We start from the raw sequence: 461,373 nt of genomic DNA, 5'->3' as shown, positions 1-461,373 counted from the left end.
CATAAGGATAAATGGTTTTAAAAAAAGTATTCTTTTGAATACTTTTTTTAAAACCATTTACTTTATTAATTTTTCTTCTTTTAATAAAGAAATAATTTCTGTTTTAACTTCTTCAAGTTTTTTATCTTCTTCTTTTTCATCCATTTTTGTAATAATAAAAGCAATTTTACTAAAATTTTTTGCTTGTAAACCTAGAAAATTAAGAACTGACTTAGCTTTAACTTTAGTTTCATTACCAGTAAGTTTTACTGGCTTCGTAATATCTGCATTATCAGGTAATTTAATGACTTCTACCTCAATATTTTTATACTTACTAATAGAAGCAGCAATTTTGGCTATTGGTCGTGCATGTAAACCAATCTTTTTTTCATCATCAATTTGCACAGCATAAATAATACAATTCATTTTTTTCCTCCAAGATTTCTTAAAAATTTGTATAATATAGTTTATTTATAACATATTTTTTATTTTTTTAAAAAAAATGCTGAATTATACTTGTAAGTGCAAGTAAATAAAATTGCAAAAAATTCTCATATAAAAATTTCATAATGCTAAATTTAGTTTAGAAAAAAGTAAGGAGTTTTTATATGAGTTATAAACATCTTGGCATAGATGAAAGGATTTATATTGAGAATCAATTGAAATTTAAATTTAAAATTAGTGAAATAGCTAAAAATCTTAATCGAAGTATTAGTACTATTATTCGAGAAATTAATAGAAATAAAGATAATAATCATTATTTTTCATTAATTGCACAAAATAAAGCTGAAAATCGAAAACAATCACATATTAGTTTTCATAAGTTTAAAAATAAGAATTTAGTAAAATATGTACAACAAAAATTACTATTAGGTTGATCACCTGAACAAATTTATGGCAGAATTAAAAATTTTCATAAAGAGTGAGTTATTAGTTTTAAAACAATTTATACTTGAATTTATTTTGGAATGCTTGATAAAGTTACTAGTAAAAATTTAAGAAGAAAAGGTAAAAAACGAAAATCTAAAGAAAATCGTGGCAAGTTTAATGGTAAATCAATTAAAGAACGAGATATAAATGTTAATGATCGTATAACACTTGGTCATTGAGAAGGAGATACTATAGTATCATCACGAGGTAAAAGCAAATCATGTTTAATAACTTTAGTTGAAAGAGTATCACGATTTACTTTAGCAATATTAGTTAAAAACAGAACTACTAAAGTTATTAATAAAAATGTCAGTTATTATTTATCAATTCTTCCTAAAAACATTGTTAAAACTATTACTTTTGATCGTGGCAAAGAATTTTCAAATTGACAACAACTTGAAAAAAATTTAGATGTAAAAATTTATTTTGCCAATCCATATTCACCTTGACAAAGAGGTACTAATGAAAATACTAATGGTTTAATTAGAGAAAAATTTCCTAAAAAATTTATTTTTTCAAAAACTAATAAAAATGAAGTTCATAAATTTATATTGTCTTTAAATCAAAGACCGAGAAAAATACTAAATTATCTTTCACCAATCGAATATTTGGATAGAAAAATAATTTAGTTGCACTTACCTTTACAATTTAGCAAATATATAATTTAAATTTTTCTTATTAAAATAATGTCCTAGTAAATATTCAATTTTTTACAAATAAATTTTAATTTTTTTTTAAAATAAATAAATAAATATGGTATTATTTATTAGTTAAAACATTAATAAGGAGAAAATAACTATGGCAAGAAAATGTGCTTTAAGTGGTATTGGTCCACTAGCTGGTAACAAACGTTCGCATGCGATGAACTCTTCTAGAAGAAAATGAAATCCAAACTTACAACCAGTAAAAATTGGTGGAAAAACTTTAATGATTAGTGCTCGTACTTTAAAAACTTTAAAGAAAAATAATGCTTTAGATAATAAAAAATAAAGTTATTTTATCTTTTGAATTATATAAATAAAGAATACTAATAAAAGAAAGAAATACTTTTCTTTTATTTTTTATATTAAATTAAAAATATTTAATAAAATGGTATTAAGTTAACTTAATACCATTTTTTAATTACTAAAAAATATTAATAATATAGTCTAGAACCTACATTTTTTATAAAAATGAAATAATTTTTCTAGTTTTTATCAATTATATTGTTATAATACGTGTATGATAAAGAAAACTCTCAGTTGGGTGGATTTATATGCTAAAAAAAAGAATTTTGTCATTATTTTGATTAATCACAATGATTAGTATTTTTATTGTAACTTTAGTTAGTCATAAACCCTATTTTATTATGGGCGGTTCAACTTCAGTAGCACCTTTAATGCATACATTAATGGAAGACTATCCTGATAATCATAAAGAAGCAGATTTTACTTATAACAGTTTAGGTTCAGATGCAGCAGTAATTCCCGTGAATAAAAATATGTTTGGTATTGGCTGACTTTCAAAAGAATATACAACTCCTGATAATAATTTAATTTCTTTTGTTTTATCAAAAGATGGCATGATTCTAGTTTATAATCTACCACAAAAATTCTTAGGTAATGATAAACCTCTAAATTTTACACAAGATAAAGTAAAAAAAATGTATTTATCGAAATCACCTATTTTCTGAAGAGATTTATTTCCACAAAATACTTCAGAACCAAATCAAGGTTGAATCAAACCAACTTGTGACCTCAAAATTTTACCTTATACTAGAGAAAATGGTTCAGGAACACGAGATGTTTTTAATGAAAAAGTTCTGGGTGATTCAAAAGCATATTATCCACAAGCAATAACCGTTAATTCAAGTACACAAATGTTTAATATGTCTAGTGGTGGTGTTGGCTATAGTTCATATTCAGATAAAAAACAATTAGATTCGAATAAACAATTCGCTACTATTCATATTGCTAATTGAGAAAAAATTGTTCCAAGTTTAGATACCATTAAAAATGGTACTTATCAGTTATCACGACCATTTACAGGTTTAATAAATAAAAATTTTAAACAAATTAATACTTTAGTTAAATTTCTAAAATTCTTGTTTATTCCTGACTATCCAGGTCATAACGAATACGTAGTTCCTGCTTTTTCAGAAGCTCAGTACGCACAATCAGCAGTACCATTAACTGACGAATTGAATAATGATTTAAATCAGTGATTAAGGAAATTTCCATAAAGGAGTATTAATAAATGAAATCCAAATCTTTTAAAAAGTTTTGACATAAAATAACTTTTAATCATTTTAATAAAAATCATGATCCAAAAAATGTTTTTATTAGTGAACAAAAAAAACATACTTATGATTGGATTGCTAAAATTTGTGTATTGTCTATATCTTCATTAGCACTAATCGCCGCTTCATTATTAATTGGTTTTATTATCGGTCAAACATTTAGTAATATGAGTTTTCTAAATTGATTTAAAATGTTAGGAAATAGTAAATGATTACCTAGTGCTAATAGTTTTGGTATTATTGCCTTTATCGTTGCCACTTTTTGAGTTGCGCTATTTTCAATGATACTTGCTGTTCCTTTAAGTTTACTAACATCATTATTTATATGTGAATTTTTACCACCAAAATTAAAAAAAACAACATTAACTTTATTAGAATTATTATCTGGTATTCCTTCAGTTGTTTTTGGTGCTTTTGGTTTAATGACCATTGGTCCTATTTTTGTAAAAATGGGAGCACCAACCAAAGAAAATATGATGACAGCAAGTTTTATTTTATCAATGATGGCATTACCAACAATTATTTCATTATCTGTTAATGCTATTACTAGAGTACCAAAATCTTATCTATATGCATCATTAGCACTAGGTATTAGCAGGACTGACACTAGTTTTAAAGTCATTTTTAAAGCGGCAAAAACCAAAATCATTGGTGCAATAATTTTTGGATTTGGAAGAGTCATTGGTGAAACAATGGCCGTTGTCATGATTGCTGGTAATAGTACTCTAACCCCCAATTTTGCACATGGTCCACTTGCATTTTTATTTAGTTCAATTTCTACTTTAGCGGGAGTAATTGGACTAGAAATTGGAGAAGCAGTTAGTTCTCAACAAATATCAGCATTATATGGAATTGGTTTATTTTTATTTATTATAGTTTCAATCATTAACTTTATTGTTTTAATAATTTATAAACGTAGTGATAAAAAAGCAAAAGGTCATAAAAAACCACGAAATTATAATTTAAAAAAAATAAATCTATCTGATAATCAACTAATGTTAACTATTAGTGAAAAAACTATTAAAAATCAAGGCTGAAAACACTTTAAAGACTATTTTCGATTATTCTTTATGGGGCTAGCTTGTTTTATTACTATGGGATTAATTATTTGAATTATTGGTGATATTATTATTAATGGTATCTTCAACATTAGTGGTAATGCTGGTAGTAGCGTTTTCAATTTTAATTTTGCAGCTTTAATTTGAACAACCGGTGATGAAGGTTACTTATCAATTATCACAATGACATGTTTATTGGTATTAACAACAATTACTATTGCTATGCCATTAGGTATTATTGGCGCAATTTATCTTCACGAATATGCCAAAAATGGTTGATTTGCTTCAATATTACGTTTTGTGCTAAATACCTTATCTTCTACGCCATCAATTATCTTTGGTATGTTTGGATTTACTTTTTTTATTACTTTCTTACAAATAAGTTTCTCAGCAATTGCTGCTAGTTTAACATTAACAATTGTTATTTTACCACTTATTATTAGAGCAGTAGAAGATACATTAAAATCAGTACCTATTGAATACCGTGAAGCATCATTAGCACTAGGTGCTAGTAAATTTGAAACAATAAGAAAAGTAGTTATTCCAGCTGCCATTGGTGGCATTATTACTAGTATGATTTTATCAATGGGTAGAATTATTGGTGAATCAGCACCAGTTTATCTAACATTAGGAAGCACTGTTGCTTTTCCCAATAAAGGTTTCTTAAGTTCAGGACAAACTTTAACAACCCATATTTTATTAGTTAATAAAGAATCAAATGACCCTAATAAATTAGGAATGATGTACCAAACAGCACTAATAACAGTTATACTAATATTTATTTTAAATTTTATAGCAAAACATTTTGAAAAAAGTTTAACAACAGGAATCGGGGTGAAAACAAAATGCTCAATTGAATTATTAAAAGAAAAAATGAAAGCAAGAAAGAATCAGCGAATAGCAATAAAAAAAGAAAAGTAAATGTGATTAAACCTTACTTTTTAAAAGTGAAAGATAAATTTAAGAAAAAACCAAATAACAAATCAAATAATTTATCAAATATAGAAAATATTCCAAAAAGTAATTATGTTTTTACTATTAAAAATTTAAATTTCTTCTATAATCATGGTAAAAAACAGGCTTTATTTAATATAAATTTAGAAATAAGTCGTAATCAAGTAACCGCTTTTATTGGACCAAGTGGTTGTGGCAAATCAACATTACTACGAACTTTAAATAGAATGAATGATTTAATTGATGGTGTTAAAATTAATGGACAAATATTATTCAATAATGAAGATATTTATGAAAATAAAAAAAATATTATTTCATTACGAACTAAAGTTGGAATGGTATTTCAAAAACCTAATCCCTTTCCAATGTCAATTTATGATAATGTTGCATATGGTCCAAAAAATCAAGGCATTAAAAACAAAAAGATTCTAAATCAAATTGTCGAAGATGCTTTAAAAAAAGCGGCTTTATGAGATGAAGTTGCTCAACACTTATTTTATTCAGCATTATTATTATCAGGCGGCCAACAACAACGTTTATGTATTGCTCGTGCTATTGCCCTAAAACCAGAAGTACTATTAATGGATGAACCAACTTCAGCTCTAGATCCGATTGCCGCATCTAAAATTGAAGACTTAATGAATGATTTAAAATCAGACTTTACAATTATTGTTGTTACTCATTCAATGCAACAAGCAGCACGAATTTCTGATAAAACTGCTTTTTTCTTAAATGGAGAAGTCATTGAATATAATAATACTAAAAAAATATTTTCACGACCAAAAGATAAAAGAACAGAAGATTATATTACCGGAAGATTTGGTTAAAAATATATATAATTAATTATAGAGAAAGGAGGAAAAAATGAAAATAATTAACCGTAGATTTGATTTAGATATCATAAATTTAAAACAAAACTTATTAACTTTATTAAAAGAAGTAAAAAAAGAACATAAAGACGCTTTAATAGCAATGGAAACACAAGATTTTGACATGTCAAAAAGAATTGTTGAAACCGATAAAGAAATTAGAACAGTCGCTGAAAGTTTAACAATTACTGCAATTTGAAGTATTGCTCAACAAAATCCTTTTGCTACTGACTTACGTACTATTATTGGCTATATGAATATTATTCGTGATTTAGAACGTATTTCAAATTATGCTAAAAATTTATCCAAATTTAATGTCAAATATAAACCAGAAATTAAATTAACATCTCAATTATCAGGATTAATGAAAAAAGTATTTAAAATGATGGATTTAATTGGTGAATCTATAAATGAAAATGATATTAACAAAGCTTATCAAGCAGCAGAATATGATATTGATATTGATAATCGTTTTCGTGAATCAATGAAAAACATTGTCAATATGTTAAAAGTAAACAAAAATAATGATCAACTCTCTCAATATACATCAACAATGCAACAGTTGAAATATATTGAAAGACTAGGTGATCACTTAGTTAACATTTGTGAAACAATAGTATATATTATTAAAGGTAAATTTTATGATTTATCTTCAACAAAAATATCTGAATAATTTATCAATCAGTGTTAAAATAATTACTTTTTTGCAAGTTTCATTTAAATATTTTTAAGTCATACTTTAATATGATAATACTTATTATTATTTTATTTTTAATTGTATTAAATTAAGGTATGATTTTTTAATTTAATATTAAAATTTCTAAAAAGGAATGTTTAACTTAATTCTTCTATTTTAATATTACTATTAATATTTTTTTGTTATCTATATTTTGCTTATTTTTATTATATAATAAAGAAATTCCTATTATTAAACCAATTAAATTTAATGTTAAAAATAATAATATGATGCCTAATGCATTATTACTATTACATAAACTTATACCTCAAATTAAAAACACTATTCAAATTACTAAACATATTCATATAATAAATGTAATTAAACCAATACTCATTACCTTGCACCTTTTTCTTTCTAAAAAATAATTAAACTAAATAAAATATAGTATTTTCTATTAGATTCTTATAATTTAATATTTTTTTCTTTATACAAGTATTTACTCTATATAAATATAAGAAAAATGCATAAAAATATGCATTTTTCTTATATTTATTAAATCAACCCCCATCTATACCCTTTTCTTATGATCAATTTATTTCATTTGGTTTCATTGGTTTTTCATTATTCTTTACACTAATAATTTTACCATTTTTAACGTTAATAACAGTATTTGCAACATATTGGAAGTTAGGATTATGAGTAACCATAATAATTGATGTTTTATATTCTCGATTAACATCCAATAAAATTTCTAACACCTTACGCCCCATTTCCTCATCAAGTGCTCCTGTTGGCTCATCACAAAATAAAATTGTCGGATTTTTTGCTAGTGCTCTACCAATCGATACTCTTTGTTGTTGTCCACCTGATAATTGACTTGGAAACTTATTCATATGTTCATCCATTTCAATAACTTGAAAAATATCATCAATACTCATATTTTTATTTTTATTTTTAGCAAGATTTTCACCAACTTCAGCATTTTCACGAGCAGTTAAGTTAGTTAATAAATTGTATTGTTGAAAAATAAAACCAACATTATCTCGTCTAAATTTAGTTAAATGACTATCTTTTAATAAAGATAAATTGTATCCGGCCACAAAAACATCACCAGTATTAGGTTTATCCAATCCCGAAATAATATTTAATAATGTTGTCTTACCACTTCCCGATGGTCCTAAGATAACAACAAAATCACCTAATTTAATTTTTAAATTAACTCCTTTTAATACTTCATATTCTAAGTCTCCAGTTAAGTAAGATTTTTTAACATCAAATAATTCAATAACATTAGTTTGAGTATCAGGAGTATTATTAGTCATTGATATAATTTTACCTGCTAAAATTTCTTTTGAATGAGTTTTTGTTAATTTTTTAATTGCTTTTTGATTATCTTTAAAAGCTTGTAATTTAGCTTTATTAGCTTCTATTTCTTCCTTTGATTCTGGTTTATCATGAGATTTATGAGTTACTGGTGGTATTGTACCTTCGGTTTTAGATACTGACTTCTTTGTAAAACTAGATTCTAACTTATTTTTAGTTACTTGTTCACTTGAATTTTTAGTGTTTTTTTTATCATTTTTCATGTTTTTATTCCTTTCTGCTTTTAATCAATTTCATTTAAAGTTTTAATTGGATTAATCTTCTTCATGGCATATCAATCAATAATAAAGGTTGTTGCATAAATGCCAAAGACAATTAAACCAACCACAAGCGGTAATCATCAAACAAAGAATAATGGTAAAACCCATGTTGTATTAGCAGCTAAATAGTTAAGAATAAACTTAACAATTATTCATCCTACAGGAAAACCAATAACAAACATAACAGCAATCACTGGTAAATACATACCAATAACAATATTAGTTATTTTTGCATCACTATAACCAAGTGTTTTCATTGTTGCTATTGTTTTACGATTTTCATAAATTACTAAATTACTTGTTAATAAAATAATAAAGAACGAAATGATTAATGAAAAGATAATAAATGCAACCAATACTGTATCAACTAAAGCAGTAATTTGATTTAACAACTGATGATGGATATCTTGTGGCGTAATATTAACAGCACTACCTGCACCATAACCTTGATAAGTACCAGAACCATCAGTACCACCATTTAAACCAAAAGCACTGTAATCTCCATACATTTGCGAAGTTGAAAATGAATTAGTTATATCTGGTAATGATTGCGAATTTGAAAATTTAAAATTAAAGATTGGATTTTCATTTTCAAATATTTGATTAAGTTTATAAATAACGGGATCATTTAATTGATTAAGAAAATTTTGATATTCATTAAATGATTTTAATTTACCAAAATCAACATCACAAGTTTTTTTTTTGTCTTCTCATTCTTTTTTAAATAATAAAAATAAAAATTCTTTTGTTTTATTAAATGATAAAACTTTATCAGCATTAGTTTTACTAATATAAGCATTAGGTTGACCATAACCATTATATATACCAACTACTTTATACGTTGGTGTTTTAGAACTTATCTTATCATTATAAGAATTAACAACCTTACCAGCAGTAACTTCTTTTAACATATTTGTAGCATTAATACCCATATTATCATAAGCCCCATCCTTTAACTTATCAACTTGTGTATAACCAGTTTGTTGTTTTAATAATGTTACATTATTAACATTTTTACTATCACCAACAATGTTATCAATATTAATTTTATCCAAATCAAAAGGTTTCAATTTATTATTATCTTTAAATTTCATAGTATTACCATTACTACTCATTTTAAATTCATCATTTATTTTTAAATTTAATTGTTTAGCAATTGTTTGATTAATAACAAGACTAATACTATCATCACTATTTTCTTGTTCTAAAAGTGGATTTAATGAAGAACCTCCAACATCATATAATTGCATCATTGAAGGTTTGCCTAACTGTTGTTGATTTTGTAAACCATAAACTTTCATTAAATATTTGTTCTGTTTAAATAATTTTTCAGGAGTACCAATAAAGTAAGTTCCTAATTCATCAGTTTCTTTATCAAAAGGCACAACATTAAAAGCAACATTAAAAGGAGCATTGGGATCACTATAAGCTTTGGCAATATTTTGACGAATAAAATATGGGCTTTTAGTATAAGCACCTTGCACTACAGTTTGTCCCATTCTATTATAAAATAAAGCACCAAATCAAATTCCAACTTTATTAATTCAACTATCACGCTCTTTGTCACTAATTTCAGATGCATTATTATTCAATAATTGTGTTTCATTAGTTAAATGTCACGGATATAATTTATCGCTAGTATCAAAACTTAAATTATCAATATCATTAATAAAAGTAGGACCCTTACTTGAGGCATTTTTGTAAGCAGGAATATTAGTATTTGCTCAATCTTTGAATTTTGTAATATCTAAATCATTAGGATTAGTACTAATCTTACCAGTCTTCGAAATCGTACCACTAATATTCATTGCCACTGTTGTTCGATAGTTTTGATAAAATTTTCTAATAATATTATAAGTATTCTCACTATAAAAACTGTTAATATTAGTATTTTTTAAAACTGTGTCATACATTGGTAATGCATTTGGTCAAGCCATTTGTACCAGAATTCCAACAATCACAGAAGCATCTTTAATATCACTAGAATCTAATCCATTTAAAAAGTTTTTAGTAAGCATTTTACCATTTAAATACGTTAAACCAGTATATCCTAAATCACTAATAGCAGCACCGGGATTAGATTCATCTGACATTGGAGCATATGCTTCAGCATTAATATTATTTTCTAATAATTCTTTAACAAAAGTATCATTTAATGGTCCAGAATTATCAAAACTTGGTGGATGTCAATATGTATCACCAGTAGTACTATCAACAGTAGAAGTATAAGTTCAATCATCTTTATTATTTGGATTATAAGTTTTATAAAAACTATATGGAGAATTATAAGTCGGAATGTCATATTCAACTAAGGAGTGATAATTCATACCAGTAAAAGAAAGTAATTTATTATCAGCCATAATTTTTGGACCAATAATAGATGTTGTCATTAAAGTTGTTCCTAAAAACATAGTTAATGCTGCTGCTGCCATTTTTCCAATTGATGATGTAAATAGTGATAAACGGAATCTTGTTAAAAATCCACGATTAATACTTTTTGTTTTAATAATTCGACTAAAGCGAGAATTAACAGTAGCTGATTCGTTTTTAATTAAATCTATTGGTTTTTTAATAACTGTTAAAGCACTAATAACTCATGCAATAATTGATAAAAAACCAAATATTAAAATTAAACAATATATAAATCCTAAACCATTAAAAATAAAATGACCAAAATCTAGATTAAAATAGTTGGCAAATGTTTGAACTATAATTACTTGTAAACCACTTGCTGGTAAAAACACTAAAATAGTACCAATAAGTGCTGCTACCATTGGATAAGCTAAAGATGTAATTAAAATTTTAATATTACTATAACCTAATGATTTTAAAATTCCAATTTGTGTTCGTGAATTATCAATATTTTTATAAGTAATTAATATTACTGTAATTCCTGTAATAATTAAAACAATTAACAATAAACCAATTAATAAAATTTTAAATCCAATAATAGTTGCATTCAAAGTAGCAGTACGATTATTAAACGTATACTTATTATTTCCTAACTTATATACTAAAGCAGCATCAGAATCAATAGTATTAATATATTTACTTCTTAAACTTTGTGAAATTAATTTAATATCATTAATTTTACCTATTGTTGATTTTCCAACAAAATAAATTTCGCGATCATTATCAGAAGAAATTGTGATTTTTTCATTAGCTTTATCATATGATCAAATATAATTATTTTTTTCTAACCTTTTACTTAAACCAAATTGCATTGGATCAACGTATAATAAACCTTCACGAGTTTTATTTGGAATTGGTGTAGTTTGATCAATAATTGGGGTTGTGAAATCAGCAGATACACCATATCCAACAATTTTTAATCAATTATAACTACTATAAGCAGCATCATTTAAATCATATCCTGAAACTTTTAAACTACTTCCTAATTGATCTGATTGCACACGAATTGTATCATTAATATGCAAATTATTTTTTTGAGCAAATTCTTTATTAATAACTACCTGTTTTCAACTTGGAGTTTTATCTGGATTATTACTATCTCCTATTTGATAACCATCACTAATGATTAATTTATCAATACGAGCATCTTGATTATAAGTTAATATTTTTAAAATTCTAGGATTACTATTATTATCTAATTGCATAGTTTTGCCTTCAACACGATCTCATATAAATTCATTACCAGCATCATTTGCAATATTGTTAATATCAAAATCATTCTTTTCATCAACAGCAGTTGTTGATGTTGATATTTTATGAGAAATAGTTTTTGGAGTAGTATTAGATAAATCAATAACAAAATCATGTAAATTAGATTTTGCAACTAATGTTGAATATTCATCAGAAATTCTTACTAAACTTGTTTGCATTAATGAAAAAATAGTTGATGATAATAATACTAAAACAATTAAACCAACTAATTGAATTTTATTACGAAATGCTTGTTTAAACGCATTTTTAAAAAGCAAAAATGATTGTTTTTTCATATTCCTTCTTCCTTTCTTTTAAATTTTAAAACAAAAAAAGTTATTGAATTAAAGCCATTTTTCAACCATTAATTAAAGTTTTTAAATCTTGAATAGTTTTAGTAATAAGTAGTGTTAATTGGGCACTTAAAAAATAAGTTAAATTCTTCTTAAAAATAGCAATTAAAAGTTTTTTATTATTATCAGTAATAGAAACTTGGTGGTCAAAATTAGTAAACATTTGTTTTTTAAATTGCCATGTTAAAATGATAATTTTAGTTTTAGTATATGCTTTTACTGGAAATTGTTTATTAATAATATTGGGTAATGAAAAATTACTAAATAATGTTACTCAAGTTTTTTTAATTAAATTAAAAATTGTAAATAAATTATCACTAAACATTTTTCATGAAAAGAAACCTAATCAATAGTAAAAGAACACTAAAATTAGTACTGAAATAAAGTTATTTATTGATGGTAATGATATTTTAATCATAGTAAAATTAAATTGTAAAATAATAGCAATTATAATAATTGACAAAATAGTAAAACGCATCACTTTCATAATTTTATTATTATTACGGCTTAAAAAACTAAAACAAATAAATAAATGTAAAATCGAAATCAATGATAGCATTGGTAAACTTTCTAAATCTAAAAAATTAATATTAATTACCATTTCTTGAACTGGTAATAAAAATAAACAAAATTGTGCTAAAAATCATAAACTAAATTGAAGAATAATGATTTTTGTTTTATTAAATATTTTTTTATTATTAATACTATTTTTATGAAAATTAATAGTAATTAAAAAAGTTAATTTCATATTTAAAAGTAAAAAAAGAATTGGTAAACCAAAAAAAATAAATAATTGTTCAAAATTATTAATACTATTAATTTTTAAAATATTACTACTACGTAACATTATATTCACCTTTAAATAAACTTTGCTATTATTATAATTATAAACTATTAAAATTAAATAATGCAATTATTTAATTTTAGATAGTGTTCAAATATTTAAAAAGAAAAGGAAAAAAGAAAATTTTATGAAACTGCTGTATCAAATTCTTTAGTAATAATTTTGATAATGAATATCAATATTTACAACCTATGGATTCAAACTATATGTACTACCCCACTACTAATTATCAAACTACTACATCTACTACTAAAATAATAGCTGTTGAACAACCAACTAAAAATACATCAACAGTTTTTTCAAATAGAAAAATTATTTCAAAACCATTGAAAAAAAAGATACAAGAGATTAATTTTAATAATATTACTATTTTTGAAGAAGAAAGTGAAAATCAAACTAAACATATATCTTTATAAATACAAAGAGTTAATAAATATTTATTAACTCTTTGTATTTAATTTATAACTATCTTTAATTTTTTTAAAAACCATTGTTTTATAATCTTTGCTACGATAATCATCAAAAACAAATATACCTATAAAATGATAACCAATGCCTTTTGATTTTTCTTTTATTTTTACAAAAGTAACAAATTCTACTTTATCTTTAATATATTTTTCACCCAATTGTTTTCTTTTTTCACTTGTGCTAGTACTATTAAATTGATAAATAACATTTCAATCTTCTGACAAAAAATTTGCATATCCTGTTTTAATTACTTCTTCTTTTTCGCTATTTGGACTAATCGTTAAAAATCAAACTTGTTGATAATCATTTATTTGCTGAATTATACTTGTAAGTGCAAGTAAATAAAATTGCAAAAAATTCTCATATAAAAATTTCATAATGCTAAATTTAGTTTAGAAAAAAGTAAGGAGTTTTTATATGAGTTATAAACATCTTGGCATAGATGAAAGGATTTATATTGAGAATCAATTGAAATTTAAATTTAAAATTAGTGAAATAGCTAAAAATCTTAATCGAAGTATTAGTACTATTATTCGAGAAATTAATAGAAATAAAGATAATAATCATTATTTTTCATTAATTGCACAAAATAAAGCTGAAAATCGAAAACAATCACATATTAGTTTTCATAAGTTTAAAAATAAGAATTTAGTAAAATATGTACAACAAAAATTACTATTAGGTTGATCACCTGAACAAATTTATGGCAGAATTAAAAATTTTCATAAAGAGTGAGTTATTAGTTTTAAAACAATTTATACTTGAATTTATTTTGGAATGCTTGATAAAGTTACTAGTAAAAATTTAAGAAGAAAAGGTAAAAAACGAAAATCTAAAGAAAATCGTGGCAAGTTTAATGGTAAATCAATTAAAGAACGAGATATAAATGTTAATGATCGTATAACACTTGGTCATTGAGAAGGAGATACTATAGTATCATCACGAGGTAAAAGCAAATCATGTTTAATAACTTTAGTTGAAAGAGTATCACGATTTACTTTAGCAATATTAGTTAAAAACAGAACTACTAAAGTTATTAATAAAAATGTCAGTTATTATTTATCAACTCTTCCTAAAAACATTGTTAAAACTATTACTTTTGATCGTGGCAAAGAATTTTCAAATTGACAACAACTTGAAAAAAATTTAGATGTAAAAATTTATTTTGCCAATCCATATTCACCTTGACAAAGAGGTACTAATGAAAATACTAATGGTTTAATTAGAGAAAAATTTCCTAAAAAATTTATTTTTTCAAAAACTAATAAAAATGAAGTTCATAAATTTATATTGTCTTTAAATCAAAGACCGAGAAAAATACTAAATTATCTTTCACCAATCGAATATTTGGATAGAAAAATAATTTAGTTGCACTTACCTTTACAATTTAGCATTTTATAACCACTTTTTAATATTGATACACCATCTTCATTAGTAAAAAGAGTACTTAAAACCTCAAAAATTGTTTTAAATAATATTCTATCTTTGATAGTTATTTCTTTCTTGAATAAAATTGTTTTTAGTACCTCATTTTTCACTATATGGTCACCTCTATATAAACTATAACATAATTTTAATGATTCTTATTTATACGAAATAATAATACTAATTACATTGTAAATAATTTTGGTTGTAAACAAAATCCTGGTGTTAATTCATTAGCAATATGAACGTCTTCTCAATTTTCAGTTGAAACTGAAAATTGTTGACCTGTAGGTACTAAAACTGATAGTGGTGCAACTACTTCCATCATTTCACTAACTACTAATGTTTTTGATACTATTTTTTTTTCAATAACTGGGTTAATATGAATACAAGATTTTATATCATAACTATCAGTAAATTCTACTAAATTTTGATTATACTGTGATAACATTTGTATTTTTTTATTTAAATTTGTCAACTTCTGACTACCTTTTTTATTTAAAGTTTCTAACTTTTCTTTTTCTAAAACTAATTGTTTTTTTTCTTTAAGTAGTTTTTGAACTTCTTCAGTTGTTTGATTACCAATCTTTGTTAATTTACCTTCTAGTAAAGAAATATTTTTTTCTTTCTCCTTTATTTGCATGCCATTTTCTTGTTGAATAGTTTCTAGTTTTATTTTTTCTTCCTTTAATTGATTAACTTCCGTAACCAATTTTTGATTTTTATCTTCTACTGTTATTAATGTTTGTTGTGTTTTTGATAATTCTTGATTTAATTTTTCTAAATCTTGGTTATTTTTATAATTTCTACTTTCTAATCTTTCTTTTTCTGAAACTAACGCGAACTCTTTTTTTATTAATCTTTCAATACTTTTATTTTTTTGATCACGAATATTTCTCAATTTTTTTTGCACTTTTTCTAAATTATTACCTATTTGATTTATTTTTACACTATTTTGTTGTTTAATTTTTTCTAACTTTGTTTTCTCTCTTTCTAAAGTAGCAACTTTAGAAACTAAAAATTTAGTTTCATCAATTAATAGTTGTACTTTTTGCTTTTCTGCTATTAATTGTTGTTCTAATATTGCTGTTTCTTCTGCAGATTTAACTTTTGTTTTATCCAATTCTTCTTGTGTTTGCTTTAATTGTGCTTCTAATTGATTAATTTTTGCTTGTAAAATTTGATCTTGACTTAAAATTTCTGTTTTTTCTTCTTTTGCATCATTTTCTTGTTTTATACTTTGTTCTTTAATGTCATTTTCTTCTAAAATAGCATTAATTTTAGTAATATCTTTTTCAAGTAAAGACGTTGAACTACTTGTTGTAGATGATTCTGAATGATCTGTTTCATTAGTATTAATAAATTTTAAATGTTCATGTTTTTTGTTGTCTTTTTTCTTATTTTTTCTTTTTTTAACATTTGTTTTCTTTGTTTCTATTTTATGAGAATTATTAAAACTTTCTACTTGCATTAACGTTTCCTTTTTTGAAACGTCATTATCGTTTAAAATTTCTTGCAATTTTTGTTTTAACTTTTTAATCATTTCAATATTACTATCAATATTTTTTTCAATTTCGCTTAAATATTGCATTGAATCATTTTCATCAAAAATTTGATTTACAATTTTCGTTAAAGGCAATGAAGAAGTAACTGGTTTTTGAAACATTTCAAAAATAATTTTTGACAAATCAAAAATATTTTGAATTTTTAATTTAATTCCCTTAATTTTTAATTCATTTTTTTTAGATTTATTATTTTTAAAATCACAAATTTTATTTTCATATTCATCGAATAAATTTACAACTTCCTTTTTAAAAATTTTATCAAGTTCTTCAATATTTAATTTATATGGAATTTCAGAATCACTATCTTTAACTAAAATATCCTTAAATTTATTTTCTCTTGACATTATCTCCTTAATTTTTTCATATTCATTACTTGTTAAACTAATTTTATTATCACAATCTTCATCAGTAACAAAATATTTTGATTGATTAGCAATAAAGTTATAAATATTTAATACACCTAATTGATGATTTTCACAAATTGTTTTAAAATGTTTTAATATTTCAAAATTATTATTTAATTGCTCTCTTAATTTATTTAACTTATTTAAGTCCTTGCACGAACTAATTTTTTTAATAAAAAAAATATTATCATTTTTCAGGATTTCTATTTTTGTTTTCATAAATTCAATATTAGTAATATCTTTTTTAATAAAATCACTAAAATCACTAAATAATAAAGGATGATTAAAAACATTAATTATTAAAATAATTGAAATCAAACTTTTCAAACTGTATAAATTGTCTTGATCAATATATTGCAAAGAACTATGCAAATTTTTTCTAAACAATTGACTATCAAATTTTTCATCTTCTTGGTGATAATATTTGGCAATATTACTAATAGAACTATCAATAGCATTATATTCTGCACAAGTTATATAGATAATATTAAGCACAGTAATAATGTCTTCTTTAGTTAATGTTGGTACTTGTGATTTTATTTTTTGTAAAATGTTAGTAATTAAATGTTTACCTACTCCCATTATTTTTACTCCTATCTTTTTTAATCAATTAAAAGCTCATATAGCCATTTAATGGCTATATGATCTTTAGTAGCTTTAATATTATATTGTAATAATCACTTTTAATTATAGATTAACTTTAGTTTTAATATTCAAAGTTGCTGAATTTTGTAACTGTGTCTTTATTGCATTGGCTACATGTTCAACATCGGTACCAATAACAATTTGCAAAGCTTCTTTATTCAAAATTTTAGTACCAAATGCTCCTGCGGCCTTAACTTTTGCCAAATTAACACGTGATGTATCTTTAACAATCAAACGTAACCTAGTAGCACAATTATCAATTTCAACAAAATTATCTGCACCAATTGCTTCAATTAATTTTGTTGCCATTAATGTATATTTATCACTTTTAAGATTTTTATTGCTTAACTCTGATTTTGTTGTTACTTTATTTTCTTCAACACCAAAATCTTCTTCTCTTACTGGCGTTTCAATATTCATTTTAGTAATTAATGTATAAAATACAATAAAATAAACTCCACCAGCAGCCACAATTAATAATACTCATAGTGGATTTGAAGTAATATGATAAGCACCTGTAGCATGATTAGCAAATCCTCATGATTGAGCAAAAGAAATGCAATAGTCAATAATTCCAGCACTAAAACCAAAACCAACTTGGATATGCAATGCTGTCGTTATTGCAATAAATATCCCTGTTAATAAGGCATGAATTACTAATAATAATGGAGCAATAAATACAAATGAAAATTCAATTGGTTCAGTGATTCCACTAATAAAAGAAACTAAAGCAACTCCTCCTAAAAATCCTGATACCATTTTTCTATTTTCTTTTTTAGCTGCCATAATCATAGCTAAGGCAGCAGCAGGAATACCACCCATCATAATAGGAAAGAAACCTGATTGAAAAAATCCAGATCCTTCAATACCTCTAGTAAAAGCATTAATGTCTCCATTTACTCATTCCGTTGTTCCAGATGCAGTACCTGTAATTGGAGATATTATCTGACCATTAATTGGTAATTGAAATCAAAAAAAGTATTTAAGATTTGATGTAATCCAAAAGGTAATAATAAACGATTTAATATTCCATAAACTGCTGTTCCTGGAATAGCAACTGCTGGATTATTTGGATTAGCAACTAATTGACCAAATTTAATTAATACTAATTGAATTCATGGTCAAACAATAGCAAATGCCAAAGCAGTGGGAATAGTTATTGCTAAAGCCACCATTGGTGCAAATCTTCTACCACCAAAGAATGATAATGCTTGAGGAAGTTTAATTTCTTTATATTTATTATATAAAACTGCAGATAAACACCCCGCTACAATTCCACCAAAAACACCAATGTTTAATACATAAATACCACCGATAATAGTTTTACCATCTGTTCCAAATTCTTCTACATAAAATAATGACGAAAATTTTTCACCTTTACTTGATGTAAAAGTTAAAACATTTTTATATAACATTTCTGGTAATGAATGTTCAATTGACGTCATTGCAGATATTGCCAAATAAAATACTGCTCCAACTAATGCAGCTTCACCACGATGATCTTTAGCTAAACCTAAAGCAAATAATAATGGTAAATTATCAAATACTATTTTTCCTGGTTGTTGAATAATATATGAAATTCAATAACCAACTTCATTAGTAACATGCATAACACCAGCATCAGTTGTAGTAGTAAATGTAAGCCCTAATGCTCCAAATCTGTTTAAAATAGCAGCGAATGGTAATACTGCAATTGGAAATTGTAATGCTTTACCTAAGTCTTGTAAAAATTTTAAAACATTATTTCAAGGACTTTTTTCTTTTGAGGTTTTTAATTCTTGCTCTAGTTTTTTTTGATAAATTGTTATACTATCGTTTTTTTCTTTATGTTTTTTTCAGAAAACTAAACCCATATTTTAACCCCTTCCTAAAACTTTTTCTTAATTTTTCAAAATTAAAACATTGAACTTATTGAAACTGATAATAGCACAATGGCACCAACTGTTGCACAAAACATTAAAAATATATAAAGAGCTTTATTTCAAAAATGAAAAACTTGATATGTAACTTTTTTTGGTTTAAATAAAAATTGCTCGTTAATCAGGCTCCTTTCTTTACGTAATTTTCTTTTAAATAAAAAAAACACAAGAAAAATAATACCAATACAAATCAAACCAATGATAAACATTATTCACATTGCCGATGTTGATAAACTTTTATTGTGCGACTCTAATGTTAAAAAATTTAGCATAATCATTTACACTTTCTAATCATTAGTTTTTTATCTTAATCAAGTATATAGGGACTACGTCCCTCGCCACTATGTGGCTCACCCAATTTATAGTTCCAGCAGGTTCGCTGGAACTATATTTTTGTTTATATTTTTAGTAAGATTGAATTTTCATTTTTTAAAAGTTCATTTTCAATTAAATTATTTATTTCTTTAATATCTAAATTTTTAATATTTTTATTATAATATATTGCATATTCTTTTAATTTATTAATTTCTCCAAAAACAAATTCTTTAACTTCATCACATTTTGAAAACAATAATGTTTGTTTACAAGCAACATCTGCTAATAAATTTAAATTATTATTCAAATCTTGATTTTCCTTATAATTATTTTCTATTTTCATAATTATATCTTCCTTTCAAAATAAAAAACCCATTTACTTTTAAAAAAGATAATGAGTTAAAAACTTATATTTATTATAATTTTTATTTATTGATTATACTATTTTTTTATTTATTTTTTTCTTTTTTCTTCAAAATATTATCTCATTTATCCAAACCAGCAGAATTAATATCATTATAATTCATATCAATACTACTTGCTTCTTTAAGATATTTCTTAGGCGACAATTCACTTTTAAGTTCATGCACATAATGTAAAGCACGTGAATTATACCTTTTTAACCAGTGTCTAGGAAAAAATAAAGTCATAGCCATTGCTTCACCACTATAACTTGGAGGCATAATACCTCTTTTAATCATTTTCTTTGTTCTACGACGTGAAAATACTACTTTATTATAATCCTCAATATTAGTATATAAATTAAGATTAAATATAACAATAAAACCCAAAAAACGCATACGTTTAACTTGAACAACATACTCAACTTTTTCTCTTGCTTGTACTGGTATTCTATTAGGGTGTTGTTCAATCAAATACATTGTACCATTAAACATGTGACCTATTAACTTACAAAATTGTCCTAAACTTTCTTGTTGATTTTTAAACTGTACTCCTAAATCATTAGAATTTATTTTTAATGCTAATTCATCTAAAATTATTAAATCTTGTTCCTCAAAAGCATAATTACTTGCTAACTGATTAAAAGTAAAAACATCGTTATAATTAACCAAATAAGAATAACCAGTATTTAACTTAATAGGGAAAGGACTAACTACTCGTTTCTTATGAGTTTGTGCTAAACAACAAGCAAGGGCAGATTTGCCAGTCCTTGGAGGTGCTGAAATAATATAACTACCAACTCGTTTTAAAATTTTAACATTACGAATAGTTATAAGAATTGGATAAATAATTATAATCAAACCTATAACTAATAATACATAACCATATCAAGGCATAATAAACTCCTAACCTATAATTAAACTAATTGCTCTAACAAATAATCATAAAGGTATAATATTTTCTATTCCACTAACAATATCAACATTTAAAGCAGTACTAATAGTATCTGAAAAAATATGTCGTAATAAACTATCTGTTGTAAAAAGAAACTGTCTTAATGGTTCAACTGGTAAAACTTTACCAACAACACCATAAAGTACTCATCTAAAAGCATTACGTAAATGTCCAAAAACAGCATATCAACTTGGTCTTTCATATTCGGGATTAAAAGGACTATTTGGTGGCACTGGCGTTATATTTTCACTTGAAAAAATATTGATTTGACCAAAATTCAACTGTGGTGAAAAAGTTGGTCTAGTTGATTCACCATGAACATCAAAAAATACTGTTAAATGTCTTAAATTTGGAACACGAATAGGCATAGTAACAAAATTATATAAATCTTGCTGATAAATATTATTATCAACTTTACCTTTAAAAACATATTTTGTATCACCAACATAATCTAAAAAACTAAAAGTAAAATTAGCAGTAAAAGTTTTAAAATATTCATATTCAAAATAAAACATAAAACCTTGAATATAAAAACTTAAAGGTTTATCAATTTCAAAATTTAATTGTGTTTGAAAATTTATAATACTTTTACCAGTATTAACAAAATTTAAATTATTAGTATTATTCTTTGCAACATAATTATGATTAAACATAATACGTGAAAATTCATCTAATGGTTTTCTATTAAAAGTATAAATACCAGTTCCCATATCTATCATTTGTGACGGAACACCAACTGTATCACTATAATAATAACACGTATATAAACCTTCATTATTACCTATAAATTCACCACTTACTAATTTTAAATCTGGTTGGTCAACATCAAAATAAGCAGAATTTCATGGAATTGTTGCTCAATCATCAAAACTATGGTATTTAACATGCTTAACCATTTCTTTTGTAATATCATAATTAACAACATTAGGGTCATTTGAAGCAATTAAACTAGTTGGTGCTTGAACAGAAGTATTTACAACAAAAAATAATTTAGCAAATTTAAATCACATAATTATTTACCAAACAAACATCTTAAAACTCATCATAAACCATAAAATATAATAAATCCAATAAAAAACTGAGTTCCATAAACTACTAAATTTCATAAAATAGTAGTAAAATCATCAACTGGATTACCTATAAACATAGTTCAATAATCAACTATACATTGATGTATTTTATTGTAAATATCTCAAACACTCATACTTAACACCTACCCAAACAATGACCTAAAAATAAATTTAATACTACGATAAATAAAATTAAAAAATACACCTAATACCAACCAAAAAGTCAAATTAAACAAAATATAAACTTCATCAGTAATATTAGTTTGATTTAAAAATATACCAATATCATTACTAGAAAATATAAAAATTAAATGCAATATACTATTCACAAAATCACTCCTAATTAAGTACCTACAAACTTCCCTTTTTTATTTTCAACACCCTTAGCCTTATTTCTTAAACGTTTTCTTTCATGTTGTTTAGCAATTTGCTTTCCAACAAATTTTGAACTGCCTTTAATATTTCTATAACTTTGCTTTACAGTCCCCGATGTAGAAATTGGCTGAATATCAATATTTAAAAAAACTGACATAGCAAACTTTATTAAAAGAATAAAAACAACAAAAGTTCCCAAATTAAAACCTAAATCTGCCATTGGCAAATTTCAAAATTTCATAAAAATTTGTCCAAATAGTTCTAAAACTTTTGAAATAAAAGCAACACCCATAATAAACTACTCCTATATTATTTTTAATAATTTTAAAATTAATAAAAAAGTGCTGAATTATAATTGTAAGTGCAAGTAAATAAAATTGCAAAAAATTCTCATATAAAAATTTCATAATGCTAAATTTAGTTTAGAAAAAAGTAAGGAGTTTTTATATGAGTTATAAACATCTTGGCATAGATGAAAGGATTTATATTGAGAATCAATTGAAATTTAAATTTAAAATTAGTGAAATAGCTAAAAATCTTAATCGAAGTATTAGTACTATTATTCGAGAAATTAATAGAAATAAAGATAATAATCATTATTTTTCATTAATTGCACAAAATAAAGCTGAAAATCGAAAACAATCACATATTAGTTTTCATAAGTTTAAAAATAAGAATTTAGTAAAATATGTACAACAAAAATTACTATTAGGTTGATCACCTGAACAAATTTATGGCAGAATTAAAAATTTTCATAAAGAGTGAGTTATTAGTTTTAAAACAATTTATACTTGAATTTATTTTGGAATGCTTGATAAAGTTACTAGTAAAAATTTAAGAAGAAAAGGTAAAAAACGAAAATCTAAAGAAAATCGTGGCAAGTTTAATGGTAAATCAATTAAAGAACGAGATATAAATGTTAATGATCGTATAACACTTGGTCATTGAGAAGGAGATACTATAGTATCATCACGAGGTAAAAGCAAATCATGTTTAATAACTTTAGTTGAAAGAGTATCACGATTTACTTTAGCAATATTAGTTAAAAACAGAACTACTAAAGTTATTAATAAAAATGTCAGTTATTATTTATCAATTCTTCCTAAAAACATTGTTAAAACTATTACTTTTGATCGTGGCAAAGAATTTTCAAATTGACAACAACTTGAAAAAAATTTAGATGTAAAAATTTATTTTGCCAATCCATATTCACCTTGACAAAGAGGTACTAATGAAAATACTAATGGTTTAATTAGAGAAAAATTTCCTAAAAAATTTATTTTTTCAAAAACTAATAAAAATGAAGTTCATAAATTTATATTGTCTTTAAATCAAAGACCGAGAAAAATACTAAATTATCTTTCACCAATCGAATATTTGGATAGAAAAATAATTTAGTTGCACTTACCTTTACAATTTAGCAAATTTTATTACCTTATTATTTTGAATTAAAATCAAATCCTATACATACAGATACTGGTAAAGTTTGAGAATTTAAAGATGTAAAGGTAATATTAAAATCTAAATATTTTGATTTTACAGATATTAATAATATTAATTTAAAAAATAATGATATTAGTCAAAATGAATTATTTAAACTAGATGATAATCAATTTAATTGATTATCTATTACCAATGAATTAGAAAGTAATAATATTCCGTCATTAATTCCTGCTGATTGAACATTAGGAAATGGAGAATATGGAAAATATTTTACAAGAGTAATTATTAATAAAATTAAAATTGAAAATGTTTTAAATTTATATGGTTCAAATAAATCTCAATTATTTTCTAAATTAGAATTTTATAAAGAAATTTCACAAATTGATAATAATATTGAATTTGAATTACAAATTGAAAATCCGATTAATAATTTAAATCGGATTGAAATTAGCGGAATATTTGGTTCTGGAAATTATGATTTAATTTTAATAACAGAGAAACAAGAAATTGATTTAAAAAATATTAATTTATTCGATAAATATAATGAAAATATCTCTTATATAAATTTAGAAATTTAATTATCAATCAAAATATCCATTTGGATATTTACCATCCCATTCTATATCAACTTTATGTTGTTTAACAGATGAAAAATATAGTGAAAATACATCTGATGAAGTTGTTTTATCAACTCAAATTTGATACTTACCAAAAACTATACTATGGTCTGGTTTTTCATATGAATATTTGAAATTATTTTCATGGGTAAGCACCCCCCCATGATTAATCCTATTGTTCCAGTTGTAGCACCAGTTAGTGCTAATGCTAATGTTATTTTACTTAAATTTGTTTTTATTCATGTTTTCATATTAAATTACTCCTTTGTTAAATTTTATAAAACTGTACGATTATTTGAATAATAATGATTTTGTTCATTATTTGGCGTTTTATTTATATGATTTACTAGATTTTGAATATTAGTATTTTTTTGTCTTTTTTTAAAAATTAAATTTCATATGTTAATTTCTTTATTTAATCTTTTTATTTTTTCATTAATTTCAAAAATTTTCTTTTTATTTTCTTTGTTTTTGTTAATAATCCCAAAACTAAAAAGTGTAATAAAAAAATTTTTAACTTTTGGTTGTTTTTTAATTTTTGTTATTTCATTATTCATATCATTAATTGTAGTTTTTGCTAGTTCAACTTTATTTTTAATTACTTCTTCATTACCATTATTAATTTGTGCAGATTTTAAAAAATTAAAAACTCAATTATATTCCAATTCTAATGTTTTCATTTTTTTCTCCTTTTTCCTTGATTTTACTTATAAATTATACTATTTTTGATTATTTTTACAAGTATGCTTTTAAATGCAAAATAAACGCCTAAATTAAAGGCATTTATCTTATGAGACCTATACTATTAATTATATTGAAATTGTTTATTATATGCTAAATTGTAAAGGTAAGTGCAACTAAATTATTTTTCTATCCAAATATTCGATTGGTGAAAGATAATTTAATATTTTTCTCGGTCTTTGATTTAAAGACAATATAAATTTATGAACTTCATTTTTATTAGTTTTTGAAAAAATAAATTTTTTAGGAAATTTTTCTCTAATTAAACCATTAGTATTTTCATTATTACCTCTTTGTCAAGGTGAATATGGATTGGCAAAATAAATTTTTACATATAAATTTTTTTCAAGTTGTTGTCAATTTGAAAATTCTTTGCCACGATCAAAAGTAATAGTTTTAACAATGTTTTTAGGAAGAATTGATAAATAATAACTGACATTTTTATTAATAACTTTAGTAGTTCTGTTTTTAACTAATATTGCTAAAGTAAATCGTGATACTCTTTCAACTAAAGTTATTAAACATGATTTGCTTTTACCTCGTGATGATACTATAGTATCTCCTTCTCAATGACCAAGTGTTATACGATCATTAACATTTATATCTCGTTCTTTAATTGATTTACCATTAAACTTGCCACGATTTTCTTTAGATTTTCGTTTTTTACCTTTTCTTCTTAAATTTTTACTAGTAACTTTATCAAGCATTCCAAAATAAATTCAAGTATAAATTGTTTTAAAACTAATAACTCACTCTTTATGAAAATTTTTAATTCTGCCATAAATTTGTTCAGGTGATCAACCTAATAGTAATTTTTGTTGTACATATTTTACTAAATTCTTATTTTTAAACTTATGAAAACTAATATGTGATTGTTTTCGATTTTCAGCTTTATTTTGTGCAATTAATGAAAAATAATGATTATTATCTTTATTTCTATTAATTTCTCGAATAATAGTACTACTACTTCGATTAAGATTTTTAGCTATTTCACTAATTTTAAATTTAAATTTCAATTGATTCTCAATATAAATCCTTTCATCTATGCCAAGATGTTTATAACTCATATAAAAACTCCTTACTTTTTTCTAAACTAAATTTAGCATTATGAAATTTTTATATGAGAATTTTTTGCAATTTTATTTACTTGCACTTACAAGTATAATTCAGCACTTATTAATAATTATTTAATACTAAATTAATTATATATTATGTTGGATTTTAATGTAGTAATAGGAGTTTTAAATAACATTATAAGTTTAATTTAAAAAGATATTATTAAAATATTATTATTTTAGAATAATAAGTTATTTGGTGTACGAGGAAAAGGAATAACATCTCTAATATTATTAATACCAGTAATAAACATTAAAAATCTTTCTAGACCTAAACCAAAACCAGCACTTGGTGCATATCCATATTTTCTTAAATCAAAATATCATTGTAGATCATTACCCTCAATTTTGAATTGGGTTTTATTTTTTAGTAATTGTTCATAATTATCTTCACGAACAGAACCACCAATTAATTCACCAATCCCTGGCACTAATAAATCCATAGCTGCCACTGTTTTTTGTTGTGGATAATTACTATCAATTGGATTAAGTTTCATGTAAAAAGCTTTGATGGTTTGTGGATAGTTAATAACAAAAGTTGGTTGTTTAGTTATTTCTTCACATAAATATCTTTCATGTTCTGATTGTAAATCAATTCCTCATTTAATTTCATTAAATTCAAATTTTTTTCCTTTTTTTTGCGCATTTAAAAGTAATTCAATGACTTCTGTATAAGTAATAACTTTAAAATCAGATTTAAAATCGGCAATTTTTTCTAATTTTTCAATTAGTGATTGTTCATTTTTAGTTTCTTGTTTTTGTTCTAAAAATTTTAATTCAGAATTACAATTATTTAGAACATCTCTAATAACAGTTTTTATTAGTTTTTGGGCTAGTATAATATTATATTGTAGATTACTAAAGGTAAATTCTGGTTCTACCATTCAAAATTCTGCTGCGTGACGTGTAGTATTAGATTTTTCAGCACGAAATGTTGGTCCAAATGTATAAACTTTTTGTAAAGATTGAGCGTAGGCTTCAGCATTTAACTGACCACTAACAGTTAATGAGGCTTTTTTCCCAAAAAAATCCTTTTCATATTTATCATTAGTTATAGTAGTAACAATAAAATTTTCACCAGCACCTTCAGCATCATTAGCTGTAATAAGAGGACTATGTAGGTAAATAAATTGATTATTATGAAAAAAATTATGAATAGATCATGATACTTGATCACGAATTCTAAATAATGACAAGAAAGTATTAGTACGAACACGTAAGTGTGCATGTTCACGAAGAAATTCATTTGTATGTTCTTTTTTTTGGATTGGATAATCATTAGCGCATATGTTGTAGACAGTAGCAGTAATTACTTTTAGTTCAAATGGTTGTTTCGCATTTGGTGTTAAAATTAAATTACCAGTAATAGTAACAGCACTACCAGTAGTAACATTAGTTAAATTGTTAGTATTTTCTAAATTTGGATCATATACTACTTGTAAGTTATTAATTGAAGAACCATCGTTTAAATCTAAAAACCCAACTTTTTTACTATTTCGATTAGAACGAACCCAACCGTTAACAGTTACTTGTGTTGGTATTTTTTTAGTTTTATCGTTACTATTAATAAATAAATTATTAATTGTGTAAATCATTATTGTTCCTCCTATTTATTTTTATATAATAAATAAATTATATATTAACTATTATCTTAGTAGGGAATTATTTATGATTTTTTTCATTAATATTTGGGATAAATTTTATTTTTAGTTAGTATAAAATTTCAAATTGAATTTTAAGTTAATGTTATAATATTACTTATAGTAAAGGGGGTTTATTATGGGCAAATTTTTAAAGTTAATTACTAATGGCTTTATGACAGGTGTTAGTGAACCATGATCTAATAATGAAGGAGTTGCAGTTTTACCTTTTGTATATAAATACAATCAATATTGATTTTATTAATGAAAGAAAAGAATCCTTTATTTGAAAATAAAAAGATATCATTTTTTAGTACTCTAACAGGTGGTTGTAAATTAGGTAAATCATCACTAGAAACTGTTAAGAATGAAATTTTAGAAGAGACAGAATTAATATTAGAAGCTTAAAACTTGATTGTATTTATAGACTTGGTAGTTACTATGCTAATAAAACTTCAATAAAAATATGACATTTTTATGCTGTTGATTTATCTAGTTGGAATTTAGATTTAAAGTTAAGTTATTTTGGTAAAGGTGATGGTAGTATTGGTGAAAATGGTATTAATGGTATTTTTATTAATGAGAGTGAACTAGATAAAGTTAATGATGCACTTACATTGGCAATTTATGGAAAATTACGATTGAATAATACAATAGTGAACATAAATAAATAAATTTAAAAGGAAGAAAATATGTTTAAAGATATAAAATTTAGATTTATAAAAAGAAAGAAAAATATAAAAGAATTTTTATTATCAATACCCAAAGATCTTAATAAAATTCCATTTTCTGCTAAAGTAGCTATTATTTGTTTAGGGATTTTTATGTTATGAAATACATTTTTTGATTTGAATCATTTTATTAATCCTAATTTATATCCTTCGGTTTGAACTATTGTAAATCGTCAAGTTTATCATCCTTGACAGCAAGTATTATTATTCTTAAATGGTATTGCTGCTTTTACTAATGTTATTTGTATAATTTTAATTTCATTTGGTAAAATTTCTAATTTTTTTTGAGGCTTTTTTTCTGTTACTATTTATGGTTGTATTGCTTTAGTTTGAGATTATGTTGGTGATATGCAGTTGAATTTATTTTTCTTTTTGCCTTTTCAATTTATTGGCTATAGTTTATGGAAATTTCATTTAGATTCACAACAAGAAATAATTTCTAAACGTTTAAATTTAAAAACAAGTATTGTTACTATTTACTTTGCAATTGTTTTATCAGTATTTTTTTATTTTGAAATTCCTGAATTTTCACGTGTAATTTTAGGGAAATATGATTTTGATGGTAATACTTTTCAACAAGTTTTACCACATATTCTAGATTCATTAACTAATTCTTTAAGTATTGTTGCGCAAATACTAATGTTATTACGTTTTCGTGAACAATGAATTTTTTGAATAATTGTTAATATTTTTCAAATAGCTATGTATTCGGGAGTTGCTCATAATCGTTTGGATGTAAATCTTTTATTAATGTGAATTGTTGCTCTTGGTAATTCTGGTTTTGGTTTTTATCAATGATTTTTTGTAAGAAGTAAAGAAAAAGTAGTAGTTAAAAAAGAAACATATGAGCAGTAATAACTTTTAAATAAGAAAAATAATAATTGAGAAAATAAGTTATTATTTTGTATAATAGTTTGTAAAGTATAAAATAATTATCAAAGAAGGTTATTATGAAAAAAAATGTATATATATTAAAAAATTTAGATGACACTAATACTCTTGCTAAAATAATTGCTAAAATTGCTAAACCAAATTTAATTTTATTATTAAATGGTCCGCTTGGTAGTGGTAAAACGCAAATTACTAAATTAATTGGTAATTTACTTGGAGTTAAAAATATTATTAATTCACCAACTTTTATTATTTGAAATAAGTATCAAACTAAATATGAATGAAATTTAATTCATATGGATGCTTATCGTTTAATTAATCCTCATTTAGAAGAATATTATGAAATAATGATGAATAATTTTATGATAATTGAATGATCGGAAAGATTAAAAATTAATTTTAATAATTATTCATATATTGCTATAGATTTTAAAATTATTGATATTAATAGTAGACAGATAGTTATTAATACTAATCTTCTTACAAAAGAGGAAGAAAAGTATTTATTTGATGCATTAAAAATATAGAATTTTATTTATAAAAAAAAGTAGGAAAAATCCTACTTTTTTTTATACTTGTATGTGAAAGTAATTAAGCATAATACTATTAATAGTACTTTGACTAATTAGACCAAGTTTTTGATATTGTTTTAATACTTCTAAAGTATAATTATTATCATCAACAGGATAATAATTATTTAAACCTCAAAGTAAACCAGCAAATAATACTAATGAACCAATAGCCATTGGACTAAAAGCATAATACACAGTTATTTTACGATTATGATATCCGATTAAAGAAGCAAATAATCATCCTGTGACAAAAGCAATCATTCAATATAATAATGTCACTACTTGTTGATCAGTTATAAATCAAAATATTAACATTAATAAAATAGTTGTAAAGAAACGACTCATAATTGGAGTTTTAAATAATTTATAATTTCAAATGAAAGGTAACATTGCTCCTAATGAAATTACAGGAAAAACTCAAAATCCTGACATGATATTAATATTATCAACAACACTTTGTAAAATACCGGTTAGAATCATTGCACCAATTCAAATGAAAATTGCTTTTCATCATCCATAAAATCCTTCAACAAATCTACCAACACGATAAAACATTCAAAGTGAAAATATTAAATTAATAGGAGCTGAAGGATTTATATCATTACCAGCAAATGGATAAATTAATCACCTTCAATATTGATAAGCACCAAATATTAAGTTATGATAATTGGCACCAAAAAGCAAATGTTGTTGTTTATAATCTAATGCTAATCAATCATCTTGACTAAGGTTTATAATTACTAGAAAAACAACAAGTGTAATAATAGGAATTATAAAAAGAAATCAGGTAACTGCCAAATTAGCATTAGTACATTTTTTTAATGTTTCGCTTAAGTAACGACGGTTTTGAAAATTAACTTTTTTTCAATTATCACTTAAAGTTCCAGTACTATTATCTTCATTAGTCTCTTCATTATTTTCGGTTTCAGTTTCAAGTTGGGGTAAGTCTACCTTAATAAATTTAGTAATACTAGGATAAAATTTAGATAATTCTTGAACAATTTTGTCACTAGTAGCAATAATAACATCAACCGCTGGTGACATTCGATTTTCGTTTTGGTTATCATCATTTAAAATAACCATTAAATAACGAATATCTTTAACACCTTCATCTGCTAATTGTTTATGTAAAATTTCATAAACTTCATCTTTATTTTTTAAATGGTGAGGATTAAAATTATTTTCTTTAATAATTTTAATGATATGATAAGTATTACTATCTTTATTAGTTAGATATACTTCACCTTTAACATGTAGTTTTAATTCTTTAGGAACATTAAATGGTCGATAATCTTGATGACTAATAAAATAATCAACTAATTGTAAACCTAAAATATCTAGAATATTATCATCCATTATTTAACACTTTCCTTTCGTAATAATTGTAATTTATTTTCAAAAAAATCAGGTAAATTACATTCAAAAGTCATAACTTTTTTAGTTGTGGGATGAGTAAAAGTAATGACTTTAGCATGTAAGTATTGTCCAATATTAGCATTTTCCAATTTACACTTGCTGTATAAAGGGTCATTTACAATTGGATGTTCAATTCACTCAAAATGAACACGAATTTGGTGTGTTCGACCAGTTTCTAATTGACATTGAACTAAAGTATAGTCTTTAAATCGCTCAATAACTGTAAAATGAGTAGTTGCTTTCTTACTATTTTGTTCATTGACCATCATTTTTAGACGATTATTATTGCTTCTAGCAATAGGCGCTTTAATGGTTCCTGATCTACCTTTAATTGTACCATGAACTAATGCAATATAAATTCGTTTAATTTCATGTTTTTGTAATTGTTCTGCTAAAATATGATGACTAATTTTATTTTTAGCTACTAATAATAACCCTGTCGTTTGTTTGTCAATACGATGAACAATACCTGGACGTAAATTATTTTCATCAATATTTTCAATTTTAGATTGGAATAATAATCCGTTAACTAAAGTATTATCTCAATTACCTGCTCCTGGGTGGACAACCAAATTATTAGGTTTGTTAATAACAAGAATTTCATTATCCTCATAAATTATTTCAAAATCAATTGCAGTTGCTTTTAAAGTGTTCTCTTTTTCATTTTTAATAATAATATTTATTTCATCATTATTTTTTAATAATAAGTTAGCTGATGAAATAGTTTTATTATTAACTATTACTTGCCCATTAGTGATTAAATTTTGGATAAAATTTCGTGAATAATGATGTTCTGTTAATACCATTGCTAAATATTTGTCGATGCGGATATTTTTGTTTTCATGATATGTTAGTTTTATCATCTTTTGATTTTCTATCATTGATGATTGTTGTGAATGTTCCGTTGTTGACTTCATTATTGTGTTCTCCAAACTTTTCTTGATAGGCATTAATTATGGTTCCAATAATTATTTGTAGAATAATAATTGTGATACCAATGGTAATAAATATATCCGCAGTATTAAAAATAGTATATGGTGGGAATAGTTGTCATAATAAAAAGTCAATAACACCACCATTATGTAAAAATCTATCGGTTAAATTACCGATTGTTCCTGCAATAACAAAACTGAGACCTAGTGCTCTGTTAATAGATTTAGTAAATAATAGTCAGGTGCTACTAGCAATTGCTACTAGAAAAGCAAAAGTTATTAGAAAGATTTTTTGATTTTGAAAAAAACTAAAAGCAGAACCATAATTAATAATAAATTTTAAATTAATAAATCCGGGTATGAATTTATATTCTTCACCAACTTTTATTCCATTTTGTACTGCTAATTTTATCATTTGATCAGTGACAATTAGAATAATAATTGCACAAAAACAAATTATTTTAGTTAATCATTTTCAATCACGTGTTTTTAAATGATTTTTAATTGCTAATCAAGAAAATTCCATAATTACTTCTTTCTAAACTAATATTAGTTATTTACATTATTAAGGATAACACTTCAAAACAACGATTACAAACATCTTCTTTTGTTTCATTAACAATTAATCAACAGCGAGGACATTTAGTACCCTCTTTTGTTTTAACATTAATAGTTCAGTCATTAACGTTGCTATTATTATAATTAATATTAACTTCACTAACAATTAATAATTGTGCTAATTCTTTTTCATCAATTGTTGATAAGATATTATGATTATCTTTAAAAATAATAGTCACTATTGTTTCTAAGGCTGTTTTAACAATTTTGTCTTTTTTAGCTTGTTCAATAACTTTATTAACTTCATTTTTAAAGTTAATAAAATATTCTCATTTTTCCATTAGTTTTGTTGGTTTGTTTAAATTTCATGGTTGTGGAAATTTTTTTAAATGAATAGAATCACTGCTTTTGTTTAAATCTTTTTTAGTTAAACTTTGGAATGCTTCTTCAGTAGTGTGTGGTAAAATAGGGGCTAATAAACCAATTAAAGTTTTTACTATTAAAAATATTGTCATTTGTACTTGTTTTCTTCTAATATCATTTTTGCTATTAACATATAAAATATCTTTAGTAAAATCACAATAAAAAGCAGACAAATCATTAGTAACAAAATTTAAAATTAAATGATAGATAGTATTAAATTGATAAGTTTGATAATTTTCATTAATTTTAGTCACTAATCCGTTTAATTTATTTAAAATATATTGATCAACTTCTGATAAACTATTAATAATTTCTTCTTCTGTTTTATTTTCAATAGTTTTGATATCTAAATCAAATAAATTACCTAGTAAGAAACGAAAAATATTTCTGATTTTACGATAGTTTTCACTAACTTGTTTTAAAATTTCAGTACCAATTCTTGTATCATCAGTAAAATCAACACTGGCTACTCATAATCGTAAAATATCAGCACCATTAGTATCACAAATTGATTTAACACTAATAACATTACCAATTGATTTTGACATTTTATTGCCTTTAGCGTCAGTTACAAAACCATGTGCCAGCAAGTTTTTATAGGGACTACTATTATTAGTAATAGTTCCTGTTGTTAAACTTGAATTAAATCAACCACGAAATTGATCATTACCCTCCAAATATAAATCTGCTGGTCAAGGTAAATTATTATTTTTAATAACTGCTAAGTGGGAAACGCCACTATCATATCAAACATCCATGATGTCTTGTTCTTTATAAAAAATACCATTTGGACTATCTTTATGTTGATATTTAGGTGGTAATAAATCTTTTGCTTCTTTTTCGAATCAAATATTTGAACCATGTTTAGCAAATAAATCAGCAACATGATTAATAAGGTTTATATCCATGATTGGTTCTTTTTTTTCGGTGTAAAAAATTGGAATTGGTAATCCTCAAGCACGTTGACGAGAAATGCATCAATCATAGCGATTATTTGTCATTAATAACATTCTTTTTTTTGCTCATTCAGGAACAAAATTTACTTTATTAATATTTTTAGTAAGTAATGGTTTGATTTTTTCAATAGCTATAAATCATTGTAAAGTGGCACGATAAATAACGGGTTTTTTAGTTCGTCAATCATGTGGATATTGATGTTTAAATCATTTCATACCAATTAATGTACCATTATTTTTTAAGCGCTCAACAATAATTTTATTAGTATCATCATAAAATTTATTGACTAATTGTTCATCATTGATTTCTGCTGTAAATTGACCTTGATCATTAATTGGACAAAGAATTTTGATATTATGTTTTAATCCTAAATCAAAATCTTCTTCACCAAACGCTGGAGCAGTGTGAACAATTCCAGTTCCATCATTTATAGTAACATGAGAACCATGAACGATTGGAGTTTTTCTTTGATATAATGGATGTAATGCTGTTAATCCAATTAAATCTTTACCAGAAATTGTTTTAACAATTATAAAATCGGTGATGTTGTTTGCTTTAGTAAAAGAATCCATCAATGGTTGTGCAATAATATATTGTTGTTCATTAGTTTTAATAATACTATATGTAAATTCTTCATTTACTGCTAACATTTGATTGCTAGGAATGGTTCATGGTGTTGTTGTTCAAATTATTAGTGAGGTAGGTAAGTTAAATATTTTTTTTTCATCATTTAGTAAAAAGGCAACATAAATAGCAGCACTAGTTTTTGTTAAATATTCAACTTCAACTTCAGCTAAGGCACTTTCGCTTGATGGTGATCAATATACAGGATATAAATTACGATATACTAGTTTTTTTTCTACCATTTTAGCAAAAACTTTAATTTGTTCAGATTCATATTTTTTATCATAAGTAACATAATGATCTTCAAAATCTGTTAATAATCCTAATGTTTTAAATTGATTAATTTGATTAGCAACTTGCAGTTCTGCATATTTTTGACATTGTTTTCTAAAATCTGATACTGCTATTGTTTTACGATTAATTCCCGAGTTAGTAACTGCTGTTTCAATAGGTAAACCATGCGTATCTCAACCTGCAATATAGGGTGCATAATAATTGCTACTATTATAATAGCGAACAATAATATCTTTTAAAATTTTATTTAATGCATGTCCTAAATGTAGATCACCATTAGCATATGGAGGTCCATCATGAAGAATAAAAGTTTTCGTAGATTTTTTATTTTTGTTAATTAGTTGTTGATATATTTTTTGGTCTTGTCAATATTTTTGTAGTTGTGGTTCTTTTATAGTTAAATTAGCACGCATTTCAAAGTTAGTTTGAGGAATTAATAATGTATCTTTATAGTTTTTATTCATGTATATTATTCTCCTTTAAAATAACAAGTTTTATTTGTACTAATTATTCTTTTTTATTCTTAAATCATTATACTAGTAATTACTTGAAATTTGTATAATATTTACTTTATTTTAATAATAAGATTTTATAAAACTTAAAAGTTAAAAATATTACTTTTAGTGAGTATTATTTTATAATAAAGTATAAACTTATTAAAGTTTATAAAAAATATTTTTAAAATTTTAAAAAAGAGGTTAATGAATAATGTTAAAAATTTTTATTTCATATCATCATTTAAGAGAACAAAAAGCAAAGGATGAATTATCAGAATTAATTTCGCAATGTTATGGAGAATATTTTGAAGTGAAAGACGTATCTGTAAAACTAGGTGATATTGATCCGCAATTGCCTCCTAAAAAGATATTTAAAACTATTAGAGAAGAGTATTTAAAAGATTCAGATACTACTGTAGTTATTTTAGGAAAACATACAAAATGTAGAAAACATATTGATTGAGAAATGGCATCTTCATTATCAATATATGGTAGTCTTCATCGAAGGGGAAAAAATGGTTTATTAATACTTTTAACTGATGATTTTATTAAAAAAGCAAAAAAAAATTGTGATTTTAATGATAATGATTACAAAACTTTAATTAATGAACAAAATTCTACTCCAAGAATTTATGAAAATGTAATAAATAACTATGCAATCGTTGAAAGTTTTTCAAATGTAGTTTCAAATCCTTTAAAGTTTAAAAAATTACTTGATAAATGTCAAGATAAAGTTAAAACTGAAAAATTGAAAAAAAACTTTGATCTTTTCAAAGAAATAAATTTGTTTGAAGAAAATATAGAAGATTGTCCAAAAAAATCTAAAAATAAACTAAATTGTTATTTTTCAAAAAAACATAAATCAAAAAAATTATTTTTTGAAAAAGTTAAAACTGAAGTTAATAATAATGAAAAACTTTTTAGTTATGAAAAACTTTTAAAAGATTTTCATTATTAGCTGAATTATACTTGTAAGTGCAAGTAAATAAAATTGCAAAAAATTCTCATATAAAAATTTCATAATGCTAAATTTAGTTTAGAAAAAAGTAAGGCGTTTTTATATGAGTTATAAACATCTTGGCATAGATGAAAGGATTTATATTGAGAATCAATTTAAATTTAAATTTAAAATTAGTGAAATAGCTAAATCTTAATCGAAGTATTAGTACTATTATTCGAGAAATTAATAGAAATAAAGATAATAATCATTATTTTTCATTAATTGCACAAAATAAAGCTGAAAATCGAAAACAATCACATATTAGTTTTCATAAGTTTAAAAATAAGAATTTAGTAAAATATGTACAACAAAAATTACTATTAGGTTGATCACCTGAACAAATTTATGGCAGAATTAAAAATTTTCATAAAGAGTGAGTTATTAGTTTTAAAACAATTTATACTTGAATTTATTTTGGAATGCTTGATAAAGTTACTAGTAAAAATTTAAGAAGAAAAGGTAAAAAACGAAAATCTAAAGAAAATCGTGGCAAGTTTAATGGTAAATCAATTAAAGAACGAGATATAAATGTTAATGATCGTATAACACTTGGTCATTGAGAAGGAGATACTATAGTATCATCACGAGGTAAAAGCAAATCATGTTTAATAACTTTAGTTGAAAGAGTATCACGATTTACTTTAGCAATATTAGTTAAAAACAGAACTACTAAAGTTATTAATAAAAATGTCAGTTATTATTTATCAATTCTTCCTAAAAACATTGTTAAAACTATTACTTTTGATCGTGGCAAAGAATTTTCAAATTGACAACAACTTGAAAAAAATTTAGATGTAAAAATTTATTTTGCCAATCCATATTCACCTTGACAAAGAGGTACTAATGAAAATACTAATGGTTTAATTAGAGAAAAATTTCCTAAAAAATTTATTTTTTCAAAAACTAATAAAAATTAAGTTCATAAATTTATATTGTCTTTAAATCCAAGACCGAGAAAAATACTAAATTATCTTTCACCAATCGAATATTTGGATAGAAAAATAATTTAGTTGCACTTACCTTTACAATTTAGCATTTTTATTGGAACAAGACTTGGACCTGATAGTGGCAGAGAAGGACGATTATATAAAATGAAAAAATTTTGTATATAAGTACAAACAAAAAAACAGATTCAAAGTATAAAAATAAAAAACACCCTTGAAAGTGTTTTTTATTTAAATTATGCAACTAATTTCTTTTCAGAAGCTGTACTTGATGATGCTAATGGTTCATTTTTATTCACTTTATTTGCGTCAAAAGGACTAACTTCTTCATCTAAATCAATACCGGAATCATCAAAACTTACATTTCTTAGTTTTTTTTCTAAAATTGCATTTTCTCTTATTAAAATACTAATTTTTTCTTTAAAAAAATCAATTTCTTGTTCCTTGGCTCTTAGCATATTATCTAAAGTTGTAAACTTACTAACATTTTTTTCATTACGTTCATTTTGAACTTTTTTATATTCGTTATTTTCAAAATCTAATTCTTTAATTCTCTCTTCATTTTTTTCTAAAATTTGTTCCAATTCTTTAATCTTAGTCTTATTTTTATCTATTTTTTGCTTTATTTTTTCAGATTTTTCGTTCATATCTTGCAATTTTTTTTCCTTACTTTGTAACTCTTTTTTTAATTGTTTAGTTTCATTTCTTAATACTTCATTTTCTGTTCGTAATTTTTTTTCTTTATCAATCATTCTTGCAAGTTCTTGAATATGATTTTTTATCTTATCTCTTTCTGTTGATAATTGCACAACTTTTTTAAAGTTAATTTCAAAATAATTAATTAATTTTTTAGTAATTTTTCTCTTGTAAAAACCAAATGTTAAAATGTTTAATCATTTTCTACTTTTTCTTGCATTTTCTAATGCTTTACGTTCAATTACTAAAGCATCAATGTCTTTTTCTAATTTTGATAAGTTATCAATACAACTTTTAAATTCATTATTGAATGAATTTCTAACAAAAATTGAATATTCTAATTTTTCAAGTTCCTCTAATTTACTTGTAAATTGCTTATATAATTCTCTATTAGCACTATTTATATTTTCAAAACTAAATAATGATAATAATAAAGAAATTATAAATACTATTTCTTTATGATCCTTCTTTTCGCCAATTTCTAAAGGAGTATCACCATTTTTATTTTTAATATCTATACTAGTATTAATACCACTTGCTTTAATGAGTAGTTTTACCATTTCAATATCTTGTTTTATAACTGCCAAATGTAAAGGGGTATTACCATCTATATCTTCAATATCTAATTTTGCACCAAGTGAAATCAGCTTTTTAACACTTCTTATTTGCCCTTTTCAAACAGCGATATGTAATAATGTTTCTTTATTTTGATTTTGCATATCTAAGGGAACACCTTTATTAATTAAATAATCAAAATCCCTATCATATCTAATAATATCATTATCAGTATTACTTTGTGAGTTTTTTTCATTTTTTAAAAATTCATTTTTAAGTGCCATTTTATATTTCTCCTAACAAAAAAACTCATTTACCTTAAAATTAAAGTAATGAGTTAAATTAAAACTTATATTAAATAAATATTTTTGTTAATACTAACATATTTTAAAACTTTTGCAATATATAATTTATTATTGTCATTATTTAGTGATAATTTCCTATTAGTTATCGAGCAAAAATTTCCCAAAAGTAAAGTTAAATATACTTGGTGATAAATATGGAAAGAAGCATGACTATGAAAGAAAAATATAAGTTTAATATTATAAATGACATTATTATTAATAAATTATCTAAACATCAAGCTAAGAATAAACTTAACCTAACTATTAGAAGAATTAACCAATTAATTCAAATTTTCAATAGAGAAGGTAAAGTTGGTTTTATTCATAAATCCCGAAATAAAATTTCTAATAAAACAACAAATTTTGAAATCAAAATTAAGATTATAAATTTATATAAAACCAAATATTATAATTTTAATTTTCAACATTTTCATGAGAAATTAAACAATGAAGAAAAAATTAAAATTTCATATAGTACACTTTATACTATATTAATTAAAGAAAAAATTACTTCACCAAAAAGACATAAAAATAAGAAAAATAACTTGCATCCTACAAGAAACCGAAGAACAAATTTTGGTGAATTAATTCAAATGATGCAAGTAATCATCATTGATTTGGTAAGGATAAACCAAAAGCTTTTTTACATGCTGCAATTGATGATGCTACAGGCAATATTGTCGGACTATGATTTGATCATCAAGAAACATTAGATGGTTATTATAATGTTTTTTATCAAATTTTAACTAAATATGGCATACCAAAAACATTTTATACTGATAATAGAACAGTTTTTGGATATAAAAAACAAATCGATGCTTGCAAAATAAACACGGAAAATGATACTTATACTCAATTCCAAAAGTATTGTAATGATTTAGGTGTTGAAATTATTAGAACTTCCATGCCACAAGCTAAGGGTAGAATCGAACGCTTATTTGGAACACTTCAAAGTCGCTTAATTAGTGAACTTAGACTTAATAAAATTAAAAATTTAGAAGAAGCTAATCAATTTCTTAAAATATATATAAGTATTTTTAATAAGCAATTTGCCTTACCTATTGATAATAATAAATCTGCTATGATTAAAGCTCCAAACCAAGAAGAAATAAATATTTATCTTTCAAGATTTTCTAAAAGAAAAACGGATAGTGGTTCAACTATAACATATTATGGTAAAAAGTATTTTCCTTATAAAAATAGCAAAGTTCAATACATACAACCTAGAACTGATGTAATTGTACTTAAATCGTTTATTAATGAGTTATATCTTAGTTATAATCATCAAATATATGAATTAAAAGAAATAGCACCAAAACCAATTATCAAAGAAGAGTTGATAAAAACTAAAAAGGTTTATATACCAAATAAAAACCATCCTTGAAGAGATGGATACTAATAATACCAAATTAAAATTAGATAAAATTATTTTTATAAAAGATTATTTTTGTGAATACTTAACTATATAAAATTTTAAATCGTTTGTCGAGCAGCAAATTTGATGCCTTAAAATTGATTTTAAAGATAGCTGAATTATACTTGTAAGTGCAAGTAAATAAAATTGCAAAAAATTATCATATAAAAATTTCATAATGCTAAATTTAGTTTAGAAAAAAGTAAGGAGTTTTTATATGAGTTATAAACATCTTGGCATAGATGAAAGGATTTATATTGAGAATCAATTGAAATTTAAATTTAAAATTAGTGAAATAGCTAAAAATCTTAATCGAAGTATTAGTACTATTATTCGAGAAATTAATAGAAATAAAGATAATAATCATTATTTTTCATTAATTGCACAAAATAAAGCTGAAAATCGAAAACAATCACATATTAGTTTGCATAAGTTTAAAAATAAGAATTTAGTAAAATATGTACAACAAAAATTACTATTAGGTTGATCACCTGAACAAATTTATGGCAGAATTAAAAATTTTCATAAAGAGTGAGTTATTAGTTTTAAAACAATTTATACTGGAATTTATTTTGGAATGCTTGATAAAGTTACTAGTAAAAATTTAAGAAGAAAAGTTAAAAAACGAAAATCTAAAGAAAATCGTGGCAAGTTTAATGGTAAATCAATTAAAGAACGAGATATAAATGTTAATGATCGTATAACACTTGGTCATTGAGAAGGAGATACTATAGTATCATCACGAGGTAAAAGCAAATCATGTTTAATAACTTTAGTTGAAAGAGTATCACGATTGACTTTAGCAATATTAGTTAAAAACAGAACTACTAAAGTTATTAATAAAAATGTCAGTTATTATTTATCAATTCTTCCTAAAAACATTGTTAAAACTATTACTTTTGATCGTGGCAAAATTTGGGAGCGTACCGAAGATGTCGATAAATAAAAATTTTTAAAAATAACTCCTTTCTTTTTTAAACTATTAAATTAAAAAATAAATGACAAAAGACGAGAATAAAATTCTTGTCTTTTTTTGTAATTGTAAAATTTTAAAATTTTTAATAACCGTCTTTAGCACTATTATCAACACGTGTTAGGGAAATAAAAAAGTGAACTACAACATAGTTGTTAAAAATAGTAGCTAGCATGTGGACTTGCATGGATAAATAAAAAGTGGAGTGATACCTAATAAAATATACTAACCAGAAATGGTAATTCTTGGGGTGGGAGCGAATTGGAAACTAGTATATATAGACCCGGAGTGGGGACCAACTATTATTCTTTATTTAACCAACCTTGCCACTACCAAGTGAGCAAGTGTTGGTTTTATTTTTTATTTTTTTTTGAAAAATTTTTGGGCGAGAAAATAAATTTCAAACTTGTAAAAAACATTGAGGCATTCGATTCAATATTTATTTAATTTGCGTTTAGCAAATTAATATTTTAATTGAACCGAATGCCTCAATGTTTTTTAAAATTTCACAATTTATTTTTGAGCCCAGAATTGCTGGAATGAATAAAACAAATAGTAGTATTATTAATAATCTAAGAATAAAAATATATGTTCTTTATGCTAGAAGCAACAGAACATATTAGGAAAGGATTATTATGCAAATAGAATTTAAAAAAGAACAAATTGTTAAAGATAAACCACAATCTATTCTTATTGATTATGTTGAATATAAATTATCTCTTCCAAAATGAATGATTAAAAATAATTCTTTTATTGTTGATAACAGTTGCACATATTGAGTTTTTAATTTAGAAAATATTAAAAAAGAATTAAGTGGTAATGAATTAATAAAGTTATTAGAACCATATATTAAAGACCAAAAAATAACTGTTAATAAACCAACTGCTCCAAAAGAATATTATCTTAATGATATAAAACTTGAACAATTAACATTTTATGAACAGCATAATAGTTGATTTATGGGTGAAATAACAGATAACAAAACTAAAATTACTAATCCTTGTTTTAAATATAACATTACGTGAGAAGAAAACAGAAAAGGTTTTAAAATAAATAATCCATATAAACATGATGATTTACCAATTAATTATATAGTTACTTCTTATAAGGAAATTTCAACTCATAATGAAAAAGTATTTTTGTTGAACATGTAAACAAAATAAATTAGATTATTTATTCTTTAATACTAATGATATAAAAACAAGAAAATATTTTTTAAGAGATAAAAATAGTAAAGCAATTTGTTATGACTGTATTTTAAATATTAGGTTAAGTAGGAGGTATAAATATGAATAAAGAAAAAATACTTGAATATCTTAAAGATGAATGAGAATGAAATAAAGAAATGAGAGACGATGAAAAAGTAACTAAACTTTGAAAAAGTTGTTTTAATGGAAGATTAAATCTTATATCTCAATTAAATCAAAAAATTAAAAATGGTGAATTTGATTAATAATGCAATATGACTTAATTATTGGGATTGACCCCGCTGGTATTGGTAATAATGGAATTGTTATATATTCAAATGAAACAAATAGGATTATTTATACAGAAACATTCAACACAACACATGTTTTTGAAAGTAAAAATCGTTATAAAAGAATATTATCAATAATCAAAGAACAATTTTTTGAAAACAAAATATTAGTTATTGTAGAAAATTTCTTTTTAAGTTCAAAACAATTATTAACTAATCCATTAGCAACTCCTAAAATTATTGGTTCATTAATGGTATTAGTACAAGATGTTTTCAACTGAGATTATCTAGAAAACCAACCAAAAAATAAAAATAAAATAACAAATTATAAAGGAAATATAAAATTAAAAAAACATGAACAAGATGCATATAAACACATTCAATACTATTTAAGGAATTATAAAAATGAAAGATAAAGCCAATTATGTCAAATTAACAGTAAAACTAAGTAACACTATTGAAGCAAAATATTACGAAAAAGGTAATAAAGAATTATATTATAGTGTTCGTGGTCAATGAAATGGTTTAAACTATGTTACTTTAATTTTTAATAATCCAAAATTTTATAACCGATGTATTTTATTAAACAAAAACGATGAAATTATTGTCACTGGTCAAATTTTTAATACTTTAAACATTCCTAAAAATCGTGTATTTTGTTCAATTAATGTTAAATGATTTAAAAAATGAAAAGAGTAAAAAATGATATGATGAGAAATTTTATTAATAGCACCAATATTAATAACAAGTATAACACTAATAATATTTTTAATATTTATTATTAAAGAATTAAAAAATGAATATAAAGTATTAAAAATATTAAGTGAAATTGCTAATCAAATTGAAAATAAGGAGAATAAATAATGAAATGTTTTCTTTGCATGCATGGAGAAATATATTCTCCAAAAACCTTGTATAAAATAAAAAAATTGAAAAAAATAATTTACCAAGATAGAGATATTGATAGTGAAGATTTTAAGAAAAGATATGAATATCTTTTAAAAAAATTAGGTGATGGTGATAATCAAATTATTTCAATAAATTTCTTAATAAAGCAAGAAAGAAATAATAGAAAGGAGAATAAATAATGAATAAAGAAGTATGTTGTGAAGATTGTTGTGTATGTGATAAAAAACATGATTTATTTACTTGCGAAAAAAACTGCTGAGAAAATGTATGTGAACATTGTTATCAAGGTGATAAAGAACATAGAAATAAAGTTGATGAAATTAATAAATCAAGACATAAAAATTGTATTAATAAAGAAAGATTTATGCAATATCTTAAAAACACATATCGCTTAAACGGATATTATGAAGAAGTTTATAAACCAATTAAAACCAGAATTAAAGACCGGTGATTTGATAATGACTAATTATTTACTTTCAATTGACCCAAGTATTAAAAATACTGGATTTACTTTATGAAAAAAAGTTTATTTACATGATAAATATGATTTTTGAAATTGAAAACCAATATTTGTTAAAAGTTATAATTTAAAAGAATATGATGGACAAAGAAAATTTTATTGAGATATAAAAGTTAATGATAATGAATTGGATTTAATTATTGAACGTGGTACTTTTAATTCAAAAAATGGTATTGGTTATGAAAATCAAGAACATTTACGTGGTTTTATTGCAGGACAATTTAATAAATTATTAACAAAAGATATGTTAATAAGTCCAAGTGAATGAAAGAAATGATATGAACGTTATGACCCACCTATTTTTTGATTAAGACCTTGAGATAAAGAACTAAGTATATATGTTGCTGAAGAAATTATTAAAGAAAATAATTGAAATATAAAAATATCAAATCATGATGAAGCAGATAGTTTATTAATTGGTTGATATTATTTAAATAAGGAGAATAAATAATGAATAAAGAAAAATTACTTAAATATATGAAAGATATAATTAAATGAACTAAAAAAATTAATTATACAAACTCTGATTTGGACAAAAATATTTTAAATTTATTAATTGAAAAAATAGAAAAAGGTGAATTTGATAATGACTAAATTAACAGATTTATTTGGTCAAGATAAAATAGAAATATTTTCACCAAATCCCAAAGATTTAACAGATAGTAATGATATAAAAACAATTATTTTATGAAAATATCCTAATGTTATTGCTGAATATTTAGTTGTTTCTCAACCACATGCAAATACTGCTATTTTAGTTGGTGATAACGTTCACTATACAGGTTGAGTTGAAGTGTTTATTAAACCAAAAAATGAAGGAGTAAATGAAAATGCCAAATGACACGAATGTACAATCAAATAACTATACTTTATTAAAAATAATAAGAATTGGAATAAGTCCATTATCAGCAATGATTGGTACAAGTGCTTATTATGGTCAAATTATTGGTAATCCAGTATTAGGAAGTATTAATGCTTTATTATTTAGTAAAAAGTTAGGAATTGATATATGAAACTTAAATCAAATGCCAAGTACTAAAAAGAAAATATTAAATTCAAGTAAAAAAAATATTATTAGGTTTAGGAACTATTGGTTTAATTAATTATGCAAAATTTACAAAAATCAATCCTAATCCTGAACCACCACCTTGATTAACAACTACTACCACAGAAACACCACCATGACCATTATGATTAACTAATGATAATAAACAACAAATGGATTGAGATACATATATTAGTTTAAGTACTTATGGTATATCAAATCTAATTGGTGGGTTAAGTGAACTAATACCTAATAGATTTGAAGTAATAAGAAAAATATGTAATATGGCAACTAGTGGATGTCTAATTTCAAGTGGTGTAGCTATGGGTATAAATAATGATTTTAATAATGCTTATGCAGTACCAACAATAGTTGCTGGTGCAAGTGAAATTATACATAATTTATTACCTATGGAAACTACAAATTATAATCAAGAAATGCAAGAAACATCATTTACAAATGAAACAAGAAGATTAATTAATAGTGATGCTATTAGTAATAATAGTGGAAGTAGTGATGTTTTATATGAAAGACCAACTACATATGATAGTTTATAAAGGAGATGATAACTAATGAATAAAGAAAAATTGATTGAATATTATAACAATGAAATTCAGACATATAAAGAAAGAATGGAACAATTAAATAAAGAAATATCTTTATTGGTAACTATTATAAGTAATTCAAAATCAATGATTGAAAGAATTAATAATGGTCAATTTGACGAATAATTAAAAATAAATAATTGAAAGGAAATAATTGAAAATGAAAGAATTTTTACATGAATTAATTATTATTGGAACAAGTGTAGGAACATTAATTTGTAGAGAATTAATTGTTTGATTTAAAAGATTTATTACAACTCCAAAACATATTAGAAGAAATAATAAAGTGATGAAACATCAAAAAAAATTAGCAAAACTTAATGAAAAAATTAATGGAAAAGAAAATAAATAATAAAGGTGTGATTTAAATGTTAGAAAATGAAACTAATGTTGAACAAAATACTGAACCTTTAATTGAAAATAATAATTTACAACAAGAGCAAGAAATTAAGATTGTTGAATTAGAAAATAAGTTAAATAAACTTAATCAAGAAATTAAAGAAAAAGAAATAATTAATATATTTAAAAAATATCAAGTTAAAAAAGAATTTTATGAATTTTTAAAATTTAAAACAAGTAATATAGAAAATTCAAAAATTGAAGAAACTATTAAAAAAATGATTAAAGAACAACCACTATTTAAAGAACCAATTAATACAGGTGGTAAACAAGAAACAATATTAACAAATCAAGAAACTTCAATAAAAAGTAGTTTATTAGATTATAAAAAGAAAAATAATTTATAAAAGAAAGGAAAATTTAAAATGCCAAATCCAGTGCCATTTAAACAAAATTTAGATAATACTACAAAATTAGTAGAAACACCTGAATTTATAGAATTTTATAAACAATCAAATAGTCCATGAGCAAGTTTTTTTCCAATTGAAATGGTTAATTCTACAAAAATTGAATTTATAGTTAAAAAACCAAAAGACCCAACATTCAAAATACTTCATTGAAATGATAAAAGTAAAGGATTAGAAGTTGGTTATGTTGATACTGATAAAATTATTAAAGAAATTACAAAAGAAGCTAGTACAGGAGAAATGATTGGTGAAGTTGATTTATTTGCAGATAATGGGCAAAATTTACTAGAAAGTATGCAATATGAAGTTGCTAATGATTTAGCAGATTATTTAGCAAATAATGATACAAATACAATTGCTAAATCTGCCAAAAAAGTAATCATTACTGATACAACACCAGTAGGATATTTAAAATCAATGTTATCAGCATGAAATACTTTATTTCAATTAAGAAATAGTAATAATTGTAAATTTTTTATAACAAATAGTCTTTATGATACTTTAGTTTATTTAGCAGATAATAAAGGTTTAATTACTGATAATCAACTAGCACAACAATTAAGATTAAATGGAACAAATTTATATATTAAAGGTGTATTATGTCAAATTGTTATGGATGATTATATGACATTTAAAAATACTGAAAATAAAAATCAAATTATGAATTTTGTTTTAGCAACACCAAAAGCAATGAAAAGATATATGTTACAACAAACTAGTATATATGTTGAAGATATTAAAGATGGTAAAGTTCCAAAAAGATATTTAGTTGGTGGACAAGTAACAGGAGAATCTATTCCTTATATGTCAAACTCAGAAACAGAATCAAGATGAATGTTATGTGGTATTGTTAATAAAAAATATTTAAGTGAAGAAATTACAACATTAACAACTAATATTACTGCTGATACTACTAAAAAGAATAAATTATTAGATACAACAATTAAAAATACAACTGAACTAAATAATTTAAATCCAAATTTAACAACTCCAATTATTAATTATTTTAGTGATGCCCAAGGTCAAGTGGATGTAAGTAATCAAAACCAAAAAGCAGGAGATTTATATGTAGTAATCACTACTAATGACACTGATAAAAATTATCAAGGTTCAACAAATCCTATAAAAATAACTCTTAAATAAGGATAATTATTATGCCAATTGGTACAACTAGTACAGCAATACTTTTAAACATAAATAAACCAAAACATACTAGAACAAGTCAACAACAAGAACATAAAAGTTGATGATGAGAAATTTTAGAAATGATTGGTGTACAAGTAATAGCAGTAGCACTTGCTCCTTTTACTGGTGGATTAAGTGAAAGTTTAGCACTTGGTTTAGGTGCAAGTGATTTACTTGCTAGTATTAGTGCTGTTGGTGTAGAGTTTTTAACTGATTTTACTATTAATCAAGTTTATGATTATTTAAAAGGAAATGTTACACCATTAAATACTTTTTTTAATATATTACCTGCATTTGCTGGACTTAATAGAATTAGTCGTGGTTATCGTACAACTAAATTTATTAGTTTAGCAGAAAAAACTAAAACATTAGAACAAATTGGCATTAAAAAAGCAAAAAATTTACAAGAAATCATTAGTCAAGTAAGTGGAAAAGAAATTTTAACAGATAAAATTATTGGAAATAAACGTTATTTATTTAATTATAACCATGCTCCAAATCGCGAAACAATAATACAAAATTTAGGTTTTGTTGCTGAAAGACAATATAAAAATAATTTTGCAAAATTAGAAGTACAAGAATTAAAAAATTATTTATTATTACAAAATGAATTAATAAAGTTAAGTCCACAGTTAACTCCTAAATTTAAAATTAAAGATATTGATAAAGCAAACAATTTTTTACAAAAATATAATACTGATTTAAAAGAAGTATTAAAAATGAACCAACATGACTGATTAAATTTAGTTCATACAATACATGCAGAAAATAGATATGGAAAATCTTTAATTTTAGATTTACAAAAAATTCGTGCTAATGCAATTAAATTTAATTTTAAAAATAGTTCAATTCATAAATTAGTATTAAAAGCAAATCAAACTTTTAAATATTTTGATATTAAATTTTATTTTAAAAAAGGTTTAAATAAATTTTGAAAAGATACTTCATATTTTGAAAAAATAAGAATAAATATTTATAAATTACAAGAGAAATTCGAAAAATTAGAAAAACAAGCATTTGAAAAAATTAATAAATTAAAAGAAAAAACAATTGATGTATTTACAAGTGCTGAAAAGAAAGCAATTAAACATGCACAATTAATTCCATTAAATTCACCAGTATTTATGGCTTGTAAAATTCAACCTTTATCATTAGATAAATGTGGAATTACTATTTATCATCGTAATCCTAAATATAAACCAATTGTAGTTATTGATAGTATTATCAAAGCAGAAACTTTTGTTATTCAAATACATCCATTTCATTGATATAGATGATATAGCGGTTGATATATTGGATATGGAGTTAGTCAAAATAAATGATTAAAAAGTATTGCTTTTGCTCTACCAGTTGTACAACAAATGATTAAAGATAGTTTTAAAATTTATAGGCAAATATTAAGGACAATTAGAACTTATCATAAAGTAGTTAATGTTATTAATAATCCTATTGATAATGTCAATAAATCATTTAAAAGGGTGGGTTTAAAATTATCAGTTAATACTGTATTTGGTACTGGATTGTTAAGACATTTAGAAAAATTTGCATATAATCAAGTTGTAAAAAAATGAAATAAAAAATTACAAAAAGAAATTATACATATATCACATAGAAAGACTAAATCAAAAACCAAACGTTATAAAAAAGCATTTTTTAAGGAATGATAAAATATGATTAATAAACTTTGAACTGGTGTCAGTTTAGAAAATTATAATAACTGATATCCATTAACTGGAACAATTACAGAAACACCACGACAATATATAAATACATGACCAAATGTTGATGATTGATTTAAAACATTTGCTATTCGTGCTCAAAATGATATTAATGCTTATCTTGATTTTATTTTATCTAAATTTCCTTTTGATAGTTTTAAAGATGAATTAATTAAAGAAACTTTAAGAGATATGGTTTATGTTATGGTTGAACATTGAGTATTTAATCGTACACCAATTGAATTTAATGTTGATGCTACTATTCAATTTAATAATGGTAATCAATTTATTGCAAGTAGTACTCCTACGATTAATATTTGAGATTTCGCACCTAGTAGAATGAAAATATGAGCAAGATTAACAGAATTAAAACAAATATTTTCAAATTATAATAATGATGAAATAGATGTTGAAAAAATTGACTTAAAAGCATTTTATACTAGAAACCAAGTTAATGAATTAATTCAAGAACAAAAAGAATTTACATTATCAAAGCAAATAAAATTATATGATGATACCATTAATGGTAATAAAAATGAAACATATAGGGGACCAGTTACAAATTTAATAAATAAAGGTTATGTTGCAACAGAATATGACTCAAAAACTGAAACTATGATTTTAGATTGACCTAATGAAATTGGAACATTACCACCTGATGTTTTACAAAACAATCCACAAATTGGTGATTATACACATGCACCAACTTGTGATTTTTCTGCTAAACAACAAAAACGAATTACTACAAATGAAAATGAAATTACCAAATTAAATAGTGAATTAATTAAAACAAACGAAAATATTAATGATGTTAAAAATAATTGATTTAATATTGAAACTAGTCCCTTATGAAAAAAAGTTGAAAATAATAATATAGAAATATTTAAATGATATTTTATTAAAATCAGTTATCAATATTCAACAGAAAATAACTTTATGAAATTTTATAAAGTAATTAAAATTTATTTAAATAATGTTTTTAACGAATTTGAATTGTTAAATGTTGATTCCATGACTTATGGAGAACAAATACAAAATAAAAATATTTTAAATATTGGAACTATTTACTATAACAATAAAAAGAAACAATTTAGTGGTGGTGGTAATTCTTATCCTGAACTTGGAAAAATTAATTTAATTGGTGATATAGAAGAAATATATCAATATCAAGGAATAGATACACCAACTGAATTTATAGCAGAAGAAAATACTGAACATGATTATTATACAAAACTAGAAACAAATCAATTATTAGATAAAAAACAAGATAAGTTAATTGCTGGTGAAAATATTAAAATTGATGAAAATAATAAAATTAGTGCTACTTGCGGGAAAACTGATTTAACTGATTATTATAAAAAAGAAGAAGTAGATAAAAAATTAGACAATAAAATGGATAAAGACCAATTCAAATATGCTTTTTCTATAAATACTATTGGTACTGAAATTCCTAATTTAGAAACTACTGATAAAACTGTTGCTGGTGCTATTAATGAAATTATCAAAAAACAACCACAACCAATTCCAATTCCTCCAAGTAGTTCAATTTGAAAAGAAGTAGGAATAAGAGAAAAAAATAAATGAGATAATTGACAAATTACTTATGATTTTATAGTTAATAAAAGATATAAAGTTTATTATTCTTGAAATATATATAATAATGTTTTTGCAATTAAAGAATTTATTATAACTAATACAAAAATAGCAGGTGTACCAATAGAAGTTTTTAACAATAATACTAATGTCTTAGTTTTATCAGTACAACACTCAAAATTTATTACTATTTATTCTTTAAAAGGTAGCGATAAAGGTAATACATGAAAAGTAGAAGAATTACAGGAATAAAATTATGATTTGAAAAATTATAAAAATTATTTTAAGTTTAATTGGAGTTTTATTATCTTCTGCTGTTGCTGGTTTAATTATATTTATTATAGTAAAAATTGTCTTAAAAATTAATCAAATATTTTAGAAAGGAGAAAAAAATGAAACCTTTTTGACCAAGAAAAGATAAAACAAATATTAATAATAATGAAGAAAAATCTAAATTAATTTTTTTAGAAAATAAAAGTACACACACTTCTATTTTAAGTTATTTTGGTTTTAATGATTTTAATCATGAGACTTATTTTACTGATTTTGTTGCTGAAAATAATGCTAATTTATATAATGCTCTATTGGATATTAATAATGAAACTATTAAACAATATTTAATTAAACAAGAATTTTATAGAAAGAATTGAAATTCTATTTTTAAATTAAGCAAATTAGGAATTAGTGGTTATTTAATTTATATTGCTAATGATGATTTATATTTTCAAGTAGTAGATATACAGCAAAGAATTTATGATATTACTGGTAAATTAATTCAATGTACTATTTTTTATGATAGTTATCAACAAAATGCACAAACAGTAAGATTATTTGAAGTTTATAAATTAAATAATGAACAAGTAACTATTAATCGTGCAATTTATAGTATTAGTGATAATAAAAAACAATTTCCTTTACCTTTTAAAGAATATAGTAATAATCCTAATTTAGAACAAGAACAAACATTAAATATTAATTATATTCCAATAGCAATTATGAGAAATAAAGCAAATGAGTTAGCAGATTGTAATAAAGTAATGGATAAAATTAAAGCATTAGATGTTATTTATGAACAAATTGTTTTAGATACTATTTTAAATTCACCAAAGTTTATTTTTGACCAAACTTATGGTAATGCTAAATCTACAATGGATGAAGCCGTAAGAACATTAGTTACTAACAACTATATTTGAAAAACTACTGGTGATAATAATGAAAAAAGTGAAAATATTAATATGACAAGTAGTAATTTTAAAGGTAAAAATTTAACTGATATATATGATTGAAATATTAATGAAATATTTAAACGTTGTGGTATTCATATACCAAGTCAAAAGAAATCAGCACAACAATCGGTTCCCGAAAGTACAGCGGTAAATATTTCAACTATTAATTATATTGAACAAAAATTATGACAATTTAATATTGATATTCTTAAATTTATTCAAATATTAGTACGTTTAGATAAAGATTTATTAAATAGTAAAACATTTAATATTAATGATGAACAAGAAATTAATAACTTAACAGTTAAATTAAAATTATTTAATCCAGAAAATAACCAATTAATAGGAGAAAACAATGGAAAACAACAACAAACCACAAACGAAGTTTCCACAGAAACAAACTAAACTTAATCAAGCAGAAATAGAAAATGATTATTTAATTGATAATATTCCTTATGATTTTACTAATATGATGAGTGCTACTAGTGACCCTGATATTAATAGAGCATACGATGAATTTAAAAAAAGAAAAATTTATATTTATGAAATTGAACGTTTATTTAAAAATAATGAAAATAATAGTTTAAGATTTTCAGCAAATACTATTAAAATAGGTTTTATTGATATTGATAAAGTATTAAAAACTACTGCTGTTGAAACATCTGATTTTACTATGCAATTAAATCAAAGAGCAAGTACTAATATTAATGACAATACAATTGAATATAGTATGACTGATATTAAAAATTTAATATTTCAAGAAATAAATTTATTAAATCAATTTAAGTTATATGCAGTTAGTATAAATGAACCATTAACTGAAAATAATATTGATAATTTATATATTATTAATAATTATTCAGAACCTTATCAAAATCCAAAAACTAGAAGTACTAAAAGTATTACTATTATTAAAATTAAAGACTTTAAAACAAGAGATGGTTATCCAATTATTATTAAATTACAAAAACCACTAGATAAAGACACCAAAGTTATTGGTTTAAAAATTAAAGCACCTAGAAGCATGATTTTTGGCAATATAAAGGTACTTGGTGAAGTCGACAATATGGAGGTATACCCAAAGTTATTTGTCAAAGATAAGATAGCATTTCCGCTATTATCAATGCCTATTGAAACTCAACCAAAAGTTAGAATATTACAACAATGATTTAGTGAACAAATATTACCTTGAAATTTAGCAAAACAATTTATAGGACAAGAAAAATCAGTTTTAGATTTAATTGCTATTGGTGGTGGTAGAGAAACAAGAAAAGAAATTATTAATAATGCAAGAGTAACTAATGATAAAATTGGTTATGATGTTTCTAAAAATTCAAAAGTATGACCATTATCTGATGAACTAGAATTAAAAGATAAAAAATTAGAGTCATGATTTTTAGTAAGTGACTATAATTTATTTATTTCTACAACAAATAAATTTCATGATGTTGAACTAGAAATAAAAGATAGACCACCAATTGATAGTTTACAAAAAGTATTATTAGATATGTTAACTTATACATATACTTATAATAGAAACTTTGATGGTGCATCATTAAGTAATGTTTTAAAAGAAATGAATGATTTAGATAAAATTCGTGCTAAGTTTGAAGGACAAAAACCAAATGAAGTTATTACTAATTTATTTAAACAATGAGAATTAGATTATCCTAACTATACAAATTTACCAAAAGTTAAAATATTAAAACAAATAGTTATAATGCTATCAAAAAATATTTATTCAACCATGTCTATTAATAACGGTTTAAATGATGACTATAAATTATTATTACCTTATTATTTTGAATTAAAATCAAATCCTATACATTCTACACCTGATAAGATTTGAGAATTTAAAGATATAAAAGTAGTATTAAAATCTGCATATTTTGATTTTACAGATATCAATAACATTAAACTAAAAAACAATGACATTAGTCAAAATGAATTATTGAAATTAGATGATAATCAATTTAACTGACTATCCATAACTAATGAATTAGAAAGCAATAATATACCATCATTAATTCCGGCAGATTGAACATTAGGTAATGGTGAATATGGAAAATATTTTACAAGATTAATTATTAATAAAAATAAAACCGAAAATGCTTTAAATTTATATGGTTCAAATAAATCACAATTATTTTCTAAATTAGAATTTTATAAAGAAGTTTTACAAATTGACAATAATAGTGAATTTGAATTACAAATTGAAAATCCAATTAATAACTTAAATCGAATTGAAGTTAGCGGACTATTTGGTGCTGGTAATTATGATTTAATTTTAGTAACAAATAAACAAGAAATAAATTTAAATAATATTAATTTATTTGATAAATATAATGAAAATATTTCTTATATAAATTTAGAAATTTAATTATCAAAATATCCATCTGGATAAATACCATCTCATTTTACTGCATCATCAGTTAATTTATTTGATGCTCAGTAAAGAGTAATTTTATGTTTATTACTTACTGGTCTTGCTCAAATAGTTGCCCCCCAGTGTGCTTCATGGTCGTAATCATAAAAATATGTTAATTGATTATTTGGGAGCGTACCGATGTTGTCAATAATATTCAAATTTGTCTTTAAATTATAAGTTTAGACGAGAATAATTTAGACTTCAATATGCAATTGTAAGTTAATCTTAACACTTCAAAAATATTAGTCAACAATAATACTTACTTTTATAACTCAAAAATTCTTATTAAAGTTTTCTTTAATAAGTTTTATTTTATTTTTATTTATTTGCTAAATTGTAAAGGTAAGTGCAACTAAATTATTTTTCTATCCAAATATTCGATTGGTGAAAGATAATTTAGTATTTTTCTCGGTCTTTGATTTAAAGACAATATAAATTTATGAACTTCATTTTTATTAGTTTTTGAAAAAATAAATTTTTTAGGAAATTTTTCTCTAATTAAACCATTAGTATTTTCATTAGTACCTCTTTGTCAAGGTGAATATGGATTGGCAAAATAAATTTTTACATCTAAATTTTTTTCAAGTTGTTGTCAATTTGAAAATTCTTTGCCACGATCAAAAGTAATAGTTTTAACAATGTTTTTAGGAAGAATTGATAAATAATAACTGACATTTTTATTAATAACTTTAGTAGTTCTGTTTTTAACTAATATTGCTAAAGTAAATCGTGATACTCTTTCAACTAAAGTTATTAAACATGATTTGCTTTTACCTCGTGATGATACTATAGTATCTCCTTCTCAATGACCAAGTGTTATACGATCATTAACATTTATATCTCGTTCTTTAATTGATTTACCATTAAACTTGCCACGATTTTCTTTAGATTTTCGTTTTTTACCTTTTCTTCTTAAATTTTTACTAGTAACTTTATCAAGCATTCCAAAATAAATTCAAGTATAAATTGTTTTAAAACTAATAACTCACTCTTTATGAAAATTTTTAATTCTGCCATAAATTTGTTCAGATGATCAACCTAATAGTAATTTTTGTTGTACATATTTTACTAAATTCTTATTTTTAAACTTATGAAAACTAATATGTGATTGTTTTCGATTTTCAGCTTTATTTTGTGCAATTAATGAAAAATCATGATTATTATCTTTATTTCTATTAATTTCTCGAATAATAGTACTAATACTTCGATTAAGATTTTTAGCTATTTCACTAATTTTAAATTTAAATTTCAATTGATTCTCAATATAAATCCTTTCATCTATGCCAAGATGTTTATAACTCATATAAAAACTCCTTACTTTTTTCTAAACTAAATTTAGCATTATGAAATTTTTATATGAGAATTTTTTGCAATTTTATTTACTTGCACTTACAAGTATAATTCAGCAAATTTAAGTTTTAATTTATAATAACTGGATAATTGTATTTATTTGATAACATTTAAAATTAACCATTTTTGTATACATATCAATGTTATAAGTTCTATCACCAATCATATGCTTTAAAATTTGTTTAATATTAGTTTCAGTAAAGCAACCAATATTTTCAACTAATGCTTGGTTTAATACACCATCTTTTGCATTAATAAAATAACCAACTTTTAATTTTTTATATTGTAAAGTTAATGATTGTAAAAAATCAATTAATTCATAATATTGACCTTTGGCAAATAAATTTATTGCATTTTGATAGTGTAATTTAGCAATTTGATTTTTTCTTCTTCCTGCCATTATACCAAGAAATAAAACATGAAAAGCATGAAATTTATCTAAAATAAATTTAGCATTTAAAATTGTAGCAGTTTTTCTAATTCATTTTGCACTATCTCCACAAACTATTAAATTTGCTTGGTCAAAGTTTTCAAAAAATAAATTACCATATTTTTCTATTAATTTTGCGGTTTTTTCAGCACCAATTTCTGTTTTTGAAACTCTTATTTTACATACAGCTCTTTTATTAATTAATTTTCCATTTTTCTTTTTACCAGTACACATTACTATTAATCTCATCGAACATTTTTTACAATTTTTAGTATTGTGTTTTTCATTAAACTTAAATTTTCGATGACCATCATCAATATTTACATATAAATTTTGATTTGGTTGTAATGGTATTTTGGGAATATTTGCTTTTGGTAATTCAAATTTTTGATATGTTCTACAAACTGTACTATTACTTATTAAATCTTCAATAAAAGTATCACAAACATCACGATACTTTTTACCATCAGCAAAATATTTTAAAATTTGTTTAATAACGTTAGGTGCAAGTTTACTATATTTTTTAACACCAAGATAATTATCTAATAATGATACGTACTCCATTTTTTGTGTTTTTGTGTTATAATGTGTACAAATACGTCGCTTATAAGTTAATAAACCTTTTTTTGCTTTTAATTTTCGTTGTCTAAATCTATATGATTTATATTCAGATTTATCACATATACTTCATAAATAATCATCTATTTTTGCAAATAATTCTTCTGTTTGTTTTAAACTTAATTCATCTTGATTAAAATCATGTTTGTCTCAATCAAAATGATTTGCGAATGGTAATATAAACATTTTTAATGTTCCTTTCTAATTTTTGTTTGTTAATAATTTAAGTTTAATTTTTTTTTAAAAATAAGGAGTAAATATGGCTTTTATTAGTAGTTATGGACAATTAAATAAAAAATATAATCTTAATTTTAGTGATAATAATTATGGTTTTAGTTGAGATATTTTTAAAGAATTTGTTGGTGATGAATGAGCAGAATATTTTACTACTAATTGTTTTTATCGTTTTGTTCCAACAGCACGTGGAACAAGAAAAACTTGAAACTGTTTAGCATTTGATTTATTTATATGTTGTAATTTTAGAGATAGTAGTGTTCAAGAAGTAAGAAGATATGAAAATACTCATAGTGAAACTACAATTGGTGCTTTAATGAATGTTTGTCAAGTTTGATTAGATACATATAATATTAATTTATTACCTAATAATCCACATGGCATTAAATGAAAAATTACTAAGGATGGGGGATGTATTATCTTTCCAAGTAATCAACAAATTGACTTTATTGGTTATGCTAATGGTAATAAGATTTTTGGAAAAGAAGCAGGTGGGTCAAGTTTTTTAGGTTCAAGAACAGATGAAATTATTATGGCAGAAGAAAAAGAAACATTAACTGAAAAACAATTAACATATCGATATGAACGTTTACAAAACTCTATGTTTAGAAGTAATCGTATTAAAGTATCAAATAAACCTATTAAAGAGTGAAGTTGAACATTTATTGATAAAAATATATATAGTTCTACCTTTGGACAAAAGATTACTCGTTATTTTTATAAAAGTTTTTTCATTACTTTTACATGTAATCCTTATGATAAATATCATCCATTTTATTTAAAATACTGTACACCATTTTTACCATTAAATGATGAAGTCATGAAAAATCTTAAAAAAGTTGGTAAAGTTTATTATGAAAATAAAGATATGTTTAGTGGTTTAGGTTTATTTGTTTTAAGATTTACTATTCAACCATTTTGAAATAAATTACCTGACATTCAACAAAGAACATTATTAGAAATGGAAAAAAGTAATCCAGATGAATATAATACTGTTTATTATGGTTTTGAATTTTTAGATAGCGATGCAACAATTTTCCCATTTCAAAAAACAGTAAAATATTGACAATCATATGATTTAAAACAATTTTATAATCAAGAAAAAGAAATGTATAAATTTGATTTTTATAGTGTTGGTATTGATTGAGCTACGGGACCAAAAGACCATACTGTATTTATGGTAGTTGGTTTTAAAGAATATAATAATACTGGTTATTATGATGCTTATATTATTTGTGAATTAGTAGTTACTCCAAATGATTTTATAAATGAAAATGAAAAAATTAATGCTTATGTTAATGAAATTTTAGGATTAATGGATAATTTTGAAAATTTTGAACAAGCAATTTATTTTTATGATGATAAAGCAAGAACAGCAATGGATTGATTAAATCAAAAATTAATTGATGAACACAATACTATTTTAATAACACAAACCGCTATTAAACATGCTTCAAATTTAAATCAAGAAGCCGGATTAACTAATAGAGTAGTTTGAATGAGAAATATTATGAGTTATGGAAACTTTTATGCAAATAAAGATGATTTACCAAAAACAACTCAATGTTTAGAAGAATTACGTTATGACCAAACCAAAACTAACATTCCTGACAAAAATATGTATCAAGACCCTTATGATGCATTATTTTATGCATTATATCCATATAAAAATGTAATTAGGGGTAAAAATAATGCTACTGTAAAAAAAAGTATCTTCACATTTGCAATATAATAAATAAGCGCAATACAATTAATATTATAGGTATCAAAAAATAAACACCTTTAATTTAGGCGTTATTTTGCTTTTAAAAGCATACTTGTAAAAATAATCAAAAATAGTACAATTTAAAAGTAAAATCAAGGAAAAAAGGAGATATTTATTATGAAAATATGAATAAAAACAAATTTTCAAAAAATATCATTATCATTTGCTGTAATAACTGGTGTTACCGGTTTAATCTTAGGAATAGTTTCATATAATAAAAATAATCAATTAACATATTTTTATGATTACGACCATGAAGCACACTGGGGGGCAACTATTTGAGCAAGACCAGTAAGTAATAAACATAAAATTACTCTTTACTGAGCATCAAATAAATTAACTGATGATGCAGTAAAATGAGATGGTATTTATCCAGATGGATATTTTGATAATTAAATTTCTAAATTTATATAAGAAATATTTTCATTATATTTATCAAATAAATTAATATTATTTAAATTTATTTCTTGTTTATTTGTTACTAAAATTAAATCATAATTACCAGCACCAAATAGTCCGCTAACTTCAATTCGATTTAAGTTATTAATTGGATTTTCAATTTGTAATTCAAATTCACTATTATTGTCAATTTGTAAAACTTCTTTATAAAATTCTAATTTAGAAAATAATTGTGATTTATTTGAACCATATAAATTTAAAGCATTTTCGGTTTTATTTTTATTAATAATTAATCTTGTAAAATATTTTCCATATTCACCATTACCTAATGTTCAATCTGCCGGAATTAATGATGGTATATTATTGCTTTCTAATTCATTAGTTATGGATAGTCAGTTAAATTGATTATCATCTAATTTCAATAATTCATTTTGACTAATGTCATTGTTTTTTAGTTTAATGTTATTGATATCTGTAAAATCAAAATATGCAGATTTTAATACTACTTTTATATCTTTAAATTCTCAAATCTTATCAGGTGTAGAATGTATAGGATTTGATTTTAATTCAAAATAATAAGGTAATAATAATTTATAGTCATCATTTAAACCGTTATTAATAGACATGGTTGAATAAATATTTTTTGATAGCATTATAACTATTTGTTTTAATATTTTAACTTTTGGTAAATTTGTATAGTTAGGATAATCTAATTCTCATTGTTTAAATAAATTAGTAATAACTTCATTTGGTTTTTGTCCTTCAAACTTAGCACGAATTTTATCTAAATCATTCATTTCTTTTAAAACATTACTTAATGATGCACCATCAAAGTTTCTATTATAAGTATATGTATAAGTTAACATATCTAATAATACTTTTTGTAAACTATCAATTGGTGGTCTATCTTTTATTTCTAGTTCAACATCATGAAATTTATTTGTTGTAGAAATAAATAAATTATAGTCACTTACTAAAAATCATGACTCTAATTTTTTATCTTTTAATTCTAGTTCATCAGATAATGGTCATACTTTTGAATTTTTAGAAACATCATAACCAATTTTATCATTAGTTACTCTTGCATTATTAATAATTTCTTTTCTTGTTTCTCTACCACCACCAATAGCAATTAAATCTAAAACTGATTTTTCTTGTCCTATAAATTGTTTTGCTAAATTTCAAGGTAATATTTGTTCACTAAATCATTGTTGTAATATTCTAACTTTTGGTTGAGTTTCAATAGGCATTGATAATAGCGGAAATGCTATCTTATCTTTGACAAATAACTTTGGGTATACCTCCATATTGTCGACTTCACCAAGTACCTTTATATTGCCAAAAATCATGCTTCTAGGTGCTTTAATTTTTAAACCAATAACTTTGGTGTCTTTATCTAGTGGTTTTTGTAATTTAATAATAATTGGATAACCATCTCTTGTTTTAAAGTCTTTAATTTTAATAATAGTAATACTTTTAGTACTTCTAGTTTTTGGATTTTGATAAGGTTCTGAATAATTATTAATAATATATAAATTATCAATATTATTTTCAGTTAATGGTTCATTTATACTAACTGCATATAACTTAAATTGATTTAATAAATTTATTTCTTGAAATATTAAATTTTTAATATCAGTCATACTATATTCAATTGTATTGTCATTAATATTAGTACTTGCTCTTTGATTTAATTGCATAGTAAAATCAGATGTTTCAACAGCAGTAGTTTTTAATACTTTATCAATATCAATAAAACCTATTTTAATAGTATTTGCTGAAAATCTTAAACTATTATTTTCATTATTTTTAAATAAACGTTCAATTTCATAAATATAAATTTTTCTTTTTTTAAATTCATCGTATGCTCTATTAATATCAGGGTCACTAGTAGCACTCATCATATTAGTAAAATCATAAGGAATATTATCAATTAAATAATCATTTTCTATTTCTGCTTGATTAAGTTTAGTTTGTTTCTGTGGAAACTTCGTTTGTGGTTTGTTGTTGTTTTCCATTGTTTTCTCCTATTAATTGGTTATTTTCTGGATTAAATAATTTTAATTTAACTGTTAAGTTATTAATTTCTTGTTCATCATTAATATTAAATGTTTTACTATTTAATAAATCTTTATCTAAACGTACTAATATTTGAATAAATTTAAGAATATCAATATTAAATTGTCATAATTTTTGTTCAATATAATTAATAGTTGAAATATTTACCGCTGTACTTTCGGGAACCGATTGTTGTGCTGATTTCTTTTGACTTGGTATATGAATACCACAACGTTTAAATATTTCATTAATATTTCAATCATATATATCAGTTAAATTTTTACCTTTAAAATTACTACTTGTCATATTAATATTTTCACTTTTTTCATTATTATCACCAGTAGTTTTTCAAATATAGTTGTTAGTAACTAATGTTCTTACGGCTTCATCCATTGTAGATTTAGCATTACCATAAGTTTGGTCAAAAATAAACTTTGGTGAATTTAAAATAGTATCTAAAACAATTTGTTCATAAATAACATCTAATGCTTTAATTTTATCCATTACTTTATTACAATCTGCTAACTCATTTGCTTTATTTCTCATAATTGCTATTGGAATATAATTAATATTTAATGTTTGTTCTTGTTCTAAATTAGGATTATTACTATATTCTTTAAAAGGTAAAGGAAATTGTTTTTTATTATCACTAATACTATAAATTGCACGATTAATAGTTACTTGTTCATTATTTAATTTATAAACTTCAAATAATCTTACTGTTTGTGCATTTTGTTGATAACTATCATAAAAAATAGTACATTGAATTAATTTACCAGTAATATCATAAATTCTTTGCTGTATATCTACTACTTGAAAATAAAAATCATCATTAGCAATATAAATTAAATAACCACTAATTCCTAATTTGCTTAATTTAAAAATAGAATTTCAATTCTTTCTATAAAATTCTTGTTTAATTAAATATTGTTTAATAGTTTCATTATTAATATCCAATGGAGCATTATATAAATTAGCATTATTTTCAGCAACAAAATCAGTAAAATAAGTCTCATGATTAAAATCATTAAAACCAAAATAACTTAAAATAGAAGTGTGTGTACTTTTATTTTCTAAAAAAATTAATTTAGATTTTTCTTCATTATTATTAATATTTGTTTTATCTTTTCTTGGTCAAAAAGGTTTCATTTTTTTCTCCTTTCTAAAATATTTGATTAATTTTTAAGACAATTTTTACTATAATAAATATAATTAAACCAGCAACAGCAGAAGATAATAAAACTCCAATTAAACTTAAAATAATTTTTATAATTTTTCAAATCATAATTTTATTCCTGTAATTCTTCTACTTTTCATGTATTACCTTTATCGCTACCTTTTAAAGAATAAATAGTAATAAATTTTGAGTGTTGTACTGATAAAACTAAGACATTAGTATTATTGTTAAAAACTTCTATTGGTACACCTGCTATTTTTGTATTAGTTATAATAAATTCTTTAATTGCAAAAACATTATTATATATATTTCAAGAATAATAAACTTTATATCTTTTATTAACTATAAAATCATAAGTAATTTGTCAATTATCTCATTTATTTTTTTCTCTTATTCCTACTTCTTTTCAAATTGAACTACTTGGAGGAATTGGAATTGGTTGTGGTTGTTTTTTGATAATTTCATTAATAGCACCAGCAACAGTTTTATCAGTAGTTTCTAAATTAGGAATTTCAGTACCAATAGTATTTATAGAAAAAGCATATTTGAATTGGTCTTTATCCATTTTATTGTCTAATTTTTTATCTACTTCTTCTTTTTTATAATAATCAGTTAAATCAGTTTTCCCGCAAGTAGCACTAATTTTATTATTTTCATCAATTTTAATATTTTCACCAGCAATTAACTTATCTTGTTTTTTATCTAATAATTGATTTGTTTCTAGTTTTGTATAATAATCATGTTCAGTATTTTCTTCTGCTATAAATTCAGTTGGTGTATCTATTCCTTGATATTGATATATTTCTTCTATATCACCAATTAAATTAATTTTTCCAAGTTCAGGATAAGAATTACCACCACCACTAAATTGTTTCTTTTTATTGTTATAGTAAATAGTTCCAATATTTAAAATATTTTTATTTTGTATTTGTTCTCCATAAGTCATGGAATCAACATTTAACAATTCAAATTCGTTAAAAACATTATTTAAATAAATTTTAATTACTTTATAAAATTTCATAAAGTTATTTTCTGTTGAATATTGATAACTGATTTTAATAAAATATCATTTAAATATTTCTATATTATTATTTTCAACTTTTTTTCATAAGGGACTAGTTTCAATATTAAATCAATTATTTTTAACATCATTAATATTTTCGTTTGTTTTAATTAATTCACTATTTAATTTGGTAATTTCATTTTCATTTGTAGTAATTCGTTTTTGTTGTTTAGCAGAAAAATCACAAGTTGGTGCATGTGTATAATCACCAATTTGTGGATTGTTTTGTAAAACATCAGGTGGTAATGTTCCAATTTCATTAGGTCAATCTAAAATCATAGTTTCAGTTTTTGAGTCATATTCTGTTGCAACATAACCTTTATTTATTAAATTTGTAACTGGTCCCCTATATGTTTCATTTTTATTACCATTAATGGTATCATCATATAATTTTATTTGCTTTGATAATGTAAATTCTTTTTGTTCTTGAATTAATTCATTAACTTGGTTTCTAGTATAAAATGCTTTTAAGTCAATTTTTTCAACATCTATTTCATCATTATTATAATTTGAAAATATTTGTTTTAATTCTGTTAATCTTGCTCATATTTTCATTCTACTAGGTGCTAAATCTCAAATATTAATCGTAGGAGTACTACTTGCACTAAATTGATTACCATTATTAAATTGAATAGTAGCATCAACATTAAATTCAATTGGTGTACGATTAAATACTCAATGTTCAACCATAACATAAACCATATCTCTTAAAGTTTCTTTAATTAATTCATCTTTAAAACTATCAAAAGGAAATTTAGATAAAATAAAATCAAGATAAGCATTAATATCATTTTGAGCACGAATAGCAAATGTTTTAAATCAATCATCAACATTTGGTCATGTATTTATATATTGTCGTGGTGTTTCTGTAATTGTTCCAGTTAATGGATATCAGTTATTATAATTTTCTAAACTGACACCAGTTCAAAGTTTATTAATCATATTTTATCATTCCTTAAAAAATGCTTTTTTATAACGTTTGGTTTTTGATTTAGTTTTTCTATGTGATATATGTATAATTTCTTTTTGTAATTTTTTATTTCCTTTTTTTACAACTTGATTATATGCAAATTTTTCTAAATGTCTTAACAATCCAGTACCAAATACAGTATTAACTGATAATTTTAAACCCACCCTTTTAAATGATTTATTGACATTATCAATAGGATTATTAATAACATTAACTACTTTATGATAAGTTCTAATTGTCCTTAATATTTGCCTATAAATTTTAAAACTATCTTTAATCATTTGTTGTACAACTGGTAGAGCAAAAGCAATACTTTTTAATCATTTATTTTGACTAACTCCATATCCAATATATCAACCGCTATATCATCTATATCAATGAAATGGATGTATTTGAATAACAAAAGTTTCTGCTTTGATAATACTATCAATAACTACAATTGGTTTATATTTAGGATTACGATGATAAATAGTAATTCCACATTTATCTAATGATAAAGGTTGAATTTTACAAGCCATAAATACTGGTGAATTTAATGGAATTAATTGTGCATGTTTAATTGCTTTCTTTTCAGCACTTGTAAATACATCAATTGTTTTTTCTTTTAATTTATTAATTTTTTCAAATGCTTGTTTTTCTAATTTTTCGAATTTCTCTTGTAATTTATAAATATTTATTCTTATTTTTTCAAAATATGAAGTATCTTTTCAAAATTTATTTAAACCTTTTTTAAAATAAAATTTAATATCAAAATATTTAAAAGTTTGATTTGCTTTTAATACTAATTTATGAATTGAACTATTTTTAAAATTAAATTTAATTGCATTAGCACGAATTTTTTGTAAATCTAAAATTAAAGATTTTCCATATCTATTTTCTGCATGTATTGTATGAACTAAATTTAATCAGTCATGTTGGTTCATTTTTAATACTTCTTTTAAATCAGTATTATATTTTTGTAAAAAATTGTTTGCTTTATCAATATCTTTAATTTTAAATTTAGGAGTTAACTGTGGACTTAACTTTATTAATTCATTTTGTAATAATAAATAATTTTTTAATTCTTGTACTTCTAATTTTGCAAAATTATTTTTATATTGTCTTTCAGCAACAAAACCTAAATTTTGTATTATTGTTTCGCGATTTGGAGCATGGTTATAATTAAATGCTGAATTATACTTGTAAGTGCAAGTAAATAAAATTGCAAAAAATTCTCATATAAAAATTTCATAATGCTAAATTTAGTTTAGAAAAAAGTAAGGAGTTTTTATATGAGTTATAAACATCTTGGCATAGATGAAAGGATTTATATTGAGAATCAATTGAAATTTAAATTTAAAATTAGTGAAATAGCTAAAAATCTTAATCGAAGTATTAGTACTATTATTCGAGAAATTAATAGAAATAAAGATAATAATCATTATTTTTCATTAATTGCACAAAATAAAGCTGAAAATCGAAAACAATCACATATTAGTTTTCATAAGTTTAAAAATAAGAATTTAGTAAAATATGTACAACAAAAATTACTATTAGGTTGATCACCTGAACAAATTTATGGCAGAATTAAAAATTTTCATAAAGAGTGAGTTATTAGTTTTAAAACAATTTATACTTGAATTTATTTTGGAATGCTTGATAAAGTTACTAGTAAAAATTTAAGAAGAAAAGGTAAAAAACGAAAATCTAAAGAAAATCGTGGCAAGTTTAATGGTAAATCAATTAAAGAACGAGATATAAATGTTAATGATCGTATAACACTTGGTCATTGAGAAGGAGATACTATAGTATCATCACGAGGTAAAAGCAAATCATGTTTAATAACTTTAGTTGAAAGAGTATCACGATTTACTTTAGCAATATTAGTTAAAAACAGAACTACTAAAGTTATTAATAAAAATGTCAGTTATTATTTATCAATTCTTCCTAAAAACATTGTTAAAACTATTACTTTTGATCGTGGCAAAGAATTTTCAAATTGACAACAACTTGAAAAAAATTTAGATGTAAAAATTTATTTTGCCAATCCATATTCACCTTGACAAAGAGGTACTAATGAAAATACTAATGGTTTAATTAGAGAAAAATTTCCTAAAAAATTTATTTTTTCAAAAACTAATAAAAATGAAGTTCATAAATTTATATTGTCTTTAAATCAAAGACCGAGAAAAATACTAAATTATCTTTCACCAATCGAATATTTGGATAGAAAAATAATTTAGTTGCACTTACCTTTACAATTTAGCAAATAAATAACGTTTATTTCCAATAATTTTATCTGTTAAAATTTCTTTTCCACTTACTTGACTAATGATTTCTTGTAAATTTTTTGCTTTTTTAATGCCAATTTGTTCTAATGTTTTAGTTTTTTCTGCTAAACTAATAAATTTAGTTGTACGATAACCACGACTAATTCTATTAAGTCCAGCAAATGCAGGTAATATATTAAAAAAAGTATTTAATGGTGTAACATTTCCTTTTAAATAATCATAAACTTGATTAATAGTAAAATCAGTTAAAAACTCTACACCAACAGCACTAATACTAGCAAGTAAATCACTTGCACCTAAACCAAGTGCTAAACTTTCACTTAATCCACCAGTAAAAGGAGCAAGTGCTACTGCTATTACTTGTACACCAATCATTTCTAAAATTTCTCATCATCAACTTTTATGTTCTTGTTGTTGACTTGTTCTAGTATGTTTTGGTTTATTTATGTTTAAAAGTATTGCTGTACTAGTTGTACCAATTGGCATAATAATTATCCTTATTTAAGAGTTATTTTTATAGGATTTGTTGAACCTTGATAATTTTTATCAGTGTCATTAGTAGTGATTACTACATATAAATCTCCTGCTTTTTGGTTTTGATTACTTACATCCACTTGACCTTGGGCATCACTAAAATAATTAATAATTGGAATTGTTAAATTTGGATTTAAATTATTTAGTTCAGTTGTATTTTTAATTGTTGTATCTAATAATTTATTCTTTTTAGTAGTATCAGCAGTAATATTAGTTGTTAATGTTGTAATTTCTTCACTTAAATATTTTTTATTAACAATACCACATAACATTCATCTTGATTCTGTTTCTGAGTTTGACATATAAGGAATAGATTCTCCTGTTACTTGTCCACCAACTAAATATCTTTTTGGAACTTTACCATCTTTAATATCTTCAACATATATACTAGTTTGTTGTAACATATATCTTTTCATTGCTTTTGGTGTTGCTAAAACAAAATTCATAATTTGATTTTTATTTTCAGTATTTTTAAATGTCATATAATCATCCATAACAATTTGACATAATACACCTTTAATATATAAATTTGTTCCATTTAATCTTAATTGTTGTGCTAGTTGATTCTCAGTAATTAAACCTTTATTATCTGCTAAATAAACTAAAGTATCATAAAGACTATTTGTTATAAAAAATTTACAATTATTACTATTTCTTAATTGAAATAAAGTATTTCATGCTGATAACATTGATTTTAAATATCCTACTGGTGTTGTATCAGTAATGATTACTTTTTTGGCAGATTTAGCAATTGTATTTGTATCATTATTTGCTAAATAATCTGCTAAATCATTAGCAACTTCATATTGCATACTTTCTAGTAAATTTTGCCCATTATCTGCAAATAAATCAACTTCACCAATCATTTCTCCTGTACTAGCTTCTTTTGTAATTTCTTTAATAATTTTATCAGTATCAACATAACCAACTTCTAATCCTTTACTTTTATCATTTCAATGAAGTATTTTGAATGTTGGGTCTTTTGGTTTTTTAACTATAAATTCAATTTTTGTAGAATTAACCATTTCAATTGGAAAAAAACTTGCTCATGGACTATTTGATTGTTTATAAAATTCTATAAATTCAGGTGTTTCTACTAATTTTGTAGTATTATCTAAATTTTGTTTAAATGGCACTGGATTTGGCATTTTAAATTTTCCTTTCTTTTATAAATTATTTTTCTTTTTATAATCTAATAAACTACTTTTTATTGAAGTTTCTTGATTTGTTAATATTGTTTCTTGTTTACCACCTGTATTAATTGGTTCTTTAAATAGTGGTTGTTCTTTAATCATTTTTTTAATAGTTTCTTCAATTTTTGAATTTTCTATATTACTTGTTTTAAATTTTAAAAATTCATAAAATTCTTTTTTAACTTGATATTTTTTAAATATATTAATTATTTCTTTTTCTTTAATTTCTTGATTAAGTTTATTTAACTTATTTTCGGGAGCATACCGATGTTGTCAATAATATTCAAATTTGTCTTTAAATTATAAGTTTAGACGAGAATAATTTAGACTTCAATATGCAATTGTAAGTTAATCTTAACACTTCAAAAATATTAGTCAACAATAATACTTACTTTTATAACTCAAAAATTCTTATTAAAGTTTTCTTTAATAAGTTTTATTTTATTTTTATTTATTTGCTAAATTGTAAAGGTAAGTGCAACTAAATTATTTTTCTATCCAAATATTCGATTGGTGAAAGATAATTTAGTATTTTTCTCGGTCTTTGATTTAAAGATAATATAAATTTATGAACTTCATTTTTATTAGTTTTTGAAAAAATAAATTTTTTAGGAAATTTTTCTCTAATTAAACCATTAGTATTTTCATTAGTACCTCTTTGTCAAGGTGAATATGGATTGGCAAAATCAATTTTTACATCTAAATTTTTTTCAAGTTGTTGTCAATTTGAAAATTCTTTGCCACGATCAAAAGTAATAGTTTTAACAATGTTTTTAGGAAGAATTGATAAATAATAACTGACATTTTTATTAATAACTTTAGTAGTTCTGTTTTTAACTAATATTGCTAAAGTAAATCGTGATACTCTTTCAACTAAAGTTATTAAACATGATTTGCTTTTACCTCGTGATGATACTATAGTATCTCCTTCTCAATGACCAAGTGTTATACGATCATTAACATTTATATCTCGTTCTTTAATTGATTTACCATTAAACTTGCCACGATTTTCTTTAGATTTTCGTTTTTTACCTTTTCTTCTTAAATTTTTACTAGTAACTTTATCAAGCATTCCAAAATAAATTCAAGTATAAATTGTTTTAAAACTAATAACTCACTCTTTATGAAAATTTTTAATTCTGCCATAAATTTGTTCAGATGATCAACCTAATAGTAATTTTTGTTGTACATATTTTACTAAATTCTTATTTTTAAACTTATGAAAACTAATATGTGATTGTTTTCGATTTTCAGCTTTATTTTGTGCAATTAATGAAAAATCATGATTATTATCTTTATTTCTATTAATTTCTCGAATAATAGTACTAATACTTCGATTAAGATTTTTAGCTATTTCACTAATTTTAAATTTAAATTTCAATTGATTCTCAATATAAATCCTTTCATCTATGCCAAGATGTTTATAACTCATATAAAAACTCCTTACTTTTTTCTAAACTAAATTTAGCATTATGAAATTTTTATATGAGAATTTTTTGCAATTTTATTTACTTGCACTTACAAGTATAATTCAGCAAATTTAAGTTTTAATTTATAATAACTGGATAATTGTATTTATTTGATAACATTTAAAATTAACCATTTTTGTATACATATCAATGTTATAAGTTCTATCACCAATCATATGCTTTAAAATTTGTTTAATATTAGTTTCAGTAAAGCAACCAATATTTTCAACTAATGCTTGGTTTAATACACCATCTTTTGCATTAATAAAATAACCAACTTTTAATTTTTTATATTGTAAAGTTAATGATTGTAAAAAATCAATTAATTCATAATATTGACCTTTGGCAAATAAATTTATTGCATTTTGATAGTTTAATTTAGCAATTTGATTTTTTCTTCTTCCTGCCATTATACCAAGAAATAAAACATGAAAAGCATGAAATTTATCTAAAATAAATTTAGCATTTAAAATTGTAGCAGTTTTTCTAATTCATTTTGCACTATCTCCACAAACTATTAAATTTGCTTGGTCAAAGTTTTCAAAAAATAAATTACCATATTTTTCTATTAATTTTGCGGTTTTTTCAGCACCAATTTCTGTTTTTGAAACTCTTATTTTACATACAGCTCTTTTATTAATTAATTTTCCATTTTTCTTTTTACCAGTACACATTACTATTAATCTCATCGAACATTTTTTACAATTTTTAGTATTGTGTTTTTCATTAAACTTAAATTTTCGATGACCATCATCAATATTTACATATAAATTTTGATTTGGTTGTAATGGTATTTTGGGAATATTTGCTTTTGGTAATTCAAATTTTTGATATGTTCTACAAACTGTACTATTACTTATTAAATCTTCAATAAAAGTATCACAAACATCACGATACTTTTTACCATCAGCAAAATATTTTAAAATTTGTTTAATAACGTTAGGTGCAAGTTTACTATATTTTTTAACACCAAGATAATTATCTAATAATGATACGTACTCCATTTTTTGTGTTTTTGTGTTATAATGTGTACAAATACGTCGCTTATAAGTTAATAAACCTTTTTTTGCTTTTAATTTTCGTTGTATAAATCTATATGATTTATATTCAGATTTATCACATATACTTCATAAATAATCATCTATTTTTGCAAATAATTCTTCTGTTTGTTTTAAACTTAATTCATCTTGATTAAAATCATGTTTGTCTCAATCAAAATGATTTGCGAATGGTAATATAAACATTTTTAATGTTCCTTTCTAATTTTTGTTTGTTAATAATTTAAGTTTAATTTTTTTTAAAAAATAAGGAGTAAATATGGCTTTTATTAGTAGTTATGGACAATTAAATAAAAAATATAATCTTAATTTTAGTGATAATAATTATGGTTTTAGTTGAGATATTTTTAAAGAATTTGTTGGTGATGAATGAGCAGAATATTTTACTACTAATTGTTTTTATCGTTTTGTTCCAACAGCACGTGGAACAAGAAAAACTTGAAACTGTTTAGCATTTGATTTATTTATATGTTGTAATTTTAGAGATAGTAGTGTTCAAGAAGTAAGAAGATATGAAAATACTCATAGTGAAACTACAATTGGTGCTTTAATGAATGTTTGTCAAGTTTTATTAGATACATATAATATTAATTTATTACCTAATAATCCACATGGCATTAAATGAAAAATTACTAAGGATGGGGGATGTATTATCTTTCCAAGTAATCAACAAATTGACTTTATTGGTTATGCTAATGGTAATAAGATTTTTGGAAAAGAAGCAGGTGGGTCAAGTTTTTTAGGTTCAAGAACAGATGAAATTATTATGGCAGAAGAAAAAGAAACATTAACTGAAAAACAATTAACATATCGATATGAACGTTTACAAAACTCTATGTTTAGAAGTAATCGTATTAAAGTATCAAATAAACCTATTAAAGAGTGAAGTTGAACATTTATTGATAAAAATATATATAGTTGTACCTTTGGACAAAAGATTACTCGTTATTTTTATAAAAGTTTTTTCATTACTTTTACATGTAATCCTTATGATAAATATCATCCATTTTATTTAAAATACTGTACACCATTTTTACCATTAAATGATGAAGTCATGAAAAATCTTAAAAAAGTTGGTAAAGTTTATTATGAAAATAAAGATATGTTTAGTGGTTTAGGTTTATTTGTTTTAAGATTTACTATTCAACCATTTTGAAATAAATTACCTGACATTCAACAAAGAACATTATTAGAAATGGAAAAAAGTAATCCAGATGAATATAATACTGTTTATTATGGTTTTGAATTTTTAGATAGCGATGCAACAATTTTCCCATTTCAAAAAACAGTAAAATATTGACAATCATATGATTTAAAACAATTTTATAATCAAGAAAAAGAAATGTATAAATTTGATTTTTATAGTGTTGGTATTGATTGAGCTACGGGACCAAAAGACCATACTGTATTTATGGTAGTTGGTTTTAAAGAATATAATAATACTGGTTATTATGATGCTTATATTATTTGTGAATTAGTAGTTACTCCAAATGATTTTATAAATGAAAATGAAAAAATTAATGCTTATGTTAATGAAATTTTAGGATTAATGGATAATTTTGAAAATTTTGAACAAGCAATTTATTTTTATGATGATAAAGCAAGAACAGCAATGGATTGATTAAATCAAAAATTAATTGATGAACACAATACTATTTTAATAACACAAACCGCTATTAAACATGCTTCAAATTTAAATCAAGAAGCCGGATTAACTAATAGAGTAGTTTGAATGAGAAATATTATGAGTTATGGAAACTTTTATGCAAATAAAGATGATTTACCAAAAACAACTCAATGTTTAGAAGAATTACGTTATGACCAAACCAAAACTAACATTCCTGACAAAAATATGTATCAAGACCCTTATGATGCATTATTTTATGCATTATATCCATATAAAAATGTAATTAGGGGTAAAAATAATGCTACTGTAAAAAAAAGTATCTTCACATTTGCAATATAATAAATAAGCGCAATACAATTAATATTATAGGTATCAAAAAATAAACACCTTTAATTTAGGCGTTATTTTGCTTTTAAAAGCATACTTGTAAAAATAATCAAAAATAGTACAATTTAAAAGTAAAATCAAGGAAAAAAGGAGATATTTATTATGAAAACATGAATAAAAACAAATTTTCAAAAAATATCATTATCATTTGCTGTAATAACTGGTGTTACCGGTTTAATCTTAGGAATAGTTTCATATAATAAAAATAATCAATTAACATATTTTTATGATTACGACCATGAAGCACACTGGGGGGCAACTATTTGAGCAAGACCAGTAAGTAATAAACATAAAATTACTCTTTACTGAGCATCAAATAAATTAACTGATGATGCAGTAAAATGAGATGGTATTTATCCAGATGGATATTTTGATAATTAAATTTCTAAATTTATATAAGAAATATTTTCATTATATTTATCAAATAAATTAATATTATTTAAATTTATTTCTTGTTTATTTGTTACTAAAATTAAATCATAATTACCAGCACCAAATAGTCCGCTAACTTCAATTCGATTTAAGTTATTAATTGGATTTTCAATTTGTAATTCAAATTCACTATTATTGTCAATTTGTAAAACTTCTTTATAAAATTCTAATTTAGAAAATAATTGTGATTTATTTGAACCATATAAATTTAAAGCATTTTCGGTTTTATTTTTATTAATAATTAATCTTGTAAAATATTTTCCATATTCACCATTACCTAATGTTCAATCTGCCGGAATTAATGATGGTATATTATTGCTTTCTAATTCATTAGTTATGGATAGTCAGTTAAATTGATTATCATCTAATTTCAATAATTCATTTTGACTAATGTCATTGTTTTTTAGTTTAATGTTATTGATATCTGTAAAATCAAAATATGCAGATTTTAATACTACTTTTATATCTTTAAATTCTCAAATCTTATCAGGTGTAGAATGTATAGGATTTGATTTTAATTCAAAATAATAAGGTAATAATAATTTATAGTCATCATTTAAACCGTTATTAATAGACATGGTTGAATAAATATTTTTTGATAGCATTATAACTATTTGTTTTAATATTTTAACTTTTGGTAAATTTGTATAGTTAGGATAATCTAATTCTCATTGTTTAAATAAATTAGTAATAACTTCATTTGGTTTTTGTCCTTCAAACTTAGCACGAATTTTATCTAAATCATTCATTTCTTTTAAAACATTACTTAATGATGCACCATCAAAGTTTCTATTATAAGTATATGTATAAGTTAACATATCTAATAATACTTTTTGTAAACTATCAATTGGTGGTCTATCTTTTATTTCTAGTTCAACATCATGAAATTTATTTGTTGTAGAAATAAATAAATTATAGTCACTTACTAAAAATCATGACTCTAATTTTTTATCTTTTAATTCTAGTTCATCAGATAATGGTCATACTTTTGAATTTTTAGAAACATCATAACCAATTTTATCATTAGTTACTCTTGCATTATTAATAATTTCTTTTCTTGTTTCTCTACCACCACCAATAGCAATTAAATCTAAAACTGATTTTTCTTGTCCTATAAATTGTTTTGCTAAATTTCAAGGTAATATTTGTTCACTAAATCATTGTTGTAATATTCTAACTTTTGGTTGAGTTTCAATAGGCATTGATAATAGCGGAAATGCTATCTTATCTTTGACAAATAACTTTGGGTATACCTCCATATTGTCGACTTCACCAAGTACCTTTATATTGCCAAAAATCATGCTTCTAGGTGCTTTAATTTTTAAACCAATAACTTTGGTGTCTTTATCTAGTGGTTTTTGTAATTTAATAATAATTGGATAACCATCTCTTGTTTTAAAGTCTTTAATTTTAATAATAGTAATACTTTTAGTACTTCTAGTTTTTGGATTTTGATAAGGTTCTGAATAATTATTAATAATATATAAATTATCAATATTATTTTCAGTTAATGGTTCATTTATACTAACTGCATATAACTTAAATTGATTTAATAAATTTATTTCTTGAAATATTAAATTTTTAATATCAGTCATACTATATTCAATTGTATTGTCATTAATATTAGTACTTGCTCTTTGATTTAATTGCATAGTAAAATCAGATGTTTCAACAGCAGTAGTTTTTAATACTTTATCAATATCAATAAAACCTATTTTAATATTATTTGCTGAAAATCTTAAACTATTATTTTCATTATTTTTAAATAAACGTTCAATTTCATAAATATAAATTTTTCTTTTTTTAAATTCATCGTATGCTCTATTAATATCAGGGTCACTAGTAGCACTCATCATATTAGTAAAATCATAAGGAATATTATCAATTAAATAATCATTTTCTATTTCTGCTTGATTAAGTTTAGTTTGTTTCTGTGGAAACTTCGTTTGTGGTTTGTTGTTGTTTTCCATTGTTTTCTCCTATTAATTGGTTATTTTCTGGATTAAATAATTTTAATTTAACTGTTAAGTTATTAATTTCTTGTTCATCATTAATATTAAATGTTTTACTATTTAATAAATCTTTATCTAAACGTACTAATATTTGAATAAATTTAAGAATATCAATATTAAATTGTCATAATTTTTGTTCAATATAATTAATAGTTGAAATATTTACCGCTGTACTTTCGGGAACCGATTGTTGTGCTGATTTCTTTTGACTTGGTATATGAATACCACAACGTTTAAATATTTCATTAATATTTCAATCATATATATCAGTTAAATTTTTACCTTTAAAATTACTACTTGTCATATTAATATTTTCACTTTTTTCATTATTATCACCAGTAGTTTTTCAAATATAGTTGTTAGTAACTAATGTTCTTACGGCTTCATCCATTGTAGATTTAGCATTACCATAAGTTTGGTCAAAAATAAACTTTGGTGAATTTAAAATAGTATCTAAAACAATTTGTTCATAAATAACATCTAATGCTTTAATTTTATCCATTACTTTATTACAATCTGCTAACTCATTTGCTTTATTTCTCATAATTGCTATTGGAATATAATTAATATTTAATGTTTGTTCTTGTTCTAAATTAGGATTATTACTATATTCTTTAAAAGGTAAAGGAAATTGTTTTTTATTATCACTAATACTATAAATTGCACGATTAATAGTTACTTGTTCATTATTTAATTTATAAACTTCAAATAATCTTACTGTTTGTGCATTTTGTTGATAACTATCATAAAAAATAGTACATTGAATTAATTTACCAGTAATATCATAAATTCTTTGCTGTATATCTACTACTTGAAAATATAAATCATCATTAGCAATATAAATTAAATAACCACTAATTCCTAATTTGCTTAATTTAAAAATAGAATTTCAATTCTTTCTATAAAATTCTTGTTTAATTAAATATTGTTTAATAGTTTCATTATTAATATCCAATGGAGCATTATATAAATTAGCATTATTTTCAGCAACAAAATCAGTAAAATAAGTCTCATGATTAAAATCATTAAAACCAAAATAACTTAAAATAGAAGTGTGTGTACTTTTATTTTCTAAAAAAATTAATTTAGATTTTTCTTCATTATTATTAATATTTGTTTTATCTTTTCTTGGTCAAAAAGGTTTCATTTTTTTCTCCTTTCTAAAATATTTGATTAATTTTTAAGACAATTTTTACTATAATAAATATAATTAAACCAGCAACAGCAGAAGATAATAAAACTCCAATTAAACTTAAAATAATTTTTATAATTTTTCAAATCATAATTTTATTCCTGTAATTCTTCTACTTTTCATGTATTACCTTTATCGCTACCTTTTAAAGAATAAATAGTAATAAATTTTGAGTGTTGTACTGATAAAACTAAGACATTAGTATTATTGTTAAAAACTTCTATTGGTACACCTGCTATTTTTGTATTAGTTATAATAAATTCTTTAATTGCAAAAACATTATTATATATATTTCAAGAATAATAAACTTTATATCTTTTATTAACTATAAAATCATAAGTAATTTGTCAATTATCTCATTTATTTTTTTCTCTTATTCCTACTTCTTTTCAAATTGAACTACTTGGAGGAATTGGTTGTGGTTGTTTTTTGATAATTTCATTAATAGCACCAGCAACAGTTTTATCAGTAGTTTCTAAATTAGGAATTTCAGTACCAATAGTATTTATAGAAAAAGCATATTTGAATTGGTCTTTATCCATTTTATTGTCTAATTTTTTATCTACTTCTTCTTTTTTATAATAATCAGTTAAATCAGTTTTCCCGCAAGTAGCACTAATTTTATTATTTTCATCAATTTTAATATTTTCACCAGCAATTAACTTATCTTGTTTTTTATCTAATAATTGATTTGTTTCTAGTTTTGTATAATAATCATGTTCAGTATTTTCTTCTGCTATAAATTCAGTTGGTGTATCTATTCCTTGATATTGATATATTTCTTCTATATCACCAATTAAATTAATTTTTCCAAGTTCAGGATAAGAATTACCACCACCACTAAATTGTTTCTTTTTATTGTTATAGTAAATAGTTCCAATATTTAAAATATTTTTATTTTGTATTTGTTCTCCATAAGTCATGGAATCAACATTTAACAATTCAAATTCGTTAAAAACATTATTTAAATAAATTTTAATTACTTTATAAAATTTCATAAAGTTATTTTCTGTTGAATATTGATAACTGATTTTAATAAAATATCATTTAAATATTTCTATATTATTATTTTCAACTTTTTTTCATAAGGGACTAGTTTCAATATTAAATCAATTATTTTTAACATCATTAATATTTTCGTTTGTTTTAATTAATTCACTATTTAATTTGGTAATTTCATTTTCATTTTTAGTAATTCGTTTTTGTTGTTTAGCAGAAAAATCACAAGTTGGTGCATGTGTATAATCACCAATTTGTGGATTGTTTTGTAAAACATCAGGTGGTAATGTTCCAATTTCATTAGGTCAATCTAAAATCATAGTTTCAGTTTTTGAGTCATATTCTGTTGCAACATAACCTTTATTTATTAAATTTGTAACTGGTCCCCTATATGTTTCATTTTTATTACCATTAATGGTATCATCATATAATTTTATTTGCTTTGATAATGTAAATTCTTTTTGTTCTTGAATTAATTCATTAACTTGGTTTCTAGTATAAAATGCTTTTAAGTCAATTTTTTCAACATCTATTTCATCATTATTATAATTTGAAAATATTTGTTTTAATTCTGTTAATCTTGCTCATATTTTCATTCTACTAGGTGCTAAATCTCAAATATTAATCGTAGGAGTACTACTTGCACTAAATTGATTACCATTATTAAATTGAATAGTAGCATCAACATTAAATTCAATTGGTGTACGATTAAATACTCAATGTTCAACCATAACATAAACCATATCTCTTAAAGTTTCTTTAATTAATTCATCTTTAAAACTATCAAAAGGAAATTTAGATAAAATAAAATCAAGATAAGCATTAATATCATTTTGAGCACGAATAGCAAATGTTTTAAATCAATCATCAACATTTGGTCATGTATTTATATATTGTCGTGGTGTTTCTGTAATTGTTCCAGTTAATGGATATCAGTTATTATAATTTTCTAAACTGACACCAGTTCAAAGTTTATTAATCATATTTTATCATTCCTTAAAAAATGCTTTTTTATAACGTTTGGTTTTTGATTTAGTTTTTCTATGTGATATATGTATAATTTCTTTTTGTAATTTTTTATTTCCTTTTTTTACAACTTGATTATATGCAAATTTTTCTAAATGTCTTAACAATCCAGTACCAAATACAGTATTAACTGATAATTTTAAACCCACCCTTTTAAATGATTTATTGACATTATCAATAGGATTATTAATAACATTAACTACTTTATGATAAGTTCTAATTGTCCTTAATATTTGCCTATAAATTTTAAAACTATCTTTAATCATTTGTTGTACAACTGGTAGAGCAAAAGCAATACTTTTTAATCATTTATTTTGACTAACTCCATATCCAATATATCAACCGCTATATCATCTATATCAATGAAATGGATGTATTTGAATAACAAAAGTTTCTGCTTTGATAATACTATCAATAACTACAATTGGTTTATATTTAGGATTACGATGATAAATAGTAATTCCACATTTATCTAATGATAAAGGTTGAATTTTACAAGCCATAAATACTGGTGAATTTAATGGAATTAATTGTGCATGTTTAATTGCTTTCTTTTCAGCACTTGTAAATACATCAATTGTTTTTTCTTTTAATTTATTAATTTTTTCAAATGCTTGTTTTTCTAATTTTTCGAATTTCTCTTGTAATTTATAAATATTTATTCTTATTTTTTCAAAATATGAAGTATCTTTTCAAAATTTATTTAAACCTTTTTTAAAATAAAATTTAATATCAAAATATTTAAAAGTTTGATTTGCTTTTAATACTAATTTATGAATTGAACTATTTTTAAAATTAAATTTAATTGCATTAGCACGAATTTTTTGTAAATCTAAAATTAAAGATTTTCCATATCTATTTTCTGCATGTATTGTATGAACTAAATTTAATCAGTCATGTTGGTTCATTTTTAATACTTCTTTTAAATCAGTATTATATTTTTGTAAAAAATTGTTTGCTTTATCAATATCTTTAATTTTAAATTTAGGAGTTAACTGTGGACTTAACTTTATTAATTCATTTTGTAATAATAAATAATTTTTTAATTCTTGTACTTCTAATTTTGCAAAATTATTTTTATATTGTCTTTCAGCAACAAAACCTAAATTTTGTATTATTGTTTCGCGATTTGGAGCATGGTTATAATTAAATAAATAACGTTTATTTCCAATAATTTTATCTGTTAAAATTTCTTTTCCACTTACTTGACTAATGATTTCTTGTAAATTTTTTGCTTTTTTAATGCCAATTTGTTCTAATGTTTTAGTTTTTTCTGCTAAACTAATAAATTTAGTTGTACGATAACCACGACTAATTCTATTAAGTCCAGCAAATGCAGGTAATATATTAAAAAAAGTATTTAATGGTGTAACATTTCCTTTTAAATAATCATAAACTTGATTAATAGTAAAATCAGTTAAAAACTCTACACCAACAGCACTAATACTAGCAAGTAAATCACTTGCACCTAAACCAAGTGCTAAACTTTCACTTAATCCACCAGTAAAAGGAGCAAGTGCTACTGCTATTACTTGTACACCAATCATTTCTAAAATTTCTCATCATCAACTTTTATTTTCTTGTTGTTGACTTGTTCTAGTATGTTTTGGTTTATTTATGTTTAAAAGTATTGCTGTACTAGTTGTACCAATTGGCATAATAATTATCCTTATTTAAGAGTTATTTTTATAGGATTTGTTGAACCTTGATAATTTTTATCAGTGTCATTAGTAGTGATTACTACATATAAATCTCCTGCTTTTTGGTTTTGATTACTTACATCAACTTGACCTTGGGCATCACTAAAATAATTAATAATTGGAGTTGTTAAATTTGGATTTAAATTATTTAGTTCAGTTGTATTTTTAATTGTTGTATCTAATAATTTATTCTTTTTAGTAGTATCAGCAGTAATATTAGTTGTTAATGTTGTAATTTCTTCACTTAAATATTTTTTATTAACAATACCACATAACATTCATCTTGATTCTGTTTCTGAGTTTGACATATAAGGAATAGATTCTCCTGTTACTTGTCCACCAACTAAATATCTTTTTGGAACTTTACCATCTTTAATATCTTCAACATATATACTAGTTTGTTGTAACATATATCTTTTCATTGCTTTTGGTGTTGCTAAAACAAAATTCATAATTTGATTTTTATTTTCAGTATTTTTAAATGTCATATAATCATCCATAACAATTTGACATAATACACCTTTAATATATAAATTTGTTCCATTTAATCTTAATTGTTGTGCTAGTTGATTATCAGTAATTAAACCTTTATTATCTGCTAAATAAACTAAAGTATCATAAAGACTATTTGTTATAAAAAATTTACAATTATTACTATTTCTTAATTGAAATAAAGTATTTCATGCTGATAACATTGATTTTAAATATCCTACTGGTGTTGTATCAGTAATGATTACTTTTTTGGCAGATTTAGCAATTGTATTTGTATCATTATTTGCTAAATAATCTGCTAAATCATTAGCAACTTCATATTGCATACTTTCTAGTAAATTTTGCCCATTATCTGCAAATAAATCAACTTCACCAATCATTTCTCCTGTACTAGCTTCTTTTGTAATTTCTTTAATAATTTTATCAGTATCAACATAACCAACTTCTAATCCTTTACTTTTATCATTTCAATGAAGTATTTTGAATGTTGGGTCTTTTGGTTTTTTAACTATAAATTCAATTTTTGTAGAATTAACCATTTCAATTGGAAAAAAACTTGCTCATGGACTATTTGATTGTTTATAAAATTCTATAAATTCAGGTGTTTCTACTAATTTTGTAGTATTATCTAAATTTTGTTTAAATGGCACTGGATTTGGCATTTTAAATTTTCCTTTCTTTTATAAATTATTTTTCTTTTTATAATCTAATAAACTACTTTTTATTGAAGTTTCTTGATTTGTTAATATTGTTTCTTGTTTACCACCTGTATTAATTGGTTCTTTAAATAGTGGTTGTTCTTTAATCATTTTTTTAATAGTTTCTTCAATTTTTGAATTTTCTATATTACTTGTTTTAAATTTTAAAAATTCATAAAATTCTTTTTTAACTTGATATTTTTTAAATATATTAATTATTTCTTTTTCTTTAATTTCTTGATTAAGTTTATTTAACTTATTTTCTAATTCAACAATCTTAATTTCTTGCTCTTGTTGTAAATTATTATTTTCAATTAAAGGTTCAGTATTTTGTTCAACATTAGTTTCATTTTCTAACATTTAAATCACACCTTTATTATTTATTTTCTTTTCCATTAATTTTTTCATTAAGTTTTGCTAATTTTTTTTGATGTTTCATCCCTTTATTATTTCTTCTAATATGTTTTGGAGTTGTAATAAATCTTTTAAATCAAACAATTAATTCTCTACAAATTAATGTTCCTACACTTGTTCCAATAATAATTAATTCATGTAAAAATTCTTTCATTTTCAATTATTTCCTTTCAATTATTTATTTTTAATTATTCGTCAAATTGACCATTATTAATTCTTTCAATCATTGATTTTGAATTACTTATAATAGTTACCAATAAAGATATTTCTTTATTTAATTGTTCCATTCTTTCTTTATATGTCTGAATTTCATTGTTATAATATTCAATCAATTTTTCTTTATTCATTAGTTATCATCTCCTTTATAAACTATCATATGTAGTTGGTCTTTCATATAAAACATCACTACTTCCACTATTATTACTAATAGCATCACTATTAATTAATCTTCTTGTTTCATTTGTAAATGATGTTTCTTGCATTTCTTGATTATAATTTGTAGTTTCCATAGGTAATAAATTATGTATAATTTCACTTGCACCAGCAACTATTGTTGGTACTGCATAAGCATTATTAAAATCATTATTTATACCCATAGCTACACCACTTGAAATTAGACATCCACTAGTTGCCATATTACATATTTTTCTTATTACTTCAAATCTATTAGGTATTAGTTCACTTAACCCACCAATTAGATTTGATATACCATAAGTACTTAAACTAATATATGTATCTCAATCCATTTGTTGTTTATTATCATTAGTTAATAATAATGGTCATGGTGGTGTTTCTGTGGTAGTAGTTGTTAATCAAGGTGGTGGTTCAGGATTAGGATTGATTTTTGTAAATTTTGCATAATTAATTAAACCAATAGTTCCTAAACCTAATAATATTTTTTTTACTTGAATTTAATATTTTCTTTTTAGTACTTGGCATTTGATTTAAGTTTCATATATCAATTCCTAACTTTTTACTAAATAATAAAGCATTAATACTTCCTAATACTGGATTACCAATAATTTGACCATAATAAGCACTTGTACCAATCATTGCTGATAATGGACTTATTCCAATTCTTATTATTTTTAATAAAGTATAGTTATTTGATTGTACATTCGTGTCATTTGGCATTTTCATTTACTCCTTCATTTTTGGGTTTAATAAACACTTCAACTCAACCTGTATAGTGAACGTTATCACCAACTAAAATAGCAGTATTTGCATGTGGTTGAGAAACAACTAAATATTCAGCAATAACATTAGGATATTGTCATAAAATAATTGCTTTTATATCATTACTATCTGTTAAATCTTTGGGATTTGGTGAAAATATTTCTATTTTATCTTGACCAAATAAATCTGTTAATTTAGTCATTATCAAATTCACCTTTTTCTATTTTTTCAATTAATAAATTTAAAATATTTTTGTCCAAATCAGAGTTTGTATAATTAATTTTTTTAGTTCATTTAATTATATCTTTCATATATTTAAGTAATTTTTCTTTATTCATTATTTATTCTCCTTATTTAAATAATATCAACCAATTAATAAACTATCTGCTTCATCATGATTTGATATTTTTATATTTCAATTATTTTCTTTAATAATTTCTTCAGCAACATATATACTTAGTTCTTTATCTCAAGGTCTTAATCAAAAAATAGGTGGGTCATAACGTTCATATCATTTCTTTCATTCACTTGGACTTATTAACATATCTTTTGTTAATAATTTATTAAATTGTCCTGCAATAAAACCACGTAAATGTTCTTGAGTTTCATAACCAATACCATTTTTTGAATTAAAAGTACCACGTTCAATAATTAAATCCAATTCATTATCATTAACTTTTATATCTCAATAAAATTTTCTTTGTCCATCATATTCTTTTAAATTATAACTTTTAACAAATATTGGTTTTCAATTTCAAAAATCATATTTATCATGTAAATAAACTTTTTTTCATAAAGTAAATCCAGTATTTTTAATACTTGGGTCAATTGAAAGTAAATAATTAGTCATTATCAAATCACCGGTCTTTAATTCTGGTTTTAATTGGTTTATAAACTTCTTCATAATATCCGTTTAAGCGATATGTGTTTTTAAGATATTGCATAAATCTTTCTTTATTAATACAATTTTTATGTCTTGATTTATTAATTTCATCAACTTTATTTCTATGTTCTTTATCACCTTGATAACAATGTTCACATACATTTTCTCAGCAGTTTTTTTCGCAAGTAAATAAATCATGTTTTTTATCACATACACAACAATCTTCACAACATACTTCTTTATTCATTATTTATTCTCCTTTCTATTATTTCTTTCTTGCTTTATTAAGAAATTTATTCAAATAATTTGATTATCACCATCACCTAATTTTTTTAAAAGATATTCATATCTTTTCTTAAAATCTTCACTATCAATATCTCTATCTTGGTAAATTATTTTTTTCAATTTTTTTATTTTATACAAGGTTTTTGGAGAATATATTTCTCCATGCATGCAAAGAAAACATTTCATTATTTATTCTCCTTATTTTCAATTTGATTAGCAATTTCACTTAATATTTTTAATACTTTATATTCATTTTTTAATTCTTTAATAATAAATATTAAAAATATTATTAGTGTTATACTTGTTATTAATATTGGTGCTATTAATAAAATTTCTCATCATATCATTTTTTACTCTTTTCATTTTTTAAATCATTTAACATTAATTGAACAAAATACACGATTTTTAGGAATGTTTAAAGTATTAAAAATTTGACCAGTGACAATAATTTCATCGTTTTTGTTTAATAAAATACATCGGTTATAAAATTTTGGATTATTAAAAATTAAAGTAACATAGTTTAAACCATTTCATTGACCACGAACACTATAATATAATTCTTTATTACCTTTTTCGTAATATTTTGCTTCAATAGTGTTACTTAGTTTTACTGTTAATTTGACATAATTGGCTTTATCTTTCATTTTTATAATTCCTTAAATAGTATTGAATGTGTTTATATGCATCTTGTTCATGTTTTGTTAATTTTATATTTCCTTTATAATTTGTTATTTTATTTTTATTTTTTGGTTGGTTTTCTAGATAATCTCAGTTGAAAACATCTTGTACTAATACCATTAATGAACCAATAATTTTAGGAGTTGCTAATGGATTAGTTAATAATTGTTTTGAACTTAAAAAGAAATTTTCTACAATAACTAATATTTTGTTTTCAAAAAATTGTTCTTTGATTATTGATAATATTCTTTTATAACGATTTTTACTTTCAAAAACATGTGTTGTGTTGAATGTTTCTGTATAAATAATCCTATTTGTTTCATTTGAATATATAACAATTCCATTATTACCAATACCAGCGGGGTCAATCCCAATAATTAAGTCATATTGCATTATTAATCAAATTCACCATTTTTAATTTTTTGATTTAATTGAGATATAAGATTTAATCTTCCATTAAAACAACTTTTTCAAAGTTTAGTTACTTTTTCATCGTCTCTCATTTCTTTATTTCATTCTCATTCATCTTTAAGATATTCAAGTATTTTTTCTTTATTCATATTTATACCTCCTACTTAACCTAATATTTAAAATACAGTCATAACAAATTGCTTTACTATTTTTATCTCTTAAAAAATATTTTCTTGTTTTTATATCATTAGTATTAAAGAATAAATAATCTAATTTATTTTGTTTACATGTTCAACAAAAATACTTTTTCATTATGAGTTGAAATTTCCTTATAAGAAGTAACTATATAATTAATTGGTAAATCATCATGTTTATATGGATTATTTATTTTAAAACCTTTTCGGTTTTCTTCTCACGTAATGTTATATTTAAAACAAGGATTAGTAATTTTAGTTTTGTTATCTGTTATTTCACCCATAAATCAACTATTATGCTGTTCATAAAATGTTAATTGTTCAAGTTTTATATCATTAATAAGATAATATTCTTTTGGAGCAGTTGGTTTATTAACAGTTATTTTTTGGTCTTTAATATATGGTTCTAATAACTTTATTAATTCATTACCACTTAATTCTTTTTTAATATTTTCTAAATTAAAAACTCAATATGTGCAACTGTTATCAACAATAAAAGAATTATTTTTAATCATTCATTTTGGAAGAGATAATTTATATTCAACATAATCAATAAGAATAGATTGTGGTTTATCTTTAACAATTTGTTCTTTTTTAAATTCTATTTGCATAATAATCCTTTCCTAATATGTTCTGTTGCTTCTAGCATAAAGAACATATATTTTTATTCTTAGATTATTAATAATACTACTATTTGTTTTATTCATTCCAGCAATTCTGGGCTCAAAAATAAATTGTGAAATTTTAAAAAACATTGAGGCATTCGATTCAATATTTATTTAATTTGCGTTTAGCAAATTAATATTTTAATTGAACCGGTCCCGCTCAATTTTTTTTACAAGTTTGAAATTTATTTTCTCGCCCAAAAATTTTTCAAAAAAAAATAAAAAATAAAACCAACACTTGCTCACTTGGTAGTGGCAAGGTTGGTTAAATAAAGAATAATAGTTGGTCCCCACTCCGGGTCTATATATACTAGTTTCCAATTCGCTCCCACCCCAAGAATTACCATTTCTGGTTAGTATATTTTATTAGGTATCACTCCACTTTTTATTTATCCATGCAAGTCCACATGCTAGCTACTATTTTTAACAACTATGTTGTAGTTCACTTTTTTATTTCCCTAACACGTGTTGATAATAGTGCTAAAGACGGTTATTAAAAATTTTAAAATTTTACAATTACAAAAAAAGACAAGAATTTTATTCTCGTCTTTTGTCATTTATTTTTTAATTTAATAGTTTAAAAAAGAAAGGAGTTATTTTTAAAAATTTTTATTTATCGACATCTTCGGTACGCTCCCAATTAGGGAGCATACCGATGTTGTCAATAATATTCAAATTTGTCTTTAAATTATAAGTTTAGACGAGAATAATTTAGACTTCAATATGCAATTGTAAGTTAATCTTAACACTTCAAAAATATTAGTCAACAATAATACTTACTTTTATAACTCAAAAATTCTTATTAAAGTTTTCTTTAATAAGTTTTATTTTATTTTTATTTATTTGCTAAATTGTAAAGGTAAGTGCAACTAAATTATTTTTCTATCCAAATATTCGATTGGTGAAAGATAATTTAGTATTTTTCTCGGTCTTTGATTTAAAGATAATATAAATTTATGAACTTCATTTTTATTAGTTTTTGAAAAAATAAATTTTTTAGGAAATTTTTCTCTAATTAAACCATTAGTATTTTCATTAGTACCTCTTTGTCAAGGTGAATATGGATTGGCAAAATCAATTTTTACATCTAAATTTTTTTCAAGTTGTTGTCAATTTGAAAATTCTTTGCCACGATCAAAAGTAATAGTTTTAACAATGTTTTTAGGAAGAATTGATAAATAATAACTGACATTTTTATTAATAACTTTAGTAGTTCTGTTTTTAACTAATATTGCTAAAGTAAATCGTGATACTCTTTCAACTAAAGTTATTAAACATGATTTGCTTTTACCTCGTGATGATACTATAGTATCTCCTTCTCAATGACCAAGTGTTATACGATCATTAACATTTATATCTCGTTCTTTAATTGATTTACCATTAAACTTTCCACGATTTTCTTTAGATTTTCGTTTTTTACCTTTTCTTCTTAAATTTTTACTAGTAACTTTATCAAGCATTCCAAAATAAATTCAAGTATAAATTGTTTTAAAACTAATAACTCACTCTTTATGAAAATTTTTAATTCTGCCATAAATTTGTTCAGATGATCAACCTAATAGTAATTTTTGTTGTACATATTTTACTAAATTCTTATTTTTAAACTTATGAAAACTAATATGTGATTGTTTTCGATTTTCAGCTTTATTTTGTGCAATTAATGAAAAATCATGATTATTATCTTTATTTCTATTAATTTCTCGAATAATAGTACTAATACTTCGATTAAGATTTTTAGCTATTTCACTAATTTTAAATTTAAATTTCAATTGATTCTCAATATAAATCCTTTCATCTATGCCAAGATGTTTATAACTCATATAAAAACTCCTTACTTTTTTCTAAACTAAATTTAGCATTATGAAATTTTTATATGAGAATTTTTTGCAATTTTATTTACTTGCACTTACAAGTATAATTCAGCAAATTTAAGTTTTAATTTATAATAACTGGATAATTGTATTTATTTGATAACATTTAAAATTAACCATTTTTGTATACATATCAATGTTATAAGTTCTATCACCAATCATATGCTTTAAAATTTGTTTAATATTAGTTTCAGTAAAGCAACCAATATTTTCAACTAATGCTTGGTTTAATACACCATCTTTTGCATTAATAAAATAACCAACTTTTAATTTTTTATATTGTAAAGTTAATGATTGTAAAAAATCAATTAATTCATAATATTGACCTTTGGCAAATAAATTTATTGCATTTTGATAGTTTAATTTAGCAATTTGATTTTTTCTTCTTCCTGCCATTATACCAAGAAATAAAACATGAAAAGCATGAAATTTATCTAAAATAAATTTAGCATTTAAAATTGTAGCAGTTTTTCTAATTCATTTTGCACTATCTCCACAAACTATTAAATTTGCTTGGTCAAAGTTTTCAAAAAATAAATTACCATATTTTTCTATTAATTTTGCGGTTTTTTCAGCACCAATTTCTGTTTTTGAAACTCTTATTTTACATACAGCTCTTTTATTAATTAATTTTCCATTTTTCTTTTTACCAGTACACATTACTATTAATCTCATCGAACATTTTTTACAATTTTTAGTATTGTGTTTTTCATTAAACTTAAATTTTCGATGACCATCATCAATATTTACATATAAATTTTGATTTGGTTGTAATGGTATTTTGGGAATATTTGCTTTTGGTAATTCAAATTTTTGATATGTTCTACAAACTGTACTATTACTTATTAAATCTTCAATAAAAGTATCACAAACATCACGATACTTTTTACCATCAGCAAAATATTTTAAAATTTGTTTAATAACGTTAGGTGCAAGTTTACTATATTTTTTAACACCAAGATAATTATCTAATAATGATACGTACTCCATTTTTTGTGTTTTTGTGTTATAATGTGTACAAATACGTCGCTTATAAGTTAATAAACCTTTTTTTGCTTTTAATTTTCGTTGTATAAATCTATATGATTTATATTCAGATTTATCACATATACTTCATAAATAATCATCTATTTTTGCAAATAATTCTTCTGTTTGTTTTAAACTTAATTCATCTTGATTAAAATCATGTTTGTCTCAATCAAAATGATTTGCGAATGGTAATATAAACATTTTTAATGTTCCTTTCTAATTTTTGTTTGTTAATAATTTAAGTTTAATTTTTTTTAAAAAATAAGGAGTAAATATGGCTTTTATTAGTAGTTATGGACAATTAAATAAAAAATATAATCTTAATTTTAGTGATAATAATTATGGTTTTAGTTGAGATATTTTTAAAGAATTTGTTGGTGATGAATGAGCAGAATATTTTACTACTAATTGTTTTTATCGTTTTGTTCCAACAGCACGTGGAACAAGAAAAACTTGAAACTGTTTAGCATTTGATTTATTTATATGTTGTAATTTTAGAGATAGTAGTGTTCAAGAAGTAAGAAGATATGAAAATACTCATAGTGAAACTACAATTGGTGCTTTAATGAATGTTTGTCAAGTTTTATTAGATACATATAATATTAATTTATTACCTAATAATCCACATGGCATTAAATGAAAAATTACTAAGGATGGGGGATGTATTATCTTTCCAAGTAATCAACAAATTGACTTTATTGGTTATGCTAATGGTAATAAGATTTTTGGAAAAGAAGCAGGTGGGTCAAGTTTTTTAGGTTCAAGAACAGATGAAATTATTATGGCAGAAGAAAAAGAAACATTAACTGAAAAACAATTAACATATCGATATGAACGTTTACAAAACTCTATGTTTAGAAGTAATCGTATTAAAGTATCAAATAAACCTATTAAAGAGTGAAGTTGAACATTTATTGATAAAAATATATATAGTTGTACCTTTGGACAAAAGATTACTCGTTATTTTTATAAAAGTTTTTTCATTACTTTTACATGTAATCCTTATGATAAATATCATCCATTTTATTTAAAATACTGTACACCATTTTTACCATTAAATGATGAAGTCATGAAAAATCTTAAAAAAGTTGGTAAAGTTTATTATGAAAATAAAGATATGTTTAGTGGTTTAGGTTTATTTGTTTTAAGATTTACTATTCAACCATTTTGAAATAAATTACCTGACATTCAACAAAGAACATTATTAGAAATGGAAAAAAGTAATCCAGATGAATATAATACTGTTTATTATGGTTTTGAATTTTTAGATAGCGATGCAACAATTTTCCCATTTCAAAAAACAGTAAAATATTGACAATCATATGATTTAAAACAATTTTATAATCAAGAAAAAGAAATGTATAAATTTGATTTTTATAGTGTTGGTATTGATTGAGCTACGGGACCAAAAGACCATACTGTATTTATGGTAGTTGGTTTTAAAGAATATAATAATACTGGTTATTATGATGCTTATATTATTTGTGAATTAGTAGTTACTCCAAATGATTTTATAAATGAAAATGAAAAAATTAATGCTTATGTTAATGAAATTTTAGGATTAATGGATAATTTTGAAAATTTTGAACAAGCAATTTATTTTTATGATGATAAAGCAAGAACAGCAATGGATTGATTAAATCAAAAATTAATTGATGAACACAATACTATTTTAATAACACAAACCGCTATTAAACATGCTTCAAATTTAAATCAAGAAGCCGGATTAACTAATAGAGTAGTTTGAATGAGAAATATTATGAGTTATGGAAACTTTTATGCAAATAAAGATGATTTACCAAAAACAACTCAATGTTTAGAAGAATTACGTTATGACCAAACCAAAACTAACATTCCTGACAAAAATATGTATCAAGACCCTTATGATGCATTATTTTATGCATTATATCCATATAAAAATGTAATTAGGGGTAAAAATAATGCTACTGTAAAAAAAAGTATCTTCACATTTGCAATATAATAAATAAGCGCAATACAATTAATATTATAGGTATCAAAAAATAAACACCTTTAATTTAGGCGTTATTTTGCTTTTAAAAGCATACTTGTAAAAATAATCAAAAATAGTACAATTTAAAAGTAAAATCAAGGAAAAAAGGAGATATTTATTATGAAAACATGAATAAAAACAAATTTTCAAAAAATATCATTATCATTTGCTGTAATAACTGGTGTTACCGGTTTAATCTTAGGAATAGTTTCATATAATAAAAATAATCAATTAACATATTTTTATGATTACGACCATGAAGCACACTGGGGGGCAACTATTTGAGCAAGACCAGTAAGTAATAAACATAAAATTACTCTTTACTGAGCATCAAATAAATTAACTGATGATGCAGTAAAATGAGATGGTATTTATCCAGATGGATATTTTGATAATTAAATTTCTAAATTTATATAAGAAATATTTTCATTATATTTATCAAATAAATTAATATTATTTAAATTTATTTCTTGTTTATTTGTTACTAAAATTAAATCATAATTACCAGCACCAAATAGTCCGCTAACTTCAATTCGATTTAAGTTATTAATTGGATTTTCAATTTGTAATTCAAATTCACTATTATTGTCAATTTGTAAAACTTCTTTATAAAATTCTAATTTAGAAAATAATTGTGATTTATTTGAACCATATAAATTTAAAGCATTTTCGGTTTTATTTTTATTAATAATTAATCTTGTAAAATATTTTCCATATTCACCATTACCTAATGTTCAATCTGCCGGAATTAATGATGGTATATTATTGCTTTCTAATTCATTAGTTATGGATAGTCAGTTAAATTGATTATCATCTAATTTCAATAATTCATTTTGACTAATGTCATTGTTTTTTAGTTTAATGTTATTGATATCTGTAAAATCAAAATATGCAGATTTTAATACTACTTTTATATCTTTAAATTCTCAAATCTTATCAGGTGTAGAATGTATAGGATTTGATTTTAATTCAAAATAATAAGGTAATAATAATTTATAGTCATCATTTAAACCGTTATTAATAGACATGGTTGAATAAATATTTTTTGATAGCATTATAACTATTTGTTTTAATATTTTAACTTTTGGTAAATTTGTATAGTTAGGATAATCTAATTCTCATTGTTTAAATAAATTAGTAATAACTTCATTTGGTTTTTGTCCTTCAAACTTAGCACGAATTTTATCTAAATCATTCATTTCTTTTAAAACATTACTTAATGATGCACCATCAAAGTTTCTATTATAAGTATATGTATAAGTTAACATATCTAATAATACTTTTTGTAAACTATCAATTGGTGGTCTATCTTTTATTTCTAGTTCAACATCATGAAATTTATTTGTTGTAGAAATAAATAAATTATAGTCACTTACTAAAAATCATGACTCTAATTTTTTATCTTTTAATTCTAGTTCATCAGATAATGGTCATACTTTTGAATTTTTAGAAACATCATAACCAATTTTATCATTAGTTACTCTTGCATTATTAATAATTTCTTTTCTTGTTTCTCTACCACCACCAATAGCAATTAAATCTAAAACTGATTTTTCTTGTCCTATAAATTGTTTTGCTAAATTTCAAGGTAATATTTGTTCACTAAATCATTGTTGTAATATTCTAACTTTTGGTTGAGTTTCAATAGGCATTGATAATAGCGGAAATGCTATCTTATCTTTGACAAATAACTTTGGGTATACCTCCATATTGTCGACTTCACCAAGTACCTTTATATTGCCAAAAATCATGCTTCTAGGTGCTTTAATTTTTAAACCAATAACTTTGGTGTCTTTATCTAGTGGTTTTTGTAATTTAATAATAATTGGATAACCATCTCTTGTTTTAAAGTCTTTAATTTTAATAATAGTAATACTTTTAGTACTTCTAGTTTTTGGATTTTGATAAGGTTCTGAATAATTATTAATAATATATAAATTATCAATATTATTTTCAGTTAATGGTTCATTTATACTAACTGCATATAACTTAAATTGATTTAATAAATTTATTTCTTGAAATATTAAATTTTTAATATCAGTCATACTATATTCAATTGTATTGTCATTAATATTAGTACTTGCTCTTTGATTTAATTGCATAGTAAAATCAGATGTTTCAACAGCAGTAGTTTTTAATACTTTATCAATATCAATAAAACCTATTTTAATATTATTTGCTGAAAATCTTAAACTATTATTTTCATTATTTTTAAATAAACGTTCAATTTCATAAATATAAATTTTTCTTTTTTTAAATTCATCGTATGCTCTATTAATATCAGGGTCACTAGTAGCACTCATCATATTAGTAAAATCATAAGGAATATTATCAATTAAATAATCATTTTCTATTTCTGCTTGATTAAGTTTAGTTTGTTTCTGTGGAAACTTCGTTTGTGGTTTGTTGTTGTTTTCCATTGTTTTCTCCTATTAATTGGTTATTTTCTGGATTAAATAATTTTAATTTAACTGTTAAGTTATTAATTTCTTGTTCATCATTAATATTAAATGTTTTACTATTTAATAAATCTTTATCTAAACGTACTAATATTTGAATAAATTTAAGAATATCAATATTAAATTGTCATAATTTTTGTTCAATATAATTAATAGTTGAAATATTTACCGCTGTACTTTCGGGAACCGATTGTTGTGCTGATTTCTTTTGACTTGGTATATGAATACCACAACGTTTAAATATTTCATTAATATTTCAATCATATATATCAGTTAAATTTTTACCTTTAAAATTACTACTTGTCATATTAATATTTTCACTTTTTTCATTATTATCACCAGTAGTTTTTCAAATATAGTTGTTAGTAACTAATGTTCTTACGGCTTCATCCATTGTAGATTTAGCATTACCATAAGTTTGGTCAAAAATAAACTTTGGTGAATTTAAAATAGTATCTAAAACAATTTGTTCATAAATAACATCTAATGCTTTAATTTTATCCATTACTTTATTACAATCTGCTAACTCATTTGCTTTATTTCTCATAATTGCTATTGGAATATAATTAATATTTAATGTTTGTTCTTGTTCTAAATTAGGATTATTACTATATTCTTTAAAAGGTAAAGGAAATTGTTTTTTATTATCACTAATACTATAAATTGCACGATTAATAGTTACTTGTTCATTATTTAATTTATAAACTTCAAATAATCTTACTGTTTGTGCATTTTGTTGATAACTATCATAAAAAATAGTACATTGAATTAATTTACCAGTAATATCATAAATTCTTTGCTGTATATCTACTACTTGAAAATATAAATCATCATTAGCAATATAAATTAAATAACCACTAATTCCTAATTTGCTTAATTTAAAAATAGAATTTCAATTCTTTCTATAAAATTCTTGTTTAATTAAATATTGTTTAATAGTTTCATTATTAATATCCAATGGAGCATTATATAAATTAGCATTATTTTCAGCAACAAAATCAGTAAAATAAGTCTCATGATTAAAATCATTAAAACCAAAATAACTTAAAATAGAAGTGTGTGTACTTTTATTTTCTAAAAAAATTAATTTAGATTTTTCTTCATTATTATTAATATTTGTTTTATCTTTTCTTGGTCAAAAAGGTTTCATTTTTTTCTCCTTTCTAAAATATTTGATTAATTTTTAAGACAATTTTTACTATAATAAATATAATTAAACCAGCAACAGCAGAAGATAATAAAACTCCAATTAAACTTAAAATAATTTTTATAATTTTTCAAATCATAATTTTATTCCTGTAATTCTTCTACTTTTCATGTATTACCTTTATCGCTACCTTTTAAAGAATAAATAGTAATAAATTTTGAGTGTTGTACTGATAAAACTAAGACATTAGTATTATTGTTAAAAACTTCTATTGGTACACCTGCTATTTTTGTATTAGTTATAATAAATTCTTTAATTGCAAAAACATTATTATATATATTTCAAGAATAATAAACTTTATATCTTTTATTAACTATAAAATCATAAGTAATTTGTCAATTATCTCATTTATTTTTTTCTCTTATTCCTACTTCTTTTCAAATTGAACTACTTGGAGGAATTGGTTGTGGTTGTTTTTTGATAATTTCATTAATAGCACCAGCAACAGTTTTATCAGTAGTTTCTAAATTAGGAATTTCAGTACCAATAGTATTTATAGAAAAAGCATATTTGAATTGGTCTTTATCCATTTTATTGTCTAATTTTTTATCTACTTCTTCTTTTTTATAATAATCAGTTAAATCAGTTTTCCCGCAAGTAGCACTAATTTTATTATTTTCATCAATTTTAATATTTTCACCAGCAATTAACTTATCTTGTTTTTTATCTAATAATTGATTTGTTTCTAGTTTTGTATAATAATCATGTTCAGTATTTTCTTCTGCTATAAATTCAGTTGGTGTATCTATTCCTTGATATTGATATATTTCTTCTATATCACCAATTAAATTAATTTTTCCAAGTTCAGGATAAGAATTACCACCACCACTAAATTGTTTCTTTTTATTGTTATAGTAAATAGTTCCAATATTTAAAATATTTTTATTTTGTATTTGTTCTCCATAAGTCATGGAATCAACATTTAACAATTCAAATTCGTTAAAAACATTATTTAAATAAATTTTAATTACTTTATAAAATTTCATAAAGTTATTTTCTGTTGAATATTGATAACTGATTTTAATAAAATATCATTTAAATATTTCTATATTATTATTTTCAACTTTTTTTCATAAGGGACTAGTTTCAATATTAAATCAATTATTTTTAACATCATTAATATTTTCGTTTGTTTTAATTAATTCACTATTTAATTTGGTAATTTCATTTTCATTTTTAGTAATTCGTTTTTGTTGTTTAGCAGAAAAATCACAAGTTGGTGCATGTGTATAATCACCAATTTGTGGATTGTTTTGTAAAACATCAGGTGGTAATGTTCCAATTTCATTAGGTCAATCTAAAATCATAGTTTCAGTTTTTGAGTCATATTCTGTTGCAACATAACCTTTATTTATTAAATTTGTAACTGGTCCCCTATATGTTTCATTTTTATTACCATTAATGGTATCATCATATAATTTTATTTGCTTTGATAATGTAAATTCTTTTTGTTCTTGAATTAATTCATTAACTTGGTTTCTAGTATAAAATGCTTTTAAGTCAATTTTTTCAACATCTATTTCATCATTATTATAATTTGAAAATATTTGTTTTAATTCTGTTAATCTTGCTCATATTTTCATTCTACTAGGTGCTAAATCTCAAATATTAATCGTAGGAGTACTACTTGCACTAAATTGATTACCATTATTAAATTGAATAGTAGCATCAACATTAAATTCAATTGGTGTACGATTAAATACTCAATGTTCAACCATAACATAAACCATATCTCTTAAAGTTTCTTTAATTAATTCATCTTTAAAACTATCAAAAGGAAATTTAGATAAAATAAAATCAAGATAAGCATTAATATCATTTTGAGCACGAATAGCAAATGTTTTAAATCAATCATCAACATTTGGTCATGTATTTATATATTGTCGTGGTGTTTCTGTAATTGTTCCAGTTAATGGATATCAGTTATTATAATTTTCTAAACTGACACCAGTTCAAAGTTTATTAATCATATTTTATCATTCCTTAAAAAATGCTTTTTTATAACGTTTGGTTTTTGATTTAGTTTTTCTATGTGATATATGTATAATTTCTTTTTGTAATTTTTTATTTCCTTTTTTTACAACTTGATTATATGCAAATTTTTCTAAATGTCTTAACAATCCAGTACCAAATACAGTATTAACTGATAATTTTAAACCCACCCTTTTAAATGATTTATTGACATTATCAATAGGATTATTAATAACATTAACTACTTTATGATAAGTTCTAATTGTCCTTAATATTTGCCTATAAATTTTAAAACTATCTTTAATCATTTGTTGTACAACTGGTAGAGCAAAAGCAATACTTTTTAATCATTTATTTTGACTAACTCCATATCCAATATATCAACCGCTATATCATCTATATCAATGAAATGGATGTATTTGAATAACAAAAGTTTCTGCTTTGATAATACTATCAATAACTACAATTGGTTTATATTTAGGATTACGATGATAAATAGTAATTCCACATTTATCTAATGATAAAGGTTGAATTTTACAAGCCATAAATACTGGTGAATTTAATGGAATTAATTGTGCATGTTTAATTGCTTTCTTTTCAGCACTTGTAAATACATCAATTGTTTTTTCTTTTAATTTATTAATTTTTTCAAATGCTTGTTTTTCTAATTTTTCGAATTTCTCTTGTAATTTATAAATATTTATTCTTATTTTTTCAAAATATGAAGTATCTTTTCAAAATTTATTTAAACCTTTTTTAAAATAAAATTTAATATCAAAATATTTAAAAGTTTGATTTGCTTTTAATACTAATTTATGAATTGAACTATTTTTAAAATTAAATTTAATTGCATTAGCACGAATTTTTTGTAAATCTAAAATTAAAGATTTTCCATATCTATTTTCTGCATGTATTGTATGAACTAAATTTAATCAGTCATGTTGGTTCATTTTTAATACTTCTTTTAAATCAGTATTATATTTTTGTAAAAAATTGTTTGCTTTATCAATATCTTTAATTTTAAATTTAGGAGTTAACTGTGGACTTAACTTTATTAATTCATTTTGTAATAATAAATAATTTTTTAATTCTTGTACTTCTAATTTTGCAAAATTATTTTTATATTGTCTTTCAGCAACAAAACCTAAATTTTGTATTATTGTTTCGCGATTTGGAGCATGGTTATAATTAAATAAATAACGTTTATTTCCAATAATTTTATCTGTTAAAATTTCTTTTCCACTTACTTGACTAATGATTTCTTGTAAATTTTTTGCTTTTTTAATGCCAATTTGTTCTAATGTTTTAGTTTTTTCTGCTAAACTAATAAATTTAGTTGTACGATAACCACGACTAATTCTATTAAGTCCAGCAAATGCAGGTAATATATTAAAAAAAGTATTTAATGGTGTAACATTTCCTTTTAAATAATCATAAACTTGATTAATAGTAAAATCAGTTAAAAACTCTACACCAACAGCACTAATACTAGCAAGTAAATCACTTGCACCTAAACCAAGTGCTAAACTTTCACTTAATCCACCAGTAAAAGGAGCAAGTGCTACTGCTATTACTTGTACACCAATCATTTCTAAAATTTCTCATCATCAACTTTTATTTTCTTGTTGTTGACTTGTTCTAGTATGTTTTGGTTTATTTATGTTTAAAAGTATTGCTGTACTAGTTGTACCAATTGGCATAATAATTATCCTTATTTAAGAGTTATTTTTATAGGATTTGTTGAACCTTGATAATTTTTATCAGTGTCATTAGTAGTGATTACTACATATAAATCTCCTGCTTTTTGGTTTTGATTACTTACATCAACTTGACCTTGGGCATCACTAAAATAATTAATAATTGGAGTTGTTAAATTTGGATTTAAATTATTTAGTTCAGTTGTATTTTTAATTGTTGTATCTAATAATTTATTCTTTTTAGTAGTATCAGCAGTAATATTAGTTGTTAATGTTGTAATTTCTTCACTTAAATATTTTTTATTAACAATACCACATAACATTCATCTTGATTCTGTTTCTGAGTTTGACATATAAGGAATAGATTCTCCTGTTACTTGTCCACCAACTAAATATCTTTTTGGAACTTTACCATCTTTAATATCTTCAACATATATACTAGTTTGTTGTAACATATATCTTTTCATTGCTTTTGGTGTTGCTAAAACAAAATTCATAATTTGATTTTTATTTTCAGTATTTTTAAATGTCATATAATCATCCATAACAATTTGACATAATACACCTTTAATATATAAATTTGTTCCATTTAATCTTAATTGTTGTGCTAGTTGATTATCAGTAATTAAACCTTTATTATCTGCTAAATAAACTAAAGTATCATAAAGACTATTTGTTATAAAAAATTTACAATTATTACTATTTCTTAATTGAAATAAAGTATTTCATGCTGATAACATTGATTTTAAATATCCTACTGGTGTTGTATCAGTAATGATTACTTTTTTGGCAGATTTAGCAATTGTATTTGTATCATTATTTGCTAAATAATCTGCTAAATCATTAGCAACTTCATATTGCATACTTTCTAGTAAATTTTGCCCATTATCTGCAAATAAATCAACTTCACCAATCATTTCTCCTGTACTAGCTTCTTTTGTAATTTCTTTAATAATTTTATCAGTATCAACATAACCAACTTCTAATCCTTTACTTTTATCATTTCAATGAAGTATTTTGAATGTTGGGTCTTTTGGTTTTTTAACTATAAATTCAATTTTTGTAGAATTAACCATTTCAATTGGAAAAAAACTTGCTCATGGACTATTTGATTGTTTATAAAATTCTATAAATTCAGGTGTTTCTACTAATTTTGTAGTATTATCTAAATTTTGTTTAAATGGCACTGGATTTGGCATTTTAAATTTTCCTTTCTTTTATAAATTATTTTTCTTTTTATAATCTAATAAACTACTTTTTATTGAAGTTTCTTGATTTGTTAATATTGTTTCTTGTTTACCACCTGTATTAATTGGTTCTTTAAATAGTGGTTGTTCTTTAATCATTTTTTTAATAGTTTCTTCAATTTTTGAATTTTCTATATTACTTGTTTTAAATTTTAAAAATTCATAAAATTCTTTTTTAACTTGATATTTTTTAAATATATTAATTATTTCTTTTTCTTTAATTTCTTGATTAAGTTTATTTAACTTATTTTCTAATTCAACAATCTTAATTTCTTGCTCTTGTTGTAAATTATTATTTTCAATTAAAGGTTCAGTATTTTGTTCAACATTAGTTTCATTTTCTAACATTTAAATCACACCTTTATTATTTATTTTCTTTTCCATTAATTTTTTCATTAAGTTTTGCTAATTTTTTTTGATGTTTCATCACTTTATTATTTCTTCTAATATGTTTTGGAGTTGTAATAAATCTTTTCAATCAAACAATTAATTCTCTACAAATTAATGTTCCTACACTTGTTCCAATAATAATTAATTCATGTAAAAATTCTTTCATTTTCAATTATTTCCTTTCAATTATTTATTTTTAATTATTCGTCAAATTGACCATTATTAATTCTTTCAATCATTGATTTTGAATTACTTATAATAGTTACCAATAAAGATATTTCTTTATTTAATTGTTCCATTCTTTCTTTATATGTCTGAATTTCATTGTTATAATATTCAATCAATTTTTCTTTATTCATTAGTTATCATCTCCTTTATAAACTATCATATGTAGTTGGTCTTTCATATAAAACATCACTACTTCCACTATTATTACTAATAGCATCACTATTAATTAATCTTCTTGTTTCATTTGTAAATGATGTTTCTTGCATTTCTTGATTATAATTTGTAGTTTCCATAGGTAATAAATTATGTATAATTTCACTTGCACCAGCAACTATTGTTGGTACTGCATAAGCATTATTAAAATCATTATTTATACCCATAGCTACACCACTTGAAATTAGACATCCACTAGTTGCCATATTACATATTTTTCTTATTACTTCAAATCTATTAGGTATTAGTTCACTTAACCCACCAATTAGATTTGATATACCATAAGTACTTAAACTAATATATGTATCTCAATCCATTTGTTGTTTATTATCATTAGTTAATAATAATGGTCATGGTGGTGTTTCTGTGGTAGTAGTTGTTAATCAAGGTGGTGGTTCAGGATTAGGATTGATTTTTGTAAATTTTGCATAATTAATTAAACCAATAGTTCCTAAACCTAATAATATTTTTTTTACTTGAATTTAATATTTTCTTTTTAGTACTTGGCATTTGATTTAAGTTTCATATATCAATTCCTAACTTTTTACTAAATAATAAAGCATTAATACTTCCTAATACTGGATTACCAATAATTTGACCATAATAAGCACTTGTACCAATCATTGCTGATAATGGACTTATTCCAATTCTTATTATTTTTAATAAAGTATAGTTATTTGATTGTACATTCGTGTCATTTGGCATTTTCATTTACTCCTTCATTTTTTGGTTTAATAAACACTTCAACTCAACCTGTATAGTGAACGTTATCACCAACTAAAATAGCAGTATTTGCATGTGGTTGAGAAACAACTAAATATTCAGCAATAACATTAGGATATTTTCATAAAATAATTGCTTTTATATCATTACTATCTGTTAAATCTTTGGGATTTGGTGAAAATATTTCTATTTTATCTTGACCAAATAAATCTGTTAATTTAGTCATTATCAAATTCACCTTTTTCTATTTTTTCAATTAATAAATTTAAAATATTTTTGTCCAAATCAGAGTTTGTATAATTAATTTTTTTAGTTCATTTAATTATATCTTTCATATATTTAAGTAATTTTTCTTTATTCATTATTTATTCTCCTTATTTAAATAATATCAACCAATTAATAAACTATCTGCTTCATCATGATTTGATATTTTTATATTTCAATTATTTCTTTAATAATTTCTTCAGCAACATATATACTTAGTTCTTTATCTCAAGGTCTTAATCAAAAAATAGGTGGGTCATAACGTTCATATCATTTCTTTCATTCACTTGGACTTATTAACATATCTTTTGTTAATCATTTATTAAATTGTCCTGCAATAAAACCACGTAAATGTTCTTGAGTTTCATAACCAATACCATTTTTTGAATTAAAAGTACCACGTTCAATAATTAAATCCAATTCATTATCATTAACTTTTATATCTCAATAAAATTTTCTTTGTCCATCATATTCTTTTAAATTATAACTTTTAACAAATATTGGTTTTCAATTTCAAAAATCATATTTATCATGTAAATAAACTTTTTTTCATAAAGTAAATCCAGTATTTTTAATACTTGGGTCAATTGAAAGTAAATAATTAGTCATTATCAAATCACCGGTCTTTAATTCTGGTTTTAATTGGTTTATAAACTTCTTCATAATATCCGTTTAAGCGATATGTGTTTTTAAGATATTGCATAAATCTTTCTTTATTAATACAATTTTTATGTCTTGATTTATTAATTTCATCAACTTTATTTCTATGTTCTTTATCACCTTGATAACAATGTTCACATACATTTCTCAGCAGTTTTTTTCGCAAGTAAATAAATCATGTTTTTTATCACATACACAACAATCTTCACAACATACTTCTTTATTCATTATTTATTCTCCTTTCTATTATTTCTTTCTTGCTTTATTAAGAAATTTATTCAAATAATTTGATTATCACCATCACCTAATTTTTTTAAAAGATATTCATATCTTTTCTTAAAATCTTCACTATCAATATCTCTATCTTGGTAAATTATTTTTTTCAATTTTTTTATTTTATACAAGGTTTTTGGAGAATATATTTCTCCATGCATGCAAAGAAAACATTTCATTATTTATTCTCCTTATTTTCAATTTGATTAGCAATTTCACTTAATATTTTTAATACTTTATATTCATTTTTTAATTCTTTAATAATAAATATTAAAAATATTATTAGTGTTATACTTGTTATTAATATTGGTGCTATTAATAAAATTTCTCATCATATCATTTTTTACTCTTTTCATTTTTTAAATCATTTAACATTAATTGAACAAAATACACGATTTTAGGAATGTTTAAAGTATTAAAAATTTGACCAGTGACAATAATTTCATCGTTTTTGTTTAATAAAATACATCGGTTATAAAATTTTGGATTATTAAAAATTAAAGTAACATAGTTTAAACCATTTCATTGACCACGAACACTATAATATAATTCTTTATTACCTTTTTCGTAATATTTTGCTTCAATAGTGTTACTTAGTTTTACTGTTAATTTGACATAATTGGCTTTATCTTTCATTTTTATAATTACTTAAATAGTATTGAATGTGTTTATATGCATCTTGTTCATGTTTTGTTAATTTTATATTTCCTTTATAATTTGTTATTTTATTTTTATTTTTTGGTTGGTTTTCTAGATAATCTCAGTTGAAAACATCTTGTACTAATACCATTAATGAACCAATAATTTTAGGAGTTGCTAATGGATTAGTTAATAATTGTTTTGAACTTAAAAAGAAATTTTCTACAATAACTAATATTTTGTTTTCAAAAAATTGTTCTTTGATTATTGATAATATTCTTTTATAACGATTTTTACTTTCAAAAACATGTGTTGTGTTGAATGTTTCTGTATAAATAATCCTATTTGTTTCATTTGAATATATAACAATTCCATTATTACCAATACCAGCGGGGTCAATCCCAATAATTAAGTCATATTGCATTATTAATCAAATTCACCATTTTTAATTTTTTGATTTAATTGAGATATAAGATTTAATCTTCCATTAAAACAACTTTTTCAAAGTTTAGTTACTTTTTCATCGTCTCTCATTTCTTTATTTCATTCTCATTCATCTTTAAGATATTCAAGTATTTTTTCTTTATTCATATTTATACCTCCTACTTAACCTAATATTTAAAATACAGTCATAACAAATTGCTTTACTATTTTTATCTCTTAAAAAATATTTTCTTGTTTTTATATCATTAGTATTAAAGAATAAATAATCTAATTTATTTTGTTTACATGTTCAACAAAAATACTTTTTCATTATGAGTTGAAATTTCCTTATAAGAAGTAACTATATAATTAATTGGTAAATCATCATGTTTATATGGATTATTTATTTTAAAACCTTTTCTGTTTTCTTCTCACGTAATGTTATATTTAAAACAAGGATTAGTAATTTTAGTTTTGTTATCTGTTATTTCACCCATAAATCAACTATTATGCTGTTCATAAAATGTTAATTGTTCAAGTTTTATATCATTAAGATAATATTATTTTGGAGCAGTTGGTTTATTAACAGTTATTTTTTGGTCTTTAATATATGGTTCTAATAACTTTATTAATTCATTACCACTTAATTCTTTTTTAATATTTTCTAAATTAAAAACTCAATATGTGCAACTGTTATCAACAATAAAAGAATTATTTTTAATCATTCATTTTGGAAGAGATAATTTATATTCAACATAATCAATAAGAATAGATGGTGGTTTATCTTTAACAATTTGTTCTTTTTTAAATTCTATTTGCATAATAATCCTTTCCTAATATGTTCTGTTGCTTCTAGCATAAAGAACATATATTTTTATTCTTAGATTATTAATAATACTACTATTTGTTTTATTCATTCCAGCAATTCTGGGCTCAAAAATAAATTGTGAAATTTTAAAAAACATTGAGGCATTCGATTCAATATTTATTTAATTTGCGTTTAGCAAATTAATATTTTAATTGAACCGGTCCCGCTCAATTTTTTTTACAAGTTTGAAATTTATTTTCTCGCCCAAAAATTTTTCAAAAAAAAATAAAAAATAAAACCAACACTTGCTCACTTGGTAGTGGCAAGGTTGGTTAAATAAAGAATAATAGTTGGTCCCCACTCCGGGTCTATATATACTAGTTTCCAATTCGCTCCCACCCCAAGAATTACCATTTCTGGTTAGTATATTTTATTAGGTATCACTCCACTTTTTATTTATCCATGCAAGTCCACATGCTAGCTACTATTTTTAACAACTATGTTGTAGTTCACTTTTTTATTTCCCTAACACGTGTTGATAATAGTGCTAAAGACGGTTATTAAAAATTTTAAAATTTTACAATTACAAAAAAAGACAAGAATTTTATTCTCGTCTTTTGTCATTTATTTTTTAATTTAATAGTTTAAAAAAGAAAGGAGTTATTTTTAAAAATTTTTATTTATCGACATCTTCGGTACGCTCCCGATTATTTTTATTATATGAAACTATTCCTAAGATTAAACCGGTAACACCAGTTATTACAGCAAATGATAATGATATTTTTTGAAAATTTGTTTTTATTCATGTTTTCATAATAAATATCTCCTTTTTTCCTTGATTTTACTTTTAAATTGTACTATTTTTGATTATTTTTACAAGTATGCTTTTAAAAGCAAAATAACGCCTAAATTAAAGGTGTTTATTTTTTGATACCTATAATATTAATTGTATTGCGCTTATTTATTATATTGCAAATGTGAAGATACTTTTTTTTACAGTAGCATTATTTTTACCCCTAATTACATTTTTATATGGATATAATGCATAAAATAATGCATCATAAGGGTCTTGATACATATTTTTGTCAGGAATGTTAGTTTTGGTTTGGTCATAACGTAATTCTTCTAAACATTGAGTTGTTTTTGGTAAATCATCTTTATTTGCATAAAAGTTTCCATAACTCATAATATTTCTCATTCAAACTACTCTATTAGTTAATCCGGCTTCTTGATTTAAATTTGAAGCATGTTTAATAGCGGTTTGTGTTATTAAAATAGTATTGTGTTCATCAATTAATTTTTGATTTAATCAATCCATTGCTGTTCTTGCTTTATCATCATAAAAATAAATTGCTTGTTCAAAATTTTCAAAATTATCCATTAATCCTAAAATTTCATTAACATAAGCATTAATTTTTTCATTTTCATTTATAAAATCATTTGGAGTAACTACTAATTCACAAATAATATAAGCATCATAATAACCAGTATTATTATATTCTTTAAAACCAACTACCATAAATACAGTATGGTCTTTTGGTCCCGTAGCTCAATCAATACCAACACTATAAAAATCAAATTTATACATTTCTTTTTCTTGATTATAAAATTGTTTTAAATCATATGATTGTCAATATTTTACTGTTTTTTGAAATGGGAAAATTGTTGCATCGCTATCTAAAAATTCAAAACCATAATAAACAGTATTATATTCATCTGGATTACTTTTTTCCATTTCTAATAATGTTCTTTGTTGAATGTCAGGTAATTTATTTCAAAATGGTTGAATAGTAAATCTTAAAACAAATAAACCTAAACCACTAAACATATCTTTATTTTCATAATAAACTTTACCAACTTTTTTAAGATTTTTCATGACTTCATCATTTAATGGTAAAAATGGTGTACAGTATTTTAAATAAAATGGATGATATTTATCATAAGGATTACATGTAAAAGTAATGAAAAAACTTTTATAAAAATAACGAGTAATCTTTTGTCCAAAGGTAGAACTATATATATTTTTATCAATAAATGTTCAACTTCACTCTTTAATAGGTTTATTTGATACTTTAATACGATTACTTCTAAACATAGAGTTTTGTAAACGTTCATATCGATATGTTAATTGTTTTTCAGTTAATGTTTCTTTTTCTTCTGCCATAATAATTTCATCTGTTCTTGAACCTAAAAAACTTGACCCACCTGCTTCTTTTCCAAAAATCTTATTACCATTAGCATAACCAATAAAGTCAATTTGTTGATTACTTGGAAAGATAATACATCCCCCATCCTTAGTAATTTTTCATTTAATGCCATGTGGATTATTAGGTAATAAATTAATATTATATGTATCTAATAAAACTTGACAAACATTCATTAAAGCACCAATTGTAGTTTCACTATGAGTATTTTCATATCTTCTTACTTCTTGAACACTACTATCTCTAAAATTACAACATATAAATAAATCAAATGCTAAACAGTTTCAAGTTTTTCTTGTTCCACGTGCTGTTGGAACAAAACGATAAAAACAATTAGTAGTAAAATATTCTGCTCATTCATCACCAACAAATTCTTTAAAAATATCTCAACTAAAACCATAATTATTATCACTAAAATTAAGATTATATTTTTTATTTAATTGTCCATAACTACTAATAAAAGCCATATTTACTCCTTATTTTTTAAAAAAAATTAAACTTAAATTATTAACAAACAAAAATTAGAAAGGAACATTAAAAATGTTTATATTACCATTCGCAAATCATTTTGATTGAGACAAACATGATTTTAATCAAGATGAATTAAGTTTAAAACAAACAGAAGAATTATTTGCAAAAATAGATGATTATTTATGAAGTATATGTGATAAATCTGAATATAAATCATATAGATTTAGACAACGAAAATTAAAAGCAAAAAAAGGTTTATTAACTTATAAGCGACGTATTTGTACACATTATAACACAAAAACACAAAAAATGGAGTACGTATCATTATTAGATAATTATCTTGGTGTTAAAAAATATAGTAAACTTGCACCTAACGTTATTAAACAAATTTTAAAATATTTTGCTGATGGTAAAAAGTATCGTGATGTTTGTGATACTTTTATTGAAGATTTAATAAGTAATAGTACAGTTTGTAGAACATATCAAAAATTTGAATTACCAAAAGCAAATATTCCCAAAATACCATTACAACCAAATCAAAATTTATATGTAAATATTGATGATGGTCATCGAAAATTTAAGTTTAATGAAAAACACAATACTAAAAATTGTAAAAAATGTTCGATGATATTAATAGTAATGTGTACTGGTAAAAAGAAAAATGGAAAATTAATTAATAAAAGAGCTGTATGTAAAATAAGAGTTTCAAAAACAGAAATTGGTGCTGAAAAAACCGCAAAATTAATAGAAAAATATGGTAATTTATTTTTTGAAAACTTTGACCAAGCAAATTTAATAGTTTGTGGAGATAGTGCAAAATGAATTAGAAAAACTGCTACAATTTTAAATGCTAAATTTATTTTAGATAAATTTCATGCTTTTCATGTTTTATTTCTTGGTATAATGGCAGGAAGAAGAAAAAATCAAATTGCTAAATTACACTATCAAAATGCAATAAATTTATTTGCCAAAGGTCAATATTATGAATTAATTGATTTTTTACAATCATTAACTTTACAATATAAAAAATTAAAAGTTGGTTATTTTATTAATGCAAAAGATGGTGTATTAAACCAAGCATTAGTTGAAAATATTGGTTGCTTTACTGAAACTAATATTAAACAAATTTTAAAGCATATGATTGGTGATAGAACTTATAACATTGATATGTATACAAAAATGGTTAATTTTAAATGTTATCAAATAAATACAATTATCCAGTTATTATAAATTAAAACTTAAATTTGCTGAATTATACTTGTAAGTGCAAGTAAATAAAATTGCAAAAAATTCTCATATAAAAATTTCATAATGCTAAATTTAGTTTAGAAAAAAGTAAGGAGTTTTTATATGAGTTATAAACATCTTGGCATAGATGAAAGGATTTATATTGAGAATCAATTGAAATTTAAATTTAAAATTAGTGAAATAGCTAAAAATCTTAATCGAAGTATTAGTACTATTATTCGAGAAATTAATAGAAATAAAGATAATAATCATGATTTTTCATTAATTGCACAAAATAAAGCTGAAAATCGAAAACAATCACATATTAGTTTTCATAAGTTTAAAAATAAGAATTTAGTAAAATATGTACAACAAAAATTACTATTAGGTTGATCATCTGAACAAATTTATGGCAGAATTAAAAATTTTCATAAAGAGTGAGTTATTAGTTTTAAAACAATTTATACTTGAATTTATTTTGGAATGCTTGATAAAGTTACTAGTAAAAATTTAAGAAGAAAAGGTAAAAAACGAAAATCTAAAGAAAATCGTGGCAAGTTTAATGGTAAATCAATTAAAGAACGAGATATAAATGTTAATGATCGTATAACACTTGGTCATTGAGAAGGAGATACTATAGTATCATCACGAGGTAAAAGCAAATCATGTTTAATAACTTTAGTTGAAAGAGTATCACGATTTACTTTAGCAATATTAGTTAAAAACAGAACTACTAAAGTTATTAATAAAAATGTCAGTTATTATTTATCAATTCTTCCTAAAAACATTGTTAAAACTATTACTTTTGATCGTGGCAAAGAATTTTCAAATTGACAACAACTTGAAAAAAATTTAGATGTAAAAATTTATTTTGCCAATCCATATTCACCTTGACAAAGAGGTACTAATGAAAATACTAATGGTTTAATTAGAGAAAAATTTCCTAAAAAATTTATTTTTTCAAAAACTAATAAAAATGAAGTTCATAAATTTATATTGTCTTTAAATCAAAGACCGAGAAAAATATTAAATTATCTTTCACCAATCGAATATTTGGATAGAAAAATAATTTAGTTGCACTTACCTTTACAATTTAGCAAATTAATTCACCTTTATTATCAACAATAAATAATGTTCGTGCTAATGTCTTACCATCACTTAATAAATAATCAGCATGATTAGTATCATAACTATAATATTTATTGTCTATTATTGATTGATTAGTAATTCAATCATTATTATTTAAATAACCATATTGATTATTAAATAATGATTTATTTTGATTTATTGGAATGACAGGTAGTATTTTCTTTTTACTAGCAATATTGTTTTTTTTGAACTACTATCATCATACTATTAAACATTGTATTACTTGCTATTGTTAATGTTGTTACTGTACTTAGAGTTAATAAAAACTGTTTCATTTACAATACCTTCTTTTACTTTTTACCATTTTTAAAATCATAATTAAATTGAATAATAAATAATTAATTTGAAAAAAACATATTTATTTAATTCATAATATTATTAAATGTTATATTATTTAATTTAATATCAAAATATGAAGTTGATCCTAAAAAAGTAGCTGTCATTATATGTCATTTTCAATAAATATTATTATCATCATGTCAAAGTTCTAAATAAATATCAATGGCAGTTCCTACACCTCCTGGGTAATTTGGATCATATGGTGGTCACGTACTAATATTGACTTGAAAAATTGAATTATCAATATCTTTTTGTTGATTATTTTTTATATTTGTTGTTGTGACTTGAGAATTTAGAGATTTATAGTCTTCTTTACCACTTCCCGTTGAAACTTTTAAATATGAATTAGCATCAAAATTAAAAGTTGGATATTTATTAGTAAAAGTATTTCAATCACTTGCATAGTCAGTTCATTTTACTATTGTATATGTATTAGAATAATCACTATAATTTGAACTAAATCAATTATATGAGTCATTTCATTTATAATTTAAGCTATTTTCTATATTTGATTTATCAAATTCAGTATAATAAACTTCAATTAAATTATTATCTTTATCAAAAATATAATTAATTGAATAATTTTTATCATTTACGTTCATTGGTGCACTATATATAAAATTAAAAACATTATTATTGCTACTAATTAAATTAATAATAATATTAATTAAATTATCATTAATTTGCCCTTTTAAACTACTTTGTGTCATAAAATATTGGCCTATTTTATTAGCAATAGTATTATCAATTAAATTATTTTTTGCTGCTTTTGCAATATAATATAAACCTAATGTTTCACTTAAACTACTACTATGTTCAACTTTATCAGCACCTGCTTGTTGCGAAATATCAATATGTTTTTCAACTCCACCAAATTGAATATATTGTCAATCAGTATTATCACCACTAAAATATTTGTTAGAATATTCACTTTTACTATATGGATTATATTTATCTTTAACTGTGGTAATTTTTTTATGAGTAATCATTTCTTGTTTAGTAGCATCAACTTCGACTTTATCTTTTGGTGGTATTACAGCATCCTTTTTATAAACTAATTCACCTTTATTATCAACAGTAAATAATGTTCGTGCTGATGTCTTACCATCACTTAATAAATAATCAGCATGACTAGTATCATAACTATAATAGTTATTATCTATTTGATTAGTAATTCAATCACTACTACTTAAATAACCATATTGATTATTCAACACTGAAGATAAAGTATCATTTATTGATGATTTATTTGTAAATAGTTTATTAACAGTAGTGTTAGTAAAATCAATAGTATTAATAATACTACTTGTTAAAGTTAATGTTGTTAATGTACTTAATGTTATTAGTAATTGTTTCATGTTACATTCTCCTTTCGTTTTAAGTTTACTAAAAATTATTTTATAAAAAATATCTGACTAATCTATACTAAATATAACACTTTATTAATTTTATTTAAGAAGATTAATAAAATGCTGATTTTAAAAACTAAATTTAGTATGTAAGTACTTAATTTCATTGAGAAATACTTTTAATATAAAATGTATTAATTAAAGAAGGATGTCATATATCTGTACCATAACAGTCAATATGAATTATTATTCCATTAACACCCACATTATTTAAAAATTTTGTTAAATTAACTTTAAATATAGAATTTCAAAAATTTTTAAAAGTTCAATTATCACCAATTTCATGCTCCATATTACTATAATCAAATAAGTTTCCATTAATAAAATACTTATAAATTACATCTCAATTATTTTGATTATTAATTAAATAATATAAATCCTGATAATTAATATAAATATCACCTGTATAATCAACTGAAGCAAAAGGACCAGGACTAACATGAGTTTCAAAATTACTTGTATTACTTTTTTCTTAACTATAATGATTATAATTTAACTCAATAATATTATTATTATGATCAAAAATATAACTAATGACATAACTTGTATCATCATTTGAAAATGGCATATTTAACATAAAATTATAAACGTATTTATTATTAATAATTAAATCAATAATTTTAGGAATTAATTCATTATTAATTTTTCCTTTTAAACTACTTTGTGCTATAAAATATATTCCCAAATTAATAGCAACTGACTGACTAATCTTATTTTCAATTACTGCTTTAGCAATATAATATAAACCTGATGTTTCGCTTAAACTATTGCTATATTCAACTTTATCAGCACCTACTTGTTGTGAAATATCAATATGTTTTTCAACTCCACCAAATTGCAAATATTGTCAATCAGTATTATCACCACTAAAATCAGTAGATGAATACTGACTATTACTATAAGAATTGTAATTTGCTTTAACTGTAGTTATTTTTTTATGACTAATCATTTCTTGCATCGTATTTTCAATATTTAATTTTTGATCAGCAGGAATAATAACATCAGGATTATAAATTAAAGTTCCTTCATTATTTACTAAAAAAACATCTCTTGCATTAGCAAAAGTATAACTTTTTAAAGCTGATGTGTCATAACTATAAAACTTATGATCAGTTATTGATTGATTAGTTATTATATCACTATCATTTAAATAGCCATATTGATTATTAAATAATGAAGTTACAGAATCACTTATTGATGATTTATTTGCTAATAATTTATTAATGGTAGTATTAGTATCATCAATAGTATTAATAATACTATTACTTGCCAAAGTTAATGTTGTTAATGTACTTAAAATGATTAATAATTGTTTCATATTACTTTTTCCTTTTTTTAACTTACTAACTGGTAATTAAAATTAAAATTAAAATCAGGGAATGTTAAAGTAGCACGATCACTAATAGTTTTGCCAGCAAACCTTTCTGATAAATCAAGAGTATAAAGTGTATTATCTTTAGTTGGTTGTGTTTCGCTGTCAGTAAATACTAGTTTTACATTATTTAACTCTCAACCCGATTTTGTTGTTACTGCAACATCGGTTTCTAGAAAAATACTTTTTGTTTGAGTAATTAAATCTCAGAAATTATTTACCTTACCACCTTTAATATCTTTACTAATATCAACTGACATACCACTTGGTTTTGTGTCACCATCTAATAAATAATTCATAGTGAACTGTCCAGTAAATGCATTCTCAACTGGACGATAAGAATGGTTATTAATTGTATTTAATAAACTATCTTTATTAGTAATTCAATTACCTAATAAATTATCTTGTTCATAAAAATGTTGACCTTCTTGTAAAATATTTGCATCTTGACCATCTTTTAATCAAATACCTTTTAATGCAAAAACTTTTGGCGAAGGATAATTACCAGTAATATTATTTTTATTATGACCATGAACAATAGCTTTAGCACTTAAAGAACCATCTAATTTATAACTATTATCAGCAGCTTTTATTGTTATTTCAATATTTTTACCTAATTTATTATTAAAAATATTATTACCAACATTTAAATTTGTTGATATTGTATAATCACTATCTTTAATATTAAGATCTGAATAATTTTTTTGGAAATAAGATTGACAAATCTTCTTTACACTCTCAATAATTTGACTATTAACAAATTTAACATCTTCTTCTGATAATTTACTATCGGCATTAATAAAATTACCATTTTTATCTTTTTGATTATCTAAAGTAATTTGAAAGTTTTTATTATCTTTATCATTATTATATTGTGTTTCAATTTCATTAGTTAATTCTTTCATGCTACTTAAATCAGCAATATCATTTTTAACATTTATAGTGCAATTATCTTTTTTTCCTGTAAAGTTTCAAGGATTATTATCTAAAGACGTAATTGAAAATTGAACAGGAACAGATGTAGTAAAATTTTTTGGTTCTGAACTATTTTGAAATTCAATTTCGTAATAATTATGTTTAATTTCTTTTTTGGGTACATTTAATGCTTTACTTAAAGTTGTTTCAAATTGATCTTGAATTGTTGGAATTAATCATTTATCTTTTATTGAATCAATAGTAGCATTTTCAGTATTAGTAATATTAATAATTTTATCAGGAAAGTTAACTGGTAAACTAGCAATATTAATTGCAACTTGATTTATAATATTAATATTAATTTCGATATTAACGTTAGTATTTTTAATACCAAAAATTGATGCTTGATCATTAGTTGTTAAATTTAAAACATAACTTTTAGACTCATTAAAGTTCTTTGGCAAAATAAAAGAAGTATTAGTTATCGGCTTTTTATCCTTACCAACAGTAAACTTAACTGCTGGATTATAATTAGCATTTAAGAAAAAATTAATTGGTAATAAAGTTAAATTATCATTATCAATATCACTTTCAATTTTAGGATCAGTTTTTTGTAAATTATTATCAATACTACTTAAAACATTTGTAAAATCAATATTACCATTATCAGCAGCATTTTCAATAACATTAAAATTAACAATATTTGTTGATTTACTAAAATAAGCAATAGTAGAATTTAAACTAATAGGTTGAGAGTTACGATGATGCTTTTGATAATAATCATCTCATAATTTATTATTAGAATTCGGATTAAATTCAGAATTATTGAAAGCAGCAGTAGTATGTAAGAGTAATATCGTAGTAACTGTTGTAGAACCAAATGCTAATAAATACAACGAAAATAATAAGATTCTTTTCTTCTTATTTTTTGTAACATTAATTGTATATATTGAATTAGATCCTGTTTTTATTTTTTTATGTTTATCCTGATTAACCATATCTTTAATCGGGCTATTACTATTTATTTTATATTTCATTTTAACAATCCTTTCCTAGAATTATTTTTAAAATAATCTAAAGTGAAAAATATAGCTTAACGCTTTAACTTGCTATTTTTAACTAAAATATTAAAATAGGAAAAAATATTAAAATAGTTTAAACCTTAGTTTTAATAAAATAAAACTAAGGTTTAAAGTAAACCAATTAAATTTAGTTTTTATATTTTAATATTAATAATTTTAATAATCATATAAACTTTGCTATACACCTATTAAAATTATAAGGAAAGAAATACTCTGTCCTTAAAAATAATATTACACTTATTATAAAAAAAGACAATATTCTTTTTAAAAAAAGATTGAATATTTATAATTCAGCCTTGTAATAACTAATATTTATGGTTAATATTAAAATTGAAATTAATATTTATATTAATCTAAATTAGATAAGTATAATTAATAATAATTAGTTTTCAGCGAGAGTGAATAGTGTAAGCACTTAACCATTATTAATTAGAAGCTCCTAATTTAACAATTTTAATCATTAATTAAGTGCATTTACTTTGTAAGTGAATTAGGATGGTACCGCGTTAAAAAACGTTCCTATTTTGATAGGAATTTTTATTATTTTGAGGAGAAATTATTATGTCAATAAAATGAACAACAGATAAAGTTAGAACAACTTGATTAAATTTTTTTAAAAGTTATGATCATCACATTTTAGAAAGTGCATCACTTGTTCCAAATGATGATCCTTCACTATTGTGGATTAATTCTGGAGTTGCTACATTAAAACCATATTTTGATGGACGACAAACCCCAATTGCTAAAAGATTAGCAAATTCACAAAAAGCAATTAGAACTAATGATATTGAAAATATTGGTATTACAGCAAGACATCAAACTTTTTTTGAAATGTTAGGTAATTTTTCAATTGGTGATTATTTTAAAAAAGAAGCTATTGTTTGAGGATGAGAATTTTTAACTAGTAAAAAGTGATTAAATTTAGATGCTAATTTATTATATGTAACAGTTTTTAATGAAGATGAAGAAACATATAATTTATGATTAAATATTATTAAATTACCAAAAGAACATATTATTAAAGGTACAAGATCTACTAACTTTTGAGATATGGGTCAAGGTTCTTGTGGTCCTAATACTGAAATTTATTATGATCGTGGTATTAAATATGATCCTAAAAATATTGGTATTAAATTATTAAAAGATGATATTGAAAATGATCGTTATATTGAAATTTGAAATATTGTTTTTTCACAATTTAATAATGATGGCAAAAATAATTATACTGATTTACCAAGAAAAAATATTGATACTGGTGCAGGATTAGAAAGACTAGTAGCAATTTTACAAGATGTGCCAACTAACTTTGATACTGATTTATTTCAAAATATTATTCATGAATGTGAAAAATTGACAAATTTTCGTTATGATATTAATAATTATTTTGGGAGCATACCGATGTTGTCAATAATATTCAAATTTGTCTTTAAATTATAAGTTTAGACGAGAATAATTTAGACTTCAATATGCAATTGTAAGTTAATCTTAACACTTCAAAAATATTAGTCAACAATAATACTTACTTTTATAACTCAAAAATTCTTATTAAAGTTTTCTTTAATAAGTTTTATTTTATTTTTATTTATTTGCTAAATTGTAAAGGTAAGTGCAACTAAATTATTTTTCTATCCAAATATTCGATTGGTGAAAGATAATTTAGTATTTTTCTCGGTCTTTGATTTAAAGACAATATAAATTTATGAACTTCATTTTTATTAGTTTTTGAAAAAATAAATTTTTTAGGAAATTTTTCTCTAATTAAACCATTAGTATTTTCATTAGTACCTCTTTGTCAAGGTGAATATGGATTGGCAAAATAAATTTTTACATCTAAATTTTTTTCAAGTTGTTGTCAATTTGAAAATTCTTTGCCACGATCAAAAGTAATAGTTTTAACAATGTTTTTAGGAAGAATTGATAAATAATAACTGACATTTTTATTAATAACTTTAGTAGTTCTGTTTTTAACTAATATTGCTAAAGTAAATCGTGATACTCTTTCAACTAAAGTTATTAAACATGATTTGCTTTTACCTCGTGATGATACTATAGTATCTCCTTCTCAATGACCAAGTGTTATACGATCATTAACATTTATATCTCATTCTTTAATTGATTTACCATTAAACTTGCCACGATTTTCTTTAGATTTTCGTTTTTTACCTTTTCTTCTTAAATTTTTACTAGTAACTTTATCAAGCATTCCAAAATAAATTCAAGTATAAATTGTGTTAAAACTAATAACTCACTCTTTATGAAAATTTTTAATTCTGCCATAAATTTGTTCAGGTGATCAACCTAATAGTAATTTTTGTTGTACATATTTTACTAAATTCTTATTTTTAAACTTATGAAAACTAATATGTGATTGTTTTCGATTTTCAGCTTTATTTTGCGCAATTAATGAAAAATAATGATTATTATCTTTATTTCTATTAATTTCTCGAATAATAGTACTAATACTTCGATTAAGATTTTTAGCTATTTCACTAATTTTAAATTTAAATTTCAATTGATTCTCAATATAAATCCTTTCATCTATGCCAAGATGTTTATAACTCATATAAAAACTCCTTACTTTTTTCTAAACTAAATTTAGCATTATGAAATTTTTATATGAGAATTTTTTGCAATTTTATTTACTTGCACTTACAAGTATAATTCAGCCTTAATTTTGATTTCAAAATTTGTTGTTTTATTAGAAATTTTATTTCGGGATTTATGAATAAAACCAACTTTACCTTCTCTATTGAAAATTTGAATTAATTGGTTAATTCTTCTAATAGTTAGGTTAAGTTTATTCTTAGCTTGATGTTTAGATAATTTATTAATAATAATGTCATTTATAATATTAAACTTATATTTTTCTTTCATAGTCATGCTTCTTTCCATATTTATCACCAAGTATATTTAACTTTACTTTTGGGAAATTTTTGCTCGATAACTAATAGGAAATTATCACTAAATAATGACATTTTTTAATTAATAACTTGTATTTTTTCTAAAATTTAATAAAATAACTAAGTGTAAACTAAATATTGGTTTTTTAACTCATTATTTTAATTTAAAAATAAATGAGTTTTTATTGTATTGAATAAATAAAAAATATAAAAAATATAATAGGTGTATTAGAAATACTCTATTGCTTAAACCAATAAAATAGATTTCAAATTTCCATCTTAAGTATAGAGGAGATAAATATTATGGCATATAACCAACAATCTGATTTATCACATATTAATGGTGGTTTGCCTTCAACTTCATCAAATAATTCAAAAGATGAAGAAAGATTAAAAAAAGAGATTTATGGTCAATTGTTTAGAAGTGAAATTTTACATCAAATTTATGAACTATGCGAATCCTCTCAACAAGAAGATTATGAATCTGCTTTAAAAATATTATCTAAAAAATGCAAGATGAGTCAAGAAAATGCAAAAGATTTATTAGAAAAGATTACTAAAATATTACAATCATCAAGGTTAACAATTAATTTTGATTTTTCAAAAATATACGATATTAATAATAAATGACCAGAGGTTTTAAACTGTTTTGCTTATAAGGAAAAACCAAATGAAATTTCTAACTATAATGTAGGTCGAGCAAGTATAGAGGAAGTTGCATTTTATCTAAATCAATTATTTGATAATAGTAAGTATGAAAAATTTGGACGTTTTTCAACCCCTACTGGCGATCAAACAAAAAGAAGTGCTAATTTTCAGTGAACAAGTAGACCTTGCTATGCAGCATTAGATTTTTTGGAAAATCCTATGGGTGGAGGTCCTATGTATGGAAAATCTTTTATTATACTAAAAGATTATGTAAAACATAATTGTACATATAGTCCTTATGATACGTATTCACCACCTACGTTCAGTGGTGGGAAATTAAAAGATAAAATATCTACTTTTTTACACTTCCCAAGATTGATAAGATATTGTCAAAATGATTTATTTGGATATAATTGTTTAGAAAGTTTAATTAATAAAGCTAATGGAAAAAATTTTGTTCCTCATCGTAATTATGGTAAAAGTGAAGGAAATTATATAGAGGCTCATGTTTATTCTAGAATCTTATTTGCACGTGATATAAAACAAATTTGCTTATCAAAAGCGGAATTTGATACTCATCCACCTAATAAACAAAAACAAATATTAGAAAAAATAAATGAAATAAACTCATGTTTAGGATCTTCATTTATTATATTCATAACTGAAGAAGAATATAAAATAAAACAAGAAGAAAGACATTTAGAAGATAAATTATCATTAAAACAAGAAAAAATAACAAAATTAAAAAGTGATATTGTCAAGTTAGAGAAAAAAAAGATAAATCCAATTTTAAATTTTGTTATTAAAGTTTTTAGTTTTGGATGTATTAATAAAAATAAAGAAATTAAAGAAATAATAAATGCTAAAAATATTGAAATTAAAAATTTGTTGTTAGAGATAAAAAATAATGAAACACCACATTCACCATTAATTTCAACGGAAACTATGCCATTATTACAAGATCAAAAAGTAACTGATGAAAAAAAATTTGATAAACAATCAGCAAATGATGAAGAATTAAATAATCCCTTTTTAAACAGTTGTTCAAATTCACAACAAAATCTTCTTTAATAAAATATATATTGAACCATTTTAATAACCATACTGATATTATTATTTTTCTATTTTTTTTAATTAAATATGGTAAAGTTAAATCATAAAAATTATATATCATAGTTAGTATTAGTTACTATTAAAATTTTTTAAAATTTCTAATTTTTATTTACACTCTTTTATTGTAAAAAAATAAAAATAATTTAGTAACAATCTAGTTTATTAATTATAATTTTTATTTATAAGTATTAAAAGAGAATGTCATTCAATTGAAATGTATGTTTAAGTAGTCCTATTTTACTTATTAAAAGTAAAGCAGGACTTTTATAATTAAAAGGGGGAAAAATGAAAACAAAAAAGAATTCAGAACAAACACCTTTATTGCTGAATTATACTTGTAAGTGCAAGTAAATAAAATTGCAAAAAATTCTCATATAAAAATTTCATAATGCTAAATTTAGTTTAGAAAAAAGTAAGGAGTTTTTATATGAGTTATAAACATCTTGGCATAGATGAAAGGATTTATATTGAGAATCAATTTAAATTTAAATTTAAAATTAGTGAAATAGCTAAAAATCTTAATCGAAGTATTAGTACTATTATTCGAGAAATTAATAGAAATAAAGATAATAATCATGATTTTTCATTAATTGCACAAAATAAAGCTGAAAATCGAAAACAATCACATATTAGTGTTCATAAGTTTAAAAATAAGAATTTAGTAAAATATGTACAACAAAAATTACTATTAGGTTGATCACCTGAACAAATTTATGGCAGAATTAAAAATTTTCATAAAGAGTGAGTTATTAGTTTTAAAACAATTTATACTTGAATTTATTTTGGAATGCTTGATAAAGTTACTAGTAAAAATTTAAGAAGAAAAGGTAAAAAACGAAAATCTAAAGAAAATCGTGGCAAGTTTAATGGTAAATCAATTAAAGAATGAGATATAAATGTTAATGATCGTATAACACTTGGTCATTGAGAAGGAGATACTATAGTATCATCACGAGGTAAAAGCAAATCATGTTTAATAACTTTAGTTGAAAGAGTATCACGATTTACTTTAGCAATATTAGTTAAAAACAGAACTACTAAAGTTATTGGGAGCATACCGATGTTGTCAATAATATTCAAATTTGTCTTTAAATTATAAGTTTAGACGAGAATAATTTAGACTTCAATATGCAATTGTAAGTTAATCTTAACACTTCAAAAATATTAGTCAACAATAATACTTACTTTTATAACTCAAAAATTCTTATTAAAGTTTTCTTTAATAAGTTTTATTTTATTTTTATTTATTTGCTAAATTGTAAAGGTAAGTGCAACTAAATTATTTTTCTATCCAAATATTCGATTGGTGAAAGATAATTTAGTATTTTTCTCGGTCTTTGATTTAAAGACAATATAAATTTATGAACTTCATTTTTATTAGTTTTTGAAAAAATAAATTTTTTAGGAAATTTTTCTCTAATTAAACCATTAGTATTTTCATTAGTACCTCTTTGTCAAGGTGAATATGGATTGGCAAAATAAATTTTTACATCTAAATTTTTTTCAAGTTGTTGTCAATTTGAAAATTCTTTGCCACGATCAAAAGTAATAGTTTTAACAATGTTTTTAGGAAGAATTGATAAATAATAACTGACATTTTTATTAATAACTTTAGTAGTTCTGTTTTTAACTAATATTGCTAAAGTAAATCGTGATACTCTTTCAACTAAAGTTATTAAACATGATTTGCTTTTACCTCGTGATGATACTATAGTATCTCCTTCTCAATGACCAAGTGTTATACGATCATTAACATTTATATCTCGTTCTTTAATTGATTTACCATTAAACTTGCCACGATTTTCTTTAGATTTTCGTTTTTTACCTTTTCTTCTTAAATTTTTACTAGTAACTTTATCAAGCATTCCAAAATAAATTCAAGTATAAATTGTTTTAAAACTAATAACTCACTCTTTATGAAAATTTTTAATTCTGCCATAAATTTGTTCAGGTGATCAACCTAATAGTAATTTTTGTTGTACATATTTTACTAAATTCTTATTTTTAAACTTATGAAAACTAATATGTGATTGTTTTCGATTTTCAGCTTTATTTTGTGCAATTAATGAAAAATAATGATTATTATCTTTATTTCTATTAATTTCTCGAATAATAGTACTAATACTTCGATTAAGATTTTAGCTATTTCACTAATTTTAAATTTCAAGTGATTCTCAATATAAATCCTTTCATCTATGCCAAGATGTTTATAACTCATATAAAAACTCCTTACTTTTTTCTAAACTAAATTTAGCATTATGAAATTTTTATATGAGAATTTTTTGCAATTTTATTTACTTGCACTTACAAGTATAATTCAGCAAATTTAAGTTTTAATTTATAATAACTGGATAATTGTATTTATTTGATAACATTTAAAATTAACCATTTTTGTATACATATCAATGTTATAAGTTCTATCACCAATCATATGCTTTAAAATTTGTTTAATATTAGTTTCAGTAAAGCAACCAATATTTTCAACTAATGCTTGGTTTAATACACCATCTTTTGCATTAATAAAATAACCAACTTTTAATTTTTTATATTGTAAAGTTAATGATTGTAAAAAATCAATTAATTCATAATATTGACCTTTGGCAAATAAATTTATTGCATTTTGATAGTGTAATTTAGCAATTTGATTTTTTCTTCTTCCTGCCATTATACCAAGAAATAAAACATGAAAAGCCTGAAATTTATCTAAAATAAATTTAGCATTTAAAATTGTAGCAGTTTTTCTAATTCATTTTGCACTATCTCCACAAACTATTAAATTTGCTTGGTCAAAGTTTTCAAAAAATAAATTACCATATTTTTATATTAATTTTGCGGTTTTTTCAGCACCAATTTCTGTTTTTGAAACTCTTATTTTACATACAGCTCTTTTATTAATTAATTTTCCATTTTTCTTTTTACCAGTACACATTACTATTAATCTCATCGAACATTTTTTACAATTTTTAGTATTGTGTTTTTCATTAAACTTAAATTTTCGATGACCATCATCAATATTTACATATAAATTTTGATTTGGTTGTAATGGTATTTTGGGAATATTTGCTTTTGGTAATTCAAATTTTTGATATGTTCTACAAACTGTACTATTACTTATTAAATCTTCAATAAAAGTATCACAAACATCACGATACTTTTTACCATCAGCAAAATATTTTAAAATTTGTTTAATAACGTTAGGTGCAAGTTTACTATATTTTTTAACACCAAGATAATTATCTAATAATGATACGTACTCCATTTTTTGTGTTTTTGTGTTATAATGTGTACAAATACGTCGCTTATAAGTTAATAAACCTTTTTTTGCTTTTAATTTTCGTTGTCTAAATCTATATGATTTATATTCAGATTTATCACATATACTTCATAAATAATCATCTATTTTTGCAAATAATTCTTCTGTTTGTTTTAAACTTAATTCATCTTGATTAAAATCATGTTTGTCTCAATCAAAATGATTTGCGAATGGTAATATAAACATTTTTAATGTTCCTTTCTAATTTTTGTTTGTTAATAATTTAAGTTTAATTTTTTTTAAAAAATAAGGAGTAAATATGGCTTTTATTAGTAGTTATGGACAATTAAATAAAAATATAATCTTAATTTTAGTGATAATAATTATGGTTTTAGTTGAGATATTTTTAAAGAATTTGTTGGTGATGAATGAGCAGAATATTTTACTACTAATTGTTTTTATCGTTTTGTTCCAACAGCACGTGGAACAAGAAAAACTTGAAACTGTTTAGCATTTGATTTATTTATATGTTGTAATTTTAGAGATAGTAGTGTTCAAGAAGTAAGAAGATATGAAAATACTCATAGTGAAACTACAATTGGTGCTTTAATGAATGTTTGTCAAGTTTTATTAGATACATATAATATTAATTTATTACCTAATAATCCACATGGCATTAAATGAAAAATTACTAAGGATGGGATGTATTATCTTTCCAAGTAATCAACAAATTGACTTTATTGGTTATGCTAATGGTAATAAGATTTTTGGAAAAGAAGCAGGTGGGTCAAGTTTTTTAGGTTCAAGAACAGATGAAATTATTATGGCAGAAGAAAAAGAAACATTAACTGAAAAACAATTAACATATCGATATGAACGTTTACAAAACTCTATGTTTAGAAGTAATCGTATTAAAGTATCAAATAAACCTATTAAAGAGTGAAGTTGAACATTTATTGATAAAAATATATATAGTTCTACCTTTGGACAAAAGATTACTCGTTATTTTTATAAAAGTTTTTTCATTACTTTTACATGTAATCCTTATGATAAATATCATCCATTTTATTTAAAATACTGTACACCATTTTTACCATTAAATGATGAAGTCATGAAAAATCTTAAAAAAGTTGGTAAAGTTTATTATGAAAATAAAGATATGTTTAGTGGTTTAGGTTTATTTGTTTTAAGATTTACTATTCAACCATTTTGAAATAAATTACCTGACATTCAACAAAGAACATTATTAGAAATGGAAAAAAGTAATCCAGATGAATATAATACTGTTTATTATGGTTTTGAATTTTTAGATAGCGATGCAACAATTTTCCCATTTCAAAAAACAGTAAAATATTGACAATCATATGATTTAAAACAATTTTATAATCAAGAAAAAGAAATGTATAAATTTGATTTTTATAGTGTTGGTATTGATTGAGCTACGGGACCAAAAGACCATACTGTATTTATGGTAGTTGGTTTTAAAGAATATAATAATACTGGTTATTATGATGCTTATATTATTTGTGAATTAGTAGTTACTCCAAATGATTTTATAAATGAAAATGAAAAAATTAATGCTTATGTTAATGAAATTTTAGGATTAATGGATAATTTTGAAAATTTTGAACAAGCAATTTATTTTTATGATGATAAAGCAAGAACAGCAATGGATTGATTAAATCAAAAATTAATTGATGAACACAATACTATTTTAATAACACAAACCGCTATTAAACATGCTTCAAATTTAAATCAAGAAGCCGGATTAACTAATAGAGTAGTTTGAATGAGAAATATTATGAGTTATGGAAACTTTTATGCAAATAAAGATGATTTACCAAAAACAACTCAATGTTTAGAAGAATTACGTTATGACCAAACCAAAACTAACATTCCTGACAAAAATATGTATCAAGACCCTTATGATGCATTATTTTATGCATTATATCCATATAAAAATGTAATTAGGGGTAAAAATAATGCTACTGTAAAAAAAAGTATCTTCACATTTGCAATATAATAAATAAGCGCAATACAATTAATAGTATAGGTATTAAAAAATAAACACCTTTAATTTAGGCGTTATTTTGCTTTTAAAAGCATACTTGTAAAAATAATCAAAAATAGTACAATTTAAAAGTAAAATCAAGGAAAAAAGGAGATATTTATTATGAAAACATGAATAAAAACAAATTTTCAAAAAATATCATTATCATTTGCTGTAATAACTGGTGTTACCGGTTTAATCTTAGGAATAGTTTCATATAATAAAAATAATCAATTAACATATTTTTATGATTACGACCATGAAGCACACTGGGGGGCAACTATTTGAGCAAGACCAGTAAGTAATAAACATAAAATTACTCTTTACTGAGCATCAAATAAATTAACTGATGATGCAGTAAAATGAGATGGTATTTATCCAGATGGATATTTTGATAATTAAATTTCTAAATTTATATAAGAAATATTTTCATTATATTTATCAAATAAATTAATATTATTTAAATTTATTTCTTGTTTATTTGTTACTAAAATTAAATCATAATTACCAGCACCAAATAGTCCGCTAACTTCAATTCGATTTCAGTTATTAATTGGATTTTCAATTTGTAATTCAAATTCACTATTATTGTCAATTTGTAAAACTTCTTTATAAAATTCTAATTTAGAAAATAATTGTGATTTATTTGAACCATATAAATTTAAAGCATTTTCGGTTTTATTTTTATTAATAATTAATCTTGTAAAATATTTTCCATATTCACCATTACCTAATGTTCAATCTGCCGGAATTAATGATGGTATATTATTGCTTTCTAATTCATTAGTTATGGATAGTCAGTTAAATTGATTATCATCTAATTTCAATAATTCATTTTGACTAATGTCATTGTTTTTTAGTTTAATGTTATTGATATCTGTAAAATCAAAATATGCAGATTTTAATACTACTTTTATATCTTTAAATTCTCAAATCTTATCAGGTGTAGAATGTATAGGATTTGATTTTAATTCAAAATAATAAGGTAATAATAATTTATAGTCATCATTTAAACCGTTATTAATAGACATGGTTGAATAAATATTTTTTGATAGCATTATAACTATTTGTTTTAATATTTTAACTTTTGGTAAATTTGTATAGTTAGGATAATCTAATTCTCATTGTTTAAATAAATTAGTAATAACTTCATTTGGTTTTTGTCCTTCAAACTTAGCACGAATTTTATCTAAATCATTCATTTCTTTTAAAATATTACTTAATGATGCACCATCAAAGTTTCTATTATAAGTATATGTATAAGTTAACATATCTAATAATACTTTTTGTAAACTATCAATTGGTGGTCTATCTTTTATTTCTAGTTCAACATCATGAAATTTATTTGTTGTAGAAATAAATAAATTATAGTCACTTACTAAAAATCATGACTCTAATTTTTTATCTTTTAATTCTAGTTCATCAGATAATGGTCATACTTTTGAATTTTTAGAAACATCATAACCAATTTTATCATTAGTTACTCTTGCATTATTAATAATTTCTTTTCTTGTTTCTCTACCACCACCAATAGCAATTAAATCTAAAACTGATTTTTCTTGTCCTATAAATTGTTTTGCTAAATTTCAAGGTAATATTTGTTCACTAAATCATTGTTGTAATATTCTAACTTTTGGTTGAGTTTCAATAGGCATTGATAATAGCGGAAATGCTATCTTATCTTTGACAAATAACTTTGGGTATACCTCCATATTGTCGACTTCACCAAGTACCTTTATATTGCCAAAAATCATGCTTCTAGGTGCTTTAATTTTTAAACCAATAACTTTGGTGTCTTTATCTAGTGGTTTTTGTAATTTAATAATAATTGGATAACCATCTCTTGTTTTAAAGTCTTTAATTTTAATAATAGTAATACTTTTAGTACTTCTAGTTTTTGGATTTTGATAAGGTTCTGAATAATTATTAATAATATATAAATTATCAATATTATTTTCAGTTAATGGTTCATTTATACTAACTGCATATAACTTAAATTGATTTAATAAATTTATTTCTTGAAATATTAAATTTTTAATATCAGTCATACTATATTCAATTGTATTGTCATTAATATTAGTACTTGCTCTTTGATTTAATTGCATAGTAAAATCAGATGTTTCAACAGCAGTAGTTTTTAATACTTTATCAATATCAATAAAACCTATTTTAATAGTATTTGCTGAAAATCTTAAACTATTATTTTAATTATTTTTAAATAAACGTTCAATTTCATAAATATAAATTTTTCTTTTTTTAAATTCATCGTATGCTCTATTAATATCAGGGTCACTAGTAGCACTCATCATATTAGTAAAATCATAAGGAATATTATCAATTAAATAATCATTTTCTATTTCTGCTTGATTAAGTTTAGTTTGTTTCTGTGGAAACTTCGTTTGTGGTTTGTTGTTGTTTTCCATTGTTTTCTCCTATTAATTGGTTATTTTCTGGATTCAATAATTTTAATTTAACTGTTAAGTTATTAATTTCTTGTTCATCATTAATATTAAATGTTTTAATATTTAATAAATCTTTATCTAAACGTACTAATATTTGAATAAATTTAAGAATATCAATATTAAATTGTCATAATTTTTGTTCAATATAATTAATAGTTGAAATATTTACCGCTGTACTTTCGGGAACCGATTGTTGTGCTGATTTCTTTTGACTTGGTATATGAATACCACAACGTTTAAATATTTAATTAATATTTCAATCATATATATCAGTTAAATTTTTACCTTTAAAATTACTACTTGTCATATTAATATTTTCACTTTTTTCATTATTATCACCAGTAGTTTTTCAAATATAGTTGTTAGTAACTAATGTTCTTACGGCTTCATCCATTGTAGATTTAGCATTACCATAAGTTTGGTCAAAAATAAACTTTGGTGAATTTAAAATAGTATCTAAAACAATTTGTTCATAAATAACATCTAATGCTTTAATTTTATCCATTACTTTATTACAATCTGCTAACTCATTTGCTTTATTTCTCATAATTGCTATTGGAATATAATTAATATTTAATGTTTGTTCTTGTTCTAAATTAGGATTATTACTATATTCTTTAAAAGGTAAAGGAAATTGTTTTTTATTATCACTAATACTATAAATTGCACGATTAATAGTTACTTGTTCATTATTTAATTTATAAACTTCAAATAATCTTACTGTTTGTGCATTTTGTTGATAACTATCATAAAAAATAGTACATTGAATTAATTTACCAGTAATATCATAAATTCTTTGCTGTATATCTACTACTTGAAAATATAAATCATCATTAGCAATATAAATTAAATAACCACTAATTCCTAATTTGCTTAATTTAAAAATAGAATTTCAATTCTTTCTATAAAATTCTTGTTTAATTAAATATTGTTTAATAGTTTCATTATTAATATCCAATGGAGCATTATATAAATTAGCATTATTTTCAGCAACAAAATCAGTAAAATAAGTCTCATGATTAAAATCATTAAAACCAAAATAACTTCAAATAGAAGTGTGTGTACTTTTATTTTCTAAAAAAATTAATTTAGATTTTTCTTCATTATTATTAATATTTGTTTTATCTTTTCTTGGTCAAAAAGGTTTCATTTTTTTCTCCTTTCTAAAATATTTGATTAATTTTTAAGACAATTTTTACTATAATAAATATAATTAAACCAGCAACAGCAGAAGATAATAAAACTCCAATTAAACTTAAAATAATTTTTATAATTTTTCAAATCATAATTTTATTCCTGTAATTCTTCTACTTTTCATGTATTACCTTTATCGCTACCTTTTAAAGAATAAATAGTAATAAATTTTGAGTGTTGTACTGATAAAACTAAGACATTAGTATTATTGTTAAAAACTTCTATTGGTACACCTGCTATTTTTGTATTAGTTATAATAAATTCTTTAATTGCAAAAACATTATTATATATATTTCAAGAATAATAAACTTTATATCTTTTATTAACTATAAAATCATAAGTAATTTGTCAATTATCTCATTTATTTTTTTCTCTTATTCCTACTTCTTTTCAAATTGAACTACTTGGAGGAATTGGAATTGGTTGTGGTTGTTTTTTGATAATTTCATTAATAGCACCAGCAACAGTTTTATCAGTAGTTTCTAAATTAGGAATTTCAGTACCAATAGTATTTATAGAAAAAGCATATTTGAATTGGTCTTTATCCATTTTATTGTCTAATTTTTGATCTACTTCTTCTTTTTTATAATAATCAGTTAAATCAGTTTTCCCGCAAGTAGCACTAATTTTATTATTTTCATCAATTTTAATATTTTCACCAGCAATTAACTTATCTTGTTTTTTATCTAATAATTGATTTGTTTCTAGTTTTGTATAATAATCATGTTCAGTATTTTCTTCTGCTATAAATTCAGTTGGTGTATCTATTCCTTGATATTGATATATTTCTTCTATATCACCAATTAAATTAATTTTTCCAAGTTCAGGATAAGAATTACCACCACCACTAAATTGTTTCTTTTTATTGTTATAGTAAATAGTTCCAATATTTAAAATATTTTTATTTTGTATTTGTTATCCATAAGTCATGGAATCAACATTTAACAATTCAAATTCGTTAAAAACATTATTTAAATAAATTTTAATTACTTTATAAAATTTCATAAAGTTATTTTCTGTTGAATATTGATAACTGATTTTAATAAAATATCATTTAAATATTTCTATATTATTATTTTCAACTTTTTTTCATAAGGGACTAGTTTCAATATTAAATCAATTATTTTTAACATCATTAATATTTTCGTTTGTTTTAATTAATTCACTATTTAATTTGGTAATTTCATTTTCATTTGTAGTAATTCGTTTTTGTTGTTTAGCAGAAAAATCACAAGTTGGTGCATGTGTATAATCACCAATTTGTGGATTGTTTTGTAAAACATCAGGTGGTAATGTTCCAATTTCATTAGGTCAATCTAAAATCATAGTTTCAGTTTTTGAGTCATATTCTGTTGCAACATAACCTTTATTTATTAAATTTGTAACTGGTCCCCTATATGTTTCATTTTTATTACCATTAATGGTATCATCATATAATTTTATTTGCTTTGATAATGTAAATTCTTTTTGTTCTTGAATTAATTCATTAACTTGGTTTCTAGTATAAAATGCTTTTAAGTCAATTTTTTCAACATCTATTTCATCATTATTATAATTTGAAAATATTTGTTTTAATTCTGTTAATCTTGCTCATATTTTCATTCTACTAGGTGCTAAATCTCAAATATTAATCGTAGGAGTACTACTTGCACTAAATTGATTACCATTATTAAATTGAATAGTAGCATCAACATTAAATTCAATTGGTGTACGATTAAATACTCAATGTTCAACCATAACATAAACCATATCTCTTAAAGTTTCTTTAATTAATTCATCTTTAAAACTATCAAAAGGAAATTTAGATAAAATAAAATCAAGATAAGCATTAATATCATTTTGAGCACGAATAGCAAATGTTTTAAATCAATCATCAACATTTGGTCATGTATTTATATATTGTCGTGGTGTTTCTGTAATTGTTCCAGTTAATGGATATCAGTTATTATAATTTTCTAAACTGACACCAGTTCAAAGTTTATTAATCATATTTTATCATTCCTTAAAAAATGCTTTTTTATAACGTTTGGTTTTTGATTTAGTTTTTCTATGTGATATATGTATAATTTCTTTTTGTAATTTTTTCTTTCCTTTTTTTACAACTTGATTATATGCAAATTTTTCTAAATGTCTTAACAATCCAGTACCAAATACAGTATTAACTGATAATTTTAAACCCACCCTTTTAAATGATTTATTGACATTATCAATAGGATTATTAATAACATTAACTACTTTATGATAAGTTCTAATTGTCCTTAATATTTGCCTATAAATTTTAAAACTATCTTTAATCATTTGTTGTACAACTGGTAGAGCAAAAGCAATACTTTTTAATCATTTATTTTGACTAACTCCATATCCAATATATCAACCGCTATATCATCTATATCAATGAAATGGATGTATTTGAATAACAAAAGTTTCTGCTTTGATAATACTATCAATAACTACAATTGGTTTATATTTAGGATTACGATGATAAATAGTAATTCCACATTTATCTAATGATAAAGGTTGAATTTTACAAGCCATAAATACTGGTGAATTTAATGGAATTAATTGTGCATGTTTAATTGCTTTCTTTTCAGCACTTGTAAATACATCAATTGTTTTTTCTTTTAATTTATTAATTTTTTCAAATGCTTGTTTTTCTAATTTTTCGAATTTCTCTTGTAATTTATAAATATTTATTCTTATTTTTTCAAAATATGAAGTATCTTTTCAAAATTTATTTAAACCTTTTTTAAAATAAAATTTAATATCAAAATATTTAAAAGTTTGATTTGCTTTTAATACTAATTTATGAATTGAACTATTTTTAAAATTAAATTTAATTGCATTAGCACGAATTTTTTGTAAATCTAAAATTAAAGATTTTCCATATCTATTTTCTGCATGTATTGTATGAACTAAATTTAATCAGTCATGTGGGTTCATTTTTAATACTTCTTTTAAATCAGTATTATATTTTTGTAAAAAATTGTTTGCTTTATCAATATCTTTAATTTTAAATTTAGGAGTTAACTGTGGACTTAACTTTATTAATTCATTTGGGAGCGTACCGAAGATGTCGATAAATAAAAATGTCAGTTATTATTTATCAATTCTTCCTAAAAACATTGTTAAAACTATTACTTTTGATCGTGGCAAAGAATTTTCAAATTGACAACAACTTGAAAAAAATTTAGATGTAAAAATTTATTTTGCCAATCCATATTCACCTTGACAAAGAGGTACTAATGAAAATACTAATGGTTTAATTAGAGAAAAATTTCCTAAAAAATTTATTTTTTCAAAAACTAATAAAAATGAAGTTCATAAATTTATATTGTCTTTAAATCAAAGACCGAGAAAAATACTAAATTATCTTTCACCAATCGAATATTTGGATAGAAAAATAATTTAGTTGCACTTACCTTTACAATTTAGCAAATTTAAATTAAATTTAATAAATTTTATATTTTTTAAATAGAAATAACTAGTTAAAATAATTAAGTTTTAACTAGTTAAATTTTTTTTAATTTAAAGATAAAGAATAAGATAAAAGTTTATAAAATTATGTAGTAGATATTAAAGCTGGTTGATGACAAATTAAACTATGAATACCACTTTTACCAAGAATAAGTTCTCGAGCATCAAATAAAACAATTTGTTTATTATTAAATACATTTGTTTTTGATAAAATATCTAGAAGTTTAGTTTCACTTTCTTCATCATTGAAAGTAGGAATAATAACAACTTTGTTACTTATATATAAGTTAAGATAACTAGTGACAAGTTTTTGATTTGCTAGGATACGATTATGATAAATGTTAAAATCAATCATTTTAATATCATCACTATTACGAACGTCATTTTTTGGTAAAGGAATTTTTATAATTTTATATTTTTTGCCATGAGCATTTATTGATTTTGATAATACATCTCAACAATTTTTAACAGCAAGATAACAATCATCAATAGTATTTTCTGTTCAACTTAATAAAATAGTATTACTATCAACTATACACATGATATTATCTAATCTTCCTTTGGTTTCATCATATGGTAATCCATAAGGTATTAAAATAATATTTACAACATTTAGATAATCTTTTAAATATATTTCTATTTGTTCTTGTGATAAATTAGGATTACGTTCTTGGCATAAAATACCTTCATAACTAGCAAAACAAGTACCTTCACCATCTAACATAATCATGCTAGATTCTAAAATAATTGGTAGAAAATAGTAATCAATTTTTTGTAGTTCAAATATTTTGTATGCTACCATATCATCATAATTTCAAGGTGAATAAATACCTGCTATTTCTCCACCTCAAGCATTAAAATTAAATTTTAAGCCTCTAATATTCTTTGTTTCTTTATTTTGAAGAAAGATTGGACCATCATAACGAATAAAGCAATCATTAGTAGACATTTCGATAATTGTAATATTTTTATTTAATAAATTTCTAGCATTATTAAATTGATTTTTACTAACAATCATATTTACATGTTCATGTTTACTAATAATATTAGCAAGTTTACTTATTTTTTCTTGTGCTGGTTTAGCGCCTAATCTTCAATTATCAGTTCTTTCTGGTCATACCATTCAACATTGTTGATGTTCTAAAAATTCAGGAATAACATAAAAATCATCACTATTTGGTGTTGAATAAATTTTTTGTGCCATTAATAGTAGCTTTCCTTTCTTACTTAGTAGCTACTGAATAATTCCCTTATTTTATTGATGATTCCTTTTTTATTATACTAATAATTTTATTTTTTTAAATAGTGTTTTATAGTAATTATTTAATAATTACTATAAAAAAATTTTAAATTTAAATAATTAAAATGAGATTATAAATCTCATTTTAATTATTTTTATTCATTTGAAGAATTATTATTTTTAATATTTTTTAATATTTCTTCAATGTTTTTAACTCTAGTGTTGGTATTATCATATTTAAAGCGTAATTCTGGAACTTTATATTTATTACTTGTTTTGGCAAGTGTGCTTCGACAAAAACCTTTCGCTTTTTCTAAAGCATTACTAATAGTTTTAATATCTAAATTATCTAAGTAAACTGTTCAATAAATGGTAGCATAACTGTTATCTTTTGTTATTTTTACATTAGTAATAGTGATATCTTTGAAAAGAATATTTTTTGATTCTTTTTTTAATATATTAGTAATTTCTTTTTTTAAGAAACTTTCTTGTTGTTCAAATTTAATGATAGACATCCTATTTTGTCTCCACTTCTTCTACTAAATATGATTCAATAATATCATTTTCTTTTAAGTCATTAAAATTTTTAATAGTAATACCGCATTGAGTTTCTTTTTTAGCAATTTTTAAATCATTTTTTTCATGTTTTAAACCACTGATTTCACCGTTATAAATAACAACATCATCACGAATGATATGAACTTTGCTATTACGTTGAATGAAACCATTAATGACAACACAACCAGCAATTGTTCCTACTTTTGAAAAATGAAAAGTTTTAATAACTCGTGCTTGACCAAGAATTTTATCTTCATAAGTTGGTTCTAATAAACCTTTAGCAGCCAATTCTAATTCTTCAGTTATTTTATAAATGATATTATGTAATCTAATTTCAACACCGGCATTGTTAGCAGCTTCACGAATAACATGATTGGGACGAACATTGAAACCATAAATAATACTTCCTGAAGTTTGAGCAAGTTTAATATCTGATTCACTAATACCACCAATAGTTGCTCTAATAAACTTAACAGTAATATCATTAACATTAATTTTATTTACTGCTTGAACGATTGCTTGCACTGAACCTTGAGTATCTGCTCTTAAAATAACATTAATTTGTTTTAATTCACCTGTAGCAACATCTTGTGTTAAATTACCTAAACTAATTTGTCGATTATTTCTAATTTTATTTGTTTCTTCTGTTTGTCGTACTAGTGCTACTTTTCTTGCTAATTTATCATCATTAAAAACAATAAAAGATTCACCAGGAGTAGGGGCTGTTTCAAATCCTAAAACTTGAACAGGCATTGAAGGTCCAGCTTTAGTAATTATTTTACCAGTATCATTAATAAGGCGTTTAATTTTTCCTTTAACACTACCAGCAACTACAATATCAGTAACTTTTAGTGTTCCACCTTGTATTAATAAAGTACAAATTGAACCAACATTTTTATCATGATGAGATTCGATAACAGTTCCATTAGCAAATCGATTTGGATTAGCATTTAGTTCTTTTAATTCAGCAATTACTAATATGGCTTCTAATAATTCATCAATTCCTTGATTTTTTAAAGCACTACCATAAACAAAAATAGTATCGCCACCTCATTCTTCACTAGTTAAATCACAATTAGCTAGTTCATTCATAATGCGATCAGTATTAACATTTCGTTTATCCATTTTATTAACAAAAACAATAATTGAAACACCAGCTACTTTTGCATGGTCAATTGCTTCACGAGTTTGTGGCATCACACCATCATCACCAGCAACTACTAGAACAACAATATCAGTAATTTTAGAACCACGTGAACGCATTTCAGTAAATGCTTCATGACCTGGGGTATCAATAAAAGTAATTAATTTATTATTAGTTTTAATTTGATAAGCACCAATATGTTGAGTAATACCACCGTGTTCTTGATTAGTAACTTTAGAATTACGGATAGTATCTAATAGTGTTGTTTTTCCATGATCAACATGGCCCATAATTGTAACAACAGGTGGTCGAGTTACTAAATTTTTTTTATCATCTTCTAGATTAATATTTTCTAATAAGTTTTCATATGTTACCACTTTAGCTTTTTCAAAATCAATATTTCATTCCAAACAAAGTTCAAGCATTAATTCTTGAGTTAATATTTGATTTTGATTAAATAGTTTGCCTTGTTTCATGAAGTATTTAATAATGTCAGTTACTGGATGATGCAATGCTTTAGCAAATTCTGAAATAGTTAAAGGTTCGTTATATAAAAATACTCCTTTTTCATTAATTTGAGATGTTTTTTGTTTTATTTGTTGATTAATATTTTGTGTTTGTTGAGATATTCCTTTTTTTGCCATTTGCATCCCGCCTTTCGCTTGGGAAAATTAATCTCAATTTTTTTTAATTTCATTAATTAATTGTTCATAAAATTCATTTGGAATTTTTGTTTTTAATGCTCGTTCTAATGCCTTATTTTTAATAAGCAAAGGTATTAATTCAAGTTTAGGTTGGATGTAGGCACCTCGACCATTTTGTTTGCCAGTTTTATCAATGAATAATTGTCCTTCTTTATTAATAACAATTCTAATTAATTCACGTTTAGGTAAAATAGTATTTGTAACTATACATTTACGCATTGGTATTTTTTTACGTTGAATTAAAGGTATTTTATTCATAACGACCTACTTTATTGTTTATTGATTTTTATTTTTTCATTGTGTTTTTTTTAATAATTCAGATATAAACTTTTCATATTCACTTTCTTTAATATTACCATTTCAAGTAAATTTAATATTATTTTCATTTGCTTGTTCTAATGAAGTAATATTAATATTTCAGTGAGTTACACCGGCAACTAATTTAGCAGCCATACCATTTTTACCAATAGCTAATGATAATTGTTCAGTAGGAACAATAATATTTGCTTGTTTTTCTTCTTCATTAATATCAATTGAAATAACTTTAGCTGGTGTTAAAGCGTTAATTATATATTCTTTTATATTAGGATTTCAGGCAATAATGTCAATTTTTTCGCCACTTAATTCTTGCGTAATTAATTTTGTTCTTTCGCCTTTTGGACCAATACATGCACCAATACCATCAATGCTTGGATCATGACTAACAATTGCAACCTTAGCTCTAATTCCAGGAATACGAGCAATATCTTTAACTTCGATTACACCTTGTGCTATTTCAGGAACTTCTAATTCTAGTAAACAACGTAAAAAATTAACGTGAGTTCTTGATGCTAAAATTTGACCATAGTTTTTATTTTTAATAATATCTTCAACATAAAATTTGATGTAAGTATTATTAGCGATTGGTTTATTTTTTGGTAAGATCTCACTAGGGATTTGATTTTGTTTTGGTAAGAAAGCATAGGCTCTACCAATTTTAATTAACATATAAGTTTCTTCAACGCTTTCAATAGTACCAATTAATATGTGATCTTTTTTATCAATAAATTCATCATAAATTGATGTTTTTTCTGCTTCACGAATTGATTGTTTCACTACTTGAATAGCTTTAAAAATTGATAAACGAGAGAATTGATCACTAGGAATTATTTGCGTATATGTATCACCAATTGTTAAGCCGGGATTCTTTGTTTTAATAGTTGAAAGTGCAATTTCTAATTCAGGATCTTCAACTTTTGGAACAACAATTAAATCCTTTAAAATTTTAATAGTACCTTTATTTTGATCAATTTCAATTCTGATATTTGTACTATCATCACGATGACTTTGATATTCATATGCTTTTTTTAGTCCTTCTTTTAAAGCTTCAATGATATCTTCTTTTGCTATTTGTTTTTCTTCAGCAATTTCATTTATGGCATTTAAAATGATTTGACTAATTTCTTTGTCCACTTTTTCTCCTCCTTGTTTTTTATAAACATTGTTGTTTATTATTTAATAGTATTTGAAATAGATTTATTTCAAAATGAAAATATACTTAAATAAAAAAATAAAATATATTACACTAGAAATAATAAAGACAGCTGGTAGCTGTCTTGCTATAATTCTAATTCATTGTTCATTATACAATATTATTAATTTGAAAACAATAGAAATTTATTAAATGATAGAGTTTTATTATCGTAGATTATATTGTATAAATATCTTTCATTATATTAATGGTAATTTTCAAGTTTTAAACTGATTAAATATAATTATTTATATAGTAGTAATTGTTTTTGTTCTATTATCATTGAAAGATATAACATTCATTTTAAAGTTTCTATTTTTTAAAATCAATGGGAACTAAATTGCTTTTCAATACTAATTTGTTCTTATATTGATATTAATCTCCTATATATTCTGCTTATCAAAGATTAGACATTTTTTTAAAATATTTTCAAACATTAGTAAAAATGTTAAGATTTATTTATTAAATTTGGGAGCGTACCGAAGATGTCGATAAATAAAAATTTTTAAAAATAACTCCTTTCTTTTTTAAACTATTAAATTAAAAAATAAATGACAAAAGACGAGAATAAAATTCTTGTCTTTTTTTGTAATTGTAAAATTTTAAAATTTTTAATAACCGTCTTTAGCACTATTATCAACACGTGTTAGGGAAATAAAAAAGTGAACTACAACATAGTTGTTAAAAATAGTAGCTAGCATGTGGACTTGCATGGATAAATAAAAAGTGGAGTGATACCTAATAAAATATACTAACCAGAAATGGTAATTCTTGGGGTGGGAGCGAATTGGAAACTAGTATATATAGACCCGGAGTGGGGACCAACTATTATTCTTTATTTAACCAACCTTGCCACTACCAAGTGAGCAAGTGTTGGTTTTATTTTTTATTTTTTTTTGAAAAATTTTTGGGCGAGAAAATAAATTTCAAACTTGTAAAAAAAATTGAGCGGGACCGGTTCAATTAAAATATTAATTTGCTAAACGCAAATTAAATAAATATTGAATCGAATGCCTCAATGTTTTTTAAAATTTCACAATTTATTTTTGAGCCCAGAATTGCTGGAATGAATAAAACAAATAGTAGTATTATTAATAATCTAAGAATAAAAATATATGTTCTTTATGCTAGAAGCAACAGAACATATTAGGAAAGGATTATTATGCAAATAGAATTTAAAAAAGAACAAATTGTTAAAGATAAACCACCATCTATTCTTATTGATTATGTTGAATATAAATTATCTCTTCCAAAATGAATGATTAAAAATAATTCTTTTATTGTTGATAACAGTTGCACATATTGAGTTTTTAATTTAGAAAATATTAAAAAAGAATTAAGTGGTAATGAATTAATAAAGTTATTAGAACCATATATTAAAGACCAAAAAATAACTGTTAATAAACCAACTGCTCCAAAATAATATTATCTTAATGATATAAAACTTGAACAATTAACATTTTATGAACAGCATAATAGTTGATTTATGGGTGAAATAACAGATAACAAAACTAAAATTACTAATCCTTGTTTTAAATATAACATTACGTGAGAAGAAAACAGAAAAGGTTTTAAAATAAATAATCCATATAAACATGATGATTTACCAATTAATTATATAGTTACTTCTTATAAGGAAATTTCAACTCATAATGAAAAAGTATTTTTGTTGAACATGTAAACAAAATAAATTAGATTATTTATTCTTTAATACTAATGATGCTAAATTGTAAAGGTAAGTGCAACTAAATTATTTTTCTATCCAAATATTCGATTGGTGAAAGATAATTTAGTATTTTTCTCGGTCTTTGATTTAAAGACAATATAAATTTATGAACTTCATTTTTATTAGTTTTTGAAAAAATAAATTTTTTAGGAAATTTTTCTCTAATTAAACCATTAGTATTTTCATTAGTACCTCTTTGTCAAGGTGAATATGGATTGGCAAAATAAATTTTTACATCTAAATTTTTTTCAAGTTGTTGTCAATTTGAAAATTCTTTGCCACGATCAAAAGTAATAGTTTTAACAATGTTTTTAGGAAGAATTGATAAATAATAACTGACATTTTTATTAATAACTTTAGTAGTTCTGTTTTTAACTAATATTGCTAAAGTAAATCGCGATACTCTTTCAACTAAAGTTATTAAACATGATTTGCTTTTACCTCGTGATGATACTATAGTATCTCCTTCTCAATGACCAAGTGTTATACGATCATTAACATTTATATCTCGTTCTTTAATTGATTTACCATTAAACTTGCCACGATTTTCTTTAGATTTTCGTTTTTTACCTTTTCTTCTTAAATTTTTACTAGTAACTTTATCAAGCATTCCAAAATAAATTCAAGTATAAATTGTTTTAAAACTAATAACTCACTCTTTATGAAAATTTTTAATTCTGCCATAAATTTGTTCAGGTGATCAACCTAATAGTAATTTTTGTTGTACATATTTTACTAAATTCTTATTTTTAAAATTATGAAAACTAATATGTGATTGTTTTCGATTTTCAGCTTTATTTTGTGCAATTAATGAAAAATAATGATTATTATCTTTATTTCTATTAATTTCTCGAATAATAGTACTAATACTTCGATTAAGATTTTTAGCTATTTCACTAATTTTAAATTTAAATTTCAATTGATTCTCAATACAAATCCTTTCATCTATGCCAAGATGTTTATAACTCATATAAAAACTCCTTACTTTTTTCTAAACTAAATTTAGCATTATGAAATTTTTATATGAGAATTTTTTGCAATTTTATTTACTTGCACTTACAAGTATAATTCAGCAAACATAAATAAACCAAAACATACTAGAACAAGTCAACAACAAGAACATAAAAGTTGATGATGAGAAATTTTAGAAATGATTGGTGTACAAGTAATAGCAGTAGCACTTGCTCCTTTTACTGGTGGATTAAGTGAAAGTTTAGCACTTGGTTTAGGTGCAAGTGATTTACTTGCTAGTATTAGTGCTGTTGGTGTAGAGTTTTTAACTGATTTTACTATTAATCAAGTTTATGATTATTTAAAAGGAAATGTTACACCATTAAATACTTTTTTTAATATATTACCTGCATTTGCTGGACTTAATAGAATTAGTCGTGGTTATCGTACAACTAAATTTATTAGTTTAGCAGAAAAAACTAAAACATTAGAACAAATTGGTATTAAAAAAGCAAAAAATTTACAAGAAATCATTAGTCAAGTAAGTGGAAAAGAAATTTTAACAGATAAAATTATTGGAAATAAACGTTATTTATTTAATTATAACCATGCTCCAAATCGCGAAACAATAATACAAAATTTAGGTTTTGTTGCTGAAAGACAATATAAAAATAATTTTGCAAAATTAGAAGTACAAGAATTAAAAAATTATTTATTATTACAAAATGAATTAATAAAGTTAAGTCCACAGTTAACTCCTAAATTTAAAATTAAAGATATTGATAAAGCAAACAATTTTTTACAAAAATATAATACTGATTTAAAAGAAGTATTAAAAATGAACCAACATGACTGATTAAATTTAGTTCATACAATACATGCAGAAAATAGATATGGAAAATCTTTAATTTTAGATTTACAAAAAATTCGTGCTAATGCAATTAAATTTAATTTTAAAAATAGTTCAATTCATAAATTAGTATTAAAAGCAAATCAAACTTTTAAATATTTTGATATTAAATTTTATTTTAAAAAAGGTTTAAATAAATTTTGAAAAGATACTTCATATTTTGAAAAAATAAGAATAAATATTTATAAATTACAAGAGAAATTCGAAAAATTAGAAAAACAAGCATTTGAAAAAATTAATAAATTAAAAGAAAAAACAATTGATGTATTTACAAGTGCTGAAAAGAAAGCAATTAAACATGCACAATTCATTCCATTAAATTCACCAGTATTTATGGCTTGTAAAATTCAACCTTTATCATTAGATAAATGTGGAATTACTATTTATCATCGTAATCCTAAATATAAACCAATTGTAGTTATTGATAGTATTATCAAAGCAGAAACTTTTGTTATTCAAATACATCCATTTCATTGATATAGATGATATAGCGGTTGATATATTGGATATGGAGTTAGTCAAAATAAATGATTAAAAAGTATTGCTTTTGCTCTACCAGTTGTACAACAAATGATTAAAGATAGTTTTAAAATTTATAGGCAAATATTAAGGACAATTAGAACTTATCATAAAGTAGTTAATGTTATTAATAATCCTATTGATAATGTCAATAAATAATTTAAAAGGGTGGGTTTAAAATTATCAGTTAATACTGTATTTGGTACTGGATTGTTAAGACATTTAGAAAAATTTGCATATAATCAAGTTGTAAAAAAAGGAAAGAAAAAATTACAAAAAGAAATTATACATATATCACATAGAAAAACTAAATCAAAAACCAAACGTTATAAAAAAGCATTTTTTAAGGAATGATAAAATATGATTAATAAACTTTGAACTGGTGTCAGTTTAGAAAATTATAATAACTGATATCCATTAACTGGAACAATTACAGAAACACCACGACAATATATAAATACATGACCAAATGTTGATGATTGATTTAAAACATTTGCTATTCGTGCTCAAAATGATATTAATGCTTATCTTGATTTTATTTTATCTAAATTTCCTTTTGATAGTTTTAAAGATGAATTAATTAAAGAAACTTTAAGAGATATGGTTTATGTTATGGTTGAACATTGAGTATTTAATCGTACACCAATTGAATTTAATGTTGATGCTACTATTCAATTTAATAATGGTAATCAATTTAGTGCAAGTAGTACTCCTACGATTAATATTTGAGATTTAGCACCTAGTAGAATGAAAATATGAGCAAGATTAACAGAATTAAAACAAATATTTTCAAATTATAATAATGATGAAATAGATGTTGAAAAAATTGACTTAAAAGCATTTTATACTAGAAACCAAGTTAATGAATTAATTCAAGAACAAAAAGAATTTACATTATCAAAGCAAATAAAATTATATGATGATACCATTAATGGTAATAAAAATGAAACATATAGGGGACCAGTTACAAATTTAATAAATAAAGGTTATGTTGCAACAGAATATGACTCAAAAACTGAAACTATGATTTTAGATTGACCTAATGAAATTGGAACATTACCACCTGATGTTTTACAAAACAATCCACAAATTGGTGATTATACACATGCACCAACTTGTGATTTTTCTGCTAAACAACAAAAACGAATTACTACAAATGAAAATGAAATTACCAAATTAAATAGTGAATTAATTAAAACAAACGAAAATATTAATGATGTTAAAAATAATTGATTTAATATTGAAACTAGTCCCTTATGAAAAAAAGTTGAAAATAATAATATAGAAATATTTAAATGATATTTTATTAAAATCAGTTATCAATATTCAACAGAAAATAACTTTATGAAATTTTATAAAGTAATTAAAATTTATTTAAATAATGTTTTTAACGAATTTGAATTGTTAAATGTTGATTCCATGACTTATGGAGAACAAATACAAAATAAAAATATTTTAAATATTGGAACTATTTACTATAACAATAAAAAGAAACAATTTAGTGGTGGTGGTAATTCTTATCCTGAACTTGGAAAAATTAATTTAATTGGTGATATAGAAGAAATATATCAATATCAAGGAATAGATACACCAACTGAATTTATAGCAGAAGAAAATACTGAACATGATTATTATACAAAACTAGAAACAAATCAATTATTAGATAAAAAACAAGATAAGTTAATTGCTGGTGAAAATATTAAAATTGATGAAAATAATAAAATTAGTGCTACTTGCGGGAAAACTGATTTAACTGATTATTATAAAAAAGAAGAAGTAGATAAAAAATTAGACAATAAAATGGATAAAGACCAATTCAAATATGCTTTTTCTATAAATACTATTGGTACTGAAATTCCTAATTTAGAAACTACTGATAAAACTGTTGCTGGTGCTATTAATGAAATTATCAAAAAACAACCACAACCAATTCCAATTCCTCCAAGTAGTTCAATTTGAAAAGAAGTAGGAATAAGAGAAAAAAATAAATGAGATAATTGACAAATTACTTATGATTTTATAGTTAATAAAAGATATAAAGTTTATTATTCTTGAAATATATATAATAATGTTTTTGCAATTAAAGAATTTATTATAACTAATACAAAAATAGCAGGTGTACCAATAGAAGTTTTTAACAATAATACTAATGTCTTAGTTTTATCAGTACAACACTCAAAATTTATTACTATTTATTCTTTAAAAGGTAGCGATAAAGGTAATACATGAAAAGTAGAAGAATTACAGGAATAAAATTATGATTTGAAAAATTATAAAAATTATTTTAAGTTTAATTGGAGTTTTATTATCTTCTGCTGTTGCTGGTTTAATTATATTTATTATAGTAAAAATTGTCTTAAAAATTAATCAAATATTTTAGAAAGGAGAAAAAAATGAAACCTTTTTGACCAAGAAAAGATAAAACAAATATTAATAATAATGAAGAAAAATCTAAATTAATTTTTTTAGAAAATAAAAGTACACACACTTCTATTTTAAGTTATTTTGGTTTTAATGATTTTAATCATGAGACTTATTTTACTGATTTTGTTGCTGAAAATAATGCTAATTTATATAATGCTCCATTGGATATTAATAATGAAACTATTAAACAATATTTAATTAAACAAGAATTTTATAGAAAGAATTGAAATTCTATTTTTAAATTAAGCAAATTAGGAATTAGTGGTTATTTAATTTATATTGCTAATGATGATTTATATTTTCAAGTAGTAGATATATAGCAAAGAATTTATGATATTACTGGTAAATTAATTCAATGTACTATTTTTTATGATAGTTATCAACAAAATGCACAAACAGTAAGATTATTTGAAGTTTATAAATTAAATAATGAACAAGTAACTATTAATCGTGCAATTTATAGTATTAGTGATAATAAAAAACAATTTCCTTTACCTTTTAAAGAATATAGTAATAATCCTAATTTAGAACAAGAACAAACATTAAATATTAATTATATTCCAATAGCAATTATGAGAAATAAAGCAAATGAGTTAGCAGATTGTAATAAAGTAATGGATAAAATTAAAGCATTAGATGTTATTTATGAACAAATTGTTTTAGATACTATTTTAAATTCACCAAAGTTTATTTTTGACCAAACTTATGGTAATGCTAAATCTACAATGGATGAAGCCGTAAGAACATTAGTTACTAACAACTATATTTGAAAAACTACTGGTGATAATAATGAAAAAAGTGAAAATATTAATATGACAAGTAGTAATTTTAAAGGTAAAAATTTAACTGATATATATGATTGAAATATTAATGAAATATTTAAACGTTGTGGTATTCATATACCAAGTCAAAAGAAATCAGCACAACAATCGGTTCCCGAAAGTACAGCGGTAAATATTTCAACTATTAATTATATTGAACAAAAATTATGACAATTTAATATTGATATTCTTAAATTTATTCAAATATTAGTACGTTTAGATAAAGATTTATTAAATAGTAAAACATTTAATATTAATGATGAACAAGAAATTAATAACTTAACAGTTAAATTAAAATTATTTAATCCAGAAAATAACCAATTAATAGGAGAAAACAATGGAAAACAACAACAAACCACAAACGAAGTTTCCACAGAAACAAACTAAACTTAATCAAGCAGAAATAGAAAATGATTATTTAATTGATAATATTCCTTATGATTTTACTAATATGATGAGTGCTACTAGTGACCCTGATATTAATAGAGCATACGATGAATTTAAAAAAAGAAAAATTTATATTTATGAAATTGAACGTTTATTTAAAAATAATGAAAATAATAGTTTAAGATTTTCAGCAAATACTATTAAAATAGGTTTTATTGATATTGATAAAGTATTAAAAACTACTGCTGTTGAAACATCTGATTTTACTATGCAATTAAATCAAAGAGCAAGTACTAATATTAATGACAATACAATTGAATATAGTATGACTGATATTAAAAATTTAATATTTCAAGAAATAAATTTATTAAATCAATTTAAGTTATATGCAGTTAGTATAAATGAACCATTAACTGAAAATAATATTGATAATTTATATATTATTAATAATTATTCAGAACCTTATCAAAATCCAAAAACTAGAAGTACTAAAAGTATTACTATTATTAAAATTAAAGACTTTAAAACAAGAGATGGTTATCCAATTATTATTAAATTACAAAAACCACTAGATAAAGACACCAAAGTTATTGGTTTAAAAATTAAAGCACCTAGAAGCATGATTTTTGGCAATATAAAGGTACTTGGTGAAGTCGACAATATGGAGGTATACCCAAAGTTATTTGTCAAAGATAAGATAGCATTTCCGCTATTATCAATGCCTATTGAAACTCAACCAAAAGTTAGAATATTACAACAATGATTTAGTGAACAAATATTACCTTGAAATTTAGCAAAACAATTTATAGGACAAGAAAAATCAGTTTTAGATTTAATTGCTATTGGTGGTGGTAGAGAAACAAGAAAAGAAATTATTAATAATGCAAGAGTAACTAATGATAAAATTGGTTATGATGTTTCTAAAAATTCAAAAGTATGACCATTATCTGATGAACTAGAATTAAAAGATAAAAAATTAGAGTCATGATTTTTAGTAAGTGACTATAATTTATTTATTTCTACAACGCTGAATTATACTTGTAAGTGCAAGTAAATAAAATTGCAAAAAATTCTCATATAAAAATTTCATAATGCTAAATTTAGTTTAGAAAAAAGTAAGGAGTTTTTATATGAGTTATAAACATCTTGGCATAGATGAAAGGATTTATATTGAGAATCAATTGAAATTTAAATTTAAAATTAGTGAAATAGCTAAAAATCTTAATCGAAGTATTAGTACTATTATTCGAGAAATTAATAGAAATAAAGATAATAATCATGATTTTTCATTAATTGCACAAAATAAAGCTGAAAATCGAAAACAATCACATATTAGTTTTCATAAGTTTAAAAATCGAGGTAAAAGCAAATCATGTTTAATAACTTTAGTTGAAAGAGTATCGCGATTTACTTTAGCAATATTAGTTAAAAACAGAACTACTAAAGTTATTAATAAAAATGTCAGTTATTATTTATCAATTCTTCCTAAAAACATTGTTAAAACTATTACTTTTGATCGTGGCAAAGAATTTTCAAATTGACAACAACTTGAAAAAAATTTAGATGTAAAAATTTATTTTGCCAATCCATATTCACCTTGACAAAGAGGTACTAATGAAAATACTAATGGTTTAATTAGAGAAAAATTTCCTAAAAAATTTATTTTTTCAAAAACTAATAAAAATGAAGTTCATAAATTTATATTGTCTTTAAATCAAAGACCGAGAAAAATACTAAATTATCTTTCACCAATCGAATATTTGGATAGAAAAATAATTTAGTTGCACTTACCTTTACAATTTAGCTATAAAAAAAATTATTTTAATTTAGAAAAAAGTAAAGAAATAGAATATTCTTATCAAATGATAGAATTAGAAAATCGAATTAAAAATTATGAAAAAATTTATCCAAATTTAAAAAATTTTGAACATCCTTATCAATATAATGATAATTTAAATAATACGTTAGGTATTAAAGGTGAATTAATTGTTAAAGAAAAAATAATAAGTATGTTTAATGAAGAAGATTTACAATTATTTAACAATTTATATTTACCATCTATTGAAGGAAAAATTAATCAAATTGATCATTTATTAATTTTAAATAGTTGTATTTTTATAATTGAGACTAAAAATTGATCTTTAAAAAGTTATGGAGATTATTTTAAAAAAAACTGAATCCAATATCATGGTGAAAGACAAGAATTTATTCCATCACCTCTTTATCAAAATAGAAGTCATGTTAGAACTATTCTTATCTTTTAAAAAAAGAAAACATTAATTTAAAACAATTTAAATTTTTTAGCCTTGTAGTATTTGTTCAAAATAATTTACAAATTACTGAAAATAGTAACTTAAAAATAAATGAGAAAGCATTAAATTTATTTGAATTATCTGAATATATTAAAAATAAAATTGAAGAAAATTCAGGAAAATGTACTTCTACTTCTAATAGTCAAAGAAATATAATGAATCAAATTATTTTAAATAATAATAATCCAGAAAACATTCAAATTCATAAAGAACAATTAGACTATTAAAAACACAGTTATAAGCGAACAAAATTTAATAAATGAATTTTTCTAATAATTTTCTGTCCTTGAAATTTTAATTAAAAAAATGTATTTTTATTTTCTGTTCTTAATTTTTAAATATAAAAAGACCTGAAAATTTTTCAGGTCTTTTTACATTATATTACTCAATAATCTTGGAAGTACTGTAGAGTATATATAAAAAATAATAAGAATGTTCAGTTAATTAACAATTTAATCCTAACATTTTTGAAATTATTTTCTTAAAAAAAGCAAAATAACACTTAATAATGAAAAATATTATAAAAAGAGCACCAAATAAAAAAGAATGTATAATTAAGAGCAGAAAATAGTTTATATTTTTCAGAAAAATTATCTAAGGGGGAAAAACAATATGAGAAACATGAAAACATTACTACGACTAATGGGTGCTGCTGCTTTAACAACAGTTGCAGCAAGTTCAGTTGTTGCATGTGGAACTCAAACAAAAGCGCCAGCATTGAATGGCAAATATGCAACATTACTAGGATGATATAGTGATGAAAATACAAGTACAATTAATCAAGAATTAAAAAAGGATGATACTGCTGGTAAAGAAAGTTATTCAATTGCTGTTAGTGCTGCTGATAATACAAAAATTACAGCAACTAAATTTAACGAAAAATTATTAAAAGCAGGTACTGGTACTGATTCTGATAAAAGTCAAGCAGTAAGTGATGATGCTGCAGCCTTTTTTAAAGATTTAGGATTTACACCTGATAGCAAGAAGTTTTATTCAGCTGATGATGTTAAAAAGATTACTGCTTTATCTGCAAAAGTTGAAAGTACTGAAGCAGGTAAAATTGAAGCTGCTGGTACAACTGATTTTAAAGTTGAAGCTGGTACTTGTCAAATTAATATTATGGATAAGGCAACTGGAGATGATGCCAAATCTGTAAAAAAATATACTATTAACACTCTTAAGAAAGATGCATTAAATATTTCAACTGAAGTTATTGGTACTGATAAACTTATAACAGATAAAGATAGTTTAGAATTAACTGATGCGCAAGGATTTAAACGAACAAAACCTGTTTCTAGTTTTAAATTAAAAATAAAAAATGCAGTTAAACAAAAGCAATTTGATTCTTTAGTTAAATTATTAAAAATAAATGTTACTACAAAGTTTTTTGATAATGCTTCTGCAGGAACAGAAGTAACAGGAAATTTTCCAAATTCAAAAGTTTATTTACAAATAAGTTTTGGTAGTGTAGTACTTTCAAGTAGAATTGATTGCGATATTGCTCCTGCTTAATCATTAAATATTTTAAAAGATTGCAATTGCAATCTTTTTTAATTTATATTCTTTTTTATCACTTAAAAAATTTTATTAATTTATTAAAATTATAAAAATAGTTTCAATTTAAGAATAATAAATAGCAGAAAATAATTTATATTTTTTAGAAAATTATCTAAAAGGGGAGAAAACATTATATGAAAAATATAAAAACATTATTACGATTAATGGCTGCTACTGCTTTAACTACAACTGCAGCAAGTTCAATTGTTGCCTGTGACTTTGAAACAAAAGCACCAATATTAAATGGTAAATATGCAAAATTATTAGGATGATATAGTGATGAAAATACAAGTTTAATTAATCAAGAATTAAAGAAGGATGATACTACTGGTAAAGAGAAGTATTCAATTGAGGCTGATGACACAAAAATTATAATGACTAATTTTAAAAACAGTTTATTAAACGCAAACGAAATTAGAAATCCAAATCAAGCAAAAGATGCTGATGCTGCAGCATTTTTGAAAGAATTAGGAATTACAAGTGGTAGTGAAAATGAAGAATATTCACCTGATGATGTTAAAAAAATTACTACCTTATCTGCAAAAGTTACAAGTACTGAAGCAGGTAAAACTGAAGAAAATAATACAGGAACTGATTTTAAAGTTCTTGTTGGTACTTGTAAAATTGATATTATGAGTAAAGATGATGATAGTGTATTAAAATCTTATACTATCAATACTGCTAAAAATGATGGGTTATACATTTCAAAAATAGTTATTACTGAACTTATTAGTGATAAAAATGGTTTAAAATTAACTGCTGCGCAAGGATTTAAACAAGGTGAATCTGTTACTGATTTTAAATTAGTAATAAAATCAGAAAGTAAACAAAAACAATTTGATTCTCTAGTTCAACTATTAAATACAAATGTTAGTACCCAGTTTCATGCTAGAGTTGCTGATGGTCCATTAGTAACAGGAAATTTTAGAAATTTAAAAGTTTATTTAGCAATATATTTTGGTGATGTTCATCTTTTACCTAGAATAGACTGTGGTATACCATCAACTGTTTAAATCATTAAATATTTTAAAAAATATAATGACAGTTGTTGTTAATTATCATATTTTTTTGTTACTATTAATATAAATGAAAATTATTAATAATTAGACATTTGAAATCGATAGTAATTAAAGTGATAACATTGATAAGTTAAAAAACTAAACTTTAAATGAGGACACAATTGTATATTTCAATTTTATTAAGTGATATTATTAATTATAAAAATTAAAGAAGGAGAAAAAAATGTTAAAAGCAGGAAGTATATTAATATTTATCGTTTTTATTTTAGAATCAATATTTATAATTCCTTTATTATGAACAATACCCGGTTTTATTTTATACAAAAAAGTAAGTAAAGGTGAAGCGACTACTGATCAAAAAATTGCTTTAGCAATATTAGGAGTTATCTTTGGTGCTGCATTAGGTATTATTGGTGGTATTTTTATATTAGTTGATTTAAACAATGATGAAAATAAAATCCAAAGATATTAATAAAAAAACATCATTAATTAATGATGTTTTTTATTTTTTTAAATAGTTTTACATTGGTTTTAATAAAAATTATTATATAATTTTTATAGTTTGATTTAAAAACAACTTAAAATTATTAACTAGGAGGAAAACAAATATGGAAGTTATTATTTTAGAAGCCACAAATCTGATGAATGAAATAATTTTACGTTATAAAAATGAAATTAACAAAATTCGCACCGGAAGAGCTAATCCTAATATCTTAGAAGGAATTAATGTTAGATGTTATGGTGGTGTTGATAGTTTAAGTAATATTGCCCAAGTTAAAGTAGCAGAAGCACATCAATTATTAATTAAACCATATGATCGTAGTTTAATTAAAGACATTACAGAAGCTGTTACAAAAGCTGATTTGAAATTACAAATTAAAAGCGAAGCAGAGAATATACGTTTAATTTTCCCACAATTAACAGAAGACGTTCGTAAAACTTTAGTTAAAGATTTGAGTAAAAAAACTGAAGAATATAAAGTTAAAATCCGTAATTGTCGACGTGATGCTGTTCAAAATCTGAAAAAAATAAAATTACCAGAAGATCAAGAAAAGCATGCAGAAACTACAATTCAAGATTTAACTGATAGTAAAATTAAAGAACTTGTATTAATAGAAAACAATAAAAAAGCCGATTTAATGAAAATTTAGCAATAAAGCAATAAATAGTTAGGGGTTAAATATTGTGAAAAAAAAGATAATAAATAAAGAAAATATAAAATCTAAAGTTTCTTTTTTTGCAAAACTTAGTAATTTTTTTAGAACCTATCGAAATCGTATTCTTACAAGCTTTATGTTAATTGCTTGTGGTGTATTATGAATGTTTATTGGGGCAGTTTATTTAGAACCAATTTTTGGTAATAAACCACAGTGATCAGCGTATACATTTATGATAATTAATACTTTAATTTTTATTGGTTTTTTATGAGAAATTATTAATTTAAAAAAAGAATCAAATTGATCAATTGTACTTAAAATTTCTATAATTTTAACAGGAATCATACTTTTATGAGTTCCGCTTGGTAAAGAAACTTTTGGTCCATATATTTATAATCATTATTGATGTGAAACTTGAATGACTTTATGAATTTTATTACTTTTCATTTGTATGTTTATTTTAATTGCTTGACGAAGTAAAAATTTTCAATTAAGTGATGTTATTTTTATTTTTACTTGAATTATTTATTTAGTGTTTGTTGTTAAAGCTGTTAATTTTTTAATGTTATCAGAAATTAAACTTTCAAAACTAGGATGACCAACATTATTGTTTTTATTCATTATTGTTATGTCTAATGATGTTGGTGCTTTTATTGGTGGTATAATTTATGGTAAAACAAAAATGGCACCAAGTGTATCACCAAATAAAACTTGAGAAGGTGCTATTACTGGTTTAATAACAGCAATTATTTTAAGTATGATAACAGTAACTGTTTTTTTAGAAACAAGTAATTATAATCCCTTACCTTTTTTAGAAGTTAATAGTAAAACACCAATCTATATTGCTTATTTTGCTACTAGTTTTATTCTTTCAATTGCTAGTCAAATGGGTGATTTATTATTTTCTTATTTGAAACGTAATTATCATGTTAAGGATTTTTCAAATATTCTACCTGGACATGGAGGATTATTAGATCGTTTAGATTCATTTTCAACAGTAGTTATTTTTGGTTTTCTAATTACTCTAGCAGCTATTGCTTAATATATAAAATTTAAGGATGAAGTTATGTATATATTTTTAGCCATTTTAATTGGTTTATTTACAATATTATTTTTAATTACCTTGCATGAATTTGCTCATTTTGTAATTGCTAAATTATCAGGAGCATATGTATATGAATTTGCTATTGGTATGGGACCAAAACTTTTGCAGTGAGGTAAAAAAGAAACACGTTATACTTTAAGACTATTACCATTGGGTGGTTATGTTTCTATTGCTTCAGAAATTGCTGATGCTCCTAAAGGACGAGAAGATGAAGTAATTGATAGTAAACGAATGATGGAAAACTTGCAACGTGGTAAAAAAGCAGCTTTCATTAGTGCAGGTGCACTAATGAATTTATTATTAGCTTTTATTTTATTAATGATTGGATATGGAATTTATCCACATAAATATGATCCTAACTTGCCACCAACCTATGCAACAACAGGACCATTATATGAAGCTGTTCAAAAATATAATAAAGATAATCCAAGTTTACCAATTTTAGATACTGATGCTATTGCTGGTATTTATAATACTGGTGATATTGAATCTAAACAATCAATTAAATCATATTATGATTTACAAACATGATTAAGTAAATATAATAAAAAGACTACTAATGGTACAGTTATTGCTGACTACAAAATTACTTTTGATAGTAAAGATGATAAAACTGTTACTTTTAAACCTGTAGAACAAAAAGGAGTATTATTCATTGGTGTTAGTCAAGGTAGTTATTATTTAAATGCAGGGCAAGTTATTAGTAATGGTATCATTGATACTTTTAAAGATAGTTACAGTCTTTTACAAGCATTAGGACAATTAGTTACTTTTCATTGACAAAATTTATCAGGACCTGTTGGTATTGTTAAATCAACTAATAGTTTTTTAAATCCTGATTTATCATCAACACAAGCAGCAAGTACATATTTTCGTTGAGCAGCATTATTATCATCTAATTTATTTTTATTAAATATGTTACCAATTCCGCCATTGGATGGTTATAAATTTGTTGAAAATGCAGTTGAAGCGGTAACAAGAAAAAAAATAAATGAAAAATATAAAATTATTGTCAGTATTGCTGGAGCTATATTATTTTTAGTTATCTTTATTGCTATTACTATTAAAGATATATTTTTTTAATCTTGACTTTATAATAAAATCCTATTATAAATAGGATAATAAATTTGAATGAAAAAGTTTTGAGCAATTTTCTTAATTATTTATATTTTAAAAAAATAAAATAGTAACTATTTTAAGTGAACAATATTGTTCACTTTTTATTTTGAAATAAAATCTATAAGTATAAAAACTAAAATTTATATCGATTATTTGCTCCTAAGAGAATTATTTTTTCTTCAACAAATTTCTGAATAGCTATCATTGCATTTTCTATTAAGGTATTAATATTAGATAAATTAGAGTTAGTTTGCAAACTTTTTTTTAGACTTTCAACATAAATCTTTCTTAAATCACTGCTAAACTTTGGGAGCGTACCGAAGATGTCGATAAATAAAAATTTTTAAAAATAACTCCTTTCTTTTTTAAACTATTAAATTAAAAAATAAATGACAAAAGACGAGAATAAAATTCTTGTCTTTTTTTGTAATTGTAAAATTTTAAAATTTTTAATAACCGTCTTTAGCACTATTATCAACACGTGTTAGGGAAATAAAAAAGTGAACTACAACATAGTTGTTAAAAATAGTAGCTAGCATGTGGACTTGCATGGATAAATAAAAAGTGGAGTGATACCTAATAAAATATACTAACCAGAAATGGTAATTCTTGGGGTGGGAGCGAATTGGAAACTAGTATATATAGACCCGGAGTGGGGACCAACTATTATTCTTTATTTAACCAACCTTGCCACTACCAAGTGAGCAAGTGTTGGTTTTATTTTTTATTTTTTTTTGAAAAATTTTTGGGCGAGAAAATAAATTTCAAACTTGTAAAAAAAATTGAGCGGGACCGGTTCAATTAAAATATTAATTTGCTAAACGCAAATTAAATAAATATTGAATCGAATGCCTCAATGTTTTTTAAAATTTCACAATTTATTTTTGAGCCCAGAATTGCTGGAATGAATAAAACAAATAGTAGTATTATTAATAATCTAAGAATAAAAATATATGTTCTTTATGCTAGAAGCAACAGAACATATTAGGAAAGGATTATTATGCAAATAGAATTTAAAAAAGAACAAATTGTTAAAGATAAACCACAATCTATTCTTATTGATTATGTTGAATATAAATTATCTCTTCCAAAATGAATGATTAAAAATAATTCTTTTATTGTTGATAACAGTTGCACATATTGAGTTTTTAATTTAGAAAATATTAAAAAAGAATTAAGTGGTAATGAATTAATAAAGTTATTAGAACCATATATTAAAGACCAAAAAATAACTGTTAATAAACCAACTGCTCCAAAATAATATTATCTTAATGATATAAAACTTGAACAATTAACATTTTATGAACAGCATAATAGTTGATTTATGGGTGAAATAACAGATAACAAAACTAAAATTACTAATCCTTGTTTTAAATATAACATTACGTGAGAAGAAAACAGAAAAGGTTTTAAAATAAATAATCCATATAAACATGATGATTTACCAATTAATTATATAGTTACTTCTTATAAGGAAATTTCAACTCATAATGAAAAAGTATTTTTGTTGAACATGTAAACAAAATAAATTAGATTATTTATTCTTTAATACTAATGATATAAAAACAAGAAAATATTTTTTAAGAGATAAAAATAGTAAAGCAATTTGTTATGACTGTATTTTAAATATTAGGTTAAGTAGGAGGTATAAATATGAATAAAGAAAAAATACTTGAATATCTTAAAGATGAATGAGAATGAAATAAAGAAATGAGAGACGATGAAAAAGTAACTAAACTTTGAAAAAGTTGTTTTAATGGAAGATTAAATCTTATATCTCAATTAAATCAAAAAATTAAAAATGGTGAATTTGATTAATAATGCAATATGACTTAATTATTGGGATTGACCCCGCTGGTATTGGTAATAATGGAATTGTTATATATTCAAATGAAACAAATAGGATTATTTATACAGAAACATTCAACACAACACATGTTTTTGAAAGTAAAAATCGTTATAAAAGAATATTATCAATAATCAAAGAACAATTTTTTGAAAACAAAATATTAGTTATTGTAGAAAATTTCTTTTTAAGTTCAAAACAATTATTAACTAATCCATTAGCAACTCCTAAAATTATTGGTTCATTAATGGTATTAGTACAAGATGTTTTCAACTGAGATTATCTAGAAAACCAACCAAAAAATAAAAATAAAATAACAAATTATAAAGGAAATATAAAATTAACAAAACATGAACAAGATGCATATAAACACATTCAATACTATTTAAGGAATTATAAAAATGAAAGATAAAGCCAATTATGTCAAATTAACAGTAAAACTAAGTAACACTATTGAAGCAAAATATTACGAAAAAGGTAATAAAGAATTATATTATAGTGTTCGTGGTCAATGAAATGGTTTAAACTATGTTACTTTAATTTTTAATAATCCAAAATTTTATAACCGATGTATTTTATTAAACAAAAACGATGAAATTATTGTCACTGGTCAAATTTTTAATACTTTAAACATTCCTAAAATCGTGTATTTTGTTCAATTAATGTTAAATGATTTAAAAAATGAAAAGAGTAAAAAATGATATGATGAGAAATTTTATTAATAGCACCAATATTAATAACAAGTATAACACTAATAATATTTTTAATATTTATTATTAAAGAATTAAAAAATGAATATAAAGTATTAAAAATATTAAGTGAAATTGCTAATCAAATTGAAAATAAGGAGAATAAATAATGAAATGTTTTCTTTGCATGCATGGAGAAATATATTCTCCAAAAACCTTGTATAAAATAAAAAAATTGAAAAAAATAATTTACCAAGATAGAGATATTGATAGTGAAGATTTTAAGAAAAGATATGAATATCTTTTAAAAAAATTAGGTGATGGTGATAATCAAATTATTTGAATAAATTTCTTAATAAAGCAAGAAAGAAATAATAGAAAGGAGAATAAATAATGAATAAAGAAGTATGTTGTGAAGATTGTTGTGTATGTGATAAAAAACATGATTTATTTACTTGCGAAAAAAACTGCTGAGAAATGTATGTGAACATTGTTATCAAGGTGATAAAGAACATAGAAATAAAGTTGATGAAATTAATAAATCAAGACATAAAAATTGTATTAATAAAGAAAGATTTATGCAATATCTTAAAAACACATATCGCTTAAACGGATATTATGAAGAAGTTTATAAACCAATTAAAACCAGAATTAAAGACCGGTGATTTGATAATGACTAATTATTTACTTTCAATTGACCCAAGTATTAAAAATACTGGATTTACTTTATGAAAAAAAGTTTATTTACATGATAAATATGATTTTTGAAATTGAAAACCAATATTTGTTAAAAATTATAATTTAAAAGAATATGATGGACAAAGAAAATTTTATTGAGATATAAAAGTTAATGATAATGAATTGGATTTAATTATTGAACGTGGTACTTTTAATTCAAAAAATGGTATTGGTTATGAAACTCAAGAACATTTACGTGGTTTTATTGCAGGACAATTTAATAAATTATTAACAAAAGATATGTTAATAAGTCCAAGTGAATGAAAGAAATGATATGAACGTTATGACCCACCTATTTTTTGATTAAGACCTTGAGATAAAGAACTAAGTATATATGTTGCTGAAGAAATTATTAAAGAAAATAATTGAAATATAAAAATATCAAATCATGATGAAGCAGATAGTTTATTAATTGGTTGATATTATTTAAATAAGGAGAATAAATAATGAATAAAGAAAAATTACTTAAATATATGAAAGATATAATTAAATGAACTAAAAAAATTAATTATACAAACTCTGATTTGGACAAAAATATTTTAAATTTATTAATTGAAAAAATAGAAAAAGGTGAATTTGATAATGACTAAATTAACAGATTTATTTGGTCAAGATAAAATAGAAATATTTTCACCAAATCCCAAAGATTTAACAGATAGTAATGATATAAAAGCAATTATTTTATGAAAATATCCTAATGTTATTGCTGAATATTTAGTTGTTTCTCAACCACATGCAAATACTGCTATTTTAGTTGGTGATAACGTTCACTATACAGGTTGAGTTGAAGTGTTTATTAAACCAAAAAATGAAGGAGTAAATGAAAATGCCAAATGACACGAATGTACAATCAAATAACTATACTTTATTAAAAATAATAAGAATTGGAATAAGTCCATTATCAGCAATGATTGGTACAAGTGCTTATTATGGTCAAATTATTGGTAATCCAGTATTAGGAAGTATTAATGCTTTATTATTTAGTAAAAAGTTAGGAATTGATATATGAAACTTAAATCAAATGCCAAGTACTAAAAAGAAAATATTAAATTCAAGTAAAAAAAATATTATTAGGTTTAGGAACTATTGGTTTAATTAATTATGCAAAATTTACAAAAATCAATCCTAATCCTGAACCACCACCTTGATTAACAACTACTACCACAGAAACACCACCATGACCATTATTATTAACTAATGATAATAAACAACAAATGGATTGAGATACATATATTAGTTTAAGTACTTATGGTATATCAAATCTAATTGGTGGGTTAAGTGAACTAATACCTAATAGATTTGAAGTAATAAGAAAAATATGTAATATGGCAACTAGTGGATGTCTAATTTCAAGTGGTGTAGCTATGGGTATAAATAATGATTTTAATAATGCTTATGCAGTACCAACAATAGTTGCTGGTGCAAGTGAAATTATACATAATTTATTACCTATGGAAACTACAAATTATAATCAAGAAATGCAAGAAACATCATTTACAAATGAAACAAGAAGATTAATTAATAGTGATGCTATTAGTAATAATAGTGGAAGTAGTGATGTTTTATATGAAAGACCAACTACATATGATAGTTTATAAAGGAGATGATAACTAATGAATAAAGAAAAATTGATTGAATATTATAACAATGAAATTCAGACATATAAAGAAAGAATGGAACAATTAAATAAAGAAATATCTTTATTGGTAACTATTATAAGTAATTCAAAATCAATGATTGAAAGAATTAATAATGGTCAATTTGACGAATAATTAAAAATAAATAATTGAAAGGAAATAATTGAAAATGAAAGAATTTTTACATGAATTAATTATTATTGGAACAAGTGTAGGAACATTAATTTGTAGAGAATTAATTGTTTGATTTAAAAGATTTATTACAACTCCAAAACATATTAGAAGAAATAATAAAGTGATGAAACATCAAAAAAAATTAGCAAAACTTAATGAAAAAATTAATGGAAAAGAAAATAAATAATAAAGGTGTGATTTAAATGTTAGAAAATGAAACTAATGTTGAACAAAATACTGAACCTTTAATTGAAAATAATAATTTACAACAAGAGCAAGAAATTAAGATTGTTGAATTAGAAAATAAGTTAAATAAACTTAATCAAGAAATTAAAGAAAAAGAAATAATTAATATATTTAAAAAATATCAAGTTAAAAAAGAATTTTATGAATTTTTAAAATTTAAAACAAGTAATATAGAAAATTCAAAAATTGAAGAAACTATTAAAAAAATGATTAAAGAACAACCACTATTTAAAGAACCAATTAATACAGGTGGTAAACAAGAAACAATATTAACAAATCAAGAAACTTCAATAAAAAGTAGTTTATTAGATTATAAAAAGAAAAATAATTTATAAAAGAAAGGAAAATTTAAAATGCCAAATCCAGTGCCATTTAAACAAAATTTAGATAATACTACAAAATTAGTAGAAACACCTGAATTTATAGAATTTTATAAACAATCAAATAGTCCATGAGCAAGTTTTTTTCCAATTGAAATGGTTAATTCTACAAAAATTGAATTTATAGTTAAAAAACCAAAAGACCCAACATTCAAAATACTTCATTGAAATGATAAAAGTAAAGGATTAGAAGTTGGTTATGTTGATACTGATAAAATTATTAAAGAAATTACAAAAGAAGCTAGTACAGGAGAAATGATTGGTGAAGTTGATTTATTTGCAGATAATGGGCAAAATTTACTAGAAAGTATGCAATATGAAGTTGCTAATGATTTAGCAGATTATTTAGCAAATAATGATACAAATACAATTGCTAAATCTGCCAAAAAAGTAATCATTACTGATACAACACCAGTAGGATATTTAAAATCAATGTTATCAGCATGAAATACTTTATTTCAATTAAGAAATAGTAATAATTGTAAATTTTTTATAACAAATAGTCTTTATGATACTTTAGTTTATTTAGCAGATAATAAAGGTTTAATTACTGATAATCAACTAGCACAACAATTAAGATTAAATGGAACAAATTTATATATTAAAGGTGTATTATGTCAAATTGTTATGGATGATTATATGACATTTAAAAATACTGAAAATAAAAATCAAATTATGAATTTTGTTTTAGCAACACCAAAAGCAATGAAAAGATATATGTTACAACAAACTAGTATATATGTTGAAGATATTAAAGATGGTAAAGTTCCAAAAAGATATTTAGTTGGTGGACAAGTAACAGGAGAATCTATTCCTTATATGTCAAACTCAGAAACAGAATCAAGATGAATGTTATGTGGTATTGTTAATAAAAAATATTTAAGTGAAGAAATTACAACATTAACAACTAATATTACTGCTGATACTACTAAAAAGAATAAATTATTAGATACAACAATTAAAAATACAACTGAACTAAATAATTTAAATCCAAATTTAACAACTCCAATTATTAATTATTTTAGTGATGCCCAAGGTCAAGTGGATGTAAGTAATCAAAACCAAAAAGCAGGAGATTTATATGTAGTAATCACTACTAATGACACTGATAAAAATTATCAAGGTTCAACAAATCCTATAAAAATAACTCTTAAATAAGGATAATTATTATGCCAATTGGTACAACTAGTACAGCAATACTTTTAAACATAAATAAACCAAAACATACTAGAACAAGTCAACAACAAGAACATAAAAGTTGATGATGAGAAATTTTAGAAATGATTGGTGTACAAGTAATAGCAGTAGCACTTGCTCCTTTTACTGGTGGATTAAGTGAAAGTTTAGCACTTGGTTTAGGTGCAAGTGATTTACTTGCTAGTATTAGTGCTGTTGGTGTAGAGTTTTTAACTGATTTTACTATTAATCAAGTTTATGATTATTTAAAAGGAAATGTTACACCATTAAATACTTTTTTTAATATATTACCTGCATTTGCTGGACTTAATAGAATTAGTCGTGGTTATCGTACAACTAAATTTATTAGTTTAGCAGAAAAAACTAAAACATTAGAACAAATTGGCATTAAAAAAGCAAAAAATTTACAAGAAATCATTAGTCAAGTAAGTGGAAAAGAAATTTTAACAGATAAAATTATTGGAAATAAACGTTATTTATTTAATTATAACCATGCTCCAAATCGCGAAACAATAATACAAAATTTAGGTTTTGTTGCTGAAAGACAATATAAAAATAATTTTGCAAAATTAGAAGTACAAGAATTAAAAAATTATTTATTATTACAAAATGAATTAATAAAGTTAAGTCCACAGTTAACTCCTAAATTTAAAATTAAAGATATTGATAAAGCAAACAATTTTTTACAAAAATATAATACTGATTTAAAAGAAGTATTAAAAATGAACCAACATGACTGATTAAATTTAGTTCATACAATACATGCAGAAAATAGATATGGAAAATCTTTAATTTTAGATTTACAAAAAATTCGTGCTAATGCAATTAAATTTAATTTTAAAAATAGTTCAATTCATAAATTAGTATTAAAAGCAAATCAAACTTTTAAATATTTTGATATTAAATTTTATTTTAAAAAAGGTTTAAATAAATTTTGAAAAGATACTTCATATTTTGAAAAAATAAGAATAAATATTTATAAATTACAAGAGAAATTCGAAAAATTAGAAAAACAAGCATTTGAAAAAATTAATAAATTAAAAGAAAAAACAATTGATGTATTTACAAGTGCTGAAAAGAAAGCAATTAAACATGCACAATTAATTCCATTAAATTCACCAGTATTTATGGCTTGTAAAATTCAACCTTTATCATTAGATAAATGTGGAATTACTATTTATCATCGTAATCCTAAATATAAACCAATTGTAGTTATTGATAGTATTATCAAAGCAGAAACTTTTGTTATTCAAATACATCCATTTCATTGATATAGATGATATAGCGGTTGATATATTGGATATGGAGTTAGTCAAAATAAATGATTAAAAAGTATTGCTTTTGCTCTACCAGTTGTACAACAAATGATTAAAGATAGTTTTAAAATTTATAGGCAAATATTAAGGACAATTAGAACTTATCATAAAGTAGTTAATGTTATTAATAATCCTATTGATAATGTCAATAAATCATTTAAAAGGGTGGGTTTAAAATTATCAGTTAATACTGTATTTGGTACTGGATTGTTAAGACATTTAGAAAAATTTGCATATAATCAAGTTGTAAAAAAAGGAAATAAAAAATTACAAAAAGAAATTATACATATATCACATAGAAAAACTAAATCAAAAACCAAACGTTATAAAAAAGCATTTTTTAAGGAATGATAAAATATGATTAATAAACTTTGAACTGGTGTCAGTTTAGAAAATTATAATAACTGATATCCATTAACTGGAACAATTACAGAAACACCACGACAATATATAAATACATGACCAAATGTTGATGATTGATTTAAAACATTTGCTATTCGTGCTCAAAATGATATTAATGCTTATCTTGATTTTATTTTATCTAAATTTCCTTTTGATAGTTTTAAAGATGAATTAATTAAAGAAACTTTAAGAGATATGGTTTATGTTATGGTTGAACATTGAGTATTTAATCGTACACCAATTGAATTTAATGTTGATGCTACTATTCAATTTAATAATGGTAATCAATTTAGTGCAAGTAGTACTCCTACGATTAATATTTGAGATTTAGCACCTAGTAGAATGAAAATATGAGCAAGATTAACAGAATTAAAACAAATATTTTCAAATTATAATAATGATGAAATAGATGTTGAAAAAATTGACTTAAAAGCATTTTATACTAGAAACCAAGTTAATGAATTAATTCAAGAACAAAAAGAATTTACATTATCAAAGCAAATAAAATTATATGATGATACCATTAATGGTAATAAAAATGAAACATATAGGGGACCAGTTACAAATTTAATAAATAAAGGTTATGTTGCAACAGAATATGACTCAAAAACTGAAACTATGATTTTAGATTGACCTAATGAAATTGGAACATTACCACCTGATGTTTTACAAAACAATCCACAAATTGGTGATTATACACATGCACCAACTTGTGATTTTTCTGCTAAACAACAAAAACGAATTACTACAAATGAAAATGAAATTACCAAATTAAATAGTGAATTAATTAAAACAAACGAAAATATTAATGATGTTAAAAATAATTGATTTAATATTGAAACTAGTCCCTTATGAAAAAAAGTTGAAAATAATAATATAGAAATATTTAAATGATATTTTATTAAAATCAGTTATCAATATTCAACAGAAAATAACTTTATGAAATTTTATAAAGTAATTAAAATTTATTTAAATAATGTTTTTAACGAATTTGAATTGTTAAATGTTGATTCCATGACTTATGGAGAACAAATACAAAATAAAAATATTTTAAATATTGGAACTATTTACTATAACAATAAAAAGAAACAATTTAGTGGTGGTGGTAATTCTTATCCTGAACTTGGAAAAATTAATTTAATTGGTGATATAGAAGAAATATATCAATATCAAGGAATAGATACACCAACTGAATTTATAGCAGAAGAAAATACTGAACATGATTATTATACAAAACTAGAAACAAATCAATTATTAGATAAAAAACAAGATAAGTTAATTGCTGGTGAAAATATTAAAATTGATGAAAATAATAAAATTAGTGCTACTTGCGGGAAAACTGATTTAACTGATTATTATAAAAAAGAAGAAGTAGATAAAAAATTAGACAATAAAATGGATAAAGACCAATTCAAATATGCTTTTTCTATAAATACTATTGGTACTGAAATTCCTAATTTAGAAACTACTGATAAAACTGTTGCTGGTGCTATTAATGAAATTATCAAAAAACAACCACAACCAATTCCAATTCCTCCAAGTAGTTCAATTTGAAAAGAAGTAGGAATAAGAGAAAAAAATAAATGAGATAATTGACAAATTACTTATGATTTTATAGTTAATAAAAGATATAAAGTTTATTATTCTTGAAATATATATAATAATGTTTTTGCAATTAAAGAATTTATTATAACTAATACAAAAATAGCAGGTGTACCAATAGAAGTTTTTAACAATAATACTAATGTCTTAGTTTTATCAGTACAACACTCAAAATTTATTACTATTTATTCTTTAAAAGGTAGCGATAAAGGTAATACATGAAAAGTAGAAGAATTACAGGAATAAAATTATGATTTGAAAAATTATAAAAATTATTTTAAGTTTAATTGGAGTTTTATTATCTTCTGCTGTTGCTGGTTTAATTATATTTATTATAGTAAAAATTGTCTTAAAAATTAATCAAATATTTTAGAAAGGAGAAAAAAATGAAACCTTTTTGACCAAGAAAAGATAAAACAAATATTAATAATAATGAAGAAAAATCTAAATTAATTTTTTTAGAAAATAAAAGTACACACACTTCTATTTTAAGTTATTTTGGTTTTAATGATTTTAATCATGAGACTTATTTTACTGATTTTGTTGCTGAAAATAATGCTAATTTATATAATGCTCCATTGGATATTAATAATGAAACTATTAAACAATATTTAATTAAACAAGAATTTTATAGAAAGAATTGAAATTCTATTTTTAAATTAAGCAAATTAGGAATTAGTGGTTATTTAATTTATATTGCTAATGATGATTTTTATTTTCAAGTAGTAGATATACAGCAAAGAATTTATGATATTACTGGTAAATTAATTCAATGTACTATTTTTTATGATAGTTATCAACAAAATGCACAAACAGTAAGATTATTTGAAGTTTATAAATTAAATAATGAACAAGTAACTATTAATCGTGCAATTTATAGTATTAGTGATAATAAAAAACAATTTCCTTTACCTTTTAAAGAATATAGTAATAATCCTAATTTAGAACAAGAACAAACATTAAATATTAATTATATTCCAATAGCAATTATGAGAAATAAAGCAAATGAGTTAGCAGATTGTAATAAAGTAATGGATAAAATTAAAGCATTAGATGTTATTTATGAACAAATTGTTTTAGATACTATTTTAAATTCACCAAAGTTTATTTTTGACCAAACTTATGGTAATGCTAAATCTACAATGGATGAAGCCGTAAGAACATTAGTTACTAACAACTATATTTGAAAAACTACTGGTGATAATAATGAAAAAAGTGAAAATATTAATATGACAAGTAGTAATTTTAAAGGTAAAAATTTAACTGATATATATGATTGAAATATTAATGAAATATTTAAACGTTGTGGTATTCATATACCAAGTCAAAAGAAATCAGCACAACAATCGGTTCCCGAAAGTACAGCGGTAAATATTTCAACTATTAATTATATTGAACAAAAATTATGACAATTTAATATTGATATTCTTAAATTTATTCAAATATTAGTACGTTTAGATAAAGATTTATTAAATAGTAAAACATTTAATATTAATGATGAACAAGAAATTAATAACTTAACAGTTAAATTAAAATTATTTAATCCAGAAAATAACCAATTAATAGGAGAAAACAATGGAAAACAACAACAAACCACAAACGAAGTTTCCACAGAAACAAACTAAACTTAATCAAGCAGAAATAGAAAATGATTATTTAATTGATAATATTCCTTATGATTTTACTAATATGATGAGTGCTACTAGTGACCCTGATATTAATAGAGCATACGATGAATTTAAAAAAAGAAAAATTTATATTTATGAAATTGAACGTTTATTTAAAAATAATGAAAATAATAGTTTAAGATTTTCAGCAAATACTATTAAAATAGGTTTTATTGATATTGATAAAGTATTAAAAACTACTGCTGTTGAAACATCTGATTTTACTATGCAATTAAATCAAAGAGCAAGTACTAATATTAATGACAATACAATTGAATATAGTATGACTGATATTAAAAATTTAATATTTCAAGAAATAAATTTATTAAATCAATTTAAGTTATATGCAGTTAGTATAAATGAACCATTAACTGAAAATAATATTGATAATTTATATATTATTAATAATTATTCAGAACCTTATCAAAATCCAAAAACTAGAAGTACTAAAAGTATTACTATTATTAAAATTAAAGACTTTAAAACAAGAGATGGTTATCCAATTATTATTAAATTACAAAAACCACTAGATAAAGACACCAAAGTTATTGGTTTAAAAATTAAAGCACCTAGAAGCATGATTTTTGGCAATATAAAGGTACTTGGTGAAGTCGACAATATGGAGGTATACCCAAAGTTATTTGTCAAAGATAAGATAGCATTTCCGCTATTATCAATGCCTATTGAAACTCAACCAAAAGTTAGAATATTACAACAATGATTTAGTGAACAAATATTACCTTGAAATTTAGCAAAACAATTTATAGGACAAGAAAAATCAGTTTTAGATTTAATTGCTATTGGTGGTGGTAGAGAAACAAGAAAAGAAATTATTAATAATGCAAGAGTAACTAATGATAAAATTGGTTATGATGTTTCTAAAAATTCAAAAGTATGACCATTATCTGATGAACTAGAATTAAAAGATAAAAAATTAGAGTCATGATTTTTAGTAAGTGACTATAATTTATTTATTTCTACAACAAATAAATTTCATGATGTTGAACTAGAAATAAAAGATAGACCACCAATTGATAGTTTACAAAAAGTATTATTAGATATGTTAACTTATACATATACTTATAATAGAAACTTTGATGGTGCATCATTAAGTAATGTTTTAAAAGAAATGAATGATTTAGATAAAATTCGTGCTAAGTTTGAAGGACAAAAACCAAATGAAGTTATTACTAATTTATTTAAACAATGAGAATTAGATTATCCTAACTATACAAATTTACCAAAAGTTAAAATATTAAAACAAATAGTTATAATGCTATCAAAAAATATTTATTCAACCATGTCTATTAATAACGGTTTAAATGATGACTATAAATTATTATTACCTTATTATTTTGAATTAAAATCAAATCCTATACATTCTACACCTGATAAGATTTGAGAATTTAAAGATATAAAAGTAGTATTAAAATCTGCATATTTTGATTTTACAGATATCAATAACATTAAACTAAAAAACAATGACATTAGTCAAAATGAATTATTGAAATTAGATGATAATCAATTTAACTGACTATCCATAACTAATGAATTAGAAAGCAATAATATACCATCATTAATTCCGGCAGATTGAACATTAGGTAATGGTGAATATGGAAAATATTTTACAAGATTAATTATTAATAAAAATAAAACCGAAAATGCTTTAAATTTATATGGTTCAAATAAATCACAATTATTTTCTAAATTAGAATTTTATAAAGAAGTTTTACAAATTGACAATAATAGTGAATTTGAATTACAAATTGAAAATCCAATTAATAACTTAAATCGAATTGAAGTTAGCGGACTATTTGGTGCTGGTAATTATGATTTAATTTTAGTAACAAATAAACAAGAAATAAATTTAAATAATATTAATTTATTTGATAAATATAATGAAAATATTTCTTATATAAATTTAGAAATTTAATTATCAAAATATCCATCTGGATAAATACCATCTCATTTTACTGCATCATCAGTTAATTTATTTGATGCTCAGTAAAGAGTAATTTTATGTTTATTACTTACTGGTCTTGCTCAAATAGTTGCCCCCCAGTGTGCTTCATGGTCGTAATCATAAAAATATGTTAATTGATTATTTTTATTATATGAAACTATTCCTAAGATTAAACCGGTAACACCAGTTATTACAGCAAATGATAATGATATTTTTTGAAAATTTGTTTTTATTCATATTTTCATAATAAATATCTCCTTTTTTCCTTGATTTTACTTTTAAATTGTACTATTTTTGATTATTTTTACAAGTATGCTTTTAAAAGCAAAATAACGCCTAAATTAAAGGTGTTTATTTTTTGATACCTATAATATTAATTGTATTGCGCTTATTTATTATATTGCAAATGTGAAGATACTTTTTTTTACAGTAGCATTATTTTTACCCCTAATTACATTTTTATATGGATATAATGCATAAAATAATGCATCATAAGGGTCTTGATACATATTTTTGTCAGGAATGTTAGTTTTGGTTTGGTCATAACGTAATTCTTCTAAACATTGAGTTGTTTTTGGTAAATCATCTTTATTTGCATAAAAGTTTCCATAACTCATAATATTTCTCATTCAAACTACTCTATTAGTTAATCCGGCTTCTTGATTTAAATTTGAAGCATGTTTAATAGCGGTTTGTGTTATTAAAATAGTATTGTGTTCATCAATTAATTTTTGATTTAATCAATCCATTGCTGTTCTTGCTTTATCATCATAAAAATAAATTGCTTGTTCAAAATTTTCAAAATTATCCATTAATCCTAAAATTTCATTAACATAAGCATTAATTTTTTCATTTTCATTTATAAAATCATTTGGAGTAACTACTAATTCACAAATAATATAAGCATCATAATAACCAGTATTATTATATTCTTTAAAACCAACTACCATAAATACAGTATGGTCTTTTGGTCCCGTAGCTCAATCAATACCAACACTATAAAAATCAAATTTATACATTTCTTTTTCTTGATTATAAAATTGTTTTAAATCATATGATTGTCAATATTTTACTGTTTTTTGAAATGGGAAAATTGTTGCATCGCTATCTAAAAATTCAAAACCATAATAAACAGTATTATATTCATCTGGATTACTTTTTTCCATTTCTAATAATGTTCTTTGTTGAATGTCAGGTAATTTATTTCAAAATGGTTGAATAGTAAATCTTAAAACAAATAAACCTAAACCACTAAACATATCTTTATTTTCATAATAAACTTTACCAACTTTTTTAAGATTTTTCATGACTTCATCATTTAATGGTAAAAATGGTGTACAGTATTTTTCAATTAAAGAACGAGATATAAATGTTAATGATCGTATAACACTTGGTCATTGAGAAGGAGATACTATAGTATCATCACGAGGTAAAAGCAAATCATGTTTAATAACTTTAGTTGAAAGAGTATCACGATTTACTTTAGCAATATTAGTTAAAAACAGAACTACTAAAGTTATTAATAAAAATGTCAGTTATTATTTATCAATTCTTCCTAAAAACATTGTTAAAACTATTACTTTTGATCGTGGCAAAGAATTTTCAAATTGACAACAACTTGAAAAAAATTTAGATGTAAAAATTTATTTTGCCAATCCATATTCACCTTGACAAAGAGGTACTAATGAAAATACTAATGGTTTAATTAGAGAAAAATTTCCTAAAAAATTTATTTTTTCAAAAACTAATAAAAATGAAGTTCATAAATTTATATTGTCTTTAAATCAAAGACCGAGAAAAATACTAAATTATCTTTCACCAATCGAATATTTGGATAGAAAAATAATTTAGTTGCACTTACCTTTACAATTTAGCAAATAAATAAAAATAAAACAAAACTTATTAAAGAAAACTTTAATAAGAATTTTTGAGTTATAAAAGTAAGTATTATTGTTGACTAATATTTTTGAAGTGTTAAGATTAACTTACAATTGCATATTGAAGTCTAAATTATTCTCGTCTAAACTTATAATTTAAAGACAAATTTGAATATTATTGACAACATCGGTACGCTCCCTTAACTTTAGTAATACCAGCTTTAATTGCTAGAGTTAATTGTTCATTATTAATAGTAACATTATCATGTAATACTAAAAAAATTTCAGGCATTTTAATAGCAATTTCTTTAATTAGAGAAATTTTTAAATCTTGTCTATTATCTTGATGATGATTATTGATAGCAGTAAATACAAGACCATTAATATTAGTTTTATTTCTAAATAATATTGCTTGTTCAATTAAATTAATATCATTAGTAATATCTCCTTTTGTATTATTGTAAAAAATCTCTGATTCAACAATAATACCCAAAGGAGCAGCAAAATGAACAATATCTTTAGTTTTTTCAATATTTTCTTTAATTGGATAGTTACTGTAATTTAACATAACTGAACTAAAATCAGATGTAATTTTAGTTTTAATAAAGTGTGGATCAAGACAGTGGTCTAGTTGTAAAAAAATTGGTACTTTTGCACGAATAATAAAATTGTTAGTAATAGCAAGTACATATTTTAAATCAATACAATTAATAGTGTTAGGTGTTATCATTAAACATATTGGTGCTTTTTGTTTTTCGGCTGCATTAGTAATTGCAATTAACATTTCTAAATTATCAAAGTTAAAACTTGGGATTGCGTATTTGTTAATTTGTGCATGTTTTAACATTGTTTTCAAGTTAATTTGCAATTACAATCACCTAACTTTTCTTTTTTATTTAATTATATCAATAATATTTATCATGTAAGGAATATAAGATATATTTTAAATTTTTACTTTTTTCTTTTCTTTTTAATTTTGCTTTTCTTTTTTTTATTAAGTTGACGTAATATTTTTTGATAAAAATCATATAAACGATGTTCAGAAGTTTGATAACGTTTGAACATTAAGTTATTAATTCAAATATAAAAATATTGTAAACTGAAAACTAAACCAAAAACAACCGCACTAGCAGCGATTAATCATCCATATTCACCATTTGAATAATCAAAGAAAAAATATGGATATCATGTATCTCTTGGTGGATGACCAGTTTCTATAAAATCTAAATAACGTAAATGACCTCTAATTAGAATAACAATACAATAAATTGCTGGATAAATAACAATTAATCATAAATATATTTTATGTTGTTGTTTCATATTAATATATTGATGACCTGATGTAACAATAAAGCTAGTAATCATAATTATTGGCATTAATAAGTGTAAAATTAATGTTGCAATTCAATTATAAGCACTGTATTGTTTTGGATCTTGCTCAGCAGTGAAAATACCTATTCAAAATACTAACATCGTAATAGTAATATAAACAGTTACTGCTAATCGAGTTTGAAAACTTGGTTTAGTACCACGAAAATAAGAATCAAATAAATAAACACAAAAATAAATAACAACCATATAATTACTCTCAGTAGTAAAAAAAGCATAGTAGTGACTTACTCGTTCACCATATCCTAAATCTTCAAATTTTTCCATTGGATAATATATTGCACTAATTAAATCAATAATTAAAAATAAAATTATCATTATTAATGCAGATAAACGTATATAAAAGTTGGCTTTGTTACTTAATTTATACATAATAATCCCACATCTTTTCTTTTTTCTTTGTATTATAATGCTAACATTAATTGTGTATTTTCTTCTAAATGTTCTAATACTCCTAAGTCATTTAATAGTTGATAATTAGTTTTAGTAATATTAGTTCGTAGTTGTAAATCATTTTTTGAAGTAATTGCTTGTTCACTCCTTGCTTTAACAATTGAATTAGCCACAATTTCACCCAATCCATCTAAAGTAATAAAAGGTGGTAAAATTTGTTTTTCACCATTTATTACTTTAACTTGAAAAAGTTTAGCATCAGAATGTTCTAAACTAATATTGCTAAATTTAATATTTCTAGCATTCATTTCTAATGCTACTTCTAATAATGGGATTAAATCTTTTTCTTTAGTAGTAACTGTATTTTTTTGACCATCATTTTTTCTTAATCTGTTATTAATATCTTTTAATTTATTAGTAATAGCACCAATGCCTTGTAACATAGTTTTAATATCAAAAATTTCACATCTTGTTGTAAAATAAGTAGCATAATATTCATGCGGATAATAAACTTTAAATCAAGCTACTCTTCATGCCATTAATACATAAGCAGTAGCGTGTGCTTTAGGAAACATATATTTAATTTTTTTGCAAGATTTAATGTATCAATTAGGAACTTTCTTTTCTTGCATTAACTTTTCATATTCTTGTTTAATGCCTTTTTCTTTACGGACATCTTCCATAATGTTAAAGGCAATTTTTGCTGGTAACCCTTGATATACTAAATAAGTCATAATATCATCACGACAACCAATTACATCTTTTAGTTTTAAACCTTGTTGTGAAATTAATTCATCAGCATTATTTAATCAAACATCAGTACCATGTGATAAACCAGATATTTGTACTAATTCAGAAAATGAAGTAGGTAATGTATCACTTAACATTTTACGAACAAAACCAGTACCAAATTCAGGGATACCAATTGCTCCTGTTTTTTCGCCAAGTAAATCATCACTAGTAATATTTAAGGCACTTAAATTAGAAAATAATGATAAAACTTTTTCATCTTGATTAGGAATAGTTTTTGGATCAATACCAGTTAAATTTTCTAACATTTTTAATGCTGTTGGATCAACGTGACCTAGAATATCTAATTTTAATAAATTATCATGAATAGCATTAAAATCAAAGTGGGTAGTTTTTCATGTAGAACTAGTATCATCAGCTGGAAAATTAATTGGTGTAAAATCGTTAATATTATATTCTTTTGGTACAACAATAATACCACCAGGATGTTGACCGGTTGTTCTTTTAATACCAACACATCCTTGACTTAGTAACTCTAGTTTTGCTGCACGCATATCTGATTGACCAATTTTTTCTGCATAAGCTTTAACATAACCATAAGCTGTTTTATTGGCAATTGTTGAAATTGTTCCAGCACGAAAAACATTTTCTTCACCAAACATTTCTTTAGTAAAATCATGAGCTTTATTTTGATATTCACCAGAAAAGTTTAAATCAATATCAGGTGTTTTATCACCATCAAATCCTAAGAATGTTTCAAAAGGAATATCATGACCATCAGTAATTAAATCAATATTGCATTGTGAACATATTTTTTTTGGTAAATCATAACCACACTTATAAGAACCATTACTAATAAATTCACTAGTTTTACATTGTGGACATAAATAGTGTGGTTGTAGTGGATTAACCTCAGTAATGTTAGCAAAAGTAGCTACTAAAGATGAACCAACTGAGCCACGACTACCAACAAGATAACCATCTTGTAAAGATTTTTCTACTAATTTGTGTGCAATTCAATAAACAACAGCAAAACCATGAGTAATAATTGCATCTAATTCGCGAGTTAAACGTTTTTCTACATATGTTGGTAATGGATTACCGTAACGATTTCATGCTTGTTCATAACAAAGATTACGTAATTTAGTATCAACATTAACAATACTTGGTGTAAATAAGCCATCTTTAATTGGTTTAACCATTTCAAATTGTTTTGCTAATTGCAAAGGATTATTAATAACAATATCATTAATTAAATTAGGGTCATCTAAAAAGTTAAATTCTGTTAACATTTGATTAGTAGTTCTTAAATGTTGATCGGGATATGATGTAACTTTACCTTTACGATCAAATAATGGGTGTAACAAACCACCAATTGCTTTACTATTAATAATAACATCACGATACATTTTTTCATGGGGATGTAAATAGTGGGCATCGCTAGTAGCAATTACTAATTTATTTAATTTAAGAGCATTATTAATAATTTTTTTAATAGTATCATGTAATTGTTCTTTAGTAATATTTCCTAACTGTATTAAGTGTTTATAAACAGCAGGTGGTTGGATTTCAATAAAATCAAATCATTTCATTATTTTAATTAGTTCTTCTTCACTTTTATTTAATGCTGTTTCAAAAACAGCACCATTTATACAACTACTACCAATTAATAATTCTTTTCTATTTTCATTAATTGCTTCTGATATGATTTTTGGTGTTTTATAAAAATACTTTGTATGAGATAGTGAAACTAATTGATATAAATCTTTTAATCCTAATTGATTTTTTGCAAAAATAGTAATATGTTCACCACGAAGTTTAAAATTAATTTGTTCATTAATTAAGTTATTAATTTCTTGTAAATTAATACAATTAAATTCTGTTTTTAATTGTTGTAACATTTTTAAAAATACTTGTGCTAATACATTAGCATCATAATCAGCACGGTGGGCAATTTCATCATCATATTTAATGCCATAAGTACGACAAATAGTACCTAATCGATAATATTTTAGTTGTGGTAGAATTGCTCTAGATAATTGCAAAGTATCAATGACAGGATTATTTAAAGGCATGAAACCCAATTGTTTCATTGCTGCTTGTAAAAAACCAAAGTCAAAGTTAGCATTATGAGCAACTATTGTTTTATTGCCAATTATTTCAATAATTGTTGGCAATATTTGTTGTAATGTTTGTTTATCTTTTAACATAACATTGGTAATACTAGTAAGTTCAGTAATATGTTCAGGTACGGGATTATTTGGTTTAATTAAAATTGTATCTTGTTTTAAAATCATATTGTCTTTAACAATTGTATAACCAAATTCAATAATTTCGTGGTAATTGGTTGATAAACCAGTTGTTTCTAAGTCAAGAACAATGTATTCTAAATCTAATAATGATGTATTAATATTATTCTTAGTAATACTAATATTATTGGGGATTAAATCCATTTCAACACCATACATTACTTTTAAGTTTGGATGTTTTTTAGCGGCATTAGCAATATCTGGGTATGCTTGTACATTTAAGTGATCAGTAAAACCAATTGCTTGGTGTCCTCATTTAGCTACTTGATTAATATAATCACTTGCTGAAGTAATACCATCCATAGCACTCATTTTAGTATGAGTATGAAATTCAATTCTTTTAGTTTTAGCATCATCATTATTGTTAGTATTTTTATTATTTAAATCAATAATTAAATCATCAATTCATAGTACTTGTTCTTTACTATAATTATCATAACGACTATTAGCATTAATTTTTATTCAATCATCAACTTTAATATTATCAAATTTCTCATCTGGTTGATCGCTATTAATAAATGCTTTGCAAGTAATTGCATCACTATAATCAGTAATTCAAAATGAATAAAATCATTTTTGAGTTTTAGTTAAAAATTTATTAATTTTAAAAACTTTACCACTAATAATAATATTGGGTTCATCGCCAATGATATCTTTAATGCTATGAGTTGGGTCTGTTATTTCTAAATTAACTTTTGCTTTTTTGCGATAAGTAGTTGTATTAAAATTTTTACTTATATTATTGTTAGGAATTTTAGTTTTTAAATTGTTAGTAATTTTGCTAATTTCTGCTTTAGATTCATTTGCATAACTAATAAATGGTTGCTCTGCTTTATTTATTTTAGTTTTTAATTGAATTTTTTTAAAACCATATTGTTGAAAGTAGTTAATAAATTGTAAAAATTCATTAGTTATTAATTTTTCTTCAATACTATTATGAATGGTAATGGTAATAATATTATTTTTATAATTAATTGCTGAGTCGGGTAAAGAATAATAAATTCCAGCTAATAGTTGCAATTTATGAGTTTTAATATAATGAAAATATGTTAATACAGTTGATTCATCAGCAGTAAGGGAAACATTAAAATCGACACTAATATTCGAAACAGGTAATTTTTCAAAATGTTGTTCAAAACTTTTTAAAGTAGTAGTTGTTAGAAAATTAGGTAAGTTGATGGTAATTATTACTTGTTGATTATGATGAAAATATTGTACTTTTTTAATAGTAGCATGATTAAATTCATTATTAACATCATTAAAATCCATTTCATGGAAAAGTTTTTGTAAATCTTGATTCATATATTTTTCCCTCTCTTAATACTAAATAATTGACAATAATAACTATATTTTAATTAAAATATATTAAATCATTATTCTAATGTTTAATCAAATTTCATATTTTAATTATAACTTAATTAAAATTCTTATTCTTATTCTTATATAAAAAAAGTATGAAATTTTAGTGCTGAATTGCTGAATTATACTTGTAAGTGCAAGTAAATAAAATTGCAAAAAATTCTCATATAAAAATTTCATAATGCTAAATTTAGTTTAGAAAAAAGTAAGGAGTTTTTATATGAGTTATAAACATCTTGGCATAGATGAAAGGATTTATATTGAGAATCAATTGAAATTTAAATTTAAAATTAGTGAAATAGCTAAAAATCTTAATCGAAGTATTAGTACTATTATTCGAGAAATTAATAGAAATAAAGATAATAATCATTATTTTTCATTAATTGCACAAAATAAAGCTGAAAATCGAAAACAATCACATATTAGTTTTCATAAGTTTAAAAATAAGAATTTAGTAAAATATGTACAACAAAAATTACTATTAGGTTGATCATCTGAACAAATTTAGGGAGCGTACCGATGTTGTCAATAATATTCAAATTTGTCTTTAAATTATAAGTTTAGACGAGAATAATTTAGACTTCAATATGCAATTGTAAGTTAATCTTAACACTTCAAAAATATTAGTCAACAATAATACTTACTTTTATAACTCAAAAATTCTTATTAAAGTTTTCTTTAATAAGTTTTATTTTATTTTTATTTATTTGCTAAATTGTAAAGGTAAGTGCAACTAAATTATTTTTCTATCCAAATATTCGATTGGTGAAAGATAATTTAGTATTTTTCTCGGTCTTTGATTTAAAGACAATATAAATTTATGAACTTCATTTTTATTAGTTTTTGAAAAAATAAATTTTTTAGGAAATTTTTCTCTAATTAAACCATTAGTATTTTCATTAGTACCTCTTTGTCAAGGTGAATATGGATTGGCAAAATAAATTTTTACATCTAAATTTTTTTCAAGTTGTTGTCAATTTGAAAATTCTTTGCCACGATCAAAAGTAATAGTTTTAACAATGTTTTTAGGAAGAATTGATAAATAATAACTGACATTTTTATTAATAACTTTAGTAGTTCTGTTTTTAACTAATATTGCTAAAGTAAATCGTGATACTCTTTCAACTAAAGTTATTAAACATGATTTGCTTTTACCTCGTGATGATACTATAGTATCTCCTTCTCAATGACCAAGTGTTATACGATCATTAACATTTATATCTCGTTCTTTAATTGATTTACCATTAAACTTGCCACGATTTTCTTTAGATTTTCGTTTTTTACCTTTTCTTCTTAAATTTTTACTAGTAACTTTATCAAGCATTCCAAAATAAATTCAAGTATAAATTGTTTTAAAACTAATAACTCACTCTTTATGAAAATTTTTAATTCTGCCATAAATTTGTTCAGATGATCAACCTAATAGTAATTTTTGTTGTACATATTTTACTAAATTCTTATTTTTAAACTTATGAAAACTAATATGTGATTGTTTTCGATTTTCAGCTTTATTTTGTGCAATTAATGAAAAATCATGATTATTATCTTTATTTCTATTAATTTCTCGAATAATAGTACTAATACTTCGATTAAGATTTTTAGCTATTTCACTAATTTTAAATTTAAATTTCAATTGATTCTCAATATAAATCCTTTCATCTATGCCAAGATGTTTATAACTCATATAAAAACTCCTTACTTTTTTCTAAACTAAATTTAGCATTATGAAATTTTTATATGAGAATTTTTTGCAATTTTATTTACTTGCACTTACAAGTATAATTCAGCAAATTTAAGTTTTAATTTATAATAACTGGATAATTGTATTTATTTGATAACATTTAAAATTAACCATTTTTGTATACATATCAATGTTATAAGTTCTATCACCAATCATATGCTTTAAAATTTGTTTAATATTAGTTTCAGTAAAGCAACCAATATTTTCAACTAATGCTTGGTTTAATACACCATCTTTTGCATTAATAAAATAACCAACTTTTAATTTTTTATATTGTAAAGTTAATGATTGTAAAAAATCAATTAATTCATAATATTGACCTTTGGCAAATAAATTTATTGCATTTTGATAGTGTAATTTAGCAATTTGATTTTTTCTTCTTCCTGCCATTATACCAAGAAATAAAACATGAAAAGCATGAAATTTATCTAAAATAAATTTAGCATTTAAAATTGTAGCAGTTTTTCTAATTCATTTTGCACTATCTCCACAAACTATTAAATTTGCTTGGTCAAAGTTTTCAAAAAATAAATTACCATATTTTTCTATTAATTTTGCGGTTTTTTCAGCACCAATTTCTGTTTTTGAAACTCTTATTTTACATACAGCTCTTTTATTAATTAATTTTCCATTTTTCTTTTTACCAGTACACATTACTATTAATCTCATCGAACATTTTTTACAATTTTTAGTATTGTGTTTTTCATTAAACTTAAATTTTCGATGACCATCATCAATATTTACATATAAATTTTGATTTGGTTGTAATGGTATTTTGGGAATATTTGCTTTTGGTAATTCAAATTTTTGATATGTTCTACAAACTGTACTATTACTTATTAAATATTCAATAAAAGTATCACAAACATCACGATACTTTTTACCATCAGCAAAATATTTTAAAATTTGTTTAATAACGTTAGGTGCAAGTTTACTATATTTTTTAACACCAAGATAATTATCTAATAATGATACGTACTCCATTTTTTGTGTTTTTGTGTTATAATGTGTACAAATACGTCGCTTATAAGTTAATAAACCTTTTTTTGCTTTTAATTTTCGTTGTCTAAATCTATATGATTTATATTCAGATTTATCACATATACTTCATAAATAATCATCTATTTTTGCAAATAATTCTTCTGTTTGTTTTAAACTTAATTCATCTTGATTAAAATCATGTTTGTCTCAATCAAAATGATTTGCGAATGGTAATATAAACATTTTTAATGTTCCTTTCTAATTTTTGTTTGTTAATAATTTAAGTTTAATTTTTTTTTAAAAATAAGGAGTAAATATGGCTTTTATTAGTAGTTATGGACAATTAAATAAAAAATATAATCTTAATTTTAGTGATAATAATTATGGTTTTAGTTGAGATATTTTTAAAGAATTTGTTGGTGATGAATGAGCAGAATATTTTACTACTAATTGTTTTTATCGTTTTGTTCCAACAGCACGTGGAACAAGAAAAACTTGAAACTGTTTAGCATTTGATTTATTTATATGTTGTAATTTTAGAGATAGTAGTGTTCAAGAAGTAAGAAGATATGAAAATACTCATAGTGAAACTACAATTGGTGCTTTAATGAATGTTTGTCAAGTTTTATTAGATACATATAATATTAATTTATTACCTAATAATCCACATGGCATTAAATGAAAAATTACTAAGGATGGGGGATGTATTATCTTTCCAAGTAATCAACAAATTGACTTTATTGGTTATGCTAATGGTAATAAGATTTTTGGAAAAGAAGCAGGTGGGTCAAGTTTTTTAGGTTCAAGAACAGATGAAATTATTATGGCAGAAGAAAAAGAAACATTAACTGAAAAACAATTAACATATCGATATGAACGTTTACAAAACTCTATGTTTAGAAGTAATCGTATTAAAGTATCAAATAAACCTATTAAAGAGTGAAGTTGAACATTTATTGATAAAAATATATATAGTTCTACCTTTGGACAAAAGATTACTCGTTATTTTTATAAAAGTTTTTTCATTACTTTTACATGTAATCCTTATGATAAATATCATCCATTTTATTTAAAATACTGTACACCATTTTTACCATTAAATGATGAAGTCATGAAAAATCTTAAAAAAGTTGGTAAAGTTTATTATGAAAATAAAGATATGTTTAGTGGTTTAGGTTTATTTGTTTTAAGATTTACTATTCAACCATTTTGAAATAAATTACCTGACATTCAACAAAGAACATTATTAGAAATGGAAAAAAGTAATCCAGATGAATATAATACTGTTTATTATGGTTTTGAATTTTTAGATAGCGATGCAACAATTTTCCCATTTCAAAAAACAGTAAAATATTGACAATCATATGATTTAAAACAATTTTATAATCAAGAAAAAGAAATGTATAAATTTGATTTTTATAGTGTTGGTATTGATTGAGCTACGGGACCAAAAGACCATACTGTATTTATGGTAGTTGGTTTTAAAGAATATAATAATACTGGTTATTATGATGCTTATATTATTTGTGAATTAGTAGTTACTCCAAATGATTTTATAAATGAAAATGAAAAAATTAATGCTTATGTTAATGAAATTTTAGGATTAATGGATAATTTTGAAAATTTTGAACAAGCAATTTATTTTTATGATGATAAAGCAAGAACAGCAATGGATTGATTAAATCAAAAATTAATTGATGAACACAATACTATTTTAATAACACAAACCGCTATTAAACATGCTTCAAATTTAAATCAAGAAGCCGGATTAACTAATAGAGTAGTTTGAATGAGAAATATTATGAGTTATGGAAACTTTTATGCAAATAAAGATGATTTACCAAAAACAACTCAATGTTTAGAAGAATTACGTTATGACCAAACCAAAACTAACATTCCTGACAAAAATATGTATCAAGACCCTTATGATGCATTATTTTATGCATTATATCCATATAAAAATGTAATTAGGGGTAAAAATAATGCTACTGTAAAAAAAAGTATCTTCACATTTGCAATATAATAAATAAGCGCAATACAATTAATATTATAGGTATCAAAAAATAAACACCTTTAATTTAGGCGTTATTTTGCTTTTAAAAGCATACTTGTAAAAATAATCAAAAATAGTACAATTTAAAAGTAAAATCAAGGAAAAAAGGAGATATTTATTATGAAAATATGAATAAAAACAAATTTTCAAAAAATATCATTATCATTTGCTGTAATAACTGGTGTTACCGGTTTAATCTTAGGAATAGTTTCATATAATAAAAATAATCAATTAACATATTTTTATGATTACGACCATGAAGCACACTGGGGGGCAACTATTTGAGCAAGACCAGTAAGTAATAAACATAAAATTACTCTTTACTGAGCATCAAATAAATTAACTGATGATGCAGTAAAATGAGATGGTATTTATCCAGATGGATATTTTGATAATTAAATTTCTAAATTTATATAAGAAATATTTTCATTATATTTATCAAATAAATTAATATTATTTAAATTTATTTCTTGTTTATTTGTTACTAAAATTAAATCATAATTACCAGCACCAAATAGTCCGCTAACTTCAATTCGATTTAAGTTATTAATTGGATTTTCAATTTGTAATTCAAATTCACTATTATTGTCAATTTGTAAAACTTCTTTATAAAATTCTAATTTAGAAAATAATTGTGATTTATTTGAACCATATAAATTTAAAGCATTTTCGGTTTTATTTTTATTAATAATTAATCTTGTAAAATATTTTCCATATTCACCATTACCTAATGTTCAATCTGCCGGAATTAATGATGGTATATTATTGCTTTCTAATTCATTAGTTATGGATAGTCAGTTAAATTGATTATCATCTAATTTCAATAATTCATTTTGACTAATGTCATTGTTTTTTAGTTTAATGTTATTGATATCTGTAAAATCAAAATATGCAGATTTTAATACTACTTTTATATCTTTAAATTCTCAAATCTTATCAGGTGTAGAATGTATAGGATTTGATTTTAATTCAAAATAATAAGGTAATAATAATTTATAGTCATCATTTAAACCGTTATTAATAGACATGGTTGAATAAATATTTTTTGATAGCATTATAACTATTTGTTTTAATATTTTAACTTTTGGTAAATTTGTATAGTTAGGATAATCTAATTCTCATTGTTTAAATAAATTAGTAATAACTTCATTTGGTTTTTGTCCTTCAAACTTAGCACGAATTTTATCTAAATCATTCATTTCTTTTAAAACATTACTTAATGATGCACCATCAAAGTTTCTATTATAAGTATATGTATAAGTTAACATATCTAATAATACTTTTTGTAAACTATCAATTGGTGGTCTATCTTTTATTTCTAGTTCAACATCATGAAATTTATTTGTTGTAGAAATAAATAAATTATAGTCACTTACTAAAAATCATGACTCTAATTTTTTATCTTTTAATTCTAGTTCATCAGATAATGGTCATACTTTTGAATTTTTAGAAACATCATAACCAATTTTATCATTAGTTACTCTTGCATTATTAATAATTTCTTTTCTTGTTTCTCTACCACCACCAATAGCAATTAAATCTAAAACTGATTTTTCTTGTCCTATAAATTGTTTTGCTAAATTTCAAGGTAATATTTGTTCACTAAATCATTGTTGTAATATTCTAACTTTTGGTTGAGTTTCAATAGGCATTGATAATAGCGGAAATGCTATCTTATCTTTGACAAATAACTTTGGGTATACCTCCATATTGTCGACTTCACCAAGTACCTTTATATTGCCAAAAATCATGCTTCTAGGTGCTTTAATTTTTAAACCAATAACTTTGGTGTCTTTATCTAGTGGTTTTTGTAATTTAATAATAATTGGATAACCATCTCTTGTTTTAAAGTCTTTAATTTTAATAATAGTAATACTTTTAGTACTTCTAGTTTTTGGATTTTGATAAGGTTCTGAATAATTATTAATAATATATAAATTATCAATATTATTTTCAGTTAATGGTTCATTTATACTAACTGCATATAACTTAAATTGATTTAATAAATTTATTTCTTGAAATATTAAATTTTTAATATTAGTCATACTATATTCAATTGTATTGTCATTAATATTAGTACTTGCTCTTTGATTTAATTGCATAGTAAAATCAGATGTTTCAACAGCAGTAGTTTTTAATACTTTATCAATATCAATAAAACCTATTTTAATAGTATTTGCTGAAAATCTTAAACTATTATTTTCATTATTTTTAAATAAACGTTCAATTTCATAAATATAAATTTTTCTTTTTTTAAATTCATCGTATGCTCTATTAATATCAGGGTCACTAGTAGCACTCATCATATTAGTAAAATCATAAGGAATATTATCAATTAAATAATCATTTTCTATTTCTGCTTGATTAAGTTTAGTTTGTTTCTGTGGAAACTTCGTTTGTGGTTTGTTGTTGTTTTCCATTGTTTTCTCCTATTAATTGGTTATTTTCTGGATTAAATAATTTTAATTTAACTGTTAAGTTATTAATTTCTTGTTCATCATTAATATTAAATGTTTTACTATTTAATAAATCTTTATCTAAACGTACTAATATTTGAATAAATTTAAGAATATCAATATTAAATTGTCATAATTTTTGTTCAATATAATTAATAGTTGAAATATTTACCGCTGTACTTTCGGGAACCGATTGTTGTGCTGATTTCTTTTGACTTGGTATATGAATACCACAACGTTTAAATATTTCATTAATATTTCAATCATATATATCAGTTAAATTTTTACCTTTAAAATTACTACTTGTCATATTAATATTTTCACTTTTTTCATTATTATCACCAGTAGTTTTTCAAATATAGTTGTTAGTAACTAATGTTCTTACGGCTTCATCCATTGTAGATTTAGCATTACCATAAGTTTGGTCAAAAATAAACTTTGGTGAATTTAAAATAGTATCTAAAACAATTTGTTCATAAATAACATCTAATGCTTTAATTTTATCCATTACTTTATTACAATCTGCTAACTCATTTGCTTTATTTCTCATAATTGCTATTGGAATATAATTAATATTTAATGTTTGTTCTTGTTCTAAATTAGGATTATTACTATATTCTTTAAAAGGTAAAGGAAATTGTTTTTTATTATCACTAATACTATAAATTGCACGATTAATAGTTACTTGTTCATTATTTAATTTATAAACTTCAAATAATCTTACTGTTTGTGCATTTTGTTGATAACTATCATAAAAAATAGTACATTGAATTAATTTACCAGTAATATCATAAATTCTTTGCTGTATATCTACTACTTGAAAATAAAAATCATCATTAGCAATATAAATTAAATAACCACTAATTCCTAATTTGCTTAATTTAAAAATAGAATTTCAATTCTTTCTATAAAATTCTTGTTTAATTAAATATTGTTTAATAGTTTCATTATTAATATCCAATGGAGCATTATATAAATTAGCATTATTTTCAGCAACAAAATCAGTAAAATAAGTCTCATGATTAAAATCATTAAAACCAAAATAACTTAAAATAGAAGTGTGTGTACTTTTATTTTCTAAAAAAATTAATTTAGATTTTTCTTCATTATTATTAATATTTGTTTTATCTTTTCTTGGTCAAAAAGGTTTCATTTTTTTCTCCTTTCTAAAATATTTGATTAATTTTTAAGACAATTTTTACTATAATAAATATAATTAAACCAGCAACAGCAGAAGATAATAAAACTCCAATTAAACTTAAAATAATTTTTATAATTTTTCAAATCATAATTTTATTCCTGTAATTCTTCTACTTTTCATGTATTACCTTTATCGCTACCTTTTAAAGAATAAATAGTAATAAATTTTGAGTGTTGTACTGATAAAACTAAGACATTAGTATTATTGTTAAAAACTTCTATTGGTACACCTGCTATTTTTGTATTAGTTATAATAAATTCTTTAATTGCAAAAACATTATTATATATATTTCAAGAATAATAAACTTTATATCTTTTATTAACTATAAAATCATAAGTAATTTGTCAATTATCTCATTTATTTTTTTCTCTTATTCCTACTTCTTTTCAAATTGAACTACTTGGAGGAATTGGAATTGGTTGTGGTTGTTTTTTGATAATTTCATTAATAGCACCAGCAACAGTTTTATCAGTAGTTTCTAAATTAGGAATTTCAGTACCAATAGTATTTATAGAAAAAGCATATTTGAATTGGTCTTTATCCATTTTATTGTCTAATTTTTTATCTACTTCTTCTTTTTTATAATAATCAGTTAAATCAGTTTTCCCGCAAGTAGCACTAATTTTATTATTTTCATCAATTTTAATATTTTCACCAGCAATTAACTTATCTTGTTTTTTATCTAATAATTGATTTGTTTCTAGTTTTGTATAATAATCATGTTCAGTATTTTCTTCTGCTATAAATTCAGTTGGTGTATCTATTCCTTGATATTGATATATTTCTTCTATATCACCAATTAAATTAATTTTTCCAAGTTCAGGATAAGAATTACCACCACCACTAAATTGTTTCTTTTTATTGTTATAGTAAATAGTTCCAATATTTAAAATATTTTTATTTTGTATTTGTTCTCCATAAGTCATGGAATCAACATTTAACAATTCAAATTCGTTAAAAACATTATTTAAATAAATTTTAATTACTTTATAAAATTTCATAAAGTTATTTTCTGTTGAATATTGATAACTGATTTTAATAAAATAGCATTTAAATATTTCTATATTATTATTTTCAACTTTTTTTCATAAGGGACTAGTTTCAATATTAAATCAATTATTTTTAACATCATTAATATTTTCGTTTGTTTTAATTAATTCACTATTTAATTTGGTAATTTCATTTTCATTTGTAGTAATTCGTTTTTGTTGTTTAGCAGAAAAATCACAAGTTGGTGCATGTGTATAATCACCAATTTGTGGATTGTTTTGTAAAACATCAGGTGGTAATGTTCCAATTTCATTAGGTCAATCTAAAATCATAGTTTCAGTTTTTGAGTCATATTCTGTTGCAACATAACCTTTATTTATTAAATTTGTAACTGGTCCCCTATATGTTTCATTTTTATTACCATTAATGGTATCATCATATAATTTTATTTGCTTTGATAATGTAAATTCTTTTTGTTCTTGAATTAATTCATTAACTTGGTTTCTAGTATAAAATGCTTTTAAGTCAATTTTTTCAACATCTATTTCATCATTATTATAATTTGAAAATATTTGTTTTAATTCTGTTAATCTTGCTCATATTTTCATTCTACTAGGTGCTAAATCTCAAATATTAATCGTAGGAGTACTACTTGCACTAAATTGATTACCATTATTAAATTGAATAGTAGCATCAACATTAAATTCAATTGGTGTACGATTAAATACTCAATGTTCAACCATAACATAAACCATATCTCTTAAAGTTTCTTTAATTAATTCATCTTTAAAACTATCAAAAGGAAATTTAGATAAAATAAAATCAAGATAAGCATTAATATCATTTTGAGCACGAATAGCAAATGTTTTAAATCAATCATCAACATTTGGTCATGTATTTATATATTGTCGTGGTGTTTCTGTAATTGTTCCAGTTAATGGATATCAGTTATTATAATTTTCTAAACTGACACCAGTTCAAAGTTTATTAATCATATTTTATCATTCCTTAAAAAATGCTTTTTTATAACGTTTGGTTTTTGATTTAGTTTTTCTATGTGATATATGTATAATTTCTTTTTGTAATTTTTTATTTCCTTTTTTTACAACTTGATTATATGCAAATTTTTCTAAATGTCTTAACAATCCAGTACCAAATACAGTATTAACTGATAATTTTAAACCCACCCTTTTAAATGATTTATTGACATTATCAATAGGATTATTAATAACATTAACTACTTTATGATAAGTTCTAATTGTCCTTAATATTTGCCTATAAATTTTAAAACTATCTTTAATCATTTGTTGTACAACTGGTAGAGCAAAAGCAATACTTTTTAATCATTTATTTTGACTAACTCCATATCCAATATATCAACCGCTATATCATCTATATCAATGAAATGGATGTATTTGAATAACAAAAGTTTCTGCTTTGATAATACTATCAATAACTACAATTGGTTTATATTTAGGATTACGATGATAAATAGTAATTCCACATTTATCTAATGATAAAGGTTGAATTTTACAAGCCATAAATACTGGTGAATTTAATGGAATTAATTGTGCATGTTTAATTGCTTTCTTTTCAGCACTTGTAAATACATCAATTGTTTTTTCTTTTAATTTATTAATTTTTTCAAATGCTTGTTTTTCTAATTTTTCGAATTTCTCTTGTAATTTATAAATATTTATTCTTATTTTTTCAAAATATGAAGTATCTTTTCAAAATTTATTTAAACCTTTTTTAAAATAAAATTTAATATCAAAATATTTAAAAGTTTGATTTGCTTTTAATACTAATTTATGAATTGAACTATTTTTAAAATTAAATTTAATTGCATTAGCACGAATTTTTTGTAAATCTAAAATTAAAGATTTTCCATATCTATTTTCTGCATGTATTGTATGAACTAAATTTAATCAGTCATGTTGGTTCATTTTTAATACTTCTTTTAAATCAGTATTATATTTTTGTAAAAAATTGTTTGCTTTATCAATATCTTTAATTTTAAATTTAGGAGTTAACTGTGGACTTAACTTTATTAATTCATTTTGTAATAATAAATAATTTTTTAATTCTTGTACTTCTAATTTTGCAAAATTATTTTTATATTGTCTTTCAGCAACAAAACCTAAATTTTGTATTATTGTTTCGCGATTTGGAGCATGGTTATAATTAAATAAATAACGTTTATTTCCAATAATTTTATCTGTTAAAATTTCTTTTCCACTTACTTGACTAATGATTTCTTGTAAATTTTTTGCTTTTTTAATGCCAATTTGTTCTAATGTTTTAGTTTTTTCTGCTAAACTAATAAATTTAGTTGTACGATAACCACGACTAATTCTATTAAGTCCAGCAAATGCAGGTAATATATTAAAAAAAGTATTTAATGGTGTAACATTTCCTTTTAAATAATCATAAACTTGATTAATAGTAAAATCAGTTAAAAACTCTACACCAACAGCACTAATACTAGCAAGTAAATCACTTGCACCTAAACCAAGTGCTAAACTTTCACTTAATCCACCAGTAAAAGGAGCAAGTGCTACTGCTATTACTTGTACACCAATCATTTCTAAAATTTCTCATCATCAACTTTTATGTTCTTGTTGTTGACTTGTTCTAGTATGTTTTGGTTTATTTATGTTTAAAAGTATTGCTGTACTAGTTGTACCAATTGGCATAATAATTATCCTTATTTAAGAGTTATTTTTATAGGATTTGTTGAACCTTGATAATTTTTATCAGTGTCATTAGTAGTGATTACTACATATAAATCTCCTGCTTTTTGGTTTTGATTACTTACATCCACTTGACCTTGGGCATCACTAAAATAATTAATAATTGGAGTTGTTAAATTTGGATTTAAATTATTTAGTTCAGTTGTATTTTTAATTGTTGTATCTAATAATTTATTCTTTTTAGTAGTATCAGCAGTAATATTAGTTGTTAATGTTGTAATTTCTTCACTTAAATATTTTTTATTAACAATACCACATAACATTCATCTTGATTCTGTTTCTGAGTTTGACATATAAGGAATAGATTCTCCTGTTACTTGTCCACCAACTAAATATCTTTTTGGAACTTTACCATCTTTAATATCTTCAACATATATACTAGTTTGTTGTAACATATATCTTTTCATTGCTTTTGGTGTTGCTAAAACAAAATTCATAATTTGATTTTTATTTTCAGTATTTTTAAATGTCATATAATCATCCATAACAATTTGACATAATACACCTTTAATATATAAATTTGTTCCATTTAATCTTAATTGTTGTGCTAGTTGATTATCAGTAATTAAACCTTTATTATCTGCTAAATAAACTAAAGTATCATAAAGACTATTTGTTATAAAAAATTTACAATTATTACTATTTCTTAATTGAAATAAAGTATTTCATGCTGATAACATTGATTTTAAATATCCTACTGGTGTTGTATCAGTAATGATTACTTTTTTGGCAGATTTAGCAATTGTATTTGTATCATTATTTGCTAAATAATCTGCTAAATCATTAGCAACTTCATATTGCATACTTTCTAGTAAATTTTGCCCATTATCTGCAAATAAATCAACTTCACCAATCATTTCTCCTGTACTAGCTTCTTTTGTAATTTCTTTAATAATTTTATCAGTATCAACATAACCAACTTCTAATCCTTTACTTTTATCATTTCAATGAAGTATTTTGAATGTTGGGTCTTTTGGTTTTTTAACTATAAATTCAATTTTTGTAGAATTAACCATTTCAATTGGAAAAAAACTTGCTCATGGACTATTTGATTGTTTATAAAATTCTATAAATTCAGGTGTTTCTACTAATTTTGTAGTATTATCTAAATTTTGTTTAAATGGCACTGGATTTGGCATTTTAAATTTTCCTTTCTTTTATAAATTATTTTTCTTTTTATAATCTAATAAACTACTTTTTATTGAAGTTTCTTGATTTGTTAATATTGTTTCTTGTTTACCACCTGTATTAATTGGTTCTTTAAATAGTGGTTGTTCTTTAATCATTTTTTTAATAGTTTCTTCAATTTTTGAATTTTCTATATTACTTGTTTTAAATTTTAAAAATTCATAAAATTCTTTTTTAACTTGATATTTTTTAAATATATTAATTATTTCTTTTTCTTTAATTTCTTGATTAAGTTTATTTAACTTATTTTCTAATTCAACAATCTTAATTTCTTGCTCTTGTTGTAAATTATTATTTTCAATTAAAGGTTCAGTATTTTGTTCAACATTAGTTTCATTTTCTAACATTTAAATCACACCTTTATTATTTATTTTCTTTTCCATTAATTTTTTCATTAAGTTTTGCTAATTTTTTTTGATGTTTCATCACTTTATTATTTCTTCTAATATGTTTTGGAGTTGTAATAAATCTTTTCAATCAAACAATTAATTCTCTACAAATGAATGTTCCTACACTTGTTCCAATAATAATTAATTCATGTAAAAATTCTTTCATTTTCAATTATTTCCTTTCAATTATTTATTTTTAATTATTCGTCAAATTGACCATTATTAATTCTTTCAATCATTGATTTTGAATTACTTATAATAGTTACCAATAAAGATATTTCTTTATTTAATTGTTCCATTCTTTCTTTATATGTCTGAATTTCATTGTTATAATATTCAATCAATTTTTCTTTATTCATTAGTTATCATCTCCTTTATAAACTATCATATGTAGTTGGTCTTTCATATAAAACATCACTACTTCCACTATTATTACTAATAGCATCACTATTAATTAATCTTCTTGTTTCATTTGTAAATGATGTTTCTTGCATTTCTTGATTATAATTTGTAGTTTCCATAGGTAATAAATTATGTATAATTTCACTTGCACCAGCAACTATTGTTGGTACTGCATAAGCATTATTAAAATCATTATTTATACCCATAGCTACACCACTTGAAATTAGACATCCACTAGTTGCCATATTACATATTTTTCTTATTACTTCAAATCTATTAGGTATTAGTTCACTTAACCCACCAATTAGATTTGATATACCATAAGTACTTAAACTAATATATGTATCTCAATCCATTTGTTGTTTATTATCATTAGTTAATAATAATGGTCATGGTGGTGTTTCTGTGGTAGTAGTTGTTAATCAAGGTGGTGGTTCAGGATTAGGATTGATTTTTGTAAATTTTGCATAATTAATTAAACCAATAGTTCCTAAACCTAATAATATTTTTTTTACTTGAATTTAATATTTTCTTTTTAGTACTTGGCATTTGATTTAAGTTTCATATATCAATTCCTAACTTTTTACTAAATAATAAAGCATTAATACTTCCTAATACTGGATTACCAATAATTTGACCATAATAAGCACTTGTACCAATCATTGCTGATAATGGACTTATTCCAATTCTTATTATTTTTAATAAAGTATAGTTATTTGATTGTACATTCGTGTCATTTGGCATTTTCATTTACTCCTTCATTTTTTGGTTTAATAAACACTTCAACTCAACCTGTATAGTGAACGTTATCACCAACTAAAATAGCAGTATTTGCATGTGGTTGAGAAACAACTAAATATTCAGCAATAACATTAGGATATTTTCATAAAATAATTGCTTTTATATCATTACTATCTGTTAAATCTTTGGGATTTGGTGAAAATATTTCTATTTTATCTTGACCAAATAAATCTGTTAATTTAGTCATTATCAAATTCACCTTTTTCTATTTTTTCAATTAATAAATTTAAAATATTTTTGTCCAAATCAGAGTTTGTATAATTAATTTTTTTAGTTCATTTAATTATATCTTTCATATATTTAAGTAATTTTTCTTTATTCATTATTTATTCTCCTTATTTAAATAATATCAACCAATTAATAAACTATCTGCTTCATCATGATTTGATATTTTTATATTTCAATTATTTCTTTAATAATTTCTTCAGCAACATATATACTTAGTTCTTTATCTCAAGGTCTTAATCAAAAAATAGGTGGGTCATAACGTTCATATCATTTCTTTCATTCACTTGGACTTATTAACATATCTTTTGTTAATAATTTATTAAATTGTCCTGCAATAAAACCACGTAAATGTTCTTGAGTTTCATAACCAATACCATTTTTTGAATTAAAAGTACCACGTTCAATAATTAAATCCAATTCATTATCATTAACTTTTATATCTCAATAAAATTTTCTTTGTCCATCATATTCTTTTAAATTATAACTTTTAACAAATATTGGTTTTCAATTTCAAAAATCATATTTATCATGTAAATAAACTTTTTTTCATAAAGTAAATCCAGTATTTTTAATACTTGGGTCAATTGAAAGTAAATAATTAGTCATTATCAAATCACCGGTCTTTAATTCTGGTTTTAATTGGTTTATAAACTTCTTCATAATATCCGTTTAAGCGATATGTGTTTTTAAGATATTGCATAAATCTTTCTTTATTAATACAATTTTTATGTCTTGATTTATTAATTTCATCAACTTTATTTCTATGTTCTTTATCACCTTGATAACAATGTTCACATACATTTCTCAGCAGTTTTTTTCGCAAGTAAATAAATCATGTTTTTTATCACATACACAACAATCTTCACAACATACTTCTTTATTCATTATTTATTCTCCTTTCTATTATTTCTTTCTTGCTTTATTAAGAAATTTATTGAAATAATTTGATTATCACCATCACCTAATTTTTTTAAAAGATATTCATATCTTTTCTTAAAATCTTCACTATCAATATCTCTATCTTGGTAAATTATTTTTTTCAATTTTTTTATTTTATACAAGGTTTTTGGAGAATATATTTCTCCATGCATGCAAAGAAAACATTTCATTATTTATTCTCCTTATTTTCAATTTGATTAGCAATTTCACTTAATATTTTTAATACTTTATATTCATTTTTTAATTCTTTAATAATAAATATTAAAAATATTATTAGTGTTATACTTGTTATTAATATTGGTGCTATTAATAAAATTTCTCATCATATCATTTTTTACTCTTTTCATTTTTTAAATCATTTAACATTAATTGAACAAAATACACGATTTTAGGAATGTTTAAAGTATTAAAAATTTGACCAGTGACAATAATTTCATCGTTTTTGTTTAATAAAATACATCGGTTATAAAATTTTGGATTATTAAAAATTAAAGTAACATAGTTTAAACCATTTCATTGACCACGAACACTATAATATAATTCTTTATTACCTTTTTCGTAATATTTTGCTTCAATAGTGTTACTTAGTTTTACTGTTAATTTGACATAATTGGCTTTATCTTTCATTTTTATAATTCCTTAAATAGTATTGAATGTGTTTATATGCATCTTGTTCATGTTTTGTTAATTTTATATTTCCTTTATAATTTGTTATTTTATTTTTATTTTTTGGTTGGTTTTCTAGATAATCTCAGTTGAAAACATCTTGTACTAATACCATTAATGAACCAATAATTTTAGGAGTTGCTAATGGATTAGTTAATAATTGTTTTGAACTTAAAAAGAAATTTTCTACAATAACTAATATTTTGTTTTCAAAAAATTGTTCTTTGATTATTGATAATATTCTTTTATAACGATTTTTACTTTCAAAAACATGTGTTGTGTTGAATGTTTCTGTATAAATAATCCTATTTGTTTCATTTGAATATATAACAATTCCATTATTACCAATACCAGCGGGGTCAATCCCAATAATTAAGTCATATTGCATTATTAATCAAATTCACCATTTTTAATTTTTTGATTTAATTGAGATATAAGATTTAATCTTCCATTAAAACAACTTTTTCAAAGTTTAGTTACTTTTTCATCGTCTCTCATTTCTTTATTTCATTCTCATTCATCTTTAAGATATTCAAGTATTTTTTCTTTATTCATATTTATACCTCCTACTTAACCTAATATTTAAAATACAGTCATAACAAATTGCTTTACTATTTTTATCTCTTAAAAAATATTTTCTTGTTTTTATATCATTAGTATTAAAGAATAAATAATCTAATTTATTTTGTTTACATGTTCAACAAAAATACTTTTTCATTATGAGTTGAAATTTCCTTATAAGAAGTAACTATATAATTAATTGGTAAATCATCATGTTTATATGGATTATTTATTTTAAAACCTTTTCTGTTTTCTTCTCACGTAATGTTATATTTAAAACAAGGATTAGTAATTTTAGTTTTGTTATCTGTTATTTCACCCATAAATCAACTATTATGCTGTTCATAAAATGTTAATTGTTCAAGTTTTATATCATTAAGATAATATTATTTTGGAGCAGTTGGTTTATTAACAGTTATTTTTTGGTCTTTAATATATGGTTCTAATAACTTTATTAATTCATTACCACTTAATTCTTTTTTAATATTTTCTAAATTAAAAACTCAATATGTGCAACTGTTATCAACAATAAAAGAATTATTTTTAATCATTCATTTTGGAAGAGATAATTTATATTCAACATAATCAATAAGAATAGATGGTGGTTTATCTTTAACAATTTGTTCTTTTTTAAATTCTATTTGCATAATAATCCTTTCCTAATATGTTCTGTTGCTTCTAGCATAAAGAACATATATTTTTATTCTTAGATTATTAATAATACTACTATTTGTTTTATTCATTCCAGCAATTCTGGGCTCAAAAATAAATTGTGAAATTTTAAAAAACATTGAGGCATTCGATTCAATATTTATTTAATTTGCGTTTAGCAAATTAATATTTTAATTGAACCGGTCCCGCTCAATTTTTTTTACAAGTTTGAAATTTATTTTCTCGCCCAAAAATTTTTCAAAAAAAAATAAAAAATAAAACCAACACTTGCTCACTTGGTAGTGGCAAGGTTGGTTAAATAAAGAATAATAGTTGGTCCCCACTCCGGGTCTATATATACTAGTTTCCAATTCGCTCCCACCCCAAGAATTACCATTTCTGGTTAGTATATTTTATTAGGTATCACTCCACTTTTTATTTATCCATGCAAGTCCACATGCTAGCTACTATTTTTAACAACTATGTTGTAGTTCACTTTTTTATTTCCCTAACACGTGTTGATAATAGTGCTAAAGACGGTTATTAAAAATTTTAAAATTTTTCATTAATTGCACAAAATAAAGCTGAAAATCGAAAACAATCACATATTAGTTTTCATAAGTTTAAAAATAAGAATTTAGTAAAATATGTACAACAAAAATTACTATTAGGTTGATCATCTGAACAAATTTAGGGAGCGTACCGATGTTGTCAATAATATTCAAATTTGTCTTTAAATTATAAGTTTAGACGAGAATAATTTAGACTTCAATATGCAATTGTAAGTTAATCTTAACACTTCAAAAATATTAGTCAACAATAATACTTACTTTTATAACTCAAAAATTCTTATTAAAGTTTTCTTTAATAAGTTTTATTTTATTTTTATTTATTTGCTAAATTGTAAAGGTAAGTGCAACTAAATTATTTTTCTATCCAAATATTCGATTGGTGAAAGATAATTTAGTATTTTTCTCGGTCTTTGATTTAAAGACAATATAAATTTATGAACTTCATTTTTATTAGTTTTTGAAAAAATAAATTTTTTAGGAAATTTTTCTCTAATTAAACCATTAGTATTTTCATTAGTACCTCTTTGTCAAGGTGAATATGGATTGGCAAAATAAATTTTTACATCTAAATTTTTTTCAAGTTGTTGTCAATTTGAAAATTCTTTGCCACGATCAAAAGTAATAGTTTTAACAATGTTTTTAGGAAGAATTGATAAATAATAACTGACATTTTTATTAATAACTTTAGTAGTTCTGTTTTTAACTAATATTGCTAAAGTAAATCGTGATACTCTTTCAACTAAAGTTATTAAACATGATTTGCTTTTACCTCGTGATGATACTATAGTATCTCCTTCTCAATGACCAAGTGTTATACGATCATTAACATTTATATCTCGTTCTTTAATTGATTTACCATTAAACTTGCCACGATTTTCTTTAGATTTTCGTTTTTTACCTTTTCTTCTTAAATTTTTACTAGTAACTTTATCAAGCATTCCAAAATAAATTCAAGTATAAATTGTTTTAAAACTAATAACTCACTCTTTATGAAAATTTTTAATTCTGCCATAAATTTGTTCAGATGATCAACCTAATAGTAATTTTTGTTGTACATATTTTACTAAATTCTTATTTTTAAACTTATGAAAACTAATATGTGATTGTTTTCGATTTTCAGCTTTATTTTGTGCAATTAATGAAAAATCATGATTATTATCTTTATTTCTATTAATTTCTCGAATAATAGTACTAATACTTCGATTAAGATTTTTAGCTATTTCACTAATTTTAAATTTAAATTTCAATTGATTCTCAATATAAATCCTTTCATCTATGCCAAGATGTTTATAACTCATATAAAAACTCCTTACTTTTTTCTAAACTAAATTTAGCATTATGAAATTTTTATATGAGAATTTTTTGCAATTTTATTTACTTGCACTTACAAGTATAATTCAGCAAATTTAAGTTTTAATTTATAATAACTGGATAATTGTATTTATTTGATAACATTTAAAATTAACCATTTTTGTATACATATCAATGTTATAAGTTCTATCACCAATCATATGCTTTAAAATTTGTTTAATATTAGTTTCAGTAAAGCAACCAATATTTTCAACTAATGCTTGGTTTAATACACCATCTTTTGCATTAATAAAATAACCAACTTTTAATTTTTTATATTGTAAAGTTAATGATTGTAAAAAATCAATTAATTCATAATATTGACCTTTGGCAAATAAATTTATTGCATTTTGATAGTGTAATTTAGCAATTTGATTTTTTCTTCTTCCTGCCATTATACCAAGAAATAAAACATGAAAAGCATGAAATTTATCTAAAATAAATTTAGCATTTAAAATTGTAGCAGTTTTTCTAATTCATTTTGCACTATCTCCACAAACTATTAAATTTGCTTGGTCAAAGTTTTCAAAAAATAAATTACCATATTTTTCTATTAATTTTGCGGTTTTTTCAGCACCAATTTCTGTTTTTGAAACTCTTATTTTACATACAGCTCTTTTATTAATTAATTTTCCATTTTTCTTTTTACCAGTACACATTACTATTAATCTCATCGAACATTTTTTACAATTTTTAGTATTGTGTTTTTCATTAAACTTAAATTTTCGATGACCATCATCAATATTTACATATAAATTTTGATTTGGTTGTAATGGTATTTTGGGAATATTTGCTTTTGGTAATTCAAATTTTTGATATGTTCTACAAACTGTACTATTACTTATTAAATATTCAATAAAAGTATCACAAACATCACGATACTTTTTACCATCAGCAAAATATTTTAAAATTTGTTTAATAACGTTAGGTGCAAGTTTACTATATTTTTTAACACCAAGATAATTATCTAATAATGATACGTACTCCATTTTTTGTGTTTTTGTGTTATAATGTGTACAAATACGTCGCTTATAAGTTAATAAACCTTTTTTTGCTTTTAATTTTCGTTGTCTAAATCTATATGATTTATATTCAGATTTATCACATATACTTCATAAATAATCATCTATTTTTGCAAATAATTCTTCTGTTTGTTTTAAACTTAATTCATCTTGATTAAAATCATGTTTGTCTCAATCAAAATGATTTGCGAATGGTAATATAAACATTTTTAATGTTCCTTTCTAATTTTTGTTTGTTAATAATTTAAGTTTAATTTTTTTTTAAAAATAAGGAGTAAATATGGCTTTTATTAGTAGTTATGGACAATTAAATAAAAAATATAATCTTAATTTTAGTGATAATAATTATGGTTTTAGTTGAGATATTTTTAAAGAATTTGTTGGTGATGAATGAGCAGAATATTTTACTACTAATTGTTTTTATCGTTTTGTTCCAACAGCACGTGGAACAAGAAAAACTTGAAACTGTTTAGCATTTGATTTATTTATATGTTGTAATTTTAGAGATAGTAGTGTTCAAGAAGTAAGAAGATATGAAAATACTCATAGTGAAACTACAATTGGTGCTTTAATGAATGTTTGTCAAGTTTTATTAGATACATATAATATTAATTTATTACCTAATAATCCACATGGCATTAAATGAAAAATTACTAAGGATGGGGGATGTATTATCTTTCCAAGTAATCAACAAATTGACTTTATTGGTTATGCTAATGGTAATAAGATTTTTGGAAAAGAAGCAGGTGGGTCAAGTTTTTTAGGTTCAAGAACAGATGAAATTATTATGGCAGAAGAAAAAGAAACATTAACTGAAAAACAATTAACATATCGATATGAACGTTTACAAAACTCTATGTTTAGAAGTAATCGTATTAAAGTATCAAATAAACCTATTAAAGAGTGAAGTTGAACATTTATTGATAAAAATATATATAGTTCTACCTTTGGACAAAAGATTACTCGTTATTTTTATAAAAGTTTTTTCATTACTTTTACATGTAATCCTTATGATAAATATCATCCATTTTATTTAAAATACTGTACACCATTTTTACCATTAAATGATGAAGTCATGAAAAATCTTAAAAAAGTTGGTAAAGTTTATTATGAAAATAAAGATATGTTTAGTGGTTTAGGTTTATTTGTTTTAAGATTTACTATTCAACCATTTTGAAATAAATTACCTGACATTCAACAAAGAACATTATTAGAAATGGAAAAAAGTAATCCAGATGAATATAATACTGTTTATTATGGTTTTGAATTTTTAGATAGCGATGCAACAATTTTCCCATTTCAAAAAACAGTAAAATATTGACAATCATATGATTTAAAACAATTTTATAATCAAGAAAAAGAAATGTATAAATTTGATTTTTATAGTGTTGGTATTGATTGAGCTACGGGACCAAAAGACCATACTGTATTTATGGTAGTTGGTTTTAAAGAATATAATAATACTGGTTATTATGATGCTTATATTATTTGTGAATTAGTAGTTACTCCAAATGATTTTATAAATGAAAATGAAAAAATTAATGCTTATGTTAATGAAATTTTAGGATTAATGGATAATTTTGAAAATTTTGAACAAGCAATTTATTTTTATGATGATAAAGCAAGAACAGCAATGGATTGATTAAATCAAAAATTAATTGATGAACACAATACTATTTTAATAACACAAACCGCTATTAAACATGCTTCAAATTTAAATCAAGAAGCCGGATTAACTAATAGAGTAGTTTGAATGAGAAATATTATGAGTTATGGAAACTTTTATGCAAATAAAGATGATTTACCAAAAACAACTCAATGTTTAGAAGAATTACGTTATGACCAAACCAAAACTAACATTCCTGACAAAAATATGTATCAAGACCCTTATGATGCATTATTTTATGCATTATATCCATATAAAAATGTAATTAGGGGTAAAAATAATGCTACTGTAAAAAAAAGTATCTTCACATTTGCAATATAATAAATAAGCGCAATACAATTAATATTATAGGTATCAAAAAATAAACACCTTTAATTTAGGCGTTATTTTGCTTTTAAAAGCATACTTGTAAAAATAATCAAAAATAGTACAATTTAAAAGTAAAATCAAGGAAAAAAGGAGATATTTATTATGAAAATATGAATAAAAACAAATTTTCAAAAAATATCATTATCATTTGCTGTAATAACTGGTGTTACCGGTTTAATCTTAGGAATAGTTTCATATAATAAAAATAATCAATTAACATATTTTTATGATTACGACCATGAAGCACACTGGGGGGCAACTATTTGAGCAAGACCAGTAAGTAATAAACATAAAATTACTCTTTACTGAGCATCAAATAAATTAACTGATGATGCAGTAAAATGAGATGGTATTTATCCAGATGGATATTTTGATAATTAAATTTCTAAATTTATATAAGAAATATTTTCATTATATTTATCAAATAAATTAATATTATTTAAATTTATTTCTTGTTTATTTGTTACTAAAATTAAATCATAATTACCAGCACCAAATAGTCCGCTAACTTCAATTCGATTTAAGTTATTAATTGGATTTTCAATTTGTAATTCAAATTCACTATTATTGTCAATTTGTAAAACTTCTTTATAAAATTCTAATTTAGAAAATAATTGTGATTTATTTGAACCATATAAATTTAAAGCATTTTCGGTTTTATTTTTATTAATAATTAATCTTGTAAAATATTTTCCATATTCACCATTACCTAATGTTCAATCTGCCGGAATTAATGATGGTATATTATTGCTTTCTAATTCATTAGTTATGGATAGTCAGTTAAATTGATTATCATCTAATTTCAATAATTCATTTTGACTAATGTCATTGTTTTTTAGTTTAATGTTATTGATATCTGTAAAATCAAAATATGCAGATTTTAATACTACTTTTATATCTTTAAATTCTCAAATCTTATCAGGTGTAGAATGTATAGGATTTGATTTTAATTCAAAATAATAAGGTAATAATAATTTATAGTCATCATTTAAACCGTTATTAATAGACATGGTTGAATAAATATTTTTTGATAGCATTATAACTATTTGTTTTAATATTTTAACTTTTGGTAAATTTGTATAGTTAGGATAATCTAATTCTCATTGTTTAAATAAATTAGTAATAACTTCATTTGGTTTTTGTCCTTCAAACTTAGCACGAATTTTATCTAAATCATTCATTTCTTTTAAAACATTACTTAATGATGCACCATCAAAGTTTCTATTATAAGTATATGTATAAGTTAACATATCTAATAATACTTTTTGTAAACTATCAATTGGTGGTCTATCTTTTATTTCTAGTTCAACATCATGAAATTTATTTGTTGTAGAAATAAATAAATTATAGTCACTTACTAAAAATCATGACTCTAATTTTTTATCTTTTAATTCTAGTTCATCAGATAATGGTCATACTTTTGAATTTTTAGAAACATCATAACCAATTTTATCATTAGTTACTCTTGCATTATTAATAATTTCTTTTCTTGTTTCTCTACCACCACCAATAGCAATTAAATCTAAAACTGATTTTTCTTGTCCTATAAATTGTTTTGCTAAATTTCAAGGTAATATTTGTTCACTAAATCATTGTTGTAATATTCTAACTTTTGGTTGAGTTTCAATAGGCATTGATAATAGCGGAAATGCTATCTTATCTTTGACAAATAACTTTGGGTATACCTCCATATTGTCGACTTCACCAAGTACCTTTATATTGCCAAAAATCATGCTTCTAGGTGCTTTAATTTTTAAACCAATAACTTTGGTGTCTTTATCTAGTGGTTTTTGTAATTTAATAATAATTGGATAACCATCTCTTGTTTTAAAGTCTTTAATTTTAATAATAGTAATACTTTTAGTACTTCTAGTTTTTGGATTTTGATAAGGTTCTGAATAATTATTAATAATATATAAATTATCAATATTATTTTCAGTTAATGGTTCATTTATACTAACTGCATATAACTTAAATTGATTTAATAAATTTATTTCTTGAAATATTAAATTTTTAATATTAGTCATACTATATTCAATTGTATTGTCATTAATATTAGTACTTGCTCTTTGATTTAATTGCATAGTAAAATCAGATGTTTCAACAGCAGTAGTTTTTAATACTTTATCAATATCAATAAAACCTATTTTAATAGTATTTGCTGAAAATCTTAAACTATTATTTTCATTATTTTTAAATAAACGTTCAATTTCATAAATATAAATTTTTCTTTTTTTAAATTCATCGTATGCTCTATTAATATCAGGGTCACTAGTAGCACTCATCATATTAGTAAAATCATAAGGAATATTATCAATTAAATAATCATTTTCTATTTCTGCTTGATTAAGTTTAGTTTGTTTCTGTGGAAACTTCGTTTGTGGTTTGTTGTTGTTTTCCATTGTTTTCTCCTATTAATTGGTTATTTTCTGGATTAAATAATTTTAATTTAACTGTTAAGTTATTAATTTCTTGTTCATCATTAATATTAAATGTTTTACTATTTAATAAATCTTTATCTAAACGTACTAATATTTGAATAAATTTAAGAATATCAATATTAAATTGTCATAATTTTTGTTCAATATAATTAATAGTTGAAATATTTACCGCTGTACTTTCGGGAACCGATTGTTGTGCTGATTTCTTTTGACTTGGTATATGAATACCACAACGTTTAAATATTTCATTAATATTTCAATCATATATATCAGTTAAATTTTTACCTTTAAAATTACTACTTGTCATATTAATATTTTCACTTTTTTCATTATTATCACCAGTAGTTTTTCAAATATAGTTGTTAGTAACTAATGTTCTTACGGCTTCATCCATTGTAGATTTAGCATTACCATAAGTTTGGTCAAAAATAAACTTTGGTGAATTTAAAATAGTATCTAAAACAATTTGTTCATAAATAACATCTAATGCTTTAATTTTATCCATTACTTTATTACAATCTGCTAACTCATTTGCTTTATTTCTCATAATTGCTATTGGAATATAATTAATATTTAATGTTTGTTCTTGTTCTAAATTAGGATTATTACTATATTCTTTAAAAGGTAAAGGAAATTGTTTTTTATTATCACTAATACTATAAATTGCACGATTAATAGTTACTTGTTCATTATTTAATTTATAAACTTCAAATAATCTTACTGTTTGTGCATTTTGTTGATAACTATCATAAAAAATAGTACATTGAATTAATTTACCAGTAATATCATAAATTCTTTGCTGTATATCTACTACTTGAAAATAAAAATCATCATTAGCAATATAAATTAAATAACCACTAATTCCTAATTTGCTTAATTTAAAAATAGAATTTCAATTCTTTCTATAAAATTCTTGTTTAATTAAATATTGTTTAATAGTTTCATTATTAATATCCAATGGAGCATTATATAAATTAGCATTATTTTCAGCAACAAAATCAGTAAAATAAGTCTCATGATTAAAATCATTAAAACCAAAATAACTTAAAATAGAAGTGTGTGTACTTTTATTTTCTAAAAAAATTAATTTAGATTTTTCTTCATTATTATTAATATTTGTTTTATCTTTTCTTGGTCAAAAAGGTTTCATTTTTTTCTCCTTTCTAAAATATTTGATTAATTTTTAAGACAATTTTTACTATAATAAATATAATTAAACCAGCAACAGCAGAAGATAATAAAACTCCAATTAAACTTAAAATAATTTTTATAATTTTTCAAATCATAATTTTATTCCTGTAATTCTTCTACTTTTCATGTATTACCTTTATCGCTACCTTTTAAAGAATAAATAGTAATAAATTTTGAGTGTTGTACTGATAAAACTAAGACATTAGTATTATTGTTAAAAACTTCTATTGGTACACCTGCTATTTTTGTATTAGTTATAATAAATTCTTTAATTGCAAAAACATTATTATATATATTTCAAGAATAATAAACTTTATATCTTTTATTAACTATAAAATCATAAGTAATTTGTCAATTATCTCATTTATTTTTTTCTCTTATTCCTACTTCTTTTCAAATTGAACTACTTGGAGGAATTGGAATTGGTTGTGGTTGTTTTTTGATAATTTCATTAATAGCACCAGCAACAGTTTTATCAGTAGTTTCTAAATTAGGAATTTCAGTACCAATAGTATTTATAGAAAAAGCATATTTGAATTGGTCTTTATCCATTTTATTGTCTAATTTTTTATCTACTTCTTCTTTTTTATAATAATCAGTTAAATCAGTTTTCCCGCAAGTAGCACTAATTTTATTATTTTCATCAATTTTAATATTTTCACCAGCAATTAACTTATCTTGTTTTTTATCTAATAATTGATTTGTTTCTAGTTTTGTATAATAATCATGTTCAGTATTTTCTTCTGCTATAAATTCAGTTGGTGTATCTATTCCTTGATATTGATATATTTCTTCTATATCACCAATTAAATTAATTTTTCCAAGTTCAGGATAAGAATTACCACCACCACTAAATTGTTTCTTTTTATTGTTATAGTAAATAGTTCCAATATTTAAAATATTTTTATTTTGTATTTGTTCTCCATAAGTCATGGAATCAACATTTAACAATTCAAATTCGTTAAAAACATTATTTAAATAAATTTTAATTACTTTATAAAATTTCATAAAGTTATTTTCTGTTGAATATTGATAACTGATTTTAATAAAATAGCATTTAAATATTTCTATATTATTATTTTCAACTTTTTTTCATAAGGGACTAGTTTCAATATTAAATCAATTATTTTTAACATCATTAATATTTTCGTTTGTTTTAATTAATTCACTATTTAATTTGGTAATTTCATTTTCATTTGTAGTAATTCGTTTTTGTTGTTTAGCAGAAAAATCACAAGTTGGTGCATGTGTATAATCACCAATTTGTGGATTGTTTTGTAAAACATCAGGTGGTAATGTTCCAATTTCATTAGGTCAATCTAAAATCATAGTTTCAGTTTTTGAGTCATATTCTGTTGCAACATAACCTTTATTTATTAAATTTGTAACTGGTCCCCTATATGTTTCATTTTTATTACCATTAATGGTATCATCATATAATTTTATTTGCTTTGATAATGTAAATTCTTTTTGTTCTTGAATTAATTCATTAACTTGGTTTCTAGTATAAAATGCTTTTAAGTCAATTTTTTCAACATCTATTTCATCATTATTATAATTTGAAAATATTTGTTTTAATTCTGTTAATCTTGCTCATATTTTCATTCTACTAGGTGCTAAATCTCAAATATTAATCGTAGGAGTACTACTTGCACTAAATTGATTACCATTATTAAATTGAATAGTAGCATCAACATTAAATTCAATTGGTGTACGATTAAATACTCAATGTTCAACCATAACATAAACCATATCTCTTAAAGTTTCTTTAATTAATTCATCTTTAAAACTATCAAAAGGAAATTTAGATAAAATAAAATCAAGATAAGCATTAATATCATTTTGAGCACGAATAGCAAATGTTTTAAATCAATCATCAACATTTGGTCATGTATTTATATATTGTCGTGGTGTTTCTGTAATTGTTCCAGTTAATGGATATCAGTTATTATAATTTTCTAAACTGACACCAGTTCAAAGTTTATTAATCATATTTTATCATTCCTTAAAAAATGCTTTTTTATAACGTTTGGTTTTTGATTTAGTTTTTCTATGTGATATATGTATAATTTCTTTTTGTAATTTTTTATTTCCTTTTTTTACAACTTGATTATATGCAAATTTTTCTAAATGTCTTAACAATCCAGTACCAAATACAGTATTAACTGATAATTTTAAACCCACCCTTTTAAATGATTTATTGACATTATCAATAGGATTATTAATAACATTAACTACTTTATGATAAGTTCTAATTGTCCTTAATATTTGCCTATAAATTTTAAAACTATCTTTAATCATTTGTTGTACAACTGGTAGAGCAAAAGCAATACTTTTTAATCATTTATTTTGACTAACTCCATATCCAATATATCAACCGCTATATCATCTATATCAATGAAATGGATGTATTTGAATAACAAAAGTTTCTGCTTTGATAATACTATCAATAACTACAATTGGTTTATATTTAGGATTACGATGATAAATAGTAATTCCACATTTATCTAATGATAAAGGTTGAATTTTACAAGCCATAAATACTGGTGAATTTAATGGAATTAATTGTGCATGTTTAATTGCTTTCTTTTCAGCACTTGTAAATACATCAATTGTTTTTTCTTTTAATTTATTAATTTTTTCAAATGCTTGTTTTTCTAATTTTTCGAATTTCTCTTGTAATTTATAAATATTTATTCTTATTTTTTCAAAATATGAAGTATCTTTTCAAAATTTATTTAAACCTTTTTTAAAATAAAATTTAATATCAAAATATTTAAAAGTTTGATTTGCTTTTAATACTAATTTATGAATTGAACTATTTTTAAAATTAAATTTAATTGCATTAGCACGAATTTTTTGTAAATCTAAAATTAAAGATTTTCCATATCTATTTTCTGCATGTATTGTATGAACTAAATTTAATCAGTCATGTTGGTTCATTTTTAATACTTCTTTTAAATCAGTATTATATTTTTGTAAAAAATTGTTTGCTTTATCAATATCTTTAATTTTAAATTTAGGAGTTAACTGTGGACTTAACTTTATTAATTCATTTTGTAATAATAAATAATTTTTTAATTCTTGTACTTCTAATTTTGCAAAATTATTTTTATATTGTCTTTCAGCAACAAAACCTAAATTTTGTATTATTGTTTCGCGATTTGGAGCATGGTTATAATTAAATAAATAACGTTTATTTCCAATAATTTTATCTGTTAAAATTTCTTTTCCACTTACTTGACTAATGATTTCTTGTAAATTTTTTGCTTTTTTAATGCCAATTTGTTCTAATGTTTTAGTTTTTTCTGCTAAACTAATAAATTTAGTTGTACGATAACCACGACTAATTCTATTAAGTCCAGCAAATGCAGGTAATATATTAAAAAAAGTATTTAATGGTGTAACATTTCCTTTTAAATAATCATAAACTTGATTAATAGTAAAATCAGTTAAAAACTCTACACCAACAGCACTAATACTAGCAAGTAAATCACTTGCACCTAAACCAAGTGCTAAACTTTCACTTAATCCACCAGTAAAAGGAGCAAGTGCTACTGCTATTACTTGTACACCAATCATTTCTAAAATTTCTCATCATCAACTTTTATGTTCTTGTTGTTGACTTGTTCTAGTATGTTTTGGTTTATTTATGTTTAAAAGTATTGCTGTACTAGTTGTACCAATTGGCATAATAATTATCCTTATTTAAGAGTTATTTTTATAGGATTTGTTGAACCTTGATAATTTTTATCAGTGTCATTAGTAGTGATTACTACATATAAATCTCCTGCTTTTTGGTTTTGATTACTTACATCCACTTGACCTTGGGCATCACTAAAATAATTAATAATTGGAGTTGTTAAATTTGGATTTAAATTATTTAGTTCAGTTGTATTTTTAATTGTTGTATCTAATAATTTATTCTTTTTAGTAGTATCAGCAGTAATATTAGTTGTTAATGTTGTAATTTCTTCACTTAAATATTTTTTATTAACAATACCACATAACATTCATCTTGATTCTGTTTCTGAGTTTGACATATAAGGAATAGATTCTCCTGTTACTTGTCCACCAACTAAATATCTTTTTGGAACTTTACCATCTTTAATATCTTCAACATATATACTAGTTTGTTGTAACATATATCTTTTCATTGCTTTTGGTGTTGCTAAAACAAAATTCATAATTTGATTTTTATTTTCAGTATTTTTAAATGTCATATAATCATCCATAACAATTTGACATAATACACCTTTAATATATAAATTTGTTCCATTTAATCTTAATTGTTGTGCTAGTTGATTATCAGTAATTAAACCTTTATTATCTGCTAAATAAACTAAAGTATCATAAAGACTATTTGTTATAAAAAATTTACAATTATTACTATTTCTTAATTGAAATAAAGTATTTCATGCTGATAACATTGATTTTAAATATCCTACTGGTGTTGTATCAGTAATGATTACTTTTTTGGCAGATTTAGCAATTGTATTTGTATCATTATTTGCTAAATAATCTGCTAAATCATTAGCAACTTCATATTGCATACTTTCTAGTAAATTTTGCCCATTATCTGCAAATAAATCAACTTCACCAATCATTTCTCCTGTACTAGCTTCTTTTGTAATTTCTTTAATAATTTTATCAGTATCAACATAACCAACTTCTAATCCTTTACTTTTATCATTTCAATGAAGTATTTTGAATGTTGGGTCTTTTGGTTTTTTAACTATAAATTCAATTTTTGTAGAATTAACCATTTCAATTGGAAAAAAACTTGCTCATGGACTATTTGATTGTTTATAAAATTCTATAAATTCAGGTGTTTCTACTAATTTTGTAGTATTATCTAAATTTTGTTTAAATGGCACTGGATTTGGCATTTTAAATTTTCCTTTCTTTTATAAATTATTTTTCTTTTTATAATCTAATAAACTACTTTTTATTGAAGTTTCTTGATTTGTTAATATTGTTTCTTGTTTACCACCTGTATTAATTGGTTCTTTAAATAGTGGTTGTTCTTTAATCATTTTTTTAATAGTTTCTTCAATTTTTGAATTTTCTATATTACTTGTTTTAAATTTTAAAAATTCATAAAATTCTTTTTTAACTTGATATTTTTTAAATATATTAATTATTTCTTTTTCTTTAATTTCTTGATTAAGTTTATTTAACTTATTTTCTAATTCAACAATCTTAATTTCTTGCTCTTGTTGTAAATTATTATTTTCAATTAAAGGTTCAGTATTTTGTTCAACATTAGTTTCATTTTCTAACATTTAAATCACACCTTTATTATTTATTTTCTTTTCCATTAATTTTTTCATTAAGTTTTGCTAATTTTTTTTGATGTTTCATCACTTTATTATTTCTTCTAATATGTTTTGGAGTTGTAATAAATCTTTTCAATCAAACAATTAATTCTCTACAAATGAATGTTCCTACACTTGTTCCAATAATAATTAATTCATGTAAAAATTCTTTCATTTTCAATTATTTCCTTTCAATTATTTATTTTTAATTATTCGTCAAATTGACCATTATTAATTCTTTCAATCATTGATTTTGAATTACTTATAATAGTTACCAATAAAGATATTTCTTTATTTAATTGTTCCATTCTTTCTTTATATGTCTGAATTTCATTGTTATAATATTCAATCAATTTTTCTTTATTCATTAGTTATCATCTCCTTTATAAACTATCATATGTAGTTGGTCTTTCATATAAAACATCACTACTTCCACTATTATTACTAATAGCATCACTATTAATTAATCTTCTTGTTTCATTTGTAAATGATGTTTCTTGCATTTCTTGATTATAATTTGTAGTTTCCATAGGTAATAAATTATGTATAATTTCACTTGCACCAGCAACTATTGTTGGTACTGCATAAGCATTATTAAAATCATTATTTATACCCATAGCTACACCACTTGAAATTAGACATCCACTAGTTGCCATATTACATATTTTTCTTATTACTTCAAATCTATTAGGTATTAGTTCACTTAACCCACCAATTAGATTTGATATACCATAAGTACTTAAACTAATATATGTATCTCAATCCATTTGTTGTTTATTATCATTAGTTAATAATAATGGTCATGGTGGTGTTTCTGTGGTAGTAGTTGTTAATCAAGGTGGTGGTTCAGGATTAGGATTGATTTTTGTAAATTTTGCATAATTAATTAAACCAATAGTTCCTAAACCTAATAATATTTTTTTTACTTGAATTTAATATTTTCTTTTTAGTACTTGGCATTTGATTTAAGTTTCATATATCAATTCCTAACTTTTTACTAAATAATAAAGCATTAATACTTCCTAATACTGGATTACCAATAATTTGACCATAATAAGCACTTGTACCAATCATTGCTGATAATGGACTTATTCCAATTCTTATTATTTTTAATAAAGTATAGTTATTTGATTGTACATTCGTGTCATTTGGCATTTTCATTTACTCCTTCATTTTTTGGTTTAATAAACACTTCAACTCAACCTGTATAGTGAACGTTATCACCAACTAAAATAGCAGTATTTGCATGTGGTTGAGAAACAACTAAATATTCAGCAATAACATTAGGATATTTTCATAAAATAATTGCTTTTATATCATTACTATCTGTTAAATCTTTGGGATTTGGTGAAAATATTTCTATTTTATCTTGACCAAATAAATCTGTTAATTTAGTCATTATCAAATTCACCTTTTTCTATTTTTTCAATTAATAAATTTAAAATATTTTTGTCCAAATCAGAGTTTGTATAATTAATTTTTTTAGTTCATTTAATTATATCTTTCATATATTTAAGTAATTTTTCTTTATTCATTATTTATTCTCCTTATTTAAATAATATCAACCAATTAATAAACTATCTGCTTCATCATGATTTGATATTTTTATATTTCAATTATTTCTTTAATAATTTCTTCAGCAACATATATACTTAGTTCTTTATCTCAAGGTCTTAATCAAAAAATAGGTGGGTCATAACGTTCATATCATTTCTTTCATTCACTTGGACTTATTAACATATCTTTTGTTAATAATTTATTAAATTGTCCTGCAATAAAACCACGTAAATGTTCTTGAGTTTCATAACCAATACCATTTTTTGAATTAAAAGTACCACGTTCAATAATTAAATCCAATTCATTATCATTAACTTTTATATCTCAATAAAATTTTCTTTGTCCATCATATTCTTTTAAATTATAACTTTTAACAAATATTGGTTTTCAATTTCAAAAATCATATTTATCATGTAAATAAACTTTTTTTCATAAAGTAAATCCAGTATTTTTAATACTTGGGTCAATTGAAAGTAAATAATTAGTCATTATCAAATCACCGGTCTTTAATTCTGGTTTTAATTGGTTTATAAACTTCTTCATAATATCCGTTTAAGCGATATGTGTTTTTAAGATATTGCATAAATCTTTCTTTATTAATACAATTTTTATGTCTTGATTTATTAATTTCATCAACTTTATTTCTATGTTCTTTATCACCTTGATAACAATGTTCACATACATTTCTCAGCAGTTTTTTTCGCAAGTAAATAAATCATGTTTTTTATCACATACACAACAATCTTCACAACATACTTCTTTATTCATTATTTATTCTCCTTTCTATTATTTCTTTCTTGCTTTATTAAGAAATTTATTGAAATAATTTGATTATCACCATCACCTAATTTTTTTAAAAGATATTCATATCTTTTCTTAAAATCTTCACTATCAATATCTCTATCTTGGTAAATTATTTTTTTCAATTTTTTTATTTTATACAAGGTTTTTGGAGAATATATTTCTCCATGCATGCAAAGAAAACATTTCATTATTTATTCTCCTTATTTTCAATTTGATTAGCAATTTCACTTAATATTTTTAATACTTTATATTCATTTTTTAATTCTTTAATAATAAATATTAAAAATATTATTAGTGTTATACTTGTTATTAATATTGGTGCTATTAATAAAATTTCTCATCATATCATTTTTTACTCTTTTCATTTTTTAAATCATTTAACATTAATTGAACAAAATACACGATTTTAGGAATGTTTAAAGTATTAAAAATTTGACCAGTGACAATAATTTCATCGTTTTTGTTTAATAAAATACATCGGTTATAAAATTTTGGATTATTAAAAATTAAAGTAACATAGTTTAAACCATTTCATTGACCACGAACACTATAATATAATTCTTTATTACCTTTTTCGTAATATTTTGCTTCAATAGTGTTACTTAGTTTTACTGTTAATTTGACATAATTGGCTTTATCTTTCATTTTTATAATTCCTTAAATAGTATTGAATGTGTTTATATGCATCTTGTTCATGTTTTGTTAATTTTATATTTCCTTTATAATTTGTTATTTTATTTTTATTTTTTGGTTGGTTTTCTAGATAATCTCAGTTGAAAACATCTTGTACTAATACCATTAATGAACCAATAATTTTAGGAGTTGCTAATGGATTAGTTAATAATTGTTTTGAACTTAAAAAGAAATTTTCTACAATAACTAATATTTTGTTTTCAAAAAATTGTTCTTTGATTATTGATAATATTCTTTTATAACGATTTTTACTTTCAAAAACATGTGTTGTGTTGAATGTTTCTGTATAAATAATCCTATTTGTTTCATTTGAATATATAACAATTCCATTATTACCAATACCAGCGGGGTCAATCCCAATAATTAAGTCATATTGCATTATTAATCAAATTCACCATTTTTAATTTTTTGATTTAATTGAGATATAAGATTTAATCTTCCATTAAAACAACTTTTTCAAAGTTTAGTTACTTTTTCATCGTCTCTCATTTCTTTATTTCATTCTCATTCATCTTTAAGATATTCAAGTATTTTTTCTTTATTCATATTTATACCTCCTACTTAACCTAATATTTAAAATACAGTCATAACAAATTGCTTTACTATTTTTATCTCTTAAAAAATATTTTCTTGTTTTTATATCATTAGTATTAAAGAATAAATAATCTAATTTATTTTGTTTACATGTTCAACAAAAATACTTTTTCATTATGAGTTGAAATTTCCTTATAAGAAGTAACTATATAATTAATTGGTAAATCATCATGTTTATATGGATTATTTATTTTAAAACCTTTTCTGTTTTCTTCTCACGTAATGTTATATTTAAAACAAGGATTAGTAATTTTAGTTTTGTTATCTGTTATTTCACCCATAAATCAACTATTATGCTGTTCATAAAATGTTAATTGTTCAAGTTTTATATCATTAAGATAATATTATTTTGGAGCAGTTGGTTTATTAACAGTTATTTTTTGGTCTTTAATATATGGTTCTAATAACTTTATTAATTCATTACCACTTAATTCTTTTTTAATATTTTCTAAATTAAAAACTCAATATGTGCAACTGTTATCAACAATAAAAGAATTATTTTTAATCATTCATTTTGGAAGAGATAATTTATATTCAACATAATCAATAAGAATAGATGGTGGTTTATCTTTAACAATTTGTTCTTTTTTAAATTCTATTTGCATAATAATCCTTTCCTAATATGTTCTGTTGCTTCTAGCATAAAGAACATATATTTTTATTCTTAGATTATTAATAATACTACTATTTGTTTTATTCATTCCAGCAATTCTGGGCTCAAAAATAAATTGTGAAATTTTAAAAAACATTGAGGCATTCGATTCAATATTTATTTAATTTGCGTTTAGCAAATTAATATTTTAATTGAACCGGTCCCGCTCAATTTTTTTTACAAGTTTGAAATTTATTTTCTCGCCCAAAAATTTTTCAAAAAAAAATAAAAAATAAAACCAACACTTGCTCACTTGGTAGTGGCAAGGTTGGTTAAATAAAGAATAATAGTTGGTCCCCACTCCGGGTCTATATATACTAGTTTCCAATTCGCTCCCACCCCAAGAATTACCATTTCTGGTTAGTATATTTTATTAGGTATCACTCCACTTTTTATTTATCCATGCAAGTCCACATGCTAGCTACTATTTTTAACAACTATGTTGTAGTTCACTTTTTTATTTCCCTAACACGTGTTGATAATAGTGCTAAAGACGGTTATTAAAAATTTTAAAATTTTACAATTACAAAAAAAGACAAGAATTTTATTCTCGTCTTTTGTCATTTATTTTTTAATTTAATAGTTTAAAAAAGAAAGGAGTTATTTTTAAAAATTTTTATTTATCGACATCTTCGGTACGCTCCCCAAATTTATGGCAGAATTAAAAATTTTCATAAAGAGTGAGTTATTAGTTTTAAAACAATTTATACTTGAATTTATTTTGGAATGCTTGATAAAGTTACTAGTAAAAATTTAAGAAGAAAAGGTAAAAAACGAAAATCTAAAGAAAATCGTGGCAAGTTTAATGGTAAATCAATTAAAGAACGAGATATAAATGTTAATGATCGTATAACACTTGGTCATTGAGAAGGAGATACTATAGTATCATCACGAGGTAAAAGCAAATCATGTTTAATAACTTTAGTTGAAAGAGTATCGCGATTTACTTTAGCAATATTAGTTAAAAACAGAACTACTAAAGTTATTAATAAAAATGTCAGTTATTATTTATCAATTCTTCCTAAAAACATTGTTAAAACTATTACTTTTGATCGTGGCAAAGAATTTTCAAATTGACAACAACTTGAAAAAAATTTAGATGTAAAAATTTATTTTGCCAATCCATATTCACCTTGACAAAGAGGTACTAATGAAAATACTAATGGTTTAATTAGAGAAAAATTTCCTAAAAAATTTATTTTTTCAAAAACTAATAAAAATGAAGTTCATAAATTTATATTGTCTTTAAATCAAAGACCGAGAAAAATACTAAATTATCTTTCACCAATCGAATATTTGGATAGAAAAATAATTTAGTTGCACTTACCTTTACAATTTAGCAAATATAATAATATTATTTTTTTATTGAAAAGTAACCAATTAATAATTGCATTTTTTAATCAAACAAGTTAAGATTACTTATGGTAAATGTTATGCCCACGTAGCTCAGTGGATAGAGCACCGCCCTTCTAAGGCGGGGGTCAGAAGTTCGAATCTTCTCGTGGGCGCCATTAAATTTTAAAATACTAAGAAGGTTTAACTAAATAATGATAAATCATGACAATTATTATCAAGACATTATTGGTAAAATTAACCACCTCATTAGTGAAAATAAATGAGATCAAGCAATGAAGTTGGTCAAACATGAATTAGAGATGCCTTATATTCCTATTCATCATGAAATTACATTACAAGAGTTACATCATAATATTACTACTCATATTAGATTAAATAGTAAAAATGAAAGTCATGAGTGAAATTTAGAGAGAATAAGTCGTGTATTAATGAATCCATTTGATGAAGATCTTCATCCGGTGGCATTTTATTATTTACAAAGTCATAATGCTAGGTTAATTTTGCCAACAATTAAGATTTATCTTACAAATAAAAATATAAATAATATAAATAAAACACAACTATTATTTATATTAAATAATCAAGGTATTGATGAAGAAATAGAAGTAATAAAAGGTCATGATACATTTAAAATTAATCCAAAAAAAATAACACAATGACAAGAATCACTCGTTTATTTAAAAATTACAAAAATATTTGAAGATGAAGTTCATATTGATAATCCAGGTATTTATGGTATTTGCTTATTTTTATTGGATAGTTATTTTGAGAATTTGTTTCCAACATTACCTAATAAAAATCAAGCAGCAGCATTAGCAGCTGCTTTGTATATTCGTGCTTGTAGTTTCCAGTTTATTAGTGTAAAATTGGTAGAAAGTGCTAAAAAATTTAAAACTACTACTACTTTAATAAAAAAATACTTAAGTATTATGATTCAACAACAAATTACATAAGGAGAGATTTGAAAAATGACATTAAATATTATAAAAGATGAAAAAAATGGTCTTGGAAAATGACATGTTACCATTGATGCTAAAACTTGAAAAGATCAATTGGCAAAAGCTGAAAATAAATTGATTGCACAAGTAGAAATTCCTGGATTTCGTAAAGGAAAAGTTCCTACTAAAATGGCTAAAAAACATGTAACTGAAGAACAAACTTTACAAACAGCAACTAAAGCAGTTATTACTATTGCTTATGATTTTGCCTTAAAACAAAAACCTAACTTAATGCCTACTAATCAACCCGAAGTTAATGTGGAAAAATCTACTATTAAAGAGTGTGAAATAATGTTTGTATTTGATTTACCAGCAGAAATTACTATTGGTAAATATCGTGGTATTGATATAGTAAAACCTGTAGCAACTGTTAATCAAGAAGAAATTGATACTCAAATTAAACTATTACAAGATCGTTTTGCTATTTTTAATCCAAAAGAAAAAGGAAAATTAGAAAAAGATGATACTGCAGTTTTTAATTTCACTGGTTTTTTAGACGGTAAAAAATTCCCTGGCGGTGAAGCTAAAAACATGGAATTAGAAATTGGTTCTGGTAAATTTATTCCTGGTTTTGAAGAAGGAATGATCGGTATGGAACCTAAATCTAAAAAAACTATTGAAGTAACTTTCCCAGAAGATTATCATGTTCCAAATTTAAAAGGTCGATTAGTACAATTTGAAATTGAATTAAACGAAATAAAAACAAAAGTTATTAATGAAGATTTAGAAGAATTAGTAAAAGATGTTAACATTCCAGATCTTACTACTACTGAACAATTATTAGAAAATATTAAAAAACAAATTGAAGTACAAAAAACAATGACAATTAAGGAACAATTTATGGAAGAACTTATTGCTAAAATTGTTAAAGATTCAAAAATAATAATTCCAAATTTTGCTGTTCAAAATGAAACTGAACGTTTAGAAAATGAATTTAAAAAACAATTAGCTAATCAAAACTTTACAATTGAAAACTATATGGCAGCAACTGGTTTATCTCATGAAGAAATTATTAATGAAATAAAAAAGGATGCAATTATGCAACTTCAGAATTTTTTAGTTATTGAAGAAATTATTAAACAAGAAAAAATAGAAATTACCGAAGAAGAAGTTCAAAAACAATTAACAACATTTGCCGACCAATTTAAAATAAGTATTGAAGAAGTTAAAGCAAATATTAAAGATTTAAGTTTAGTTACTACTACCATAAAACGTAATAAAGCCTTTGATTTATTATGAGAAAGTAACGGTAAAAACCAAAAGCAAACAACAAGTGCTTAATTTAATTTGATAATTATTATATAACCTAATTACCAATTTAATAATTAGGTTATTTTATCGTTTATTTTTTTCAAAAAGCTGAATTATACTTGTAAGTGCAAGTAAATAAAATTGCAAAAAATTCTCATATAAAAATTTCATAATGCTAAATTTAGTTTAGAAAAAAGTAAGGAGTTTTTATATGAGTTATAAACATCTTGGCATATATGAAAGGATTTATATTGAGAATCAATTGAAATTTAAATTTAAAATTAGTGAAATAGCTAAAAATCTTAATCGAAGTATTAGTACTATTATTCGAGAAATTAATAGAAATAAAGATAATAATCATTATTTTTCATTAATTGCACAAAATAAAGCTGAAAATCGAAAACAATCACATATTAGTTTTCATAAGTTTAAAAATAAGAATTTAGTAAAATATGTACAACAAAAATTACTATTAGGTTGATCACCTGAACAAATTTATGGCAGAATTAAAAATTTTCATAAAGAGTGAGTTATTAGTTTTAAAACAATTTATACTTGAATTTATTTTGGAATGCTTGATAAAGTTACTAGTAAAAATTTAAGAAGAAAAGGTAAAAAACGAAAATCTAAAGAAAATCGTGGCAAGTTTAATGGTAAATCAATTAAAGAACGAGATATAAATGTTAATGATCGTATAACACTTGGTCATTGAGAAGGAGATACTATAGTATCATCACGAGGTAAAAGCAAATCATGTTTAATAACTTTAGTTGAAAGAGTATCACGATTTACTTTAGCAATATTAGTTAAAAACAGAACTACTAAAGTTATTAATAAAAATGTCAGTTATTATTTATCAATTCTTCCTAAAAACATTGTTAAAACTATTACTTTTGATCGTGGCAAATAATTTTCAAATTGACAACAACTTGAAAAAAATTTAGATGTAAAAATTTATTTTGCCAATCCATATTCACCTTGACAAAGAGGTACTAATGAAAATACTAATGGTTTAATTAGAGAAAAATTTCCTAAAAAATTTATTTTTTCAAAAACTAATAAAAATGAAGTTCATAAATTTATATTGTCTTTAAATCAAAGACCGAGAAAAATATTAAATTATCTTTCACCAATCGAATATTTGGATAGAAAAATAATTTAGTTGCACTTACCTTTACAATTTAGCAAAAGTAAAAATTATCAAAAAAAAATAATTGTAATAAAATACTACTAGTATAAATTAAATATGAATTAATAAGTGCTGCTGTAATAGTATAGTATAAATCAAAAATTAGATATTTTAGCAATTAACTATTGCAAGTGCTAATGTTTTATATTATAATCCAGTTAATACATTATTTGAGGTGAGACAATGAAGATAAAAAATATTACTAATATTCCAGTACTAGTAACAAGAGGAAGTTTTGTTTTCCCAACAGTTGAAATAGAACTAGAAGTTGGCAGACATAAATCAGTAGCGGCAATTAATGAATCGGTAGCTAAGTTTAATTCAGAAATTATTTTAGTTTCGCAAAAGGATCCGAAAGTAGATAATCCGCAATTAAGTGAAGTCTACAATCATGGTACTTTGTGTAAAGTGCAAATTCAAAAAAGTCATAATGATGGTACACTTACCGTATCTTTTTATGGACAACAAAGAGTTAAAGTTTCTAAGTTTTATGATGATAAATTTTATACAGGAGATGCTGAAACTTTAGTTAGTCCTAATGTTTCAAAATCATTAGAAGAAGAGTTGATTCAAAGAATTGTAAATAATTTACAACAGATTTTAGATGTTCATGGTTCAATTCCACAAGGTGTAATTAGTCAAATCACCGATGGAATGAAAACTAGTGAAATTATTGATAAAATGGCTCAATTTTTACCATTTTTAACTATCAATAAACGCCAAGAAATTTTACAAGAAACTGATATTAATAAACGTTTAGATTTATTATTGAAAGATGTTGGTGGTCAAAAACAAGTTGGTGCCATTGAAAAGGATTTAACAGCTAAAATTAAAGATCGTATTGATGAACAACAACGTGAATATTATTTACGAGAAAGATTGCGTGCTATTAAAGAAGAATTAGGCGAAATTGATGGTAAGTCTAATGAAATGAAATGTTATTTAGAACGCTTAGAAACAGAAGAGTTTCCTGAAGCAATCAAAACGCGTGTTAAAGAAGAAATTAGTCGTTATGAAGATATGCCGCAAGCTTCAAGTGAATCAAATATAATTCGTACATACATTGATTGAATGATGACTTTACCTTGATTTCAAAAAAGTGAAGAAAAATTTGATTTAATTAATGCAAAAAAAATTCTTGATAAATATCACTATGGTTTAGAAAAAGTTAAAGAAAGAATTATTGAATATCTTGCTGTTAAAAAAATGGCTAAGGCAATGCCAGGACAAATTATTTGTTTAGTTGGCCCTCCTGGTGTTGGTAAGACTTCTTTAGCTAAATCAATTGCTGAAGCGATGGGGCGTACTTTCGTTAAAGTTTCACTTGGTGGAGTTAAAGATGAATCTGAAATTCGTGGTCATCGTAAAACTTATATTGGTGCGATGCCAGGAAGAATTATCCAAGGTATGAAACGTGCTAAAGTTATTAATCCATTATTTTTATTAGATGAAATTGATAAAATGTCATCTGATTATCGTGGTGATCCAGCTAGTGCTATGTTAGAAGTATTAGATCCTGAACAAAATGCTAATTTTTCAGATCATTATATTGAAGAAAATTATGATTTATCACAAGTTATGTTTCTAGCAACAGCTAATTATATGGAAGGTATCCCTGAACCATTAAAAGATCGAATGGAAATTATTGAACTTTCTTCATATACAGAATTAGAAAAACTTGAAATTGCAAAAAAATATTTAATTCCTCGTGTTATTGAAATTACTGGTTTAAATAATAAAATGTTAAAATTTAAACCAAATTCAATTGAAGAAATAATTAAATATTATACAAGAGAATCAGGTGTTCGACAGTTAGAAAGATTATTAAATAAAATTGCTCGTAAATTTATTGTTAAACTTTTAAATAAAAAAATTAGTACTGAAGAAATTGTTGCTGATAATGTTAAAGATTATTTAGGAAAACAAATTTTCGATTATACTAAAAAAGAAAATGAATCACAAATTGGAGTGGTAACTGGTCTTGCTTATACTCAATATGGTGGTGATATCTTACCAATTGAAGTAAACTACTTTAAAGGAAAAGGTAATTTAGTATTAACTGGTAAATTAGGTGAGGTCATGAAAGAATCTGCTACTATTGCTTTAGATTATATTAAAGCAAATGCTATTACTTTCAATATTCCTGATACTTTCTTTGCAGAAAATGGTATTCATATTCATGTTCCTGAAGGAGCAGTGCCAAAGGATGGTCCAAGTGCTGGTATTACTTTAACAACTGCAATTATTTCTGCTCTGACAAGTAGACCTGTATCAAAAGATATTGGTATGACAGGTGAAATTACACTTCGTGGTCATGTATTACCAATTGGTGGATTAAAAGAAAAATCAATTTCTGCTCATCGTAGTGGACTAAAAACAATTTTAATTCCAAAAGCTAATATAAAAGACTTAGAAGATATTCCAGAAGAAGTAAAGAAAAAATTAAATATTGTTTCAGTTGAATTTTATTCTGAAGTATATGATTTTATTTTTAATAAACATAAATCAAAAATTCACTCACCTATTAATAATATTAAACCAACTTCAAGTATTATTGATGAAGGTTAAAATCTAATTAAATTATTAATAATTATAACTTTAAAAAAAGTAAATACTAAAAACAAGTATTTACTTTTTTTATGCTGAATTATACTTGTAAGTGCAAGTAAATAAAATTGCAAAAAATTCTCATATAAAAATTTCATAATGCTAAATTTAGTTTAGAAAAAAGTAAGGAGTTTTTATATGAGTTATAAACATCTTGGCATAGATGAAAGGATTTATATTGAGAATCAATTGAAATTTAAATTTAAAATTAGTGAAATAGCTAAAAATCTTAATCGAAGTATTAGTACTATTATTCGAGAAATTAATAGAAATAAAGATAATAATCATTATTTTTCATTAATTGCACAAAATAAAGCTGAAAATCGAAAACAATCACATATTAGTTTTCATAAGTTTAAAAATAAGAATTTAGTAAAATATGTACAACAAAAATTACTATTAGGTTGATCACCTGAACAAATTTATGGCAGAATTAAAAATTTTCATAAAGAGTGAGTTATTAGTTTTAAAACAATTTATACTTGAATTTATTTTGGAATGCTTGATAAAGTTACTAGTAAAAATTTAAGAAGAAAAGGTAAAAAACGAAAATCTAAAGAAAATCGTGGCAAGTTTAATGGTAAATCAATTAAAGAACGAGATATAAATGTTAAGGATCGTATAACACTTGGTCATTGAGAAGGAGATACTATAGTATCATCACGAGGTAAAAGCAAATCATGTTTAATAACTTTAGTTGAAAGAGTATCACGATTTACTTTAGCAATATTAGTTAAAAACAGAACTACTAAAGTTATTAATAAAAATGTCAGTTATTATTTATCAATTCTTCCTAAAAACATTGTTAAAACTATTACTTTTGATCGTGGCAAAGAATTTTCAAATTGACAACAACTTGAAAAAAATTTAGATGTAAAAATTTATTTTGCCAATCCATATTCACCTTGACAAAGAGGTACTAATGAAAATACTAATGGTTTAATGAGAGAAAAATTTCCTAAAAAATTTATTTTTTCAAAAACTAATAAAAATGAAGTTCATAAATTTATATTGTCTTTAAATCAAAGACCGAGAAAAATACTAAATTATCTTTCACCAATCGAATATTTGGATAGAAAAATAATTTAGTTGCACTTACCTTTACAATTTAGCATTTTATTTATTTTTTTATTTATTTTTTTATTTATTTTTTTATTTAAAAATTGATAATGATTTTGAGTATTTTTTTTATTATTTTCTCAAAAGTCAAAAATATCATTGTAATCTTTACTATAAGTTTCAATTGGAAAATGTAAATAAAGATTAATAATATGATAGTTATCTGCTATAAAGTTAACTTCTCTTTCTAAGTCATTAATATCCATTTTTTAATGTCTCCTCTTTTAAAAAATAAAAAACCCTTTACTTTTAAAATAAAGTAATGGGTTAAAACTTTGATCAAGTTTGTTTTTATATTATATATTATTTTAATTTTATAATTCAAAAATTAAATTATAAATAATAAAAGTGTTGTTATTAATAATTATTTAAACTTTTATATAAAAATGTTTAAAATTAGAAAATTGTGCATGGTGGACAACATTTTTTACCATATTGCATATTAATTAATTCTTCTGAATTTATACTATTTATATCATCATTAGTTATTAGAAAAGTACTATCTTTTAAATATTGATCTTCATTATTTAACTGTTGGATATTAAAATTAAATTCTAGATTTCCATTTTCAATTTCATCTAAATCTTCTTCATAATCTACTAATATTTTTTGTTTTAAGTTAATAATTTTTTCATTGATTAAAGCAATTTCTTTTAATAACTTTTCTTTATTATTAAGACTAAAATTTTTGTTAAATGGATTCAAACTTTTTTCTAATTCTTTTTTCTCTTTTTTTAATTTTTTTATTTCTTTTTTTTGTACATTTTTTTTCATAATTTTCTCCTTTTTTAAAAATGCTAAATTGTAAAGGTAAGTGCAACTAAATTATTTTTCTATCCAAATATTCGATTGGTGAAAGATAATTTAATATTTTTCTCGGTCTTTGATTTAAAGACAATATAAATTTATGAACTTCATTTTTATTAGTGCTAAATTGTAAAGGTAAGTGCAAATAAATTATTTTTCTATCCAAATATTCGATTGGTAAAAGATAATTTAATATTTTTCTCGGTCTTTGATTTAAAGACAATATAAATTTATGAACTTCATTTTTATTAGTTTTTGAAAAAATAAATTTTTTAGGAAATTTTTCTCTAATTAAACCATTAGTATTTTCATTAGTACCTCTTTGTCAAGGTGAATATGGATTGGCAAAATAAATTTTTACATCTAAATTTTTTTCAAGTTGTTGTCAATTTGAAAATTCTTTGCCACGATCAAAAGTAATAGTTTTAACAATGTTTTTAGGAAGAATTGATAAATAATAACTGACATTTTTATTAATAACTTTAGTAGTTCTGTTTTTAACTAATATTGCTAAAGTAAATCGTGATACTCTTTCAACTAAAGTTATTAAACATGATTTGCTTTTACCTCGTGATGATACTATAGTATCTCCTTCTCAATGACCAAGTGTTATACGATCATTAACATTTATATCTCGTTCTTTAATTGATTTACCATTAAACTTGCCACGATTTTCTTTAGATTTTCGTTTTTTACCTTTTCTTCTTAAATTTTTACTAGTAACTTTATCAAGCATTCCAAAATAAATTCAAGTATAAATTGTTTTAAAACTAATAACTCACTCTTTATGAAAATTTTTAATTCTGCCATAAATTTGTTCAGGTGATCAACCGATCAACCTAATAGTAATTTTTGTTGTACATATTTTACTAAATTCTTATTTTTAAACTTATGAAAACTAATATGTGATTGTTTTCGATTTTCAGCTTTATTTTGTGCAATTAATGAAAAATAATGATTATTATCTTTATTTCTATTAATTTCTCGAATAATAGTACTAATACTTCGATTAAGATTTTTAGCTATTTCACTAATTTTAAATTTAAATTTCAATTGATTCTCAATATAAATCCTTTCATCTATGCCAAGATGTTTATAACTCATATAAAAACTCCTTACTTTTTTCTAAACTAAATTTAGCATTATGAAATTTTTATATGAGAATTTTTTGCAATTTTATTTACTTGCACTTACAAGTATAATTCAGCTCAGCATCTTTATTTCAATCTGGAAAATCATTTTCTAAATTATCAAGACGATTATTTGGATAATATTTCTCATCTTCTGTTATTATTCTTACTGATTCAAAATCAAATCAATTAAATGGTTTTTCATAAAGTACAATTTCTATACGTTCTTTTCTAGAACTATCTGTATATACTTTTTCAATTTTTGAAAAATTATCTCAAATTGTTTTACCTACTTGTTGTATTTCTTTTCATGTTCATGGAAAAATTGCAGGAATTGAAATATCATTAGAATTATATCGTTGCATCATATCCTCTTTAAATTTTTCGCCAAGTTCTCATGCAGGATTATCTTTTCAATAATGATAATCAGCTATTATTCCTTCAAAAGTTTTTGGTGTAAATGAACAAGTTACTTTACCTCAACTACCCCTTATTTCGTTTTTACCATTTAATGTTCTTTTTAATCGATTTCTGTGTTTTTCATGACGATGTTTATTCATATTTATTTTGCTATTTGTTGTTGGGTGGTTAATAATAAAATCTGTTTGATTATTACTTGCAAAATTTAATTGTTGATTTACTAAATCTAAACTAGTCGTATTTTTTCTAACTCAATTTTTAATATTTGAATTATCAATTGACTTACCATTAATACCTTGTATTTTATTATTTAAAAGTGGAGCAGTTAATAATCACAATTTAAATCAATAACTTGAACTAAAATATTTCATAATTTTGTTCTCCTTTGAAAGTAAATATAAAAATATTTACTTTCAAAACAAAGCAACTTTTATTTGTTAAATTTTACTTCTTTTTTATTTTTTTTGATAAATATTTTTGGGAAATTTTCACTCGATATTGACAATAAAAATAGAGCAAATTTTAATTTAAACTAAAAATCATAAAAAAAAATATATTTTATATTTAAAAAAATATTTTGAATGTTATAATAGTAGTAAATATGGATTAATTTGCATATATTATATAAAGCAGGGGTGGCATTGCCTGAGAAATACCCTATAACCTGATCTAGTTAGTACTAGCGGAGGTAGACTTTATTTTTTATATTTTAAAAAATGATAACTCCTTTTTTGTTATGTAAGATAAATTAAAGGAGTTATCATTTTATTATGTTTAAAGAACAACTATTAACAACTATCAATTATAATAAAGTTAAAAGCAAACTGGAGGTAGGAATGTTAATTAAAGCATCAGCCATTTTTAGTTTAATTACTCTTCTAACATTAACAGTTATTATTAGTATTTTACCTGCTAGTAGTATTAATCACTTTTTTAAAGTTACTACTATTACTGGTTGACAATTTTATAGCAGTAAAATTTATTTAATATTAATTCTTTGTTTATTATTAATTTCATCAATTTTATTATCTGTTATTACATGAACAGTTAAAATAGAAGATATTCATAAAAATATTGTTATTGTTACATTACTATCAATTTTTAGTATCAATCCCATTGCATTAATTTTTAATTTAATTAAACATTATCAATGACAAAAAGAAGAAACTTTTGCCATTTTAAAAACAAGATGATGAACTAATTTTAAATTTGCATTTGGTATTAAACGATGATTAGTTATTGATTATACAATTATTGGTTTATTTACTGGTGTAACTATTGCTTGTGCTTTTATTGAACAAAATTTATTACCAAAAATGCCATACGGCGGCGGTATTGCTATTAAATATGTACCTTTAATGGTTATTAGTTATATTATTGGCTTTGCAGGTGGATGATTAACGGGTATGATTAGTGCTTTAATGTCATTATTATTTATTAGTGGTGGTTATGTTATTAGTGCTTGAAGTTATTTATTAGATTATTTTTTGCCAATGACAACACCCGCTATTATTTCATTATTACGTTTTAATTTAAAATCTGATAAATCAATTTTTACTTATATTAATTATTTTTTACATTGTTTTTTAGTTTGTTTAATTATTTATTTTTGACAAACAATAGTAGGATATTTTATTTGATCACAAATTACTAATGCTGATGGAAGTAAAAATATTTGATCAGGATTTAATCCTCTTTTTTACTCATTAGTTTACAATTTTATTCATATTTTTTTGTTTACTTATCCAATTATGCAATTAACAATACCTTTTATTTATCGTGGTTTAGTTAGTCACTATGTAGAAAGATATCGTTAGAATAGTAATTCCAATTACTATTTCTTTTTTTAAATAGCGTTATAATATTAATTGATAGAAAGGGTGATTATAATGAAAAATGATGAAATAATCAAAGAAGATATTATTATTATGGATGGTAATATTAAATTAATGAATAAAGCATTAAATGAGAAAAAGGTTGTATTAGCAGCAATTGAATTAGGAAAACATGCTCAACATACAATTGATATTGGTTGATCTGAACATTTTCAAGCATATGCGAAATTAAAAAGTACAACTACTACTGGTACTTGTTTTTGTAAAAAACCAGCAACTCATTTAGTTTATTTTTGACGATAATAAGATAATATAATTTTTAAATAATTTAATTAACTACTAGATGAGAATTAAAAATAAATTCTTTATCTAATTGATTTTGATATTCTGGATTTGTTATTAATCTTTGTTTTAGTTTTGATTTATAATAAGTAAAATAAATAATAGTAGCAATTATAATAAATACTCAAAACATTAAAAACTTAATTGTAATTGCAATTAATATGATTCCTCTGTTGCTTACTAAATCATGAATCATATTATAATTAAAAATAATGAATTGACTAATTAAAAATAATAAACAGATAATAAACATAATTCATTCGATAACTTTTATTTTTATTTTTTTATAATAACCCATAACACAAGTTGCTGTTATAACAAAAAGATCAACAAAGATTGTTATATTAGTTGTAAATCCCAACATTTGGTTGTAATTAAAAATAATTCCAATTAAATCCGGAATTATTAGCATAATAATACAAACTATAATTGTAATTATAAAATTAATAGTATTACCATACATTGCAATATTTTCTTTATTTAATTTGGCTATTTTTTCACTAATGTATCCTTCTTGCGCTAATGGTTGTAGCATAGCTCCAGAATATAGCGCTACTTGTATTACACCATTCAATTTAATTGATAAAGTACAAATAACTAGTAAAATGATACCTGTTGTACCAGCAATCCCAACAATAACATTATTTGGATTATAATTATTATCACCATTTGCTCATCCGTTATTACCATTAGTTCCCTGTGAACTGATGGCACCAATAATTAAAATTGTAATAATTAAATAAAAAATAGTTGTCAAAAATAAGACAATAATTGTTCCCCTACCTAAATTTTTATTAGGATTTTTAACATTTTTTCCAATAACAGTAAAGGTCTCAAAACCAAGGAAAAAGTAGAAAAAATTGCTAAAAGCATTATTAAAAATATTAATTGTAAAATGAAGATGTTTAGTACCAACAAATGCTTGTTGATAAACTATAGTGCCATTTTTGATTACCAGAATAATGGCACAAATAATCAAAAAACAAGTTGACAGTCATTTAATGATTCCTGAAATATTAACAAATCAACGAAAACCTCTTAATCCAAAATAGATACAACTTGTAACCAAACAATAAACTATAATTCCTAAACTATCAATAAATAAATTAGATCATCTATCAGGTAATCAAGAAAAAAATGATAATTGGTTTAAGTTAATTCTAAACATTGAAATAATACCACCAATAACAGTAGATGGTAAAATGATATATTGCATAAAGCCGATTATTCATCCTCAAAAACGACCAAAAGTTGCCCTAACATAAATATATGCTCCAACCATTATTACCAGCATAAACTTTACTACATTTTAAAAAAGCACATGCACTAATACTAGCCATTATAGCTCCTAAAATCATAATTCAGATTAGATGTAATCCAACTCCACCATTATTTCAATAATATATTCCTATAAAAGACATAGGAAAAGCTATTGTGCAAGTATAATTAAATCCAAAGTCAAACCAGTTCTCCTAAGCCTATTTTTTGCTACTTTGTTTTTTGTTTTAAAGACTTATTTAAAACTTTTTGTGTGTTCATAGAATCCTCCTTTGAATTTATTTAATATTAACGATAATTATATAGTATATTTTATTTGAAATACAATAAAAACTATTTCATTTTTGTAGAAAATAAATATTAGTAAATAGTTTAATAACATTGATTGATAATTAACAAAATATTTAAAATATAATTTAATCAATAAGTAAACATTGCAACTTGTTAAATGATTATGATATTATGGTTTTATGATTACTTTACCTGAACATATTAAAGGAGAAAAACATGAGTTATAATCACCAACAAATAGAAAAAAAATGACAGCAGTATTGATTAAAAAATGAAACTTTTAAAACAAACATGGATGATAATAAAAAACCAAAATCATATATTCTTGATATGTTCCCTTATCCTTCAGGATCAGGTTTACATGTTGGCCATCCTAAAGGTTATTGTGCTACTGATGTTATTTCACGAGTTAAAATAATGAATGGTTTTAATGTTTTGCATCCAATTGGTTGAGATGCTTTTGGTTTACCAGCTGAACAATATGCCTTAAATACAGGTAATAATCCAGAGACATTTACTAAACAAAACATTAATAATTTTCGTAAACAATTACAAAGTATTGGTCTAAGTTTTGATTATAATAAAGAAGTTAATACTACAGATCCTCAATATTATAAGTGAACACAATGAATTTTCATTAAACTTTATGAACAAGGGTTAGCTGAAATTAAAGATGTTGAAGTTAATTTTTGTGAACAGTTAGGAACTGTTTTAGCTAATGAAGAAATAATTAACATTAATGGTCATATGGTTTCTGAACGTGGTAATTTCCCAGTTATTAAAAAACCAATGCGTCAGTGGGTTTTAAAAATTACTAAGTATGCTGAAAAATTATTAAAAGGATTAGATGATTTAGAATGACCAAATAGTGTTAAGGAATTACAACGTAATTGAATTGGTAAAAGTGTTGGAACACTAGTTGATTTTATAGTTGAAAATAATAAATGTAAGGTTTCTATTTTTACTTCAAGGGTTGATACTATTTTTGGTGTTTCATTTTTAGTACTTGCCCCTGAACATCCATTAATTCATGATTTAACAACTAGTGAATATTCGCAAGCAGTTACTCAATACTGTTTAGCTGCTAAAACTAAAACAGATTTAATGCGTCAAGGAGATGATACTTTAAAATCTGGTGTTTTTACTGGAAGTTATGCTATTCATCCTTTTACTAAAAGTAAATTACCAATTTGAGTTGGTGATTATGTTTTAAATCATTATGGGACAGGAGCCATTATGGGTGTTCCTGCACATGATAGTCGTGATTTTATTTTTGCTAAAAATAAAAAGTTACCAATCAATTTTATTATGAAAACTAATAATAAAAATGAACCATTTTTGGGTACTAGTGAATATATTAACTCTGATTTTATTAATGGTCAGGATTTAGAAACAGCTACTAATTTAATTGTTAAAAAATTACTAACTTTAAAACAAGGAAAAGTACATACTGCATATAAGTTACGAGATTGACTTTTTTCTCGTCAACGTTATTGAGGTGAACCTTTTCCGATAATTTATTGAGAAGATGGTACAATCTCAACAGTAGATGAACAACAATTACCAGTATTATTACCAAAAATGACTAATATTAAGCCATCTAATTCGGGGAATGCACCTTTAACTAATGCACCAAATTCCTGATTACATGTAACTAGAAAAGATGGTGTAAAAGGAAAAAGAGAAATTAATACAATGCCACAATGAGCAGGTAGTTGTTGATATTATTTAGCATATATTTTAAAAAATGATGATGGTACTTATTGTGATTTTAATAGTGCTATTGCGCAAAAACGTTTTAACTATTGATTACCGGTTGATTTATATATTGGTGGTCAAGAACATGCTGTTTTACATTTATTGTATGCTCGTTTCTGACATTTAGTGCTATATGATTTAAAGTTAGTTAATGTTAAAGAGCCATTTTTAAAATTGGTAAATCAGGGTATGATTCTTGGTGAAAATAATGAAAAAATGTCTAAATCACGCGGTAATGTTGTTAATCCAGATGATATTATTAATGAATATGGTGCTGATACTTTGCGAATATATGAAATGTTTATGGGGCCATTAACAGCATCTTTACCGTGATTAAATAGTGGTTTAGTTGGTTGTTATAAGTTTTTAATGCGTATTTATCGTCTTGTTAATAAAGATGAGTATAAAATAAAAATTACTACTAAGAATGATAAATCATTAGATACAATTTATCATCAAACTGTAAAAAAAGTAACTAATGATATTAATGATTTAAATTTTAATACTGCTATTGCACAACTTATGATTTTTATCAATGCTTGTTATAAAGCACCAACTATTTATCAACAATATTTAGTTAATTTTTTAAAATTATTAAATCCATTTGCTCCACATATTGCTGAAGAATTATGATTTCAATTTGGTAATAAAGAAAGTATTAATAAAAGTCAGTTTCCAAGTTATGATGAAAAATTTTTGATTACTAGTGAAGTTACTATTGCTATTCAGATTAATGGTAAAACAAAAATAACTTTAGTAGTAAAAGAAAATTTAAATAATCAAGAACTTTTAAAAGCAGTTAATAATGAAGAAAAAGTAAAACATTGATTGCAAGATAAAACAATTATTAAGACAATTTGTATACCAAATAAGATTGTTAATTTTGTTGTTAAGTAAAGGAGGAATAATGAAAGTTGCTATTATTTTTGCAGCAGGAATTGGCAGTAGATTACAACCTGTCTCAAATAATGTTCATAAATCGTTAATTAAATTTAAAGGTTTAACTTTAATTGAACATATAATTAATCATTTAATTGAAATACATGATTTAAAAAAAATTATTGTCATTACTGGTCATTTAAAAGATGAATTTAATTTTCTTACTCATAAATATTCAAAATTAATATTAATAAATAATCAACATTTCCTTGATTATAATAGTGGTTATGCTTTGACATTAGTATCATCATATTTTAATGGTCAAGATGATATTTTTATTATTTCTGGTGATATGATTAGTACAAAAAATATTTTTTTAAATAATTTTTCAACTAATATGATGGCCGCTATTAAGCGTGATCATGATAATATCAAAGAAGATTGAAGTTATAAATTAAACAAGAATGGTAATATTATTGATATTATTAAAAGTAAAAAAAAGGATAGTTTCTTGGCGGGAGAATGAAGTTATATTACTAAAAAATGAGCAAAAGTTCTTGGTGAAGATTTAATAAATCCACAACAAGAACTTGTATTGCAAACAACAATGGTTGGGAAATATTTAATGAGTAATAGTATTAAACATAATTTTGAATTAAAACCTTATGTTTTATCATTTGATTGTCATTGGGATGTTGATAATATTATTGATTTAGAACGAACTAATAAATATTTCAAATAATTTAAGTAGTTAATTTTTTTCCAGAAGTTGTTGTTGAAACTACTGGAATTTCTTCACGATTACAACTATGTGCAACATTTTGGAATGGATTAGTAGTATTACCATTTAATTTTAGTGCTTCTGCTGTTGTTTCTGCTACTGATTCATTTTCTGGATCTAGTGCATCTACTTCTTTAAAACTAACTTGTCCATTACTATTTGTAGAAACATTATTTTTTTGATTAACATTATCTTTATTTTTAATAATATTAACTGATTGATTTAGTTTAGGCTTTTTAGTTCGATTATTAAATAGTGAAACTAAAAGTTTTTTTAATCATATGTATGGAAAAAAAGAAATATAAGCGACATCTTTTGCAAATTTTACAATTCAATTTCTACTACCACCACCAGAAGAAGTTGCTTTTTCTTTTTTATCTTTTTCACCTTGTAATTTATCAAAAATTTCTTTACTTGGTTGTTGCTGTTGTTGTGCTGACATAATTTTCACATCCTTTTTTATTTAAAAATAATTAGGTTCCACTTATCTAATAAAAAAGAATAACTCGAACCTAATGGTCTTTAATAATTTAGTTTATTATGATGTTAGTATAACATATTTTCAATTTTTAAGCACAACAATTAAAAAAAATAACATCCTTACTTTTGAGTTAATAAATCATAATTTTATTGCTGAATTATACTTGTAAGTGCAAGTATAATTCAGCATATTAATTTAAATAAAATATTGTAAATTATATAATATTTGATAAAATGTAAATATTAAACATATAAGTTTTTTACCCATTGCTTTATTTTAAAGTAAATGGGTTTTTTAATTAAAAGGAGATACCAAAATGGCTTTACCAATAAAAACAATTCTTGCAGAACAATTCAAAACTGCAGAAAGTGAGTTCACTAATAAATTCAAGAAAAATAATGAAAATTGACATAATGGTGAAACGTTTATGTTTGAAAATCAATCAGGTGAAGATAATGAACTAAAATATCTTCAATTTGAAACTTCTATAGTAGAGGGAGGTAAAGAGTATTCTGTTTATGATGAAATAATAGAAATTAATAATAAACCAGTTTTATTATTAGAAATTCATGATGATGAAAAAAAAGAAATTTGACAACAACTAATTTATCTTGAAGCAGATCAAGTAATTAAACAAATTAGACATTTAAGTTATGAACAATTTTCTAATGAAGTAAAAAATGATGAAAGTTTTATTAAATTAGAAGAAAATAAGGATACAACTATTATTAGAATACCATTTTTTGATTTCATTAATAACCTTAATGAGAAACAAAAAGAAGAACAAGTAGATATAAAAAATAAAAAAGTAAGAAAAGTTTTATGACAAGTATTAAAAATAACAATATTTGTAGTTGCTTGGGCTGGTATTGGTATTTTAAGTAGTTTAGTGGTTACTCCATTAGTAGCTCCTGTTGTAGCAACTTTTTATGCACCGTCAATATGTGCTTTAATTTCTGGAGTTATTGTTGGTGGAGTTGTTACATGATGAGAAAAGTATAAAGAAAAAATAAAAAAATTATTTTTGCCTAATTGAAAATCAAAAAGTGAAATAAATCTAGAAAATAAACTACAAGAACAAAGATTATTATTAAAAAGAGAACAACAAGAAGAATTATTTTTAAGCTTACCTCCAGAAGCAAAACAACAAAGAATTTTGAATAGTTTTCAACAAATTTGAAATAATAATAAAAATAAAAATTTTATGGATATGCAAAATGAATTAAGTCAAAGATTTGAAGAAAATAAAAGAGAATTAAAACAGCAAAATTTGGAAAATATTGATAAAAGAAAAGATGAATTACAAGAACAAGTAGAAGCAGCAAAAAAAGATTTAAGTGCAGAGCAAAATGGAGCAATACAAAATAAATTAGAAATGATTACTTTTGTGGCAAGTGTAATTGAAAAAGAAAATCAAAAACCTCAATCTGATGAACACGATTTAATAATTTTTGAGAAAGAAGTTGTTGCTTTTACCAATGAAATAGAAGAAATTTTGAAAAATAATAAAAAAAGTGATAATCTTGTGAAAGAAGATGTTAGAGAAAAGTCACCAAGTAGAAAGATGAGACAAATATCTTTATAATCTAAAAAGGAGATAAAGTTATGAATAAAGAAGAAAAAGAAAAAGTAGAAAAAGAACTTAATAAATCAGCTAAACGAAGAGTTGCAAATATGGAAAAAAGATTAACACGCGAAGATATAGAAAAAGCTAATAAAGAAAAAGTAGAAAAAGAAAAATCTGAAAAACAAAATAAGACTTCAAAAAGTCGTAGTTGATTTTCAAAATAAATAGTTTTTTAAAAGTCTACTGATAAATAAAAAAAATTAGGTAATACTTATTTTAAAAATATTACCTAATTTTTTTTATGTTAAAGTTTTAATAAATTTTAGAACTTCATCATAGTTTGGTTCTAATGTTACTTCTTTAACAATTTGTAAATATATAACTTTGTTATTTTTATCAACAATGATAATAGTACGTGCTAATAATTGGATTTCATCAATTAATAAATTAGTAGTATTACTAAAATTATTTTCATTATTACGATAATCACTTCAAATATGAAAATTATTATTCATTTTTAGTTTTTCACAAAAGCGACTTTGAGCAAATGGTAAATCTTTGGAAATAGTAATGATAACTAAATCTTTTAATTTAGTAGCCTCTTTATTAAAGTGTATAGTTTGTAAAGCACAAGTTTTAGTATCAATGCTTGGTACACTAGAAATAATTTTAAATTTATTAGTGAATTGTTCTAAATTCATATTATCCATTGTTTTATTAACTGCAGAAAATGATAAAGTATCTCCAACTTTGATTATTTCATTTTTAATATGAACGGGTTTACCTTTAATTGTTAATTGCAACATAATATTTTTTTCTCCCTTTTTATCAAATGTATTTATAATATTATTATAACTAAATTTATTAAAGATAATCTATTAAGGAGTAACAAAGTGTTAAAAATTTTAAATTTATTTAAAATTGCTATTCAAGAATTTAAAATGGTTTTTAAAGCAGTGGGGACTAAACACATTTATAAAAATAAAAGAACAATTATTAAAAGTATTGCACTATGTTTTATTCCATTTTTATATGCTTTTATTGCTTTATGAGCTTTTTTTAATCCATTGGGAAATATTAATCGTTTACCAATTGCTTTAGTTAATAACGATAGTTCTGCAGTAGGAATTAATCGTGTTATTAATCGACATAATTTAAATTTGGATAATGAAAATCCTAATAGTAGTGGTGCTTATGAATTTAAAATTAATGATTTACAAATTGCTGAATTATACTTGTAAGTGCAAGTAAATAAAATTGCAAAAAATTCTCATATAAAAATTTCATAATGCTAAATTTAGTTTAGAAAAAAGTAAGGAGTTTTTATATGAGTTATAAACATCTTGGCATAGATGAAAGGATTGATATTGAGAATCAATTTAAATTTAAATTTAAAATTAGTGAAATAGCTAAAAATCTTAATCGAAGTATTAGTACTATTATTCGAGAAATTAATAGAAATAAAGATAATAATCATTATTTTTCATTAATTGCACAAAATAAAGCTGAAAATCGAAAACAATCACATATTAGTTTTCATAAGTTTAAAAATAAGAATTTAGTAAAATATGTACAACAAAAATTACTATTAGGTTGGTCACCTGAACAAATTTATGGCAGAATTAAAAATTTTCATAAAGAGTGAGTTATTAGTTTTAAAACAATTTATACTTGAATTTATTTTGGAATGCTTGATAAAGTTACTAGTAAAAATTTAAGAAGAAAAGGTAAAAAACGAAAATCTAAAGAAAATCGTGGCAAGTTTAATGGTAAATCAATTAAAGAACGAGATATAAATGTTAATGATCGTATAACACTTGGTCATTGAGAAGGAGATACTATAGTATCATCACGAGGTAAAAGCAAATCATGTTTAATAACTTTAGTTGAAAGAGTATCACGATTTACTTTAGCAATATTAGTTAAAAACAGAACTACTAAAGTTATTAATAAAAATGTCAGTTATTATTTATCAATTCTTCCTAAAAACATTGTTAAAACTATTACTTTTGATCGTGGCAAAGAATTTTCAAATTGACAACAACTTGAAAAAAATTTAGATGTAAAAATTTATTTTGCCAATCCATATTCACCTTGACAAAGAGGTACTAATGAAAATACTAATGGTTTAATTAGAGAAAAATTTCCTAAAAAATTTATTTTTTCAAAAACTAATAAAAATGAAGTTCATAAATTTATATTGTCTTTAAATCAAAGACCGAGAAAAATACTAAATTATCTTTCGCCAATCGAATATTTGGATAGAAAAATAATTTAGTTGCACTTACCTTTACAATTTAGCATTAAAAAAGAATACTAATATTAATGTTAGTATTCTTTTTTAATTAATATATAGTTTTCTAGTATTTTATTTATTTATTAATAATATATTCATCATTTCTATATTATTTTAGAAAAAGTAATAAATAAAGTTTAATATAATTTTTGCTAAAATTTTTTAAAAAAGAATAACTTTAATATGTGTAGAAATATATGATATATTCATATAGTTTAAAGATAATTTTATGATGTATTGTTAGTTGTTTAATAGTAAAAATAAAAGTACTTTAATTATTAATCAAAGTGAAAAATTTTCTTAGACCACACTTTATATATAATTTGATAAAATAGACTTAGAAAATATTAGAGTTAGGAGTAGAAAATGAAGAAAATTATTTTAAATCCAAATATTTGTGCTGATGAGATTGAACTTACTATTAAAAAACAAGGATGAGAAATTATTGATAAAAAATATGATTTTTATCAACCATACGTTAGTATTTTTGATAATTTAAATTATGAAGCAAAAGTAGATTTATATATTGCTTTTAAAACTGCAGGTAACTTTGTTCATAAGGTATATTGCTATTTTTTAGAATTTGATACAAATAATATTTTTAAAATATCAGAAATTAAATCACCAGAGCATCCTAAGGGACAAATGACAACACGAGTTGCTGATTTTAAGTATTATAAAACTACTGGTAATCTAGGTTTTACTCCTTATAAAAGCCCAATATCTGGTCAACCATATAACTTAAGTCATAATTATCACAGTTTTTTTAATTCATTAATTGAATCAGAAGCAAGAAATGAATTAAACTATGTTTGTATTTTATTAAAATATGATAATCATGCTCGAAGCAAGAAAAGACTTCGATATTTTGTTAATTCATATAAAAAGTTTATTAAATCATTTCTTTTTAAATTTGAAAAATTTGAAATTAGAAAAACACGTGCTTTATTAAGAGCAGAAATATTAAAAGGACAAAAAAAGAAAAAAGTTAGCAAGCCCGCAAAACGAAACGTTATTAAACCTAATAATACTGAAACTGTTATTATTAAAGGTAATTTAAAAACTATTTTTGATCATAAAAATATGACTGTTAAAGTTATTAAAGAAACAGATAATATAGAAAAATCTACTTTAGTATCTAAAAATAAACTTAAAAATAGTAATCAAAAAAATAAAAAATAAATGTTGATAAACCTTCACTTAAAATTGTTAAAGAAGTGTTATAATTATTTATAAAAGAGAGGAAATATTTATTATGCTACTAAGTTTTATTTTATATACAACTTCATTTGAATCCGAGCACTTAGATTTTTTTTTAGCAAAGATTTTTGTAAATAAAAAAACTAATTTTGAAGTTGTTGTTGTTGATGATGGCATTAACAATGAAAATTTGGAGATATTTAGTAAATATTTTAAATTATATCCACAAAATTTAAAAATGATTACTAATTATCAAGTATCAGGTATTGCCATTAGTCGTAATCTTGGCCTTAAATATATTTCCGGACAATATGTAGTTATTTTAAATCCAACTGAAATTCTTAGCGTTAATTTTGTTGAAACAGTTAATAAAATTTTAGATAATAATAAGAATTTAGATTGTATTGAATATTGTGTTCGTTATGAATTTGATATAAATAATGTTTTTCATTCAACAATTAGAACTGAAGTTAATAAAATATATAATTTAAATACAACACAAGGAAAAATAGTCTTTGCTTTAACAACACCAGTTTTAACAACAAAAATCATGAAAGTTAGTATTATTAATGAATATAATTTACAATTTCGTAAAGAAATCCAATTTGATAGTTTATTTTTATACTCATTTTTAGCACATTGTAAAACATATTATGCAATTAATGAAACATTATTAACGTCTAAAAATAACACATTGGAAAATGATAATATTTTTGAACTAATGCATCAATGAATACATATTTTAAACTATTATAATAATTATAAAATTAAAAAAGTTTTATATGAAGAGTTGGAATATGCTTTTGTTAGATACTATCTATATACTCTTTTAAGATTTATTAGTATTTCTAAAAAACCTGCATTAATTGAAAAAACATATAATCGTGTCAAAGAAATTATTGAATTTAAATTTAAAAATTTTAAAAAAAATTCTTATTTTAATACTATTAATCCAAATGATAAATTTACCACTTATGCTCCTGATCTAAGTAATTATTTTAAGAAATATTTTAAAGATAATAATATTAGAGATGATTCAAAATATTGAGAGTAAAAAAATGAATATTAAAAAATTAGATACAACCGAAACATATATAATAGCTAAAACATGAAAACGTATTATTGCACGTATTTTTGACGTGATTTTTGTTAGTTTAATCCCATTAATAATTGGATTAGCAATCCATTATTTAGATAATAAAGGTAATCAAGAATCATGACAATTAATAATTATTTTTATTATTAATATAATTGTTGTCATTATATATTTTGTTATTATCCCATGAAAATGTCAGGGTCAAACTTTGGGAAAATTAATTTTTCAAATAAGATTAGTAAATGAAAAAAATCAAGATTTAAAGTTAAAACATTTTTTTTATCGTGAACTATTTTTAGTTTTTATTCCTCTATTATTAACCACTTCAATAATTCTTTTTATGAAATTGACTTTTAATGAAAACATTGCTACTATTAATAGTAATAGTACTTTAAATTCTTGATTAAATATTCTTATTCGTTCTGTAGTTAGTTTTGATTTTGCTTGGTATTGTGGGATTATGATCGTCACTAAAATTGATAAATATCATCAGCTATTCTTTGATCGTTATCATAAAACTTTTGTCATTAACAAGAAACCACTTGCAACTAATAAAAGGAAGATATCAACTAACGTTAATGATCCACATATTCATTTAGTTTATTCTCAACCAGGAAATATTAATGATGACGAATTAGAAAATATAAATAGTCTTTAATAGTATATACTCTTACTAACTTAAGGATAAATAACATGGATAAAACAAAACTTTTAGAAAATCTAAATGAACAACAACTACAAGCAATTATTAATGTTGATGGCCCATGTCGTATTATTGCGGGGGCTGGAGTTGGAAAGACGCGGGTTATAACATATAAGATTGCTTACTTAATTAATGTAATTAAAATTGCTAGTGAAAAAATATTGGCATTAACTTTTACTAATAAAGCAGCACGTGAAATGAAAGAACGAATAATGCAACTTTTAAATGATACTAACATTAATGTTAATATTGTTACTTATCATGCATTATGTGCCAAAATATTAAGAAGAGATATTCATCATTTAAATATTAATAATAATTTTAATATTATTGATCAAGAAGATCAACGAAAAATATTAAAAGATATTTTTCAAAAAGAATTTTCACATAAAGCTGAATTGCAGGAGTTAAGATTATTAAGTTCTAATATTTCTAACTGAAAAAATAATTATCTTTCTCAAGATCAATTATTAGCTGATTATCAAAATCAAGATGAGTGAATTTTACGTATCAAAGTTTTTGAATCGTATAAAAAATATCAATTTATTAATTCATGTTTAGATTTTGATGATTTATTATTATTAGTTGAACGTCTATTTAAAGAATTTCCACATATTTTAACAAAATGAGAAAAGAAATTTGATTTTATTTTAGTTGATGAATTTCAAGACACTAATGATATTCAATATAATATTTTATTATCACTTGCTAAAAATCATAAAAATATTACTGTAGTTGGTGATCCTGATCAAACTATTTATAGTTGAAGAGGAGCAAATATTAATTTAATATTGAATTTTACTAAACAATTTCCTAATACAAAAACATTTATTTTAAATCAAAATTATCGTTCAACAACTAAGATTTTAAATACAGCTAATAGTTTAATTAAAAATAATGTTCAACGTATTGAAAAAGAACTGTTTACTAAAAATGATCTTGGTAATGATATTGTTATGTATCATGCTAGTAGTAGTGATCAAGAAGCACATTGAGTTGCAACAACTGTTAAAAAAATTAATTTAAAATATCATTTAGATTTGAATAAAATTGCTATTCTTTATCGTAATAATTATTTATCAAAAGATTTAGAACAAGCTTTGATTAATAATAATATAAATTATAAAATTTTTGGTGGTTATAAATTTTTTGAACGTAAAGAGATTAAAGACATTTTGGCATATTTAAAAATTATTGTTTGAAATGATAATATATCAATGATTAGAATTTTAAATGCAACACCTAAAATTGGACCAAAAACTATTGATAACTTATTATTACTTGCTAATGAACAATTACTAACTTTAAATGAATACTTATTTAAATTTCAGTATGGATTACCAAAAAATTATCGTCAACATTTACAACCTTTAATTAATTTAATTAATGAGATGCAAACTAATATCAAAGATGTTACCTCTTTACATAACATGGTTGAAAATTTATTAAATAAAACTAATTATTTAAAAAAACTAGAAGATAATCTTGAAAACGAAAGAATTGAAAATGTTCAACAATTATTAGAACAATTGCTTGAATATGATAGTATTAATAATGAATTACAAGGCGAAGAATTATTAACGTCATTTTTACAAGAAGTAAGTTTATATACTGATTTAGATGAAAATAGTACTAATAAAGCCGTTAACTTAATGACAATTCACAGTGCTAAAGGTCTAGAATTTGATGTTGTTTTTATAGTTGGCATTAATGAATGTATTTTACCTGGAATAGGTAAATTTAGTATAGAAAACTTAGATAAAATTGAAGAAGAACGACGACTTTTTTATGTTTCAATTACTAGGGCAAAAAAATGATTATTTTTATCTAGTGCCAGTGGATATTCATATATCTTGGATCGTATGAAACAACCATCTCGTTTCTTAAAAGATTTAGATCTTAAATATTTAAAAATCATTAATAACGAACACCAAGAAATGGCAGCAACTTATCAAAATCGTAATCATTCTAAATTTAATTACTATAAAGCTGATAATAAAGATAAGGTTGAAATAACTAATAATTGAAATGTTGGAGATATAATTATTCATGAAATTTTTGGAAAAGGTATGATTACTAAATTAATTGGTGATAAAATTCAAGTTGCTTTTCATAAAAATCATGGTGGTATTAGAATTATTAGTTCTAATCATATTGCTATTAAAAAATTTGTATAAATTTATTTTTATTAAAAATGTCTATTTTTTGGACATTTTTAAGTATTGTTAAAAAATTTCTTATAAAAAAATATTTTTTTATAAGAAATTTTTTATTACATATTAATTTTTTCAAGTATAAAATTAGAATTAAGATTTATTTTAATTTAATTTTCCTAATAACATTTTAAAATTGGTGCTAAATTGCCAATTATTTTTTATTTTGAAATAACTTTAGAAAAATTAATATTTTAATAAATCTTATTATTTGCTGAATTATACTTGTAAGTGCAAGTATAATTCAGCATTGTTTGTGCTATTATTTTGGTAGTAACTAATAAAGGTTTAGCATTTTCACAAGCGGCTGAAGGAACAAAAAACATTAATTTAACTTTACCAAAAATTAATAATGCATTTAGTGGCTTCTTCTATTTCTTTATTGGTTTTGAAACTTTTATTGTTTTTGGAAAAAATGTTAAAAATCCAACCAAAAACTTTGGTAAAGGTATTTTAATAGTTTTATTATTATCAACTATTTTTTATTTAGCTGTATCAGTATTAGTATTTGGTGCCATTACTATTGACGGTACAAATGGCCAAAATGGTTGATCTGGAGCTACTAATGAATATAATCCAAATAATGTTTATCAGGAATTGCTGGTATTACTGGTATGATTGTACTAGTTATTTCTACTTTATCATTGAAATTAAATGGTGCTATGCAAAATTCTTTATATTCTGGTGGTATGATTCAACCATTAGGCAAAGAAGGATATATTACCGAAAAATTAGCCAAATTAAATAAAGAAAATATTGCAATGCGTGCTAGTACAGCTAATTTAATTATTACTATTATTGCTTGTATTATTATGTTAATAATCCCAGATTTAATTGGTGCACCTTTTGATTTTAATACAGTACTAGGATTTTCTACTAACATTACTATTGCTGTATATATTTTTGTGTTAGCTGCCACGTGTGTTATGGGTTATCGTAAACAAATTAAAATTCAAATTTGAGAATGAATTGTTTTTGTTGCTTGTGGTTTATTTTTACTTAGTCAGTTTGTTGTTTTTAACTATGGTATGATTAATGACATGATTAATAAAAGAGGGGAAGTATTAATAGCTGTTATTATTGAATTCTTAATGTTTTGAATGTTTATTGTAATTGCTGTTATTTGATATTTTATTTATTATCAACCAAAATTAAAAATGCGTTTAGCATCAAATTTAGATTATCAAAATCAATTAGATCAAGAATTCATACCAATGACTGAAGAAGAAGCAATAAAATATTTACTTAATGAACCCGAAACAGAATTAGAACGAATTAAAATTCATGAAAATGAAGCCAGATCAGTTACAACTTAATTTCTTTAAATTATATTTTAACTTTTAATAGTAATCATTAATAAATGATTACTCTTTTTCATATGCTCTTATCATTAATATCAATATTTTTAATTATATTTTAAAGAAATTAAAATCTATCATAAAATAATTATTACTGTAATCTATTTTATTTTTTGTTAAAAAATGATTTAATTACTATTATATTTGGAGGAAAAAAAATGATAAATACACAAGTATTGATTTTAGATTTTGGAAGTCAATATACACAATTATTAGCAAGAAGAGTAAGAAAAGCAAATGTTTATACTGAAGTTTTATCTTTTAATATTAGTTATCAAAAAATAAAAACATATCCCAACTTAAAAGCAATTATTTTATCTGGTGGACCATCAAGTGTTTATTTACAAAATGCTTATAAAATTGATCAAGCGATTTTTAATTTACCAGTTGCCATTTTAGGAGTTTGTTATGGCATGCAATTATTAACAAATCATTTTAAAGGGAAAGTAGAATTGGCAGATGAACAAGAATTTGGAAAATCCATTTTATATCTTGATCAACCAAATAATAAATTATTTAAAAAAGTTGCTAATCAATCAAAAGTATGAATGAGTCATGCTGATCATGTAACAAAAATTCCAAAAGATTTTATACAAATAGCTCATTCTGATTCTTCAATTTCAGCAATTGCACATTTGACTAAACCAATTTATGGTATCCAATTTCATGCTGAAGTTACCCATTCAGAATTTGGTAAGCGAATAATCGAAAATTTTTTATTTACAATAGCAAATTGTACAAAAGATTGAAGTTTAGATGATTTTATTAGTAATCAAATTTCAGAAATTAAAAATAAAGTCCAAGATAAACAAGTTATTTTAGGTTTAAGTGGTGGAGTTGATTCTTCAGTTGCCGCTGCCATTATTTCTAAGGCAATTGGTAAACAGTTAACTTGCATTTTTGTTGATACAGGTTTATTGAGAAAAAATGAAGCAATTGATGTCATGGAAATTTATAAACAAAATTTTAAACTTAATCTTGAAATGATTGATGCAAGTAAACATTTTTTTACTGCTTTAAAAGGTGTTAAAAATGCTGAAGAAAAAAGAAAAATTATTGGTAAACAATTTATTGATGTATTTACAACAGCAGCAAGAAAATTTAAAACGGCTGATTTTTTAGCACAAGGAACAATTTATCCGGATATTATTGAATCTTCAAGTAAACATGCAAGTTCAAAAACAATTAAAACTCATCATAATGTTGGTGGTTTACCTGATGATTTACAATTTAAATTGTTAGAACCATTAAAAACCTTATTTAAAGATGAAGTAAGAGAAATTGGTTTAAAACTTGGATTACCTGAAACATTAATTAATCGTCATCCTTTCCCTGGTCCTGGCTTAGGAGTTAGAGTTATAGAAGAAGTAACAAAAGAAAAATGTTTAATTTTACAAGAAGTTGATCATATTTTTATTACCAAATTGAAAGAAAAAAATATATATAATCAAGTATCACAAGCATTTGCCACTTTGCTACCAGTTAAAACTGTGGGCGTAATGGGTGATAATCGCACTTATGATTATGTTGTTAGTTTAAGAAGTGTTAATACAATTGACTTTATGACAGCAACAAGTTCACTCTTGCCATGAGAATTTCTAGATGAAGTTGCAAATGAGATTATTAATAAAGTAGATGGTGTTAATAGAGTAGTTTATGATATTACATCAAAGCCACCAGGTACTATAGAATGGGAGTAAACTATGAATAAAGATTTAAATCAAAAAATAATATGTGAAGGAATTACTTTTGATGATGTATTATTAGTTCCAGGATATTCAGAAGTTTTACCAAATCAAGTTTCTTTAAAAACTAAATTAACAAATAAAATTGAATTAAATATTCCAATTTTATCTGCTGCTATGGATACAGTTACTGAATCTGATCTAGCAATTGTCATGGCAAGAGTTGGTGGTATTGGCATTATTCATAAAAATTTATCAATTGCTGAACAAGCTTTAGAAGTACAAAAAGTGAAAAGAAATGAGTCAGGTTTTATTACTGATCCAATTACTATTGGTGTTCAAACTTTAATTAGTGAAGCAAAATCAATTATGAGTACTTATCGAATTTCTGGATTGCCTGTTGTAAATGAAGAAAATCAACTAATTGGAATTGTTACTAATCGTGATTTAAAATATCTTGATAATGATAATGCATTAGTTAAAAATATTATGACTACCAAAAATTTAATTGTTTTTGATAAAACAACAACAATCGAACAAGCAAAACAAGTTATGTTAAAAAATAAAATTGAAAAACTACCAATTGTTGGTTCAAATAATAAATTGATTGGTTTAATTACAACAAAAGATATTGATAAAGCTATTGATTATCCAAATGCTTGTAAAGATGATCAAGGACGATTAAGAGTTGGTGCTGCTGTTGGTGCTGGTGAAGACACTTTAGCAAGAGTTGAGGCATTAGTTAAAGCAAAAGTTGATGTATTAGTTGTTGATTCAGCACATGGTCATAGTTTAGGGATTTTAAAAACAGTTAAAATAATTCGTAAAACTTATCCAAAATTAGATATTATTGCTGGAAATATTTGTACTGCAGCTGGAGCACAAGCACTTTATGAAGCTGGCGCAAATTGTATTAAAGTTGGTGTTGGTCCTGGTAGCATTTGTACTACTAGAATAATAGCAGGAGTTGGTGTGCCACAAATTACTGCTATTAATGATGTTTATAATTGAGCAAAAAATAAAAACGTAACTGTCATTGCTGATGGTGGTATTAAATATTCTGGTGATATTGTAAAAGCAATTGCTGCTGGTAGCAATTGTGTAATGTTAGGTAGCATTTTAGCTGGAACAGAAGAATCACCAGGTGAGGAAATTATTGTCAATGGTAAAAAATATAAAAATTATGTTGGTATGGGTTCATTAGTTGCCATGAAACGTGGTAGTAGTGATCGTTATTTTCAAAAAGGAATTAAAAAATTAGTGCCAGAAGGAATTGAAGCACGCGTGCCTTTTAAAGGAAAAGTACAAGATGTTGTTTTTCAATTAGTTGGCGGTATTAGAAGTGGTATGGGTTATGTTGGTGCTAAAAATATTTTATCTTTAATCCAAGATTCTAAATTTGTAAAAATTTCAAGTGCTGGTTTAAGAGAATCACATCCTCATGATGTTGAACTAACAAAAGAAGCACCAAATTATAATAAATAAAAAATTTGTATATTTAAAAAAACTAAGTTTTATTAAAACTTAGTTTTTAATTTGCTGAATTGCTGAATTATACTTGTAAGTGCAAGTAAATAAAATTGCAAAAAATTCTCATATAAAAATTTCATAATGCTAAATTTAGTTTAGAAAAAAGTAAGGAGTTTTTATATGAGTTATAAACATCTTGGCATAGATGAAAGGATTTATATTGAGAATCAATTGAAATTGAAATTTAAAATTAGTGAAATAGCTAAAAATCTTAATCGAAGTATTAGTGCTATTATTCGAGAAATTAATAGAAATAAAGATAATAATCATTATTTTTCATTAATTGCACAAAATAAAGCTGAAAATCGAAAACAATCACATATTAGTTTTCATAAGTTTAAAAATAAGAATTTAGTAAAATATGTACAACAAAAATTACTATTAGGTTGATCACCTAAACAAATTTATGGCAGAATTAAAAATTTTCATAAAGAGTGAGTTATTAGTTTTAAAACAATTTATACTTGAATTTATTTTGGAATGCTTGATAAAGTTACTAGTAAAAATTTAAGAAGAAAAGGTAAAAAACGAAAATCTAAAGAAAATCGTGGCAAGTTTAATGGTAAATCAATTAAAGAACGAGATATAAATGTTAATGATCGTATAACACTTGGTCATTGGGAAGGAGATACTATAGTATCATCACGAGGTAAAAGCAAATCATGTTTAATAACTTTAGTTGAAAGAGTATCACGATTTACTTTAGCAATATTAGTTAAAAACAGAACTACTAAAGTTATTAATAAAAATGTCAGTTATTATTTATCAATTCTTCCTAAAAACATTGTTAAAACTATTACTTTTGATCGTGGCAAAGAATTTTCAAATTGACAACAACTTGAAAAAAATTTAGATGTAAAAATTTATTTTGCCAATCCATATTCACCTTGACAAAGAGGTACTAATGAAAATACTAATGGTTTAATTAGAGAAAAATTTCCTAAAAAATTTATTTTTTCAAAAACTAATAAAAATGAAGTTCATAAATTTATATTGTCTTTCAATCAAAGACCGAGAAAAATACTAAATTATCTTTCACCAATCGAATATTTGGATATAAAAATAATTTAGTTGCACTTACCTTTACAATTTAGCACTTGCACTTACAAGTATAATTCATCATTTTTCTTATTCTTTCATTTTTTAACATTGACTTTCTTGCTTTATAAATCTTAAATGCTATAACTGATCCAATTACTCCACCAATTGCATAGGGCATAATTTTAATTAAATTTTCAATTCCTAAAAAAAATGAAGTAATACCGTTATAAAATGATTCAATATTATTACCAATATTATTAAAAAAAGTTTGGGAGCGTACCGATGTTGTCAATAATATTCAAATTTGTCTTTAAATTATAAGTTTAGACGAGAATAATTTAGACTTCAATATGCAATTGTAAGTTAATCTTAACACTTCAAAAATATTAGTCAACAATAATACTTACTTTTATAACTCAAAAATTCTTATTAAAGTTTTCTTTAATAAGTTTTATTTTATTTTTATTTATTTGCTAAATTGTAAAGGTAAGTGCAACTAAATTATTTTTCTATCCAAATATTCGATTGGTGAAAGATAATTTAGTATTTTTCTCGGTCTTTGATTGAAAGACAATATAAATTTATGAACTTCATTTTTATTAGTTTTTGAAAAAATAAATTTTTTAGGAAATTTTTCTCTAATTAAACCATTAGTATTTTCATTAGTACCTCTTTGTCAAGGTGAATATGGATTGGCAAAATAAATTTTTACATCTAAATTTTTTTCAAGTTGTTGTCAATTTGAAAATTCTTTGCCACGATCAAAAGTAATAGTTTTAACAATGTTTTTAGGAAGAATTGATAAATAATAACTGACATTTTTATTAATAACTTTAGTAGTTCTGTTTTTAACTAATATTGCTAAAGTAAATCGTGATACTCTTTCAACTAAAGTTATTAAACATGATTTGCTTTTACCTCGTGATGATACTATAGTATCTCCTTCTCAATGACCAAGTGTTATACGATCATTAACATTTATATCTCGTTCTTTAATTGATTTACCATTAAACTTGCCACGATTTTCTTTAGATTTTCGTTTTTTACCTTTTCTTCTTAAATTTTTACTAGTAACTTTATCAAGCATTCCAAAATAAATTCAAGTATAAATTGTTTTAAAACTAATAACTCACTCTTTATGAAAATTTTTAATTCTGCCATAAATTTGTTCAGGTGATCAACCTAATAGTAATTTTTGTTGTACATATTTTACTAAATTCTTATTTTTAAACTTATGAAAACTAATATGTGATTGTTTTCGATTTTCAGCTTTATTTTGTGCAATTAATGAAAAATAATGATTATTATCTTTATTTCTATTAATTTCTCGAATAATAGTACTAATACTTCGATTAAGATTTTTAGCTATTTCACTAATTTTAAATTTCAATTTCAATTGATTCTCAATATAAATCCTTTCATCTATGCCAAGATGTTTATAACTCATATAAAAACTCCTTACTTTTTTCTAAACTAAATTTAGCATTATGAAATTTTTATATGAGAATTTTTTGCAATTTTATTTACTTGCACTTACAAGTATAATTCAGCAAATTTAAGTTTTAATTTATAATAACTGGATAATTGTATTTATTTGATAACATTTAAAATTAACCATTTTTGTATACATATCAATGTTATAAGTTCTATCACCAATCATATGCTTTAAAATTTGTTTAATATTAGTTTCAGTAAAGCAACCAATATTTTCAACTAATGCTTGGTTTAATACACCATCTTTTGCATTAATAAAATAACCAACTTTTAATTTTTTATATTGTAAAGTTAATGATTGTAAAAAATCAATTAATTCATAATATTGACCTTTGGCAAATAAATTTATTGCATTTTGATAGTGTAATTTAGCAATTTGATTTTTTCTTCTTCCTGCCATTATACCAAGAAATAAAACATGAAAAGCATGAAATTTATCTAAAATAAATTTAGCATTTAAAATTGTAGCAGTTTTTCTAATTCATTTTGCACTATCTCCACAAACTATTAAATTTGCTTGGTCAAAGTTTTCAAAAAATAAATTACCATATTTTTCTATTAATTTTGCGGTTTTTTCAGCACCAATTTCTGTTTTTGAAACTCTTATTTTACATACAGCTCTTTTATTAATTAATTTTCCATTTTTCTTTTTACCAGTACACATTACTATTAATCTCATCGAACATTTTTTACAATTTTTAGTATTGTGTTTTTCATTAAACTTAAATTTTCGATGACCATCATCAATATTTACATATAAATTTTGATTTGGTTGTAATGGTATTTTGGGAATATTTGCTTTTGGTAATTCAAATTTTTGATATGTTCTACAAACTGTACTATTACTTATTAAATCTTCAATAAAAGTATCACAAACATCACGATACTTTTTACCATCAGCAAAATATTTTAAAATTTGTTTAATAACGTTAGGTGCAAGTTTACTATATTTTTTAACACCAAGATAATTATCTAATAATGATACGTACTCCATTTTTTGTGTTTTTGTGTTATAATGTGTACAAATACGTCGCTTATAAGTTAATAAACCTTTTTTTGCTTTTAATTTTCGTTGTCTAAATCTATATGATTTATATTCAGATTTATCACATATACTTCATAAATAATCATCTATTTTTGCAAATAATTCTTCTGTTTGTTTTAAACTTAATTCATCTTGATTAAAATCATGTTTGTCTCAATCAAAATGATTTGCGAATGGTAATATAAACATTTTTAATGTTCCTTTCTAATTTTTGTTTGTTAATAATTTAAGTTTAATTTTTTTTTAAAAATAAGGAGTAAATATGGCTTTTATTAGTAGTTATGGACAATTAAATAAAAAATATAATCTTAATTTTAGTGATAATAATTATGGTTTTAGTTGAGATATTTTTAAAGAATTTGTTGGTGATGAATGAGCAGAATATTTTACTACTAATTGTTTTTATCGTTTTGTTCCAACAGCACGTGGAACAAGAAAAACTTGAAACTGTTTAGCATTTGATTTATTTATATGTTGTAATTTTAGAGATAGTAGTGTTCAAGAAGTAAGAAGATATGAAAATACTCATAGTGAAACTACAATTGGTGCTTTAATGAATGTTTGTCAAGTTTTATTAGATACATATAATATTAATTTATTACCTAATAATCCACATGGCATTAAATGAAAAATTACTAAGGATGGGGGATGTATTATCTTTCCAAGTAATCAACAAATTGACTTTATTGGTTATGCTAATGGTAATAAGATTTTTGGAAAAGAAGCAGGTGGGTCAAGTTTTTTAGGTTCAAGAACAGATGAAATTATTATGGCAGAAGAAAAAGAAACATTAACTGAAAAACAATTAACATATCGATATGAACGTTTACAAAACTCTATGTTTAGAAGTAATCGTATTAAAGTATCAAATAAACCTATTAAAGAGTGAAGTTGAACATTTATTGATAAAAATATATATAGTTCTACCTTTGGACAAAAGATTACTCGTTATTTTTATAAAAGTTTTTTCATTACTTTTACATGTAATCCTTATGATAAATATCATCCATTTTATTTAAAATACTGTACACCATTTTTACCATTAAATGATGAAGTCATGAAAAATCTTAAAAAAGTTGGTAAAGTTTATTATGAAAATAAAGATATGTTTAGTGGTTTAGGTTTATTTGTTTTAAGATTTACTATTCAACCATTTTGAAATAAATTACCTGACATTCAACAAAGAACATTATTAGAAATGGAAAAAAGTAATCCAGATGAATATAATACTGTTTATTATGGTTTTGAATTTTTAGATAGCGATGCAACAATTTTCCCATTTCAAAAAACAGTAAAATATTGACAATCATATGATTTAAAACAATTTTATAATCAAGAAAAAGAAATGTATAAATTTGATTTTTATAGTGTTGGTATTGATTGAGCTACGGGACCAAAAGACCATACTGTATTTATGGTAGTTGGTTTTAAAGAATATAATAATACTGGTTATTATGATGCTTATATTATTTGTGAATTAGTAGTTACTCCAAATGATTTTATAAATGAAAATGAAAAAATTAATGCTTATGTTAATGAAATTTTAGGATTAATGGATAATTTTGAAAATTTTGAACAAGCAATTTATTTTTATGATGATAAAGCAAGAACAGCAATGGATTGATTAAATCAAAAATTAATTGATGAACACAATACTATTTTAATAACACAAACCGCTATTAAACATGCTTCAAATTTAAATCAAGAAGCCGGATTAACTAATAGAGTAGTTTGAATGAGAAATATTATGATTTATGGAAACTTTTATGCAAATAAAGATGATTTACCAAAAACAACTCAATGTTTAGAAGAATTACGTTATGACCAAACCAAAACTAACATTCCTGACAAAAATATGTATCAAGACCCTTATGATGCATTATTTTATGCATTATATCCATATAAAAATGTAATTAGGGGTAAAAATAATGCTACTGTAAAAAAAAGTATCTTCACATTTGCAATATAATAAATAAGCGCAATACAATTAATATTATAGGTATCAAAAAATAAACACCTTTAATTTAGGCGTTATTTTGCTTTTAAAAGCATACTTGTAAAAATAATCAAAAATAGTACAATTTAAAAGTAAAATCAAGGAAAAAAGGAGATATTTATTATGAAAATATGAATAAAAACAAATTTTCAAAAAATATCATTATCATTTGCTGTAATAACTGGTGTTACCGGTTTAATCTTAGGAATAGTTTCATATAATAAAAATAATCAATTAACATATTTTTATGATTACGACCATGAAGCACACTGGGGGGCAACTATTTGAGCAAGACCAGTAAGTAATAAACATAAAATTACTCTTTACTGAGCATCAAATAAATTAACTGATGATGCAGTAAAATGAGATGGTATTTATCCAGATGGATATTTTGATAATTAAATTTCTAAATTTATATAAGAAATATTTTCATTATATTTATCAAATAAATTAATATTATTTAAATTTATTTCTTGTTTATTTGTTACTAAAATTAAATCATAATTACCAGCACCAAATAGTCCGCTAACTTCAATTCGATTTAAGTTATTAATTGGATTTTCAATTTGTAATTCAAATTCACTATTATTGTCAATTTGTAAAACTTCTTTATAAAATTCTAATTTAGAAAATAATTGTGATTTATTTGAACCATATAAATTTAAAGCATTTTCGGTTTTATTTTTATTAATAATTAATCTTGTAAAATATTTTCCATATTCACCATTACCTAATGTTCAATCTGCCGGAATTAATGATGGTATATTATTGCTTTCTAATTCATTAGTTATGGATAGTCAGTTAAATTGATTATCATCTAATTTCAATAATTCATTTTGACTAATGTCATTGTTTTTTAGTTTAATGTTATTGATATCTGTAAAATCAAAATATGCAGATTTTAATACTACTTTTATATCTTTAAATTCTCAAATCTTATCAGGTGTAGAATGTATAGGATTTGATTTTAATTCAAAATAATAAGGTAATAATAATTTATAGTCATCATTTAAACCGTTATTAATAGACATGGTTGAATAAATATTTTTTGATAGCATTATAACTATTTGTTTTAATATTTTAACTTTTGGTAAATTTGTATAGTTAGGATAATCTAATTCTCATTGTTTAAATAAATTAGTAATAACTTCATTTGGTTTTTGTCCTTCAAACTTAGCACGAATTTTATCTAAATCATTCATTTCTTTTAAAACATTACTTAATGATGCACCATCAAAGTTTCTATTATAAGTATATGTATAAGTTAACATATCTAATAATACTTTTTGTAAACTATCAATTGGTGGTCTATCTTTTATTTCTAGTTCAACATCATGAAATTTATTTGTTGTAGAAATAAATAAATTATAGTCACTTACTAAAAATCATGACTCTAATTTTTTATCTTTTAATTCTAGTTCATCAGATAATGGTCATACTTTTGAATTTTTAGAAACATCATAACCAATTTTATCATTAGTTACTCTTGCATTATTAATAATTTCTTTTCTTGTTTCTCTACCACCACCAATAGCAATTAAATCTAAAACTGATTTTTCTTGTCCTATAAATTGTTTTGCTAAATTTCAAGGTAATATTTGTTCACTAAATCATTGTTGTAATATTCTAACTTTTGGTTGAGTTTCAATAGGCATTGATAATAGCGGAAATGCTATCTTATCTTTGACAAATAACTTTGGGTATACCTCCATATTGTCGACTTCACCAAGTACCTTTATATTGCCAAAAATCATGCTTCTAGGTGCTTTAATTTTTAAACCAATAACTTTGGTGTCTTTATCTAGTGGTTTTTGTAATTTAATAATAATTGGATAACCATCTCTTGTTTTAAAGTCTTTAATTTTAATAATAGTAATACTTTTAGTACTTCTAGTTTTTGGATTTTGATAAGGTTCTGAATAATTATTAATAATATATAAATTATCAATATTATTTTCAGTTAATGGTTCATTTATACTAACTGCATATAACTTAAATTGATTTAATAAATTTATTTCTTGAAATATTAAATTTTTAATATTAGTCATACTATATTCAATTGTATTGTCATTAATATTAGTACTTGCTCTTTGATTTAATTGCATAGTAAAATCAGATGTTTCAACAGCAGTAGTTTTTAATACTTTATCAATATCAATAAAACCTATTTTAATAGTATTTGCTGAAAATCTTAAACTATTATTTTCATGATTTTTAAATAAACGTTCAATTTCATAAATATAAATTTTTCTTTTTTTAAATTCATCGTATGCTCTATTAATATCAGGGTCACTAGTAGCACTCATCATATTAGTAAAATCATAAGGAATATTATCAATTAAATAATCATTTTCTATTTCTGCTTGATTAAGTTTAGTTTGTTTCTGTGGAAACTTCGTTTGTGGTTTGTTGTTGTTTTCCATTGTTTTCTCCTATTAATTGGTTATTTTCTGGATTAAATAATTTTAATTTAACTGTTAAGTTATTAATTTCTTGTTCATCATTAATATTAAATGTTTTACTATTTAATAAATCTTTATCTAAACGTACTAATATTTGAATAAATTTAAGAATATCAATATTAAATTGTCATAATTTTTGTTCAATATAATTAATAGTTGAAATATTTACCGCTGTACTTTCGGGAACCGATTGTTGTGCTGATTTCTTTTGACTTGGTATATGAATACCACAACGTTTAAATATTTCATTAATATTTCAATCATATATATCAGTTAAATTTTTACCTTTAAAATTACTACTTGTCATATTAATATTTTCACTTTTTTCATTATTATCACCAGTAGTTTTTCAAATATAGTTGTTAGTAACTAATGTTCTTACGGCTTCATCCATTGTAGATTTAGCATTACCATAAGTTTGGTCAAAAATAAACTTTGGTGAATTTAAAATAGTATCTAAAACAATTTGTTCATAAATAACATCTAATGCTTTAATTTTATCCATTACTTTATTACAATCTGCTAACTCATTTGCTTTATTTCTCATAATTGCTATTGGAATATAATTAATATTTAATGTTTGTTCTTGTTCTAAATTAGGATTATTACTATATTCTTTAAAAGGTAAAGGAAATTGTTTTTTATTATCACTAATACTATAAATTGCACGATTAATAGTTACTTGTTCATTATTTAATTTATAAACTTCAAATAATCTTACTGTTTGTGCATTTTGTTGATAACTATCATAAAAAATAGTACATTGAATTAATTTACCAGTAATATCATAAATTCTTTGCTGTATATCTACTACTTGAAAATAAAAATCATCATTAGCAATATAAATTAAATAACCACTAATTCCTAATTTGCTTAATTTAAAAATAGAATTTCAATTCTTTCTATAAAATTCTTGTTTAATTAAATATTGTTTAATAGTTTCATTATTAATATCCAATGGAGCATTATATAAATTAGCATTATTTTCAGCAACAAAATCAGTAAAATAAGTCTCATGATTAAAATCATTAAAACCAAAATAACTTAAAATAGAAGTGTGTGTACTTTTATTTTCTAAAAAAATTAATTTAGATTTTTCTTCATTATTATTAATATTTGTTTTATCTTTTCTTGGTCAAAAAGGTTTCATTTTTTTCTCCTTTCTAAAATATTTGATTAATTTTTAAGACAATTTTTACTATAATAAATATAATTAAACCAGCAACAGCAGAAGATAATAAAACTCCAATTAAACTTAAAATAATTTTTATAATTTTTCAAATCATAATTTTATTCCTGTAATTCTTCTACTTTTCATGTATTACCTTTATCGCTACCTTTTAAAGAATAAATAGTAATAAATTTTGAGTGTTGTACTGATAAAACTAAGACATTAGTATTATTGTTAAAAACTTCTATTGGTACACCTGCTATTTTTGTATTAGTTATAATAAATTCTTTAATTGCAAAAACATTATTATATATATTTCAAGAATAATAAACTTTATATCTTTTATTAACTATAAAATCATAAGTAATTTGTCAATTATCTCATTTATTTTTTTCTCTTATTCCTACTTCTTTTCAAATTGAACTACTTGGAGGAATTGGAATTGGTTGTGGTTGTTTTTTGATAATTTCATTAATAGCACCAGCAACAGTTTTATCAGTAGTTTCTAAATTAGGAATTTCAGTACCAATAGTATTTATAGAAAAAGCATATTTGAATTGGTCTTTATCCATTTTATTGTCTAATTTTTTATCTACTTCTTCTTTTTTATAATAATCAGTTAAATCAGTTTTCCCGCAAGTAGCACTAATTTTATTATTTTCATCAATTTTAATATTTTCACCAGCAATTAACTTATCTTGTTTTTTATCTAATAATTGATTTGTTTCTAGTTTTGTATAATAATCATGTTCAGTATTTTCTTCTGCTATAAATTCAGTTGGTGTATCTATTCCTTGATATTGATATATTTCTTCTATATCACCAATTAAATTAATTTTTCCAAGTTCAGGATAAGAATTACCACCACCACTAAATTGTTTCTTTTTATTGTTATAGTAAATAGTTCCAATATTTAAAATATTTTTATTTTGTATTTGTTCTCCATAAGTCATGGAATCAACATTTAACAATTCAAATTCGTTAAAAACATTATTTAAATAAATTTTAATTACTTTATAAAATTTCATAAAGTTATTTTCTGTTGAATATTGATAACTGATTTTAATAAAATATCATTTAAATATTTCTATATTATTATTTTCAACTTTTTTTCATAAGGGACTAGTTTCAATATTAAATCAATTATTTTTAACATCATTAATATTTTCGTTTGTTTTAATTAATTCACTATTTAATTTGGTAATTTCATTTTCATTTGTAGTAATTAGTTTTTGTTGTTTAGCAGAAAAATCACAAGTTGGTGCATGTGTATAATCACCAATTTGTGGATTGTTTTGTAAAACATCAGGTGGTAATGTTCCAATTTCATTAGGTCAATCTAAAATCATAGTTTCAGTTTTTGAGTCATATTCTGTTGCAACATAACCTTTATTTATTAAATTTGTAACTGGTCCCCTATATGTTTCATTTTTATTACCATTAATGGTATCATCATATAATTTTATTTGCTTTGATAATGTAAATTCTTTTTGTTCTTGAATTAATTCATTAACTTGGTTTCTAGTATAAAATGCTTTTAAGTCAATTTTTTCAACATCTATTTCATCATTATTATAATTTGAAAATATTTGTTTTAATTCTGTTAATCTTGCTCATATTTTCATTCTACTAGGTGCTAAATCTCAAATATTAATCGTAGGAGTACTACTTGCACTAAATTGATTACCATTATTAAATTGAATAGTAGCATCAACATTAAATTCAATTGGTGTACGATTAAATACTCAATGTTCAACCATAACATAAACCATATCTCTTAAAGTTTCTTTAATTAATTCATCTTTAAAACTATCAAAAGGAAATTTAGATAAAATAAAATCAAGATAAGCATTAATATCATTTTGAGCACGAATAGCAAATGTTTTAAATCAATCATCAACATTTGGTCATGTATTTATATATTGTCGTGGTGTTTCTGTAATTGTTCCAGTTAATGGATATCAGTTATTATAATTTTCTAAACTGACACCAGTTCAAAGTTTATTAATCATATTTTATCATTCCTTAAAAAATGCTTTTTTATAACGTTTGGTTTTTGATTTAGTTTTTCTATGTGATATATGTATAATTTCTTTTTGTAATTTTTTATTTCCTTTTTTTACAACTTGATTATATGCAAATTTTTCTAAATGTCTTAACAATCCAGTACCAAATACAGTATTAACTGATAATTTTAAACCCACCCTTTTAAATGATTTATTGACATTATCAATAGGATTATTAATAACATTAACTACTTTATGATAAGTTCTAATTGTCCTTAATATTTGCCTATAAATTTTAAAACTATCTTTAATCATTTGTTGTACAACTGGTAGAGCAAAAGCAATACTTTTTAATCATTTATTTTGACTAACTCCATATCCAATATATCAACCGCTATATCATCTATATCAATGAAATGGATGTATTTGAATAACAAAAGTTTCTGCTTTGATAATACTATCAATAACTACAATTGGTTTATATTTAGGATTACGATGATAAATAGTAATTCCACATTTATCTAATGATAAAGGTTGAATTTTACAAGCCATAAATACTGGTGAATTTAATGGAATTAATTGTGCATGTTTAATTGCTTTCTTTTCAGCACTTGTAAATACATCAATTGTTTTTTCTTTTAATTTATTAATTTTTTCAAATGCTTGTTTTTCTAATTTTTCGAATTTCTCTTGTAATTTATAAATATTTATTCTTATTTTTTCAAAATATGAAGTATCTTTTCAAAATTTATTTAAACCTTTTTTAAAATAAAATTTAATATCAAAATATTTAAAAGTTTGATTTGCTTTTAATACTAATTTATGAATTGAACTATTTTTAAAATTAAATTTAATTGCATTAGCACGAATTTTTTGTAAATCTAAAATTAAAGATTTTCCATATCTATTTTCTGCATGTATTGTATGAACTAAATTTAATCAGTCATGTTGGTTCATTTTTAATACTTCTTTTAAATCAGTATTATATTTTTGTAAAAAATTGTTTGCTTTATCAATATCTTTAATTTTAAATTTAGGAGTTAACTGTGGACTTAACTTTATTAATTCATTTTGTAATAATAAATAATTTTTTAATTCTTGTACTTCTAATTTTGCAAAATTATTTTTATATTGTCTTTCAGCAACAAAACCTAAATTTTGTATTATTGTTTCGCGATTTGGAGCATGGTTATAATTAAATAAATAACGTTTATTTCCAATAATTTTATCTGTTAAAATTTCTTTTCCACTTACTTGACTAATGATTTCTTGTAAATTTTTTGCTTTTTTAATGCCAATTTGTTCTAATGTTTTAGTTTTTTCTGCTAAACTAATAAATTTAGTTGTACGATAACCACGACTAATTCTATTAAGTCCAGCAAATGCAGGTAATATATTAAAAAAAGTATTTAATGGTGTAACATTTCCTTTTAAATAATCATAAACTTGATTAATAGTAAAATCAGTTAAAAACTCTACACCAACAGCACTAATACTAGCAAGTAAATCACTTGCACCTAAACCAAGTGCTAAACTTTCACTTAATCCACCAGTAAAAGGAGCAAGTGCTACTGCTATTACTTGTACACCAATCATTTCTAAAATTTCTCATCATCAACTTTTATGTTCTTGTTGTTGACTTGTTCTAGTATGTTTTGGTTTATTTATGTTTAAAAGTATTGCTGTACTAGTTGTACCAATTGGCATAATAATTATCCTTATTTAAGAGTTATTTTTATAGGATTTGTTGAACCTTGATAATTTTTATCAGTGTCATTAGTAGTGATTACTACATATAAATCTCCTGCTTTTTGGTTTTGATTACTTACATCCACTTGACCTTGGGCATCACTAAAATAATTAATAATTGGAGTTGTTAAATTTGGATTTAAATTATTTAGTTCAGTTGTATTTTTAATTGTTGTATCTAATAATTTATTCTTTTTAGTAGTATCAGCAGTAATATTAGTTGTTAATGTTGTAATTTCTTCACTTAAATATTTTTTATTAACAATACCACATAACATTCATCTTGATTCTGTTTCTGAGTTTGACATATAAGGAATAGATTCTCCTGTTACTTGTCCACCAACTAAATATCTTTTTGGAACTTTACCATCTTTAATATCTTCAACATATATACTAGTTTGTTGTAACATATATCTTTTCATTGCTTTTGGTGTTGCTAAAACAAAATTCATAATTTGATTTTTATTTTCAGTATTTTTAAATGTCATATAATCATCCATAACAATTTGACATAATACACCTTTAATATATAAATTTGTTCCATTTAATCTTAATTGTTGTGCTAGTTGATTATCAGTAATTAAACCTTTATTATCTGCTAAATAAACTAAAGTATCATAAAGACTATTTGTTATAAAAAATTTACAATTATTACTATTTCTTAATTGAAATAAAGTATTTCATGCTGATAACATTGATTTTAAATATCCTACTGGTGTTGTATCAGTAATGATTACTTTTTTGGCAGATTTAGCAATTGTATTTGTATCATTATTTGCTAAATAATCTGCTAAATCATTAGCAACTTCATATTGCATACTTTCTAGTAAATTTTGCCCATTATCTGCAAATAAATCAACTTCACCAATCATTTCTCCTGTACTAGCTTCTTTTGTAATTTCTTTAATAATTTTATCAGTATCAACATAACCAACTTCTAATCCTTTACTTTTATCATTTCAATGAAGTATTTTGAATGTTGGGTCTTTTGGTTTTTTAACTATAAATTCAATTTTTGTAGAATTAACCATTTCAATTGGAAAAAAACTTGCTCATGGACTATTTGATTGTTTATAAAATTCTATAAATTCAGGTGTTTCTACTAATTTTGTAGTATTATCTAAATTTTGTTTAAATGGCACTGGATTTGGCATTTTAAATTTTCCTTTCTTTTATAAATTATTTTTCTTTTTATAATCTAATAAACTACTTTTTATTGAAGTTTCTTGATTTGTTAATATTGTTTCTTGTTTACCACCTGTATTAATTGGTTCTTTAAATAGTGGTTGTTCTTTAATCATTTTTTTAATAGTTTCTTCAATTTTTGAATTTTCTATATTACTTGTTTTAAATTTTAAAAATTCATAAAATTCTTTTTTAACTTGATATTTTTTAAATATATTAATTATTTCTTTTTCTTTAATTTCTTGATTAAGTTTATTTAACTTATTTTCTAATTCAACAATCTTAATTTCTTGCTCTTGTTGTAAATTATTATTTTCAATTAAAGGTTCAGTATTTTGTTCAACATTAGTTTCATTTTCTAACATTTAAATCACACCTTTATTATTTATTTTCTTTTCCATTAATTTTTTCATTAAGTTTTGCTAATTTTTTTTGATGTTTCATCACTTTATTATTTCTTCTAATATGTTTTGGAGTTGTAATAAATCTTTTCAATCAAACAATTAATTCTCTACAAATTAATGTTCCTACACTTGTTCCAATAATAATTAATTCATGTAAAAATTCTTTCATTTTCAATTATTTCCTTTCAATTATTTATTTTTAATTATTCGTCAAATTGACCATTATTAATTCTTTCAATCATTGATTTTGAATTACTTATAATAGTTACCAATAAAGATATTTCTTTATTTAATTGTTCCATTCTTTCTTTATATGTCTGAATTTCATTGTTATAATATTCAATCAATTTTTCTTTATTCATTAGTTATCATCTCCTTTATAAACTATCATATGTAGTTGGTCTTTCATATAAAACATCACTACTTCCACTATTATTACTAATAGCATCACTATTAATTAATCTTCTTGTTTCATTTGTAAATGATGTTTCTTGCATTTCTTGATTATAATTTGTAGTTTCCATAGGTAATAAATTATGTATAATTTCACTTGCACCAGCAACTATTGTTGGTACTGCATAAGCATTATTAAAATCATTATTTATACCCATAGCTACACCACTTGAAATTAGACATCCACTAGTTGCCATATTACATATTTTTCTTATTACTTCAAATCTATTAGGTATTAGTTCACTTAACCCACCAATTAGATTTGATATACCATAAGTACTTAAACTAATATATGTATCTCAATCCATTTGTTGTTTATTATCATTAGTTAATAATAATGGTCATGGTGGTGTTTCTGTGGTAGTAGTTGTTAATCAAGGTGGTGGTTCAGGATTAGGATTGATTTTTGTAAATTTTGCATAATTAATTAAACCAATAGTTCCTAAACCTAATAATATTTTTTTTACTTGAATTTAATATTTTCTTTTTAGTACTTGGCATTTGATTTAAGTTTCATATATCAATTCCTAACTTTTTACTAAATAATAAAGCATTAATACTTCCTAATACTGGATTACCAATAATTTGACCATAATAAGCACTTGTACCAATCATTGCTGATAATGGACTTATTCCAATTCTTATTATTTTTAATAAAGTATAGTTATTTGATTGTACATTCGTGTCATTTGGCATTTTCATTTACTCCTTCATTTTTTGGTTTAATAAACACTTCAACTCAACCTGTATAGTGAACGTTATCACCAACTAAAATAGCAGTATTTGCATGTGGTTGAGAAACAACTAAATATTCAGCAATAACATTAGGATATTTTCATAAAATAATTGCTTTTATATCATTACTATCTGTTAAATCTTTGGGATTTGGTGAAAATATTTCTATTTTATCTTGACCAAATAAATCTGTTAATTTAGTCATTATCAAATTCACCTTTTTCTATTTTTTCAATTAATAAATTTAAAATATTTTTGTCCAAATCAGAGTTTGTATAATTAATTTTTTTAGTTCATTTAATTATATCTTTCATATATTTAAGTAATTTTTCTTTATTCATTATTTATTCTCCTTATTTAAATAATATCAACCAATTAATAAACTATCTGCTTCATCATGATTTGATATTTTTATATTTCAATTATTTCTTTAATAATTTCTTCAGCAACATATATACTTAGTTCTTTATCTCAAGGTCTTAATCAAAAAATAGGTGGGTCATAACGTTCATATCATTTCTTTCATTCACTTGGACTTATTAACATATCTTTTGTTAATAATTTATTAAATTGTCCTGCAATAAAACCACGTAAATGTTCTTGAGTTTCATAACCAATACCATTTTTTGAATTAAAAGTACCACGTTCAATAATTAAATCCAATTCATTATCATTAACTTTTATATCTCAATAAAATTTTCTTTGTCCATCATATTCTTTTAAATTATAACTTTTAACAAATATTGGTTTTCAATTTCAAAAATCATATTTATCATGTAAATAAACTTTTTTTCATAAAGTAAATCCAGTATTTTTAATACTTGGGTCAATTGAAAGTAAATAATTAGTCATTATCAAATCACCGGTCTTTAATTCTGGTTTTAATTGGTTTATAAACTTCTTCATAATATCCGTTTAAGCGATATGTGTTTTTAAGATATTGCATAAATCTTTCTTTATTAATACAATTTTTATGTCTTGATTTATTAATTTCATCAACTTTATTTCTATGTTCTTTATCACCTTGATAACAATGTTCACATACATTTCTCAGCAGTTTTTTTCGCAAGTAAATAAATCATGTTTTTTATCACATACACAACAATCTTCACAACATACTTCTTTATTCATTATTTATTCTCCTTTCTATTATTTCTTTCTTGCTTTATTAAGAAATTTATTCAAATAATTTGATTATCACCATCACCTAATTTTTTTAAAAGATATTCATATCTTTTCTTAAAATCTTCACTATCAATATCTCTATCTTGGTAAATTATTTTTTTCAATTTTTTTATTTTATACAAGGTTTTTGGAGAATATATTTCTCCATGCATGCAAAGAAAACATTTCATTATTTATTCTCCTTATTTTCAATTTGATTAGCAATTTCACTTAATATTTTTAATACTTTATATTCATTTTTTAATTCTTTAATAATAAATATTAAAAATATTATTAGTGTTATACTTGTTATTAATATTGGTGCTATTAATAAAATTTCTCATCATATCATTTTTTACTCTTTTCATTTTTTAAATCATTTAACATTAATTGAACAAAATACACGATTTTAGGAATGTTTAAAGTATTAAAAATTTGACCAGTGACAATAATTTCATCGTTTTTGTTTAATAAAATACATCGGTTATAAAATTTTGGATTATTAAAAATTAAAGTAACATAGTTTAAACCATTTCATTGACCACGAACACTATAATATAATTCTTTATTACCTTTTTCGTAATATTTTGCTTCAATAGTGTTACTTAGTTTTACTGTTAATTTGACATAATTGGCTTTATCTTTCATTTTTATAATTCCTTAAATAGTATTGAATGTGTTTATATGCATCTTGTTCATGTTTTGTTAATTTTATATTTCCTTTATAATTTGTTATTTTATTTTTATTTTTTGGTTGGTTTTCTAGATAATCTCAGTTGAAAACATCTTGTACTAATACCATTAATGAACCAATAATTTTAGGAGTTGCTAATGGATTAGTTAATAATTGTTTTGAACTTAAAAAGAAATTTTCTACAATAACTAATATTTTGTTTTCAAAAAATTGTTCTTTGATTATTGATAATATTCTTTTATAACGATTTTTACTTTCAAAAACATGTGTTGTGTTGAATGTTTCTGTATAAATAATCCTATTTGTTTCATTTGAATATATAACAATTCCATTATTACCAATACCAGCGGGGTCAATCCCAATAATTAAGTCATATTGCATTATTAATCAAATTCACCATTTTTAATTTTTTGATTTAATTGAGATATAAGATTTAATCTTCCATTAAAACAACTTTTTCAAAGTTTAGTTACTTTTTCATCGTCTCTCATTTCTTTATTTCATTCTCATTCATCTTTAAGATATTCAAGTATTTTTTCTTTATTCATATTTATACCTCCTACTTAACCTAATATTTAAAATACAGTCATAACAAATTGCTTTACTATTTTTATCTCTTAAAAAATATTTTCTTGTTTTTATATCATTAGTATTAAAGAATAAATAATCTAATTTATTTTGTTTACATGTTCAACAAAAATACTTTTTCATTATGAGTTGAAATTTCCTTATAAGAAGTAACTATATAATTAATTGGTAAATCATCATGTTTATATGGATTATTTATTTTAAAACCTTTTCTGTTTTCTTCTCACGTAATGTTATATTTAAAACAAGGATTAGTAATTTTAGTTTTGTTATCTGTTATTTCACCCATAAATCAACTATTATGCTGTTCATAAAATGTTAATTGTTCAAGTTTTATATCATTAAGATAATATTATTTTGGAGCAGTTGGTTTATTAACAGTTATTTTTTGGTCTTTAATATATGGTTCTAATAACTTTATTAATTCATTACCACTTAATTCTTTTTTAATATTTTCTAAATTAAAAAATCAATATGTGCAACTGTTATCAACAATAAAAGAATTATTTTTAATCATTCATTTTGGAAGAGATAATTTATATTCAACATAATCAATAAGAATAGATTGTGGTTTATCTTTAACAATTTGTTCTTTTTTAAATTCTATTTGCATAATAATCCTTTCCTAATATGTTCTGTTGCTTCTAGCATAAAGAACATATATTTTTATTCTTAGATTATTAATAATACTACTATTTGTTTTATTCATTCCAGCAATTCTGGGCTCAAAAATAAATTGTGAAATTTTAAAAAACATTGAGGCATTCGATTCAATATTTATTTAATTTGCGTTTAGCAAATTAATATTTTAATTGAACCGGTCCCGCTCAATTTTTTTTACAAGTTTGAAATTTATTTTCTCGCCCAAAAATTTTTCAAAAAAAAATAAAAAATAAAACCAACACTTGCTCACTTGGTAGTGGCAAGGTTGGTTAAATAAAGAATAATAGTTGGTCCCCACTCCGGGTCTATATATACTAGTTTCCAATTCGCTCCCACCCCAAGAATTACCATTTCTGGTTAGTATATTTTATTAGGTATCACTCCACTTTTTATTTATCCATGCAAGTCCACATGCTAGCTACTATTTTTAACAACTATGTTGTAGTTCACTTTTTTATTTCCCTAACACGTGTTGATAATAGTGCTAAAGACGGTTATTAAAAATTTTAAAATTTTACAATTACAAAAAAAGACAAGAATTTTATTCTCGTCTTTTGTCATTTATTTTTTAATTTAATAGTTTAAAAAAGAAAGGAGTTATTTTTAAAAATTTTTATTTATCGACATCTTCGGTACGCTCCCAACAGTTTTTATATTATTACCAAAATCTTTAAAGGCAGTTTCAAAATTATGAACAAATGTTTGAAAACCTTCACTAATTTCATTACTCAGAGATTGAAACTCCTTACCTAGATCATTAAAAAAAATTCTACATCATTACTAACAATTTGAAAACCTTCACTAATCTCATTACCCAGAGATTGAAACTCCTTACCTAGATCATTAAAGACATTACTTGCATCATTGCTAAAAGATTGAAAATTAGTATTTAAATCTTTTGTAAATACTTCAAATTCTGAACTTATATTATCACCAAAATTATTAAATAAAGTTTCAGTATCATTTCCAAAAGACTGAAACTGTGAACCTAAATCATTAAACAAGTCTTCGATAGGATCAAAATGCATAAGTAATCCTCCTTTAAACTATATCTGATTTTATTATTTGTTTCATTAATGTATATGATATTACATAGAAATAAGAGGTTTTGGGTTTTCTTGTTTATCAGCAACAGGTTTTGAAGATGGACTTATAGACATTAAATTAGCAGCATTTATTACATCTTGAGAAATAGGATTACCCTTATTTAAAGTAGCAAAAGTCATAGGAACAGTAGATAATGTGTTTGCTAATTCTTTTGTAAGAATATCATCGACTGAATTATTTTGAATACTCAATTCTTTTAATTGTGGTTCTTGCTTTTGAAATTTTGCATCTAATTTCATGTTTCGTAATAAAAGTTCTCTCTTTTTTATTGCTTCTTCTTTTAATGTTATTTTTTTTCAAAATCAGTATACAAACTATTTTCTTTGTTTTGTTCAAATTATTGTTCTGATTCTTCTTCGGATTCTGAATCTGATGAATTATTTATATTTTCTAATAGCATGTATTGTAATTTTTCTTGTCGTTTTGCTTTTTTTTCAGCAATATTAGCTTTGTAATTTTGTTTTACAACAGATCCAATTATTGCACCACCAACACCTGAAGAAATTGCAACAGGTATATCAAAAATAGTATTATAATTATTATCAGTAAGTCCTGCACCAAATCCACCCGCTAAAAACCCCAACGTACCACCTATTGTTGGCGCATGATTAATAGCAATTTTCCCCGCTTTTTTTGCTGTACTTTTTGTTTTTAATATCATTTCTTCTTGAATTGCTTTTTGTTTTTTATAATTTTTAAAATTTTTATATTCTTTTTCTGTCATTTGTATATTTTGTATATTTTTAGGCATATCTTTTAATCTTCCTTTCAAATATTTTAATTTAATAAAAATCCTAATATAGATATTTCTCTATATTAGGATTGGACATCTATTAAATTATAATTAGAATTGTAATTTATTTTTTTTAATGTGTCAATTAAAAGCTTTTTTTAGTTTAAATAGTTAAATTATCAATAATACTCTTAATTTCTTCTGCTTCTTTAAATTCATTTTTTCGTTTGAAGGCTATACATAAATTAGATAATAAAATTTCTTGATTATTAGTTTTTTCAATTTCATTTTTTAAAACAAAATAAAGGTACCCACACTGTCAAAAAGTTGGCTTTCTAAGAACTAAATAATTAATATTATTAATCATAATAATATTTTTAGTTTGTTTTTTGAAACTAAAAGTTGTTAATCCTTTATGATAAATAGTTATTTTTTTATCATCAATAGTTATTGAACTTCGACTATATTGATTTTCAAATCATCAATTTTTTTTATTATTCATATATTAATATTATTTTCTTTTTTTATTTTTAGTTTTAATTCCAATTTTATTTAATAACGTTAAAATTGAAGATCTATATAATCGTTGCTTTTGCAATAAAAGTGAAGTATAAATAATAGATTGTACTACCGTACCAATAATAATAGCTACTGAATATCATAAAATACCAATATAACTACCATCAATATTAGTAACACCACCAAATAAAGCAATAATAAAAGAACCTCAAGCCCCAACATGACCAAGTACACCAAAACCAAATGCTAAAGCACCCGCAACAGCACTACCAATAACATTAGCAACTATTGTTCTTCATGTATCTCTCACTGCAAATGGAATAGCAGATTCAGAAATTCCCATAAACCCTAATAATCAGGCATTTCACCCTAATGATTGTTCTTGTTTTGTAAATAATTTACGACTAAATACTGTTGATGTTAATGCACAACCCAATGGTGCAATCGGAATCGCTGCTGCTACTGGTCCCATTAATCGACCACCATCTTGTACCATTAACGATGTTGCAACAAGAACAGCTGTTTTATTAATTGGACCACCCATATCAAATCCAACCATTGCTCCTAATAATAATCCAACTAAAACCCTATATTTGGATGTAACCCCATTCAACTTAAACCATAATCCAATGCACCCATTACATATCCAAACGGTGCTGCTAAAAAGAAAGCGGTTGGAATTGCAATAATTGCTGTACAAAAAACAGGAATAATAATAATTGGCATAATTGGTAATAATCATTTTGGTACTTTTCATGAATTTACAAATCTAACTAAATAACCAACCATTAGTCCTCCATAAAGAGCACCAAATAATGTTCATGAACATTAGCGTTACCCTGAAAAGGTTGACTTGCATCAATTTTAGAACTAGCAGTAAGATTAAATACTCCTCATCCAAATCACATTCCCGTACCAGGTGATACTAATAAAAATGTAATAATCATTAATACATGCATTAGCGTTGTACCACCAATTAATCCAGAATTAACTCCTGGTGGATTTGTTTTTAATCAAACAAGTTGTTCTTCTCATGAATTTTTAAATTCAAATCCATTACCAAAAGTACCTTTTGCGATACCACCAACAATAGCAAAAATTAAACCAGCAAAAACAACAAATGGTATCATATATGATACTCCACTTAATAAATGTTTTAAAATTGCTGGTTTACCTTTCGAAGCATTTAAAATGAAATCACCACTATTACCATTAGGTTCAGCGTATATTTTTGCTTTTGTTAAACTTTCTTTAATAGTTTGTTTAGAATCTTTAACTACTGGTTTTGTACCACAAGTATATGTTTTTTTACCAATAAAACGTTCTAAGTCACTTGCAACATCTGTTGCTAAAATAACGACATCCGCTTCTTTAATTTCTTGTTCTGTTAGTACATATTCTGGTCCTTTTTGACCTTGACATTCAATATGTACTTGATAGCCTAGTTCTTTTCCTGCGGTTTCTAATAATTCTTTACACATGTAAGTATGAACTACTCCAGTTGTACAAGAAGAAACTCCAATAATTTTTTTTGTTTCCTTATTTTTCATTGTTTTTATTTCTTTTTTAGTACTATTTTTAACTGTTTCATCATTAATAAGCGATATTATTTCTTGTGAATTTTTTGCATTTTTTAATTTTTTACGAAAATCTTCATTTACAAGTTGAATTGCAAGTGTACTTAAAATATCTAAATGTAAATTTTCTGCTTGTGTTTCAGGAATTATTAAAGCAATAATAAAAGTTGTTAATTGTCCATCTATTGCTTTTCAGTCAACACCATTATTATTACATAATATTAGAATTGCAGGTTTTTTAATTGATTTAATTCTAGCGTGTGGAATTGCAATTCCACCTTCAAAACCTGTTGATGATTCTTGTTCACGAGCAAGAAATGCTTTTAGTAATTCATCACGATTAGTAATATAACCTAATGAAAATGCCAAATCAGTAATTTTAGTTAGTGCTTCTATTTGATTTTTAATATTAGATTCAAAAATAATATGTGAGTTGTTTAATAAATCATTAGTTATTTTCAATTTTACCTTCCTTTCCAATGATTATTTTATCTCCTTTTTTTAATAAAAACCAGAGATTTTTTCAGATAATTAAAATATATTTTTAACTATTTATTCAATTAAATTTAATATTTATAAAATTAGATATATTACATACTTCAAAGTTTTTGCTGTTTTTTAACAAAATATAATAAATAAAAATTATCAACATTAATCCCATATTTCCTTATAAATTAATATAAATAACTTATTTATAAAATAATGTAAAATTAATTTAGATAAAATTTAAGTATTTAAAGAAAGGGAAAATTAGAGAAATGTTTAAAACAAGAAAAGAAAATTTAAATCAGAAAAATAACAAACTTAAATCAATAACTGATTATCAATGATTAGCTTTAGATATCGGAACAGAAAACTTTAAAGCTAGACATATTAATATAGGTCTTAGATATGATGCTCCAACCTATTTAGCTGAAGACTATGAAAAAAATAGAATTCTTTACGGTGAAGAGGCTAAGGCTTTAACTGACAAAACAAATGAAAACGTTATTATTAAACGTCCAGTTCGTGATGGTAATATTGCTGATCCAGATGCTTTACAACGTATTCTTACTAAAATTTTTCAAGATTTCAGACTTGAAATTAAAAATTTAAAAGAAATTAATAACAATTCTATAAAAAAACATGAAAAATTAGATAAAAATCGTAATTTGATTGTGTTGATGGCAACACCAAGTGAAATTAATTCAGTACAAAAAGAAGCTTTAGAAAATATTGTATATCGTTTAGGAGCACTCCGTGTATTTGTACAAGAAGAAGTAAAAATGGCAGCCTTAGGTTCAGGGCAAGATATTTTTGGAAGTGCAATTATGTGTATTGATATTGGTGGTGGCAGTACTGATGTTGCTATTATTAGTAATAATTCAATATTATATTCATATACAACACATTGTGCTGGTGACTATTTAATACAAAAAGTTCAAGAATATATTATAAAAAAACATGCCTTAAAAGTTGGAATAAAAGAAGCTGAAGATGTTATTAAAAATATTGGCTCACTTATGAAATATCAAGATGAAAAACCATACACAATTTCGGGTTTTTCATTACCTAGATTAAATTCTCAACCAGGAGAAACAATGTCAATTTCTAAAACTATTGAAATTACACCAGAAGAAATTCGTGAAAATGTTATGCAAGTTCAATTCAAAGAACATATTATTCCAGCCATTCGCAGAGTACTAAGAACTGCTGGTGACAAGGCTGCTGGAAGTATTAGTGATTTAAAGAAAAAAGGTAAGGGAATCACAATTTGTGGTGGTGGAGCTTATATTAAAAAAGTTGATAAATTTATTCAAGAAGAATTAGCTAAAGAATATTATATTGAAGTTAAAACTGAAAAAGGTACAAAACCAATGCGTCAAAAATATGAAGGAGATCTTTTTGAAGTGCGGACTGCTCTAAATCCTTTAGATAATGTTATTGATGGTTGTGTAAAATATCGTGATACAATTTACAAACAATTAATAATTGAACAAAATCCTAATCGTGAAATTCTAATAAAGGACGAAGATTTAGGATAAAAAACTATAAAAATCTTAAATTAATTTAAATTATTAAAAATTTTTTTTAAACTTTGGTAATTTTTTTGAGTTATGAAGTCCTGAATCAAAAGAAAAACTTTCGTATTTCATAACATTTGATACATTTCACTTTGATAAATTTTGATTAAATTTTAAAGCATGAGCAAACATTAAATTCATATTCGTAACATTTGAAGTATCTCAAGATGAAATATCTCCATTAAATAAAAAGCGCATGAAAACATTCAACCCATATTTTTTACTTTTGAAGTATCTCAAGTTGATATATTTTGATTAAATGCATTTGCAGCGGAAAACATTCAACTCATATTTTTTACTTTTGAAGTATCCCAAGTTGAAATATTACCGTTAAACTTTAAAGTACTGCAAAACATTCAACTCATATCTATTACGTTTGATGTATTTCACTTTGATAAATCTTGATTAAATACTCATGCATTACTAAACATATTGTTCATATTTGTTACATTAGATACATTTCATTTTGACAAATCTTGATTAAATGATGTCGCATCAGCAAACATATAACTCATATTTGTTACATTTGAAGTATCTCAAGATGATAAATTTTGATTAAATGCATTTGCAGCGGAAAACATTCAACTAATATTTGTTACATTAGATACATTTCATTTTGATAAATCTTGATTAAATGATGTTCTATGAGTAAACATATAACTCAAAGAAGTTATTTCTGGTGGTAATTGTTCTGGAACTTCTTTAATTGTTCTTGGCATATTAACAACTTGAATTTCTCCTGATCATTTTTATAAAATCCAATTTGAGTAATTTTGGTAGTTTTTATATCTGATAGATTATTCTTATTAGTTATTACTTTTTTGCCATTTTCATCAATGTAAATAGTGTCTTGTTGAGTTTTATTATTTAAAACATCATTTTTTTGTGAACTTGTGTTTAAGACAGTTACAGTTAAACTTCCTATAGTTGATGCAAATGTTAAAACACTTAATGCTGTTAATATTTTTTTCATTTTTCCATCCTTCTATTTTATTTTGACTTTATTTAAGAAGTCAATTTTACTTTACTACTTTTTGAAGACAAATTCACAAAAATTATATTTTTTAAAGTTAAAACTTTTTTGCTGCTTCTTTAATATACTGTTCAAATTTATCCATCGTTTTTTCTGGCCCTAATGCTGACAAATCTCCACCTTTTGCTAATATTTTAGAACCAATAAGTAAATTAGCATCATTTTGATGAAGTTCTTGAACCTTAGTACCACAAATAAGAATTGGTTCTACTACTTTAGCACCTACAAATTCTCATGTCCCTTTTAAATAAGTTGCATGATTACCTCATAAATATCAGCCATATGGTGCTCCTTGTGTCGCCAAAATTTGAACTTTTAAATGTGGTAATAATCCTCTAGCTTCACCTTGTTTGGTATATTTATAATCAAAAGTTTTACCAGCAACTAAGATGTGATCTAAATAATTTTTTGTCATGCTAGTAACATTAAAATTTGTCATTGGTGTTGTATATATAACTTTATTAACATTTTTTAGTTGATTAATATAATAATCAGAATCTTTTTCATTAAAATATGAAGTAAAGTTTTTTTGCGTAATAGTAATACTTGCCATTGGTATTTGATTTAAATCTAATTCAATTATTGAATCTTCTGGATGAAATTCACGATAATATTTAACAAAACGAGATACTAAACTTTCAGAATAAGATAGTTCTTTTTTAATCATAGAAGAACGAATTACTAATATTTTATTTGCCATTATTTTTGCCTCCGAAATATCTAAAATAACTTTATAATTTGATTTTATCAGTTTTTATTTATTATTTTTTAAAAAATAATAAATAAAAATATAGTTTTATAAAAAAATGAAATATTTATTATAATTTTATCAATTTCTATAAAGTGTTATAATTAAAGTGTGTAAAACTTTTAAAAAAGTTTATAGAAAAATTTTAAATTAAATAGATATTAATTCTAAAAAATAGATATAAGTAGTTATTATAGAAATTTTAGTATTTGTACACAAATTATAATTATTAAGAAATTTGAGATTAGACTATCAAAAATATAGAAAGAGGCAAAAATATGAATGAAAGAAGACAAAAATTACTTGAATTGATGAATAGAAATTTAAAAATTAGTACTTTAATTAATGCTGAATTATACTTGTAAGTGCAAGTAAATAAAATTGCAAAAAATTCTCATATAAAAATTTCATAATGCTAAATTTAGTTTAGAAAAAAGTAAGGAGTTTTTATATGAGTTATAAACATCTTGGCATAGATGAAAGGATTTATATTGAGAATCAATTGAAATTTAAATTTAAAATTAGTGAAATAGCTAAAAATCTTAATCGAAGTATTAGTACTATTATTCGAGAAATTAATAGAAATAAAGAGAATAATCATTATTTTTCATTAATTGCACAAAATAAAGCTGAAAATCGAAAACAATCACATATTAGTTTTCATAAGTTTAAAAATAAGAATTTAGTAAAATATGTACAACAAAAATTACTATTAGGTTGATCACCTGAACAAATTTATGGCAGAATTAAAAATTTTCATAAAGAGTGAGTTATTAGTTTTAAAACAATTTATACTTGAATTTATTTTGGAATGCTTGATAAAGTTACTAGTAAAAATTTAAGAAGAAAAGGTAAAAAACGAAAATCTAAAGAAAATCGTGGCAAGTTTAATGGTAAATCAATTAAAGAACGAGATATAAATGTAAGTGGAAAAGAAATTTTAACAGATAAAATTATTGGAAATAAACGTTATTTATTTAATTATAACCATGCTCCAAATCGCGAAACAATAATACAAAATTTAGGTTTTGTTGCTGAAAGACAATATAAAAATAATTTTGCAAAATTAGAAGTACAAGAATTAAAAAATTATTTATTATTACAAAATGAATTAATAAAGTTAAGTCCACAGTTAACTCCTAAATTTAAAATTAAAGATATTGATAAAGCAAACAATTTTTTGGGAGCGTACCGATGTTGTCAATAATATTCAAATTTGTCTTTAAATTATAAGTTTAGACGAGAATAATTTAGACTTCAATATGCAATTGTAAGTTAATCTTAACACTTCAAAAATATTAGTCAACAATAATACTTACTTTTATAACTCAAAAATTCTTATTAAAGTTTTCTTTAATAAGTTTTATTTTATTTTTATTTATTTGCTAAATTGTAAAGGTAAGTGCAACTAAATTATTTTTCTATCCAAATATTCGATTGGTGAAAGATAATTTAGTATTTTTCTCGGTCTTTGATTTAAAGACAATATAAATTTATGAACTTCATTTTTATTAGTTTTTGAAAAAATAAATTTTTTAGGAAATTTTTCTCTAATTAAACCATTAGTATTTTCATTAGTACCTCTTTGTCAAGGTGAATATGGATTGGCAAAATAAATTTTTACATCTAAATTTTTTTCAAGTTGTTGTCAATTTGAAAATTCTTTGCCACGATCAAAAGTAATAGTTTTAACAATGTTTTTAGGAAGAATTGATAAATAATAACTGACATTTTTATTAATAACTTTAGTAGTTCTGTTTTTAACTAATATTGCTAAAGTAAATCGTGATACTCTTTCAACTAAAGTTATTAAACATGATTTGCTTTTACCTCGTGATGATACTATAGTATCTCCTTCTCAATGACCAAGTGTTATACGATCATTAACATTTATATCTCGTTCTTTAATTGATTTACCATTAAACTTGCCACGATTTTCTTTAGATTTTCGTTTTTTACCTTTTCTTCTTAAATTTTTACTAGTAACTTTATCAAGCATTCCAAAATAAATTCAAGTATAAATTGTTTTAAAACTAATAACTCACTCTTTATGAAAATTTTTAATTCTGCCATAAATTTGTTCAGATGATCAACCTAATAGTAATTTTTGTTGTACATATTTTACTAAATTCTTATTTTTAAACTTATGAAAACTAATATGTGATTGTTTTCGATTTTCAGCTTTATTTTGTGCAATTAATGAAAAATCATGATTATTATCTTTATTTCTATTAATTTCTCGAATAATAGTACTAATACTTCGATTAAGATTTTTAGCTATTTCACTAATTTTAAATTTAAATTTCAATTGATTCTCAATATAAATCCTTTCATCTATGCCAAGATGTTTATAACTCATATAAAAACTCCTTACTTTTTTCTAAACTAAATTTAGCATTATGAAATTTTTATATGAGAATTTTTTGCAATTTTATTTACTTGCACTTACAAGTATAATTCAGCAAATTTAAGTTTTAATTTATAATAACTGGATAATTGTATTTATTTGATAACATTTAAAATTAACCATTTTTGTATACATATCAATGTTATAAGTTCTATCACCAATCATATGCTTTAAAATTTGTTTAATATTAGTTTCAGTAAAGCAACCAATATTTTCAACTAATGCTTGGTTTAATACACCATCTTTTGCATTAATAAAATAACCAACTTTTAATTTTTTATATTGTAAAGTTAATGATTGTAAAAAATCAATTAATTCATAATATTGACCTTTGGCAAATAAATTTATTGCATTTTGATAGTGTAATTTAGCAATTTGATTTTTTCTTCTTCCTGCCATTATACCAAGAAATAAAACATGAAAAGCATGAAATTTATCTAAAATAAATTTAGCATTTAAAATTGTAGCAGTTTTTCTAATTCATTTTGCACTATCTCCACAAACTATTAAATTTGCTTGGTCAAAGTTTTCAAAAAATAAATTACCATATTTTTCTATTAATTTTGCGGTTTTTTCAGCACCAATTTCTGTTTTTGAAACTCTTATTTTACATACAGCTCTTTTATTAATTAATTTTCCATTTTTCTTTTTACCAGTACACATTACTATTAATCTCATCGAACATTTTTTACAATTTTTAGTATTGTGTTTTTCATTAAACTTAAATTTTCGATGACCATCATCAATATTTACATATAAATTTTGATTTGGTTGTAATGGTATTTTGGGAATATTTGCTTTTGGTAATTCAAATTTTTGATATGTTCTACAAACTGTACTATTACTTATTAAATCTTCAATAAAAGTATCACAAACATCACGATACTTTTTACCATCAGCAAAATATTTTAAAATTTGTTTAATAACGTTAGGTGCAAGTTTACTATATTTTTTAACACCAAGATAATTATCTAATAATGATACGTACTCCATTTTTTGTGTTTTTGTGTTATAATGTGTACAAATACGTCGCTTATAAGTTAATAAACCTTTTTTTGCTTTTAATTTTCGTTGTCTAAATCTATATGATTTATATTCAGATTTATCACATATACTTCATAAATAATCATCTATTTTTGCAAATAATTCTTCTGTTTGTTTTAAACTTAATTCATCTTGATTAAAATCATGTTTGTCTCAATCAAAATGATTTGCGAATGGTAATATAAACATTTTTAATGTTCCTTTCTAATTTTTGTTTGTTAATAATTTAAGTTTAATTTTTTTTTAAAAATAAGGAGTAAATATGGCTTTTATTAGTAGTTATGGACAATTAAATAAAAAATATAATCTTAATTTTAGTGATAATAATTATGGTTTTAGTTGAGATATTTTTAAAGAATTTGTTGGTGATGAATGAGCAGAATATTTTACTACTAATTGTTTTTATCGTTTTGTTCCAACAGCACGTGGAACAAGAAAAACTTGAAACTGTTTAGCATTTGATTTATTTATATGTTGTAATTTTAGAGATAGTAGTGTTCAAGAAGTAAGAAGATATGAAAATACTCATAGTGAAACTACAATTGGTGCTTTAATGAATGTTTGTCAAGTTTTATTAGATACATATAATATTAATTTATTACCTAATAATCCACATGGCATTAAATGAAAAATTACTAAGGATGGGGGATGTATTATCTTTCCAAGTAATCAACAAATTGACTTTATTGGTTATGCTAATGGTAATAAGATTTTTGGAAAAGAAGCAGGTGGGTCAAGTTTTTTAGGTTCAAGAACAGATGAAATTATTATGGCAGAAGAAAAAGAAACATTAACTGAAAAACAATTAACATATCGATATGAACGTTTACAAAACTCTATGTTTAGAAGTAATCGTATTAAAGTATCAAATAAACCTATTAAAGAGTGAAGTTGAACATTTATTGATAAAAATATATATAGTTCTACCTTTGGACAAAAGATTACTCGTTATTTTTATAAAAGTTTTTTCATTACTTTTACATGTAATCCTTATGATAAATATCATCCATTTTATTTAAAATACTGTACACCATTTTTACCATTAAATGATGAAGTCATGAAAAATCTTAAAAAAGTTGGTAAAGTTTATTATGAAAATAAAGATATGTTTAGTGGTTTAGGTTTATTTGTTTTAAGATTTACTATTCAACCATTTTGAAATAAATTACCTGACATTCAACAAAGAACATTATTAGAAATGGAAAAAAGTAATCCAGATGAATATAATACTGTTTATTATGGTTTTGAATTTTTAGATAGCGATGCAACAATTTTCCCATTTCAAAAAACAGTAAAATATTGACAATCATATGATTTAAAACAATTTTATAATCAAGAAAAAGAAATGTATAAATTTGATTTTTATAGTGTTGGTATTGATTGAGCTACGGGACCAAAAGACCATACTGTATTTATGGTAGTTGGTTTTAAAGAATATAATAATACTGGTTATTATGATGCTTATATTATTTGTGAATTAGTAGTTACTCCAAATGATTTTATAAATGAAAATGAAAAAATTAATGCTTATGTTAATGAAATTTTAGGATTAATGGATAATTTTGAAAATTTTGAACAAGCAATTTATTTTTATGATGATAAAGCAAGAACAGCAATGGATTGATTAAATCAAAAATTAATTGATGAACACAATACTATTTTAATAACACAAACCGCTATTAAACATGCTTCAAATTTAAATCAAGAAGCCGGATTAACTAATAGAGTAGTTTGAATGAGAAATATTATGAGTTATGGAAACTTTTATGCAAATAAAGATGATTTACCAAAAACAACTCAATGTTTAGAAGAATTACGTTATGACCAAACCAAAACTAACATTCCTGACAAAAATATGTATCAAGACCCTTATGATGCATTATTTTATGCATTATATCCATATAAAAATGTAATTAGGGGTAAAAATAATGCTACTGTAAAAAAAAGTATCTTCACATTTGCAATATAATAAATAAGCGCAATACAATTAATATTATAGGTATCAAAAAATAAACACCTTTAATTTAGGCGTTATTTTGCTTTTAAAAGCATACTTGTAAAAATAATCAAAAATAGTACAATTTAAAAGTAAAATCAAGGAAAAAAGGAGATATTTATTATGAAAATATGAATAAAAACAAATTTTCAAAAAATATCATTATCATTTGCTGTAATAACTGGTGTTACCGGTTTAATCTTAGGAATAGTTTCATATAATAAAAATAATCAATTAACATATTTTTATGATTACGACCATGAAGCACACTGGGGGGCAACTATTTGAGCAAGACCAGTAAGTAATAAACATAAAATTACTCTTTACTGAGCATCAAATAAATTAACTGATGATGCAGTAAAATGAGATGGTATTTATCCAGATGGATATTTTGATAATTAAATTTCTAAATTTATATAAGAAATATTTTCATTATATTTATCAAATAAATTAATATTATTTAAATTTATTTCTTGTTTATTTGTTACTAAAATTAAATCATAATTACCAGCACCAAATAGTCCGCTAACTTCAATTCGATTTAAGTTATTAATTGGATTTTCAATTTGTAATTCAAATTCACTATTATTGTCAATTTGTAAAACTTCTTTATAAAATTCTAATTTAGAAAATAATTGTGATTTATTTGAACCATATAAATTTAAAGCATTTTCGGTTTTATTTTTATTAATAATTAATCTTGTAAAATATTTTCCATATTCACCATTACCTAATGTTCAATCTGCCGGAATTAATGATGGTATATTATTGCTTTCTAATTCATTAGTTATGGATAGTCAGTTAAATTGATTATCATCTAATTTCAATAATTCATTTTGACTAATGTCATTGTTTTTTAGTTTAATGTTATTGATATCTGTAAAATCAAAATATGCAGATTTTAATACTACTTTTATATCTTTAAATTCTCAAATCTTATCAGGTGTAGAATGTATAGGATTTGATTTTAATTCAAAATAATAAGGTAATAATAATTTATAGTCATCATTTAAACCGTTATTAATAGACATGGTTGAATAAATATTTTTTGATAGCATTATAACTATTTGTTTTAATATTTTAACTTTTGGTAAATTTGTATAGTTAGGATAATCTAATTCTCATTGTTTAAATAAATTAGTAATAACTTCATTTGGTTTTTGTCCTTCAAACTTAGCACGAATTTTATCTAAATCATTCATTTCTTTTAAAACATTACTTAATGATGCACCATCAAAGTTTCTATTATAAGTATATGTATAAGTTAACATATCTAATAATACTTTTTGTAAACTATCAATTGGTGGTCTATCTTTTATTTCTAGTTCAACATCATGAAATTTATTTGTTGTAGAAATAAATAAATTATAGTCACTTACTAAAAATCATGACTCTAATTTTTTATCTTTTAATTCTAGTTCATCAGATAATGGTCATACTTTTGAATTTTTAGAAACATCATAACCAATTTTATCATTAGTTACTCTTGCATTATTAATAATTTCTTTTCTTGTTTCTCTACCACCACCAATAGCAATTAAATCTAAAACTGATTTTTCTTGTCCTATAAATTGTTTTGCTAAATTTCAAGGTAATATTTGTTCACTAAATCATTGTTGTAATATTCTAACTTTTGGTTGAGTTTCAATAGGCATTGATAATAGCGGAAATGCTATCTTATCTTTGACAAATAACTTTGGGTATACCTCCATATTGTCGACTTCACCAAGTACCTTTATATTGCCAAAAATCATGCTTCTAGGTGCTTTAATTTTTAAACCAATAACTTTGGTGTCTTTATCTAGTGGTTTTTGTAATTTAATAATAATTGGATAACCATCTCTTGTTTTAAAGTCTTTAATTTTAATAATAGTAATACTTTTAGTACTTCTAGTTTTTGGATTTTGATAAGGTTCTGAATAATTATTAATAATATATAAATTATCAATATTATTTTCAGTTAATGGTTCATTTATACTAACTGCATATAACTTAAATTGATTTAATAAATTTATTTCTTGAAATATTAAATTTTTAATATTAGTCATACTATATTCAATTGTATTGTCATTAATATTAGTACTTGCTCTTTGATTTAATTGCATAGTAAAATCAGATGTTTCAACAGCAGTAGTTTTTAATACTTTATCAATATCAATAAAACCTATTTTAATAGTATTTGCTGAAAATCTTAAACTATTATTTTCATTATTTTTAAATAAACGTTCAATTTCATAAATATAAATTTTTCTTTTTTTAAATTCATCGTATGCTCTATTAATATCAGGGTCACTAGTAGCACTCATCATATTAGTAAAATCATAAGGAATATTATCAATTAAATAATCATTTTCTATTTCTGCTTGATTAAGTTTAGTTTGTTTCTGTGGAAACTTCGTTTGTGGTTTGTTGTTGTTTTCCATTGTTTTCTCCTATTAATTGGTTATTTTCTGGATTAAATAATTTTAATTTAACTGTTAAGTTATTAATTTCTTGTTCATCATTAATATTAAATGTTTTACTATTTAATAAATCTTTATCTAAACGTACTAATATTTGAATAAATTTAAGAATATCAATATTAAATTGTCATAATTTTTGTTCAATATAATTAATAGTTGAAATATTTACCGCTGTACTTTCGGGAACCGATTGTTGTGCTGATTTCTTTTGACTTGGTATATGAATACCACAACGTTTAAATATTTCATTAATATTTCAATCATATATATCAGTTAAATTTTTACCTTTAAAATTACTACTTGTCATATTAATATTTTCACTTTTTTCATTATTATCACCAGTAGTTTTTCAAATATAGTTGTTAGTAACTAATGTTCTTACGGCTTCATCCATTGTAGATTTAGCATTACCATAAGTTTGGTCAAAAATAAACTTTGGTGAATTTAAAATAGTATCTAAAACAATTTGTTCATAAATAACATCTAATGCTTTAATTTTATCCATTACTTTATTACAATCTGCTAACTCATTTGCTTTATTTCTCATAATTGCTATTGGAATATAATTAATATTTAATGTTTGTTCTTGTTCTAAATTAGGATTATTACTATATTCTTTAAAAGGTAAAGGAAATTGTTTTTTATTATCACTAATACTATAAATTGCACGATTAATAGTTACTTGTTCATTATTTAATTTATAAACTTCAAATAATCTTACTGTTTGTGCATTTTGTTGATAACTATCATAAAAAATAGTACATTGAATTAATTTACCAGTAATATCATAAATTCTTTGCTGTATATCTACTACTTGAAAATAAAAATCATCATTAGCAATATAAATTAAATAACCACTAATTCCTAATTTGCTTAATTTAAAAATAGAATTTCAATTCTTTCTATAAAATTCTTGTTTAATTAAATATTGTTTAATAGTTTCATTATTAATATCCAATGGAGCATTATATAAATTAGCATTATTTTCAGCAACAAAATCAGTAAAATAAGTCTCATGATTAAAATCATTAAAACCAAAATAACTTAAAATAGAAGTGTGTGTACTTTTATTTTCTAAAAAAATTAATTTAGATTTTTCTTCATTATTATTAATATTTGTTTTATCTTTTCTTGGTCAAAAAGGTTTCATTTTTTTCTCCTTTCTAAAATATTTGATTAATTTTTAAGACAATTTTTACTATAATAAATATAATTAAACCAGCAACAGCAGAAGATAATAAAACTCCAATTAAACTTAAAATAATTTTTATAATTTTTCAAATCATAATTTTATTCCTGTAATTCTTCTACTTTTCATGTATTACCTTTATCGCTACCTTTTAAAGAATAAATAGTAATAAATTTTGAGTGTTGTACTGATAAAACTAAGACATTAGTATTATTGTTAAAAACTTCTATTGGTACACCTGCTATTTTTGTATTAGTTATAATAAATTCTTTAATTGCAAAAACATTATTATATATATTTCAAGAATAATAAACTTTATATCTTTTATTAACTATAAAATCATAAGTAATTTGTCAATTATCTCATTTATTTTTTTCTCTTATTCCTACTTCTTTTCAAATTGAACTACTTGGAGGAATTGGAATTGGTTGTGGTTGTTTTTTGATAATTTCATTAATAGCACCAGCAACAGTTTTATCAGTAGTTTCTAAATTAGGAATTTCAGTACCAATAGTATTTATAGAAAAAGCATATTTGAATTGGTCTTTATCCATTTTATTGTCTAATTTTTTATCTACTTCTTCTTTTTTATAATAATCAGTTAAATCAGTTTTCCCGCAAGTAGCACTAATTTTATTATTTTCATCAATTTTAATATTTTCACCAGCAATTAACTTATCTTGTTTTTTATCTAATAATTGATTTGTTTCTAGTTTTGTATAATAATCATGTTCAGTATTTTCTTCTGCTATAAATTCAGTTGGTGTATCTATTCCTTGATATTGATATATTTCTTCTATATCACCAATTAAATTAATTTTTCCAAGTTCAGGATAAGAATTACCACCACCACTAAATTGTTTCTTTTTATTGTTATAGTAAATAGTTCCAATATTTAAAATATTTTTATTTTGTATTTGTTCTCCATAAGTCATGGAATCAACATTTAACAATTCAAATTCGTTAAAAACATTATTTAAATAAATTTTAATTACTTTATAAAATTTCATAAAGTTATTTTCTGTTGAATATTGATAACTGATTTTAATAAAATATCATTTAAATATTTCTATATTATTATTTTCAACTTTTTTTCATAAGGGACTAGTTTCAATATTAAATCAATTATTTTTAACATCATTAATATTTTCGTTTGTTTTAATTAATTCACTATTTAATTTGGTAATTTCATTTTCATTTGTAGTAATTCGTTTTTGTTGTTTAGCAGAAAAATCACAAGTTGGTGCATGTGTATAATCACCAATTTGTGGATTGTTTTGTAAAACATCAGGTGGTAATGTTCCAATTTCATTAGGTCAATCTAAAATCATAGTTTCAGTTTTTGAGTCATATTCTGTTGCAACATAACCTTTATTTATTAAATTTGTAACTGGTCCCCTATATGTTTCATTTTTATTACCATTAATGGTATCATCATATAATTTTATTTGCTTTGATAATGTAAATTCTTTTTGTTCTTGAATTAATTCATTAACTTGGTTTCTAGTATAAAATGCTTTTAAGTCAATTTTTTCAACATCTATTTCATCATTATTATAATTTGAAAATATTTGTTTTAATTCTGTTAATCTTGCTCATATTTTCATTCTACTAGGTGCTAAATCTCAAATATTAATCGTAGGAGTACTACTTGCACTAAATTGATTACCATTATTAAATTGAATAGTAGCATCAACATTAAATTCAATTGGTGTACGATTAAATACTCAATGTTCAACCATAACATAAACCATATCTCTTAAAGTTTCTTTAATTAATTCATCTTTAAAACTATCAAAAGGAAATTTAGATAAAATAAAATCAAGATAAGCATTAATATCATTTTGAGCACGAATAGCAAATGTTTTAAATCAATCATCAACATTTGGTCATGTATTTATATATTGTCGTGGTGTTTCTGTAATTGTTCCAGTTAATGGATATCAGTTATTATAATTTTCTAAACTGACACCAGTTCAAAGTTTATTAATCATATTTTATCATTCCTTAAAAAATGCTTTTTTATAACGTTTGGTTTTTGATTTAGTTTTTCTATGTGATATATGTATAATTTCTTTTTGTAATTTTTTATTTCCTTTTTTTACAACTTGATTATATGCAAATTTTTCTAAATGTCTTAACAATCCAGTACCAAATACAGTATTAACTGATAATTTTAAACCCACCCTTTTAAATGATTTATTGACATTATCAATAGGATTATTAATAACATTAACTACTTTATGATAAGTTCTAATTGTCCTTAATATTTGCCTATAAATTTTAAAACTATCTTTAATCATTTGTTGTACAACTGGTAGAGCAAAAGCAATACTTTTTAATCATTTATTTTGACTAACTCCATATCCAATATATCAACCGCTATATCATCTATATCAATGAAATGGATGTATTTGAATAACAAAAGTTTCTGCTTTGATAATACTATCAATAACTACAATTGGTTTATATTTAGGATTACGATGATAAATAGTAATTCCACATTTATCTAATGATAAAGGTTGAATTTTACAAGCCATAAATACTGGTGAATTTAATGGAATTAATTGTGCATGTTTAATTGCTTTCTTTTCAGCACTTGTAAATACATCAATTGTTTTTTCTTTTAATTTATTAATTTTTTCAAATGCTTGTTTTTCTAATTTTTCGAATTTCTCTTGTAATTTATAAATATTTATTCTTATTTTTTCAAAATATGAAGTATCTTTTCAAAATTTATTTAAACCTTTTTTAAAATAAAATTTAATATCAAAATATTTAAAAGTTTGATTTGCTTTTAATACTAATTTATGAATTGAACTATTTTTAAAATTAAATTTAATTGCATTAGCACGAATTTTTTGTAAATCTAAAATTAAAGATTTTCCATATCTATTTTCTGCATGTATTGTATGAACTAAATTTAATCAGTCATGTTGGTTCATTTTTAATACTTCTTTTAAATCAGTATTATATTTTTGTAAAAAATTGTTTGCTTTATCAATATCTTTAATTTTAAATTTAGGAGTTAACTGTGGACTTAACTTTATTAATTCATTTTGTAATAATAAATAATTTTTTAATTCTTGTACTTCTAATTTTGCAAAATTATTTTTATATTGTCTTTCAGCAACAAAACCTAAATTTTGTATTATTGTTTCGCGATTTGGAGCATGGTTATAATTAAATAAATAACGTTTATTTCCAATAATTTTATCTGTTAAAATTTCTTTTCCACTTACTTGACTAATGATTTCTTGTAAATTTTTTGCTTTTTTAATGCCAATTTGTTCTAATGTTTTAGTTTTTTCTGCTAAACTAATAAATTTAGTTGTACGATAACCACGACTAATTCTATTAAGTCCAGCAAATGCAGGTAATATATTAAAAAAAGTATTTAATGGTGTAACATTTCCTTTTAAATAATCATAAACTTGATTAATAGTAAAATCAGTTAAAAACTCTACACCAACAGCACTAATACTAGCAAGTAAATCACTTGCACCTAAACCAAGTGCTAAACTTTCACTTAATCCACCAGTAAAAGGAGCAAGTGCTACTGCTATTACTTGTACACCAATCATTTCTAAAATTTCTCATCATCAACTTTTATGTTCTTGTTGTTGACTTGTTCTAGTATGTTTTGGTTTATTTATGTTTAAAAGTATTGCTGTACTAGTTGTACCAATTGGCATAATAATTATCCTTATTTAAGAGTTATTTTTATAGGATTTGTTGAACCTTGATAATTTTTATCAGTGTCATTAGTAGTGATTACTACATATAAATCTCCTGCTTTTTGGTTTTGATTACTTACATCCACTTGACCTTGGGCATCACTAAAATAATTAATAATTGGAGTTGTTAAATTTGGATTTAAATTATTTAGTTCAGTTGTATTTTTAATTGTTGTATCTAATAATTTATTCTTTTTAGTAGTATCAGCAGTAATATTAGTTGTTAATGTTGTAATTTCTTCACTTAAATATTTTTTATTAACAATACCACATAACATTCATCTTGATTCTGTTTCTGAGTTTGACATATAAGGAATAGATTCTCCTGTTACTTGTCCACCAACTAAATATCTTTTTGGAACTTTACCATCTTTAATATCTTCAACATATATACTAGTTTGTTGTAACATATATCTTTTCATTGCTTTTGGTGTTGCTAAAACAAAATTCATAATTTGATTTTTATTTTCAGTATTTTTAAATGTCATATAATCATCCATAACAATTTGACATAATACACCTTTAATATATAAATTTGTTCCATTTAATCTTAATTGTTGTGCTAGTTGATTATCAGTAATTAAACCTTTATTATCTGCTAAATAAACTAAAGTATCATAAAGACTATTTGTTATAAAAAATTTACAATTATTACTATTTCTTAATTGAAATAAAGTATTTCATGCTGATAACATTGATTTTAAATATCCTACTGGTGTTGTATCAGTAATGATTACTTTTTTGGCAGATTTAGCAATTGTATTTGTATCATTATTTGCTAAATAATCTGCTAAATCATTAGCAACTTCATATTGCATACTTTCTAGTAAATTTTGCCCATTATCTGCAAATAAATCAACTTCACCAATCATTTCTCCTGTACTAGCTTCTTTTGTAATTTCTTTAATAATTTTATCAGTATCAACATAACCAACTTCTAATCCTTTACTTTTATCATTTCAATGAAGTATTTTGAATGTTGGGTCTTTTGGTTTTTTAACTATAAATTCAATTTTTGTAGAATTAACCATTTCAATTGGAAAAAAACTTGCTCATGGACTATTTGATTGTTTATAAAATTCTATAAATTCAGGTGTTTCTACTAATTTTGTAGTATTATCTAAATTTTGTTTAAATGGCACTGGATTTGGCATTTTAAATTTTCCTTTCTTTTATAAATTATTTTTCTTTTTATAATCTAATAAACTACTTTTTATTGAAGTTTCTTGATTTGTTAATATTGTTTCTTGTTTACCACCTGTATTAATTGGTTCTTTAAATAGTGGTTGTTCTTTAATCATTTTTTTAATAGTTTCTTCAATTTTTGAATTTTCTATATTACTTGTTTTAAATTTTAAAAATTCATAAAATTCTTTTTTAACTTGATATTTTTTAAATATATTAATTATTTCTTTTTCTTTAATTTCTTGATTAAGTTTATTTAACTTATTTTCTAATTCAACAATCTTAATTTCTTGCTCTTGTTGTAAATTATTATTTTCAATTAAAGGTTCAGTATTTTGTTCAACATTAGTTTCATTTTCTAACATTTAAATCACACCTTTATTATTTATTTTCTTTTCCATTAATTTTTTCATTAAGTTTTGCTAATTTTTTTTGATGTTTCATCACTTTATTATTTCTTCTAATATGTTTTGGAGTTGTAATAAATCTTTTCAATCAAACAATTAATTCTCTACAAATTAATGTTCCTACACTTGTTCCAATAATAATTAATTCATGTAAAAATTCTTTCATTTTCAATTATTTCCTTTCAATTATTTATTTTTAATTATTCGTCAAATTGACCATTATTAATTCTTTCAATCATGGATTTTGAATTACTTATAATAGTTACCAATAAAGATATTTCTTTATTTAATTGTTCCATTCTTTCTTTATATGTCTGAATTTCATTGTTATAATATTCAATCAATTTTTCTTTATTCATTAGTTATCATCTCCTTTATAAACTATCATATGTAGTTGGTCTTTCATATAAAACATCACTACTTCCACTATTATTACTAATAGCATCACTATTAATTAATCTTCTTGTTTCATTTGTAAATGATGTTTCTTGCATTTCTTGATTATAATTTGTAGTTTCCATAGGTAATAAATTATGTATAATTTCACTTGCACCAGCAACTATTGTTGGTACTGCATAAGCATTATTAAAATCATTATTTATACCCATAGCTACACCACTTGAAATTAGACATCCACTAGTTGCCATATTACATATTTTTCTTATTACTTCAAATCTATTAGGTATTAGTTCACTTAACCCACCAATTAGATTTGATATACCATAAGTACTTAAACTAATATATGTATCTCAATCCATTTGTTGTTTATTATCATTAGTTAATAATAATGGTCATGGTGGTGTTTCTGTGGTAGTAGTTGTTAATCAAGGTGGTGGTTCAGGATTAGGATTGATTTTTGTAAATTTTGCATAATTAATTAAACCAATAGTTCCTAAACCTAATAATATTTTTTTTACTTGAATTTAATATTTTCTTTTTAGTACTTGGCATTTGATTTAAGTTTCATATATCAATTCCTAACTTTTTACTAAATAATAAAGCATTAATACTTCCTAATACTGGATTACCAATAATTTGACCATAATAAGCACTTGTACCAATCATTGCTGATAATGGACTTATTCCAATTCTTATTATTTTTAATAAAGTATAGTTATTTGATTGTACATTCGTGTCATTTGGCATTTTCATTTACTCCTTCATTTTTTGGTTTAATAAACACTTCAACTCAACCTGTATAGTGAACGTTATCACCAACTAAAATAGCAGTATTTGCATGTGGTTGAGAAACAACTAAATATTCAGCAATAACATTAGGATATTTTCATAAAATAATTGCTTTTATATCATTACTATCTGTTAAATCTTTGGGATTTGGTGAAAATATTTCTATTTTATCTTGACCAAATAAATCTGTTAATTTAGTCATTATCAAATTCACCTTTTTCTATTTTTTCAATTAATAAATTTAAAATATTTTTGTCCAAATCAGAGTTTGTATAATTAATTTTTTTAGTTCATTTAATTATATCTTTCATATATTTAAGTAATTTTTCTTTATTCATTATTTATTCTCCTTATTTAAATAATATCAACCAATTAATAAACTATCTGCTTCATCATGATTTGATATTTTTATATTTCAATTATTTCTTTAATAATTTCTTCAGCAACATATATACTTAGTTCTTTATCTCAAGGTCTTAATCAAAAAATAGGTGGGTCATAACGTTCATATCATTTCTTTCATTCACTTGGACTTATTAACATATCTTTTGTTAATAATTTATTAAATTGTCCTGCAATAAAACCACGTAAATGTTCTTGAGTTTCATAACCAATACCATTTTTTGAATTAAAAGTACCACGTTCAATAATTAAATCCAATTCATTATCATTAACTTTTATATCTCAATAAAATTTTCTTTGTCCATCATATTCTTTTAAATTATAACTTTTAACAAATATTGGTTTTCAATTTCAAAAATCATATTTATCATGTAAATAAACTTTTTTTCATAAAGTAAATCCAGTATTTTTAATACTTGGGTCAATTGAAAGTAAATAATTAGTCATTATCAAATCACCGGTCTTTAATTCTGGTTTTAATTGGTTTATAAACTTCTTCATAATATCCGTTTAAGCGATATGTGTTTTTAAGATATTGCATAAATCTTTCTTTATTAATACAATTTTTATGTCTTGATTTATTAATTTCATCAACTTTATTTCTATGTTCTTTATCACCTTGATAACAATGTTCACATACATTTCTCAGCAGTTTTTTTCGCAAGTAAATAAATCATGTTTTTTATCACATACACAACAATCTTCACAACATACTTCTTTATTCATTATTTATTCTCCTTTCTATTATTTCTTTCTTGCTTTATTAAGAAATTTATTCAAATAATTTGATTATCACCATCACCTAATTTTTTTAAAAGATATTCATATCTTTTCTTAAAATCTTCACTATCAATATCTCTATCTTGGTAAATTATTTTTTTCAATTTTTTTATTTTATACAAGGTTTTTGGAGAATATATTTCTCCATGCATGCAAAGAAAACATTTCATTATTTATTCTCCTTATTTTCAATTTGATTAGCAATTTCACTTAATATTTTTAATACTTTATATTCATTTTTTAATTCTTTAATAATAAATATTAAAAATATTATTAGTGTTATACTTGTTATTAATATTGGTGCTATTAATAAAATTTCTCATCATATCATTTTTTACTCTTTTCATTTTTTAAATCATTTAACATTAATTGAACAAAATACACGATTTTAGGAATGTTTAAAGTATTAAAAATTTGACCAGTGACAATAATTTCATCGTTTTTGTTTAATAAAATACATCGGTTATAAAATTTTGGATTATTAAAAATTAAAGTAACATAGTTTAAACCATTTCATTGACCACGAACACTATAATATAATTCTTTATTACCTTTTTCGTAATATTTTGCTTCAATAGTGTTACTTAGTTTTACTGTTAATTTGACATAATTGGCTTTATCTTTCATTTTTATAATTCCTTAAATAGTATTGAATGTGTTTATATGCATCTTGTTCATGTTTTGTTAATTTTATATTTCCTTTATAATTTGTTATTTTATTTTTATTTTTTGGTTGGTTTTCTAGATAATCTCAGTTGAAAACATCTTGTACTAATACCATTAATGAACCAATAATTTTAGGAGTTGCTAATGGATTAGTTAATAATTGTTTTGAACTTAAAAAGAAATTTTCTACAATAACTAATATTTTGTTTTCAAAAAATTGTTCTTTGATTATTGATAATATTCTTTTATAACGATTTTTACTTTCAAAAACATGTGTTGTGTTGAATGTTTCTGTATAAATAATCCTATTTGTTTCATTTGAATATATAACAATTCCATTATTACCAATACCAGCGGGGTCAATCCCAATAATTAAGTCATATTGCATTATTAATCAAATTCACCATTTTTAATTTTTTGATTTAATTGAGATATAAGATTTAATCTTCCATTAAAACAACTTTTTCAAAGTTTAGTTACTTTTTCATCGTCTCTCATTTCTTTATTTCATTCTCATTCATCTTTAAGATATTCAAGTATTTTTTCTTTATTCATATTTATACCTCCTACTTAACCTAATATTTAAAATACAGTCATAACAAATTGCTTTACTATTTTTATCTCTTAAAAAATATTTTCTTGTTTTTATATCATTAGTATTAAAGAATAAATAATCTAATTTATTTTGTTTACATGTTCAACAAAAATACTTTTTCATTATGAGTTGAAATTTCCTTATAAGAAGTAACTATATAATTAATTGGTAAATCATCATGTTTATATGGATTATTTATTTTAAAACCTTTTCTGTTTTCTTCTCACGTAATGTTATATTTAAAACAAGGATTAGTAATTTTAGTTTTGTTATCTGTTATTTCACCCATAAATCAACTATTATGCTGTTCATAAAATGTTAATTGTTCAAGTTTTATATCATTAAGATAATATTATTTTGGAGCAGTTGGTTTATTAACAGTTATTTTTTGGTCTTTAATATATGGTTCTAATAACTTTATTAATTCATTACCACTTAATTATTTTTTAATATTTTCTAAATTAAAAACTCAATATGTGCAACTGTTATCAACAATAAAAGAATTATTTTTAATCATTCATTTTGGAAGAGATAATTTATATTCAACATAATCAATAAGAATAGATGGTGGTTTATCTTTAACAATTTGTTCTTTTTTAAATTCTATTTGCATAATAATCCTTTCCTAATATGTTCTGTTGCTTCTAGCATAAAGAACATATATTTTTATTCTTAGATTATTAATAATACTACTATTTGTTTTATTCATTCCAGCAATTCTGGGCTCAAAAATAAATTGTGAAATTTTAAAAAACATTGAGGCATTCGATTCAATATTTATTTAATTTGCGTTTAGCAAATTAATATTTTAATTGAACCGGTCCCGCTCAATTTTTTTTACAAGTTTGAAATTTATTTTCTCGCCCAAAAATTTTTCAAAAAAAAATAAAAAATAAAACCAACACTTGCTCACTTGGTAGTGGCAAGGTTGGTTAAATAAAGAATAATAGTTGGTCCCCACTCCGGGTCTATATATACTAGTTTCCAATTCGCTCCCACCCCAAGAATTACCATTTCTGGTTAGTATATTTTATTAGGTATCACTCCACTTTTTATTTATCCATGCAAGTCCACATGCTAGCTACTATTTTTAACAACTATGTTGTAGTTCACTTTTTTATTTCCCTAACACGTGTTGATAATAGTGCTAAAGACGGTTATTAAAAATTTTAAAATTTTACAATTACAAAAAAAGACAAGAATTTTATTCTCGTCTTTTGTCATTTATTTTTTAATTTAATAGTTTAAAAAAGAAAGGAGTTATTTTTAAAAATTTTTATTTATCGACATCTTCGGTACGCTCCCAATTTAATTATAAGTATTTTAGTTGCAATATTTTAAAAAAAATTATATTATTTAAATACAATTTCATAAAAATCCAAATTATTTCTTGTCTAAAATATAATAAGACTATATAAGATTTAATTTATTCCGGATTTTTGATAACCGCCCTTTTAATATTTTGGTTTTCTTTTTCATTTTGAATTATTATCAACATTACGTTTAAAATCATTTCTATTATTATGAGATGAAAAATTTAATTTAGTTGGTACTTTAACAACATTTTTAGGCAAATCTCAACCTGTAGTATCTAGTAAAGTAATTTCATGATTTTGATAATATTGAATTTCTTGAATTTCATTATATTGAACTCTATTACTTACTAAAGTAATAGCAGTTCCTTGTGCTCCAGCACGAGCTGTTCTACCAATACGATGAGTATAGTATTCATATTCACGTGGAATATCATAATTAAAAACATAATCAATGCCATTAATGTCAATTCCTCTAGCAACAACATCAGTAGCAATTAATACTTTAACCTTACCATTTTTAAATTGTCTCATTGCTTCCATACGTTCTCTTTGACTTTTATCACCGTTAATAACAGCACATTTAATATTATTTTGTTCTAATAATTGTGCAATTTTGTTAGTAAAAGCTTTTGTATTTGAAAAAACAATACTTAATTGTGGTTGTAATTTTTGATATAAAGTAACTAATGCAGTTTCTTTTGTTATATTACGACAATCAAAATAATATTGTTTAATATTTGCTTGTTGTAATTTTTGACTTTCATCTTCAACAGTAATACTAACTGGATTATTTTGATAATCATCAGCAATTTTTAAAACTGGTTTTGACATTGTTGCTGAAAAAAGGACAGTTTGAATATTTTGTGGTGAATTCTCAAATAAGAAATCAATATCTTTTTTAAATCCCATTTTTAACATTTCATCTGCTTCATCTAAAACTAATGTTTTAATTGAATTTAATCTTAAACTACCACGATTAATATGATCAGTAATTCTTCCTGGTGTTCCAACAACTATATTACTAGTTCTTAAATCATATAATTGATTTCTAATATTAACACCACCACATAATAAAGCAACATTAACACCATTTAAAAAATAAGCATATTTTTTTACTTGTTTAGCAACTTGGATTGCCAATTCTCTAGTTGGACAAACAATAATGGCTTGATTACGATATAATTTTATATCTAAATTATGTAATATAGGTAAGACAAAAGCAGCAGTTTTTCCGGTTCCGGTATGACTTTTTCCAATAATATCTTTTTTTTGTAAAGAAACTGGAATTGTCTTCTTTTGAATTGGTGTTGGGGTAGTATAACCTCATTTAGCAATAGCAGCAGTTAATTCTTGTTTTAAATTTAGTTCTGTAAAACTCATATATTTCTCCTTAAAAATAAATTTTGAATAAATTTAGAAAAAATGATAATTATAACCCGAAAAATAACCTCTAAAAGAGGATTATTTTAAAAAAGGATTAGTTTTATTTATTATTTATATATAATATACTTACTTACATTTTAAAGTATTAATTCATCTAATTTTTCTAAAATTAAAAGTTGTCAAATAATTTCATGATATTATTTATTTCTTTGACATCATTAACAACTTTTTGATATTTTTTTATCAATCATATCTTAAAAAAAAATTGCGAATTAATCAACAACTTAAATATAATACACTATTTTTAATTAAATGTAAAGATAAATTTTTAGAAATGAAAATATAAAAATAATAATTAAAATACTATACAAATTTTTAATTTTAATCAATTTAAAAATTTAAATTATATTAGAAATTGCTGAATTATACTTGTAAGTGCAAGTAAATAAAATTGCAAAAAATTCTCATATAAAAATTTCATAATGCTAAATTTAGTTTAGAAAAAAGTAAGGAGTTTTTATATGAGTTATAAACATCTTGGCATAGATGAAAGGATTTATATTGAGAATCAATTGAAATTTAAATTTAAAATTAGTGAAATAGCTAAAAATCTTAATCGAAGTATTAGTACTATTATTCGAGAAATTAATAGAAATAAAGATAATAATCATTATTTTTCATTAATTGCACAAAATAAAGCTGAAAATCGAAAACAATCACATATTAGTTTTCATAAGTTTAAAAATAAGAATTTAGTAAAATATGTACAACAAAAATTACTATTAGGTTGATCACCTGAACAAATTTATGGCAGAATTAAAAATTTTCATAAAGAGTGAGTTATTAGTTTTAAAACAATTTATACTTGAATTTATTTTGGAATGCTTGATAAAGTTACTAGTAAAAATTTAAGAAGAAAAGGTAAAAAACGAAAATCTAAAGAAAATAGTGACAAGTTTAATGGTAAATCAATTAAAGAACGAGATATAAATGTTAATGATCGTATAACACTTGGTCATTGAGAAGGAGATACTATAGTATCATCACGAGGTAAAAGCAAATCATGTTTAATAACTTTAGTTGAAAGAGTATCACGATTTACTTTAGCAATATTCGTTAAAAACAGAACTACTAAAGTTATTAATAAAAATGTCAGTTATTATTTATCAATTCTTCCTAAAAACATTGTTAAAACTATTACTTTTGATCGTGGCAAAGAATTTTCAAATTGACAACAACTTGAAAAAAATTTAGATGTAAAAATTTATTTTGCCAATCCATATTCACCTTGACAAAGAGGTACTAATGAAAATACTAATGGTTTAATTAGAGAAAAATTTCCTAAAAAATTTATTTTTTCAAAAACAAAAATGAAGTTCATAAATTTATATTGTCTTTAAATCAAAGACCGAGAAAAATATTAAATTATCTTTCACCAATCGAATATTTGGATAGAAAAATAATTTAGTTGCACTTACCTTTACAATTTAGCATTCATTCTCATTAAACATTATAATACTATTATTTCTGCTCATTTTTCCTCCCATATATTAATTTATTAAAATAATTATACTTAAAATTATTATTTTTACTATCAACTTAACCATTAATATCTTATAATAACATTTAGAATACTAAAATATAGTAAGAATTTAGGAGAGAAAGATATGGAACTTACAATTAATATTTTATCTTGGATTGGAGCAATTTTAACTAGTATTGTTTTAATTCCTCAAAGTTTTAAAATAATTCGCACCAGAGATACAAAATCATTATCATTATATATGTATATTATTTTGGTACTATCAGCAATAACATGAATTATTTTTGCAATATTGTCTAATCAACCTGCTATTATTACAACTAATACTATTGTATTATTTTTTGCAAGTATTATTTTAATTCTAAAAATTAATAATATTTTTAGAAAAAAAGAAAAACCATAGTTTCAATTAGGTAATAAGAATTAAAGGATTTTCATTAATATATTTAATTCATCATTTAAAACCATGACTACCATTTTCATCAATTACTAAATTAGTAGTAATTTTTCCATTAGTTAATATTTTTTTTAATTCAATAGTATTACTTTCATAATTTGTTACTAATTTGCCTTCAAAAAACTTTGGTTCTTTTTTTCCTACCCATAGTTCAACTATTAAAGGTTGATTATTATTTAAAACTTTAGTTTTTAAATCTTCAATAATTTGTGAATTAAATCAAATTGCTGGCGAAAATAATAATAATTTTGTAAATTGTAATTTTGATAAATATAACATTTGTAAACAAAAATATGCTCCCAAAGAACAACCAATGGCATTTAAATTTTTAATTTTTAAATTAAACTTTTTAATAACAAATGGTATAACCTCATTAATAATAAATTCTAAGTAATTTTTACCATTACCACCAAGAAAATCAATGTTACTTTTTTTTAATTCAGGAAAATATTTTGTCATTAATATTTTTACATCATCATTGGTATAAGTTGCTAAATCATTAAAACGAGTCATATTATTGGTACTACCAATACCAATAAAAATACAATTACTATTATTTTCAAATAAAATATTACTATTACTATTAAGTAACATATCTTTACCATCAAAAACTAAATAAACTTCATAAGCAATATTTTGATCATAAATAGAAGGTAAAGCAATAATAATATCTTTATTAAAGTTTAAAAATTTACTTTTAATATTTTCAACTTTTATATCATAATTATTCATATTTTTTCTCCTTAATTTATTGATAATTTCCTAACAAAGAATAATTCATTATTCTAATATAAAAATTAAAATTAGTTTGTTCTAAGCGAATAGCAAATTTAACCAATTCATCTAAAATTATCAACTTATTAGTAAATAAAGTTTCATATGAAAAAAAAGCTTTTAAATTTAAATCAGTACTATCTTTTGTCAGCAATGTTTTTCTAGTTTCTAAATCCAACAAGTAAAATAACATTAATAAACTTCCAAACTCATAATTATTTTTTATGTTTGTTTCATTCTTAGTTAAATTAATAAAAATATTACCACTAATATTTACCAATCTTTTAATTATGAGCAAACTTTCTTTTTTCAAATTAGAATTATTTACCAAAAAATCAGGTAATACTACTTTTGAAGTATCATCAAACCAAACTTTTATTTGGTCTTTACATCCAAGTAATAATAAAAGTTCCTTGGCATTTTGATAATCATCTAACTGTTTTTCTTGACGCTTAAAAGTAGGAATTAAAGCAGAAATAGTTAATATAAAATTTGCAACTAATCTTAAATATTCTTTATAAGAAATTTTATTAAAATATAAATAAACACTTACTATTTTCATAAACATTAAATTTTGATTACTATTAAATATTAAGTTATAAGTATTACGATAATCTTTTGCTTTTAAATGACCTAATTTTTTTTTAATTTCGCGCTTAAAAAAATAATTACTTTTTAAAAGCAAAAGATGGTTAAATAATCGATATTCGGGAATCATTTTTTACTTCCAATCTAATTATATATTTTTAAATTTAATCTTAAAATAATTATAACATTGAAATAAATAAGTACATAATGTTACTTATTTATTATATTTAATTGCCAATAATATCATTGATAATTAATTATATTTAATGCTAAATTGTAAAGGTAAGTGCAACTAAATTATTTTTCTATCCAAATATTCGATTGGTGAAAGATAATTTAATATTTTTCTCGGTCTTTGATTTAAAGACAATATAAATTTATGAACTTCATTTTTGTTTTTGAAAAAATAAATTTTTTAGGAAATTTTTCTCTAATTAAACCATTAGTATTTTCATTAGTACCTCTTTGTCAAGGTGAATATGGATTGGCAAAATAAATTTTTACATCTAAATTTTTTTCAAGTTGTTGTCAATTTGAAAATTCTTTGCCACGATCAAAAGTAATAGTTTTAACAATGTTTTTAGGAAGAATTGATAAATAATAACTGACATTTTTATTAATAACTTTAGTAGTTCTGTTTTTAACTAATATTGCTAAAGTAAATCGTGATACTCTTTCAACTAAAGTTATTAAACATGATTTGCTTTTACCTCGTGATGATACTATAGTATCTCCTTCTCAATGACCAAGTGTTATACGATCATTAACATTTATATCTCGTTCTTTAATTGATTTACCATTAAACTTGTCACTATTTTCTTTAGATTTTCGTTTTTTACCTTTTCTTCTTAAATTTTTACTAGTAACTTTATCAAGCATTCCAAAATAAATTCAAGTATAAATTGTTTTAAAACTAATAACTCACTCTTTATGAAAATTTTTAATTCTGCCATAAATTTGTTCAGGTGATCAACCTAATAGTAATTTTTGTTGTACATATTTTACTAAATTCTTATTTTTAAACTTATGAAAACTAATATGTGATTGTTTTCGATTTTCAGCTTTATTTTGTGAAATTAATGAAAAATAATGATTATTATCTTTATTTCTATTAATTTCTCGAATAATAGTACTAATACTTCGATTAAGATTTTTAGCTATTTCACTAATTTTAAATTTAAATTTCAATTGATTCTCAATATAAATCCTTTCATCTATGCCAAGATGTTTATAACTCATATAAAAACTCCTTACTTTTTTCTAAACTAAATTTAGCATTATGAAATTTTTATATGAGAATTTTTTGCAATTTTATTTACTTGCACTTACAAGTATAATTCAGCTATTTTTATAATATTTAAAAATACCAAAAGTAAATACATTTAAAAAAGTTAGTTTTCAATTTTTTTGGTTTTTTTGTTTTTCTAGAACTTTAATATTTTTTCTAATACTTTAATTTCTCCAATTAATTTTATATTTTTATCTTCTTCATCAAATATTTGTCCAGTTAATTCATTGATTTCTTCATCTAATGTAAAAAATTCCTCCTCTTTGATTAATGAAATATTTAATTTTAATTCTGTATTTTTTTTATCAATATAAGATATTTTTTCATCTAATTCTTTAATTTCTTTATCTAATATTAAAAAAGATTCTTCTTTAGTTAATGGCATATATACTTCTCCTTTTTAAAAACAAAAGAACCCATTTGCTTTAAAAAACAATGGGTAAAAACTTATATTAAGTTTATTAAAGTATATTATACTTTATTTTTTTATTTTTTAACTATTAATTTTAAAAAAATAGTTATATTGAACAAAAATATTGGATTATAAAATAAAAAATTATCTTTAAAATAATATAATATATTTATATTAGAAATATAGTTATTAACTAAATTCAATCATATACTAGTTATAATTACTTATTTATTTTATCTAAAACACCATTAATGTATTTATAAGCATCATTTGGACAATAAGCTTTAGTTATAATAATAGCTTCATTAATAATAATTTTTTTATCTGTTTTAGTATGGACAATTTCATACACTGCTAAAATTAAAATTGCTTGTTCAATTGGTTTTAAATTTTCAAAATCTCATCCTTGTTTTAAATTATTATTGATTAAATCTATTAAATCATATTCATAATCAATTATTTTATTTAATATCTCACATTGTTCAGTAATTAAACTCTTACCTTCTTCTTCAAAAAGAAATTGTTTAAACGATTGTTGTGATTGGCCTTCAAGGAAATATTGATATAATACTTCCATCATGCCAATTCTTTTATGATGCTGGGTTATCTTCTTTTGTTCTTGCATTGTTGATTTCTACTTCCTTAGTTTGAGCAATAAATATTATATGAATATTTAATAAAAATAAATTTAAAGCTGATTCAGTACGTCTTAAAATTAAATTATTAATTTTATTTTTTAAATTTACTAAATCTTCATTTGGATTAACAATTAATTTTATTCGCACAACAATATTATTATTAATAGCAGTAATATCATTTGTTTCTAACATTAGAACTTCAACATCTTCTAATGTTAATTGATAGTTATCATTAATTAATAACATATAAATAAATTTTTTAATAATTGACGAAGATAATTTTAATGTTCCAACTTTACTTTCTTCAATAAGTATTTCCATAATATTCACCTTTCTTAAGCGCGAGTTTTGTATTTCCCTTCATCTGTACTTACTACAATTTTATCACCATTATTAATAAACATTGGTACTTGTAATTGTAAACCAGTTTCTAAAATAGCTGTTTTTGTTGTATTAGAAACACTATTTCCCTTTACTCCTGGTGGAGCATCAACAACCGCTAATACTACCGAAGGAGGTAAATCAATACCTAATATTTCTAAATTTTTATAAACCCTTAATGATACTTCATTACCAGGAACTAAAAATTTTTTTTCTCATGATAAGCGTGATTGATCAATCCTAATTTCATTATAATCTTCATTATCCATAAAAACTGAATACATACCATCATCATAACTATAAATTGCTGGTCGTTTATCAATAATAGCTGGATAAACTGTATCACCACCAGTAAAAGTAATACTAATAATAGCTTGTGTTCTTAAATTTTTTGCTTTTACTTTCACATGCGCTTGTCCACGTCCACTTTTAGAATGTGCTGATTCAATAACTATTAAAATATCAGTTTTATTATGTAAAAAAGTAATTCCTGGTTTAAAATCATTAACGTTAATCATTTTTATTTTTTCTCCTTTCAAATATCAATTTCACGAGATGATTTTGTTAAAATTTGATAACCATCTTTGGTAACTAAAATATCATCTTCAATTCTAACACCACCTAAATTAGGGATATAAATACCTGGTTCAACAGTAATAACCATTCCCGGAACTAAAATAGTAGATTCATTTTTAATAACTCAAGGTGATTCATGAATTTCAATACCAAGTCCATGACCAGTACCATGAGTAAAATATTGTTCATAACCCTTTTCTTTAATATATTCTCTACAAATCTTATCAATTTCACCAATAGCTATACCCGGCTTTACAGCCTTAATTCCTGCCATTTGTGCTGACTTAACTATTTCATGAATTTCAATTAATTTTGGATTAACTTTACCAATCGCAAAAGTTCTAGTCATATCTGAACAAAAACCTTCATATACACAACCAAAGTCACAAGTAATTAACTCATTATTGCCAATTTTTTTATTACTAGCTTTACCATGAGGCATTGCTCCTCTTTCTCCAGAAGCAACAATAGTATCAAATGATGCTTTTGTTGCACCATTTTTAACAAATGAACGTAATATTATATCTTCAACATCTTTTTCACTAACACCAGGTCGGATAAAGTTTAAAACTTCATTAAAAGCCAAATCACCAATAGCACAAGCTTTTGCAATTCGTGCAATTTCGATTTCATCTTTAATCATTCTTAGTGAACTAACATAAATTGGAACAAATTCAATATCTTTAATTTCTTGCTTTCAACTTTCTAATTGAGCAATAGTAATATATTCTGCTTCAAAACCAATTTTTTTAATTTTTTGTGATTTTAATAAATCTTTCAATGAAGAAAAAATATTACTAAATTGAATGCATTTAACATTTTTGGTATTTTCTTTTCCCTCAGTAATATATCTTCCATCTAATAATAAATTTGCATCATTTTTGCTAATCAATAAATAACCTAACGTTGAAATAAAATCACTATATCAAAAGCGATTTTCGGGAGAATAAAATAACATAGCATCTATTTTATTTTTGGTTAATATTGTTTCAATAATTTCTTTTTTATTTAAATTTTTCATTTTAAATTCAATCCTTTTAATAAATCATTAATTAATAACTAAGTATATTGTACTGCAAATTAAAGAAAAGAAATAAGTAAAACTTATTTCTTTTCTTTATGTAGTGTATGTTGATTACAACGAGAACAATGTTTTTTTGTTTCTAATTTTTCAGGCTTAGTTTTTTTATTACGATCAGCAATATAATTTTCTTCTTTGCAAACTTCACATCTTAAAGTTAATCCATCACGCATTGTGCGCCTCCTTAATAATAATTGAGTTATATACAATAAAATATTATTGCATAATTAAATAGTTAGTTCAATTAAATAAAGGAATTATTTTTAAACTTCCTTATATGAAAAAATGTTACTAATATTAAAAATAAAAAATATCAGTAACTAGGTAATTATTTAAATAATATTATTTAAAACACTTGATATCAATATAAGTCATCAGTTTTATACTGTGTAAAAATACTAACTGTTTTATTATATCTATTAATTTCGCCATTCATTCCATCAGGAATACTTTTAGTATTAACTTCTAAATTCTCAATTTTGTTTATATTTGCATCAATATTAAGAACATAATTTGTATTATTTAATGTTTTAACGAAAAAATTAGTTGAAGATTTACCCTTATTTTCTTGATTATTTAATAATTTTATTTCACTTATTTCATTAGTGCTGAATTATACTTGTAGTGCAAGTATAATTCAGCAAATTAATTAAAGAAATATCATCTTTATTTTGTTGAAGATTACATTTTAAATCTTGTAACTGATTAGCATTCGTACCTATATTATTAGTATTTAAAATACTACTTAAACTGCTAACGGTTGTTGCAAGTGTTAAAACACTTAATGTTTTTAATAATGCTTTCATGATGAAAACCCCTTTTTCCCCATTAACTTCTTAAATTTAAGAAGTTAATTACATTTTAATTTTCAAAAAAAATAAATGCAATAAAAAATTAATATTAAAGTATTCTAATCTATTTTCTAAAAAATATTTTTTATCAAAACCATTCTCCTTTTTAAAATCTTTAATTTGACAAATTTTAAAATATGCTTATCAAATAACTTCTATTTACAATTAATTTATTTTCATAAAATTAATAAATCCATTACTTAAAACTAAAGTAATGGATTAATTTTTATATTAAACTAATAATATATTTATAATGTTATTTTTGGTAATTCTTTTCTAAAGATTAAATAATACATACCAGGTAATAAAATACCACCACCAATAAAATTACCAAATAAGGTTGGAAGTTGTACTTGATAACCAAATTGTAAAAAGTCATTAAATCCACTATGAATTCCATAAATATTAAACAAAGGTCCTAATCCTCAAACATAAGAATTTGCTACAACGTGAGAAAAACCAGATAAGGCAAAAACCATAATTACTAATCCTATTAATAAAAATTTAGCAGTAGATGAACGAGTGGCATGAGAAATATAAACACTTTCTGCTACTAAAAAATTACATAATATACCACTAAAAAAGGCTTTTCATCAAGACATTACTAATTTATGATCAAAAATACTAACAGCATTATCCAAAAAAGCTTGATTATCAAAAAATCCTGCTCATCATGTAAATAATGAAAGAATAAAACAACCTATAAAATTACCAATTAATACTACTAGTAAGTTAATTAACATTCTTGTTAACTTAACTTGTTTTTTTATTAATGGCATAAATATCATGGAATTAGAAGTAAAAAGTTCACCACCCATAAAGACAATCATAGTAATTGCTAAAGTAAAAATAAAACCAAATGTTAAATTTTTAATACCATTATCACTTAATCCTCTACTACCAAAAATAGCCGCAATATAAGCAATACCAACAAAAAGTCCGGCCGCAATACCCATTAAAAAAGTTTTTAATAACGGACTTTGTGCTTTCTTTAATGCATACTTATAAACAGCAATATAAGTTTCAATACTTGTTAATGTTTCTTCATTATTCATATTTTCTACACTTGTATTCACGAATAAACTACTCCTATCTTTTATTTAATAGCCGCAAAAGCTGTTTCTAAAGTTTCTTTAATAATTGCACAAGATTTATCAAATGCCGTTTGCTCTTCTTTCGTTAATGGTAACTGAACTACTCTTTTTCAACCTTTTTCGTAAAGTATTGTTGGTACACCAATATAAAAACCTTGCTGTCCATATTCTCCTTGTAAATAAGCACCCGCTACTAAAACGTGATTTTGTCCTTCAAGGATATTTCTTACTAATAATGCCAATGCTGCACCAATACCATAAAAAGTTGCGCGTTTTAATTTAATAATTTTATAAGCTCTTTGTGCTACTTCTTTTCTTAATTCTTCTAAATCTTTTTCTTTAATTCTACCTTCAGTAATTTGTTGATAAATAATTTTATTACCTACCGAAACCGAACTTCAAGGAATCATTGAAGAATCACCATGTTCACCAATTACATAAGCAGCAACTGACTTTGGATTAACTGCAATTTTTTCTCCAATTAAATATTGTAAACGTAAGGTATCTAAAATTGTACCAGAACCTAATACTTGATGATAATCAAATTGTGTAATTTTTTGATAAACAGTTGTCATTATATCAACAGGATTAGATGCAATAATAGTAACACCTTTAAATCCTGATTTTTTAATTTCTAAAGCAATGCTCTTCATAATTTTGGCATTATCTGCTACCATATTTAATCTTGTTTCACCATCTTTTTGTGGTCTTCCAGCAGTAATAACAATAATATCAGCATCTTTACAATCACTGTAATTTCCAGCCTTAATTGAAATAAAAGGATGATCTAAAGCTGCTTGACAATCAGCAAAATCAATCGCATTACCTTCAGCTATACCTTCAAAAGCATCAATTAATACATATTCTTGGGCTAAACCTTGATTAATGGCACTGTAAATAAAACTACTACCAACAGCTCCACATCCAACAAGGACAATTTTTCGTTTTGCCATATTTACCTCCATATTTTTTGCATTTCATGTAACAGTACTTTATCCTCGGTACTATTTTAATAACTTACTTTTTAAAATAAAAGTTACAATGATATGTAATATTTTTATTATGCTTTTTATATAAGAATGTTAAAAAAATAAAAATCTAATTAACAAGGACAAAAATTTATTACATTTTTATCTTACCACTATTTTAATAAAAAAATAAGTTTTATTTTTTCTTTTAAATTTTTGTTTTTCAATTAATAACAATCCCTTTTGGTCTAGTAAAAGCAAGTAACGAAGGACGAATACCTTGTACGCCAAGACCTGAATCCTTAACACCAACAAAAGAAAAGTGATCGGGACCACGTTGTGACTGATCATTAATATTAACACTTCCAACTTCTAATAATTTACCAATACTCATTGCACTATTAATATTAGTAGTAAAAACAGAAGCTTGTAAACCATATTGTGAATCATTTGTAATATTAATTGCTTCTTTTACTTCATCAAAAATAATAATCGGCAACAATGGTGCAAAAGGTTCTTCTCATGCTAAATTCATTTTTGTTGTTACGTCAGTAATAATAGTTGGTCACATTAAATTTTCTTTAAATTTATTACCAATTAAACAATTTGCTCCTTTATCTAAAGCATCTTTAATTAATTTTTTAGCATTATCAACTGTTGGTTGATCAATAACAGGAGTAATATCACAATCATCTGTGGGCAAACCAACAGTTAATTTTTCAACTTTTTCTTTTAAAATTGGAATTAATTTGCTACTAATTGTTCTTTGTACTAACACTCTCTTAATAGCAGTACATCGTTGTCCTGAATAACTAAATGCACCTTTAATGATTTTGGTTGCTGTATCTTCAAGATCAGCATCATTAAGCACTATTGCTGGATCTTTACCTCCTAATTCTAAAATCAAATCAGCTTTTAAAGATTTCTGTGAAATACGATTACCAACAACAGCACTACCAGTAAAAGAAATAACATTAATTGCTTCATTTTCAACTAAACTATCACCAATTTCACTACCTTTACCACTTATAGCATTAAAAACACCATTAGGAATGTTAGCTTCTTTGGCTAATTTAGCTAAGTGTAATCCCACCAATGATCCTTGTGTTGCAGGTTTAAAAACAACACTATTACCGGTCACAAGTGCTGGAAATATTTTAGAGACTGATAAATTTATCGGATAATTAAAAGGGGAAATAGCAAGAACAATTCCTTTTGGTACGTATTCAAAAATAGCTAATTTGTTCATACTTCCTCAACTATCACCTGTATAAGATTCAGGATGAAGACGTAATGCTTCTTGTAAAGTATATTCCATATATTCAACTGTTCTATCAATTTCACTGCAAGCCGCTTTTGTGCCTTTAGCAATTTCATTGGTCATTAATTCAGCAAGTATTAATTTATCGCGAATAATTAATTGTTTTCAAGAATTTAAAAAAGAAATTCTTTTTAAAATAGGCATTTGTTCTCAATTTTTTTGAGCAAATTTTGCAAATTCATATACTTTTTTAATTTCAACTTTAGTTAAGGCAGGAACTTGGCCTGCTATTTTATTAGTAGTGGGGTTAATAACTGATATTCAATTACCATTTTCATACAACTCACCATTAATTAGAGATTGATATTTAATAATATTATTTGTCATCTATACTTCCTCCTTAAATCACTACTATAATAATTATAGCATTGATATAAGTCCTATCCTATTCACTCTTAACTATAATTATTATTTAAATTTATATTATGAAAATCAAAAAAACTAATTCTTTAAAAAAGTTCATAATTTTCAATAAAAAAGTTTATTTTAAATACCATTGTTGCTTTCTTTTGTATTAAAATTTTCTGATATTGATGATATATCAGCATCAATAACATCAGTTTTTAAATCAATCACTAAATTATTACCACCAGCAATAATATCATCAGCAACTACTTTGCCAGTTCCTTCATTTACCTTGCTAAGATTAATGTCACTTGCTTTAATCACTAATCATTTTTCTTTTTTCGTTAATATATTAATAAAAGATGTTGCTGGTGATAAGAAGGTTTTAATAATACTAATACTTTTACTTTTAGGAACTTTTATTACTTTATTACCTTTTGTTGTTCGTGAAGTTTGTTCAATAGTATTGAATAACATTCGTTTAATTGTTCCAACTGATGTTAACATTGCATAAATATCATTACTATTACCACAAGCCATTCCTACCACTTCATCTTCTGCAGAATTAATTTTCAAAGCTTTAACACCTGTTGCAGTTTTAGTTAATAATGGAACTTTCGTTTCTAAATATTTTAAAGTCATACCCTTGCGAGTACTAATAACAATAAAATCATGACCGGTAGTACTATTAACACTAATAACACTATCGTTCTCTTTTAACTTAACATATTTGGCGGTTTTATTAAATCTAGTAGTTGCTAACTCTAAAAGTGGCATTCTTTTAATTAAACCATATCTAGTAGCGACTAATATATTTACATTTGGCTGTTCAAAACTATTAACTTGCGCAACACTAATAATTTTTTCATTTCCTTCAAGTTTACATAACGTATTAACATGAATACCATTATCTTTTCATTTATTTTCTTCTAATTTAAAAATTGGTATTAAAAAATAATTACCTTTATTTGTAAAAAATAATAAATTATTAAAATTATTGAACATTGCTCCACCAATAATAACATCATTTGGCTTACGTCCAAAATCTTGATAATCAAGATTTTGTAAAAATACTTTACTACTTATTACCTTAATTCAACCATCATAACTAATACTAACAAATACATTTTCTTGTCGCAATGTTGCTTTTTCATCAATTGTAATTTCAGAAATTTCACCTTGAATTTGTGATTTTCTTAATCCAGAAAAATGAGAATTAATTTGTTCTAACTCAGTAATAATAACTTGACGTAGTGAATTTTCATTATTAAGAATTTCTTGTAAAACAATAATTTTACTTTCAATATCTGCTTTTTCTAAAACTAATGATTGAATATCAGTAGCAGTTAAACGATATAAACGCAATTGTACAATTGCTTCTGCTTGAATATCAGTAAAATTAAAAGCTGATATTAAATTTAATTTTGCTTGCATACGGTCAGTTGATGTTCTAATAATTTTAATTACTTTATCAACTTCACTTAATGCAATAACTAAACCATTAACAATCTCTAATCTTCGTTCTAATTGTGCTAAGTCATATTGTGAACGCTTAGTAACAACATCAATTTGATGATTAATATAAAAATCTAACATATTAATTAAATTCATTTGTACTGGTTTTTTGTTAGCGATTGCTACTAAATTAAAGTTATAATAAATTTGTAAATTGGTATTTTTAAATAAATAATTTAAAATTTCTTGCGGTTTACTATCTTCTACTAAATCAATAACTATTCGTAAACCAAAACGATCCGTTTCATCACGTACTTCTTTAATACCATGAATTTTTGCTAATGTTTTAACATCATCAATTTTTTTAATCAAATCTTGTTTAATAACTTCAAATGGAATTTCGGTAATAATTATTTGTGGAATTTCACCTTCATTATTAATATGAGTTTTAGCACGAATTGCAATTCGCCCTTTACCAGAACGATAAGCTTCTTTAATACCTTTAATACCTTGAATAATTCCTCCGGTTGGAAAGTCAGGACCCTTAATAACACGCATTAATTCGCTTAAATTACATTGTGGATTATTAATTCTCATGACAATTGCATTAATTACTTCTTGTAAATTATGAGGTGGAATATTAGTTGCCATTCCAACAGCAATTCCAGAAGCACCATTTACTAATAAATTTGGAAAATAGGCAGGTAAAACTGTTGGTTCTGTTTCTGATTCATCAAAATTTTTAATTAAACTAACAGTATTTTTCTTAATATCCTTCAATAATAATTCTGAAATTAATGATAAACGCGCTTCTGTATATCGCATCGCAGCAGGATTATCACCATCAATTGAACCTTTATTACCATGCATTTGTACTAATGGTCATGCTACCTTTCACTCTTGTGCCATTCTACACATAGCAGCATAAACCGCTGTATCACCATGAGGATGATATTTACCAATTACTTCTCCAACAACACGAGCTGCTTTTTTATATGCTTTATCATTGGTTAAACCCAAATCATTCATAGCATGCAAAATTCGACGTTGAACTGGTTTCAAACCATCACGGATATCGGGCAATGCTCGTTCTAAAATAATATATTTGGCATATCGACCAAAACGTTCTGCAACAATATCATCAATAGGATAAGATAAAATTTGTTCATTATTTTGTTGAATCTCTTCTTTACTATTCATAACTTATAAACTCCTTTTTCTTAATAATCACTAGCTTCAAAAGAAATATTTTCTTCAATTCATTTTCGTCTTTTTTCTGGTTTATCACCCATTAATATTTGAATTTCTGTTTCTGCTGATAGAGCATCCTCAATAGTAATTTTAATTAATTGACGGACATTTGGATCCATAGTTGTTTCTCATAATTGTTCAGCATTCATTTCTCCTAAACCTTTATAACGTTGCAGGTCATATTTACCTTTAATTGTTTCAACTTTATCTTTTAATTCTAACTCATTTCAAACATATACATGTTTCTCTTGCTCTTCTTCTTTAAAAGAAATTTTAAATAAAGGCGGTAATGCAATATAAATATTACCCGAAGTAATTAAATCTCGCATATAACGATAGAAAAAAGTTAGTAATAAAATTTGAATATGGGCACCATCAGTATCGGCATCAGTCATAATAATGACTTTATTATAATTACAATTTTCAATACTAAATTCGTTACCAACACCAGCACCAATCGCATTAATAATCATACTAATTTCCTCATTATTAAAAAGATCAATTACTTTAGTTTTTTCGGCATTAATTACTTTTCCTTTTAACGGTAATATCGCTTGGAACTTACGATCACGACCGGACTTGGCACTGCCACCAGCGGAATCTCCTTCCACTAAAAATAATTCATTAATGTTAGGATTTTTACTTTGTGCAGGCACCAATTTACCTACTAAAAATTTTTGCGTATCTTTACTTTTATTACGCAATGATTCGCGTTCTTTTCTTAAAGCATTACGAATATCACGAGCCTTAATGGCTTTATAAATAATTTTTTTAGCAGCATCACTATTTTCGTGAAGTCAAAATGAAAATCTTTCATTAACAATATTATCAACAACAATTCTTGCTTCGGGCGTTCCTAATTTACCTTTTGTTTGACCTTCATATTGAATTAAATTTTCAGGAATACGCAACGAAACAATAGCAACCAAACCTTCTCGCAAATCATTACCTTCTAAATTTTTATCTTTTGCTTTTAATAATTCTTGTTTTCTTGCATATTCATTAATAGCTTTCGTTAAACCACTTTTAAAACCAACTAAATGACTTCCACCATCAACAGTTTTAACATTATTAGCAAACCCTACTAACGTTTCACTATAATCTTCAGTATATTGTAATACAATTTCAACGTCAATATTATTTTGTTTACCTTTTAAACTAACAATTGGTGATAAATTTTTTTTATCTTTATTTAAATATTGCATGAAAGCAACTAAGCCATTTTCATAATGAAAAGTTTCTTCAGTACCTGTCCTCTTATCAATTAATTGAATACTTAAATCATTAATTAAAAAAGCACTTTCACGTAAATGTTGTTCAAATAAATGAACATTTCAATCACAATCTAGAAAAACACGATGAAAATCAGGTAAAAATTGTACCCTAGTTCCTGTTTTATAAGTGCTACCAATCATTTTTAAACTTTGATCAATCTTACCACCATTTTTAAATTTAATTTCATGAATTTTTTTATCACGATGAATAGTAACAATCATTCAATTACTTAAAGCATTTACTACTGAAGCACCAACACCATGTAAACCACCCGAGGTTTTATAACTATTAGTGTCAAATTTTCCACCAGCATGTAAAACCGTATAAATAACTTCGGGAGTACTTTTTTTTGAAGCATGCATACCAGTTGGAACACCACGACCATTGTCTTCAACAGTAACTGACTTATCAAAATTAATAGTAACAACAATACTAGTACAAAAGCCAGCTAATGCTTCATCAATACCATTATCAACAATTTCTCAAACTAGATGATGAAGACCACGATTATCAGTAGAACCAATATACATTCCAGGTCTTTTTCTAACTGCTTCTAGACCTTCTAAAATTTGAATTGATGATTCATTATAAACACTGCTTTTTGGTTTATTTGCCATGAAAAAAACTCCTTACTACAATTTATTTCATTTTCATTTTATCATATATTTATTTATTTAAAGATAATGTCGATAAAAGAACTAAATCAATTTTATAATTTAAAGTTAAAGGTTTCTATACAAAATTTAATATAATACATTTAAAATAAATATGCTAAATTGTAAAGGTAAGTGCAACTAAATTATTTTTCTATCCAAATATTCGATTGGTGAAAGATAATTTAGTATTTTTCTCGGTCTTTGATTTAAAGACAATATAAATTTATGAACTTCATTTTTATTAGTTTTTGAAAAAATAAATTTTGTAGGAAATTTTTCTCTAATTAAACCATTAGTATTTTCATTAGTACCTCTTTGTCAAGGTGAATATGGATTGAAAAAATAAATTTTTACATCTAAATTTTTTTCAAGTTGTTGTCAATTTGAAAATTCTTTGCCACGATCAAAAGTAATAGTTTTAACAATGTTTTTAGGAAGAATTGATAAATAATAACTGACATTTTTATTAATAACTTTAGTAGTTCTGTTTTTAACTAATATTGCTAAAGTAAATCGTGATACTCTTTCAACTAAAGTTATTAAACATGATTTGCTTTTACCTCGTGATGATACTATAGTATCTCCTTCCCAATGACCAAGTGTTATACGATCATTAACATTTATATCTCATTCTTTAATTGATTTACCATTAAACTTGCCACGATTTTCTTTAGATTTTCGTTTTTTACCTTTTCTTCTTAAATTTTTACTAGTAACTTTATCAAGCATTCCAAAATAAATTCAAGTATAAATTGTTTTAAAACTAATAACTCACTCTTTATGAAAATTTTTAATTCTGCCATAAATTTGTTCAGGTGATCAACCTAATAGTAATTTTTGTTGTACATATTTTACTAAATTCTTATTTTTAAACTTATGAAAACTAATATGTGATTGTTTTCGATTTTCAGCTTTATTTTGTGCAATTAATGAAAAATAATGATTATTATCTTTATTTCTATTAATTTCTCGAATAATAGTACTAATACTTCGATTAAGATTTTTAGCTATTTCACTAATTTTAAATTTAAATTTCAATTGATTCTCAATATAAATCCTTTCATCTATGCCAAGATGTTTATAACTCATATAAAAACTCCTTACTTTTTTCTAAACTAAATTTAGCATTATGAAATTTTTATATGAGAATTTTTTGCAATTTTATTTACTTGCACTTACAAGTATAATTCAGCAAGTACTTGAAAAGGTTATTTGGAAATAGTTAACACTTTACTAACAAAAAATGTTAATGTTAATTATTCAGATCAATCTGGTTATAGTCCTTTAATGATAGCTGCTGAAAATGGTTTTTTAGAAATTACTAATGCTTTAATAGAAAATAACGCTAATCTTAATTATGCAAATCAAAATGGTAATACAGCTTTAATGATGGCCAATAAAAATAACCATATAAAAATAGCAAGAATAATCGAGCAAATAAATCAACTAAATCAACTAAAAGCAGAAAATTTAATAAATGCTAAAGAAATGATACTAAACATTAATAAGGCTTTAAATGAACAACTAAAAAAACTAATGAAATAAAAGATAATCAAAATGATAATGAAATTTGAAAAAATAATCAAGAAGAAATTATTGAAATCATTGATAACTATGAACATAATTTAAATCAAAAACTTAAAAATATTAATTCAGAACTTAATAATCATTCTCTAAAAAAAGATTTGGGAGCGTACCGAAGATGTCGATAAATAAAAATTTTTAAAAATAACTCCTTTCTTTTTTAAACTATTAAATTAAAAAATAAATGACAAAAGACGAGAATAAAATTCTTGTCTTTTTTTGTAATTGTAAAATTTTAAAATTTTTAATAACCGTCTTTAGCACTATTATCAACACGTGTTAGGGAAATAAAAAAGTGAACTACAACATAGTTGTTAAAAATAGTAGCTAGCATGTGGACTTGCATGGATAAATAAAAAGTGGAGTGATACCTAATAAAATATACTAACCAGAAATGGTAATTCTTGGGGTGGGAGCGAATTGGAAACTAGTATATATAGACCCGGAGTGGGGACCAACTATTATTCTTTATTTAACCAACCTTGCCACTACCAAGTGAGCAAGTGTTGGTTTTATTTTTTATTTTTTTTTGAAAAATTTTTGGGCGAGAAAATAAATTTCAAACTTGTAAAAAAAATTGAGCGGGACCGGTTCAATTAAAATATTAATTTGCTAAACGCAAATTAAATAAATATTGAATCGAATGCCTCAATGTTTTTTAAAATTTCACAATTTATTTTTGAGCCCAGAATTGCTGGAATGAATAAAACAAATAGTAGTATTATTAATAATCTAAGAATAAAAATATATGTTCTTTATGCTAGAAGCAACAGAACATATTAGGAAAGGATTATTATGCAAATAGAATTTAAAAAAGAACAAATTGTTAAAGATAAACCACAATCTATTCTTATTGATTATGTTGAATATAAATTATCTCTTCCAAAATGAATGATTAAAAATAATTCTTTTATTGTTGATAACAGTTGCACATATTGAGTTTTTAATTTAGAAAATATTAAAAAAGAATTAAGTGGTAATGAATTAATAAAGTTATTAGAACCATATATTAAAGACCAAAAAATAACTGTTAATAAACCAACTGCTCCAAAATAATATTATCTTAATGATATAAAACTTGAACAATTAACATTTTATGAACAGCATAATAGTTGATTTATGGGTGAAATAACAGATAACAAAACTAAAATTACTAATCCTTGTTTTAAATATAACATTACGTGAGAAGAAAACAGAAAAGGTTTTAAAATAAATAATCCATATAAACATGATGATTTACCAATTAATTATATAGTTACTTCTTATAAGGAAATTTCAACTCATAATGAAAAAGTATTTTTGTTGAACATGTAAACAAAATAAATTAGATTATTTATTCTTTAATACTAATGATATAAAAACAAGAAAATATTTTTTAAGAGATAAAAATAGTAAAGCAATTTGTTATGACTGTATTTTAAATATTAGGTTAAGTAGGAGGTATAAATATGAATAAAGAAAAAATACTTGAATATCTTAAAGATGAATGAGAATGAAATAAAGAAATGAGAGACGATGAAAAAGTAACTAAACTTTGAAAAAGTTGTTTTAATGGAAGATTAAATCTTATATCTCAATTAAATCAAAAAATTAAAAATGGTGAATTTGATTAATAATGCAATATGACTTAATTATTGGGATTGACCCCGCTGGTATTGGTAATAATGGAATTGTTATATATTCAAATGAAACAAATAGGATTATTTATACAGAAACATTCAACACAACACATGTTTTTGAAAGTAAAAATCGTTATAAAAGAATATTATCAATAATCAAAGAACAATTTTTTGAAAACAAAATATTAGTTATTGTAGAAAATTTCTTTTTAAGTTCAAAACAATTATTAACTAATCCATTAGCAACTCCTAAAATTATTGGTTCATTAATGGTATTAGTACAAGATGTTTTCAACTGAGATTATCTAGAAAACCAACCAAAAAATAAAAATAAAATAACAAATTATAAAGGAAATATAAAATTAACAAAACATGAACAAGATGCATATAAACACATTCAATACTATTTAAGGAATTATAAAAATGAAAGATAAAGCCAATTATGTCAAATTAACAGTAAAACTAAGTAACACTATTGAAGCAAAATATTACGAAAAAGGTAATAAAGAATTATATTATAGTGTTCGTGGTCAATGAAATGGTTTAAACTATGTTACTTTAATTTTTAATAATCCAAAATTTTATAACCGATGTATTTTATTAAACAAAAACGATGAAATTATTGTCACTGGTCAAATTTTTAATACTTTAAACATTCCTAAAATCGTGTATTTTGTTCAATTAATGTTAAATGATTTAAAAAATGAAAAGAGTAAAAAATGATATGATGAGAAATTTTATTAATAGCACCAATATTAATAACAAGTATAACACTAATAATATTTTTAATATTTATTATTAAAGAATTAAAAAATGAATATAAAGTATTAAAAATATTAAGTGAAATTGCTAATCAAATTGAAAATAAGGAGAATAAATAATGAAATGTTTTCTTTGCATGCATGGAGAAATATATTCTCCAAAAACCTTGTATAAAATAAAAAAATTGAAAAAAATAATTTACCAAGATAGAGATATTGATAGTGAAGATTTTAAGAAAAGATATGAATATCTTTTAAAAAAATTAGGTGATGGTGATAATCAAATTATTTGAATAAATTTCTTAATAAAGCAAGAAAGAAATAATAGAAAGGAGAATAAATAATGAATAAAGAAGTATGTTGTGAAGATTGTTGTGTATGTGATAAAAAACATGATTTATTTACTTGCGAAAAAAACTGCTGAGAAATGTATGTGAACATTGTTATCAAGGTGATAAAGAACATAGAAATAAAGTTGATGAAATTAATAAATCAAGACATAAAAATTGTATTAATAAAGAAAGATTTATGCAATATCTTAAAAACACATATCGCTTAAACGGATATTATGAAGAAGTTTATAAACCAATTAAAACCAGAATTAAAGACCGGTGATTTGATAATGACTAATTATTTACTTTCAATTGACCCAAGTATTAAAAATACTGGATTTACTTTATGAAAAAAAGTTTATTTACATGATAAATATGATTTTTTAAATTGAAAACCAATATTTGTTAAAAGTTATAATTTAAAAGAATATGATGGACAAAGAAAATTTTATTGAGATATAAAAGTTAATGATAATGAATTGGATTTAATTATTGAACGTGGTACTTTTAATTCAAAAAATGGTATTGGTTATGAAACTCAAGAACATTTACGTGGTTTTATTGCAGGACAATTTAATAAATTATTAACAAAAGATATGTTAATAAGTCCAAGTGAATGAAAGAAATGATATGAACGTTATGACCCACCTATTTTTTGATTAAGACCTTGAGATAAAGAACTAAGTATATATGTTGCTGAAGAAATTATTAAAGAAATAATTGAAATATAAAAATATCAAATCATGATGAAGCAGATAGTTTATTAATTGGTTGATATTATTTAAATAAGGAGAATAAATAATGAATAAAGAAAAATTACTTAAATATATGAAAGATATAATTAAATGAACTAAAAAAATTAATTATACAAACTCTGATTTGGACAAAAATATTTTAAATTTATTAATTGAAAAAATAGAAAAAGGTGAATTTGATAATGACTAAATTAACAGATTTATTTGGTCAAGATAAAATAGAAATATTTTCACCAAATCCCAAAGATTTAACAGATAGTAATGATATAAAAGCAATTATTTTATGAAAATATCCTAATGTTATTGCTGAATATTTAGTTGTTTCTCAACCACATGCAAATACTGCTATTTTAGTTGGTGATAACGTTCACTATACAGGTTGAGTTGAAGTGTTTATTAAACCAAAAAATGAAGGAGTAAATGAAAATGCCAAATGACACGAATGTACAATCAAATAACTATACTTTATTAAAAATAATAAGAATTGGAATAAGTCCATTATCAGCAATGATTGGTACAAGTGCTTATTATGGTCAAATTATTGGTAATCCAGTATTAGGAAGTATTAATGCTTTATTATTTAGTAAAAAGTTAGGAATTGATATATGAAACTTAAATCAAATGCCAAGTACTAAAAAGAAAATATTAAATTCAAGTAAAAAAAATATTATTAGGTTTAGGAACTATTGGTTTAATTAATTATGCAAAATTTACAAAAATCAATCCTAATCCTGAACCACCACCTTGATTAACAACTACTACCACAGAAACACCACCATGACCATTATTATTAACTAATGATAATAAACAACAAATGGATTGAGATACATATATTAGTTTAAGTACTTATGGTATATCAAATCTAATTGGTGGGTTAAGTGAACTAATACCTAATAGATTTGAAGTAATAAGAAAAATATGTAATATGGCAACTAGTGGATGTCTAATTTCAAGTGGTGTAGCTATGGGTATAAATAATGATTTTAATAATGCTTATGCAGTACCAACAATAGTTGCTGGTGCAAGTGAAATTATACATAATTTATTACCTATGGAAACTACAAATTATAATCAAGAAATGCAAGAAACATCATTTACAAATGAAACAAGAAGATTAATTAATAGTGATGCTATTAGTAATAATAGTGGAAGTAGTGATGTTTTATATGAAAGACCAACTACATATGATAGTTTATAAAGGAGATGATAACTAATGAATAAAGAAAAATTGATTGAATATTATAACAATGAAATTCAGACATATAAAGAAAGAATGGAACAATTAAATAAAGAAATATCTTTATTGGTAACTATTATAAGTAATTCAAAATCAATGATTGAAAGAATTAATAATGGTCAATTTGACGAATAATTAAAAATAAATAATTGAAAGGAAATAATTGAAAATGAAAGAATTTTTACATGAATTAATTATTATTGGAACAAGTGTAGGAACATTAATTTGTAGAGAATTAATTGTTTGATTGAAAAGATTTATTACAACTCCAAAACATATTAGAAGAAATAATAAAGTGATGAAACATCAAAAAAAATTAGCAAAACTTAATGAAAAAATTAATGGAAAAGAAAATAAATAATAAAGGTGTGATTTAAATGTTAGAAAATGAAACTAATGTTGAACAAAATACTGAACCTTTAATTGAAAATAATAATTTACAACAAGAGCAAGAAATTAAGATTGTTGAATTAGAAAATAAGTTAAATAAACTTAATCAAGAAATTAAAGAAAAAGAAATAATTAATATATTTAAAAAATATCAAGTTAAAAAAGAATTTTATGAATTTTTAAAATTTAAAACAAGTAATATAGAAAATTCAAAAATTGAAGAAACTATTAAAAAAATGATTAAAGAACAACCACTATTTAAAGAACCAATTAATACAGGTGGTAAACAAGAAACAATATTAACAAATCAAGAAACTTCAATAAAAAGTAGTTTATTAGATTATAAAAAGAAAAATAATTTATAAAAGAAAGGAAAATTTAAAATGCCAAATCCAGTGCCATTTAAACAAAATTTAGATAATACTACAAAATTAGTAGAAACACCTGAATTTATAGAATTTTATAAACAATCAAATAGTCCATGAGCAAGTTTTTTTCCAATTGAAATGGTTAATTCTACAAAAATTGAATTTATAGTTAAAAAACCAAAAGACCCAACATTCAAAATACTTCATTGAAATGATAAAAGTAAAGGATTAGAAGTTGGTTATGTTGATACTGATAAAATTATTAAAGAAATTACAAAAGAAGCTAGTACAGGAGAAATGATTGGTGAAGTTGATTTATTTGCAGATAATGGGCAAAATTTACTAGAAAGTATGCAATATGAAGTTGCTAATGATTTAGCAGATTATTTAGCAAATAATGATACAAATACAATTGCTAAATCTGCCAAAAAAGTAATCATTACTGATACAACACCAGTAGGATATTTAAAATCAATGTTATCAGCATGAAATACTTTATTTCAATTAAGAAATAGTAATAATTGTAAATTTTTTATAACAAATAGTCTTTATGATACTTTAGTTTATTTAGCAGATAATAAAGGTTTAATTACTGATAATCAACTAGCACAACAATTAAGATTAAATGGAACAAATTTATATATTAAAGGTGTATTATGTCAAATTGTTATGGATGATTATATGACATTTAAAAATACTGAAAATAAAAATCAAATTATGAATTTTGTTTTAGCAACACCAAAAGCAATGAAAAGATATATGTTACAACAAACTAGTATATATGTTGAAGATATTAAAGATGGTAAAGTTCCAAAAAGATATTTAGTTGGTGGACAAGTAACAGGAGAATCTATTCCTTATATGTCAAACTCAGAAACAGAATCAAGATGAATGTTATGTGGTATTGTTAATAAAAAATATTTAAGTGAAGAAATTACAACATTAACAACTAATATTACTGCTGATACTACTAAAAAGAATAAATTATTAGATACAACAATTAAAAATACAACTGAACTAAATAATTTAAATCCAAATTTAACAACTCCAATTATTAATTATTTTAGTGATGCCCAAGGTCAAGTGGATGTAAGTAATCAAAACCAAAAAGCAGGAGATTTATATGTAGTAATCACTACTAATGACACTGATAAAAATTATCAAGGTTCAACAAATCCTATAAAAATAACTCTTAAATAAGGATAATTATTATGCCAATTGGTACAACTAGTACAGCAATACTTTTAAACATAAATAAACCAAAACATACTAGAACAAGTCAACAACAAGAACATAAAAGTTGATGATGAGAAATTTTAGAAATGATTGGTGTACAAGTAATAGCAGTAGCACTTGCTCCTTTTACTGGTGGATTAAGTGAAAGTTTAGCACTTGGTTTAGGTGCAAGTGATTTACTTGCTAGTATTAGTGCTGTTGGTGTAGAGTTTTTAACTGATTTTACTATTAATCAAGTTTATGATTATTTAAAAGGAAATGTTACACCATTAAATACTTTTTTTAATATATTACCTGCATTTGCTGGACTTAATAGAATTAGTCGTGGTTATCGTACAACTAAATTTATTAGTTTAGCAGAAAAAACTAAAACATTAGAACAAATTGGCATTAAAAAAGCAAAAAATTTACAAGAAATCATTAGTCAAGTAAGTGGAAAAGAAATTTTAACAGATAAAATTATTGGAAATAAACGTTATTTATTTAATTATAACCATGCTCCAAATCGCGAAACAATAATACAAAATTTAGGTTTTGTTGCTGAAAGACAATATAAAAATAATTTTGCAAAATTAGAAGTACAAGAATTAAAAAATTATTTATTATTACAAAATGAATTAATAAAGTTAAGTCCACAGTTAACTCCTAAATTTAAAATTAAAGATATTGATAAAGCAAACAATTTTTTACAAAAATATAATACTGATTTAAAAGAAGTATTAAAAATGAACCAACATGACTGATTAAATTTAGTTCATACAATACATGCAGAAAATAGATATGGAAAATCTTTAATTTTAGATTTACAAAAAATTCGTGCTAATGCAATTAAATTTAATTTTAAAAATAGTTCAATTCATAAATTAGTATTAAAAGCAAATCAAACTTTTAAATATTTTGATATTAAATTTTATTTTAAAAAAGGTTTAAATAAATTTTGAAAAGATACTTCATATTTTGAAAAAATAAGAATAAATATTTATAAATTACAAGAGAAATTCGAAAAATTAGAAAAACAAGCATTTGAAAAAATTAATAAATTAAAAGAAAAAACAATTGATGTATTTACAAGTGCTGAAAAGAAAGCAATTAAACATGCACAATTAATTCCATTAAATTCACCAGTATTTATGGCTTGTAAAATTCAACCTTTATCATTAGATAAATGTGGAATTACTATTTATCATCGTAATCCTAAATATAAACCAATTGTAGTTATTGATAGTATTATCAAAGCAGAAACTTTTGTTATTCAAATACATCCATTTCATTGATATAGATGATATAGCGGTTGATATATTGGATATGGAGTTAGTCAAAATAAATGATTAAAAAGTATTGCTTTTGCTCTACCAGTTGTACAACAAATGATTAAAGATAGTTTTAAAATTTATAGGCAAATATTAAGGACAATTAGAACTTATCATAAAGTAGTTAATGTTATTAATAATCCTATTGATAATGTCAATAAATCATTTAAAAGGGTGGGTTTAAAATTATCAGTTAATACTGTATTTGGTACTGGATTGTTAAGACATTTAGAAAAATTTGCATATAATCAAGTTGTAAAAAAAGGAAATAAAAAATTACAAAAAGAAATTATACATATATCACATAGAAAAACTAAATCAAAAACCAAACGTTATAAAAAAGCATTTTTTAAGGAATGATAAAATATGATTAATAAACTTTGAACTGGTGTCAGTTTAGAAAATTATAATAACTGATATCCATTAACTGGAACAATTACAGAAACACCACGACAATATATAAATACATGACCAAATGTTGATGATTGATTTAAAACATTTGCTATTCGTGCTCAAAATGATATTAATGCTTATCTTGATTTTATTTTATCTAAATTTCCTTTTGATAGTTTTAAAGATGAATTAATTAAAGAAACTTTAAGAGATATGGTTTATGTTATGGTTGAACATTGAGTATTTAATCGTACACCAATTGAATTTAATGTTGATGCTACTATTCAATTTAATAATGGTAATCAATTTAGTGCAAGTAGTACTCCTACGATTAATATTTGAGATTTAGCACCTAGTAGAATGAAAATATGAGCAAGATTAACAGAATTAAAACAAATATTTTCAAATTATAATAATGATGAAATAGATGTTGAAAAAATTGACTTAAAAGCATTTTATACTAGAAACCAAGTTAATGAATTAATTCAAGAACAAAAAGAATTTACATTATCAAAGCAAATAAAATTATATGATGATACCATTAATGGTAATAAAAATGAAACATATAGGGGACCAGTTACAAATTTAATAAATAAAGGTTATGTTGCAACAGAATATGACTCAAAAACTGAAACTATGATTTTAGATTGACCTAATGAAATTGGAACATTACCACCTGATGTTTTACAAAACAATCCACAAATTGGTGATTATACACATGCACCAACTTGTGATTTTTCTGCTAAACAACAAAAACGAATTACTACAAATGAAAATGAAATTACCAAATTAAATAGTGAATTAATTAAAACAAACGAAAATATTAATGATGTTAAAAATAATTGATTTAATATTGAAACTAGTCCCTTATGAAAAAAAGTTGAAAATAATAATATAGAAATATTTAAATGATATTTTATTAAAATCAGTTATCAATATTCAACAGAAAATAACTTTATGAAATTTTATAAAGTAATTAAAATTTATTTAAATAATGTTTTTAACGAATTTGAATTGTTAAATGTTGATTCCATGACTTATGGAGAACAAATACAAAATAAAAATATTTTAAATATTGGAACTATTTACTATAACAATAAAAAGAAACAATTTAGTGGTGGTGGTAATTCTTATCCTGAACTTGGAAAAATTAATTTAATTGGTGATATAGAAGAAATATATCAATATCAAGGAATAGATACACCAACTGAATTTATAGCAGAAGAAAATACTGAACATGATTATTATACAAAACTAGAAACAAATCAATTATTAGATAAAAAACAAGATAAGTTAATTGCTGGTGAAAATATTAAAATTGATGAAAATAATAAAATTAGTGCTACTTGCGGGAAAACTGATTTAACTGATTATTATAAAAAAGAAGAAGTAGATAAAAAATTAGACAATAAAATGGATAAAGACCAATTCAAATATGCTTTTTCTATAAATACTATTGGTACTGAAATTCCTAATTTAGAAACTACTGATAAAACTGTTGCTGGTGCTATTAATGAAATTATCAAAAAACAACCACAACCAATTCCAATTCCTCCAAGTAGTTCAATTTGAAAAGAAGTAGGAATAAGAGAAAAAAATAAATGAGATAATTGACAAATTACTTATGATTTTATAGTTAATAAAAGATATAAAGTTTATTATTCTTGAAATATATATAATAATGTTTTTGCAATTAAAGAATTTATTATAACTAATACAAAAATAGCAGGTGTACCAATAGAAGTTTTTAACAATAATACTAATGTCTTAGTTTTATCAGTACAACACTCAAAATTTATTACTATTTATTCTTTAAAAGGTAGCGATAAAGGTAATACATGAAAAGTAGAAGAATTACAGGAATAAAATTATGATTTGAAAAATTATAAAAATTATTTTAAGTTTAATTGGAGTTTTATTATCTTCTGCTGTTGCTGGTTTAATTATATTTATTATAGTAAAAATTGTCTTAAAAATTAATCAAATATTTTAGAAAGGAGAAAAAAATGAAACCTTTTTGACCAAGAAAAGATAAAACAAATATTAATAATAATGAAGAAAAATCTAAATTAATTTTTTTAGAAAATAAAAGTACACACACTTCTATTTTAAGTTATTTTGGTTTTAATGATTTTAATCATGAGACTTATTTTACTGATTTTGTTGCTGAAAATAATGCTAATTTATATAATGCTCCATTGGATATTAATAATGAAACTATTAAACAATATTTAATTAAACAAGAATTTTATAGAAAGAATTGAAATTCTATTTTTAAATTAAGCAAATTAGGAATTAGTGGTTATTTAATTTATATTGCTAATGATGATTTTTATTTTCAAGTAGTAGATATACAGCAAAGAATTTATGATATTACTGGTAAATTAATTCAATGTACTATTTTTTATGATAGTTATCAACAAAATGCACAAACAGTAAGATTATTTGAAGTTTATAAATTAAATAATGAACAAGTAACTATTAATCGTGCAATTTATAGTATTAGTGATAATAAAAAACAATTTCCTTTACCTTTTAAAGAATATAGTAATAATCCTAATTTAGAACAAGAACAAACATTAAATATTAATTATATTCCAATAGCAATTATGAGAAATAAAGCAAATGAGTTAGCAGATTGTAATAAAGTAATGGATAAAATTAAAGCATTAGATGTTATTTATGAACAAATTGTTTTAGATACTATTTTAAATTCACCAAAGTTTATTTTTGACCAAACTTATGGTAATGCTAAATCTACAATGGATGAAGCCGTAAGAACATTAGTTACTAACAACTATATTTGAAAAACTACTGGTGATAATAATGAAAAAAGTGAAAATATTAATATGACAAGTAGTAATTTTAAAGGTAAAAATTTAACTGATATATATGATTGAAATATTAATGAAATATTTAAACGTTGTGGTATTCATATACCAAGTCAAAAGAAATCAGCACAACAATCGGTTCCCGAAAGTACAGCGGTAAATATTTCAACTATTAATTATATTGAACAAAAATTATGACAATTTAATATTGATATTCTTAAATTTATTCAAATATTAGTACGTTTAGATAAAGATTTATTAAATAGTAAAACATTTAATATTAATGATGAACAAGAAATTAATAACTTAACAGTTAAATTAAAATTATTTAATCCAGAAAATAACCAATTAATAGGAGAAAACAATGGAAAACAACAACAAACCACAAACGAAGTTTCCACAGAAACAAACTAAACTTAATCAAGCAGAAATAGAAAATGATTATTTAATTGATAATATTCCTTATGATTTTACTAATATGATGAGTGCTACTAGTGACCCTGATATTAATAGAGCATACGATGAATTTAAAAAAAGAAAAATTTATATTTATGAAATTGAACGTTTATTTAAAAATAATGAAAATAATAGTTTAAGATTTTCAGCAAATACTATTAAAATAGGTTTTATTGATATTGATAAAGTATTAAAAACTACTGCTGTTGAAACATCTGATTTTACTATGCAATTAAATCAAAGAGCAAGTACTAATATTAATGACAATACAATTGAATATAGTATGACTAATATTAAAAATTTAATATTTCAAGAAATAAATTTATTAAATCAATTTAAGTTATATGCAGTTAGTATAAATGAACCATTAACTGAAAATAATATTGATAATTTATATATTATTAATAATTATTCAGAACCTTATCAAAATCCAAAAACTAGAAGTACTAAAAGTATTACTATTATTAAAATTAAAGACTTTAAAACAAGAGATGGTTATCCAATTATTATTAAATTACAAAAACCACTAGATAAAGACACCAAAGTTATTGGTTTAAAAATTAAAGCACCTAGAAGCATGATTTTTGGCAATATAAAGGTACTTGGTGAAGTCGACAATATGGAGGTATACCCAAAGTTATTTGTCAAAGATAAGATAGCATTTCCGCTATTATCAATGCCTATTGAAACTCAACCAAAAGTTAGAATATTACAACAATGATTTAGTGAACAAATATTACCTTGAAATTTAGCAAAACAATTTATAGGACAAGAAAAATCAGTTTTAGATTTAATTGCTATTGGTGGTGGTAGAGAAACAAGAAAAGAAATTATTAATAATGCAAGAGTAACTAATGATAAAATTGGTTATGATGTTTCTAAAAATTCAAAAGTATGACCATTATCTGATGAACTAGAATTAAAAGATAAAAAATTAGAGTCATGATTTTTAGTAAGTGACTATAATTTATTTATTTCTACAACAAATAAATTTCATGATGTTGAACTAGAAATAAAAGATAGACCACCAATTGATAGTTTACAAAAAGTATTATTAGATATGTTAACTTATACATATACTTATAATAGAAACTTTGATGGTGCATCATTAAGTAATGTTTTAAAAGAAATGAATGATTTAGATAAAATTCGTGCTAAGTTTGAAGGACAAAAACCAAATGAAGTTATTACTAATTTATTTAAACAATGAGAATTAGATTATCCTAACTATACAAATTTACCAAAAGTTAAAATATTAAAACAAATAGTTATAATGCTATCAAAAAATATTTATTCAACCATGTCTATTAATAACGGTTTAAATGATGACTATAAATTATTATTACCTTATTATTTTGAATTAAAATCAAATCCTATACATTCTACACCTGATAAGATTTGAGAATTTAAAGATATAAAAGTAGTATTAAAATCTGCATATTTTGATTTTACAGATATCAATAACATTAAACTAAAAAACAATGACATTAGTCAAAATGAATTATTGAAATTAGATGATAATCAATTTAACTGACTATCCATAACTAATGAATTAGAAAGCAATAATATACCATCATTAATTCCGGCAGATTGAACATTAGGTAATGGTGAATATGGAAAATATTTTACAAGATTAATTATTAATAAAAATAAAACCGAAAATGCTTTAAATTTATATGGTTCAAATAAATCACAATTATTTTCTAAATTAGAATTTTATAAAGAAGTTTTACAAATTGACAATAATAGTGAATTTGAATTACAAATTGAAAATCCAATTAATAACTTAAATCGAATTGAAGTTAGCGGACTATTTGGTGCTGGTAATTATGATTTAATTTTAGTAACAAATAAACAAGAAATAAATTTAAATAATATTAATTTATTTGATAAATATAATGAAAATATTTCTTATATAAATTTAGAAATTTAATTATCAAAATATCCATCTGGATAAATACCATCTCATTTTACTGCATCATCAGTTAATTTATTTGATGCTCAGTAAAGAGTAATTTTATGTTTATTACTTACTGGTCTTGCTCAAATAGTTGCCCCCCAGTGTGCTTCATGGTCGTAATCATAAAAATATGTTAATTGATTATTTTTATTATATGAAACTATTCCTAAGATTAAACCGGTAACACCAGTTATTACAGCAAATGATAATGATATTTTTTGAAAATTTGTTTTTATTCATATTTTCATAATAAATATCTCCTTTTTTCCTTGATTTTACTTTTAAATTGTACTATTTTTGATTATTTTTACAAGTATGCTTTTAAAAGCAAAATAACGCCTAAATTAAAGGTGTTTATTTTTTGATACCTATAATATTAATTGTATTGCGCTTATTTATTATATTGCAAATGTGAAGATACTTTTTTTTACAGTAGCATTATTTTTACCCCTAATTACATTTTTATATGGATATAATGCATAAAATAATGCATCATAAGGGTCTTGATACATATTTTTGTCAGGAATGTTAGTTTTGGTTTGGTCATAACGTAATTCTTCTAAACATTGAGTTGTTTTTGGTAAATCATCTTTATTTGCATAAAAGTTTCCATAACTCATAATATTTCTCATTCAAACTACTCTATTAGTTAATCCGGCTTCTTGATTTAAATTTGAAGCATGTTTAATAGCGGTTTGTGTTATTAAAATAGTATTGTGTTCATCAATTAATTTTTGATTTAATCAATCCATTGCTGTTCTTGCTTTATCATCATAAAAATAAATTGCTTGTTCAAAATTTTCAAAATTATCCATTAATCCTAAAATTTCATTAACATAAGCATTAATTTTTTCATTTTCATTTATAAAATCATTTGGAGTAACTACTAATTCACAAATAATATAAGCATCATAATAACCAGTATTATTATATTCTTTAAAACCAACTACCATAAATACAGTATGGTCTTTTGGTCCCGTAGCTCAATCAATACCAACACTATAAAAATCAAATTTATACATTTCTTTTTCTTGATTATAAAATTGTTTTAAATCATATGATTGTCAATATTTTACTGTTTTTTGAAATGGGAAAATTGTTGCATCGCTATCTAAAAATTCAAAACCATAATAAACAGTATTATATTCATCTGGATTACTTTTTTCCATTTCTAATAATGTTCTTTGTTGAATGTCAGGTAATTTATTTCAAAATGGTTGAATAGTAAATCTTAAAACAAATAAACCTAAACCACTAAACATATCTTTATTTTCATAATAAACTTTACCAACTTTTTTAAGATTTTTCATGACTTCATCATTTAATGGTAAAAATGGTGTACAGTATTTTAAATAAAATGGATGATATTTATCATAAGGATTACATGTAAAAGTAATGAAAAAACTTTTATAAAAATAACGAGTAATCTTTTGTCCAAAGGTAGAACTATATATATTTTTATCAATAAATGTTCAACTTCACTCTTTAATAGGTTTATTTGATACTTTAATACGATTACTTCTAAACATAGAGTTTTGTAAACGTTCATATCGATATGTTAATTGTTTTTCAGTTAATGTTTCTTTTTCTTCTGCCATAATAATTTCATCTGTTCTTGAACCTAAAAAACTTGACCCACCTGCTTCTTTTCCAAAAATCTTATTACCATTAGCATAACCAATAAAGTCAATTTGTTGATTACTTGGAAAGATAATACATCCCCCATCCTTAGTAATTTTTCATTTAATGCCATGTGGATTATTAGGTAATAAATTAATATTATATGTATCTAATAAAACTTGACAAACATTCATTAAAGCACCAATTGTAGTTTCACTATGAGTATTTTCATATCTTCTTACTTCTTGAACACTACTATCTCTAAAATTACAACATATAAATAAATCAAATGCTAAACAGTTTCAAGTTTTTCTTGTTCCACGTGCTGTTGGAACAAAACGATAAAAACAATTAGTAGTAAAATATTCTGCTCATTCATCACCAACAAATTCTTTAAAAATATCTCAACTAAAACCATAATTATTATCACTAAAATTAAGATTATATTTTTTATTTAATTGTCCATAACTACTAATAAAAGCCATATTTACTCCTTATTTTTAAAAAAAAATTAAACTTAAATTATTAACAAACAAAAATTAGAAAGGAACATTAAAAATGTTTATATTACCATTCGCAAATCATTTTGATTGAGACAAACATGATTTTAATCAAGATGAATTAAGTTTAAAACAAACAGAAGAATTATTTGCAAAAATAGATGATTATTTATGAAGTATATGTGATAAATCTGAATATAAATCATATAGATTTAGACAACGAAAATTAAAAGCAAAAAAAGGTTTATTAACTTATAAGCGACGTATTTGTACACATTATAACACAAAAACACAAAAAATGGAGTACGTATCATTATTAGATAATTATCTTGGTGTTAAAAAATATAGTAAACTTGCACCTAACGTTATTAAACAAATTTTAAAATATTTTGCTGATGGTAAAAAGTATCGTGATGTTTGTGATACTTTTATTGAAGATTTAATAAGTAATAGTACAGTTTGTAGAACATATCAAAAATTTGAATTACCAAAAGCAAATATTCCCAAAATACCATTACAACCAAATCAAAATTTATATGTAAATATTGATGATGGTCATCGAAAATTTAAGTTTAATGAAAAACACAATACTAAAAATTGTAAAAAATGTTCGATGAGATTAATAGTAATGTGTACTGGTAAAAAGAAAAATGGAAAATTAATTAATAAAAGAGCTGTATGTAAAATAAGAGTTTCAAAAACAGAAATTGGTGCTGAAAAAACCGCAAAATTAATAGAAAAATATGGTAATTTATTTTTTGAAAACTTTGACCAAGCAAATTTAATAGTTTGTGGAGATAGTGCAAAATGAATTAGAAAAACTGCTACAATTTTAAATGCTAAATTTATTTTAGATAAATTTCATGCTTTTCATGTTTTATTTCTTGGTATAATGGCAGGAAGAAGAAAAAATCAAATTGCTAAATTACACTATCAAAATGCAATAAATTTATTTGCCAAAGGTCAATATTATGAATTAATTGATTTTTTACAATCATTAACTTTACAATATAAAAAATTAAAAGTTGGTTATTTTATTAATGCAAAAGATGGTGTATTAAACCAAGCATTAGTTGAAAATATTGGTTGCTTTACTGAAACTAATATTAAACAAATTTTAAAGCATATGATTGGTGATAGAACTTATAACATTGATATGTATACAAAAATGGTTAATTTTAAATGTTATCAAATAAATACAATTATCCAGTTATTATAAATTAAAACTTAAATTTGCTGAATTATACTTGTAAGTGCAAGTAAATAAAATTGCAAAAAATTCTCATATAAAAATTTCATAATGCTAAATTTAGTTTAGAAAAAAGTAAGGAGTTTTTATATGAGTTATAAACATCTTGGCATAGATGAAAGGATTTATATTGAGAATCAATTGAAATTTAAATTTAAAATTAGTGAAATAGCTAAAAATCTTAATCGAAGTATTAGTACTATTATTCGAGAAATTAATAGAAATAAAGATAATAATCATGATTTTTCATTAATTGCACAAAATAAAGCTGAAAATCGAAAACAATCACATATTAGTTTTCATAAGTTTAAAAATAAGAATTTAGTAAAATATGTACAACAAAAATTACTATTAGGTTGATCATCTGAACAAATTTATGGCAGAATTAAAAATTTTCATAAAGAGTGAGTTATTAGTTTTAAAACAATTTATACTTGAATTTATTTTGGAATGCTTGATAAAGTTACTAGTAAAAATTTAAGAAGAAAAGGTAAAAAACGAAAATCTAAAGAAAATCGTGGCAAGTTTAATGGTAAATCAATTAAAGAACGAGATATAAATGTTAATGATCGTATAACACTTGGTCATTGAGAAGGAGATACTATAGTATCATCACGAGGTAAAAGCAAATCATGTTTAATAACTTTAGTTGAAAGAGTATCACGATTTACTTTAGCAATATTAGTTAAAAACAGAACTACTAAAGTTATTAATAAAAATGTCAGTTATTATTTATCAATTCTTCCTAAAAACATTGTTAAAACTATTACTTTTGATCGTGGCAAAGAATTTTCAAATTGACAACAACTTGAAAAAAATTTAGATGTAAAAATTTATTTTGCCAATCCATATTCACCTTGACAAAGAGGTACTAATGAAAATACTAATGGTTTAATTAGAGAAAAATTTCCTAAAAAATTTATTTTTTCAAAAACTAATAAAAATGAAGTTCATAAATTTATATTGTCTTTAAATCAAAGACCGAGAAAAATACTAAATTATCTTTCACCAATCGAATATTTGGATAGAAAAATAATTTAGTTGCACTTACCTTTACAATTTAGCAAATAAATAAAAATAAAATAAAACTTATTAAAGAAAACTTTAATAAGAATTTTTGAGTTATAAAAGTAAGTATTATTGTTGACTAATATTTTTGAAGTGTTAAGATTAACTTACAATTGCATATTGAAGTCTAAATTATTCTCGTCTAAACTTATAATTTAAAGACAAATTTGAATATTATTGACAACATCGGTACGCTCCCAAAGATTTTATTAATATTATCAAGTTTGGAAAAGAAAAGTATTCATTATTACATATAGCAGTATTAAATGATTGACAAAAATTAGTAACTTATTTAATAAATGAATGACCAGTTGATATTGATTATAAAGATAATTCAGGAAATTCGGCATGAAATCATGCTTGTATGTTATTACAATCAAAAAATACTTTGACTATTAAAAAGAACATCAATTAACTTATAAAAATAAAGTATTTATAAAACAATTAATTCCTTCATCTCCAAATTGAAATCCAATTGAAAAAAAAGAAATTAATAAAAATGCCAGTGAAAATAGAAAAAAAATTATTGACTATTATATGCCAAAAGATAAAAATAGTATTGAAAATTGAGAACATATTAGTAGTATCGATTTACAAATGCAAAATTCTTTCACAAACGAAAGCAATACCTTAAAATTTTCAATATCTTAAAACATTAAGATATTTTTTATCTAATTTTTGATATTTTTACATTAGTAACTTAGATAAATATCTTATTTACGTTATTATTTATTTCTTAATAATATATTATTCAAAACTATGTAATTCTTTTCATAGTTTTTCTAAAATTACTTTTGATTTAACTAATGATGAAAGTTCTGTTTTTGTAGCATTTTGCAATAATTGTCAAGTTGGAAATTGCTGTAATATTTTATTTTGTAATTGTAAACCAATTCCTGGTACTGATGATAAAACACTACTTATCATTGATTGACTTCGTTTTGTTTTATGATATTTAATTGCATAATTATGAACTTGATCTTGTAATTTACTCAAAAATAAAAAACAAGCATCAGTTTTAGGAATATTAATAATTTGCATTTTATCATTTATAATTTTATCAGTTTGATGTTTTTTATTTTTAACTAATCCAATAATAGGAATTGTTAAGTTTAATAATGTTAGTTGTTCTAATGTAGCACTAATTTGTGGTTTTCCACCATCAACAATAATTAAATCAGGAAGTGGCAATTTATTAATAACTAAGTGATGATATCTACGATAAATCATTTCACAAAAACGATGATAATCATCAATAATTTTTGGATCTAATAAAAATTTGCGATAATCATTAAAACTAGGATTACCATTCTTATAAACAATCATACCGCCAACACTAGCACTTTGTTGAAGATTAGAAACATCAAAAACCTCTAAATGATTTCAATTAGGAATTTTTAATCATTGTGATAATACTTTCATCATATTTAACGGTGCATTAAATTGATTAGTTTGTAAATAATTATTTCATGCGTAAATGGCATTGGTTTTTGCCAATGTTAAAATATGTTCTTTTGTTCCTTTAATTGGATTAATAAATTTTATTTGTGGAAATAATAATTTTAATTGTTTTAAATCAATATTTGATGGTAAATATATTTCATTTGGCAATGTATTTTTACTATATAGTTGTTGACAATAATTACGAATTAAATCTTGAATTTCTAAGTAATTATTTTGAACTATTTGTTCATCTTTAGCTTGCAATTTACCATTACGATAAAATAAAGTAATTAAAACAACCATTTCATCTTCAATTAAAAAATTAATAAAATCGCGATTTCCATAATCTTGAAATTCAACAACTTGTTGTGATAAAAATAAATCTATTTTTGATAACAAAATTTTAATACGATTAGCATTTTCAAATTGTAAGTTTTCAACACTAATATTCATATTATTAATTAATATTTTTTTAACAGCAGTAACATTCCCTTTGAAAAATTGATCAATTTTACTAATCATATCTTCATAATAAGTAATAGGTACCGATTTAAAACAAGCACCAGAACATTGCTGTAAATGATAATATAAACAAGGTTTACCAAGATTACCAGCACATTTTCGTAATGGAAAAATTCGTTCCAATAACTTTAAAATTTCACGCGCACCAGTACCATCGGGAAATGGTCCATAATAATGTCCCTCTTTTTTAGTAGCACTACGTACATAACGATATTGTGGATCACGATTATTAGTAATTTGAATATAAGGATATTTTTTATCATCTGCTAACAAAATATTATATTTAGGATGATGTTTTTTAATCAATGTTTGTTCTAAAATTAAAGCCTCTTTTTCATTAGATGTCGTAATGTATTCAACATCATGAATATCATTAACTAATAACATTGTTTTAAAATTACTGGCTTTATTTAAATATGAAGTTACTCGTTTTTTTAATGAATTAGCTTTACCAACATAAATTAAATTATTATGTATATCTTTAAATAAATAACATCCAGCAATATGAGGTAAAAGTTTAATTTTCATTTGTAGTAAAGATTTTTCTGCCATTAGTTCACCTAAATTTATTAACAAATTAAAAGATACTTTGATTTTAACATTAATATAATGTTTTATCCTAAAGTAAATTCTTAATTTTATTCATTATTAATTACTTATGATTCGTTATTAATAATAGTTTCGTTATCATTAAGAATTTCACGATTTAAAATACTATCTTCTAAACTTTTTTTAACTACCAGAGTACCTTTGCTATTACTCATTACATCTTTTTGTTTTTCAGGGTCAATTTTACCAAAAGGAGTTAAATAACTATTTTCATTAAAATAAACAATAGGCGAAGAAGGTTTATTGATAATGTCACTATTATCATTTTGTTTTATTTCATTTTGTTTTATTTCATTTTGTTTTATTTCTGCTTTTTTTACTGGTGATATAGGCGGTTCCTTCTTTGATTCCTTATTAAAACTATTTTCTTTTCTAAAAGATTTTTTAACTTGTTTATCAATTAATAATTTTTCTTTTTTTAACTTAATATGTTTTTGTTTTAAATCAGCATTTATTTTATTTTTTTGCTTTTTATTTTTATTATTAATAATAATTTGTTTAATAATTTGTTTCATTTTGCTAAAGAAAATAAAAGGTTTATTAAAAATAAATAAACAAGTTAAAGAAAAAATACTAATAAAGTTTGCAATTAAATTAGTAACAAAAAAACCATAATTAAAAATACCTATTAAAACATTACTAATAATGCCACCAGTAGCATATGCTGGAAAAAAGGTTTCAACACTAAAATCTTTAAAAGAAATTGGTGAAGCAAAAAAACCTAGATAATTATTTATACCATTTGTATTTCATCATGTTTTAACGTATATTTTACTAATATTTAATAGGTTTAAATTATAATAACTAGTTCATAAATTATTCTTTCCTAAAATTATTAAAGTTAAAGTTTGCGTCGTCCAACAACTAATCACTAAAAATAAAAAATAAACAAAAATATACTTCAATTTAAATTGCATGCGATAACCAAAAGCTAAAGGAATAATCATTAAAAAAAGAAAGAAATAAACAGCATATTTCATTCACCCAAATAAAAAAGAAAAAAGAAAATCATCAAGTACTTTACCAATTATTGAAAATCTAGTTAAACTAACCATTAGGAAAAAGAAGATTACTAATAAGAAAAAAAGTAATCCAACTTCATCACCACGAGATTGAGATTTTGATATTTTAATGCCATTTTTAATCATAAGAACATCACCTCTTAATATTCTCCACAAAATAACTTATAAAAAGAGTATAACATAATTGATATATGTAATATCTTTCTATAATCGATTTTTGATTTATTATTGCAAAAAACAATATTAATTTTTTAATACTTTTATCATAAAAAATGTATTATTTAAATTTCATATTCATTATTTTCTAGATTTTAAAAATTTAAAATAAATCATTTTTCTTATTTATATTTATTTAACAATTAATTTATATGCTGAATTATACTTGCACTTACAAGTATAATTCAGCTATGAAAAATTATATAAGTTAAGGTTAATGATAATATCATTAACCTTAAATTTCATTAACAACTGTTAAAATCATAGGTAACTTACCAGTTTCTTTTTTAATATAATCTTGTAAGTCATTTTTCATTTTAGTCTTAACTTCACTAAGACTAAAAGCATTATTAGTTTTATATTTTTCAATAACATTAATAATAATGTTTTGCAATTTTTTCAACATTTCTTCATTATTAGTTAAATAAACAACACCACGCATTTGTGCATCAATTAAAGAAACAATTTCTTTAGTTTTACGATTTATTGTCACTCCTGTAATTAAAATACCATCACGTTGTAATTGTTTTCTTTCACTAATAACAATGGAACCAATATCACCAACACCAATACCATCTACATATACATCACCAGTTTTTATTAAGTTATCTGTTGTTTTATTAGTAGCATTTTTATCATTAAAACGAGAAGGACGTGCAACATACTGTTTAACAAAATTATCAATTAATTTACCATTTTCAAAAGTAATAACTTCACCATTATCATGAATTAAAGCATTGTTATGTAATACACCAGCATCAATGGCTGCTGCTTGTGCTGCTACAAAATCTTTATATAAACCTTTAACTGGCAAAAAATATTTTGGTTCAATAATATTAACCATTAACTTAATATCTTCATAAGAAGCATTTAAACTTCAAGCTTGTTTTTCTGATATATTAATAACTTTAACATCAGTACGTGCTAAGTCATCTAATAAGTCTGCATGAGCCAATTCATTTCCTGGAATTGGTGGAGTTGCTAAAATTATTGTATCTTGGGATTCAAGTTTTAAATAATCATCATTACCAATAGCAATTTTATTCATTCTAGTAAATAAACGCTCACCACTACCAGTAACAATAATTACTGTATCTTTAGTACCAATTGTTTGTGCTAAATTAATAATTTGTGATTTATCAATATTGAAAGCGTTTAAATCATTAACTTTTAATAAAATATCATATAAAGTTGCACCATAAACTGCAATTTTACGTTTAGAGTCAGTTTCTTTAATAGCATTAAGAATTTCACTAACACGATATAAATCTTGATCATAACATGCAAGAATAACCCTTCCTGGTGCTTCTTTTAATACTGGCTCAATAATAGTTTGAATTTTATGCTTAGGAGCTGTAAAAGCTTTTCTATTGGCACATGTTGCTTCACTAATTAATAATAAAACATCATTTTTAGAAACACTAGCTAAATGTTGAATATCAGTAGTAAAATCACTACGATGTTCACCATCAAAAATATAATCACCCGTATAAACAATTGTTTCATTTAATTTAATATTTTCACCATTATTTACAGTTAGAACAAAACCTAAACTACCTGGAATTGAAGTAGTTGTTTTAAATGTTTTAACAACAACATTACCAAATGATACTTTTTGTTCGGGTTCAATAGTTTTAATTATAATTTCATTTTGATTAATAAAACGAAAACGTTCTAATTTCTGCTTAATCATAAAATCAGTTAGTTTACTAGTAAAGATTGGAACTTTATACTCGGGTTTTATTTTATTAAAGTCTTTTAAAATATAAGGTAGTGCTCCAAAAGCATCATCAGATGGTTTTGAAATAAATATACCTTGAATACGATGTTTATTTTCTTTTAAATATGTATAATCTGGAATAATAATATCAATTCCTAAAATTTCTCTTTCTGGGAGTCTAATGCCGGCATCAAATACAAATATCTTATCATTTACTTCAACAACATATAAGTTTTTACCACGTTCATCTAATCCACCCAGAGCAAATACTTTTATCTTTGCCATGTTTTCACCAGTTTTCTACTTTCTTTATTTTTATTTTATAAAATTTAATATCTTAGAAGAACATAAAAATTAAAACTTTAACTTAAATTCCCAAGATGCTGCTATATTATGTTATTAGTATTTTAACACTAATTTAATAATAAAACTGTAATTAATTTTCATTAAAAATAGTTTCAAATTATTTATCAATAATTTCTAAGCTAAGCTTACTATTATCTTCAACTTTAATTACTCGAACTTTAATTATATCCTTGATTTTAACGACATTATTTAAATTATCAATACGTTTATTAAATTTTTTTGAAAATTCTGAAATATGAATTAAACCATCAATCTTATCTTGTAAATTAACAAAAACACCAAAATTAACAATTTTTACAACTTTACTATCAAATTCAGAACCGATTTTAATTTGAACAGGATTAACAATACTTTCAATAATTTGTCAAGCTTTATCAATGGCTGATTGTTCATTATGATAAATCATCAATCGTCCATCATCTTCAATATCAATTTTAACATTATCACAGTCGGTAATAATTTTATTAATAACTTTCCCACCAAAACCAATAATATCACGAATTTTATCAATTGGAATTAACTTTTGAATAATTTTTGGAGCATTAGGTGCCAATGTAGTTCTAGGTTTTTTAATTACTTCATTCATGTTTGCTAATACTTGTAATCTCGCAATTCTGGCTTTTTCTAAAGCTTGTGTAATAATATTAAAATCAATACCAGTAATTTTAATATCCATTTGTAAAGCACAAATACCATTAGCTGTTCCTGCCACTTTAAAATCCATATCACCTAAGTGATCTTCTAATCCTTGAATGTCAGTTAAAATTGTAAAATCTTTTTCTTCTTTAATTAAACCCATGGCAATACCAGCAATTGCAGCTCTAATCGGTACACCACCAGCCATTAATGCCATTGATGAAGCACAAATTGCTGCTTGTGAAGTTGAACCATTTGATGCTAATACTTCTGATACTAATCTAATTGTATAAGGAAAATCTTTTTCAAGAGGAATAATTTGTAATAATGCTTTTTCACCAAGGGCGCCATGACCAATCTCACGTCGTGAAGGAACACCCATTCTTCCGGTTTCACCAACAGAAAATGGAGGAAAATTATAATGATGAATAAAACGTTTATACTCTTCTTTACCTAATCCATCAATAATTTGATGTTCCGCAAGTGCACCCAAAGTTAAAACTGATAAAACTTGTGTTTCACCACGAGTAAACATTGCACTACCATGAACAATAGGTAAAACATCAATCATACTTGTTAATTTTCTAATATCATCTGCTTTTCGTCCATCAACTCGTACATTATTTTTTAAAATCATAGTACGCATTGCTTTTTGTAATAATTGATCAATACTTTTGCGTAAATTATGAATAGTTGTTTCTTCACCAACATTTAAAACTTCTTGATTAAATTTATTTTTAAAACTTTGAAATGTTTCTTCAACTAAATTTTTAATCAAGTTGCTTCGACTTTTTTTATCAACAGTAGTACTAATTTTACTAATTTGTGATTGACAATTTGTTTCTACAAATTGTTCAATATTAACAGGAATTAATGCTAACTGTGGTTTAAATTTATTTGGTTTTAATTTTTCAATGATACTTTCTTGAAAAATTATTAATTTAATAATATGTTCATGTGCAAATTTTAATGCTTTAATCATATCTTTTTCTAAAATATCATGACATCCAGCTTCAACCATATTGATGGCATCTTTTGTTCCACCAACAATCAATTCCATTTTTGAATTTAATAATTGCTCTTGTGTTGGATTAAGGACAAGTTCATCATTTATTTTACCAACAACAACAGTAGCACTAGGACCCTGAAATGGCAAACTACTTGATCCTAAAGCAAGTGAAGTACCAAAAGCTGCATTTACTCTAACATCACAAGCATCATCTAACGCAAAAACATTATTTACAACTTGCACTTCATTAACAAAACCTTTTGGAAATAATGGACGGATTGAACGATCAATTAATCTAGCACATAGTGTTGCATATTCACTAGGTCGACCTTCACGCTTTAAAAAACCACCTGGAATCTTACCAACTGAATATAACTTTTCTTGAAAAACTATTTGTAATGGAAAAAAATCTTGATTATTAATAACTTCATTATATGATACAGTTGTTAATACAACTGTATTTCCATAAGTAATTTTTACTGATTGTTCTGCTAAATTAGCCATTGTACCTAATTCAACAATTAATTCATATTTTCCTTCTTTAAAAAGGAATTTTTCTTTTAACATTATTTACTCCTTAGCTTCCATTTTTTGTCGCAACTATGAGCATTATAGCATAATAAAATGTTAAAATAAGTTATAGAACAATTTTATTTTAGGAGGTCATAACTTATGTTTAAACATAAAATTCAAAATGAAATTTCAATTTCAAATAAAGACTTTGATAAAATTAAAAATAAAGCTTTAATTATTGATGTTCGTGATGTTGCTGAATATCAAATTTTAAAAAAAATAACAAATGATAATGGTGAACTTAATATTGTTAATATTCCTTACTATGATTTGATTAAAAATCCTAGTAAATATATTGAAAACAAAAATCAAGTGATTATAACTATTTGTAATGCAGGAAATCGTTCAACTGCTGCTGCACTAACACTCAGAGAATTGGGCTATACTAACACTTATGTTTTAATTAATGGTATTTATGGATATTACAAAAAATAACTTATTTCTCATTATTTAATTTAATAAGATCATTAATAGCAATACTTAAATTATTACAATAAGTTCCTAAGACTAAACTAACACTATCGTCTTGGTCTAAAATACCACGATTTTTAATTTTTTTAAGATTATTAAAATTAATTTTTGAATGATCAATAATCTCTACCTTAATTTTATTTGCTGTTGCTGTTGTCTCTTTAATATTATCAATTCCCCCTAAATCAACAATAAAATTTTGTAATTTAAATGGGAATTTTTGTGGTTTATTAATAGGTTTTGAACTACTTTCTTGTTGATTGCGTAATTTTTTAGCTGTACTAACATTTCATATTCAAATCCCAATACTAGCCGCAGCAAATAACAATGCAATAACTAATAATACTATTTGTCAAATTGGCATGATTACCTTCCTTAATTAATATATTTTTAAATATTTTCTTAATCTTCTTGAATAAAAGCTTTTTTTACTTTAGCAAGTAAAGAATAATGATTAAGTCGATATTCTAAAACTTGTAACGTTAATTCTGATAATTTAATTGTTACCTTATCATTTAGTTTATCATTAAAATCAAAAGTATCAACAATTAATTTTCCAAAATCACTCAATTTACTATCTTTTTGAATATTTTTCAAAGTAATTTCATGATTTTCATCCAAAATTAGTGGTGAATTTAAACTGCGATAACTATTATTATCTACTGGAGCCATTTCATGAAATTGCATTAAGTTATGATTTGAAATTAAAACAGCACCACCAAGTGATTTCATTAAACCCGTCGAACCAGTTCTTGTTGCAATAACTAAACCAGAACCACGAAAGTTTTCAAATAATTGATTATTAATTAACACTTGACATGAAAGAGTTGTTGTTAAATTAACAAATTTAACTTCATTAATAGCATATAAAATCTTATTATTAATATTTACTTCTAATAATGAAAATTTATTTACTATTAAATTATTATCATTTTTATCAATTCACATTAATACTTTGTCAACTTCTGTGTTTAAAAAGTTTTCATAAAAACCAAGATTACCACATTTAAAACTAACAAACTTAACAGTATTGAGCATATTATTATAATCATGAACAGCTTTTAAAAATGTTCCATCACCGCCAATAATAAAAACAATATCTGGAAAAGAAGTATCTTCAAGTGCTTTAAGGGCCAATAACTTGGCCCTTAATTCCTTAGCTAATGATTGAGAATTCTCATATTTATTAGCAATAATTGTAAATTTATAATTTTTCATCATGTATTCCAATCATATTTCAATTAAAATATTTCACAAGAATCTTCAAATTCGTTTTCAATAGAACCACGTAAAAATAATTCAATCTCGTCTTCATTATAACCAATTTGAATACGTTGTTTATTTTCTTGAACAATAATTGGACGTTTTAAAACAGTTGGTGAAGTTTTAATTAAATCAAAAACTTGTAACATTGTTAACTTTTCAATATTAATAGCATGTGTTTTAATAAACTTTGCTCTTGTTGAAATAATATCACCAACACCATTTGGTACAAATCTTAATAATAATTTAATTTCAGTATCGGTCAATGGATTATGGATAATATTACGTTTAATATATGGAATTTTATGTTTATCAAAAAATTGAATAACTTTTTTTGAAGACAAACAACTTGGCGAAACATATATTTTAATCATGACAATACCCCTCTTTGCTTTTAGACTACATTTGATTTAAATACTCTTTTTTAAAATTAATATTTTTTTATCTTTAAAAGATAAAAGTTAATAAACTCTACATTACTATAATAATATATATTTCCACACTATCTTTGACCAAACTTAGAAAATAAGTACATGAAAGACCTTTTCCGCTATATCCTTCACCCACATATTATATCATATTATTTTTTGAAAAATAGATACTTTTATTCCTTAAATTTTATAAAAAAATTTAACATATATTTTACTATCAAATTTTATTGCTGAATTATACTTGTAAGTGCAAGTAAATAAAATTGCAAAAAATTCTCATATAAAAATTTCATAATGCTAAATTTAGTTTAGAAAAAAGTAAGGAGTTTTTATATGAGTTATAAACATCTTGGCATAGATGAAAGGATTTATATTGAGAATCAATTGAAATTTAAATTTAAAATTAGTGAAATAGCTAAAAATATTAATCGAAGTATTAGTACTATTATTCGAGAAATTAATAGAAATAAAGATAATAATCATTATTTTTCATTAATTGCACAAAATAAAGCTGAAAATCGAAAACAATCACATATTAGTTTTCATAAGTTTAAAAATAAGAATTTAGTAAAATATGTACAACAAAAATTACTATTAGGTTGATAACCTGAACAAATTTATGGCATAATTAAAAATTTTCATAAAGAGTGAGTTATTAGTTTTAAAACAATTTATACTTGAATTTATTTTGGAATGCTTGATAAAGTTACTAGTAAAAATTTAAGAAGAAAAGGTAAAAAACGAAAATCTAAAGAAAATCGTGGCAAGTTTAATGGTAAATCAATTAAAGAACGAGATATAAATGTTAATGATCGTATAACACTTGGTCATTGATAAGGAGATACTATAGTATCATCACGAGGTAAAAGCAAATCATGTTTAATAACTTTAGTTGAAAGAGTATCACGATTTACTTTAGCAATATTAGTTAAAAACAGAACTACTAAAGTTATTAATAAAAATGTCAGTTATTATTTATCAATTCTTCCTAAAAACATTGTTAAAACTATTACTTTTGATCGTGGCAAAGAATTTTCAAATTGACAACAACTTGAAAAAAATTTAGATGTAAAAATTTATTTTGCCAATCCATATTCACCTTGACAAAGAGGTACTAATGAAAATACTAATGGTTTAATTAGAGAAAAATTTCCTAAAAAATTTATTTTTTCAAAAACTAATAAAAATGAAGTTCATAAATTTATATTGTCTTTAAATCAAAAACCGAGAAAAATACTAAATTATCTTTCACCAATCGAATATTTGGATAGAAAAATAATTTAGTTGCACTTACCTTTACAATTTAGCAATTAAATAATTCATTTCTAATTCTTTCTAAGGTTCTTCTGTTATCTACTTTGTCTAGATTTCTGTTTTTTATATCTTTATCAGTTTCTTTACTTTCAACTTCTAAAGTATATATATTTTCATTAACTGCTTTTAATTTATCAGTCATCTGATTAACATATTGTTCAATAAATGTTTTTTTATCTTCACTATCTTTGATATTTCTTAATTGACTTTCAGCTTTCTTCAATATATCTTCTAGTTGTTTTCTTTCAAATTCAAAACTTGCTTGTTTTTTGGCAATATTTTGTTTCTGGATTTCTAATTCCTCAAGTTTTAACCCAAGAGTTTGAAGATATTCTTTCACATTGTTTCGATCTTTTATTTTCTTTAAATATTTTTGTAAATCATCCTTATATTTTTCTTCTCCAAATAACATAAAAAAACTCCTTTATAAAGTAAAAAACCCATTACTCTTAAAAAATAAAAGCTATGGGTCAAAAACCATTTTTAATTTATGTTTTTATTATATGCTAAATTGTAAAGGTAAGTGCAACTAAATTATTTTTCTATCCAAATATTCGATTGGTGAAAGATAATTTAGTATTTTTCTCGGTCTTTGATTTAAAGACAATATAAATTTATGAACTTCATTTTTATTAGTTTTTGAAAAAATAAATTTTTTAGGAAATTTTTCTCTAATTAAACCATTAGTATTTTCATTAGTACCTCTTTGTCAAGGTGAATATGGATTGGCAAAATAAATTTTTACATCTAAATTTTTTTCAAGTTGTTGTCAATTTGAAAATTCTTTGCCACGATCAAAAGTAATAGTTTTAACAATGTTTTTAGGAAGAATTGATAAATAATAACTGACATTTTTATTAATAACTTTAGTAGTTATGTTTTTAACTAATATTGCTAAAGTAAATCGTGATACTCTTTCAACTAAAGTTATTAAACATGATTTGCTTTTACCTCGTGATGATACTATAGTATCTCCTTCTCAATGACCAAGTGTTATACGATCCTTAACATTTATATCTCGTTCTTTAATTGATTTACCATTAAACTTGCCACGATTTTCTTTAGATTTTCGTTTTTTACCTTTTCTTCTTAAATTTTTACTAGTAACTTTATCAAGCATTCCAAAATAAATTCAAGTATAAATTGTTTTAAAACTAATAACTCACTCTTTATGAAAATTTTTAATTCTGCCATAAATTTGTTCAGGTGATCAACCTAATAGTAATTTTTGTTGTACATATTTTACTAAATTCTTATTTTTAAACTTATGAAAACTAATATGTGATTGTTTTCGATTTTCAGCTTTATTTTGTGCAATTAATGAAAAATAATGATTATTATCTTTATTTCTATTAATTTCTCGAATAATAGTACTAATACTTCGATTAAGATTTTTAGCTATTTCACTAATTTTAAATTTAAATTTCAATTGATTCTCAATATAAATCCTTTCATCTATGCCAAGATGTTTATAACTCATATAAAAACTCCTTACTTTTTTCTAAACTAAATTTAGCATTATGAAATTTTTATATGAGAATTTTTTGCAATTTTATTTACTTGCACTTACAAGTATAATTCAGCATATCAAAATCAAACAAATTTTAATATAATTAATTGAATTATTTAACTTTATCATTGATAATTAATTATATTAAAAAATTAATTTGGAGGAAGCAAAATATATGGCTCGTATTATATCTGGAATAACTAGCACTGGAAAATTAACTCTTGGTAACTACTTGGGAGCAATTAAGAATTTTTTAAAATTGCAAGAAGAACATGAACTCTTAATATTTGTTGCAAATTTACATGGATTAACACTACCAATAAAAGCACAAGAATTAAGAGATAATATTAAAGATATTGCCGCTTGATATTTTGCTGCTGGTATTATACCAAATAAATCTCATATTTTTATTCAATCTGATGTTTTAGCCCATAGTCAATTAGGATATATATTATTATGTAATAGTTATGTCGGTGAATTAGAACGAATGACACAATTTAAAGATAAAAGTCAAAAAATGACAAATCAACAAAATAAAACGATTAGTATTCCAACAGGTATTCTTACATATCCAGCATTAATGGCTGCTGATATTTTACTATATGACGCTGATTTTGTGCCAGTTGGTGTTGATCAAACTCAACATTTAGAATTGACAAAAACTTTAGCAACAAGAATGAATAACAATTATAAAACTGATTTATTCAAAATTCCTAAAATAATTATTGATAAACAAGCACAGAAAATTATGAGTTTACAAGAGCCTGAAAAAAAAATGTCAAAATCTGATACTAATCTAAAAAATACTATTTTTTTAAGCGATAGCAAACAAGAAGTTACCAATAAAATTAAAAAAGCAGTTACTGATTCAGAAAATATTATTAAATTTGATCCAGAACATAAGCCTGGAGTTAGTAATTTATTAACTATTTATGCTAGCATTACTAAAAAAGATATCAAAACTTGTGAACAATACTTCAGCAATCACAATTATGGTTTTTTAAAAGAAGAAGTAATTAAAGTAATAAATGATTTATTAGAACCAATGCAAAAAAAACACCAAGAACTTATTAATGAAAAATCATCACAATTAGCAAAATATTTAGAAGAAGGTGCAAATTTTGCTAATAATATTGCTACTAAAAAATTAAACTTTGTTCAAGACACAATGGGTATTAATTTTATCGAGAAAGAAAGATAGGAGGAAGAGACAATGTCTTTATACAATAAAAAACAAAAACATTTAATCCTAGTTGATTTAGATGGTACTCTATTAAAAAGTGGTGGTCGAGAAATTCATATTAATACTAAAAAAGCACTAATTGATGCTCAAAAACAAGGTCATATTGTTTGTATTGTCACTGGTCGACCTTATCGTGGATCAATTAAATTTTATCGTGAATTAGGTCTTAATACATTACTATGCAATTTTAATGGTGGCCATATTCATGATCCAAAAATCAAAAAATTCAAACGATTAGTTTTTCCAATTTCTGAAACAATTGTTAAACATATTTTAAATGAAGACTATATTTTTCAACAAATTGAAAACGCGGTTACAACAAAGCAGTATGTTGAAAAAAAGATGATTTCTTTGAAACTTATTTTCATTTAGATACTATTGAAAATGATACTTTTACAATTAGTAAATTAATTCGTGATTGAAAAGGGAGCGCTAATGCCATTTTAATTGAATGCTGAATTATACTTGTAAGTGCAAGTAAATAAAATTGCAAAAAATTCTCATATAAAAATTTCATAATGCTAAATTTAGTTTAGAAAAAAGTAAGGAGTTTTTATATGAGTTATAAACATCTTGGCATAGATGAAAGGATTTATATTGAGAATCAATTGAAATTTAAATTTAAAATTAGTGAAATAGCTAAAAATCTTAATCGAAGTATTAGTACTATTATTCGAGAAATTAATAGAAATAAAGATAATAATCATTATTTTTCATTAATTGCACAAAATAAAGCTGAAAATCGAAAACAATCACATATTAGTTTTCATAAGTTTAAAAATAAGAATTTAGTAAAATATGTACAACAAAAATTACTATTAGGTTGATCACCTGAACAAATTTATGGCAGAATTAAAAATTTTCATAAAGAGTGAGTTATTAGTTTTAAAACAATTTATACTTGAATTTATTTTGGAATGCTTGATAAAGTTACTAGTAAAAATTTAAGAAGAAAAGGTAAAAAACGAAAATCTAAAGAAAATCGTGGCAAGTTTAATGGTAAATCAATTAAAGAACGAGATATAAATGTTAATGATCGTATAACACTTGGTCATTGAGAAGGAGATACTATAGTATCATCACGAGGTAAAAGCAAATCATGTTTAATAACTTTAGTTGAAAGAGTATCACGATTTACTTTAGCAATATTAGTTAAAAACAGAACTACTAAAGTTATTAATAAAAATGTCAGTTATTATTTATCAATTCTTCCTAAAAACATTGTTAAAACTATTACTTTTGATCGTGGCAAAGAATTTTCAAATTGACAACAACTTGAAAAAAATTTAGATGTAAAAATTTATTTTGCCAATCCATATTCACCTTGACAAAGAGGTACTAATGAAAATACTAATGGTTTAATTAGAGAAAAATTTCCTAAAAAATTTATTTTTTCAAAAACTAATAAAAATGAAGTTCATAAATTTATATTGTCTTTAAATCAAAGACCGAGAAAAATATTAAATTATCTTTCACCAATCGAATATTTGGATAGAAAAATAATTTAGTTGCACTTACCTTTACAATTGAGCATAAATTTAATATACTAAAATAAAAAACCTATTGTTTTATTTTTCAAAACAATAGGACATTAATTATATTAAACTTCTACTAAATATAAATATTTTAATACTATTAATACAAAAAACTATAAAACTTCTAAAGGCAAGAAGTCAAAAATTTCTGGGTGATTGGCACAAAACTTTAATTCCGAATCATTTTTTTGTTCTTCAATTTTAATTTTTAATTCATTTAATTGCTTTTTTATTTTAAGTAATTGAGCAGGTGCTGGTGGTTGTTTATCTCATTCATCAAATAATATTTTACCTGTTTTAAAAAGTTTTTCATACTGACATTTTAAACAACTATTTTGCTGTGATTCATGATCATGGATATTTTTGCCAAACATAAAATTACCTACTTTCCTCAATTCTTTTACTTAAATTTATTATACCAAATAATAAAAAAGGAGAATTATTTCTCCTTTTTAACTAGTAAAATGTTATAAAACCGTTGGTAAATAATGTAAGAAAAAACTATTTTCTAATTCTCATCCTCAATCACGCTGATTCTGAGGTGTTAAAATTCATCTAGCAAAACTTTCGGCAAAAAATTCATCATCAAGATTTATATTATATTTACCATTAAATCAGGCACTACGACCATAATTACTATTAACTGTTATTAAACCAAATAATAATTCTTGCTTAATATTAGTTAATTTTGCTTGTTGACCTAAATAATCAATTAAATATCAAGTACGATCATAAATTTGTTTGTTATCATTGTTAACAGTTAGTTTATGAGAAACTGATGTCATATTAGTATTAAAATCACTATAACTGCTATCTGGTCACTTTCAATTAGCATTAAATGAATTTCTTTCATCAGCACTTAAACCAATAAAATTACTTAAAGCATGACCATATTCGTGAGTTGTAACACTAATTATTTGATCTGAAGATCAAAATCCCTCTTGAAATTGTTGATAAATTAAATTAATATTTGCAAATTCAGGACCATAACCCATACGTTGATTATCAGCTTCTGAATTAAAAGCAGTTCATGCTACTGTGCTATCACTTACAGCAACTGGTGCTACTTTTTGAATTAGTTTAATAACAGTGTTTTTATGAAAAACTTTAGCAAAAATATTATAAAAACGTAATTGTTGTTGCTCTGCTAATTGTAATTGTTCATTATTTAAACCAGCTTTTTTATACATTTCAACTCAATTAACATCAATGGTTTTACCACCAATTTTAGTATGAGTTAAATCATATTGTAAACTATCATAATTACTTCAAATTACATCACTTTTATTATTATCATACAAGTTATTAAATTCATCAATACTTTCTTTACTTGCCATTTGATGGATTTTATATTCATATTTTTTTACCATCTTTGCATCTTCTGGTGAAAGTTTTCATTTTAATAAACTAGCATTAGCATCATGCTTATTTAAATAGACATAATGATCACTGTCTGGAGAAAACGTTAACATTAAACCATTAACTGTTACAAGATTTAATGCTGCAATCATAGTTACTAATTTAATACCTTTTTTCATAATTAACCTCCCCTTCATATCATAATTATAATTATGATTTTACATTGTAGCATTTAAATAAAAATCCTGCACTAACTATTCTCATTTATTTTTAATTTTTTTATTAGTAAAAATTTCAACTTCAAAAACAGCAAATTCTTTGCGAACCTTTATAACTTTAAATGAAAAATTTCGAAATTTTAAAAGTGGACTATTTTTCCTTACTTTCTTTACTTTTGTTTTGAACATATATCATTCTTGGACAGTTTGTTTATTATAATTTGGAGGTTTTCTTTTTAAATAACGTTTAAATAATACTTCAAGTTTTGAAGAACCATCAACACGAAACTTATGTGTTCCTATTTCTTGTATCAATCCAATTTCATCAGTTTCATCATAAATTTCACCAACTAATTCTTCAAGAATATCTTCAAGTGTAATAATACCATTAAAATCTTTTTTATCTTTATTATTGCAGACAATAGCCATATGCATTCTTTCGGTTTGTAAAATTTCCAATGCTTCATTTAACTTAGTACGCTTAGAAATAAAAATTGCTGGTAACATTAATTGTAATAAATCTGGATTTTCATTTTCTAACATATTAATAATAAATTCTTTAATATTTAAAATACCAATTACATTTTGATTAACATGATCTAAAACAGGAATTCTACTATATTTTTCTTCTAAATATAGATGTTTAATAACTTTGGGTGGCGTATCATCATAAATATATTTAATTTTACTTTTGAGATGCATAGCTTGAAAAACTGATTTTTCATCAAATTTAATTGCAGATTCAATTAAATCACGTTCTGCCTTTTCAAGAACTCCTTCTCTTTCAATTATTGAAATCAATTCAATAAGTTCTTGTTCAGAACTTGTTGGTTTTTTACTTTTAAATTGAAATAAAGTAACAATAAAAGTTATTGGATAAAAAATAATATTAAGAATATACAAAATATATGCATAATTTAAAGCTATTGTCTCAGGATGTAATTTTGCAACACTTTTAGGTATAATTTCACCAATAATTAAAACAACAATTGCTGAAACTAAAGTTGATATTAAAGGACCATAAGTAGGAGAAACATGAAAAGAATCAATAAATAATATGGTACTTAAAGTACCAATTCCAACATTAATTACTGTGTTACCAAGTAAAATTGTTGTTAAAGTTACATTATAATTTTTAACTAACTTAAATACAATATTAGCACGACGACTTTTCTTACTACGTAATTTACCAATAGATTTAATTCTTATAACATTTAAAGAAGTTAATGATGTTTCAGCAGATGAATAAAAACCACTTAAAAATAATAAAACTAGCAATATTATTAAATAAATATACCAATTACTGTCCATATAGAAAAAAAACTACTCCTTTTGATTTTTATATTGTTATTAAGATTATAACATAGTATACTTAGTACGTTATATTTAATTATTAATTTATTACTCATATAACTTTATGATATTATATTGAAGGTGATGAAAATAAATGCGTAAAAAATTTGGACTAATAGCAGCCTTAATAATAGGCATAACAACTAGTTTACAAGTTAGTGCTTGTACAGATGATTCAAAATATCAAGAATTTATTAGTGATGTTAATAGTGGGCATGCTTTTTTTGGCATACTTGGTGCTGCTGATAATCCACTTTCTAAGCAAATTATTGACGGTTTACACAGAATGCAAATCAAAAATAATAATGTGCCAAGTAAATGAGATAACTGATTAACAGAAAAGAAAACTGAAATAAACAGTGTTACTACTAATGGGACTATTGATATTAAAATTTATGAAAAATCTCCTTATGCCAACCCTAGTAGTGATATTGTTAACCAATTTTGAAATGATAAAAAAATTAGTTGACAACAACAAATTTATCATTGACTACTTGACCATAAAATTTCTGATAATAGTTCAGCACCTGTTGCTGATTCAGGTGTCAAGGAAATTCAAAATCCTGTTGATAAAGAAAGAGCATTTAAAGCTTTACCAATTGTTTTTATTGTTAATAAAGGTAAACTAATAGCTGTTGGCCAAGAATGAGGAACTATTGATAGTCCAAATCAGTTTTTTGATCAACTAACAGCTTTAATCACAGGTAATCTATTAAAAACTGCTGCTAAAAAAACTATATAATTTTTAAAAGAAGATATATAATTATCTTCTTTTACTTTTTGATTTCTTAATATTGATTATTCCATTTTTTATAAATTAATTTAACTAAGATACGTGTTTATTTTTTATTGTATTTTATTTATAAGGTGCTAAAATTTTAGTAGATAAGCAGATTTAGTAAAAATAACAATAATTCTAAACATTTCTAACTCATTACTTTAAAAAAAGTAATGAGTTTTATAGTTAAAAAGAGGTATCTAAAATGAATGATTTACTTATTAATAATACCAGTGAATTGGTAACTTTTAATACTAACAGTACAGATCCTACTAATATAAAAAATATTACTTGAAAAAATTCTATTCAAGAACACAAAAATAAAGTTGAACAAACATATCAAATTTTTTTAAAATCACAAGAATGAGGAAAAAAGTTAAGACAACAAATAACAACACCATTAACAACAACTAAAATTAAAAACAGACATAAAAAAAGAAGCACAAATATATTAGTCTCAACACTAACAACAGAACAAATACAAAGATTATCACCAAAACAAATAAAATGATTAACAAATTGACAAATTAAAGAACTTACAGCAGAACAAATACAAAGTTTTACAGTTCAACAAATACAATCATTTTTACCTGAACAAATTCAAGCATTAATGGTGCATCAAATTGAACAATTTACATTTTGACAAATCTCTGCTTTTACAAAAGAGCAAATGCAAACTTTCACAAGTGAACAAATACAATCATTTACACCTATACAAATTCCATGATTTACTAAAGAACAAATACAATCATTTACACCTATACAAATGCAAACTTTCACAAATGAACAAATACAATCATTTACACAAGAACAAATTTCTTGATTTACAGAAGAACAAAAAGAAGTATTTTGACCAAAACAAGTAATCACAAAGATTAACACTATGGATTTGCAAACTCAATCAACAACAAGTGAATTTAAACCAAATTTACCAAAAATGTAAAAAAAGCTTGTAACTTTTAAGTTACAAGCTTTTTAAAAATTAATTTTTAAACAAATTATATTGATATAAAATTAAATTTTTGACTACTATTAATAGTAAAATCTCGTTTACCATTTTCATTTATTTCTGGAATATTAAAAAACTATCAAAACTAATACTATGTTTTAATATTAAAGTTCAGTATTACCAAAAGTATTATATGTTCTAGGAAATCCAATAACAACTACTTCTTGTAATGAATCAACTTCATTTTGCGTTATTTTTTTATATAAACCATTCTTTCATTTTTTAATAATATCACTAAAAAATAAACAAGTAAACTATTACTAAAATGATATAACTAACATAGTATCTTTACTAATTTTTTTTAATTTATCTATTTTACTTAAACTATTATTTAAAATAGTTTCTAAACAAAATTCAATCTTTAAAAAAGAAAAACTGTAAAAAAGAATTAAACCATCCTTTTTATTTTTCATTTTAACTATCTAATTTTGTTCTTGTAAAAATGTTAATAATTGCTGAATTGCTGAATTACGATGAGAAATTTTATTTTTATCTGCCAATGACAATTCACCTAAAGTAGCATGTACTACTGGAACATAAAATATTTGATCGTAACCAAAACCATCATTACCTTTTATCTCAGTAGTGATTTCACCTTCAAGTTTACCAATAAATGCTTTAGTAATCTTATGATCAAAATCAACATAAGCAATAGCAGAAATAAATACTGCTGCACGATTAGTTTCACCTTCCATTTGTTCTAAAATGTCTAACATTGCATCATGATAGGACATTTCTCCCTTTCATCGTGCTGAGTTAATACCAGGAAAATTATTTAAAGCTAATATTTCTAACCCTGAATCATCAGCAATTACAGGACCATTCACTAATTTTGCAAGTGTTGTTGCTTTTAAAATTGCATTTTCAATAAATGATGTACCTGTTTCATTAATTTCAAGAGGAGAATTAAGATCTAACATTGATTTGACATTATATCCCTTTGTATGTAAGATACTCTTTAATTCATTAATTTTACCGATATTATTAGATGCAAACCATAAGGTTTTAGCAGTCATTAATAATCAATCCCTTCACGAGCAATTTGACCTTTTTCAAAATAATGTTTAATTGATTTAACTTCACTAATTAAATTAGCACATTGCTCTAAGGCAAAAGATGCATATCTACCAGATAATGCAATTTCAATATGTGATTTTTTATTTTTTAAAATTTCAATTAAGTCTTGTTCTTGAATCAAATTATTTTGAATACACCCTAAAATTTCATCAACAACAATAAGATCAGTATTATCACTTTGACTTAACATTTTTAATCTAGTAAGACCATAATTAGTTTCTTGTTTTAATTTATTTTTTTCTTCTTCATCCATTTCTCAAAAAAATTTTTGCGAAGATTCATAAAAACTTTCAATTTTAAGTTTAGTATTTTGTTTTAAAAAATTAATTTCACCAGAAGGACGATTTTTTAAAAAACGTAAGTAACTAACATTAAGATTATTACCCAATGCTCTAATTACCATACCATTAAGAATTGAGGTTTTACCTCTTCCTTCACCTTTATAAATATGAATATAACCTTTTTTTAACATACTATCACTTACTTTCAATATTTTTTATTTAATCAATTGTATAATTTTATTACGGACAATACAAGCAAAATAGAGGTGTCATTTTGAAATTTAAAACTATTAAACCACCATATCAATTAGAGATATTAAAAACAAAAGGTTTAACCAATGACTTATTTTTAGTAAATAAACATTTTTTTTTAAAACAATCTAAAGATATTTTGCAACCTTTTTTGAATTTTACAAATCAAATTAATGTTATTAAATTAATTAAATCAAAAAAATTTACATTACCTATTAATGAAGTCAATATTAATAATAATAAACTATTAACCTTAATGCCATATTATCATAATTTAATTAATTTAAGCGAACAAATAATTAATAAACAAATATTAGAACAAATTTCATCATTGGTAAAACAACTACATAATATTAAATTTGATAATAAATCATTAATTAAAACTTGAAAAGGTTTAGAACAACTTAATTTATACTGTAATTTAACTACTAGTAATCCTTGCTTAGAAAAAATAACCAGTGAGGTAATCAAATGAATTGCTACTTATCAACCAACAACAATTGTTTTATCTCATAATGATTTAACATTAAATAATTTTGTTAAAAAAAATAATTGTTGATATTTAATTGATTGAGATTTTGCTTGTTGAAACGACGAATTATTTGATATTGCCTCTTTTGCTTCTGAAAGTTTAACTTCTGAAACCGAAATTAATACTTGATTTAATTGTTTTAATTTAAATAATGAACAAATAATTATTGCTAAAAAATGAATGAATTATCAAAATTTAATTTGATATTATTGAGCTTGTTATTTATACGAACAAACTAATTTAAACATATATAAAGAAATTAGTGAAAGTAAATTAACTAATCTATTAAAATAAGTTATTTAAATAATTCATCATTTTAAGCCTGATTATGTAGTTTTAACTTCTTAACAAATTGAACCATAATTAGGTAATTTATTAGTAGTCTGTTTTTTTTGTTCAATTTGTTTTCCTTGTAAATTTATTTCTACTATATTATTAACAGCTGAAATGTTTGATTCTATTTCAATAACTATACATTTATTATTTGAAGCGTGTTCTTGTAACAATGGCATTCTTTCATCATTTACAATTTGACAATTATCATTTGAAGTAATATTTTTTTGTAAATTTTCTTTATAATCACAGTTTGCGCAAATTTCATTATTATCTTTTATTTGATTTATAAATTCTTTTACTCAATATTTCATTATTTATTTACTCCCTTTTTTCTTTTTTATTTTTCATTAGCATATACAATAAAATTTAATTTTATTGGAAATAGTTTTTAATAAATAGTATTTATAATGTTAATAATTATTGTAAATATAAAGAATATCACAATTATTATGGCTTTAATAATTTACTACTAGAATTAGCAAAATATTTAATTGTTTCTATTAAATCTTTATCCACTTGTTTTTTTAAATCATCTAAATTAGTAAACTTTAAATTATCACGAAGAAAATCTAAAAATCTAACTTTAATGATTTTTCCATATAAATCTTGATTAAAGTTTAATAAGTAAGTTTCAACTAACGGCTTATTATTACGTAACATAATTACTGTCATACTTTGATATCATTTATTATCTACTTCAGTAAGCGTAATATAAGTAGCAAGACCCGGTAATGCATAGTTTGTTAATAACGATAAATTAGCAGTTGGAAAATTAATCGTTCTAGCCTCTTTAAGACCATGAACTACTTTACCACTAATTGTATATGGCTCTTGTTGTAAACAAAGATTAGCACTACTAATATCTTTATTTTGTAAAAGTTTTTTAATATAAGTTGAAGAAACTTTGTTATTATTAACAATAATATCATTACAAAGATAAACTTGTAATGAAGATTGTTGTAATGTTTTAATATTACCTTGCCCTTGATAACCAAACCTAATATTTGGATTAACAACTACTGCTTTAACATTATTTGCCAATAATCACGAAATAAATTGCTCTGGTGAAAGTGTTGCTATTTCTTTACTAAACTTAATTTCCCAATAATAATCAAAATTGTATTTAGCAATTGTTTTAATTTTATCTTCATTACTTAATAAAACCTCATTATTTTTATTACTAATTACACTTTGTGGTTTTCTATCAAAACTAATAATACATGTTTGATAATTATTTATTGTTGAATTAACTAATAATTGTTTAAATAGGGCTTGATGACCTTGATGAATACCATCAAAAAAACCTCAACAAGCAATAATTGGTTTAGACATCAATTTTTGATTTTGAATATTTAGATTTTTCAATTTTAATATCTTCATTACATTTAAAACCTCGTTGGCTTACGTATAAATTATTTTTTTGATTACGATAAATAGCTAATGGCAAATGTTCAGAATTAACAACTAAAACATATGGCTCATTAGTGCTATCAATAACTAAAGGTTTACCATCAATAACACTTTTACTATTATCAACAACAATCGCTGGCATAATATTTTTAACACCATCATAAATACTAATATGATTTTTACTAACTGTTTCTTCATTAATAACATCTAAATTTAGGGCATTACTTAAATCAAAACCCGATTGATGAATTCTTCTCAAATAAGTTAAAGTTGCTGATGTATGTAAAATTCTAGCAATGTCAGTAACCAAAGCTCGAACATAAGTTCCTTTTGAACATACTACTTCAAAAGTAACTAAATCATTATTAAAACTAATTAATTTTAAAGATTTAATATAAACCTTACGTTTTGGTAATTCAACAGGAATATTCTCACGAGCATATTCATAAAGTTTTTTACCATTAATTTTCACTGCTGCATAAGCAGGAATTATTTGCTCATATTGACGATTATTATAAAATTCAAGTGCTTTAACAATTTCTGATTCTTTTAAATCAAGATGTGGTTTTGATTCAATAATTTTACCAGTAATATCGCCGGTGTCGGTTTTTAAAAATAGTTGCATTTTTGCAATGTAAACTTTATCACTTTTTAAAATAAAATCACTAATTTTGGTTGCTTCATTCACAAGTACTACCATTAGTCCTGTTGCTAAAGGATCTAACGTACCTGTATGACCAATTTTATTTAATTTCAAACGTTTTTTAATAACAACAAGACAATCTTGTGATGTCATAAATGAAGGTTTATCTATTAATAATATATAATCTTTTAACATGCGTTTCACCTACTTTACTTCTTTATCAGAAGTTACTTCTTGATACTTTTCAACATGTTTACAATTTGGATAATTAGTACACCCTAAAAATTTTCGATTTTGTTTTGAAGATTTAACAACCATTCAACCATCTGTACATACTAAACAAGGTTTAATTTTTTCTAATTGTTTTTGAATATATCGACATTTTGGAAATGCTGAACAACCGTTAAATTTACCATATCTTCCTGTTCTTTGCACAAGTGGGGCACCACAAAGTGGACAATCTTGATCTAATAAAACCGGTTTAATTTTAAACTCAGTCATTTTATCAAAAGCATCATCAATCCTTGGTTCAAACTTAACTCAAAAGTCTTTTACCACTTGATGCATATCAAAATTACCATGAGCAATTTGATCTAATTGAGTTTCAACTTGTGAAGTATATGTCTCATTAATAATATCATAAAAAAACTCTTGAAGTTTATCATTAGTTAAAAGACCTTTCTCAGTAGCTTTAAAAGACTTATTTTCAATAATAACATAACCGCGTTCTTTAATAGTGTTCATAATTGGATTATAAGTCGATGGTCGACCAATTCCTAGTTCTTCTAATGTTTTAATTAATTTAGCTTCTGTGTATCTTGGTTTTGGTTTAGTAAAGTGTTGCTGTAAATTTACTGACTCAACTTTAATAATTTGATTTTTTTTAAATTTTGGTAAAACTAAAAGTTCTTCATTTTCAAGACTTTCTACATCAAGCATTAAAAATCCTTTAAACTTGATTTGTTGTCCTGTTAAACGAAATTGATAATCATTATTTTTAAATAAAACAGTAGTACTAATTAATTGTGCTGGTGCCATTAATGAACTAAGGGCACGAAAATAAATTAAATTATAAAGTTTTAATTGATCTTTATTTAAAAAATCAATAGCACGTTTATTATTCATTGTTAAATCAGTTGGTCTGATTGCTTCATGAGCATCTTGCACATTTTTTTTATTAGTCTGTTCTTTCTTCTGTCCAAGATATTGTTCACCATATTCATTAACAATTAATGTTTTGGCATTTTCAATAAATTTATCATTTAAACGTATTGAATCAGTACGAGGATAACTAATAAATCCAGTAAGTGTTCCATTAACATCAATTCCTTCATACAATTGCTGAGCAATAAGCGTTGTTTTAGCAGTACTAAAATTTAATTGTGTTGATGCTGCTTGTAATAAACTACTAGTAGTAAATGGATTTAATGAATTACGCTTACGATTTTGTTCAGTAACAGAAATTACTTGATAACTATCACTTAATGCATTTTTAATAGCAACTGCTTCTTGTTCATTATTAATAACTAACAGTTCTTCTTTATATTTTTCACAATTTAATATTATTTTTTTTTGATAAGTACTATTAATTGTTCAAAATTCTTTACTAATAAAATTAATAATTTCACGTTCTCTTGTTGCTATTAATTTTAATGCTACTGATTGTACTCTCCCTGCACTACGTGAACCGATCTTCTTTTGTAATAGATTACTTAAGCGAAAACCAATGATACGATCAACCATTCTTCTTGCTTCTTGACTACGAACTAATGGTAAATCAATACTATGTGGAGATTTAAATGCTGTTAAAATTGCATATTTAGTAATTTCATTAAAAGTTATTCGTGATGATATATTACTTGTTGCTAATACTTGATCTAAATGATAAGCAATTGCTTCTCCTTCACGATCATGATCGGTTGCTAGATAAACATGAGTAATACTTTTTAATTTACTTTTTAATTCTTTTACCTTTGGCATTTTTTTGCGATCAATTTTGTAAATTGGTTCAAAAGTTTCTAAATCAATTCCCAAACCATATTGACCTTTAATTGCTAAATTACGAATGTGTCCATCCGAAGATAACACTAAATAATCATTACCTAAATATGATTGTACTGCTTTACTTTTAACTGGAGATTCCATGATTACTAATTTTGATGGCATCTTATATCTTCCTCTATATATAATTTATTAGCTTTATTCAAATACTATTTTGTAATATATATAACTTTAACGCGAAAGTCAATATTTTTTTGGATATATGCTTTTTTATAAAAATTTTAAATAACTTATTAACAATTAATATATAAATTATGCTATATTTATTTAGTAAAAATTTAATATAAGTTTTTATCCTATTTATTTTTGTAAATAAATAGGTTTTTATTTTGATTTGAAAGGAACATAAAAATGAAATTTTTAAACACAAATGAGAGCGAAATTAATTCTGAAATACTTTCTAATTTATTACAATCAATACTTCCAAATAATCCTCTTACAGTGGGACTAGTATGTCTTGCTGGTGGAATTGGTTACTATTCATGAAATTTTTACAAAAATAAAAAACAAGAATTAAATATAAAAGTAATACAAAAAAATGATGAAAAGAAAACTACATTAAACTCAAATAATCTAACAAATCAATCAAGTAATATAAGTAAATATGAATATAATATGATATTAGATGATGCAACTAAAATTAATCAAATAATTTTAGATAATAACAATAGAAAAAATGTTGAAGAACAATATGATATGCTAAATGATGCTAAATCAGAAATAAATGTTGAAGAACAATATGATATGCTAAATGATGCTAAATCAGAAATAAATGTTGAAGAACAATATGATATGCTAAATGATGCTAAATCAGAAATAAATGTTGAAGAACAATATGATATGCTAAATGATGCTAAATCAGAAATAAACAAAGAAGATGAATGGGTAATAATTGATAATAAATCTAATGTAAAAAATACTATTCATAAAAATATTTTATAGACTATATTTTATAAAATATTAAAAAGAAAAAAAGTTAAAAGAATGAGTTTAATTAAAATTAATTAAAACTCATTCTTTTTAATTTATTTATAAAGAAGAACCTACATTATTTTTAGTTTCTAACATTGTCTGATCTAACATACCATTATTACAAGTTTCTGAACTAGTAAATATTGATAAAGTTTCTTTATCATCATTATCATGTTCACTATCAGTAGTACCACCACTTTCTGATAATGATCGTGAATAATTACTAAATGATGAACTACCATCAGTATAACATCACCACTTTCTGATAATGATCCTGATTGATTACCATTAACAGTATTATTACCACTCACTAGAATATTGCTATTACCATTTTGAGAAAAACTAGGAATTTGCAATAAAGTAGGAATTTCAAAACTACCACCATAATTTCCTAATTTTAATTCAAATTTCTTGACACCAGCAACAACAATACTACCATTATCATTATCAATTTTATATTTTTTATTTTTAATTGCTGAATTATACTTGCACTTACAAGTATAATTCAGCATTTAAAAATAATCTTTATTACATAAAATATTTTATTTAATGACACACTCTAATTATATATAGATAATATTCAATATTTTTTTACTTTTTCTTTCTTCTTTTTAATACAAATATTGGAATAACAATTGCAAAAAATATTAAAGCAGTAAAACCAATAGTAATAATCATACATATTCTATTTATCTTTTTTTTGTATTGATTTAACTCTTGTGGATTAATAATTTCATAGCCATAATAACTTATAATATTACGTTTACGAAATTTAAAAATAACAATATTAATCATATGAATAAAGAAAATAACACCTAAAATAATTGTTAAAGTTATTGCATCTTTAATAATATCAGGAACATTAACTGTTCATTTTTGAATAATAAAAGTTAATTTCTGACCACTAATCAAAAACATAATGCCAATAATAATACCAAGAACAATATAACTACTAATACTTATTCAATTAATAATTATCAAGTTAGCATGAATTTTACGATAATTTCTAATTATAAAATTAGGAGGTAATAATGACCCTTTTAATGTTCTTTCAATATATAAATCCACTTCTCTTCTTAATGTCACAAATTCAATAATATTAATTAAAATAATAGTAAGAGCAATAATTGCTAATGGAATAGTAATTACAGGATGAGGAATAATTTTTATGTTAATCATACCAAAATATAAACCAATAAAAGTTGAAGCAATAATTAATGTCATAACACCAATAAATAATAAAATTAATTGTTTTAGCTTCTCTGATTTAATTTCTCTGCTAATTGGTTTTGGAATTTTAAAACTATTTTTATAACTAACTATTTCCATAGTATTAAATGTTTGTGGTTGATCATAATACATATCTTTTTCTTTAGTAAAGTTTTCATTGATCGGCACTGTCTTTTTTTCTTGTAAAGGTATTATATAAGAACTAGTAACTTGTATATTTTTACCATCATATTTTTTTTCATTATAATCATTTTCATTAAAATCAGAATTATGAATATTTTCTTTATTTTTATTAATTGGTGGTACAACATTGCTAAAATAAGTGTTATTATTAGTTGATTTTTGATAACCTTCTTTATCTGATAACCTATTTTTTTGTGAAAAAAATTTATCAAATAATTTAAATTTTATTTTAGACATATACATCACCTACATTTAATTAGTTAAAATATTTTTTTGTCTTTTTAGAAATATGTTTACTGGAATAAAATTTTCTTTGTAATTTGGCAATTTCATGTTCAATTTCCAAAATTTTATCTTCAAATTGATAATCTTTTTCTTCTAAACTTAAGTATCCTTTAATAGAAATCCTTTTGCGTAAATACATTATTAATAAAATTGATAATAATAACAGAAAAATCAAAAGTGCTAACCCACCCATTGAATATAAAAAAGTAGTAATTGGAATCTCAAAACCTAAAAACTTAATGGTATTAGTACTACTATCATCACTTACTACTGCTAACACTAATTTCACCTCATACATTAGTATATAAATATTATAACAAAAACACCAAATCTAATTAATATTATCTATTTAATAGTTTATTTTCTGTTATAATAACTATTTTAATAATAAAAAAGAATATTATTAATATTCTTTTTCATATGTTCATCCTTCGCTACGTAAATATTTTGCTGCAAAAAATTGTGCAAATATTGCTAGAAACAGGCCAAAGAAAGTAATCAATAATAAAACTGTATAATCAAGAATTGGACGATTAATTAAAAATAAATCTTCTGGTGGGCGCTGTAACTCTAAAATAAATCTAATTAAATTTCATCCAAAAAAGTAAAGTCCCATTTGAACACCTGCATGCATCATTCGATAATGATGTGGATTATTTATTTCATAAAGTTTTTTGCTTTTATTTATATAATCATTAATTTTCTTACCAGAAGGTTTGACTTCTGCTAATGCTTTATTTACTACATTTTTTGATACTTGATTATAATAGTAAACTTCATTTCACATTTTAGTTCAAGTCAAATGTTTTGGGTCACGATTTACTTTATTTCAATATTTTGGATTAAAAGTTATTTTTCCTCAGTATTTAAAATTATTTTTAAAATCAAATTGAAACTTATCTGGCTCTACTTTTCATGGCTTTTTACCAAATCATTTACCAAGATTTGGAACAACAAGTGTAATCACTAATCATAATCCTAAATTAGCAATTGATTCATAAAGAAATATTGGTGCACGATAAACAATTTCACCATTAATAGTTTCTGGAGTGCCACTTGGTCCACCATTTAATTTAAAACAATTATCACGAATAAAAGCAGGTAATCATGATAATGAATCATAACTTACAACGTTACCAAGTAATTCATGATTAAAGAAATTACCTCAACGTCCTAATACCTGTCCTAATAAAATATTAGGAATAATTAAATCACCATATATTCATAATGATATTTTATACTTACGACCAACAAAGTAAAAAATAATTGCACCAGCAATAATTCCAAATAAAACACCACCATGAATAGACATCCCTGGTTTTCAAAATGCAAATTTTTCAAAAAAACTAATTGACTTATTAGGATCATCCTTGCCAAGAAAACTAGCACCAAATAATGAAGCAGGAATAATAAATATTATTGATCATGCTAAAGAATCAGTAGGAACACGATAACGTTTAAATTTTACTCAAGAAGCAATAATTGAAGCAAAAATACCCGACATAATAGCAAATGCATAAACATGAAACCATCCACCATAAGTATCAGTAATGCCGTGAGGTCCAACAAAATCTAAATTTAACATAACAAACACCTCACTTACAAGACCATCTTTTAATATAGAATACCATAATAGAGTACCATAACTAACTAAGAATCACAATATAAATAAAGGCAAACAATACATATTACATATATAATTTTGATAAAGTGTAATTGTAATTCACATTTTTTTAGATTTTTTATTGTATATTATTTTTTGCAAATATAAACTTAAATTAAGATTTACCAAAAAACAAATACAAAAAATAATGTATTTTTGCTAAATCTTAATTTAATTTTAAAAAAAAGTAGGGAATAAAAATGAAATTTAAACAATTGTTATTATTAATTACCACTGTTACAAGTTTAGGGATGATATTATCAAATAATAAAATAATTAATAGCAATCAAAATACTACTTTTTTAAATAAAAACAATGTTTCTAAAATTAGCTTTAACAAAATGACAGGCACTACTGGTGAAATTAATAGTTTAACTTTTAAGGGGGAACAAACTTATGCCGTTAATAGTGAAGGTATTGTTTATAAAAGTGACAATGGTCAATCTTTTGAAGAAATAAATTTACTTAATTATGATTATAAAATAAAATCACTAATTACAACACCTAATGGCACAATTTATGTTGGAACTTATAATGAAAAAAATAATGAATTAAAAGTTTATATTCTTAAAAATGATCAACTTGCTGACAAATATACTTTAAGTTCATATCAATTATTAGCAATGACTTTTGACAAAGAAAATAATATTTATATAGGAACAAATCAAGGGGTATATACTAATTCAAGTCCAACAACTGAATTAGAAAAAATAGATGGGGCAACAGGTAGCATTACAGTTTTAAAAACAACTAAAAATGGCTTAATTTATGCTGGTAATACAGAAGGAATGATTTTTAAAAGTATTGGGGGGTAATCCTTTTAATTTAGTTGAGCAACTAAAAGATGGTGGTATTACAAGTATTGCTGTTGATAATAAAGAAACAATCTTTGTTACTAACAACAGTAAAAAAGTTTATTATAAACGTGTTACTATTGCTAATTTTTTACCATATAAGCAAACTTTAGAAACAATAAATACAACAGTAATAACTTTTGGAACAGGGGTTTTAGTTGGTGATAAAGATGGTAATATATGAAAAAGTTATCAAGAAAAAAACTTCACTTTATTCTATGAAAATAAATTTAATTCAATTAATGAATTGATTTATAATTCTAATAATTTTACTATTTATGCAACAACTACTGATGGAATATATAAAAATAAATAATCTAATTTAAAATAACTAATTTTAAGTTAGTTCTTTTTTAAAAAAATTGTAATACTTATTGAAAATTTAATAGTAAAATTATAAATCATTTTAATTTTTTATAATTTTGTTTATTCATAAAACATCTCTAATACAATATTAGAGATGTTTTTAAAGATACTTTATAAATATATTAAACTTATATATTTGCTTGTAAATTTGATTTATATAAAAAACTATTACTATTTTTTAACTTTAATTTTATTTCTTTAAAAAAATCAAATCTTTCTTTTTCTTTATAATCATTAGAAAATATTTCTAAAGTTTCAGCATCAGATTTTTCATAAAAATGATATATATTATTGAATACTTGCTCTTGTGTTTCTTCTTCTTTTATTACTCGATATATAAAATTAAGAATTGAACACATTTTTCGATATTTATTATCTTTTCTTAAAGCATTATTAAATTTTTCTTTTTGTTTAGTATTCATTTTTGATATTTTTGAACTATTTTTAACGTTTGTTATATCAATTTCTTCATCGACTAAATAAACTATTTGATCTAAAAAATTTAATACTAATTCATCTACATCTTTTGATTTATATTTTTTTAAGGTTTCTAAATAAGTATCTGCTAAATTAATTGCTAATAAATTTAAAAAATTATTTAAAACTTTTGTTTTTAAATTTTTATTGATATTTAAATCCATTATCAAAACTCCTTAAAATCACCTTCAATAGAGTGATTATATCAATTTTAACCTCATATTTTTGTAAATACAATATTACTTTATTTTTTTACCTTTAATTCGTTTTCTTTTAAGTTCCAATTCTAATTTAGGATTATTATCATGTTTTAAATAATAATTTTGTCTATTTATAGTTAATTTATTTTCTAATATTAACCCTAATCTTTTAGTTTTTTCTTCAGCTAATTCTTTTTGTAATTTTCTGTCTTTTTCATTTTAAAGTGATTCATGTTTAAATCTAGAATCTTGTAAATCTTTTTCATGTTGTCTTTGTTTTTCTTTATCAATTAATTTTGCTTCAATCTTAGCTCTATTTTCTATATACTTTTTAATACTTTTAAAAATAGAAATTGGGTTCAAACAATCAATTATTTTTAATAAAATTTTCACATAACCCCCTACTCCCCATTTAAGTAATTATTATTATTATTATTAATATACTTATTATAAATTAAAATTTTATCAATTTCTTAGGGAATTGTTTTTTTATTATATCATTTTATTTAAACTTGCTTTTAATTTATTTTTCTATGAATACTAGATTTATTATAGAAAATTATATCATTTTATTTATAATTTTTATAAATAAAATGATATAATAAAAAATATAAATAAATTATTTATAAAACTTTGAAATGGGGAATATAAAATGATTAATAACATAAAAAATATGATTAAAAATTACTCTAGAGAAATTGAGTGTCAAGCAATAATAAAAAATAATTTAGAAAATAATCATTTAAAAAGTCAAGAGAATTTAATTAATATTGAAATGCAAAAAAAATACATAAAAATTAAAATGGAAATAATTGCAGAATTAAAAAAATACTATATATTTAACATAAAATTGTGAGAAATCTCATTTTTATTTCAAAATATGCTTTGTGAAAATAATCCAATTTAGAAAAAAACAAAGCAAATATTTATAACTTTTTTATTAATTTTCTTCATCTATTTTTAAAACAGCACGAAATGCTTCTGGTGGTAATTCAACATTACCAATCGATTTCATTTTTTTCTTTCCTTCTTTTTGTTTTTCTAAAAGTTTTCTTTTTCTTGTAATATCACCACCATAACATTTAGCAATAACATCTTTTCTAACTGCTTGCACAGTTTGACGAGCAATAATTTTATTATTAATAGCAGCCTGAATAGCAACTTCAAAATTTTGTTTTGGAATTAATTTTTTTAATTTTTCACATAAAACACGCCCACGATCATAAGCAAAATCCTTATGAACAATAACAGATAATGCATCAACAATATTACCTGCTAATAAAATATCCATTTTCACTAATTTACTTTCCTGATAACCAATTAATTCATAATCTAATGAAGCATAACCTTTTGATATTGATTTTAATTTATCAAAAAAATCAATGACAATTTCATTCAGTGGCATATTATAAATAAGAGTTCTTCGTAAATTATCAGCATATTTTAAATCTAAATAAGTTCCGCGTTTATCCTGACATAATTGCATCAATGCACCAACATATTGTTCTGGTGTCATTATTGTTACTTGCACAAATGGTTCTTCTACACTTTTCATTGTCTGCACAGTTGGTCATTTTGCTGGATTATCAATTATTAACTTTTCACCATTAGTTAAATTTACTTCATAAATTACAGAAGGAGCTGTTGAAATTAAAACTAAATTATATTCACGCTCTAAACGTTCTTGAATAACATCCATATGTAATAACCCTAAAAAACCACAACGAAAACCAAAACCTAATGCTTGTGATGTTTCAGCAGTAAAAATTAATGAGGCATCCGATAATTGAATTTTATATAATGCATCCTTTAATTCTTGATATTTATTAGTATCAATTGGATATAAACCACAATAAACCATTGATTTTAAAGTTTTATAACCCGGTAATGGTGCATCAGCAGGATTAATAACACTAGTAATCGTATCACCAACATGAATATCACTAATTATTTTAATTGCACCACTAATTCAACCAACTTCACCAGCTGTTAACATTTCTCTCTTTTCTTCTTTTGGTGTGCGTACTCCTAATTCAGTAATTTCATATTCGGCACCAGTTGACATCATTCTTACTTTATCGCCAACTTTAATTACACCAGTTTTAATTCTAATAAATGCCATCACTCCACGATATTTATCATATAATGAATCAAAAATTAAAGCACGCAATGGTTCATTATCATCAGCATCAATTGGATAAGGAATATATTTAATAACTGCTTCTAAAACATCGCGAATATTAATACCTGTTTTTGCAGAAATTAAAGGCGCATAATCAGCAGGTAAACCCAATACTTTTTCAATTTCTTCCTTAACTTTTTCTGGTTCAGCACTTGGTAAATCTATTTTATTAATAACAGGAATAATTTCTAAATCATTATCTAATGCTAAATATACATTTGCTAAAGTTTGTGCTTCAATACCCTGAGCAGCATCAACTACTAAAATGGCACCTTCACATGCTGCTAAACTACGCGATACTTCATAAGTAAAGTCAACATGACCTGGAGTATCAATTAAGTGAAGCAAATAAGTATGACCATCTAATGATTGATATTTAAGTTGTACACTATTTAGTTTAATTGTAATGCCACGTTCACGTTCTAAATCTAGTGAATCTAACAATTGATTTTTCATTTCCCTTTTTGAAACAGCATTAGTTAATTCTAAAATACGATCAGCCAAAGTTGATTTACCATGATCAATATGGGCAATAATTGAAAAATTTCTAATGTATTTTTTATCGATACTCATAATATTATTTATTCACCTATCTTTTGCTTATAAACTATTTACTATGTTTTAGTATATCAAAGTTTAAATAAAATTAAATCGAAAGTTGCAGATAATGTTATAAATATATTAAACTATCACTTAACAATATATGAAAAGATATATACATAAATAACTAGTTTTTAAAGCTAAATTGCTGAATTATACTTGTAAGTGCAAGTATAATTCAGCTATTTAAAGATAAAAGCAATTGCAATTGGATTAATTTTAGAACCATAGTAACAAGCTGCTATAATTTCTTTTTTACCTGCTGGTTGAATAACTTTAATTACTATGTTATTAGTTTTAGTGGCAACAATAATACCTAATTTATTTATTGCAACAATTGTTCCTGGCAGAGCATTTGATAATTCATTAGTTACTGCTACTTGATGAATTTTGTATATATTATCATTCAACGTAGTATAAGCAATTGGTGTATTATACAATCCACGAACATGACATGAAATTAATTGTGCTGAAAGATTTCAATTAATTTTTTCATCACTTCTTTTAATATTTAAACCAAAAGTTACTTTATTTTCATCTTGTTCTTGTTCTTCAATTTCATTATTAATGATTTTTAATAAATATTTTATTAACATATTTTGTGCTAAAGTTATCAACTTATTAACTAAAGAAGTATATGTATCCTCAATACCAATTGAAACTTGTTCTTGAACATAAATTGCTCCTGCATCCATTTTACTTACCATTTTCATTAATGTAATACCAGTAGTTTGTAATCCATTAATAATTGCTCATTGAATAGGGGCACCACCACGCAATGATGGTAATAATGAAGCATGAATATTTAAACATTTATATTTTGGTAAATTTAAAATTGCTTTTGGTAAAAATTGACCATAAGCACAAGTAAGAATAACATCAATATTTAATAATTGTAAATCTTTTAAACTTTCAATAATATTTTCGGGTTGGAAAACAGGAATTTGATATTCTTGTGCCAATTGTTTAATTGCTAAAGGAACAACTTCTTGTTTACGACCAATTTTACGATCTGGCTGACAAACAACACCAACTATTTCAATTTCATTTTTCATTGTTAATAACAATGTTTTTAAAATATTTTCAGAAAAAAAAGAAGAACCCATAAATAAAATTTTAAATTTTTTCATAATTTTCGCCCTCAATTTTTGCTTTGTACATTTCAATAATATTTTTTACATTTCAGAATAATACTACCATACCTAAAGTATCTTGAGCACAATATTTTAACATATTTTCACGAAAATTATGAATTCAATTAGTTAAACTAATGTTATTTTCAACTCTTCTACGAAAAACTTCTGATGCCATATCTCCTTTTTTAATAACTAATCCTTCATAAGAAAAGGAAGGTTCAAATGCTGGTAAAGTTTTTTTAATTGAAAGAGAACCATAAAACTGTTCTTTATAAATTTTAAATTCTTTAAAAAAATCTTGTAAATCAATAGTACCATCATGAATTAATGATAATTTATTTTTATATTGAGGGTAATAATAAGCTAATTTTTTAAGAACAGATTTCTCAAATGATTGATTATAAGCAACATACGTACCCTTACCATGAATATTAATTAAATCATAACATAATTTTTTTGTTAACATTTCTCTTGGATCATCATTGCCATCTGCTAAAAATTCATAATGTTTAATTGATTTATAAGTTTTAAAATCAAAATCTGGTGCTAATAACACATGGACAGAATATTGAAAAGGAATTTGTTGATATGGTTTACTATTTTTAAACTTAGGTATTGCAGATTTCATAGTCTCAAAATCATACATATAAATTGGATATTGGTACTTTTTGTATTCAATTTTTAAATCAACAAATTTATTGCCATCAATTAATTTTTCACCATTTTTAATTACATCATATTGTCTTAAATGTAAATTAGACTTTGTTAAAAATGGTAATAATCTTTCATCATTAATTTCTAAGAAATCTTCTTCATAATATCACAATGCTTTCTTAGTTTTTCTTAAACGATATAATTCAAAAATAGTATTATGAATAGAAAAATATTTAAAAATATGAGGACAAAATTGATTACTATTTTCATGACAATAAGGTAAAGTTAATAATTTAACTATTTCGTCAATATCACTAATTTTAATAATATTCTTAATATTTTCATATTGTAATTTCAAATTATTATTTAAAATTTCATCTTGAATTGATTCAAAAAGACTAAAACTTTTTTTAGTATTTGGACTTTTTTGCCAAGTTGATCCATTAACAATAAATAATTCATTTAAATCTATTTTTTCCTTCTTAACATAATTATTATTTAAATACATAATATAAGTATTAACTACTTTAATTCCACATTTGGTTAAAATATCATACTGATAAAGTAAATCTCACATATGTTCTTCTTTAACTCAAGTTACTGCTTTTACTTCAATTAAATCCCAACCATCATTATTTCGCTTTAAAATATCACACTTAGTAACACAACCCTGATATTCAAATCTTGGTTCAAATAAAACATCATACTCTTTATTATTAATAATTTCTATAACATTACTACCCAGTTCAGACTCAAAATTAAAACAAGAATATTTTACTTTAAAATATTCTTGAGCATAGTGCCCAGTTTCAATACCATCTGCAATTGTTTCACCAATATAAAATTCAGAATCATCTTCTTCATTATAATTATTTTCAAATGTATCATCGTCTAAATCAGAAATAGTAATTAAATTAGATTTAAATTTACTACTTGTTTTAGTATGCGTTAATTCAACAAAATTTATTATCTTTTTCTCTTCAATTAAATGCTTAGCTAAAGCATAATTTTTTGCATTTAAAAATCATGAAAGTTTTCGACAAATACGGAAATGCTTATAATCATCTTTATAAATTTTCATTACATATCACCCAATTGCCTACTTTAAAATAAAGATTTATTTATCTTTTCATCCAGAAAATTTATCATGAATTGCAATTTTAGGTTTTTCTAAATTTTTAGCACGTTTTTTATTTTCTTTATTTTGTAAACGTTCTTCTTCAATTGCAAGTTTAACGCCTTCATTTTCTTTTTTAATTGCTGCTTTTTCTTCTGCTGTCTTTCTTTTTATTTTAATTTTACCACTACGTTTTTTTGACATTTCAATTTTCTTAAGTGTTTCTTCTAAATCTAATTCACAATTTACTTTTCAAATTGTTTCCAATTCTTTCTTTGATAATTGTTTAGTAAACCCTTCTACCTCAAATGCTTTAGTTGCAAATAAATCATTTTTCTTAGAATCATATAATTTTACAATTACATCAAAAACATCACGATAGCGATATTCTTTACTACTACGTGAAACTACTTGTTCAAATTCTACTGTTTTATGTTGCAATTTTAATTCATCACGCATAAAGGATTTAATAATATTTTTTACTTCTTTTTGACGTTGTTTTTTCTCTTCTTTTTTCTTCTTTTTTGCTGAAATGGTTGTAAAAATAAAAATTATTAAAACTACTCCTATAAGCGCTAACATTCATCATTGACTAGATAAATTTCCCATTTTTTATTCCTCTTTTTTGATTTATAAATTTTCCTCGATTACTGCTAATAGTTTAGTTGGACTCATCGGTGAAATTGTTAAAATTAAATTAACATCTTTTTTAATTACAAAATAAAGATGTGTTTTATTTACTCTAATATATTTAAAACTTTTTGTCTCTTCAATATCATAAGACTCATTAATCAATTTTAAACAATATTCACGTAATTGGATATCATTTAAGTCTTGCAATTTTAATCTTGTTCTAATCCTACCAATACTATGGTAAGAAAATTGATAAGGTTTACGAAAATAGTAACTCATTTATTTACCACACCTACATTTATCATTAAAGTTTTTAAACAAATAATTTACATTAAAAGTGTAAAAAAATTAAAATATACTATTAACAAAAAGCTAACACATTAATTATACTGAAAAAATAAAAAATATTATACAACATTTATGATTTTTGTTATAATTATTTTTGTTGTAATTAATCTATAAAACATGTTCAAAACAAAAAAGGAGAAAAAATGGCTAACATTGCATCACAAATTAAAAGAATTAAAACAAACCAAAAAAGAAATGAAATTAATAAAAGTTATAAATCTAAAGTTAAAACTGCTTTAAAAAAAGCTGAAATATCAATAAAAAACAAAGCAGAAAATGCTGCAGTACTTGTTAATGAAGTATGTAGTTTAATTGATAAAGCTGTTGTTAAAGACATTTATCACATTAATAAAGCTGCTCGTCAAAAATCTAAAATTATGACTAAATTAGCAAAAGCAAAATAACTATAATTTATTTTAAAAAGAGACACTATTAATAGTGTCTCTTTTTAAAATATAATTGATATTTTTAAACTAAATTTTTGTTTTAATAAAATACCAAATTTAAAAACTATTTAGCTAATAATGTAAGGTTAGAACTTGATGCTCTAATCTCAGCAAAAATTTTATTTTTTTGAAATTCATCTGATGTATCCATAACTATAAAAATACTAAAATTACTAATATCTAATTTATTACGATCAAATGTACTGTGAATTTTATAAATAGAGGCACCATTTTTAGTAATAATATTAATAATTTCGCTAATAGTACTATTATTAATTTTACCGTTAACTGAAAAAGGAACTCGTCGATGTGAACTAATTAAGGCGCTATTAATAATTGTTCCTAATGTAGTAATATCAACATTACCACCACTAATGACACAAACAACATTTTTATCTTTACCAATGATTTTATCTAATTTACCAGAAAGAATAGCAGCAACACTAACAGCGCCACTACCTTCAGTTACAATTTTACATTTTTCTAATAAAAATAACATTGCTTGCGCAATTTCTTCTTCGCTAACAGTAACAACTTTATCAACATTTTTCTTTAAAATATTAAATGTTAATTCTCCTGTTTGTTTAACAGTAATTCCATCAGCAATTGAACTTTTACCTTGAATTTTAAATGGTTTTCCTTGTTTTAAAGCTTGATTATAAGAATCAACATTTTGTGCCTCAATCCCAATAAATTTAATATTTGGATTTTTACTTTTTAAATAAATTGAAATACCACTTAAAAATCCTCCTCCTCCAATTGGAACTAAACAATAATCAATTTCTTTACCCATTGCATTCATTTGCTCATATATTTCTAAACCAATTGTACCTTGACCAGCAATAACAAAATTATCATCATATGGATGAACTAACGTTAACCCTTCTTCTTTTTCAAGTCTTAATGCTTCAGACATTGCATCATCAAACATATTACCACAAAGTTTAACAGTACATTTAGCACCACCAAATTCTTTAGTAGCAGCAATTTTGGCTAGTGGTGCTGTTAAAGGCATAACTATCTTGGATACTAAATTTAAACTTGAAGCTGCTAAAGCGACTCCTTGTGCATGATTACCAGCACTAGCAGCAATTAAACCCTTTGCTTGCTGTTCCTTTGATAAATTAAGAATTTTATTTAAAGTTCCTCTAATTTTAAAACTACCTGTTTTTTGTAAATTTTCTAACTTTAAAAATATATTATTACCAGAAAATGAAGAAAGTTTATCTGCTTTTATCAAACTTGTCTTACTAATTTTATCTTTAATTTTTGAATACGTTTCTTCAATTACTTCTTCACTTACTGAATTTTCCAAAATGGTTCCTCCTGAGTTTCTATCTAATTTCTCAAATATAATTAATTATACAATATAATAACTTTTATTTATAAAACAACAAAAGTAATCATTAATAGTATATGGTTTTATAATTAAATGGGATTTGAATTCATAAATGTTGATTTAAAGCATATGTTAAATTGCTATACTACATAATCACTATTTTCAAATCTATATTATATATACATGAAAAACAAAAATTAAAAAATATTTTTCCAAAATATTTAGAATTAATACTGTTTATTTTATTGTTACAAATTTCAATAATTGCTTTTTAACACTTAATTATAGTACAATCTAATGCAGGAGGTATTATATATGGAAAATAATGAACAAAATAAGAAAAAAATAGATAAATCTCGGCCACTAGTAGAAATTTTAAATCTAACAAAGGAATATAAAAATAAAATAGCATTAGATAAAGTTAATTTAACTATTAATCCTGGCGATCGAATTGGAATCATTGGTGCAAATGGTAGTGGTAAATCAACTTTAAGTGAAATTATTGGTGGTATTAGTAAACCAACATCTGGTGAAATAATTCGTCAAGAACATCTAGTAAATGGTTTACAATTTCAAGAATCTAGATATCCGGCCGGAATATCTGTTATGGATATGATTAAATATTATTTACATACTTTTAATATTTCAATGAAAGAAGATGAACTATTAGAGTTACTGAAGACATACCAATTACTTGGAATTGAAAATAAGTTTATTCAAACACTTTCGGGTGGACAACAACAACGTTTAAATATTTTACTTGCTGTTATTCATGATCCTGATCTAGTTATTTTAGATGAAGTTTCCACAGGATTAGATATTGAAGTTCGTTCAGAAATTTTTGAATTTTTTAGAAAAAATATTATTGACAAAAATAAGACAATGATCTTAGTTGCTCATAATATGAGCGAAGTTGAAGAATTTTGTGAAAAGTATATTTACATTCATAATGGAATTATAAAAGAAGCAGGAAATGTTAAAGATATTGTGAAAAAATATGGTTCAGTTCATAACTTTACATGAAAAATGTTTGATAAAAATAAAAAAGCTGATTTAAAAAAACAATATGAAGAAATAAAAAAAGAAAATGCTGAAATCAAAAAAAATAAGAAAAAAAATAAATGAATTCATAAAGCCAAAATGCCCGAAAAAAGTCGACCATTAATAAACTTAATGTTTAAATATTATTATCGAGGATTTTTTGTACCCTTCTTTTTAGTTTTATTTCCAATTCTAATGTTGTTCTTAGAAGGTTTTGCTTTTAAACAAATGGAAGGTGATACTGTAAAAAGTTTACATACTTTAGTTGGTTCAATTTCAATGTTACAACCAATGGCAGTAGGAATTTTCATTATTCCACAAACAATTGTTGAATTTAAAAATAGTGTTTTAATGAAGCGAATTGGAGCAACAAATATTAAACCAATTTTCTTTGTTCTTTCAGTTATGATAATTGGATTTTTCTTTATGATAGCGACATTCTTATGATCTTTATTATGAGTTGGAATTATGTTTGGTGGTACTTATGGGTGAAATAATATAGTAACAGCAAATTTTATTGGAGAATCTATCCCATTTATTATCTTAATTTTCTTTTCATCAATGGGTTTAGGAATGTTATTGGCCTCAATTTTCAAATCAGTAACTGCTTTAGTTGCAGCATCAAATGTAATTTATTTTCCGGTTGAACTTTTAAGTGGGGTATTTTTCCCAGCTGAGTTAATTAATAGTAGTCCCGTTTTAAAATACGCAACTTACTTTAATCCATTTAAATACGCTATGGATCCATTTATTCAAGTTTGAAGTGGAACAAGTTTTACTTTTACAACAACTTATGGAATATATCTAGGAGTTGCGGCTTGGATTGATTGGTATTTACACAATAGTTGCAAGTTCAAAATTACGTTGACAAGCATAAGATATTAAATCTAATAATTAAAAATAATAAAATTAAAAAGGACTTTTAGTCCTTTTTAATTTTATTATTTGGGAGCGTACCGAAGATGTCGATAAATAAAAATTTTTAAAAATAACTCCTTTCTTTTTTAAACTATTAAATTAAAAAATAAATGACAAAAGACGAGAATAAAATTCTTGTCTTTTTTTGTAATTGTAAAATTTTAAAATTTTTAATAACCGTCTTTAGCACTATTATCAACACGTGTTAGGGAAATAAAAAAGTGAACTACAACATAGTTGTTAAAAATAGTAGCTAGCATGTGGACTTGCATGGATAAATAAAAAGTGGAGTGATACCTAATAAAATATACTAACCAGAAATGGTAATTCTTGGGGTGGGAGCGAATTGGAAACTAGTATATATAGACCCGGAGTGGGGACCAACTATTATTCTTTATTTAACCAACCTTGCCACTACCAAGTGAGCAAGTGTTGGTTTTATTTTTTATTTTTTTTTGAAAAATTTTTGGGCGAGAAAATAAATTTCAAACTTGTAAAAAAAATTGAGCGGGACCGGTTCAATTAAAATATTAATTTGCTAAACGCAAATTAAATAAATATTGAATCGAATGCCTCAATGTTTTTTAAAATTTCACAATTTATTTTTGAGCCCAGAATTGCTGGAATGAATAAAACAAATAGTAGTATTATTAATAATCTAAGAATAAAAATATATGTTCTTTATGCTAGAAGCAACAGAACATATTAGGAAAGGATTATTATGCAAATAGAATTTAAAAAAGAACAAATTGTTAAAGATAAACCACAATCTATTCTTATTGATTATGTTGAATATAAATTATCTCTTCCAAAATGAATGATTAAAAATAATTCTTTTATTGTTGATAACAGTTGCACATATTGAGTTTTTAATTTAGAAAATATTAAAAAAGAATTAAGTGGTAATGAATTAATAAAGTTATTAGAACCATATATTAAAGACCAAAAAATAACTGTTAATAAACCAACTGCTCCAAAAGAATATTATCTTAATGATATAAAACTTGAACAATTAACATTTTATGAACAGCATAATAGTTGATTTATGGGTGAAATAACAGATAACAAAACTAAAATTACTAATCCTTGTTTTAAATATAACATTACGTGAGAAGAAAACAGAAAAGGTTTTAAAATAAATAATCCATATAAACATGATGATTTACCAATTAATTATATAGTTACTTCTTATAAGGAAATTTCAACTCATAATGAAAAAGTATTTTTGTTGAACATGTAAACAAAATAAATTAGATTATTTATTCTTTAATACTAATGATATAAAAACAAGAAAATATTTTTTAAGAGATAAAAATAGTAAAGCAATTTGTTATGACTGTATTTTAAATATTAGGTTAAGTAGGAGGTATAAATATGAATAAAGAAAAAATACTTGAATATCTTAAAGATGAATGAGAATGAAATAAAGAAATGAGAGACGATGAAAAAGTAACTAAACTTTGAAAAAGTTGTTTTAATGGAAGATTAAATCTTATATCTCAATTAAATCAAAAAATTAAAAATGGTGAATTTGATTAATAATGCAATATGACTTAATTATTGGGATTGACCCCGCTGGTATTGGTAATAATGGAATTGTTATATATTCAAATGAAACAAATAGGATTATTTATACAGAAACATTCAACACAACACATGTTTTTGAAAGTAAAAATCGTTATAAAAGAATATTATCAATAATCAAAGAACAATTTTTTGAAAACAAAATATTAGTTATTGTAGAAAATTTCTTTTTAAGTTCAAAACAATTATTAACTAATCCATTAGCAACTCCTAAAATTATTGGTTCATTAATGGTATTAGTACAAGATGTTTTCAACTGAGATTATCTAGAAAACCAACCAAAAAATAAAAATAAAATAACAAATTATAAAGGAAATATAAAATTAAAAAAACATGAACAAGATGCATATAAACACATTCAATACTATTTAAGGAATTATAAAAATGAAAGATAAAGCCAATTATGTCAAATTAACAGTAAAACTAAGTAACACTATTGAAGCAAAATATTACGAAAAAGGTAATAAAGAATTATATTATAGTGTTCGTGGTCAATGAAATGGTTTAAACTATGTTACTTTAATTTTTAATAATCCAAAATTTTATAACCGATGTATTTTATTAAACAAAAACGATGAAATTATTGTCACTGGTCAAATTTTTAATACTTTAAACATTCCTAAAAATCGTGTATTTTGTTCAATTAATGTTAAATGATTTAAAAAATGAAAAGAGTAAAAAATGATATGATGAGAAATTTTATTAATAGCACCAATATTAATAACAAGTATAACACTAATAATATTTTTAATATTTATTATTAAAGAATTAAAAAATGAATATAAAGTATTAAAAATATTAAGTGAAATTGCTAATCAAATTGAAAATAAGGAGAATAAATAATGAAATGTTTTCTTTGCATGCATGGAGAAATATATTCTCCAAAAACCTTGTATAAAATAAAAAAATTGAAAAAAATAATTTACCAAGATAGAGATATTGATAGTGAAGATTTTAAGAAAAGATATGAATATCTTTTAAAAAAATTAGGTGATGGTGATAATCAAATTATTTCAATAAATTTCTTAATAAAGCAAGAAAGAAATAATAGAAAGGAGAATAAATAATGAATAAAGAAGTATGTTGTGAAGATTGTTGTGTATGTGATAAAAAACATGATTTATTTACTTGCGAAAAAAACTGCTGAGAAAATGTATGTGAACATTGTTATCAAGGTGATAAAGAACATAGAAATAAAGTTGATGAAATTAATAAATCAAGACATAAAAATTGTATTAATAAAGAAAGATTTATGCAATATCTTAAAAACACATATCGCTTAAACGGATATTATGAAGAAGTTTATAAACCAATTAAAACCAGAATTAAAGACCGGTGATTTGATAATGACTAATTATTTACTTTCAATTGACCCAAGTATTAAAAATACTGGATTTACTTTATGAAAAAAAGTTTATTTACATGATAAATATGATTTTTGAAATTGAAAACCAATATTTGTTAAAAGTTATAATTTAAAAGAATATGATGGACAAAGAAAATTTTATTGAGATATAAAAGTTAATGATAATGAATTGGATTTAATTATTGAACGTGGTACTTTTAATTCAAAAAATGGTATTGGTTATGAAAATCAAGAACATTTACGTGGTTTTATTGCAGGACAATTTAATAAATTATTAACAAAAGATATGTTAATAAGTCCAAGTGAATGAAAGAAATGATATGAACGTTATGACCCACCTATTTTTTGATTAAGACCTTGAGATAAAGAACTAAGTATATATGTTGCTGAAGAAATTATTAAAGAAAATAATTGAAATATAAAAATATCAAATCATGATGAAGCAGATAGTTTATTAATTGGTTGATATTATTTAAATAAGGAGAATAAATAATGAATAAAGAAAAATTACTTAAATATATGAAAGATATAATTAAATGAACTAAAAAAATTAATTATACAAACTCTGATTTGGACAAAAATATTTTAAATTTATTAATTGAAAAAATAGAAAAAGGTGAATTTGATAATGACTAAATTAACAGATTTATTTGGTCAAGATAAAATAGAAATATTTTCACCAAATCCCAAAGATTTAACAGATAGTAATGATATAAAAACAATTATTTTATGAAAATATCCTAATGTTATTGCTGAATATTTAGTTGTTTCTCAACCACATGCAAATACTGCTATTTTAGTTGGTGATAACGTTCACTATACAGGTTGAGTTGAAGTGTTTATTAAACCAAAAAATGAAGGAGTAAATGAAAATGCCAAATGACACGAATGTACAATCAAATAACTATACTTTATTAAAAATAATAAGAATTGGAATAAGTCCATTATCAGCAATGATTGGTACAAGTGCTTATTATGGTCAAATTATTGGTAATCCAGTATTAGGAAGTATTAATGCTTTATTATTTAGTAAAAAGTTAGGAATTGATATATGAAACTTAAATCAAATGCCAAGTACTAAAAAGAAAATATTAAATTCAAGTAAAAAAAATATTATTAGGTTTAGGAACTATTGGTTTAATTAATTATGCAAAATTTACAAAAATCAATCCTAATCCTGAACCACCACCTTGATTAACAACTACTACCACAGAAACACCACCATGACCATTATTATTAACTAATGATAATAAACAACAAATGGATTGAGATACATATATTAGTTTAAGTACTTATGGTATATCAAATCTAATTGGTGGGTTAAGTGAACTAATACCTAATAGATTTGAAGTAATAAGAAAAATATGTAATATGGCAACTAGTGGATGTCTAATTTCAAGTGGTGTAGCTATGGGTATAAATAATGATTTTAATAATGCTTATGCAGTACCAACAATAGTTGCTGGTGCAAGTGAAATTATACATAATTTATTACCTATGGAAACTACAAATTATAATCAAGAAATGCAAGAAACATCATTTACAAATGAAACAAGAAGATTAATTAATAGTGATGCTATTAGTAATAATAGTGGAAGTAGTGATGTTTTATATGAAAGACCAACTACATATGATAGTTTATAAAGGAGATGATAACTAATGAATAAAGAAAAATTGATTGAATATTATAACAATGAAATTCAGACATATAAAGAAAGAATGGAACAATTAAATAAAGAAATATCTTTATTGGTAACTATTATAAGTAATTCAAAATCAATGATTGAAAGAATTAATAATGGTCAATTTGACGAATAATTAAAAATAAATAATTGAAAGGAAATAATTGAAAATGAAAGAATTTTTACATGAATTAATTATTATTGGAACAAGTGTAGGAACATTAATTTGTAGAGAATTAATTGTTTGATTTAAAAGATTTATTACAACTCCAAAACATATTAGAAGAAATAATAAAGTGATGAAACATCAAAAAAAATTAGCAAAACTTAATGAAAAAATTAATGGAAAAGAAAATAAATAATAAAGGTGTGATTTAAATGTTAGAAAATGAAACTAATGTTGAACAAAATACTGAACCTTTAATTGAAAATAATAATTTACAACAAGAGCAAGAAATTAAGATTGTTGAATTAGAAAATAAGTTAAATAAACTTAATCAAGAAATTAAAGAAAAAGAAATAATTAATATATTTAAAAAATATCAAGTTAAAAAAGAATTTTATGAATTTTTAAAATTTAAAAAAAGTAATATAGAAAATTCAAAAATTGAAGAAACTATTAAAAAAATGATTAAAGAACAACCACTATTTAAAGAACCAATTAATACAGGTGGTAAACAAGAAACAATATTAACAAATCAAGAAACTTCAATAAAAAGTAGTTTATTAGATTATAAAAAGAAAAATAATTTATAAAAGAAAGGAAAATTTAAAATGCCAAATCCAGTGCCATTTAAACAAAATTTAGATAATACTACAAAATTAGTAGAAACACCTGAATTTATAGAATTTTATAAACAATCAAATAGTCCATGAGCAAGTTTTTTTCCAATTGAAATGGTTAATTCTACAAAAATTGAATTTATAGTTAAAAAACCAAAAGACCCAACATTCAAAATACTTCATTGAAATGATAAAAGTAAAGGATTAGAAGTTGGTTATGTTGATACTGATAAAATTATTAAAGAAATTACAAAAGAAGCTAGTACAGGAGAAATGATTGGTGAAGTTGATTTATTTGCAGATAATGGGCAAAATTTACTAGAAAGTATGCAATATGAAGTTGCTAATGATTTAGCAGATTATTTAGCAAATAATGATACAAATACAATTGCTAAATCTGCCAAAAAAGTAATCATTACTGATACAACACCAGTAGGATATTTAAAATCAATGTTATCAGCATGAAATACTTTATTTCAATTAAGAAATAGTAATAATTGTAAATTTTTTATAACAAATAGTCTTTATGATACTTTAGTTTATTTAGCAGATAATAAAGGTTTAATTACTGATAATCAACTAGCACAACAATTAAGATTAAATGGAACAAATTTATATATTAAAGGTGTATTATGTCAAATTGTTATGGATGATTATATGACATTTAAAAATACTGAAAATAAAAATCAAATTATGAATTTTGTTTTAGCAACACCAAAAGCAATGAAAAGATATATGTTACAACAAACTAGTATATATGTTGAAGATATTAAAGATGGTAAAGTTCCAAAAAGATATTTAGTTGGTGGACAAGTAACAGGAGAATCTATTCCTTATATGTCAAACTCAGAAACAGAATCAAGATGAATGTTATGTGGTATTGTTAATAAAAAATATTTAAGTGAAGAAATTACAACATTAACAACTAATATTACTGCTGATACTACTAAAAAGAATAAATTATTAGATACAACAATTAAAAATACAACTGAACTAAATAATTTAAATCCAAATTTAACAACTCCAATTATTAATTATTTTAGTGATGCCCAAGGTCAAGTTGATGTAAGTAATCAAAACCAAAAAGCAGGAGATTTATATGTAGTAATCACTACTAATGACACTGATAAAAATTATCAAGGTTCAACAAATCCTATAAAAATAACTCTTAAATAAGGATAATTATTATGCCAATTGGTACAACTAGTACAGCAATACTTTTAAACATAAATAAACCAAAACATACTAGAACAAGTCAACAACAAGAACATAAAAGTTGATGATGAGAAATTTTAGAAATGATTGGTGTACAAGTAATAGCAGTAGCACTTGCTCCTTTTACTGGTGGATTAAGTGAAAGTTTAGCACTTGGTTTAGGTGCAAGTGATTTACTTGCTAGTATTAGTGCTGTTGGTGTAGAGTTTTTAACTGATTTTACTATTAATCAAGTTTATGATTATTTAAAAGGAAATGTTACACCATTAAATACTTTTTTTAATATATTACCTGCATTTGCTGGACTTAATAGAATTAGTCGTGGTTATCGTACAACTAAATTTATTAGTTTAGCAGAAAAAACTAAAACATTAGAACAAATTGGCATTAAAAAAGCAAAAAATTTACAAGAAATCATTAGTCAAGTAAGTGGAAAAGAAATTTTAACAGATAAAATTATTGGAAATAAACGTTATTTATTTAATTATAACCATGCTCCAAATCGCGAAACAATAATACAAAATTTAGGTTTTGTTGCTGAAAGACAATATAAAAATAATTTTGCAAAATTAGAAGTACAAGAATTAAAAAATTATTTATTATTACAAAATGAATTAATAAAGTTAAGTACACAGTTAACTCCTAAATTTAAAATTAAAGATATTGATAAAGCAAACAATTTTTTACAAAAATATAATACTGATTTAAAAGAAGTATTAAAAATGAACCAACATGACTGATTAAATTTAGTTCATACAATACATGCAGAAAATAGATATGGAAAATCTTTAATTTTAGATTTACAAAAAATTCGTGCTAATGCAATTAAATTTAATTTTAAAAATAGTTCAATTCATAAATTAGTATTAAAAGCAAATCAAACTTTTAAATATTTTGATATTAAATTTTATTTTAAAAAAGGTTTAAATAAATTTTGAAAAGATACTTCATATTTTGAAAAAATAAGAATAAATATTTATAAATTACAAGAGAAATTCGAAAAATTAGAAAAACAAGCATTTGAAAAAATTAATAAATTAAAAGAAAAAACAATTGATGTATTTACAAGTGCTGAAAAGAAAGCAATTAAACATGCACAATTAATTCCATTAAATTCACCAGTATTTATGGCTTGTAAAATTCAACCTTTATCATTAGATAAATGTGGAATTACTATTTATCATCGTAATCCTAAATATAAACCAATTGTAGTTATTGATAGTATTATCAAAGCAGAAACTTTTGTTATTCAAATACATCCATTTCATTGATATAGATGATATAGCGGTTGATATATTGGATATGGAGTTAGTCAAAATAAATGATTAAAAAGTATTGCTTTTGCTCTACCAGTTGTACAACAAATGATTAAAGATAGTTTTAAAATTTATAGGCAAATATTAAGGACAATTAGAACTTATCATAAAGTAGTTAATGTTATTAATAATCCTATTGATAATGTCAATAAATCATTTAAAAGGGTGGGTTTAAAATTATCAGTTAATACTGTATTTGGTACTGGATTGTTAAGACATTTAGAAAAATTTGCATATAATCAAGTTGTAAAAAAAGGAAAGAAAAAATTACAAAAAGAAATTATACATATATCACATAGAAAAACTAAATCAAAAACCAAACGTTATAAAAAAGCATTTTTTAAGGAATGATAAAATATGATTAATAAACTTTGAACTGGTGTCAGTTTAGAAAATTATAATAACTGATATCCATTAACTGGAACAATTACAGAAACACCACGACAATATATAAATACATGACCAAATGTTGATGATTGATTTAAAACATTTGCTATTCGTGCTCAAAATGATATTAATGCTTATCTTGATTTTATTTTATCTAAATTTCCTTTTGATAGTTTTAAAGATGAATTAATTAAAGAAACTTTAAGAGATATGGTTTATGTTATGGTTGAACATTGAGTATTTAATCGTACACCAATTGAATTTAATGTTGATGCTACTATTCAATTTAATAATGGTAATCAATTTAGTGCAAGTAGTACTCCTACGATTAATATTTGAGATTTAGCACCTAGTAGAATGAAAATATGAGCAAGATTAACAGAATTAAAACAAATATTTTCAAATTATAATAATGATGAAATAGATGTTGAAAAAATTGACTTAAAAGCATTTTATACTAGAAACCAAGTTAATGAATTAATTCAAGAACAAAAAGAATTTACATTATCAAAGCAAATAAAATTATATGATGATACCATTAATGGTAATAAAAATGAAACATATAGGGGACCAGTTACAAATTTAATAAATAAAGGTTATGTTGCAACAGAATATGACTCAAAAACTGAAACTATGATTTTAGATTGACCTAATGAAATTGGAACATTACCACCTGATGTTTTACAAAACAATCCACAAATTGGTGATTATACACATGCACCAACTTGTGATTTTTCTGCTAAACAACAAAAACGAATTACTACAAATGAAAATGAAATTACCAAATTAAATAGTGAATTAATTAAAACAAACGAAAATATTAATGATGTTAAAAATAATTGATTTAATATTGAAACTAGTCCCTTATGAAAAAAAGTTGAAAATAATAATATAGAAATATTTAAATGATATTTTATTAAAATCAGTTATCAATATTCAACAGAAAATAACTTTATGAAATTTTATAAAGTAATTAAAATTTATTTAAATAATGTTTTTAACGAATTTGAATTGTTAAATGTTGATTCCATGACTTATGGAGAACAAATACAAAATAAAAATATTTTAAATATTGGAACTATTTACTATAACAATAAAAAGAAACAATTTAGTGGTGGTGGTAATTCTTATCCTGAACTTGGAAAAATTAATTTAATTGCTGATATAGAAGAAATATATCAATATCAAGGAATAGATACACCAACTGAATTTATAGCAGAAGAAAATACTGAACATGATTATTATACAAAACTAGAAACAAATCAATTATTAGATAAAAAACAAGATAAGTTAATTGCTGGTGAAAATATTAAAATTGATGAAAATAATAAAATTAGTGCTACTTGCGGGAAAACTGATTTAACTGATTATTATAAAAAAGAAGAAGTAGATAAAAAATTAGACAATAAAATGGATAAAGACCAATTCAAATATGCTTTTTCTATAAATACTATTGGTACTGAAATTCCTAATTTAGAAACTACTGATAAAACTGTTGCTGGTGCTATTAATGAAATTATCAAAAAACAACCACAACCAATTCCTCCAAGTAGTTCAATTTGAAAAGAAGTAGGAATAAGAGAAAAAAATAAATGAGATAATTGACAAATTACTTATGATTTTATAGTTAATAAAAGATATAAAGTTTATTATTCTTGAAATATATATAATAATGTTTTTGCAATTAAAGAATTTATTATAACTAATACAAAAATAGCAGGTGTACCAATAGAAGTTTTTAACAATAATACTAATGTCTTAGTTTTATCAGTACAACACTCAAAATTTATTACTATTTATTCTTTAAAAGGTAGCGATAAAGGTAATACATGAAAAGTAGAAGAATTACAGGAATAAAATTATGATTTGAAAAATTATAAAAATTATTTTAAGTTTAATTGGAGTTTTATTATCTTCTGCTGTTGCTGGTTTAATTATATTTATTATAGTAAAAATTGTCTTAAAAATTAATCAAATATTTTAGAAAGGAGAAAAAAATGAAACCTTTTTGACCAAGAAAAGATAAAACAAATATTAATAATAATGAAGAAAAATCTAAATTAATTTTTTTAGAAAATAAAAGTACACACACTTCTATTTTAAGTTATTTTGGTTTTAATGATTTTAATCATGAGACTTATTTTACTGATTTTGTTGCTGAAAATAATGCTAATTTATATAATGCTCCATTGGATATTAATAATGAAACTATTAAACAATATTTAATTAAACAAGAATTTTATAGAAAGAATTGAAATTCTATTTTTAAATTAAGCAAATTAGGAATTAGTGGTTATTTAATTTATATTGCTAATGATGATTTATATTTTCAAGTAGTAGATATACAGCAAAGAATTTATGATATTACTGGTAAATTAATTCAATGTACTATTTTTTATGATAGTTATCAACAAAATGCACAAACAGTAAGATTATTTGAAGTTTATAAATTAAATAATGAACAAGTAACTATTAATCGTGCAATTTATAGTATTAGTGATAATAAAAAACAATTTCCTTTACCTTTTAAAGAATATAGTAATAATCCTAATTTAGAACAAGAACAAACATTAAATATTAATTATATTCCAATAGCAATTATGAGAAATAAAGCAAATGAGTTAGCAGATTGTAATAAAGTAATGGATAAAATTAAAGCATTAGATGTTATTTATGAACAAATTGTTTTAGATACTATTTTAAATTCACCAAAGTTTATTTTTGACCAAACTTATGGTAATGCTAAATCTACAATGGATGAAGCCGTAAGAACATTAGTTACTAACAACTATATTTGAAAAACTACTGGTGATAATAATGAAAAAAGTGAAAATATTAATATGACAAGTAGTAATTTTAAAGGTAAAAATTTAACTGATATATATGATTGAAATATTAATGAAATATTTAAACGTTGTGGTATTCATATACCAAGTCAAAAGAAATCAGCACAACAATCGGTTCCCGAAAGTACAGCGGTAAATATTTCAACTATTAATTATATTGAACAAAAATTATGACAATTTAATATTGATATTCTTAAATTTATTCAAATATTAGTACGTTTAGATAAAGATTTATTAAATAGTAAAACATTTAATATTAATGATGAACAAGAAATTCATAACTTAACAGTTAAATTAAAATTATTTAATCCAGAAAATAACCAATTAATAGGAGAAAACAATGGAAAACAACAACAAACCACAAACGAAGTTTCCACAGAAACAAACTAAACTTAATCAAGCAGAAATAGAAAATGATTATTTAATTGATAATATTCCTTATGATTTTACTAATATGATGAGTGCTACTAGTGACCCTGATATTAATAGAGCATACGATGAATTTAAAAAAAGAAAAATTTATATTTATGAAATTGAACGTTTATTTAAAAATAATGAAAATAATAGTTTAAGATTTTCAGCAAATACTATTAAAATAGGTTTTATTGATATTGATAAAGTATTAAAAACTACTGCTGTTGAAACATCTGATTTTACTATGCAATTAAATCAAAGAGCAAGTACTAATATTAATGACAATACAATTGAATATAGTATGACTGATATTAAAAATTTAATATTTCAAGAAATAAATTTATTAAATCAATTTAAGTTATATGCAGTTAGTATAAATGAACCATTAACTGAAAATAATATTGATAATTTATATATTATTAATAATTATTCAGAACCTTATCAAAATCCAAAAACTAGAAGTACTAAAAGTATTACTATTATTAAAATTAAAGACTTTAAAACAAGAGATGGTTATCCAATTATTATTAAATTACAAAAACCACTAGATAAAGACACCAAAGTTATTGGTTTAAAAATTAAAGCACCTAGAAGCATGATTTTTGGCAATATAAAGGTACTTGGTGAAGTCGACAATATGGAGGTATACCCAAAGTTATTTGTCAAAGATAAGATAGCATTTCCGCTATTATCAATGCCTATTGAAACTCAACCAAAAGTTAGAATATTACAACAATGATTTAGTGAACAAATATTACCTTGAAATTTAGCAAAACAATTTATAGGACAAGAAAAATCAGTTTTAGATTTAATTGCTATTGGCGGTGGTAGAGAAACAAGAAAAGAAATTATTAATAATGCAAGAGTAACTAATGATAAAATTGGTTATGATGTTTCTAAAAATTCAAAAGTATGACCATTATCTGATGAACTAGAATTAAAAGATAAAAAATTAGAGTCATGATTTTTAGTAAGTGACTATAATTTATTTATTTCTACAACAAATAAATTTCATGATGTTGAACTAGAAATAAAAGATAGACCACCAATTGATAGTTTACAAAAAGTATTATTAGATATGTTAACTTATACATATACTTATAATAGAAACTTTGATGGTGCATCATTAAGTAATGTTTTAAAAGAAATGAATGATTTAGATAAAATTCGTGCTAAGTTTGAAGGACAAAAACCAAATGAAGTTATTACTAATTTATTTAAACAATGAGAATTAGATTATCCTAACTATACAAATTTACCAAAAGTTAAAATATTAAAACAAATAGTTATAATGCTATCAAAAAATATTTATTCAACCATGTCTATTAATAACGGTTTAAATGATGACTATAAATTATTATTACCTTATTATTTTGAATTAAAATCAAATCCTATACATTCTACACCTGATAAGATTTGAGAATTTAAAGATATAAAAGTAGTATTAAAATCTGCATATTTTGATTTTACAGATATCAATAACATTAAACTAAAAAACAATGACATTAGTCAAAATGAATTATTGAAATTAGATGATAATCAATTTAACTGACTATCCATAACTAATGAATTAGAAAGCAATAATATACCATCATTAATTCCGGCAGATTGAACATTAGGTAATGGTGAATATGGAAAATATTTTACAAGATTAATTATTAATAAAAATAAAACCGAAAATGCTTTAAATTTATATGGTTCAAATAAATCACAATTATTTTCTAAATTAGAATTTTATAAAGAAGTTTTACAAATTGACAATAATAGTGAATTTGAATTACAAATTGAAAATCCAATTAATAACTTAAATCGAATTGAAGTTAGCGGACTATTTGGTGCTGGTAATTATGATTTAATTTTAGTAACAAATAAACAAGAAATAAATTTAAATAATATTAATTTATTTGATAAATATAATGAAAATATTTCTTATATAAATTTAGAAATTTAATTATCAAAATATCCATCTGGATAAATACCATCTCATTTTACTGCATCATCAGTTAATTTATTTGATGCTCAGTAAAGAGTAATTTTATGTTTATTACTTACTTGTCTTGCTCAAATAGTTGCCCCCCAGTGTGCTTCATGGTCGTAATCATAAAAATATGTTAATTGATTATTTTTATTATATGAAACTATTCCTAAGATTAAACCGGTAACACCAGTTATTACAGCAAATGATAATGATATTTTTTGAAAATTTGTTTTTATTCATGTTTTCATAATAAATATCTCCTTTTTTCCTTGATTTTACTTTTAAATTGTACTATTTTTGATTATTTTTACAAGTATGCTTTTAAAAGCAAAATAACGCCTAAATTAAAGGTGTTTATTTTTTGATACCTATAATATTAATTGTATTGCGCTTATTTATTATATTGCAAATGTGAAGATACTTTTTTTTACAGTAGCATTATTTTTACCCCTAATTACATTTTTATATGGATATAATGCATAAAATAATGCATCATAAGGGTCTTGATACATATTTTTGTCAGGAATGTTAGTTTTGGTTTGGTCATAACGTAATTCTTCTAAACATTGAGTTGTTTTTGGTAAATCATCTTTATTTGCATAAAAGTTTCCATAACTCATAATATTTCTCATTCAAACTACTCTATTAGTTAATCCGGCTTCTTGATTTAAATTTGAAGCATGTTTAATAGCGGTTTGTGTTATTAAAATAGTATTGTGTTCATCAATTAATTTTTGATTTAATCAATCCATTGCTGTTCTTGCTTTATCATCATAAAAATAAATTGCTTGTTCAAAATTTTCAAAATTATCCATTAATCCTAAAATTTCATTAACATAAGCATTAATTTTTTCATTTTCATTTATAAAATCATTTGGAGTAACTACTAATTCACAAATAATATAAGCATCATAATAACCAGTATTATTATATTCTTTAAAACCAACTACCATAAATACAGTATGGTCTTTTGGTCCCGTAGCTCAATCAATACCAACACTATAAAAATCAAATTTATACATTTCTTTTTCTTGATTATAAAATTGTTTTAAATCATATGATTGTCAATATTTTACTGTTTTTTGAAATGGAAAATTGTTGCATCGCTATCTAAAAATTCAAAACCATAATAAACAGTATTATATTCATCTGGATTACTTTTTTCCATTTCTAATAATGTTCTTTGTTGAATGTCAGGTAATTTATTTCAAAATGGTTGAATAGTAAATCTTAAAACAAATAAACCTAAACCACTAAACATATCTTTATTTTCATAATAAACTTTACCAACTTTTTTAAGATTTTTCATGACTTCATCATTTAATGGTAAAAATGGTGTACAGTATTTTAAATAAAATGGATGATATTTATCATAAGGATTACATGTAAAAGTAATGAAAAAACTTTTATAAAAATAACGAGTAATCTTTTGTCCAAAGGTAGAACTATATATATTTTTATCAATAAATGTTCAACTTCACTCTTTAATAGGTTTATTTGATACTTTAATACGATTACTTCTAAACATAGAGTTTTGTAAACGTTCATATCGATATGTTAATTGTTTTTCAGTTAATGTTTCTTTTTCTTCTGCCATAATAATTTCATCTGTTCTTGAACCTAAAAAACTTGACCCACCTGCTTCTTTTCCAAAAATCTTATTACCATTAGCATAACCAATAAAGTCAATTTGTTGATTACTTGGAAAGATAATACATCCCCCATCCTTAGTAATTTTTCATTTAATGCCATGTGGATTATTAGGTAATAAATTAATATTATATGTATCTAATAAAACTTGACAAACATTCATTAAAGCACCAATTGTAGTTTCACTATGAGTATTTTCATATCTTCTTACTTCTTGAACACTACTATCTCTAAAATTACAACATATAAATAAATCAAATGCTAAACAGTTTCAAGTTTTTCTTGTTCCACGTGCTGTTGGAACAAAACGATAAAAACAATTAGTAGTAAAATATTCTGCTCATTCATCACCAACAAATTCTTTAAAAATATCTCAACTAAAACCATAATTATTATCACTAAAATTAAGATTATATTTTTTATTTAATTGTCCATAACTACTAATAAAAGCCATATTTACTCCTTATTTTTTAAAAAAAATTAAACTTAAATTATTAACAAACAAAAATTAGAAAGGAACATTAAAAATGTTTATATTACCATTCGCAAATCATTTTGATTGAGACAAACATGATTTTAATCAAGATGAATTAAGTTTAAAACAAACAGAAGAATTATTTGCAAAAATAGATGATTATTTATGAAGTATATGTGATAAATCTGAATATAAATCATATAGATTTAGACAACGAAAATTAAAAGCAAAAAAAGGTTTATTAACTTATAAGCGACGTATTTGTACACATTATAACACAAAAACACAAAAAATGGAGTACGTATCATTATTAGATAATTATCTTGGTGTTAAAAAATATAGTAAACTTGCACCTAACGTTATTAAACAAATTTTAAAATATTTTGCTGATGGTAAAAAGTATCGTGATGTTTGTGATACTTTTATTGAAGATTTAATAAGTAATAGTACAGTTTGTAGAACATATCAAAAATTTGAATTACCAAAAGCAAATATTCCCAAAATACCATTACAACCAAATCAAAATTTATATGTAAATATTGATGATGGTCATCGAAAATTTAAGTTTAATGAAAAACACAATACTAAAAATTGTAAAAAATGTTCTATGAGATTAATAGTAATGTGTACTGGTAAAAAGGAAAATGGAAAATTAATTAATAAAAGAGCTGTATGTAAAATAAGAGTTTCAAAAACAGAAATTGGTGCTGAAAAAACCGCAAAATTAATAGAAAAATATGGTAATTTATTTTTTGAAAACTTTGACCAAGCAAATTTAATAGTTTGTGGAGATAGTGCAAAATGAATTAGAAAAACTGCTACAATTTTAAATGCTAAATTTATTTTAGATAAATTTCATGCTTTTCATGTTTTATTTCTTGGTATAATGGCAGGAAGAAGAAAAAATCAAATTGCTAAATTACACTATCAAAATGCAATAAATTTATTTGCCAAAGGTCAATATTATGAATTAATTGATTTTTTACAATCATTAACTTTACAATATAAAAAATTAAAAGTTGGTTATTTTATTAATGCAAAAGATGGTGTATTAAACCAAGCATTAGTTGAAAATATTGGTTGCTTTACTGAAACTAATATTAAACAAATTTTAAAGCATATGATTGGTGATAGAACTTATAACATTGATATGTATACAAAAATGGTTAATTTTAAATGTTATCAAATAAATACAATTATCCAGTTATTATAAATTAAAACTTAAATTTGCTGAATTATACTTGTAAGTGCAAGTAAATAAAATTGCAAAAAATTCTCATATAAAAATTTCATAATGCTAAATTTAGTTTAGAAAAAAGTAAGGAGTTTTTATATGAGTTATAAACATCTTGGCATAGATGAAAGGATTTATATTGAGAATCAATTGAAATTTAAATTTAAAATTAGTGAAATAGCTAAAAATCTTAATCGAAGTATTAGTACTATTATTCGAGAAATTAATAGAAATAAAGATAATAATCATGATTTTTCATTAATTGCACAAAATAAAGCTGAAAATCGAAAACAATCACATATTAGTTTTCATAAGTTTAAAAATAAGAATTTAGTAAAATATGTACAACAAAAATTACTATTAGGTTGATCATCTGAACAAATTTATGGCAGAATTAAAAATTTTCATAAAGAGTGAGTTATTAGTTTTAAAACAATTTATACTTGAATTTATTTTGGAATGCTTGATAAAGTTACTAGTAAAAATTTAAGAAGAAAAGGTAAAAAACGAAAATCTAAAGAAAATCGTGGCAAGTTTAATGGTAAATCAATTAAAGAACGAGATATAAATGTTAATGATCGTATAACACTTGGTCATTGAGAAGGAGATACTATAGTATCATCACGAGGTAAAAGCAAATCATGTTTAATAACTTTAGTTGAAAGAGTATCACGATTTACTTTAGCAATATTAGTTAAAAACAGAACTACTAAAGTTATTAATAAAAATGTCAGTTATTATTTATCAATTCTTCCTAAAAACATTGTTAAAACTATTACTTTTGATCGTGGCAAAGAATTTTCAAATTGACAACAACTTGAAAAAAATTTAGATGTAAAAATTTATTTTGCCAATCCATATTCACCTTGACAAAGAGGTACTAATGAAAATACTAATGGTTTAATTAGAGAAAAATTTCCTAAAAAATTTATTTTTTCAAAAACTAATAAAAATGAAGTTCATAAATTTATATTGTCTTTAAATCAAAGACCGAGAAAAATACTAAATTATCTTTCACCAATCGAATATTTGGATAGAAAAATAATTTAGTTGCACTTACCTTTACAATTTAGCAAATAAATAAAAATAAAATAAAACTTATTAAAGAAAACTTTAATAAGAATTTTTGAGTTATAAAAGTAAGTATTATTGTTGACTAATATTTTTGAAGTGTTAAGATTAACTTACAATTGCATATTGAAGTCTAAATTATTCTCGTCTAAACTTATAATTTAAAGACAAATTTGAATATTATTGACAACATCGGTATGCTCCCTATTATTTAAATAAATCACTATTACGTCAAAATTTATGATCTTTTGTATCTTTTTTATTATCATTATCTAAACTATCATCAAAAAGTGATGGATCGATTTCATAGGGTTTACCACTTAAAGCATTATTAATAGCATTTTGATATTCCGAATTGGCTCTCATAATTTTATTACGATCAATTTTTGGATTAAGAATAGCAATAACTAGTATAATAGCAATTGGTAAAATTGCTGATGTTGCTGTAATATATGTTAATATTTGAAAAGCTTTAAAAGTTGCTAATCCTTTTAATCAAGGTAAAGCATTAGGATTAATTTCATCACCTTTATCTAAAAAAGAAATAAATGTTCTTAATAATGAATCATTTGTTATCATATAAATTAAATTTGAAATTGTATAAATTATTCAAAAAATTAAAATAACTATTAAAAAATATGATGTTCGATATAAATCACGACCTAATTTTGGTGGTTGTAAAATTGAATATAAAAAGCCTCCATTTAAAACTATTGTTGTGACAATAGTGAAAACTATAGTTTTTGATTGTTGTGCTAAATTATAATAAACAGGTAATGTACTATTATTTTTAATTTGAAAAGTACCTGCTATAAAATAAGTTAGTATATAAGTAGCTATTGCTAGCACTGTTGTTAATAAGAAAAAAGCTGATAATATTTTCTTTAAAAGTGGAATATATTTTGGTTTATTCATATACGGGTAAAATTTAGGATTTGTGGCGGGATGTTGCGGTAATACACCTAACTTCGCTAAATTTGCTAAACTATTATTATCAAGATTATTAATATTTAAATTATTACCTAGATTTCCAATGCCACCAATATTAGGATTTGTATCAACATTATTATCAACATTCTGATTATTTGGAGTAACACTTGGCTTAACCTCAGTAGCATCATCACTAAAATTATTTAATGCAGTAATTTGATCATTTAATTCATTAAAAGTATTATTATCAAACTGTCTTATTCGTTCAAGACTTTCTTTTTCCACAGTCTTACAAATATTAGTAATTGTAACTATTAATAAGTTACGCTCTTCAAGAATTTCAATACGATTTTTAGGAGAACTTTTAGTAATACTCAAACTACGATTTACCAAATTAGAAATTAACTGCAAAAATTCTATTGCATACTTTTTATCTTTTAATTCTTTTAGTTCTTTTTCAAGAAAAAATAAATTAGAAATTTGTAATTCTAAAATTTTTAAAAGTTCTTCATTAGCAAAAATAGATTTTCTAACAATTAAATTATTTAAACTGTTATATATAGTACTTGATATTTCATAGTATAATGCAACATTTAAATCTTCTTCTGAGTACACTTTTTCAGTTTTTTTCTTTGTAACTCTTTTTACTTTTGGTTTAACCAATGTAATGTCACTATTTTCTTCTACTAACTTTTTTTCTGTAACATCAGTATTTTTATTACTTTTCATTATATGTATCACCTCTTGAGTTTAAAACATCTATAATTATATACTAAATATTCAAAAAAAATAAATCAATTGCAATATTTTTATTAAACTTTCCTTTTTTGATATTGTAATCTAATTCATATAATTTTAACAAAATATTATTAATATTTAAATTAATATTTAAATATTGTTCTAATATTTTTACTTGAAACTTAGAAATATTTAATATATTGGAAATATCTTCATTACTTTTTTTTTGTTTAACTAAAATTTTGATATCTCTAATTAATTCTAATTGATATACAAGAATATTAATCAATTTAATTTTATCATAATTAATAACATTATAATAGTTATATTGTCTTCAAAAATTGTTATAATCTTTTTTTAATATATATTCAACAGTTTTAAAAATATTTGTTTCAAAATATTTAGGAACCACCTCAATAATAATATCTGAAGTTATTTTTTTTCCAATTAATCTTAATTTTGATAACTCATTTAAAATAATACTGACATCATTTGGCAAGTATTCTAAAAGAAAATTAGTTGCTTCTTGAGTAATGTTAATTTTAAAACTATTGCAAACTTTATTAATTAATAATAATAATTGTGATTTTGTATAATTTTTAATTTTGATAATATTAAATTGTTGAAATTCTCTACTAATTTTAAAATCAACATTTAAACTTTTAATAATTATCATTGTTTTTTGATTATGATTAAGCAAAGCATTAACAAATTTTTTTTCTTTAATATATTTTTGTCATAAATTACTGCTATCATTAATTACGATTACTTTATTTTCTTCAAATATACTCATAATTTGAATTTCATTAATAATATTAACAATTGTATCCTCTTGTAATTCATATAGATTATAATCATAATTTTCTTTTTTATGATTTTTTTTAATTAATTGTTCAATATTTTTTCTTACTAAATACTCATCTTGACCATGAACAATATAAACCATGTTTCCAACCTCACAAAATTATTAATATATTTTATGTTAATGTTATAATATCATAATGTTTCATATATAATCACACTTTTATTTTTTCCTCAATAATAAACTTTTTGCTGAATTATACTTGTAAGTGCAAGTAAATAAAATTGCAAAAAATTCTCATATAAAAATTTCATAATGCTAAATTTAGTTTAGAAAAAAGTAAGGAGTTTTTATATGAGTTATAAACATCTTGGCATAGATGAAAGGATTTATATTGAGAATCAATTGAAATTTAAATTTAAAATTAGTGAAATAGCTAAAAATCTTAATCGAAGTATTAGTACTATTATTCGAGAAATTAATAGAAATAAAGATAATAATCATTATTTTTCATTAATTGCACAAAATAAAGCTGAAAATCGAAAACAATCACATATTAGTTTTCATAAGTTGAAAAATAAGAATTTAGTAAAATATGTACAACAAAAATTACTATTAGGTTGATCGGTTGATCACCTGAACAAATTTATGGCAGAATTAAAAATTTTCATAAAGAGTGAGTTATTAGTTTTAAAACAATTTATACTTGAATTTATTTTGGAATGCTTGATAAAGTTACTAGTAAAAATTTAAGAAGAAAAGGTAAAAAACGAAAATCTAAAGAAAATCGTGGCAAGTTTAATGGTAAATCAATTAAAGAACGAGATATAAATGTTAATGATCGTATAACACTTGGTCATTGAGAAGGAGATACTATAGTATCATCACGAGGTAAAAGCAAATCATGTTTAATAACTTTAGTTGAAAGAGTATCACGATTTACTTTAGCAATATTAGTTAAAAACAGAACTACTAAAGTTATTAATAAAAATGTCAGTTATTATTTATCAATTCTTCCTAAAAACATTGTTAAAACTATTACTTTTGATCGTGGCAAAGAATTTTCAAATTGACAACAACTTGAAAAAAATTTAGATGTAAAAATTTATTTTGCCAATCCATATTCACCTTGACAAAGAGGTACTAATGAAAATACTAATGGTTTAATTAGAGAAAAATTTCCTAAAAAATTTATTTTTTCAAAAACTAATAAAAATGAAGTTCATAAATTTATATTGTCTTTAAATCAAAGACCGAGAAAAATACTAAATTATCTTTCACCAATCGAATATTTGGATAGAAAAATAATTTAGTTGCACTTACCTTTACAACTTAGCATGTAGTAATCACTACTAATGACACTGATAAAAATTATCAAGGTTCAACAAATCCTATAAAAATAACTCTTAAATAATGATAATTATTATGCCAATTGGTACAACTAGTACAGCAATACTTTTAAACATAAATAAACCAAAACATACTAGAACAAGTCAACAACAAGAACATAAAAGTTGATGATGAGAAATTTTAGAAATGATTGGTGTACAAGTAATAGCAGTAGCACTTGCTCCTTTTACTGGTGGATTAAGTGAAAGTTTAGCACTTGGTTTAGGTGCAAGTGATTTACTTGCTAGTATTAGTGCTGTTGGTGTAGAGTTTTTAACTGATTTTACTATTAATCAAGTTTATGATTATTTAAAAGGAAATGTTACACCATTAAATACTTTTTTTAATATATTACCTGCATTTGCTGGACTTAATAGAATTAGTCGTGGTTATCGTACAACTAAATTTATTAGTTTAGCAGAAAAAACTAAAACATTAGAACAAATTGGCATTAAAAAAGCAAAAAATTTACAAGAAATCATTAGTCAAGTAAGTGGAAAAGAAATTTTAACAGATAAAATTATTGGAAATAAACGTTATTTATTTAATTATAACCATGCTCCAAATCGCGAAACAATAATACAAAATTTAGGTTTTGTTGCTGAAAGACAATATAAAAATAATTTTGCAAAATTAGAAGTACAAGAATTAAAAAATTATTTATTATTACAAAATGAATTAATAAAGTTAAGTCCACAGTTAACTCCTAAATTTAAAATTAAAGATATTGATAAAGCAAACAATTTTTTACAAAAATATAATACTGATTTAAAAGAAGTATTAAAAATGAACCAACATGACTGATTAAATTTAGTTCATACAATACATGCAGAAAATAGATATGGAAAATCTTTAATTTTAGATTTACAAAAAATTCGTGCTAATGCAATTAAATTTAATTTTAAAAATAGTTCAATTCATAAATTAGTATTAAAAGCAAATCAAACTTTTAAATATTTTGATATTAAATTTTATTTTAAAAAAGGTTTAAATAAATTTTGAAAAGATACTTCATATTTTGAAAAAATAAGAATAAATATTTATAAATTACAAGAGAAATTCGAAAAATTAGAAAAACAAGCATTTGAAAAAATTAATAAATTAAAAGAAAAAACAATTGATGTATTTACAAGTGCTGAAAAGAAAGCAATTAAACATGCACAATTAATTCCATTAAATTCACCAGTATTTATGGCTTGTAAAATTCAACCTTTATCATTAGATAAATGTGGAATTACTATTTATCATCGTAATCCTAAATATAAACCAATTGTAGTTATTGATAGTATTATCAAAGCAGAAACTTTTGTTATTCAAATACATCCATTTCATTGATATAGATGATATAGCGGTTGATATATTGGATATGGAGTTAGTCAAAATAAATGATTAAAAAGTATTGCTTTTGCTCTACCAGTTGTACAACAAATGATTAAAGATAGTTTTAAAATTTATAGGCAAATATTAAGGACAATTAGAACTTATCATAAAGTAGTTAATGTTATTAATAATCCTATTGATAATGTCAATAAATCATTTAAAAGGGTGGGTTTAAAATTATCAGTTAATACTGTATTTGGTACTGGATTGTTAAGACATTTAGAAAAATTTGCATATAATCAAGTTGTAAAAAAAGGAAAGAAAAAATTACAAAAAGAAATTATACATATATCACATAGAAAAACTAAATCCAAAACCAAACGTTATAAAAAAGCATTTTTTAAGGAATGATAAAATATGATTAATAAACTTTGAACTGGTGTCAGTTTAGAAAATTATAATAACTGATATCCATTAACTGGAACAATTACAGAAACACCACGACAATATATAAATACATGACCAAATGTTGATGATTGATTTAAAACATTTGCTATTCGTGCTCAAAATGATATTAATGCTTATCTTGATTTTATTTTATCTAAATTTCCTTTTGATAGTTTTAAAGATGAATTAATTAAAGAAACTTTAAGAGATATGGTTTATGTTATGGTTGAACATTGAGTATTTAATCGTACACCAATTGAATTTAATGTTGATGCTACTATTCAATTTAATAATGGTAATCAATTTAGTGCAAGTAGTACTCCTACGATTAATATTTGAGATTTAGCACCTAGTAGAATGAAAATATGAGCAAGATTAACAGAATTAAAACAAATATTTTCAAATTATAATAATGATGAAATAGATGTTGAAAAAATTGACTTAAAAGCATTTTATACTAGAAACCAAGTTAATGAATTAATTCAAGAACAAAAAGAATTTACATTATCAAAGCAAATAAAATTATATGATGATACCATTAATGGTAATAAAAATGAAACATATAGGGGACCAGTTACACATTTAATAAATAAAGGTTATGTTGCAACAGAATATGACTCAAAAACTGAAACTATGATTTTAGATTGACCTAATGAAATTGGAACATTACCACCTGATGTTTTACAAAACAATCCACAAATTGGTGATTATACACATGCACCAACTTGTGATTTTTCTGCTAAACAACAAAAACGAATTACTACAAATGAAAATGAAATTACCAAATTAAATAGTGAATTAATTAAAACAAACGAAAATATTAATGATGTTAAAAATAATTGATTTAATATTGAAACTAGTCCCTTATGAAAAAAAGTTGAAAATAATAATATAGAAATATTTAAATGATATTTTATTAAAATCAGTTATCAATATTCAACAGAAAATAACTTTATGAAATTTTATAAAGTAATTAAAATTTATTTAAATAATGTTTTTAACGAATTTGAATTGTTAAATGTTGATTCCATGACTTATGGAGAACAAATACAAAATAAAAATATTTTAAATATTGGAACTATTTACTATAACAATAAAAAGAAACAATTTAGTGGTGGTGGTAATTCTTATCCTGAACTTGGAAAAATTAATTTAATTGGTGATATAGAAGAAATATATCAATATCAAGTAATAGATACACCAACTGAATTTATAGCAGAAGAAAATACTGAACATGATTATTATACAAAACTAGAAACAAATCAATTATTAGATAAAAAACAAGATAAGTTAATTGCTGGTGAAAATATTAAAATTGATGAAAATAATAAAATTAGTGCTACTTGCGGGAAAACTGATTTAACTGATTATTATAAAAAAGAAGAAGTAGATAAAAAATTAGACAATAAAATGGATAAAGACCAATTCAAATATGCTTTTTCTATAAATACTATTGGTACTGAAATTCCTAATTTAGAAACTACTGATAAAACTGTTGCTGGTGCTATTAATGAAATTATCAAAAAACAACCACAACCAATTCCAATTCCTCCAAGTAGTTCAATTTGAAAAGAAGTAGGAATAAGAGAAAAAAATAAATGAGATAATTGACAAATTACTTATGATTTTATAGTTAATAAAAGATATAAAGTTTATTATTCTTGAAATATATATAATAATGTTTTTGCAATTAAAGAATTTATTATAACTAATACAAAAATAGCAGGTGTACCAATAGAAGTTTTTAACAATAATACTAATGTCTTAGTTTTATCAGTACAACACTCAAAATTTATTACTATTTATTCTTTAAAAGGTAGCGATAAAGGTAATACATGAAAAGTAGAAGAATTACAGGAATAAAATTATGATTTGAAAAATTATAAAAATTATTTTAAGTTTAATTGGAGTTTTATTATCTTCTGCTGTTGCTGGTTTAATTATATTTATTATAGTAAAAATTGTCTTAAAAATTAATCAAATATTTTAGAAAGGAGAAAAAAATGAAACCTTTTTGACCAAGAAAAGATAAAACAAATATTAATAATAATGAAGAAAAATCTAAATTAATTTTTTTAGAAAATAAAAGTACACACACTTCTATTTTAAGTTATTTTGGTTTTAAGGATTTTAATCATGAGACTTATTTTACTGATTTTGTTGCTGAAAATAATGCTAATTTATATAATGCTCCATTGGATATTAATAATGAAACTATTAAACAATATTTAATTAAACAAGAATTTTATAGAAAGAATTGAAATTCTATTTTTAAATTAAGCAAATTAGGAATTAGTGGTTATTTAATTTATATTGCTAATGATGATTTATATTTTCAAGTAGTAGATATACAGCAAAGAATTTATGATATTACTGGTAAATTAATTCAATGTACTATTTTTTATGATAGTTATCAACAAAATGCACAAGCAGTAAGATTATTTGAAGTTTATAAATTAAATAATGAACAAGTAACTATTAATCGTGCAATTTATAGTATTAGTGATAATAAAAAACAATTTCCTTTACCTTTTAAAGAATATAGTAATAATCCTAATTTAGAACAAGAACAAACATTAAATATTAATTATATTCCAATAGCAATTATGAGAAATAAAGCAAATGAGTTAGCAGATTGTAATAAAGTAATGGATAAAATTAAAGCATTAGATGTTATTTATGAACAAATTGTTTTAGATACTATTTTAAATTCACCAAAGTTTATTTTTGACCAAACTTATGGTAATGCTAAATCTACAATGGATGAAGCCGTAAGAACATTAGTTACTAACAACTATATTTGAAAAACTACTGGTGATAATAATGAAAAAAGTGAAAATATTAATATGACAAGTAGTAATTTTAAAGGTAAAAATTTAACTGATATATATGATTGAAATATTAATGAAATATTTAAACGTTGTGGTATTCATATACCAAGTCAAAAGAAATCAGCACAACAATCGGTTCCCGAAAGTACAGCGGTAAATATTTCAACTATTAATTATATTGAACAAAAATTATGACAATTTAATATTGATATTCTTAAATTTATTCAAATATTAGTACGTTTAGATAAAGATTTATTAAATAGTAAAACATTTAATATTAATGATGAACAAGAAATTAATAACTTAACAGTTAAATTAAAATTATTTAATCCAGAAAATAACCAATTAATAGGAGAAAACAATGGAAAACAACAACAAACCACAAACGAAGTTTCCACAGAAACAAACTAAACTTAATCAAGCAGAAATAGAAAATGATTATTTAATTGATAATATTCCTTATGATTTTACTAATATGATGAGTGCTACTAGTGACCCTGATATTAATAGAGCATACGATGAATTTAAAAAAAGAAAAATTTATATTTATGAAATTGAACGTTTATTTAAAAATAATGAAAATAATAGTTTAAGATTTTCAGCAAATACTATTAAAATAGGTTTTATTGATATTGATAAAGTATTAAAAACTACTGCTGTTGAAACATCTGATTTTACTATGCAATTAAATCAAAGAGCAAGTACTAATATTAATGACAATACAATTGAATATAGTATGACTGATATTAAAAATTTAATATTTCAAGAAATAAATTTATTAAATCAATTTAAGTTATATGCAGTTAGTATAAATGAACCATTAACTGAAAATAATATTGATAATTTATATATTATTAATAATTATTCAGAACCTTATCAAAATCCAAAAACTAGAAGTACTAAAAGTATTACTATTATTAAAATTAAAGACTTTAAAACAAGAGATGGTTATCCAATTATTATTAAATTACAAAAACCACTAGATAAAGACACCAAAGTTATTGGTTTAAAAATTAAAGCACCTAGAAGCATGATTTTTGGCAATATAAAGGTACTTGGTGAAGTCGACAATATGGAGGTATACCCAAAGTTATTTGTCAAAGATAAGATAGCATTTCCGCTATTATCAATGCCTATTGAAACTCAACCAAAAGTTAGAATATTACAACAATGATTTAGTGAACAAATATTACCTTGAAATTTAGCAAAACAATTTATAGGACAAGAAAAATCAGTTTTAGATTTAATTGCTATTGGTGGTGGTAGAGAAACAAGAAAAGAAATTATTAATAATGCAAGAGTAACTAATGATAAAATTGGTTATGATGTTTCTAAAAATTCAAAAGTATGACCATTATCTGATGAACTAGAATTAAAAGATAAAAAATTAGAGTCATGATTTTTAGTAAGTGACTATAATTTATTTATTTCTACAACAAATAAATTTCATGATGTTGAACTAGAAATAAAAGATAGACCACCAATTGATAGTTTACAAAAAGTATTATTAGATATGTTAACTTATACATATACTTATAATAGAAACTTTGATGGTGCATCATTAAGTAATGTTTTAAAAGAAATGAATGATTTAGATAAAATTCGTGCTAAGTTTGAAGGACAAAAACCAAATGAAGTTATTACTAATTTATTTAAACAATGAGAATTAGATTATCCTAACTATACAAATTTACCAAAAGTTAAAATATTAAAACAAATAGTTATAATGCTATCAAAAAATATTTATTCAACCATGTCTATTAATAACGGTTTAAATGATGACTATAAATTATTATTACCTTATTATTTTGAATTAAAATCAAATCCTATACATTCTACACCTGATAAGATTTGAGAATTTAAAGATGCTGAATTATACTTGTAAGTGCAAGTAAATAAAATTGCAAAAAATTCTCATATAAAAATTTCATAATGCTAAATTTAGTTTAGAAAAAAGTAAGGAGTTTTTATATGAGTTATAAACATCTTGGCATAGATGAAAGGATTTATATTGAGAATCAATTGAAATTTAAATTTAAAATTAGTGAAATAGCTAAAAATCTTAATCGAAGTATTAGTACTATTATTCGAGAAATTAATAGAAATAAAGATAATAATCATTATTTTTCATTAATTGCACAAAATAAAGCTGAAAATCGAAAACAATCACATATTAGTTTTCATAAGTTTAAAAATAAGAATTTAGTAAAATATGTACAACAAAAATTACTATTAGGTTGATCACCTGAACAAATTTATGGCAGAATTAAAAATTTTCATAAAGAGTGAGTTATTAGTTTTAAAACAATTTATACTTGAATTTATTTTGGAATGCTTGATAAAGTTACTAGTAAAAATTTAAGAAGAAAAGGTAAAAAACGAAAATCTAAAGAAAATCGTGGCAAGTTTAATGGTAAATGGTCATTGAGAAGGAGATACTATAGTATCATCACGAGGTAAAAGCAAATCATGTTTAATAACTTTAGTTGAAAGAGTATCACGATTTACTTTAGCAATATTAGTTAAAAACAGAACTACTAAAGTTATTAATAAAAATGTCAGTTATTATTTATCAATTCTTCCTAAAAACATTGTTAAAACTATTACTTTTGATCGTGGCAAAGAATTTTCAAATTGACAACAACCTGAAAAAAATTTAGATGTAAAAATTTATTTTGCCAATCCATATTCACCTTGACAAAGAGGTACTAATGAAAATAATAATGGTTTAATTAGAGAAAAATTTCCTAAAAAATTTATTTTTTCAAAAACTAATAAAAATGAAGTTCATAAATTTATATTGTCTTTAAATCAAAGACCGAGAAAAATACTAAATTATCTTTCACCAATCGAATATTTGGATAGAAAAATAATTTAGTTGCACTTACCTTTACAATTTAGCAAATAAAAATAAAATAAAACTTATTAAAGAAAACTTTAATAAGAATTTTTGAGTTATAAAAGTAAGTATTATTGTTGACTAATATTTTTGAAGTGTTAAGATTAACTTACAATTGCATATTGAAGTCTAAATTATTCTCGTCTAAACTTATAATTTAAAGACAAATTTGAATATTATTGACAACATCGGTATGCTCCCAATATTTTATATCCCAAAATTCTTAAATGGTACTACTAATCAAAATAGCGTTACTACTAATATTGAAATTACAGCTATCAACGGCAAGGAAACTATTCTTGAAAAAACTAATTATATTACTACTTTTAATACACTTGGTAATTTACTAAGTGCTTGTTCTAATGATTTTACTGTTGAAAAAAGTCAAATTGGAAGATTTTTGGTTGCTGTAAAAGGTAAAAAAGGTACTCAAGAAGATAAAAAATTTTGATACATTGAGCACTGAAATGGTAAAGAATTTATTGATTTTTCAGTAGGTATCGATGATATTAAATTGGAAAATAATGAAATTTTTCAACTTGAATTAAAATAAAAGTTTTTTATAATTCTTTAATCTTGGCATTGATTAAAATTTTTTGATTTTGATACTTTTCTAATTTCTGCTTTTCTATTTCAACTTTTGTTGGTGGTGCCTTTTCTAAAAATTGTTGGTTACTTAAAATATCTTTACTACGTTTTATTTCATTTTCAATATAAACTAATTCCTCTTTTAATTTTGCTAATTGTTCTTCTTTATTAAATAAATTTGAAACATTAATTTTTATTACTGCTGAATTAATAATTTTAATTATTTTATTATTAACAGACAACGGACTATCACTAATAGTAACAATTTGACTATTAGTTAATTGTAATAAATAAGGATTTAAAGTATTTTTTTCTAATTCAAAAAAAGAATTAGTCGTATTGATATGAATAGTTAACGGTAATTTTAAAGATAAATTAAGTTCTTTACGAATTTCTCGAATATTACCAATAATTTCCATTAATATTTCAACAAATTGTGTTACATCTTTTGTTTTTTCCATAACTTTAACTTTAGGAAACTTATTTGTTAAAATGCTATTTTTATACCCCATTTCTTCATAGATTGCTTCTGTGATAAAGGGAATAAAGGGATGAACCATAATAATAATTTGTTGTAAAACATAATATAATGTTTGTAATGAGTTACTTTGTTGCTCTTGATTTTGTAAATTAATTTTATTTAATTCAATATATCAAGAACAATATTTATTTCATATAAAATTTGATAGTGCTTTAACTACTAAAACAAATTCATATTTTTCCATATATTGCTCTACATAAATAATCAATTGATTAAGTTCTTGTAAAATTCATTGATCAATAAATGATAATGAATTATTATAGACAATATTTTCATCCAATTGAAACTTATCATCAATATTCATTAGTACATAACGTGCAGCGTTTCATAACTTATTATTGAAATTTCAAGCTGACTCAACTTTAGTAATACTAAATCTTAAATCTTGACCTGGAGCACAATTGCTAACTAAAAAGTAACGTAAAGCATCCGCACCATACTTTTTAATAACTTCCATTGGATCAATTCCATTATTTAATGATTTTGACATTTTTCTACCTTGTTCATCACGAATTAAACCATGAATTAAAACATTAGTAAATGGTTTTTGATTAGTAAATTTTCAACCCATAAACATCATTCGTGCAACTCAAAAAAATAAAATATCATAAGCAGTAACTAATACTGATATTGGATAATATTTTTGCAAATCAACATTTTTTTGTGGTCAACCCAAGGTTACAAAAGGTCATAAACCGCTAGAAAATCATGTATCTAATACGTCTGATTCTTGAATATAATCGTTAATTGGTGATGGTGGGTTAGTATCAACATAAATTTTCTTAGTTTTTTTATGATATCAAACTGGAAGCGAATGACCTCATCACAATTGACGAGAAATACATCAATCTTGAATATTATTTAATCACTGCAAAAGTTGTTGTTCAAATAATATTGGATGAAAATCAATCTTTGTTTTCTTATTTTTTTGTTTATCAATAATCATTTCAACTAATGGTTTCATTTTTATGAATCATTGTTGTGATAAATATGGTTCAATAATAGCGTTACTTCTTTCTGAATAACCAACTTGATGAAGATGGTCTTCAACCTTTACAACTAAATCTTCTTTTCTTAATTGTTCAACTAATTGTTTACGACATACCATTCGATCTTGATTAATATATGATTGTGCTAATTCATTCATAGTTCCATCAACATTCATACAAATAGGCATGGCTAAATTGTGACGTAATGCAATTTCATAGTCATTAGCATCATGTGCTGGTGTGCATTTCATAGCACCTGTTCCAAAATTCATATCAACATAATCATCAGCAATGACTTTAATTAACATTTTATTAGCCGGATTAACAACCATTTTACCAATAAATTGTAAATAACGTTTATCTTTACTATTTACAACTATACACTGATCAGCAAACATTGTTTCTGGTCTGGTAGTAGCAATAGTAATAAATTCACTACTATTTTCTATAAAATATTTTAAATAATACATTTTTCCTTTTGTTTCATGATAATTTACTTCAATATTAGAAATAGCGGTTTTTAATTCTGGATCTCAATTTACTATCTTTTTTCCTCGATAAACTCAACCTTCTTTATATAACTTTACAAATACTTCATTAACTGCTTGCTTAACATTTTCATCTAAAGTAAATACTTCATGCGAATAATCTAATGCTAAACCAAGTTTTGCTCACTGTTTTCTTATGTTTTGTACATATTCTGTTTTTCATTTTCATGCTTGTTGTAAAAATTTATCTTTACCTAATTCTTGCAAATTAAGTTTTTGTTCTTCTTTAATACGTTGTGCAACTTTAACTTGCGTGGCAATGCCAGCATGATCCATACCAGGTATAAATAAAGTATTAAATCCTTGTAAACGTTTATAACGAATTAATAAATCTTGGATAGTACTATCTCAAGCATGACCTAAATGTAAAAGTCCGGTTACATTAGGTGGTGGTAAGATAATAGAAAATGTAGGATTAATAGAACTAACATTTGCCTTAAATAATCCAGATTTTACTCATTGTTCATAACGATCCTTTTCAATTTCAATATGATTATATTTTTTGTTTAAATTTCTATTCATTTGTTATACTCCTTTTTAAAATAAAAAAAATATTCCACAAATAGGAACGTTTTTTAACGCGGTACCATCCTAATTCATTTACAAAGTAAATGCACTTAATTATTATTTAAATTACTAATAATATAAGTTACCTTCAAATTAAACTTGCTTAGTTTACAGCAACCACTAAGTCTCTAAATTACCATTTAATTTTACTCTTTTATATTTTAAATTAATTATGTATTTTATTTTACATTGTTAATTTTAAAAAACAAGACATTTGAGAAAAGAAAAAATCTAAATATTAAAATTATCTTTTTTAACGCTGAATTATACTTGTAAGTGCAAGTAAATAAAATTGCAAAAAATTCTCATATAAAAATTTCATAATGCTAAATTTAGTTTAGAAAAAAGTAAGGAGTTTTTATATGAGTTATAAACATCTTGGCATAGATGAAAGGATTTATATTGAGAATCAATTGAAATTTAAATTTAAAATTATTGAAATAGCTAAAAATCTTAATCGAAGTATTAGTACTATTATTCGAGAAATTAATAGAAATAAAGATAATAATCATTATTTTTCATTAATTGCACAAAATAAAGCTGAAAATCGAAAACAATCACATATTAGTTTTCATAAGTTTAAAAATAAGAATTTAGTAAAATATGTGCAACAAAAATTACTATTAGGTTGATCACCTGAACAAATTTATGGCAGAATTAAAAATTTTCATAAAGAGTGAGTTATTAGTTTTAAAACAATTTATACTTGAATTTATTTTGGAATGCTTGATAAAGTTAAGTAAAAATTTAAGAAGAAAAGGTAAAAAACGAAAATCTAAAGAAAATCGTGGCAAGTTTAATTAATGGTAAATCAATTAAAGAACGAGATATAAATGTTAATGATCGTATAACACTTGGTCATTGAGAAGGAGATACTATAGTATCATCACGAGGTAAAAGCAAATCATGTTTAATAACTTTAGTTGAAAGAGTATCACGATTTACTTTAGCAATATTAGTTAAAAACAGAACTACTAAAGTTATTAATAAAAATGTCAGTTATTATTTATCAATTCTTCCTAAAAACATTGTTAAAACTATTACTTTTGATCGTGGCAAAGAATTTTCAAATTGACAACAACTTGAAAAAAATTTAGATGTAAAAATTTATTTTGCCAATCCATATTCACATTGACAAAGAGGTACTAATGAAAATACTAATGGTTTAATTAGAGAAAAATTTCCTAAAAAATTTATTTTTTCAAAAACTAATAAAAATGAAGTTCATAAATTTATATTGTCTTTAAATCAAAGACCGAGAAAAATACTAAATTATCTTTCACCAATCGAATATTTGGATAGAAAAATAATTTAGTTGCACTTACCTTTACAATTTAGCAAATCAATAAAAATTTCTTTTATTTTAATATTTTTTCACTTTTCACTTTCATCTCTTTTATTAAAAATTGCATGAGGTATATTAATTTCATAATCATAAAAAAAAGTTTTTTTATTTCATGCATAAGTTAATCCTAATTTTTCATAAAATTCACCGACAGTAACATTAGTTGGATCTGATAATAAAATAAGGTTTTCGATATTATTGCTATGACATATCTCAAAAATTTTGTAAATAAGTAAACTACCATATTGTTGCTTACGATATTTTTCTTCAATAAATATACTTTCTAAAATAGCTTCTTTTTTTTCTAAATCAATAATAAGTATTGCGTCACCGATTTTATTATTAAATTCATCAATTAATAATAAACTTTTTATACTTGGATTATTTAAATTATTCGTAATAATAACTTCTCTGCCGTTTGCCATATTTTAACTTCTTTCTAATAAACTCAATATAAAACTTGACTTTAAACGCAATAAACCCAATATATAATATTTTTTTAATTAAATTAATTTAATAAAAACCAAAAAACTAATATAGATAAAACTATCTATACTAGTAATTAACAGTTATTAAATTAATTTAATAATATCATAAAAATATCTTTATTTTAAAAAAATAAACAAATTGTATGTAAATTAAAATATATTATATAACTTTTGTATTACATTTAAACTTACTAATAACATAAAAAATTTTTCCTAATATTTATATATTTTTATTTTTAACATAAAATTTAACACTTATTGAATTTATTTTTAAACGAATTAAAATATAATTAACTTCTTAAGTTTAAGAAGTTATTGGAAAAAACAAAAAAAGGAGATTTTTTAGTGAAAACACTAATCAAAACATTAAGTATTTTAATACTTACAACAACCACAGGTAATTTAACTAGTTTCTTAAACACTATCAAACAAAATACTAATATTACAACTAATTATATTCAAAATAAAACAAAACAAGATACAATTTACAAAGATAAAAATGGAATACAAAAAACAACTAATGATAAAGATTTGTCAGACATAGAAAGTAAAGAAATTGTTCAAATCGGTTTTTTTGAAAATGGAATTAGAGAAATTCAAGCTGTTAAAATGCCAAAAATAGTTGAAAAAGTACCAGATCAATTACCAACAAAAATTACTTCTTTAAGTAATATGTTTGCTAATAATCTAACATTTGATCAAAACATAGCTTCTTGAAATATATCAAATATAGTAGATATGAGTTATATGTTTTATGATGCAAAAAAATTTAATCAAGACATTTCCGGTTGAGATGTTTCAAATGTAACAAATATGATGGGAATGTTTTGAAATGCAAAAAAATTTAATCAGAACCTTTCAGCATGAAATGTAAAAAATGTTATTAATTTTGATCTTTTTGCTACTAATTCAGGAATTGATAGCCGCAGTAAATGACCAAAATTTAAGTATCATTTTTTTAAAAAAATAAATCAAAACAAGCCTAATTAGGCTTGTTTATTTTGTAAATATTTTTTATAATTTTAAATAATTTGTTTATAAACAAATCTTTTTTCTTATTTACTTATTTACGTCGATATTTATAAGCCATAATTGCTCCAAATATTAATGCTCCAATTCAAAGTAAACTAACTAAAATCGGTATTCAGTAATTATCAAAAAGTGCTGCATTGATTAAATCATTTGGAGTACCATAATTATTTCATCCTCTATTCATAATAGAAACAGGATAAGAAAAAGGAATAATTTTAGCAATAATAACTAAAACTGGTTGTCCTTTAATGGCTACATACGGAATATATTGACCCGATAAAAATGATGTTGGCAAATATAATAATAAAGCAAAAGCATTAGCAATTTTAAAATCAGAAGCAAGAATACCAACCATTATTCCTACTGCTGAACACATAATTGATGAAAGCAGAATTGCTAGTAATATATAACCTCAATTAATTAGTTCTCAATTAATCTGATTATGATATAAAGCTGCACCAATTCCTAATGTTCAAAAACTACCAATAAAAATTAAAATAACATGAAATATTAAAATAATACTAATAAATTGTCATGGTTTTAATGGTGTTGCACCAATTCTTTTAATAATTATTGATTGTTTAAAATCAGAATATGTCATTGATAAAGTAACAATTCCTAATACTGGTGAAGCTGACATCACTAACCCCGGTAATACTGTTTGTGCAGCATTTGGGTTACCGGGTGTTAATACAGCAACTAAAATTGTTAACATAATAATAGGGAAAATAAAACCAAAGAAAATACTATGGAAAGATTTCTTAAAATAACCAAATAATAATTGAAACATTGCTAGCATTATTTTTTTTCCTTTCTCGTAGTTATTTCTAATGGTGTTTCTGTTTTTTCTAAATAATATTTTAATAATGAACCATATTTTTTAGTAACTTCAACAACAGTAGTATCATCAATAATTTGACCATCCTTTAAAAAAATAATACGTTTACATAAAGCTTGGATTTCATCTAAGTTATGACTAACTAAAATTAAAGTAATGTTATTCAAACTAATTTGTTCTTGTAAAAAATTAATAATATCAATTCTTGTTTTAACATCTAAACCAGTTGAAATCTCATCACCAATATAAATTTTTGGTTGATGAAATAATGATAAAAATAAATTAACTCTTTGTCTTTGACCACCCGATAAACTATTTACTTTACGTTTGTATAATTCTGTTAATTGAAACTTATCTAACATACTATTAAAAATTTCGGGTTTTATTTTATCTAAATAAATCTTATGATAAAAATTTATTAATTCTTTAACTGTTATAAAGTTAGGATAAACTTGATCTTGAAAATTTATTCCAACAACATATGGAATATCTTTTTTATTAAAGTTATATTCAATTTCTCCTGTACTTGCATTTTTAGTATTACTAATAATCTCACATAATGTGGTTTTACCAGCACCATTAGCACCAAAAATAGCAACAGAACTACCACTCTCAATTTCTAAATTAATAGGTCCGAGTACAACATTACCATTATACGACTTCGTAATATTTTTAACCTTAATTACTTTCATAATTGCTTCCTTTCATATTATTTTAAACTTTATAAATAAGTATAGCATTAAAAAAATCTAATTTTATATCATAAGAACCAACATTTTTTTTAATTGCTGAATTATACTTGTAAGTGCAAGTAAATAAAATTGCAAAAAATTCTCATATAAAAATTTCATAATGCTAAATTTAGTTTAGAAAAAAGTAAGGAGTTTTTATATGAGTTATAAACATCTTGGCATAGATGAAAGGATTTATATTGAGAATCAATTGAAATTTAAATTTAAAATTAGTGAAATAGCTAAAAATCTTAATCGAAGTATTAGTACTATTATTCGAGAAATTAATAGAAATAAAGATAATAATCATGATTTTTCATTAATTGCACAAAATAAAGCTGAAAATCGAAAACAATCACATATTAGTTTTCATAAGTTTAAAAATAAGAATTTAGTAAAATATGTACAACAAAAATTACTATTAGGTTGATCACCTGAACAAATTTATGGCAGAATTAAAAATTTTCATAAACAATGAGTTATTAGTTTTAAAACAATTTATAATTGAATTTATTTGGGTTTTCTTGATAAAGTTACTAGTAAAAATTTAAGAAGAAAAGTTAACAAACGAAAATCTAAAGAAAATCGTGGCAAGTTTAATGGTAAATCAATTAAAGAACGAGATATAAATGTTAATGATCGTATAACACTTGGTCATTGAGAAGGAGATACTATAGTATCATCACGAGGTAAAAGCAAATCATGTTTAATAACTTTAGTTGAAAGAGTATCACGATTTACTTTAGCCATGTTAGTTAAAAACAGAACTACTAAAGTTATTAATAAAAATGTCAGTTATTATTTATCAATTCTTCCTAAAAACATTGTTAAAACTATTACTTTTGATCGTGGCAAAGAATTTTCAAATTGACAACAACTTGAAAAAAATTTAGATGTAAAAATTTATTTTGCCAATCCATATTCACCTTGACAAAGAGGTACTAATGAAAATACTAATGGTTTAATTAGAGAAAAATTTCCTAAAAAATTTATTTTTTCAAAAACTAATAAAAATGAAGTTCATAAATTTATATTTTCTTTAAATCAAAGACCGAGAAAAATATTAAATTATCTTTCACCAATCGAATATTTGGATAGAAAAATAATTTAGTTGCACTTACCTTTACAATTTAGCTTATGCAGGTCATGATTTAACACTAGTAAAATTATTTAAAAATGTAATTGATTTAAATAATTATAAAAGTATAGATGGTAATGAATAATGATTTTTTTTAGACAAAGTACTTATTTATTAGGAAGTAGTTCAATTTTTCTTTTTTTAGGACTCTTATTAGGTTTAAAAATTATTAATATTCCTCATGTTTATGCTGTTAATGGTCAAACTATTTTTATAAGTGAGACAAGATATGAAAATAAGGGACACTTTGCTTATTTATTAGATTTTAAAAGAGAAGAATGTTTAAAGTTTAATAGTTTTAATCAAATTACTATTTTTTTCTCTATTAATAAATGTTATTTAACAATTTTTTTTCCAAAATGAAATGATAATAATCAACTTTTAATTGAAGAAAACATTAATTCTAATACATATTTAAATCAAATGGTATTAATAATTATTGGTAAAGAAAGTTTGTTAACATTTATTTGAAATAATATTACAACATAAATGTAAATATTGATATAATTTAATCAAAAAGAAGTTAGGTAGATAAATGCCAGCAAAAATTAATATTGTAAATATTTACAATGATCATAACTATGACATTAAAAATTTTAATATTTTATCAGAAAATATTTTAAATGCAGTAGCTATTAAGTTAAAACAGAAAATTACATGGTGTATTGCTGTTATTTTTAATGACGAACAGACTAGTATTGAATTAAATAAAATGTATCGTCATAAAGATTATGTTCCTGATGTTTTATCATTCGGAAATGATGATGATGATTTTCCAAATATTAATATTGATATTAGAGATTTAGGCGATGTTTATATTTGTTATTCAAAGGCAGTAGCGCAAGCACAAGAATATGGTCATAGTTTAATTAGAGAATTATCATTTCTTTTTATTCATGGATTACTTCATACATTAGGATATGATCATCAAAATAGCGTAGAAGAAAAGGTTATGTTTGATTTACAAGATGAAATTTTAAATATTCTTGGTATTACTAGAAAATAAGGAGTGGTATAATGGAACAAGATATAGATTTATTAGTATTATTGAAAAAAGCAAAAGTAATACAAAAAAATGCTTATGCGCCTTATTCTTTATTTAGAGTTGCTGCAATAGTAATTTTGAAAAATAGTAAAGAAGTGTTAGGAGTAAATGTTGAAAATGCTGCATACTCAGTAGGTATTTGTGCTGAAAGAGCAGCTTTGTCACAAGTTATTGCTCAAGGTTATAAAAAAGAAGATATTATTAGTCTATTTTTAATTACTGATAGTGAAACGGTTGGTTCTCCTTGTGGTATGTGTCGTCAATTTATGATTGAAATTATGCCAGAAACATGCCCTGTTTATATTAGTAATAAAAATGAAAATAATGATACTAAAACAATTTGTAAAATATTAGTAAAAGACTTATTACCTTTAGCGTTTAAACCAAGTTCATTGAAAGGGAATTAATTTATGACTAATAATTTTAAATCAGGTTTTGTTAGTTTTATTGGTAGAAGTAATGTTGGAAAATCAACTTTATTAAATACCATTCTTCAAGAAAAAAAGGCAATTGTGTCTAATAAACCACAAACAACCAGAAATCAAATTCAAGGTATTTATAATAGTGATGATATGCAAATCATATTTTTTGATACTCCCGGCATTCATAAACATAATAACCAACTTGGACGAATGATGAATCGCGATGCTAACCGTGCCACTAAAGAAACTAACATTATTTGTTTATTAGCGCCATGTAATGAATACATTGGAAATAGCGATAAACATATTATTAAATTATTATCAGAAAGGGTAAATACAACTATTCTACTTTTATTAACTAAGGTTGATTTAGTAACAAAAGAAAAATTAATGGATAAAATTAATGAGTGAAAAGATTTATTACCATTTAAAGAAATAATTCCAATTTCTGCTATAAAAGAAATGAACTTAGATATATTATTGAAAAAACTATATGAGTATTTACCAATTGGTGAAAAGAATTATTTAATTGAAAATAACGATGATGTTTCAGATAATACTTTAATTAAGGAAATTATTCGTGAAAAAATTTTAAATTTAACAGAAGAAGAAATTCCTTATAGTGTAGCAGTATTAATTGAAAGTATTAATTATAATCCAAATACTAATATTACTGATATTAATGCTGTTATTGTTGTTGAACGCGACTCACAAAAAGGAATTATTATTGGTAAAGGAGGTAGTATGATTAAAGAAATTGGAATAAGAGCTAGAACAGATTTAGAAAGTATTTTTGATTCTCATATTATATTAAAAACTTTTGTAAAAGTAATACCTGATTGAAGAAATAATCCTAGAAAATTAAAAGAGTTAGGTTATAGTTAAAATATGTTTAATATTGATACTGGTTTGATTTTAAACATTAACTACATTAAATCAATAAATAATGTTACCATTTTAACATCAAATTATGGTGTTAAAATAGTTTCTTTACCAGAAATAAAAATCAATTTAAATAAATATAGTCTTTTAGATTGTTGAATTTTTATTTTTAATCAAAATTATGATTGTTCAAACTTATGTATAACATATAAAAAAATAAAAAGTTTTAATAGTTTTATAAATGAAAAAAGTTATCAATTGATTAAAAGTTTTCACAAGATAATTATTAATTATTTAGAAAAAATTAGTATTGCTGAATTATACTTGTAAGTGCAAGTAAATAAAATTGCAAAAAATTCTCATATAAAAATTTCATAATGCTAAATTTAGTTTAGAAAAAAGTAAGGAGTTTTTATATGAGTTATAAACATCTTGGCATAGATGAAAGGATTTATATTGAGAATCAATTGAAATTTAAATTTAAAATTAGTGAAATAGCTAAAAATCTTAATCGAAGTATTAGTACTATTATTCGAGAAATTAATAGAAATAAAGATAATAATCATTATTTTTCATTAATTGCACAAAATAAAGCTGAAAATCGAAAACAATCACATATTAGTTTTCATAAGTTTAAAAATAAGAATTTAGTAAAATATGTACAACAAAAATTACTATTAGGTTGATCACCTGAACAAATTTATGGCAGAATTAAAAATTTTCATAAAGAGTGAGTTATTAGTTTTAAAACAATTTATACTTGAATTTATTTTGGAATGCTTGATAAAGTTACTAGTAAAAATTTAAGAAGAAAAGGTAAAAAACGAAAATCTAAAGAAAATCGTGGCAAGTTTAATGGTAAATCAATTAAAGAACGAGATATAAATGTTAATGATCGTATAACACTTGGTCATTGAGAAGGAGATACTATAGTATCATCACGAGGTAAAAGCAAATCATGTTTAATAACTTTAGTTGAAAGAGTATCACGATTTACTTTAGCAATATTAGTTAAAAACAGAACTACTAAAGTTATTAATAAAAATGTCAGTTATTATTTATCAATTCTTCCTAAAAACATTGTTAAAACTATTACTTTTGATCGTGGCAAAGAATTTTCAAATTGACAACAACTTGAAAAAAATTTAGATGTAAAAATTTATTTTGCCAATCCATATTCACCTTGACAAAGAGGTACTAATGAAAATACTAATGGTTTAATTAGAGAAAAATTTCCTAAAAAATTTATTTTTTCAAAAACTAATAAAAATGAAGTTCATAAATTTATATTGTCTTTAAATCAAAGACCGAGAAAAATATTAAATTATCTTTCACCAATCGAATATTTGGATAGAAAAATAATTTAGTTGCACTTACCTTTACAATTTAGCAAATATAATTAAATTTTTAGTTGAAAACGATGCAGATGTTAATCAAATAAATTTACGTGGTGAAACTGCTTTAGATCGAGCTATTGAAAATGGTCATTTAGATGTAATTAAATTTTTGAAATCATGTTCACCACAAGCAAGAGAAAGAGAAAAAAATAAACAATTAATGAATGCAGTAAAAGAAAATGATTTAGAAAAAATTAAACTTTTATTACTAAATAATGCTAATGTCAACTATACAAATTCAGATATTTTGACTTATACTTATAGAATAAAAGAAAATTCTTTTCAAAAAAATATAAAAATTGGTAGTGGTAATAGCGCTTTAACAAAAGCCGCCAAAAAAGGATATTTAAATATAATTAAATTTTTAGTTGAAAACGATGCCGATGTTAACCATATAATTAATTATAATAAAGAAAGTGCTTTAACACGAGCTGCTCAAAATAATCACTTAGATGTTATTAAATTTTTAGTAGAAAATAACGCTGATATTAATCATACAAATCAAAATGGTAAAACTGCCTTAATTCTAATTGCTGATAATAATAATATAGAGGGAGTTAAGTTTCTAATAGAAAATGGTGCTAAAATTGAATGTATAGATAATTTTTGAGAATCAATAAATAAAGTGAATCTAGAAGTGAAAGAATATTTGCAATCATGAATTTTAAACTCAAGTAAAAATGAAATAAATTCACCTAACTATAGTAATCAACCAACAACAAATATCAAAAAACAAAGTTTGCTAATGATCTCATTAAAAATCTAAAATAACTTTTATTATTTCTTACCTTTAATATTTCTAACTTCTTTTAATTGTTTTTTTAACATTTTTAATTGTAATTGTAAATCTTCATATGATGGTAAATCATCACTTTTAATTTCTTCTTTTTTGTTTTTACTATAATCATTACTTTTTTTTGATAACTGTGGAGGATTAACTCATAAATTTTTTAATCCATATCAAAAAATAGTAAGTAAACTTAAACCAATACCTGCTCAAGGAATTGTTCATAAATCTTTAAAAGGAATAGTTTGAAAATTTCTAATATTCAAGTAATTAAAAAGTACTAATACAAAAAGTACCAATACTAAGGTTATTAATAACATGTGTATAGCAAAAACTGATCTTGAAAAAGGTTTTTTAATCAAAATTAATGGTATTAAATAAGTTAAATTAAAAATCAATAATGTTCCAAAAGTATATAAAGAAACTATACTATCACTAGTCATTAATTGTTTATAAAAACTACTAGTAATTGGTTCTTTATTAACGATTAAAGCAATAATAATAGCAATATTGTTTTTTAATGGAACACCTCAATTAAATAATGGAAAAATTGATAAACTAATTGTTACTGTTAAAACACTAATAATAACTAATGTTTTGCTTAAAATTAAATTATTTTTTTTCATATTATCCATCTCTCATTATCAGTTTACTGTTTCACTCTAATAATATTTTATCATTATTAAAGCAAAAAAATAACTATCAAAATTAAGATTAAGATTTATTTTTAGTTTTAACTAAATTTAATGCAATTTTTCGCGCAGCAAATGGATCGCGAGGATCATAATGTCAATAATTAGTAAAATATTTTTTAAAATTATTAGACAATGTTGAAGAAGCAATATTAATAGCATGAAAGCGATTAGCTTTTGCTTTTAGTTGCAACATTAAATTAATATTATTTTTAGTAATATTAGCAGATAAAAAATCAGAAACTACCAATAAGTCTGCATTATGATATGTTTTAGATTGCATAATTGTTAAAGCGTGACTAATAGCTGGATTAATATTAGTATGTCCTTTAAAACTATGACCTAAAAAATGAATTAGATTGGGAATTGATGAAACTAAATTAGATAAATCATAAGTTTCAAATTTACCAGAAAAATTGATCATATAGCATGGTCTTTTTTCTTGTAAAGCAATTTTACTAATAGCAAGCGCAATTGATTTTGCAATAATTTCTGGACTATGACTCATCGATTTAGATGTATCAATGCATAAGATAAAAGGGCCTTCACTTTCGGGAATTGGTACTTCTACAACTTCTTCAACAAGATGTTCAGTGGCAACTAAATCCATTGATTCAAACTCTGTAATTGCTAACTTTTCTTCAACAAATTTTTTATAAAAAATAGCATTTAACTCTGGAATAGCAAGATTAACTAATTCTAATGGTAATAAATGTTCTAAATCTTTACCCTCGGTAATTCCTACTATTTCTTCAGGCCATTTTCCTAATGGCTTTAATTGATATTCAATTTGTACTTTTTGATGAACTTGCTTTTCTGTTAAACCCGAAATTCCTTTTCAACGACCAAGTAGTCTAGCAATTTCAATAATAGATGGATTCTTATTTAAAATTTCACCATATTGTATAATAGTATTTAAATTAATTTTTTTAAAATCATTTAAATCTCCTTCTCAAAATCGTCCAAAAAAATTTCAAGCAAAACCAACAATATGTCTTACTTCATTAATAATTTTAATATTATTACTTCACATTGTTAAATATTTTTGACGCATTTGCATAGTTTCAAATAATTTATAATTTACAATTCTTTGAACCATTAAACTTTCTCAATGTCTTATAAAATTATCAAAAGTTAATTTACTATTAAGTTTACGATCCTTAAATTTTTCTTGAAAATAATGAAAATAATTAATCATTGGTGAATCAAGAATTTTTGCCCTAGTGTAAATTTCTTGTCAATTATTTTTTAATCTATCAATACCATTAATCATAACTCAGAAATATAATCGTAATTCTCTTTTAATGATGGGACTAATAACAATATTTTTACTTTTTTCTAAAACTTCATTTAAATAAAAATGACTAATTTGTTGATCAAATTCTGGAGCTAATCAAGCAAAATTTTTTTTAAATCAAGTAAAACTACTCAAATTTGTTTCTGATAAAGACATTTTTTTCAATTTAGTTTCTAAAATTTGTGAAACATGGGATTCAATTAATTGTTCCATAATAATCACCTATCTTAATTAATATCAGAATTATTATTATTAGTATCATTAACATTTGAAATAGTTATTGGTGAATCTTCAGTTAGTGATTCTGATGAAAGAGTCGTTTCGGTTTCTGCTTCTGGTATTTGTGAAATTTTATCAAAAAATGCCATTTCTAATAGTGATTTAAATTGTTCATCAAAAAATATAGAATCGGTTTTACTTAAACGATGATATTCTTGTTCAAAATGTACTTTTAATTCATTAATTTGTTGCTTTAAATCTTTCATTTGACTATTAATATTTCCAAATTGTGATTTACTATCAGTATTAGTTAATTCAACTTGAATTATAGAATTATTTGTAATATTTATTAATTCACTAGAATTCTTTAATTGCAACTCAAACTTCTGATTACCTTCCATTTTACTTAAACTTTTACCATAAAATAATTGAATATTATGACTCTTTTTATTACGTCGTAATAATAACTGAAAATCCTTTCTACTAATAAAACAAATTGGAAACTCATCACTATGTCATAATAAACGATAATATATGCCTTTAATTTGTTCAGAAAATGGATTGGAGTAAATAGATGGTTGATTTTGACTATCTTTAATGTTTTCGGCATTATTACTTAATGTTTCCAACTCACTTTCCAGTTCAATCTGATTTTGTTTCAATGTGTAAGTTAAATCTTCACAATATGCTTCATTGAAAAGTTTTGTATACTCTTTTTCTTGATCTTCATTATCTCAAATACAGTAAGGAATAATCAATAAATCAGGCTTATCAGTAGTTGTTCTACCGTTATAATAAGCTGAAGCTTTTATTAATTTAGCAATTTTTTTTCATCTTCGATCAGAAATGTAAGCTTTACCATTAGTTGCTTCTGTTAAAATTTTACGAAAACGAGAAATAAAATTTAATGTTTCTTTGCTTAAAGTAACAGTAGTTTCCAATTCTTTTAATCACTTTTCATATTCAGAAGTTTTAATTTGTAATTCAAGTGGAACTTTTACTTCTAAACTAGTAATACTTTCTAACATATCATTAAAATTTTCTTCATTAGTTAAACCATAAACTATCATTCTAATAATAAAACGATCAAATAAAGCTTCTAAACCTTTACCACTTTCTGGTAACTCATTGGAAGCTGAAATTAATAGTTTTAATGGTACTTTGATATCAACACCACCATTACGAAAGATTTTTTCATTAATAATAGTTAGTAATGTATTTTGAATTGAAGGGCCTGCTTTTCAAATTTCATCCAAAAAAGCAATATCAACAGCAGGCAAATATTGATCAATAATTCTTACATAGTTACCTTTTAATAAATCTTTGATTGAGATTGGTCCAAAAATTTCTTCTGGAGTAGAAAAACGATTCATTAAATATTCAAAATTTCGCCCATCATGGAGCGCATATTTAATTCGTCGTGAAATTAATGATTTAGCAATTCCTGGTAATCCTAATAAAAATATTGATTCTCCTGATAATAACGCCAAAATAGCAAGTTTAAAAACAGTTTCTTTTTCATAAACATCAGCGCTAATTACTTTAATTAATTGTTCAATTCGCTTAGAAAGTAAACTATCTGTACTCATTTATATTCTCCTTTACTTATTATTTATTCGACACTTAATTCTCTTCTTACATCATCACTTTTAACAATTAATAAACAAGCAGCAATTAATCATAAAACAGTTATTAGTAAAACAATAATCATAAATATTGGAACTTCTGCAGAAACAGTTTCATTTACTAATCCATTAACCACTAACAAAATTGTACAAAATACTTCTAAAACTATAAAATAAGCAATTGCTAAAATAATATAAACAATTGATCATCCAAACATAGCACTAGCAGTGCGACCAATCGCTACTGGTAAATAAAATATAAAATTAAATCCCAGAGTTATAATTAAAAATATATAAATTATATAAGTTGGGTTCATGTTACTACCTTTATTACTCAAAATTTGATTAACCAAATTGTTAGCTAAAAAATAAGAAAAAATTAAATGAAAACAAGAAACTGTAAGTAACAAAATACGAGCAATATTTTCCATTTTTGAACTTCAATACATTCTTTTAAATTTAATACTATCACTTAATAACGGATTATAAGTAGTAAAACGTTGTTCTTCAATATCTTTAAATGATGGATTATCATTATTTGGTTTGATAATACTATTATCAACATTTGACAATGGAGTATTTTTTAAGTCATCTTTTTTTTCTTTCATATATCTAACACCCCTTATTTTTTATTTATATTATAACTTATTTTAGGTATTAAAACTTAATAATAGTATCTGATATAAATCAAAATTATAAGTGTTCAATTTTACAAAATTATCAAATTTAAATTTATTTTTTTAAAATGCTGAATTATACTTGTAAGTGCAAGTAAATAAAATTGCAAAAAATTCTCATATAAAAATTTCATAATGCTAAATTTAGTTTAGAAAAAAGTAAGGAGTTTTTATATGAGTTATAAACATCTTGGCATAGATGAAAGGATTTATATTGAGAATCAATTGAAATTTAAATTTAAAATTAGTGAAATAGCTAAAAATCTTAATCGAAGTATTAGTACTATTATTCGAGAAATTAATAGAAATAAAGATAATAATCATTATTTTTCATTAATTGCACAAAATAAAGCTGAAAATCGAAAACAATCACATATTAGTTTTCATAAGTTTAAAAATAAGAATTTAGTAAAATATGTACAACAAAAATTACTATTAGGTTGATCACCTGAACAAATTTATGGCAGAATTAAAAATTTTCATAAAGAGTGAGTTATTAGTTTTAAAACAATTTATACTTGAATTTATTTTGGAATGCTTGATAAAGTTACTAGTAAAAATTTAAGAAGAAAAGGTAAAAAACGAAAATCTAAAGAAAATCGTGGCAAGTTTAATGGTAAATCAATTAAAGAACGAGATATAAATGTTAATGATCGTATAACACTTGGTCATTGAGAAGGAGATACTATAGTATCATCACGAGGTAAAAGCAAATCATGTTTAATAACTTTAGTTGAAAGAGTATCACGATTTACTTTAGCAATATTAGTTAAAAACAGAACTACTAAAGTTATTAATAAAAATGTCAGTTATTATTTATCAATTCTTCCTAAAAACATTGTTAAAACTATTACTTTTGATCGTGGCAAAGAATTTTCAAATTGACAACAACTTGAAAAAAATTTAGATGTAAAAATTTATTTTGCCAATCCATATTCACCTTGACAAAGAGGTACTAATGAAAATACTAATGGTTTAATTAGAGAAAAATTTCCTAAAAAATTTATTTTTTCAAAAACTAATAAAAATGAAGTTCATAAATTTATATTGTCTTTAAATCAAAGACCGAGAAAAATACTAAATTATCTTTCACCAATCGAATATTTGGATAGAAAAATAATTTAGTTGCACTTACCTTTACAATTTAGCAATAAATAAGAAATTATAAATCATTATATAAAATAAAACATTTTGTTGATTCACTAAAAATAATACTTAATATATTTTAAAAACAAAATACCTAATGAACATAATAACTGTTAATTATTTCACATTTTTGGATTGCATCTCAAAAATTATTATTTTTTATTTTTACTTTTAAACCAATAATTAAAAAAGTTAATGCAATAGTAAAAAATCCAAAAATTGGAGTTAAAATTATACAAAAAATAACTCCAATTTGTAATTGAACTCAATCATAATAACCATCATAATTATGAACTACTGATGAACATATATTTTCTGCAGAATGATTTAAAATATAATTTACACTCATATAATTTAATAAACTAAATCCATTTGTTATTTCTATTGTTATTTCTATAATAAGTCTTTTTTCTTTATATAATTTAAGATGTTCAAAAAAACTTTTATTAAAATTAGAAAAACCAATTAACATTAAACCAATTACCATAATTAAAATAGTTAAAATAAATAAAAATAAGGTTACTAATTTTAATTTTTTATATTTTTGCAATATCATTTATAATTTTCCTTTCAAAATAAAAACCCATTTGCTTTTATCTCAACAAACAATGGGTTAAAAACTACTATATTATTTATATTTTTTATACACAAGAATAATAACAAATTTATATTAATTTTACAATTAATAACCTATATAATTAAAAATATTTTATATAAGTAGTATGAATATTAAATTATAGTTATCAAAATTTAACCCATTTTCATAAAATCAATACTTATTTTTAAGTATTTAAATTCACTTTACTTTAAAAGTAAAATTAAAACTATGGGGCTTGGGAACATAGTCACTGCTTATCAAATCTTTTCCAATATGAAATCTAATTTTTTTAATATCATTAGTCTTAATAATATCAGTTGCCTTTAATGATAAATTATTACCATCAATATCTAAAAAAGTAAAAGCACTTAACTCATTAATTTGCACCTTTAAAGCTTTAACAAAATATCCTTTAAAAATAGCAAGTGATTTAATAACAAAATTTCAATTAATATTTGGATCAACCGTCGAATCAGGATAATCTAATAAGAAAAAAGTAGAATTATTTTTTGCAAATTGATACATTTCTTGTCAATATTTATTTTCTAAAAAAGTTTCTAAATCACCAATATTAATATAATCATTAACATTAATATTTTCAATACTATTATTTATTGAATTTGAAAAGCCAAAATAATAACTCAATTCCTTATATTTAAAATGATTACCACTATTATCACTAGTCAATAATACATGTGGAGGACTATATTTTATTAATGATTCATCACTATCTACTGCTTCTTGTACCATACTAAAAGGAACAAAATCAATAGGATTAACTTTAAGATAATCAATAACCTCTTCAATACTTGTTGGTTTTAAATCAATGAAATCATAAACAACATTTGGATTAGAAACATATGTTATATAAAAAGGTTTTAATGGAAAATTTGAAGAATATGAATAAAGATTAACATATTCTTTGGAACTATTCACAGCATTACCAACATAATTTAATTCGGGATTATGAACTAGTTCGAAATATGGTTTAATAGTAGCTACATCATTAAAATCAATATCTGCTAAAGGAATTGTTGATATTATTGGATAAAGATGAGTATCACTAGCAAATTCTTCTTTATAATCATTAATAAATTTATTAATTTCATCTTCGATTGTTTTATAAATAACAGTATTATCAATTTTATCCGCATAATAAAAATTAGTTGGTAAATAACCATGTGTTCATTGTTCTTGCAAATAATCACTACCATTTGGAAATTTTCCTGAAACATGTTTACTAAATTTTCCTTCAAATTGATTAAACATCATAAATTTTTCATAAAATTTAGCAGTATTTTTAATTAATGCAATTACTGGTATTTTAAATTCAATAAATGAAGATTGTAACTTTAATTTTAAATCAAATTTAGTAACACCATCAGTTTTAATTAAACTCTTATCTAATTCATCATTACTATTGGGTTTATAAAAAGTGAAATCATAATTAGTAATATTAGTTGGAAAAAAACTATCTCATCAAGATTCTTTTATTAATAAATCAAAAACTTGTTTTTTTGATTCTTCTTCAAAAAATGGCAAACGTAAATTTTTATTACTACTATCAATTGGAACATCATTCATATCAACAATAATTGATTCTTCTGGAATATTTTGTTTAAAATCACCAATATTAAAAGCACTCTGCATAGCAAGAGCAATAAAAAAAGTGCTAATTGCTAAACAAATTATCATAATTAAAGAAATAGTTATTGTCAGAAAAGTTTTTTTTACTTTTACTGGTTCTACTTTACCAGTAACGTATTTAGTAATATTATTTAGTTTTCTTCAATCATCATTATCTTTCTTTTTAGCCATATATTATTCACCTAAATTTCCATTATCTAAAACTTAATTCATACATTTTAATAATACTTTTAATTAAATATTTTTTATTTTCAATAGTATTTAATCATCAATGCAAAATAGCAATTCATCATAATAAGAGTGCTATAACCGCGAAAATCAATACTGTGATTCGATAAGGACTGTCACTATAAGAAAACATAAAAAAACTAATACCAATAATTATTAAATTAACAATAGAACCAAATATTAAAAAAAATAAACAACTTAAACCAATACCTCTAATAGTTTTAGATAAAAAAACGGGTAAAATCATAATTAAAATTATAAAAGCAAATAAAACAGTAACTAACATTGCTACTACTTTTAATATTGCACTTTGAAAAACTGGCGCTGATGGTATACCAGGAAGATTAGCAACCAATTGACCAAAACCAATGCCATTAAAAAAAATCAAACCAATTCAAAAAATTTGAATAGTTAAAATAAATATTCGCGAAAAACCATCACCAAGACTAGTAAAGTAAACTCTTGTTAAATTTAAATCTAATAATGAAGGTAAAGGAGTTTCCTTTAATTTCTTTAACTCTTTTTGACCAATAAGATTACTTGTAGTTAAAAATTGTTTATCTAATGATTTATCCATATCTTTCACCCATCCTATAAAATAATTATAATGCATTTTATTTAAAAACTATATAGTTAACTTATATCCGAATTTTAAATATATAAAATAATCAAATTATTATTTTAAAATAAATACAAACATAATGCTAAATTGTAAAGGTAAGTGCAACTAAATTATTTTTCTATCCAAATATTCGATTGGTGAAAGATAATTTAGTATTTTTCTCGGTCTTTGATTTAAAGACAATATAAATTTATGAACTTCATTTTTATTAGTTTTTGAAAAAATAAATTTTTTAGGAAATTTTTCTCTAATTAAACCATTAGTATTTTCATTAGTACCTCTTTGTCAAGGTGAATATGGATTTGCAAAATAAATTTTTACATCTAAATTTTTTTCAAGTTGTTGTCAATTTGAAAATTCTTTGCCACGATCAAAAGTAATAGTTTTAACAATGTTTTTAGGAAGAATTGATAAATAATAACTGACATTTTTATTAATAACTTTAGTAGTTCTGTTTTTAACTAATATTGCTAAAGTAAATCGTGATACTCTTTCAACTAAAGTTATTAAACATGATTTGCTTTTACCTCGTGATGATACTATAGTATCTCCTTCTCAATGACCAAGTGTTATACGATCATTAACATTTATATCTCGTTCTTTAATTGATTTACCATTAAACTTGCCACGATTTTCTTTAGATTTTCGTTTTTTACCTTTTCTTCTTAAATTTTTACTAGTAACTTTATCAAGCATTCCAAAATAAATTCAAGTATAAATTGTTTTAAAACTAATAACTCACTCTTTATGAAAATTTTTAATTCTGCCATAAATTTGTTCAGGTGATCAACCTAATAGTAATTTTTGTTGTACATATTTTACTAAATTCTTATTTTTAAACTTATGAAAACTAATATGTGATTGTTTTCGATTTTCAGCTTTATTTTGTGCAATTAATGAAAAATAATGATTATTATCTTTATTTCTATTAATTTCTCGAATAATAGTACTAATACTTCGATTAAGATTTTTAGCTATTTCACTAATTTTAAATTTCAATTTCAATTGATTCTCAATATAAATCCTTTCATCTATGCCAAGATGTTTATAACTCATATAAAAACTCCTTACTTTTTTCTAAACTAAATTTAGCATTATGAAATTTTTATATGAGAATTTTTTGCAATTTTATTGACTTGCACTTACAAGTATAATTCAGCATATACAATAAAAATAAAAAAAGATAATTTGATTAATTAAACTATCTTTTATTTATTGATTAGTGTATTTAATTTTTAGATTAAAATATTAATTAGTAAAAATATAGTCTAATGGTATATCTCAATTATCGTGATTAATTATATAAGGAATTTTTTGAATAGCAAAACCAAGTCCTATTTTACTAAAGTTAAATTTATTTTTAGATAAATAACGATCGTAAAAACCTTTACCATAACCAATACGATAATAATCTTTATCAAAGGCAATCAATGGTACTAACATACAATCAATTTGACTTCCTATAACTTTTTGGCAATTTAAACTTGGTTGTCCAATTTTAAAATCATTATCAAATACGATATCGTTTCAACTATTAATAAAGTAAAATTCCAAATGCTCACCATTCATTCTTGGTAAACAAACTTGTTTTAGATTTTTTCATAATAATTCAATAATTTCTTTAGTTTCTACTTCATATGGTAAGGAATTATAAAGAGCAAATACATTATTTTGTTTAAAATAATGTGATTCATTAAATTTATTGAAAATAATTTTATTTCACTTTTGATAATTATTTTTAGAAACATTTTTTAATTTTTTTAAATAAATGGTTCTTAAACTAATTTTATCCTTAATTTCCATTTCCATTTTTTTCACATTCTTTCTCAATTATTTTATTAATACCATTAATACCAATAAGGGCACATTTAATTCGATTACGTTGTCTTGGTACATTTTTAAAAGCAATCATATTTTCAATTATTTTATCATTAAATTGCTTTTCTGATAACATTGCTTGATAATTAATAATAATTTCTTTTATTTGTGATATTGTTTTACCTTCAATTAAAATACAAAAAAGATCGGTTGCTGCAGTTGAAATAGCACACCCAATTCCAGTAAAGCGTGCGCTATTAATAACTTTATTTTTAATAGAAATTTCAACATGAAAATTATCAACACATGATTCATTGTTTTGATGATATGTCAAACTATTTGGTAAATTTTTAAAACCTTTATTTTTTGGATTACTATAGTGTTCAACAATTAGTTTGCGATAATAGTCTTGATTGTTATTAAAAGAATTCATTTAAAAAATCTCCTCCTTCATTAATCCCTTTTTTTAAAGCTATTACTAATAAGTCAATATCTTTTTTGCAATTGTATATGTAAAAACTAAGACGAATTGTTACTTCAGCGTTAATTATATTAGGTAATAATTTAGCACAATAAGTTCCACTGCGTACGCATATATTTTGTGTTCCTAAAAAATTAGCAACATCTTGTGCAAATACTTTTTTAATATTAAATATTATGTTACTACTATTGCCATCAATATTATAAATTTCAATGTTATTTCCTAACTGCGCTGTTAATTGTTCAATTGCGTATTTTTTTAGTAAAATTTCATGATTTCTAATATTTTCAATACCAATGTTTAATAAATACTTAATAGCTGCACCTAGCCCAAATACACCCGCAATATTTTGTGTTCCACCCTCAAAACGATAAGGACTATCTAATAAGTTAAATTTACCATTTTCATAAATATCACCATTCATGCCTCCACCCAATATTAGTGGATCTAGCATATTTAATCATTCGTTTTTTCCTCAAAAGACACCGATTCCAGTTGGACCAAAAACTTTATGACCAGAAAATCCAAAAAAATCAATATTTCAATTTTTAACATCGGTTTTTATATGTCCTATTGATTGTGCACCATCTATTATTACTAAAATATTTTTAAAAATTCAATTATCACTTTTAACATTTTTTTTACCATATTCTTTAATAAAATTAGTTAATGTTTCAGTATCATTTTTTATTGCTAAAGAATTATTAATATTTGCAAAAGCAACTATTCTAGTTTTAGGTGTTAAAACTTTTTTTAAATTTTCAACAGTAATGACTCCTTGTTTATTTGTTTCAATAAATTTTATTTTAATTTTTTTAGTTTGTATCAAACGATAAAATGGTAAGAGTAATGAGCTATGTTCTAAAGTGGTTAATAAAATTTCATCATTTTCTTGTAAATATTTTTCTAAGCCAAAAGCAATTTGATTATAAGCAAAAGTTGCTGAAGGACAAAAAACTATTTCGTTTTCGTTACTATTAATAAATTTACTAATTGTTTTTCTAGTATCTTCAAATATATCATTTCCCTTAACAGCAAGTTGATAATCTTGACTATGTGGATTAATACAATATTTTTCATAATAATCCCTAACAGCATCAATAACTATTTGTGGTTTTAGTGAAGAAGCCGCTGTATCTAAATAAACTAAATCAGGATTATTTTTAAAAAAGGGAAAATCAGTTTTAAAGGTATTATCATTAATGTTTATTTTTTTATTCATATTTACTCCTATATCATTACACCAAATATAATATACTTATACTAATGATTATACACTTAATTTTGTGCTAATTTTCTTAAAATTAAAAAATGAATAAAATATTATTTGTGCACTATAAAGTAATAATATTTAAAAAAATTAATATTTTAAATTGCTGAATTATACTTGTAAGTGCAAGTAAATAAAATTGCAAAAAATTCTCATATAAAAATTTCATAATGCTAAATTTAGTTTAGAAAAAAGTAAGGAGTTTTTATATGAGTTATAAACATCTTGGCATAGATGAAAGGATTTATATTGAGAATCAATTGAAATTTAAATTTAAAATTAGTGAAATAGCTAAAAATCTTAATCGAAGTATTAGTACTATTATTCGAGAAATTAATAGAAATAAAGATAATAATCATTATTTTTCATTAATTGCACAAAATAAAGCTGAAAATCGAAAACAATCACATATTAGTTTTCATAAGTTTAAAAATAAGAATTTAGTAAAATATGTACAACAAAAATTACTATTAGGTTGATCACCTGAACAAATTTATGGCAGAATTAAAAATTTTCATAAAGAGTGAGTGATTAGTTTTAAAACAATTTATACTTGAATTTATTTTGGAATGCTTGATAAAGTTACTAGTAAAAATTTAAGAAGAAAAGGTAAAAAACGAAAATCTAAAGAAAATCGTGGCAAGTTTAATGGTAAATCAATTAAAGAACGAGATATAAATGTTAATGATCGTATAACACTTGGTCATTGAGAAGGAGATACTATAGTATCATCACGAGGTAAAAGCAAATCATGTTTAATAACTTTAGTTGAAAGAGTATCACGATTTACTTTAGCAATATTAGTTAAAAACAGAACTACTAAAGTTATTAATAAAAATGTCAGTTATTATTTATCAATTCTTCCTAAAAACATTGTTAAAACTATTACTTTTGATCGTGGCAAAGAATTTTCAAATTGACAACAACTTGAAAAAAATTTAGATGTAAAAATTTATTTTGCCAATCCATATTCACCTTGACAAAGAGGTACTAATGAAAATACTAATGGTTTAATTAGAGAAAAATTTCCTAAAAAATTTATTTTTTCAAAAACTAATAAAAATGAAGTTCATAAATTTATATTGTCTTTAAATCAAAGACCGAGAAAAATACTAAATTATCTTTCACCAATCGAATATTTGGATAGAAAAATAATTTAGTTGCACTTACCTTTACAATTTAGCAATAATTGGTAATTAGTTATTTCATTTTAAAATTAATTAGAAAAAACTATCCCTTAAATATAAATTTTATGTTAAGATATCTTAGTAAAATAAATTAAAAAATCTTTTTTTGCTATAGATTTAATTAAAAGGAGTGAATAAAGTGCGCAATATTCTTGCCTTAGTTGCAGCTTTCACGTTATCATCAACATCAACTATGTCTATTATAGCTTGTAATAATTCAAATGAAAGAGGCACAACTAATGTTTTCGACTGAAATAGTGCTTTTATAGATACAAGTACTACGACTGACACCTTTTTTAATTACTTATTAAATAATCCCAATAGTGGATGAGGTAAAACATTATATACTGATATTAATCAATATATTAATCTTTCAATTTTAAAAAATACTCCAGAATATAAAGATGATTATCTTGCTGCTTTGACAGCAGCTCAATCTGAGATGGAAAATAAAATAAAATCATTACAAGCAAAATATGGTCGTTCATGAGAAAAACAATGAAAGAAAGTATTGGGCGATGATGATGTTAATACTTACATTGATAATATTTTAAAAAAGAGTGCTTTAGGTATTATTCAACGTAGTTATGTTACTAGTAATTATAAGGATTATAAATACTACAATCAAAATGAAATTAATATTTGATTAAAGGATTTATGAGAACAAGTAAAGAGTGAAAACAATCCAAATGGTACTTATGATAGTGTACAAAAATACATTAATGGTAAAACAAGTATTACTGATGCTGGTAAATATTCTAGCAAAATTTGAGTTGTTGCTAATGCCAATAGTTTAAATCCTGATCTTACTGATTTTAAACAATTAGATGATGCTGTTAAAGCTGCTAAAACATGAACTGGTGTTAATATTAGTTTCCCTGTTGTAAAAACTAGTGATGATAAGAATGATAGTAATTATGAAACAGATTCATACAATACTATTGATGGCTTATTAAGTGATAATCAATCTAAAATAGCTAAAGTAATGTTAAGAAATCAAGAATTAATTTGAACTCGTCAAATTGTTATTCCTTTTGATTCTACTGCTAAACCTTTACAAGAAAAGATTAGTGCTTCTCAGTTTTCTCAAAATAAAACTAAAATTAATGAAATTTTAAAGAATATTAGAACTAATGGTTTTGATCAAACATTCACTGAAGAAAAAGGGGCCGCTACTACTGATGTTAGTAAAACTGGTGATTTAGGATTAATGGATATTACTAAATCTTCACAAGAGAATAGTCCTTTTTATTATTACTTATATCGTTATGTAACTAGTGCTGAAGGTGTTGGTAAAAATGTTGATGGTATTCAACCATATAAATTAACACAATTTACTTCACCAACTGACAAGGAAAAGGGTTTAGATGACTTAATTCCTTATATAGACCGTGATAGTATTAAAGATAAAGGTAAAGATGGTACTAGCCAATATAATGATTTAGTTTATATGAAAGATATAAAAGGACCACAACTTCCTGATGCTGCAGTTAATAATGGACCTGGAGTTGGCATTTTTATTGATACTGGTGGTATTCATTTTATTCAAACGCCAGGTATCACATATCAACAGCAAGACAAACCTAAAAGCGATGAATCAACTTATAATATAATTAAAACATTTAAAAATCATAGAAAAGATACTTATCAGTGAAAAGACTTAGCACCGTTATCTGAGCGTCCAGGTGGATTATCTGATTCTCCTTATCTTGATTATTTACAAACTGGTTTTTTACTACAAAAATATACTCCAAATACAACTCTTACTTTTAATTTAAATGATGCATTAACAGCCTTTACTGGAGGTACTGGTAGCCTTGGTGATGCAACTTGATGAGATTATAATTTATACTTTAATAATAACTCGAGTTTAATTCATTGAAATTTACAGGATATATTTGGTTCAAGTCCTCTTGATCCAACTGATACGAAAATTAATAGCTTTGTTGAAAAAATGAAAAGTTGATTTGATAAAACTAAAGAAAATCGTTGAAACAATAGACAAGGTATTAATATTAATGCAACATTTAAGGACAATATTATAAAAACTAATAATACATGAGATGGCTTTACACAAGATGCACCAGTTGCTCGTATGGATACTAATATTGCTAATTATCTAGATGTTGTTGGGAAACGAACATTATGATGATATGATCCAAGTATCATTAGTTCTTAGACGGGAGGTATTAAAAATGAAAAAGATAAAAAAGATTTTACCATTATTAACTTCAGTTACTCTTTTATCTGGCCCTGTATTATTATTAGTTGCTTGTGATAATGAACGTGATATGAGTAATTTACCTAGTGGTAAAATTCCTGATGATTATAAAAATCGTGTATTATTTAATTTTTTAGGAGTAAATTTTAATGAAACGATTTCTGCTCAGTTTAAGAATACTTATTCACAAGGTCTTGATTTTATTTTAAAAGATGTTGAAGGAACAATTGCTCAGCAAAAATTTTATGAATTTTTTCATAAGAAACTTCATTATAGTGAAGACACAAAAAATGCAGATGGTACTACTGCAATAATGGGAGAAGCCAATAAAGCTTTTATAAAACTTAAAGATGATTTAGGATTAAGTTTATTAACTCAAAAGTACTTAAGTGGTATTAATACAGCTAATTCACTAGATAAAGTATCAGCAGCAGATAATAATGAGTTATTATTTCAAAATCAAAGTTGACATCAGGATGGTACAAGTAAATTTAATTATCAAAATGTAGATTTTTATAAAGAAAAAAATAAAGATACTGGTAAAGTTAATGATCCTGATCAAATATTTACTCCTGATAGTTTATATAAAGATTATGGTGATAAAGATGCTGCTTTTGATGAACAATTAGCTGCCATTGCTAAACATCCAGATGACAATTATAGTAATGAAATTGGTAAATTATTACCAAATGATGCTAAAAAATGAAATAGTAGTGCTGGTATTAATAAAACACAAAAAAGTCTTTCTGGTACTGATATTCCAACTTATTCAAAATATTTAAAACGTTTCCAATGATGATTACGTTTTCGTTATCAACAATATTATCAATATGAAATTTTACCAGCATTAAATCAAACTTTATTTACAATGTCTTATATTTTAGACAATATTGTTGATATTAAAGATAATGAAGCAGGTAAACCTATAATTTCAACCCAAACAAATAACCTTTACATAAGTCAATTACAAGATACTACTGGTTGACAAAAGAGTAACTATAATGTAAATTGAAACTTTACTACTGATTTAGCAAATGCGCAAAGCATTGATAAAAAATGAAATAGTAGTCCTTCTGAACCTCCAAAGTGAGAGTCAATTGTTAAAGATGATGATTCAGGAAAAGGAAAAACTTTAAATTCTGATTTTTTTACTCAATTAACAAGCGGTAATGCCTCAACTATTAGTGAAATTGATCCTAATTTTGGTGCTAATGGTTTCTTAAGTACTGCAACTAATAATCAATTGGCTGCAGGTTGAGTATCTAATGGTGGATTACATTACACTACGAATAATAATATTGCTACATTTACTTACTCTGCTCCTATTTATTTCCTAAACCTTCTACAAAATTTAGATTTTAGTTTTTTAAGTAATAAAAACGAAGGCTGAGTTCCAGAAATTAGTAATTTAATTCATTCATGAAACATTAGTGGTAATGCTAGTCTTAAGACAGATTTCTCTAAGTATATAAGAGCTGATGGTAAGGAAAGCACTATTACCCAAGAAACAAAGTGAAATATATTTTGACAAATGTTATATTCTATATCTGCTAGTGATTCTGCAACTAAAGATTCACCAGCAGCTGAAAACTTTAAAATCGCTGCCCAAAATTTATTTCCAACATATATTCCAAAAAATAATATATATGAAGAAGAGTTTTGAAATAAGGTAAAAGAGTTTTATCCATAATAATACTTAATATTTTAAGTTATACTTATAAAGTAAGTTGAGGTGAAATATATGACAAATAAAGCATGCATTTTTTGTACAATTATTAAAGATACAAATAACTTAATTTTTGAAGATACAAATACAGCAGCATTCATGGATATCAATCCCGTAACTAAAGGACACATTCTAGTAATTCCAAAGCAACATTTTGAAACTTTTATTGATACTACACCTAAAATAGTGACCGATGTTAGTATCACAACTCATAAAATTGCTAATTTGTTGATAAAAACTATTCCCGAAATTAAAGGATTTAATATTTTAACTAATAATGGTAGCGAAGCATTTCAAGAAGTATTTCATTATCATGTTCATATTATTCCAAAATATATTCGTGAAAAAGGGTTTTTAATTAATAGGACAAAAGAAAATGTTACAATTGATGATATTAATAATCTTCAAAAAATACTAAAATCACAATTAATGTAAAACAAATATTTAAGGAGGAAAAAAATGAAAAGTCTTAAGTTATTAACTTTACCTAAAATATTAATGCTAATTGGTGCTGTATGAATTATTGTTTTTAGTTTATTGTATGCAGCGGGAGTTATAACTTATAGTTTCTATGGCTGAAATGAAAATGGAGCTACATTAGTTATAATAGGTATTATTTATATTCTAATACCATTTTCAGTTAAACCCGGATTATGATCAAGACTATGAGCACTATTTATATCATTTCTTTCAGTTATAATAGTTATTGGTTTATTTGTTGGCAAAGATGTAGATTATAAGTCAACATGAACTTATATTAATGCTTTACCACATATTATCATGGCGTTTGGCTCTATTTTATTAATATTTAATAGTAAATAAGTCATAAAATAATTATTAATAACTTAAAATATTGGATAATATATTGTCCAATATTTTTTTTATAATTTTGGTTGAAAATAGTATTAAATCAATTTTTAATAAATAATTAATAATATTTTTAGAGTTTATTTTCAACATAAATAATAAGAAGCTGAATTATACTTGTAAGTGCAACTAAATTATTTTTCTATCCAAATATTCGATTGGTGAAAGATAATTTAGTATTTTTCTCGGTCTTTGATTTAAAGACAATATAAATTTATGAACTTCATTTTTATTAGTTTTTGAAAAAATAAATTTTTTAGGAAATTTTTCTCTAATTAAACCATTAGTATTTTCATTAGTACCTCTTTGTCAAGGTGAATATGGATTGGCAAAATAAATTTTTACATCTAAATTTTTTTCAAGTTGTTGTCAATTTGAAAATTCTTTGCCACGATCAAAAGTAATAGTTTTAACAATGTTTTTAGGAAGAATTGATAAATAATAACTGACATTTTTATTAATAACTTTAGTAGTTCTGTTTTTAACTAATATTGCTAAAGTAAATCGTGATACTCTTTCAACTAAAGTTATTAAACATGATTTGCTTTTACCTCGTGATGATACTATAGTATCTCCTTCTCAATGACCAAGTGTTATACGATCATTAACATTTATATCTCGTTCTTTAATTGATTTACCATTAAACTTGCCACGATTTTCTTTAGATTTTCGTTTTTTACCTTTTCTTCTTAAATTTTTACTAGTAACTTTATCAAGCATTCCAAAATAAATTCAAGTATAAATTGTTTTAAAACTAATCACTCACTCTTTATGAAAATTTTTAATTCTGCCATAAATTTGTTCAGGTGATCAACCTAATAGTAATTTTTGTTGTACATATTTTACTAAATTCTTATTTTTAAACTTATGAAAACTAATATGTGATTGTTTTCGATTTTCAGCTTTATTTTGTGCAATTAATGAAAAATAATGATTATTATCTTTATTTCTATTAATTTCTCGAATAATAGTACTAATACTTCGATTAAGATTTTTAGCTATTTCACTAATTTTAAATTTAAATTTCAATTGATTCTCAATATAAATCCTTTCATCTATGCCAAGATGTTTATAACTCATATAAAAACTCCTTACTTTTTTCTAAACTAAATTTAGCATTATGAAATTTTTATATGAGAATTTTTTGCAATTTTATTTACTTGCAATTACAAGTATAATTCAGCATAATAAATTTTTAAATTTAATCTAACAATTAGTAAATTTTACCAATTAATAAGTGAATTTTTAATTAGTGCTATAATTTAAGTAAGCGATTTTAAAAAATATTTTTTTTGGGGGGGAATAAATTTTGGAAGGACAAAAAATTCAATTTAAAAAATTACGACCGCATAATTTTTTGGGAGGGCAATATTTTGTTTTATTATTTTTTTGAATAATATTTATTACATTACTAATTACTGCATTAGTCTTATTTTTAAATGAAAGAACAAGAATTGATAAAGAAAATAATGTTAAAGAACTACTAGAACAAATTGCTAATGCAAAACAAGAAAGTGACAAAACTCCTTTCTATAAAAAATTAATGGATATTTATTATCCATTAATTTATTTTTCATTAATGTCATTTATTTTTACTAAACATGATGATTCACCAATAAGTGACTGAGGAAGCGCATGAACACAACGTTTAAATAGCATTAATACTGCTTATTCATATATCTTTATTACAATTTTAATCGCTTTAATCGCTTTACTTTTTTATATTATTATCATTATTAAACTTTATCGTCGTCGAGCATTTCAAAGAAAATATAGTTTAACAACTCAATTTGCAAATGATTATCCAATTTATGATATTAAAATGTATCTAGGTTTTACAGTTAATTTAGCTATTGTTTTTAGTTTTTTCAATTTTCTAACAACTATCATTGTATTAATTTATGGTATTATCTTGGTATTAACTTCTTATTTCTTTTGATATATTTTAAAAATTAAAACAGAAATATTAATTATGCATAAATGATGAAAAACACCAAACTTTGCTTTATTTTTATCTGTTATTTTATTTCAAAATGGTTATACTTTATTAAAATCAATATTTGCTCAAAAGTTTAATGTTAACTTAGACTTAATTTTATCAATTATTTTATCAATTGGAACAATTACCATCTTCATTACCTTATTAATCAAAAATATGCTTAATTCACAAGTTACAGCAGTAAAAAATGCTATTAAAACAATTGCTGCTAAAATTAGTGCTTTTCAAATTTTCTATTATACACAAAAAGAAAAATCTTTAGAAGACTACATGTTTGTTAGTCAATTGCCAACACTTGTTCGTATACCATTACAAAATAATAGCATTAATACCAAACAAGCAGTAACGCTAATGGCAACTATTGATGAAACAATAATATTTTTAAAAAAAAACTTTCATAAACCAAAAGAATTAAACTATATGCTTTTTCACTTATTTAATAGAATAACTGATATTGAAGAAATTGAAGAAATCAAAAATAATATTCTTAAAATAGAAAAAAATAATTAATCAAAATTTAACAAAAAAAGTTTTAAAAATAGTTAATACCATATAAAATAATAAAATTTGTTATAATTGAGTAGAGTAATTATGATATGAGGAAAGGAAGTTATATACATGTGACCATTTAAAAAAAAGTATAAAACTGGAGAAGCAAAAGATCAAAAAAAATGTGATGGTTGTGGGAAAATGAAAAATTCATCTGAATGTACTAAAGCAGCAGATGGTAAATGTTTGTGTAAAGATTGTGCTAAATAAATATATTAAATAAGTGTGTCATTAACACACTTATTTAATATATTTAGAAAGGAAGGATATAATGAAATGATTCAATAAAAAAAACAAAAAAACTGATGATGAATCTTTAACAAAAACTGTAAAATGTTTTGATTGCGGAATGATGTTTGAACCTTTTGACATTCTTGATATAAAAGAAGGAAAATCTTTATGTAAAAAATGTTTCATTAAAGAAGAAGAAAAATAAATTAATGATGTGTTTAGCAAAACACATTTTTTATTATTTGCTGAATTATACTTGTAAGTGCAAGTAAATAAAATTGCTGAATTATACTTGTAAGTGCAAGTAAATAAAATTGCAAAAAATTCTCATATAAAAATTTCATAATGCTAAATTTAGTTTAGAAAAAAGTAAGGAGTTTTTATATGAGTTATAAACATCTTGGCATAGATGAAAGGATTTATATTGAGAATCAATTTAAATTTAAAATTAGTGAAATAGCTAAAAATCTTAATCGAAGTATTAGTACTATTATTCGAGAAATTAATAGAAATAAAGATAATAATCATTATTTTTCATTAATTGCACAAAATAAAGCTGAAAATCGAAAACAATCACATATTAGTTTTCATAAGTTTAAAAATAAGAATTTAGTAAAATATGTACAACAAAAATTACTATTAGGTTGGTCACCTGAACAAATTTATGGCAGAATTAAAAATTTTCATAAAGAGTGAGTTATTAGTTTTAAAACAATTTATACTTGAATTTATTTTGGAATGCTTGATAAAGTTACTAGTAAAAATTTAAGAAGAAAAGGTAAAAAACGAAAATCTAAAGAAAATCGTGGCAAGTTTAATGGTAAATCAATTAAAGAACGAGATATAAATGTTAATGATCGTATAACACTTGGTCATTGAGAAGGAGATACTATAGTATCATCACGAGGTAAAAGCAAATCATGTTTAATAACTTTAGTTGAAAGAGTATCACGATTTACTTTAGCAATATTAGTTAAAAACAGAACTACTAAAGTTATTAATAAAAATGTCAGTTATTATTTATCAATTCTTCCTAAAAACATTGTTAAAACTATTACTTTTGATCGTGGCAAAGAATTTTCAAATTGACAACAACTTGAAAAAAATTTAGATGTAAAAATTTATTTTGCCAATCCATATTCACCTTGACAAAGAGGTACTAATGAAAATACTAATGGTTTAATTAGAGAAAAATTTCCTAAAAAATTTATTTTTTCAAAAACTAATAAAAATGAAGTTCATAAATTTATATTGTCTTTAAATCAAAGACCGAGAAAAATATTAAATTATCTTTCACCAATCGAATATTTGGATAGAAAAATAATTTAGTTGCACTTACCTTTACAATTTAGCATTTAAAATAAAATAAATAACTATTTTCACAATATTTTATTATAATTATTATGATAAATTAAATTAATTAAAAGGAGAAAAAATGAACATTTTTATAGAAATATTGGGGTATCTTGCAGCCATTTGTATTCCTTTGACATTCTTACCACAAACTATTAAACTAATTAAAACAAGAAATACTTCAGGTCTTTCTATTTTTTCATATAGTATCTATCAACTGGGGGGTCTTACTTTTTTAATATTTGGCATACTTCGTAATGATATTCCCATGATTACTTGTCAAACTATTACTGCTACACTAAATTTCATAATAATTGGGATTATTGTTAACAATTTAATTAAACAAAAAAATAAGGAGGAAAAAAATGTCTAATATTGCAATTGATATTATTGGATATATAGGTGCCTTTTTTATTTCAGTTGCCTTTTTACCACAAACTATTAAACTAATTAAAACTAAAAACACAAAAGGTTTATCGTTAATTTCTTATAGCATATATCAAATAGGCTTAACTTCATTCATAATTTATGCTAGTTTAATTAAAAACATTCCCTTACTAGCAGCAAATGCCTTTGGTACAGTTATTAATATCATATTATTAACATTAATAATTTATAATTTATATTATAATAATAAAGATAAAAAGAACAATTTAACTTCCAAAAAATAAAATTTTTATTAACATAATACTTGCACAAGAATGGAGAAAAAAATGGCACATATTAATCTATTAGGAACTTTTATTTTTATTATCATTGGTTATTTAATTGGCTCAATCTCACCTTCAATTATTATTAGTAAATTAAAATTTAAAACCGATGTTAGAGATTATTACTCTAAAAATGCTGGTGCTACTAATTCAACACGAGTTATGGGTGGTAAATGGGGAGCTATTATTTTAATTATTGATGGTTTTAAGCCCGCTATTCCTATTTTAATTGCATACGGTTTAACCTTTATTGATATTACTAATCCTAATTATGAAACAATGTTTAAACAAGCATATATTTATCCAACTGGTCTTGCTGCAATTATTGGTCACTGTTGACCACTATTTTATGGTTTTCGTGGTGGTAAAGGAGCTGCATCTTCATTAGGAGTACTATTAATGATTAATCCTATTTATTGCGTTATCACAATTGCTAGTTGATGATTTATTTTATATTTAAGTAGAATGTCATCTTTATCTTCAATGTTAATGATGATACTTGCTTTTATCTTATCATGAATACCGAATATACCACTGCATTCTTTTCTTTCCCAACAAGACACTCAATACTATATTGTTAATATAACTATGGCTCTAATTTGAATATTAATTATTATGCGTCATTGAAATAATTGTAAAAGAATTCTTAATCATACTGAACGTAAAGTGACTATTTTTGATAAAAAAAATAAAAAAGCAAATGAAGAAAAAAAATAAAAAATCATCTCTTTATACAAACTCAATAAAAATATTTTTTAAAAAAATACTTGTTTTATGTTTAAAATTAATGTACTATTATAACCATGTTGACTTAACATTGTTAATATTCTCTCCGATATTAGCTTTGCTTAAGCCGAATTATATTTAAAGGAGAGTTGTCAAATATGGAACAAATTAAACAAGATGAATTGATTAAAAAATTTCGCTTAAATGCCAAGGATACTGGTTCTTCTGCAGTTCAAATTATTAACTTAACAAAAAGAATTTTAGAATTAACAGCCCATCTACAAGTACAAAAAAAAGATATTACTGCAAAACGAAGTTTGTTAAAAATGGTAGCAAGCAGAAAACGTTTCTTAAAATACTTTAAAAAACAAGATGTTGCTACATACAATAAATTATTAACAGCACTATCACTAAAAGATAACTAATATTAAATCAGTATTTACTTATTAATACTGATTTTTTTATATACATCTAAATAATATTAAACATAGAAATAGATTTACAAATGATTTAAACAATAATAAAATTAATACTAAAAGTGTTATAATATAGTTATTAATTATTATATGTTTCTAACCCATTTATTTTTTACTAAAATAAATGGGTTTTTTATTTCAAAAAGGAGGAACAAAATAATGAATGATAAAGATATTAATGGTGAAAAAATAATATCAGTTATTTTAAATTCTGTCACTTCATATCAAAATATTACATATTTTAATTATTGGGATTATATAATTAAAGAAGAAAAAATTAGTTCTGAAATAAAAAAAAGATCAATAATTTAATAGAAAAAAATACTAATATAAATTATACAAAAGAAAATGGTGATAGTCATTTAATAATAGCAAGTCACTATTATCAACTTATAGATTCCATTAAAATTTTAATAGAAAATGGCGCTAATATCAACCATGCAAACCAAAATGGTGATACAGCACTAATAATATCTACTAAAAAAGGTTATTTAAGTATAATTAATGTTTTAATAGAAAATGGGCGCTAATATCAACTATGCAAACCAAAATGGTGATACAGCCTTGCATTTAGCTGCTAAAAATGGACTAGCACAAATAGTTAATACTTTACTAATAAATAATGCAAATATTCATTTCATAAATCAAAATTGTGATACGGCTTTGACAATCATTATTAATAATAGTTTATTTTATGATAAAAACATAAAAAATATATTAGAAAACATATTTTATCAAGAATATGAAGAATATATTACAAATAAGGCAAAAGTAGAAATTATTAAATACAGACCAGAATTTTCAAATAACTCATTATTTCATGATATTAAAGATAATATATTAATACATTTAAATACAAATAATTCAGTAAAAAATATAAAAGAAAATTTAATATTAATTGGATTAAAAATTGATAAGAAAAGGATTTTAAAAATTGAACAAAAAATAAAGAAAATATTTAAATGTAACATTAATAAATTAAATATTAATCAAGAAAAAGAAAAAAATGACAGAAAAAAATTAAACAAGAATTAAAAGAAGAAAATTATCCACAAAATAAGCCATCAACAAGTGGATATATAAAACATTAAATTTATCAAAATATAATGAATAAAAATAGTTACCATTATGGTAACTATTTTACAATTTATATTTAATAAAAATTATCGTTTTTTAGTAGTACTTTGTTGACGTTTCATTGCTTGCATTACTGATTTAATTTGAGATTCAGTAGGTTTACGCCCCATTTGTAAATACATTGCACGAATCATATTTTCATTAATAGGAGGATTTTTCTGTAATTGTTTTTCGAAAATCTTCTTAGTAACAATAAAACCAACTAATCCACCAATTAACGCACTAGCAATGCCAATGATTAATACTGCTCACCAAACCATCATTATTAATTTCTCCTTACTTACTGTTTAAAAACTTATTAATTTTATCACACACTTGATTTGATGTAAAGCCATATTTTTCTAGTACTACCTTATCAGGAGCAGAAATACCAAAAGTACTTACGCCAATAACAAAGCCATTACCTGCAACATATTTATATCAACTATCTTTAGAACCCATTTCAATAGCAACTTTTATAATATCATTAGGTAAAATTCTATTTTGATATGTTTTATCTTGTTTATCAAAAATAAAAGTAGAAGGCATTGAAACTACACGAACATTAAGTTTTTGATCGTTTCATAGTTGTTCTTGACTAGCAATAGCTAATGAAACTTCACTACCGGTAGCAATAATAATTAAATCTAAAGCTTTACTACTATTCTCTTTACTAATAATATAAGCACCTTTTTGAACTGCCTCAATATTACTATTTGCAAGTTGTGGTAAATTTTGTCTAGTAATAATAATAGCACTAGGGTTAGTTTTACTAGATAATGCCATTAAATATGCACCAATTGTTTCTTTTGTATCAGCAGGGCGAATTACATTAAAATTAGGAATAGTTCTTAACATTGTTAGTTGTTCAACTGGTTCATGGGTAGGACCATCTTCGCCAACTGCGATACTATCATGACTAAAAATAAACAAAGATGGAATTGACATTAAAGCTGCTAATCGTAATGCAGGCTTTAGATAATCACTAAACACAAGAAAAGTAGAACCAAAAGGAATTGTGCCTTGATGTGACGTCATACCGTTAACAATAGCACCCATTGCAAATTCTCTTACTCCATAATGAATATGTCTTCCTGAATGGTCAAGAGGTAGAAAGTCTTTGTCTGTTACTAATGCTTTAGTTGAGCCAGCTAAATCAGCACTACCACCAATTAATGTTGGACAATGAGCTGATAAAAGTTTTAAAATATTACCAGAGTCTACTCTTGTTGCTTGTGGATTTACCCCAATAATTGAAGTTCAATCAATTTTATTTAATTGATAATCTTCATTAAAAATTTCATTTTTCAATGCTGATTTAATTTCTTTATACAAATTTGGATATAATTTTGCATATTTTTCAACTTTTTGATTTCAAACTAATTCTATTTTAGAACCATGATTAAGTGCTGTTTGTGTGAAGTAAGTACTTACTTCTTTTGGAACAGTAAATTCAGGATATTCTCAGTTTAAATTTTTAGCAACTGTTTTAATATCTTCCATTAAAGGAGAGCCATGAACACTCGGTGTTCCTTGTTTACTAGCCCCATAACCAATTATAGTTTTAATTTCAATTAAAGTTGGTTTATCACTAACTTTTGCCTTTTTAATAGCTTCAGAAATAAGTTTATCATCTTCACCATCTTCAACTTTTAAATAATTTCACTCTAATGCTTGAAGACGCATTTTTAAATTTTCTGAATATACTAATTTAACAGATGAATCTAATTGAACATCATTTGAATCATATAAAATAATTAGTTTATTTAATTTAAAATGTCCAGCAAAACTAAGTGCTTCTTGTGCAATACCTTCTTGTAAATCACCATCACCACAAATTGCATATGTATAATGATCAATAATATTAAGATCTTTTTGATTATATTTAGCACTAAGAAAACTCTCAGTAAGCGCCATTCCAACAGCATTAGCGATACCCTGACCTAATGGTCCAGTAGCCGTCTCTACTCCATAGTCTAAATGATATTCGGGATGACCAGGTGTATTACTATTTAATTGACGGAATTGTTTTATATCATTGATTGTATATTTATAACCAGCATGATGTAATATTGAATATAATAAAGCACTACCATGACCTGCTGATAAAACAAATCGATCACGATTAAATCATTTTGGATTTTTTGGATTAAAAGATAAATGATTTTTGAATAAAGAAAAAGTCATTGGTGAAGCACCTAAAACAATACCAGGATGGCCACTTTTAGCAGCATTAACTGCTTGTACTCCTAACATACGAATTGAATTAATAGTTAATTTATCTAAATTAATTTTATTTTCCATAATTTCTCCTTAAATTTTTAATAGTTATTATTTAATATAATATTAACAATATTCTTAATAAAATAGGTAATTTTTTAAGCTGAATTATACTTGTAAGTGCAAGTAAATAAAATTGCAAAAAATTCTCATATAAAAATTTCATAATGCTAAATTTAGTTTAGAAAAAAGTAAGGAGTTTTTATATGAGTTATAAACATCTTGGCATAGATGAAAGGATTTATATTGAGAATCAATTGAAATTTAAATTTAAAATTAGTGAAATAGCTAAAAATCTTAATCGAAGTATTAGTACTATTATTCGAGAAATTAATAGAAATAAAGATAATAATCATTATTTTTCATTAATTGCACAAAATAAAGCTGAAAATCGAAAACAATCACATATTAGTTTTCATAAGTTTAAAAATAAGAATTTAGTAAAATATGTACAACAAAAATTACTATTAGGTTGATCCCCTGAACAAATTTATGGCAGAATTAAAAATTTTCATAAAGAGTGAGTTATTAGTTTTAAAACAATTTATACTTGAATTTATTTTGGAATGCTTGATAAAGTTACTAGTAAAAATTTAAGAAGAAAAGGTAAAAAACGAAAATCTAAAGAAAATCGTGGCAAGTTTAATGGTAAATCAATTAAAGAACGAGATATAAATGTTAATGATCGTATAACACTTGGTCATTGAGAAGGAGATACTATAGTATCATCACGAGGTAAAAGCAAATCATGTTTAATAACTTTAGTTGAAAGAGTATCACGATTTACTTTAGCAATATTAGTTAAAAACAGAACTACTAAAGTTATTAATAAAAATGTCAGTTATTATTTCTCAATTCTTCCTAAAAACATTGTTAAAACTATTACTTTTGATCGTGGCAAAGAATTTTCAAATTGACAACAACTTGAAAAAAATTTAGATGTAAAAATTTATTTTGCCAATCCATATTCACCTTGACAAAGAGGTACTAATGAAAATACTAATGGTTTAATTAGAGAAAAATTTCCTAAAAAATTTATTTTTTCAAAAACTAATAAAAATGAAGTTCATAAATTTATATTGTCTTTAAATCAAAGACCGAGAAAAATATTAAATTATCTTTCACCAATCGAATATTTGGATAGAAAAATAATTTAGTTGCACTTACCTTTACAATTTAGCATTGCAAAATTATGAAGATTATATTAATAAAAAAACCAAAAATATTGTTGGACAACTAAATCTTTTTTTTAAAAAAGAATTTATTAATAGTCTAAAATTTTAAGAGGAAAATTATTCATTATTGCATATAGCAGTATTAAATGATTGACAAAAATTAGTAACTTATTTAGTAACAAAATGATCAGTTGATATTGATTATAAAGATAGTTCGGGGAATTCAGCATGAAATCATGCTTTTATGTTACTAAAAAAAGAAAATGCTTTAGCAATTAAATCAAAAGTTCAAATAAATGAAGAAGATAGAATATTTTTAGAAAAAAATATTGATTTATTATCAAGAAAAAAATCTTGTTTTATTAAACCTTTAGATAAAAAAGATAAAAATGCTAATAAAAATAGATTTAACATTATAAATTATTATTATGATGTTGATGAAGTTGCTATTGATGCTTTTGATTATTTTAAAAATAACATAAATTTAATTGAAGATGATAATAATTTTTTAACAATTAATAATAAACAAACTTTACAAATATAAAGGTAATTTTCATTTAATTATACAGATTAAATTTATACAATTAATTAAGTAAACACTCAAATCATAATAAAATAATAATTAATGTAATATAACAAAAATTGTATACAATAGGTATAGTAAAAAAGATTTAAAGATTAAGGAGAAAAATATGAATATTATAAAATCGGTATTAAGATTAATGTCAGCAGTTACTTTAACTACAGTTAGCACAAGCTCAGTTATTGCATGTGATAATCAAGATTTCGAAGAAAATTTATTAAATGCAAAAGTTTCACAAGGTTGAAAATTGACTAATGCTACTGGTGAAGGATTATTAATGCCTACTATTAATATTGATGAAAATGATAAATCACAAGTAACCTGAAAAATCAATCCAACTAATATTAAGGTAATAAATTTGATTAAAAATGATAAAAAAGCTAAAGATGAAGAAAGTTTTCAATTTTTAAAAAATGCCTTAAATATTAAAATTGATAGTGGCACAAAATTAGAAGATGCTATTTTTAATGAAACAGAATTAAATAATGTAACTACTATTATTTCAAATATTAATGTTGATTTAAATCCAGTAACAGACAAAAATGATTTTTACATTGTAAAAGGTTCATATAATATAATGTTTACAAATGGTGTTACAAAAACTGATAAATATAAAGTAGTTATAAAAACAAGTCCAAACGGAGTAGTTGGTCATGATATTTTTCCAATTAAAAAAAACAGATTTTAATAGTAATTTTCAAAGTGAATTTAAAGTAGGTCAATCAGTAAGTAAATTTCAAATTAAGAGTGATTTGACTTCAATGTTAGATAATTCTAAAGATAATGTTAAAACAATCTTTGGAATCCAAAAATTATTAAATAAAGGATCACTAAAATTATTAGTAACAAAAAATGATAAATCAACAGGTAATTTTATGGCCAATGATAAAATTACAGTTAGATTTAAAATCGGTGAAGTTATGATTCTTGTAGGAGAAGAATTAATAGTTAACCCTTAATAATAACATCATATTCAATGCTAATTATGTTTAATAAAATATATCAAAAAAAATAAAAAATAGTTTTTAAAACGATTTTTTATTTAATATAACAGGAATAATTAAAGGGTTTCTTCTTTTCTTTTTAAATATATAAGGTGCTAATGTTGATTTGATAGCATTTTTTATTGTAGCAAAAGTAGGTCTTTCGCTTTTTAATACTTCATTAATAGCTTTTGTTAGTAATGATATTGCTTCAGATACTAAAGGTGCTGCATCACGAACATAGAAAGAACCGCGAGAAATAAACGTTGGTGGTGCTAATAATTTATTATTTTGTGAATCAATAGAAACAACAATTGCAATTAAACCATCTTTAGAAAGAATTTGTCTATCACGGATTACTGCAGCAGTTGTTACTCCTGACATATCTTTACCACCATCAACATAAATAGGATCAGCAGCAATGCGTTTATCGCTTAAAGAACATTTACCATTATCCATAATAATTGGATCACCGTTAGCACAAATAAATATATTTTCTTCAGGGATTCCAATTGATACAGCTGTTTCTTTATGAACTTTTAACATTCGATAATCACCATGCATTGGCATAAAGTATGATGGTTTAATTAAATTTAACATTAATTTTTGTTCTTCTTGTGAAGCATGACCAGAAGTATGCAATCAATTTAATGGTGAATTTTCTTCAACAATCGCACTAAGTCGTGTTAGTTTATTAACTACTCTTTCAACGTCAGCACGGTTACCGGGAATTGCTGATGAAGAGAATATTATTGTATCACCGGGTATAATTTTTATTTGACGATGTTCGCGATTAGCAATTCTTGATAATGCTGCCATTGGTTCACCTTGGGAACCCGTACAAATAATAACAATTTGATTATTATCATATTTTTTAGCTTCTTCTGCTTTAATAAATGAACTATCACGAACTTTTAAATGTCCCATTTGACGAATAACATTAACTATTCTTTCTAAACTTCTTCCAACAACAATAACTTTTCTATTATGTTTTGTTGCAACTTCAATAATTTGTTGTAAACGGTGTACATTAGAAGCAAAAGTAGAAATTAAAATTCTGCCCTTCGCTTTAGCAAATATTTCACTAATTCTTTTAACAACAAGCATTTCTGTCATTGTATAACCGGGTACTTCAGCATTCGTTGAATCTGCTAAAAATAATGTTACTCCTTTTTGACCCATTTGTGCCATTTTATCAATATCTGCTTTATGACCTAAAGGTGTTCAATCGAATTTATAATCACCTGTTGTTACAACAGTTCCATTTGAATTTTCTACGCAAATTCCATATGCATCAGGAATTGAATGATTAACAGCAAAAAAACTAATAATAAATCTGTTAGTTTTAATTTTACTATTACCATCAACAATATTTATTTTTATTTTTGATTTTATTCCTTTGTCCTTAATTTTATGACGAATTAAAGCTGCTGCTAAGTTAGGAGCATAAATAGCTGGAATATCACTAATTTCTTTTAATAAGTATGGTATACCACCAATATGATCTTCATGACCATGAGTAATAAATATTCCTTTAATTTTATGTTTATTTTCTTTTAGGTAACTATAATCAGGAATTACTGCTTCAATTCCTGGCATAGAAGCATCAGCAAATTTTACTCCAGAATCAATAATAATAATTTCATTATCTTGTTCAATTACATAAGTATTTTTTCCAACTTCTTCTAGCCCACCAAGCGCAAAGATTTTCGTGACGAACTTTTTAACTGGCATAGTATTTTTTGTGGGTGTATCACTCATATTTTTTCTCCTTCATTCATTTTAAAATTATAAGGAAATAACATAAAACATAACATAAAAAAATGTAATGAATTTAATCATGTTTTTACTTATTACTTATTTGGTATATTATATTTAACTATAATAAAACAATTTAAAAACTTAAGTTTATCATTCTACTTTATATCATAATCCATTTATCATCATGAAGTCAAGGATTATCCTTATTAATGTGATGATAAAAGAGTTTTCCTTCTAAATGGTCTTGCTCATGTTGAAAAACAATTGCTTCATAACCTCTAACAGTTAAAGTTACTTTTTTCTTTTTTAAATAGTCATAACCTGTAACGTTGATTTTATAACTACGTGGAACTAAACCTTCATGAGGGTGATTAGTTACACTTAAACAACCTTCACCTTTTTTTAAATAAGCTATTTGTTCGCTTTTACCAATGATTTTTGGATTTATTAATGCATGTTCATAGTAAATAATCTTTTCATTTTTATCAGGAATTGGTAATAAAATATAATACATTTTTATATTTTCTCCAATTTGTGGTGCAGCAATACCAATAGCTTCGGTTAAAATGTTGTTAGCATTAAATTCTTTATCTTGTGATGCTTTTACTCAATCAATCATACGTTTCATAATATTTTCATCTTTAGGTGTTAAGGGTAAAATAACATCAGCACAAGGTTTTAATAAACTAGGTTTTGTATCTTCAGTAATTCAAGATGCTGATGGTACTTCGTTTTGTAATTTTTTTAACATTGCAGATCCTTTCATCAGTTTGTAATAAATAATAAATTAAACTAATTTGCTTTTATCAAATTTAATGATAAAGTTATTATAAACTAAATTTTGGGGAAAACATGAAAATTATTGCTGGAAAATTAAAAGGAAAAAAAATAATTACTTTAGATGGTTTATCAACACGGCCAACATTAAATCGAATTAAAGAAAATATTTTTAATATTATGTTAAATTATTGTAGTTTTGAAGATAAAATTGTTGTTGATTTATTTGCTGGAAGTGGTAATTTAATTCTTGAAAGTTTATCACGAGGGGCAAAATTTGCTTTTGCAAATGATATTAATAAAGCTGCTTGTAATATTATTAATCAAAATTGTTTTGCTTGTAATTTACAAGAACAAGTTAAATTAAGTAATTTGGATTATCAAATTTTTAGTAAAACACTAGTACAACAGTGTGATATTGTTTTTATTGATCCACCGTTTGCAAATATTACTTGTCAACAGTGAATTATTGATTTCTTTTATAAAAATAATTTACTTGCTAATAATGCTTTAATTGTTTTAGAAACAAATGTACCACTTGAAAATTTACAATTAAATTTCCATTTTAAAGTAGTATCTAATAAAAAATACGGTAAAATATATATTAAAATAATTCAATTTTATGAAAAGTAGAAAGTAGAATGTAAATGGCACAAAAAAAAGGAAAATTAATTATTCTTTCTGGACCAAGTGGTGTTGGTAAGGGTGCAATTATTGCTAAATTATTTGCTGATAAATCATTAAATTTAGCATATTCAGTTTCGATGACAACAAGAAAACCACGTAATAAAGAACAAGATGGCATTAATTATTTTTTTGTTGATGTATCAACTTTTTTAAATCATGTTAAAGGTAATGATTTTTTAGAATATACAAATTTTATTGGTAATTACTATGGTACTAGTAAGAGTTATGTTTTAAATTTGCAAAATCAAGGTTATAACGTTATTTTGGAAATTGAGGTTGATGGTGCTAGTCAAGTTTTAAAAAATTATGAACATCGCAATGATATTATGAGTATTTTTATTATGCCTCCTTCTTATCAAGAATTAGAACAAAGAATTCGTATGCGTGCTAGTGAGTCAGAAGCAATTATTGAGAAAAGGTTAAATAAAGCAAAAGAAGAATTTAAAGTTCAACATGAATATGATTATATTGTTATTAACGATGACTTAGATATTGCTGTTAAAGAAATAACAGATATTATTAAAAATAATATTAATTAGTTTTTGATTTGATAGTTTAGAATTAAATATTAAAAACATTTAACGATGTTAATTTGTATAAAAATATAATAGTATAGAAAACTATAATACAATAATTTTATAAACTTAATATCAAGTTTATTTTAAATCCTATTTCTTTAATTTGCTGAATTATACTTGTAAGTGCAAGTAAATAAAATTGCAAAAAATTCTCATATAAAAATTTCATAATGCTAAATTTAGTTTAGAAAAAAGCAAGGAGTTTTTATATGAGTTATAAACATCTTGGCATAGATGAAAGGATTTATATTGAGAATCAATTGAAATTTAAATTTAAAATTAGTGAAATAGCTAAAAATATTAATCGAAGTATTAGTACTATTATTCGAGAAATTAATAGAAATAAAGATAATAATCATTATTTTTCATTAATTGCACAAAATAAAGCTGAAAATCGAAAACAATCACATATTAGTTTTCATAAGTTTAAAAATAAGAATTTAGTAAAATATGTACAACAAAAATTACTATTAGGTTGATCACCTGAACAAATTTATGGCAGAATTAAAAATTTTCATAAAGAGTGAGTTATTAGTTTTAAAACAATTTATACTTGAATTTATTTTGGAATGCTTGATAAAGTTACTAGTAAAAATTTAAGAAGAAAAGGTAAAAAACGAAAATCTAAAGAAAATCGTGGCAAGTTTAATGGTAAATCAATTAAAGAACGAGATATAAATGTTAATGATCGTATAACACTTGGTCATTGAGAAGGAGATACTATAGTATCATCACGAGGTAAAAGCAAATCATGTTTAATAACTTTAGTTGAAAGAGTATCACGATTTACTTTAGCAATATTAGTTAAAAACAGAACTACTAAAGTTATTAATAAAAATGTCAGTTATTATTTATCAATTCTTCCTAAAAACATTGTTAAAACTATTACTTTTGATCGTGGCAAAGAATTTTCAAATTGACAACAACTTGAAAAAAATTTAGATGTAAAAATTTATTTTGCCAATCCATATTCACCTTGACAAAGAGGTACTAATGAAAATACTAATGGTTTAATTAGAGAAAAATTTCCTAAAAAATTTATTTTTTCAAAAACTAATAAAAATGAAGTTCATAAATTTATATTGTCTTTAAATCAAAGACCGAGAAAAATATTAAATTATCTTTCACCAATCGAATATTTGGATAGAAAAATAATTTAGTTGCACTTACCTTTACAATTTAGCATTTTAAAGTAATAGATTTTTTTATTTAATTAGAAAAGGTGAATAAAATATGGACGCTAAATCAATTGCAATCTTGCTAAAAACACTAGTCGGGTTAGGAAAAGTAATATCTGGAGGAAAAGAATCAATCAAAACCAGTAAGAGAAAAAATAAAGCAAAAGATAAGATAGAAAATCAAGTAAAAACATTAGAAACAAAAGTATTAACAGCATTAAAAGTATTACAAACATTAAAAGAAAAAGTATGAGAAGATGAAACATTAAAAGAATTAGTAGAATCTTTAAAAAAATTAGAAGAACAATTATCAAATTCATCAGAAAAATTAGAAAAATTAAAAACAGAACCAGCAACAGTAACAATCACAGATATATCAGTAGCATCAGTATGATTACAGGAAAAACTATCAAATTCACTAAAATTAATTGAAAAATTACAAACTAAATTATCTTCAAGAGAAAATAGTAAAGATAGTGATAATGATTTTTTAATAAAAGCAGAAGTAAATAAGAATTTATCAACATTATCCGTAGTAAATAAAAATTATGTTCATAACACTGTACCAAATTTATAGTTAATAAAGATAATTAACAAATAATAATTTTATAAACTTATATAAGATAAAATCTAAAATTATCAAAAATATTAGTACTCCTTTTAAAAATAAATTTAAAAGGAGTATTTTGTAAATTATGATAAGTTGTTATACTAATAATATCAAAAATAATTTTTTTACTTTATAATTAAAGTAGTGGAATCAAAAAATAAAGGAATGGTGGTATTTAATATGAGTGTATTACCGTTAAATATTATTTCGACTGTAATTTCAGCAGATATTGGAACAGTTATTGCTGAAATAGCGGTTTTATTTGGAATAACCATTTCTTTATTAATGACAATTCTTATTTTAATAGTTATGAATACCTTTATTCGTGGTAAAAAAGTTTGATGAACCACAAGAAATAAATCTCATATGAAACTACTAGCAACTTCAGAAAAAAGAATGTTAGCAAGTGTTTTAGCAGAAGCAGTGATTAAATTAGCAGAAGAAAAAATTGGAGCACTAATTACTATTGAAAGGAATGTTTCATTAAATGAATATACTGATTTGGGAGTAAAAATTGATGGTGAAGTAACTTCACAACTATTACAATCTATTTTTATTAAAGGTTCACCATTGCATGATGGTGCAGTTATTATTCGTTTAGGTCGTATTGAATGTGCCTCTACTTATTTTCCACTAACTAATAAAAAAATATCTAGTCAATTTGGTTCACGTCATCGTGCTGCTATTGGAATATCAGAGCAAACCGATGCAGTATCAGTTATTGTTAGTGAAACTAATGGTTCTGTTTCAATAGCTCGTAGTGGTAAGTTTTTACAAGTTGAAAACTTAAATAATCTTGTTCGTACACTATATGATGAATTAGCTTCAACTAAAGAAATGGTTCAACAAGTATAATAATGAAAAGTTTGTTATTAGTAGATATTGGTAATACATTAATTAAGATTGCTATGATTAATGATAGTGAAATTATTGAACAATGAGCAGTAATAGAAACCAAAAGTAAAAATGCAATTGTTCAATTGAAAAAAGCATTTAAATTAAATAAAAAATTACATTTTGAAGAAGCTGTTATTAGTTGTGTTGTTCCAAATTTTTTAATAATAATAGAAAAATTAATTGTTTTTACATATAATTTAAAACCGTTAATTGTTGATTTTAATTTACTAAGTTCTTTACCTTTAAAACTTAATTTAGAAAATCGTCAATTAGGTAGTGATTTGATAGCATTATCATATGCTGCTTATACTAAGTATCACAATGCGATAGTTGTTAGTTTGGGAACTGCTACTACCTATAGTGTTGTTGTTAATGATGTTTTGGTTGGTGTTATTATTGGACCTGGATTTAGTACAAGTAAAGATGCATTGATTGATAATGCTGCTTTACTTGTTGATTTTGAAATGCAACATTATCAATCAATGTTAGGTAAAAATACTAATCATGCTTTATCAATTGGTTATGGTTATGGTTTTAGTGCAATGATTAATAGTATAGTTGCTAGAATTCAAAATGAAACAAATATTAGTTTACCTGTAATTTTAACAGGAGGTAGTGTACCAATTTTAAAATCTTATTTTGATTTTTCTTATATTTATGAACCACAAATGTTATTTTTAGGTTTAGTTGATATTATTAAATATTTTAGAAGTAATAATAAAATAAAAGATTAATATCTTTTAATATATTTAAAATATAAGGAAAGGAGAATAAAACTATGTTGATGTTAATAAAAATTTATAAATTAACTAGTGCACAAATTATTATAATAACTATTATTAGTTTATTAATTTTTACTATTATCGTTTTAACAAGTTTATTAGTAATTTTTAGTTCATATAAAAATAAACAATTTATGGTTTATAAAAATTTGCAATATATTCAAAATATTAATATTAAAGAAAGATTAAATCGTATTAATCAAATGGTACAAGCAAATGAACAATATAGTTCTATTTTAGGGATTTGAATTAGTCGTTATAATCTTTTTTTAAAAAAAGATTTAAATAAGGTTTTTAAAAAATATATTCAAATTTTAAAATTACAAAATAATAAAGAATTATGAAAAAGATATAAATTAATGTATAGAATGCATAATAAAAGTAATAATTTAAAAAATCAATTGCAGTTATTAACAATTGAAATAGATTATTTTATTAGTATTGATCAATTATTACGAGAATATCAATTATTTTTTAAACAAAATTTTAATTATTTACAAGATCAAATGATCAAGATTAATTTACAAAATGATCTTAATCGAGAACAATTAGATGAAGTTATTAAAATAATTAATGATATGTTTAAAGAATTAGAAACAAATATTAATGCTATTAATGTTAGTCAAATTATTACTATTTTAAGTGAGATTGCGATTGCTGTTGTAACATTGGCAGAAATTTTAGATAATTTACCAACACTTCGTTATATTATAACATATGAAATTAAACAAAAAATGGCGGCCTTAAAAAATAAATATCAAATGATAAAAATAAATAATACTTTACTTTTACAATACGAACAATTAGTAGCAAACGTTGATGAAAAGTTAAGTTTTATTAATAAACAAATTAATAATTTACAATACAAAAAAGCTAAGGTTAACACTCAAGAAATATTAAAATTAATTGCCACTTTTAGTAATAAAATTGATAAAGAACAAATATTTTATAATATTTTTAAACAAAATTATGAAAAATTTTTAGTTATGAGTTTTAATTTTAATGAAATATTTGAAACTATTAAAAATGAAATTGCTCTTTCAAATAAAATTAATTCTAAAATGATAGAAAATAGCAAAATAACTAACTTAGAAACTATTATTAATAAACAACTTGCTACTGTTAATGATTTTGATAATTTATTAATCATAGAACATCAAAAATCAATAAAAAATACTAGTTATGAAACATTAGTGATGTTATTAGCGGCGTTATTTGAAAATAGTATTGTTGTTTTTAATAGTTTAAAAGAGTATAATAAATTGTTGAATGAACAAAATCAAGCAAAAATTAAATTTAAAACTTATGTTGATAAAATCAATTCAATGATGTTACAAATTGATAATATTTTAAATAATATTAATTTTTATTATTTAAATGAAATTTATAAAGAAAAGTTTAGTGATTTACAATATTTAATAAATGATACTATTTTAAATTTTAAAAATGGAAATTATGATAATTCTTCTTTTAGTAAATTTAATGATTTACAAAATAAAATTTTTCATCTTTATACTGAATTAAAAATGGAAATTACTATTCATAAATTATCACATTTAACTCTTGTTTATGCTAATCGTCATCGTTCAATTAATCAGCAACTTAATAGTAAATTTAATGAAATTGAAAATAATATCACTAATAATCATAATCAAAAAGCATTAACATTATTATTGGAATTAATGGAATAAATTTTAAAAAAGAGGAAATTTAAATGGTACCAATTATTATTATTCGTTATGGTGAATTAACAACTAAAAGTAAAAATCGGATTGATTTTATTAAACAATTAAAAATAAATATTAAGTATGCTCTTAGTGATTATAAACAAATAAATATTATTCATTTTCATGATCGGATGGAACTAACTAATTTATCTCTTGACGTAATGAATGATGTTATTAATATTTTGGTGAAAATATTTGGTATTAGTTCATTATCACCTGCTTTTAGAATTGCTAAAAATATGGAAATATTATCAGAAAAAGTAATATCATTAATTTTAAGTCAAGATCTAACAAATTTTAAAACATTTAAACTTTTTGTTAGTCGTAGTGATAAGAGTTTTTCATTAAATTCAGAACAAATAGTTAAAATTATAGCTTCTATAATTTTAAAAAAAACAGATTTAAAAGTTAATGTTACTAATCCTGATTTAAAAATAAATATCAAAGTTAATAAGGATGATATTTATTTATTTGCAAATAAAATTATTGGTGCTGGTGGATTTCCAGTAGGTAGTTCAGGGAAAGTGTTATTATTATTGAGCGGTGGTATTGATTCCCCTGTAGCAGCATATAAATTAATGAAACGAGGATTACAAGTTCAATATTTACATTTTGCTACTCCACCTTTTACTTTACCAACAGCATTAAAAAAAGTAGAAACTTTAGTTCAAATTTTAGCACCTTATAATGCTGGTAGTAAAAATTTATATATTTGCAATTTTACTAACTTGCAAAATGAATTAAGTCATATTAAGAAAGAAAGTTATCGTATTACTTTAATGCGTAGAATGTTTATTAGAATTGCTAGTTTATTTGCAGAAAAATATAAAATTCAAGCATTAGCAATCGGTGAAGCGATTGGTCAGGTTGCTTCACAAACATTAGCAAGTATTAATGCTATTAATATTGTTAGCAATTTACCAATTTTGCGTAGTTTAATTGCCGAAGATAAAGTTGATATTATTAATCTTGCTAAAAAAATTGGTACTTATGAAACATCAATTTTACCATTCGCTGATTGTTGTTCATTATTTGTTCCCAAAAACCCTGTTACACAACCAAAGATTAAAGAATGTGAACTTTTAGAAAATGATTTAAAGCAAATAATTGATTGAGAACAAATTTTAATAAATAGTTTTAAAGATATTGAAAAAATATAAATAAATTTATTAATAATGCTAAATTGTAAAGGTAAGTGCAACTAAATTATTTTTCTATCCAAATATTCGATTGGTGAAAGATAATTTAGTATTTTTCTCGGTCTTTGATTTAAAGACAATATAAATTTATGAACTTCATTTTTATTAGTTTTTGAAAAAATAAATTTTTTAGGAAATTTTTCTCTAATTAAACCATTAGTATTTTCATTAGTACCTCTTTGTCAAGGTGAATATGGATTGGCAAAATAAATTTTTACATCTAAATTTTTTTAAGTTGTTGTCAATTTGAAAATTCTTTGCCACGATCAAAAGTAATAGTTTTAACAATGTTTTTAGGAAGAATTGATAAATAATAACTGACATTTTTATTAATAACTTTAGTAGTTCTGTTTTTAACTAATATTGCTAAAGTAAATCGTGATACTCTTGCAACTAAAGTTATTAAACATGATTTGCTTTTACCTAGTGATGATACTATAGTATCTCCTTCTCAATGACCAAGTGTTATACGATCATTAACATTTATATCTCGTTCTTTAATTGATTTACCATTAAACTTGCCACGATTTTCTTTAGATTTTCGTTTTTTACCTTTTCTTCTTAAATTTTTACTAGTAACTTTATCAAGCATTCCAAAATAAATTCAAGTATAAATTGTTTTAAAACTAATAACTCACTCTTTATGAAAATTTTTAATTCTGCCATAAATTTGTTCAGGTGATCAACCTAATAGTAATTTTTGTTGTACATATTTTACTAAATTCTTATTTTTAAACTTATGAAAACTAATATGTGATTGTTTTCGATTTTCAGCTTTATTTTGTGCAATTAATGAAAAATAATGATTATTATCTTTATTTCTATTAATTTCTCGAATAATAGTACTAATACTTCGATTAAGATTTTTAGCTATTTCACTAATTTTAAATTTAAATTTCAATTGATTCTCAATATAAATCCTTTCATCTATGCCAAGATGTTTATAACTCATATAAAAACTCCTTACTTTTTTCTAAACTAAATTTAGCATTATGAAATTTTTATATGAGAATTTTTTGCAATTTTATTTACTTGCACTTACAAGTATAATTCAGCAAATTTGTTTAATAACGTTAGGTGCAAGTTTACTATATTTTTTAACACCAAGAGAATTATCTAATAATGATACGTACTCCATTTTTTGTTTTTTTGTGTTATAATGTGTACAAATACGTCGCTTATAAGTTAATAAAACTTTTTTTGCTTTTAATTTTCGTTGTCTAAATCTATATGATTTATATTCAGATTTATCACATATACTTCATAAATAATCATCTATTTTTGCAAATAATTCTTCTGTTTGTTTTAAACTTAATTCATCTTGATTAAAATCATGTTTGTCTCAATCAAAATGATTTGCGAATGGTAATATAAACATTTTTAATGTTCCTTTCTAATTTTTGTTTGTTAATAATTTAAGTTTAATTTTTTTTAAAAAATAAGGAGTAAATATGGCTTTTATTAGTAGTTATGGACAATTAAATAAAAAATATAATCTTAATTTTAGTGATAATAATTATGGTTTTAGTTGAGATATTTTTAAAGAATTTGTTGGTGATGAATGAGCAGAATATTTTACTACTAATTGTTTTTATCGTTTTGTTCCAACAGCACGTGGAACAAGAAAAACTTGAAACTGTTTAGCATTTGATTTATTTATATGTTGTAATTTTAGAGATAGTAGTGTTCAAGAAGTAAGAAGATATGAAAATACTCATAGTGAAACTACAATTGGTGTTTTAATGAATGTTTGTCAAGTTTTATTAGATACATATAATATTAATTTATTACCTAATAATCCACATGGCATTAAATGAAAAATTACTAAGGATGGGGGATGTATTATCTTTCCAAGTAATCAACAAATTGACTTTATTGGTTATGCTAATGGTAATAAGATTTTTGGAAAAGAAGCAGGTGGGTCAAGTTTTTTAGGTTCAAGAACAGATGAAATTATTATGGCAGAAGAAAAAGAAACATTAACTGAAAAACAATTAACATATCGATATGAACGTTTACAAAACTCTATGTTTAGAAGTAATCGTATTAAAGTATCAAATAAACCTATTAAAGAGTGAAGTTGAACATTTATTGATAAAAATATATATAGTTCTACCTTTGGACAAAAGATTACTCGTTATTTTTATAAAAGTTTTTTCATTACTTTTACATGTAATCCTTATGATAAATATCATCCATTTTATTTAAAATACTGTACACCATTTTTACCATTAAATGATGAAGTCATGAAAAATCTTAAAAAAGTTGGTAAAGTTTATTATGAAAATAAAGATATGTTTAGTGGTTTAGGTTTATTTGTTTTAAGATTTACTATTCAACCATTTTGAAATAAATTACCTGACATTCAACAAAGAACATTATTAGAAATGGAAAAAAGTAATCCAGATGAATATAATACTGTTTATTATGGTTTTGAATTTTTAGATAGCGATGCAACAATTTTCCCATTTCAAAAAACAGTAAAATATTGACAATCATATGATTTAAAACAATTTTATAATCAAGAAAAAGAAATGTATAAATTTGATTTTTATAGTGTTGGTATTGATTGAGCTACGGGACCAAAAGACCATACTGTATTTATGGTAGTTGGTTTTAAAGAATATAATAATACTGGTTATTATGATGCTTATATTATTTGTGAATTAGTAGTTACTCCAAATGATTTTATAAATGAAAATGAAAAAATTAATGCTTATGTTAATGAAATTTTAGGATTAATGGATAATTTTGAAAATTTTGAACAAGCAATTTATTTTTATGATGATAAAGCAAGAACAGCAATGGATTGATTAAATCAAAAATTAATTGATGAACACAATACTATTTTAATAACACAAACCGCTATTAAACATGCTTCAAATTTAAATCAAGAAGCCGGATTAACTAATAGAGTAGTTTGAATGAGAAATATTATGAGTTATGGAAATTTTTATGCAAATAAAGATGATTTACCAAAAACAACTCAATGTTTAGAAGAATTACGTTATGACCAAACCAAAACTAACATTCCTGACAAAAATATGTATCAAGACCCTTATGATGCATTATTTTATGCATTATATCCATATAAAAATGTAATTAGTGGTAAAAATAATGCTACTGTAAAAAAAAGTATCTTCACATTTGCAATATAATAAATAAGCGCAATACAATTAATATTATAGGTATCAAAAAATAAACACCTTTAATTTAGGCGTTATTTTGCTTTTAAAAGCATACTTGTAAAAATAATCAAAAATAGTACAATTTAAAAGTAAAATCAAGGAAAAAAGAAGATATTTATTATGAAAACATGAATAAAAACAAATTTTCAAAAAATATCATTATCATTTGCTGTAATAACTGGTGTTACCGGTTTAATCTTAGGAATATTTTCATATAATAAAAATAATCAATTAACATATTTTTATGATTACGACCATGAAGCACACTGGGGGCAACTATTTGAGCAAGACCAGTAAGTAATAAACATAAAATTACTCTTTACTGAGCATCAAATAAATTAACTGATGATGCAGTAAAATGAGATGGTATTTATCCAGATGGATATTTTGATAATTAAATTTCTAAATTTATATAAGAAATATTTTCATTATATTTATCAAATAAATTAATATTATTTAAATTTATTTCTTGTTTATTTGTTACTAAAATTAAATCATAATTACCAGCACCAAATAGTCCGCTAACTTCAATTCGATTTAAGTTATTAATTGGATTTTCAATTTGTAATTCAAATTCACTATTATTGTCAATTTGTAAAACTTCTTTATAAAATTCTAATTTAGAAAATAATTGTGATTTATTTGAACCATATAAATTTAAAGCATTTTCGGTTTTATTTTTATTAATAATTAATCTTGTAAAATATTTTCCATATTCACCATTACCTAATGTTCAATCTGCCGGAATTAATGATGGTATATTATTGCTTTCTAATTCATTAGTTATGGATAGTCAGTTAAATTGATTATCATCTAATTTCAATAATTCATTTTGACTAATGTCATTGTTTTTTAGTTTAATGTTATTGATATCTGTAAAATCAAAATATGCAGATTTTAATACTACTTTTATATCTTTAAATTCTCAAATCTTATCAGGTGTAGAATGTATAGGATTTGATTTTAATTCAAAATAATAAGGTAATAATAATTTATAGTCATCATTTAAACCGTTATTAATAGACATGGTTGAATAAATATTTTTTGATAGCATTATAACTATTTGTTTTAATATTTTAACTTTTGGTAAATTTGTATAGTTAGGATAATCTAATTCTCATTGTTTAAATAAATTAGTAATAACTTCATTTGGTTTTTGTCCTTCAAACTTAGCACGAATTTTATCTAAATCATTCATTTCTTTTAAAACATTACTTAATGATGCACCATCAAAGTGCTGAATTATACTTGTAAGTGCAAGTAAATAAAATTGCAAAAAATTCTCATATAAAAATTTCATAATGCTAAATTTAGTTTAGAAAAAAGTAAGGAGTTTTTATATGAGTTATAAACATCTTGGCATAGATGAAAGGATTTATATTGAGAATCAATTGAAATTTAAATTTAAAATTAGTGAAATAGCTAAAAATCTTAATCGAAGTATTAGTACTATTATTCGAGAAATTAATAGAAATAAAGATAATAATCATTATTTTTCATTAATTGCACAAAATAAAGCTGAAAATCGAAAACAATCACATATTAGTTTTCATAAGTTTAAAAATAAGAATTTAGTAAAATATGTACAACAAAAATTACTATTAGGTTGATCACCTGAACAAATTTATGGCAGAATTAAAAATTTTCATAAAGAGTGAGTTATTAGTTTTAAAACAATTTATACTTGAATTTATTTTGGAATGCTTGATAAAGTTACTAGTAAAAATTTAAGAAGAAAAGGTAAAAAACGAAAATCTAAAGAAAATCGTGGCAAGTTTAATGGTAAATCAATTAAAGAACGAGATATAAATGTTAATGATCGTATAACACTTGGTCATTGAGAAGGAGATACTATAGTATCATCACGAGGTAAAAGCAAATCATGTTTAATAACTTTAGTTGAAAGAGTATCACGATTTACTTTAGCAATATTAGTTAAAAACAGAACTACTAAAGTTATTAATAAAAATGTCAGTTATTATTTATCAATTCTTCCTAAAAACATTGTTAAAACTATTACTTTTGATCGTGGCAAAGAATTTTCAAATTGACAACAACTTGAAAAAAATTTAGATGTAAAAATTTATTTTGCCAATCCATATTCACCTTGACAAAGAGGTACTAATGAAAATACTAATGGTTTAATTAGAGAAAAATTTCCTAAAAAATTTATTTTTTCAAAAACTAATAAAAATGAAGTTCATAAATTTATATTGTCTTTAAATCAAAGACCGAGAAAAATACTAAATTATCTTTCACCAATCGAATATTTGGATAGAAAAATAATTTAGTTGCACTTACCTTGACAATTTAGCATAATAATCAGTTAAATCAGTTTTCCCGCAAGTAGCACTAATTTTATTATTTTCATCAATTTTAATATTTTCACCAGCAATTAACTTATCTTGTTTTTTATCTAATAATTGATTTGTTTCTAGTTTTGTATAATAATCATGTTCAGTATTTTCTTCTGCTATAAATTCAGTTGGTGTATCTATTCCTTAATATTGATATATTTCTTCTATATCACCAATT

Annotated in this window: 558 protein-coding genes, 1 tRNA gene, 3 pseudogenes and 1 riboswitch (1 of these 563 cut by a window edge); of the genes and pseudogenes, 253 read left to right on the top strand and 309 right to left on the bottom strand. The window is 23.3% G+C overall.

Translation table 4 applies throughout. The annotated features are described in order from the left end of the window. Window positions 1-57 precede the first annotated feature (57 nt). Entirely contained in the window at window positions 58-405 is a 348-nt protein-coding gene (locus AAHM79_RS05265; protein ID WP_342257257.1) for an HPr family phosphocarrier protein, read from the bottom strand. Between the two features lie 182 nt (window positions 406-587). Between AAHM79_RS05265 and AAHM79_RS05260 the strand changes: the two genes are divergently transcribed. The 6 genes from AAHM79_RS05260 to phoU all read left to right on the top strand — a co-directional run bounded on the left by AAHM79_RS05260 (window position 588) and on the right by phoU (window position 6,741). Then, on the top strand, window positions 588-1,538 hold the full coding sequence (locus tag AAHM79_RS05260) for an IS30 family transposase (protein WP_338979395.1): 951 nt from the start codon (window positions 588-590) through the stop codon (window positions 1,536-1,538). Between the two features lie 169 nt (window positions 1,539-1,707). After that, window positions 1,708-1,899, top strand: a complete 192-nt coding sequence (rpmB, locus tag AAHM79_RS05255; RefSeq protein WP_342257256.1) for a 50S ribosomal protein L28 — start codon at window positions 1,708-1,710, stop codon at window positions 1,897-1,899. Window positions 1,900-2,206: 307 nt separating this feature from the next. Continuing rightward, the gene (locus tag AAHM79_RS05250) at window positions 2,207-3,130 is read left to right on the top strand and encodes a PstS family phosphate ABC transporter substrate-binding protein (protein WP_342257255.1); all 924 of its coding nucleotides are present in this window, start codon (window positions 2,207-2,209) and stop codon (window positions 3,128-3,130) included. Between the two features lie 14 nt (window positions 3,131-3,144). Continuing rightward, window positions 3,145-5,166 carry a phosphate ABC transporter permease PstA gene (gene pstA / locus AAHM79_RS05245; protein WP_342257254.1) on the top strand — a complete coding sequence of 674 codons (2,022 nt, stop codon included), beginning with the start codon at window positions 3,145-3,147 and terminating at the stop codon, window positions 5,164-5,166. Between the two features lie 80 nt (window positions 5,167-5,246). Continuing rightward, window positions 5,247-6,026, top strand: coding sequence for a phosphate ABC transporter ATP-binding protein PstB (gene pstB, locus AAHM79_RS05240; protein ID WP_425289554.1), 780 nt, complete (start codon window positions 5,247-5,249; stop codon window positions 6,024-6,026). A 37-nt stretch (window positions 6,027-6,063) separates the two neighbouring features. Beyond that, window positions 6,064-6,741, top strand: coding sequence for a phosphate signaling complex protein PhoU (gene phoU, locus AAHM79_RS05235; protein WP_174480791.1), 678 nt, complete (start codon window positions 6,064-6,066; stop codon window positions 6,739-6,741). A 587-nt stretch (window positions 6,742-7,328) separates the two neighbouring features. On the opposite strand, the gene AAHM79_RS05230 is transcribed toward phoU, so the two are convergent. The 3 genes from AAHM79_RS05230 to AAHM79_RS05220 are packed head-to-tail and all read right to left on the bottom strand — an operon-like array spanning window position 7,329 to window position 13,253. Then, a complete protein-coding gene (locus AAHM79_RS05230; protein WP_338986639.1) occupies window positions 7,329-8,333 on the bottom strand; it encodes an ABC transporter ATP-binding protein in 1,005 nt (334 codons plus the stop codon). A gap of 20 nt (window positions 8,334-8,353) precedes the next feature. Next, a complete protein-coding gene (locus tag AAHM79_RS05225) occupies window positions 8,354-12,349 on the bottom strand; it encodes an ABC transporter permease (protein ID WP_342257253.1) in 3,996 nt (1,331 codons plus the stop codon). Window positions 12,350-12,389: 40 nt separating this feature from the next. After that, entirely contained in the window at window positions 12,390-13,253 is an 864-nt protein-coding gene (locus tag AAHM79_RS05220; RefSeq protein ID WP_342257252.1) for a hypothetical protein, read from the bottom strand. 203 nt (window positions 13,254-13,456) lie between these two features. Here AAHM79_RS05220 and AAHM79_RS05215 point away from each other — a divergent pair, with 203 nt between their 5' ends. Further along, window positions 13,457-13,666: a hypothetical protein gene (locus tag AAHM79_RS05215; protein ID WP_342257251.1), complete on the top strand. Its 210-nt coding sequence runs from the start codon at window positions 13,457-13,459 to the stop codon at window positions 13,664-13,666. Between the two features lie 24 nt (window positions 13,667-13,690). Here AAHM79_RS05215 and AAHM79_RS05210 read toward each other — a convergent pair whose 3' ends face one another. Further along, window positions 13,691-14,095: a hypothetical protein gene (locus tag AAHM79_RS05210; protein WP_342257250.1), complete on the bottom strand. Its 405-nt coding sequence runs from the start codon at window positions 14,093-14,095 to the stop codon at window positions 13,691-13,693. A gap of 40 nt (window positions 14,096-14,135) precedes the next feature. Here AAHM79_RS05210 and AAHM79_RS05205 point away from each other — a divergent pair, with 40 nt between their 5' ends. Continuing rightward, entirely contained in the window at window positions 14,136-15,086 is a 951-nt protein-coding gene (locus tag AAHM79_RS05205) for an IS30 family transposase (RefSeq protein ID WP_342257249.1), read from the top strand. Here the strand turns inward: AAHM79_RS05205 and AAHM79_RS05200 are convergent. From AAHM79_RS05200 to AAHM79_RS05160, 9 genes are all read right to left on the bottom strand, one after another. Further along, a complete protein-coding gene (locus tag AAHM79_RS05200; RefSeq protein ID WP_342257248.1) occupies window positions 15,083-15,256 on the bottom strand; it encodes a hypothetical protein in 174 nt (57 codons plus the stop codon). The two genes, AAHM79_RS05205 and AAHM79_RS05200, sit on opposite strands and share 4 nt — an antisense overlap. A gap of 71 nt (window positions 15,257-15,327) precedes the next feature. Next, complete coding sequence (locus tag AAHM79_RS05195; RefSeq protein ID WP_342257247.1) at window positions 15,328-17,694, bottom strand: hypothetical protein; 2,367 nt, start codon at window positions 17,692-17,694, stop codon at window positions 15,328-15,330. A 105-nt stretch (window positions 17,695-17,799) separates the two neighbouring features. Continuing rightward, the gene (locus AAHM79_RS05190) at window positions 17,800-18,645 is read right to left on the bottom strand and encodes a PTS transporter subunit EIIC (protein ID WP_342258238.1); all 846 of its coding nucleotides are present in this window, start codon (window positions 18,643-18,645) and stop codon (window positions 17,800-17,802) included. Window positions 18,646-18,698: 53 nt separating this feature from the next. Beyond that, window positions 18,699-19,610, bottom strand: a complete 912-nt coding sequence (locus AAHM79_RS05185; protein WP_342257246.1) for a PTS transporter subunit EIIC — start codon at window positions 19,608-19,610, stop codon at window positions 18,699-18,701. Window positions 19,611-20,073: 463 nt separating this feature from the next. After that, complete coding sequence (locus AAHM79_RS05180) at window positions 20,074-20,334, bottom strand: hypothetical protein (RefSeq protein ID WP_342257245.1); 261 nt, start codon at window positions 20,332-20,334, stop codon at window positions 20,074-20,076. 106 nt (window positions 20,335-20,440) lie between these two features. Beyond that, entirely contained in the window at window positions 20,441-21,289 is an 849-nt protein-coding gene (locus AAHM79_RS05175) for a hypothetical protein (protein ID WP_342257244.1), read from the bottom strand. Between the two features lie 9 nt (window positions 21,290-21,298). Then, window positions 21,299-22,357 (bottom strand): hypothetical protein, encoded by a 1,059-nt coding sequence (locus tag AAHM79_RS05170; RefSeq protein ID WP_342257243.1) that lies wholly within the window; start codon window positions 22,355-22,357, stop codon window positions 21,299-21,301. A 2-nt stretch (window positions 22,358-22,359) separates the two neighbouring features. Then, complete coding sequence (locus AAHM79_RS05165) at window positions 22,360-22,551, bottom strand: hypothetical protein (RefSeq protein WP_342257242.1); 192 nt, start codon at window positions 22,549-22,551, stop codon at window positions 22,360-22,362. Window positions 22,552-22,760: 209 nt separating this feature from the next. Continuing rightward, the gene (locus AAHM79_RS05160; RefSeq protein ID WP_342257241.1) at window positions 22,761-23,084 is read right to left on the bottom strand and encodes a hypothetical protein; all 324 of its coding nucleotides are present in this window, start codon (window positions 23,082-23,084) and stop codon (window positions 22,761-22,763) included. A gap of 155 nt (window positions 23,085-23,239) precedes the next feature. Here AAHM79_RS05160 and AAHM79_RS05155 point away from each other — a divergent pair, with 155 nt between their 5' ends. Beyond that, window positions 23,240-24,190 carry an IS30 family transposase gene (locus AAHM79_RS05155; protein ID WP_338979395.1) on the top strand — a complete coding sequence of 317 codons (951 nt, stop codon included), beginning with the start codon at window positions 23,240-23,242 and terminating at the stop codon, window positions 24,188-24,190. A 760-nt stretch (window positions 24,191-24,950) separates the two neighbouring features. Here AAHM79_RS05155 and AAHM79_RS05150 read toward each other — a convergent pair. The 4 genes from AAHM79_RS05150 to asnS form a co-directional block, all read right to left on the bottom strand. After that, window positions 24,951-25,103 (bottom strand): hypothetical protein, encoded by a 153-nt coding sequence (locus tag AAHM79_RS05150; RefSeq protein WP_281748598.1) that lies wholly within the window; start codon window positions 25,101-25,103, stop codon window positions 24,951-24,953. A gap of 24 nt (window positions 25,104-25,127) precedes the next feature. Next, entirely contained in the window at window positions 25,128-25,532 is a 405-nt protein-coding gene (locus tag AAHM79_RS05145) for a hypothetical protein (protein ID WP_339038919.1), read from the bottom strand. Between the two features lie 177 nt (window positions 25,533-25,709). Beyond that, window positions 25,710-26,660 carry an IS30 family transposase gene (locus AAHM79_RS05140; RefSeq protein ID WP_342257240.1) on the bottom strand — a complete coding sequence of 317 codons (951 nt, stop codon included), beginning with the start codon at window positions 26,658-26,660 and terminating at the stop codon, window positions 25,710-25,712. Window positions 26,661-26,887: 227 nt separating this feature from the next. Beyond that, entirely contained in the window at window positions 26,888-28,303 is a 1,416-nt protein-coding gene (asnS, locus tag AAHM79_RS05135) for an asparagine--tRNA ligase (protein ID WP_342257239.1), read from the bottom strand. A gap of 184 nt (window positions 28,304-28,487) precedes the next feature. Here asnS and AAHM79_RS05130 point away from each other — a divergent pair, with 184 nt between their 5' ends. From AAHM79_RS05130 to tsaE, 4 genes are all read left to right on the top strand, one after another. Next, window positions 28,488-28,613 (top strand): hypothetical protein, encoded by a 126-nt coding sequence (locus tag AAHM79_RS05130; protein ID WP_342257238.1) that lies wholly within the window; start codon window positions 28,488-28,490, stop codon window positions 28,611-28,613. Further along, a complete protein-coding gene (locus AAHM79_RS05125; RefSeq protein WP_342257237.1) occupies window positions 28,613-28,756 on the top strand; it encodes a hypothetical protein in 144 nt (47 codons plus the stop codon). The genes AAHM79_RS05130 and AAHM79_RS05125 overlap by 1 nt, the downstream gene beginning before the upstream one ends. A 284-nt stretch (window positions 28,757-29,040) precedes the next feature. Further along, on the top strand, window positions 29,041-29,934 hold the full coding sequence (pnuC, locus tag AAHM79_RS05120; RefSeq protein WP_342257236.1) for a nicotinamide riboside transporter PnuC: 894 nt from the start codon (window positions 29,041-29,043) through the stop codon (window positions 29,932-29,934). A 95-nt stretch (window positions 29,935-30,029) separates the two neighbouring features. Beyond that, on the top strand, window positions 30,030-30,497 hold the full coding sequence (gene tsaE, locus AAHM79_RS05115; protein ID WP_342257235.1) for a tRNA (adenosine(37)-N6)-threonylcarbamoyltransferase complex ATPase subunit type 1 TsaE: 468 nt from the start codon (window positions 30,030-30,032) through the stop codon (window positions 30,495-30,497). A 42-nt stretch (window positions 30,498-30,539) separates the two neighbouring features. Here tsaE and AAHM79_RS05110 read toward each other — a convergent pair whose 3' ends face one another. The 4 genes from AAHM79_RS05110 to ileS are packed head-to-tail and all read right to left on the bottom strand — an operon-like array spanning window position 30,540 to window position 36,210. Further along, window positions 30,540-31,898, bottom strand: a complete 1,359-nt coding sequence (locus AAHM79_RS05110) for a hypothetical protein (protein WP_342257234.1) — start codon at window positions 31,896-31,898, stop codon at window positions 30,540-30,542. After that, a complete protein-coding gene (locus AAHM79_RS05105) occupies window positions 31,898-32,764 on the bottom strand; it encodes an RluA family pseudouridine synthase (protein ID WP_342257233.1) in 867 nt (288 codons plus the stop codon). Before AAHM79_RS05105 ends, AAHM79_RS05110 begins: the two co-directional genes overlap by 1 nt. Beyond that, the gene (gene lspA / locus AAHM79_RS05100) at window positions 32,709-33,416 is read right to left on the bottom strand and encodes a signal peptidase II (RefSeq protein ID WP_338959421.1); all 708 of its coding nucleotides are present in this window, start codon (window positions 33,414-33,416) and stop codon (window positions 32,709-32,711) included. The genes AAHM79_RS05105 and lspA overlap by 56 nt, the downstream gene beginning before the upstream one ends. A 31-nt stretch (window positions 33,417-33,447) precedes the next feature. Beyond that, window positions 33,448-36,210, bottom strand: a complete 2,763-nt coding sequence (gene ileS / locus AAHM79_RS05095) for an isoleucine--tRNA ligase (protein ID WP_342257232.1) — start codon at window positions 36,208-36,210, stop codon at window positions 33,448-33,450. Window positions 36,211-36,454: 244 nt separating this feature from the next. On the opposite strand from ileS, the gene AAHM79_RS05090 reads away from it, so the two are divergent. Further along, window positions 36,455-37,201, top strand: a complete 747-nt coding sequence (locus AAHM79_RS05090) for a TIR domain-containing protein (RefSeq protein ID WP_342257231.1) — start codon at window positions 36,455-36,457, stop codon at window positions 37,199-37,201. Window positions 37,202-37,404: 203 nt separating this feature from the next. Further along, window positions 37,405-38,160, top strand: a complete 756-nt coding sequence (locus tag AAHM79_RS05085) for an IS30 family transposase (RefSeq protein ID WP_342258237.1) — start codon at window positions 37,405-37,407, stop codon at window positions 38,158-38,160. A 263-nt stretch (window positions 38,161-38,423) separates the two neighbouring features. On the opposite strand, the gene AAHM79_RS05080 is transcribed toward AAHM79_RS05085, so the two are convergent. Beyond that, window positions 38,424-39,722 (bottom strand): ankyrin repeat domain-containing protein, encoded by a 1,299-nt coding sequence (locus AAHM79_RS05080; protein ID WP_342257230.1) that lies wholly within the window; start codon window positions 39,720-39,722, stop codon window positions 38,424-38,426. Between the two features lie 215 nt (window positions 39,723-39,937). Here AAHM79_RS05080 and AAHM79_RS09640 point away from each other — a divergent pair. The 24 genes and pseudogenes from AAHM79_RS09640 (at window position 39,938) to AAHM79_RS04955 (ending at window position 55,633) form a co-directional block, all read left to right on the top strand. After that, window positions 39,938-41,181: pseudogene (locus AAHM79_RS09640) on the top strand (ISNCY family transposase). Between the two features lie 232 nt (window positions 41,182-41,413). Beyond that, complete coding sequence (locus tag AAHM79_RS05065; RefSeq protein ID WP_342257227.1) at window positions 41,414-42,142, top strand: IS30 family transposase; 729 nt, start codon at window positions 41,414-41,416, stop codon at window positions 42,140-42,142. Between the two features lie 518 nt (window positions 42,143-42,660). Next, window positions 42,661-42,792, top strand: a complete 132-nt coding sequence (locus AAHM79_RS05060) for a hypothetical protein (RefSeq protein ID WP_338958910.1) — start codon at window positions 42,661-42,663, stop codon at window positions 42,790-42,792. A gap of 12 nt (window positions 42,793-42,804) precedes the next feature. After that, a complete protein-coding gene (locus AAHM79_RS05055; protein ID WP_342257226.1) occupies window positions 42,805-43,323 on the top strand; it encodes a hypothetical protein in 519 nt (172 codons plus the stop codon). Window positions 43,324-43,457: 134 nt separating this feature from the next. Continuing rightward, complete coding sequence (locus AAHM79_RS05050; protein ID WP_338957566.1) at window positions 43,458-43,622, top strand: hypothetical protein; 165 nt, start codon at window positions 43,458-43,460, stop codon at window positions 43,620-43,622. A gap of 2 nt (window positions 43,623-43,624) precedes the next feature. Further along, the gene (locus AAHM79_RS05045) at window positions 43,625-44,062 is read left to right on the top strand and encodes a hypothetical protein (protein ID WP_342257225.1); all 438 of its coding nucleotides are present in this window, start codon (window positions 43,625-43,627) and stop codon (window positions 44,060-44,062) included. Then, window positions 44,052-44,345: a hypothetical protein gene (locus AAHM79_RS05040; RefSeq protein WP_338957564.1), complete on the top strand. Its 294-nt coding sequence runs from the start codon at window positions 44,052-44,054 to the stop codon at window positions 44,343-44,345. The genes AAHM79_RS05045 and AAHM79_RS05040 overlap by 11 nt, the downstream gene beginning before the upstream one ends. A gap of 3 nt (window positions 44,346-44,348) precedes the next feature. Further along, on the top strand, window positions 44,349-44,510 hold the full coding sequence (locus AAHM79_RS05035; protein ID WP_338957563.1) for a hypothetical protein: 162 nt from the start codon (window positions 44,349-44,351) through the stop codon (window positions 44,508-44,510). 17 nt (window positions 44,511-44,527) lie between these two features. After that, window positions 44,528-44,734: a hypothetical protein gene (locus AAHM79_RS05030; protein ID WP_342257224.1), complete on the top strand. Its 207-nt coding sequence runs from the start codon at window positions 44,528-44,530 to the stop codon at window positions 44,732-44,734. Beyond that, a complete protein-coding gene (locus tag AAHM79_RS05025) occupies window positions 44,734-45,021 on the top strand; it encodes a hypothetical protein (RefSeq protein WP_338957561.1) in 288 nt (95 codons plus the stop codon). The genes AAHM79_RS05030 and AAHM79_RS05025 overlap by 1 nt, the downstream gene beginning before the upstream one ends. Next, a complete protein-coding gene (locus AAHM79_RS05020) occupies window positions 44,960-45,526 on the top strand; it encodes a hypothetical protein (RefSeq protein WP_342257223.1) in 567 nt (188 codons plus the stop codon). Before AAHM79_RS05025 ends, AAHM79_RS05020 begins: the two co-directional genes overlap by 62 nt. After that, entirely contained in the window at window positions 45,526-45,669 is a 144-nt protein-coding gene (locus AAHM79_RS05015) for a hypothetical protein (RefSeq protein WP_338957559.1), read from the top strand. The genes AAHM79_RS05020 and AAHM79_RS05015 overlap by 1 nt, the downstream gene beginning before the upstream one ends. Then, window positions 45,662-45,937: a hypothetical protein gene (locus AAHM79_RS05010; RefSeq protein ID WP_342257222.1), complete on the top strand. Its 276-nt coding sequence runs from the start codon at window positions 45,662-45,664 to the stop codon at window positions 45,935-45,937. Before AAHM79_RS05015 ends, AAHM79_RS05010 begins: the two co-directional genes overlap by 8 nt. Further along, entirely contained in the window at window positions 45,906-46,178 is a 273-nt protein-coding gene (locus AAHM79_RS05005) for a hypothetical protein (RefSeq protein ID WP_342257221.1), read from the top strand. The genes AAHM79_RS05010 and AAHM79_RS05005 overlap by 32 nt, the downstream gene beginning before the upstream one ends. A 115-nt stretch (window positions 46,179-46,293) precedes the next feature. Beyond that, window positions 46,294-46,677 carry a hypothetical protein gene (locus AAHM79_RS05000; RefSeq protein ID WP_342257220.1) on the top strand — a complete coding sequence of 128 codons (384 nt, stop codon included), beginning with the start codon at window positions 46,294-46,296 and terminating at the stop codon, window positions 46,675-46,677. Between the two features lie 15 nt (window positions 46,678-46,692). Then, the gene (locus AAHM79_RS04995) at window positions 46,693-46,851 is read left to right on the top strand and encodes a hypothetical protein (RefSeq protein WP_338957552.1); all 159 of its coding nucleotides are present in this window, start codon (window positions 46,693-46,695) and stop codon (window positions 46,849-46,851) included. A 34-nt stretch (window positions 46,852-46,885) separates the two neighbouring features. Continuing rightward, window positions 46,886-47,077: a hypothetical protein gene (locus AAHM79_RS04990; protein ID WP_338957816.1), complete on the top strand. Its 192-nt coding sequence runs from the start codon at window positions 46,886-46,888 to the stop codon at window positions 47,075-47,077. Between the two features lie 16 nt (window positions 47,078-47,093). Further along, a complete protein-coding gene (locus tag AAHM79_RS04985) occupies window positions 47,094-47,471 on the top strand; it encodes a hypothetical protein (RefSeq protein WP_342257219.1) in 378 nt (125 codons plus the stop codon). 18 nt (window positions 47,472-47,489) lie between these two features. Next, window positions 47,490-48,674 carry a hypothetical protein gene (locus AAHM79_RS04980; protein ID WP_338958609.1) on the top strand — a complete coding sequence of 395 codons (1,185 nt, stop codon included), beginning with the start codon at window positions 47,490-47,492 and terminating at the stop codon, window positions 48,672-48,674. Window positions 48,675-48,685: 11 nt separating this feature from the next. Next, a complete protein-coding gene (locus tag AAHM79_RS04975; RefSeq protein WP_342257218.1) occupies window positions 48,686-50,383 on the top strand; it encodes a hypothetical protein in 1,698 nt (565 codons plus the stop codon). Window positions 50,384-50,386: 3 nt separating this feature from the next. Further along, on the top strand, window positions 50,387-52,279 hold the full coding sequence (locus AAHM79_RS04970) for a hypothetical protein (RefSeq protein WP_342257217.1): 1,893 nt from the start codon (window positions 50,387-50,389) through the stop codon (window positions 52,277-52,279). A 4-nt stretch (window positions 52,280-52,283) separates the two neighbouring features. Then, window positions 52,284-52,406, top strand: a complete 123-nt coding sequence (locus AAHM79_RS04965; protein WP_338957828.1) for a hypothetical protein — start codon at window positions 52,284-52,286, stop codon at window positions 52,404-52,406. Window positions 52,407-52,419: 13 nt separating this feature from the next. Next, entirely contained in the window at window positions 52,420-53,658 is a 1,239-nt protein-coding gene (locus AAHM79_RS04960) for a hypothetical protein (protein ID WP_342257216.1), read from the top strand. Further along, window positions 53,609-55,633, top strand: a complete 2,025-nt coding sequence (locus AAHM79_RS04955; RefSeq protein WP_342257211.1) for a hypothetical protein — start codon at window positions 53,609-53,611, stop codon at window positions 55,631-55,633. Before AAHM79_RS04960 ends, AAHM79_RS04955 begins: the two co-directional genes overlap by 50 nt. Here the strand turns inward: AAHM79_RS04955 and AAHM79_RS04950 are convergent. The 3 genes from AAHM79_RS04950 to AAHM79_RS04940 form a co-directional block, all read right to left on the bottom strand. Next, window positions 55,630-55,839, bottom strand: a complete 210-nt coding sequence (locus AAHM79_RS04950; protein ID WP_342257215.1) for a hypothetical protein — start codon at window positions 55,837-55,839, stop codon at window positions 55,630-55,632. The two genes, AAHM79_RS04955 and AAHM79_RS04950, sit on opposite strands and share 4 nt — an antisense overlap. A 194-nt stretch (window positions 55,840-56,033) precedes the next feature. Further along, window positions 56,034-56,984 carry an IS30 family transposase gene (locus AAHM79_RS04945; protein WP_342257214.1) on the bottom strand — a complete coding sequence of 317 codons (951 nt, stop codon included), beginning with the start codon at window positions 56,982-56,984 and terminating at the stop codon, window positions 56,034-56,036. A 120-nt stretch (window positions 56,985-57,104) separates the two neighbouring features. Further along, the gene (locus tag AAHM79_RS04940) at window positions 57,105-58,265 is read right to left on the bottom strand and encodes an Mbov_0401 family ICE element transposase-like protein (RefSeq protein WP_338957526.1); all 1,161 of its coding nucleotides are present in this window, start codon (window positions 58,263-58,265) and stop codon (window positions 57,105-57,107) included. A gap of 73 nt (window positions 58,266-58,338) precedes the next feature. Here AAHM79_RS04940 and AAHM79_RS04935 point away from each other — a divergent pair, with 73 nt between their 5' ends. Then, window positions 58,339-60,045, top strand: a complete 1,707-nt coding sequence (locus AAHM79_RS04935; RefSeq protein ID WP_342257213.1) for a hypothetical protein — start codon at window positions 58,339-58,341, stop codon at window positions 60,043-60,045. A 150-nt stretch (window positions 60,046-60,195) separates the two neighbouring features. Continuing rightward, complete coding sequence (locus AAHM79_RS04930; RefSeq protein WP_342257212.1) at window positions 60,196-60,474, top strand: hypothetical protein; 279 nt, start codon at window positions 60,196-60,198, stop codon at window positions 60,472-60,474. On the opposite strand, the gene AAHM79_RS04925 is transcribed toward AAHM79_RS04930, so the two are convergent. The 5 genes from AAHM79_RS04925 to AAHM79_RS04905 are packed head-to-tail and all read right to left on the bottom strand — an operon-like array spanning window position 60,471 to window position 66,668. Then, window positions 60,471-62,495, bottom strand: a complete 2,025-nt coding sequence (locus AAHM79_RS04925; protein ID WP_342257211.1) for a hypothetical protein — start codon at window positions 62,493-62,495, stop codon at window positions 60,471-60,473. The genes AAHM79_RS04930 and AAHM79_RS04925 overlap by 4 nt on opposite strands. Then, window positions 62,446-63,684 carry a hypothetical protein gene (locus tag AAHM79_RS04920; protein WP_342257210.1) on the bottom strand — a complete coding sequence of 413 codons (1,239 nt, stop codon included), beginning with the start codon at window positions 63,682-63,684 and terminating at the stop codon, window positions 62,446-62,448. The genes AAHM79_RS04925 and AAHM79_RS04920 overlap by 50 nt, the downstream gene beginning before the upstream one ends. A 13-nt stretch (window positions 63,685-63,697) precedes the next feature. Next, a complete protein-coding gene (locus AAHM79_RS04915; RefSeq protein WP_338957828.1) occupies window positions 63,698-63,820 on the bottom strand; it encodes a hypothetical protein in 123 nt (40 codons plus the stop codon). A gap of 4 nt (window positions 63,821-63,824) precedes the next feature. Next, a complete protein-coding gene (locus AAHM79_RS04910) occupies window positions 63,825-65,717 on the bottom strand; it encodes a hypothetical protein (RefSeq protein WP_342257209.1) in 1,893 nt (630 codons plus the stop codon). Window positions 65,718-65,720: 3 nt separating this feature from the next. Next, window positions 65,721-66,668 (bottom strand): hypothetical protein, encoded by a 948-nt coding sequence (locus tag AAHM79_RS04905; protein WP_342257208.1) that lies wholly within the window; start codon window positions 66,666-66,668, stop codon window positions 65,721-65,723. A gap of 348 nt (window positions 66,669-67,016) precedes the next feature. Between AAHM79_RS04905 and AAHM79_RS04900 the strand changes: the two genes are divergently transcribed. Then, the gene (locus AAHM79_RS04900) at window positions 67,017-67,967 is read left to right on the top strand and encodes an IS30 family transposase (RefSeq protein ID WP_338979395.1); all 951 of its coding nucleotides are present in this window, start codon (window positions 67,017-67,019) and stop codon (window positions 67,965-67,967) included. A gap of 12 nt (window positions 67,968-67,979) precedes the next feature. Here the strand turns inward: AAHM79_RS04900 and AAHM79_RS04895 are convergent, their stop codons facing one another. From AAHM79_RS04895 to AAHM79_RS04875, 5 genes are all read right to left on the bottom strand, one after another. Continuing rightward, window positions 67,980-68,501, bottom strand: coding sequence for a hypothetical protein (locus AAHM79_RS04895; RefSeq protein WP_342257207.1), 522 nt, complete (start codon window positions 68,499-68,501; stop codon window positions 67,980-67,982). Window positions 68,502-68,512: 11 nt separating this feature from the next. After that, complete coding sequence (locus AAHM79_RS04890; protein ID WP_342257206.1) at window positions 68,513-69,697, bottom strand: hypothetical protein; 1,185 nt, start codon at window positions 69,695-69,697, stop codon at window positions 68,513-68,515. An 18-nt stretch (window positions 69,698-69,715) separates the two neighbouring features. Beyond that, on the bottom strand, window positions 69,716-69,844 hold the full coding sequence (locus tag AAHM79_RS04885; RefSeq protein ID WP_342257205.1) for a hypothetical protein: 129 nt from the start codon (window positions 69,842-69,844) through the stop codon (window positions 69,716-69,718). 379 nt (window positions 69,845-70,223) lie between these two features. Then, window positions 70,224-71,174 carry an IS30 family transposase gene (locus tag AAHM79_RS04880; protein ID WP_342257204.1) on the bottom strand — a complete coding sequence of 317 codons (951 nt, stop codon included), beginning with the start codon at window positions 71,172-71,174 and terminating at the stop codon, window positions 70,224-70,226. Window positions 71,175-71,294: 120 nt separating this feature from the next. Then, complete coding sequence (locus AAHM79_RS04875) at window positions 71,295-72,455, bottom strand: Mbov_0401 family ICE element transposase-like protein (protein ID WP_342257203.1); 1,161 nt, start codon at window positions 72,453-72,455, stop codon at window positions 71,295-71,297. A gap of 73 nt (window positions 72,456-72,528) precedes the next feature. On the opposite strand from AAHM79_RS04875, the gene AAHM79_RS04870 reads away from it, so the two are divergent. Continuing rightward, window positions 72,529-74,235 (top strand): hypothetical protein, encoded by a 1,707-nt coding sequence (locus AAHM79_RS04870; protein WP_342257830.1) that lies wholly within the window; start codon window positions 72,529-72,531, stop codon window positions 74,233-74,235. 150 nt (window positions 74,236-74,385) lie between these two features. Beyond that, window positions 74,386-74,664, top strand: a complete 279-nt coding sequence (locus tag AAHM79_RS04865) for a hypothetical protein (RefSeq protein WP_338959597.1) — start codon at window positions 74,386-74,388, stop codon at window positions 74,662-74,664. On the opposite strand, the gene AAHM79_RS04860 is transcribed toward AAHM79_RS04865, so the two are convergent. From AAHM79_RS04860 to AAHM79_RS04745, 24 genes are all read right to left on the bottom strand, one after another. After that, window positions 74,661-76,685 (bottom strand): hypothetical protein, encoded by a 2,025-nt coding sequence (locus tag AAHM79_RS04860; RefSeq protein WP_342257831.1) that lies wholly within the window; start codon window positions 76,683-76,685, stop codon window positions 74,661-74,663. The genes AAHM79_RS04865 and AAHM79_RS04860 overlap by 4 nt on opposite strands. Then, window positions 76,636-77,874 (bottom strand): hypothetical protein, encoded by a 1,239-nt coding sequence (locus AAHM79_RS04855; protein ID WP_338958617.1) that lies wholly within the window; start codon window positions 77,872-77,874, stop codon window positions 76,636-76,638. Before AAHM79_RS04855 ends, AAHM79_RS04860 begins: the two co-directional genes overlap by 50 nt. A 13-nt stretch (window positions 77,875-77,887) precedes the next feature. Then, a complete protein-coding gene (locus tag AAHM79_RS04850) occupies window positions 77,888-78,010 on the bottom strand; it encodes a hypothetical protein (RefSeq protein WP_338957828.1) in 123 nt (40 codons plus the stop codon). Between the two features lie 4 nt (window positions 78,011-78,014). Then, the gene (locus tag AAHM79_RS04845) at window positions 78,015-79,901 is read right to left on the bottom strand and encodes a hypothetical protein (RefSeq protein WP_342257832.1); all 1,887 of its coding nucleotides are present in this window, start codon (window positions 79,899-79,901) and stop codon (window positions 78,015-78,017) included. Window positions 79,902-79,904: 3 nt separating this feature from the next. Next, window positions 79,905-81,602, bottom strand: a complete 1,698-nt coding sequence (locus AAHM79_RS04840) for a hypothetical protein (protein WP_342257833.1) — start codon at window positions 81,600-81,602, stop codon at window positions 79,905-79,907. Window positions 81,603-81,613: 11 nt separating this feature from the next. Further along, a complete protein-coding gene (locus tag AAHM79_RS04835; RefSeq protein WP_338958609.1) occupies window positions 81,614-82,798 on the bottom strand; it encodes a hypothetical protein in 1,185 nt (394 codons plus the stop codon). 18 nt (window positions 82,799-82,816) lie between these two features. Beyond that, window positions 82,817-83,194 carry a hypothetical protein gene (locus tag AAHM79_RS04830; RefSeq protein ID WP_342257219.1) on the bottom strand — a complete coding sequence of 126 codons (378 nt, stop codon included), beginning with the start codon at window positions 83,192-83,194 and terminating at the stop codon, window positions 82,817-82,819. A 16-nt stretch (window positions 83,195-83,210) separates the two neighbouring features. Continuing rightward, entirely contained in the window at window positions 83,211-83,402 is a 192-nt protein-coding gene (locus AAHM79_RS04825; protein WP_342257834.1) for a hypothetical protein, read from the bottom strand. A 34-nt stretch (window positions 83,403-83,436) separates the two neighbouring features. Then, complete coding sequence (locus tag AAHM79_RS04820; RefSeq protein ID WP_338957552.1) at window positions 83,437-83,595, bottom strand: hypothetical protein; 159 nt, start codon at window positions 83,593-83,595, stop codon at window positions 83,437-83,439. A gap of 15 nt (window positions 83,596-83,610) precedes the next feature. Then, a complete protein-coding gene (locus AAHM79_RS04815) occupies window positions 83,611-83,994 on the bottom strand; it encodes a hypothetical protein (protein ID WP_342257220.1) in 384 nt (127 codons plus the stop codon). 115 nt (window positions 83,995-84,109) lie between these two features. Further along, window positions 84,110-84,382: a hypothetical protein gene (locus AAHM79_RS04810; protein ID WP_342257221.1), complete on the bottom strand. Its 273-nt coding sequence runs from the start codon at window positions 84,380-84,382 to the stop codon at window positions 84,110-84,112. Continuing rightward, a complete protein-coding gene (locus AAHM79_RS04805; protein WP_342257835.1) occupies window positions 84,351-84,626 on the bottom strand; it encodes a hypothetical protein in 276 nt (91 codons plus the stop codon). Before AAHM79_RS04805 ends, AAHM79_RS04810 begins: the two co-directional genes overlap by 32 nt. Then, entirely contained in the window at window positions 84,619-84,762 is a 144-nt protein-coding gene (locus AAHM79_RS04800; RefSeq protein ID WP_338957559.1) for a hypothetical protein, read from the bottom strand. The genes AAHM79_RS04805 and AAHM79_RS04800 overlap by 8 nt, the downstream gene beginning before the upstream one ends. Then, window positions 84,762-85,328: a hypothetical protein gene (locus AAHM79_RS04795; protein WP_342257836.1), complete on the bottom strand. Its 567-nt coding sequence runs from the start codon at window positions 85,326-85,328 to the stop codon at window positions 84,762-84,764. The genes AAHM79_RS04800 and AAHM79_RS04795 overlap by 1 nt, the downstream gene beginning before the upstream one ends. After that, a complete protein-coding gene (locus AAHM79_RS04790) occupies window positions 85,267-85,554 on the bottom strand; it encodes a hypothetical protein (RefSeq protein ID WP_338957561.1) in 288 nt (95 codons plus the stop codon). The genes AAHM79_RS04795 and AAHM79_RS04790 overlap by 62 nt, the downstream gene beginning before the upstream one ends. Continuing rightward, window positions 85,554-85,760: a hypothetical protein gene (locus AAHM79_RS04785; RefSeq protein ID WP_342257316.1), complete on the bottom strand. Its 207-nt coding sequence runs from the start codon at window positions 85,758-85,760 to the stop codon at window positions 85,554-85,556. Before AAHM79_RS04785 ends, AAHM79_RS04790 begins: the two co-directional genes overlap by 1 nt. Window positions 85,761-85,777: 17 nt before the next feature. Next, the gene (locus AAHM79_RS04780; RefSeq protein WP_338957563.1) at window positions 85,778-85,939 is read right to left on the bottom strand and encodes a hypothetical protein; all 162 of its coding nucleotides are present in this window, start codon (window positions 85,937-85,939) and stop codon (window positions 85,778-85,780) included. A 3-nt stretch (window positions 85,940-85,942) separates the two neighbouring features. Then, window positions 85,943-86,236: a hypothetical protein gene (locus tag AAHM79_RS04775; protein WP_338957564.1), complete on the bottom strand. Its 294-nt coding sequence runs from the start codon at window positions 86,234-86,236 to the stop codon at window positions 85,943-85,945. After that, window positions 86,226-86,663, bottom strand: a complete 438-nt coding sequence (locus AAHM79_RS04770; protein ID WP_338957565.1) for a hypothetical protein — start codon at window positions 86,661-86,663, stop codon at window positions 86,226-86,228. The genes AAHM79_RS04775 and AAHM79_RS04770 overlap by 11 nt, the downstream gene beginning before the upstream one ends. A 2-nt stretch (window positions 86,664-86,665) precedes the next feature. Then, the gene (locus AAHM79_RS04765) at window positions 86,666-86,830 is read right to left on the bottom strand and encodes a hypothetical protein (RefSeq protein ID WP_338957566.1); all 165 of its coding nucleotides are present in this window, start codon (window positions 86,828-86,830) and stop codon (window positions 86,666-86,668) included. A 134-nt stretch (window positions 86,831-86,964) separates the two neighbouring features. After that, window positions 86,965-87,486: a hypothetical protein gene (locus AAHM79_RS04760; protein WP_342257837.1), complete on the bottom strand. Its 522-nt coding sequence runs from the start codon at window positions 87,484-87,486 to the stop codon at window positions 86,965-86,967. A gap of 12 nt (window positions 87,487-87,498) precedes the next feature. Continuing rightward, a complete protein-coding gene (locus AAHM79_RS04755; RefSeq protein WP_338958910.1) occupies window positions 87,499-87,630 on the bottom strand; it encodes a hypothetical protein in 132 nt (43 codons plus the stop codon). A 779-nt stretch (window positions 87,631-88,409) separates the two neighbouring features. After that, window positions 88,410-89,360, bottom strand: a complete 951-nt coding sequence (locus tag AAHM79_RS04750; RefSeq protein ID WP_342257204.1) for an IS30 family transposase — start codon at window positions 89,358-89,360, stop codon at window positions 88,410-88,412. A 120-nt stretch (window positions 89,361-89,480) separates the two neighbouring features. Further along, on the bottom strand, window positions 89,481-90,641 hold the full coding sequence (locus tag AAHM79_RS04745; protein ID WP_342257203.1) for an Mbov_0401 family ICE element transposase-like protein: 1,161 nt from the start codon (window positions 90,639-90,641) through the stop codon (window positions 89,481-89,483). A 73-nt stretch (window positions 90,642-90,714) separates the two neighbouring features. On the opposite strand from AAHM79_RS04745, the gene AAHM79_RS04740 reads away from it, so the two are divergent. Together AAHM79_RS04740 and AAHM79_RS04735 are read left to right on the top strand one after the other, a co-directional pair. Continuing rightward, on the top strand, window positions 90,715-92,421 hold the full coding sequence (locus AAHM79_RS04740; protein WP_342257830.1) for a hypothetical protein: 1,707 nt from the start codon (window positions 90,715-90,717) through the stop codon (window positions 92,419-92,421). A gap of 150 nt (window positions 92,422-92,571) precedes the next feature. Continuing rightward, window positions 92,572-92,850: a hypothetical protein gene (locus AAHM79_RS04735; protein WP_338959597.1), complete on the top strand. Its 279-nt coding sequence runs from the start codon at window positions 92,572-92,574 to the stop codon at window positions 92,848-92,850. Here AAHM79_RS04735 and AAHM79_RS04730 read toward each other — a convergent pair. The 25 genes from AAHM79_RS04730 to AAHM79_RS04610 form a co-directional block, all read right to left on the bottom strand. Beyond that, entirely contained in the window at window positions 92,847-94,871 is a 2,025-nt protein-coding gene (locus AAHM79_RS04730) for a hypothetical protein (protein WP_342257831.1), read from the bottom strand. The two genes, AAHM79_RS04735 and AAHM79_RS04730, sit on opposite strands and share 4 nt — an antisense overlap. Next, window positions 94,822-96,060: a hypothetical protein gene (locus AAHM79_RS04725; RefSeq protein ID WP_338958617.1), complete on the bottom strand. Its 1,239-nt coding sequence runs from the start codon at window positions 96,058-96,060 to the stop codon at window positions 94,822-94,824. Before AAHM79_RS04725 ends, AAHM79_RS04730 begins: the two co-directional genes overlap by 50 nt. A 13-nt stretch (window positions 96,061-96,073) precedes the next feature. Next, complete coding sequence (locus tag AAHM79_RS04720; protein ID WP_338957828.1) at window positions 96,074-96,196, bottom strand: hypothetical protein; 123 nt, start codon at window positions 96,194-96,196, stop codon at window positions 96,074-96,076. Window positions 96,197-96,200: 4 nt separating this feature from the next. After that, window positions 96,201-98,087, bottom strand: coding sequence for a hypothetical protein (locus AAHM79_RS04715; RefSeq protein ID WP_342257832.1), 1,887 nt, complete (start codon window positions 98,085-98,087; stop codon window positions 96,201-96,203). Between the two features lie 3 nt (window positions 98,088-98,090). Further along, entirely contained in the window at window positions 98,091-99,788 is a 1,698-nt protein-coding gene (locus AAHM79_RS04710; protein WP_342257833.1) for a hypothetical protein, read from the bottom strand. Window positions 99,789-99,799: 11 nt separating this feature from the next. Next, window positions 99,800-100,984 (bottom strand): hypothetical protein, encoded by a 1,185-nt coding sequence (locus AAHM79_RS04705; RefSeq protein WP_338958609.1) that lies wholly within the window; start codon window positions 100,982-100,984, stop codon window positions 99,800-99,802. An 18-nt stretch (window positions 100,985-101,002) separates the two neighbouring features. Next, window positions 101,003-101,380, bottom strand: a complete 378-nt coding sequence (locus AAHM79_RS04700; protein WP_342257219.1) for a hypothetical protein — start codon at window positions 101,378-101,380, stop codon at window positions 101,003-101,005. A 16-nt stretch (window positions 101,381-101,396) separates the two neighbouring features. Then, complete coding sequence (locus AAHM79_RS04695; protein WP_342257320.1) at window positions 101,397-101,588, bottom strand: hypothetical protein; 192 nt, start codon at window positions 101,586-101,588, stop codon at window positions 101,397-101,399. 34 nt (window positions 101,589-101,622) lie between these two features. Then, complete coding sequence (locus AAHM79_RS04690; RefSeq protein WP_338957552.1) at window positions 101,623-101,781, bottom strand: hypothetical protein; 159 nt, start codon at window positions 101,779-101,781, stop codon at window positions 101,623-101,625. 15 nt (window positions 101,782-101,796) lie between these two features. Next, window positions 101,797-102,180, bottom strand: a complete 384-nt coding sequence (locus AAHM79_RS04685; RefSeq protein ID WP_342257220.1) for a hypothetical protein — start codon at window positions 102,178-102,180, stop codon at window positions 101,797-101,799. 115 nt (window positions 102,181-102,295) lie between these two features. Then, window positions 102,296-102,568 (bottom strand): hypothetical protein, encoded by a 273-nt coding sequence (locus AAHM79_RS04680; protein ID WP_342257221.1) that lies wholly within the window; start codon window positions 102,566-102,568, stop codon window positions 102,296-102,298. Beyond that, on the bottom strand, window positions 102,537-102,812 hold the full coding sequence (locus AAHM79_RS04675) for a hypothetical protein (RefSeq protein ID WP_338957557.1): 276 nt from the start codon (window positions 102,810-102,812) through the stop codon (window positions 102,537-102,539). The genes AAHM79_RS04680 and AAHM79_RS04675 overlap by 32 nt, the downstream gene beginning before the upstream one ends. Further along, window positions 102,805-102,948 (bottom strand): hypothetical protein, encoded by a 144-nt coding sequence (locus AAHM79_RS04670; RefSeq protein WP_338957559.1) that lies wholly within the window; start codon window positions 102,946-102,948, stop codon window positions 102,805-102,807. Before AAHM79_RS04670 ends, AAHM79_RS04675 begins: the two co-directional genes overlap by 8 nt. A gap of 70 nt (window positions 102,949-103,018) precedes the next feature. Then, window positions 103,019-103,513, bottom strand: coding sequence for a hypothetical protein (locus AAHM79_RS04665; protein WP_342258229.1), 495 nt, complete (start codon window positions 103,511-103,513; stop codon window positions 103,019-103,021). After that, window positions 103,452-103,676 (bottom strand): hypothetical protein, encoded by a 225-nt coding sequence (locus AAHM79_RS04660; protein WP_342257317.1) that lies wholly within the window; start codon window positions 103,674-103,676, stop codon window positions 103,452-103,454. Before AAHM79_RS04660 ends, AAHM79_RS04665 begins: the two co-directional genes overlap by 62 nt. A gap of 61 nt (window positions 103,677-103,737) precedes the next feature. After that, window positions 103,738-103,944 carry a hypothetical protein gene (locus tag AAHM79_RS04655; RefSeq protein WP_342257316.1) on the bottom strand — a complete coding sequence of 69 codons (207 nt, stop codon included), beginning with the start codon at window positions 103,942-103,944 and terminating at the stop codon, window positions 103,738-103,740. A 17-nt stretch (window positions 103,945-103,961) separates the two neighbouring features. Further along, complete coding sequence (locus AAHM79_RS04650; protein ID WP_338957563.1) at window positions 103,962-104,123, bottom strand: hypothetical protein; 162 nt, start codon at window positions 104,121-104,123, stop codon at window positions 103,962-103,964. Next, entirely contained in the window at window positions 104,099-104,419 is a 321-nt protein-coding gene (locus tag AAHM79_RS04645; protein WP_342257315.1) for a hypothetical protein, read from the bottom strand. Before AAHM79_RS04645 ends, AAHM79_RS04650 begins: the two co-directional genes overlap by 25 nt. Continuing rightward, window positions 104,409-104,846: a hypothetical protein gene (locus AAHM79_RS04640; protein WP_342258228.1), complete on the bottom strand. Its 438-nt coding sequence runs from the start codon at window positions 104,844-104,846 to the stop codon at window positions 104,409-104,411. The genes AAHM79_RS04645 and AAHM79_RS04640 overlap by 11 nt, the downstream gene beginning before the upstream one ends. A 2-nt stretch (window positions 104,847-104,848) precedes the next feature. Then, complete coding sequence (locus AAHM79_RS04635) at window positions 104,849-105,013, bottom strand: hypothetical protein (RefSeq protein WP_338957566.1); 165 nt, start codon at window positions 105,011-105,013, stop codon at window positions 104,849-104,851. Between the two features lie 134 nt (window positions 105,014-105,147). Further along, window positions 105,148-105,342 (bottom strand): hypothetical protein, encoded by a 195-nt coding sequence (locus AAHM79_RS04630; protein ID WP_342257314.1) that lies wholly within the window; start codon window positions 105,340-105,342, stop codon window positions 105,148-105,150. 63 nt (window positions 105,343-105,405) lie between these two features. Continuing rightward, the gene (locus AAHM79_RS04625) at window positions 105,406-105,666 is read right to left on the bottom strand and encodes a hypothetical protein (protein ID WP_342257313.1); all 261 of its coding nucleotides are present in this window, start codon (window positions 105,664-105,666) and stop codon (window positions 105,406-105,408) included. A gap of 12 nt (window positions 105,667-105,678) precedes the next feature. Then, window positions 105,679-105,810: a hypothetical protein gene (locus tag AAHM79_RS04620; protein ID WP_338958910.1), complete on the bottom strand. Its 132-nt coding sequence runs from the start codon at window positions 105,808-105,810 to the stop codon at window positions 105,679-105,681. Window positions 105,811-106,329: 519 nt separating this feature from the next. Continuing rightward, window positions 106,330-106,467, bottom strand: a complete 138-nt coding sequence (locus AAHM79_RS04615; protein WP_342258227.1) for a hypothetical protein — start codon at window positions 106,465-106,467, stop codon at window positions 106,330-106,332. A 150-nt stretch (window positions 106,468-106,617) separates the two neighbouring features. Continuing rightward, complete coding sequence (locus AAHM79_RS04610) at window positions 106,618-108,324, bottom strand: hypothetical protein (protein ID WP_338958622.1); 1,707 nt, start codon at window positions 108,322-108,324, stop codon at window positions 106,618-106,620. A 73-nt stretch (window positions 108,325-108,397) separates the two neighbouring features. Here AAHM79_RS04610 and AAHM79_RS04605 point away from each other — a divergent pair, with 73 nt between their 5' ends. Further along, window positions 108,398-109,558 (top strand): Mbov_0401 family ICE element transposase-like protein, encoded by a 1,161-nt coding sequence (locus AAHM79_RS04605; RefSeq protein ID WP_342258226.1) that lies wholly within the window; start codon window positions 108,398-108,400, stop codon window positions 109,556-109,558. Window positions 109,559-109,678: 120 nt separating this feature from the next. Then, on the top strand, window positions 109,679-110,629 hold the full coding sequence (locus tag AAHM79_RS04600; protein WP_342257214.1) for an IS30 family transposase: 951 nt from the start codon (window positions 109,679-109,681) through the stop codon (window positions 110,627-110,629). 437 nt (window positions 110,630-111,066) lie between these two features. Here the strand turns inward: AAHM79_RS04600 and AAHM79_RS04595 are convergent, their stop codons facing one another. The 3 genes from AAHM79_RS04595 to AAHM79_RS04585 all read right to left on the bottom strand — a co-directional run bounded on the left by AAHM79_RS04595 (window position 111,067) and on the right by AAHM79_RS04585 (window position 115,776). After that, the gene (locus AAHM79_RS04595; RefSeq protein ID WP_342258225.1) at window positions 111,067-112,401 is read right to left on the bottom strand and encodes a hypothetical protein; all 1,335 of its coding nucleotides are present in this window, start codon (window positions 112,399-112,401) and stop codon (window positions 111,067-111,069) included. 523 nt (window positions 112,402-112,924) lie between these two features. Next, entirely contained in the window at window positions 112,925-113,770 is an 846-nt protein-coding gene (locus AAHM79_RS04590; RefSeq protein WP_342258224.1) for a hypothetical protein, read from the bottom strand. A 17-nt stretch (window positions 113,771-113,787) separates the two neighbouring features. Then, window positions 113,788-115,776: a hypothetical protein gene (locus AAHM79_RS04585; protein WP_342258223.1), complete on the bottom strand. Its 1,989-nt coding sequence runs from the start codon at window positions 115,774-115,776 to the stop codon at window positions 113,788-113,790. 606 nt (window positions 115,777-116,382) lie between these two features. Between AAHM79_RS04585 and AAHM79_RS04580 the strand changes: the two are divergent. Then, a pseudogene (locus AAHM79_RS04580) lies at window positions 116,383-117,207 on the top strand (alanine--tRNA ligase-related protein); the annotation flags it as partial. A 226-nt stretch (window positions 117,208-117,433) separates the two neighbouring features. On the opposite strand, the gene AAHM79_RS04575 reads toward AAHM79_RS04580, so the two are convergent. Next, complete coding sequence (locus tag AAHM79_RS04575) at window positions 117,434-118,384, bottom strand: IS30 family transposase (protein ID WP_342258221.1); 951 nt, start codon at window positions 118,382-118,384, stop codon at window positions 117,434-117,436. Window positions 118,385-118,488: 104 nt separating this feature from the next. After that, window positions 118,489-118,713: pseudogene (locus AAHM79_RS04570) on the bottom strand (ISNCY family transposase); the annotation flags it as partial. Between the two features lie 311 nt (window positions 118,714-119,024). Here AAHM79_RS04570 and AAHM79_RS04565 point away from each other — a divergent pair. Both AAHM79_RS04565 and AAHM79_RS04560 read left to right on the top strand, forming a co-directional pair. Further along, entirely contained in the window at window positions 119,025-120,440 is a 1,416-nt protein-coding gene (locus AAHM79_RS04565; protein WP_342258219.1) for a DUF3626 domain-containing protein, read from the top strand. A 469-nt stretch (window positions 120,441-120,909) separates the two neighbouring features. Next, window positions 120,910-121,581 (top strand): IS30 family transposase, encoded by a 672-nt coding sequence (locus AAHM79_RS04560; protein WP_342258218.1) that lies wholly within the window; start codon window positions 120,910-120,912, stop codon window positions 121,579-121,581. Between the two features lie 175 nt (window positions 121,582-121,756). Here the strand turns inward: AAHM79_RS04560 and AAHM79_RS04555 are convergent, their stop codons facing one another. From AAHM79_RS04555 to AAHM79_RS04540, 4 genes are all read right to left on the bottom strand, one after another. Continuing rightward, entirely contained in the window at window positions 121,757-122,545 is a 789-nt protein-coding gene (locus AAHM79_RS04555) for an IS30 family transposase (protein WP_342258230.1), read from the bottom strand. Next, window positions 122,545-122,700 (bottom strand): hypothetical protein, encoded by a 156-nt coding sequence (locus AAHM79_RS04550; RefSeq protein WP_342258217.1) that lies wholly within the window; start codon window positions 122,698-122,700, stop codon window positions 122,545-122,547. The genes AAHM79_RS04555 and AAHM79_RS04550 overlap by 1 nt, the downstream gene beginning before the upstream one ends. A 120-nt stretch (window positions 122,701-122,820) precedes the next feature. Next, window positions 122,821-123,147 (bottom strand): hypothetical protein, encoded by a 327-nt coding sequence (locus tag AAHM79_RS04545; RefSeq protein ID WP_342258216.1) that lies wholly within the window; start codon window positions 123,145-123,147, stop codon window positions 122,821-122,823. 153 nt (window positions 123,148-123,300) lie between these two features. Then, complete coding sequence (locus AAHM79_RS04540) at window positions 123,301-123,981, bottom strand: UPF0236 family transposase-like protein (protein ID WP_342258215.1); 681 nt, start codon at window positions 123,979-123,981, stop codon at window positions 123,301-123,303. Window positions 123,982-124,054: 73 nt separating this feature from the next. Here AAHM79_RS04540 and AAHM79_RS04535 point away from each other — a divergent pair, with 73 nt between their 5' ends. The 3 genes from AAHM79_RS04535 to AAHM79_RS04525 all read left to right on the top strand — a co-directional run bounded on the left by AAHM79_RS04535 (window position 124,055) and on the right by AAHM79_RS04525 (window position 126,187). Beyond that, window positions 124,055-124,246: a hypothetical protein gene (locus tag AAHM79_RS04535; protein ID WP_342258214.1), complete on the top strand. Its 192-nt coding sequence runs from the start codon at window positions 124,055-124,057 to the stop codon at window positions 124,244-124,246. A 159-nt stretch (window positions 124,247-124,405) separates the two neighbouring features. Beyond that, window positions 124,406-125,758: a hypothetical protein gene (locus tag AAHM79_RS04530; RefSeq protein ID WP_342258213.1), complete on the top strand. Its 1,353-nt coding sequence runs from the start codon at window positions 124,406-124,408 to the stop codon at window positions 125,756-125,758. Between the two features lie 150 nt (window positions 125,759-125,908). Beyond that, window positions 125,909-126,187, top strand: a complete 279-nt coding sequence (locus tag AAHM79_RS04525) for a hypothetical protein (RefSeq protein WP_338959597.1) — start codon at window positions 125,909-125,911, stop codon at window positions 126,185-126,187. Here the strand turns inward: AAHM79_RS04525 and AAHM79_RS04520 are convergent. From AAHM79_RS04520 to AAHM79_RS04490, 7 genes are all read right to left on the bottom strand, one after another. Next, window positions 126,184-127,890 (bottom strand): hypothetical protein, encoded by a 1,707-nt coding sequence (locus AAHM79_RS04520; RefSeq protein ID WP_342258212.1) that lies wholly within the window; start codon window positions 127,888-127,890, stop codon window positions 126,184-126,186. The two genes, AAHM79_RS04525 and AAHM79_RS04520, sit on opposite strands and share 4 nt — an antisense overlap. 99 nt (window positions 127,891-127,989) lie before the next feature. Next, window positions 127,990-128,208, bottom strand: a complete 219-nt coding sequence (locus tag AAHM79_RS04515) for a hypothetical protein (RefSeq protein WP_342258211.1) — start codon at window positions 128,206-128,208, stop codon at window positions 127,990-127,992. Between the two features lie 283 nt (window positions 128,209-128,491). Further along, window positions 128,492-129,397, bottom strand: coding sequence for a hypothetical protein (locus AAHM79_RS04510; protein WP_342258210.1), 906 nt, complete (start codon window positions 129,395-129,397; stop codon window positions 128,492-128,494). 13 nt (window positions 129,398-129,410) lie between these two features. Next, the gene (locus AAHM79_RS04505; RefSeq protein ID WP_338957828.1) at window positions 129,411-129,533 is read right to left on the bottom strand and encodes a hypothetical protein; all 123 of its coding nucleotides are present in this window, start codon (window positions 129,531-129,533) and stop codon (window positions 129,411-129,413) included. A gap of 4 nt (window positions 129,534-129,537) precedes the next feature. Beyond that, the gene (locus AAHM79_RS04500) at window positions 129,538-129,990 is read right to left on the bottom strand and encodes a hypothetical protein (RefSeq protein WP_342257905.1); all 453 of its coding nucleotides are present in this window, start codon (window positions 129,988-129,990) and stop codon (window positions 129,538-129,540) included. Window positions 129,991-130,356: 366 nt separating this feature from the next. Continuing rightward, complete coding sequence (locus tag AAHM79_RS04495) at window positions 130,357-131,430, bottom strand: hypothetical protein (RefSeq protein ID WP_342258209.1); 1,074 nt, start codon at window positions 131,428-131,430, stop codon at window positions 130,357-130,359. Between the two features lie 3 nt (window positions 131,431-131,433). Further along, a complete protein-coding gene (locus AAHM79_RS04490; RefSeq protein ID WP_342258208.1) occupies window positions 131,434-132,381 on the bottom strand; it encodes a hypothetical protein in 948 nt (315 codons plus the stop codon). A gap of 130 nt (window positions 132,382-132,511) precedes the next feature. Between AAHM79_RS04490 and AAHM79_RS04485 the strand changes: the two genes are divergently transcribed. After that, window positions 132,512-132,850, top strand: coding sequence for an IS30 family transposase (locus AAHM79_RS04485; protein ID WP_342258207.1), 339 nt, complete (start codon window positions 132,512-132,514; stop codon window positions 132,848-132,850). A 150-nt stretch (window positions 132,851-133,000) separates the two neighbouring features. On the opposite strand, the gene AAHM79_RS04480 is transcribed toward AAHM79_RS04485, so the two are convergent. The 5 genes from AAHM79_RS04480 to nusA all read right to left on the bottom strand — a co-directional run bounded on the left by AAHM79_RS04480 (window position 133,001) and on the right by nusA (window position 138,013). Then, entirely contained in the window at window positions 133,001-134,119 is a 1,119-nt protein-coding gene (locus AAHM79_RS04480) for an agmatine deiminase family protein (protein WP_342258206.1), read from the bottom strand. 191 nt (window positions 134,120-134,310) lie between these two features. Next, window positions 134,311-134,670, bottom strand: coding sequence for a 30S ribosome-binding factor RbfA (gene rbfA / locus AAHM79_RS04475; RefSeq protein ID WP_342258205.1), 360 nt, complete (start codon window positions 134,668-134,670; stop codon window positions 134,311-134,313). Between the two features lies 1 nt (window position 134,671). Then, window positions 134,672-136,501 carry a translation initiation factor IF-2 gene (gene infB / locus AAHM79_RS04470; RefSeq protein ID WP_342258204.1) on the bottom strand — a complete coding sequence of 610 codons (1,830 nt, stop codon included), beginning with the start codon at window positions 136,499-136,501 and terminating at the stop codon, window positions 134,672-134,674. A 27-nt stretch (window positions 136,502-136,528) separates the two neighbouring features. Next, on the bottom strand, window positions 136,529-136,819 hold the full coding sequence (gene rnpM, locus AAHM79_RS04465) for an RNase P modulator RnpM (RefSeq protein ID WP_338957115.1): 291 nt from the start codon (window positions 136,817-136,819) through the stop codon (window positions 136,529-136,531). 18 nt (window positions 136,820-136,837) lie between these two features. After that, window positions 136,838-138,013, bottom strand: coding sequence for a transcription termination factor NusA (gene nusA, locus AAHM79_RS04460; protein WP_338957112.1), 1,176 nt, complete (start codon window positions 138,011-138,013; stop codon window positions 136,838-136,840). Between the two features lie 1,076 nt (window positions 138,014-139,089). Here nusA and AAHM79_RS04455 point away from each other — a divergent pair. From AAHM79_RS04455 to AAHM79_RS04445, 3 genes are all read left to right on the top strand, one after another. Continuing rightward, window positions 139,090-139,221, top strand: a complete 132-nt coding sequence (locus AAHM79_RS04455) for a hypothetical protein (RefSeq protein ID WP_338958910.1) — start codon at window positions 139,090-139,092, stop codon at window positions 139,219-139,221. Window positions 139,222-139,233: 12 nt separating this feature from the next. Next, a complete protein-coding gene (locus AAHM79_RS04450) occupies window positions 139,234-139,494 on the top strand; it encodes a hypothetical protein (RefSeq protein ID WP_342257313.1) in 261 nt (86 codons plus the stop codon). 63 nt (window positions 139,495-139,557) lie between these two features. After that, window positions 139,558-139,752, top strand: coding sequence for a hypothetical protein (locus AAHM79_RS04445; protein WP_342257314.1), 195 nt, complete (start codon window positions 139,558-139,560; stop codon window positions 139,750-139,752). A 64-nt stretch (window positions 139,753-139,816) separates the two neighbouring features. Here AAHM79_RS04445 and AAHM79_RS04440 read toward each other — a convergent pair whose 3' ends face one another. Beyond that, window positions 139,817-140,767, bottom strand: coding sequence for an IS30 family transposase (locus tag AAHM79_RS04440; protein ID WP_342258203.1), 951 nt, complete (start codon window positions 140,765-140,767; stop codon window positions 139,817-139,819). A 180-nt stretch (window positions 140,768-140,947) separates the two neighbouring features. Here AAHM79_RS04440 and AAHM79_RS04435 point away from each other — a divergent pair, with 180 nt between their 5' ends. The 38 genes from AAHM79_RS04435 (at window position 140,948) to AAHM79_RS04250 (ending at window position 167,905) form a co-directional block, all read left to right on the top strand. Further along, window positions 140,948-142,336, top strand: coding sequence for a hypothetical protein (locus AAHM79_RS04435; protein ID WP_342258202.1), 1,389 nt, complete (start codon window positions 140,948-140,950; stop codon window positions 142,334-142,336). A gap of 9 nt (window positions 142,337-142,345) precedes the next feature. Beyond that, window positions 142,346-142,534 carry a hypothetical protein gene (locus tag AAHM79_RS04430; RefSeq protein ID WP_342258201.1) on the top strand — a complete coding sequence of 63 codons (189 nt, stop codon included), beginning with the start codon at window positions 142,346-142,348 and terminating at the stop codon, window positions 142,532-142,534. Between the two features lie 3 nt (window positions 142,535-142,537). Next, window positions 142,538-144,430, top strand: coding sequence for a hypothetical protein (locus AAHM79_RS04425; protein ID WP_342257209.1), 1,893 nt, complete (start codon window positions 142,538-142,540; stop codon window positions 144,428-144,430). Window positions 144,431-144,434: 4 nt separating this feature from the next. Then, window positions 144,435-144,557, top strand: a complete 123-nt coding sequence (locus AAHM79_RS04420; RefSeq protein ID WP_338957828.1) for a hypothetical protein — start codon at window positions 144,435-144,437, stop codon at window positions 144,555-144,557. Window positions 144,558-144,570: 13 nt separating this feature from the next. Next, window positions 144,571-144,921: a hypothetical protein gene (locus tag AAHM79_RS04415; RefSeq protein ID WP_342258200.1), complete on the top strand. Its 351-nt coding sequence runs from the start codon at window positions 144,571-144,573 to the stop codon at window positions 144,919-144,921. 252 nt (window positions 144,922-145,173) lie between these two features. Beyond that, window positions 145,174-145,809, top strand: a complete 636-nt coding sequence (locus tag AAHM79_RS04410) for a hypothetical protein (RefSeq protein WP_342258199.1) — start codon at window positions 145,174-145,176, stop codon at window positions 145,807-145,809. Then, the gene (locus AAHM79_RS04405) at window positions 145,760-146,863 is read left to right on the top strand and encodes a hypothetical protein (RefSeq protein WP_342258198.1); all 1,104 of its coding nucleotides are present in this window, start codon (window positions 145,760-145,762) and stop codon (window positions 146,861-146,863) included. The genes AAHM79_RS04410 and AAHM79_RS04405 overlap by 50 nt, the downstream gene beginning before the upstream one ends. Before the next feature lie 76 nt (window positions 146,864-146,939). Next, the gene (locus tag AAHM79_RS04400) at window positions 146,940-147,590 is read left to right on the top strand and encodes an IS30 family transposase (RefSeq protein WP_342258197.1); all 651 of its coding nucleotides are present in this window, start codon (window positions 146,940-146,942) and stop codon (window positions 147,588-147,590) included. A gap of 81 nt (window positions 147,591-147,671) precedes the next feature. Further along, on the top strand, window positions 147,672-148,073 hold the full coding sequence (locus AAHM79_RS04395) for a nuclease-related domain-containing protein (RefSeq protein ID WP_342258196.1): 402 nt from the start codon (window positions 147,672-147,674) through the stop codon (window positions 148,071-148,073). 660 nt (window positions 148,074-148,733) lie between these two features. Then, window positions 148,734-149,633, top strand: a complete 900-nt coding sequence (locus AAHM79_RS04390; RefSeq protein ID WP_342258195.1) for a hypothetical protein — start codon at window positions 148,734-148,736, stop codon at window positions 149,631-149,633. Between the two features lie 179 nt (window positions 149,634-149,812). After that, entirely contained in the window at window positions 149,813-150,691 is an 879-nt protein-coding gene (locus tag AAHM79_RS04385) for a hypothetical protein (RefSeq protein ID WP_342258194.1), read from the top strand. Window positions 150,692-150,920: 229 nt separating this feature from the next. Then, a complete protein-coding gene (locus AAHM79_RS04380; RefSeq protein WP_342258193.1) occupies window positions 150,921-151,169 on the top strand; it encodes a hypothetical protein in 249 nt (82 codons plus the stop codon). Between the two features lie 136 nt (window positions 151,170-151,305). Further along, window positions 151,306-151,848, top strand: a complete 543-nt coding sequence (locus tag AAHM79_RS04375) for a ribosome-recycling factor (RefSeq protein WP_252319733.1) — start codon at window positions 151,306-151,308, stop codon at window positions 151,846-151,848. A 34-nt stretch (window positions 151,849-151,882) separates the two neighbouring features. Beyond that, the gene (locus AAHM79_RS04370; RefSeq protein ID WP_342258192.1) at window positions 151,883-152,896 is read left to right on the top strand and encodes a phosphatidate cytidylyltransferase; all 1,014 of its coding nucleotides are present in this window, start codon (window positions 151,883-151,885) and stop codon (window positions 152,894-152,896) included. 24 nt (window positions 152,897-152,920) lie between these two features. After that, window positions 152,921-154,042 carry a site-2 protease family protein gene (locus AAHM79_RS04365; protein ID WP_342258191.1) on the top strand — a complete coding sequence of 374 codons (1,122 nt, stop codon included), beginning with the start codon at window positions 152,921-152,923 and terminating at the stop codon, window positions 154,040-154,042. Between the two features lie 892 nt (window positions 154,043-154,934). Beyond that, the gene (locus AAHM79_RS04360) at window positions 154,935-155,066 is read left to right on the top strand and encodes a hypothetical protein (RefSeq protein ID WP_338958910.1); all 132 of its coding nucleotides are present in this window, start codon (window positions 154,935-154,937) and stop codon (window positions 155,064-155,066) included. A 12-nt stretch (window positions 155,067-155,078) separates the two neighbouring features. After that, window positions 155,079-155,339: a hypothetical protein gene (locus AAHM79_RS04355; RefSeq protein WP_342257423.1), complete on the top strand. Its 261-nt coding sequence runs from the start codon at window positions 155,079-155,081 to the stop codon at window positions 155,337-155,339. A gap of 63 nt (window positions 155,340-155,402) precedes the next feature. Further along, entirely contained in the window at window positions 155,403-155,597 is a 195-nt protein-coding gene (locus AAHM79_RS04350) for a hypothetical protein (RefSeq protein WP_342257314.1), read from the top strand. A 134-nt stretch (window positions 155,598-155,731) separates the two neighbouring features. Beyond that, window positions 155,732-155,896, top strand: coding sequence for a hypothetical protein (locus tag AAHM79_RS04345; protein WP_338957566.1), 165 nt, complete (start codon window positions 155,732-155,734; stop codon window positions 155,894-155,896). A 2-nt stretch (window positions 155,897-155,898) separates the two neighbouring features. Continuing rightward, the gene (locus AAHM79_RS04340) at window positions 155,899-156,336 is read left to right on the top strand and encodes a hypothetical protein (protein ID WP_338957565.1); all 438 of its coding nucleotides are present in this window, start codon (window positions 155,899-155,901) and stop codon (window positions 156,334-156,336) included. Continuing rightward, window positions 156,326-156,646 carry a hypothetical protein gene (locus AAHM79_RS04335; RefSeq protein ID WP_342257315.1) on the top strand — a complete coding sequence of 107 codons (321 nt, stop codon included), beginning with the start codon at window positions 156,326-156,328 and terminating at the stop codon, window positions 156,644-156,646. The genes AAHM79_RS04340 and AAHM79_RS04335 overlap by 11 nt, the downstream gene beginning before the upstream one ends. Beyond that, the gene (locus tag AAHM79_RS04330) at window positions 156,622-156,783 is read left to right on the top strand and encodes a hypothetical protein (RefSeq protein WP_338957563.1); all 162 of its coding nucleotides are present in this window, start codon (window positions 156,622-156,624) and stop codon (window positions 156,781-156,783) included. The genes AAHM79_RS04335 and AAHM79_RS04330 overlap by 25 nt, the downstream gene beginning before the upstream one ends. 17 nt (window positions 156,784-156,800) lie before the next feature. Beyond that, the gene (locus AAHM79_RS04325; protein WP_342257316.1) at window positions 156,801-157,007 is read left to right on the top strand and encodes a hypothetical protein; all 207 of its coding nucleotides are present in this window, start codon (window positions 156,801-156,803) and stop codon (window positions 157,005-157,007) included. A 61-nt stretch (window positions 157,008-157,068) separates the two neighbouring features. Further along, window positions 157,069-157,293, top strand: a complete 225-nt coding sequence (locus AAHM79_RS04320) for a hypothetical protein (RefSeq protein WP_342257317.1) — start codon at window positions 157,069-157,071, stop codon at window positions 157,291-157,293. Next, window positions 157,232-157,798, top strand: coding sequence for a hypothetical protein (locus AAHM79_RS04315; protein WP_342257344.1), 567 nt, complete (start codon window positions 157,232-157,234; stop codon window positions 157,796-157,798). The genes AAHM79_RS04320 and AAHM79_RS04315 overlap by 62 nt, the downstream gene beginning before the upstream one ends. Then, complete coding sequence (locus AAHM79_RS04310; RefSeq protein WP_338957559.1) at window positions 157,798-157,941, top strand: hypothetical protein; 144 nt, start codon at window positions 157,798-157,800, stop codon at window positions 157,939-157,941. Before AAHM79_RS04315 ends, AAHM79_RS04310 begins: the two co-directional genes overlap by 1 nt. Next, window positions 157,934-158,209 carry a hypothetical protein gene (locus tag AAHM79_RS04305; RefSeq protein ID WP_338957557.1) on the top strand — a complete coding sequence of 92 codons (276 nt, stop codon included), beginning with the start codon at window positions 157,934-157,936 and terminating at the stop codon, window positions 158,207-158,209. The genes AAHM79_RS04310 and AAHM79_RS04305 overlap by 8 nt, the downstream gene beginning before the upstream one ends. Then, window positions 158,178-158,450 carry a hypothetical protein gene (locus tag AAHM79_RS04300; protein WP_342257221.1) on the top strand — a complete coding sequence of 91 codons (273 nt, stop codon included), beginning with the start codon at window positions 158,178-158,180 and terminating at the stop codon, window positions 158,448-158,450. The genes AAHM79_RS04305 and AAHM79_RS04300 overlap by 32 nt, the downstream gene beginning before the upstream one ends. 115 nt (window positions 158,451-158,565) lie before the next feature. Then, window positions 158,566-158,949: a hypothetical protein gene (locus AAHM79_RS04295; protein ID WP_342257220.1), complete on the top strand. Its 384-nt coding sequence runs from the start codon at window positions 158,566-158,568 to the stop codon at window positions 158,947-158,949. A gap of 15 nt (window positions 158,950-158,964) precedes the next feature. Next, window positions 158,965-159,123: a hypothetical protein gene (locus AAHM79_RS04290; RefSeq protein ID WP_338957552.1), complete on the top strand. Its 159-nt coding sequence runs from the start codon at window positions 158,965-158,967 to the stop codon at window positions 159,121-159,123. A 34-nt stretch (window positions 159,124-159,157) separates the two neighbouring features. After that, window positions 159,158-159,349 (top strand): hypothetical protein, encoded by a 192-nt coding sequence (locus AAHM79_RS04285; protein WP_338957816.1) that lies wholly within the window; start codon window positions 159,158-159,160, stop codon window positions 159,347-159,349. A 16-nt stretch (window positions 159,350-159,365) separates the two neighbouring features. Beyond that, on the top strand, window positions 159,366-159,743 hold the full coding sequence (locus tag AAHM79_RS04280) for a hypothetical protein (protein WP_342257219.1): 378 nt from the start codon (window positions 159,366-159,368) through the stop codon (window positions 159,741-159,743). A gap of 18 nt (window positions 159,744-159,761) precedes the next feature. Further along, window positions 159,762-160,946, top strand: a complete 1,185-nt coding sequence (locus tag AAHM79_RS04275; protein ID WP_338958609.1) for a hypothetical protein — start codon at window positions 159,762-159,764, stop codon at window positions 160,944-160,946. 11 nt (window positions 160,947-160,957) lie between these two features. Beyond that, a complete protein-coding gene (locus AAHM79_RS04270) occupies window positions 160,958-162,655 on the top strand; it encodes a hypothetical protein (RefSeq protein ID WP_342257321.1) in 1,698 nt (565 codons plus the stop codon). A 3-nt stretch (window positions 162,656-162,658) separates the two neighbouring features. Further along, the gene (locus tag AAHM79_RS04265) at window positions 162,659-164,551 is read left to right on the top strand and encodes a hypothetical protein (protein WP_342257209.1); all 1,893 of its coding nucleotides are present in this window, start codon (window positions 162,659-162,661) and stop codon (window positions 164,549-164,551) included. Between the two features lie 4 nt (window positions 164,552-164,555). Then, complete coding sequence (locus tag AAHM79_RS04260) at window positions 164,556-164,678, top strand: hypothetical protein (protein WP_338957828.1); 123 nt, start codon at window positions 164,556-164,558, stop codon at window positions 164,676-164,678. Between the two features lie 13 nt (window positions 164,679-164,691). Then, on the top strand, window positions 164,692-165,930 hold the full coding sequence (locus AAHM79_RS04255; protein WP_342257210.1) for a hypothetical protein: 1,239 nt from the start codon (window positions 164,692-164,694) through the stop codon (window positions 165,928-165,930). After that, window positions 165,881-167,905 (top strand): hypothetical protein, encoded by a 2,025-nt coding sequence (locus tag AAHM79_RS04250; RefSeq protein ID WP_342257211.1) that lies wholly within the window; start codon window positions 165,881-165,883, stop codon window positions 167,903-167,905. Before AAHM79_RS04255 ends, AAHM79_RS04250 begins: the two co-directional genes overlap by 50 nt. Here the strand turns inward: AAHM79_RS04250 and AAHM79_RS04245 are convergent. Continuing rightward, entirely contained in the window at window positions 167,902-168,180 is a 279-nt protein-coding gene (locus AAHM79_RS04245; protein WP_342257212.1) for a hypothetical protein, read from the bottom strand. The genes AAHM79_RS04250 and AAHM79_RS04245 overlap by 4 nt on opposite strands. Window positions 168,181-168,330: 150 nt before the next feature. Next, entirely contained in the window at window positions 168,331-169,242 is a 912-nt protein-coding gene (locus AAHM79_RS04240) for a hypothetical protein (RefSeq protein ID WP_342258190.1), read from the bottom strand. Here AAHM79_RS04240 and AAHM79_RS04235 point away from each other — a divergent pair. Further along, window positions 169,241-169,786 carry an IS30 family transposase gene (locus tag AAHM79_RS04235; RefSeq protein ID WP_342258189.1) on the top strand — a complete coding sequence of 182 codons (546 nt, stop codon included), beginning with the start codon at window positions 169,241-169,243 and terminating at the stop codon, window positions 169,784-169,786. The two genes, AAHM79_RS04240 and AAHM79_RS04235, sit on opposite strands and share 2 nt — an antisense overlap. A gap of 201 nt (window positions 169,787-169,987) precedes the next feature. Here AAHM79_RS04235 and AAHM79_RS04230 read toward each other — a convergent pair whose 3' ends face one another. From AAHM79_RS04230 to AAHM79_RS04220, 3 genes are all read right to left on the bottom strand, one after another. Next, the gene (locus tag AAHM79_RS04230) at window positions 169,988-170,680 is read right to left on the bottom strand and encodes a class II fructose-bisphosphate aldolase (protein ID WP_342258188.1); all 693 of its coding nucleotides are present in this window, start codon (window positions 170,678-170,680) and stop codon (window positions 169,988-169,990) included. Between the two features lie 83 nt (window positions 170,681-170,763). Further along, entirely contained in the window at window positions 170,764-171,468 is a 705-nt protein-coding gene (locus tag AAHM79_RS04225; protein WP_342258187.1) for a Pr6Pr family membrane protein, read from the bottom strand. A 137-nt stretch (window positions 171,469-171,605) separates the two neighbouring features. Next, window positions 171,606-175,955: a PolC-type DNA polymerase III gene (locus AAHM79_RS04220; RefSeq protein ID WP_342258186.1), complete on the bottom strand. Its 4,350-nt coding sequence runs from the start codon at window positions 175,953-175,955 to the stop codon at window positions 171,606-171,608. Between the two features lie 277 nt (window positions 175,956-176,232). Between AAHM79_RS04220 and AAHM79_RS04215 the strand changes: the two genes are divergently transcribed. Next, window positions 176,233-176,520 carry a helix-turn-helix domain-containing protein gene (locus AAHM79_RS04215; RefSeq protein ID WP_342258185.1) on the top strand — a complete coding sequence of 96 codons (288 nt, stop codon included), beginning with the start codon at window positions 176,233-176,235 and terminating at the stop codon, window positions 176,518-176,520. Between the two features lie 225 nt (window positions 176,521-176,745). Here the strand turns inward: AAHM79_RS04215 and AAHM79_RS04210 are convergent, their stop codons facing one another. Both AAHM79_RS04210 and AAHM79_RS04205 read right to left on the bottom strand, forming a co-directional pair. Then, window positions 176,746-177,696, bottom strand: coding sequence for an IS30 family transposase (locus AAHM79_RS04210; RefSeq protein ID WP_342257214.1), 951 nt, complete (start codon window positions 177,694-177,696; stop codon window positions 176,746-176,748). Window positions 177,697-177,816: 120 nt separating this feature from the next. Next, window positions 177,817-178,977 carry an Mbov_0401 family ICE element transposase-like protein gene (locus tag AAHM79_RS04205; protein WP_342258184.1) on the bottom strand — a complete coding sequence of 387 codons (1,161 nt, stop codon included), beginning with the start codon at window positions 178,975-178,977 and terminating at the stop codon, window positions 177,817-177,819. Between the two features lie 73 nt (window positions 178,978-179,050). Here AAHM79_RS04205 and AAHM79_RS04200 point away from each other — a divergent pair, with 73 nt between their 5' ends. Next, window positions 179,051-180,757: a hypothetical protein gene (locus AAHM79_RS04200; RefSeq protein WP_338958622.1), complete on the top strand. Its 1,707-nt coding sequence runs from the start codon at window positions 179,051-179,053 to the stop codon at window positions 180,755-180,757. Window positions 180,758-180,907: 150 nt separating this feature from the next. Further along, the gene (locus AAHM79_RS04195; protein WP_342257212.1) at window positions 180,908-181,186 is read left to right on the top strand and encodes a hypothetical protein; all 279 of its coding nucleotides are present in this window, start codon (window positions 180,908-180,910) and stop codon (window positions 181,184-181,186) included. On the opposite strand, the gene AAHM79_RS04190 is transcribed toward AAHM79_RS04195, so the two are convergent. From AAHM79_RS04190 to AAHM79_RS04070, 25 genes are all read right to left on the bottom strand, one after another. Then, window positions 181,183-183,207, bottom strand: coding sequence for a hypothetical protein (locus AAHM79_RS04190; RefSeq protein ID WP_342257322.1), 2,025 nt, complete (start codon window positions 183,205-183,207; stop codon window positions 181,183-181,185). The two genes, AAHM79_RS04195 and AAHM79_RS04190, sit on opposite strands and share 4 nt — an antisense overlap. Continuing rightward, entirely contained in the window at window positions 183,158-184,396 is a 1,239-nt protein-coding gene (locus AAHM79_RS04185) for a hypothetical protein (protein WP_342257210.1), read from the bottom strand. The genes AAHM79_RS04190 and AAHM79_RS04185 overlap by 50 nt, the downstream gene beginning before the upstream one ends. 13 nt (window positions 184,397-184,409) lie before the next feature. Then, entirely contained in the window at window positions 184,410-184,532 is a 123-nt protein-coding gene (locus AAHM79_RS04180; RefSeq protein WP_338957828.1) for a hypothetical protein, read from the bottom strand. Between the two features lie 4 nt (window positions 184,533-184,536). Then, complete coding sequence (locus AAHM79_RS04175; protein ID WP_342258183.1) at window positions 184,537-186,429, bottom strand: hypothetical protein; 1,893 nt, start codon at window positions 186,427-186,429, stop codon at window positions 184,537-184,539. A 3-nt stretch (window positions 186,430-186,432) separates the two neighbouring features. Then, on the bottom strand, window positions 186,433-188,130 hold the full coding sequence (locus tag AAHM79_RS04170) for a hypothetical protein (protein ID WP_342257321.1): 1,698 nt from the start codon (window positions 188,128-188,130) through the stop codon (window positions 186,433-186,435). 11 nt (window positions 188,131-188,141) lie between these two features. Beyond that, window positions 188,142-189,326 carry a hypothetical protein gene (locus AAHM79_RS04165; protein ID WP_338958609.1) on the bottom strand — a complete coding sequence of 395 codons (1,185 nt, stop codon included), beginning with the start codon at window positions 189,324-189,326 and terminating at the stop codon, window positions 188,142-188,144. An 18-nt stretch (window positions 189,327-189,344) separates the two neighbouring features. Then, a complete protein-coding gene (locus AAHM79_RS04160; protein ID WP_342257219.1) occupies window positions 189,345-189,722 on the bottom strand; it encodes a hypothetical protein in 378 nt (125 codons plus the stop codon). A gap of 16 nt (window positions 189,723-189,738) precedes the next feature. Beyond that, window positions 189,739-189,930, bottom strand: coding sequence for a hypothetical protein (locus AAHM79_RS04155; RefSeq protein WP_342258182.1), 192 nt, complete (start codon window positions 189,928-189,930; stop codon window positions 189,739-189,741). 34 nt (window positions 189,931-189,964) lie between these two features. Next, window positions 189,965-190,123, bottom strand: a complete 159-nt coding sequence (locus tag AAHM79_RS04150) for a hypothetical protein (protein WP_338957552.1) — start codon at window positions 190,121-190,123, stop codon at window positions 189,965-189,967. A gap of 15 nt (window positions 190,124-190,138) precedes the next feature. Next, on the bottom strand, window positions 190,139-190,522 hold the full coding sequence (locus tag AAHM79_RS04145; protein ID WP_342257220.1) for a hypothetical protein: 384 nt from the start codon (window positions 190,520-190,522) through the stop codon (window positions 190,139-190,141). A 115-nt stretch (window positions 190,523-190,637) separates the two neighbouring features. After that, entirely contained in the window at window positions 190,638-190,910 is a 273-nt protein-coding gene (locus tag AAHM79_RS04140) for a hypothetical protein (protein WP_342257221.1), read from the bottom strand. Then, window positions 190,879-191,154, bottom strand: coding sequence for a hypothetical protein (locus AAHM79_RS04135; RefSeq protein WP_338957557.1), 276 nt, complete (start codon window positions 191,152-191,154; stop codon window positions 190,879-190,881). Before AAHM79_RS04135 ends, AAHM79_RS04140 begins: the two co-directional genes overlap by 32 nt. Beyond that, entirely contained in the window at window positions 191,147-191,290 is a 144-nt protein-coding gene (locus AAHM79_RS04130) for a hypothetical protein (RefSeq protein WP_338957559.1), read from the bottom strand. The genes AAHM79_RS04135 and AAHM79_RS04130 overlap by 8 nt, the downstream gene beginning before the upstream one ends. A gap of 70 nt (window positions 191,291-191,360) precedes the next feature. Continuing rightward, on the bottom strand, window positions 191,361-191,855 hold the full coding sequence (locus tag AAHM79_RS04125; protein WP_342257318.1) for a hypothetical protein: 495 nt from the start codon (window positions 191,853-191,855) through the stop codon (window positions 191,361-191,363). After that, entirely contained in the window at window positions 191,794-192,018 is a 225-nt protein-coding gene (locus AAHM79_RS04120; protein WP_342257317.1) for a hypothetical protein, read from the bottom strand. Before AAHM79_RS04120 ends, AAHM79_RS04125 begins: the two co-directional genes overlap by 62 nt. 61 nt (window positions 192,019-192,079) lie before the next feature. Further along, on the bottom strand, window positions 192,080-192,286 hold the full coding sequence (locus AAHM79_RS04115) for a hypothetical protein (RefSeq protein WP_342257224.1): 207 nt from the start codon (window positions 192,284-192,286) through the stop codon (window positions 192,080-192,082). 17 nt (window positions 192,287-192,303) lie between these two features. Continuing rightward, on the bottom strand, window positions 192,304-192,465 hold the full coding sequence (locus tag AAHM79_RS04110) for a hypothetical protein (RefSeq protein ID WP_338957563.1): 162 nt from the start codon (window positions 192,463-192,465) through the stop codon (window positions 192,304-192,306). Beyond that, on the bottom strand, window positions 192,441-192,761 hold the full coding sequence (locus AAHM79_RS04105) for a hypothetical protein (RefSeq protein WP_342257315.1): 321 nt from the start codon (window positions 192,759-192,761) through the stop codon (window positions 192,441-192,443). The genes AAHM79_RS04110 and AAHM79_RS04105 overlap by 25 nt, the downstream gene beginning before the upstream one ends. Beyond that, entirely contained in the window at window positions 192,751-193,188 is a 438-nt protein-coding gene (locus AAHM79_RS04100; protein ID WP_338957565.1) for a hypothetical protein, read from the bottom strand. The genes AAHM79_RS04105 and AAHM79_RS04100 overlap by 11 nt, the downstream gene beginning before the upstream one ends. 2 nt (window positions 193,189-193,190) lie before the next feature. Further along, window positions 193,191-193,355, bottom strand: coding sequence for a hypothetical protein (locus AAHM79_RS04095; RefSeq protein WP_338957566.1), 165 nt, complete (start codon window positions 193,353-193,355; stop codon window positions 193,191-193,193). Between the two features lie 134 nt (window positions 193,356-193,489). After that, the gene (locus AAHM79_RS04090; protein WP_342257314.1) at window positions 193,490-193,684 is read right to left on the bottom strand and encodes a hypothetical protein; all 195 of its coding nucleotides are present in this window, start codon (window positions 193,682-193,684) and stop codon (window positions 193,490-193,492) included. A 63-nt stretch (window positions 193,685-193,747) separates the two neighbouring features. Further along, window positions 193,748-194,008: a hypothetical protein gene (locus tag AAHM79_RS04085; protein ID WP_342257313.1), complete on the bottom strand. Its 261-nt coding sequence runs from the start codon at window positions 194,006-194,008 to the stop codon at window positions 193,748-193,750. 12 nt (window positions 194,009-194,020) lie between these two features. After that, the gene (locus tag AAHM79_RS04080) at window positions 194,021-194,152 is read right to left on the bottom strand and encodes a hypothetical protein (RefSeq protein ID WP_338958910.1); all 132 of its coding nucleotides are present in this window, start codon (window positions 194,150-194,152) and stop codon (window positions 194,021-194,023) included. Between the two features lie 779 nt (window positions 194,153-194,931). Further along, window positions 194,932-195,882, bottom strand: coding sequence for an IS30 family transposase (locus tag AAHM79_RS04075; protein ID WP_342257214.1), 951 nt, complete (start codon window positions 195,880-195,882; stop codon window positions 194,932-194,934). A gap of 120 nt (window positions 195,883-196,002) precedes the next feature. Continuing rightward, window positions 196,003-197,163: an Mbov_0401 family ICE element transposase-like protein gene (locus tag AAHM79_RS04070; protein ID WP_342258184.1), complete on the bottom strand. Its 1,161-nt coding sequence runs from the start codon at window positions 197,161-197,163 to the stop codon at window positions 196,003-196,005. Window positions 197,164-197,236: 73 nt separating this feature from the next. Between AAHM79_RS04070 and AAHM79_RS04065 the strand changes: the two genes are divergently transcribed. Together AAHM79_RS04065 and AAHM79_RS04060 are read left to right on the top strand one after the other, a co-directional pair. After that, complete coding sequence (locus AAHM79_RS04065; protein ID WP_338958622.1) at window positions 197,237-198,943, top strand: hypothetical protein; 1,707 nt, start codon at window positions 197,237-197,239, stop codon at window positions 198,941-198,943. 150 nt (window positions 198,944-199,093) lie between these two features. Continuing rightward, window positions 199,094-199,372, top strand: coding sequence for a hypothetical protein (locus AAHM79_RS04060; protein ID WP_342257212.1), 279 nt, complete (start codon window positions 199,094-199,096; stop codon window positions 199,370-199,372). On the opposite strand, the gene AAHM79_RS04055 is transcribed toward AAHM79_RS04060, so the two are convergent. The 23 genes from AAHM79_RS04055 to AAHM79_RS03945 form a co-directional block, all read right to left on the bottom strand. Further along, window positions 199,369-201,393, bottom strand: a complete 2,025-nt coding sequence (locus tag AAHM79_RS04055; RefSeq protein WP_342257322.1) for a hypothetical protein — start codon at window positions 201,391-201,393, stop codon at window positions 199,369-199,371. The genes AAHM79_RS04060 and AAHM79_RS04055 overlap by 4 nt on opposite strands. Continuing rightward, window positions 201,344-202,582: a hypothetical protein gene (locus AAHM79_RS04050; protein WP_342257210.1), complete on the bottom strand. Its 1,239-nt coding sequence runs from the start codon at window positions 202,580-202,582 to the stop codon at window positions 201,344-201,346. Before AAHM79_RS04050 ends, AAHM79_RS04055 begins: the two co-directional genes overlap by 50 nt. A 13-nt stretch (window positions 202,583-202,595) precedes the next feature. Continuing rightward, window positions 202,596-202,718 carry a hypothetical protein gene (locus AAHM79_RS04045; RefSeq protein ID WP_338957828.1) on the bottom strand — a complete coding sequence of 41 codons (123 nt, stop codon included), beginning with the start codon at window positions 202,716-202,718 and terminating at the stop codon, window positions 202,596-202,598. A gap of 4 nt (window positions 202,719-202,722) precedes the next feature. Beyond that, window positions 202,723-204,615: a hypothetical protein gene (locus AAHM79_RS04040; protein WP_342258183.1), complete on the bottom strand. Its 1,893-nt coding sequence runs from the start codon at window positions 204,613-204,615 to the stop codon at window positions 202,723-202,725. 3 nt (window positions 204,616-204,618) lie between these two features. Further along, on the bottom strand, window positions 204,619-206,316 hold the full coding sequence (locus AAHM79_RS04035; protein WP_342257321.1) for a hypothetical protein: 1,698 nt from the start codon (window positions 206,314-206,316) through the stop codon (window positions 204,619-204,621). Window positions 206,317-206,327: 11 nt separating this feature from the next. Continuing rightward, entirely contained in the window at window positions 206,328-207,512 is a 1,185-nt protein-coding gene (locus AAHM79_RS04030; protein ID WP_338958609.1) for a hypothetical protein, read from the bottom strand. 18 nt (window positions 207,513-207,530) lie between these two features. Beyond that, window positions 207,531-207,908 carry a hypothetical protein gene (locus tag AAHM79_RS04025; protein ID WP_342257219.1) on the bottom strand — a complete coding sequence of 126 codons (378 nt, stop codon included), beginning with the start codon at window positions 207,906-207,908 and terminating at the stop codon, window positions 207,531-207,533. 16 nt (window positions 207,909-207,924) lie between these two features. Further along, complete coding sequence (locus AAHM79_RS04020; protein WP_342258182.1) at window positions 207,925-208,116, bottom strand: hypothetical protein; 192 nt, start codon at window positions 208,114-208,116, stop codon at window positions 207,925-207,927. 34 nt (window positions 208,117-208,150) lie between these two features. Further along, window positions 208,151-208,309, bottom strand: coding sequence for a hypothetical protein (locus AAHM79_RS04015; protein WP_338957552.1), 159 nt, complete (start codon window positions 208,307-208,309; stop codon window positions 208,151-208,153). A gap of 15 nt (window positions 208,310-208,324) precedes the next feature. Beyond that, window positions 208,325-208,708 (bottom strand): hypothetical protein, encoded by a 384-nt coding sequence (locus tag AAHM79_RS04010; protein WP_342257220.1) that lies wholly within the window; start codon window positions 208,706-208,708, stop codon window positions 208,325-208,327. Window positions 208,709-208,823: 115 nt separating this feature from the next. Then, the gene (locus AAHM79_RS04005; protein ID WP_342257221.1) at window positions 208,824-209,096 is read right to left on the bottom strand and encodes a hypothetical protein; all 273 of its coding nucleotides are present in this window, start codon (window positions 209,094-209,096) and stop codon (window positions 208,824-208,826) included. Continuing rightward, a complete protein-coding gene (locus AAHM79_RS04000) occupies window positions 209,065-209,340 on the bottom strand; it encodes a hypothetical protein (RefSeq protein ID WP_338957557.1) in 276 nt (91 codons plus the stop codon). Before AAHM79_RS04000 ends, AAHM79_RS04005 begins: the two co-directional genes overlap by 32 nt. Then, on the bottom strand, window positions 209,333-209,476 hold the full coding sequence (locus tag AAHM79_RS03995) for a hypothetical protein (RefSeq protein WP_338957559.1): 144 nt from the start codon (window positions 209,474-209,476) through the stop codon (window positions 209,333-209,335). Before AAHM79_RS03995 ends, AAHM79_RS04000 begins: the two co-directional genes overlap by 8 nt. A 70-nt stretch (window positions 209,477-209,546) precedes the next feature. Next, window positions 209,547-210,041, bottom strand: a complete 495-nt coding sequence (locus tag AAHM79_RS03990; RefSeq protein ID WP_342257318.1) for a hypothetical protein — start codon at window positions 210,039-210,041, stop codon at window positions 209,547-209,549. Then, window positions 209,980-210,204, bottom strand: a complete 225-nt coding sequence (locus AAHM79_RS03985) for a hypothetical protein (protein WP_342257317.1) — start codon at window positions 210,202-210,204, stop codon at window positions 209,980-209,982. The genes AAHM79_RS03990 and AAHM79_RS03985 overlap by 62 nt, the downstream gene beginning before the upstream one ends. A 61-nt stretch (window positions 210,205-210,265) precedes the next feature. Then, a complete protein-coding gene (locus tag AAHM79_RS03980) occupies window positions 210,266-210,472 on the bottom strand; it encodes a hypothetical protein (RefSeq protein WP_342257224.1) in 207 nt (68 codons plus the stop codon). A gap of 17 nt (window positions 210,473-210,489) precedes the next feature. Next, on the bottom strand, window positions 210,490-210,651 hold the full coding sequence (locus AAHM79_RS03975) for a hypothetical protein (RefSeq protein ID WP_338957563.1): 162 nt from the start codon (window positions 210,649-210,651) through the stop codon (window positions 210,490-210,492). After that, complete coding sequence (locus AAHM79_RS03970; RefSeq protein ID WP_342257315.1) at window positions 210,627-210,947, bottom strand: hypothetical protein; 321 nt, start codon at window positions 210,945-210,947, stop codon at window positions 210,627-210,629. The genes AAHM79_RS03975 and AAHM79_RS03970 overlap by 25 nt, the downstream gene beginning before the upstream one ends. Further along, window positions 210,937-211,374, bottom strand: a complete 438-nt coding sequence (locus AAHM79_RS03965; protein ID WP_338957565.1) for a hypothetical protein — start codon at window positions 211,372-211,374, stop codon at window positions 210,937-210,939. The genes AAHM79_RS03970 and AAHM79_RS03965 overlap by 11 nt, the downstream gene beginning before the upstream one ends. Window positions 211,375-211,376: 2 nt before the next feature. Then, window positions 211,377-211,541: a hypothetical protein gene (locus AAHM79_RS03960; RefSeq protein ID WP_338957566.1), complete on the bottom strand. Its 165-nt coding sequence runs from the start codon at window positions 211,539-211,541 to the stop codon at window positions 211,377-211,379. A 134-nt stretch (window positions 211,542-211,675) separates the two neighbouring features. Continuing rightward, a complete protein-coding gene (locus AAHM79_RS03955) occupies window positions 211,676-211,870 on the bottom strand; it encodes a hypothetical protein (RefSeq protein WP_342257314.1) in 195 nt (64 codons plus the stop codon). A 63-nt stretch (window positions 211,871-211,933) separates the two neighbouring features. Further along, on the bottom strand, window positions 211,934-212,194 hold the full coding sequence (locus AAHM79_RS03950; RefSeq protein WP_342257313.1) for a hypothetical protein: 261 nt from the start codon (window positions 212,192-212,194) through the stop codon (window positions 211,934-211,936). 12 nt (window positions 212,195-212,206) lie between these two features. Continuing rightward, window positions 212,207-212,338 (bottom strand): hypothetical protein, encoded by a 132-nt coding sequence (locus AAHM79_RS03945; RefSeq protein ID WP_338958910.1) that lies wholly within the window; start codon window positions 212,336-212,338, stop codon window positions 212,207-212,209. A 503-nt stretch (window positions 212,339-212,841) separates the two neighbouring features. Between AAHM79_RS03945 and AAHM79_RS03940 the strand changes: the two genes are divergently transcribed. From AAHM79_RS03940 to AAHM79_RS03910, 7 genes are all read left to right on the top strand, one after another. After that, complete coding sequence (locus tag AAHM79_RS03940; protein ID WP_342258236.1) at window positions 212,842-213,558, top strand: IS30 family transposase; 717 nt, start codon at window positions 212,842-212,844, stop codon at window positions 213,556-213,558. 118 nt (window positions 213,559-213,676) lie between these two features. Beyond that, window positions 213,677-213,752, top strand: a tRNA-Arg gene (locus AAHM79_RS03935). A gap of 36 nt (window positions 213,753-213,788) precedes the next feature. Beyond that, the gene (locus AAHM79_RS03930; protein WP_252319707.1) at window positions 213,789-214,550 is read left to right on the top strand and encodes a DUF3196 family protein; all 762 of its coding nucleotides are present in this window, start codon (window positions 213,789-213,791) and stop codon (window positions 214,548-214,550) included. Between the two features lie 15 nt (window positions 214,551-214,565). Continuing rightward, a complete protein-coding gene (tig, locus tag AAHM79_RS03925; protein WP_342258181.1) occupies window positions 214,566-215,876 on the top strand; it encodes a trigger factor in 1,311 nt (436 codons plus the stop codon). Between the two features lie 181 nt (window positions 215,877-216,057). Next, entirely contained in the window at window positions 216,058-216,756 is a 699-nt protein-coding gene (locus AAHM79_RS03920) for an IS30 family transposase (protein ID WP_342258180.1), read from the top strand. Between the two features lie 462 nt (window positions 216,757-217,218). Further along, window positions 217,219-219,603: an endopeptidase La gene (lon, locus tag AAHM79_RS03915; RefSeq protein ID WP_342258179.1), complete on the top strand. Its 2,385-nt coding sequence runs from the start codon at window positions 217,219-217,221 to the stop codon at window positions 219,601-219,603. A 177-nt stretch (window positions 219,604-219,780) separates the two neighbouring features. Continuing rightward, window positions 219,781-220,731 carry an IS30 family transposase gene (locus tag AAHM79_RS03910; RefSeq protein ID WP_342258178.1) on the top strand — a complete coding sequence of 317 codons (951 nt, stop codon included), beginning with the start codon at window positions 219,781-219,783 and terminating at the stop codon, window positions 220,729-220,731. On the opposite strand, the gene AAHM79_RS03905 is transcribed toward AAHM79_RS03910, so the two are convergent. From AAHM79_RS03905 to AAHM79_RS03885, 5 genes are all read right to left on the bottom strand, one after another. Beyond that, window positions 220,728-220,967 (bottom strand): hypothetical protein, encoded by a 240-nt coding sequence (locus tag AAHM79_RS03905; protein WP_342258177.1) that lies wholly within the window; start codon window positions 220,965-220,967, stop codon window positions 220,728-220,730. The genes AAHM79_RS03910 and AAHM79_RS03905 overlap by 4 nt on opposite strands. Window positions 220,968-221,157: 190 nt before the next feature. After that, window positions 221,158-221,535, bottom strand: a complete 378-nt coding sequence (locus AAHM79_RS03900) for a hypothetical protein (RefSeq protein WP_342258176.1) — start codon at window positions 221,533-221,535, stop codon at window positions 221,158-221,160. A gap of 46 nt (window positions 221,536-221,581) precedes the next feature. Next, window positions 221,582-222,343 (bottom strand): IS30 family transposase, encoded by a 762-nt coding sequence (locus tag AAHM79_RS03895; RefSeq protein WP_342258235.1) that lies wholly within the window; start codon window positions 222,341-222,343, stop codon window positions 221,582-221,584. Next, complete coding sequence (locus AAHM79_RS03890; protein ID WP_342258175.1) at window positions 222,274-222,672, bottom strand: helix-turn-helix domain-containing protein; 399 nt, start codon at window positions 222,670-222,672, stop codon at window positions 222,274-222,276. Before AAHM79_RS03890 ends, AAHM79_RS03895 begins: the two co-directional genes overlap by 70 nt. Before the next feature lie 76 nt (window positions 222,673-222,748). Beyond that, complete coding sequence (locus tag AAHM79_RS03885; protein ID WP_342258174.1) at window positions 222,749-223,489, bottom strand: hypothetical protein; 741 nt, start codon at window positions 223,487-223,489, stop codon at window positions 222,749-222,751. Between the two features lie 250 nt (window positions 223,490-223,739). Next, window positions 223,740-223,827, top strand: a riboswitch (TPP riboswitch). 61 nt (window positions 223,828-223,888) lie between these two features. Here AAHM79_RS03885 and AAHM79_RS03880 point away from each other — a divergent pair. Both AAHM79_RS03880 and AAHM79_RS03875 read left to right on the top strand, forming a co-directional pair. After that, entirely contained in the window at window positions 223,889-224,935 is a 1,047-nt protein-coding gene (locus tag AAHM79_RS03880; protein WP_342258173.1) for an energy-coupled thiamine transporter ThiT, read from the top strand. A gap of 72 nt (window positions 224,936-225,007) precedes the next feature. After that, window positions 225,008-225,256: a hypothetical protein gene (locus AAHM79_RS03875; RefSeq protein ID WP_338957041.1), complete on the top strand. Its 249-nt coding sequence runs from the start codon at window positions 225,008-225,010 to the stop codon at window positions 225,254-225,256. Window positions 225,257-225,281: 25 nt separating this feature from the next. Here AAHM79_RS03875 and AAHM79_RS03870 read toward each other — a convergent pair whose 3' ends face one another. Further along, the gene (locus AAHM79_RS03870) at window positions 225,282-226,577 is read right to left on the bottom strand and encodes an amino acid permease (protein ID WP_342258172.1); all 1,296 of its coding nucleotides are present in this window, start codon (window positions 226,575-226,577) and stop codon (window positions 225,282-225,284) included. A 503-nt stretch (window positions 226,578-227,080) separates the two neighbouring features. On the opposite strand from AAHM79_RS03870, the gene leuS reads away from it, so the two are divergent. Both leuS and AAHM79_RS03860 read left to right on the top strand, forming a co-directional pair. Then, window positions 227,081-229,519 (top strand): leucine--tRNA ligase, encoded by a 2,439-nt coding sequence (leuS, locus tag AAHM79_RS03865; RefSeq protein WP_342258171.1) that lies wholly within the window; start codon window positions 227,081-227,083, stop codon window positions 229,517-229,519. A 10-nt stretch (window positions 229,520-229,529) separates the two neighbouring features. Continuing rightward, the gene (locus tag AAHM79_RS03860; RefSeq protein WP_342258170.1) at window positions 229,530-230,243 is read left to right on the top strand and encodes a sugar phosphate nucleotidyltransferase; all 714 of its coding nucleotides are present in this window, start codon (window positions 229,530-229,532) and stop codon (window positions 230,241-230,243) included. Window position 230,244: 1 nt separating this feature from the next. Here AAHM79_RS03860 and AAHM79_RS03855 read toward each other — a convergent pair whose 3' ends face one another. Next, window positions 230,245-230,724, bottom strand: coding sequence for a hypothetical protein (locus AAHM79_RS03855; RefSeq protein WP_339040048.1), 480 nt, complete (start codon window positions 230,722-230,724; stop codon window positions 230,245-230,247). Window positions 230,725-231,079: 355 nt separating this feature from the next. Here AAHM79_RS03855 and AAHM79_RS03850 point away from each other — a divergent pair, with 355 nt between their 5' ends. Then, window positions 231,080-232,348, top strand: a complete 1,269-nt coding sequence (locus AAHM79_RS03850; RefSeq protein WP_342258169.1) for a DUF1360 domain-containing protein — start codon at window positions 231,080-231,082, stop codon at window positions 232,346-232,348. Window positions 232,349-232,368: 20 nt separating this feature from the next. Next, window positions 232,369-232,554 (top strand): hypothetical protein, encoded by a 186-nt coding sequence (locus AAHM79_RS03845; RefSeq protein WP_342258168.1) that lies wholly within the window; start codon window positions 232,369-232,371, stop codon window positions 232,552-232,554. 75 nt (window positions 232,555-232,629) lie between these two features. Here the strand turns inward: AAHM79_RS03845 and tpx are convergent, their stop codons facing one another. Beyond that, window positions 232,630-233,136, bottom strand: a complete 507-nt coding sequence (gene tpx / locus AAHM79_RS03840; protein ID WP_252320221.1) for a thiol peroxidase — start codon at window positions 233,134-233,136, stop codon at window positions 232,630-232,632. 87 nt (window positions 233,137-233,223) lie between these two features. Between tpx and AAHM79_RS03835 the strand changes: the two genes are divergently transcribed. The 11 genes from AAHM79_RS03835 to AAHM79_RS03785 all read left to right on the top strand — a co-directional run bounded on the left by AAHM79_RS03835 (window position 233,224) and on the right by AAHM79_RS03785 (window position 245,482). After that, window positions 233,224-233,571: a hypothetical protein gene (locus tag AAHM79_RS03835; RefSeq protein ID WP_342258167.1), complete on the top strand. Its 348-nt coding sequence runs from the start codon at window positions 233,224-233,226 to the stop codon at window positions 233,569-233,571. Between the two features lie 86 nt (window positions 233,572-233,657). Then, window positions 233,658-234,608 carry an IS30 family transposase gene (locus AAHM79_RS03830; protein WP_342258166.1) on the top strand — a complete coding sequence of 317 codons (951 nt, stop codon included), beginning with the start codon at window positions 233,658-233,660 and terminating at the stop codon, window positions 234,606-234,608. 384 nt (window positions 234,609-234,992) lie between these two features. Further along, the gene (locus AAHM79_RS03825) at window positions 234,993-235,808 is read left to right on the top strand and encodes a hypothetical protein (protein WP_342258165.1); all 816 of its coding nucleotides are present in this window, start codon (window positions 234,993-234,995) and stop codon (window positions 235,806-235,808) included. 73 nt (window positions 235,809-235,881) lie between these two features. After that, the gene (locus AAHM79_RS03820; RefSeq protein WP_342258164.1) at window positions 235,882-236,880 is read left to right on the top strand and encodes a glycosyltransferase family 2 protein; all 999 of its coding nucleotides are present in this window, start codon (window positions 235,882-235,884) and stop codon (window positions 236,878-236,880) included. Window positions 236,881-236,884: 4 nt separating this feature from the next. Then, on the top strand, window positions 236,885-237,580 hold the full coding sequence (locus tag AAHM79_RS03815) for an RDD family protein (protein WP_342258163.1): 696 nt from the start codon (window positions 236,885-236,887) through the stop codon (window positions 237,578-237,580). Between the two features lie 35 nt (window positions 237,581-237,615). Further along, window positions 237,616-239,802, top strand: coding sequence for an ATP-dependent helicase (locus AAHM79_RS03810; RefSeq protein ID WP_342258162.1), 2,187 nt, complete (start codon window positions 237,616-237,618; stop codon window positions 239,800-239,802). A gap of 303 nt (window positions 239,803-240,105) precedes the next feature. After that, window positions 240,106-240,465 carry an amino acid permease gene (locus AAHM79_RS03805; protein ID WP_342258161.1) on the top strand — a complete coding sequence of 120 codons (360 nt, stop codon included), beginning with the start codon at window positions 240,106-240,108 and terminating at the stop codon, window positions 240,463-240,465. Continuing rightward, the gene (locus AAHM79_RS03800) at window positions 240,453-241,154 is read left to right on the top strand and encodes a hypothetical protein (RefSeq protein WP_342258160.1); all 702 of its coding nucleotides are present in this window, start codon (window positions 240,453-240,455) and stop codon (window positions 241,152-241,154) included. Before AAHM79_RS03805 ends, AAHM79_RS03800 begins: the two co-directional genes overlap by 13 nt. 200 nt (window positions 241,155-241,354) lie before the next feature. After that, a complete protein-coding gene (gene guaA, locus AAHM79_RS03795; protein WP_342258159.1) occupies window positions 241,355-242,896 on the top strand; it encodes a glutamine-hydrolyzing GMP synthase in 1,542 nt (513 codons plus the stop codon). Between the two features lie 3 nt (window positions 242,897-242,899). Next, window positions 242,900-244,366, top strand: coding sequence for an IMP dehydrogenase (gene guaB, locus AAHM79_RS03790; protein ID WP_342258158.1), 1,467 nt, complete (start codon window positions 242,900-242,902; stop codon window positions 244,364-244,366). 165 nt (window positions 244,367-244,531) lie between these two features. After that, window positions 244,532-245,482 carry an IS30 family transposase gene (locus tag AAHM79_RS03785; protein ID WP_342258157.1) on the top strand — a complete coding sequence of 317 codons (951 nt, stop codon included), beginning with the start codon at window positions 244,532-244,534 and terminating at the stop codon, window positions 245,480-245,482. A 19-nt stretch (window positions 245,483-245,501) separates the two neighbouring features. On the opposite strand, the gene AAHM79_RS03780 is transcribed toward AAHM79_RS03785, so the two are convergent. The 3 genes from AAHM79_RS03780 to AAHM79_RS03770 form a co-directional block, all read right to left on the bottom strand. Next, the gene (locus tag AAHM79_RS03780) at window positions 245,502-245,744 is read right to left on the bottom strand and encodes a hypothetical protein (RefSeq protein WP_342258156.1); all 243 of its coding nucleotides are present in this window, start codon (window positions 245,742-245,744) and stop codon (window positions 245,502-245,504) included. A 204-nt stretch (window positions 245,745-245,948) separates the two neighbouring features. Next, on the bottom strand, window positions 245,949-246,899 hold the full coding sequence (locus tag AAHM79_RS03775; RefSeq protein ID WP_342258155.1) for an IS30 family transposase: 951 nt from the start codon (window positions 246,897-246,899) through the stop codon (window positions 245,949-245,951). Between the two features lie 120 nt (window positions 246,900-247,019). Beyond that, window positions 247,020-248,180: an Mbov_0401 family ICE element transposase-like protein gene (locus AAHM79_RS03770; RefSeq protein WP_338957526.1), complete on the bottom strand. Its 1,161-nt coding sequence runs from the start codon at window positions 248,178-248,180 to the stop codon at window positions 247,020-247,022. A gap of 73 nt (window positions 248,181-248,253) precedes the next feature. Here AAHM79_RS03770 and AAHM79_RS03765 point away from each other — a divergent pair, with 73 nt between their 5' ends. Together AAHM79_RS03765 and AAHM79_RS03760 are read left to right on the top strand one after the other, a co-directional pair. Then, the gene (locus AAHM79_RS03765) at window positions 248,254-249,960 is read left to right on the top strand and encodes a hypothetical protein (RefSeq protein ID WP_342258154.1); all 1,707 of its coding nucleotides are present in this window, start codon (window positions 248,254-248,256) and stop codon (window positions 249,958-249,960) included. A 150-nt stretch (window positions 249,961-250,110) separates the two neighbouring features. Continuing rightward, entirely contained in the window at window positions 250,111-250,389 is a 279-nt protein-coding gene (locus AAHM79_RS03760) for a hypothetical protein (protein WP_342257212.1), read from the top strand. Here the strand turns inward: AAHM79_RS03760 and AAHM79_RS03755 are convergent. From AAHM79_RS03755 to AAHM79_RS03610, 30 genes are all read right to left on the bottom strand, one after another. Then, window positions 250,386-252,410, bottom strand: coding sequence for a hypothetical protein (locus tag AAHM79_RS03755; RefSeq protein WP_342258153.1), 2,025 nt, complete (start codon window positions 252,408-252,410; stop codon window positions 250,386-250,388). The two genes, AAHM79_RS03760 and AAHM79_RS03755, sit on opposite strands and share 4 nt — an antisense overlap. Beyond that, window positions 252,361-253,599, bottom strand: a complete 1,239-nt coding sequence (locus tag AAHM79_RS03750) for a hypothetical protein (protein WP_342257210.1) — start codon at window positions 253,597-253,599, stop codon at window positions 252,361-252,363. Before AAHM79_RS03750 ends, AAHM79_RS03755 begins: the two co-directional genes overlap by 50 nt. 13 nt (window positions 253,600-253,612) lie before the next feature. Continuing rightward, window positions 253,613-253,735 (bottom strand): hypothetical protein, encoded by a 123-nt coding sequence (locus tag AAHM79_RS03745; protein WP_338957828.1) that lies wholly within the window; start codon window positions 253,733-253,735, stop codon window positions 253,613-253,615. 4 nt (window positions 253,736-253,739) lie between these two features. Then, a complete protein-coding gene (locus AAHM79_RS03740; protein ID WP_342258152.1) occupies window positions 253,740-255,632 on the bottom strand; it encodes a hypothetical protein in 1,893 nt (630 codons plus the stop codon). Window positions 255,633-255,635: 3 nt separating this feature from the next. Then, window positions 255,636-257,333 (bottom strand): hypothetical protein, encoded by a 1,698-nt coding sequence (locus AAHM79_RS03735; RefSeq protein WP_342257321.1) that lies wholly within the window; start codon window positions 257,331-257,333, stop codon window positions 255,636-255,638. A gap of 11 nt (window positions 257,334-257,344) precedes the next feature. Next, window positions 257,345-258,529 carry a hypothetical protein gene (locus AAHM79_RS03730; protein ID WP_338958609.1) on the bottom strand — a complete coding sequence of 395 codons (1,185 nt, stop codon included), beginning with the start codon at window positions 258,527-258,529 and terminating at the stop codon, window positions 257,345-257,347. An 18-nt stretch (window positions 258,530-258,547) separates the two neighbouring features. Continuing rightward, window positions 258,548-258,925 carry a hypothetical protein gene (locus AAHM79_RS03725; RefSeq protein WP_342257219.1) on the bottom strand — a complete coding sequence of 126 codons (378 nt, stop codon included), beginning with the start codon at window positions 258,923-258,925 and terminating at the stop codon, window positions 258,548-258,550. A 16-nt stretch (window positions 258,926-258,941) separates the two neighbouring features. Beyond that, window positions 258,942-259,133 carry a hypothetical protein gene (locus AAHM79_RS03720; protein ID WP_342257320.1) on the bottom strand — a complete coding sequence of 64 codons (192 nt, stop codon included), beginning with the start codon at window positions 259,131-259,133 and terminating at the stop codon, window positions 258,942-258,944. 34 nt (window positions 259,134-259,167) lie between these two features. Further along, window positions 259,168-259,326: a hypothetical protein gene (locus AAHM79_RS03715; RefSeq protein WP_338957552.1), complete on the bottom strand. Its 159-nt coding sequence runs from the start codon at window positions 259,324-259,326 to the stop codon at window positions 259,168-259,170. A 15-nt stretch (window positions 259,327-259,341) separates the two neighbouring features. Next, window positions 259,342-259,725, bottom strand: coding sequence for a hypothetical protein (locus AAHM79_RS03710; protein WP_342257220.1), 384 nt, complete (start codon window positions 259,723-259,725; stop codon window positions 259,342-259,344). Between the two features lie 115 nt (window positions 259,726-259,840). After that, entirely contained in the window at window positions 259,841-260,113 is a 273-nt protein-coding gene (locus tag AAHM79_RS03705) for a hypothetical protein (RefSeq protein ID WP_342257221.1), read from the bottom strand. Continuing rightward, window positions 260,082-260,357: a hypothetical protein gene (locus AAHM79_RS03700; protein WP_338957557.1), complete on the bottom strand. Its 276-nt coding sequence runs from the start codon at window positions 260,355-260,357 to the stop codon at window positions 260,082-260,084. Before AAHM79_RS03700 ends, AAHM79_RS03705 begins: the two co-directional genes overlap by 32 nt. Next, window positions 260,350-260,493, bottom strand: coding sequence for a hypothetical protein (locus AAHM79_RS03695; protein ID WP_338957559.1), 144 nt, complete (start codon window positions 260,491-260,493; stop codon window positions 260,350-260,352). The genes AAHM79_RS03700 and AAHM79_RS03695 overlap by 8 nt, the downstream gene beginning before the upstream one ends. Before the next feature lie 70 nt (window positions 260,494-260,563). Beyond that, entirely contained in the window at window positions 260,564-261,058 is a 495-nt protein-coding gene (locus AAHM79_RS03690; RefSeq protein WP_342257318.1) for a hypothetical protein, read from the bottom strand. Beyond that, window positions 260,997-261,221, bottom strand: a complete 225-nt coding sequence (locus AAHM79_RS03685; RefSeq protein WP_342257317.1) for a hypothetical protein — start codon at window positions 261,219-261,221, stop codon at window positions 260,997-260,999. Before AAHM79_RS03685 ends, AAHM79_RS03690 begins: the two co-directional genes overlap by 62 nt. A 61-nt stretch (window positions 261,222-261,282) precedes the next feature. Beyond that, window positions 261,283-261,489 (bottom strand): hypothetical protein, encoded by a 207-nt coding sequence (locus AAHM79_RS03680; protein WP_342257316.1) that lies wholly within the window; start codon window positions 261,487-261,489, stop codon window positions 261,283-261,285. Window positions 261,490-261,506: 17 nt separating this feature from the next. After that, window positions 261,507-261,668 (bottom strand): hypothetical protein, encoded by a 162-nt coding sequence (locus tag AAHM79_RS03675; RefSeq protein WP_338957563.1) that lies wholly within the window; start codon window positions 261,666-261,668, stop codon window positions 261,507-261,509. Continuing rightward, window positions 261,644-261,964 carry a hypothetical protein gene (locus AAHM79_RS03670; RefSeq protein WP_342257315.1) on the bottom strand — a complete coding sequence of 107 codons (321 nt, stop codon included), beginning with the start codon at window positions 261,962-261,964 and terminating at the stop codon, window positions 261,644-261,646. The genes AAHM79_RS03675 and AAHM79_RS03670 overlap by 25 nt, the downstream gene beginning before the upstream one ends. Continuing rightward, entirely contained in the window at window positions 261,954-262,391 is a 438-nt protein-coding gene (locus AAHM79_RS03665; RefSeq protein WP_338957565.1) for a hypothetical protein, read from the bottom strand. The genes AAHM79_RS03670 and AAHM79_RS03665 overlap by 11 nt, the downstream gene beginning before the upstream one ends. A gap of 2 nt (window positions 262,392-262,393) precedes the next feature. After that, window positions 262,394-262,558, bottom strand: a complete 165-nt coding sequence (locus tag AAHM79_RS03660; RefSeq protein WP_338957566.1) for a hypothetical protein — start codon at window positions 262,556-262,558, stop codon at window positions 262,394-262,396. A 134-nt stretch (window positions 262,559-262,692) separates the two neighbouring features. After that, on the bottom strand, window positions 262,693-262,887 hold the full coding sequence (locus AAHM79_RS03655) for a hypothetical protein (RefSeq protein WP_342257314.1): 195 nt from the start codon (window positions 262,885-262,887) through the stop codon (window positions 262,693-262,695). Between the two features lie 63 nt (window positions 262,888-262,950). Beyond that, a complete protein-coding gene (locus AAHM79_RS03650; RefSeq protein WP_342258151.1) occupies window positions 262,951-263,211 on the bottom strand; it encodes a hypothetical protein in 261 nt (86 codons plus the stop codon). 12 nt (window positions 263,212-263,223) lie between these two features. Beyond that, window positions 263,224-263,355: a hypothetical protein gene (locus AAHM79_RS03645; RefSeq protein WP_338958910.1), complete on the bottom strand. Its 132-nt coding sequence runs from the start codon at window positions 263,353-263,355 to the stop codon at window positions 263,224-263,226. 655 nt (window positions 263,356-264,010) lie between these two features. Beyond that, window positions 264,011-264,289, bottom strand: a complete 279-nt coding sequence (locus AAHM79_RS03640; protein ID WP_342258150.1) for a hypothetical protein — start codon at window positions 264,287-264,289, stop codon at window positions 264,011-264,013. Between the two features lie 60 nt (window positions 264,290-264,349). Next, window positions 264,350-264,607: a hypothetical protein gene (locus tag AAHM79_RS03635; protein WP_342258149.1), complete on the bottom strand. Its 258-nt coding sequence runs from the start codon at window positions 264,605-264,607 to the stop codon at window positions 264,350-264,352. Window positions 264,608-264,705: 98 nt separating this feature from the next. Next, on the bottom strand, window positions 264,706-265,119 hold the full coding sequence (locus AAHM79_RS03630) for a hypothetical protein (RefSeq protein WP_342258148.1): 414 nt from the start codon (window positions 265,117-265,119) through the stop codon (window positions 264,706-264,708). Window positions 265,120-265,264: 145 nt separating this feature from the next. Then, window positions 265,265-265,603: a hypothetical protein gene (locus AAHM79_RS03625; RefSeq protein WP_342258147.1), complete on the bottom strand. Its 339-nt coding sequence runs from the start codon at window positions 265,601-265,603 to the stop codon at window positions 265,265-265,267. A 9-nt stretch (window positions 265,604-265,612) separates the two neighbouring features. Next, on the bottom strand, window positions 265,613-266,179 hold the full coding sequence (locus AAHM79_RS03620) for a hypothetical protein (RefSeq protein ID WP_342258146.1): 567 nt from the start codon (window positions 266,177-266,179) through the stop codon (window positions 265,613-265,615). A gap of 20 nt (window positions 266,180-266,199) precedes the next feature. After that, window positions 266,200-266,409, bottom strand: coding sequence for a hypothetical protein (locus tag AAHM79_RS03615; RefSeq protein WP_342258145.1), 210 nt, complete (start codon window positions 266,407-266,409; stop codon window positions 266,200-266,202). Further along, complete coding sequence (locus AAHM79_RS03610) at window positions 266,409-267,659, bottom strand: fructose PTS transporter subunit IIA (protein WP_342258144.1); 1,251 nt, start codon at window positions 267,657-267,659, stop codon at window positions 266,409-266,411. Before AAHM79_RS03610 ends, AAHM79_RS03615 begins: the two co-directional genes overlap by 1 nt. Before the next feature lie 296 nt (window positions 267,660-267,955). Here AAHM79_RS03610 and AAHM79_RS03605 point away from each other — a divergent pair, with 296 nt between their 5' ends. Next, window positions 267,956-269,221 carry a rod shape-determining protein gene (locus AAHM79_RS03605; protein WP_342258143.1) on the top strand — a complete coding sequence of 422 codons (1,266 nt, stop codon included), beginning with the start codon at window positions 267,956-267,958 and terminating at the stop codon, window positions 269,219-269,221. Window positions 269,222-269,391: 170 nt separating this feature from the next. Here AAHM79_RS03605 and AAHM79_RS03600 read toward each other — a convergent pair whose 3' ends face one another. The 3 genes from AAHM79_RS03600 to AAHM79_RS03590 form a co-directional block, all read right to left on the bottom strand. Next, window positions 269,392-269,979 carry a BspA family leucine-rich repeat surface protein gene (locus AAHM79_RS03600; RefSeq protein WP_342258142.1) on the bottom strand — a complete coding sequence of 196 codons (588 nt, stop codon included), beginning with the start codon at window positions 269,977-269,979 and terminating at the stop codon, window positions 269,392-269,394. Continuing rightward, window positions 269,931-270,233 (bottom strand): hypothetical protein, encoded by a 303-nt coding sequence (locus AAHM79_RS03595; RefSeq protein ID WP_342258141.1) that lies wholly within the window; start codon window positions 270,231-270,233, stop codon window positions 269,931-269,933. Before AAHM79_RS03595 ends, AAHM79_RS03600 begins: the two co-directional genes overlap by 49 nt. Before the next feature lie 97 nt (window positions 270,234-270,330). Next, a complete protein-coding gene (locus AAHM79_RS03590) occupies window positions 270,331-270,993 on the bottom strand; it encodes an FMN-dependent NADH-azoreductase (protein ID WP_342258140.1) in 663 nt (220 codons plus the stop codon). A 499-nt stretch (window positions 270,994-271,492) separates the two neighbouring features. Here AAHM79_RS03590 and AAHM79_RS03585 point away from each other — a divergent pair, with 499 nt between their 5' ends. Further along, entirely contained in the window at window positions 271,493-272,248 is a 756-nt protein-coding gene (locus AAHM79_RS03585; RefSeq protein WP_342258139.1) for an IS30 family transposase, read from the top strand. 201 nt (window positions 272,249-272,449) lie between these two features. Here AAHM79_RS03585 and AAHM79_RS03580 read toward each other — a convergent pair whose 3' ends face one another. Both AAHM79_RS03580 and AAHM79_RS03575 read right to left on the bottom strand, forming a co-directional pair. Further along, window positions 272,450-273,400, bottom strand: coding sequence for an IS30 family transposase (locus AAHM79_RS03580; protein WP_342257214.1), 951 nt, complete (start codon window positions 273,398-273,400; stop codon window positions 272,450-272,452). 120 nt (window positions 273,401-273,520) lie between these two features. Beyond that, a complete protein-coding gene (locus AAHM79_RS03575) occupies window positions 273,521-274,681 on the bottom strand; it encodes an Mbov_0401 family ICE element transposase-like protein (protein ID WP_338957526.1) in 1,161 nt (386 codons plus the stop codon). Window positions 274,682-274,754: 73 nt separating this feature from the next. On the opposite strand from AAHM79_RS03575, the gene AAHM79_RS03570 reads away from it, so the two are divergent. Together AAHM79_RS03570 and AAHM79_RS03565 are read left to right on the top strand one after the other, a co-directional pair. Further along, complete coding sequence (locus tag AAHM79_RS03570; RefSeq protein WP_338958622.1) at window positions 274,755-276,461, top strand: hypothetical protein; 1,707 nt, start codon at window positions 274,755-274,757, stop codon at window positions 276,459-276,461. 150 nt (window positions 276,462-276,611) lie between these two features. After that, complete coding sequence (locus AAHM79_RS03565) at window positions 276,612-276,890, top strand: hypothetical protein (RefSeq protein ID WP_342257212.1); 279 nt, start codon at window positions 276,612-276,614, stop codon at window positions 276,888-276,890. Here the strand turns inward: AAHM79_RS03565 and AAHM79_RS03560 are convergent. The 24 genes from AAHM79_RS03560 to AAHM79_RS03445 form a co-directional block, all read right to left on the bottom strand. After that, window positions 276,887-278,911: a hypothetical protein gene (locus AAHM79_RS03560; protein ID WP_342257322.1), complete on the bottom strand. Its 2,025-nt coding sequence runs from the start codon at window positions 278,909-278,911 to the stop codon at window positions 276,887-276,889. The two genes, AAHM79_RS03565 and AAHM79_RS03560, sit on opposite strands and share 4 nt — an antisense overlap. Continuing rightward, window positions 278,862-280,100 (bottom strand): hypothetical protein, encoded by a 1,239-nt coding sequence (locus AAHM79_RS03555; RefSeq protein WP_342257210.1) that lies wholly within the window; start codon window positions 280,098-280,100, stop codon window positions 278,862-278,864. Before AAHM79_RS03555 ends, AAHM79_RS03560 begins: the two co-directional genes overlap by 50 nt. Before the next feature lie 13 nt (window positions 280,101-280,113). Further along, window positions 280,114-280,236, bottom strand: coding sequence for a hypothetical protein (locus tag AAHM79_RS03550; RefSeq protein WP_338957828.1), 123 nt, complete (start codon window positions 280,234-280,236; stop codon window positions 280,114-280,116). 4 nt (window positions 280,237-280,240) lie between these two features. Then, window positions 280,241-282,133: a hypothetical protein gene (locus AAHM79_RS03545; RefSeq protein ID WP_342257209.1), complete on the bottom strand. Its 1,893-nt coding sequence runs from the start codon at window positions 282,131-282,133 to the stop codon at window positions 280,241-280,243. A 3-nt stretch (window positions 282,134-282,136) separates the two neighbouring features. After that, the gene (locus AAHM79_RS03540; RefSeq protein ID WP_342257321.1) at window positions 282,137-283,834 is read right to left on the bottom strand and encodes a hypothetical protein; all 1,698 of its coding nucleotides are present in this window, start codon (window positions 283,832-283,834) and stop codon (window positions 282,137-282,139) included. A gap of 11 nt (window positions 283,835-283,845) precedes the next feature. Then, window positions 283,846-285,030 carry a hypothetical protein gene (locus AAHM79_RS03535; RefSeq protein ID WP_338958609.1) on the bottom strand — a complete coding sequence of 395 codons (1,185 nt, stop codon included), beginning with the start codon at window positions 285,028-285,030 and terminating at the stop codon, window positions 283,846-283,848. Between the two features lie 18 nt (window positions 285,031-285,048). After that, on the bottom strand, window positions 285,049-285,426 hold the full coding sequence (locus AAHM79_RS03530) for a hypothetical protein (RefSeq protein ID WP_342257219.1): 378 nt from the start codon (window positions 285,424-285,426) through the stop codon (window positions 285,049-285,051). A 16-nt stretch (window positions 285,427-285,442) separates the two neighbouring features. Further along, window positions 285,443-285,634 carry a hypothetical protein gene (locus AAHM79_RS03525; protein ID WP_342257320.1) on the bottom strand — a complete coding sequence of 64 codons (192 nt, stop codon included), beginning with the start codon at window positions 285,632-285,634 and terminating at the stop codon, window positions 285,443-285,445. A gap of 34 nt (window positions 285,635-285,668) precedes the next feature. Continuing rightward, complete coding sequence (locus tag AAHM79_RS03520; protein ID WP_338957552.1) at window positions 285,669-285,827, bottom strand: hypothetical protein; 159 nt, start codon at window positions 285,825-285,827, stop codon at window positions 285,669-285,671. A gap of 15 nt (window positions 285,828-285,842) precedes the next feature. Further along, on the bottom strand, window positions 285,843-286,226 hold the full coding sequence (locus AAHM79_RS03515; RefSeq protein ID WP_342257220.1) for a hypothetical protein: 384 nt from the start codon (window positions 286,224-286,226) through the stop codon (window positions 285,843-285,845). Between the two features lie 115 nt (window positions 286,227-286,341). Continuing rightward, the gene (locus AAHM79_RS03510) at window positions 286,342-286,614 is read right to left on the bottom strand and encodes a hypothetical protein (RefSeq protein WP_342257221.1); all 273 of its coding nucleotides are present in this window, start codon (window positions 286,612-286,614) and stop codon (window positions 286,342-286,344) included. After that, window positions 286,583-286,858 carry a hypothetical protein gene (locus AAHM79_RS03505; protein ID WP_338957557.1) on the bottom strand — a complete coding sequence of 92 codons (276 nt, stop codon included), beginning with the start codon at window positions 286,856-286,858 and terminating at the stop codon, window positions 286,583-286,585. Before AAHM79_RS03505 ends, AAHM79_RS03510 begins: the two co-directional genes overlap by 32 nt. Continuing rightward, on the bottom strand, window positions 286,851-286,994 hold the full coding sequence (locus AAHM79_RS03500; RefSeq protein ID WP_338957559.1) for a hypothetical protein: 144 nt from the start codon (window positions 286,992-286,994) through the stop codon (window positions 286,851-286,853). Before AAHM79_RS03500 ends, AAHM79_RS03505 begins: the two co-directional genes overlap by 8 nt. A 70-nt stretch (window positions 286,995-287,064) precedes the next feature. Continuing rightward, a complete protein-coding gene (locus AAHM79_RS03495) occupies window positions 287,065-287,559 on the bottom strand; it encodes a hypothetical protein (RefSeq protein WP_342257318.1) in 495 nt (164 codons plus the stop codon). Next, window positions 287,498-287,722, bottom strand: a complete 225-nt coding sequence (locus AAHM79_RS03490) for a hypothetical protein (RefSeq protein WP_342257317.1) — start codon at window positions 287,720-287,722, stop codon at window positions 287,498-287,500. The genes AAHM79_RS03495 and AAHM79_RS03490 overlap by 62 nt, the downstream gene beginning before the upstream one ends. Window positions 287,723-287,783: 61 nt before the next feature. Further along, entirely contained in the window at window positions 287,784-287,990 is a 207-nt protein-coding gene (locus AAHM79_RS03485; RefSeq protein ID WP_342257316.1) for a hypothetical protein, read from the bottom strand. 17 nt (window positions 287,991-288,007) lie between these two features. Next, window positions 288,008-288,169 (bottom strand): hypothetical protein, encoded by a 162-nt coding sequence (locus tag AAHM79_RS03480; RefSeq protein WP_338957563.1) that lies wholly within the window; start codon window positions 288,167-288,169, stop codon window positions 288,008-288,010. Next, a complete protein-coding gene (locus AAHM79_RS03475; protein WP_342257315.1) occupies window positions 288,145-288,465 on the bottom strand; it encodes a hypothetical protein in 321 nt (106 codons plus the stop codon). The genes AAHM79_RS03480 and AAHM79_RS03475 overlap by 25 nt, the downstream gene beginning before the upstream one ends. Next, a complete protein-coding gene (locus AAHM79_RS03470; RefSeq protein WP_338957565.1) occupies window positions 288,455-288,892 on the bottom strand; it encodes a hypothetical protein in 438 nt (145 codons plus the stop codon). Before AAHM79_RS03470 ends, AAHM79_RS03475 begins: the two co-directional genes overlap by 11 nt. A 2-nt stretch (window positions 288,893-288,894) precedes the next feature. Then, window positions 288,895-289,059 (bottom strand): hypothetical protein, encoded by a 165-nt coding sequence (locus tag AAHM79_RS03465; RefSeq protein WP_338957566.1) that lies wholly within the window; start codon window positions 289,057-289,059, stop codon window positions 288,895-288,897. 134 nt (window positions 289,060-289,193) lie between these two features. Then, window positions 289,194-289,388: a hypothetical protein gene (locus AAHM79_RS03460; RefSeq protein WP_342257314.1), complete on the bottom strand. Its 195-nt coding sequence runs from the start codon at window positions 289,386-289,388 to the stop codon at window positions 289,194-289,196. 150 nt (window positions 289,389-289,538) lie between these two features. Then, the gene (locus AAHM79_RS03455; RefSeq protein ID WP_342258138.1) at window positions 289,539-289,712 is read right to left on the bottom strand and encodes a hypothetical protein; all 174 of its coding nucleotides are present in this window, start codon (window positions 289,710-289,712) and stop codon (window positions 289,539-289,541) included. A gap of 12 nt (window positions 289,713-289,724) precedes the next feature. After that, window positions 289,725-289,856 carry a hypothetical protein gene (locus tag AAHM79_RS03450; RefSeq protein WP_338958910.1) on the bottom strand — a complete coding sequence of 44 codons (132 nt, stop codon included), beginning with the start codon at window positions 289,854-289,856 and terminating at the stop codon, window positions 289,725-289,727. A 697-nt stretch (window positions 289,857-290,553) separates the two neighbouring features. Further along, entirely contained in the window at window positions 290,554-291,795 is a 1,242-nt protein-coding gene (locus tag AAHM79_RS03445) for a DEAD/DEAH box helicase (RefSeq protein WP_339039580.1), read from the bottom strand. A 524-nt stretch (window positions 291,796-292,319) separates the two neighbouring features. On the opposite strand from AAHM79_RS03445, the gene AAHM79_RS03440 reads away from it, so the two are divergent. After that, entirely contained in the window at window positions 292,320-293,198 is an 879-nt protein-coding gene (locus AAHM79_RS03440) for an IS30 family transposase (RefSeq protein WP_342258137.1), read from the top strand. Window positions 293,199-293,465: 267 nt separating this feature from the next. Then, on the top strand, window positions 293,466-293,744 hold the full coding sequence (locus AAHM79_RS03435) for a SemiSWEET family sugar transporter (RefSeq protein WP_342258136.1): 279 nt from the start codon (window positions 293,466-293,468) through the stop codon (window positions 293,742-293,744). 6 nt (window positions 293,745-293,750) lie between these two features. On the opposite strand, the gene AAHM79_RS03430 is transcribed toward AAHM79_RS03435, so the two are convergent. From AAHM79_RS03430 to AAHM79_RS03355, 16 genes are all read right to left on the bottom strand, one after another. Beyond that, window positions 293,751-294,530 carry an alpha/beta hydrolase-fold protein gene (locus AAHM79_RS03430; RefSeq protein ID WP_342258135.1) on the bottom strand — a complete coding sequence of 260 codons (780 nt, stop codon included), beginning with the start codon at window positions 294,528-294,530 and terminating at the stop codon, window positions 293,751-293,753. Between the two features lie 16 nt (window positions 294,531-294,546). Beyond that, window positions 294,547-295,140 carry a hypothetical protein gene (locus tag AAHM79_RS03425; RefSeq protein WP_342258134.1) on the bottom strand — a complete coding sequence of 198 codons (594 nt, stop codon included), beginning with the start codon at window positions 295,138-295,140 and terminating at the stop codon, window positions 294,547-294,549. Between the two features lie 380 nt (window positions 295,141-295,520). Beyond that, window positions 295,521-296,399 carry an IS30 family transposase gene (locus AAHM79_RS03420; protein ID WP_342258133.1) on the bottom strand — a complete coding sequence of 293 codons (879 nt, stop codon included), beginning with the start codon at window positions 296,397-296,399 and terminating at the stop codon, window positions 295,521-295,523. A gap of 185 nt (window positions 296,400-296,584) precedes the next feature. Continuing rightward, entirely contained in the window at window positions 296,585-296,833 is a 249-nt protein-coding gene (locus AAHM79_RS03415) for a hypothetical protein (RefSeq protein WP_342258132.1), read from the bottom strand. Window positions 296,834-297,080: 247 nt separating this feature from the next. Further along, on the bottom strand, window positions 297,081-297,485 hold the full coding sequence (gene nusB, locus AAHM79_RS03410) for a transcription antitermination factor NusB (RefSeq protein ID WP_338959222.1): 405 nt from the start codon (window positions 297,483-297,485) through the stop codon (window positions 297,081-297,083). Next, the gene (locus AAHM79_RS03405) at window positions 297,451-297,819 is read right to left on the bottom strand and encodes a hypothetical protein (protein ID WP_342258131.1); all 369 of its coding nucleotides are present in this window, start codon (window positions 297,817-297,819) and stop codon (window positions 297,451-297,453) included. The genes nusB and AAHM79_RS03405 overlap by 35 nt, the downstream gene beginning before the upstream one ends. 14 nt (window positions 297,820-297,833) lie before the next feature. After that, window positions 297,834-298,397, bottom strand: coding sequence for an elongation factor P (gene efp / locus AAHM79_RS03400; RefSeq protein ID WP_174481165.1), 564 nt, complete (start codon window positions 298,395-298,397; stop codon window positions 297,834-297,836). A gap of 2 nt (window positions 298,398-298,399) precedes the next feature. Continuing rightward, a complete protein-coding gene (locus AAHM79_RS03395) occupies window positions 298,400-299,476 on the bottom strand; it encodes an aminopeptidase P family protein (RefSeq protein ID WP_342258130.1) in 1,077 nt (358 codons plus the stop codon). 83 nt (window positions 299,477-299,559) lie between these two features. Next, complete coding sequence (gene rpmG, locus AAHM79_RS03390) at window positions 299,560-299,709, bottom strand: 50S ribosomal protein L33 (protein ID WP_174481164.1); 150 nt, start codon at window positions 299,707-299,709, stop codon at window positions 299,560-299,562. A 429-nt stretch (window positions 299,710-300,138) separates the two neighbouring features. Next, window positions 300,139-300,342 (bottom strand): hypothetical protein, encoded by a 204-nt coding sequence (locus AAHM79_RS03385; RefSeq protein ID WP_342258129.1) that lies wholly within the window; start codon window positions 300,340-300,342, stop codon window positions 300,139-300,141. 293 nt (window positions 300,343-300,635) lie between these two features. After that, window positions 300,636-301,463: a formate/nitrite transporter family protein gene (locus tag AAHM79_RS03380; RefSeq protein ID WP_342258128.1), complete on the bottom strand. Its 828-nt coding sequence runs from the start codon at window positions 301,461-301,463 to the stop codon at window positions 300,636-300,638. 20 nt (window positions 301,464-301,483) lie between these two features. Next, the gene (locus AAHM79_RS03375; RefSeq protein ID WP_342258127.1) at window positions 301,484-302,434 is read right to left on the bottom strand and encodes an L-lactate dehydrogenase; all 951 of its coding nucleotides are present in this window, start codon (window positions 302,432-302,434) and stop codon (window positions 301,484-301,486) included. Between the two features lie 223 nt (window positions 302,435-302,657). Next, on the bottom strand, window positions 302,658-304,097 hold the full coding sequence (locus tag AAHM79_RS03370; RefSeq protein WP_342258126.1) for an NADP-dependent glyceraldehyde-3-phosphate dehydrogenase: 1,440 nt from the start codon (window positions 304,095-304,097) through the stop codon (window positions 302,658-302,660). Window positions 304,098-304,256: 159 nt separating this feature from the next. Continuing rightward, window positions 304,257-306,770, bottom strand: a complete 2,514-nt coding sequence (parC, locus tag AAHM79_RS03365) for a DNA topoisomerase IV subunit A (RefSeq protein WP_342258125.1) — start codon at window positions 306,768-306,770, stop codon at window positions 304,257-304,259. Window positions 306,771-306,790: 20 nt separating this feature from the next. Further along, the gene (gene parE / locus AAHM79_RS03360; protein WP_342258124.1) at window positions 306,791-308,713 is read right to left on the bottom strand and encodes a DNA topoisomerase IV subunit B; all 1,923 of its coding nucleotides are present in this window, start codon (window positions 308,711-308,713) and stop codon (window positions 306,791-306,793) included. Window positions 308,714-308,890: 177 nt separating this feature from the next. After that, window positions 308,891-309,841, bottom strand: a complete 951-nt coding sequence (locus tag AAHM79_RS03355) for an IS30 family transposase (protein WP_342258123.1) — start codon at window positions 309,839-309,841, stop codon at window positions 308,891-308,893. A gap of 123 nt (window positions 309,842-309,964) precedes the next feature. Here AAHM79_RS03355 and AAHM79_RS03350 point away from each other — a divergent pair, with 123 nt between their 5' ends. The 24 genes from AAHM79_RS03350 (at window position 309,965) to AAHM79_RS03235 (ending at window position 323,957) form a co-directional block, all read left to right on the top strand. Then, on the top strand, window positions 309,965-310,297 hold the full coding sequence (locus AAHM79_RS03350) for an ankyrin repeat domain-containing protein (protein WP_342258122.1): 333 nt from the start codon (window positions 309,965-309,967) through the stop codon (window positions 310,295-310,297). Between the two features lie 690 nt (window positions 310,298-310,987). After that, window positions 310,988-311,119, top strand: coding sequence for a hypothetical protein (locus tag AAHM79_RS03345; RefSeq protein ID WP_338958910.1), 132 nt, complete (start codon window positions 310,988-310,990; stop codon window positions 311,117-311,119). Window positions 311,120-311,131: 12 nt separating this feature from the next. Further along, window positions 311,132-311,392: a hypothetical protein gene (locus AAHM79_RS03340; protein ID WP_342257423.1), complete on the top strand. Its 261-nt coding sequence runs from the start codon at window positions 311,132-311,134 to the stop codon at window positions 311,390-311,392. A gap of 63 nt (window positions 311,393-311,455) precedes the next feature. After that, the gene (locus AAHM79_RS03335) at window positions 311,456-311,650 is read left to right on the top strand and encodes a hypothetical protein (RefSeq protein WP_342257314.1); all 195 of its coding nucleotides are present in this window, start codon (window positions 311,456-311,458) and stop codon (window positions 311,648-311,650) included. A 134-nt stretch (window positions 311,651-311,784) separates the two neighbouring features. Then, window positions 311,785-311,949, top strand: a complete 165-nt coding sequence (locus AAHM79_RS03330) for a hypothetical protein (protein WP_338957566.1) — start codon at window positions 311,785-311,787, stop codon at window positions 311,947-311,949. A gap of 2 nt (window positions 311,950-311,951) precedes the next feature. Next, on the top strand, window positions 311,952-312,389 hold the full coding sequence (locus tag AAHM79_RS03325; RefSeq protein ID WP_338957565.1) for a hypothetical protein: 438 nt from the start codon (window positions 311,952-311,954) through the stop codon (window positions 312,387-312,389). Beyond that, on the top strand, window positions 312,379-312,699 hold the full coding sequence (locus AAHM79_RS03320) for a hypothetical protein (RefSeq protein WP_342257315.1): 321 nt from the start codon (window positions 312,379-312,381) through the stop codon (window positions 312,697-312,699). The genes AAHM79_RS03325 and AAHM79_RS03320 overlap by 11 nt, the downstream gene beginning before the upstream one ends. Next, a complete protein-coding gene (locus tag AAHM79_RS03315) occupies window positions 312,675-312,836 on the top strand; it encodes a hypothetical protein (RefSeq protein ID WP_338957563.1) in 162 nt (53 codons plus the stop codon). The genes AAHM79_RS03320 and AAHM79_RS03315 overlap by 25 nt, the downstream gene beginning before the upstream one ends. 17 nt (window positions 312,837-312,853) lie before the next feature. Further along, on the top strand, window positions 312,854-313,060 hold the full coding sequence (locus AAHM79_RS03310) for a hypothetical protein (RefSeq protein WP_342257316.1): 207 nt from the start codon (window positions 312,854-312,856) through the stop codon (window positions 313,058-313,060). Between the two features lie 61 nt (window positions 313,061-313,121). Beyond that, entirely contained in the window at window positions 313,122-313,346 is a 225-nt protein-coding gene (locus AAHM79_RS03305; protein ID WP_342257317.1) for a hypothetical protein, read from the top strand. Beyond that, window positions 313,285-313,779: a hypothetical protein gene (locus AAHM79_RS03300; RefSeq protein ID WP_342257411.1), complete on the top strand. Its 495-nt coding sequence runs from the start codon at window positions 313,285-313,287 to the stop codon at window positions 313,777-313,779. Before AAHM79_RS03305 ends, AAHM79_RS03300 begins: the two co-directional genes overlap by 62 nt. A 70-nt stretch (window positions 313,780-313,849) precedes the next feature. Beyond that, window positions 313,850-313,993: a hypothetical protein gene (locus tag AAHM79_RS03295; protein WP_338957559.1), complete on the top strand. Its 144-nt coding sequence runs from the start codon at window positions 313,850-313,852 to the stop codon at window positions 313,991-313,993. After that, entirely contained in the window at window positions 313,986-314,261 is a 276-nt protein-coding gene (locus tag AAHM79_RS03290) for a hypothetical protein (protein ID WP_338957557.1), read from the top strand. The genes AAHM79_RS03295 and AAHM79_RS03290 overlap by 8 nt, the downstream gene beginning before the upstream one ends. Then, window positions 314,230-314,502 (top strand): hypothetical protein, encoded by a 273-nt coding sequence (locus tag AAHM79_RS03285; protein WP_342257221.1) that lies wholly within the window; start codon window positions 314,230-314,232, stop codon window positions 314,500-314,502. Before AAHM79_RS03290 ends, AAHM79_RS03285 begins: the two co-directional genes overlap by 32 nt. A 115-nt stretch (window positions 314,503-314,617) precedes the next feature. Beyond that, window positions 314,618-315,001 (top strand): hypothetical protein, encoded by a 384-nt coding sequence (locus tag AAHM79_RS03280; RefSeq protein ID WP_342257220.1) that lies wholly within the window; start codon window positions 314,618-314,620, stop codon window positions 314,999-315,001. Between the two features lie 15 nt (window positions 315,002-315,016). Next, entirely contained in the window at window positions 315,017-315,175 is a 159-nt protein-coding gene (locus AAHM79_RS03275; RefSeq protein ID WP_338957552.1) for a hypothetical protein, read from the top strand. A 34-nt stretch (window positions 315,176-315,209) separates the two neighbouring features. Continuing rightward, window positions 315,210-315,401: a hypothetical protein gene (locus tag AAHM79_RS03270; protein WP_342257320.1), complete on the top strand. Its 192-nt coding sequence runs from the start codon at window positions 315,210-315,212 to the stop codon at window positions 315,399-315,401. A 16-nt stretch (window positions 315,402-315,417) separates the two neighbouring features. Beyond that, complete coding sequence (locus AAHM79_RS03265) at window positions 315,418-315,795, top strand: hypothetical protein (protein ID WP_342257219.1); 378 nt, start codon at window positions 315,418-315,420, stop codon at window positions 315,793-315,795. An 18-nt stretch (window positions 315,796-315,813) separates the two neighbouring features. Next, the gene (locus AAHM79_RS03260; RefSeq protein ID WP_338958609.1) at window positions 315,814-316,998 is read left to right on the top strand and encodes a hypothetical protein; all 1,185 of its coding nucleotides are present in this window, start codon (window positions 315,814-315,816) and stop codon (window positions 316,996-316,998) included. Between the two features lie 11 nt (window positions 316,999-317,009). Further along, window positions 317,010-318,707: a hypothetical protein gene (locus AAHM79_RS03255; protein ID WP_342257321.1), complete on the top strand. Its 1,698-nt coding sequence runs from the start codon at window positions 317,010-317,012 to the stop codon at window positions 318,705-318,707. Window positions 318,708-318,710: 3 nt separating this feature from the next. Then, a complete protein-coding gene (locus AAHM79_RS03250) occupies window positions 318,711-320,603 on the top strand; it encodes a hypothetical protein (protein WP_342257209.1) in 1,893 nt (630 codons plus the stop codon). Between the two features lie 4 nt (window positions 320,604-320,607). After that, complete coding sequence (locus AAHM79_RS03245; RefSeq protein ID WP_338957828.1) at window positions 320,608-320,730, top strand: hypothetical protein; 123 nt, start codon at window positions 320,608-320,610, stop codon at window positions 320,728-320,730. A 13-nt stretch (window positions 320,731-320,743) separates the two neighbouring features. After that, the gene (locus tag AAHM79_RS03240) at window positions 320,744-321,982 is read left to right on the top strand and encodes a hypothetical protein (protein ID WP_342257210.1); all 1,239 of its coding nucleotides are present in this window, start codon (window positions 320,744-320,746) and stop codon (window positions 321,980-321,982) included. Then, window positions 321,933-323,957 (top strand): hypothetical protein, encoded by a 2,025-nt coding sequence (locus tag AAHM79_RS03235; RefSeq protein ID WP_342257322.1) that lies wholly within the window; start codon window positions 321,933-321,935, stop codon window positions 323,955-323,957. Before AAHM79_RS03240 ends, AAHM79_RS03235 begins: the two co-directional genes overlap by 50 nt. Here AAHM79_RS03235 and AAHM79_RS03230 read toward each other — a convergent pair. Both AAHM79_RS03230 and AAHM79_RS03225 read right to left on the bottom strand, forming a co-directional pair. Further along, the gene (locus AAHM79_RS03230; protein ID WP_342257212.1) at window positions 323,954-324,232 is read right to left on the bottom strand and encodes a hypothetical protein; all 279 of its coding nucleotides are present in this window, start codon (window positions 324,230-324,232) and stop codon (window positions 323,954-323,956) included. The two genes, AAHM79_RS03235 and AAHM79_RS03230, sit on opposite strands and share 4 nt — an antisense overlap. Before the next feature lie 150 nt (window positions 324,233-324,382). Next, window positions 324,383-326,089, bottom strand: a complete 1,707-nt coding sequence (locus AAHM79_RS03225; protein ID WP_338958622.1) for a hypothetical protein — start codon at window positions 326,087-326,089, stop codon at window positions 324,383-324,385. Window positions 326,090-326,162: 73 nt separating this feature from the next. On the opposite strand from AAHM79_RS03225, the gene AAHM79_RS03220 reads away from it, so the two are divergent. Then, window positions 326,163-327,323: an Mbov_0401 family ICE element transposase-like protein gene (locus tag AAHM79_RS03220; protein WP_338957526.1), complete on the top strand. Its 1,161-nt coding sequence runs from the start codon at window positions 326,163-326,165 to the stop codon at window positions 327,321-327,323. A gap of 120 nt (window positions 327,324-327,443) precedes the next feature. After that, window positions 327,444-328,394, top strand: a complete 951-nt coding sequence (locus tag AAHM79_RS03215; RefSeq protein WP_342257214.1) for an IS30 family transposase — start codon at window positions 327,444-327,446, stop codon at window positions 328,392-328,394. 774 nt (window positions 328,395-329,168) lie between these two features. Here AAHM79_RS03215 and uvrC read toward each other — a convergent pair. The 4 genes from uvrC to AAHM79_RS03195 all read right to left on the bottom strand — a co-directional run bounded on the left by uvrC (window position 329,169) and on the right by AAHM79_RS03195 (window position 336,531). Continuing rightward, complete coding sequence (gene uvrC / locus AAHM79_RS03210) at window positions 329,169-330,938, bottom strand: excinuclease ABC subunit UvrC (protein ID WP_342258121.1); 1,770 nt, start codon at window positions 330,936-330,938, stop codon at window positions 329,169-329,171. Window positions 330,939-331,042: 104 nt separating this feature from the next. Continuing rightward, window positions 331,043-332,143, bottom strand: a complete 1,101-nt coding sequence (locus AAHM79_RS03205) for a hypothetical protein (RefSeq protein WP_342258120.1) — start codon at window positions 332,141-332,143, stop codon at window positions 331,043-331,045. Window positions 332,144-332,468: 325 nt separating this feature from the next. Next, the gene (locus tag AAHM79_RS03200; RefSeq protein WP_342258119.1) at window positions 332,469-334,238 is read right to left on the bottom strand and encodes a ribonuclease J; all 1,770 of its coding nucleotides are present in this window, start codon (window positions 334,236-334,238) and stop codon (window positions 332,469-332,471) included. Between the two features lie 178 nt (window positions 334,239-334,416). Beyond that, the gene (locus AAHM79_RS03195) at window positions 334,417-336,531 is read right to left on the bottom strand and encodes a polyribonucleotide nucleotidyltransferase (RefSeq protein ID WP_342258118.1); all 2,115 of its coding nucleotides are present in this window, start codon (window positions 336,529-336,531) and stop codon (window positions 334,417-334,419) included. Between the two features lie 105 nt (window positions 336,532-336,636). On the opposite strand from AAHM79_RS03195, the gene AAHM79_RS03190 reads away from it, so the two are divergent. Continuing rightward, window positions 336,637-336,972, top strand: a complete 336-nt coding sequence (locus AAHM79_RS03190; RefSeq protein WP_252320544.1) for a rhodanese-like domain-containing protein — start codon at window positions 336,637-336,639, stop codon at window positions 336,970-336,972. A 1-nt stretch (window position 336,973) separates the two neighbouring features. On the opposite strand, the gene AAHM79_RS03185 is transcribed toward AAHM79_RS03190, so the two are convergent. From AAHM79_RS03185 to AAHM79_RS03175, 3 genes are read right to left on the bottom strand one after another with little or no spacing between them, the layout of a single operon-like run. After that, window positions 336,974-337,372 carry a hypothetical protein gene (locus AAHM79_RS03185; protein WP_342258117.1) on the bottom strand — a complete coding sequence of 133 codons (399 nt, stop codon included), beginning with the start codon at window positions 337,370-337,372 and terminating at the stop codon, window positions 336,974-336,976. Between the two features lie 38 nt (window positions 337,373-337,410). Further along, a complete protein-coding gene (locus tag AAHM79_RS03180; protein ID WP_342258116.1) occupies window positions 337,411-338,229 on the bottom strand; it encodes an NAD(+)/NADH kinase in 819 nt (272 codons plus the stop codon). Between the two features lie 20 nt (window positions 338,230-338,249). Beyond that, complete coding sequence (locus tag AAHM79_RS03175; RefSeq protein ID WP_174481244.1) at window positions 338,250-338,645, bottom strand: Spx/MgsR family RNA polymerase-binding regulatory protein; 396 nt, start codon at window positions 338,643-338,645, stop codon at window positions 338,250-338,252. A gap of 390 nt (window positions 338,646-339,035) precedes the next feature. Here AAHM79_RS03175 and AAHM79_RS03170 point away from each other — a divergent pair, with 390 nt between their 5' ends. From AAHM79_RS03170 to AAHM79_RS09635, 3 genes are all read left to right on the top strand, one after another. Further along, on the top strand, window positions 339,036-339,308 hold the full coding sequence (locus AAHM79_RS03170) for a helix-turn-helix domain-containing protein (protein WP_342258115.1): 273 nt from the start codon (window positions 339,036-339,038) through the stop codon (window positions 339,306-339,308). Window positions 339,309-339,395: 87 nt separating this feature from the next. Beyond that, entirely contained in the window at window positions 339,396-339,539 is a 144-nt protein-coding gene (locus tag AAHM79_RS03165) for a hypothetical protein (protein WP_342258114.1), read from the top strand. Window positions 339,540-339,548: 9 nt separating this feature from the next. Further along, complete coding sequence (locus AAHM79_RS09635) at window positions 339,549-339,986, top strand: IS30 family transposase (protein ID WP_425289553.1); 438 nt, start codon at window positions 339,549-339,551, stop codon at window positions 339,984-339,986. A gap of 19 nt (window positions 339,987-340,005) precedes the next feature. On the opposite strand, the gene AAHM79_RS03160 is transcribed toward AAHM79_RS09635, so the two are convergent. Next, the gene (locus AAHM79_RS03160) at window positions 340,006-340,428 is read right to left on the bottom strand and encodes a hypothetical protein (RefSeq protein ID WP_342258113.1); all 423 of its coding nucleotides are present in this window, start codon (window positions 340,426-340,428) and stop codon (window positions 340,006-340,008) included. 117 nt (window positions 340,429-340,545) lie between these two features. After that, the gene (locus AAHM79_RS03155; protein ID WP_342258112.1) at window positions 340,546-341,496 is read right to left on the bottom strand and encodes an IS30 family transposase; all 951 of its coding nucleotides are present in this window, start codon (window positions 341,494-341,496) and stop codon (window positions 340,546-340,548) included. Between the two features lie 205 nt (window positions 341,497-341,701). Between AAHM79_RS03155 and trpS the strand changes: the two genes are divergently transcribed. From trpS to AAHM79_RS03140, 3 genes are all read left to right on the top strand, one after another. Then, window positions 341,702-342,727 carry a tryptophan--tRNA ligase gene (gene trpS / locus AAHM79_RS03150; protein WP_342258111.1) on the top strand — a complete coding sequence of 342 codons (1,026 nt, stop codon included), beginning with the start codon at window positions 341,702-341,704 and terminating at the stop codon, window positions 342,725-342,727. Window positions 342,728-342,739: 12 nt separating this feature from the next. Further along, a complete protein-coding gene (locus tag AAHM79_RS03145; RefSeq protein WP_342258110.1) occupies window positions 342,740-343,141 on the top strand; it encodes an HAD hydrolase family protein in 402 nt (133 codons plus the stop codon). A gap of 185 nt (window positions 343,142-343,326) precedes the next feature. After that, a complete protein-coding gene (locus AAHM79_RS03140) occupies window positions 343,327-344,277 on the top strand; it encodes an IS30 family transposase (protein ID WP_338979395.1) in 951 nt (316 codons plus the stop codon). 140 nt (window positions 344,278-344,417) lie between these two features. Here the strand turns inward: AAHM79_RS03140 and AAHM79_RS03135 are convergent, their stop codons facing one another. From AAHM79_RS03135 to AAHM79_RS03125, 3 genes are all read right to left on the bottom strand, one after another. Continuing rightward, window positions 344,418-344,678, bottom strand: a complete 261-nt coding sequence (locus tag AAHM79_RS03135; protein ID WP_338959160.1) for a hypothetical protein — start codon at window positions 344,676-344,678, stop codon at window positions 344,418-344,420. Between the two features lie 93 nt (window positions 344,679-344,771). Then, entirely contained in the window at window positions 344,772-345,842 is a 1,071-nt protein-coding gene (locus AAHM79_RS03130; protein WP_342258109.1) for a hypothetical protein, read from the bottom strand. A 75-nt stretch (window positions 345,843-345,917) separates the two neighbouring features. Next, complete coding sequence (locus AAHM79_RS03125) at window positions 345,918-347,192, bottom strand: hemolysin family protein (protein ID WP_342258108.1); 1,275 nt, start codon at window positions 347,190-347,192, stop codon at window positions 345,918-345,920. A 136-nt stretch (window positions 347,193-347,328) separates the two neighbouring features. On the opposite strand from AAHM79_RS03125, the gene AAHM79_RS03120 reads away from it, so the two are divergent. Then, window positions 347,329-347,976: a hypothetical protein gene (locus AAHM79_RS03120; protein ID WP_342258107.1), complete on the top strand. Its 648-nt coding sequence runs from the start codon at window positions 347,329-347,331 to the stop codon at window positions 347,974-347,976. Between the two features lie 241 nt (window positions 347,977-348,217). After that, window positions 348,218-348,955, top strand: coding sequence for a hypothetical protein (locus AAHM79_RS03115; RefSeq protein WP_342258106.1), 738 nt, complete (start codon window positions 348,218-348,220; stop codon window positions 348,953-348,955). Window positions 348,956-349,443: 488 nt separating this feature from the next. On the opposite strand, the gene rdgB is transcribed toward AAHM79_RS03115, so the two are convergent. Both rdgB and AAHM79_RS03105 read right to left on the bottom strand, forming a co-directional pair. After that, window positions 349,444-350,037 carry an RdgB/HAM1 family non-canonical purine NTP pyrophosphatase gene (gene rdgB / locus AAHM79_RS03110; protein WP_338979608.1) on the bottom strand — a complete coding sequence of 198 codons (594 nt, stop codon included), beginning with the start codon at window positions 350,035-350,037 and terminating at the stop codon, window positions 349,444-349,446. Continuing rightward, window positions 350,037-350,570 carry a cob(I)yrinic acid a,c-diamide adenosyltransferase gene (locus AAHM79_RS03105; protein ID WP_342258105.1) on the bottom strand — a complete coding sequence of 178 codons (534 nt, stop codon included), beginning with the start codon at window positions 350,568-350,570 and terminating at the stop codon, window positions 350,037-350,039. Before AAHM79_RS03105 ends, rdgB begins: the two co-directional genes overlap by 1 nt. Before the next feature lie 83 nt (window positions 350,571-350,653). On the opposite strand from AAHM79_RS03105, the gene AAHM79_RS03100 reads away from it, so the two are divergent. Continuing rightward, window positions 350,654-351,457 (top strand): phosphotransferase, encoded by an 804-nt coding sequence (locus AAHM79_RS03100; RefSeq protein ID WP_338979610.1) that lies wholly within the window; start codon window positions 350,654-350,656, stop codon window positions 351,455-351,457. Window positions 351,458-351,507: 50 nt separating this feature from the next. Here the strand turns inward: AAHM79_RS03100 and AAHM79_RS03095 are convergent, their stop codons facing one another. The 4 genes from AAHM79_RS03095 to topA all read right to left on the bottom strand — a co-directional run bounded on the left by AAHM79_RS03095 (window position 351,508) and on the right by topA (window position 355,718). Next, window positions 351,508-351,810, bottom strand: a complete 303-nt coding sequence (locus tag AAHM79_RS03095; protein ID WP_252320869.1) for a hypothetical protein — start codon at window positions 351,808-351,810, stop codon at window positions 351,508-351,510. 136 nt (window positions 351,811-351,946) lie between these two features. Beyond that, a complete protein-coding gene (ribF, locus tag AAHM79_RS03090; protein ID WP_342258104.1) occupies window positions 351,947-352,879 on the bottom strand; it encodes a riboflavin biosynthesis protein RibF in 933 nt (310 codons plus the stop codon). Further along, complete coding sequence (gene truB, locus AAHM79_RS03085) at window positions 352,824-353,747, bottom strand: tRNA pseudouridine(55) synthase TruB (RefSeq protein WP_252320746.1); 924 nt, start codon at window positions 353,745-353,747, stop codon at window positions 352,824-352,826. Before truB ends, ribF begins: the two co-directional genes overlap by 56 nt. 9 nt (window positions 353,748-353,756) lie before the next feature. Next, window positions 353,757-355,718: a type I DNA topoisomerase gene (gene topA / locus AAHM79_RS03080; RefSeq protein ID WP_342258103.1), complete on the bottom strand. Its 1,962-nt coding sequence runs from the start codon at window positions 355,716-355,718 to the stop codon at window positions 353,757-353,759. A gap of 246 nt (window positions 355,719-355,964) precedes the next feature. On the opposite strand from topA, the gene AAHM79_RS03075 reads away from it, so the two are divergent. Continuing rightward, window positions 355,965-356,555: a hypothetical protein gene (locus tag AAHM79_RS03075; protein ID WP_342258102.1), complete on the top strand. Its 591-nt coding sequence runs from the start codon at window positions 355,965-355,967 to the stop codon at window positions 356,553-356,555. Window positions 356,556-356,689: 134 nt separating this feature from the next. Here AAHM79_RS03075 and AAHM79_RS03070 read toward each other — a convergent pair whose 3' ends face one another. The 4 genes from AAHM79_RS03070 to AAHM79_RS03055 form a co-directional block, all read right to left on the bottom strand. Then, complete coding sequence (locus AAHM79_RS03070; protein ID WP_342258101.1) at window positions 356,690-357,097, bottom strand: hypothetical protein; 408 nt, start codon at window positions 357,095-357,097, stop codon at window positions 356,690-356,692. 79 nt (window positions 357,098-357,176) lie between these two features. Next, window positions 357,177-358,235, bottom strand: a complete 1,059-nt coding sequence (locus tag AAHM79_RS03065; RefSeq protein WP_338980692.1) for an MSC_0882 family membrane protein — start codon at window positions 358,233-358,235, stop codon at window positions 357,177-357,179. Window positions 358,236-358,254: 19 nt separating this feature from the next. Further along, window positions 358,255-358,563, bottom strand: coding sequence for a hypothetical protein (locus AAHM79_RS03060; protein ID WP_174480536.1), 309 nt, complete (start codon window positions 358,561-358,563; stop codon window positions 358,255-358,257). Window positions 358,564-358,686: 123 nt separating this feature from the next. Beyond that, a complete protein-coding gene (locus AAHM79_RS03055; protein ID WP_342258100.1) occupies window positions 358,687-359,868 on the bottom strand; it encodes a prolipoprotein diacylglyceryl transferase in 1,182 nt (393 codons plus the stop codon). Window positions 359,869-360,146: 278 nt separating this feature from the next. On the opposite strand from AAHM79_RS03055, the gene AAHM79_RS03050 reads away from it, so the two are divergent. Next, the gene (locus tag AAHM79_RS03050; protein WP_342258099.1) at window positions 360,147-360,761 is read left to right on the top strand and encodes a hypothetical protein; all 615 of its coding nucleotides are present in this window, start codon (window positions 360,147-360,149) and stop codon (window positions 360,759-360,761) included. Beyond that, on the top strand, window positions 360,751-361,116 hold the full coding sequence (locus tag AAHM79_RS03045) for a hypothetical protein (RefSeq protein ID WP_342258098.1): 366 nt from the start codon (window positions 360,751-360,753) through the stop codon (window positions 361,114-361,116). The genes AAHM79_RS03050 and AAHM79_RS03045 overlap by 11 nt, the downstream gene beginning before the upstream one ends. A 178-nt stretch (window positions 361,117-361,294) precedes the next feature. Here the strand turns inward: AAHM79_RS03045 and AAHM79_RS03040 are convergent, their stop codons facing one another. Next, window positions 361,295-361,807, bottom strand: a complete 513-nt coding sequence (locus AAHM79_RS03040) for a hypothetical protein (RefSeq protein ID WP_342258097.1) — start codon at window positions 361,805-361,807, stop codon at window positions 361,295-361,297. Between the two features lie 255 nt (window positions 361,808-362,062). Further along, window positions 362,063-362,236: a hypothetical protein gene (locus AAHM79_RS03035; RefSeq protein WP_342258096.1), complete on the bottom strand. Its 174-nt coding sequence runs from the start codon at window positions 362,234-362,236 to the stop codon at window positions 362,063-362,065. A 259-nt stretch (window positions 362,237-362,495) separates the two neighbouring features. On the opposite strand from AAHM79_RS03035, the gene AAHM79_RS03030 reads away from it, so the two are divergent. Next, a complete protein-coding gene (locus tag AAHM79_RS03030; RefSeq protein WP_342258095.1) occupies window positions 362,496-362,750 on the top strand; it encodes a hypothetical protein in 255 nt (84 codons plus the stop codon). A gap of 33 nt (window positions 362,751-362,783) precedes the next feature. Here AAHM79_RS03030 and lepA read toward each other — a convergent pair whose 3' ends face one another. The 5 genes from lepA to AAHM79_RS03005 form a co-directional block, all read right to left on the bottom strand. Beyond that, window positions 362,784-364,592 carry a translation elongation factor 4 gene (lepA, locus tag AAHM79_RS03025; protein ID WP_425289552.1) on the bottom strand — a complete coding sequence of 603 codons (1,809 nt, stop codon included), beginning with the start codon at window positions 364,590-364,592 and terminating at the stop codon, window positions 362,784-362,786. A 215-nt stretch (window positions 364,593-364,807) separates the two neighbouring features. After that, the gene (gene fmt / locus AAHM79_RS03020; protein ID WP_342258093.1) at window positions 364,808-365,755 is read right to left on the bottom strand and encodes a methionyl-tRNA formyltransferase; all 948 of its coding nucleotides are present in this window, start codon (window positions 365,753-365,755) and stop codon (window positions 364,808-364,810) included. Beyond that, window positions 365,742-367,496, bottom strand: a complete 1,755-nt coding sequence (locus AAHM79_RS03015) for a DUF2779 domain-containing protein (RefSeq protein WP_342258092.1) — start codon at window positions 367,494-367,496, stop codon at window positions 365,742-365,744. The genes fmt and AAHM79_RS03015 overlap by 14 nt, the downstream gene beginning before the upstream one ends. A 36-nt stretch (window positions 367,497-367,532) precedes the next feature. Further along, window positions 367,533-368,141 carry a hypothetical protein gene (locus AAHM79_RS03010; protein ID WP_342258091.1) on the bottom strand — a complete coding sequence of 203 codons (609 nt, stop codon included), beginning with the start codon at window positions 368,139-368,141 and terminating at the stop codon, window positions 367,533-367,535. A gap of 21 nt (window positions 368,142-368,162) precedes the next feature. After that, window positions 368,163-368,444 (bottom strand): hypothetical protein, encoded by a 282-nt coding sequence (locus AAHM79_RS03005; protein WP_342258090.1) that lies wholly within the window; start codon window positions 368,442-368,444, stop codon window positions 368,163-368,165. 212 nt (window positions 368,445-368,656) lie between these two features. On the opposite strand from AAHM79_RS03005, the gene rpsT reads away from it, so the two are divergent. Then, on the top strand, window positions 368,657-368,917 hold the full coding sequence (gene rpsT, locus AAHM79_RS03000; protein WP_338959088.1) for a 30S ribosomal protein S20: 261 nt from the start codon (window positions 368,657-368,659) through the stop codon (window positions 368,915-368,917). A gap of 106 nt (window positions 368,918-369,023) precedes the next feature. On the opposite strand, the gene ilvA is transcribed toward rpsT, so the two are convergent. Then, on the bottom strand, window positions 369,024-370,274 hold the full coding sequence (gene ilvA, locus AAHM79_RS02995) for a threonine ammonia-lyase (protein ID WP_342258089.1): 1,251 nt from the start codon (window positions 370,272-370,274) through the stop codon (window positions 369,024-369,026). Window positions 370,275-370,613: 339 nt separating this feature from the next. On the opposite strand from ilvA, the gene AAHM79_RS02990 reads away from it, so the two are divergent. The 23 genes from AAHM79_RS02990 (at window position 370,614) to AAHM79_RS02880 (ending at window position 385,801) form a co-directional block, all read left to right on the top strand. Continuing rightward, window positions 370,614-372,224, top strand: coding sequence for an ABC transporter ATP-binding protein/permease (locus AAHM79_RS02990; protein WP_342258088.1), 1,611 nt, complete (start codon window positions 370,614-370,616; stop codon window positions 372,222-372,224). Window positions 372,225-372,834: 610 nt separating this feature from the next. Continuing rightward, window positions 372,835-372,966: a hypothetical protein gene (locus tag AAHM79_RS02985; RefSeq protein WP_338958910.1), complete on the top strand. Its 132-nt coding sequence runs from the start codon at window positions 372,835-372,837 to the stop codon at window positions 372,964-372,966. A gap of 12 nt (window positions 372,967-372,978) precedes the next feature. Then, window positions 372,979-373,497: a hypothetical protein gene (locus AAHM79_RS02980; RefSeq protein ID WP_342257226.1), complete on the top strand. Its 519-nt coding sequence runs from the start codon at window positions 372,979-372,981 to the stop codon at window positions 373,495-373,497. 134 nt (window positions 373,498-373,631) lie between these two features. Then, on the top strand, window positions 373,632-373,796 hold the full coding sequence (locus tag AAHM79_RS02975) for a hypothetical protein (protein WP_338957566.1): 165 nt from the start codon (window positions 373,632-373,634) through the stop codon (window positions 373,794-373,796). Window positions 373,797-373,798: 2 nt separating this feature from the next. Continuing rightward, window positions 373,799-374,236, top strand: coding sequence for a hypothetical protein (locus tag AAHM79_RS02970; protein WP_342257225.1), 438 nt, complete (start codon window positions 373,799-373,801; stop codon window positions 374,234-374,236). Next, a complete protein-coding gene (locus AAHM79_RS02965) occupies window positions 374,226-374,519 on the top strand; it encodes a hypothetical protein (RefSeq protein ID WP_338957564.1) in 294 nt (97 codons plus the stop codon). The genes AAHM79_RS02970 and AAHM79_RS02965 overlap by 11 nt, the downstream gene beginning before the upstream one ends. A gap of 3 nt (window positions 374,520-374,522) precedes the next feature. Further along, entirely contained in the window at window positions 374,523-374,684 is a 162-nt protein-coding gene (locus AAHM79_RS02960) for a hypothetical protein (RefSeq protein WP_338957563.1), read from the top strand. Window positions 374,685-374,701: 17 nt separating this feature from the next. Continuing rightward, entirely contained in the window at window positions 374,702-374,908 is a 207-nt protein-coding gene (locus tag AAHM79_RS02955; RefSeq protein WP_342257224.1) for a hypothetical protein, read from the top strand. Next, on the top strand, window positions 374,908-375,195 hold the full coding sequence (locus AAHM79_RS02950; protein WP_338957561.1) for a hypothetical protein: 288 nt from the start codon (window positions 374,908-374,910) through the stop codon (window positions 375,193-375,195). The genes AAHM79_RS02955 and AAHM79_RS02950 overlap by 1 nt, the downstream gene beginning before the upstream one ends. After that, window positions 375,134-375,700, top strand: a complete 567-nt coding sequence (locus AAHM79_RS02945; RefSeq protein WP_342257223.1) for a hypothetical protein — start codon at window positions 375,134-375,136, stop codon at window positions 375,698-375,700. The genes AAHM79_RS02950 and AAHM79_RS02945 overlap by 62 nt, the downstream gene beginning before the upstream one ends. Further along, window positions 375,700-375,843 carry a hypothetical protein gene (locus AAHM79_RS02940; RefSeq protein WP_338957559.1) on the top strand — a complete coding sequence of 48 codons (144 nt, stop codon included), beginning with the start codon at window positions 375,700-375,702 and terminating at the stop codon, window positions 375,841-375,843. Before AAHM79_RS02945 ends, AAHM79_RS02940 begins: the two co-directional genes overlap by 1 nt. Then, complete coding sequence (locus tag AAHM79_RS02935; RefSeq protein ID WP_342257222.1) at window positions 375,836-376,111, top strand: hypothetical protein; 276 nt, start codon at window positions 375,836-375,838, stop codon at window positions 376,109-376,111. Before AAHM79_RS02940 ends, AAHM79_RS02935 begins: the two co-directional genes overlap by 8 nt. Continuing rightward, on the top strand, window positions 376,080-376,352 hold the full coding sequence (locus AAHM79_RS02930; RefSeq protein WP_342257221.1) for a hypothetical protein: 273 nt from the start codon (window positions 376,080-376,082) through the stop codon (window positions 376,350-376,352). The genes AAHM79_RS02935 and AAHM79_RS02930 overlap by 32 nt, the downstream gene beginning before the upstream one ends. 115 nt (window positions 376,353-376,467) lie before the next feature. Beyond that, window positions 376,468-376,851, top strand: a complete 384-nt coding sequence (locus tag AAHM79_RS02925; RefSeq protein ID WP_342257220.1) for a hypothetical protein — start codon at window positions 376,468-376,470, stop codon at window positions 376,849-376,851. A gap of 15 nt (window positions 376,852-376,866) precedes the next feature. Further along, window positions 376,867-377,025 carry a hypothetical protein gene (locus tag AAHM79_RS02920; RefSeq protein ID WP_338957552.1) on the top strand — a complete coding sequence of 53 codons (159 nt, stop codon included), beginning with the start codon at window positions 376,867-376,869 and terminating at the stop codon, window positions 377,023-377,025. 34 nt (window positions 377,026-377,059) lie between these two features. Then, complete coding sequence (locus AAHM79_RS02915) at window positions 377,060-377,251, top strand: hypothetical protein (protein WP_338957816.1); 192 nt, start codon at window positions 377,060-377,062, stop codon at window positions 377,249-377,251. A gap of 16 nt (window positions 377,252-377,267) precedes the next feature. Further along, a complete protein-coding gene (locus tag AAHM79_RS02910) occupies window positions 377,268-377,645 on the top strand; it encodes a hypothetical protein (protein WP_342257497.1) in 378 nt (125 codons plus the stop codon). A gap of 18 nt (window positions 377,646-377,663) precedes the next feature. Then, complete coding sequence (locus AAHM79_RS02905; RefSeq protein ID WP_338958609.1) at window positions 377,664-378,848, top strand: hypothetical protein; 1,185 nt, start codon at window positions 377,664-377,666, stop codon at window positions 378,846-378,848. An 11-nt stretch (window positions 378,849-378,859) separates the two neighbouring features. Beyond that, complete coding sequence (locus AAHM79_RS02900; RefSeq protein WP_342257496.1) at window positions 378,860-380,557, top strand: hypothetical protein; 1,698 nt, start codon at window positions 378,860-378,862, stop codon at window positions 380,555-380,557. Between the two features lie 3 nt (window positions 380,558-380,560). Beyond that, complete coding sequence (locus AAHM79_RS02895; RefSeq protein WP_342258087.1) at window positions 380,561-382,447, top strand: hypothetical protein; 1,887 nt, start codon at window positions 380,561-380,563, stop codon at window positions 382,445-382,447. Between the two features lie 4 nt (window positions 382,448-382,451). Then, complete coding sequence (locus tag AAHM79_RS02890) at window positions 382,452-382,574, top strand: hypothetical protein (protein WP_338957828.1); 123 nt, start codon at window positions 382,452-382,454, stop codon at window positions 382,572-382,574. A 13-nt stretch (window positions 382,575-382,587) separates the two neighbouring features. Further along, complete coding sequence (locus tag AAHM79_RS02885) at window positions 382,588-383,826, top strand: hypothetical protein (RefSeq protein ID WP_342258086.1); 1,239 nt, start codon at window positions 382,588-382,590, stop codon at window positions 383,824-383,826. After that, on the top strand, window positions 383,777-385,801 hold the full coding sequence (locus tag AAHM79_RS02880) for a hypothetical protein (RefSeq protein WP_342257211.1): 2,025 nt from the start codon (window positions 383,777-383,779) through the stop codon (window positions 385,799-385,801). Before AAHM79_RS02885 ends, AAHM79_RS02880 begins: the two co-directional genes overlap by 50 nt. Here the strand turns inward: AAHM79_RS02880 and AAHM79_RS02875 are convergent. The 3 genes from AAHM79_RS02875 to AAHM79_RS02865 all read right to left on the bottom strand — a co-directional run bounded on the left by AAHM79_RS02875 (window position 385,798) and on the right by AAHM79_RS02865 (window position 387,932). Then, window positions 385,798-386,076 carry a hypothetical protein gene (locus tag AAHM79_RS02875; protein ID WP_342257494.1) on the bottom strand — a complete coding sequence of 93 codons (279 nt, stop codon included), beginning with the start codon at window positions 386,074-386,076 and terminating at the stop codon, window positions 385,798-385,800. The two genes, AAHM79_RS02880 and AAHM79_RS02875, sit on opposite strands and share 4 nt — an antisense overlap. Window positions 386,077-386,226: 150 nt before the next feature. Continuing rightward, on the bottom strand, window positions 386,227-386,850 hold the full coding sequence (locus tag AAHM79_RS02870; RefSeq protein ID WP_342257493.1) for a hypothetical protein: 624 nt from the start codon (window positions 386,848-386,850) through the stop codon (window positions 386,227-386,229). A gap of 50 nt (window positions 386,851-386,900) precedes the next feature. After that, window positions 386,901-387,932 carry a hypothetical protein gene (locus AAHM79_RS02865; RefSeq protein ID WP_342257492.1) on the bottom strand — a complete coding sequence of 344 codons (1,032 nt, stop codon included), beginning with the start codon at window positions 387,930-387,932 and terminating at the stop codon, window positions 386,901-386,903. 73 nt (window positions 387,933-388,005) lie between these two features. Between AAHM79_RS02865 and AAHM79_RS02860 the strand changes: the two genes are divergently transcribed. Further along, entirely contained in the window at window positions 388,006-389,166 is a 1,161-nt protein-coding gene (locus AAHM79_RS02860; RefSeq protein WP_342258085.1) for an Mbov_0401 family ICE element transposase-like protein, read from the top strand. Between the two features lie 120 nt (window positions 389,167-389,286). After that, on the top strand, window positions 389,287-390,237 hold the full coding sequence (locus AAHM79_RS02855) for an IS30 family transposase (RefSeq protein ID WP_342257214.1): 951 nt from the start codon (window positions 389,287-389,289) through the stop codon (window positions 390,235-390,237). 228 nt (window positions 390,238-390,465) lie between these two features. Here AAHM79_RS02855 and AAHM79_RS02850 read toward each other — a convergent pair whose 3' ends face one another. Both AAHM79_RS02850 and holA read right to left on the bottom strand, forming a co-directional pair. Further along, the gene (locus AAHM79_RS02850; protein WP_342258084.1) at window positions 390,466-391,917 is read right to left on the bottom strand and encodes a hypothetical protein; all 1,452 of its coding nucleotides are present in this window, start codon (window positions 391,915-391,917) and stop codon (window positions 390,466-390,468) included. Window positions 391,918-391,960: 43 nt separating this feature from the next. Next, complete coding sequence (gene holA, locus AAHM79_RS02845; RefSeq protein ID WP_338959077.1) at window positions 391,961-392,872, bottom strand: DNA polymerase III subunit delta; 912 nt, start codon at window positions 392,870-392,872, stop codon at window positions 391,961-391,963. A 210-nt stretch (window positions 392,873-393,082) separates the two neighbouring features. Here holA and AAHM79_RS02840 point away from each other — a divergent pair, with 210 nt between their 5' ends. From AAHM79_RS02840 to AAHM79_RS02795, 10 genes are all read left to right on the top strand, one after another. Next, window positions 393,083-393,481, top strand: a complete 399-nt coding sequence (locus AAHM79_RS02840; RefSeq protein ID WP_342258083.1) for a helix-turn-helix domain-containing protein — start codon at window positions 393,083-393,085, stop codon at window positions 393,479-393,481. Continuing rightward, the gene (locus AAHM79_RS02835) at window positions 393,373-394,041 is read left to right on the top strand and encodes an IS30 family transposase (protein WP_342258234.1); all 669 of its coding nucleotides are present in this window, start codon (window positions 393,373-393,375) and stop codon (window positions 394,039-394,041) included. The genes AAHM79_RS02840 and AAHM79_RS02835 overlap by 109 nt, the downstream gene beginning before the upstream one ends. Before the next feature lie 112 nt (window positions 394,042-394,153). Further along, window positions 394,154-395,851, top strand: a complete 1,698-nt coding sequence (locus AAHM79_RS02830; RefSeq protein WP_342258082.1) for a hypothetical protein — start codon at window positions 394,154-394,156, stop codon at window positions 395,849-395,851. 3 nt (window positions 395,852-395,854) lie between these two features. Beyond that, window positions 395,855-397,747: a hypothetical protein gene (locus AAHM79_RS02825; protein WP_342258081.1), complete on the top strand. Its 1,893-nt coding sequence runs from the start codon at window positions 395,855-395,857 to the stop codon at window positions 397,745-397,747. Between the two features lie 4 nt (window positions 397,748-397,751). Further along, the gene (locus AAHM79_RS02820; protein WP_338957828.1) at window positions 397,752-397,874 is read left to right on the top strand and encodes a hypothetical protein; all 123 of its coding nucleotides are present in this window, start codon (window positions 397,752-397,754) and stop codon (window positions 397,872-397,874) included. Window positions 397,875-397,887: 13 nt separating this feature from the next. Beyond that, window positions 397,888-399,126 carry a hypothetical protein gene (locus tag AAHM79_RS02815; protein ID WP_342258080.1) on the top strand — a complete coding sequence of 413 codons (1,239 nt, stop codon included), beginning with the start codon at window positions 397,888-397,890 and terminating at the stop codon, window positions 399,124-399,126. Continuing rightward, window positions 399,077-400,600: a hypothetical protein gene (locus tag AAHM79_RS02810; protein WP_342258079.1), complete on the top strand. Its 1,524-nt coding sequence runs from the start codon at window positions 399,077-399,079 to the stop codon at window positions 400,598-400,600. Before AAHM79_RS02815 ends, AAHM79_RS02810 begins: the two co-directional genes overlap by 50 nt. Window positions 400,601-400,686: 86 nt before the next feature. Next, window positions 400,687-401,175 (top strand): IS30 family transposase, encoded by a 489-nt coding sequence (locus AAHM79_RS02805; protein WP_342258078.1) that lies wholly within the window; start codon window positions 400,687-400,689, stop codon window positions 401,173-401,175. Continuing rightward, window positions 401,126-401,593, top strand: a complete 468-nt coding sequence (locus tag AAHM79_RS02800) for an IS30 family transposase (RefSeq protein ID WP_342258077.1) — start codon at window positions 401,126-401,128, stop codon at window positions 401,591-401,593. Before AAHM79_RS02805 ends, AAHM79_RS02800 begins: the two co-directional genes overlap by 50 nt. 214 nt (window positions 401,594-401,807) lie before the next feature. Then, window positions 401,808-402,167 carry a hypothetical protein gene (locus AAHM79_RS02795; RefSeq protein WP_342258076.1) on the top strand — a complete coding sequence of 120 codons (360 nt, stop codon included), beginning with the start codon at window positions 401,808-401,810 and terminating at the stop codon, window positions 402,165-402,167. A 7-nt stretch (window positions 402,168-402,174) separates the two neighbouring features. Here AAHM79_RS02795 and AAHM79_RS02790 read toward each other — a convergent pair whose 3' ends face one another. Continuing rightward, window positions 402,175-404,802 (bottom strand): valine--tRNA ligase, encoded by a 2,628-nt coding sequence (locus tag AAHM79_RS02790; RefSeq protein WP_342258075.1) that lies wholly within the window; start codon window positions 404,800-404,802, stop codon window positions 402,175-402,177. 407 nt (window positions 404,803-405,209) lie between these two features. Between AAHM79_RS02790 and AAHM79_RS02785 the strand changes: the two genes are divergently transcribed. Together AAHM79_RS02785 and AAHM79_RS02780 are read left to right on the top strand one after the other, a co-directional pair. Beyond that, entirely contained in the window at window positions 405,210-405,590 is a 381-nt protein-coding gene (locus AAHM79_RS02785) for a helix-turn-helix domain-containing protein (RefSeq protein ID WP_342258074.1), read from the top strand. A 44-nt stretch (window positions 405,591-405,634) separates the two neighbouring features. Beyond that, window positions 405,635-406,162 carry an IS30 family transposase gene (locus AAHM79_RS02780; RefSeq protein ID WP_342258073.1) on the top strand — a complete coding sequence of 176 codons (528 nt, stop codon included), beginning with the start codon at window positions 405,635-405,637 and terminating at the stop codon, window positions 406,160-406,162. On the opposite strand, the gene AAHM79_RS02775 is transcribed toward AAHM79_RS02780, so the two are convergent. Next, the gene (locus tag AAHM79_RS02775; RefSeq protein ID WP_342258072.1) at window positions 406,159-406,617 is read right to left on the bottom strand and encodes a GNAT family N-acetyltransferase; all 459 of its coding nucleotides are present in this window, start codon (window positions 406,615-406,617) and stop codon (window positions 406,159-406,161) included. The two genes, AAHM79_RS02780 and AAHM79_RS02775, sit on opposite strands and share 4 nt — an antisense overlap. A 408-nt stretch (window positions 406,618-407,025) precedes the next feature. Here AAHM79_RS02775 and AAHM79_RS02770 point away from each other — a divergent pair, with 408 nt between their 5' ends. Next, complete coding sequence (locus AAHM79_RS02770) at window positions 407,026-407,670, top strand: BspA family leucine-rich repeat surface protein (RefSeq protein WP_342258071.1); 645 nt, start codon at window positions 407,026-407,028, stop codon at window positions 407,668-407,670. 73 nt (window positions 407,671-407,743) lie between these two features. Here AAHM79_RS02770 and AAHM79_RS02765 read toward each other — a convergent pair whose 3' ends face one another. Further along, on the bottom strand, window positions 407,744-408,511 hold the full coding sequence (locus AAHM79_RS02765; protein WP_342258070.1) for an ABC transporter permease: 768 nt from the start codon (window positions 408,509-408,511) through the stop codon (window positions 407,744-407,746). After that, window positions 408,511-409,242, bottom strand: coding sequence for an ABC transporter ATP-binding protein (locus AAHM79_RS02760; protein ID WP_342258069.1), 732 nt, complete (start codon window positions 409,240-409,242; stop codon window positions 408,511-408,513). Before AAHM79_RS02760 ends, AAHM79_RS02765 begins: the two co-directional genes overlap by 1 nt. A gap of 199 nt (window positions 409,243-409,441) precedes the next feature. Here AAHM79_RS02760 and AAHM79_RS02755 point away from each other — a divergent pair, with 199 nt between their 5' ends. The 8 genes from AAHM79_RS02755 (at window position 409,442) to AAHM79_RS02720 (ending at window position 414,931) form a co-directional block, all read left to right on the top strand. Further along, the gene (locus AAHM79_RS02755; RefSeq protein WP_342258068.1) at window positions 409,442-410,392 is read left to right on the top strand and encodes an IS30 family transposase; all 951 of its coding nucleotides are present in this window, start codon (window positions 409,442-409,444) and stop codon (window positions 410,390-410,392) included. A 111-nt stretch (window positions 410,393-410,503) separates the two neighbouring features. Continuing rightward, window positions 410,504-410,908, top strand: a complete 405-nt coding sequence (locus AAHM79_RS02750; RefSeq protein ID WP_342258067.1) for a hypothetical protein — start codon at window positions 410,504-410,506, stop codon at window positions 410,906-410,908. A 46-nt stretch (window positions 410,909-410,954) separates the two neighbouring features. After that, the gene (ybeY, locus tag AAHM79_RS02745; RefSeq protein ID WP_342258066.1) at window positions 410,955-411,425 is read left to right on the top strand and encodes an rRNA maturation RNase YbeY; all 471 of its coding nucleotides are present in this window, start codon (window positions 410,955-410,957) and stop codon (window positions 411,423-411,425) included. Window positions 411,426-411,436: 11 nt separating this feature from the next. Next, entirely contained in the window at window positions 411,437-411,871 is a 435-nt protein-coding gene (gene cdd / locus AAHM79_RS02740; RefSeq protein WP_338957389.1) for a cytidine deaminase, read from the top strand. A gap of 3 nt (window positions 411,872-411,874) precedes the next feature. Next, window positions 411,875-412,771, top strand: coding sequence for a GTPase Era (era, locus tag AAHM79_RS02735; protein WP_252320259.1), 897 nt, complete (start codon window positions 411,875-411,877; stop codon window positions 412,769-412,771). Window positions 412,772-412,774: 3 nt separating this feature from the next. Then, window positions 412,775-413,098 carry a hypothetical protein gene (locus AAHM79_RS02730; protein ID WP_342258065.1) on the top strand — a complete coding sequence of 108 codons (324 nt, stop codon included), beginning with the start codon at window positions 412,775-412,777 and terminating at the stop codon, window positions 413,096-413,098. 86 nt (window positions 413,099-413,184) lie between these two features. Further along, window positions 413,185-414,135, top strand: a complete 951-nt coding sequence (locus tag AAHM79_RS02725; RefSeq protein WP_338979395.1) for an IS30 family transposase — start codon at window positions 413,185-413,187, stop codon at window positions 414,133-414,135. A gap of 19 nt (window positions 414,136-414,154) precedes the next feature. Beyond that, window positions 414,155-414,931, top strand: a complete 777-nt coding sequence (locus AAHM79_RS02720; RefSeq protein ID WP_342258233.1) for an ankyrin repeat domain-containing protein — start codon at window positions 414,155-414,157, stop codon at window positions 414,929-414,931. A gap of 11 nt (window positions 414,932-414,942) precedes the next feature. On the opposite strand, the gene AAHM79_RS02715 is transcribed toward AAHM79_RS02720, so the two are convergent. The 4 genes from AAHM79_RS02715 to AAHM79_RS02700 all read right to left on the bottom strand — a co-directional run bounded on the left by AAHM79_RS02715 (window position 414,943) and on the right by AAHM79_RS02700 (window position 419,393). Next, window positions 414,943-415,587 (bottom strand): hypothetical protein, encoded by a 645-nt coding sequence (locus tag AAHM79_RS02715; RefSeq protein ID WP_342258064.1) that lies wholly within the window; start codon window positions 415,585-415,587, stop codon window positions 414,943-414,945. A gap of 79 nt (window positions 415,588-415,666) precedes the next feature. Further along, entirely contained in the window at window positions 415,667-417,154 is a 1,488-nt protein-coding gene (locus AAHM79_RS02710) for a VWA domain-containing protein (protein ID WP_342258063.1), read from the bottom strand. A gap of 14 nt (window positions 417,155-417,168) precedes the next feature. Beyond that, window positions 417,169-418,749 carry an AAA family ATPase gene (locus tag AAHM79_RS02705; protein ID WP_338957914.1) on the bottom strand — a complete coding sequence of 527 codons (1,581 nt, stop codon included), beginning with the start codon at window positions 418,747-418,749 and terminating at the stop codon, window positions 417,169-417,171. A 23-nt stretch (window positions 418,750-418,772) separates the two neighbouring features. Further along, window positions 418,773-419,393, bottom strand: coding sequence for a hypothetical protein (locus AAHM79_RS02700; RefSeq protein ID WP_342258062.1), 621 nt, complete (start codon window positions 419,391-419,393; stop codon window positions 418,773-418,775). 243 nt (window positions 419,394-419,636) lie between these two features. Here AAHM79_RS02700 and AAHM79_RS02695 point away from each other — a divergent pair, with 243 nt between their 5' ends. After that, complete coding sequence (locus AAHM79_RS02695) at window positions 419,637-420,587, top strand: IS30 family transposase (protein ID WP_338979395.1); 951 nt, start codon at window positions 419,637-419,639, stop codon at window positions 420,585-420,587. A gap of 115 nt (window positions 420,588-420,702) precedes the next feature. On the opposite strand, the gene AAHM79_RS02690 is transcribed toward AAHM79_RS02695, so the two are convergent. The 7 genes from AAHM79_RS02690 to AAHM79_RS02660 all read right to left on the bottom strand — a co-directional run bounded on the left by AAHM79_RS02690 (window position 420,703) and on the right by AAHM79_RS02660 (window position 427,224). Next, the gene (locus tag AAHM79_RS02690; RefSeq protein WP_338957920.1) at window positions 420,703-421,164 is read right to left on the bottom strand and encodes a hypothetical protein; all 462 of its coding nucleotides are present in this window, start codon (window positions 421,162-421,164) and stop codon (window positions 420,703-420,705) included. Window positions 421,165-421,398: 234 nt separating this feature from the next. Beyond that, the gene (locus AAHM79_RS02685) at window positions 421,399-423,024 is read right to left on the bottom strand and encodes a hypothetical protein (RefSeq protein WP_342258061.1); all 1,626 of its coding nucleotides are present in this window, start codon (window positions 423,022-423,024) and stop codon (window positions 421,399-421,401) included. A gap of 22 nt (window positions 423,025-423,046) precedes the next feature. Then, window positions 423,047-423,658, bottom strand: a complete 612-nt coding sequence (locus AAHM79_RS02680; protein WP_338957994.1) for a hypothetical protein — start codon at window positions 423,656-423,658, stop codon at window positions 423,047-423,049. A gap of 150 nt (window positions 423,659-423,808) precedes the next feature. Next, on the bottom strand, window positions 423,809-424,759 hold the full coding sequence (locus AAHM79_RS02675; RefSeq protein WP_342257778.1) for an IS30 family transposase: 951 nt from the start codon (window positions 424,757-424,759) through the stop codon (window positions 423,809-423,811). 192 nt (window positions 424,760-424,951) lie between these two features. Then, complete coding sequence (locus AAHM79_RS02670) at window positions 424,952-425,506, bottom strand: 5-formyltetrahydrofolate cyclo-ligase (RefSeq protein WP_256468307.1); 555 nt, start codon at window positions 425,504-425,506, stop codon at window positions 424,952-424,954. Continuing rightward, window positions 425,496-425,954 carry a Fe-S cluster assembly sulfur transfer protein SufU gene (gene sufU, locus AAHM79_RS02665; protein ID WP_174481014.1) on the bottom strand — a complete coding sequence of 153 codons (459 nt, stop codon included), beginning with the start codon at window positions 425,952-425,954 and terminating at the stop codon, window positions 425,496-425,498. Before sufU ends, AAHM79_RS02670 begins: the two co-directional genes overlap by 11 nt. Then, window positions 425,941-427,224: an aminotransferase class V-fold PLP-dependent enzyme gene (locus AAHM79_RS02660; RefSeq protein ID WP_338957699.1), complete on the bottom strand. Its 1,284-nt coding sequence runs from the start codon at window positions 427,222-427,224 to the stop codon at window positions 425,941-425,943. The genes sufU and AAHM79_RS02660 overlap by 14 nt, the downstream gene beginning before the upstream one ends. Window positions 427,225-427,481: 257 nt before the next feature. Here AAHM79_RS02660 and AAHM79_RS02655 point away from each other — a divergent pair, with 257 nt between their 5' ends. The 5 genes from AAHM79_RS02655 (at window position 427,482) to AAHM79_RS02635 (ending at window position 433,228) form a co-directional block, all read left to right on the top strand. Continuing rightward, window positions 427,482-428,432, top strand: a complete 951-nt coding sequence (locus AAHM79_RS02655) for an IS30 family transposase (RefSeq protein WP_338979395.1) — start codon at window positions 427,482-427,484, stop codon at window positions 428,430-428,432. A 166-nt stretch (window positions 428,433-428,598) separates the two neighbouring features. Continuing rightward, on the top strand, window positions 428,599-430,638 hold the full coding sequence (locus tag AAHM79_RS02650) for a hypothetical protein (RefSeq protein ID WP_342258060.1): 2,040 nt from the start codon (window positions 428,599-428,601) through the stop codon (window positions 430,636-430,638). 16 nt (window positions 430,639-430,654) lie between these two features. Further along, window positions 430,655-432,370, top strand: a complete 1,716-nt coding sequence (locus tag AAHM79_RS02645; protein WP_342258059.1) for a hypothetical protein — start codon at window positions 430,655-430,657, stop codon at window positions 432,368-432,370. Window positions 432,371-432,421: 51 nt separating this feature from the next. After that, window positions 432,422-432,841, top strand: a complete 420-nt coding sequence (locus AAHM79_RS02640; protein ID WP_342258058.1) for an HIT family protein — start codon at window positions 432,422-432,424, stop codon at window positions 432,839-432,841. Window positions 432,842-432,865: 24 nt separating this feature from the next. Continuing rightward, complete coding sequence (locus AAHM79_RS02635; RefSeq protein ID WP_342258057.1) at window positions 432,866-433,228, top strand: hypothetical protein; 363 nt, start codon at window positions 432,866-432,868, stop codon at window positions 433,226-433,228. Between the two features lie 174 nt (window positions 433,229-433,402). Here AAHM79_RS02635 and AAHM79_RS02630 read toward each other — a convergent pair whose 3' ends face one another. Beyond that, the gene (locus AAHM79_RS02630; protein ID WP_338979395.1) at window positions 433,403-434,353 is read right to left on the bottom strand and encodes an IS30 family transposase; all 951 of its coding nucleotides are present in this window, start codon (window positions 434,351-434,353) and stop codon (window positions 433,403-433,405) included. Window positions 434,354-434,582: 229 nt separating this feature from the next. Between AAHM79_RS02630 and AAHM79_RS02625 the strand changes: the two genes are divergently transcribed. From AAHM79_RS02625 to AAHM79_RS02580, 11 genes are all read left to right on the top strand, one after another. After that, the gene (locus AAHM79_RS02625; protein ID WP_342258056.1) at window positions 434,583-435,782 is read left to right on the top strand and encodes a hypothetical protein; all 1,200 of its coding nucleotides are present in this window, start codon (window positions 434,583-434,585) and stop codon (window positions 435,780-435,782) included. A gap of 108 nt (window positions 435,783-435,890) precedes the next feature. Then, window positions 435,891-436,031: a hypothetical protein gene (locus AAHM79_RS02620; protein WP_342258055.1), complete on the top strand. Its 141-nt coding sequence runs from the start codon at window positions 435,891-435,893 to the stop codon at window positions 436,029-436,031. Between the two features lie 61 nt (window positions 436,032-436,092). After that, window positions 436,093-436,257: a hypothetical protein gene (locus AAHM79_RS02615; RefSeq protein WP_338957675.1), complete on the top strand. Its 165-nt coding sequence runs from the start codon at window positions 436,093-436,095 to the stop codon at window positions 436,255-436,257. Window positions 436,258-436,436: 179 nt separating this feature from the next. Beyond that, the gene (locus AAHM79_RS02610; RefSeq protein WP_342258054.1) at window positions 436,437-437,381 is read left to right on the top strand and encodes an IS30 family transposase; all 945 of its coding nucleotides are present in this window, start codon (window positions 436,437-436,439) and stop codon (window positions 437,379-437,381) included. A 106-nt stretch (window positions 437,382-437,487) separates the two neighbouring features. Continuing rightward, a complete protein-coding gene (locus tag AAHM79_RS02605; protein ID WP_342258053.1) occupies window positions 437,488-437,778 on the top strand; it encodes a SemiSWEET family sugar transporter in 291 nt (96 codons plus the stop codon). Further along, window positions 437,771-438,076: a SemiSWEET family sugar transporter gene (locus tag AAHM79_RS02600; RefSeq protein WP_281748102.1), complete on the top strand. Its 306-nt coding sequence runs from the start codon at window positions 437,771-437,773 to the stop codon at window positions 438,074-438,076. The genes AAHM79_RS02605 and AAHM79_RS02600 overlap by 8 nt, the downstream gene beginning before the upstream one ends. A gap of 42 nt (window positions 438,077-438,118) precedes the next feature. Further along, window positions 438,119-438,832 carry a glycerol-3-phosphate 1-O-acyltransferase PlsY gene (plsY, locus tag AAHM79_RS02595; protein ID WP_342258052.1) on the top strand — a complete coding sequence of 238 codons (714 nt, stop codon included), beginning with the start codon at window positions 438,119-438,121 and terminating at the stop codon, window positions 438,830-438,832. Window positions 438,833-438,999: 167 nt separating this feature from the next. Continuing rightward, window positions 439,000-439,266 carry a 30S ribosomal protein S15 gene (gene rpsO / locus AAHM79_RS02590; RefSeq protein WP_252319942.1) on the top strand — a complete coding sequence of 89 codons (267 nt, stop codon included), beginning with the start codon at window positions 439,000-439,002 and terminating at the stop codon, window positions 439,264-439,266. 210 nt (window positions 439,267-439,476) lie between these two features. After that, on the top strand, window positions 439,477-439,629 hold the full coding sequence (locus tag AAHM79_RS02585) for a hypothetical protein (protein ID WP_339039900.1): 153 nt from the start codon (window positions 439,477-439,479) through the stop codon (window positions 439,627-439,629). Further along, window positions 439,617-439,847, top strand: coding sequence for an ankyrin repeat domain-containing protein (locus AAHM79_RS09630; RefSeq protein WP_425289551.1), 231 nt, complete (start codon window positions 439,617-439,619; stop codon window positions 439,845-439,847). The genes AAHM79_RS02585 and AAHM79_RS09630 overlap by 13 nt, the downstream gene beginning before the upstream one ends. After that, window positions 439,837-440,352, top strand: coding sequence for an ankyrin repeat domain-containing protein (locus AAHM79_RS02580; protein WP_342258051.1), 516 nt, complete (start codon window positions 439,837-439,839; stop codon window positions 440,350-440,352). Before AAHM79_RS09630 ends, AAHM79_RS02580 begins: the two co-directional genes overlap by 11 nt. 128 nt (window positions 440,353-440,480) lie before the next feature. On the opposite strand, the gene AAHM79_RS02575 is transcribed toward AAHM79_RS02580, so the two are convergent. Both AAHM79_RS02575 and tkt read right to left on the bottom strand, forming a co-directional pair. After that, window positions 440,481-440,717, bottom strand: a complete 237-nt coding sequence (locus tag AAHM79_RS02575; protein ID WP_252319938.1) for a YneF family protein — start codon at window positions 440,715-440,717, stop codon at window positions 440,481-440,483. 13 nt (window positions 440,718-440,730) lie between these two features. Then, window positions 440,731-442,737, bottom strand: coding sequence for a transketolase (gene tkt / locus AAHM79_RS02570; RefSeq protein ID WP_338957682.1), 2,007 nt, complete (start codon window positions 442,735-442,737; stop codon window positions 440,731-440,733). 182 nt (window positions 442,738-442,919) lie between these two features. Here tkt and AAHM79_RS02565 point away from each other — a divergent pair, with 182 nt between their 5' ends. From AAHM79_RS02565 to AAHM79_RS02550, 4 genes are all read left to right on the top strand, one after another. Beyond that, on the top strand, window positions 442,920-443,870 hold the full coding sequence (locus AAHM79_RS02565; protein WP_342258050.1) for an IS30 family transposase: 951 nt from the start codon (window positions 442,920-442,922) through the stop codon (window positions 443,868-443,870). 145 nt (window positions 443,871-444,015) lie between these two features. Next, window positions 444,016-444,432 carry a hypothetical protein gene (locus AAHM79_RS02560; protein ID WP_342258049.1) on the top strand — a complete coding sequence of 139 codons (417 nt, stop codon included), beginning with the start codon at window positions 444,016-444,018 and terminating at the stop codon, window positions 444,430-444,432. 148 nt (window positions 444,433-444,580) lie between these two features. Then, window positions 444,581-445,159 carry a hypothetical protein gene (locus tag AAHM79_RS02555; protein WP_342258048.1) on the top strand — a complete coding sequence of 193 codons (579 nt, stop codon included), beginning with the start codon at window positions 444,581-444,583 and terminating at the stop codon, window positions 445,157-445,159. Next, entirely contained in the window at window positions 445,125-445,430 is a 306-nt protein-coding gene (locus tag AAHM79_RS02550) for a hypothetical protein (RefSeq protein ID WP_342258047.1), read from the top strand. The genes AAHM79_RS02555 and AAHM79_RS02550 overlap by 35 nt, the downstream gene beginning before the upstream one ends. Before the next feature lie 66 nt (window positions 445,431-445,496). Here the strand turns inward: AAHM79_RS02550 and AAHM79_RS02545 are convergent, their stop codons facing one another. Both AAHM79_RS02545 and def read right to left on the bottom strand, forming a co-directional pair. Continuing rightward, the gene (locus AAHM79_RS02545; protein WP_342258046.1) at window positions 445,497-447,215 is read right to left on the bottom strand and encodes a ribonuclease J; all 1,719 of its coding nucleotides are present in this window, start codon (window positions 447,213-447,215) and stop codon (window positions 445,497-445,499) included. 160 nt (window positions 447,216-447,375) lie between these two features. Beyond that, window positions 447,376-447,966, bottom strand: a complete 591-nt coding sequence (gene def, locus AAHM79_RS02540) for a peptide deformylase (protein ID WP_342258045.1) — start codon at window positions 447,964-447,966, stop codon at window positions 447,376-447,378. Between the two features lie 101 nt (window positions 447,967-448,067). Between def and AAHM79_RS02535 the strand changes: the two genes are divergently transcribed. From AAHM79_RS02535 to thiI, 8 genes are all read left to right on the top strand, one after another. Continuing rightward, window positions 448,068-448,625 (top strand): RsmD family RNA methyltransferase, encoded by a 558-nt coding sequence (locus AAHM79_RS02535; protein ID WP_338957664.1) that lies wholly within the window; start codon window positions 448,068-448,070, stop codon window positions 448,623-448,625. A gap of 14 nt (window positions 448,626-448,639) precedes the next feature. Further along, window positions 448,640-449,218, top strand: coding sequence for a guanylate kinase (gene gmk, locus AAHM79_RS02530; RefSeq protein WP_338957663.1), 579 nt, complete (start codon window positions 448,640-448,642; stop codon window positions 449,216-449,218). Window positions 449,219-449,466: 248 nt separating this feature from the next. After that, entirely contained in the window at window positions 449,467-450,417 is a 951-nt protein-coding gene (locus AAHM79_RS02525; protein WP_342258044.1) for an IS30 family transposase, read from the top strand. Window positions 450,418-450,490: 73 nt separating this feature from the next. Beyond that, window positions 450,491-451,012: a hypothetical protein gene (locus AAHM79_RS02520; protein WP_342258043.1), complete on the top strand. Its 522-nt coding sequence runs from the start codon at window positions 450,491-450,493 to the stop codon at window positions 451,010-451,012. A 213-nt stretch (window positions 451,013-451,225) separates the two neighbouring features. After that, on the top strand, window positions 451,226-451,900 hold the full coding sequence (locus AAHM79_RS02515) for a diadenylate cyclase (protein ID WP_252320291.1): 675 nt from the start codon (window positions 451,226-451,228) through the stop codon (window positions 451,898-451,900). Window positions 451,901-451,902: 2 nt separating this feature from the next. Continuing rightward, the gene (locus AAHM79_RS02510) at window positions 451,903-452,676 is read left to right on the top strand and encodes a type III pantothenate kinase (protein WP_342258042.1); all 774 of its coding nucleotides are present in this window, start codon (window positions 451,903-451,905) and stop codon (window positions 452,674-452,676) included. A gap of 44 nt (window positions 452,677-452,720) precedes the next feature. Continuing rightward, window positions 452,721-454,415, top strand: a complete 1,695-nt coding sequence (locus AAHM79_RS02505) for a hypothetical protein (protein ID WP_342258041.1) — start codon at window positions 452,721-452,723, stop codon at window positions 454,413-454,415. A 23-nt stretch (window positions 454,416-454,438) separates the two neighbouring features. Then, a complete protein-coding gene (gene thiI, locus AAHM79_RS02500; RefSeq protein WP_342258040.1) occupies window positions 454,439-455,611 on the top strand; it encodes a tRNA uracil 4-sulfurtransferase ThiI in 1,173 nt (390 codons plus the stop codon). Window positions 455,612-455,870: 259 nt separating this feature from the next. Here thiI and AAHM79_RS02495 read toward each other — a convergent pair whose 3' ends face one another. After that, window positions 455,871-456,602, bottom strand: a complete 732-nt coding sequence (locus tag AAHM79_RS02495) for an IS30 family transposase (RefSeq protein ID WP_342258039.1) — start codon at window positions 456,600-456,602, stop codon at window positions 455,871-455,873. A 72-nt stretch (window positions 456,603-456,674) separates the two neighbouring features. After that, window positions 456,675-457,028 carry a hypothetical protein gene (locus AAHM79_RS02490; protein WP_342258038.1) on the bottom strand — a complete coding sequence of 118 codons (354 nt, stop codon included), beginning with the start codon at window positions 457,026-457,028 and terminating at the stop codon, window positions 456,675-456,677. A 73-nt stretch (window positions 457,029-457,101) separates the two neighbouring features. On the opposite strand from AAHM79_RS02490, the gene AAHM79_RS02485 reads away from it, so the two are divergent. Both AAHM79_RS02485 and AAHM79_RS02480 read left to right on the top strand, forming a co-directional pair. Continuing rightward, on the top strand, window positions 457,102-458,808 hold the full coding sequence (locus AAHM79_RS02485) for a hypothetical protein (RefSeq protein WP_342258037.1): 1,707 nt from the start codon (window positions 457,102-457,104) through the stop codon (window positions 458,806-458,808). A gap of 150 nt (window positions 458,809-458,958) precedes the next feature. Further along, window positions 458,959-459,135 (top strand): hypothetical protein, encoded by a 177-nt coding sequence (locus AAHM79_RS02480; protein WP_342258036.1) that lies wholly within the window; start codon window positions 458,959-458,961, stop codon window positions 459,133-459,135. Between the two features lie 97 nt (window positions 459,136-459,232). Here the strand turns inward: AAHM79_RS02480 and AAHM79_RS02475 are convergent, their stop codons facing one another. Beyond that, window positions 459,233-460,138 carry a hypothetical protein gene (locus AAHM79_RS02475; RefSeq protein WP_342258035.1) on the bottom strand — a complete coding sequence of 302 codons (906 nt, stop codon included), beginning with the start codon at window positions 460,136-460,138 and terminating at the stop codon, window positions 459,233-459,235. Between the two features lie 40 nt (window positions 460,139-460,178). On the opposite strand from AAHM79_RS02475, the gene AAHM79_RS02470 reads away from it, so the two are divergent. Continuing rightward, window positions 460,179-461,129 carry an IS30 family transposase gene (locus AAHM79_RS02470; protein WP_338979395.1) on the top strand — a complete coding sequence of 317 codons (951 nt, stop codon included), beginning with the start codon at window positions 460,179-460,181 and terminating at the stop codon, window positions 461,127-461,129. A 210-nt stretch (window positions 461,130-461,339) separates the two neighbouring features. On the opposite strand, the gene AAHM79_RS02465 is transcribed toward AAHM79_RS02470, so the two are convergent. After that, window positions 461,340-461,373: the end of a hypothetical protein gene (locus tag AAHM79_RS02465; RefSeq protein ID WP_342258034.1), read on the bottom strand. Its footprint extends 1,184 nt past the window's final position; the window shows 34 of its 1,218 coding nt (coding positions 1,185-1,218); its start codon lies off the right edge, out of view; its stop codon occupies window positions 461,340-461,342.

Source organism: Spiroplasma endosymbiont of Nomada ruficornis (assembly GCF_964030795.1).
In the GTDB taxonomy this organism is placed as follows: Bacteria; Bacillota_I; Bacilli_A; order Mycoplasmatales; family VBWQ01; genus Spiroplasma_E; species Spiroplasma_E ixodetis_A.
This window is presented reverse-complemented; position numbering and strand designations above follow the sequence as displayed.